The organism is Colwellia sp. 6_MG-2023, from assembly GCF_030547765.1.
Classification (GTDB): domain Bacteria; phylum Pseudomonadota; class Gammaproteobacteria; order Enterobacterales; family Alteromonadaceae; genus Colwellia.
In genome coordinates, this window is sequence record NZ_JAUOPP010000001.1 from 1 (window position 1) to 398,850 (window position 398,850).

Annotated in this window: 338 protein-coding genes, 3 pseudogenes and 4 riboswitches; of the genes and pseudogenes, 184 read left to right on the forward strand and 157 right to left on the reverse strand. The window is 36.3% G+C overall.

Going from position 1 to position 398,850, the window contains the following annotated elements; all coding sequences use genetic code 11:
• The first annotated feature begins 897 nt into the window (after positions 1 to 897).
• Complete coding sequence (locus tag Q4503_RS00005; protein ID WP_215971608.1) at positions 898 to 1,443, forward strand: gamma carbonic anhydrase family protein; 546 nt, start codon at positions 898 to 900, stop codon at positions 1,441 to 1,443.
• A 56-nt stretch (positions 1,444 to 1,499) separates the two neighbouring features.
• Here Q4503_RS00005 and Q4503_RS00010 read toward each other — a convergent pair whose 3' ends face one another.
• The 3 genes from Q4503_RS00010 to Q4503_RS00020 form a co-directional block, all read right to left on the reverse strand.
• A complete protein-coding gene (locus Q4503_RS00010) occupies positions 1,500 to 1,730 on the reverse strand; it encodes a hypothetical protein (RefSeq protein WP_215971609.1) in 231 nt (76 codons plus the stop codon).
• A gap of 9 nt (positions 1,731 to 1,739) precedes the next feature.
• On the reverse strand, positions 1,740 to 2,552 hold the full coding sequence (aroE, locus tag Q4503_RS00015; RefSeq protein ID WP_215971610.1) for a shikimate dehydrogenase: 813 nt from the start codon (positions 2,550 to 2,552) through the stop codon (positions 1,740 to 1,742).
• A 112-nt stretch (positions 2,553 to 2,664) separates the two neighbouring features.
• Entirely contained in the window at positions 2,665 to 3,369 is a 705-nt protein-coding gene (locus Q4503_RS00020; RefSeq protein ID WP_215971611.1) for an OmpW family protein, read from the reverse strand.
• A gap of 315 nt (positions 3,370 to 3,684) precedes the next feature.
• Here Q4503_RS00020 and Q4503_RS00025 point away from each other — a divergent pair, with 315 nt between their 5' ends.
• Positions 3,685 to 4,092, forward strand: a complete 408-nt coding sequence (locus Q4503_RS00025) for a group II truncated hemoglobin (protein WP_215971612.1) — start codon at positions 3,685 to 3,687, stop codon at positions 4,090 to 4,092.
• A 113-nt stretch (positions 4,093 to 4,205) separates the two neighbouring features.
• Here the strand turns inward: Q4503_RS00025 and Q4503_RS00030 are convergent, their stop codons facing one another.
• The gene (locus tag Q4503_RS00030; protein WP_215971613.1) at positions 4,206 to 4,763 is read right to left on the reverse strand and encodes a Sua5/YciO/YrdC/YwlC family protein; all 558 of its coding nucleotides are present in this window, start codon (positions 4,761 to 4,763) and stop codon (positions 4,206 to 4,208) included.
• Positions 4,764 to 5,029: 266 nt separating this feature from the next.
• On the opposite strand from Q4503_RS00030, the gene purE reads away from it, so the two are divergent.
• Together purE and Q4503_RS00040 are read left to right on the forward strand one after the other, a co-directional pair.
• A complete protein-coding gene (gene purE, locus Q4503_RS00035; RefSeq protein WP_215971614.1) occupies positions 5,030 to 5,512 on the forward strand; it encodes a 5-(carboxyamino)imidazole ribonucleotide mutase in 483 nt (160 codons plus the stop codon).
• A 9-nt stretch (positions 5,513 to 5,521) separates the two neighbouring features.
• Positions 5,522 to 6,679: a 5-(carboxyamino)imidazole ribonucleotide synthase gene (locus Q4503_RS00040; protein ID WP_215971615.1), complete on the forward strand. Its 1,158-nt coding sequence runs from the start codon at positions 5,522 to 5,524 to the stop codon at positions 6,677 to 6,679.
• A gap of 68 nt (positions 6,680 to 6,747) precedes the next feature.
• On the opposite strand, the gene Q4503_RS00045 is transcribed toward Q4503_RS00040, so the two are convergent.
• The 4 genes from Q4503_RS00045 to Q4503_RS00060 form a co-directional block, all read right to left on the reverse strand.
• Positions 6,748 to 7,314 (reverse strand): type I DNA topoisomerase, encoded by a 567-nt coding sequence (locus Q4503_RS00045; protein ID WP_303601062.1) that lies wholly within the window; start codon positions 7,312 to 7,314, stop codon positions 6,748 to 6,750.
• A 121-nt stretch (positions 7,315 to 7,435) separates the two neighbouring features.
• Positions 7,436 to 7,909 carry a DUF494 family protein gene (locus tag Q4503_RS00050; RefSeq protein ID WP_215971617.1) on the reverse strand — a complete coding sequence of 158 codons (474 nt, stop codon included), beginning with the start codon at positions 7,907 to 7,909 and terminating at the stop codon, positions 7,436 to 7,438.
• A gap of 26 nt (positions 7,910 to 7,935) precedes the next feature.
• Positions 7,936 to 9,075, reverse strand: a complete 1,140-nt coding sequence (gene dprA / locus Q4503_RS00055; protein ID WP_303601063.1) for a DNA-processing protein DprA — start codon at positions 9,073 to 9,075, stop codon at positions 7,936 to 7,938.
• A 54-nt stretch (positions 9,076 to 9,129) separates the two neighbouring features.
• A complete protein-coding gene (locus Q4503_RS00060; RefSeq protein WP_215971619.1) occupies positions 9,130 to 10,230 on the reverse strand; it encodes a LysM peptidoglycan-binding domain-containing protein in 1,101 nt (366 codons plus the stop codon).
• Positions 10,231 to 10,357: 127 nt separating this feature from the next.
• On the opposite strand from Q4503_RS00060, the gene def reads away from it, so the two are divergent.
• Genes def through trkA form a run of 4 tightly spaced genes read left to right on the forward strand, consistent with a single transcriptional unit; the run spans position 10,358 to position 14,684 of the window.
• Positions 10,358 to 10,873, forward strand: coding sequence for a peptide deformylase (gene def / locus Q4503_RS00065; protein WP_215971620.1), 516 nt, complete (start codon positions 10,358 to 10,360; stop codon positions 10,871 to 10,873).
• A gap of 22 nt (positions 10,874 to 10,895) precedes the next feature.
• Positions 10,896 to 11,891 (forward strand): methionyl-tRNA formyltransferase, encoded by a 996-nt coding sequence (gene fmt / locus Q4503_RS00070; RefSeq protein ID WP_303601064.1) that lies wholly within the window; start codon positions 10,896 to 10,898, stop codon positions 11,889 to 11,891.
• The gene (gene rsmB / locus Q4503_RS00075) at positions 11,892 to 13,253 is read left to right on the forward strand and encodes a 16S rRNA (cytosine(967)-C(5))-methyltransferase RsmB (protein WP_303601065.1); all 1,362 of its coding nucleotides are present in this window, start codon (positions 11,892 to 11,894) and stop codon (positions 13,251 to 13,253) included.
• Positions 13,254 to 13,307: 54 nt separating this feature from the next.
• Complete coding sequence (gene trkA, locus Q4503_RS00080; protein WP_215971623.1) at positions 13,308 to 14,684, forward strand: Trk system potassium transporter TrkA; 1,377 nt, start codon at positions 13,308 to 13,310, stop codon at positions 14,682 to 14,684.
• Positions 14,685 to 14,809: 125 nt separating this feature from the next.
• Here the strand turns inward: trkA and Q4503_RS00085 are convergent, their stop codons facing one another.
• The 4 genes from Q4503_RS00085 to Q4503_RS00100 all read right to left on the reverse strand — a co-directional run bounded on the left by Q4503_RS00085 (position 14,810) and on the right by Q4503_RS00100 (position 20,377).
• The gene (locus Q4503_RS00085) at positions 14,810 to 16,261 is read right to left on the reverse strand and encodes a TrkH family potassium uptake protein (RefSeq protein WP_215971624.1); all 1,452 of its coding nucleotides are present in this window, start codon (positions 16,259 to 16,261) and stop codon (positions 14,810 to 14,812) included.
• A gap of 50 nt (positions 16,262 to 16,311) precedes the next feature.
• On the reverse strand, positions 16,312 to 16,932 hold the full coding sequence (locus Q4503_RS00090) for a YigZ family protein (RefSeq protein WP_215971625.1): 621 nt from the start codon (positions 16,930 to 16,932) through the stop codon (positions 16,312 to 16,314).
• Between the two features lie 32 nt (positions 16,933 to 16,964).
• Positions 16,965 to 18,296, reverse strand: a complete 1,332-nt coding sequence (gene pepQ / locus Q4503_RS00095; protein WP_215971626.1) for a Xaa-Pro dipeptidase — start codon at positions 18,294 to 18,296, stop codon at positions 16,965 to 16,967.
• Positions 18,297 to 18,442: 146 nt separating this feature from the next.
• Positions 18,443 to 20,377 (reverse strand): transglycosylase SLT domain-containing protein, encoded by a 1,935-nt coding sequence (locus tag Q4503_RS00100; protein WP_215971627.1) that lies wholly within the window; start codon positions 20,375 to 20,377, stop codon positions 18,443 to 18,445.
• Positions 20,378 to 20,547: 170 nt separating this feature from the next.
• Between Q4503_RS00100 and tusA the strand changes: the two genes are divergently transcribed.
• Positions 20,548 to 20,793 carry a sulfurtransferase TusA gene (gene tusA / locus Q4503_RS00105; protein ID WP_215971628.1) on the forward strand — a complete coding sequence of 82 codons (246 nt, stop codon included), beginning with the start codon at positions 20,548 to 20,550 and terminating at the stop codon, positions 20,791 to 20,793.
• A 54-nt stretch (positions 20,794 to 20,847) separates the two neighbouring features.
• On the opposite strand, the gene Q4503_RS00110 is transcribed toward tusA, so the two are convergent.
• Positions 20,848 to 21,099, reverse strand: coding sequence for a YdcH family protein (locus Q4503_RS00110; RefSeq protein ID WP_215971629.1), 252 nt, complete (start codon positions 21,097 to 21,099; stop codon positions 20,848 to 20,850).
• A 208-nt stretch (positions 21,100 to 21,307) separates the two neighbouring features.
• On the opposite strand from Q4503_RS00110, the gene lepB reads away from it, so the two are divergent.
• Entirely contained in the window at positions 21,308 to 21,967 is a 660-nt protein-coding gene (gene lepB, locus Q4503_RS00115) for a signal peptidase I (protein WP_303601066.1), read from the forward strand.
• Positions 21,968 to 22,189: 222 nt separating this feature from the next.
• Here lepB and glyS read toward each other — a convergent pair whose 3' ends face one another.
• The 6 genes from glyS to dnaA form a co-directional block, all read right to left on the reverse strand.
• On the reverse strand, positions 22,190 to 24,253 hold the full coding sequence (gene glyS, locus Q4503_RS00120) for a glycine--tRNA ligase subunit beta (protein ID WP_215971631.1): 2,064 nt from the start codon (positions 24,251 to 24,253) through the stop codon (positions 22,190 to 22,192).
• A complete protein-coding gene (glyQ, locus tag Q4503_RS00125) occupies positions 24,253 to 25,185 on the reverse strand; it encodes a glycine--tRNA ligase subunit alpha (protein ID WP_215971632.1) in 933 nt (310 codons plus the stop codon). Before glyQ ends, glyS begins: the two co-directional genes overlap by 1 nt.
• 183 nt (positions 25,186 to 25,368) lie before the next feature.
• Positions 25,369 to 27,813 (reverse strand): DNA topoisomerase (ATP-hydrolyzing) subunit B, encoded by a 2,445-nt coding sequence (gyrB, locus tag Q4503_RS00130; protein WP_215971633.1) that lies wholly within the window; start codon positions 27,811 to 27,813, stop codon positions 25,369 to 25,371.
• A 9-nt stretch (positions 27,814 to 27,822) separates the two neighbouring features.
• Entirely contained in the window at positions 27,823 to 29,016 is a 1,194-nt protein-coding gene (recF, locus tag Q4503_RS00135) for a DNA replication/repair protein RecF (protein ID WP_215971634.1), read from the reverse strand.
• A gap of 25 nt (positions 29,017 to 29,041) precedes the next feature.
• Complete coding sequence (gene dnaN / locus Q4503_RS00140) at positions 29,042 to 30,145, reverse strand: DNA polymerase III subunit beta (RefSeq protein ID WP_215971635.1); 1,104 nt, start codon at positions 30,143 to 30,145, stop codon at positions 29,042 to 29,044.
• Between the two features lie 86 nt (positions 30,146 to 30,231).
• Positions 30,232 to 31,599 carry a chromosomal replication initiator protein DnaA gene (gene dnaA / locus Q4503_RS00145; protein WP_303601067.1) on the reverse strand — a complete coding sequence of 456 codons (1,368 nt, stop codon included), beginning with the start codon at positions 31,597 to 31,599 and terminating at the stop codon, positions 30,232 to 30,234.
• 577 nt (positions 31,600 to 32,176) lie between these two features.
• Here dnaA and rpmH point away from each other — a divergent pair.
• The 6 genes from rpmH to Q4503_RS00175 all read left to right on the forward strand — a co-directional run bounded on the left by rpmH (position 32,177) and on the right by Q4503_RS00175 (position 36,623).
• Positions 32,177 to 32,311 (forward strand): 50S ribosomal protein L34, encoded by a 135-nt coding sequence (gene rpmH, locus Q4503_RS00150; RefSeq protein ID WP_033080930.1) that lies wholly within the window; start codon positions 32,177 to 32,179, stop codon positions 32,309 to 32,311.
• A gap of 84 nt (positions 32,312 to 32,395) precedes the next feature.
• Positions 32,396 to 32,731: a ribonuclease P protein component gene (gene rnpA, locus Q4503_RS00155; protein ID WP_252727341.1), complete on the forward strand. Its 336-nt coding sequence runs from the start codon at positions 32,396 to 32,398 to the stop codon at positions 32,729 to 32,731.
• Positions 32,698 to 32,946, forward strand: coding sequence for a membrane protein insertion efficiency factor YidD (gene yidD / locus Q4503_RS00160; RefSeq protein WP_215971638.1), 249 nt, complete (start codon positions 32,698 to 32,700; stop codon positions 32,944 to 32,946). Before rnpA ends, yidD begins: the two co-directional genes overlap by 34 nt.
• A gap of 151 nt (positions 32,947 to 33,097) precedes the next feature.
• Positions 33,098 to 34,732, forward strand: a complete 1,635-nt coding sequence (gene yidC, locus Q4503_RS00165) for a membrane protein insertase YidC (protein WP_215971639.1) — start codon at positions 33,098 to 33,100, stop codon at positions 34,730 to 34,732.
• Between the two features lie 145 nt (positions 34,733 to 34,877).
• The gene (gene mnmE / locus Q4503_RS00170) at positions 34,878 to 36,296 is read left to right on the forward strand and encodes a tRNA uridine-5-carboxymethylaminomethyl(34) synthesis GTPase MnmE (protein WP_215971640.1); all 1,419 of its coding nucleotides are present in this window, start codon (positions 34,878 to 34,880) and stop codon (positions 36,294 to 36,296) included.
• Positions 36,297 to 36,416: 120 nt separating this feature from the next.
• Positions 36,417 to 36,623, forward strand: a complete 207-nt coding sequence (locus Q4503_RS00175) for a hypothetical protein (RefSeq protein WP_303601068.1) — start codon at positions 36,417 to 36,419, stop codon at positions 36,621 to 36,623.
• A 77-nt stretch (positions 36,624 to 36,700) separates the two neighbouring features.
• Here the strand turns inward: Q4503_RS00175 and Q4503_RS00180 are convergent, their stop codons facing one another.
• Positions 36,701 to 36,937, reverse strand: coding sequence for an RNA-binding protein (locus Q4503_RS00180; RefSeq protein WP_303601069.1), 237 nt, complete (start codon positions 36,935 to 36,937; stop codon positions 36,701 to 36,703).
• A 570-nt stretch (positions 36,938 to 37,507) separates the two neighbouring features.
• On the opposite strand from Q4503_RS00180, the gene Q4503_RS00185 reads away from it, so the two are divergent.
• The 19 genes from Q4503_RS00185 to Q4503_RS00275 all read left to right on the forward strand — a co-directional run bounded on the left by Q4503_RS00185 (position 37,508) and on the right by Q4503_RS00275 (position 55,377).
• Positions 37,508 to 37,975, forward strand: coding sequence for a flavodoxin domain-containing protein (locus Q4503_RS00185; protein ID WP_303601070.1), 468 nt, complete (start codon positions 37,508 to 37,510; stop codon positions 37,973 to 37,975).
• A 425-nt stretch (positions 37,976 to 38,400) separates the two neighbouring features.
• Positions 38,401 to 40,293 (forward strand): tRNA uridine-5-carboxymethylaminomethyl(34) synthesis enzyme MnmG, encoded by a 1,893-nt coding sequence (mnmG, locus tag Q4503_RS00190; protein WP_215971649.1) that lies wholly within the window; start codon positions 38,401 to 38,403, stop codon positions 40,291 to 40,293.
• Positions 40,294 to 40,320: 27 nt separating this feature from the next.
• Entirely contained in the window at positions 40,321 to 40,947 is a 627-nt protein-coding gene (gene rsmG / locus Q4503_RS00195; protein ID WP_215971650.1) for a 16S rRNA (guanine(527)-N(7))-methyltransferase RsmG, read from the forward strand.
• Between the two features lie 52 nt (positions 40,948 to 40,999).
• A complete protein-coding gene (locus Q4503_RS00200; protein ID WP_215971651.1) occupies positions 41,000 to 41,815 on the forward strand; it encodes a ParA family protein in 816 nt (271 codons plus the stop codon).
• A gap of 35 nt (positions 41,816 to 41,850) precedes the next feature.
• Entirely contained in the window at positions 41,851 to 42,765 is a 915-nt protein-coding gene (locus tag Q4503_RS00205; RefSeq protein ID WP_303601071.1) for a ParB/RepB/Spo0J family partition protein, read from the forward strand.
• A gap of 563 nt (positions 42,766 to 43,328) precedes the next feature.
• Positions 43,329 to 43,712, forward strand: coding sequence for an ATP synthase subunit I (locus Q4503_RS00210; RefSeq protein WP_215971653.1), 384 nt, complete (start codon positions 43,329 to 43,331; stop codon positions 43,710 to 43,712).
• 46 nt (positions 43,713 to 43,758) lie between these two features.
• Positions 43,759 to 44,613 carry a F0F1 ATP synthase subunit A gene (gene atpB / locus Q4503_RS00215; RefSeq protein WP_215971654.1) on the forward strand — a complete coding sequence of 285 codons (855 nt, stop codon included), beginning with the start codon at positions 43,759 to 43,761 and terminating at the stop codon, positions 44,611 to 44,613.
• Between the two features lie 74 nt (positions 44,614 to 44,687).
• Complete coding sequence (atpE, locus tag Q4503_RS00220; RefSeq protein ID WP_086745850.1) at positions 44,688 to 44,915, forward strand: F0F1 ATP synthase subunit C; 228 nt, start codon at positions 44,688 to 44,690, stop codon at positions 44,913 to 44,915.
• Between the two features lie 40 nt (positions 44,916 to 44,955).
• Positions 44,956 to 45,426, forward strand: a complete 471-nt coding sequence (gene atpF, locus Q4503_RS00225) for a F0F1 ATP synthase subunit B (protein ID WP_215971655.1) — start codon at positions 44,956 to 44,958, stop codon at positions 45,424 to 45,426.
• 12 nt (positions 45,427 to 45,438) lie between these two features.
• Positions 45,439 to 45,972: a F0F1 ATP synthase subunit delta gene (atpH, locus tag Q4503_RS00230; protein ID WP_215971656.1), complete on the forward strand. Its 534-nt coding sequence runs from the start codon at positions 45,439 to 45,441 to the stop codon at positions 45,970 to 45,972.
• Between the two features lie 15 nt (positions 45,973 to 45,987).
• Positions 45,988 to 47,529 (forward strand): F0F1 ATP synthase subunit alpha, encoded by a 1,542-nt coding sequence (gene atpA, locus Q4503_RS00235; protein ID WP_215971657.1) that lies wholly within the window; start codon positions 45,988 to 45,990, stop codon positions 47,527 to 47,529.
• A gap of 38 nt (positions 47,530 to 47,567) precedes the next feature.
• A complete protein-coding gene (atpG, locus tag Q4503_RS00240; RefSeq protein WP_215971658.1) occupies positions 47,568 to 48,431 on the forward strand; it encodes a F0F1 ATP synthase subunit gamma in 864 nt (287 codons plus the stop codon).
• An 86-nt stretch (positions 48,432 to 48,517) separates the two neighbouring features.
• A complete protein-coding gene (gene atpD, locus Q4503_RS00245) occupies positions 48,518 to 49,903 on the forward strand; it encodes a F0F1 ATP synthase subunit beta (protein ID WP_215971659.1) in 1,386 nt (461 codons plus the stop codon).
• 58 nt (positions 49,904 to 49,961) lie between these two features.
• Entirely contained in the window at positions 49,962 to 50,384 is a 423-nt protein-coding gene (locus tag Q4503_RS00250) for a F0F1 ATP synthase subunit epsilon (protein ID WP_215971660.1), read from the forward strand.
• 290 nt (positions 50,385 to 50,674) lie between these two features.
• Positions 50,675 to 51,310, forward strand: coding sequence for a histidine phosphatase family protein (locus tag Q4503_RS00255; protein ID WP_215971661.1), 636 nt, complete (start codon positions 50,675 to 50,677; stop codon positions 51,308 to 51,310).
• Positions 51,311 to 51,404: 94 nt separating this feature from the next.
• Entirely contained in the window at positions 51,405 to 52,457 is a 1,053-nt protein-coding gene (gene cobT / locus Q4503_RS00260; RefSeq protein ID WP_303601072.1) for a nicotinate-nucleotide--dimethylbenzimidazole phosphoribosyltransferase, read from the forward strand.
• 27 nt (positions 52,458 to 52,484) lie between these two features.
• Positions 52,485 to 53,300 (forward strand): adenosylcobinamide-GDP ribazoletransferase, encoded by an 816-nt coding sequence (locus Q4503_RS00265; protein ID WP_303601073.1) that lies wholly within the window; start codon positions 52,485 to 52,487, stop codon positions 53,298 to 53,300.
• Positions 53,300 to 53,872 (forward strand): bifunctional adenosylcobinamide kinase/adenosylcobinamide-phosphate guanylyltransferase, encoded by a 573-nt coding sequence (cobU, locus tag Q4503_RS00270; protein WP_215971664.1) that lies wholly within the window; start codon positions 53,300 to 53,302, stop codon positions 53,870 to 53,872. The genes Q4503_RS00265 and cobU overlap by 1 nt, the downstream gene beginning before the upstream one ends.
• Positions 53,869 to 55,377 (forward strand): cobyric acid synthase, encoded by a 1,509-nt coding sequence (locus tag Q4503_RS00275; RefSeq protein ID WP_303601074.1) that lies wholly within the window; start codon positions 53,869 to 53,871, stop codon positions 55,375 to 55,377. Before cobU ends, Q4503_RS00275 begins: the two co-directional genes overlap by 4 nt.
• Positions 55,378 to 55,489: 112 nt before the next feature.
• Here Q4503_RS00275 and cobD read toward each other — a convergent pair whose 3' ends face one another.
• The 3 genes from cobD to Q4503_RS00290 all read right to left on the reverse strand — a co-directional run bounded on the left by cobD (position 55,490) and on the right by Q4503_RS00290 (position 58,254).
• Positions 55,490 to 56,542 carry a threonine-phosphate decarboxylase CobD gene (gene cobD / locus Q4503_RS00280; protein ID WP_303601075.1) on the reverse strand — a complete coding sequence of 351 codons (1,053 nt, stop codon included), beginning with the start codon at positions 56,540 to 56,542 and terminating at the stop codon, positions 55,490 to 55,492.
• Between the two features lie 100 nt (positions 56,543 to 56,642).
• Positions 56,643 to 57,653, reverse strand: coding sequence for a CobD/CbiB family cobalamin biosynthesis protein (locus Q4503_RS00285; protein WP_303601076.1), 1,011 nt, complete (start codon positions 57,651 to 57,653; stop codon positions 56,643 to 56,645).
• A 7-nt stretch (positions 57,654 to 57,660) separates the two neighbouring features.
• Positions 57,661 to 58,254 (reverse strand): histidine phosphatase family protein, encoded by a 594-nt coding sequence (locus Q4503_RS00290; protein WP_303601077.1) that lies wholly within the window; start codon positions 58,252 to 58,254, stop codon positions 57,661 to 57,663.
• Between the two features lie 144 nt (positions 58,255 to 58,398).
• Positions 58,399 to 58,644: riboswitch (cobalamin riboswitch) on the forward strand.
• A 268-nt stretch (positions 58,645 to 58,912) separates the two neighbouring features.
• On the opposite strand from Q4503_RS00290, the gene Q4503_RS00295 reads away from it, so the two are divergent.
• Together Q4503_RS00295 and cobO are read left to right on the forward strand one after the other, a co-directional pair.
• Positions 58,913 to 59,260, forward strand: coding sequence for a hypothetical protein (locus tag Q4503_RS00295; protein ID WP_215971669.1), 348 nt, complete (start codon positions 58,913 to 58,915; stop codon positions 59,258 to 59,260).
• Positions 59,261 to 59,447: 187 nt separating this feature from the next.
• Positions 59,448 to 60,098: a cob(I)yrinic acid a,c-diamide adenosyltransferase gene (gene cobO / locus Q4503_RS00300; protein WP_215971893.1), complete on the forward strand. Its 651-nt coding sequence runs from the start codon at positions 59,448 to 59,450 to the stop codon at positions 60,096 to 60,098.
• 75 nt (positions 60,099 to 60,173) lie between these two features.
• Here the strand turns inward: cobO and Q4503_RS00305 are convergent, their stop codons facing one another.
• Positions 60,174 to 61,139, reverse strand: coding sequence for a DUF4862 family protein (locus Q4503_RS00305; protein ID WP_215971670.1), 966 nt, complete (start codon positions 61,137 to 61,139; stop codon positions 60,174 to 60,176).
• Between the two features lie 155 nt (positions 61,140 to 61,294).
• The gene (locus tag Q4503_RS00310) at positions 61,295 to 62,230 is read right to left on the reverse strand and encodes a PhzF family phenazine biosynthesis protein (RefSeq protein ID WP_215971671.1); all 936 of its coding nucleotides are present in this window, start codon (positions 62,228 to 62,230) and stop codon (positions 61,295 to 61,297) included.
• 376 nt (positions 62,231 to 62,606) lie between these two features.
• On the opposite strand from Q4503_RS00310, the gene glmU reads away from it, so the two are divergent.
• The 4 genes from glmU to glmS all read left to right on the forward strand — a co-directional run bounded on the left by glmU (position 62,607) and on the right by glmS (position 67,944).
• Complete coding sequence (gene glmU / locus Q4503_RS00315) at positions 62,607 to 63,977, forward strand: bifunctional UDP-N-acetylglucosamine diphosphorylase/glucosamine-1-phosphate N-acetyltransferase GlmU (protein ID WP_215971672.1); 1,371 nt, start codon at positions 62,607 to 62,609, stop codon at positions 63,975 to 63,977.
• A 59-nt stretch (positions 63,978 to 64,036) separates the two neighbouring features.
• Positions 64,037 to 64,789 carry an ABC transporter substrate-binding protein gene (locus Q4503_RS00320; protein WP_303601078.1) on the forward strand — a complete coding sequence of 251 codons (753 nt, stop codon included), beginning with the start codon at positions 64,037 to 64,039 and terminating at the stop codon, positions 64,787 to 64,789.
• A 533-nt stretch (positions 64,790 to 65,322) separates the two neighbouring features.
• Positions 65,323 to 66,093 carry a DeoR/GlpR family DNA-binding transcription regulator gene (locus Q4503_RS00325; protein ID WP_215971674.1) on the forward strand — a complete coding sequence of 257 codons (771 nt, stop codon included), beginning with the start codon at positions 65,323 to 65,325 and terminating at the stop codon, positions 66,091 to 66,093.
• 18 nt (positions 66,094 to 66,111) lie between these two features.
• Positions 66,112 to 67,944, forward strand: coding sequence for a glutamine--fructose-6-phosphate transaminase (isomerizing) (gene glmS, locus Q4503_RS00330; protein ID WP_215971675.1), 1,833 nt, complete (start codon positions 66,112 to 66,114; stop codon positions 67,942 to 67,944).
• A 159-nt stretch (positions 67,945 to 68,103) separates the two neighbouring features.
• Here glmS and Q4503_RS00335 read toward each other — a convergent pair whose 3' ends face one another.
• Together Q4503_RS00335 and Q4503_RS00340 are read right to left on the reverse strand one after the other, a co-directional pair.
• Positions 68,104 to 68,697: a glutathione S-transferase family protein gene (locus Q4503_RS00335; protein ID WP_303601079.1), complete on the reverse strand. Its 594-nt coding sequence runs from the start codon at positions 68,695 to 68,697 to the stop codon at positions 68,104 to 68,106.
• A complete protein-coding gene (locus Q4503_RS00340) occupies positions 68,684 to 69,115 on the reverse strand; it encodes a VOC family protein (protein ID WP_215971677.1) in 432 nt (143 codons plus the stop codon). Before Q4503_RS00340 ends, Q4503_RS00335 begins: the two co-directional genes overlap by 14 nt.
• A 116-nt stretch (positions 69,116 to 69,231) precedes the next feature.
• Here Q4503_RS00340 and Q4503_RS00345 point away from each other — a divergent pair, with 116 nt between their 5' ends.
• A complete protein-coding gene (locus Q4503_RS00345) occupies positions 69,232 to 70,143 on the forward strand; it encodes a LysR family transcriptional regulator (RefSeq protein WP_215971678.1) in 912 nt (303 codons plus the stop codon).
• A 248-nt stretch (positions 70,144 to 70,391) separates the two neighbouring features.
• On the opposite strand, the gene Q4503_RS00350 is transcribed toward Q4503_RS00345, so the two are convergent.
• Entirely contained in the window at positions 70,392 to 72,386 is a 1,995-nt protein-coding gene (locus Q4503_RS00350) for a S9 family peptidase (protein ID WP_252727357.1), read from the reverse strand.
• 440 nt (positions 72,387 to 72,826) lie between these two features.
• Here Q4503_RS00350 and Q4503_RS00355 point away from each other — a divergent pair, with 440 nt between their 5' ends.
• From Q4503_RS00355 to cyoE, 6 genes are all read left to right on the forward strand, one after another.
• Positions 72,827 to 73,237, forward strand: a complete 411-nt coding sequence (locus Q4503_RS00355) for a hypothetical protein (protein ID WP_215971680.1) — start codon at positions 72,827 to 72,829, stop codon at positions 73,235 to 73,237.
• Positions 73,238 to 73,592: 355 nt separating this feature from the next.
• Entirely contained in the window at positions 73,593 to 74,519 is a 927-nt protein-coding gene (gene cyoA, locus Q4503_RS00360; RefSeq protein WP_215971681.1) for a ubiquinol oxidase subunit II, read from the forward strand.
• Between the two features lie 2 nt (positions 74,520 to 74,521).
• Positions 74,522 to 76,510, forward strand: coding sequence for a cytochrome o ubiquinol oxidase subunit I (cyoB, locus tag Q4503_RS00365; protein WP_303601080.1), 1,989 nt, complete (start codon positions 74,522 to 74,524; stop codon positions 76,508 to 76,510).
• Entirely contained in the window at positions 76,507 to 77,124 is a 618-nt protein-coding gene (gene cyoC, locus Q4503_RS00370) for a cytochrome o ubiquinol oxidase subunit III (protein WP_215971683.1), read from the forward strand. Before cyoB ends, cyoC begins: the two co-directional genes overlap by 4 nt.
• Positions 77,124 to 77,453 carry a cytochrome o ubiquinol oxidase subunit IV gene (cyoD, locus tag Q4503_RS00375; protein ID WP_215971684.1) on the forward strand — a complete coding sequence of 110 codons (330 nt, stop codon included), beginning with the start codon at positions 77,124 to 77,126 and terminating at the stop codon, positions 77,451 to 77,453. Before cyoC ends, cyoD begins: the two co-directional genes overlap by 1 nt.
• A gap of 34 nt (positions 77,454 to 77,487) precedes the next feature.
• Positions 77,488 to 78,366, forward strand: a complete 879-nt coding sequence (gene cyoE / locus Q4503_RS00380; protein WP_215971685.1) for a heme o synthase — start codon at positions 77,488 to 77,490, stop codon at positions 78,364 to 78,366.
• A 144-nt stretch (positions 78,367 to 78,510) separates the two neighbouring features.
• Here the strand turns inward: cyoE and Q4503_RS00385 are convergent, their stop codons facing one another.
• Genes Q4503_RS00385 through Q4503_RS00395 form a run of 3 tightly spaced genes read right to left on the reverse strand, consistent with a single transcriptional unit; the run spans position 78,511 to position 81,153 of the window.
• Positions 78,511 to 79,578 carry a DUF2955 domain-containing protein gene (locus Q4503_RS00385; RefSeq protein WP_303601081.1) on the reverse strand — a complete coding sequence of 356 codons (1,068 nt, stop codon included), beginning with the start codon at positions 79,576 to 79,578 and terminating at the stop codon, positions 78,511 to 78,513.
• 25 nt (positions 79,579 to 79,603) lie between these two features.
• Positions 79,604 to 80,668 carry an HlyD family secretion protein gene (locus tag Q4503_RS00390; RefSeq protein WP_303601082.1) on the reverse strand — a complete coding sequence of 355 codons (1,065 nt, stop codon included), beginning with the start codon at positions 80,666 to 80,668 and terminating at the stop codon, positions 79,604 to 79,606.
• A 2-nt stretch (positions 80,669 to 80,670) separates the two neighbouring features.
• A complete protein-coding gene (locus Q4503_RS00395) occupies positions 80,671 to 81,153 on the reverse strand; it encodes a MarR family winged helix-turn-helix transcriptional regulator (RefSeq protein ID WP_303601083.1) in 483 nt (160 codons plus the stop codon).
• A gap of 247 nt (positions 81,154 to 81,400) precedes the next feature.
• Between Q4503_RS00395 and Q4503_RS00400 the strand changes: the two genes are divergently transcribed.
• Entirely contained in the window at positions 81,401 to 82,381 is a 981-nt protein-coding gene (locus Q4503_RS00400) for a methylenetetrahydrofolate reductase (protein WP_215971695.1), read from the forward strand.
• Positions 82,382 to 82,526: 145 nt separating this feature from the next.
• Here the strand turns inward: Q4503_RS00400 and Q4503_RS00405 are convergent, their stop codons facing one another.
• Positions 82,527 to 83,309 (reverse strand): haloacid dehalogenase type II, encoded by a 783-nt coding sequence (locus Q4503_RS00405; protein ID WP_215971696.1) that lies wholly within the window; start codon positions 83,307 to 83,309, stop codon positions 82,527 to 82,529.
• Positions 83,310 to 83,572: 263 nt separating this feature from the next.
• Here Q4503_RS00405 and zigA point away from each other — a divergent pair, with 263 nt between their 5' ends.
• From zigA to Q4503_RS00420, 3 genes are all read left to right on the forward strand, one after another.
• Entirely contained in the window at positions 83,573 to 84,775 is a 1,203-nt protein-coding gene (zigA, locus tag Q4503_RS00410; RefSeq protein ID WP_303601084.1) for a zinc metallochaperone GTPase ZigA, read from the forward strand.
• The gene (locus Q4503_RS00415) at positions 84,775 to 85,518 is read left to right on the forward strand and encodes a DUF1826 domain-containing protein (RefSeq protein ID WP_215971697.1); all 744 of its coding nucleotides are present in this window, start codon (positions 84,775 to 84,777) and stop codon (positions 85,516 to 85,518) included. The genes zigA and Q4503_RS00415 overlap by 1 nt, the downstream gene beginning before the upstream one ends.
• Positions 85,519 to 85,704: 186 nt before the next feature.
• Positions 85,705 to 86,724, forward strand: coding sequence for a hypothetical protein (locus tag Q4503_RS00420; protein WP_215971698.1), 1,020 nt, complete (start codon positions 85,705 to 85,707; stop codon positions 86,722 to 86,724).
• Positions 86,725 to 86,797: 73 nt separating this feature from the next.
• Here Q4503_RS00420 and Q4503_RS00425 read toward each other — a convergent pair whose 3' ends face one another.
• From Q4503_RS00425 to Q4503_RS00435, 3 genes are all read right to left on the reverse strand, one after another.
• Complete coding sequence (locus Q4503_RS00425) at positions 86,798 to 87,253, reverse strand: Fur family transcriptional regulator (protein ID WP_303601085.1); 456 nt, start codon at positions 87,251 to 87,253, stop codon at positions 86,798 to 86,800.
• A gap of 344 nt (positions 87,254 to 87,597) precedes the next feature.
• Complete coding sequence (locus Q4503_RS00430; protein WP_303601086.1) at positions 87,598 to 88,971, reverse strand: 5-methyltetrahydrofolate--homocysteine methyltransferase; 1,374 nt, start codon at positions 88,969 to 88,971, stop codon at positions 87,598 to 87,600.
• A gap of 42 nt (positions 88,972 to 89,013) precedes the next feature.
• Positions 89,014 to 91,428 carry a TonB-dependent receptor gene (locus Q4503_RS00435; protein ID WP_303601087.1) on the reverse strand — a complete coding sequence of 805 codons (2,415 nt, stop codon included), beginning with the start codon at positions 91,426 to 91,428 and terminating at the stop codon, positions 89,014 to 89,016.
• A gap of 229 nt (positions 91,429 to 91,657) precedes the next feature.
• On the opposite strand from Q4503_RS00435, the gene Q4503_RS00440 reads away from it, so the two are divergent.
• On the forward strand, positions 91,658 to 92,038 hold the full coding sequence (locus tag Q4503_RS00440) for a VOC family protein (RefSeq protein WP_215971702.1): 381 nt from the start codon (positions 91,658 to 91,660) through the stop codon (positions 92,036 to 92,038).
• A gap of 79 nt (positions 92,039 to 92,117) precedes the next feature.
• Here the strand turns inward: Q4503_RS00440 and fghA are convergent, their stop codons facing one another.
• Both fghA and Q4503_RS00450 read right to left on the reverse strand, forming a co-directional pair.
• Positions 92,118 to 92,957, reverse strand: a complete 840-nt coding sequence (gene fghA, locus Q4503_RS00445; protein ID WP_215971703.1) for an S-formylglutathione hydrolase — start codon at positions 92,955 to 92,957, stop codon at positions 92,118 to 92,120.
• Between the two features lie 73 nt (positions 92,958 to 93,030).
• Positions 93,031 to 94,161, reverse strand: coding sequence for an S-(hydroxymethyl)glutathione dehydrogenase/class III alcohol dehydrogenase (locus Q4503_RS00450; RefSeq protein ID WP_215971704.1), 1,131 nt, complete (start codon positions 94,159 to 94,161; stop codon positions 93,031 to 93,033).
• Between the two features lie 121 nt (positions 94,162 to 94,282).
• Here Q4503_RS00450 and Q4503_RS00455 point away from each other — a divergent pair, with 121 nt between their 5' ends.
• Entirely contained in the window at positions 94,283 to 95,149 is an 867-nt protein-coding gene (locus Q4503_RS00455; RefSeq protein ID WP_303601232.1) for a LysR family transcriptional regulator, read from the forward strand.
• A gap of 32 nt (positions 95,150 to 95,181) precedes the next feature.
• On the opposite strand, the gene Q4503_RS00460 is transcribed toward Q4503_RS00455, so the two are convergent.
• Entirely contained in the window at positions 95,182 to 95,499 is a 318-nt protein-coding gene (locus tag Q4503_RS00460; protein ID WP_215971706.1) for a hypothetical protein, read from the reverse strand.
• A gap of 245 nt (positions 95,500 to 95,744) precedes the next feature.
• Between Q4503_RS00460 and Q4503_RS00465 the strand changes: the two genes are divergently transcribed.
• The 3 genes from Q4503_RS00465 (at position 95,745) to Q4503_RS00475 (ending at position 98,850) form a co-directional block, all read left to right on the forward strand.
• Positions 95,745 to 96,509, forward strand: a complete 765-nt coding sequence (locus Q4503_RS00465; RefSeq protein ID WP_215971707.1) for a SapC family protein — start codon at positions 95,745 to 95,747, stop codon at positions 96,507 to 96,509.
• Between the two features lie 135 nt (positions 96,510 to 96,644).
• Positions 96,645 to 97,244 (forward strand): YjaG family protein, encoded by a 600-nt coding sequence (locus tag Q4503_RS00470; RefSeq protein WP_303601088.1) that lies wholly within the window; start codon positions 96,645 to 96,647, stop codon positions 97,242 to 97,244.
• A gap of 28 nt (positions 97,245 to 97,272) precedes the next feature.
• Positions 97,273 to 98,850: a serine hydrolase gene (locus tag Q4503_RS00475; RefSeq protein WP_215971709.1), complete on the forward strand. Its 1,578-nt coding sequence runs from the start codon at positions 97,273 to 97,275 to the stop codon at positions 98,848 to 98,850.
• Between the two features lie 91 nt (positions 98,851 to 98,941).
• Here Q4503_RS00475 and rsmD read toward each other — a convergent pair whose 3' ends face one another.
• Positions 98,942 to 99,526, reverse strand: a complete 585-nt coding sequence (gene rsmD / locus Q4503_RS00480; protein WP_215971894.1) for a 16S rRNA (guanine(966)-N(2))-methyltransferase RsmD — start codon at positions 99,524 to 99,526, stop codon at positions 98,942 to 98,944.
• Between the two features lie 146 nt (positions 99,527 to 99,672).
• On the opposite strand from rsmD, the gene ftsY reads away from it, so the two are divergent.
• From ftsY to rpoH, 4 genes are all read left to right on the forward strand, one after another.
• The gene (ftsY, locus tag Q4503_RS00485) at positions 99,673 to 101,166 is read left to right on the forward strand and encodes a signal recognition particle-docking protein FtsY (RefSeq protein WP_303601233.1); all 1,494 of its coding nucleotides are present in this window, start codon (positions 99,673 to 99,675) and stop codon (positions 101,164 to 101,166) included.
• Between the two features lie 48 nt (positions 101,167 to 101,214).
• Entirely contained in the window at positions 101,215 to 101,913 is a 699-nt protein-coding gene (gene ftsE, locus Q4503_RS00490) for a cell division ATP-binding protein FtsE (RefSeq protein ID WP_215971710.1), read from the forward strand.
• Positions 101,906 to 102,883, forward strand: coding sequence for a permease-like cell division protein FtsX (ftsX, locus tag Q4503_RS00495; protein WP_303601089.1), 978 nt, complete (start codon positions 101,906 to 101,908; stop codon positions 102,881 to 102,883). The genes ftsE and ftsX overlap by 8 nt, the downstream gene beginning before the upstream one ends.
• Before the next feature lie 261 nt (positions 102,884 to 103,144).
• Positions 103,145 to 103,999: an RNA polymerase sigma factor RpoH gene (gene rpoH / locus Q4503_RS00500; protein ID WP_215971712.1), complete on the forward strand. Its 855-nt coding sequence runs from the start codon at positions 103,145 to 103,147 to the stop codon at positions 103,997 to 103,999.
• Positions 104,000 to 104,379: 380 nt separating this feature from the next.
• On the opposite strand, the gene yghU is transcribed toward rpoH, so the two are convergent.
• Complete coding sequence (gene yghU, locus Q4503_RS00505; RefSeq protein WP_215971713.1) at positions 104,380 to 105,237, reverse strand: glutathione-dependent disulfide-bond oxidoreductase; 858 nt, start codon at positions 105,235 to 105,237, stop codon at positions 104,380 to 104,382.
• A 36-nt stretch (positions 105,238 to 105,273) separates the two neighbouring features.
• On the reverse strand, positions 105,274 to 105,825 hold the full coding sequence (locus Q4503_RS00510) for a carboxymuconolactone decarboxylase family protein (RefSeq protein WP_215971714.1): 552 nt from the start codon (positions 105,823 to 105,825) through the stop codon (positions 105,274 to 105,276).
• Between the two features lie 379 nt (positions 105,826 to 106,204).
• Here Q4503_RS00510 and Q4503_RS00515 point away from each other — a divergent pair, with 379 nt between their 5' ends.
• From Q4503_RS00515 to Q4503_RS00535, 5 genes are read left to right on the forward strand one after another with little or no spacing between them, the layout of a single operon-like run.
• Complete coding sequence (locus Q4503_RS00515; protein WP_303601090.1) at positions 106,205 to 108,127, forward strand: methyltransferase domain-containing protein; 1,923 nt, start codon at positions 106,205 to 106,207, stop codon at positions 108,125 to 108,127.
• Positions 108,128 to 108,131: 4 nt separating this feature from the next.
• The gene (locus Q4503_RS00520; RefSeq protein ID WP_303601091.1) at positions 108,132 to 109,646 is read left to right on the forward strand and encodes an ATP-binding protein; all 1,515 of its coding nucleotides are present in this window, start codon (positions 108,132 to 108,134) and stop codon (positions 109,644 to 109,646) included.
• Positions 109,646 to 112,816: a Z1 domain-containing protein gene (locus Q4503_RS00525; RefSeq protein ID WP_303601092.1), complete on the forward strand. Its 3,171-nt coding sequence runs from the start codon at positions 109,646 to 109,648 to the stop codon at positions 112,814 to 112,816. The genes Q4503_RS00520 and Q4503_RS00525 overlap by 1 nt, the downstream gene beginning before the upstream one ends.
• Before the next feature lie 6 nt (positions 112,817 to 112,822).
• A complete protein-coding gene (locus Q4503_RS00530; RefSeq protein WP_303601093.1) occupies positions 112,823 to 113,791 on the forward strand; it encodes a PD-(D/E)XK motif protein in 969 nt (322 codons plus the stop codon).
• The gene (locus Q4503_RS00535; protein ID WP_303601094.1) at positions 113,792 to 115,675 is read left to right on the forward strand and encodes an AIPR family protein; all 1,884 of its coding nucleotides are present in this window, start codon (positions 113,792 to 113,794) and stop codon (positions 115,673 to 115,675) included.
• On the opposite strand, the gene Q4503_RS00540 is transcribed toward Q4503_RS00535, so the two are convergent.
• From Q4503_RS00540 to Q4503_RS00550, 3 genes are all read right to left on the reverse strand, one after another.
• Positions 115,672 to 117,234, reverse strand: coding sequence for a DNA cytosine methyltransferase (locus Q4503_RS00540; protein WP_303601095.1), 1,563 nt, complete (start codon positions 117,232 to 117,234; stop codon positions 115,672 to 115,674). The genes Q4503_RS00535 and Q4503_RS00540 overlap by 4 nt on opposite strands.
• Before the next feature lie 192 nt (positions 117,235 to 117,426).
• Positions 117,427 to 118,686, reverse strand: coding sequence for a tyrosine--tRNA ligase (gene tyrS, locus Q4503_RS00545; RefSeq protein WP_303601096.1), 1,260 nt, complete (start codon positions 118,684 to 118,686; stop codon positions 117,427 to 117,429).
• A gap of 102 nt (positions 118,687 to 118,788) precedes the next feature.
• A complete protein-coding gene (locus Q4503_RS00550; protein WP_303601097.1) occupies positions 118,789 to 119,583 on the reverse strand; it encodes a helix-turn-helix transcriptional regulator in 795 nt (264 codons plus the stop codon).
• 290 nt (positions 119,584 to 119,873) lie between these two features.
• On the opposite strand from Q4503_RS00550, the gene Q4503_RS00555 reads away from it, so the two are divergent.
• Positions 119,874 to 120,149 carry a hypothetical protein gene (locus tag Q4503_RS00555; protein WP_303601098.1) on the forward strand — a complete coding sequence of 92 codons (276 nt, stop codon included), beginning with the start codon at positions 119,874 to 119,876 and terminating at the stop codon, positions 120,147 to 120,149.
• Positions 120,150 to 120,243: 94 nt separating this feature from the next.
• Here Q4503_RS00555 and Q4503_RS00560 read toward each other — a convergent pair whose 3' ends face one another.
• The gene (locus Q4503_RS00560; RefSeq protein WP_303601099.1) at positions 120,244 to 120,762 is read right to left on the reverse strand and encodes a TetR/AcrR family transcriptional regulator; all 519 of its coding nucleotides are present in this window, start codon (positions 120,760 to 120,762) and stop codon (positions 120,244 to 120,246) included.
• A 477-nt stretch (positions 120,763 to 121,239) separates the two neighbouring features.
• Here Q4503_RS00560 and Q4503_RS00565 point away from each other — a divergent pair, with 477 nt between their 5' ends.
• The 3 genes from Q4503_RS00565 to Q4503_RS00575 all read left to right on the forward strand — a co-directional run bounded on the left by Q4503_RS00565 (position 121,240) and on the right by Q4503_RS00575 (position 122,981).
• The gene (locus Q4503_RS00565; protein WP_215971720.1) at positions 121,240 to 121,608 is read left to right on the forward strand and encodes a VOC family protein; all 369 of its coding nucleotides are present in this window, start codon (positions 121,240 to 121,242) and stop codon (positions 121,606 to 121,608) included.
• A 108-nt stretch (positions 121,609 to 121,716) separates the two neighbouring features.
• Positions 121,717 to 122,409, forward strand: a complete 693-nt coding sequence (locus Q4503_RS00570) for a cupin domain-containing protein (RefSeq protein WP_303601100.1) — start codon at positions 121,717 to 121,719, stop codon at positions 122,407 to 122,409.
• A gap of 230 nt (positions 122,410 to 122,639) precedes the next feature.
• Positions 122,640 to 122,981 (forward strand): RNA-binding S4 domain-containing protein, encoded by a 342-nt coding sequence (locus Q4503_RS00575; RefSeq protein WP_303601101.1) that lies wholly within the window; start codon positions 122,640 to 122,642, stop codon positions 122,979 to 122,981.
• Between the two features lie 107 nt (positions 122,982 to 123,088).
• Here the strand turns inward: Q4503_RS00575 and Q4503_RS00580 are convergent, their stop codons facing one another.
• The 3 genes from Q4503_RS00580 to Q4503_RS00590 all read right to left on the reverse strand — a co-directional run bounded on the left by Q4503_RS00580 (position 123,089) and on the right by Q4503_RS00590 (position 126,064).
• Entirely contained in the window at positions 123,089 to 123,892 is an 804-nt protein-coding gene (locus Q4503_RS00580; protein WP_303601102.1) for an SDR family NAD(P)-dependent oxidoreductase, read from the reverse strand.
• Between the two features lie 36 nt (positions 123,893 to 123,928).
• Positions 123,929 to 124,897: an LLM class oxidoreductase gene (locus Q4503_RS00585; protein ID WP_303601103.1), complete on the reverse strand. Its 969-nt coding sequence runs from the start codon at positions 124,895 to 124,897 to the stop codon at positions 123,929 to 123,931.
• Positions 124,898 to 125,077: 180 nt separating this feature from the next.
• The gene (locus tag Q4503_RS00590; protein ID WP_303601104.1) at positions 125,078 to 126,064 is read right to left on the reverse strand and encodes a zinc-dependent alcohol dehydrogenase family protein; all 987 of its coding nucleotides are present in this window, start codon (positions 126,062 to 126,064) and stop codon (positions 125,078 to 125,080) included.
• 127 nt (positions 126,065 to 126,191) lie between these two features.
• On the opposite strand from Q4503_RS00590, the gene Q4503_RS00595 reads away from it, so the two are divergent.
• From Q4503_RS00595 to Q4503_RS00605, 3 genes are all read left to right on the forward strand, one after another.
• A complete protein-coding gene (locus Q4503_RS00595) occupies positions 126,192 to 127,082 on the forward strand; it encodes a LysR family transcriptional regulator (protein WP_303601105.1) in 891 nt (296 codons plus the stop codon).
• A 117-nt stretch (positions 127,083 to 127,199) separates the two neighbouring features.
• Positions 127,200 to 128,786, forward strand: a complete 1,587-nt coding sequence (locus Q4503_RS00600; RefSeq protein WP_303601106.1) for a YHYH protein — start codon at positions 127,200 to 127,202, stop codon at positions 128,784 to 128,786.
• Positions 128,787 to 128,895: 109 nt separating this feature from the next.
• Positions 128,896 to 129,444: a hypothetical protein gene (locus tag Q4503_RS00605; RefSeq protein WP_303601107.1), complete on the forward strand. Its 549-nt coding sequence runs from the start codon at positions 128,896 to 128,898 to the stop codon at positions 129,442 to 129,444.
• Between the two features lie 92 nt (positions 129,445 to 129,536).
• Here Q4503_RS00605 and Q4503_RS00610 read toward each other — a convergent pair whose 3' ends face one another.
• Complete coding sequence (locus Q4503_RS00610) at positions 129,537 to 130,463, reverse strand: DMT family transporter (RefSeq protein WP_215971728.1); 927 nt, start codon at positions 130,461 to 130,463, stop codon at positions 129,537 to 129,539.
• Positions 130,464 to 130,564: 101 nt separating this feature from the next.
• Entirely contained in the window at positions 130,565 to 131,272 is a 708-nt protein-coding gene (locus tag Q4503_RS00615) for an AraC family transcriptional regulator (RefSeq protein WP_215971729.1), read from the reverse strand.
• 178 nt (positions 131,273 to 131,450) lie between these two features.
• Here Q4503_RS00615 and Q4503_RS00620 point away from each other — a divergent pair, with 178 nt between their 5' ends.
• Positions 131,451 to 131,681: a glutaredoxin family protein gene (locus Q4503_RS00620; protein ID WP_215971730.1), complete on the forward strand. Its 231-nt coding sequence runs from the start codon at positions 131,451 to 131,453 to the stop codon at positions 131,679 to 131,681.
• 67 nt (positions 131,682 to 131,748) lie between these two features.
• Here the strand turns inward: Q4503_RS00620 and Q4503_RS00625 are convergent, their stop codons facing one another.
• Positions 131,749 to 132,219 (reverse strand): nuclear transport factor 2 family protein, encoded by a 471-nt coding sequence (locus Q4503_RS00625; protein ID WP_303601108.1) that lies wholly within the window; start codon positions 132,217 to 132,219, stop codon positions 131,749 to 131,751.
• Positions 132,220 to 132,392: 173 nt separating this feature from the next.
• Between Q4503_RS00625 and Q4503_RS00630 the strand changes: the two genes are divergently transcribed.
• Positions 132,393 to 132,959 (forward strand): TetR/AcrR family transcriptional regulator, encoded by a 567-nt coding sequence (locus tag Q4503_RS00630; protein ID WP_303601109.1) that lies wholly within the window; start codon positions 132,393 to 132,395, stop codon positions 132,957 to 132,959.
• Between the two features lie 3 nt (positions 132,960 to 132,962).
• Here the strand turns inward: Q4503_RS00630 and Q4503_RS00635 are convergent, their stop codons facing one another.
• The 4 genes from Q4503_RS00635 to Q4503_RS00650 form a co-directional block, all read right to left on the reverse strand.
• Positions 132,963 to 133,946 (reverse strand): two-component system response regulator, encoded by a 984-nt coding sequence (locus tag Q4503_RS00635; protein WP_215971733.1) that lies wholly within the window; start codon positions 133,944 to 133,946, stop codon positions 132,963 to 132,965.
• A 21-nt stretch (positions 133,947 to 133,967) separates the two neighbouring features.
• Complete coding sequence (locus Q4503_RS00640) at positions 133,968 to 137,297, reverse strand: MHYT domain-containing protein (RefSeq protein WP_303601110.1); 3,330 nt, start codon at positions 137,295 to 137,297, stop codon at positions 133,968 to 133,970.
• Positions 137,298 to 137,692: 395 nt separating this feature from the next.
• Positions 137,693 to 138,058 (reverse strand): MliC family protein, encoded by a 366-nt coding sequence (locus tag Q4503_RS00645; RefSeq protein ID WP_303601111.1) that lies wholly within the window; start codon positions 138,056 to 138,058, stop codon positions 137,693 to 137,695.
• 32 nt (positions 138,059 to 138,090) lie between these two features.
• Positions 138,091 to 139,290, reverse strand: a complete 1,200-nt coding sequence (locus Q4503_RS00650; protein ID WP_303601234.1) for an NAD(P)/FAD-dependent oxidoreductase — start codon at positions 139,288 to 139,290, stop codon at positions 138,091 to 138,093.
• Between the two features lie 215 nt (positions 139,291 to 139,505).
• Between Q4503_RS00650 and Q4503_RS00655 the strand changes: the two genes are divergently transcribed.
• The 3 genes from Q4503_RS00655 (at position 139,506) to Q4503_RS00665 (ending at position 142,293) form a co-directional block, all read left to right on the forward strand.
• Positions 139,506 to 140,903: a M28 family metallopeptidase gene (locus Q4503_RS00655; RefSeq protein ID WP_303601112.1), complete on the forward strand. Its 1,398-nt coding sequence runs from the start codon at positions 139,506 to 139,508 to the stop codon at positions 140,901 to 140,903.
• 121 nt (positions 140,904 to 141,024) lie between these two features.
• Positions 141,025 to 141,546, forward strand: a complete 522-nt coding sequence (gene ftnA / locus Q4503_RS00660) for a non-heme ferritin (RefSeq protein WP_303601113.1) — start codon at positions 141,025 to 141,027, stop codon at positions 141,544 to 141,546.
• A 180-nt stretch (positions 141,547 to 141,726) separates the two neighbouring features.
• Complete coding sequence (locus Q4503_RS00665; protein ID WP_215971738.1) at positions 141,727 to 142,293, forward strand: UbiX family flavin prenyltransferase; 567 nt, start codon at positions 141,727 to 141,729, stop codon at positions 142,291 to 142,293.
• A 114-nt stretch (positions 142,294 to 142,407) separates the two neighbouring features.
• Here the strand turns inward: Q4503_RS00665 and amt are convergent, their stop codons facing one another.
• Both amt and Q4503_RS00675 read right to left on the reverse strand, forming a co-directional pair.
• Positions 142,408 to 145,476 (reverse strand): ammonium transporter, encoded by a 3,069-nt coding sequence (gene amt / locus Q4503_RS00670; RefSeq protein WP_215971739.1) that lies wholly within the window; start codon positions 145,474 to 145,476, stop codon positions 142,408 to 142,410.
• A 730-nt stretch (positions 145,477 to 146,206) separates the two neighbouring features.
• On the reverse strand, positions 146,207 to 146,692 hold the full coding sequence (locus Q4503_RS00675; RefSeq protein ID WP_215971740.1) for a VOC family protein: 486 nt from the start codon (positions 146,690 to 146,692) through the stop codon (positions 146,207 to 146,209).
• Between the two features lie 125 nt (positions 146,693 to 146,817).
• Between Q4503_RS00675 and Q4503_RS00680 the strand changes: the two genes are divergently transcribed.
• The 3 genes from Q4503_RS00680 to Q4503_RS00690 all read left to right on the forward strand — a co-directional run bounded on the left by Q4503_RS00680 (position 146,818) and on the right by Q4503_RS00690 (position 149,839).
• A complete protein-coding gene (locus tag Q4503_RS00680; protein ID WP_303601114.1) occupies positions 146,818 to 147,717 on the forward strand; it encodes a LysR family transcriptional regulator in 900 nt (299 codons plus the stop codon).
• Positions 147,718 to 147,945: 228 nt separating this feature from the next.
• Positions 147,946 to 148,821 (forward strand): tetratricopeptide repeat protein, encoded by an 876-nt coding sequence (locus Q4503_RS00685; protein WP_303601115.1) that lies wholly within the window; start codon positions 147,946 to 147,948, stop codon positions 148,819 to 148,821.
• Positions 148,822 to 148,942: 121 nt separating this feature from the next.
• A complete protein-coding gene (locus tag Q4503_RS00690; RefSeq protein WP_303601116.1) occupies positions 148,943 to 149,839 on the forward strand; it encodes a hypothetical protein in 897 nt (298 codons plus the stop codon).
• Positions 149,840 to 149,976: 137 nt separating this feature from the next.
• On the opposite strand, the gene add is transcribed toward Q4503_RS00690, so the two are convergent.
• Both add and Q4503_RS00700 read right to left on the reverse strand, forming a co-directional pair.
• Positions 149,977 to 150,999: an adenosine deaminase gene (add, locus tag Q4503_RS00695; protein ID WP_303601117.1), complete on the reverse strand. Its 1,023-nt coding sequence runs from the start codon at positions 150,997 to 150,999 to the stop codon at positions 149,977 to 149,979.
• 576 nt (positions 151,000 to 151,575) lie between these two features.
• Positions 151,576 to 154,461: an insulinase family protein gene (locus tag Q4503_RS00700; RefSeq protein WP_303601118.1), complete on the reverse strand. Its 2,886-nt coding sequence runs from the start codon at positions 154,459 to 154,461 to the stop codon at positions 151,576 to 151,578.
• A gap of 386 nt (positions 154,462 to 154,847) precedes the next feature.
• Between Q4503_RS00700 and Q4503_RS00705 the strand changes: the two genes are divergently transcribed.
• Positions 154,848 to 157,166 (forward strand): helix-turn-helix domain-containing protein, encoded by a 2,319-nt coding sequence (locus Q4503_RS00705; protein WP_303601119.1) that lies wholly within the window; start codon positions 154,848 to 154,850, stop codon positions 157,164 to 157,166.
• Between the two features lie 263 nt (positions 157,167 to 157,429).
• On the opposite strand, the gene Q4503_RS00710 is transcribed toward Q4503_RS00705, so the two are convergent.
• The 5 genes from Q4503_RS00710 to prlC form a co-directional block, all read right to left on the reverse strand.
• On the reverse strand, positions 157,430 to 157,558 hold the full coding sequence (locus Q4503_RS00710) for a hypothetical protein (protein WP_289847514.1): 129 nt from the start codon (positions 157,556 to 157,558) through the stop codon (positions 157,430 to 157,432).
• Positions 157,559 to 157,639: 81 nt separating this feature from the next.
• Positions 157,640 to 157,903 (reverse strand): hypothetical protein, encoded by a 264-nt coding sequence (locus Q4503_RS00715; protein ID WP_215971746.1) that lies wholly within the window; start codon positions 157,901 to 157,903, stop codon positions 157,640 to 157,642.
• A gap of 601 nt (positions 157,904 to 158,504) precedes the next feature.
• Entirely contained in the window at positions 158,505 to 159,233 is a 729-nt protein-coding gene (locus Q4503_RS00720) for a class I SAM-dependent methyltransferase (RefSeq protein WP_368506793.1), read from the reverse strand.
• A 71-nt stretch (positions 159,234 to 159,304) separates the two neighbouring features.
• The gene (locus Q4503_RS00725; protein ID WP_215971748.1) at positions 159,305 to 160,060 is read right to left on the reverse strand and encodes a DNA-3-methyladenine glycosylase I; all 756 of its coding nucleotides are present in this window, start codon (positions 160,058 to 160,060) and stop codon (positions 159,305 to 159,307) included.
• Positions 160,061 to 160,098: 38 nt separating this feature from the next.
• Positions 160,099 to 162,162, reverse strand: a complete 2,064-nt coding sequence (gene prlC, locus Q4503_RS00730; RefSeq protein ID WP_303601121.1) for an oligopeptidase A — start codon at positions 162,160 to 162,162, stop codon at positions 160,099 to 160,101.
• Positions 162,163 to 162,380: 218 nt separating this feature from the next.
• On the opposite strand from prlC, the gene gorA reads away from it, so the two are divergent.
• From gorA to Q4503_RS00760, 6 genes are all read left to right on the forward strand, one after another.
• Positions 162,381 to 163,751: a glutathione-disulfide reductase gene (gene gorA, locus Q4503_RS00735; RefSeq protein WP_303601122.1), complete on the forward strand. Its 1,371-nt coding sequence runs from the start codon at positions 162,381 to 162,383 to the stop codon at positions 163,749 to 163,751.
• Between the two features lie 260 nt (positions 163,752 to 164,011).
• Positions 164,012 to 164,476 (forward strand): hypothetical protein, encoded by a 465-nt coding sequence (locus Q4503_RS00740; RefSeq protein ID WP_303601123.1) that lies wholly within the window; start codon positions 164,012 to 164,014, stop codon positions 164,474 to 164,476.
• Positions 164,477 to 164,766: 290 nt separating this feature from the next.
• On the forward strand, positions 164,767 to 166,050 hold the full coding sequence (locus Q4503_RS00745; protein WP_303601124.1) for a glycerophosphodiester phosphodiesterase family protein: 1,284 nt from the start codon (positions 164,767 to 164,769) through the stop codon (positions 166,048 to 166,050).
• Positions 166,051 to 166,125: 75 nt separating this feature from the next.
• Positions 166,126 to 166,530, forward strand: coding sequence for a hypothetical protein (locus tag Q4503_RS00750; RefSeq protein ID WP_215971754.1), 405 nt, complete (start codon positions 166,126 to 166,128; stop codon positions 166,528 to 166,530).
• A 643-nt stretch (positions 166,531 to 167,173) separates the two neighbouring features.
• Positions 167,174 to 169,987 (forward strand): DNA polymerase I, encoded by a 2,814-nt coding sequence (polA, locus tag Q4503_RS00755; RefSeq protein ID WP_303601125.1) that lies wholly within the window; start codon positions 167,174 to 167,176, stop codon positions 169,985 to 169,987.
• Between the two features lie 328 nt (positions 169,988 to 170,315).
• A complete protein-coding gene (locus Q4503_RS00760; protein ID WP_215971756.1) occupies positions 170,316 to 171,827 on the forward strand; it encodes a DUF3360 family protein in 1,512 nt (503 codons plus the stop codon).
• 332 nt (positions 171,828 to 172,159) lie between these two features.
• On the opposite strand, the gene recG is transcribed toward Q4503_RS00760, so the two are convergent.
• The 8 genes from recG to Q4503_RS00800 form a co-directional block, all read right to left on the reverse strand.
• The gene (gene recG / locus Q4503_RS00765; RefSeq protein WP_303601126.1) at positions 172,160 to 174,247 is read right to left on the reverse strand and encodes an ATP-dependent DNA helicase RecG; all 2,088 of its coding nucleotides are present in this window, start codon (positions 174,245 to 174,247) and stop codon (positions 172,160 to 172,162) included.
• A gap of 21 nt (positions 174,248 to 174,268) precedes the next feature.
• The gene (trmH, locus tag Q4503_RS00770; protein ID WP_215971758.1) at positions 174,269 to 174,976 is read right to left on the reverse strand and encodes a tRNA (guanosine(18)-2'-O)-methyltransferase TrmH; all 708 of its coding nucleotides are present in this window, start codon (positions 174,974 to 174,976) and stop codon (positions 174,269 to 174,271) included.
• Between the two features lie 81 nt (positions 174,977 to 175,057).
• Positions 175,058 to 175,450 (reverse strand): RidA family protein, encoded by a 393-nt coding sequence (locus Q4503_RS00775; RefSeq protein WP_215971899.1) that lies wholly within the window; start codon positions 175,448 to 175,450, stop codon positions 175,058 to 175,060.
• A gap of 17 nt (positions 175,451 to 175,467) precedes the next feature.
• Complete coding sequence (gene spoT / locus Q4503_RS00780) at positions 175,468 to 177,576, reverse strand: bifunctional GTP diphosphokinase/guanosine-3',5'-bis pyrophosphate 3'-pyrophosphohydrolase (RefSeq protein ID WP_215971759.1); 2,109 nt, start codon at positions 177,574 to 177,576, stop codon at positions 175,468 to 175,470.
• Between the two features lie 148 nt (positions 177,577 to 177,724).
• Positions 177,725 to 178,012 carry a DNA-directed RNA polymerase subunit omega gene (gene rpoZ / locus Q4503_RS00785; protein ID WP_303601127.1) on the reverse strand — a complete coding sequence of 96 codons (288 nt, stop codon included), beginning with the start codon at positions 178,010 to 178,012 and terminating at the stop codon, positions 177,725 to 177,727.
• Positions 178,013 to 178,111: 99 nt separating this feature from the next.
• Positions 178,112 to 178,747 (reverse strand): guanylate kinase, encoded by a 636-nt coding sequence (gene gmk, locus Q4503_RS00790; protein WP_215971760.1) that lies wholly within the window; start codon positions 178,745 to 178,747, stop codon positions 178,112 to 178,114.
• A 163-nt stretch (positions 178,748 to 178,910) separates the two neighbouring features.
• On the reverse strand, positions 178,911 to 180,101 hold the full coding sequence (locus Q4503_RS00795) for an amino acid aminotransferase (RefSeq protein WP_215971761.1): 1,191 nt from the start codon (positions 180,099 to 180,101) through the stop codon (positions 178,911 to 178,913).
• Positions 180,102 to 180,257: 156 nt separating this feature from the next.
• A complete protein-coding gene (locus Q4503_RS00800; RefSeq protein ID WP_303601128.1) occupies positions 180,258 to 180,968 on the reverse strand; it encodes a DUF445 family protein in 711 nt (236 codons plus the stop codon).
• A gap of 229 nt (positions 180,969 to 181,197) precedes the next feature.
• Between Q4503_RS00800 and greB the strand changes: the two genes are divergently transcribed.
• Entirely contained in the window at positions 181,198 to 181,665 is a 468-nt protein-coding gene (gene greB, locus Q4503_RS00805) for a transcription elongation factor GreB (RefSeq protein ID WP_215971763.1), read from the forward strand.
• Between the two features lie 389 nt (positions 181,666 to 182,054).
• On the opposite strand, the gene Q4503_RS00810 is transcribed toward greB, so the two are convergent.
• Genes Q4503_RS00810 through Q4503_RS00820 form a run of 3 tightly spaced genes read right to left on the reverse strand, consistent with a single transcriptional unit; the run spans position 182,055 to position 185,798 of the window.
• Positions 182,055 to 182,549 (reverse strand): TlpA disulfide reductase family protein, encoded by a 495-nt coding sequence (locus Q4503_RS00810; RefSeq protein ID WP_215971764.1) that lies wholly within the window; start codon positions 182,547 to 182,549, stop codon positions 182,055 to 182,057.
• Between the two features lie 3 nt (positions 182,550 to 182,552).
• A complete protein-coding gene (locus tag Q4503_RS00815) occupies positions 182,553 to 184,664 on the reverse strand; it encodes a glycoside hydrolase family 36 protein (protein WP_303601129.1) in 2,112 nt (703 codons plus the stop codon).
• A 36-nt stretch (positions 184,665 to 184,700) separates the two neighbouring features.
• A complete protein-coding gene (locus Q4503_RS00820) occupies positions 184,701 to 185,798 on the reverse strand; it encodes an amidohydrolase family protein (RefSeq protein WP_303601130.1) in 1,098 nt (365 codons plus the stop codon).
• A 682-nt stretch (positions 185,799 to 186,480) separates the two neighbouring features.
• Here Q4503_RS00820 and Q4503_RS00825 point away from each other — a divergent pair.
• Positions 186,481 to 187,407, forward strand: a complete 927-nt coding sequence (locus Q4503_RS00825) for an N-acetylglucosamine kinase (RefSeq protein ID WP_215971767.1) — start codon at positions 186,481 to 186,483, stop codon at positions 187,405 to 187,407.
• Positions 187,408 to 187,520: 113 nt separating this feature from the next.
• On the opposite strand, the gene pgi is transcribed toward Q4503_RS00825, so the two are convergent.
• From pgi to Q4503_RS00840, 3 genes are all read right to left on the reverse strand, one after another.
• The gene (gene pgi / locus Q4503_RS00830; protein ID WP_215971768.1) at positions 187,521 to 189,167 is read right to left on the reverse strand and encodes a glucose-6-phosphate isomerase; all 1,647 of its coding nucleotides are present in this window, start codon (positions 189,165 to 189,167) and stop codon (positions 187,521 to 187,523) included.
• A gap of 190 nt (positions 189,168 to 189,357) precedes the next feature.
• Positions 189,358 to 190,701, reverse strand: a complete 1,344-nt coding sequence (locus Q4503_RS00835) for a hypothetical protein (RefSeq protein ID WP_303601131.1) — start codon at positions 190,699 to 190,701, stop codon at positions 189,358 to 189,360.
• A 180-nt stretch (positions 190,702 to 190,881) separates the two neighbouring features.
• Positions 190,882 to 192,153, reverse strand: coding sequence for a glycoside hydrolase family 27 protein (locus Q4503_RS00840; protein ID WP_215971770.1), 1,272 nt, complete (start codon positions 192,151 to 192,153; stop codon positions 190,882 to 190,884).
• A 374-nt stretch (positions 192,154 to 192,527) separates the two neighbouring features.
• On the opposite strand from Q4503_RS00840, the gene agaR reads away from it, so the two are divergent.
• Positions 192,528 to 193,301: a transcriptional repressor AgaR gene (agaR, locus tag Q4503_RS00845; RefSeq protein WP_215971771.1), complete on the forward strand. Its 774-nt coding sequence runs from the start codon at positions 192,528 to 192,530 to the stop codon at positions 193,299 to 193,301.
• 74 nt (positions 193,302 to 193,375) lie between these two features.
• Here the strand turns inward: agaR and Q4503_RS00850 are convergent, their stop codons facing one another.
• Positions 193,376 to 196,267, reverse strand: a complete 2,892-nt coding sequence (locus tag Q4503_RS00850; RefSeq protein ID WP_303601132.1) for a TonB-dependent receptor — start codon at positions 196,265 to 196,267, stop codon at positions 193,376 to 193,378.
• A 596-nt stretch (positions 196,268 to 196,863) separates the two neighbouring features.
• On the opposite strand from Q4503_RS00850, the gene Q4503_RS00855 reads away from it, so the two are divergent.
• The 3 genes from Q4503_RS00855 (at position 196,864) to Q4503_RS00865 (ending at position 200,508) form a co-directional block, all read left to right on the forward strand.
• Positions 196,864 to 197,790, forward strand: a complete 927-nt coding sequence (locus Q4503_RS00855) for a DMT family transporter (RefSeq protein WP_303601133.1) — start codon at positions 196,864 to 196,866, stop codon at positions 197,788 to 197,790.
• A 301-nt stretch (positions 197,791 to 198,091) separates the two neighbouring features.
• Complete coding sequence (locus Q4503_RS00860; protein ID WP_303601134.1) at positions 198,092 to 199,393, forward strand: D-tagatose-bisphosphate aldolase, class II, non-catalytic subunit; 1,302 nt, start codon at positions 198,092 to 198,094, stop codon at positions 199,391 to 199,393.
• Entirely contained in the window at positions 199,393 to 200,508 is a 1,116-nt protein-coding gene (locus Q4503_RS00865) for an SIS domain-containing protein (protein ID WP_303601135.1), read from the forward strand. The genes Q4503_RS00860 and Q4503_RS00865 overlap by 1 nt, the downstream gene beginning before the upstream one ends.
• 127 nt (positions 200,509 to 200,635) lie before the next feature.
• On the opposite strand, the gene Q4503_RS00870 is transcribed toward Q4503_RS00865, so the two are convergent.
• From Q4503_RS00870 to Q4503_RS00880, 3 genes are read right to left on the reverse strand one after another with little or no spacing between them, the layout of a single operon-like run.
• Positions 200,636 to 201,163: a methylated-DNA--[protein]-cysteine S-methyltransferase gene (locus Q4503_RS00870; protein WP_303601136.1), complete on the reverse strand. Its 528-nt coding sequence runs from the start codon at positions 201,161 to 201,163 to the stop codon at positions 200,636 to 200,638.
• Between the two features lie 28 nt (positions 201,164 to 201,191).
• Positions 201,192 to 201,554, reverse strand: a complete 363-nt coding sequence (locus Q4503_RS00875; RefSeq protein ID WP_215971777.1) for a carboxymuconolactone decarboxylase family protein — start codon at positions 201,552 to 201,554, stop codon at positions 201,192 to 201,194.
• A 17-nt stretch (positions 201,555 to 201,571) separates the two neighbouring features.
• A complete protein-coding gene (locus Q4503_RS00880; protein WP_303601137.1) occupies positions 201,572 to 202,354 on the reverse strand; it encodes a 3-hydroxybutyrate dehydrogenase in 783 nt (260 codons plus the stop codon).
• Positions 202,355 to 202,704: 350 nt separating this feature from the next.
• Between Q4503_RS00880 and Q4503_RS00885 the strand changes: the two genes are divergently transcribed.
• Complete coding sequence (locus tag Q4503_RS00885) at positions 202,705 to 205,092, forward strand: Tex family protein (RefSeq protein ID WP_303601138.1); 2,388 nt, start codon at positions 202,705 to 202,707, stop codon at positions 205,090 to 205,092.
• Between the two features lie 453 nt (positions 205,093 to 205,545).
• On the opposite strand, the gene Q4503_RS00890 is transcribed toward Q4503_RS00885, so the two are convergent.
• The 6 genes from Q4503_RS00890 to Q4503_RS00915 form a co-directional block, all read right to left on the reverse strand.
• On the reverse strand, positions 205,546 to 207,180 hold the full coding sequence (locus tag Q4503_RS00890; RefSeq protein ID WP_215971779.1) for a methyl-accepting chemotaxis protein: 1,635 nt from the start codon (positions 207,178 to 207,180) through the stop codon (positions 205,546 to 205,548).
• A gap of 239 nt (positions 207,181 to 207,419) precedes the next feature.
• The gene (locus Q4503_RS00895) at positions 207,420 to 208,472 is read right to left on the reverse strand and encodes a DcaP family trimeric outer membrane transporter (protein ID WP_215971780.1); all 1,053 of its coding nucleotides are present in this window, start codon (positions 208,470 to 208,472) and stop codon (positions 207,420 to 207,422) included.
• Positions 208,473 to 208,853: 381 nt separating this feature from the next.
• Positions 208,854 to 210,434 carry a methyl-accepting chemotaxis protein gene (locus Q4503_RS00900; protein WP_303601139.1) on the reverse strand — a complete coding sequence of 527 codons (1,581 nt, stop codon included), beginning with the start codon at positions 210,432 to 210,434 and terminating at the stop codon, positions 208,854 to 208,856.
• A gap of 192 nt (positions 210,435 to 210,626) precedes the next feature.
• Positions 210,627 to 212,003: a M17 family metallopeptidase gene (locus tag Q4503_RS00905; RefSeq protein WP_303601140.1), complete on the reverse strand. Its 1,377-nt coding sequence runs from the start codon at positions 212,001 to 212,003 to the stop codon at positions 210,627 to 210,629.
• Between the two features lie 218 nt (positions 212,004 to 212,221).
• A complete protein-coding gene (locus Q4503_RS00910; protein WP_215971783.1) occupies positions 212,222 to 212,923 on the reverse strand; it encodes an exonuclease domain-containing protein in 702 nt (233 codons plus the stop codon).
• Positions 212,923 to 214,821 (reverse strand): putative nucleotidyltransferase substrate binding domain-containing protein, encoded by a 1,899-nt coding sequence (locus tag Q4503_RS00915; protein ID WP_303601141.1) that lies wholly within the window; start codon positions 214,819 to 214,821, stop codon positions 212,923 to 212,925. The genes Q4503_RS00910 and Q4503_RS00915 overlap by 1 nt, the downstream gene beginning before the upstream one ends.
• Positions 214,822 to 215,272: 451 nt before the next feature.
• Here Q4503_RS00915 and Q4503_RS00920 point away from each other — a divergent pair, with 451 nt between their 5' ends.
• From Q4503_RS00920 to Q4503_RS00930, 3 genes are all read left to right on the forward strand, one after another.
• Entirely contained in the window at positions 215,273 to 215,521 is a 249-nt protein-coding gene (locus tag Q4503_RS00920; RefSeq protein WP_159822165.1) for a DUF4212 domain-containing protein, read from the forward strand.
• A gap of 2 nt (positions 215,522 to 215,523) precedes the next feature.
• Positions 215,524 to 217,260, forward strand: coding sequence for a sodium:solute symporter family protein (locus Q4503_RS00925; protein WP_215971785.1), 1,737 nt, complete (start codon positions 215,524 to 215,526; stop codon positions 217,258 to 217,260).
• Positions 217,261 to 217,409: 149 nt separating this feature from the next.
• The gene (locus Q4503_RS00930; protein WP_215971786.1) at positions 217,410 to 217,850 is read left to right on the forward strand and encodes a hypothetical protein; all 441 of its coding nucleotides are present in this window, start codon (positions 217,410 to 217,412) and stop codon (positions 217,848 to 217,850) included.
• A gap of 285 nt (positions 217,851 to 218,135) precedes the next feature.
• On the opposite strand, the gene Q4503_RS00935 is transcribed toward Q4503_RS00930, so the two are convergent.
• The 5 genes from Q4503_RS00935 to Q4503_RS00955 form a co-directional block, all read right to left on the reverse strand.
• A complete protein-coding gene (locus tag Q4503_RS00935; RefSeq protein ID WP_303601142.1) occupies positions 218,136 to 219,080 on the reverse strand; it encodes a response regulator in 945 nt (314 codons plus the stop codon).
• Between the two features lie 104 nt (positions 219,081 to 219,184).
• Entirely contained in the window at positions 219,185 to 220,042 is an 858-nt protein-coding gene (locus Q4503_RS00940) for a phosphotransferase (protein WP_303601143.1), read from the reverse strand.
• A gap of 6 nt (positions 220,043 to 220,048) precedes the next feature.
• Positions 220,049 to 220,696 carry a nicotinamide riboside transporter PnuC gene (gene pnuC / locus Q4503_RS00945; protein WP_303601144.1) on the reverse strand — a complete coding sequence of 216 codons (648 nt, stop codon included), beginning with the start codon at positions 220,694 to 220,696 and terminating at the stop codon, positions 220,049 to 220,051.
• On the reverse strand, positions 220,696 to 220,962 hold the full coding sequence (locus Q4503_RS00950; protein WP_215971790.1) for a hypothetical protein: 267 nt from the start codon (positions 220,960 to 220,962) through the stop codon (positions 220,696 to 220,698). The genes pnuC and Q4503_RS00950 overlap by 1 nt, the downstream gene beginning before the upstream one ends.
• Positions 220,963 to 221,036: 74 nt before the next feature.
• Positions 221,037 to 223,160 (reverse strand): TonB-dependent receptor, encoded by a 2,124-nt coding sequence (locus Q4503_RS00955; protein ID WP_303601145.1) that lies wholly within the window; start codon positions 223,158 to 223,160, stop codon positions 221,037 to 221,039.
• Positions 223,161 to 223,232: 72 nt separating this feature from the next.
• Positions 223,233 to 223,402, reverse strand: a riboswitch (TPP riboswitch).
• 178 nt (positions 223,403 to 223,580) lie between these two features.
• Between Q4503_RS00955 and Q4503_RS00960 the strand changes: the two genes are divergently transcribed.
• On the forward strand, positions 223,581 to 227,045 hold the full coding sequence (locus Q4503_RS00960) for a PAS-domain containing protein (protein WP_215971792.1): 3,465 nt from the start codon (positions 223,581 to 223,583) through the stop codon (positions 227,043 to 227,045).
• Positions 227,046 to 227,111: 66 nt separating this feature from the next.
• Here the strand turns inward: Q4503_RS00960 and Q4503_RS00965 are convergent, their stop codons facing one another.
• The 4 genes from Q4503_RS00965 to coaBC all read right to left on the reverse strand — a co-directional run bounded on the left by Q4503_RS00965 (position 227,112) and on the right by coaBC (position 231,419).
• A complete protein-coding gene (locus Q4503_RS00965; RefSeq protein WP_215971793.1) occupies positions 227,112 to 227,771 on the reverse strand; it encodes a response regulator transcription factor in 660 nt (219 codons plus the stop codon).
• A 326-nt stretch (positions 227,772 to 228,097) separates the two neighbouring features.
• Entirely contained in the window at positions 228,098 to 229,561 is a 1,464-nt protein-coding gene (locus Q4503_RS00970) for an aminoacyl-histidine dipeptidase (protein ID WP_215971794.1), read from the reverse strand.
• A gap of 8 nt (positions 229,562 to 229,569) precedes the next feature.
• Positions 229,570 to 230,166, reverse strand: coding sequence for a nucleoid occlusion factor SlmA (gene slmA / locus Q4503_RS00975; RefSeq protein WP_215971795.1), 597 nt, complete (start codon positions 230,164 to 230,166; stop codon positions 229,570 to 229,572).
• A gap of 47 nt (positions 230,167 to 230,213) precedes the next feature.
• The gene (coaBC, locus tag Q4503_RS00980) at positions 230,214 to 231,419 is read right to left on the reverse strand and encodes a bifunctional phosphopantothenoylcysteine decarboxylase/phosphopantothenate--cysteine ligase CoaBC (RefSeq protein ID WP_215971796.1); all 1,206 of its coding nucleotides are present in this window, start codon (positions 231,417 to 231,419) and stop codon (positions 230,214 to 230,216) included.
• 102 nt (positions 231,420 to 231,521) lie between these two features.
• On the opposite strand from coaBC, the gene radC reads away from it, so the two are divergent.
• The 8 genes from radC to Q4503_RS01020 all read left to right on the forward strand — a co-directional run bounded on the left by radC (position 231,522) and on the right by Q4503_RS01020 (position 240,570).
• A complete protein-coding gene (radC, locus tag Q4503_RS00985) occupies positions 231,522 to 232,244 on the forward strand; it encodes a DNA repair protein RadC (RefSeq protein WP_215971797.1) in 723 nt (240 codons plus the stop codon).
• A gap of 361 nt (positions 232,245 to 232,605) precedes the next feature.
• Positions 232,606 to 232,842 (forward strand): 50S ribosomal protein L28, encoded by a 237-nt coding sequence (gene rpmB / locus Q4503_RS00990; RefSeq protein WP_159822134.1) that lies wholly within the window; start codon positions 232,606 to 232,608, stop codon positions 232,840 to 232,842.
• 21 nt (positions 232,843 to 232,863) lie between these two features.
• Positions 232,864 to 233,019 carry a 50S ribosomal protein L33 gene (rpmG, locus tag Q4503_RS00995; RefSeq protein ID WP_033078277.1) on the forward strand — a complete coding sequence of 52 codons (156 nt, stop codon included), beginning with the start codon at positions 232,864 to 232,866 and terminating at the stop codon, positions 233,017 to 233,019.
• A 201-nt stretch (positions 233,020 to 233,220) separates the two neighbouring features.
• Positions 233,221 to 233,709: a hypothetical protein gene (locus Q4503_RS01000; protein WP_215971798.1), complete on the forward strand. Its 489-nt coding sequence runs from the start codon at positions 233,221 to 233,223 to the stop codon at positions 233,707 to 233,709.
• A gap of 137 nt (positions 233,710 to 233,846) precedes the next feature.
• Positions 233,847 to 235,070 carry a tyrosine-type recombinase/integrase gene (locus Q4503_RS01005; protein WP_303601146.1) on the forward strand — a complete coding sequence of 408 codons (1,224 nt, stop codon included), beginning with the start codon at positions 233,847 to 233,849 and terminating at the stop codon, positions 235,068 to 235,070.
• Position 235,071: 1 nt separating this feature from the next.
• Complete coding sequence (locus Q4503_RS01010; RefSeq protein ID WP_303601147.1) at positions 235,072 to 237,342, forward strand: hypothetical protein; 2,271 nt, start codon at positions 235,072 to 235,074, stop codon at positions 237,340 to 237,342.
• On the forward strand, positions 237,342 to 240,032 hold the full coding sequence (locus tag Q4503_RS01015; protein WP_303601148.1) for a hypothetical protein: 2,691 nt from the start codon (positions 237,342 to 237,344) through the stop codon (positions 240,030 to 240,032). Before Q4503_RS01010 ends, Q4503_RS01015 begins: the two co-directional genes overlap by 1 nt.
• Positions 240,025 to 240,570, forward strand: coding sequence for a hypothetical protein (locus Q4503_RS01020; RefSeq protein WP_303601149.1), 546 nt, complete (start codon positions 240,025 to 240,027; stop codon positions 240,568 to 240,570). The genes Q4503_RS01015 and Q4503_RS01020 overlap by 8 nt, the downstream gene beginning before the upstream one ends.
• A gap of 69 nt (positions 240,571 to 240,639) precedes the next feature.
• On the opposite strand, the pseudogene Q4503_RS01025 reads toward Q4503_RS01020, so the two are convergent.
• The 4 genes and pseudogenes from Q4503_RS01025 to Q4503_RS01040 all read right to left on the reverse strand — a co-directional run.
• Positions 240,640 to 241,044, reverse strand: a pseudogene (locus Q4503_RS01025) (transposase); the annotation flags it as partial.
• The gene (locus Q4503_RS01030; protein ID WP_303601150.1) at positions 241,011 to 241,217 is read right to left on the reverse strand and encodes a hypothetical protein; all 207 of its coding nucleotides are present in this window, start codon (positions 241,215 to 241,217) and stop codon (positions 241,011 to 241,013) included. The pseudogene Q4503_RS01025 and the gene Q4503_RS01030, both read right to left, overlap by 34 nt.
• Positions 241,214 to 242,647: a DEAD/DEAH box helicase gene (locus Q4503_RS01035; RefSeq protein ID WP_303601151.1), complete on the reverse strand. Its 1,434-nt coding sequence runs from the start codon at positions 242,645 to 242,647 to the stop codon at positions 241,214 to 241,216. The genes Q4503_RS01030 and Q4503_RS01035 overlap by 4 nt, the downstream gene beginning before the upstream one ends.
• Positions 242,644 to 243,168, reverse strand: coding sequence for a hypothetical protein (locus tag Q4503_RS01040; RefSeq protein WP_303601152.1), 525 nt, complete (start codon positions 243,166 to 243,168; stop codon positions 242,644 to 242,646). Before Q4503_RS01040 ends, Q4503_RS01035 begins: the two co-directional genes overlap by 4 nt.
• Positions 243,169 to 243,271: 103 nt before the next feature.
• On the opposite strand from Q4503_RS01040, the gene Q4503_RS01045 reads away from it, so the two are divergent.
• The 11 genes from Q4503_RS01045 (at position 243,272) to Q4503_RS01095 (ending at position 257,553) form a co-directional block, all read left to right on the forward strand.
• The gene (locus Q4503_RS01045; RefSeq protein WP_303601153.1) at positions 243,272 to 243,508 is read left to right on the forward strand and encodes a helix-turn-helix domain-containing protein; all 237 of its coding nucleotides are present in this window, start codon (positions 243,272 to 243,274) and stop codon (positions 243,506 to 243,508) included.
• 122 nt (positions 243,509 to 243,630) lie between these two features.
• On the forward strand, positions 243,631 to 247,185 hold the full coding sequence (hsdR, locus tag Q4503_RS01050; RefSeq protein ID WP_303601154.1) for a type I restriction-modification system endonuclease: 3,555 nt from the start codon (positions 243,631 to 243,633) through the stop codon (positions 247,183 to 247,185).
• Between the two features lie 87 nt (positions 247,186 to 247,272).
• A complete protein-coding gene (locus Q4503_RS01055; protein ID WP_303601155.1) occupies positions 247,273 to 248,814 on the forward strand; it encodes an N-6 DNA methylase in 1,542 nt (513 codons plus the stop codon).
• On the forward strand, positions 248,811 to 250,232 hold the full coding sequence (locus Q4503_RS01060) for a restriction endonuclease subunit S (RefSeq protein WP_303601156.1): 1,422 nt from the start codon (positions 248,811 to 248,813) through the stop codon (positions 250,230 to 250,232). Before Q4503_RS01055 ends, Q4503_RS01060 begins: the two co-directional genes overlap by 4 nt.
• Position 250,233: 1 nt before the next feature.
• Positions 250,234 to 251,943, forward strand: a complete 1,710-nt coding sequence (locus Q4503_RS01065) for an AAA family ATPase (protein ID WP_303601157.1) — start codon at positions 250,234 to 250,236, stop codon at positions 251,941 to 251,943.
• Positions 251,943 to 253,070, forward strand: a complete 1,128-nt coding sequence (locus tag Q4503_RS01070) for a hypothetical protein (protein WP_303601158.1) — start codon at positions 251,943 to 251,945, stop codon at positions 253,068 to 253,070. Before Q4503_RS01065 ends, Q4503_RS01070 begins: the two co-directional genes overlap by 1 nt.
• A 105-nt stretch (positions 253,071 to 253,175) precedes the next feature.
• Positions 253,176 to 253,460 carry a type II toxin-antitoxin system HigB family toxin gene (locus Q4503_RS01075; protein WP_303601159.1) on the forward strand — a complete coding sequence of 95 codons (285 nt, stop codon included), beginning with the start codon at positions 253,176 to 253,178 and terminating at the stop codon, positions 253,458 to 253,460.
• Between the two features lie 9 nt (positions 253,461 to 253,469).
• A complete protein-coding gene (locus Q4503_RS01080) occupies positions 253,470 to 254,669 on the forward strand; it encodes an ImmA/IrrE family metallo-endopeptidase (RefSeq protein ID WP_303601160.1) in 1,200 nt (399 codons plus the stop codon).
• Between the two features lie 60 nt (positions 254,670 to 254,729).
• Entirely contained in the window at positions 254,730 to 255,545 is an 816-nt protein-coding gene (gene mutM / locus Q4503_RS01085) for a bifunctional DNA-formamidopyrimidine glycosylase/DNA-(apurinic or apyrimidinic site) lyase (protein WP_303601161.1), read from the forward strand.
• Between the two features lie 198 nt (positions 255,546 to 255,743).
• Positions 255,744 to 256,556 carry a bifunctional DNA-formamidopyrimidine glycosylase/DNA-(apurinic or apyrimidinic site) lyase gene (mutM, locus tag Q4503_RS01090; RefSeq protein ID WP_303601162.1) on the forward strand — a complete coding sequence of 271 codons (813 nt, stop codon included), beginning with the start codon at positions 255,744 to 255,746 and terminating at the stop codon, positions 256,554 to 256,556.
• A gap of 199 nt (positions 256,557 to 256,755) precedes the next feature.
• On the forward strand, positions 256,756 to 257,553 hold the full coding sequence (locus Q4503_RS01095; RefSeq protein WP_215971800.1) for an alpha/beta fold hydrolase: 798 nt from the start codon (positions 256,756 to 256,758) through the stop codon (positions 257,551 to 257,553).
• 103 nt (positions 257,554 to 257,656) lie between these two features.
• Here the strand turns inward: Q4503_RS01095 and coaD are convergent, their stop codons facing one another.
• Positions 257,657 to 258,139 (reverse strand): pantetheine-phosphate adenylyltransferase, encoded by a 483-nt coding sequence (gene coaD, locus Q4503_RS01100; RefSeq protein WP_215971801.1) that lies wholly within the window; start codon positions 258,137 to 258,139, stop codon positions 257,657 to 257,659.
• 375 nt (positions 258,140 to 258,514) lie between these two features.
• Here coaD and Q4503_RS01105 point away from each other — a divergent pair, with 375 nt between their 5' ends.
• Entirely contained in the window at positions 258,515 to 259,171 is a 657-nt protein-coding gene (locus tag Q4503_RS01105; protein WP_215971802.1) for a TetR/AcrR family transcriptional regulator, read from the forward strand.
• A 49-nt stretch (positions 259,172 to 259,220) separates the two neighbouring features.
• The gene (locus Q4503_RS01110) at positions 259,221 to 260,369 is read left to right on the forward strand and encodes an HDOD domain-containing protein (RefSeq protein WP_303601163.1); all 1,149 of its coding nucleotides are present in this window, start codon (positions 259,221 to 259,223) and stop codon (positions 260,367 to 260,369) included.
• On the opposite strand, the gene Q4503_RS01115 is transcribed toward Q4503_RS01110, so the two are convergent.
• Both Q4503_RS01115 and waaA read right to left on the reverse strand, forming a co-directional pair.
• On the reverse strand, positions 260,363 to 261,103 hold the full coding sequence (locus Q4503_RS01115; protein ID WP_303601164.1) for a 3-deoxy-D-manno-octulosonic acid kinase: 741 nt from the start codon (positions 261,101 to 261,103) through the stop codon (positions 260,363 to 260,365). The two genes, Q4503_RS01110 and Q4503_RS01115, sit on opposite strands and share 7 nt — an antisense overlap.
• On the reverse strand, positions 261,100 to 262,395 hold the full coding sequence (gene waaA, locus Q4503_RS01120) for a lipid IV(A) 3-deoxy-D-manno-octulosonic acid transferase (protein WP_303601165.1): 1,296 nt from the start codon (positions 262,393 to 262,395) through the stop codon (positions 261,100 to 261,102). Before waaA ends, Q4503_RS01115 begins: the two co-directional genes overlap by 4 nt.
• A 296-nt stretch (positions 262,396 to 262,691) precedes the next feature.
• Between waaA and Q4503_RS01125 the strand changes: the two genes are divergently transcribed.
• The 5 genes from Q4503_RS01125 (at position 262,692) to Q4503_RS01145 (ending at position 267,364) form a co-directional block, all read left to right on the forward strand.
• Positions 262,692 to 263,900, forward strand: coding sequence for a glycine C-acetyltransferase (locus tag Q4503_RS01125; protein ID WP_215971805.1), 1,209 nt, complete (start codon positions 262,692 to 262,694; stop codon positions 263,898 to 263,900).
• Positions 263,901 to 263,912: 12 nt separating this feature from the next.
• Positions 263,913 to 264,941 carry an L-threonine 3-dehydrogenase gene (gene tdh, locus Q4503_RS01130; protein WP_303601166.1) on the forward strand — a complete coding sequence of 343 codons (1,029 nt, stop codon included), beginning with the start codon at positions 263,913 to 263,915 and terminating at the stop codon, positions 264,939 to 264,941.
• A complete protein-coding gene (gene glpE, locus Q4503_RS01135; protein ID WP_303495277.1) occupies positions 264,941 to 265,273 on the forward strand; it encodes a thiosulfate sulfurtransferase GlpE in 333 nt (110 codons plus the stop codon). The genes tdh and glpE overlap by 1 nt, the downstream gene beginning before the upstream one ends.
• 10 nt (positions 265,274 to 265,283) lie before the next feature.
• Positions 265,284 to 266,171 (forward strand): rhomboid family intramembrane serine protease GlpG, encoded by an 888-nt coding sequence (gene glpG / locus Q4503_RS01140; RefSeq protein ID WP_215971807.1) that lies wholly within the window; start codon positions 265,284 to 265,286, stop codon positions 266,169 to 266,171.
• A gap of 74 nt (positions 266,172 to 266,245) precedes the next feature.
• Positions 266,246 to 267,364 (forward strand): OmpA family protein, encoded by a 1,119-nt coding sequence (locus tag Q4503_RS01145; protein WP_303601167.1) that lies wholly within the window; start codon positions 266,246 to 266,248, stop codon positions 267,362 to 267,364.
• A gap of 112 nt (positions 267,365 to 267,476) precedes the next feature.
• Here Q4503_RS01145 and Q4503_RS01150 read toward each other — a convergent pair whose 3' ends face one another.
• Complete coding sequence (locus Q4503_RS01150; protein ID WP_303555765.1) at positions 267,477 to 267,818, reverse strand: flagellar basal body-associated FliL family protein; 342 nt, start codon at positions 267,816 to 267,818, stop codon at positions 267,477 to 267,479.
• 224 nt (positions 267,819 to 268,042) lie between these two features.
• Between Q4503_RS01150 and Q4503_RS01155 the strand changes: the two genes are divergently transcribed.
• From Q4503_RS01155 to Q4503_RS01175, 5 genes are all read left to right on the forward strand, one after another.
• Positions 268,043 to 268,645 (forward strand): chorismate lyase, encoded by a 603-nt coding sequence (locus Q4503_RS01155; RefSeq protein ID WP_303601168.1) that lies wholly within the window; start codon positions 268,043 to 268,045, stop codon positions 268,643 to 268,645.
• Positions 268,638 to 269,501: a 4-hydroxybenzoate octaprenyltransferase gene (gene ubiA, locus Q4503_RS01160; RefSeq protein ID WP_303601169.1), complete on the forward strand. Its 864-nt coding sequence runs from the start codon at positions 268,638 to 268,640 to the stop codon at positions 269,499 to 269,501. The genes Q4503_RS01155 and ubiA overlap by 8 nt, the downstream gene beginning before the upstream one ends.
• A 105-nt stretch (positions 269,502 to 269,606) precedes the next feature.
• The gene (locus tag Q4503_RS01165; protein WP_303601170.1) at positions 269,607 to 270,680 is read left to right on the forward strand and encodes a TRAP transporter substrate-binding protein; all 1,074 of its coding nucleotides are present in this window, start codon (positions 269,607 to 269,609) and stop codon (positions 270,678 to 270,680) included.
• A 123-nt stretch (positions 270,681 to 270,803) separates the two neighbouring features.
• Entirely contained in the window at positions 270,804 to 271,334 is a 531-nt protein-coding gene (locus Q4503_RS01170) for a TRAP transporter small permease subunit (protein ID WP_215971813.1), read from the forward strand.
• Positions 271,331 to 272,611: a TRAP transporter large permease subunit gene (locus Q4503_RS01175; RefSeq protein ID WP_303601171.1), complete on the forward strand. Its 1,281-nt coding sequence runs from the start codon at positions 271,331 to 271,333 to the stop codon at positions 272,609 to 272,611. Before Q4503_RS01170 ends, Q4503_RS01175 begins: the two co-directional genes overlap by 4 nt.
• A gap of 139 nt (positions 272,612 to 272,750) precedes the next feature.
• On the opposite strand, the gene Q4503_RS01180 is transcribed toward Q4503_RS01175, so the two are convergent.
• Positions 272,751 to 274,067 (reverse strand): M20 family metallopeptidase, encoded by a 1,317-nt coding sequence (locus Q4503_RS01180; RefSeq protein ID WP_303601172.1) that lies wholly within the window; start codon positions 274,065 to 274,067, stop codon positions 272,751 to 272,753.
• An 83-nt stretch (positions 274,068 to 274,150) separates the two neighbouring features.
• A complete protein-coding gene (locus tag Q4503_RS01185) occupies positions 274,151 to 274,867 on the reverse strand; it encodes a cytochrome b/b6 domain-containing protein (protein ID WP_303601173.1) in 717 nt (238 codons plus the stop codon).
• 164 nt (positions 274,868 to 275,031) lie between these two features.
• Here Q4503_RS01185 and Q4503_RS01190 point away from each other — a divergent pair, with 164 nt between their 5' ends.
• Positions 275,032 to 275,520 carry a LuxR C-terminal-related transcriptional regulator gene (locus Q4503_RS01190; protein WP_303601174.1) on the forward strand — a complete coding sequence of 163 codons (489 nt, stop codon included), beginning with the start codon at positions 275,032 to 275,034 and terminating at the stop codon, positions 275,518 to 275,520.
• 165 nt (positions 275,521 to 275,685) lie between these two features.
• Here Q4503_RS01190 and Q4503_RS01195 read toward each other — a convergent pair whose 3' ends face one another.
• Complete coding sequence (locus Q4503_RS01195) at positions 275,686 to 277,770, reverse strand: amidohydrolase family protein (RefSeq protein ID WP_303601175.1); 2,085 nt, start codon at positions 277,768 to 277,770, stop codon at positions 275,686 to 275,688.
• A gap of 479 nt (positions 277,771 to 278,249) precedes the next feature.
• Here Q4503_RS01195 and Q4503_RS01200 point away from each other — a divergent pair, with 479 nt between their 5' ends.
• From Q4503_RS01200 to secF, 4 genes are all read left to right on the forward strand, one after another.
• Positions 278,250 to 281,462, forward strand: coding sequence for an EAL domain-containing protein (locus Q4503_RS01200; RefSeq protein WP_303601176.1), 3,213 nt, complete (start codon positions 278,250 to 278,252; stop codon positions 281,460 to 281,462).
• A gap of 174 nt (positions 281,463 to 281,636) precedes the next feature.
• Positions 281,637 to 282,065 (forward strand): hypothetical protein, encoded by a 429-nt coding sequence (locus tag Q4503_RS01205; RefSeq protein ID WP_303601177.1) that lies wholly within the window; start codon positions 281,637 to 281,639, stop codon positions 282,063 to 282,065.
• A 222-nt stretch (positions 282,066 to 282,287) separates the two neighbouring features.
• A complete protein-coding gene (gene secD / locus Q4503_RS01210; RefSeq protein WP_303601178.1) occupies positions 282,288 to 284,117 on the forward strand; it encodes a protein translocase subunit SecD in 1,830 nt (609 codons plus the stop codon).
• Positions 284,114 to 285,082, forward strand: coding sequence for a protein translocase subunit SecF (gene secF / locus Q4503_RS01215; protein ID WP_303601179.1), 969 nt, complete (start codon positions 284,114 to 284,116; stop codon positions 285,080 to 285,082). The genes secD and secF overlap by 4 nt, the downstream gene beginning before the upstream one ends.
• Positions 285,083 to 285,184: 102 nt before the next feature.
• Here secF and Q4503_RS01220 read toward each other — a convergent pair whose 3' ends face one another.
• The 5 genes from Q4503_RS01220 to Q4503_RS01240 form a co-directional block, all read right to left on the reverse strand.
• On the reverse strand, positions 285,185 to 285,787 hold the full coding sequence (locus tag Q4503_RS01220) for a DNA-binding response regulator (protein ID WP_215971820.1): 603 nt from the start codon (positions 285,785 to 285,787) through the stop codon (positions 285,185 to 285,187).
• Positions 285,784 to 286,947: a sensor histidine kinase gene (locus Q4503_RS01225; RefSeq protein WP_303601180.1), complete on the reverse strand. Its 1,164-nt coding sequence runs from the start codon at positions 286,945 to 286,947 to the stop codon at positions 285,784 to 285,786. The genes Q4503_RS01220 and Q4503_RS01225 overlap by 4 nt, the downstream gene beginning before the upstream one ends.
• A 130-nt stretch (positions 286,948 to 287,077) precedes the next feature.
• On the reverse strand, positions 287,078 to 287,776 hold the full coding sequence (locus Q4503_RS01230; protein WP_215971822.1) for a M48 family metallopeptidase: 699 nt from the start codon (positions 287,774 to 287,776) through the stop codon (positions 287,078 to 287,080).
• Between the two features lie 251 nt (positions 287,777 to 288,027).
• Positions 288,028 to 289,011, reverse strand: coding sequence for an MDR family oxidoreductase (locus Q4503_RS01235; RefSeq protein WP_303601181.1), 984 nt, complete (start codon positions 289,009 to 289,011; stop codon positions 288,028 to 288,030).
• A gap of 44 nt (positions 289,012 to 289,055) precedes the next feature.
• Positions 289,056 to 289,688: a TetR/AcrR family transcriptional regulator gene (locus tag Q4503_RS01240; RefSeq protein ID WP_303601182.1), complete on the reverse strand. Its 633-nt coding sequence runs from the start codon at positions 289,686 to 289,688 to the stop codon at positions 289,056 to 289,058.
• A gap of 197 nt (positions 289,689 to 289,885) precedes the next feature.
• On the opposite strand from Q4503_RS01240, the gene Q4503_RS01245 reads away from it, so the two are divergent.
• A complete protein-coding gene (locus tag Q4503_RS01245; protein WP_303601183.1) occupies positions 289,886 to 290,911 on the forward strand; it encodes a zinc-binding alcohol dehydrogenase family protein in 1,026 nt (341 codons plus the stop codon).
• 40 nt (positions 290,912 to 290,951) lie between these two features.
• Here the strand turns inward: Q4503_RS01245 and Q4503_RS01250 are convergent, their stop codons facing one another.
• A complete protein-coding gene (locus Q4503_RS01250; protein ID WP_303601184.1) occupies positions 290,952 to 293,036 on the reverse strand; it encodes an EAL domain-containing protein in 2,085 nt (694 codons plus the stop codon).
• Positions 293,037 to 293,483: 447 nt separating this feature from the next.
• Here Q4503_RS01250 and Q4503_RS01255 point away from each other — a divergent pair, with 447 nt between their 5' ends.
• Complete coding sequence (locus Q4503_RS01255; RefSeq protein ID WP_303601185.1) at positions 293,484 to 294,443, forward strand: AraC family transcriptional regulator; 960 nt, start codon at positions 293,484 to 293,486, stop codon at positions 294,441 to 294,443.
• A gap of 245 nt (positions 294,444 to 294,688) precedes the next feature.
• On the opposite strand, the gene Q4503_RS01260 is transcribed toward Q4503_RS01255, so the two are convergent.
• A complete protein-coding gene (locus Q4503_RS01260; protein WP_303601186.1) occupies positions 294,689 to 295,477 on the reverse strand; it encodes a hypothetical protein in 789 nt (262 codons plus the stop codon).
• Positions 295,478 to 295,749: 272 nt separating this feature from the next.
• Between Q4503_RS01260 and Q4503_RS01265 the strand changes: the two genes are divergently transcribed.
• Both Q4503_RS01265 and Q4503_RS01270 read left to right on the forward strand, forming a co-directional pair.
• On the forward strand, positions 295,750 to 296,334 hold the full coding sequence (locus Q4503_RS01265; protein ID WP_215971829.1) for a TetR/AcrR family transcriptional regulator: 585 nt from the start codon (positions 295,750 to 295,752) through the stop codon (positions 296,332 to 296,334).
• Positions 296,335 to 296,527: 193 nt separating this feature from the next.
• The gene (locus tag Q4503_RS01270; RefSeq protein ID WP_303601187.1) at positions 296,528 to 297,139 is read left to right on the forward strand and encodes a phospholipid-binding protein MlaC; all 612 of its coding nucleotides are present in this window, start codon (positions 296,528 to 296,530) and stop codon (positions 297,137 to 297,139) included.
• A gap of 149 nt (positions 297,140 to 297,288) precedes the next feature.
• On the opposite strand, the gene plsB is transcribed toward Q4503_RS01270, so the two are convergent.
• Positions 297,289 to 299,724, reverse strand: coding sequence for a glycerol-3-phosphate 1-O-acyltransferase PlsB (plsB, locus tag Q4503_RS01275; RefSeq protein ID WP_303601188.1), 2,436 nt, complete (start codon positions 299,722 to 299,724; stop codon positions 297,289 to 297,291).
• 93 nt (positions 299,725 to 299,817) lie between these two features.
• On the reverse strand, positions 299,818 to 300,819 hold the full coding sequence (locus tag Q4503_RS01280; protein WP_303601189.1) for a GGDEF domain-containing protein: 1,002 nt from the start codon (positions 300,817 to 300,819) through the stop codon (positions 299,818 to 299,820).
• Between the two features lie 138 nt (positions 300,820 to 300,957).
• Here Q4503_RS01280 and Q4503_RS01285 point away from each other — a divergent pair, with 138 nt between their 5' ends.
• Together Q4503_RS01285 and Q4503_RS01290 are read left to right on the forward strand one after the other, a co-directional pair.
• Positions 300,958 to 301,437 (forward strand): NYN domain-containing protein, encoded by a 480-nt coding sequence (locus Q4503_RS01285; RefSeq protein WP_303601190.1) that lies wholly within the window; start codon positions 300,958 to 300,960, stop codon positions 301,435 to 301,437.
• An 82-nt stretch (positions 301,438 to 301,519) separates the two neighbouring features.
• Entirely contained in the window at positions 301,520 to 302,887 is a 1,368-nt protein-coding gene (locus Q4503_RS01290) for a sodium:alanine symporter family protein (protein WP_303601191.1), read from the forward strand.
• A 14-nt stretch (positions 302,888 to 302,901) separates the two neighbouring features.
• On the opposite strand, the gene Q4503_RS01295 is transcribed toward Q4503_RS01290, so the two are convergent.
• Both Q4503_RS01295 and Q4503_RS01300 read right to left on the reverse strand, forming a co-directional pair.
• Positions 302,902 to 303,981, reverse strand: coding sequence for an AraC family transcriptional regulator (locus Q4503_RS01295; protein ID WP_215971835.1), 1,080 nt, complete (start codon positions 303,979 to 303,981; stop codon positions 302,902 to 302,904).
• On the reverse strand, positions 303,981 to 305,054 hold the full coding sequence (locus tag Q4503_RS01300; protein ID WP_303601192.1) for a GGDEF domain-containing protein: 1,074 nt from the start codon (positions 305,052 to 305,054) through the stop codon (positions 303,981 to 303,983). The genes Q4503_RS01295 and Q4503_RS01300 overlap by 1 nt, the downstream gene beginning before the upstream one ends.
• A gap of 466 nt (positions 305,055 to 305,520) precedes the next feature.
• Between Q4503_RS01300 and Q4503_RS01305 the strand changes: the two genes are divergently transcribed.
• Positions 305,521 to 308,247: a TonB-dependent receptor gene (locus tag Q4503_RS01305; protein ID WP_303601235.1), complete on the forward strand. Its 2,727-nt coding sequence runs from the start codon at positions 305,521 to 305,523 to the stop codon at positions 308,245 to 308,247.
• 87 nt (positions 308,248 to 308,334) lie between these two features.
• Positions 308,335 to 309,708, forward strand: coding sequence for a metallophosphoesterase (locus Q4503_RS01310; RefSeq protein ID WP_303601193.1), 1,374 nt, complete (start codon positions 308,335 to 308,337; stop codon positions 309,706 to 309,708).
• 289 nt (positions 309,709 to 309,997) lie between these two features.
• On the opposite strand, the gene Q4503_RS01315 is transcribed toward Q4503_RS01310, so the two are convergent.
• Positions 309,998 to 310,813, reverse strand: coding sequence for a mechanosensitive ion channel family protein (locus Q4503_RS01315; RefSeq protein WP_252727350.1), 816 nt, complete (start codon positions 310,811 to 310,813; stop codon positions 309,998 to 310,000).
• A 346-nt stretch (positions 310,814 to 311,159) separates the two neighbouring features.
• On the opposite strand from Q4503_RS01315, the gene Q4503_RS01320 reads away from it, so the two are divergent.
• From Q4503_RS01320 to envZ, 3 genes are all read left to right on the forward strand, one after another.
• Positions 311,160 to 311,651 (forward strand): hypothetical protein, encoded by a 492-nt coding sequence (locus Q4503_RS01320; protein ID WP_215971839.1) that lies wholly within the window; start codon positions 311,160 to 311,162, stop codon positions 311,649 to 311,651.
• 161 nt (positions 311,652 to 311,812) lie between these two features.
• Complete coding sequence (gene ompR, locus Q4503_RS01325) at positions 311,813 to 312,535, forward strand: two-component system response regulator OmpR (RefSeq protein WP_215971840.1); 723 nt, start codon at positions 311,813 to 311,815, stop codon at positions 312,533 to 312,535.
• A gap of 70 nt (positions 312,536 to 312,605) precedes the next feature.
• On the forward strand, positions 312,606 to 313,895 hold the full coding sequence (gene envZ, locus Q4503_RS01330) for a two-component system sensor histidine kinase EnvZ (RefSeq protein ID WP_215971841.1): 1,290 nt from the start codon (positions 312,606 to 312,608) through the stop codon (positions 313,893 to 313,895).
• Between the two features lie 220 nt (positions 313,896 to 314,115).
• Here envZ and Q4503_RS01335 read toward each other — a convergent pair.
• A pseudogene (locus tag Q4503_RS01335) lies at positions 314,116 to 314,298 on the reverse strand (3,4-dihydroxy-2-butanone-4-phosphate synthase); the annotation flags it as partial.
• A 331-nt stretch (positions 314,299 to 314,629) separates the two neighbouring features.
• On the opposite strand from Q4503_RS01335, the gene Q4503_RS01340 reads away from it, so the two are divergent.
• Positions 314,630 to 315,307: a flagellar brake protein gene (locus Q4503_RS01340; protein ID WP_215971843.1), complete on the forward strand. Its 678-nt coding sequence runs from the start codon at positions 314,630 to 314,632 to the stop codon at positions 315,305 to 315,307.
• Positions 315,308 to 315,321: 14 nt separating this feature from the next.
• On the opposite strand, the gene yihA is transcribed toward Q4503_RS01340, so the two are convergent.
• Complete coding sequence (gene yihA, locus Q4503_RS01345; protein WP_215971844.1) at positions 315,322 to 315,939, reverse strand: ribosome biogenesis GTP-binding protein YihA/YsxC; 618 nt, start codon at positions 315,937 to 315,939, stop codon at positions 315,322 to 315,324.
• A 267-nt stretch (positions 315,940 to 316,206) separates the two neighbouring features.
• Here yihA and Q4503_RS18830 point away from each other — a divergent pair, with 267 nt between their 5' ends.
• The 4 genes from Q4503_RS18830 to Q4503_RS01370 all read left to right on the forward strand — a co-directional run bounded on the left by Q4503_RS18830 (position 316,207) and on the right by Q4503_RS01370 (position 321,568).
• Positions 316,207 to 317,115, forward strand: a complete 909-nt coding sequence (locus Q4503_RS18830; RefSeq protein WP_252727352.1) for a cytochrome c — start codon at positions 316,207 to 316,209, stop codon at positions 317,113 to 317,115.
• Between the two features lie 119 nt (positions 317,116 to 317,234).
• Positions 317,235 to 317,861 carry a paraquat-inducible protein A gene (locus tag Q4503_RS01360; RefSeq protein WP_215971846.1) on the forward strand — a complete coding sequence of 209 codons (627 nt, stop codon included), beginning with the start codon at positions 317,235 to 317,237 and terminating at the stop codon, positions 317,859 to 317,861.
• A complete protein-coding gene (locus Q4503_RS01365) occupies positions 317,851 to 318,489 on the forward strand; it encodes a paraquat-inducible protein A (protein WP_215971847.1) in 639 nt (212 codons plus the stop codon). Before Q4503_RS01360 ends, Q4503_RS01365 begins: the two co-directional genes overlap by 11 nt.
• Before the next feature lie 13 nt (positions 318,490 to 318,502).
• On the forward strand, positions 318,503 to 321,568 hold the full coding sequence (locus tag Q4503_RS01370; protein ID WP_303601194.1) for a PqiB family protein: 3,066 nt from the start codon (positions 318,503 to 318,505) through the stop codon (positions 321,566 to 321,568).
• 18 nt (positions 321,569 to 321,586) lie between these two features.
• Here Q4503_RS01370 and thiE read toward each other — a convergent pair whose 3' ends face one another.
• From thiE to Q4503_RS01400, 6 genes are all read right to left on the reverse strand, one after another.
• The gene (gene thiE, locus Q4503_RS01375) at positions 321,587 to 323,254 is read right to left on the reverse strand and encodes a thiamine phosphate synthase (protein WP_303601195.1); all 1,668 of its coding nucleotides are present in this window, start codon (positions 323,252 to 323,254) and stop codon (positions 321,587 to 321,589) included.
• Positions 323,251 to 324,045 carry a thiazole synthase gene (locus tag Q4503_RS01380; RefSeq protein ID WP_303601196.1) on the reverse strand — a complete coding sequence of 265 codons (795 nt, stop codon included), beginning with the start codon at positions 324,043 to 324,045 and terminating at the stop codon, positions 323,251 to 323,253. Before Q4503_RS01380 ends, thiE begins: the two co-directional genes overlap by 4 nt.
• A gap of 5 nt (positions 324,046 to 324,050) precedes the next feature.
• Positions 324,051 to 324,263 carry a sulfur carrier protein ThiS gene (gene thiS, locus Q4503_RS01385; protein WP_215971851.1) on the reverse strand — a complete coding sequence of 71 codons (213 nt, stop codon included), beginning with the start codon at positions 324,261 to 324,263 and terminating at the stop codon, positions 324,051 to 324,053.
• A gap of 11 nt (positions 324,264 to 324,274) precedes the next feature.
• Positions 324,275 to 325,444, reverse strand: a complete 1,170-nt coding sequence (gene thiO / locus Q4503_RS01390; RefSeq protein WP_303601197.1) for a glycine oxidase ThiO — start codon at positions 325,442 to 325,444, stop codon at positions 324,275 to 324,277.
• Positions 325,444 to 327,468 carry a phosphomethylpyrimidine synthase ThiC gene (thiC, locus tag Q4503_RS01395; RefSeq protein ID WP_303601198.1) on the reverse strand — a complete coding sequence of 675 codons (2,025 nt, stop codon included), beginning with the start codon at positions 327,466 to 327,468 and terminating at the stop codon, positions 325,444 to 325,446. Before thiC ends, thiO begins: the two co-directional genes overlap by 1 nt.
• A gap of 84 nt (positions 327,469 to 327,552) precedes the next feature.
• A riboswitch (TPP riboswitch) is annotated at positions 327,553 to 327,650 on the reverse strand.
• A gap of 270 nt (positions 327,651 to 327,920) precedes the next feature.
• Complete coding sequence (locus Q4503_RS01400; protein WP_303601199.1) at positions 327,921 to 330,332, reverse strand: fatty acid cis/trans isomerase; 2,412 nt, start codon at positions 330,330 to 330,332, stop codon at positions 327,921 to 327,923.
• Positions 330,333 to 330,546: 214 nt separating this feature from the next.
• Between Q4503_RS01400 and Q4503_RS01405 the strand changes: the two genes are divergently transcribed.
• The gene (locus tag Q4503_RS01405) at positions 330,547 to 332,106 is read left to right on the forward strand and encodes a VCBS repeat-containing protein (protein WP_303601200.1); all 1,560 of its coding nucleotides are present in this window, start codon (positions 330,547 to 330,549) and stop codon (positions 332,104 to 332,106) included.
• A 92-nt stretch (positions 332,107 to 332,198) separates the two neighbouring features.
• Here the strand turns inward: Q4503_RS01405 and Q4503_RS01410 are convergent, their stop codons facing one another.
• Entirely contained in the window at positions 332,199 to 333,491 is a 1,293-nt protein-coding gene (locus tag Q4503_RS01410) for a HAMP domain-containing sensor histidine kinase (RefSeq protein WP_215971855.1), read from the reverse strand.
• Between the two features lie 357 nt (positions 333,492 to 333,848).
• On the opposite strand from Q4503_RS01410, the gene Q4503_RS01415 reads away from it, so the two are divergent.
• Complete coding sequence (locus Q4503_RS01415) at positions 333,849 to 334,475, forward strand: hypothetical protein (protein ID WP_303601201.1); 627 nt, start codon at positions 333,849 to 333,851, stop codon at positions 334,473 to 334,475.
• 71 nt (positions 334,476 to 334,546) lie between these two features.
• Here Q4503_RS01415 and ilvA read toward each other — a convergent pair whose 3' ends face one another.
• From ilvA to ilvG, 5 genes are all read right to left on the reverse strand, one after another.
• Positions 334,547 to 336,100 (reverse strand): threonine ammonia-lyase, biosynthetic, encoded by a 1,554-nt coding sequence (ilvA, locus tag Q4503_RS01420; RefSeq protein WP_303601202.1) that lies wholly within the window; start codon positions 336,098 to 336,100, stop codon positions 334,547 to 334,549.
• Between the two features lie 88 nt (positions 336,101 to 336,188).
• Entirely contained in the window at positions 336,189 to 338,051 is a 1,863-nt protein-coding gene (gene ilvD / locus Q4503_RS01425) for a dihydroxy-acid dehydratase (protein ID WP_215971858.1), read from the reverse strand.
• Between the two features lie 252 nt (positions 338,052 to 338,303).
• A complete protein-coding gene (locus Q4503_RS01430; RefSeq protein WP_215971859.1) occupies positions 338,304 to 339,230 on the reverse strand; it encodes a branched-chain amino acid transaminase in 927 nt (308 codons plus the stop codon).
• A gap of 113 nt (positions 339,231 to 339,343) precedes the next feature.
• The gene (gene ilvM, locus Q4503_RS01435) at positions 339,344 to 339,601 is read right to left on the reverse strand and encodes an acetolactate synthase 2 small subunit (protein WP_215971860.1); all 258 of its coding nucleotides are present in this window, start codon (positions 339,599 to 339,601) and stop codon (positions 339,344 to 339,346) included.
• Between the two features lies 1 nt (position 339,602).
• A complete protein-coding gene (gene ilvG / locus Q4503_RS01440; RefSeq protein ID WP_303601203.1) occupies positions 339,603 to 341,267 on the reverse strand; it encodes an acetolactate synthase 2 catalytic subunit in 1,665 nt (554 codons plus the stop codon).
• 490 nt (positions 341,268 to 341,757) lie between these two features.
• Here ilvG and Q4503_RS01445 point away from each other — a divergent pair, with 490 nt between their 5' ends.
• Positions 341,758 to 343,281 carry a YifB family Mg chelatase-like AAA ATPase gene (locus Q4503_RS01445; RefSeq protein WP_215971862.1) on the forward strand — a complete coding sequence of 508 codons (1,524 nt, stop codon included), beginning with the start codon at positions 341,758 to 341,760 and terminating at the stop codon, positions 343,279 to 343,281.
• An 87-nt stretch (positions 343,282 to 343,368) separates the two neighbouring features.
• Here Q4503_RS01445 and ilvY read toward each other — a convergent pair whose 3' ends face one another.
• A complete protein-coding gene (gene ilvY / locus Q4503_RS01450) occupies positions 343,369 to 344,262 on the reverse strand; it encodes an HTH-type transcriptional activator IlvY (RefSeq protein ID WP_215971863.1) in 894 nt (297 codons plus the stop codon).
• Between the two features lie 188 nt (positions 344,263 to 344,450).
• Between ilvY and ilvC the strand changes: the two genes are divergently transcribed.
• From ilvC to Q4503_RS01475, 5 genes are all read left to right on the forward strand, one after another.
• On the forward strand, positions 344,451 to 345,932 hold the full coding sequence (ilvC, locus tag Q4503_RS01455) for a ketol-acid reductoisomerase (protein ID WP_215971864.1): 1,482 nt from the start codon (positions 344,451 to 344,453) through the stop codon (positions 345,930 to 345,932).
• 174 nt (positions 345,933 to 346,106) lie between these two features.
• Positions 346,107 to 346,424 carry a pyrimidine/purine nucleoside phosphorylase gene (locus tag Q4503_RS01460; protein ID WP_159817105.1) on the forward strand — a complete coding sequence of 106 codons (318 nt, stop codon included), beginning with the start codon at positions 346,107 to 346,109 and terminating at the stop codon, positions 346,422 to 346,424.
• Positions 346,425 to 346,436: 12 nt separating this feature from the next.
• Positions 346,437 to 347,198: a sulfite exporter TauE/SafE family protein gene (locus Q4503_RS01465; RefSeq protein ID WP_303601204.1), complete on the forward strand. Its 762-nt coding sequence runs from the start codon at positions 346,437 to 346,439 to the stop codon at positions 347,196 to 347,198.
• A 267-nt stretch (positions 347,199 to 347,465) separates the two neighbouring features.
• A complete protein-coding gene (locus Q4503_RS01470) occupies positions 347,466 to 348,440 on the forward strand; it encodes an SPFH domain-containing protein (RefSeq protein ID WP_303601205.1) in 975 nt (324 codons plus the stop codon).
• A gap of 62 nt (positions 348,441 to 348,502) precedes the next feature.
• Positions 348,503 to 348,961 carry an NfeD family protein gene (locus tag Q4503_RS01475; protein WP_303601206.1) on the forward strand — a complete coding sequence of 153 codons (459 nt, stop codon included), beginning with the start codon at positions 348,503 to 348,505 and terminating at the stop codon, positions 348,959 to 348,961.
• A 296-nt stretch (positions 348,962 to 349,257) separates the two neighbouring features.
• On the opposite strand, the gene yegD is transcribed toward Q4503_RS01475, so the two are convergent.
• The gene (gene yegD, locus Q4503_RS01480) at positions 349,258 to 350,613 is read right to left on the reverse strand and encodes a molecular chaperone (RefSeq protein WP_303601207.1); all 1,356 of its coding nucleotides are present in this window, start codon (positions 350,611 to 350,613) and stop codon (positions 349,258 to 349,260) included.
• Positions 350,614 to 350,744: 131 nt separating this feature from the next.
• Here yegD and Q4503_RS01485 point away from each other — a divergent pair, with 131 nt between their 5' ends.
• The gene (locus tag Q4503_RS01485; protein ID WP_215971869.1) at positions 350,745 to 351,137 is read left to right on the forward strand and encodes a Fis family transcriptional regulator; all 393 of its coding nucleotides are present in this window, start codon (positions 350,745 to 350,747) and stop codon (positions 351,135 to 351,137) included.
• A gap of 30 nt (positions 351,138 to 351,167) precedes the next feature.
• Here Q4503_RS01485 and Q4503_RS01490 read toward each other — a convergent pair whose 3' ends face one another.
• Both Q4503_RS01490 and proB read right to left on the reverse strand, forming a co-directional pair.
• Positions 351,168 to 352,424: a glutamate-5-semialdehyde dehydrogenase gene (locus tag Q4503_RS01490; RefSeq protein WP_303601208.1), complete on the reverse strand. Its 1,257-nt coding sequence runs from the start codon at positions 352,422 to 352,424 to the stop codon at positions 351,168 to 351,170.
• A gap of 61 nt (positions 352,425 to 352,485) precedes the next feature.
• Positions 352,486 to 353,589, reverse strand: a pseudogene (gene proB, locus Q4503_RS01495) (glutamate 5-kinase); the annotation flags it as partial.
• A gap of 222 nt (positions 353,590 to 353,811) precedes the next feature.
• On the opposite strand from proB, the gene Q4503_RS01500 reads away from it, so the two are divergent.
• Both Q4503_RS01500 and Q4503_RS01505 read left to right on the forward strand, forming a co-directional pair.
• A complete protein-coding gene (locus tag Q4503_RS01500; RefSeq protein ID WP_303601209.1) occupies positions 353,812 to 354,723 on the forward strand; it encodes an acyltransferase in 912 nt (303 codons plus the stop codon).
• 9 nt (positions 354,724 to 354,732) lie between these two features.
• Positions 354,733 to 355,989, forward strand: coding sequence for a mechanosensitive ion channel family protein (locus tag Q4503_RS01505; RefSeq protein WP_303601210.1), 1,257 nt, complete (start codon positions 354,733 to 354,735; stop codon positions 355,987 to 355,989).
• 123 nt (positions 355,990 to 356,112) lie between these two features.
• Here Q4503_RS01505 and ahpC (Q4503_RS01510) read toward each other — a convergent pair whose 3' ends face one another.
• The 4 genes from ahpC (Q4503_RS01510) to ahpC (Q4503_RS01525) all read right to left on the reverse strand — a co-directional run bounded on the left by ahpC (Q4503_RS01510) (position 356,113) and on the right by ahpC (Q4503_RS01525) (position 361,888).
• Positions 356,113 to 356,676, reverse strand: coding sequence for an alkyl hydroperoxide reductase subunit C (gene ahpC, locus Q4503_RS01510; RefSeq protein WP_201294546.1), 564 nt, complete (start codon positions 356,674 to 356,676; stop codon positions 356,113 to 356,115).
• A gap of 463 nt (positions 356,677 to 357,139) precedes the next feature.
• On the reverse strand, positions 357,140 to 359,362 hold the full coding sequence (gene katG, locus Q4503_RS01515; protein ID WP_303601211.1) for a catalase/peroxidase HPI: 2,223 nt from the start codon (positions 359,360 to 359,362) through the stop codon (positions 357,140 to 357,142).
• Positions 359,363 to 359,671: 309 nt separating this feature from the next.
• A complete protein-coding gene (ahpF, locus tag Q4503_RS01520) occupies positions 359,672 to 361,237 on the reverse strand; it encodes an alkyl hydroperoxide reductase subunit F (protein ID WP_303601212.1) in 1,566 nt (521 codons plus the stop codon).
• Between the two features lie 87 nt (positions 361,238 to 361,324).
• Positions 361,325 to 361,888 carry an alkyl hydroperoxide reductase subunit C gene (gene ahpC, locus Q4503_RS01525; RefSeq protein ID WP_303601213.1) on the reverse strand — a complete coding sequence of 188 codons (564 nt, stop codon included), beginning with the start codon at positions 361,886 to 361,888 and terminating at the stop codon, positions 361,325 to 361,327.
• Positions 361,889 to 362,161: 273 nt separating this feature from the next.
• Here ahpC (Q4503_RS01525) and Q4503_RS01530 point away from each other — a divergent pair, with 273 nt between their 5' ends.
• Both Q4503_RS01530 and Q4503_RS01535 read left to right on the forward strand, forming a co-directional pair.
• Complete coding sequence (locus Q4503_RS01530; protein WP_303601214.1) at positions 362,162 to 363,595, forward strand: catalase; 1,434 nt, start codon at positions 362,162 to 362,164, stop codon at positions 363,593 to 363,595.
• A 148-nt stretch (positions 363,596 to 363,743) separates the two neighbouring features.
• Positions 363,744 to 364,658, forward strand: coding sequence for a hydrogen peroxide-inducible genes activator (locus Q4503_RS01535; RefSeq protein WP_303601215.1), 915 nt, complete (start codon positions 363,744 to 363,746; stop codon positions 364,656 to 364,658).
• A gap of 275 nt (positions 364,659 to 364,933) precedes the next feature.
• Here the strand turns inward: Q4503_RS01535 and Q4503_RS01540 are convergent, their stop codons facing one another.
• On the reverse strand, positions 364,934 to 365,668 hold the full coding sequence (locus tag Q4503_RS01540) for a hypothetical protein (protein WP_303601216.1): 735 nt from the start codon (positions 365,666 to 365,668) through the stop codon (positions 364,934 to 364,936).
• Between the two features lie 220 nt (positions 365,669 to 365,888).
• Positions 365,889 to 366,746 carry an acyl-CoA thioesterase II gene (gene tesB / locus Q4503_RS01545; RefSeq protein ID WP_303601217.1) on the reverse strand — a complete coding sequence of 286 codons (858 nt, stop codon included), beginning with the start codon at positions 366,744 to 366,746 and terminating at the stop codon, positions 365,889 to 365,891.
• Positions 366,747 to 366,929: 183 nt separating this feature from the next.
• Between tesB and Q4503_RS01550 the strand changes: the two genes are divergently transcribed.
• Positions 366,930 to 367,199 (forward strand): hypothetical protein, encoded by a 270-nt coding sequence (locus Q4503_RS01550; RefSeq protein WP_215971878.1) that lies wholly within the window; start codon positions 366,930 to 366,932, stop codon positions 367,197 to 367,199.
• A 49-nt stretch (positions 367,200 to 367,248) separates the two neighbouring features.
• On the opposite strand, the gene Q4503_RS01555 is transcribed toward Q4503_RS01550, so the two are convergent.
• Together Q4503_RS01555 and Q4503_RS01560 are read right to left on the reverse strand one after the other, a co-directional pair.
• The gene (locus Q4503_RS01555) at positions 367,249 to 369,108 is read right to left on the reverse strand and encodes a tetratricopeptide repeat protein (protein WP_303601218.1); all 1,860 of its coding nucleotides are present in this window, start codon (positions 369,106 to 369,108) and stop codon (positions 367,249 to 367,251) included.
• 142 nt (positions 369,109 to 369,250) lie between these two features.
• Positions 369,251 to 369,333: riboswitch (cyclic di-GMP riboswitch) on the forward strand.
• A 97-nt stretch (positions 369,334 to 369,430) separates the two neighbouring features.
• A complete protein-coding gene (locus Q4503_RS01560; protein WP_303601219.1) occupies positions 369,431 to 371,200 on the reverse strand; it encodes a DUF885 family protein in 1,770 nt (589 codons plus the stop codon).
• Positions 371,201 to 371,427: 227 nt separating this feature from the next.
• Here Q4503_RS01560 and Q4503_RS01565 point away from each other — a divergent pair, with 227 nt between their 5' ends.
• Positions 371,428 to 372,390: a GGDEF domain-containing protein gene (locus Q4503_RS01565; RefSeq protein ID WP_215971882.1), complete on the forward strand. Its 963-nt coding sequence runs from the start codon at positions 371,428 to 371,430 to the stop codon at positions 372,388 to 372,390.
• Between the two features lie 7 nt (positions 372,391 to 372,397).
• Here the strand turns inward: Q4503_RS01565 and Q4503_RS01570 are convergent, their stop codons facing one another.
• Positions 372,398 to 372,859, reverse strand: coding sequence for a DUF523 domain-containing protein (locus tag Q4503_RS01570; RefSeq protein ID WP_215971883.1), 462 nt, complete (start codon positions 372,857 to 372,859; stop codon positions 372,398 to 372,400).
• Positions 372,852 to 373,157, reverse strand: coding sequence for a DUF3630 family protein (locus Q4503_RS01575; protein WP_303601220.1), 306 nt, complete (start codon positions 373,155 to 373,157; stop codon positions 372,852 to 372,854). Before Q4503_RS01575 ends, Q4503_RS01570 begins: the two co-directional genes overlap by 8 nt.
• Positions 373,158 to 373,353: 196 nt before the next feature.
• Between Q4503_RS01575 and Q4503_RS01580 the strand changes: the two genes are divergently transcribed.
• Positions 373,354 to 373,653 (forward strand): cytochrome c, encoded by a 300-nt coding sequence (locus tag Q4503_RS01580; protein WP_215971885.1) that lies wholly within the window; start codon positions 373,354 to 373,356, stop codon positions 373,651 to 373,653.
• Between the two features lie 151 nt (positions 373,654 to 373,804).
• Here the strand turns inward: Q4503_RS01580 and recQ are convergent, their stop codons facing one another.
• On the reverse strand, positions 373,805 to 375,613 hold the full coding sequence (gene recQ, locus Q4503_RS01585; protein WP_303601236.1) for a DNA helicase RecQ: 1,809 nt from the start codon (positions 375,611 to 375,613) through the stop codon (positions 373,805 to 373,807).
• Positions 375,614 to 375,779: 166 nt separating this feature from the next.
• Between recQ and Q4503_RS01590 the strand changes: the two genes are divergently transcribed.
• From Q4503_RS01590 to Q4503_RS01605, 4 genes are all read left to right on the forward strand, one after another.
• Complete coding sequence (locus Q4503_RS01590) at positions 375,780 to 376,235, forward strand: thioesterase family protein (RefSeq protein ID WP_215971886.1); 456 nt, start codon at positions 375,780 to 375,782, stop codon at positions 376,233 to 376,235.
• Positions 376,236 to 376,345: 110 nt separating this feature from the next.
• Positions 376,346 to 377,260, forward strand: a complete 915-nt coding sequence (gene rarD, locus Q4503_RS01595) for an EamA family transporter RarD (protein ID WP_303601221.1) — start codon at positions 376,346 to 376,348, stop codon at positions 377,258 to 377,260.
• A gap of 181 nt (positions 377,261 to 377,441) precedes the next feature.
• Complete coding sequence (locus Q4503_RS01600; protein WP_303601222.1) at positions 377,442 to 378,116, forward strand: single-stranded DNA-binding protein; 675 nt, start codon at positions 377,442 to 377,444, stop codon at positions 378,114 to 378,116.
• A 122-nt stretch (positions 378,117 to 378,238) separates the two neighbouring features.
• A complete protein-coding gene (locus Q4503_RS01605) occupies positions 378,239 to 380,395 on the forward strand; it encodes an SHOCT domain-containing protein (RefSeq protein WP_303601223.1) in 2,157 nt (718 codons plus the stop codon).
• A gap of 109 nt (positions 380,396 to 380,504) precedes the next feature.
• On the opposite strand, the gene Q4503_RS01610 is transcribed toward Q4503_RS01605, so the two are convergent.
• The 3 genes from Q4503_RS01610 to ccoG all read right to left on the reverse strand — a co-directional run bounded on the left by Q4503_RS01610 (position 380,505) and on the right by ccoG (position 383,696).
• On the reverse strand, positions 380,505 to 381,152 hold the full coding sequence (locus tag Q4503_RS01610; protein ID WP_303601224.1) for a thiol:disulfide interchange protein DsbA/DsbL: 648 nt from the start codon (positions 381,150 to 381,152) through the stop codon (positions 380,505 to 380,507).
• Positions 381,153 to 381,238: 86 nt separating this feature from the next.
• Positions 381,239 to 382,216: a serine/threonine protein kinase gene (locus Q4503_RS01615; RefSeq protein WP_215971891.1), complete on the reverse strand. Its 978-nt coding sequence runs from the start codon at positions 382,214 to 382,216 to the stop codon at positions 381,239 to 381,241.
• Positions 382,217 to 382,256: 40 nt separating this feature from the next.
• The gene (ccoG, locus tag Q4503_RS01620; RefSeq protein WP_303495844.1) at positions 382,257 to 383,696 is read right to left on the reverse strand and encodes a cytochrome c oxidase accessory protein CcoG; all 1,440 of its coding nucleotides are present in this window, start codon (positions 383,694 to 383,696) and stop codon (positions 382,257 to 382,259) included.
• Between the two features lie 146 nt (positions 383,697 to 383,842).
• Here ccoG and Q4503_RS01625 point away from each other — a divergent pair, with 146 nt between their 5' ends.
• Positions 383,843 to 384,157, forward strand: a complete 315-nt coding sequence (locus Q4503_RS01625; RefSeq protein WP_303495846.1) for a hypothetical protein — start codon at positions 383,843 to 383,845, stop codon at positions 384,155 to 384,157.
• Between the two features lie 20 nt (positions 384,158 to 384,177).
• On the opposite strand, the gene Q4503_RS01630 is transcribed toward Q4503_RS01625, so the two are convergent.
• The 5 genes from Q4503_RS01630 to flgA all read right to left on the reverse strand — a co-directional run bounded on the left by Q4503_RS01630 (position 384,178) and on the right by flgA (position 388,472).
• Positions 384,178 to 385,563: a formimidoylglutamate deiminase gene (locus Q4503_RS01630; protein ID WP_303601225.1), complete on the reverse strand. Its 1,386-nt coding sequence runs from the start codon at positions 385,561 to 385,563 to the stop codon at positions 384,178 to 384,180.
• A gap of 21 nt (positions 385,564 to 385,584) precedes the next feature.
• Complete coding sequence (hutG, locus tag Q4503_RS01635) at positions 385,585 to 386,376, reverse strand: N-formylglutamate deformylase (RefSeq protein ID WP_215973647.1); 792 nt, start codon at positions 386,374 to 386,376, stop codon at positions 385,585 to 385,587.
• Positions 386,377 to 386,871: 495 nt separating this feature from the next.
• Complete coding sequence (gene flgN, locus Q4503_RS01640) at positions 386,872 to 387,300, reverse strand: flagellar export chaperone FlgN (RefSeq protein WP_303601226.1); 429 nt, start codon at positions 387,298 to 387,300, stop codon at positions 386,872 to 386,874.
• Positions 387,297 to 387,599 (reverse strand): flagellar biosynthesis anti-sigma factor FlgM, encoded by a 303-nt coding sequence (gene flgM, locus Q4503_RS01645; protein ID WP_215973646.1) that lies wholly within the window; start codon positions 387,597 to 387,599, stop codon positions 387,297 to 387,299. The genes flgN and flgM overlap by 4 nt, the downstream gene beginning before the upstream one ends.
• Before the next feature lie 114 nt (positions 387,600 to 387,713).
• Positions 387,714 to 388,472, reverse strand: coding sequence for a flagellar basal body P-ring formation chaperone FlgA (gene flgA / locus Q4503_RS01650; RefSeq protein WP_215973645.1), 759 nt, complete (start codon positions 388,470 to 388,472; stop codon positions 387,714 to 387,716).
• Positions 388,473 to 388,578: 106 nt separating this feature from the next.
• On the opposite strand from flgA, the gene flgB reads away from it, so the two are divergent.
• Genes flgB through Q4503_RS01710 form a run of 12 tightly spaced genes read left to right on the forward strand, consistent with a single transcriptional unit; the run spans position 388,579 to position 398,588 of the window.
• Entirely contained in the window at positions 388,579 to 388,950 is a 372-nt protein-coding gene (flgB, locus tag Q4503_RS01655) for a flagellar basal body rod protein FlgB (protein ID WP_215973644.1), read from the forward strand.
• Between the two features lie 3 nt (positions 388,951 to 388,953).
• Positions 388,954 to 389,370, forward strand: coding sequence for a flagellar basal body rod protein FlgC (gene flgC, locus Q4503_RS01660; RefSeq protein WP_303601227.1), 417 nt, complete (start codon positions 388,954 to 388,956; stop codon positions 389,368 to 389,370).
• Between the two features lie 11 nt (positions 389,371 to 389,381).
• Positions 389,382 to 390,038, forward strand: a complete 657-nt coding sequence (locus tag Q4503_RS01665; protein ID WP_303601228.1) for a flagellar hook assembly protein FlgD — start codon at positions 389,382 to 389,384, stop codon at positions 390,036 to 390,038.
• Between the two features lie 17 nt (positions 390,039 to 390,055).
• A complete protein-coding gene (locus Q4503_RS01670) occupies positions 390,056 to 391,402 on the forward strand; it encodes a flagellar hook protein FlgE (protein ID WP_303601229.1) in 1,347 nt (448 codons plus the stop codon).
• Between the two features lie 12 nt (positions 391,403 to 391,414).
• On the forward strand, positions 391,415 to 392,146 hold the full coding sequence (locus Q4503_RS01675; protein ID WP_303601230.1) for a flagellar basal body rod protein FlgF: 732 nt from the start codon (positions 391,415 to 391,417) through the stop codon (positions 392,144 to 392,146).
• Positions 392,147 to 392,163: 17 nt separating this feature from the next.
• Positions 392,164 to 392,949 carry a flagellar basal-body rod protein FlgG gene (flgG, locus tag Q4503_RS01680; RefSeq protein WP_215973640.1) on the forward strand — a complete coding sequence of 262 codons (786 nt, stop codon included), beginning with the start codon at positions 392,164 to 392,166 and terminating at the stop codon, positions 392,947 to 392,949.
• 5 nt (positions 392,950 to 392,954) lie between these two features.
• Positions 392,955 to 393,674, forward strand: coding sequence for a flagellar basal body L-ring protein FlgH (locus tag Q4503_RS01685; protein WP_215973639.1), 720 nt, complete (start codon positions 392,955 to 392,957; stop codon positions 393,672 to 393,674).
• Between the two features lie 18 nt (positions 393,675 to 393,692).
• On the forward strand, positions 393,693 to 394,805 hold the full coding sequence (locus Q4503_RS01690) for a flagellar basal body P-ring protein FlgI (protein ID WP_215973638.1): 1,113 nt from the start codon (positions 393,693 to 393,695) through the stop codon (positions 394,803 to 394,805).
• 8 nt (positions 394,806 to 394,813) lie between these two features.
• A complete protein-coding gene (locus Q4503_RS01695) occupies positions 394,814 to 395,284 on the forward strand; it encodes a rod-binding protein (protein ID WP_303601231.1) in 471 nt (156 codons plus the stop codon).
• 5 nt (positions 395,285 to 395,289) lie between these two features.
• Complete coding sequence (gene flgK / locus Q4503_RS01700) at positions 395,290 to 396,624, forward strand: flagellar hook-associated protein FlgK (protein ID WP_215973636.1); 1,335 nt, start codon at positions 395,290 to 395,292, stop codon at positions 396,622 to 396,624.
• Between the two features lie 11 nt (positions 396,625 to 396,635).
• Entirely contained in the window at positions 396,636 to 397,532 is an 897-nt protein-coding gene (gene flgL, locus Q4503_RS01705; RefSeq protein WP_215973635.1) for a flagellar hook-associated protein FlgL, read from the forward strand.
• A 30-nt stretch (positions 397,533 to 397,562) separates the two neighbouring features.
• Positions 397,563 to 398,588: a flagellin gene (locus Q4503_RS01710; RefSeq protein ID WP_215973634.1), complete on the forward strand. Its 1,026-nt coding sequence runs from the start codon at positions 397,563 to 397,565 to the stop codon at positions 398,586 to 398,588.
• Positions 398,589 to 398,850 lie beyond the last annotated feature (262 nt).

Consider the following 398,850-nt stretch of genomic DNA (forward strand, 5'->3'; position numbering starts at 1 on the left):
TTAAGCCTGCCGCCAGCGTTCAATCTGAGCCATGATCAAACTCTTCAATTAAAAATCGTTTGTGTAACCTCACCATTATTACCTAAGTAAAAGTGATGTGTTACTGCTCAATGAATTCTGTCGTGATACCAGCAAAGCTGATATCGCATTACATAGTCGCTACCTATCTCGCTAGAAATAAGTAACTATATTTATTTGCATGAACATCATTCATTAAGCGTTTTTTTTGTTCCGCTTCCCTAAGAAAGAAGAACTATGTAAAAACAAGTTAATGTGAGTATTCACACAAATTGCATGATAACTAATTGTTAAAGAAGATATCGAGTAACTAGGTTAGTCGATATAGATGAGAGTCGCATTCGCTCTTCACCTAACAAATTAAGCTGAACTATTTTCTAGCTTAACCCGTGTTGCTCGTTGCTGTTGCCCCGAAGCAGGATGCGTATCATACGCTTCCGAGTTTTAATGTCAACATTTTATTTTGATATTTTTAAAAGTTTTTGCAAACTCTTAAACACTTCATTACTTAAATCAAAAGTAAACGTTAAGTTAACTATTTAGCATTAAATGAAAGTAGATAACTTATTAAAACAGCCCATTGATGATTCGTTTTGCCTGAACCCCTTGGAACTGGAGCGCATTGTAGAGATTTTATTTCTACCGTCAACTATTATTTATCAAAAAGTTCAATTATTTGTTTAAGTGCTCAACAATGATACAAAGCTTATTGATATTGCCGTTTAAACAAACAATACCTCTGCTCTTCATCAAATAATAAAACCTATACAAGAGCAGCTATTTATCTTCTTCAACCATTTTTTACTTCATTTATTAAGTTACCAATAGTTTTATGCTATTTTGCCTATAGCTTTTACTAAATTTTATTTAAGGTATTTTATGTCTACTGCTAATTTAAGAACATACAATGGGATATCCCCTACTCTAGGCCATACTAATTATATTGACTCTAGCTCAGTACTTGTTGGCGATATAACCTTAGGCGCTGATGTAAGTATTTGGCCATTAGTGGCTGCGCGTGGCGATGTAAACCGAATTACTATAGGCGCCAGAACTAATGTTCAAGATGGTAGCGTTCTGCATGTAACTCGTAAAAGCGAACATAACCCAAATGGAAATCCGCTCATAATTGGTGAAGATGTAACTATTGGCCATAAATGTATGTTGCATGGTTGTACTTTAGGCAATCGTATTTTAGTAGGTATGGGAGCTATCATTATGGATGGTGCTGTTGTGCAAGATGATGTATTTATTGGTGCCGGTAGTTTAGTGCCTCCGAATAAAACCTTAGTTAGTGGTTACCTATATATGGGGAACCCGATAAAGCAGGCAAGAAAATTAAAAGAAAGTGAAGCTGATTTTCTAAAAAAATCAGCTGAAAATTACGTCGAGTTGAAAAATGACTACTTAAATCAAAATAATTAGAGTTTGCTCAATGATTTGATGACTCACTATACTTATAAACAGCGTTTAATGAGTCATCATATTTTAATATGAATATCACTTCCCTCTAGTTCATTTTTCTCTAACCAGAGCTCAGCAACTTCTTCTAAGTCGTACTTTGTACAATCATCAATAGCTTTTAATTTTTCAAGTTCTGCAGAATGAAAATATATTGTCACTTTTTGCCCTGATGCCTGACCCGTAAAACACCATGCACACTCTTCTACACTAAAAGAGAAGTCATCATTAAATAATATTGCTTGGTTCAAAATTTACTCCTATGAAAAAGATGATTTTAATTTCACAATAACAGAATCAACATTTGGCTTTATCCCTCTCCAAATGTAAAAACTTTCCGCAGCTTGGCCTACAAGCATTCCTAATCCATCAATAACTTGCTTAGCCTTTAATTCTGTTGCTTTTTGCAAAAAAGGGGTAAGTTCCTTGCCATAAGTCATATCGTAGCAAACACTATTTTCAGTAATAAGTTTTTCAGCTATCGGCAACCCTGCCCCAGTTAAACCAGCAGACGTCGCATTAATAATGACATCAAACTCTTGTTCATTTGCTTCTTCAAAGGAGCAAGCAGAAAGAGGTTGATTTGTATATTGTTCAACAATCGCTTGAGCTTTAGAAACTGTTCTATTAGCAATAGTTAAACTTTTTGGAATTTGATTCAATAAGGGTAACACTACCCCTTTTGAAGCGCCGCCAGCACCGAGTAATAATATTCGACTATTTTTAAGACACACATTATGAGCTAGTAAGTCATTCACTAAACCAATACCGTCAGTAGTATCTCCATAAATCTTACCGTTTTTAAAGGTTAACGTATTAACCGCACCAGAGAATTTTGCATGCTCAGTTAACTCATCACACATCGCCATTGCTTGTTCTTTGAATGGTGCTGTCACATTAGCGCCCTTACCACCAAGAGCAATGAACTCAGTTACAGCTTGATGAAAACCATCTTGTTCAGCAAATTGAGTTTCATAATTCAGTACTTGGTTAGTTGCTTGTGCGAATGATTGATGAATGAAAGGTGAACGAGATTGTTTAATGGGATTACCAAAAACACGATATTGATCCATAATGTTAGCCCTATAAAAATAATATTCGTAGCCTAACCGAATTGTTATTTTAAGAACACAAAAAAGCAGTAATAAATTACTGCTTTTAAATTATATTCTATTACTAATATGATTAAAATTTATAACCAAGCATCACTGAATATACCATTGGGTTAATATCAACTGCTGCACTACCACTTCCTGATAATCCTGCATCTAATGGATCAGACAAATCAAACTTAGCATCTGTTTCAATATCGATATAGCGCGCTGAAATATTCAGCGACCAATTTTCATCAAGTTCGTAATCCATACCCACTTGAACTGACAAGCCAAAAGAGTTATCTAGTTCGAGTTCACTAAACCCTGCAGCTCTCGGTGTTGATGTGAATTTCTCATCAAAGAAAATAGTATAATTAATACCTGCACCAATATAAGGTTTAAAAGCAGTTCCTGTATCAAAATAATATAATGCACTTAACGTTGGTGGTAAATGAGTAACCTCAGCAAGAGTAGCACCATTAAGATCAATACCATAAACTGAACTTGTAACACCATCAGGATCTTGTAACTTAACATCATGAGTAAATGGTGTAGCCGCAAGTAGCTCAATTGCCCAGTTACTGTCAAAAAAGTAAACTAGGTTCAAACCAAGTTGAGTATTATCATCAACAGTAAGAGATAGTGGTGTAAGTGCGCCATCTAATGCTACACCAGCTGAACCAGAATCTGGAGAAACCATAGTTGCACCACCACGAACGATTATATCGCCAGCTTGGTTAGCTAAAGATGGTAAAGAAAGTGATAATAATGCGATTGCTAATATAGAATGTTTCATGTTTTTATGTCCTTAAATTAATTAGGGACATAATAATCCTACCGCCAACAAAAACCTTGATCTCAGACAATGTTTTTTAGTGAAAAAACAAAAGTGATTTTAAAGTTGATTTCGATCAAGTATTTACTCTAATTATGGCCATTATCTAGGCTAAAAGTTGCTCTTTTTCATTCATTATTAATACCGTTGCTTTTATTAACCTTATTAAATATGGCTTCATTATCAACTCAGGTTATAATACTTGAATATAGTGATATAAAACCTCTTACGTTATTACCCATCAATATGTTTAGTAAACTTAAAAGAATAATTTCCATGGTCACAAAATCAAACAATCATAATGTACAAGAAAATAGCTTATATCAACTTATTGGTGGAGAGTCAGGTACTCGTAATTTGGCTGAAGCATTCTATGATGAAATGGAAACTAATATTCATTTACAAGAATTATTAGCCATTCATAAACAACCGTTAGACAATATCAGACAGAAGTTTTTTGAATTCCTTTCTGGTTGGTTAGGTGGGCCTAGATTATTTGAACAAAAATATGGTCATCCACAGTTAAGAGCAAGACATATGCCTTTTCAGGTAACTAAAAAGCAACGTGATTTGTGGATGCTATGTATGAATAACGCAATGAAAAAAGTGATTGACGATAAAGAAATTGAGCAACACCTAAGACAAGCCTTTGATCAAATGGCGTCACATATGGTCAATTGCTAATAAAATTGTACAGTTCGTTTAATGTGATTATAGATGAAAGGCTACCCCTTTAAAAAATAGCCATAACCATTTAATGCACTAAAAAAATTAAACACTCTCTCGAGTTCTAACAACTACGCTCTGAATGTTTCACCCGTTAACGCATCAATAATCGTTGACGGTTGTGTAAACCCTAACGTTTTACCTTTAATGATAAAATCTATTTTTGATGCTAATTCTGCATTTTTTTCTAACGCTTGCCACGTCATTGCGGGTTCACTTCCTGAAAGGTTTGCACTGGTTGAAATAATAGGTTTGTTCGTTTGCTTACATAATGCAACAACATCTGGTTGATCTGTCACTCTAACAGCGATGGTATTGAACTTTCCTGTTAGCCAAGTAGCTGTATTATTATTTTTAGGCACAACTTGTGTGATTCCATTAGGCCACCTAGATAAAACGGTATACCTTTTATCAGGAGGGATAAGATCATCATTAATATAAGGTAATAATTGCGAATAATTAGCCGCAAGTAAAATAAGGCCCTTCTCAACAGGTCTATTTTTCAACGCTAATAATTTTTCAACCGCCTGTTCATTGTCGGGATCACAACCCAAACCAAATACAGCTTCAGTTGGATAAGCAATAATACCTCCACTCAAAAACACATCTACAACAGATATTTCGTCCACAATACGCTCTTTCAATAAACTACTATGCTGCAATCTTAACAAAGTGAGCTATAGAACACCTAATAGCAATTTCAATAAATTGAGATTCGGTGTTCACATTATATTGATGAGTTGAGCATAATTAAAATTTGTATGGTGTTACAATAGAATTTGCAAAGAAAACTTCATTATTCCGTATTACGTGAAACAAGGTTATAATAAAAGGCTTCTTTATTAATCTTGTTCATTTAGCTAGAACATTATACTTTTTCAAAAGGCGCAAATTCATGACAGTGGGTATTATCATGGGGTCAAAATCAGATTGGCCAACAATGCAACATGCAGCAGAAATGCTTGATCTATTAGGTGTAAAATATGAAACCAAAGTGGTTTCAGCTCACCGTACTCCTCATTTGTTAGCTGAATACGCTGAAAGTGCTAAAGACAGAGGCATTAAAGTTATTATTGGTGGCGCTGGCGGCGCTGCTCACCTACCAGGCATGACGGCCGCATATACTTGCTTACCAGTGCTTGGAGTTCCAGTTCAATCTAAAGCGCTTAATGGGCAAGACTCATTATTATCTATTGTACAAATGCCTAAAGGTATAGCCGTAGGTACTTTAGCTATAGGTACCGCTGGTGCAGCCAACGCAGGTTTACTTGCAGCTCAAATAATTGGTACGTTTGATGAAAAAATTCAACAAAATATTGAAGAATTTAGAAAAAATCAAACACAAACTATTTTAAATAACCCAAACCCAGCAGAATAAGCATCCATAATGAAAAAAGTTCTTGTACTTGGTGCCGGCCAACTCGCTCGTATGATGGAGTTAGCAGGCACACCTTTAAATTTAGATGTGAAAGCATTTGATGTAAGAAGCCTTAAAGTCGTTCAACCTATTAGCCCCGAGCACATTTATGGAGATTTAGCACAAGGAATTACTAATGCTGAAGTTATCACCGCTGAATTTGAACATGTTGCACATGACACACTCGCTGAATGCGAGCGCTCAAATAAACTATTTCCAAGTAGCAATGCAATAAAAATAGGTGGTGATAGACGCTTAGAAAAAGCACTACTTGAGTCATGCAATGTTGCTAATGCAAAGCATTACTTTATTCAAACGAAAGAAGACTTTACTGCAGCTTTAGCATCATTAACGTTACCAGTTATTTTTAAAAGTGCTTTAGAAGGTTACGACGGTAAAGGTCAATGGCGCTTAAAATCAATAGAAGACGCAGATAATATCTGGCAAGACATGGAGAACTTTCTCAAGTCATCCACAACGTCTGTCAAACAAGGTATTGTTGCGGAACAAATGATCAGCTTTGACCGAGAAGTTTCTCTTATTGGAGTACGCAGCAGAAGTGGTGATGTTGCTGCTTACCCTTTAACGGAGAATCATCATACACAAGGTGTATTGAGTGTATCTGTTGCCGCGAAAGTTGATGAAACATTACAAAATCAAGCCGCGCAGGTTTTTAAAGCCATATCCGATGAACTAAATTATGTTGGTGTGCTAGCTATAGAATTTTTCCAAGTGGGTAATCAACTACTCGTGAATGAAATAGCGCCACGCGTTCATAACTCAGGACATTGGACTCAACAAGGTGCAGATACTTGTCAGTTTGAAAATCACTTAAGAGCAATTTGCGACTTACCATTAGGTAGCACAGCGTTAGTTCGACCAACGGCTATGGTTAACATCATTGGTGAAGATACTGTTTCTAACGAAGTATTATCGATTCCAAGCGTTACTATTCATTGGTATAACAAAGGTAAACGTGCTGGTCGTAAAATGGGTCATATTAACGTAAGTGGTGAGAATGAATTCGTGCTAGCGCAACGCTTAAGCGCGTTATCAAAGCTATTGTCGCCATCAGCATTCCCTGATCTAAATGACTTTTCGACTAGCTACCTTAATAAACATAGTTAAGCACTCATAATTAAACATCAGTATTATTAATGATGTTTAACTAAAAAAGACGCTAATTAGCGTCTTTTTTATGATGTTATCGTTTGCATTGCTGAGCACTTTTTACTAGCGCATTGATACTTGACGCCTGCAGCCATATTTCGTTTTAATAATAGAGGATAGTCGCATTGCTGACATGTTCCTACTACTGGTTCAAAATTAACAATAAACTTGCATTTGGGATAAGCATCACACGAATAAAACTTTTTACCAAAGCGGCTCGTCTTTTCTTTAATTAAACCTTTTTTACAGCTAGGACAAGATATATCAGCTAATTCATTAGGTTCATCATGCTCGATATAATCACAATCAGGAAAGTTACTACAGCCGATAAACATGCCATATCGACCTTGTTTTACAGCTAAATTATGATTGCATTTAGGACATTCGCTACCTTGAAGAATTTTATCTTCAACACGTTCATTTTCAACAACGGGCCTAGTGTAAGCACAACTAGGATAATTAACACACCCCAAAAAAGGTCCACTTTTACCATGCTTAATAGAAAGTTCAGAGCCACATTCTGGGCACACTTGATATTCTTTCTCTAAAGCATGTTCGTGATGGGAGAATAAAGGATTATCTGACTTGGACATTGTCTGTTGATCTATAGCCGCTATTTACATAACAAGATAAGCTATTATGTCATAATTGTTGTTTAAACAATATGCCAACATTAACTGACTTAATAAATAAGCCAGTTAATAGTAATAGCATTTAATGTAAAGGGCCTTCCTGCTCTTCAAAAATCAGCTCTTCCATTTGTGAATAAGCATTTTCTTGACCAGGAACATTGAAAAGCACCATTAAAATAACCCATTTCAGATCATCGATAGAGAAATGATTAGTGTCGAGTTCCATAACTCTATCAATCACCATTTCACGTGTTGTAAAATCTAAAACATTTACTTGCTCTAAAAATAAAATAAAGCCTCGACTTTCTGTATCGAGAAATTGCATTTCATCTTCAGTATAAATACGAAAAGATTTATTACCGACACGTGTTAAGTAAGGATATGCATCAGAATCTTGTAAAGCGCTGAGTTTTTCTAACCAATTAAGCGCCTTGTATATCTCATCTTGATGAAAACCTGCTCGAGTCAATTCATCTGTCAATATGTCATGATCAACCATGACTTCGGCTTCACTATGTATATAATTTTCAAACAAATACATTAAAATATCGAACATAACTAGCCCCTTATTCCTTATGATTATTATTTATGTAATCTAAGGTAGCCTCCGGGTACTGCAGCTACCAGACCATTCAACTCTAATATTGTTAACCGAGTTAGCACTTCTTCAACAGGTAGCTTACTTCTTGAAACTACTTTGTCTACAGGCGTAATTTCAAATCCCACACTAGCCAACAATTCATCAACAAACAAGTCCTTATTTAAGCTTTTTCCATCTATTTCTTCATTTATATTTAATTGGGGTTTATGTTGTGGTTTCAATTGTAAATCAAAATTATTAATAAACGCTAACTCATCTATTATATCGGCCGATTCCTCTACAAGTTTAGCGCCTTGTTTAATTAACCAGTGACACCCTTTTGCTTGAGGGTTATTAATGCCACTAGGTATTGAAAAAATATCACGATTTTGCTCTAAAGCACAACGAGCGGTAATAAGTGAACCACTTTGTAAAGCTGCCTCTACAACTAGCACTCCCACACTTAAACCACTAATAATTCTATTTCGTTTGGGAAAGTGCCCAGGCTTAGGTAAAGTTCCTGGTAAAAATTCGCTAATGATAGCCCCATCTTTTTCAAGAATATTAGCAGCGAGATCTCGATGCCTTGAGGGGTAAATATTATCGAGCCCGGTAGCAACTACAGCAATAGTACTTGCACAATTTGTTAACGCGCCTTTATGCGCCGCAGCATCAATACCTAAAGCTAAGCCGCTAGTGATAACTATACCACTTTCAACCAATTGTCGTGCTATTTCAAAAGCCGTCTCTCGACCATTGATACTCGCAGAGCGACTACCAACAATAGCCAATTGAGTTTCGTTTAATAGTTTTGCATTACCTTGTACAAAAAGCACTAAAGGTGGATCGTAAATTTGTTTAAGCAACTGTGGATAGACAGGATCATCAAAGACAATTATTTCGCTGTGACAATTCTTGCTATTACGAATAATATCATCAATTTTGTGCCAATCAGGTTGATAAAACGAAGCGAGTTGCTTTGCTGTTAAACTATTGGCTGATGTGAAACTGGGATTTTTTTTTGCTGAAGATGAAAAAAGCGCAGTTAAACCATAAGATTCAACTAGCGCTAATTTTTTATGAATAGCTAATCGTGATACCAGCTTTAAAGCTAACCAATAATGAATTTTGCTTTTTTGCATTTGTCTTCTCCCTAAGACACATACCTTTAATACAAAACTTTATAGTGCACCTTATTATGGCGCAGTAATGACATCATTCAAACGAGCTGGTTTTTCTGTTTTCAATATTAATGCCATACTTACTTGTTGATAAACTTTAAAAACCATCAACTCCCCTAAATACTCTTCAGGCATTTTATAGCTTGAACCATTAGGTGTTAACAAACGATCCCACAAAGGCGCTTCATCTGTATATTCAGGTCCTGATCTTGTTTTTACTACACTTGGACTTAAGCGCTTTATCGCCATAACGTCACCAATAGTGACGTTATGCTCAAAGCCACGATTAAGCATCACTACTTCTAACTTGCCAAACTCACGACCATTACTTGTCGCTTTAATAATAGATCCACGAAATGATTCATCAGCAGCTTTCATAGTAAAGACTGAAGGAAACATTTGCCCTTCATGTACCGGAACAACATAATCACCCGAGCGTATTTCACGTTTGGCAGTACTCACTTTAAGTGTTGCTGGCGTGTTATCTTCTATATTACCGCTATCAATTGCCTGGCCTGTAGCAACTAAGTCAACATAAAAGCCTAATAATTTATCAGTTTCAGGATCAATAATCTCTTCACCCTTATTATAAATAGCATATGTTTTTGATAGGGATAGATTTTTATTAACATATACATTAAAGCCATTAATACTTGATCGATAACCTTCATCACTGCCTATCACATAAGGAAATTGCGCTAGCTGCTCTGCACTAAATAAATGGTCATAGTTAATATATGGCGCTATTACTTTTAAAGGCAATAACTGGATAGCAGAGTCTTCTTTATTTATATGCCTGATTTTCGGCGACCATTTATAACTTGGTTTACTTTTATTTGTTTGAAGGAATAACTGCGGTTCACCATTTTCATCAAATATTAACGAGATTATGTCACCAGGATAAATTAAATGCGGATTTTTTATTTCAGGATTTAAACGCCAAAGTTTAGGCCAAAGCCATGGCTGATTGAGAAAAACAGATGAAATATCCCAAAGCGTATCACCCTTCTTTACGACATAAGTCGTTGGTGCATCATCATTAATCTTTAATTTTTCTGCGAGTGAAATAAAAGGACATGCAAACAACGTAAGTATTAACATTATTTTTTTTAGCATGTGACTCGTTCCTTTATTATGGTTTTTCATGCTTTTATAGAAATGCTGTATTATTAATTGCTATAATGTTAAACATAACACTCTAAAAGCATTATCGCTAATTCTTTTATCAAACATTTGTAAGCTTATGACTATTTTAACTGTATTACGTTTTCCAGATCCTCGTTTAAAAACAAAGGCTAAGCCTGTAAGTAAAATTACAGACGAAACTTTAACCATTATAGATAACATGTTAGAAACCATGTATGACGAAAAGGGAGTTGGCTTAGCAGCCACTCAAGTTGATATTCATCAACGTATCGTTGTAATGGATGTTTCTGAAAATGGTGACCAACCCATTGTATTAATAAACCCAGAAATCATCAGTAAAGGCGAAGAAACAATAGTAAATGAAGAGGGCTGCTTATCCGTCCCTGGCATTTATGCAAAAGTTAATCGCCATACAACTTGCACCGTGAAAGCTTTAAATCGCGATGGTGAAGAATTTACACTTGATGGTGAAGAATTATTAAGCATTTGTATTCAGCACGAACTTGATCATCTGAATGGTATTTTATTTGTCGATTATTTATCGCCACTCAAGCGTCAGCGTATCAAATCAAAGCTAGAAAAAGAAGAACGTTTAGATAAAGCCAACGCTTAACTTTTACCTTTAGGAAATACCTTTGTTAAAGCCATTAAATATCATCTTCGCTGGAACACCCGACTTTGCTGCGCAACATTTAGCAGCCCTTATTAATAGCCAACATAATGTTGTTGCTGTTTATTGCCCGCCAGATAAACCTGCCGGACGTGGTAAAAAATTAACTGCTTGTGCTACTAAGTTATTAGCTCTTGAAAATAACTTACCCATTGAGCAACCCGTTAATTTCAAAGAACTCAGTTCTCAACAACAATTAGCACAATATAATGCTGATGTTATGGTAGTGGTCGCATATGGCCTATTACTGCCTGAAATAATTCTAACAACACCACATTTAGGTTGTATTAATGTACACGGCTCATTACTACCTAAATGGCGAGGCGCTGCACCTATTCAACGTTCATTAGAGGCTGGCGATCCAAAAACGGGTGTTACCATTATGCAAATGGATAAAGGGCTAGATACCGGTGATATGATCTTAACAGCTGAATGTACCATTGAAAATAATGATACCAGTGCAAGCCTTTATGAGAAATTAGCTCAACTTGGCCCAACTGCATTAATTGATACCTTAGCGTTAATGACTACAGGTACGCATAAAGCTATCACGCAAAATAATGCTCTAGCTACCTATGCACATAAATTAGATAAAAACGAAGCAGAAATAAACTGGAATTTAACAGCAGATGAATTAGATCGAAAGATTCGTGCTTATATTCCTTGGCCTGTAGCACAATTTACATTTACTGATAACTCTGAAAGTAACAAACAACATCGCATTCGAATTTGGCAAGCATCTGTTAAAGAAATGAAGGTAACACAACCAGCTGGTAGCATTATATCTGTAGATAAAGAAGGAATTGTTGTCGCCACAGCTAAAGGCGCCATTTGTTTAGAGGTTTTACAGTTACCAAATAAAAAAGCCTTGCCAATTAAAGATATATTAAACGGTCGAGCTGATTGGTTCACCGTAGGTGCTAAGATCAACGGTACTGATACTAACAGTGTTGTGCGCTAAATGACGACTACAGCCCCCAAACAACAGAATCAAAAGCCAGTTAACATTCGAGCATTAGCAGCTAAATGCTGTTATAGCGTTATTGATCAAGGACGTAGTTTAGGTGATGAACTCCCAAAACAGCAAGACAAAGCGTTAGCGAAAGATAAAGGCTTATTACAAGAAATTTGTTATGGCGTAATGCGCTACTTACCTGAGTTAGAAAATGATGTTCGTGGCTTAATGCAAAAACCCTTAACGGGAAAACAACGTGTATTTCATTTTCTATTATTAGTTGGTGTATATCAGATAAAATATATGCGTATTCCCGATCATGCGGCTGTAAGTGAAACTGTAGCAGCAACAGGTACGCTTAAAAATCGTCATATGAAAGCATTAGTAAATGCTGTTTTACGTAATTTTGTTCGTGCTACAGAAAAAAGCACAGCAACTGAATCTACAATACCTGATTCAACACTTCCTATTTCAATACAATACAACCACCCAAGCTGGTTTATTAAAAAAGTACAAGAAGCTTATCCTGATAAGTGGCAACAAATACTTACCTCAAACCAGCAAAAGCCGCCGATGTGGTTGAGAGCAAATCAGCGCTGTCACGATAGTGCAAGTTATCAAAAACTATTAGCCGAGGAAGAAATATCAATTAATTCTGTTGAGCCATTAAGCCAAGGTATCGAACTTACACACCCTATTGATGTGTTAAAGCTACCAGGCTTTGAACAAGGTTGGATATCAGTACAAGATGGCGCGGCTCAGCAAGCTGCACGTTTATTAGACTGTAAACCAGGTGATGTAGTACTCGACTCTTGTGCAGCACCCGGTGGGAAAACTTGCCATATATTAGAGCAATATCCTGAAATAGCGTCAATGACCGCAATTGACATAGAAGCTAGCCGTTTAGTCAGAGTACAAGAAAACCTTGCACGTTTAAACTTAGAAGCGACAGTTATTGCTGCCGATGCTGCCGATGCAAAAACATGGTGGCAAGGACAATATTTTGACCGTATTTTATTAGATGTACCTTGTTCGGCAACAGGTGTAATTCGTCGCCACCCTGATATAAAGTGGTTACGCAAGGCAAGTGACATTGACGCGTTAGTTATTTTACAGCAGCAAATTTTAAAAGAAACATGGTCTTTACTGAAACCTGGTGGTACTTTACTTTATGCTACTTGTAGTATTTTACCGCAAGAAAATAACGAACAGATAGAACACTTTATTAAAAATAATACTGATGCAAAATTAATTCCTATTGATTGTGAGCAAAATCAAGCTAAAGGAACTATCGGTTGGCAATTATTGCCTGGTGAAAATAATATGGATGGTTTTTATTACGCTAAACTATTAAAAGTAGAAGCTTAATAAAATTATTCTATATTTAAAACACACAAGCTAATTTGAGAAAAACAACAATAAATGAAAATAATAATAGTCGGTGCAGGCCAAGTAGGTGGAACTTTAGCGGAAAACCTTGTTGGCGAAAATAACGATATATCTGTTGTTGATGTTGACGGAGAAAAGCTTCGTGAGCTACAAGACAGAATGGATCTTAAAGTTGTCACTGGCCAAGGCTGTCATCCCGACGTATTAAGAAACGCAGGTGCTGAAGATGCTGACATGGTTATCGCTGTTACTTCAGACGATGCCACGAATATGATCACTTGCCAAATTTGTTCTTCTTTATTTAATACTCATAAAAAAATAGCCCGTATTCGCTCAAACCAAATATTAAAACATTCAAAGCAATTATTTCATAAGCTACACATTCCTATTGATCATGTTATTGCACCTGAAGAATTAGTTACCCGTGATATAGCTCGCTTAATTGATTATCCAGGTGCATTACAAGTATTAGAGTTTGCTAGTGGTCGTGTTAGCTTAGTAGCCGTAAAAGCCTATTATGGCGGTTTACTTGTTGGCCATGCACTATCAACATTAAGAGATCATATTCCCAATGTTGATACCCGTGTTGCTGCCATTTATCGAGATGGCAAGCCCATCCGCCCTTTAGGCACTACAGTTATTGAAGCCGATGATGAGGTTTTTTTCATTGCCGCAAGTATTCACATACGCGCCGTAATGAATGAGCTACAAAAGCTAGAGCCCGCCTATAAGCGAATCATGATTGTTGGTGGCGGTAATATAGGTGCTGGCTTAGCCAGTATTTTGGAAGATAATCATCAAGTTAAATTAATAGAGCGCTCTGCAATAAGGGCTGCAGAGCTAACTTCTGAACTTAATAACACCCTAGTATTTCAAGGCGACTCTTCAGATATAGAGTTATTAACAGAAGAAAATATAGACCAATTCGATGTATTTATTGCTGTAACTAATGATGATGAAGCTAATATCATGTCTTCATTACTTGCTAAAAAGCTTGGCGTTCGAAAAACAATGGTACTTATTCAGCGTGATGCCTATGTTGAGTTGGTCCATGGTGGCGCTATTGATATAGCTATTTCACCACAACAAGCTACAATTTCTGCGTTACTCACTCATGTAAGACGGGGTACTATTGATAATGTGTATAGCTTACGTGGTGGTGCAGCTGAAGCGATTGAAATTGTTGCTAAAGGAGATGAGAAATCTTCAAAAGTAGTTGGCCGAGCAGTTCGTAATATCAAGTTACCACCGGGTACAACTATTGGTGCAATTGTTAGAGGTATAGAAGTGTTAATAGCTCACTCTAATACACTAATAGAAGAAGAAGACCATGTTATCCTCTTCCTCGTTAATAAACGTTACATTGGTGATGTGGAAAGGTTATTCCAAGTTAGTGCAACCTACTTCTAACCCAGCAATTTATTTAACTACTCTGAACTCAGTTGAATATATTTTTAATTGCTTCAAAGAATAGCAATATTATATATACCATACTCTAACGCCAATTAACGCTATTCCTCAACTGATGAATAGCGTTATGTGCGCCAAAATCCAGGAGTAAACAACACTAATAAAGTAAACACTTCTAAGCGGCCAAATAGCATTGCCATAATTAACACCCACTTGCTTGCATCCCCAATACCTGAGAAGTTAGCGGCAACCTCCCCTAATCCTGGACCAAGGTTATTAATGGCAGCAGCAACAGCTGTAAATGCGGTAATGTCATCCATACCGGTTGCTAATAGTAATAACATACAAATAACAAACACTGCGGCATAGGCAGAAAAGAAGCCCCAGACAGCTTCGACAACACGATCTGGCAATACCTTTTTACCCATTTTAATCTTAAAAATAGCCCTAGGATGTACTAACTTATTTAGCTCACGTAAACCTTGTAAATACAGTAGTAAGACCCTCACTACCTTCATACCGCCAGCAGTACTCGCTGCACAACCACCAATAAAACTCGAAAAAATCAGTAACAAAGGTAAAAGTGTTGGCCAATCGGCAAATGAAGTGGTTGAAAAGCCTGCTGTTGTGCTAATTGATACAGATTGAAACAAAGCCTGATCAAATGCTTTATCTGCATCTTGGTAAGTGCCAGAGGTCATTAATACTGTAAAACAAATAAGAGTTAGTACAACTTGTATAGCAAGAAACGCTTTAAATTCTGGATCTGCAAAATAATTTCTAAGGGATTTACTTTGAACTACAGCGTAATGTAGGGCGAAATTTACACTGGCAATAATTAAGAAGAAAACACAAACCAAATTAATCGTTGGGCTGTTAAAATATCCCATGCTGGCATCGTGAGTAGAAAACCCTCCAATGGCAACAGTGGAAAATGAATGACAAATAGCGTCAAATACTGACATACCCGCCAACCAATACGCTGCTGCACAAGCAACTGTTAATGATAAATAAATATACCATAAATGCTTTGCTGTATCGGCTATTCTTGGTGTCATCTTTGAATCTTTTACCGGCCCAGGAATCTCTGCTCGGTATAGCTGCATACCACCAATACCTAACATAGGTAATACCGCAACAGCTAATACAATAATCCCCATACCACCTAACCACTGTAACTGCTGGCGATACCACAACACGGCATGAGGTAAACCATCAATACGATTTAAAATGGTCGCCCCTGTCGTCGTTAAACCTGAGAATGATTCAAAAAATGCATCAGTCACTGACAATGATGGCTGATCTAATAAGATAAGAGGAATAGCGGAGAAGCTAGCAAGTACTAACCAAAATAACACCACAATCAAGAAACCTTCTCGAGATTTTAGATCGGTTTTTTCCCCTCTAAAAGGATACCAAGCTAAAAAACCGGTAAACAGGCAACATAAAAAGCCCATTAAAAAAGGTACACCACCACCATCACGATAGATCATAGACACCATGGCAGGCGGAAGCATAGTGACACTGAGTAGTGCGACTAACAAACCTAAAATTCTAATAATATTTTTATATTGCACGTTTTGTTTTTTGCATCATTATTTTATTTAATGTTGGTATACAGCCCAACCTACAAGGTATCAGAAGAGTATAATTTTAATTGACCTGCCGACAGTGTTTGCAATTTATGTTCAACCAAAGCTAATTCAGCTTGTGGTAACAAGAGTTTAAACTGCACTGTTTGTAAATATTCTTGCTCAATAACCTGACCTTCTACTTGGCTAATTATATGCAATACATCATCAACTTGGCTATATTGACACGCTAAAGTTTTTGCCGCCATCGCTATTTTAGTTTTCGATTGTAAAAACACAAGCGCTTGGCGAACACTATCACCATAAGCTCGCTGTAAACCACCAGTACCTAGTTTAGTGCCACCAAAATATCGTACAACTACAGCACAAACTTGCCCAATACCACCACCTTGTAAAACCGCCAGCATAGGTTTACCAGCGGTGCCACTTGGTTCGCCATCATCAGAATAACCATAACCTAAGCTATCATCTGCTGCTTTGGTTAAAAAAGCATAGCAATGATGGCTAGCTTGAGGGTGTTCAAATTGCCTTTGCTTAACTTGCGCCTTAGCTTCTTCAATACTAGTACAAGGAGCCAAATAGCAAATAAAGCGACTACGATTAACAAATATTTCATGTTCAACATTGTTAACCGCTATTTGGTAAGGGCTTTTCATAGCTCTAACATCCAAGAAAATTTAGCAAAAGACTAATTTAAACCTAAATCACGGGTCATATTTTCATTATGCGATTGATGAACAATGATGTTATCTTCAATCCGAATTCCGCCAAAATCACGCATACTATCAACTTTTCCCCAGTTCACTTGATCACTATTTTTTGAATCTTTTAAGGTACCCAGTAAAGAATCAATAAAATACAGCCCTGGTTCTATTGTAAAAACCTGCCCAGCTTCAATAACTCTTGAAGTACGTAGAAATGGATGATTATCAGGAGAGTTAATATGAGTACCACGTTCATCAGCCATAAAGCCACCAACATCATGTACTTGTAAGCCTAAATGATGCCCCAATCCATGAGGGAAGAAAGTACCTACAATACCTGACTCAACAGCGGTATCAGCACTTACTTTAATAAAATCGAACTCGACTAACACCTGGGCAATTTCTCTATAGGTGGCAATATGTAAATCCACATAACTAACACCAGGTTTTAAGCCTTCAACAGCACTAAGCATTAATTGATCCATACGCGCTATTAACTCAGCAAATTTATCTTGCTTGAAAGCATAAGTACGGGTTATATCGGCAGCGTAACCATGAAAGTTAGCGCCAGCATCAATGAGAAATGATTTATGTATTTGCGGTGCTACTTTATCTAACGCCATATAATGTAAAACTGAACAATTTTTATTTAGTGCAACAATGTTGCCATAAGGCGTTTCATTAGTCGTGTAACCTATTGCGCTAAGATAAGCTTGTTGAATTTCATACTCTGTAGCGCCACTAAAAAATGCTTTTTTAGCCGCATTATGTGCTGTTACAGCCAAGCTATTAGACTGACGCAAGCACACTAGTTCATATGATGTTTTATAAGCACGGTAATAATGAAAATAGTTTAATAAAGGCTCTGGATTAATCTCTTCAAATCCTAACGCTTTTGCCACTTCAATATGGCTACCAACATAAGCAAAATCTTTCTTATCATAAGGCAGTAACTTATCTACATCACTTGCTTTAGTCAGCACTTTAATATGAAAAAACTCTCCCCAATAACTTTCAGCTAACGGGACCACTTTATGCCAAAAGTCGACAGGCTGATAATAAATCAGCGTAGGCTTATCTTCGCCATTAACAATAAGCCAGCAATTAGGCACATCAATCAAAGGTAACCAATGTTTAAAATGAGGATTTACTCTAAATGGGTAAGCATTATCATCAAGAAAAGCTTTAATCTCTTGACCTGAATGAATCACCACACCTTCAATTTTTTCACATAACAACGCTTGTTTGGTACGTTGTTGTAAACAGTCAATATGTGCTGAATATTCTTCTTTTAACTTGTTGGTTAATGTACTCATAAACCCTCCCTTAAATTTTTCGGTATAATACCATACCCTTTTATTTTCAAGCTATAACACGACAATAGATCTTCTTTAAATTTGTGCAGCTTATTGTACATTTCGCTAGGTTTAACGCTCTTTTACTTTATTAACAACGAAAGGAGTTAGCCACCTATGGTCATGTTAATCACTTTTTCAAAAAGCTCACTGACTTGTCCTGGTTTATGCTGATATATTTCCTGATAGGCTAAAACACTTTTTACATAGTTACGCGTTTCTTTATAAGGTATGGTTTCAATCCAAATATCAGCAGGAATAGATTTGATGTTATTCACCCAAGTACTTACTCTGTATGGCCCTGCATTATAAGAAGCGGTTGCAAGCAACTGATTACCATTGTTTTTACCCAAAAGAATTTTTAAATATTTGGTGCCTAACTGAATATTGTTTTCAGCATTCAACAAATAACTATTATTGACCCTGCCTTTTTTAAGACTTTTTGCCGTATTAGGCATTAACTGCATTAACCCTTTAGCCCCCACTGGTGAATGAGCATCCTTCATAAAAGAGCTTTCTCTTCTTGCGATTGCAAAAGCCCACGAAGGCGCTATTTTTTCTTCTTTCGCATAAAAATTAATTTCTTTATCAAACGCTTTCGGAAAACGTAAATCAACATCATCTAGGTAGCCAGCATTAACTAAAGTAAAAATTGTTCTATCAAACCATTGGTTTTCGTTCGCTATTTTTGCTGCGACTAACTTTTCTCTATTATTTAATTTTTTAAGTAAGTAATTCCATTCTGAACGTGCTTGATGATGACGCCCTAAGGAATGAAACTCAAAAGCGCGCTTAGCAGCAGGATAATTAATTAGCTGTTTCTTTTCTGCTAAAGAAAACTGAAGTGGTTTGTTTTGCAAGTTCACCGGTTTTTTTAAATAACTTGCGGCAAGAAATCCATAATAATGACGTTCATTAGCTAGCTCTTGCAATAAAAGAATGCCTGGTTCATTTGCATTTGTTGCAATTAATGCCCGTGCATACCAATATTTCCACTTCAAATCATTCTTATGTTTTTTAGGTAATTGCGCTAAATCTATAATCAGTTGATCCCAATCATTTTTCTTTAATGCCTGCGATAAGCGTCGCTGCAGAATACTATCACTCAGTACATTAACATCAAGTTTATCAAGCCAAGTTTGTGCTGCACGGTGGTTTTTAGATGATAAGGCTACTGCAAACCTTTCGGTTATTTGCTGCTGTTGATCTTGTGTAAAAGTAAATTTCACCCTTGCCTTATTATAACTACGAATTGCTACATCGGGTGAATGCCATATTAGTCGCTTAAGACCGTATGTTAGTATTTCTACTTCACGTGTTGATTTATTTGGAAAGTTCTTAAACTTACTTGCTATAGAAGGGTCACGTCTAACTTTATGCCATAAGCGTCCTAAATATTGCTGTTTTGGCGGTAGCAACTTAGTTAAATAAGGAATAAGTGTGTGCTTTCCACCATCAGCAGCCAAACCAATACGTTGCCAAATAATATCGTTGGTACGATACCCTGCTTTTTGCCAACGTTCAAATAAAGGATCACACGCCTTATCTTGTGACTTACCAACCACCCACAATTTAGTAACTTTAGGAAGTATCTCACTTTCTGGCACACCTGCCTGTAAACTGAAATCTAACTGATGGCATACTAATTTGGCATTTGAAGTCGGCTTATAATCTTTTAAATACAAAGCACCTTGTTTTTTATTCGCGAGATAAGTTAACCACTTTTTTCGCAAAGGCCAATCAAGAGGTGTACCCTGATACTCTTCTAAAAATGTTGAGATTTCTTGTGCATCTGACAAACTAATTTTATTCATTAAGCGACTTTGATCTAAATAAGGCTGTAATGAATAATAATGAAGTTGGTTATAGAGTAATTGATATTGAGCAGAATCACTTTTACTGACAAGCTTCTCTGCTTTAATAAAGTTTTTTTGCTGTATTTTATCTACTGTTATTTTAAATGGCTCACTCGCCTGTAGGCTAAAGCTATAACTAACTATAGCCAGTGTTAACAATATTTTCGACACTACACGGGTTAGCATTAACTTCTCTTTTCCCAAAACATATCAGATATCTGATGAAAGTATATACCTAAACGGCCTAGACATGCGAGTTGATATATATTTAGTTGGTTGAACTATATACGAGACAGCTCAAATAGAAATGAAGTAGAATAGTAACACTCGATAAATTTAACTACCCAATATCATTTATGCTAAACGAAACATTTAACAAAACAGATCATTCCCTTGATGCTATTGGTCTACGCTGTCCAGAGCCAGTAATGATGGTTCGATTAAAGATAAGAAAAATGGCAAGTAGTGAAACTCTATTAATCACTTGCGATGACCCCTCAACGACACGTGATATACCTAGCTTTTGTCGGTTTATGGAGCATGAGCTTATTGCCAAAAAAGTTGACGAAAAGCCTTACTTATTTGTAATTAAAAAGGGCTAACCTTTATTATTTCAAACAAGTAAGATTAACCCTATTATGACGCTTATTATTTAGCTATGCTGGTAATTCCACTTTTTGAAGCATAACAAACAGTTCGTCTTTTAGTTTTAAACGTACTTTCTTTTTCTTCTCTAAATAGTCATCACTAGTATTCTCTATCCCCTGCTCTATATGACGTATTTCTTGGTCAATTTCATGGTATTCATTAAACAAACGAGTAAAGTGGTTGTCGTTCATTTTTAAATAATGAATTTCCTCATTAAAATCTGGAAATTCGTGATGAAGGTCATGTTTTTCTAACGTCATAATTTTCTCCTACGTTGTTATATTTTAATAATGTACTCTAACTAACACACTACGCTTTTAATTATTTACGTCATTGATCTAACTCAAACTCTAATGATTTTATTTTGTATCACAGCCTTACTAGTAAAGTTGTAAACATATGTGTATTCGCCGAACCTTTTTATTAAAACTATCTCTAACCCAAACTACTACTATGAGGTGAAATATAATGACTTACTTACAAAAATTTCTAAAAGATAACAAACTATTTATACTCTTTGTTTTATTAATGTCCGTATTTAGAAGTGCCGTTGCTGATTGGTACACGGTACCAACAGGCTCAATGCAGCCAACGATTAAAGAGGGCGATAGAATTATTGTTAATAAAATGGCTTATGATTTAAGACTACCTTTTAGCCAACTATCTCTACTATCAACCGGAGAGCCTAAGCGTGGAGAAATAGTTGTGTTTGAATCTAAAACAGCTGATAAACGTTTAATAAAACGTATGGTTGGCTTACCTGGCGATAGAATTTCAATGAAAGAAGAAACGCTTTATATTAATGGTCAAGCTATGCCATATAAAATAACCAAAGAAAACCCTCAGCAACTTGTCGCTATAGAGCAGCTTGGTGCTATTAATCACTCTATTCGTATCGATAAAGAAAGGAGTAATCAACGTAGTACTTTTTCGCCATTAACCGTTCCTGATGGTTATTACTTTGTGTTAGGTGATAACCGTCGTAACAGCGCCGATTCACGAGTTTATGGTTTAGTCCCTCGTCATGAACTTAAGGGTAAAGCTAGTTCAATTGCATTTTCTGTTAACTATGATAATTACTATTTACCAAGAGAAAATCGATTTTTTAAAGACATATATTCTATTTAACCTGAACTCGGTTTAAGCTGTTTTTAATCAATTGGAATACTTAGGAGTATTGCCTTTACTTTACTCTAGCTTGATAGTTTTTTATTTTAACTCAGAAAAATAGCGGCTAAAGGAATATTTATTAAACCAAGCGCTAGTTATTAAACACAAACTTCACGCACAAAAAAGGGCATATCACTATGCCCTTTTAGTTAATTAACCGAGTTTTCTAACGATACATTGCTACAGTAGTGAAATATCGGCAATAGCAAAGAAACTATTACGAATTTCATTAAGTAATGTTAAGCGGTTAGTTTTAATCGCTTCATCATCACTCATCACCATTACATTATCAAAGAAAGTATCAATTGGCGCTTTTAATTGTGCTAATTCACTTAAAGCCGCTTGGTAGTTTTTATCCGCCATCAATGGTGCAACTTTTAGACTGATTGCTTGATAAACATCAGCTAAATCACGTTCGGCTTGCTCTGTTGCTAAATCAACATTAAAAGCTTGATAAAGCTCACCATCAAACTTAGCTAAAATATTTCCAACTCGTTTATTTGCAGCAGCTAAGGTCGCAGCTTCTGGTAAGTCACCAAAGAAAGTAACCGCTTTAATGCGTTTATCAAAATCCAATGGTGCACTAGGCTTTTTAGCCAACACTGCTTGAATAACATCAACACTGATCCCTTGCTCTTGATAGAAAGCACGGAAACGACCCATAATGAAATCTAAGACATCATTAGCAGTATTTTCATTAATCAACTTATCACCAAACAACTCGATACTTTTGTTAATAAGCTCTGACAGGTCTAAGTTAAGCTGTTTTTCAATAATTATACGAATACTACCAATGGCAGCTCTTCGAAGCGCAAATGGGTCTTTATCACCCTTAGGTGCTTGTTTAATACCAAAGATACCAACTAAGGTATCAATCTTATCACTAATAGCAACAGCACAACCTATATTTGCTTCCGGTAAGCTATCACCAGAAAAACGTGGGCGATATTGATCTTCTAATGCCTGGGCAATATTTTCATTTTCACCATCATGTAAAGCATAGTATTTACCCATAGTGCCCTGCACTTGTGGAAATTCTAATACCATTTCAGACATTAAGTCTGTTTTACTGAGTAAGCCAGCACGGTATGCATCGTCTGCATTTTCATTTAACTGCTGTGCAATAAATTGGCTCAGCTGTGCGATACGTTCTGATTTCGCTTTTAGTGTGCCTAACTGTTTTTGAAACAACACAGACTCAAGACTTGTTAAACGTGACTCTAAACTTTGCTTTTTATCTGTTTTAAAGAAAAACTCAGCATCCGCTAAACGTGGACGAATTACTTTTTCATTACCAAAAATAACTGCTTCAGGATCTTTTGACTCAATATTAGAAACAAAAATAAATTTGTTAACTAATTGACCATTTTTATCTGTAACAGGGAAATACTTTTGATGGTCTTTCATTGAATAAATTAATGGTTCAGCAGGCACATTCAAGAATTCTTTATCAAACGTTCCTACCAATGTTACTGGCCATTCAACTAATGCAGTTACTTCGTTAAGTAAATCTTCATCAATTAATGCTACTGCATCAATATTATTCGCCGCTTGTTTTATTTGCTCAACAATTTTATTTTGTCGCTCTGCAAAGTCTACTTCAACATAAGCTTTAGCAAGTTCCGCTTGATAATCATTTGCATGATTAATGGTAACTAAGCCTTGATGATGAAAACGATGACCTTGTACTTGATTACCTGAAGTAACACCAAGCGCTTCACCAGCAATTAACTCACTACCAAATAACATCGTTAGTGTATGTACAGGACGAATAAATTGAGTACGCTCTGCGCCCCAACGCATTGGTTTAGCGATAGGTAATTTCTTTAACGCTATATTTACCATGTCAGGAATTAATTCAGTGGTGGCTAAGCCAGTTACTGTTGCAGTATGAAGCAACCATTCACCTTTATCAGTTACCAAGCGTTCAGCTTGTTCAACTGTTATACCGTTTGATTTTGCCCAACCTTGAGCAGCTTTACTAGCATTACCCGCTTCATCAAACGCAACATTCACTGCCGGGCCACGTTTTTCTACTGTTTTATCTTGTTGTTTATCAACTAAATCAAAAACTTGTACAGCCATACGGCGAGGTGTAGCAAACCACTTTATATCGTTATATGCTAAATCATGGCTATCAAGTTGACTTTTTATACTATCAAAAAAAGCTGTTGCTAATGTTTTCAATGCTTTAGGTGGTAACTCTTCAGTACCCAATTCAATAAGGAGTGTTTCAGTAGTCATTATTTATCTCCTTTGTTTGAAGCGTCATTTTGATTATTTTTACATAACGGGAAGCCTAGTTCTTCACGCTTTTGGTAATACGCTTCAGCAACCGCTTTTGATAAAGTACGTACACGTAAAATATAACGTTGACGTTCTGTTACTGATATAGCATGACGTGCATCGAGTAAATTGAAAGCATGAGACGCTTTCATCACTTGCTCGTATGCCGGTAATGGTAAATTAGCTTCAATTAGTTTTTGGCTATCTTTTTCGCATTGATCAAACTGCTTAAATAACGCATCAACATCAGCATGTTCAAAGTTATAAGTAGACTGCTCAACTTCATTTTGGTGGAAAACATCACCGTAATATACAGTACCCATTGGACCGTCAGCCCAAACAAGATCATAAATGCTATCGACATTTTGAATGTACATTGCCAGACGTTCTAAGCCATAAGTAATTTCACCTGTAACAGGTGTACACTCTAAGCCGCCGACTTGTTGGAAATAAGTAAATTGAGTGATTTCCATACCGTTAAGCCATATTTCCCAGCCTAAGCCCCATGCACCTAACGTTGGTGACTCCCAGTTATCTTCAACAAAACGAATATCATGAACAAGTGGATCAATACCTAGCTCTTTTAATGAATTCAGGTATAGCTCTTGAATGTTCTTTGGAGAAGGCTTTAACATCACTTGAAATTGATAATAATGTTGCAAGCGATTAGGGTTTTCACCGTAGCGACCATCAGTTGGTCGTCGACATGGCTGAACATAAGCGCTGCTAATAGGCTCTGGCCCTATAGATCGTAGAAAGGTCATTGGGTGGAAGGTACCAGCCCCTACTTCTAAGTCTAACGGTTGTACTATTACACAGCCTTGTCTTGACCAATAATCTTGCAACTGCAAGATTAGACCTTGAAACGTTTTACAATTGAAACTAGTCATGTTTTGTCAAATTCACTCTAAGTTATAAATTTACACGCTATACATTCATCAAAAAACATAACGTGCTGTTTTTAAAATAGAAATGCTCAGTTATGATGACCGAGCATATAATATTTATCGATGAAATTCTAAATTTCATCCCTACTGCCTATGTAAAAATATTATTTACATAGGTCATAACACTTAAAAATCTAAGTTTGAAACTTTTAAGGCATTTTCTTCTATAAACTTCCTACGCGGCTCTACATGATCACCCATTAAGGTATTAAACAGTTGATCTGCTGCAATCGCATCATCAATCGTAACTTGTAACATACGACGTGTTTCAGGATCCATGGTAGTTTCCCACAATTGATCAGGGTTCATCTCACCCAATCCTTTATAACGTTGAATATATTGACCACGTTTAGATTCAGCCATTAACCAACTAAGTGCTTCTTCAAAGGTGTCAACAGGTTTAACCTTCTCACCTCGTTTAACATAAGCACCTTCTTCCATTAAATTATTAATCGCATCGTTTAATGAAATAATCGCTGCAAACTCATTAGACTGAGTAAACTCATAGTTACAACTGTAAACCTTATCAATACCATGCTTACGAACAATAAATTCTGGGTAATAAATATTACGCTCAGTATTGTATTCTACAGTCACGGTATATAGAGAGCCGTTACCATCTTGATCATCAAGTTGAGTAATTAAATCTTTAGCCCATGCATCAACTTTATCTTTATCTGCAAAATCTTCTTTCGCGATATTCGTGCTATATACCATTTTTTCTAGGATATCTGCAGGAATTTGTCTAGAGATACGCTTAATAGTTTCCATGGTAGTACGGAATTGATTAACTAACTGTTCTAGTGCTAAACCAGTAATAGCAGGTGCATCTTCATTAACATGAATAGAAGCACTGTCTAATGCTAAAGTAGTGAGGTATTCTGTTAAACCATCATCATCTTTTATGTAACGCTCTTGCTTACCTTTTTTCACTTTATATAACGGTGGTTGTGCAATAAAGATATGGCCACGTTCCATAATTTCAGGCATTTGACGATAAAAGAATGTTAATAACAATGTACGGATATGCGATCCATCAACATCCGCATCCGTCATAATGATAATACTATGATATCTCAATTTTTCTGGGTTGTACTCATCACGACCAATACCACAGCCTAATGCTGTAATGAGTGTACCAACTTCTTGAGAAGAGATCATTTTATCAAAACGTGCTTTCTCTACGTTTAATATTTTACCTTTCAACGGTAAAATAGCTTGGTTTTTACGGTTACGTCCCTGCTTGGCTGAACCGCCAGCAGAGTCCCCTTCCACAATATATAATTCAGATAGTGCAGGATCTTTTTCCTGACAATCAGCTAACTTACCTGGTAAGCCAGCAATATCTAATGCACCTTTACGTCGAGTCATTTCACGTGCTTTACGCGCAGCTTCACGAGCTCTCGCAGCATCAACAATTTTCATAATAATAGTACGAGCAACAGCAGGTTTTTCTAATAAGTACTCACCTAACTTTTCACCCATTGCTTGTTCAACTGCCGTTTTCACTTCAGAAGAAACTAGTTTATCTTTAGTTTGAGAAGAGAATTTAGGATCTGGTACTTTAACCGAAATTACAGCAGTTAAGCCTTCACGTGCATCATCACCTGAAGCGTTCGTTTCTGTACTACCACCTTTTTTGGTCTTATTAAGACCTTCTTTCACCATATAACTATTCAATGTACGAGTTAATGCCGTACGGAAACCACTTAAATGAGTACCACCATCACGCTGTGGAATATTATTAGTAAAACAGTGAATACTTTCTTGGAAACCATCATTCCATTGCATCGCCACTTCAACAACAATGCCATCGTCACGTGCTAAATCAAAATAGAAAATCTCTTCATTTACAGGTGTCTTGTTTGTATTTAAATAATCAACAAACGCTTGAATACCACCATCAAAATGGAAATGATCTTCTTTACCTTCTTCACGTTCATCAATTAAACGAATTGAGACACCTGAGTTTAAGAATGACAATTCACGAATACGTTTAACTAACAATTCATAATGAAATAAAACGTCTGTAAAAGTATCAGTGCTTGGCCAAAAACGTACCTCGGTACCTGTTTTATCACTTTCTCCAACAACAGCCAGAGGTGCTTGTGGTATGCCTATATGGTAATACTGTTCAAATAATTGCCCATCTCTGCGAATATTCAACTTTAGTTTACTACTTAAAGCATTTACTACAGAAATACCAACACCATGAAGTCCACCTGAAACTTTGTAACCTGAGTCATCTCCACCAAACTTACCACCAGCATGTAATACTGTCATGATAACTTCAGCTGCAGAAACCCCCTCTTCAGGATGTAATTCTGTTGGTATACCACGGCCATCATCTTTTACAGAAACAGAACCATCTAAATGAATAGTGACGACAATATCTTTACAATGTCCTGCCAAAGCTTCATCAATTGAGTTATCTAACACCTCAAAAACCATGTGGTGTAAACCAGTACCATCATCAGTGTCACCGATGTACATACCGGGTCTTTTTCGTACTGCATCAAGTCCTTTTAGTACTTTAATACTGGCCGAGTCATATTCATTTTCTACAGTCATAGTTTTAGCCTATTCAATTGCTGTTTCTGTTTTTAAGTCAGAATCGTTTGGAGACATCGCTGATATTTCGCCATGTTTCACGTGAAACACTTTATAATTTTCTATTGTTGTAATTGTTTTTTCATTTTCAGAGCAAACATTATTACAAATACCATCATTAAAGCGCTCAAAAAAAGGAGTTAAAACATCATTGCTAATTGCAGTAATTACCACTTGGCAATCTAATATTTCTAACGCCTTTGATAGCGCTTTACGAGAATTAATATCTAATTCTGCACCAATATCATCTATTAATAAAATTGGTTTTACTCGTTCAACTCTAGCTATTAATTTAGCTTGGGTAAAAGTTAACGCGAGTAAAAACAACTTTTGTTGACCTCTAGATAGTTGAGTCTCTAAAGGCTGTTTATCAAGGAGAAATTTCACATCAAATTTATGAGCACCATATAAACTATATCCATATTTAGCTTCACGTTCTTGATTACTAAAAAGTACTTCTTCTAATTCTCTTTTTTGTGGCCATCCTCGTAAGTATTGTACCGTTACTCTGCTCTTCAAACTTGGCAGTAGCAGTGTTAGCCAACCATCTAATTCATTAATCAAGGTTAAGCTATACTCTTCCCTTACACTAGCAACTTCAGCAGACATTTGACAGAACTGCTCAGTCCAATATGACAGCATAGCGTTAGATGCACTTGAATGATGATTTAATCTAATACAAGCATTTCTTTGTTTTAAAACTCGATTAAAGTTTTTCCATTGCTGTGCAAATGAATGTTTCACGTGAAACATGCCTAAATCGACAAACCTTCTGCGTTCCCTAGGTCCACCAAAAAAAAGTTTAAAGCTCTCTGGCGTAACAATTTGTATTGCAATATTTTTAGCTAACACTGATAAGCGATTCTGAAATTCACCATCAATTTTAATAGTTGTTGAGCCTGTACTAATATCACGACTTAATCCTAGTTGGCGATTATTTCCATCTCTAACACTAACAACAAAGTTAGTTGTCTCGTGACAAGCTAGTGCATCAAGTTTACTTGTTCTAAAAGATTTACCATGTCCTAGAAAAAAAAGTGCCTCTAATAAACTACTTTTTCCGCTACCATTATCCCCAACAAAAAAGTTTAATTGTGAGTGAAAATCAATTGTAGCATCATTTAAGTTACGAAAATTTTTGGTAACTAATTTAATAACACTCATTTAGTTAATTTCAATGGTAAACAAACTATAAGCGCATTGGCATAACAACATAAAGCGCTTCACCAGAATCTGCACCTTCAATAACAACGCTTGAATTAGCATCAGCTAAAGTAAACTTAACTTTTTCATCTTTAATCGCATTTAGTACATCAAGTACATAACTAACATTGAAACCTATTTCGAGTTCATCATATGGAAAATCTATTTCTAACTCTTCTTCTGCTTGCTCTTGCTCTGGGTTATTAGCTGTAATTTTTAATAAAGAATTTAAAAAATTTAAACGAACACCTTTAAATTTTTCATTCGATAAAATAGATGCCCGTGACAATACTTGACGTAATTTTTCTTTATCAGTAACAAATATTTTATCACCATTACGAGGTAAAACTCGACGGTAATCAGGAAAACGTCCATCAACTAATTTACTTGTAAACGAAAATTCTGAATCAATAATACGAATATGATTAGAGCCAAGATAAACTTGCACCGCTTCATCAACAGGAGCAAGCAAACGAATTATTTCTAAAATACCTTTTCGAGGAACAATAACTTGTCTTGCTGGTAGTGTTAAAGATTCATTTGAAATTTTACAAATAGCTAATCGGTGACCGTCTGTAGCAACAGATCTAATTTCATTACCTTCACTTTCGATCGACATACCATTTAAGTAATAACGAACATCTTGGTTAGCCATTGAGAAATGCGTACTTTCAATTAAGCGCAATAATTCTGATTTTAATAATTTAAACTCAACATCGCCCTTCCATTCTTCAATATTTGGAAAGTCATCAGCTGATAATGTTGATAGCGAATAGCGACTTCTGCCTGACGTTAATTTAACGCTATCATTTTCAGCATTAAAACTTATCATTGAGTTTTCAGGTAAACTTTTACAAATATCAAGTAATTTACGTGCAGGTATTGTTATTTTTCCATCTTCACCCTGATTATCTATTTCAGCATGAGCTACCATTTCAAGTTCTAAATCGGTAGCAGTCAAGGTTAACAAATGCCCTTTAACATCAAAAAGAATATTTCCTAAAATGGGTAAAGTACTTTTGCGTTCAACTGCACCAGAAACTAACAATAATGGCTTAAGTAATAATTCTCTATTAAGTGAAAATTTCATTTATCATCCTGCATTTGAGCAAATTTCTTATTATTAAATTTTAGTTGGTAAAATAATTCTATAACACTAGTGGAAAACATTAAATATTAAGACGATAAGGTTCTAATCAAATTAGAATAATCTTCTTTAATATCATGCAGTTCCTCTCTAAGAGACTTCACCTTACGACAAGCATGTAACACTGTAGTATGATCTCTTCCACCAAAAGCATCACCTATTTCTGGTAAGCTATGGTTCGTTAATTCTTTAGATAATGCCATTGCTAGCTGTCTAGGTCTAGCGACAGATCTGTTTCTTCGCTTCGAGAGCAAATCCGCTACTTTAATCTTGTAATATTCAGCCACAGTGCGTTGGATATTATCAATAGTAACAAGCTTATCTTGCAAAGCTAATAAATCTCGTAAAGCTTCTCTAACAAAATCTATAGTAATCGCTCTACCCGTGAAATTTGCATTAGCAATAACACGATTAAGCGCTCCCTCTAATTCACGTACATTTGAACGTAAACGTTTAGCAATGAAAAAAGCAACTTCATCCGCTAAGTTGATATTACTTTCTTGTCCCTTTCTTTTTAAGATAGCGACACGTGTTTCTAATTCTGGCGGTTCAATCGCAATAGTTAAGCCCCAACCGAAACGAGATTTTAATCGATCTTCAACGGCAACTTCTTTAGGGTAACGGTCACTAGTTAAGATAATTTGTTGATTGCCTTCAAGTAGCGCATTAAAAGTATGAAAAAACTCTTCTTGAGTTCTATCTTTACCAGCAAAGAATTGAATATCATCAATTAATAAAGCGTCAACACTACGATAATATTGCTTAAACTTTTCCATGGAATTATTTTGCAACGCTTTTACCATATCTTGCACAAAACGTTCTGAGTGCATGTAAGCGATTTTAGCATTAGGATTATTTTGTAAAATGCCATTACCAACTGCATGTAATAAATGCGTTTTACCTAAACCAGTACCACCATAAATAAATAATGGATTATAAGCTGCACCGGGATTATCAGCAACTTGTGAAGCGGCGGCTCTTGCTAACTGGTTCGATTTACCTTCAACAAAGTTATCAAAAGTATATTTAACACGAACATTAGCCTTTTTTGGTAAATTTGTTTCCGCTTCAGCAGCGGGAGCTGATTTACTATTTGGACTAAAATTGGCGCCGGCAGAAGTCGCTGCATTTTTTTGTACAGCAGGACTTAGTGGTTTACTACCCACATCAAAACGTAAAAGGTATGAATCCCCACCATCTGTCATTGTTATTAGTTCATTGATTCTATTAACATATTTATCGCGAACCCAATCTAAAACAAAACGATTAGGTGCATATAGTGTTAATATATTATCCGTAACAACACACTGTAGTGGACGAATCCACATACTAAATTGCTGTGCTGGCAATTCTTCTTGAAGAACAGAAAGGCATCGCTGCCAAAGAGAGTGTTCCAACCAAAACTCCAAAGGAAAATATTTCATCCGCTTGTTGTTATTATCTATTTATTAAAAAAGAAGCATTAGAAAATAAACAATAAGATCGTTACTTAAAAGACAAGAAATTTTACGACTTGAAAAAGTAAAACAAACGAAAGTTTTTTATTATGTACTACCATTATCTCTATACTTATCCACAAGTGCAATATTGACAGACAACTATTCGTAATTATTTTTACAATAAACAGCTAAAGACTAGTTTAATTGGCTTATTAGTAAGGTTTTATATTAAAATTACTCAAAAATGGATTACTTACTTTTATTGCTTATACAAATAAAAAAGCAATGAATCAGTAAAAAAATACCATTTAACATCAAACCTGTGGATATTTTTACCCCGTTCGGTGAATAACATTAAAATGCAAGTCACCACAACAGCTAAGATCCTAACGATCATCAAAGGATCTTTTAATAAATATTCAAGATAAAACATTGACAGTGAGCTGAATTAGATTTAGAATTCGGCCTCTTTTTTTAGACCTGTGTGCTCAAATGGCTTTTTTGTCAGGGCAACAACAACCGACGGATTAGCGTAATGAAAAGAACATTTCAACCTAGCGTATTAAAGCGTAAGCGTAACCACGGATTCCGTGCTCGTATGGCAACTAAAAATGGCCGTGCTGTTATAGCTCGTCGCCGTGCCAAAGGCCGTGCAAGCCTTAGTGCTTAATCTTAATTTTATTTCTAAGTTAGAAACTGAATTAAGATGGTAACCAATAAGGTTACTTATGAATTTAATCGGGAGTCACGTCTGTTGACTCCCGGTCACTTTCAATCTGTGTTTAAAAAACCTATCAGATTTGGCTCTCGCCATTTTACTATACTTATTACCCCTACTAATTTATCTGATGATTCATGTAAAAAAAATCGTCTCGGCTTAGCTATTGCTAAAAAACGTGTGAAACTTGCCGTACAACGAAATCGCATGAAAAGAATTATTAGAGAAAGCTTTCGTTTAAATCAACATGATTTACCTGCTATCGACATGGTAGTTATGGTAAAGTCCGGTATTGATCAACTCGACAATAACGAAATCAACCAAGAATTAGAAAAAATATGGCGAAAAATAATTCAGCGCCACAAAAACTAGCAATAGCTTGTATAAAAGGCTATCAGCGTTTTATTAGTCCATTATTGGGCTCTAATTGTCGATTTCAACCAACCTGCTCTACTTATGCAAACCAGGCTATAGAACGCTTTGGTGTAATAAAAGGATGTTGGTTAGCAAGCAAACGAATATTAAAATGTCACCCGTTGAATGAAGGTGGTGAAGATCCAGTTCCCCCCTTAAAAAAAGAAAAATAATATTCCTGCCTTAAAAAGCAGAACAAATTATATACGCTAATACTAAAAGAGTGTTGGTTTGCAGTTAAACCTAGTCTAAAATGCCTTGCTATAAATTACATGCGGGAGGATATAACCTCGTGCCAACCCAAAAACAAGAGAATTAAATCTTATGGAATCTCAACGCAGTCTGCTTTTTATTGCGCTTATGGTTGTTACTTACTTACTTTTTAGTCAGTGGCAAGCAGAAAATTCACCAGCAGTTGAACAACCAACTATTAGTCAAAATGCGAATAATGAACTTGCTGCAGATGCAGAATTTGTTCCTGAATCAACTGACTCATCAGCACCAATGACAAGAGATACAGCTTCAAATGCAAAATTAATTAGTATCGCTACAGATACCTTGCTAGTAAAAATTAATACGCAAGGTGGTGATATTGTTGATGCGAAGCTACTCGATTTTAATACCGAACAAGGTAATAATATTCCATACACCGTAATGCAAAACGGTAATCAAAAATATGTTGCACAATCGGGCTTAACGGGTGCTAACGGCGTAGATAGAGTTATTAAAGGCCGACCTATTTATAGTACGGTTCAAAGTAACTATGAATTAGTTGGTGACAATTTAACTGTAGATCTAACTTTTCAAGATAACAATGGTCTAAGCGTAACAAAACGCTTTTCATTTGTTGCTGGCAGTTACAGTATTGGTGTTGAATACATAATTAATAACAGCACAGCTAACAGTGTTTCAGTTCAAATGTACGGTCAACTTAAACAATCTACATTAAAAGACACTTCATCAGGTATGTTACCTACTTATCGTGGCGCTGCATTCTCTACAAGTGAAGATCGCTATGAAAAATATGATTTTGATGATATTGCAGAAACAAACTTAAATAAAACAACACCTGGTGGTTGGGTTGCAATGCTAGAGCATTACTTTGTTTCAGCTTGGGTACCAAATGCTGAAGATAACAACCAACTGTATACTAACTACAGCAACAACCAAGAAGCTGTTATTGGTTTTAAAGCACCGCCAGTAACAATAGATGCAGGCCAACAAGGCAATACCTCAGCTATTTTTTATGTTGGTCCTAAAGATCAAGCGGTACTAGAGAAAATTGCACCTAACTTAGATTTAACCATTGATTACGGTTTTTTATGGATGATTAGTCAACCATTATTCTGGTTACTATTAACAATTCAAAGCTTTGTAACAAACTGGGGTGTAGCAATTATTATCATCACTTTAATTGTTAAAGGTGGTATGTATCCGTTAACAAAAGCGCAATATACCTCAATGGCTAAAATGCGTGAATTAGCGCCGAAAATGGCACAGCTTAAAGAACGTTTTGGTGATGACAGACAAAAAATGTCTCAAGCTACCATGGAAATGTATCGTAAAGAGAAAGTAAACCCTGCTGGCGGTTGTTTACCATTATTACTACAAATGCCTATTTTCCTTGCGCTTTACTGGGTATTTTTAGAAAGTGTTGAATTACGACATGCACCGTTTGTTTTTTGGATTCAAGATTTGTCAGCAATGGACCCATACTATGTATTGCCAGTATTAATGGGTATTAGTATGTTTGTAATGCAAAAAATGCAACCAATGACTATTCAAGATCCAATGCAACAGAAAATAATGCAATACATGCCTGTTGTTTTCTCAATATTTATGGCTTGGTTCCCATCAGGATTAGTACTTTACTGGTTCGTAAGTAACATGATTTCAATTGCCCAAATGAAAGTCATTTTCAGCGGCATTGAGAAGAAGAAATTAGAAAAAGCAAGTTAACACTTCTTTGTTATAATTTTTAACTTAAGTTCATATTAATAATATAAAAGCGGTTTCTGATAAAGAAATCGCTTTTTTGTTAGTTAAAGATAAATAACGTAAAATAGCTATTATTCAAGCTCTCTATTTTTATAGGTTTAAATCAATGTCATTATTACCTAGTGGTAAATCAACTATTGCAGCACAAGCTACCGCACCTGGCCGTGGTGGTGTTGGTATTATTCGTGTATCTGGGCCTGAAGCAAAAAATGTTGCTCAAGCTATTTTGGGTAAATTGCCTGAAATTAGAAAAGCTGAATACTTACCTTTTTCAAATGCACAAAACGAAATATTAGATCAAGGTATCGCTTTATTTTTTAAAGCCCCTAATTCATTTACGGGTGAAGATGTTATAGAGTTTCAAGGTCACGGTGGTCCTGTTCTTTTAGATATGCTACTTAAAGCTATTCTAGCCTTACCTAATGTTGTTATGGCTAAACCAGGTGAGTTTAGTGAACAAGCTTTTTTAAATGACAAACTTGATTTAACCCAAGCTGAAGCAATTGCAGATTTAATCAATTCAAGTTCAGAACAAGCTGCACGCTCTGCCCTGCACTCACTTCAAGGTAATTTTTCTAAATTAGTTAACGAAATGGTAGAAAGCATTATTCATCTACGTATGTATGTTGAAGCCTCTATCGACTTTCCAGAAGAAGAAATTGACTTTCTTGCTGATAAAAAAATAGTTAACGATCTTAAAGCTATTATCAGCAAAGTTGAAAGCGTACGAAAACAGGCACAACAAGGCAGTATTATTCGTGAAGGTATGCGTGTCGTTATAGCAGGTAGGCCTAACGCCGGAAAATCAAGTTTACTCAATGCATTGAGCGGTAAAGAAAGTGCCATTGTTACCGATATTGCTGGTACTACACGTGATGTATTAACAGAACAAATTCATATCGATGGTATGCCATTACATATTATAGACACTGCAGGTTTACGTGACAGTGATGATAGAGTTGAACAAATTGGAATTGAACGCGCTTGGCAAGAAATAAAACAAGCTGATCGCGTATTGTTAATGGTTGATGCGAGTACCAACCATAATCTTTTAGAAAGTGAACAAGATATTAAAGATTATTATCCTGAATTTTTCGAAAAGCTACCTAATAACATCGGCCTGACCTTAGTAAGAAATAAAGCTGATTTAAACCAAGCAATTCTTGAAGATAATATTGGCTTAGCTGAATTTACAGATAAAAATAATAAAAACCATACTTCGGTAACCTTATCAGCAAAAACTGGCGCAGGCGTTGACAGCTTAAAAGAGCACTTAAAAGCGATTATGGGCTATCAAGGTAGTACTGAAGGTGGATTTATGGCTAGAAGACGTCATTTAACCGCTTTAGATAACACTCATCAGCATTTAATTACTGGTTTAGACCAATTAGAGTCTTATGTAGCTGGAGAAATTTTAGCTGAAGAATTAAGAATTTGTCAGTTAGAGCTTGATCAAATCACCGGTGAATTCACCAGTGATGACCTATTAACTAAAATATTTAGCTCTTTCTGTATTGGAAAATAGGTATATAAATAAACGTTTATACGCCATCGATATAACTTAAAAATAGCCCCTATATTAATATTTTCTCTCCCCTACAAGCATATTGCCACCTTTTAACTAAGAAGGTTAAAAGGTGGCAATATGCTTACCGTAGAAATTTCATCACGAAAACCAGCCGTTATTCGTAATACATTTTCAGCTTTTGTTTTTTCTGAAACTAAAGAACTAGCAGTAATGATTGATAAACCAGAATTGAGTTTTAAGAACAGTAAGAAATATATTTTGATAGGTAATAAACACAGATATGAAGAGCGGTCAGGTTTATCTTATGAAATTAAAGCCGCTTAAGTTATTTTAGATCTTTATCTATACTTTATCGCGGCAATATAACTAATTTTTCTGAGGTAAGTTTCTGTTAAGACGAACTATTGTGCAACTTTTACACGAATTCTGTTTTTAGCAACTCTTGTTTCATGAAGAGCCGAAAGTGCCGATTTTGCTTCTTTCTCATCTGGCATTACCACAAAAGCAAAGCCTTTTGATTTACCTGTTTCTTGATCTAAAACTAAACTACATTCAGTGACAGAGCCATGAGCAGAAAATAAAATACGAAGTTCTTGCTCTGTGGTTGAACGTGAAAGGTTACGAACTAAAAGTTTCATAATGAACCTTATGACTTGATTAAAATATTGCGTAAGTAATTGTCGCACATATTGCCCGTAGTAAGTAATGATAAATAAAAATATTAAACGGCATATTATTACACTCAGTACCTATTAGCGCTTACTTCACTACTCGCTGTTGGTAGTTTTAGACCTCATGCTACCAGCCGTTATTACATCTAGAATAAGTATATTTTCAATATCTATAAAAATATGGATAAAATTAATAGTGAATACTTACTATATAAATATATTTATAAAAATTATCTCTAACACTACTTATTTATCAATTAGCTTACTCATTACTAACAAACTTTAATAAAACTTAGCCAGTTAAAGTACCTATAAAGAAGCGATCTAAACTTTTGTACTTTGTTATTTGGATCTACTTAAGTAAGTAGTAGATCTTATTCCGGATCAAAACAACCATAAAAGACGATCCTCACAAACGGCAGTTAATTAAAATAGCCGGCCTCAATAAGTTTATCATTTAAGCTAACTCGTTCACCTTGAGCTGGTTTACGTATAAGAATACAATCATTTCATTCTTAATCATTAGATCACCTAACTATGAGCTCATTTCAAATAATTGTTGGCAGTATGCTTGGCGGCACAGAATATGTTGCTGAAGCATGTGAAGAACAGCTAAATAAACTTAACCATGACGCAAATTTACACTTAAATCCTAATTTTAATTCGATCCTTGGATCAACTTTTTCACAAGATCCTGCTAAAAAAACAACTTGGCTCGTTTGTACCTCCACTCATGGAGCTGGTGACTTTCCTGACAATATCCAAGCATTTGTTGAAGATCTTAAAAATTGTGTACAAGATCTATCCTCAATAAATTTAATTGTTATCGCTATTGGAGATTCAAATTATGATACTTTTTGCAAAGCAGGCTTTGAATTAAATAAACTATTAATATCAAAGGGTTGTAATAGTTTGTTAGATGTTAAAACTCTTGATATGAGTGAAGATATTGATCCAGAAGATCTTGCACAGCAATGGTTAAGTGAAAACAAGGATCTTTTATAAGCTACTTACACATAAGTTATCAACAAAACTTAGTGTAAAAAACGCATATTGTGGACAATTTAATGGATAAGCGGTTAATTTCATATTATTATTCCGTGTATATCTTTATGGTTTAATTACTCTGTGGATAACTAGTCCTTTTGATCACCGCTTATATGAGACTTGATCAATGTTTGATCACAAGCTTGTCATTCTCTTAACCATATAAAATAATTGAGAAAAAAACACTTACCCACAGAAAACTCGATCCTTAATAAGTAATAGTAATAAGATCTCTATAAAGATCTTATATATATTAGAGAGATCGAGTTACGATCTTTTTACGCATTTGATCGTTTCACTATTGGAAAAAAAACGGTAAAATACGTCTCCTAATTTCAGTTAAAGAAAATTTCTTTAACAACAGTTTTTTAAGGTTCAAATTTATGTGGTATCAAGAGTCGTATGATGTAATCGTTGTTGGTGGTGGCCATGCAGGCACTGAGGCTGCGCTTGCATCTGCCCGAATGGGATGTAAAACACTTTTGTTAACCCATAACATCGATACTTTAGGACAAATGTCCTGTAATCCAGCCATCGGTGGTATTGGAAAAGGACATTTAGTAAAAGAAATTGATGCTTTAGGTGGTTTAATGGCAACAGCCATTGATCATAGTGCTATTCAATTTAGAACCTTAAATGCAAGCAAAGGCCCAGCAGTAAGAGCAACTAGAGCTCAAGCAGATCGAGCGTTATACCGAACTTTCGTCCGTCAATTCTTAGAAAACCAAGAAAACTTAACTATTTTTCAACAACCTTGTGACGATCTGATCTTAGAAAATGATCGTGTTGCTGGTGTTTCAACTCAAATGGGATTGAAATTTAAAGGAAAAACAGTTGTATTAACCGTAGGAACTTTCCTTGCAGGACAGATTCATATTGGTTTAAACAATTATCAAGGCGGACGTGCAGGAGATCCTGCAAGCGTAAATTTAGCATCAAAAATGCGTGATATGCCTTTTAGAATGGATCGTTTGAAAACAGGTACTCCACCTCGTCTAGATGCAAGATCATTAGATTTTTCAGTTATGGAAGAACAACCTGGAGATTCACCACGCCCAGTGTTTTCATTTATGGGATCTGAAAAGGATCATCCAGAGCAAGTTTCTTGTTTTATTACTCATACAAATGAAAAAACACATCAATATATTCGTGAAGGTTTAGATAGATCGCCAATGTATACTGGTGTTATTGAAGGTATTGGTCCACGCTACTGCCCTTCTATTGAAGATAAAATTACTCGTTTTGCTGATAAAACTTCACATCAAATATTTGTTGAACCTGAAGGGTTAACTACTCATGAAATTTATCCAAATGGTATTTCAACGAGTTTACCTTTTGATGTACAAATGAATTTAGTACGTTCAATTAAAGGTTTTGAGAATGCTTTTATCACACGTCCAGGCTATGCCATTGAATATGATTACTTTGATCCTCGAGATTTAAAACAATCACTAGAAAGTAAGTTTATTGAAAATTTATATTTTGCTGGACAAATAAATGGTACGACAGGATATGAAGAAGCTGGTGCTCAAGGTTTAATTGCAGCAACAAATGCTGCTAATAGAGTAAAAGGTCGTGATGAATTTACCCTAGGTCGAGACCAAGCTTATATGGGCGTATTGATAGATGATTTAGCAACCTTAGGTACAAAAGAACCTTACCGTATGTTTACTTCACGTGCTGAATATCGTTTATTGTTACGTGAAGACAATGCCGATATTCGTTTAACTGAAAAAGGCCGTGAGGTTGGTTTAGTTGATGATCTTCGTTGGAAACGTTTTAACGATAAAATGGAAAATATTGAATTAGAGCGTCAACGTTTAAAAGATACATGGGTACAAAAAGATCAAAGTAATATAGACCAAGTAAATGCATTACTAAAATCGCCAATGAGTAAAGAAGCAAGTCTTGAAGATCTTATTCGTCGTCCTGAAGTACGTTATAGCGATTTAATGAAAATAGAAGGTTTAGGCCCTGCTATTGCAGATACACAAGCAGCAGAGCAAATAGAAATTCAAACTAAATATGCAGGTTATATTGATAGACAACTTGATGAAATAGCCAAGAAAAAACGTAATGAAGATACTGTTATACCTCTTGATTTTGACTATACGCAATTATCAGGATTATCAAACGAAGTTGTCGCTAAATTAAAAGATGCTCGTCCAGAAACCATTGGTAAAGCATCTAGAATTTCTGGTATTACTCCAGCAGCTATTTCGTTATTATTAGTTTACTTAAAAAAACATGGTTTACTTAGTAAAAAAATAGCGTAAGCCAATTAAAAAGTATCATTAAAAAATATGACATTAACTTCAAAACTCGAAAACTTGCTTAGTCAAACAACTTTGCAAGTTTCTCCGCAACAAGTAAACTTACTTATTCAATATGTAGAGCTTTTACATAAATGGAATAAAGCTTACAACTTAACATCAGTAAGAGATCCACAAGAAATGCTAGTTAAGCATATAATGGATAGTTTAATGGTAGGTGAAGTGTTGCATGGCAAAAACTTTATCGATGTTGGCACAGGTCCTGGTTTACCAGGTATTCCTTTAGCTATATTATTTCCTGAGAAAAATTTTGTATTATTAGATAGTTTAGGAAAAAGGATCACTTTTCTTAGACAAGTTGTATTTCAATTAAAATTGACTAATGTTCAACCGGTTAAGTCTCGTGTTGAAGATTATTCTGGTGAAACACCTTTTGATGGTGTATTAAGTAGAGCCTTTTCATCACTTAATGATATGGTGACTTGGTGTTCACATTTAGTGACTAAAGAACAAGGACAATTTTTTGCCTTAAAAGGTCAATATCCCAGTGATGAACTGACTAATTTACCTGAAAATATTAGTTTAGTTGCTAGTCATGAAATAAAGGTACCTGAACTTGTAGGCGAACGGCATGTACTTGTTTTAAAAAAGAACTAAAAAGTGTTAAAAACATTGTTTAAATAATAAATTAAATATAATAGAGGCGCTTGTGGGAAAAATAATAGCTGTTGCAAATCAAAAAGGTGGTGTTGGTAAAACAACAACTGCTGTTAATTTGGCTGCGTCTTTAGCTGCTACTAAGCGAAAAATATTATTAATCGACCTTGATCCTCAAGGCAATGCAACAATGGCCAGTGGTATTAATAAGTATGAAGTACCAGCTACTTGTTACGAATTACTTATTGAAGAAAAATCGGTTGAAGAAGTTGCACAAAAGGAAACAACTGGTTTATATGATTTAATTGCGGCTAATACCGATGTTACTGCAGCTGAAATAAAGTTAATGGAAGTATACTCTCGAGAGCATCGACTAAGAATGGCACTTGAGCCAGTAAAAGATCATTATGATTTTATTATTATTGACTGTCCACCATCATTAAATATGCTGACAGTAAATGCGATGACAGCAGCAGATTCTGTTTTAGTACCAATGCAATGTGAATATTATGCTTTAGAAGGGTTAACAGCGTTAATGGATACCATTTCAAAATTAACTTCTGTTGTTAATGATAAGCTTCATATTGAAGGTATTTTACGTACTATGTATGATCCTCGTAATCGATTAGCAAATGATGTATCTGAACAATTAAAGCGTCACTTTGGTGATAAAGTGTACCGCAGTGTTATTCCACGTAATGTACGTTTAGCCGAGGCACCAAGTTTTGGCTCACCTGTAATGTATTACGATAAGTCATCAACAGGTGCAAAAGCTTATTTAGCTTTAGCTGGTGAAGTACTACGTAAAAATAGTACGGTAAAAAATAATTCAACAAAAGCACCAAATAGCGAGCAAGTGGCTAGCTAGAGTCAAGATACTGCAGAGTAATTTCAAGGAATATTATGAGCCCAACAAAGAAAAGAGGTTTAGGCAGAGGCCTTGACGCATTACTTACGCCACAAGTAAGGCCTTCGGAACAAGAAGATAGCAGTAAAAAAAGTGACAAAAATGATGATACTATACTTAAAGATGGTGATTTAAGTAAAATAGCCATTAATAAGTTATCACCTGGTAAGTATCAGCCACGTAAGGATATGTCCGATTCTGCACTTGAAGAACTTTCATTATCCATTAAATCTCAAGGAATTATCCAACCAATTGTTGTTAGACTTATTAATACCGACAATAATGGTGACCGGTTTTACGAAATAATTGCAGGTGAGCGTCGTTGGCGTGCAGCTAAATTAGCAAAATTGACAGAAGTTCCTTGTTTAATAAAAGATGTACCTGATGAATCAGCGGTTGCAATTGCTTTAATTGAAAACATTCAACGAGAAGATTTAAATGCAATGGAAGAAGCTGTTGCCTTAGATCGTTTATTAACTGAATTTGATTTAACTCATCAAGAAGTGGCTTTAGCCGTAGGTAAATCTAGAACGGCAGTAACAAATCTTTTACGCTTAAATAATTTAAATGATGCTGTAAAAACTTTCTTAGAAAATGGTGATATTGAAATGGGTCATGCTCGTGCATTGTTAGCCCTTGATGATACATTACAAGCTGAAGCAGCAAGAACAGTAGCAACAAAAGAATTAACAGTTAGAGAAACAGAAGCACTAATTAAAAGAATTCAAAACCCGAGTGAAGAAAAGCCTGCGAAAGAAAAAGATCAAAATAGCACTAATATAGAGCAAAACTTAGCAGAAAAAATAGGTTTGAATGTTGCCGTTAGTCATAATAAAAAAGGAAAAGGTAAACTCGTTATCTCATATGCTAATTTAGCTGAATTGAATGACTTTATTTCTAAAATAAAATAATACTAACGACTATTAACTACGACCATAAAATCTAGCAGATAAAATACTAGCGAATTAAATAATTTAAGCTTGGCTTAATAAGTTTTTCGCTAGTAACTATATTCCCCTTCATTTAAAACTAGCCACTCCAGGCGATATTCTCTAAAAACTCAACCAGATAAATTACACTAAACTTTTCCTCCAAAATAAACATAGAGTAATAGTTTGCTCTTCAAATAGTATTGTAATATTCAGTAACATAAATTTTAATTACACCCCCTTAATATTCAATAAAACTCATCCGAGCAGTGATGGTGTTAAATAGGCTATTTCATCCTTTAGAATCCTTTAGTTAACTATAATTTAGTACTTTAGTTGTATTTCTCAAATCTATATTAATTATTAGCACAAATAAGGGGCGTTCATTGCCCTATTTTCTTGCAATAAAAGACAATTTAAGTATACTTGCGCAAACTTTTTAACATTAAAGTTTTTACTTTAAAAAACTCGTTGGACTACGACTATATTCGTAATGTAACAGAGATTATTGTTGATGATTTTTTAGATGAGTTTTATTAGTATATATGAGTAATAGCTTAACAAAAGCAGGGCGAAAAGTAGCTCGAACACAAATATTATTCACTATTGCTTTAATGTTAATAACAACAGTAATAATTTATTTTATATGGGGAACTGCCCATGCCAAATCAGCGTTAGTTGGTGGTGCAGTCGCAATTATACCCAATATTATTTTTGCCTTGAAAGCATTTAAATATGCAGGGGCACAGTCGTCTAGGAAAGTAGTAGAGTCTTTCTATAGCGGCGTAAAATTAAAAATGCTTTATACCGCGCTATTATTTGCGTTGGTTTTTAAATTTATGGTAATAGTACCGTCAGCATTTTTAAGTACATATTGTGTAGTAGTGTTTTTTCCACTACTACAGCCTCTGTTTTTAACAAAGCGTTGAAACAGAAGCAAAAAAATTTATAAACTTTAACTTTTGGGATAATAAAATGGCAGAAGAAGTTACTCTCTCAGGCCATATTCAGCATCATTTAACTAATGCGAAAATGTGTACAACCGATAGTGGTTTGGCATTTAATAAAGCATGTAGTGACAGTGGTTTCTGGACATGGCATATAGATACCCTAGCTTGGTCAATTGGTTTAGGGATACTGTTTTTATGGATTTTCCGTAGAGCAGCAAACAAAGCAACCACAGGTGTACCTGATAAATTTCAATGTTTCATTGAAATGGTTATTGATTTTGTTGGTGACAACGTATCTAAAACCTTCCAAGGTAAAAGTGCACTGATTGCGCCATTAGCCCTAACGATATTTGTTTGGGTCTTTTTGATGAACTTAATGGATTTAATTCCTGTTGATTTCTTACCTGCATTAGCTGGGTTTGTTGGTGAAACAGCATTCGGTATGGATTCTCATGATGTATACATGAAAATTGTACCAACAACAGATATTAATCTTACTGCGGCATTAGCTGTGGGCGTATTCTTGTTGATGATAGCTTATTCTATAAGAATCAAAGGTGTTGGTGGTTTTATTAAAGAACTTACTTTGCACCCTTTTAGTACAAATAACAAACTTGCAATGGTATTTTTAATCCCTTGTAATTTATTACTGGAAACAATCGCATTAGTCGCTAAGCCATTCTCGTTAGCACTGCGTTTATTCGGTAACTTATATGCTGGTGAGTTGATATTCATCTTAATCGGCGCTGTAGGTTTAATGCAACTTCCGTTGCACTTTGTGTGGGCTGTATTCCATATACTAGTAATTGTATTACAAGCATTCGTATTTATGATGCTAACAATCGTTTACTTAAGCATGGCAAGCTCGGACAATCATTAATTTTTAACTTTAACTTTAACTTTAATTTTTATAATTAAAAACCCTGGAGAAAAAAAATGGAACAACTATTAACAATGCCTGAAGCAATTAAGTTCATCGCTGTTGCTTTACTTATCGGTTTTGGTGCTATTGGTACTGCTATCGGTTTTGGTAACATGGGCGGAAAATTCTTAGAAGCGTGTGCACGCCAACCAGAATTAGCTCCGTCATTACAAGTTAAAATGTTCATTTTAGCTGGTTTAATCGATGCTGTAGCAATGATCGGTGTTGGTATCGCGATGGTATTATTGTTTGTACTTTAATTCCATTCTTTGAACAGCTTACTATTAAGGAGGAGCGGTTGTGAATTTAAACGCCACTCTAATTGGTGAATTAATAGCATTTATCGTTTTTGTTTGGTTCTGCATGAAATATGTATGGCCACCACTAAACAATGCTATTGAAGCTCGCCAGAAAATAATCATAGATGGTTTAGCTGCTTCAGACCGTGCTGAAAAAGACTTGGAATTAGCCCAAGAAAAAGCAACGGCCCAACTAAAAGAAGCGAAGGCGCAAGCTGCTGAAATTATTGAAGTAGCCAAAAAGCGTGAAACGCAGATAGTTGAAGAAGCTGCTGTGAAAGCAGAAGCTGAGAAATTAAAAATCTTAGCTGCTGGTCACACAGAAATTGAAACTGAACGTAACCGTGTAAAAGAAGAATTGCGTAAACAAGTCGCTATTCTAGCTGTTGCCGGTGCCGAGAAAATTCTTGAACGTTCTATCGATGCCGCAGCACATAGCGACATCTTAGATAAATTCGTCGCTGAACTTTAAGAGGATAGAGCTATGTCTGAATTGACAACCATTGCTCGTCCTTACGCTAAAGCAGCGTTTGATTTTGCTGTTGAAGCTAAAGCAATTGATAGCTGGGCAACCCAGCTAGCTTTTGCTGCTGAAGTTGCTAAAGATAAAACTATTGAAGGTTATTTATCTGGCGGGGCTTCAGTTGAGCAAGCACAAACTTTATTTTTAAATGTTTGTGGTGAGCAAGTAAACAGTGAAGGTCAGAACTTTATAAAAGTTATGGCTGAAAACAAACGTTTGTTGGTGCTACCACTGGTTCTTGAACACTTTTTAGCGTTAAAAGCTGAATTTGAACAAGAAATCACAGTAGATGTAACCTCGGCAGTAGAAATTACCGCAGAGCAAAAAACAACACTTAGCGCCGCGCTTGAAAAGCGCTTGGCACGTAAAGTAAAGCTTAATTGTAATATTGATGTAAACATCGTTTCCGGCTTAATTATTAAAGCGGGTGACACAGTTATTGATGGCTCTATCCAAGGTAAACTGAGCCGTTTATCAACAACATTACAATCTTAGATAAGGGAACAGAGCATGCAACTGAATTCCACTGAAATCGCTGAACTGATCAAAAATCGTATTGAACAGTTCAACGTTGTCAGCGAAGCTCGTAACGAAGGTACAATCGTTTCTGTAACAGACGGTATCATTCGTATCCATGGCCTTGCCGATGTAATGCAAGGTGAAATGATCGAACTTCCTGGTAGCCGTTATGCTATCGCCTTAAACCTTGACCGTGATTCGGTAGGTGCGGTAGTTATGGGACCTTATGCTGATTTAGCAGAAGGACAGAAAGTTAAAGGTACTGGCCGTATTTTGGAAGTACCTGTAGGTCGTGGTCTTTTAGGCCGCGTAGTAAATACACTTGGTGAACCAATTGATGGCAAAGGCCCAATTGAAAATGATGGCTTCTCTCCTGTAGAAGTTGTTGCTCCTGGTGTTATTGAACGTAAATCAGTTGACCAACCAGTACAAACTGGTATTAAGTCAATTGATGCTATGATTCCAATTGGTCGTGGTCAACGTGAATTAATCATTGGTGACCGTCAAATCGGTAAATCAGCGATTGCACTTGACGCTATCATTAACCAAAAGAACACTGGTATCAAAAGTATTTATGTAGCTATTGGCCAAAAAGCGTCAACAGTTGCTAATGTTGTACGTAGCTTAGAAGAGCACGGCGCATTATCAAATACTATTGTTGTTGTTGCATCAGCTTCTGAAGCAGCAGCTTTACAATACCTTGCACCTTACTCTGGTTGTTCAATGGGTGAATACTTCCGTGACCGCGGTGAAGATGCGTTGATCGTATATGATGATTTGTCTAAGCAAGCTGTTGCTTACCGTCAAATTTCATTACTACTTCGTCGTCCGCCAGGTCGTGAAGCATACCCAGGTGATGTTTTCTATCTTCATAGTCGTTTATTAGAACGTGCTGCTCGTGTAAACGAAGCGTATGTTGAAAAATTCACTAACGGTGAAGTAAAAGGTAAAACAGGTTCTTTAACTGCATTACCAATTATTGAAACACAAGCGGGTGATGTATCTGCTTTCGTACCAACTAACGTAATTTCGATTACAGATGGTCAAATATTCTTAGAGTCTGATTTATTCAACTCTGGTATTCGTCCTGCGGTAAATGCTGGTTTATCAGTATCTCGTGTTGGTGGTGCAGCGCAAACGAAAATCATCAAAAAACTTGGTGGTGGTATCCGTTTAGCACTAGCTCAATACCGTGAATTAGCAGCATTTGCTCAATTTGCATCAGATTTAGATGACGCGACTCGTGCTCAATTAGAGCATGGACAACGTGTAACTGAATTAATGAAGCAAAAGCAATACAGCCCATTATCGGTTGCTGAAACTGCTGTTTCTTTATTTGCTGCAGAAAAAGGCTTTTTGAACGACGTTGCTATTAACAAAATCAATGATTTTGAAGACGCGTTACAAAGCTACATGAACAGTGAAGCATCTGAGCTTATGGCTACTATCAACGATTCAGGTAACTACGATAAAGACATTGAAGCTGGTTTGACTAAAGCACTTGAAACTTTCAAGTCTACCCAAACTTGGTAAGACGTTTTTAATTAAGTAATCTTTTCGGAGAGAGAGTCATGGCCGTTGGTAAAGAAATAAAAACCAAAATTGCGAGTGTGAAAAACACTCAAAAGATCACAAACGCTATGGAAATGGTTGCCGCTTCTAAAATGCGTAGAGCGCAAGAAAGCATGGCAGCTTCTCGTCCATATGCGACAAATATACGTAACGTGATCGGTCATATTGCGCTTGGTAACTTAGAATATCGCCATCCTTATATGGAAGAGCGTGAAGTTAAGCGTGTTGGCTATATTGTTGTATCAACAGACCGTGGTTTGTGTGGTGGTTTAAATATTAATTTATTTAAAGAAGTGCTAGCTGACGCTGCTAAATGGCAGGGTCAAGAAGCTGAAGTTGAATTTGCGGTTGTAGGCTCAAAAGCTACTTCGTTTTTCAATAACATGGGCTCTAAAGTAACCGCACAAATATCTGGCTTAGGCGATAACCCGTCACTTACCGACTTAGTCGGTAGTGTTCAGGTTATGCTAAATGCTTATAATAACGGCGAAATTGATAAGTTGTTTATAGTGTATAACAAGTTCGTTAATACTATGACACAAGCACCAACAGTTGATCAGTTATTGCCTTTACCTAAGTCTGACGATGTAGATATTGAACATCGTTGGGATTACATATACGAACCTGATGCTAACGTGTTGTTAGATCAACTATTAGTTCGTTATGTAGAATCGCAAGTGTACCAAGGCGTGGTTGAAAACCTAGCCTGTGAACAAGCTGCCCGTATGGTAGCCATGAAAGCTGCTACAGATAATGCTGGCGACTTGATTGATGATTTACAACTGGTATACAACAAAGCGCGTCAAGCATCGATTACTCAAGAATTGGGTGAAATCGTTGCAGGTGCAGCTGCGGTTGGTTAAAGAGTAATTAACATATAACGTTTTCGTAATTTAACGACAAGCTAGCTGCGCAAAGCGTTGGTTGGCTTAAATTAAGAGGAATTAACATGAGTACAGGTAAAGTCGTCCAAATAATTGGCGCAGTTGTGGATGTTGAATTTCCACAAGATGCCGTACCTCAGGTATATCACGCAGTAAAAGTAACCGAAGGTGACCTTGCAGGTTTAGTACTTGAAGTTCAACAGCAGCTTGGTGGCGGTGTTGTACGTACTATTGCAATGGGTAGCTCAGACGGTTTGCGTCGTGGCCTGAATGTAGAAAACACAGGTGATGGTATCCAAGTACCTGTTGGTGTTGAGACTTTAGGTCGCATCATGAACGTATTAGGTGAACCTATTGATGAAGCAGGTCCAATCGGCGAGAAAGATCGTTGGGCTATTCATCGTGAAGCGCCTGCATACGCAGATCAAGCCATGTCTAACGAATTGTTAGAAACAGGTATCAAAGTAATCGATTTAGTTTGTCCATTCGCTAAGGGTGGTAAAGTTGGTCTTTTCGGTGGTGCTGGTGTTGGTAAAACAGTAAACATGATGGAACTTATCCGTAACATCGCTATTGAACACAGTGGTTACTCAGTATTTGCTGGTGTTGGTGAGCGTACACGTGAAGGTAACGATTTCTATCACGAAATGAACGATTCTAACGTACTTGATAAAGTATCATTAGTTTACGGTCAGATGAACGAGCCTCCTGGAAACCGTTTACGTGTTGCCATGACTGGTTTAACTATGGCAGAAAAATTCCGTGACGAAGGTCGTGACGTATTATTCTTCGTAGATAACATCTATCGTTATACTCTTGCGGGTACTGAAGTATCAGCGTTACTTGGTCGTATGCCATCAGCGGTTGGTTACCAACCAACACTTGCTGAAGAAATGGGTGTATTACAAGAACGTATCACTTCAACGAATAAAGGCTCTATTACGTCAATTCAAGCGGTATACGTACCTGCGGATGATTTAACGGATCCAAGTCCTGCAACTACCTTTGCTCATTTAGATGCAACAGTTGTACTTTCTCGTTCTATTGCTGAGCTAGGTATTTACCCAGCGATTGACCCACTAGATTCAACTTCTCGTCAACTTGATCCATTAGTAGTTGGTGCAGAACATTATGAAGTTGCTCGTGGTGTTCAAACAGTATTACAACGTTATAAAGAACTAAAAGATATCATCGCTATCTTAGGTATGGATGAGTTATCAGAAGAAGATAAGCAAACTGTGCATCGTGCACGTAAGATTCAACGTTTCTTATCTCAACCGTTCTTTGTTGCTGAAGTATTTACCGGTTCTCCAGGTAAATATGTATCATTAAAAGACACCATTGCAGGATTCAAAGGAATTTTAGCTGGTGAATATGATGATATGCCTGAGCAAGCGTTCTACATGGTTGGTTCTATTGACGAAGCTGTAGAGAAAGCTAATAAGATGTAATCATCTGATAAGCACTTAGGGATAACTTAAGTGCTTATTAATATAGAGGTCGAGTCAAATGGCATTATTAACTGTTAATCTGGATGTAGTAAGCGCACAGGAAAGTTTATTTTCTGGCAGTATTAAATCATTACAGATCACAGGTAGTGAAGGTGAGTTGGGTATTTTACCTGGTCACGCACCTTTACTGACCTCACTAAAACCTGGAATGGCACTTATCACTAAAAAAGATGGTAGCGAAGAAGTTATTTATCTTTCAGGTGGTATGTTAGAAGTTCAACCTAATCACATTACAGTACTTGCTGATGTTGCAACACGTGCTGGTGATTTAGATGAACAAGCAGCCATAGAAGCTAAAAAGCGTGCAGAAGAAAATATGAATGCCACTGGTATTGATGTTGATTATGCTGCAGTAGCTGCTGAATTAGCACGCGCAGTAGCGCAATTACGTGTTATTCAGGTGACTAATAAAAGAAGTTAAGCTTAACTTCCTAATTAACGTCGTAAGCTAAGGTTTAGTGAATTAAATTATAAATGCTCTGTTGCTGTAAAGTAACAGGGCATTTTTTATGTTTGTTATTTTTGAAAAACCTAAATTTTTGACAAAAAAAAGCGTCTATTAAGAAAGACGCAATAAAAACATGAAACACTAAGGGAAATAAAACTTACAACTATTAAGAGTAGTAAAATCATGAAAAGTTCCCATAAGTTAATTAATATATTTAAATCATGCATACTCTACATCTTATTTAAAACCATGGTTGATTAACATTGCTAAATTCACAACAATTACTTCCTACAGAAAGTACTGTTTATTTGTTACGACACGGTGAAATTGATACACCGGGGATTCTGGCTGGAAAAACGGATGTAGCACTTTCAGCATTTGGTTATGAACAACTATCTCTCGCTACTGACTCACTAAAATTTGTTGATCGGTGTATTAGTTCTCCTTTGGTTCGTTGTTATCAATATGCAGACTTATTTTGCCAGCAGCAAAATCTATCATTAGAAGTTGAAAGTAAACTGCAAGAAATGAATTTTGGTGATTGGGATGGTAAAAGCTATCAGTCATTATGGCAAAGAAGCGATCGCGTAGAAACTTGTACAATAGGTGATTTTTGGCAAAACCCTTGGCAGAATCAACCGCCAAATGGTGAAAGCATGACTAGTTTTACTGGGCGTATTGATCATTGGTGGGATAGTTTTTGTAATAAAAATGAGTCAAAAAATACGCTTGTTTTGACACATGCTGGTGTGATCAAACATATACTCGCTCGCGTTTTAAATTTACCTATCCCAGGAAACTCGCATATGGACTCAATAGAGGTACCTTATGCTAGCTTGATAAAAATATCTTTATATCGAGATGAAAGAGGAAAGGTTTGGTCAAAGCTTGTGTTATAAAGAATAAAACAACCTTATTTCATCTTTTCACCAAATTTGTTATTTACAATAATAGTTTACCGTTAAAACTATAAATATACTTATTGAGACTATTATGACATTTACAATTGAACCTATTACTCACCAATTTGATAATAAAATTCAAGCAATAGTTGATGGTAAAACTAAGCCATTAGGTGCGCTGGGCCAGCTCGAAACAACAGCAAAAGCAATCGCACGAGTACAATTAGCACAGTTTGAACAGCTTGAACTATTAGTTATTAACAAGCCAGCTCTTATTATTTTCGCAGGTGACCATGGGGTGGCAGCGGAAGGGGTTTCTATAGCGCCAAGTGAAGTTACCGGTCAAATGGTTGCTAACTTTGCAACTGGTGGAGCAGCGATAAGTGTTTTTTGTCGTCAACTGGGTTGGGATTTGAGTGTCGTTGATGCAGGTATCTTGCATAAACCGTCCCCAGAATTAAATGTTATTGATCAACGTCTAGGCAATATTACACAGCCTTTGCATTTGCAAGCCGCTATGACAGTAGAAACTGTGAAAGAAGGCTTTAGTAAAGCTAAATCGCTGATCAGTAAAACCAAGAAAAATGGCTGCAATTTAATTGCTTTTGGCGAGATGGGCATTGGCAATACGACATCGTCATCTGCAATCATGGCAGCTGTTATGAATATTTCTGCAGTAGAAACGGTAGGAAAGGGCACTGGCGTATCTGACGACGTTGTTAAAAAGAAACAGCAAGTAGTTGAACAAGCGCTTAAATTACATGCGGATAAATTATCAGATCCTATACAATTATTAGCGTGTTTAGGTGGCTTCGAAATAGTGCAAATTACAGGAGCAATGTTAGCTGCAGCAGAAGATAATATGCATGTAGTCGTTGATGGGTTCACTTGTACTGCCGCAGCAATGGTTGCCATACAAATAAACCCTGCAGTAAAAGACTATATGATATTTGCTCATTGCTCAGGTGAGCAAGGACATCAGAAAATGCTCACTTGGCTTACTGTAGAGCCTTTATTAAGCCTTGAATTACGTTTAGGTGAAGGTACAGGAGCAGCGTTAGCTTTACCGCTTATTCAAGCTGCTGTGGCTTTTTATAATGACATGGCTAGTTTTGAACAAGCTTCAGTAACAAAGGTAGTTTAGCGTTTAACGCATAAACTTGAGCATAAAATGACTCAAAATTTACATCAGAAAATAAAACCTCAATTAACGCTATTGTTATTGGCCGTTAGTTTTTTCACGCGCATACCTGTTCGATTACCTGCTGAAATTAGTGCAGAGCAACTTAATCAATCTAGTCGCTATTTTGCCGTAGTTGGTCTTTTGGTTGGTATCCTTTGTTCGTTAATTTATGCTATTTCCGTTGAATATTTACCAAAAGAAATTGCCGTGCTTATTGCTATGGCTGCAAGTTTATTAGTAACTGGCGCTTTTCATGAAGATGGCTGGGCAGATGTTTGGGATGGCTTTGGTGGTGGTTGGAGCATTGAGCAAAAACTGAATATTATGAAAGATAGTCGCTTAGGAACTTATGGTGCCGCAGCGTTATTTATTATTTTATTTCTAAAATATCAAAGTTTAATTTCGCTTGCATCGCCTGTTATTGCGCTTATTTTAGCAAATACCTTAAGTCGCGTAGTTGCCACCAGTTTAATTTATGATATGTCTTATGTCTCCCTTGATGCTACATCAAAAGTTAAACCGCTAGCTCAGTATTTATCGAACACAAGTTTAATGGCGTTGCTTGCCACTGGATTGATAGTGAGTTTATGGTTTCTTCCTTTGGGCGAATGTATTTTATTGTTCGTTATTTTATTTATTTTTAGAGCTTTATTAGCATTTTGGTTTAATAAGCAACTTAGTGGTTATACCGGTGATTGTTTAGGCGCAGCCCAGCAAAGTAGCGAAATTGTTATTTATTTAACATTATTGGTGTTTGGCTATGGTGATGTCATGTTAAGTACAGGTTCAGGAGTTATTAGCTAATGTCTATTCATTTGATTTTAGGCGGTGCTCGCTCTGGTAAAAGTTCATTTGCCGAAAAGCAAGCTAAGCTCCTTGAAAGTAACACTCAGTCACAGGTTTATTATCTAGCAACAGCTCAGCCGTTAGATGGTGAAATGTTAGCGCGTATCAAGCAACACCAACAACAAAGACCTGCTCATTGGTTGTTAATTGAATCCTCTATTGAACTAGCCAAAGCGATTGAGCAGTTAGTAAAAAAACATAACAGCGAACACAAACATGGGATAACAATATTAGTTGATTGCCTTACCTTATGGTTAACAAATTGCTTATGTTCAGCTGAAAAAGATTGTTTTCAACAAGAAAAACAAGCGTTACTTAAAACTTTATCTCATTATGCACAATCAAGTGAGGTGCATTTACTGCTTGTTAGTAATGAAGTTGGTCATGGCATTGTACCTATGGGAGAGCTTTCACGAAATTTTGTTGATCAAGCGGGTTGGTTACATCAAGAAATCGCTGTAATAGCTGAGCGAGTCGATTTTATTATGGCGGGGATTCCTCTATCGCTTAAGCCGAAGGAGTACAAATGAAAACCTTAATGATACAAGGCACTACTTCTGATGCCGGTAAAAGTACGGTAGTGGCAGGGCTTTGTCGTGTTTTTGTGAATAGAGGTTTTAGTGTTGCGCCTTTTAAACCTCAAAATATGGCGCTAAATAGTGCGGTAACAGAAGATGGCGGCGAAATTGGACGAGCACAAGCATTACAAGCTATTGCTGCTAATATTGCACCGCGTGTTGATTTTAATCCTATTTTATTAAAGCCAAATAGTGATACTGGTGCGCAAGTTATTGTACACGGTAAGGCACTTTCAAATATGGAAGCGACCAGCTATCACGACTATAAAAAAGTGGCGATGAATGCAGTGGTTGAATCTCATTATCGGCTTGCACAAGAGTTTGATGTGTTAATGGTGGAAGGTGCAGGTAGTCCGGCTGAAATTAATTTGCGCGAACATGACATTGCCAATATGGGCTACGCTGAAAAAGTAGATTGTCCTGTTATTTTAGTCGCTGATATTGATCGTGGTGGAGTTTTTGCTCATTTAGTAGGGACGTTAGCATTATTGTCAGCGTCAGAGCAAGCACGGGTAAAAGGTTTTATTATTAATCGTTTTCGCGGTGATATTAAGTTACTAGAATCAGGTTTAACTTGGCTTGAAGAACGTACTGGTAAGCCTGTTTTAGGTGTTTTGCCTTATTTACATGATTTAGCGCTTGATGCTGAAGATGCGATTGCTCTTGATAATAAAGTGAGTCAAAGTAAAATTTCTATTGCGGTACCTCTATTGCCGCATATTAGTAATCATACTGATTTTGACCCATTAAGGTTAAACCCTGAAATAGATTTACGTTATGTCAAAATGGGTGAACGGATAGACAATTGCGATTTAGTTATTTTACCGGGCAGTAAAAATGTGATTTCAGACTTAGCATTTTTAAAAGCTCAAGGCTGGCAAGAGGATATTAATCGTCATTTAAGATATGGCGGTAAAGTGCTCGGTATTTGTGGTGGGTTTCAAATGCTAGGTAATAAAATATTGGATCCACTTGCGATTGAATCAACAGCTGAAGAAAATGGCGAAAGAGCTATTTCAGGCTTAGGATTAGCTGATTTTACCACGACGTTAACCGCAGAAAAAACCTTAACACAGGTTTCTGGCACACTCACCCTAGCTGGCGCTTCTTGTGAGGTTTTGGGCTATGAAATTCATTGTGGTCATTCACAAGGTGAAGCACTTAAAAAACCCTTAATAAGTGATTTGTCTGTAGGTGCGCTAAGTACAGATGGTTTTATCTCAACAGATAATCAAATTGTAGCAACCTATTTACATGGCATTTTTGATCACGGAGCAGTAACTAGCGCGATATTGCAGTGGGTTAAACAAGATCATGGTGTACAGTCTGTTATTGATATTAATCAACATAGAGAAACTCAATTAGAACGTTTAGCTGGGATATGCGAGCAATACTTGCATATGGATGATATCGAACAAATTTTAAAAGCGGGTGTTACCACTGGTAACCCCCCATAACAGCTTTCACTATCAACATGAAATTTATAAGAATTAATACGCTTCGTTAAGTGTATTCAGAGACGCCACACTTTGGTGTTATTTGATGATATTCGAGTTGGTTCTGTAACAACTAAGCGTATTCGTTATTTATATTAAGCAAAGCATTAGCCAACCGTGTAAGCTCTTCAATCTTGGCTATACCAAACCTTAATGCCCGTTTATCATCAGTTAACCGCACATAAACACCTTGTTTGCATAAGGTTATATAGTAGCTTTCAGCGCGGCTTTTACCGTTATGATTTTCTTTAAAATAAACCGTTTGAAATAGATCAGTGCCAGAGATAGTCGTTATCTGTTCCATTGGTAAATTGTCAGTGAGTAATGTCCGTAAATGTGTACTTAACGTTTTTAGTGTTTGTTGCTGCTGTGTTTGCCAGTGTTTATCTTCTAATGCTTTTTGCGCTATAAGCTGTGCAGGGCCATTAACTTGCCAAGGGCCAAGTTGTTCGTTAAATTTTGCTAACCAAGGCTCGGCACCAATTAAAAAACCAATACGAATACCGGCTAAACCAAAAAACTTGCCAAATGAGCGTAATATCAACGTGTTTTCATCATATTTACTGCCGGCGCTTGTCATTGATTGAGTGGGGCTTATTACATCAATAAAGGCTTCATCAATAATGAATAAACCATTGCGTTGAGCTAATTTTCTTTGATAGTTGAGTAGCGTAGATTTTGGGTAGAGTTGCCCCGTTGGGTTGTTCGGGTTAATTACCACTAAAACTGAATTTTCTTCAATTGTATTAATTTCAGGTAAAGTGTCTTGATACCAACATAATGTAAAGCCTGCGGTTTGCCAGGCTAAGGCATGTTCTTTATAGCCTTGCTCGGGTAAGTATACGATAGTGGAATGTTTGTTTTCTTCACGCCATAACACAGGTAAAAGTTTTATTATCGCTTGGCTGCCATTGGTTACTAGCAAGCTGTTAGCATTGTAATAACGTTTAGCTGCGTATTCTAAGTTGATATTTGATTGTGGTAATGCCTGATATAGTTGTGCTGGGATTGTTGGAATAGGGTAGCTAAATGGTGCTATACCTGTAGATAAATCTAACCAGCTTTCAGGAGCAATATTAAATTGCTTAGCCACTAATTGTAGCTGTCCACCATGAATAAGAGCCAAAATTGGTTCACCTAAAATTTAATAAATTTGAATATTAAAAGCCATGTTAACTAACCTATTATCTTCTATAAAGTTAACAGCACTAATCATACTGTTAACTTTATAGAAGATAACAAACTAGTTGATAGAAAAAAGTTAATAAAGCTAATGTAATAGCTGCCCGTTTTACTAGCGTTATACTGCGAGGTATATCCTCGATGCTGACCGAGTTGCCTAAACCTAATGTGGGTGAGGTTATTACTTTTCCATGATAAAAAGCATTACCGCCCAGTGTTATCTTCATCACAGTAGCGCCGGCTGCCATTACCCAGCCACCATTATGACTTTTATATTGATTACCTTGCTGATAGGCATTGGTAACAGATTGTTTAACATCACCTTGTATTGAATACAGTAGGGTACAAATTTTTGCTGAAAAGAATCCGAGTAAGTCATCAAGCTTAGCACTGGCATAGCCAAAATGATTAAAACGAGACGTTTTATAACCCCACATGGCATCGAGTGTATTAGCTAAACGATGCAAAATAACTAATGGCGCACCGCCTATAATATAATAAACCATTGAAGCGATAACTGAATCATGTCCATTTTCGAGCATAGATTCTACCGTTGCTCTCGACATTGCTTGTGGTGAAAGAGCGTTAGTTTCTCTACTAACAATGTAACCGGTAAAGTGGCGAGCTTTTACAATATCTTCTGATTTCAAAGGGATGTAAATCTGCATCGCATGTTGTTGTAAACTATTAAGACCAATCGCCAAATAAAGTACACTGGCATCGAGCAATATTTGCCAATACCATGCTAAATCATTAATAAATAGAAAGTAAACAATGGGAAGCGGCAATACCAATAAACACCAAGAAAGCGTACCTAATAGTTTTATTTTTAACGGTGCAGTTTTAGCCGTAGTCAGTGAGTTTTGTTGGATGTTGTTATGATTAAGTACAGACTCTATTTTATCTGCAAGCCAGCCAAAACCAACAAGATAATGGTACTTTTTAGCTTCGCCTAAGATATTATCAAGCAGTAAAGCTAATAAAATAGTTAATGACGTAGCAAAATAAGGCGCTAATAACATTGCTTGGTTATTTATATTTTCTATCCACGACATTGTTATTTTATTTCGCTGTTACTGTTTCAGAGTGAAAATTTTTATCGTTATGATTATAGGTTAAATGAAAGATAGAGCCATTGTCGAATAATTCATAAGCATTTTGTGTTGATTGCTGACCTAGCTTCGCTAAAAAACAGCGCAACGCTTCACCATGAAAAATAACCAATAAATTTTTATTTACATTATGGATCGCGAGTCTTTGTAATGCATTATAAATGCGTGTCCCACAGTCTATGGCGCTTTCACCACCTATAGGTTTCAGTGCGGTAAATTGGTGGAAAATTTCGTCAAAATGTACTTCGTTTTTAATGTTGCTTATATAAGCACCTTGCCATTGACCTAAGTTTCGTTCGGTTATGTCATTTAGGTTAATAATAGGGATATTTAATAGCTTTTGACAGCTAATAGCTGTATTAACTGCACGACCAAGGGAGGACGAAATAATAAAGTCTATTTCTTTATTAACAATATTTTGTGCAAGTTTTTTAGACTGTTCCTTACCTAAATGCGTTAGTTCACTGTCTAATTGTCCTTGATAACGCTGGATTTCATTCCATTTCGTTTGTCCGTGACGCGCTAAATATAAGTTTGTTTTCATCTGTTTTTAATACTAATAACATCAATGATGACATTTATCATCATTTGAAAGGGCGCGTAGAGTAACTAAATCACCGTTTAGGTTCAACGCTAATATGTTTGGAACTAGTTTTGTTAGTTATTGAATAGCATGTATTTATGACGTATTATCTGGTTCGATTTAGGTGTCTTCACACGTTATTTTGATGTGTTTAACAAAATAATAACGCTCTGAAGGTGAAACGTGAAACTGGTGAAATACCAGTACTGCCCCCGCAACGGTAACTGTGAGCAGCAACAAAAACCACTGTATTGAATCGCTAAGTAGAATATTAAATTAGTGATGTATGGGAAGGTGTTGCAAATGCAATGATCAGAAGTCCGGAGACCGGCCTAATCAATGTTATTTATCACTTATAATATTATATCTGTGTTTACTTATATAAATAGCATACTCGACAACTGCGGTGGGCGGTGATTCAGAGATAAGTATATGTGCTGAAATTTGTAATATTTAACATGATTTTTCTAAATTGCAGCCTAAGGAATCTATTACTGTTTGTTTGAGCTAATCACTTATTTTTACGGATTTTTTTGCTACTAACACAGAATAACTATTCTTTTATCATTTACTGCCTTTGATTTCCAACACTGTTAACTATCTATTTAACGAGATCGTTATGAAGTTAATGAATCAAAAATTCCATTTGAATATATTTATGGCAGTATTTTCAGTATTAACCTTGTTAATGCTTGCTACGCGCACCCATCATTTCTCTAATTTTAATCATTTACCCAGTGCATCAATTGCCTTTTTTACTTCAAATGGTGATTATTACACGTTATCTGGTAAGTTTGCTGAATTATCATGGGCAGAATATGAAACACGGGTTGATAAGTATTATTTTAAGTCCGTCTCTAATCCTGTTTTTTATATTATTTCAGCCATCGTCATTGATTTTACAATAAACCATTTATTTACCAATAAGGAGTTAAATACGAGCGTTATTGCTAACCATAAGCATTAGTGTATTTACCAAGTAACCTGAGTTTATCATTAATTATTCTTGAGAAAACTCGTTACTTTTAAGCGAATCAATAAACTGTTGTAGAAGGAACTCAATCAGTAATGATTAATAATCGTTATATGAAAAATAATCGTTATATGAAAAATATGCGACAAATAAACTGTAAGTGAGAAAAACTGTGACAGATATTAATGAAAATCAGCAAAATGATAATAGGCTTCAACAACAAGATGAAGCTGCACAAATTAAAGAGCAAAAACATATTGAACGTCAGAAAAAAATTAAAGCAAAAGTTGATAATCGTATTGCTCAAGCGACCGAAGAACGCGGGGTTTTTGTTGTAATCACAGGTAATGGTAAAGGTAAAAGTACTTCTGGTTTTGGTACTGTATTACGTGCGATTGGTCATGGTCAAAAAGCAGGTGTAGTACAGTTTATTAAAGGCGATAAGTGGGAATGTGGGGAAATGAACATTCTGAAACAATTTCCTGTGCAGCATTATGTTATGGGGACTGGGTTTACGTGGGAAACCCAAAGTACAGAAACGGATACTATCGCAGCAAAAGTAGCTTGGCAAAGAAGTAAAGAAATGTTGAGTGATGAAACCCTTAATATTGTGCTACTCGATGAAATGACCTACATGGTTAAGTATGGCTACATTGAATTAGATGAAATTATTGAAGTACTTAATAACAGGCCTAAAATGCAGCATGTGATTATTACCGGTAGAGCTTGTCATCGTAAACTTATTGAATTAGCTGATACTGTTTCAGAGGTTCAACCTATTAAACATGCCTTTAAAGCAGGGGTAAAGGCTCAGAAAGGACTTGATTGGTAAGGTTTGCTTAATAAAAACGTGTTAATTTATTTAACACGTTTGAGTTATTGCCCATTACTGCTCGTGGGTAAAAACTTATTTACTAGTCACTTTATCAAGTAACGAAAGTAAACTTGTTATATAAGAAACACGTTCATCTACACTTGCTTCATTTGGGCGTATCGCTATTTTCCCGCCAAGAAAATCAAGTTTTTCGTACGGACACTGTTCTAAAGAGCGTTTAATTTCATTAATTGTTAAGGCTGACCCCTTAGCGTAACTTGGTACATCAATCGCCTGCTCATGAGGCATATGAGTATCTCGCCATTGACCATAAGGTCCTTCAACACCTGAAGCGCCAGAAAAAATAATACCTTTTAATAAACCACAATCATAAGCTTGTTTAATATGTTGAATCGGACCTTCAACACTACGTGTTTCAATCGCAGATCGTCCCCAATTTATGCTAATACCAATATCGGTATTATGTTTACTATTAACATTTTGAATAGCTGTAATTTCATCTTCTAGTAACATAAAGCCTTTTTGAGAAGCTTGACCTTCAACGTAAGCATCACAGTGTTCAATTACAAGTTTTGCACCTTGCCAATTCCAAGATTGCATGGTTTCAAGAGATGTTTGTAATGCTTGAATAGAGGATTGTGCATCAGCAGTGATTGTGGGAGCGGTATGAATTTTAATGAAAGGTACTGCTTCCCTGTTCAAATGTGCGTTTAGTTTTACTATGGCTTGTTGTGCTTGTTGATAAAACGCGATGGCAGCTAATCGACCTTCCTCATTATTTGAGGCAATACCGAAATGAGGATTCTTTCCAAGGTTGCCCATTACACCAGGGATAGAAGTAAATACAAATTGCCACTGAGGATCAATATTTGCTAAAAACCAATCATCGTCATGGGTATGTAACTGGCCAGTAAATGGGTGTTCTAGACCTTGAATGCTTTTAATGTTTTTTAATTGTTGGTAGTAATCTGTTTCTTCATTTTTGTCCCAAGCATTGCCCGAAGGAGCGGTAGCATAAGCGCCAATAATATATTTCATATTGATTAATGTAGTCTGTGCATTTTAGAAAAGTTATTCGTTATAGCACTAGGTTTTTTGAATTGCAATCGCAAAAAGCCATTCCGCTTCACATGTAAAAACCAGGCTGTGAAATGGAATGGGTAAGTTACTTATCGATTAAAAAATCCGTTCTTTTATGAAACGTGAATTTGTCCTTCTCCCACTAATACAGCATAACCACCGACACGTATGGTTAAGTCTTTACTCTGCTTATTATCCATCTCAATGAAAAAGTGACTTTGACGACCATTATTGTCACCTCTTTGAATACCAAAAACATGTGTGCCTTTTTGTATATGAGGATGATCACAAATGTGACTAGCAAAAGCGGGAATTACACTGCCAATTGGAGGATCGTCATGGTGAGCAAAAGCAGGGCCTAGCAAACGAGCATGAAAATCAGCTGAGTTATCATCGGTATTATTAGCGAAAAGCAGGATTTCCTGTGCTAACGAACTCGGTGCTGAAGAATTACTCCAAGCGGCCTCATTGAATTTAGCTTCACGTATTGCAGTGTAAGACATAATAGGCACAATTAAATAAGGGATGCCGCAAGAAACAATTAATGGACGATAGTTATCAAAGCCTATATCTGCAGGGTTAAGTGATAACATTTCTGCTAATTCTTCAGTTGTTGGTGTGTAATAATCTATCGCAGCATGTGTGTTATAAGATTGTTGAATAATACCTATATCGCCGTTATCATTTTTCGATACATGACTGTTGATAATTTTTTCATGTCCTTTCATGGTTGAGGAAAAAGAAATAAGGTTATGGTTATCGATTAGTGGTATAGCTGTGCTTGCTAAAACATAACTTGCCGCTTGTATTGCATGAACACTACAAGGTAATTCTTTTTCTTTTGAAAACACGCGAATTTCTCGGCGATTATTTTTATCTGCCGTTTGTAAAAAAATAGTACAACTTGCATTTAGCTCTGTTGAAATTTGTTGCATTTGTCTATCAGACAAACCGCTGGCGTCAGCAAAAACAGGTAAAGGCACGCCATGAAAAGGTTGCTCAGTAAATACATCAACCATGAAGTATTTATAATTATTTAATGTGTTCATCGTTTTTCCTTAAGCGATAAGCAGAACAGCATGGCATACAGACGTATTGTCTACTCCAGTCAATTTACTTCTTAAATTCATATCTTGTTCATCACTCTATATTCAATATTGATAGTGGTGTCGCAAAAAATATACCAAGCTATTAAATAAAGGTTAACTTATTGTTTTATATTACTAATGTTTTCGTATGTTATTATTTTGTTTTCTATAATGCTTACATAGGGGGCGATAAAAAGAAAAGTCGCACATAAGCTGTGCAGGGAGATCACTCTCTGTATTTTAAAAAAAGCACATTAAATAAAATTAATAGCAAAGCGAGTGCAAAGATAGGTACAATAATAAGCATACACAATATATTTACTTGAATGGATTTATCATGTCTCTCTCTGTCGTTATTCTTGCTGCGGGTAAAGGTACTCGTATGCGCTCTTCTTTACCTAAAGTTCTCCATGTTGTCGCTGATAAGCCAATGGTGTCTCATGTTATTGATAGTGCACGCTACTTAGGCGCAAAAAATATTTATGTTGTTTATGGTTTTGGTGGCGAAACACTGAAAGCGACATTAACAGATAATGACTCAGGGAAAGATTTAACCTTCATTGAACAGAAAGAACAGTTAGGCACAGGCCATGCAGTTGATCAGGCTTCGCCATTTTTAACAGACGATGAAGATGTATTAGTCTTATATGGTGATGTACCCCTCACGAAAGTATCAACTTTAGAAAGCCTACTAGCCGCTAAACCTAGTGATGGCATGGCACTGTTAACGGTACACTTAAGTAACCCTACAGGTTATGGTCGTATTGTACGTGTTGATGAGCAAGTGGTTGGTATAGTAGAACAAAAAGATGCAACGTCAGAACAGCTAATGATTAATGAAGCTAATACTGGTATTTTGTTAGCCAATGGTGGAGATTTGAAGCGTTGGTTGAGTGGTCTTTCTAATGAAAATGCTCAAGGTGAATATTATCTAACTGACATTATCGCTGCCGCACATCATGAAGGTAAGTCGATTGCTACCGCTCACCCAGAAACAGAAGTTGAAGTTGAAGGAGCGAACAATCGAGTACAACTAGCTTCTTTAGAGCGTGCCTATCAAGCACGTTTGGCGGAAGAGTTAATGATTGAAGGAGCAAGCTTACGTGATCCTGCTCGTATTGATATTCGCGGCTCTTTAACTGTTGGTAGTGAAGTAAATATTGATATTAACTGTATTTTTGAAGGTGAAGTAAAACTCGCTAATGGTGTGAAAATTGGTGCCAACTGTATTCTTAAAAATTGCACCATTAATGAGAATGCTGAAATTAAACCCAATACCATTATTGAAGATGCTGTTATTGGTGAGAGTTGTTCAGTAGGTCCATTTGCGCGAATTCGTCCAGGCACAATAATGCATAAAGACTCACATGTGGGTAACTTTGTTGAAATGAAGAAAACCACGTTGGGTGAAGGCAGTAAAGCCGGACATTTAACTTATCTTGGCGACACACTTATTGGTAAAAAAGTTAATATAGGTGCAGGTACCATTACTTGTAATTATGACGGTGTAAATAAAGCGCAAACTATTATCAATGATCATGCCTTTATTGGCTCGAATAGTTCTTTAGTTGCCCCTGTTACTATAGGTGAAACTGCAACAGTAGGCGCAGGCTCTGTTATTGCGAAAGAAGTTGATAAAAATGATTTAGCTGTTGCACGTTCTAGACAACGTAATATACAAAACTGGCAGCGACCAGTAAAAAAATAGTTTCTCGTTAGTACTTAATGTAACTAATGACACTTTATAATACTTGAGCAAGGTTATTTATGCCGCGAAAAATTTTCATATGGTTTGTTTTTTTACTTTTTATTCAACCTTTATATTCTGTTGCAAAGGATGATATACCGGTTGAATTGCAGGTTGTTGCTAGTATTAATCCTTTACTTCAATATCAGGATGAAGGCGAAAATAAAGGCCCAACGATTGGAATTCTTAACGCAATTTTAGCCGAAGCACAGCTTGAGGCTAATGTTGCGTTTATGCCATGGGCACGAGCATTCTCAATCGCTGAAAGTAATCCTAATACAATTATCTTAAGTATGATTAGAACACCAGAGCGGGAAGATAACTTTTATTGGATAATTAAAGTGAGTCGTCCTGCGCGTGTATTTATTTCTCTAGAAAGTAATATTGAAAACCATGTTGAGACTATAGAGCAAGCAAAGGAAAAGCTTATTGCGGTAATTTTAAATTCTGCTGAGCACAAAGAGCTTATTGCTGCTGGCTTTTCTGAAAAAAAGAATTTATATATTGTTTCTTCACGTGAACAAATGGTTAAGCTATTAGCCAATGGTCGAGTTGATTTACTTTACACCGATCCAAATAATGCAAGAGTTCAGCTAGAGGCTATAAATAAGCCCAATTTAGCTATTCATTATAAAAAAATCACGATGAAAAATCAGCGTACTAGCTATATTGCTTTGAATAAAGGTACAGACAAGGCAATAGCTAAACGCTTACAACAGGCGGCAGATAAGTTCGTAAAAACACCCGAATATGCCTATTTATTGGCTAATTAATTTATTTATGGTTGAATAATAGAGTCTGTTGGTAACAAATATTCGCCAATGTAAGTGCTCTTATGTTTAATTGTAAGCCTTGTCATTTAAACTTCTGAAGTTCATCTACTCTAGTACAACATTATATATTTGGGCTGTAGAGAATTTTTGTTCAGTATAGTTTACCCCTTTGTTTATCCTAAAAAATAGTTAACTTTTACTAATTATACCAATCTCACTAACGATGTGATCATTTCTACTTGTTAAAATCACTAACTACATCGTTATTTATTTAATAATTAGAACAACTAGTTATTGAAATAAAAGCGTTGTATTTGGCAACTTTTTCTACATATAAAATTGTTCATTTAATTAATTAAACTGGTATTAAATCACCCGATCACCACTTCATTATTCATAAAACATTTGTTTTTTATTGCATGTCATGTAAATAATAGATTGTCTATTTTTTAGGGGATAAATTGCAAAAGGTTTCGAAATGAAAGATAATAGCGTTCAAAGTGAAAGTTAACTGGTAATTTATCTAATACATCATGTCTAAAAGAAATACTCAACAGCGTCGTCATAGCATTATTACCGAACTTAATATCAACGGAGAAGTGAGCGTTGATAGTTTGGCTAAGCAGTTTGATATTTCAGAAGTTTCTATTAGAAAAGATTTGGCTTCACTAGAAAATAGTGGTTTGTTATTAAGGCGTTATGGTGGAGCCATAGCTTTACCTAGAGAGATTACTGAACCGAAAAGTGAAAAACTTTCTCTACAAAAGAAAGCGATTGCTAAATATGCAGCAACACTTGTTCGAGATCATAACCGTATTATTATTGATAGTGGTCAAACTACGTCTGCTCTTGTAGGTGAACTTGAAAGTAAAAAAGGTTTAGTGGTTATGACGAATGCACTTAGCATAGCTAACGAAATTCACGCCTTAGAAAATGAACCTACCTTATTGATGACCGGCGGCACTTGGGACGCCAACTCTGAAGCTTTTCAAGGACAAGTTGCAGAGCAAGTGCTTCGCTCTTATGATTTTGATCAACTATTTATTGGTGCTGATGGCATAGATATAGATCGTGGAACAACAACTTTTAATGAATTAACCGGCTTAAGTCGTGTTATGGCAGAAGTTTCCCGTGAAGTTATTGTTATGATTGAATCATATAAAATAGCAAAAAAAATACCTAACTTAGAATTAGGATGGCAACAAATACACACCCTCATCACTGATGATGATTTATCTGAATCAGTAAGATTGCAGCTAATAGCTCAAGGCGTAAACTTAATATGCGCCAAGTCAGCTAATTAAAAATAAAGGATATAAACTATGTGTGGCATAGTCGGTGCAGTAGCACAACGTGACGTAGCTGATATTTTAGTCGAAGGATTAAAACGTTTAGAGTACAGAGGTTATGATTCAGCAGGAATTGCAACCATAGATCAGCATAACAAATTAACCAGTGTTAAGCGTTTAGGTAAAGTACAGGAATTAGATCAAGCCTTACAAGAAACGCCGTTATCTGGTGGCACAGGTATTGCGCATACCCGTTGGGCAACACATGGCTCTCCAAGCGAAGTAAATGCTCACCCTCACCTTTCTAGTGGCAACATCGCGGTTGTTCATAATGGTATTATTGAAAATCATGACGAATTACGTAAACAACTTCAAGGTTTAGGGTACGAGTTTATTTCTCAAACTGATACTGAAGTTATTGGCCATTTAGTTCATCATGAACTAAAAACGAGTGACACGTTATTAGCAGCAGTACAAAAAGCTGTTCAACAACTTGAAGGTGCCTACGGTACTGTTGTGATGGATAGTACAGATAAAGATCGTATTATTGTTGCACGTTCAGGTAGCCCATTAGTGATAGGTTATGGCTTAGGCGAAAACTTCATTGCTTCAGATATGATGGCCTTATTACCCGTTACTCGAAAATTTGCCTTTTTAGAAGAAGGTGATGTTGCTGAAGTTACTCGTTTTAACGTTAATATATTTGATGCTAATGGCGACCCAATCGAGCGTGAAGCAAAAGAAGCTTCGGTAAACCATGATAGTGGTGATAAAGGTGAATACCGTCACTACATGCTTAAAGAAACTTATGAACAACCTTCAGCAATTAGAAATACGTTAGAAGGGCGTTTACTAGGAACTGAACTTAATATAGAAACTTTTGGTAATGGCGCTGACGACATTTTTAAAAATGTTGAACACGTACAAATAATTGCCTGTGGTACTAGTTACCATTCAGGTATGGTTGCACGTTATTGGTTAGAAGAGCTTGCGGGTATTTCTTGTAATATCGAAATTGCGAGTGAGTTTAGATACCGTAAATCATTTGTGCCTAAAAACTCAATGATTGTAACCTTGTCACAATCAGGTGAAACAGCCGATACATTAGCGGCTTTACGTTTAGCAAAAGAAATTGGCTACACATCAAGTTTAAGTATTTGTAACGTACCAGGTTCATCGTTAGTTCGAGAATCAGATTTATCATTTATGACAAAAGCTGGCGCTGAAATAGGTGTAGCTTCAACGAAAGCATTTACAACTCAGCTTGTTGGTTTGTTAATGATGACGCTGGCGATAGGTAAACATCACGGTATGCCGGTAGCACAACAAGAAAGTATTGCTAAATCGCTATTAACCTTACCTAACAAACTTGAAGAAGTATTAGCATTAGCGCCTTCAATTGAAGATCTTGCGGAAGATTTTGCAGATAAACAACATGCATTATTCTTAGGTCGTGGTGATCAATACCCAATTGCGATGGAAGGTGCACTTAAACTCAAAGAGATTTCTTATATTCATGCAGAAGCTTATGCCGCTGGTGAACTTAAGCATGGCCCGTTAGCCCTTATTGATGCTGAAATGCCAGTTATTGTTGTTGCACCGAAAAATGATTTAATTGAAAAATTAAAATCAAACGTAGAAGAAGTACGTGCTCGTGGTGGTTTAATGTATGTATTTGCTGATGTCGATGCACATTTTGCTAGTGACGACACGATGAAGGTTATTAACGTACCACATTGTGATGACATAATCGCACCGATTGTTTATACCTTACCACTGCAATTACTTTCATATTATGTTGCTATTATTAAAGGTACTGACGTTGATCAGCCTCGAAATTTAGCGAAATCGGTTACGGTTGAATAAGTTTGAATTTAGGGTGATTTTAACCTTGTAAATCAACAATAAAGTATCATACAGCTTAAGCTATTCTGATAAAGTAGAATAGCTTAAGCTTATTTATGAAAATTCAATATTCCTTCCTAATATTTTCAAAAATTCACATTGAACCTACCACCTATTGTGCTAATTACCAGGCATCGATATATAACCAGGTAACTGCTCTAAACGCTTCATCCATGCTTTAATATGAGTATATTCATCAACTGAAACACCACCTTCGTGTGCAATTGAAATATAAGGATAAATGGCACAATCTGCAATTGTTGGACGATTTACCGCTAACCAATCTTTGTCAGCAAGATGATTGTTGATTAACGTTAATATTCGAGTTGAACGTGCTAACGACAAAGCAAGGTCGCTTTCAACACCAAACTTTTCAATTAATCGAGAGGTATTTGGCCCATGTTGTATTTCGTTAGCTGCAACTGATAGCCATTGCATAACATCAGCTTGTAAATGCGCTTCGCTAGGCCACCATGCTTCACCACCATATTTATTCGCTAAATATACTAATATAGCTTGGCCATCTCTTAATACGACATTACCGTCTTCTAGAATTGGAATTTCGCCCCACGGGTTTAGTTTAAGTAACGTTTCTCCTTTATGCTCTCCTTGAAGATAATCAACAGGTACAATATCTAATGGAGCATTAATAAGTGATGCAAATAATCTTACTTTATAACAGTTGCCTGATAGTTCTAAGTCATATAATTTCATTGTTTTTTTCCTCAGATAGTAGTTGGTTAAATTCCAGTACATTGCCGTCTGGATCACGGATAAACAAAGTCATTCTTCTCGGACCCAGTTTTTTAGGCCCCTCAGTGATTTCTATTCCTTCTTTTAATAACCAGCTTTCAAACTGACTTATGTCATTTATAACGAATGCCGGATGTGTAATCCCTGGTTGTTTAATTGCCTCATCAAGCAGCACATTTTTTCGATCTTTTGTGGTTGCGCCATTAAAAATAAGGTTAATTCTAACGCCAGCCGAGGTCATCATTTCATTGGCTTCAGCCTCTGGAATACGATAAGTTTCTTTGAATCCTAGCGATTCATAAAACTTAATAGATTGTTGTCTGTTGCTCACTCTAATTCCGACATGGTCATAGGCAATAGCAATTTGTGAATTCATCATATGTAAACCGTTTATAAGATTTTTGGTTAATTTTTAATAGATCCACTATGACATTTTGTTATTTAAAAGATAATACTGTAAATTTGACAATGATATTTTCAATAAATGAGATAATGATGGATAGATTACAAGCAATGACAATGTTAATTAAAGTGGTCGAGCTTGGTAGTTTCTCTGCTGCAAGCAAAGCATTGAATGTGCCGTTACCTACATTAAGTCGGAAAGTATCTGAACTTGAAAATCAACTTGGTGTGCGAGTGCTACATAGAACAACTCGAAAGTTGTCATTAACTATTGCTGGCACTGACTATATTAGAGCCTGTAAAAGGATTATTGAACAGGTTGAAGAAGCCGAGCGTGAAGTCAAAGGTGAATATTTGGAGCCAAGAGGTGAGTTGGTTATTACTGCGCCGGTTATGTTTGGAAAAAAATATGTATTGCCTATTGTTACTGAATTTCTGTCTTTATATTCAAATATAAATGTGCAGCTCATTTTATCAGATGGAAATATGAACTTGTTTGAAAATGAAGTTGATATGGCCGTTAGAATTGGCGTTTTACCTGACAGCTCAATGATTGCAACGCAAGTGGGAAAGATTCGGATTGTTACCTGCGCAAATCAGCAAGTTTTAGCGCAACATAATCAATTATCATCGCCTTATGATTTATCTAACTTTGCATGCATCTTACTAAACACAGCAAATACTCCTCCACATTGGCGCTATTACCTTCCTGATGCTCAAATGAATATTAATATAAATATTTCATCTAGACTCACCGTTACAGATAGTGAATCTGCGGTTTCCGCTGCGATAAATGGCGTAGGGATAACGCAACAATTGCATTATCAAGTTAAAGACGCGGTAGATACCGGCGAACTGAGTATTATCTTACCGGAATTTGAACCTGAGACTGTGCCAGTACATTTAATACATAAATCTAAAAAGTATATGCCGCAAAAAATGAAAAGCTTTTTAGCTTTTGCATTACCTAAACTTAAAAGCAAAATTGGTGCGTTAACTGCGTAGTTAATAATTGATTATGTTGTTAACTATTTGAAAAATAAATAGTTAATATCTTTTCAAAAACCCCCTTTCACAACACTGTGTAAGGGGGGCTTATACCAATTCCAATAAGTTTCTTCTCACTTAGCGAGAGTTAAAAGGTTTAGAGGCACAAGTTATACGTTTCAAACATAACTTAAGTACCGACATCCATATCGGCAAGGCATTATTGATTGAAGAGAATGGTTATTCCCTTGTCAAAATCATTAGTGCTATTTATTACTGTGTTTATCAAACCACCATTGAATATAAGCTACTTTCGACATTAAGTTAGACGGTCGTTTTGTTATGCCATGTGAAGCATCAGGAATGCGTACCATGGCAGTATCAACGTCTTGTAATTTTAATGCTTGATAAAATTGCTCTGTTTCTGAAATAGGTGTGCGGTAATCGGCCTCACCAGTCAATAACATTGTTGGAGTTTTAACATTCCCTACATAGCTAATAGGTGAGCGTTTCATATAATGTTCAATGTGATCCCATGGTTTACCAGGGAACCAATAATCAGCAAAGAAAGGATAGAAATCAGCCGTTAAGACAAAGCTGATCCAATTGATAACAGGTTTGGCAACCACTGCCGCAGCAAAACGGTCTGTATGACCAACAATCCATGCTGTTAGTACGCCGCCACCAGAGCCACCAGTAACAAACAGGTTAGACTCATCAATAAACCCTTTGGCAATTAAAGCATCAACACCCGTCATTAAGTCATCAAAATCGTTACTTGGGTAATTATGATGAATGGTTTGGGCAAATTCTTTACCGTAAGAATCACTACCGCGTGGGTTCATATATAAAACAACATTACCTTTCGCTGCAAATAATTGTACTTCGGCACTAAAGTGCGGGCCATAATTAGCAACCGGTCCACCATGAATCTCTAATATAAGCGGGTACTTTTTCTTGCTATCAAACCCTGGTGGATACGCAACCCAACCTTGAATAGGCAGGCTGTCATGGCTTGATTTAAGCCAAATTTCTTCAACTTTTGCTAATTGCTTATTTCCTAAGGCATCTTCGTTTAAATGTGTTAAACGTTGGGTTTTACCGCGTTTAACTAAAGCAACATCAGCAGGGCGTTGAGTATCTGCAAAAGTTATTGCCACATCACCATCTTCACTTACATCAAAGTCACCACCTGAATAAGGACGACCAAAAGAAACACTGCCGATTCGCTCAGTAAGCACTTTGCGTTTGCCATTACGTGGTTGATAAGCAAGTACTGTTTGTCCTTCGCTGGCGTAGCTAAAGTAAACCCCCTTGGAATCGTCAGCCCATTTAATTTGGCCAACACTACGGTCAAAATCGGTAGTTAAACTTGTTGTTTTACCTGACTTTAAATCACGAATATAAAGTTGAGTATTTTCATAGTTAGTTCGCTTGTCGTCATAACCTGTATAGGCAAGATAGCGACCATTAGGGGATACTCTCGGTTGGCTATCTGGGCCAACTCTATCTGTTACAGCTGTAATGGTTAAGCTTGTTAAATCCAATGTGTATATTTCAGAGTTCGTTGGTTTAAGTTTATATTCATCGTGACGATTTGCTGAGAAATAAAGACTATTACCATCTTCAGCAAAGCTAATAGCTCCACCGTGATTAAAGTTGCCTGATGTTAATTGACGAGCATTACCGCCATTTGCATCAATGCTAAATAAGTGGCTAAAACCTGCTTTAGTATAGCCTCCGCCATCAGCACGGTAATACACTTCATCGATATATTTGGCTGGATCGGCCCAATCTGCCCCTTCAGGTTTGCCAGGCAAGTTAACTGGCGTAGCAGCTTTAGCAGGTACAAATTGACTGAATATTAGTTGTTTACCATTTGGTGACCAGTGCAAGTTGCTTGGGCTTTGGGTTAAATTACTTATTTTGGCAACAGCGCCCGTTTTTAGCCATTTGATATAAATTTGGCTACTACCGTCTCGTGTGGAAATAAAAGCTAGGCGAGATTCATCAGGAGAAAGTACCGGCGAATAATCCATATGGACGCCAGATGTTAACGGTTGTAATAATGTCGAATCACTATCTACTGACCAGATATTACTGACTTTACGGTCACTTTTAATATCCATACGGTTACGGACAAAATAAACGGTTTTACCGTTATTAGTCATTTCAAGTTGATTGGCATATTCAAGATCAAAGACATTTTCAAGTTGCAGTGTGGACTCAGGTTGGCTAGCAAAGCCAGAAAAACTGACCATAGCTAAAAGCGTTAGAGGAGAGAAGATTTTCATTTTTGTTCCTTGTTATTATACAGTCTTACCATGTTATCAAGTAACAATGATTAAAAAGATACTTAGTTGCGATGAACACACATTTTTAAAAGGTTAATTACTTAGCATGATTAAATTCTCCTTTGTTATGAGAAAAGAGAAAAACATTTTCTTTACACCTCAATGCGTTATTATGATGTTGCTATTTAAATTGATTTATAAATAACAATTAAACCACGTAAGTGCATTTTTATGTAACTACCTCAAAATAGCGCTACCACAGACTAGTCACTATTTAATAACCTTGGTACAATGGCGAAATTCTAGTTTATTACACTTTTATTGATTTATGTCATTAATAATAAGTAAAAACTATAGTAAGGCTTGCTGAATTGTAAGCTAGTTAGATCACCATTAAGGTTATAGGTTTGAGCTGTAAAAACTACCCGCATACAAATACTCAATCGACTGTAAGTCAGTTGCAATTGAGTGTGCCTGTTGTTTTTTTTAGTGCAAGACTATTTACTGCTTTTAGTATTTTAATCATCAGTTCGATGATGTTATTTTGTGGTTTTATTGAAGATCTATCGGAATTAAATTATTTATTCAACGAAGGGGCTTTATCTGAGTCAATTCTTACGAATATTGTTTATTTCTTTATGCAACCAGCTATGAACGGTTGTTTACTCGTTGGTTTATATTGGTTATTTTTTATTATCTTCCCTACACATAGGGCAGGTATTGTTTTACGTAAAACAGCTTTTGCGTTTAGCGAATCTTTACAGTCTTTTATAGGCTTACACACGCACGGTTGTCGTGCACCTCCTTTATATAAATAGTTGATTACGACTTTTATTGGTTAACTGTTTAGCGCTCTAATCTGCAGCAGTATGTCTGTATTTCAACTACTTCATTATATTTTCTCACCTTTTAACAGTGGATTTTCTGCTGCTTAAAATTCGTCGAGAATAAAACTTATGCTGTTGTTTTATTTAATAAAATAACTTGTTTGAATTTAGGTTATACCATTTATATTAAGTTTTTGCTCTTGTTGTGCGATGAAAACATAGAACAAGGTAAGGCGTTTGATTTAACGATAGCTAACTATTGTGATTATAAACAACGCAACCTTGTTTTTTTTATCAATACAAGTGGACAATAATTTAATGGCACTGGTGTTAGTAGGATATTCCATTGTTAATTCGAAACCTTTGTAATATAGCTTTAGCTAGTATAGTACTGATATTGTCAGGCTGTGAAGGCGGAGTGCTTGATCCGAAAGGGCAGGTAGGTATTGATGAAAAAAACTTAATCATTATTGCCACTGTTCTTATGTTACTTGTTGTTATCCCCGTTATTGTGATGACTTTATATTTTTCTTGGAAATATAAAGATACACGCACCCATGAAGTTTATGCTCCCAAATGGGCGCACTCTAATAAAATTGAAGCTGTCGTTTGGGCTGTTCCGATTATTATCGTTATTATTTTAGGTGTCATAACCTGGGAATCTACTCATAGGTTAGACCCTTATAAGCCGCTAGATGGTAAACATATTACCATTGAAGTGGTTTCGTTAAACTGGAAATGGTTATTCATTTATCCCGAGCAAGGTATTGCCACGGTGAATGAGTTGGTTTTTCCAGCTAATGTCCCCGTTGAATACAAAATCACGTCAGAAAGCACCATGAATTCTTTCTTTATTCCGCAATTGGGTAGTCAAATTTACTCTATGGCAGGGATGGAAACCAAGCTGCATTTAATTGCTAATGAACCCGGTACTTTTAAAGGGTTTTCTGCAAATTATAGCGGCGCCGGTTTCTCTGGAATGAAGTTTAATGCTATTGCCACACCTACCCAAGCAGATTTTGATAAATGGGTAAGTGATGTTAAAGCACAGAAAAGCACATTAACGAAAGCTGAATATTATGAGTTAGCTAAAGCCAGTGAAAACAACCCTGTAAGCTACTATGGCGATGTCGAAGAAGACTTGTTCCATACCATTATTATGAAATATATGGCTGGCATGTCAGGCATGAAAGACATGGCAAGTATGAAAAAAATGGAGCATAAAATTGATAAAAACACAGTGCAACCATCTCACATTCAAGGCGAGGAATAACTATGCCATTTTTAGGTAATTTAACGTTAGATGCCATTCCATTTCATGAACCCATTATTATGGTGACTATGGCTGTTATTGTATTCGTAGGGCTTGTGCTCTTTGCGCTTATTACAAAGTATAAAAAATGGGGAATATTGTGGCGAGAATGGATCACCTCGGTTGACCATAAACGTTTAGGCGTTATGTATATTTTACTTGCTTTAATCATGCTGTTTCGTGGTTTTAGTGATGCCATTATGATGCGTTCGCAGTTAGCGCTTGCCACTAGTGGTGCGGCAGGTTATCTACCGCCTGAACATTATGACCAAATATTTACGGCACATGGTGTCATTATGATCATCTTTATGGCGATGCCATTTATGGTTGGTTTAATGAACATCGTTTTGCCATTACAAATTGGTGCCCGTGATGTGGCATTTCCCTTCCTTAATAATTTGAGTTTTTGGCTAACCGCTAGTGGCGCAATATTAATTAACCTTTCACTGGTTTTTGGTGAATTTGCTAAAACAGGTTGGGTTGCCTATCCACCATTATCGGAGTTGAGCTTTAGTCCTGGGGTGGGGGTCGATTATTATATTTGGGCCTTGCAGATATCTGGACTGGGAACACTATTAACGGCGGTTAACTTTTTAGTTACCGTGTTTAAAATGCGTGCACCAGGTATGACGCTAATGAAAATGCCTATTTTCACTTGGACCTGTACTTGGGCAAATATCTTAATTGCTGCATCATTCCCAATTTTAACCGCTGTATTAGCGATGTTAACGCTTGATCGTTACATGGACTTTCACTTTTTCACTAATGATGGTGGTGGTAACGCCATGATGTACATCAATTTGTTTTGGGCTTGGGGTCACCCTGAAGTTTATATTCTAGTCTTACCTGCTTTTGGGGTTTTCTCTGAAGTTATCTCTACCTTTACAAGTAAACGTTTATTCGGCTATAAATCAATGATTTATGCAAGTGGTGCGATTTCAATTTTAGGTTTTATTGTTTGGTTACATCATTTCTTTACCATGGGATCAAGCGCCAACGTTAATGCCTTTTTTGGTGTAATGACTATGGTTATTGCCGTACCAACGGGAGTGAAACTCTTCAATTGGTTATTTACCATTTATCGTGGCCGTTTACGTACCACAGTACCTGTATTGTGGACTCTTGGTTTTATGGTGACCTTTACTGTTGGTGGTATGACAGGCGTATTGTTGGCAATTCCTGGTGCAGATTATGTGCTGCATAACAGTTTGTTTCTAATTGCGCATTTCCATAACACTATTATTGGTGGTGCAGTATTTGGTTATCTTGCAGGTTTTGCATTCTGGTTCCCAAAAGCAATGGGCTTTAAGCTCAATGAATATTGGGGAAAAGTGTCATTCTGGTGTTGGATCGTTGGCTTCTTTGTTGCCTTTATGCCGTTATATGTACTTGGCTTCTTAGGTATGACACGTCGTTTAAACCACACAAATAATCCTGATTGGAATATTTGGTTATATATTGCCGCTGTGGGTGCCGTGATTATTATGTTCGGTATTATTGCGCAAGTAATTCAATTATATGTGAGCTTTAGAGATCGTGAAGCATTAGATGACAAAACGGGAGATCCCTGGAATGGCCATACGCTTGAATGGGCAACTTCGTCACCACCACAAGCGTATAACTTTGCTGTTATTCCACATGTTGATGATATTGACGCCTGGACCGATATGAAAGAAAAAGGTCAGCATTATCAAAGTAAAGCAAGTTATAGCCCAATACATATGCCTAAAAACACATCGGCTGGTGTATTTATGGGGGCAACACTATCAGTTTTTTGCTTTGCTATGATTTGGCATATTTGGTGGTTGGCGATTGTTGGTCTTGTTGGTGCTATAGGGGTATTTATTAAACGTTGTTACAGCAATGACGTTGATTATTATGTGCAGCCTGAAGAAATAGCAAAAACAGAAGAGGCCTATAATTTAAGTGGTCGTGAAGGAGTAAAAGCATGAGTACACTTTCTGTAAACGTAGAAGCGATATCAACACACCAAGCACATGAGCATCATGACACTTCGGGTGATACCGTTTTTGGTTTTTGGTTATACCTCATGACTGATTGCCTATTATTTGCTTCATTCTTTGCGACTTATGCCGTGTTATTTATGAACACGGCGGGTGGTGTTTCTGGTAAAGATATTTTTGAATTAGATTTTGTCGCTATTGAAACCGCTGCTTTATTGGTAAGTAGTATTACTTTTGGTTTTGCCATGATTGCAGCTCATAGCCACAAGAAAGCCTTAACATTAGTATTTTTAGCGATTACCTTTTGTTTGGGGGCTGTGTTTATAGGGATGGAAATTTATGAATTTCAGCATTTAATTGCACACGGTAATGGTCCACAGCAAAGTGCTTTTCTTAGTTCATTTTTCGCCTTAGTTGGCTTACATGGTTTACACGTAACCGCTGGGTTAATTTGGATGACCATTATGATGATAGAAGTTGCTCGTCGTGGTTTAGGTAAAGCGACAGTTACCCGTTTAAGTTGTTTAAGCTTATTCTGGCATTTTTTAGATATTGTGTGGATCTGTGTATTTACGGTTGTTTATTTAATGGGGGCAATGTAATGAGCAATAATGAAACACATCATGATGCATCGCACGGTAGTGTTAAAAGTTACCTAATAGGTTTTGTATTATCGATTATTTTAACCGCGATTCCATTTTATCTAGTGATGAGTGGTGATTATTCAAAAGTGACCACACTGTGGAGTATTGTTAGCTTAGCTATCATTCAAATTTGGGTGCATTTAAAGTACTTTTTACACCTTAACTTCATTACTGAAGATGGGCGAGCCAGTAGTTTCTCGTTTTTGTTCAGTGCGCTCATTATCATTATGGTGGTTGGGTTGTCTGTTTGGATTATTTACGCATCAAACGCAATGATGATGTATTAATTGCAGCTAATAAATGCTGTTAAGAGAGGTTAACATGTTTCGTCGGTACTTAAGTGTCACTAAACCAGGCATTATTATGGGTAACTTCATCAGCGTTGCAGGGGGCTTTTTATTGGCTTCTCGTGGTGCTGTTGAACCCTGGTTAATGGCGGCAACCTTAATGGGTTTATCGTTTGTTATTGCTTCAGGTTGTGCCATTAATAACGTGATTGATAGAGATATAGATATCATTATGGCTCGAACTCGTAAGCGCGTGACGGTCACTGGTGAAATGTCTGCTATAACAGCATTAAGTCATGGTGTTATATTAGGGATTATTGGCTTTGGGTTATTAATCGCTTATACAACACCTGTAGCGGTATTTTTTGCGGCTTTTGGTTACTTTATTTATGTGGGTGTTTATAGCCTATATATGAAACGTAACTCTGTTTACGGTACTTTTGTTGGTAGTCTTTCAGGTGCGGTTCCGCCTGTTGTGGGTTACTGTGCGGTAACGGGAACGTTTGATATGCAAGCCTTAATTTTATTAGTGATGTTCTGTTTATGGCAAATGCCACATTCATATGCAATTGCCATCTTTCGCTTTAAAGATTATCAAGCGGCTAATATTCCAGTATTACCTGTGTCACAAGGTATTGATAAAGCGAAGCATCACATTGTAATGTACATTGCAATATATGCACTTGTTGTTATGTTATTGCCTATTGCTGGTTTTACCGGGGCAGCCTTTATGGCTGTTGCCTGTACAACCAGTTTCTGGTGGTTACTTATGGCCTTGCGCGGGTATCGTCGTGATATCGATATTGTTGGTTGGGCGCGTCAGGTATTTGCGTTTTCAATTATTAATATTACGGCATTAAGCATTGCAATGGCGGTTGATTATCAAAGTATTACGCCGTATATAACTTATTAAGTTCTACCAAATAAGTTGAATGATAAGCAAGAATTAAACTTAAATTAATTTATTTCGATCGATTAATTTAAGTTTTTTTGTATAACAAATAGCATTTTTAGGTAAAGCTAATTGCTCCTCAATATTTTAGCCCGTTATTTTTAATCATTTATTAGCCATCACAAATCGAGTACTGACAAATTTATTGAGTAATCTATGCATTAAATAAACTACTAATAACGTTACTCCCACAGAAACAGACACTGACGTAAAACGATAAAGGCTGTTATATACTAAGTCTTGTTGAGGCGTTAAATATTGACCAAATAGAATCCCCATGGTTGTCATTGCGCCAAAGCCTGCGCCGGAGCCGCCTCCTTCAAGTGCGTGGTAGCGCGCAAATAGCATGATACTAATCCACAGAGCGATGCTAACAAACCATAATATGCCAGAATGTTGAAGTAAGATCAGTTGCCAAGCTAATCCAACATTACATCCTACTAGTGTACCAATTGCTCGGTTTAGTGCCGCACGACCAGCACCGTACCAGTTGAGAGGAAATAAAATTAATACTGAGGACACTTGTGCGGATAGCGAGTCCTGTAAATCGAGCACCTGAAAAACAACAAAAGACAAGGTCGCGACACTTGTGGCCAAAATAACTTCGTGACGACCATTACTTTTAGGTTTATTCGCTATGGGTGGTTTACCTCTTGCTTCTACATCAGGAAATATTGAGTGCATAAAAATTGCTAAAAACACGGTAGTAATGCAGGCGGTAGCGTTTGACATAACGAGATCATTTGCTGACACGTTACTGTAACTAACAAAGTGTAATTGCACAGATAAACTGACGATGCCTAGGGCTCCAAATAAAAAGTAGGGGCCTTGAGACATACATCGAAACATAAAAGCGAACATTAAAAAAACAGCAATAGTCATCGGAATCGGTTGATCACCAAGCATTCCATGTACTAGCAGTATAAATACACTCGCTACGGCCATATTGGCTAAAAACTGACGAATAATATGCGCATTGAGTACAGGTACTAAACCCAATAACAACATCGGATACACAGTAAAAAAGGTGCCGTAATTCCAGTCCATCAATTTACTAATAGTGAAACCTAAAGTCGCACCAAAAGCGACCCGTAAACATTGTTGTATTTCGTTGCCAGTAAGTGCTCTATGGGAAAGTTTCAGTATATTACTTGAGCCAGATAAGGGTTTCATTAGGATACGCTTCATGATGTTGCAGCTAGTAGACGTAATGAATAATGCTGATGATATAAGCTTGCACGTTACCTAACCAATGCGTTAGTCCTTCGCCAGGGTGTAATTGTACCGTGGCTCTGGCACCAGATGGCATCATATCGAGTAAGGCTGGCTTATCAGTGATGGTTATATGAGTACGCATATACTGTGCATCACGCACCCAACGATCTGAATTAACGGGATCAGCAAGCGAGCCGTCAGCATTTAGTTGGCCGTCTTTTATTCCTGCATCAATGGCGATTATTTTTCCATCAAATACTTGGCCAGGAAAAGCGTCAAAGATGATTGACGCTTTATTACCTATCTTTACGTTACTTAATGATTTTTCTCGAAAATCAGCGACGATGTCACCTTGTTTTAGCACTATCGCTGCAACAGGGGTACCAGCCTGAGCGTACTTTCCTGGCTGTAATTGTAAATTGGTTATGCGTCCTGACACTTCTGAACGTACGTCTGTATAGCTTAATTGTAGCTCAGCGTTTTGTAAGTTATTTCTGGCTTGACGTAATAGTAAGTTGTCACTGCCAGCGTCCCCTCTTTGAGTTTTAAGTTTTAATACGTCGGCTTTCGATGCTTCTACTTGGGCCAGTGCCGACTGATAATTAGACATAGTTTTATCATACAATTGACGAGAAACCATATTTGATTTAATTAAACGTTCTACTCGCTCAACTTCAATTTTGAGCTCGTCAACATTGGCTTCTGATACTTTTACCATCGCTTGTGCAGCGATAATCGCAGCGTCTAATTGATGGTTAGTTTGGGCAACACTTTCTAAGGCTAATTTTGCTTTATCAACAGCAATTTTATAAGGTTCTTTATCTAAACTAAACAGTAGTTGGCCTTGTTGTATGCTTTGATTATTGTTGATGTAGACCTTATTTACTTGGCCATTCACTTTGGCTGAAATATTTGCCACAGGGTGCAATACTCTAGATTGTGTACTAACCGGCATCCATAAATCGGCATATAAAAAATAGACAAAGGAAATAGCAAAGACGACAAGCGCAACATGCACCCAACGTTTAAATATTTGATCTGGAGCCATGGCTATTTCTCACCTACATGATATTTGTTAAGCATAATAGAAGCGTTTTGTTCTAGTTTTCGAAGTACCTTAAATAGTGCGTTGAGTTCATCGTTAGATATTCCTTTAGTAAGCTCTGCGCGAACCATGTTTACACTGCCGGTTAACATTTCTATGCATTCACTGCCTGCGGGGGTAAACCATAAACAATGGCATCTACCATCGCTTGGATGAGGACGTCGTTCGACTAAGTTTAAATTAACGAGTTGGTTAACCGTACGGGTTAAAGAAGGCATTTCTATACCTAATTCGGTAGCTAACATATGCTGTGAAGTCCCTTCTCCTAACATTTTAAGATTCATCATCGCTGACCATCTCGCTTCTGTCATTTCCATGGGGTTCACTGCTTGAGATATAACGCCGCGCCATAGACGAGTTACTCTACTTAGCAACCAACCTAGGCTTGGGTTATTAACATTTTGTTTATTAGGTAGTGGCTTTGACATAATAATTCTCACAATTTTCATAATACTTAGCTTGCTAAGTATTATACAGCGTTCAATTTACTTAGCAAGCTAAGTAAATTAGATGTGGCAATATTCTTTAGTATTGATGCTGGTATGAGATTATATTACACCTTCTTCTAGACGGCTAAACGTCTATTTAAAAATATAAAGTTTACTGATATACTGCTGTTCATTAATAAGCCTTCATCATCAAAATCGGCTTTCACTCATAACTTGCGAAATAATTATGCTAGAAAATGAATCAGAATTAAGAATTAGGTATAACGATAATTCCCGTGGTGTTTACTTTATTGGCACTACACCGCCAAAAAGTGACACTCCTATTGAGCAAGTAGAAGATATTGCGACTAAATTACTTGATCGTGTCAGTGATATAGATTTTGATGGGTTAATTATTTATGACATTCAAGATGAAGATTCAAGAACGAATGTTCCTCGTCCTTTTCCGTTTAAAAGTACACATGATCCACGTTTATATTCGTCATTATTAAACAAAAAATCAAAACGTCCGGTTATTACATACAAAAGTGTAGTGCAGTCAGATACTGCAGCATTTAATACTTGGGCTGATGAAGCATGGGAAAAGTTTGGTGTTCGTGATGTTGTGCTGGTGGGTAGCCCATCAAAGAATAATAAAATTAGCTTACCACTTGGTGAAGCTTACCAAACGCTGGTAGAAAATCAGAATAATTTTTTTATTGGCGGGATAACAATTGCTGAGCGCCATGCTAAAAAAGGTAATGAACACCAACGCTTAATTGAAAAGCATCAACAAGGCTGTAATTTCTTTATATCACAAGCAATTTATGACCCTCAAGCTACTATTGATATGTTGACTCGCTATGCTATCGAATGCCAACAGCAAGGCTTAAAACCACAACGTATTATTTTAACCTTTTCACCTTGTGGTAGTAAAAAAACATTAGAGTTTATTGACTGGTTAGGTGTGCGTGTTCCTGAAGCAACCAGCTTGCGTATACTTAATGCAGAAAAACCTTTATATGAGTCTATTCGCATTTGTTGTAATAGCTTACAGCAAATATTAGATGCGTTAGTCCCGTATGATTTACCACTCGGTTTAAATATTGAAAGTTTAACGAACCGTAAAGAAGAAATTGACGGTTCAATTTTACTATACAAGTTATTGCGCTCAACCATGGACAAGTACTTAGCAAGAAAGGAACTTGATAACCTGATCAAGAGTTAAAGTATCGGTGATTTTCACCCGGATTTAGTTAAATAAAAAAGCGGTTCAATTGATATTGACCGCTTTTTTATGTCTTATATTTTATGCTTAGTGTTTGAATACATTAATACCAAACAATAAATATCTACAGAATGAATATTTACTATTACTTAGTTGCCGCATTCGCTTCTAATTGGTCAACTATTTCCAGTAAATCTTTACCTGTAAGGTCTGGCTTTCCTGCTAGCGGATAAAGCGCTTTACCTGGGCGAAGAATAAAACCTGTGCGCCATCCTGCTTTTTCTGCACCCGCTATATCCCATGCATGAGCAGCAATTAACATGGCATCTTCAGGAGCAACATTCATTTGCTCTTGCGCCCATTGATAAACTTTTAAGTCAGGTTTAAAGGTTTCTAAATTTTGTACTGTTAATGAACCGTCAAAATACTCTGCTAGCTTGGCATTTTTTAGTTGAGCGGCAATACCAGCATCAGATGAGTTGGTTAATGTAATCATGGTATAACCCATTGCACGTAATCTTTTTAAGCCTTCAACTACATCAGGGTGAGGGGCTAGATCTCTAAAAGGGGTAAGTACTGCCTTACGCGCTTCTTCTTTCGTTAGTGGTATATTTTTTTGATTAGCAATCATTTCTAGTGATGCGATGCCAATTTCACCAAAGCTATTGTATTCACCAATCATATTACCCACCAAAGAATAGTGTAGCATTGTGGTAAACCAGTAAGGAACAAGCTCATCTCGTCCGCCCAAGGCTTTAGACACTGATTTACCGACATTACCAAGATCTAATAATGTTTCATTAACATCAAAGAAAATTACTTTGGGTTGTATTTTTACATCGGTGTCTAAATCTTTTGCTAGTGCGGCTTCCGAGATAAAGCTTAGTGAAATTAACAAGCTAATTAGAAAGGGTTTAAAATTTATCATTATAAAAAATGCCTATAAGGTTAAGTAGAAGGGTTATAAAATATTGTTACTGAAAAGACCTTTGGAGCATTAAATAAATTTCATTGTTTGTAGATTAAGACCTGCCTAATTGTTTCTAAATATGTATGTCGGTATGAATTTAGGTTAGAAAACATTTTTCTTCGGATAGTTAAACAAATAATTGTTGTAGGTATACTAGAAAAACATAATGATACGTTGTAACATATCGTAAAATTAGTAGGTGAATCTGAGATAAATTACATATGATTGAATATAAACTCCCCGTTACGGTACTTTCGGGTTTTCTTGGCGCAGGGAAAACAACCGTATTAAGCCATATTCTTAATAATAGAGAAGGGAAGAAAGTCGCTGTTATTGTTAATGACATGAGCGAAATAAATATTGACGCTGCTACCATTAAGAATGAAGTGTCACTTAATCGTAGTAATGAAAAACTCGTTGAAATGAGCAATGGCTGTATTTGTTGCACATTAAGAGAGGATTTATTGCTAGAAGTAAATAAATTAGCAAAAAGTGGCAATTTTGATTACCTTGTTATTGAATCGACAGGAATATCTGAGCCATTACCTGTCGCTGAAACGTTTACATTTGCAGATGAAGATGGCGTGTCATTATCAGATGTAGCCACTTTAGATACGATGGTAACCGTTGTTGATGCTGTTAATTTCTTAAAAGATTACGACCAAGCAACATATCTGCAAGACACTGAAGAGTCTCTTGGCGAGGAAGATGAGCGTAGTGTTGCTGATTTACTTGTTGATCAAGTTGAATTTGCTGATGTCATACTTATTAGTAAAACAGATTTGGTCGATAGTTCAGCTCTCAATCAGCTTATCGCTACAATTAAAGCGCTTAATACTCGCGCCAAAATAATCCCGATATCCTCAGGCAAAGTTGATATAAATGATATTTTGAATACAGGTTTGTTTGACTTTGAATTGGCGCAGCAAGCACCTGGCTGGCTTAAAGAGATGCGTGGCGAACATATACCAGAAACAGAAGAGTATGGTATTGCTAGCTTTAATTACGTCGCCCGCTCTCCATTTCATCCTGAAAAATTCTATCAATTCCTTCATAACACCGAACAATTTGGCAAGCTTATTCGTTCAAAAGGCTACTTTTGGTTGGCAACGCGTCCTCAATTTTGTGGACAATGGAGTCAAGCTGGGGGCATTGCACGATACGGTTTTGCGGGTATGTTTTGGCGGGCAATTCCCAGAGAAAACTGGCCTACAGATGAAGAATCTTTAGATGCAATTAAAGAAAAGTGGATTGAACCTTTTGGTGATATGCGCCAAGAGCTTGTTTTTATTGGTCAAAATTTAGATGAAGCAGCAATGATTACAGCACTAGATAGCTGTTTGTTATCAGAAGAAGAACTATTGAGGGGGAAAGATTACTGGTTAACCTTGCATGACCCTTTCCCAGAGTGGGAGGAAGCATAATGAATGCGATAGCCGCTACCACGACTGAATTGACCCCTGATGCGCTTAATGACAATAATGAGAAACAGGTAGTTAACACAATCACACCGAGCTCAGCAACCATCAGCTTAAAAGCAAAGGGCTCAGTAGCAGAATTTAATCCCCAAGTGCTTTCTAAGATATACCAAGAAGACATAAATATTGCTATTTGGAAGCGTGAATTATCGCCAGAGTTAGCGACAGCAGCGGCGATATTTATTAAAGAAAACACAGTGAAATCGACAAGATTAACAGTATCACCTGATGATGCCTTTGATCTGCTATGCAACGCTTTAGGTAGCGATAATGCAGCCGTAACTCTGAGTAAAGATATCGCTTTACTCGTTGATATGTTTTGTTGTTTGTTTGACCTTAAGTATGCAGGGTTACGGTTAACATTATTAGATAAGGCAATGTGTCCACGTTTTCATGTAGATCGTATACCTTGTCGCTTAGTGACAACTTATCAAGGTATTGCAAGCGAATGGCTTGAACATGCTTTGATTGATCGTACAAAACTAGGCGCTGGGAATGAAGGAAAATCAGATGAAGAGTCTGGGCTTTTTCCTGATCTGAACAATATTAATCATCTTAAGCAAGGTGATGTTGCGCTACTAAAAGGCGAAAATTGGGATGAAACCCAAGGATTTGGTTTGGTTCATCGTTCTCCTGCTGTACCAAACGGTGAGCGCCGGTTACTGCTAACACTTGATTTTATTGATTAAAATAATTATTTAATTAAGCATTGCTAGTATATTGGCTCTGTGACCTTAATATTGTTATTGTTGCAACACCATTTGGCCTAAGCGTTAGCCTTGATTTATGTGTATGGGGAATGATGAACCGTATGTGTTTTATCGTAATCCCCTTTCACTAAAACAAATAATTATTGTTTGTGTACTAGAAACATAATGACTAAAAAAATTTATTATTTATTGATTGCTGTAATTATTATCATGCTGACATTCACGGTCGGTGAGCGTTATATTGATTTAGTCGTAAATACACTTCTACCGAATATTAATGACGACAATACTACTAAGGCACTTAATCTTTCAAAAAAACAACAAGTAAAAAGTGCTGCTCAGTTGCACATGCCTGATGTTAATCAACCTCATCAAGACATTGATTCTTTTCAAATAAATCGACCAAGCTCCGTTGAACCACCAAACGTTCAATGTAAAAGACCAGAGAAGCTAGTATTAACAAATCAATACTTTCAGCTTAATACTAATCTCAACACTAAATCTGATAGCTTTACCCTTGAACTAAAAAAGAAGTTGAATACAGCTTTTCAGCATATTGAAAGATCACTTAATACTGAATTGAATCAAACAGTGTTGTTAACTATGCTCTTTAGCAGTACCCGAGCAGATTATGAAGATTTAGCCAGAAAATATAGACGTGAACCTGAAGGAACGCAGGGAATGTACATTTCCTATCATAACGTCTCTCTAATTGACGTGAAAAATTATGAGCAAGGAATTAAAGTCGGTGTTCACGAAGCCATACATGCACTTAATTATGCATATTTTGGCTACACCTTACGTTTTATTAATGAAGGCATGGCAGAGTACTACCAAGCAATATCCGAAAATGGTGATATTCAGTTATTTGATTTTACATGGTTGAAACATCGGCAATACCCCGAGCAGATATCGACCATATTGTTTTCTAAAACTGATTGGCATGGCGTTAAAACACACGAACTTTATCAGCAAAGTAAAGCTTTGTTCTATTTTTTGATGAGTAATGAAAGTGGCAGGCAAGTTCTCAGGGCAATACTAACAAAGGAAATGGAAGACCCTTGTACAGTGTTATCTGAAGATGATATTGAACAACTACTTTTTGAAGTTTACCCTAATCATCAACAAGAATTTGACTACTGGTTTGAAGACGGCCTGAACAACTTTATTAACACCAAAGCTTAATGTGTTAATTTTGCATTGCTTTTAACTTCTTGCTAAGTCCCGTGGAGTAGTAATGGCTCTTACAATAACTAAGCTATTTTTCAGAGCAGGTATTACAAATACAGTTCATTTCTAGTTGCGGGCTAACGAGTTGAAAACCTGCATTCTCAATATTCTGTTTAAGTTCATCAATGGTCGATTTGTTGATAGTAATTTCTTTAACGTCATTACACGTACCACAAATTAAGAACTGCGGTACACCATGGGCGTGATCACAGGTGATATGCGCGCAGGCGATATATTTATTCGCTAAACTTAACTTATGTACTAAGTGTTCTTTTTCAAGAAATTCTAAAATGCGGTATACCGACATCGCAGGTATTTTTTCACCAAAATCTTTCTCAAATAAATCAATTAAATCATAGGCAGAAAGCGCTTTTTCCGATTGAATAAGAGAAAATAATACTTGTTTTCTTTTCGGTGTTAAACGGGTGCCGTGTTTTTTACAATACTGCTCTGCATGTACGATAATTTCGTCAACTTTATTCATTTTTTTATCTCAAACTAATTTCATTTATCGCGTTAAGTGTTGTCGAACCTTGTTCTATTTCTATAATATCATGATCTGCGTTTGGCTAATATTAGAGAATTTAAACACTGTAACAGTAATGACAGAGAACACCTTTATTTTTTTTCAACAGAATGGTGCTTTTTGATAAATTTCTGATGTTTGAGTTAACTTACTGATTATGTGTTTTGATAAAAAATGGTGAGAATAACAGAGAGGTTATCGCTTGTTATTGATTTCATGTAGGTAAGATTTAAATAAAAAGTAGAGACGCCATCATTGTCGGTGCCTCTACTTAACTTAGTATGGTGGATAATACTTAGTGATTAATGATCGTGTGCTTCTTCAGCAATACCTAACCAAGTTATAGCACTCGCAGAAAAACCTATTTCAATATCGTCTTCAATAGTCATTGTTGCTAAGTCTATTTGAAGGATATGTTTTGCAATAGGGTCGGCCACGTATACATGATCACCATTTTGAGCGGCAGTCATACTAAATGACATATCTTCAGGCATAGTAGAAATATCTTCTTCAGAAATATCTATACTAGTTACCAACTCCCAATGTGCTTCGCCATCATGTGAATGTGAATTTAGAATGTTAAGGTAGCCTGCGCTATCTAACACTAAAAAGTATTCTGCTTCATGTGAAAAAGCATAAGAAACTGCACTAACACCCTCAGCAAGTTGCCATTCAAGTTTTTCCATCGTGTTAACTTCAGGATTAATGGCGAATAGCGAACCACCAGCAACACCAATCAATGAGTCACTTTCTTCATGACCGTAGATACTACCTATACGAGAGCTACCTACTGATTCAATATTGGCAATTTTTACAGCTTCAAATTCACCATCATGTTCATGAGCAACTAAAACTCCGTCGGTACAACCAAAAGCAATGTAATCATCGTTTTGTGATGCACCATGTAAGTCAGGACAAGTAATATCTAAAATTTGTTCTTGTTCATATTCATTGCCATGTAAATGATAAACAGCTACCTGATCAGGTAATGTACCTGCAGACGTAGTCTCAGTATCGTCACGACGAACAGTACTTAATAAATATTCATCATGAGCCAATGCTACACCGTGCATATTGATACTGTAATCAATATGCGGAAGTTCACTTGTTTCACCGCTAATATCAGTATCTTTTAACACTTCTACAGAGGCTGATACACCTGCATCGGCATTACCGTCATTAAATATAATCATTTCATCATCGCTTTTGATGATGTGGGTTGGGCTACTACCGTTTAATTGATAATCACTCATTACCGGTGCTTGTTGGTAATCGTGTAAATGCTCAACGTGATCTTCACGCCATAAGCCACTATCAATAAAGCCAACATAATCGTTATTTCTGCTGGCAATTACGGCAAAACGGTAACCCGCAGAAGCCGTTATAGCATTACCATCATAAATTAATGAAAATGTATCGAGTAGAGCACCGTCGTCTAAATCATATAAGGTTGTTGTATTACTTTCGGCAGATAACACCGCTAGTCGTCCCAATGATTCAATTGTATATTCGTCACCGTGATCATGGTCATCACCATCATCGTCATGATCATGGTCATCATCAGGTACTTCTATTGGATCTTTCTCAACAATCTTCGTTTCTGCATCGCCACAACCACTGAGAAATATTGCGGCTAAAGAGGCCGCAACTAGGTTAAGTTGAAATGATTTCTTCATAATGTATTTTCCTTAATTAAGTAAGTGTTATATGTTTTTAAACTAGAAGTAACCTCTGATACCGATAGCAAAGCTACGGCCCGGGCGAGGTGCAATATCTTTAATAAATGAAGTGTGCACCCTAGCTTCTGTGTCTGTTAGGTTGGTGCCTTTCAAGTACAGCGCAATATCATGATTCAATACTTCTAAATCGTAAGAAACACTGGCATCTACTAAGGTATAACCATCGGTTGAAGTTTCATTGATAGACGTGTTGTTTTGGTCCTGATAGCGAGTTATATCAAGATGTGCACTGATTTGTTCATTTTGATACTCGAATTGAGTACCAAATCTGAGCGGTGGTGTACGTGGTAAATCATCACCGTCTTTTACCTTAGCGCGAACATAATCTGAAAATGCTGTCGCTTTGAACGTATCATTTACTTGCCAAGCTACTTGTGCTTCGAAACCATGAAGTACTACGTCATCTGTTTGAAATAGGTAAACAGGTAGTTCAGTCTCTTCCTCATCATGATCGTGTCCATCGTCACCATGGTCATGACCACTTTCAGCATAAAGGCCAGTAAAGGTTTGATAATAGTAATTGTCTATTTGGTTGTAGAAAGCATTTAACACAAAGGCAACGTTCCCCTGTGTTTTTCTGAACGTTAAATCAATATTGTTAGCCGTTTCAAGGTCGATCACTTCATTTGATAAGCCAAGGGAAGTATTATCTTCATTAAGTGCAAATAACGACCCTATTTCATACGATCCTGTACCAATATGAGGACCAAATGACAATAACTCTGAAGCCGAAGGAGCACGTTCTGAACGTGAAATCGAAAGGCCTAAGTTATAACCTGGTGTAAATGCCCATACTAAGCCAGCCGATAAGCTTACCGGAGTGAATTTATGCTCTACTGCAAATACTTGTGTGCTGCTTGTTGTTTCATCATCGTGATCATGGTCATGGTCATGAGCGTCTTCCTCTTCTGATTCATCATGCGAATGAGCGTCTAAACTAGGAAGCAGTACGTTATCAGCGGTTATTTTTACATGTTCAATACGAGCACCAAACTGCAGTAATACGTCACCAAAGTGCTTTTCTTGCATTAAAGCGAGTGCAATAGTTTGTGCTTCTGAAGGCGGAGTAAAAGCTTCTTCTCCTTCGGCTGATACATCACTGTCTTTAAAATGGAAGCTGATACCACCATTCCAGTCGTAGAAAGGGCTTTGAATAATATCAACTTTTACTTCTTGAGTTTGATTTTCAAAGATTGTGCCTATTTGACCCGCTTCTATTTCGGCATGTTCATAGTCAGTAAAGCCACTGGCAAATTTAACTTGTTTGACCCAGTCATTGTCAATATTAAACTCACCTAATAATTGAACGCGAGTTTGCTCTAAATCAGCATAAACATTTTCACTTTCATCGCCATGTGAGTGTCCAGGAACACCGTACTCACGGTTAAATTGCTCTACAGCAACACCAACATAGCCTTGATCAAACAAATAGCTTGTACCTAAGGTGAAACCATTTGATTTTTCAGCGCTGTTTTCAACAGTAAAATCACCGCTGTCATGATCATGATCATGTTCAGCATGCTCTTCTTCAGTTTCTAATTCGGCCTCAACAGGAACTTCATAATCATTTGACTCACGCCAATACCCATCAGCATAAAAACCAAATGAATCTGTCCCAGTTGTTAGGTTAAAAGAGGCTAATTTACGATCATCAGCAGAATTATTTTCAAGTAACCACTCACCTCGAGTAGTTGAGTCAGTAGGTACGCGTCCATCAACAACGTTGATTACACCGCCAACGGCTCCGCTGCCATAAAATAAGGTTGCTGGGCCGCGCAGTACTTCAATTTGTTGTGCAGTAGAAGCTTCTGAAGCAACTGAGTGATCGGGACCAACTCTTGACACATCGCTGGCATCTAAGCCATTTTGTGCAATCATTACGCGTGGACCACTTAAGCCACGAATAATAGGGGTACTAGCAACATTGCCATGAAAGTTACTTTGAACCCCAGGCAGCTTTTCCAGACTATCACCTAATGTTGAAGCTTGTTGACGGCGTAGTGCATCACCGGCAAGTACACTAACGGGTGCTGCTGATTCCATTACTGACATATGAATAGGCGTCGCAACAATGTCTATTACTTCAATGGGAGATCGTGTTAATACAAGTGTTAAAGGGTCGGTTTTATCGTCTGATAATATTATGTCTTGATGAAGATGAGCAAAACCTTCCGCAGATATGTGGATTTCATTTTTACCAGAAGCTAGATCATGAAAAATAAAACGGCCGTTTTTATCAGTGGTCGTTGCAGCGCCAGTTCCTTCAACTCTAACCGTAGCACCAGCGATAGATTTACCATTATCATTTTTTACTTCGCCTTGGATCGTTTGTGCCAACAGACTAGTAGGTAAAAGCAAACCAATAATGGCCGCTATTCCTGAGATTTTAAACATTACATACTCCAGTGTTATTTTTTGATTACCCTTAATTAATGATATGTTATATCATAACTACTACTGGTGCAATATCATTAGATTAAAACCTTATTGGTTATTTTTTTTGTTTTACAAATATGTCATTTCAACTTGGTTGTGATGTTTTAAATATTATGAAGATGATTAGCGTGCTTAATAAAATAAGTGCTATTCTTTGGCTGAAATTTCATAACAAAGAGAAAGCTACATGTTTAGTCATATCATGATAGGTGCAAACGATGTACAAGCATCAAAAGTGTTTTACGATGCAATTTTAGGGGAGTTAGGTCATAAGCCGGGGGTTTTTGACGACCTAGGTAGATGCTTTTACTTTACTGATACAGGGATTTTTGCTTTAACGAAACCTATTGATGGTAATGAAGCTAGCCATGGTAATGGCTCTACCATTGGTTTTGCTGCAACATCTCCTGAACAAGTTAATGCATGGCATGCCGCTGGCTTAGTTAATGGTGGTGCTGTTTGTGAAGACGCGCCAGGTGTAAGAGAAGGTGGCGTTGGTAAGCTTTATCTTGCTTATCTTAAAGATCCATCAGGCAATAAAGTGTGTGCTTTATACCGAATGGGCTAAGACGGCAGCATAAATTACAAATGTGGCTTACTGCATTAAACAAAAGCCACATTTGTACTGGTTTAATAGTTATCAATAACTATAACTTGAGATAGCTAGCGTGAAAACGCAAATGTTCTTCAATAAAGCTCGCAATAAAATAGTAGCTATGATCATAACCTTCGTGCATGTGTAAATCTAAAGGGTAGCCACTTGCTTTTGCTGCTAGTTCTAACATTTCTGGTTTTAATTGCTCTATTAGAAAATTATCTGCTCCACCTTGATCGACTCTTGCAGGAACAAATTTCTGTGCTTGTCGCATTAACTCGCTAGCGTCATGTTGTTGCCATTTTTCTTTGTTTTTCCCTAAGTAAGCGGTAAAAGCTTTTTGTCCCCACGGACAATTGATAGGATTACAAATAGGGCTAAACGCCGACATTGAACTGTAACGCTCAGGATTTAGCATTGCGATGGTTAGTGCACCATGTCCACCCATAGAGTGTCCAGCAATTGCACGTTTATGGCTAACAGGAAACGTAGACTCTATCAATGAAGGAAGCTCGTTAACAATATAATCATACATTTGATAATGACTATGCCACGGTGCTTGAGTTGCATTCACATAAAAACCAGCGCCTTGACCTAAATCATAACCTTCATCATCGGCAACATTGTGTCCTCTAGGACTAGTATCAGGAGCAACAATAGCAATACCTAATTCGGCAGCTATACGTTGAGCTCCCGCTTTTTGCATAAAATTTTCATCAGAGCATGTTAGTCCAGAAAGCCAATATAATACTGGAACCTTGTCACCATTTGATGCTTGTGGTGGCAAATAAATTGCAAATCGCATATCACAATTTAATGTTGTTGATGGGTGACTATATTGCTTATGCCAACCGCCAAAGCTTTTGTTTACACTTAAATTTTCAATGGTCATGATAAAACCTTACTAGACCGTTCTTTTATTTTACACAACAAAAGAACGGACAAATGTGACTAAAATAAAACAACTATTTAGCGAAATGAATAACACTGCGAATACTCTCGCCTTTATGCATCAAGTCAAACGAGTCATTAATTTCCTCAAGGCTCATGGTGTGAGTAATAAAATCACTTAATTTGAATTCACCCGCTAAATAACGTTCAACATAGTCAGGTAATTCTGTACGACCTTTAACGCCACCAAAAGCAGTACCACGCCATACACGCCCAGTAACTAATTGGAATGGGCGAGTTGAAATTTCTTGTCCTGCGCCAGCTACACCAATAATAACTGATTCACCCCAACCTTTATGACAACACTCTAATGCAGAACGCATTAAATTCACATTACCTACACATTCAAACGAGTAATCAACACCACCATCGGTTAATTCAACAATAACGTCTTGAATAGGTTGGTCGAAGTTTTTAGGGTTAATACAATCGGTAGCACCTAACTTTTTCGCTAATTCAAATTTACTTTCGTTAATATCAATAACAATAATACGACTGGCTTTTGCCATGGTTGCACCAATAACGGCAGAAAGACCAATACCACCTAGGCCAAAAATAGCGACAGTAGCGCCTTCTTCAACTTTTGCTGTATTCATCACCGCACCCATGCCGGTGGTAACACCACAACCTAATAAGCATACTTCCTCTAATGGTGCTTCTTTATTAACTTTTGCTAATGATATTTCAGGTAATACAGTGTATTCAGAAAAGGTAGAGCAGCCCATATAATGAAAAATTGGTTGTCCGTCTTTATAAAAGCGGGTTGTGCCGTCAGGCATTAAGCCCTTACCTTGAGTTTCTCTTATTTTTTGACAAAGGTTAGTTTTACCAGATAAACAAAACTTACATTCACGACATTCTGGTGTGTATAGCGGAATAACATGATCGCCAACACTAACACTTGTTACGCCTTCACCTACTTGCTCAACAATACCACCGCCCTCATGGCCTAAAACAACAGGGAAAATACCTTCTGGATCTTCGCCTGATAAAGTAAAAGCATCGGTATGACATACGCCAGAGGCTATCACCTTAACTAATACTTCGCCTTTCTTAGGCAGCATTACATCGATTTCTTCAATTGACAGAGCTTGTTTAGGACCCCAGGCAATAGCGGCTTTTGATTTAATAAATTGATCTGACATTTTGATTCTCACAGCTTTGTTGATGATTGTTGAATAGCGAAACTAATAGCTATTATATTTGTTTCTTCAGTGATGATAATATATGTTTTTTGTAAATCACTTTTACATATAGGTAACAATGATGAAGTGGGAAGGCATTAGTGAATTTGTTCATGTTGCAGAAACAGAGAGTTTTACGCAAGCCTCAAAAAAAATGGCTATTTCTACTGCGCAAGTGAGCCGACAAGTGAGTGCGCTAGAAGTGCGCCTTGATACAAAACTATTTTATCGCACCACACGTAAGGTTTCATTAACCGAAGAAGGGCGTATTTTTTATCAGCATTGTCGTAGTGTTCTTGACGGTTTAGATGAAGCCGAACGCGCTATTTCTAACTTGCAATCAAGACCCCATGGAAAAATTAAACTCACAGCGCCAACCACTTATGGCGAACAAAAGATCATGCCCTTGGTAAATGATTTTGTGAAAAAATACGGTGATGTAGAAGTTTATGCAAACCTAAGCAATCAAAAAATAGACTTGTTAGAAGAAGGCTATGATTTGGCCATTCGTCTTGGTAAATTACCTGATTCAACCATGATGGCTAAAAAATTAGGTAAGCGAACAAATTACCTTTGTGCTTCGCCAGCTTACTTGAATCAGTATGGGGTACCACACTCTTTATCTGAGCTTAGTAAGCATAGCTGCTTATTGGGTACGTTAGATTATTGGCACTTTAGTGATGACGGAAAAGAAAAAAATATCCGAGTTACCGGAAGGTTACGTTATAACAGTGGATATAGCCTAGTAGATGCAGCACTAAAAGGATTAGGGATTGTACAGCTCCCCGACTATTACGTGCAGCAGTACTTGCAAAACGGCCAACTTATTTCAGTGCTAGATAATATGAGAGAGCTTGATGAAGGCATATGGGCACTTTATCCTCACAACCGCCATTTATCACCCAAAATTAGGTTACTGGTTGAATACTTGTCAATACATCTAACTTAGTTATAAAATTTGAGCGCTCAGCGGGTATCTCGTTATCTTCTTTTTGGCATATATTTAGGATGCAAAGATAAGTAATCACACCAGGTACTAAAATTACTAAAATTAAAGCGTGGATCTGTTGCGTTATACCAAGTTGAAGGTTGATTAGCTTGTAAGCGAAAATATATTTTATGTCCATCAATAGCAACATAACAAATTAAAGTTTCTAAGGTATTGTTTTTAATTTGTATTTCAGCTAAATTTCGGTCGTTACGTTGATGTATAAGTGAGAATTTAGGTTGGGAAAATGCTGAGGTTGCTAATACTAACATAGTAAAAGAAACCAATATTTTAACTATGTTATTAACCATGATAACCTACCTTAAACATAAATTAGTCCTTATTTTATAATAAGTTTTTTAAATAATTAGTAGAAAATTAAATTTTTAGTAAATTATTTTAAATTTGGCATTGAAAGCTAAAACAGCTGCCTCCATAACTTACTTATACCGAAAAGAACACAGTAATTAAATTCACTGATTCAATTACATTATTACAAACGTGCCCCTATATTTAAACAGTGTATAAATAGTAGCACCAAACAAGAGAATAAATCATGGCGAATTTCGTTCCAGTAAGAAAAGAACAACATCAAAACTTAAAAATTTCTAATACACGCAATATTTCACACGTAGCTGGACAAAATATTATTCCTGTTGCTGCAGCTGAGTATGCACAATCATCTGCAAGCTTCCCTCTTGTTTTTGTTAAAAACCCAGATTCTGAGCGTTTCCGTAGTGTTGCTATGCTAGGTTTAGAAGCAGGCGAGAACTTATTTTTACAAGATGATAAGTGGACAGCTTTATCAATGCCGCAAAGCATTTCAATGGTTCCTTTTTCACTAGGCTTAGATCCTGACAAAGAAAACACATTAACAGCTTGTATTGATGTTGAGAGTGAATTTGTAGGTGAAGATAAAGATTTAGCATTATTTGAAGAAGATGGTAAAGAGTCTGAAGTACTTGTTAATGTACAAAAAGCATTAGGCCGTTTATACGACAACGAAAGAATGACAGAAAACTTCATCAAAGAATTGCAAGAAAATGACTTACTGCAAGAAATTGAGCTAAACATTACTTTAGCAGCTGGTGAGAAAAAGAAATTAATTGGTATATTTACTATTAATGAAGAAAAAGTTAAAAACTTATCAGATGATAAAGTACTAGATTTCCACAAACGTGGTTTATTTGTACCAATTTATTCAATGTTAGGTTCGTTATCGCAAGTTAACAATTTAGTTAAATTACGTAACCTTTCTTCTGAAGTGAAAGTATCAAACGTACAAATTCTTCCTGTTCAAGAAGCTGCTGCAGAAAGCTAATTTCACATGAATAGTTAATATTAAAAAAGGAGCTTGTGCTCCTTTTTTGCTTCTATTGCTAAAAAATACACCTCCACTAAAGAGGGCAGCTCATTTATAATGGTTGTCTTGCTGTTATCATAAATGAGAAAAAATTTGGCTATACATCTCCCTTTTGAAAAATTAAGTCATTGGCAACAAGTCGCCTTTGCTAGCGCATTATTAGAGCGCATGTTACCCAATTATCAAATGTTCAGTGAAAGTAGTCAGTTTGGTGATTATGCCATTTTGAGAAATCAACTTGATTTAGTTTGGCAGTGGTTAGATAAAAACCACGCAATTAAAATCAATGTTAATGCGCAACTGAATAAATTAGAAGAACAAACGCCTGATCCAGAAGCTTTTGACTTTTTTGGTGTTTTCCCAGCTCTTGATGTTTGTATGGCAATGATGTCTTTATTACAGCTAATACAATCTAATGGTAAAGACAAAGAGCATGAAGATATAACCAGTATTAGTCGTTTATCGAATAACAGCGTCAATTATTACGTTGAGCTGTTACTGCTTGATGAAGGCGTAACTGATGTTCAAGCTGCTGAAGTAAACGAGCATCCTTTATCGGTTTGGGAAAAAGAAACCCAAGATGAACTCTTTGACTTTTTAAAGCTTGCTGCAGAAAACAAACGCTCATGTCAGTTAGCTAAAGAAATGGTTTTATCTGAAGGCTTATCTAACCTTGGTATTGAGATAGTATAATTTAGTCTACAAAAATTTAGGTACACACATGAACTTAATACAGAAAACGCTGACAGTATTAGTGTTGTTTTCATCTTTGACGGCTCAAGCAACTAGCCAGATAGAAAAAATTAACAATATTGAAGCAACAATCAAAAAAGCAATGAAAACCTTTCAAGTGCCTGGTGTTGCGGTCGCAATTATCAAAGACAACAATGTTGTTATGAGCAAGGGCTTTGGTGTTATTGAAGCGGGCGAAAGCGATAAAGTGACACCTGATACTTTATTTGGTATCGCATCAAACACCAAAGCGATGACGGCGGCAATTTTGGCAAGCTTAGTTGATGAAGGTAAGCTAACTTGGAAAACTAAGGTGATTGATATAATCCCTGAATTTCAAATGCCTGATCCTTACGTTACCCGAGAATTCACCATTATCGATTTATTATCACATAACTCTGGTTTAGGTAAAGGTGCTGGCGATTTAATGATTTGGCCACAAACCACCTTAACTAACGCTGATGTAATTAAAGGCTTAAAACACTTACCACAAGTGTCTAGTTTTCGTAGTGAGTTTGCTTACGATAACTTAATGTATGTTATTGCTGGCGAAATTATTGCTAAATTAACTTCAATGACATGGCAAGAAGCTATTCAAGCGCGAATTTTTACACCATTAGGTATGACTAATACTCGACCAACATTTTCTCTCATTCCTAAGAATAACCACAATGTTGCACGAGCTCATGTGCCAATGGAAGGTGAGTTAACTGTTGTTGGCGGTAATTTTTTAGAAAAATTTACTTCTGCTGGTGCAGTTGCCTCAAGTGTTAGCGACATGACCTTATGGTTAAAAGCATTGTTAAACAAAGGCGCATATACAAATAGCGCTAATCAAGAAGCACGTTTATTTTCAGCAGAGCAAAGCACTGCCATGTGGCAAGCGCGTACCATTTTACCTGTGTCTGCCGCTGATACTAAACAAGATAAAACTCACTTTGCTGCTTATGGCTTAGGTTGGTTTTTAAAAGACTATCATGGTGTGAAATTAATCCATCATAGTGGTGGTATCTTGGGTATGGTGTCAAAAGTTGTTGTAGTACCAGAAGAAAACTTAGCCATGGTTATCTTAACTAATCAGCAATCAGGCGATGCATTTAATGCTATTTATTTAGAAATATTAAATGAGTACCTAGAGCTAACACCTAAAGATTGGGTAACCTATTTTCACGATAAACGAGAAGCTCAAAAAGCGAAAGAAACCGTTCGATTAGCCAAAGCAGCAGATGTCGTTAACAAAAACTCGTCTCACTCATTACGATTAAAAGCATACGCACAAATGTATACTGATAATTGGTATGGTGATATTAATGTTACTTATAAAAATAACCAGCTTAATATGCAATTTACTAATACACCTGAATTGAAAGGTAAGTTAGAGCATTATCAGTACAATACCTTTATTGTACGTTGGGATGATAGAAGTCTTGAAGCTGACGCTTTTGTTAATTTTCACTTGAATGAAGTTGGTGAAATTGAATATGTCACAATGAAAGCTGTGTCTAATGCCACAGACTTTAGTTTTGACTTTCATGACTTGAAGTTAAGACCTAACGTTAAAAACTAAAGGCCTTTAGCTGTAATTCAGTAACAAGTGCAATAAAGCATTTGTTACTGCTCAATAAACAATAGTGAATAAAAACTCACTATTGTTTATTTTAACTATTTTGATATAAACGATAAGCAACTTGTCCGGCAATTTTTTCTTTTAATAGCTGCCAATTGCTAGGTAATGCTTGATCACTTTCCGCTTCCATTTCTACATAAATAAGCGCTTGTTCGCTCAACCAACCCTGGTTTAATAGCTCACAAGTTTGTGAAATTAAGTTTTGTCGAAAAGGGGGATCAATAAAAACCACATCAAATTTCACCGGTGTTTGAGTTTTTAAAAACGCTAAGGTGTCTGTATTAGATACCACAATATCGTCAGACTTCAGCAATTGCTTATTCGCCGATAATTGTTTAGCTGCCGCTTTGTTCAGTTCCATTAAATGAACGTTAGCAGCTCCACGAGAAAGCGCCTCAAAACCTAGGCTACCTGCACCGGCAAAGCAATCTAAACAGTTTGCACCATGAATATAAGGCATTAACCAATTAAAGAGCGTTTCTTTCACACGGTCTGCTGTTGGCCTTAAGCCCTCTGCTGCTAATACTGGTAATTTTCGACCTTTATGCTTACCAGCAATAATACGAATGCTGCCTGATGCAGCCTTTTTCTTTTGTTGTTTTTTACCTTGACTCATATCGCTGACAGTTATCATTATTAATGCTAATATAGCGGCAATTTTACACCATAATGATATCCAAGCGAACTGAAACCTTTAGTTGAATTCGTTTAGATACAGCAATTACTCTTAGGTCAAATAAAGTGTCTAAAAAGAAAAAAGGTATGTTTGGGTGGCTAGGTTTTGGCCGAAAAGCAAAAGAAGAAACTGTTGATGAAAATAATACGCCTGCAGAACAAGCAGCTATAGAATCAGAAACTATTGATAAAACAGAAGTTAATGAAACTGGTGACGTTAGTGTTACTGAAGAAGTTATTGCTAAGGCAGAAGTAAAGGTTGAAGATATTCTGCCAGAGCCAGAGCCAGAGCCAGAGCCAGAGCCAGAGCCAGAGCCAGAGCCAGAGCCAGAGCCGCTCACACATAAGGAAATAGAGCCAGAGCCGCTCACACCTGCGGAAATAGAGCCACAGTCAGAGTTGCTTACCCCTAAGGAAGTAGTACCAGAGCCTATTACAGCCAAAGCTGTGGAGCTAGAACCTGAGTCTTTTACATCGGAAGAAGTAGCGGCAGAATTACCAGTCTCTACCGAAGTTGAATTGCCTGTTTCTGAAGAAGTGATAGCAACAACTGAGTCGCTTGATGAATCAGCAGATGAACCTGAAATATTAGAAACGCCTGAGGCAGTTGAAGTTCCAGCTGTTATTGAAGAAGAGAAAATAGAAGAGAAAAAAGAAGAGAAACTTGGCTTTTTTGCTCGACTGAAAAAAGGTTTAAGTAAAACACGCCAAAATTTAGGTGGTGGTTTATTTGACCTGTTCCGAGGCAAGCAAATTGATGATGATTTATTTGAAGAGCTAGAAACTCAATTACTATTGGCTGATATTGGTATTGAAACTACCATGAAAATTATTGACTCGTTAACGCAAAGTGCTAATCGTAAGCAGTTAAAAGATGCTGAAGCGCTTTACGAGTTATTAAAAGTAGAGTTAAAAAAGGTTATTGAAAAAGTTGATCAACCATTAGTTATCCCTGACAGTGATGGACCATTTGTGATGTTAATGGTTGGTGTTAACGGCGTTGGTAAAACAACAACCATTGGTAAGCTAGCAAAACAATTTCAAGCCGAAGGTAAATCGGTTATGTTAGCAGCAGGTGATACTTTTAGAGCTGCCGCAGTAGAACAATTACAAGTATGGGGCGAACGTAATAATATTCCCGTTATTGCTCAACATACCGGTGCTGATAGCGCATCAGTAATTTTTGATGCAATAAGTGCTGCTAAAGCACGTAAAATAGATGTTATTATTGCTGATACAGCAGGGCGTTTACAAAATAAAGCACACCTAATGGAAGAGCTTAAAAAAGTTGTTAGAGTAATGAAAAAACTCGATGTAAATGCTCCTCACGAAGTTATGCTAACCCTTGATGCTGGCACAGGTCAAAATGCCTTAAGTCAAACTAAGTTATTTGATGAAGCCGTTGGTTTAACTGGCTTAACCGTTACTAAATTAGACGGAACAGCTAAAGGTGGTGTGGTCTTTGCCATTGCGGATAAACATAATATTCCAATTCGCTATTTAGGTGTTGGTGAAGGTATTGATGATCTTCGTCCATTTAATGGTAATGATTTTATTGATGCTTTGTTTGTGAAAGAGTAATAAACTAAAACAAGACTTCTTTAAAAATATGCTTAAAAAACAATAATTATGATTAGCTTTAGCCATGTAAACAAAACTTATCCTGGTGGTTTTCTTGCTTTAAAACAAGTGAACTTCGAGCTACAAGCCGGTGAAATGGCCTTTCTAACAGGTCATTCAGGTGCAGGTAAAAGTACGCTCCTAAAGCTAATCTCTATGATGGAAAAACCAAGTTCGGGTAGTATATTGGTTAACAACACCGAACTTGCTAGCATTACTTATAATCAAATTCCTTATGTTCGACGTGGCATAGGCATGATTTTTCAAAGCCATAACCTACTTAAAGACCGAACCGTTTTTGATAATGTAGCCTTACCATTAATTATTGAAGGCGTTAGCCACCGAGAAATTAAAAAACGTGTTGAAACTGCGCTAGATAAAGTACATTTAAGTGCAAAACTAAAGTGTTTTCCTCATATGTTGTCAGGTGGAGAACAACAGCGGGTTGGCATTGCTCGCGCTATTGTTAATAAACCCCCCATTCTGCTTGCTGATGAACCTACTGGTAACTTAGATCCAAAATTATCCCTTGATATTATTCGCCTCTTTGAAGAATTTAATGCCGCCGGTGTTACGGTACTTATTGCAACACATGATCTTGGCTTAATTGCTCGCATGAGATATCGCACCTTAACATTAAAAGAAGGTACCATGATTAATGATGGTATTGTTGATGGTTTACAGGCACAAGGAGCGGCTTATGAGTAACAACTTACACTCAAGTGGATTAAGTCAACGAACTTCATTTTTAAGAAGCTTATTAACCTTACCTATTCGTCACTTACAACAAGCTGTGGGCAGTTTAGGTGACTTATGGCGAACACCTTTTACCTCAGTAATGACCGTGTTTGTCTTAGGTATTAGCTTAGCCTTACCAGCAACATTACATTTGTTTGTAAAAAATGCTCAGCAAGTGAGTGAACAATGGGACAGTGCATCACAAATCACGCTTTTTTTAAAATTATCCACCACAGAAAAAAGTGCAGAGAACCTAGTAAAACGTATTAAGTTATATTCGGAAGTGAGTGACGTTCGCTATATTTCTGCTCAGCAAGCGCTGAAAGAGTTTAAAATATTATCTGGTTTTGGCGAATCGTTAGAATATTTGAATGAAAATCCTTTGCCAGCAACTATTTTAGTCTCGCCTACCGAGCGTTCTAGTCAAGCCAGTGCCGCCAATGAATTATTAGCAAAACTAAAACAAGAACGTGAAGTTGATCAAGGTAAACTTGATTTAGAATGGCTAACACGTCTAGAAGCTGTAGCACGTCTTATAGAAGATATTGTGATTGGTGTTGCTTTGCTATTATGTCTGTCGGTGGTATTAATTGTAGGTAACACTATTCGCTTAGCAATTTTGAACCAAAAAGATGCGATTGCTGTAATGAAACTTGTTGGCGCAACAGACAGCTTCATCCAAAGACCTTTTTTGTATAGTGGCATGTGGTATGGGGTTTTTGGCGGATTATTATCGTGTTTATCAGTCGCAATATTGGCGCAATATTTAACTGGCTCTATCAGTGAATTAACTGATTTATATCAAAGTAATTTCCAATTACAGGGCTTAGCATTTAATGAAGCTTTATTGCTGATAGCGATAGCGGTTATTTTAGGTTTAGCAGGTAGCTATATCTCTGTACGTAAACATATTCGTGCTATTGAACCTAACGCAGAATAATCTTGATTTCACACATTATTCGTTATTAAGTTATCTTTATGTTTTTTAAATAAAAAACCGATAAAACACACTTTTTAACAAATATTTCATAAAATTAATGAAAGTTCATCTTGTTTTGCCCTATCTATTAAGATAATGTTTATGCTCGCTCAAGGTTGCTAGCAAGGCATCTATAGTTAACTAGCTTCATTTATGTTATAATTTCGAGTGAAGAAATCTTTTTTAAGTAAAAAAATTTGGTAAAAAACAGAGGTTATTTATATGAGTGATACAATGCAACTTACCGTACCACGAAGTGGCAGTATTGAATCTTACATGCAATCAGCATATAGCATTCCTATGCTTACCGCTGAAGAAGAGCAAGATCTCGCGACTCGCCTCTATAATGACAATGATTTACAAGCTGCACAAAAGCTTATTATGTCGCATTTACGTTTTGTTATTCATGTAGCTAAAGGTTATTCAGGCTATGGCTTAGCACAAGCCGATTTGGTACAAGAAGGCAACGTTGGCTTAATGAAAGCTGTTAAACGTTTTAACCCTGAGGTGGGTGTACGTTTAGTGTCATTTGCAGTTCATTGGATCAAAGCAGAAATTCATGAGTTTGTTTTAAAAAACTGGCGCATAGTTAAAGTTGCAACTACAAAAGCACAACGTAAATTATTCTTTAACCTACGTAAAAATAAAAAGCGTTTAGGTTGGTTCAGTAATGATGAAGTAAATACAGTTGCTGAAACATTAGGTGTAAGCACTAAAGATGTGTTGGAAATGGAAAATCGCATGAGCAGCCATGACCAAGCATTTGAATTGTCTTCAGACGAAGATGATGGCGCAAGTGCTGGAAACTTCTCTCCGGCGTTATATCTGGAAGATAAACAATCAGATTTAGCCGTTGAAGTAGAAAATGCTAACTGGGAAGATCATGCAAACACACGTTTATCGACAGCATTAGTTGCGTTAGATGAACGTAGCCAAGACATTATTAAAACGCGTTGGTTAGCAGAAGACAAAACAACGTTGCAAGATTTGGCTGACAAATACCAAATTTCTGCTGAACGTGTTCGTCAATTAGAGAAAAATGCGTTGAACAAGCTTAAAAGCACTATGGTTCTGTAAGCAACCTGTGTAAAACTTGTTTAACATAATAAAAACCGGCATTAGCCGGTTTTTTGTTTTTATCGTCTGTACTCTTATCAATACTGTTAATACTATCGCGTTAACAGCCGTTTAAGTTGACAATTACTGGTAATATTTATGCTGAGTTGGTTATCAGCATAACTAGGTATAAATAAAGGGTAAGGCATTGTCGTTTGTTTATTCTTGCCGCGTTATTGCTGCTTTGTTATAAGCGGTAACGATGAAAACGTTATAAGGTGGTTAGGTCGCGACCAATGTGCAGATACAAAAAAGGCAAAACAACTGTAATGTTGTTTTGCCTTAGTATTTGTTGTGCTATTTCAGCTAAGTTAATAACTTAAGTTGTTATTAAGCCCAGGTTATTCAGGCTGTAGCGCTAACACCTTATCAATGTCTTCAGCGTTGTGACGATTCTCAAGCTGTTCCCACGCTTCTCCCCAAGTTTTATTGACGATACGGCCACGTTGAAAAGCTGGACGAGCTAACATTGCTTTTGCCCAACGTTGAACATGTGTGTAATCATCTACTTGTAGGAATGTTTTAGCGCTGTAAAGCTCTCCTAATACTAGGTTGCCATACCATGGCCACGTTGCAATATCGGCGATACTTAGCTCATCACCCGCAATGAATTCATTTTTGGCTAGCTGCTTATCTAACACATCTAATTGTCGTTTAATTTCCATGGTAAAACGATCAATCGCATATTCAAATTTTTCCGGAGCATAATTATAGAAGTGTCCAAAGCCGCCACCTAAATAAGGTGCAGAGCCATGTAACCAAAATAACCAATTCATCACCTGTGCGCGCTTAACAGTGTCTTTTGGCAACAAAACATCAAACTTCTCTGCTAAGTACACTAAAATTGAGGCCGATTCAAAAACAGGCAGTGGCGTGTCATAACTGTTATCAACTAGCACTGGAATTTTAGAGTTAGGATTAATGGTTACAAAACCCGATGAAAACTGATCACCTTCACCAATTTTAATCATGTGAGCATCATATTGTGCATCTTTACCTAGTGCCAATAGCTCTTCTAGCATGATTGTTATTTTTTGGCCATTTGGCGTACCCATGGAATACAACTGTAACGGATGTTCTCCAATAGGTAAGGCTTTATCATGTGTCGCACCAGAAACGGGACGATTGATATTGGCCCACTTACCGCCACTTTCAGCGTCATGAGTCCAAATTTCGGGTGGTATATATTGCTCTAACATTATTGTCACTCCTAAACGTAAATATGCGTTGTAGTCTTACTTTTTAGTCCAAGCAAACTGTGCAAATGCATCATCAACAGGTGTATTGCCAATGTGATTCGTGTAGTTACTAATTACTTTTTGAGCAAGGCCTAATATAATTTCTAAAACTTGTTGTTCACCATAACCAGCTTCGTAGAATTTATTCAATTCTTCTTGCGTTACATTACCACGATTACGCACAATAATAAGCGTCATATCTAATAATGCTTGTAACTTAGCTGTTGGCATTGATTCTTGATTACGTAACGCTTCTGTTAACTCAGGATTAACCTTCATTGAATGAGCAATACCTGTATGCGCTGGTACACAATAGTGACAACCGTGCTCAACATTGATTCCTTGCCAAACAACCGTTAACTCTTCTGCATCAAATGAAGTTTCACCAAATAACTTGTGAAGTATTTGATAGCCTTCAAGTGCTTGAGGAGAGCTTGCTAAAACGCCATGCAAGTTTGGTAACATGCCGAATGCCTTTACTGAACCTTCTAATAATGGCTTGCTTGCTGCTGGTGCTGATTCAATTGTGTGCGTAGTTAATGTTGTCATAATATTTTCCTATTTGTATTGATTTATATTAATTTGTACCGATCGGTATCTGTGAATTGGATGTATTGTACCTATCGGTATATTAAAGTCAACTTAGTTTAAAAACTTTTCGTGTTTACATTAGGCCCAGTTAACACTATTTCTTTATTAATTAAGGGATTAGATAATCAGGAATTCTTTATTTAGCGATTAATTTCATGAGCTCGATTTAAGAATTAGTTAAGGTATAGAGAAAATACAAGCAAGAAGCGAAGCAAATTAATATATTGATCTTAATAGCGTTTTAAAGAATTAACTTTGACAATACTGAGAAGGTTTGAGATTCTAACTAACATGGAAGAAAAATTTGTATGTTTCAGTGACACTTAGGGTTAAGTAATTGAACAATCGATTTTATAACGATAATGCTACAGGATTAGCGCAACAATACCTTTCCAAGTCGTTTGAAGAGGTTCACCAAAGTTGGTTGCAGCTTTTGCCATCAATAATTGAAAATCCTAATGCGCGTATTTTAGATCTTGGAGCAGGCTCAGGCCGTGATGCTAAATACTTTGCCGAACTAGCTGCCCACACTCATCAAACCAACAATAATATTCAAATTTTTGCTGTTGAACCGGCACAATCATTGGCACTTATTGGGCAAAATACGACAAAAGATATCAAGGTAAAATGGCTAGACGATTCATTACCAGCACTCACCAAGGTGACTCAACAAGAAGTTAGTTTTGATTTAATTTTACTCAGTGCTGTTTGGATGCATATTCCACCGAGTGATCGCGCTCGTTCAATACGTAAATTGGCAAACCTACTTAAACCTGGCGGCAAACTCGTTATTTCACTGCGTCATGGTCAAACAGAAAACGACTACAAAACCCGAAAAATGTTTGATGTGTGTGCCGATGAATTAAAACAACTGGCTGCCGACGTTGGTTTATTTACCAAGCTAGAAACCGTAAAAGAAACAGATAAACTAGGCCGTAATCATGTTTCTTGGCAAACCGTGGTGCTGCAATTACCAGACGATGGTAGCGGTGCTTTCCCTTTTATTCGCCACGTTGCCTTAAACGACGGTAAATCTGCGACACATAAGCTCGCCTTGTTAAGAGTTTTACTGCGCATTGCTGATGGTCACCCCGGTGCTGTACTTCGTAGAGAAAGCTCACCTTTTGGTGACCGAGTTATTTTACCTGCTGGTTTAGTGGCGCTTTACTGGTGTCATCAATACAAAGATTTAATTGATGACCGGAAGCTTTTTCAAACCCCGAATAAAAACCCTAATATGGGCTTTATGAAAGCCGATGGATGGCACAAATTAACCCACAGAACAGCATCAGATTATCGTATTGGCAACTTGTTTGTCGGTAATGATGCTATTGCACTACATAAAACATTATCGGCGGCGGTAAGTAATATTAAAAATATGCCGTGTAAATACATTACCTTTCCGAATCAGGAATCTAACAGCGACAAGCCTGTATTTGAAGTAGCCAATAGAACCGTTAAAGCGAAAGATAGCTTGTTTCTTGATTTACAATCACTTGAACAATGGGGTGAATTTTCATTACCAGAATCAACTTGGTTGGCTTTTAATCGCTACGCTTGTTGGATTGAACCTGTTTTAGTCAGCGAATGGGTGAAAACCATGGCGGGTTATGCGGGGAACAGCCAACACGCATCACCTGAAAACCAATACTATTTACATCAAGCGTTAAACTGGTTAGAGCCTGTGCGCACCACCACAGAAGTACGTAAACGTTTTGAGCAAGTAAAGCACAAGTCACCTGAAGTAGCGCAATGTGTTTGGTCGGCTAAATCATTAAACGACAAATACGATATTGACCACAGCATGCCATTTTCGCGCTGGCCAAATAACGATTTATGGAATTTACTGCCCACCGATAGCGTTATCAACAATCAAAAAAGCGACCGACTACCCACTGAGCATAAGTTAACGCAATCGAAAGAACGTATTCAACATTGGTGGCAAGCAGCATGGCTTAATGATGTGACAACTGACAATAAACAAGCCGATATAAATACAAAAGCTGTTACAACAGCACAGAAAGATGAAGTAAATGAGATGTCCGCTGGTTATGCAATCAGCACTAAGATGTTTCCTGAAACACCAGAAATCACCGTTGAAACACAAGTTGCAAATCGTCAACGTAAACGCTTCTTTGCCGAAGCGAATATTGCCCTACCGGGGTTAAACTCAGACAATGAATCAATAGATGATTTGTTTGAAGCACTCGTGATGCAACGTGGGCGATTGAAAGAAATGCAGCAGTTGAGGGAATGGTAAAGATATGAATGATTTTATTGAAGGTAACTTTTTTGAAGATGTTACCCCAAATCCAGAATATTTGATTAAATCAATTTCTGAGCAAGGGTATAGCTTTGAAGCTGCTCTAGCTGATTTGATTGACAATTCTATTTCAGCTGATGCTTCTAAAATAGAGATATTAATTGATACTAATATTGCCCCTTATACATTGTTTATTGCTGATAATGGTACAGGCATGAATGAGGAGGCACTCAAAAAATGTATGCGCTTTCCTAGTCAATCACCTGATGATGAAAGATTGAATAGTGATTTAGGTCGATTCGGACTAGGAATGAAAACAGCTTCTTTTTCTCAAACTAGAAAATTTACTACTTTATCCCGTGTTAGAGGAACAGAGACATATTCAGCTCGAACTTGGGATTTAGAGTTACTTAAAAGTAATCAATGGAATCTTCTTGTTAATTCCCCAGAAAGTATTAAAAATAAAATGGCACAGTACCAAGAGATAAGTACCTCTCGGTTTAATGGTTTCGAGAACTTTGATGCTAATACTGTAATTGTTTGGGAAGGGCTATATAAATTTGAACAATATTTAAAAGAAAAAAATCGAGAAAATGCTCTTTTGAAAGAAATCGACATCATAGCAGATCACTTAAGCTTAGTTTTTCATCGCTTCATGGAAAAAAATAAGATTGAAATAAGAATAAACAATCAACTATTGGAACCCTTTAATCCTTTTCCTACAAAAGAAAAAGACTTTCGTTCATTAGAGTTCAGGAAAAGAAACTTCGGTAATGATTCAATTAAAATTGAAGGGTTTGTTTTACCTTCGAGAAGTATCAAAGAATCAAAAGAAGGGATATCAATATGGGCCACGAAAAAAAGAAGCTTAATGGATATGGAAGGTATTTATATCTACCGTGCCAATAGGTTGATTTTATTTGGTGGCTGGAATGGATTAATTAGGAAAGCGCCTCGTCTTCAATTGGCACGCTTACAAGTAGAGATAGGTAATAATGCTGATCATTTGCTTCATTTAAATGTTGCTAAATCACAAGTAATTATTCCTCATGAATTAAAAAGCGCTTTTAAAAATTATATTGACGATCTTAAGCTTGAAGCAGAAAGAGAGTTCTTTAATAAAGGCATACAACAGTTTAAAGAAACTAAAGAAAGAAATAACATTCATTTATTTGAACGAAAGACCTCAAGTAAAGGGCCTGTACTTGAGGTTAATAGAGATTTCGAATTAGTTCGGAGTCTTCTCTTAGATTTAGATAAAAATCAAACCGCAAAATTTAATATGCTTCTAGCTATGGTTAATACTCGAATTAATAAAATTAGATCTACTCAAACCAATCAAAACTTCTTAGATGATGAAAGTTTGTCTAAGGAAGAACTTATTATGAATATTAAGGATTTGAAAAGTAGAGGCGTTAATTCCGCTACTATTAGTCAATATGTAATACCTGAACTAGGCTACACCTTAGAAAGCCTCCCTCAAGACGTTTTAGGATTATTAAAAGGAAATAAATAGTGTCCGCTCACGAATATGTAGAACAAATAAAAAAAATGATAAAAGTGGAAGTTAAAAATGTATCTGAAAACAGAGAACTTACGCTTGCTGATTTTGAGGTTATTTTTAATCAGGTTAAGAATAACATACCTATTATAGCTCCTATGTTAGGTTTACCCAAAGTAGATGAAATATCTTTAAAAAGTTATTTTGATTTGGCAAGAAAAGAATACTTATCTCTTAATCCAACCGAAATAGATCCTAGTAGTTCAATTAACAAGGATAATAAAAAGTCTTGGCTAACAGATGAAAAAATACAAAAGATACAATGGAATTATACAAGTCGTTACCTCAGACAGTTAGAAAAGACAGGTCGTTCTGATTCAATAATAAAGGAAACAGCACGCTCAAGTGAGGAGATTATTGGAAAACTAGGAGATCCGTCTTCAACAGACGAATTCTATATTAAAGGGTTGGTTGTTGGTGAGGTTCAATCAGGTAAAACAGGTAACTTTAACGCTGTTATTAATAGGGCAGTTGATTCAGGCTACGGGTTAATAATTATTTTGTCTGGAATTATGGAAGATTTACGTAGCCAAACACAGCAACGCATAGAAAACGATGTTATTGGCGAAGGTTTTGACGAGGATTCAGGGAAAAAAGGTGTCAAAGGTGTTGGTAATATTACTCGATTTGGTCAACTTGGTAACTCAGATATTAGGCAAGTAGTTTCTATTACATCTTCAAATTCTGATTTCAAGAAGAGTCTTGCAGATGCTGACTTTTCATTAAATCATACTAATATTCTTGTCTGTAAGAAAAATGTAAGTGTACTTAGAAATTTAATTGTCTGGTTACATGATTATTTAGATGAAGATAAAGGCAAGCATAATATTCCTTTCTTAATTATTGATGATGAAGCTGATAATGCTTCATTGAACAATGAAGGCGCTAAAGGTCATGAGTATGCTTCTAAAATCAACGGTCATATAAGAGCTTTATTACAACTTTTTCACAAAAAATCTTATTTAGGGTATACCGCAACACCGTTTGCCAATGTTCTTCAAGATAGAAATATTCAGCCAACCAAAGATTGGCAGATTGAATTTAAAATAAAAAAAGAAAGACAAAAAAAATTCCTACAGCAAGTTGATAATATTTTCCCTGATGATTTTATTTTCTTATTAAATTCTCCCTCAAATTATATTGGAGCGAAACAAATATTTGAGACTTTAGCTGTAATTGATAATAAGGCTGAAGGAGAAAAAATCCCTTTGTTATCCAGCCCTATTAATGACTATGTTTCTGAATTTCCTACGCGAGTAACTGATATTGGAGAGCCTATAGGTGTAGTAAACTATGCAAATAAAAAAGAATGGGATGAAAAAGGAGAACTTGATGAAGATCTTCTCTTTGGTTCTTATGCAGAATATAGAAAAAATACTAGGGCTAGTAAGGCTTATGATAACTTTCCTAAAAAGCTCCCTGAATCTTTAAAGGAAGCCGTGATTTGCTTTATATTATCAATAGCTATTAGAGAAAAACGTAAACCAGAAATGATACATTCAGCTCTATATCAGCAGCATCATACCATGCTAGTTCATATTTCTAGATTCACTTTATGGCAAAATAAAACAAGTACATTAATCTCAAAATATTTATCAGAAGTGTCTTTATCAATATTAAATGATGATCCTCAATCAGTGCAATCGATATATTTTGAGATTGAAAAAATCTGGTACAAATATTATGCAAAAATAGTCGAAACGATACGTAACTATTTACCGCAGAAGTATTCAGATGAATTTTTAACTCCAATGGTGTTTGATTCAGTGAAAAAGTATTTGCCTGATGCTGTTAAAGATATCGAAGTAAAGGCTGTAAATAGTATTGCGCAACAAGAGCTAGAATACCCTAAAACAACAGCTAAAAAATTTATTGCGATAGGTGGGAACAAACTTTCACGTGGGTTTACATTAGAAGGTTTAACAATTAACTATTTTATAAGGAATACTAATTACTCTGACTCTTTACTTCAAATGGGGCGTTGGTTTGGTTATCGCCCTGGTTATCTTGATTGTTGTAAGTTATTTACCACAGAAGACGCTATAAATAAATACAATCAAACAACAAAATGCATTGAAGAATTAGAACATGAATTTAATAAAATGTCTCGAAGAGGAAGTTCACCTGAAAAATTTGTTTTACGAGTAAAGAAGCATCCCGGTGTATTAAAAATTACTAGACCTTCAATTCTTAAAAATACGATAGATGTAAAGTGGTCTTATCAAGATCAGTTGGAAATGACGACTACCTTTGATGTAAAAAAATCTAAAATTGAACGAGTATGGGATAACTTTAAGCGTGAGCTAGCTCCTAGATTTAAGAATACTGTCGATACACCTAAAGGTTTTCTATCATACAAAGCTACTGGTACTGAAATCATATCCTTATTAAACCAAGAAAATAACTTCCACTCAGATGATGTAACTACAATGGTGAAATTTATTGAGTTATGTAATCAGAAGAAAAAATTAGTTAACTGGTCTGTTGTACTCAAAACAACTGGTTCCGCAAAAGGACCAAATGGACAAGGAAAAAAAATCTTATGCCCTTTAGATTCTAACCTTATTGATGAGGTTGAATTATCAATAAGACGTGGCCCAACCCAAAGTGAATATCGAAAAAGCTTCCTGAAAGACCACAAGTTCCATATGACAGGTAAAAATGCGAACATAATTTCTTCACCTAAAGACTTAAGTGTTAGGTTAAATGAAACGACAATAGAAAGAGCTGAAAATCAATTTTATGAAGATAAAATAAGAGATATTCAAAAGAAGAACCCCTTATTAACTAAAGATGAGGCTAGAAAGGAAATAAAAACAATACCTGAAAGAGTCTATAGAGAGAGAATGAGTGAGGATGAAGCGGTTCTTATTATCTATTTATTTGATTCTCATTATTCATTTAATCATGAATCAGGTAAAGAGGATCTCGAATTCATGGATTATGTAGAAAAGAATGATATTAACTTGAATGTTCCACTTGTTGGTTACGCAATAGGTTTCCCCCCGATAGAAAATGACCCCGGTGGTATTTATGTCCAAGGAGATTACGACTTAGATGAAGACGAATACTTGGATGAATACTCGGATGAAGACTCCTCGTTACCTGATGATAGTCAGGAGTAGCAATTAATGAATCCAGAATTATTGAAAGGTAAATGGGGGCAGCTGACTGCAGTTAAAACTATAAAAGGGTATAAATCTATTAGGATTACTAGCGATTGTGTTTCTGATATATACCTTGGTATCAATGAAACAGGATGTCATAGCTTAATTTTGAATTTACCGAAAAATCATCAGGTTAATTTTAAATCGGTTAAAAAAGAGAAGGTGACTATAGAGTTATTTCCTGACACTAACTACCTGATAATGACACTCCTTGATGAGGAGTATAATAATTTATTTGATGATCTAATTATATCTCTTTTTAATTCTATAAAAGATATCAAAGAAGTTGATCTATATTCAAAAGTATTCATTCAAACGTTTTATCAATGGGTTTTATTTTTTACATTAGATAATAATGATAGATTATCAAAAGATATAATAAAGGGCGTTTGGGGCGAACTATTTGTATTAAAAGAACTTATATATGGTAGTGATCGTTATACTATTAATGATATTTTATTTGGTTGGAGGGGGCCGTATGATCAAGGACATGATTTTATTTATGATGATAATCATATCGAAGTTAAAACAAAAGATATCAATAAGGTTTCCGTAAGAATTTCTAGTGAACATCAATTAGAAGTTGAATTTGGTAAGAAGCTAACTCTTACGGTTGTTTCTGTTGGTGAGGATATGGAGAGTGGCTACTCATTAAGGGATTTGGTGCTTGAGATAAAGAAAACGGTATTTGATCGATTAGGTGATTTTTCTATTATTTTAAAAGCGTTGCTTCAAAAAGGCATAACACTCCAAAATATTCAAGAATATAACAATTACCGCTTCAAACCATTAAACATACACGACTATGATTGTTTAGAGGAAGGCTTCCCGAAAATTACAACAACTGAACTTTCTCAAAGTATCAGTAATGTAAAGTATGATCTTAACTTAACCAATTTAGCAAATTATGTAATCTTAATAAGAGAGTTTTAAATGGAAGTGAGTGAGTTATTCAAATACAGGCAGGATATCTTAGATGCATCTAAAGATGATGATGAATTTATCAGACAGGAGCCCGTTCTTGCTGAATTACTGCCATACATGCTTGATGCTAAATTAGTCGATTCAGAAGACGTAACACCTTCATACTTTTCCCCTGGTTATGATAGTTTAAAAGTTAATGCATACACAGTTAATGATTCAAAAGAAAGGCTTCAATTATTCATTATAAATGATGAATCTATAGATGAGTCTATTAGTGAAGATGACTTATGCATTTCACTGAGAGCTGATTATGATAAACAATTTAAAAAGGTAACAAAGTTTCTAAACCTATCTATAAAAGGGGATTTAAATAATAAAGTACAGGACTCAGATGGTGTAGTTAAGTCACTCATTGCAAAGCTTAATTCTAATGAAGGAATTGAACAGTTTGATGTTATCGAAATTTTTCTTCTAACATTGACTGCTACTGTTTCAAATAGAGGTGAATCAGTACAACCCCGAAAAATACATTTTGATGATGAATTTTTAAAAACAAAGTTTGAAAAAAACGATGAGATTATTAAAAAAGAAATTTTAATTTTAAGAAAAGTTATTGATTTAAACTTTATTGCTAATGTTATTGAATCTAAAGGGAATAGAGCTCCATTAACAATAGATTTTGGTAGAGATTTGAATAGTAAAATTGAAGTAATACAGGCTGCTAGTGAGGAAAATTTTGAATCATATTTATGTGTGCTAGATGCAGAGGTAATCTCTGGCTTATATAAAAAATATAGTAGCCGTTTGTTAGAAAAAAATGTCCGTTCTTTTTTGCAATTTAAAGGTGTAAATAGAGGTATAAAGGAAACAATCCGTGACAAACCTGAACAATTTATAGCATTTAATAATGGGTTAACAATAACTGCAACGAGTGCAAAGATAGCATCGTATAAAAAGACATTATATTTAGATTCTCTAACCGATTTTCAAATAGTAAACGGCGGACAAACTACGGCATCTATTTATTTTTCACAAAAAGAGGGATTAGACATTAGTAAAGTGAAAATTATGGCTAAAATTAATGTCGCTAAAGATGTAAATGAGAATGACTTAGATGAACTGATATCGAATATTAGTAAATTTTCAAACACTCAATCAAGAGTATCCAATGTCGATTTACGGTCAAAAAGTCCTCAGTTAAGAAAGTTAAAAACGATTAGTGATAGTGTCATAACCCCAAGCGGAGAAAAATGGTTTTTTGAACGAGCAAAAGGTGAGTTTTTAACAAAAGTTAGGCATGCGGGCTCGAATGGCAATCGGTTAAAGAATGAGTTTCCAAAAGAACATCGTTTTACAAATATGGAGCTGGCAAAATATTATTCTGCATGGGGGGCATCTCCGCATTTGGTCAAAAAAGGAGGTGAAAAGATTTTTAGACACTTTATTGAAAAGATCGATCCGGAAGGTAATGATGATAGAACCATTAACATAGATCGAGTGTTTTACGAACAGCTAATCGCAAAAATCATCCTGTTCAGGCAAATGGAAAAAATATACGGTCAAGGAAAAAACTCGTTAGGGCAACTAAGAGCAGCTGTGATTCCATATGTATTATCAATTTTGTACATATATACAGACGCTTCGACGACTGATAAGTCTTTCAATTTAGATAAAATTTGGAAAGAAGAAGGGGTTGATTCTGATTTATCTGAGTACCTTAAAGCTCTAATGTTATTGATGAATGATTTAATTAAAAAATATTCTGCTAGTGAAGATTACAATGAATATTCTAAAAAAGAAGAGCTTTGGGATTCTATTAAAAGCAGTAAAGAAGTACAAAAGATGATGAACAACGAGGTTACTTTATCAATCTTTCAAAAATATACTATCTAACTTAAAATTTTAAATACTTTTTTTGCTATTTTATTTGCTAACAATGGAGGCACAGCATTTCCAACTTGTACATATTGTTCTGTTCTATTCCCTACGAAAAAATAATTGTCGGGAAATGTTTGGATTCTAGCAGCTTCTCTAACTGTTAGACTTCTACACTGTAAAGGATCTGGGTGAATATAATAATGACCATCTTTGGATATGTGGCAAGTAATGGTTGTTGCAGGAAGATCCCATGGTTGGACTCTGAATCGGTCTGCAAATTTTCCTGTTTTAAAATTCTTATGATCAGGAATGAGATATTCAGGATAATCTTTAGATTTTGGGCTTCTTACATCCCAATTTAAACGGGCGCTTAATTCACCCCAAACACTACAAAACAAATATCTTTGCAAATCAGTCGTTAAATGCCCTCTAGTTTCATGATTCGTTATATATGTCCCTAACTTTTTATCGTAAAACCAATTTTGTAACTCTTTATTGTTAATACTCGAAGTACGCTTTAAAGAAAATACCTGCCCCTGTTTATCTTTTGGCGCTTTTATTGTTCTGTAAGTTAATTCTATTTCACTTGCTATTTCAGCTTGCTTATTCTTTTGTAGTGATTTTATTGTTTTTATTGCATCTTTTTGGATGTTATCTACCCAATTTATATCTGTATTTGTTATTTTTGATAAGCCACTTCTTAATGGTGGTAAATCTGCTAAGACATTTTCAATGGAGACTAATTCGTCATATTTGGTAAGCTGAATATCAATATCACTTGAATACAAGTCTTCTCTCACCCCTACCAAAATAACTCGGTGTCTTCTTTGTGGAATTCCATGTAGTTCACTATAAACAACAAAGTCTTTCGGTTGAACTTTTTCACTTTCAGATATAGGAACTTCTAATGATAAAATTTTGTAATTATTTCTACTTCGACCTTCTACTGGCATCGCTTCAACTGATTCACATGGGTTATGTAAATCACTGAAGATGGTTTCATAAATAGATTCGCCATTCACCTTCGCTGACAGCATTCCTTTCACGTTTTCCATAACAAACAGTGCTGGTTGAAATTGGGCAATTACCTTTAAATATTCTTTGTATAAAAAGTTTCTAGGATCAGCAGTAGGGTCGTAATTTTTTTTATTTCTACTACCAGCAAGTGAATATGCTTGGCACGGTGGCCCGCCAATTAAAATACACTCATCATTACCTATAGCTTCTACTATATTTTTATTTATTATTTCATTATCTTTGCCAAGCTCTAAATTTTGAGCCTCTTTATCGGCAGCAGAAACTTGAGATGAAAACTTAGTGAATTGATATAATTGCTCTTCAGGGGTTTTACCTAATTTACCTTTCAAAAAATCATAATATTCTTTCGGTGCATTACCATTGAATTGACGAAAAAAAGCTCTTAATTTCAAAGTTCTATGAGCACTTTTTTCTTTCTCTACTGAAATAGCTATTTTGAAAGGAGAGCTACCATCAGAGGCTTTTAATGCTGTAAAGCCTTCACCTAGACCTCCTGGGCCAGAAAATAGGTCAATTATCTTTATTGGTTTATTCATTCAGTTCATTGATAAGTTTTTTAATCATATATGATACCAGGAATAATTAATTGAATCCTATTAAATATTGCAAAGACTACAAATTATCTGTATATCTTTGTCTTTTTTGCATGACGAATGAGCTGATGGATAAAAACCACTGGAATCAGCTTAGTTGAAACCTAACCCCCAGTATTTTTAACAATTACTAAATTACTGCTTTTTGATCAGCTTAAATTGCTTTTTGCCGCGTTGGATAATCCAAAAACGGTCAAAGAGTGGAAAGTCTAACGATGCCTCTGCATGGTCGATTCGTTCACCGTTCACTTTAATGGCATTATTGCTTATCAACTCTCTGGCAATACGCTTTGAATTAGCAAGTTTAGCGGTAACTAATACGTCACATATATCACTATTGTGATCGACAGTGATAACGTCTAACCCGTCTAGTTCAAGTTGTGTAAGCTCTGATAAGCTTAATTGCTGCACGTTACCGTTAAATAGTGACAAACTGATACGCATTGCACTGTTTAAACCCACTTCACCATGCACAAAATGCGTGAGTTGCTCGGCCAATATTTGCTGCGCCTTAGGTTTGCCTTTACTTAATTGATCGGTACGTTGAATTTCATCAATCTCTTCATTAGACAAGAAGGTGTAGTAACGTAGGAAGTGGTATACATCGGCATCGTCGATGTTTAACCAAAACTGGTAAAAGGCATAAGGTGAGGTTTTGCTTGGGTCAAGCCAGATTGCGCCACCTTCGGTTTTACCAAACTTGGTGCCATCTGCTTTAGTAATAAGTGGCAGCGTTAATCCGTATACTTTCGTTTTATTAAGGCGACGAGTTAAATCAATACCACTGACAATATTGCCCCATTGGTCGTTACCGCCTATTTGTAAACAGCAGCCAAAACGTTTATTTAGCTCTGCAAAATCAAAAGATTGTAGTAATGAGTAGCTAAATTCAGTAAACGAAAGCCCTTGCTCTGGACGCAGCAATCGTTGTTTGACCGACTCTTTATTTATCATTGCGTTAACAGAGAAATGCTTACCGACATCACGAAAGAAGTCGAGTATATTCATTGAGCCAATCCAATCGGCATTGTTTTGAATGGTTAGCGGTTGTGCTAAATGTGCCGTCATTACTCCTTGTATTTGTGCAGACAATGAATCAACCCATTGTTGAACCGTTTGCTTGGTGTTTAATGACCTTTCTGTGGCTTTAAAGCTTGGATCGCCTATTAAACCCGTTGCGCCACCAATTAAGGCAATACATTGATGGCCAGCATCTTGAAATCGTTTTAGCATCAGCAACGGCACTAAGTGTCCAATATGCAAACTTCCTGCTGTTGGATCAAAGCCACAATAAACCACTTGCGGTGTTTGTAATAGGTTACCAAGTTCTTCTTGTTGGCTGATCTGAGAAATTAAACCGCGTTGGGATATATCGTTCAATAGTTGAGTGGTCATATTTTTACTCTAGCTTTAACTGTTTTATTTAAGTAATGAGTAAAGCTAGGTTAAAGAAGTTAATACATCTCAACAATGTCCCTAAAGGGATAGAGACTAGAATTAATTGCGAGCGATATGATTTAAAAACAACTGAAATAATTCACTTAACGAAGCAACGTTGAGCTGTGAATATATGCGTTTTCGATGGTTTTTTACTGTGCCAATGGTTATCGACAAATGCGCGGAAACATCTTTAGAGTCATACCCTTGTACTAATAGCGCTGTTATTTCTTGCTCTCTTAACGTTAGTAGATCTTTACCAAAAGTAGCGACTCCTTCCTTGATCGCTTGGCTGATATTGCTGTGTTTAGAGCTGCCTAAAACAAAGGTGTCATGTGACCAATGCTGATGACATAACGCTTGTATTAGCGGGTAACGATTTTTTAATTGTTGCTTTTGTTGTTCGGTAAATTTTTTTTCTGTCTGTGTGTAGCCAAAGTAAATAACAACCCATCGTGCTTCATCAATACGCACCGTTAAGCCTAATTCATCTTGCCAATTGGTTTCGTGGTAGAACGCCTGTTGGTAGTTTTTATATTCGCCAATATCTGAGATAACGTCTTGTAAGCTATATACGCCTTCAATATTATTTTGGGTTAAAGCAATATAAAACGGGTCGTAAACAAAAGAATTTATTAAATAACGCTGAAAAAGTAACTCTCGTTTAGAATCAATAGAGTCATACAGGTAGATGGGATGTTTGCCCTGTCGATAACCAAGAATAAGCAGACAATCATAGTCGATAAAAGCATTAATAAATTCAACTAGGTGTTGTGAGAAATTCACACTATTAAGCGATGTTATACATTGTGCTAATAGATCATATTCTATCTTTGTTGAATCTAACGTCATCATTTAATCTCTTGGTATGCAGCAAAGGGTAGTAAACAAGCTTTCAGTATGGGTGTTATGTGCTGTAATTGTATCGTATCTGAGTATATTGATAAGTTTAATACCCGCTTCATTAATTAAGTGAACAATTTTATACGTATAGCGTGTTGAAATATAGCAAGTCACTGAAAAGGACAAGGAACAATTGGCTTAGGTGCTTGCTTGTTGATTGATATGTTTACAAACGTGTAACAACTACTTGAATATTCTTAATAATCTCCCCATATATTTTAGATTACCGATTAGGAGAGCAGATGGACTTACTAAATACAATTGATATAGATAGCATTGTTTATTACTGCTTGGTCATTGTTTTTCTTTTATTGATATTTCGAGGAATGTATAGATTAGTGATTTGGAGTAAGAGGATGCCCAAAGGAGCCTTTGTATTTCTTGCTATTTTCCCGCTAATATCTATTTTTCCAATTCCAGCCCAAGAAATCAAAAAACTGGAAAGAATAAAGCAGGAAGAAGTACAAAATGAGGATGAAAGCGGTGAACCGCCTAATGACAATAACGGTAATGTTTAACCTGATAATTTAGTAACAATAAGGTTCTTAATACGGAATCTTCAAGGGTAATAGCATAACGATTGAGATCCTGAATCGAGTTCAGTATGCCCAATTATTGAGTCGCAAGTGTAAAGTAGCTATGGTCGTTTAGGGCTTTGCTAATCATCATTGCACCCTCAAGTAAACTTACTGTGGTTATTGCAGCATGAGCGGGGTTAGCTTCGCCATTGGCGGTATGTGCAGCATGTAACCAAGTTAAGTTTTTATCAAAGAAGCGTTTTACTTCAACTTGCACTTTTTCTGGCAAGCTTTCGTTTTGAGCACCTAATAATCCACATAAACACATTTTGTCATCAGTTAATAAAGCACCTTTGAAAATTTGAGTGTAAATATCAATAGGGTTTTCGCCTCGTGCTTTAATGTCGTCAACATCACCTAATGCTGCTAAAAAAGCGTTGGTATATTGATGTGCTAGCTCTGCGCCTAAATCAGCTTTTGTTGGGAAGTGATAGTGCACACTGGCACTCTTAATGCCTACTTCATTGGCAATTTCTCTAAAACTAAAATTGTTGTAACCGCCTTGGCGTACTTTATTTTCAGCGATTTTTAAGAGCTCTTCTTTTTTACTCATGATCATCTTCCTATGACTGGACGGCAATTATCTAACAGTAGATAGCCCATTACAAGAGCGGTATCCATTGTAAAGCACGCATCAATAGCACTTTTATCATATTTCATAACACTCGCTTAATTCACTTGAGAAAACCATTAACCTATCAGGTGGTAGTTTTATTGGATGGTGAGTGTTTTTTATGAGCATGTCAATTTTATCTACCTAATGAATAGTTTATTTAAACTTAAATCTTGAAAATATAATCATTATTTAACTTGTGCCATTATGAAAACAGCTTTATAAATCAATGTTTTATATTTTTGTTTGTTGGCATTACTAATATTCTATTAATAATTAATGAAAATAAATCATTGACTACCTACTAGTAGGTAGATAGTATTCCCTCGTTCGAAGCAAAATGTATTTATAAGGCTATTCCACTAACAACTTACAAATATGTTTACTCATTTAACTTATAAAATGAAGGTATTAACAATGATTGGATATACTACTATTGGTTCAAAAGACCTAGACAAAGCTGTTTCTTTTTACGATGCTTTACTTGAGCTAGTTGGCGGTAAAAGAGTAATGGAAATGGATAGAATTAAATTTTATGGAACAGAAGCTGGCGGTGCAATGTTAGCGGTATGTATTCCTCACAATAATGAAGAACAAAGTTGTGGTAATGGACAGCAAGTTGCTATTCCTGGTGGCTCTATTGAAGGTGCAAAAGCGCTTTATAATAAAGCAATTGAATTAGGCGCTACTGATGCTGGTGAACCTGGACAACGTTTTGATTTCTTCTATGGTTCATATGTTTATGATTTAGATGGAAATAAACTTTGTTTCTTCCATATGACTTAATCGTCAATAGTGAAATACACAGCAAAGGTCGATGTTTATCGACCTTTTGTTTTTATTAACTAAGTTGAGCTTAGGTTAAGTTAGGTTAATTAAATTGAGGAACTAAAAATGAAAATTGCTGCAGATTTTAGTCAACGTGTTGTTGTGCATAGCGACTCGCTTGAATGGATTGAATCACCTATGCCGGGTGTGCATAGAAGGCCCCTTGATAGAGTAGGCGCTGAAGTTGCTCGTGCGACAACCATAGTACGGTATGCGCCCGGTAGTGAATTTTCACCTCATGTACACACGGGGGGTGAAGAATTTATTGTGCTTGAGGGTATATTTCAAGACGAACATGGCAGTTTTCCTGCTGGCTCTTATATTAGAAACCCACCGCAATCTAAACATCAGCCAAGTTCAGCAACGGGTTGCGTTATATTGGTAAAGTTATGGCAGTTTCAGCCTAATGATAGAACGCATGTATGCTTGCAAACAGATTTTATGGGCAGTGTTCCCCATGCAGATTTTAAGGGAATACATGTTACTCCTTTGTATAAAGACCCTATTGAAGAAGTGAGCTTATTACATTTTGACCCGGGTGCTGAAATAACACTGAATGTAGCAAAGGGCGCTGAATTACTGGTATTGTCAGGCTCATTAAATGAGCAAAAAGATACGTTAACAAAGCATAGCTGGCTACGTGTTCCTGTACATAGTGAAATTCACGCTAAAGCGGGTAAAAAAGGTGCAAAAGTTTGGCTTAAAACCGGTCATTTAATTGATATTGAAAATCAAATTATGCGTGTGCAAAGCGCTTAATTTAACAGGTGTTTTACGATAAATTTTAAGTAAATCTGTCCGTTAGTAATCATTTAAAAATTGTTTTGATATTTAGTTTTTACCCTTGGTAACTAACGTTTTGGCGTATTCTAACATTCGTTATTTACCGGATATTCTTGTTCAGCATAAAAGTATCGTTAATATAAGTTTTATGCAATGCGTGCTAGAATAGTAATAATCTTATTTTTTAGAACCATTAGGCGTATTTCATGTCTGAACACCCAATTTTCGACATTTGTGTTGAACCGATAGAACTTTTTAAACTCCTTAAAATAGCCAATATGGTTGGTGGTGGTGGCGAAGCTAAAACCATGATCAGTGAAGGTAATGTTTTAGTAAATAATAATGTTGTTGTTCAAAAGCGTAAAAAGATTCGTCATGGCGATATTATCGAATATAACGGTAATATTATTGAAATTGCTTATAACCCCGCCAAGAAATCAGCCGAGTTTATAAATACCGTAGTATTAGCGAGTAAAAAAGAGCAAAGAAAAAAAAGAGCTAAAAGTAAAGCACGGGCTCTTTCATCTGAAACTAATACTACCCCGTAATTAGTACGCTAAAATATTACATTCGTAAAACCTATTATCTTATAGATAATTAGGTAAAGTGATAGAAATTGCCTCAAGCACACTGTTAAAGATAGCACTAATTATTGTTAGTTTAGGTTTATAATGGTTTCTATCGCTTCAATAACGGCTGCCGATTTTTTTGGATTTAACCCATCTGGGTGTGGTTGAGAAAACTGTCCAATGTCGTTATCAAAATACTCACCGGTATGTTTAGCAATACCGTCTTCTAGTGCCATACGTACTAATATTTTAGCGCCAATACTTAAATCATGGCCTTCAAAACCAAACCCTTCTTTTACCATTTTTGAGGCAAGTAAAGATCCAGGATTAACGGCAATAACTGTTGGCCCTTCGCCATTAAGTTTGTCGGCAAGCACTTTACTCCACATAGTAATGGCTAACTTGCTTTGGGCATAAGCTTCCATGTCACTTAGTTCGGCCTTGCCAAGTAATGCTTCAATGTTTACAGGTGATTGGGCAGCAGAAGAAAGGTTAATAATTCGTCCTGAATTGCCAAGTAAGGATAAAAGCGCTTGAGCAAGGCTATAGGGAGAAATAGTATTAACAACAAATCGAACATCTAATCCTTCGGGTGTTGTTGTATTACTAGCTTTAAACACACCTGCATTATTAATGAGTACATCAAGGTTTTTATGTTCATTTTTAATATCTACTATCAATTTTTTAACATCAGAAAAAGCAGATAAATCAGCTAAGTAACTGTTGATGCTTCCTGCATTGGGTATTGCCGATAATAGTTTTTTAATAGTGTTTAACTTTGCAATACTACGGCCATGTATTAATAAATCATGACCAGCCGCCGCTAAAAGCTTTGCTGTTTCTAGGCCAATACCGTCGGTGGCACCTGTGATTAGAATTACTTTTTTCATGTTGTTGCCCTTAAAATAGTAAAGTTAAGTCATAAATTAAGCAGAAAAATTGGGTAATATTTCATCTGCAATACGTTTTAATGTTGCCGGAATATTCAATTGATTAAATAGTAAGTTCAGTGCAACGTGATTTACGCCAATACTTTCTAACGAGCTTAAATAATTAATAAGATGGCGAGTTCCAATCCTAAAGCCTAGGTGAATAGGCGTTGGGGGAAAGTCTGGATCATCAACTAAATCAATATAAAGTGGCTGCATAATGGGTTGAACCGCTCTACCAGCTTCTTTTACCTTGTGTTGAAAATGATTAATCACATGAGTTTGGTCGTCAAGTTTCCTTGGGTAAGTCATCCAAGCATTACTATTCTCAGCAATCCAACTGATGTTTTGTTGGCTACTTCCCGTAACAATTAAAGGAAGCTTGTTGGAAACGGGTTTAGGTAACATATTAATGTTGCCGTCAAGCTGGCCATAGTGATTATTAAAGGCTGGCTTGTCTTGCCACATTCTTTTTATATAAGAAAAACTTTCTCGAAAACGAATGCTGCGATCGTCATATGATTCATTCAATGCAGGGTATTCTTCGGGTCTATCACCAGAGGCAACGCCTAAAACTAATCGCCCTTTAGATAAAACATCGGCACTTGCCGCTGCCTTAGCAACATGGGCTGGATGCCTTGTCGGTAATACAATACTTGATACGCCAAGGGTAATGTTTTTCGTTATACCGGATAACAATCCTAAATAAACAAAAGGGTCGAATATTTGTCCGGCATCACCAAATGAAGGCACATCAAAAGGCACATCTCGCAACCATATTGATGCAAAACCTAAGTTTTCAGCGAGTTGTACACGTTCAATATGATCTTCCATGGTCGGTACAGAATTATCAGCGTAATTTTCTATAGGAATAACTAAACCAATACTTAACCGATTAGGTTTGAAAATACGATTGTAACCTCGATTAATCGAGTCAAAATCAACTTGTTCTAACGAGGTGTGCATTTCAAACTCCACTTGTGTTCATTTTATTTCTGCCAGTTTCACTTAAGAATATGGGGCAGAATTAAAAGAGTAACCTACTTAATTCTGCCCAAAAACAACTTAGGCTAAGTACCAATGCTTGCTACAAGGAAATGATTACTAATAGAGCCTTTTAGTACGCGCTTTAAGGTGAATAATTTCTTAAACGTCTACGACGACTTTACCCATGCCTTGACCACTTGAAAGGCGATCGTGTGCTTTACCTACTTCTTCTAAACTGAACGTTTGCTCATCTAACACTGGGCGTAACGCGCCAGTTTCAGCTATTCTGGTTAATGCGTTAAGAACTTGAGCATGGTTTTCACGTTTATAGTTGTGCAACATAGGGATCAACATAAATACTACATGTAATGAAAGTCCTTTAAAATGCGCAACACTTAAATCTAATTCCACCATAGCAACCGTTGAAGCAACATGACCGTTTAACGAGGCTGCGTTAAATGAATTAGTCATGTTTTCGCCACCAACAGAGTCAAAAACCACATCAAACCCATGGCCGTCGGTATGTTTAGCAACGTACTCTTCAACTGTTTCGTTTTTGTAATTAATACCTTTTGCGCCAAGCGTTTCAATTAAAGCGAGTTGTTTATCACCACCACCGGTAGCAAAAACATTAGCGCCCATATAGTTAGCAAGTTGAACAGCAATATGGCCAACACCACCTGAGCCACCATGTACTAAGACATTTTGACCCTTACTTGTATTGGCACGGGTTAATCCTTCGTAGGCAGTAATACCTACCAAAGGAATTGCAGCCGCTTCACGCATAGTTAAATTTTTTGCTTTTCTAGCGATTAAGTTGGCATCAGCAACGATGTATTCTGCCAATGTGCCAGGTAAATCGGCTAATCCACCAGCGCAGCCATAAACTTCATCCCCAACTGAAAATTGAGTAACACCTGCGCCTACTTCTGCAACGATACCGGCAAAGTCCATTCCTAATACTGCAGGTAATGGCGGAGAAAGAGGTAAATCATCGCCCATTTGACGAATCATAGTATCTACTGTATTTACACTGCTTGCTTTAATATTAACGAGAACATGGCCTGCTTTAACGTCAGGTTTTGCGATGTCTGCTACTTCAAACACTTCTGAGCCACCAAAACTTTTTATGATCATTGCTTTCATGAGATTTACCTTTTTTGATTAAGTCGTTAACTAATAGATGTCATTTAATGAAGTCAGTATATTTACTATTAATTGTTTTGATAATAGGCTTAAATAAAGAATCACTTTATAGTTTTTGTTGATAATAATGAATATTGAACATCTTAAACTTTTTATTAGAATTGCCGCGACTCATAATATTAGTCTAGCTGGCAGTGAGTTACGGTTATCTCCAGCCGTTGCTAGTGCACATATTAATAAACTAGAAGCAGAATTAGGGGTTAGATTAATTCATCGAACCACCCGCAAAGTATCACTTACTGAAGAAGGGAGAGCTTTTTTGCCACATGCAGAAGATGTGATCGCTAGTATTGAAGCCGCGCGCGCTTCAGTTGGTGCGGGTAACGCATTTCCCCGAGGCACATTACGTGTTGCAGCGCCCGCCTCTTTTGGGCGAATGCATATACTGCCGGCGCTAACACAGTTTCTAACCTTATATCCCGATTTACATGTGGATTTAAAACTCTCCGATACCATAGTGGATTTGGTTGAAGGTGGCTTCGATATTGCCATTCGTAATTCTGCATTAAAAGATTCGAGTTTAATTGCTAAAAAACTTGCACCCGACACTAGAATATTATGTTCATCACCTGAGTATTTAGCCAAAAATGGAGAGCCAAAATCTCCGCAAGATTTAAATTTTCATCAATGTATTACATTAATAGGCCTAGACGATTGGGCGTTTCATACACCCAAGGGACAAGTGAACATTAAAGTGAAAGGCGTATTAAGAACCGATAATGGTGAAGCTGTTCGAGATGCTTGTGTTAATGGTTTAGGTCTTACCATTAGTTCTAAATGGAGTGTTTATAAACATCTACAAAGCGGAGAACTTGTTCAAATACTTGATAAATATCCCATTGCGACTGATACAGCAATTTGGGCTGTTTATCCTAGCTCTAGGTTGCTTGCTCCAAAAGTTAGAGCTTTTATCGATTATTTTGCGGACTATTTTGGCGATAACCCTTATTGGGACTAAATTATTTGCATTAAATTGTTAAATTTAATGACCGATCATAATTTTTTCTTATTTCCACATTGTTTGCACATTTTATGGTTAGACTTCTTTTAAATTACCTTTATAAATAAATTTTGTATGAAAAAATCAATGTTGATGTTGGCGTTAATTCCTATGTTGGGATTAACCGCCTGTGGTGGTAGTGATTCAAGTGATTCGGATGATTCAACTGCACCAGTGGAAATTATTAATGAAGTGCCTGTCGTAAATGCTGGAGCCGATCAAACGGTTACATCAGCGCAAGAAGTGACTATTACCGCATCGATTTCAGATGATGACGAAATTGTTGCCACTTGGAGCCAAACCGCTGGCACTACTGTTACGATAAACCAGGTTGATAGTACTACTATTACTTTTACAGCTCCTGAGCTTGAAAGCCAAGAAGTACTTACCTTTGAATTAACAGTAGATGACGGCACTAATGCGGTTGTATCTGATAGTATTGAAATTACTGTTAATCCGCAAACCACAACTACTGTACCAAGTTTATCAAGTTGGATAATTAATAATGAACTCAGCTCGGAAAAAATTTCTTCAACCTCAGGCAGTGTTTTAGTAAACGTACAAGTTGCTGAAATGGTTACGGTAGTTGAAGATAGTGTGGATGTTGAATATGCGTATGTTGAAACAACGGGTATTCCTAAGTACGACGTAACGATCACCGAATCTATTGTAGAACAACTTAATCAACGTCCTAAAGCTGCTACCGATTTTAGCTCTGGCAGTACTTCAGCCGTAGCTGGACAAGTAGTTACCTTTGGTGAAGACATTGGTTACAACAGTAGTACTGAAAACTGTTTAGATACAGGTGGAGATGGTTATTGGCCTCCAGGTCCAGGCTGTCCTACTGAACAAACAACTCAAGCTTACTTCCCTGCAGAGCCAACAGTAATAGATGAAACTGAAGAAGCGTGTGAAACCGGTTTAGGTAAAATTGGTTTGATGGTTAATGGTACCAGTATTTATAACTGGGGCGATGGCATGAGCGAAGGCAATAACGTTTGGTATAGCCTAGCACCTGTTGCAGAGCAGTACGATGTTGATATTTGTGGTGGTCATGCGGCACAAGGTGATTATCATCATCATTTTTATACTAGTTGTTTAGCTACCTTAGTAGGTGATAGCAGCGATGCGCATTCTCCAATTTATGGTTTTGCTGCTGACGGTTATCCACTTTATGGACCATATGAAAGTGCGAATACTTTAGCGGTTAGTGGGTGGAAAATTCGTGATTACGGTTTAGATGCAAGTGAAGGTGGTTGTAGTACTGAAGGTGAAAGAAGCTGTATTTTAGTTGATCCGGCTGATATTTCTCAAGGTGTTGAAACGGTAGCAAATGGCCCAGCTATTGGTGAGAGTGTAACGACTTTATCTGGTAACGTTTTAGCAGCAGACGATGGTTATTTTTATGAAGATTACTATTATGCTAACGAAACAGTCACAGGCGCTCAGTTAGATAAGCATAATGGTCACGATACTAACGATGGTAAAGGTTATCACTATCATATTACGTTAACACAAGATGCAGACGGTACATTAATACCAGCTTATCCTTATACGATAGGGCCCGACTTTAAAGGCGAACTTGCCTCTAATTCTATAAGTCAGTGTGGTACTTCTGCTGCAGGTGGTGGTCCTCCGGGTGGCGGTCCTCCAAACGGATAATTCCTTCTTGAAGTCAAAAATTAACGTAGGGGTAATGCCGCTGCGTTAATCTTATTTTGTAACTGTATTGATATAGTATGTTTAAATTTTAGGTGAAGTTATCCAAGTTATGATGAAAAATTATTTTGTTATTTTAGTAATGATATTGGCTGCTAGCATAGGTGAAAGCAAAGCGCAGTCGGTAAGTAATGAACAAACTAAACCGATGCAAATGGATCATTCGCATTTACCTATTGCGGTGCCAACCAATGTAAAAGAGCCAGCATTAAGTTTGGTATTAAATAAAGATGCAATGTCGGGCTATAACCTACACCTTAAAATACAACGCTATCATTTAACACCGCCACCAAATGGCGTTTCTAGTATGGCAGATCTTATGTCTGTATCTATCGATAAACAAAGCGGTTTTGTTGAAGGTCATGCGCATTTATATATAAACGGCATAAAAATTCAGCGTGTATATGGATTAGATGTGCATTTACCTGATGAACACTTTAAAGAAGGGATAAATACAGTATCGGTAACATTGAACAATCATGGTCATATGTATTGGACAGCTCAGGATAAAAAAATTGTCTCGACACTTTATATTGACAGTAATGCACCTGAGAAGGTTAAACATAAATTTGAAAGCTTTCCGGTAAAAGGTGACGATTAATTTTACTAAGATAAATCTCCTTCAATAGGCACAAAGTGGTTATTGATTCACTGTCGTTATGTATTGCTATTGCGATAGAGCTAAAGAACATTTTATATAGTGTGAGTCATCGGTTGGGATACCGCTTTAGGCTTTATAGTTTGCATCAATAAGCATAATGAGACTAACACAAAACCTAGCCAGCCAATTACATTAAACCTTTCACCAATAATGAAAATGGCGAGTACAGTGGCGACCAAGGGTTCAATTAATGTTATTAGTGTCGCTTTACTTGCCTCAATGAAATTCAAGCCAAAACCGAACAGTAGGTAGCCTAAAAACATTGGAATTACCGCTATATACAACGATACCATAGCATTAGTTGTGCTTGAAAATAAGTTATCACCGGTAAACCATAATGAAGGGAGTAACAGTAGCGCCGCACAACCAAACAACCCTGACATTGACGATTGTGAATGAATACCTCTTTCAATTAAGCGCTTTGCTGCCCATGAATAACTTGCATAAGCCAATCCTGCAATACAACCTAAAAGAATACCTACACTCTGCTGCTGAAGACTGTAAGTAGCATTATGGTGTTGCTCTGTGCCTAAAGTTAATAACGTAATACCTATAGCGCCAATGAAAAAGCTACACATCCATTGAAATGATATGCTTTTTTTACTAATTATACATTCAAGGATGGCGGCAAAAAAAGGGGCTGTAGCGATAGAAACAACCGTGCCAATAGCAACACCCGACAAACGCATAGAGGTATAAAATGCTAACGGATAGATAGCAACAGCAGCGGCACCAAAAAGTAATACGCTAGGTTGCTTAAGCATAAGTTTATAGTCAATAAGTAACTTTTTGCGCGCGCTGACAACAAGCAGTACACCACCTATCCCCATTGAGAATGCACCAATAGCTAAAGCACTTACATTGGGTGAATAGCTTGCTGCAATACCTGTTGTTCCCCAAAGAAAACTAGCAATAATAATCGCAATAACACCCGTAAAATTTTCGTGATGAATGTCCATAATGAAACCTGTAGATAATAACTTCAAGACAGAAATAGTATGCTAATTATGAAGGTTATTTTTAACAATTAAGACGCAATAGTTAACAATTCAGACTAAGTTTACTTTTTGAATTTGGTAGGCGATAAGCCAAAGTATTGTGAAAATTTCCGGCTAAATGTTGAGGGCTCTTTATAACCGATCTTTTCACCAATAATGTGTAATGGGTAATCTGTGTGGGTAAGTAAAGCTTGGGCTTTTTCCATCCGAAGTTTTGTTACATACTTCATTACGCTCATACCTGTTTGTTGCTTAAATATTTTTTTAAACTGTGTCTCACTTAGAAAAGCTGATTCGGCCAAACGCTTTATTTTAAGGTGATCAGCAATATTATTTTCTATAAAGGATATTGCCATACCAATGCGATTGTCTACTTTTGGCAATAACGCTTGTTCTGCCAGTAGTAAACTAAATAATTCGAACATTGCCTGCTCTAGTTGGGCATTAACTGTGTTTTCTAGTTGGTTTTCAATAAAAGTTAAGTAACTTCTAAGCGATGTATTAATTGTAAAAACCAGGCATTGTGAAGATGAAATATTAAACGGGAGGCTTTCCATGTCTACGACTACAAATCGAGCTTCACTATCGGCTGTGAACAAGTGTTCTTCGTTGGCTTTAACTACGACACACTCACTGGGTGCAACTTTACCACTGAAGTTACCTACAGATATGTTTATCACGCCCCGTAAAGGTAAAACCAATTGATGAAAAGAATGTGAATGCAGGGTTGGTTTTGTACTGTACGAACGAATGGATAATAAGTTTTTCATAATAGTAAATAATGTACGGTCTATTTTATCCTTATTGCAGTTATACATAGTAGAGTAATAGATAATAAAGGGAAGGATTAGTTTTTATCTATAATTGATGGTTCAGTTAATTCATTTTTGTTTTTTGTTGAGACTTCAGTAAAATAGTGAGTCTTTAATAGCTCGGTAAAGGTTAGCGATGAAACGCGTTGTTTTATATATTTCAGATAAATGTCCTCATTGTCGTGAAGCGAAAAAGTATTTAGATGATAATGGCATTAAATACCGATTGACCAATGCAAAAATGCAACGTGGTAGAAAAGAGCTTGATGCTATTGGTGCTCGCTCTGTTCCGGCACTAAAAATTGGCAATGAAGTAATGATTGGTTGGAATTTAGCAAATTTTAAGAAAATTTATGGTGCTGGTTAATACGCAATATTAGATAATTGAGTAATCAATACGAATATAGTTATTGATTACTCTTTAAGCTTATTAGTTATAGCCCTAGCTCAGTCAAACTAGGAAAATCATCTGGGCGAATTTTACCTTGCCAGGTAAATAAACGATCTTTTTCTTCAATAGCTAAATCGTTAATACAAGCATAACGATTTTTCATTAAGCCAAATTCATCAAATTCCCAGTTTTCATTGCCATATGCACGAAACCATTGACCTTCCGAATTTTTATACTCATAAGCGTAACGAACGGCAATACGGTTTTCGGTAAAAGCCCAAAGCTCTTTAATTAATTTATAGTCTATTTCTTTTTGCCATTTTTCAGTTAAAAACTCGACAATTTCATCTCTGCCATTAACAAAACTTGAACGGTTTCTCCATTGACTGTTTACGGTATAAGCCAAAGATACTTTTTGTGGATCTTTATTGTTCCAACCATTTTCTGCAGCTCTTACTTTTTCTACGGCGCTTTTTGCTGTAAATGGTGGTAAAGGTGGGCGTGTATTTTCCATACTAACTCCAATGATTGATTTAATTTGCTTTAATAACCCAATAAACAATGCCGCGAAGTACACAGACTTGTCTACCTAGTTGAGTCATAGTAGACAAGTCTGTATACTTGTGCAATATTTTATTTATCACTAAGTTAATTAGTTAACTACTTCATTCACAGTAAGAATCTAAAATGAAACAAATAGATAAGCGTCAACAACTAGTAAATACTGCGTTAAAGTTATTTTATAAAAAAGGTATTCATGCGGTAGGAATTAATGAAATTTTGGTAGAATCAGGTGTTGCTAAAAAAACCTTATATCATCACTTTACCAGTAAAGAAGCGTTAATTCAGGCTTGTATTGCTGAGCGAGATCACAGCTTTATGACATGGTTTATCCAAAAGTGTAACGATAACAGCTCAACTGCGGTTTTTATTGAACAAGTATTTGATGCGTTAGATGAGTGGATTAATGATAAATCAGTGGAGTTAGGGTCATTCAGTGGCTGTTTTTTTGTAAATTCTGCAGCAGAATATAGCGACCATCATAATGAAATCAAAAAATTATGTTTGCAGCACAAAACACATATTAAGCATTTTTTTGAACAACAACTTGAACCATTAATACCCGATAAGAATCAGCTTAATTCGCTGGTAGGGTTATTATTGTTACTCAAAGAGGGTTGTATTAATTGCGCACATGTAATGGGAGACAAACAATCTGCTTTAAAAGCAAAGGCGCTCGCGTTAGTTTTTTAAGGGTTAATCTTTCCAGCGCTGCTTTATTTCAATAACTTTATCTAATTGCTGTATAAATAAGTCGACCAATTCAGGGTCAAAGTGTTTGCCCTTTTGCGCTTGAATAAATTCGACCGCTTTTTCTACTGACCAAGCCTCTTTGTATGGACGAACGCTAGTTAACGCGTCAAATACATCAGCTAAGGCAACAATACGGCCAGAACGTGGGATATCTGTGCCTTTTAATTGATTGGGATAACCAGTACCATCCCACTTTTCGTGATGAGTCATTGAGACTATTTTAGCGAGTTCAATTAGATCAGAATCTGATTCACCTAAAATTTCAGCGCCAATTTCAGGATGCTTTTTCATTATTTCAAATTCTTCTTCGGTAAGCTTACCCGGTTTAAGCATGATGCTATCTGGAATGCCAATCTTACCAATGTCGTGCATTGGCGCGGCATGAAATAAATTGTCTGCTTCTTTTTCTGTATAACCGTAAGCGAGGGCTATTATTCTTGAGTAATGGCTCATGCGCATAACATGCATGCCAGTTTCGTTATCTTTGTATTCGGATGCACGGCCTAAACGTTGTATTACTTGTAGTCTGGTGCGCTTTAGCTCTTCTGCATCAACTAGTGATAAGTGTGTTTTTACGCGTGCTCTTACGACAGGCGGGCTAACGGGTTTGGCAATGTAGTCTACAGCACCTAGGTTAAGGCCTTTTGCTTCGTCTTCAGTGTCGTTTAATGCCGTCACAAAAATGATAGGAATTGATTTATATGAAGGATCACCTTTAAGGGTTTCACAGACTTCATAACCGGTCATTCCTGGCATCATAACGTCGAGTAAAATTAAATCGGGTTTGTCTTTTTTAATTAAACGTAAAGCCTCTTCGCCACTTTTAGCGAAAGTAAGCTTATAAGTATCACTAAGAATATTATTTAATACTTTTAAATTAGTGGGTTCGTCGTCTACCACTAATACATTTTGTTTGCATAATTCCATGTTCTTTCTCTGTAAAATAATTTAAATGGCCGACTTCAAGGTATCGCTTAATACGCTGATTCGATTAGCAGCGACTTCAAAATCAAAGTCATTGCAGGCTGAAATTATGTCTTTTATTTCTTTTGAGTGGGTTGAAGACATGCTTTCTAATGCTTCTAGTAAGCTCTCGTCAAACTCATTGTGTTGTACATGTTGTTCAAGTTGCAATAGCATTGTGTAAAGTTCTTGCAGGGAAACTTCTTCACCACCTGAATCGGTTATTGCATTATTTGCTGTCCCCATTTTATTAGAACAGTCAATTAATGAATTAATTTCAAGCTGAATAGCGTCTGTTGCTGTAGCCGATTCCTCAGTTAATTCATGTAGACTTGCTTGTTCTAAGTCACTAAACATGGTCATTAACCGATTAAGGGCTAAGTTACCGGTAACTCCTTTGTACTTGTGAGCAATCGCTTTTAGTGCCGGCCAATCGCTGTTATTACGTAGTAGTGTTAGTGCTGCAATATCTTCTTCCGATTGCTGAAGGAAACGTATTATTTCATTAAATAGGGTAGTTTTATTGCCCCATAAAGCAATGCCTTTATCTAAATCAACTCTCAACTGCTCAGTAGGAATAACAACGGCTGGTTCAGGCATTATGTTTTCTGAGTCGAGCGTACGTGCTATTTCGCTGATAAGCTGATTTACATCGATTGGTTTGTTGGCAAAACCATTCATACCTGCTGCTACCGCCGATCTTTTATCTTGCGGTAATACACTGGCAGTTAAGGCAATAATTGGGAGTTTTGGTAAATCATTTGCTTGCTCAAATTCACGTCGTTTTATCGAGGCTGTTAGTCCGTCCATGACAGGCATTTGTATATCCATTAGCACTACATCAAAACAGTCGTTTTCCATTTTCAATAGTGCTTGTTCGCCATTACGCGCAACAGATACAGTATGATGGTGACGTTTTAGCACTAAGCTTAATAGGTCTATATTCTGCTCAATATCATCAACTACCAATATGCTAAGTGGTGGTAATTCAGCATGTGCTTGAACAACTTGTTTTTTAGCTGAAGCTTTAACTACTTTAATTGGAATACTAAACTCAAAGGTTGACCCTTGACCTTCCTCACTTTGTGCTGAAATGGTACCACCCATTAATTCGACAAGTTGTTTACTGATTGTTGTTCCTAAACCTGTACCACCAAAGCGACGACTCATTGATTCATCTGCTTGAGCAAAGGCATCAAAGATTGTTGCTAACTGTGGCGGTGTCATACCAATACCTGTATCTGTGATTGAAAAATGTAGCGTATCGGGCTTGGTATTGTGGATATCAATAGTAATGCTGCCTTGTTCAGTAAACTTAATTGAGTTACCGACAAGATTAGTTAACACTTGTCTTATTCTATCTGGTACACCGTTGTAAAAACGTTGCGCAGTTTTGTCGATATTTAGGTTAATAGCCAAGCCTTTATTTTGTGCTTGTAACCATAATGTTGATACGACAGAATCTACTTCTTCTACTAATGAAAAGTCTCTATATTCTAATTGAAATTTACCTTTGTCTAATTTAGCGCTATCGAGCACATCATTGAGAATATGTAATAGTGATTTCGCTGACTGATTGATGGTATTTAGGTGCTTACGATGACTTTGTTCAAGCTCTTCATCTAACAAAATATCACTGAAGCCTATAATGGCGTTCATGGGGGTGCGAATTTCATGACTCATGTTGGCTAGGAATGCCGAACGTGTTGCGGCTGCTTGTTCAGCTTTTTCTTTCGAGGCAACAAGGGCTGATTCCATCATTTTACGTTCGGTAATATCCATGATGAAGCCGTCAAAATACACGTCGTTAGTTATTTCGTCTGTGATGGTTCGGCCATAAGCTAAGACCCATTTTTCTTTTTTATATCGGTCAATAACTCTGATTTCAACTTGGAATCCTTCAGGGTGATATAAGTTAGTATCTTCAATGATCTTCATATCATCAGGGTGTACAAAATCGCCCACACGGCACTTAGGCTCAGGTAGTAAAAAATCTTGTGCGGGGTAACCTAGCAAGTTTTCTATTTCGTCATTAATAAAAAGGCTTGGCCAGTGAATATCATCTTTATTACGATAGACAACACCAGGAATGTTCGATACTAATGAGCGTAATTTAGCTTCTTCTTGACGTAATTTATTTTCCATCGATTTGCGTTCACGTAAGTCGGAAATAAAGGCTACGAACATGTGTTGATTGTTCAGTTCGACATGCCCAATGCCAAGGCGCATAGGAATAAGACTACCACTTTTGGTTAGTGCTTCAACTTCTCGTCCTGAGCCAATAATTTTTTTCTCACGTGTTTTTATATAATTATCAATATAACTATCGTGATGAGCTTGATCAGGCATAGGCACAACCATTTTTACATTTTGTCCTATCATTTCTTCTCTAGACCAACCTAACAAGGTTGATACCGCATTGTTGACGCTAATAATTATGCCTTTTTCATCGATTGTAATAATGCCGTCAATGGCGGTATCCATTGTCGCAATTAGGCGACGTTCATTATTGGCTGCAATGAGTGTTTGGTCTTTGTATCGCATGATTAAATTTGCTGCGAGCACTGAGAAAATGATAGTTAAGGTAATTGCAGTGATTATCATTGCAAGGTAGATAGATACCTCGCTAGTTTGTTTAGAAAGTTCAAAACCAGGCGGTAAAACAAAGCGAGCTGCAGCCATACCAGTATAATGCATACTCGAAATTGCAGCGCCCATAACGAAGCTTGAAATGATGGTTTTTATGTAATTATTTAACCAGTGAATTTTAGTGCTTTTTAAGCCAAACCTAACCCATAAAGCTAGAGTTGCTAGCGCTACTGCAACTAAAATAGAGATAGCAAATATAGTGAAGTTGTAGCGTAATAATGGCGCCATTTCCATTGCCGCCATACCAACATAGTGCATGGTTCCAATACCGGAACCCACTAATACACCACCTAAAGCTAACTGCTGAAATTTTACTTCATCATGAATAATAATATTCAGTGCTATCCATGAGGCGGCAATGGCTGGAATGAGGGATAAAACAGTCAGGTTAAATTGATAGGAAACCGTGGTACAGAGCTCTACTGCTAGCATACCAATAAAGTGCATTGACCAAATACCCGCACCTAAGGCAAAGCTACCAATGAATAATGAAAAATGTTTTCGACGTGGGTTGGCATTGGCTGCTTGTGCAGCCACTTGAAACCCCATAAAGGAGGCAATAATAGCGATAGACACAGATAGAATAACTAGCCATGGATTAAACGACGTGGTAACAAAAAGATTGTAATCGTCATATAGAAAGAGCTCAGTAATTTGGTTTGGCATATATGTTTAACTCAACTAGGGAAAAATACAGAGATATCTCTAGATTACCAAGAATTCATTGTCGTTAATAAAGTGGCAATTTTAAATGGCACTGACCTATAACTAACAAGGTTATATCATTGGAATATGATGATTTCGATACTGTTATTTAAATAATGGTTTTTTTGTACGCTTTTTGCAAGTTTTTTGGCATGAAATTGTGAAAGCGCTTACTCGTAAGAAGTAAGTATCGGCAGGTGGTAAGACTTCTTTAGCTCTTTAGGTAATAAAAAATGAGCAATTAGCTATATGTGTCTATAGTGTTGATTTTTAATTAGTTAATAATTGAGACATATAAGTTTTAGTATAGGATTTATTGTCGCTATATTAAATATTCTATTTATTCTCAGGCTCGCTTATTGTAATTGACATGAAATACTAAGCTTTTTGTTGGCGCCTGAAAGCATACTGATGTGCCCGTAGTCAGCTTTGGTATGCCATTCGTAGGTGATGTTGTTGTTCGATTTATTAATATAGCGAGCGCCAGAGGCAGATACTGCTTGGTAAAAATGTAATGCTTTTTTATCAATTTTAAGCTCAGGGAAGTTAATGTCTAGCGTCGCTTCAGTCCCGTCTTTTGCATAAAGCACTTTTATCACACTTTTATTTTTACAATGAAAAAGATAGGGCTTAGCTGCTATATCCTTAGGTAGGCTAGGGGTCTTTACTGTACATGCACAAAGCAAAAAAATGAGAGTGGTAATGATAAATTTTTGTTTCATGGTTTTGTTCATTTTTATTATTGCATATTCACTTAAACAGCTTGTCCGCAAGCTACACCACTAGCCCAACAAAATTGGAAGTTATAGCCACCTAAGAATCCAGTGACATCAATGACTTCACCAATAAAAAATAAGCCGGCGCAATGCTTTGCTTCAAAGGTTTTTGACGAGAGTTCATCAGTGTTCACACCGCCTAAGGTAACTTCTGCTGTTCGATAACCTTCCGTGCCATTCGGTTTTATTTGCCAGTGATGCAAGTACTTACTTAGCGCGTTAATATCAGCATGACTGAGTTGGTTTATGGCTTTGTCAGTAATTATTGTGGCGCAGATATCGTCTTGCATTATTACTTCTACGAAGCGTTTAGGCAGGATGGTTGACAGTAAGTTCTTAACAGATTTTTGCGCTTGGTGTTCACGCCAATCGTTAATGGTATCTGTTAGTTGTTGGTTGGGCAGTAAATCAATTGTAATGGCTTGGCCTGCCCGCCAAAAGGATGAAATTTGTAATATTGCAGGGCCAGATAAACCGCGGTGTGTGAATAGAATGTTTTCTCTAAAACTGGTGCCATCTTCGCTGGAAACGTTACAGTCAATACTGATGCCTGATAAGCCATCAAAGCGTTTTTTATCGTGGTCATGTAAGGTAAATGGTACCAAGGCTGCTGTAGTGGGTAATACGTTTAAACCAAACTGTTCGGCAATTTTGTAGCCAATGGGTGAAGCCCCTAGTTTTGGCATTGTTAAACCGCCCGAAGCCACAACTAAAGATTGGCATTGGTAGACTTTATCTGTCGTTTTTACTGTAAAGGTTTTATCGTCATTTTGACTAACAGCAAGCACTTCAGTACGTAAATTTAGAGTAACGCCTGCCCATTCGCATTCTGTCAGCAATACGTTAACAATGTCTTGAGCGCTATCATCACAAAAAAGTTGTCCTAAGGTTTTATGATGATAGTTAACGCCATGACGATCGACTAACTCAATAAAATCATCAGCACTATAACGGCTTAAAGCTGATTTAACAAAATGAGGATTTTGGCATATATAATTGCTTGGTGTTGTATTTTGATTGGTAAAATTACAACGGCCACCGCCGCTGATTAAAATCTTACGGCCAGCTTTTTTTCCCATATCAACGACGGTTACACTGCGACCACGATAGCCCGCGCTAGCTGCACACATTAAGCCAGCTGCACCAGCGCCAATAATTAAAACATCAGTATGGATTATAGTCATTGTTAAACTTGTTATCTTAGGGGATATATTACGATGAGGAAGGGCGATAATAACATAGAAATGCCAGTCTGGGCTGTTCTTGTGTCGCCAGTTCATTGGTGATAAATTAATAGATAATGACGAAGTTTGGAAAAAGTTATTGAATTTTAATTACATTTTAGTGCACGCCTTGTTTCTTGCCTTTTTAAAAAAATCAATAGGAATGTTAGATGAATATAAAAACCTTTTATAAAGTTAGTTTGTTGCCACTTGTTATTGTTGCAAGCCAATCATTGGCAAGTGATATTTCTACAGCAACATCAACTGGTCCTGTTGATAATGAGCAACTTCATAAAATAGCCAATGAAGTATCAGCAAACCGCATTGAGCAAGACATTAAAAAGTTAGCCGGTTTTGGTACGCGCCATACGTTATCAGAAACAGAATCAACTACCCGTGGTATAGGCGCAGCGCGTCGATGGATTAAAGCTGAATTTGATAAAATTTCTGCTGAATGTGGAGGCTGTCTTAATGTTTATTACCAATCAGAAACTATTAGCGGTGAAAAGCGTATTCCAGACCCTACCGAGGTTGTCAGTGTTATTGCTATTCAAAAAGGGGTATCTGATCCTAACCGTTATGTGGTGATGTCAGGCGATATTGATTCTAGAGTATCTGATGTGATGAATTTTACTTCGGACTCTCCAGGTGCTAATGATAATGCATCTGGCTTAGCAGGAACGATTGAAGCGGCACGGGTATTGTCGAAATATAAATTTCAGGGCAGTATTATTTATGCCGCTTTAGCGGGTGAAGAGCAAGGGTTATTTGGTGGACAAATAATGGCTAAACAGGCATTGAAAGATGGCTGGCGCATTAAAGCTGTTTTAAATAATGACATGATAGGTAATATTGAGGGTATTAACGGTGTTATAAATAATACCACTGCTCGTATTTTTTCCGAAGGCACTCGCCCAACAGAAACCGCTAGTGAAGCGAAAAGTCGTCGCTTTACAGGGGGCGAAGTTGACTCACCTAGTCGTAATTTAGCGCGTTATATAGATCGTATTGCCGATCAATACATTCCTAATTTAGATACCATGATGATTTACCGATTAGATCGATTTGGTCGAGGAGGTCACCACCGACCTTTCAATCAAGTGGGCTTTCCGGCGATCAGAATTATGGAAACTAACGAAAACTATAATCGTCAACATCAAGACTTACGTACTGAAAATGGTGTTGTTTATGGTGATACACTCGACGGTGTGAATTTTGATTATGCCGCAAAATTAACGTCGTTAAATGCTGTTTCTTTAGCTTCAATGGCGATGGCTCCAACACCACCGGCAGATGTTAAAATAGCGGGTACGGTAAAACCTGATACAACACTTTCTTGGGCGTTGCCCGTAGCTTCAGAAAACCCACAGCTTGTTGGTTTTAAAATTTACTGGCGCTTCACTGATGCATCACAGTGGCAATTTAGCCGATTTGTCGGCAATGTAAATCAATTTACGTTAAAAAATGTTGTCATTGATAACTATTTTTTTGGAGTGGCGAGTGTTGCTGCTGACGGAACAGAGAGCCCCGTTGTTTTTCCTGGTGCGGCAGGTAGCTTTGGCGACTAGATTGAATAGCTAACTACCTCAAATGTAAAATAATGTTGTTGATGCCAGTCATAGATTTTTTTTTGTGGTAAAACGTGTAAAATGCAGGAAAATAATTTAATAAATGTAACGGAGTAGGTATATGTTGGCAGCTACAATGGTTGAAAAGCTAAATGAACAAATAAATTTAGAGTTTTTTTCATCGAACCTTTATTTACAAATGAGTGCTTGGTGTGAAGACCGAGGTTTTGAAGGCGCTGCTGAATTTATGCAAAAGCATGCTGATGAAGAAATGGGACATATGAAACGTCTGTTTACTTACGTAAGTGAAACGGGTGCTTTGCCTATTATTGGTACTATTGAAGCACCTAAAGTTGATTTTGAGTCGTTAGGTGATGTATTTCGTGAAACTTATGAGCACGAACAATTAGTGACTAAAGCGATTAATGAATTAGCACACACTGCTTTTACCTCTCAAGACTATTCAACATTTAACTTTTTACAGTGGTATGTTTCAGAGCAACATGAAGAAGAAAAGTTGTTCAAAGGCATTTTAGATAAAATTGATATGGTTGGCGAAGATGGTAAAGCTTTATTCTTTATTGACAAAGATTTAGCTGAGCTTGCTAAAGGTGCAGCGCCAAGTATTATGCAAACGGCTTAATAAAGCGCAGTAATCCTTAAATATGCTTTTCTTTAGACGTTGAAGCAGTGGTTTACCACGTTCAACGTCATCATTTTATTATTTACTATAATCACATCATTAAAACACAATTAATTGAAATCTATTTCTGTATTTTTTGCGTATATTAATCACTGTTTTTGTTTTCAAGAGGTTTTTTTCATGCGTTTAGTCATTGGTATAAGCGGCTCAAGTGGTGTGATTTACGGCATTCGCTTATTAGAAATGCTTAAAGAAATTGAGGGGGTAGAAACGCATTTAGTGATGAGCTCATATGCGCGACTTAATATTAGCATTGAAACAGAGCATTCGCTTAAATATGTTGAAGATTTAGCTGATGTTGTGCATAACAATAAGAATCAAGCTGCAAATATTTCTAGTGGTTCATTTAAAGTTGACGGTATGATCGTCGCACCATGTTCGATGAAAACCCTCTCAGCAATTGTGAACTCTTATGCGGATAGTTTAATAGTGCGCGCAGCGGATGTAACACTGAAAGAGCGACGGAAATTAGTGTTAATGCCTAGAGAAGTGCCTTTGCATACAGGTCACTGCAAGCTAATGTATGAAGCTTCTCAATTGGGCGCTATTATCGCTCCCCCTATGCCAGCGTTTTATAACAAACCACAAACGGTAGATGATATTATTAACCATAGTGTGTCAAGGGTGCTTGATTTGTTTGATATCGACACAGGTACAACTAAGCGTTGGGCAGGGCAAAAGTCTTAATACGGGATCTTTTACAGCATAACATATGGGATTCTGAGTCAAGCTCAGAATGACGAAACTGCTCTGAAGGATAGGAGCTTCTTATCATGACGGAAGTTTCTCAGCGTGGCTATGTTAGTTTAGGCTAATGGGCTTTAGCTCGGTTAATGAAGGTCCATTATGTTTGGCTAGTAGCATTTCAACTCTCGCTAAAGGCAAAGGTTTATAAAAATAGTAGCCTTGAAATACATGACAACCTAACTCTATTAATGTTGATGCTTGTGATTCAGTTTCTACACCTTCTGCAACAACCGATAATCCCATCACTGAAGCTAAGTGAATAATGGCAGAGCAAATCTCACGATCTTCATCAATATCGCTGCATTCCTGTACGAAAGAACGATCAATTTTCAGGGTGTCTATCGGTAATCGTTTAAGGTAATTTAATGACGAATACCCAGTACCAAAATCATCAATTGATATGGTAACACCAAGTTTTTTGATATCTGAAAGTACACTGACACATTGCTCAATATCATGTATTAATACATGTTCAGTAATTTCAATATCTAACCATTTCCCCTGAATATTATTTTTCTTTAACTGTTGTTCTAGGTAGTGTAAGAAGTTTTCTGAAAGTATATGTCTCTCTGAAATATTAACCGATAAGGGAACAATATTAAGTCCTTCTGATAACCACTTACGCTGTTGTTCTATTGCGGTTTTAAGAACAAACTCACCGAGTTCATTTATCAAATTACTTTCTTCAGCAATGGAAATAAAGTCAGAAGGAAGAATTTCACCTTTTTCAGGATGTTCCCATCGAATAAGGGCTTCTAAACCAATGATATTGTCGGCGTTGATACTAATTTTTGGCTGATAAACTAGGGTAAATTGATTTTTTTCAATACCTTGTTTAATTTCATGCTCATAGTTAAGAGTTTTAGCCGCTTCTTTACCCATACGTTTATCATAAACTTTATAAGTATCTCGGCCGTCATCTTTAGCTTTATACATTGCAATATCAGCATTTTGAATTAAGTCATCTGCGTTGATTAGGCCTTTGGATGATATAGCAACACCAATACTAGTTTGAATTTCATAGCCTTTATTATTGATTTCAATGGGTGTTCTCATTTTTTCCAATATTTGTTTAGCTTTGTTCCTAATAATATTGTCATCAAGTTTGCCTGTTACAATAAAGATAAATTCATCGCCACCCCAACGTGAAATAATGTCGTTGTCTCTAGAGACATCATTTAAACGACGAGCGACCTCACATAATAATTTATCACCAGCCTTATGGCCTAATGTGTCATTAATTTTTTTAAATTTGTCTAAATCTAAAAAATATAAACCGACATCTAGATTATTTTTTTGTGAAACTTTAATGGCAATGGAAAGCTCTTTCATCATATGAGCGCGATTGGATAAGCCCGTTAACGGGTCTTTATAAGCTAAAAATTGTAACCGTGATTTAAGCTTTAAATCTTTAGCTATGTCACGAATGTGCAGGGTATACTCTGTTTTATATTTATTACCTAATTTGGCGCTTGTTATGGTTATTTCTGCAGGAAAAACTTCATTAGTAGCGCGTTTAATTTCCATTGTGGTTCGTCGATTTAGTATTAAGCCTTCAGGAGTGGTGAAGGCATGTTCAATACTATCAACTACTCTTTGTTTATCTTTATCTAAAACAAAAAGATCGGCAAAACGCTCGCCTTTAACGTGTTTTTTTAATGCGCCTAGTGTGCGTTCAGCAGAAGGGTTAAATTCGATGATCAAGCCACGCCAATCAATAATGATAATACAATCCATAGAAGAGTCTAAAATGGAGCTTTTACGCTTTTCACTCACTTTAAATTGTCCTATTGCTTCATCGCGACTTGTCATTTCACTGCTTACGCGCTGAATTACTTGATTATACTTACTGGCTATTTGTCCTACTTCGGTGAAGGGTTCTTCTTTGACGGGGCTGGTAAAATCTCCTTTGCTCTGTTGGTGTTCCATATCAGTCAGCAGATCGATTAATTCTGTACTGGCTTTATGTTCAGTAATATTTAATCCTTTGCTTTCATCTGTTAACGAAACTCTTAAAGGAGAATAAAAGTTGATTATTCGAATTAAGGCATAACTTAGCGTAAAGCTATATAAACCAATAACAACAATACCAATAGCTTGCGCAAGTAATTGTGCACCAATACTTAACTCAGTATCTCCAAACAAAGCGACGGCTAAAGTCCCCCAAATACCAGCGAAAAGATGAGCAGGAACAACCCCTAGAGCATCATCTATTTCTAATTTTTCAAACCATAAATTGCCCTGGTACATAATAATGCTGCCAATAACGGCAATGAATGCAGCTTCAGCAGGTTCAACAATATGACATGCAGCGGTCACTGAAACTAACCCAGCAATAATACCGTTTAAGGTAATACTAATATTAAGATATTTATCACGGTAATAACTAATAGCTGTTACCGTAAGTCCTCCCCATACTGCGGCAAGCATAGTATTTAATATGATTTTTGGCACACTCTCATCAAATGTTAATGTGCTACCGCCATTAAAGCCGAACCAACCAAACCAAATAAGAAAAACACCAAAAGCAGCCATGGGTATATTATTGCCAGAAGGGAATAAGTGACCTTTAGTAAAACGACCTGTACGTGGACCAATAACTAATATTGCGGCTAATGCCACCCAACCACCAACAGAATGAACGACTGTAGAGCCGGCAAAATCAATAAAGCCTAATGCCTCTAACCAGCCGGTATTTTTATCATTAAATGCGCTTGCCCATGCCCAATGACCAATAATAGGGTAAATGATAGTACTCAAAATTACGGTAATGTAGGCATAACCAATAAATGTCATACGCTCTGCTACTGCACCAGAGGTTAAAGTTGCTGCTGTTCCGCAAAACATAAGTTGAAAAAGAAAAAATGCAATCTGAAAAGCAGTATGCTCGCTATTAAAAACAAAGCCGCTTAAACCAATAATACCCATGAATGAATCACCAAACATGAAGCCAAAACCAATTAACCAAAATACAGAGGCGGATAAAATAAAATCAATAATGTTTTTTGCCGCGACATTGATATTATTTTTACTACGGGTGCGACCACTCTCTAAGCAGAGAAAACCTGCTTGCATAGCAAAAACAAATAAGGCAGATATTATCAGCCATAGATTATCAATCATAATATTCCCTTTGTAGTCAGTAACTTTTTATCATAGGGCACAGCGCTATGACTAAATAATTCGGGATGTGGCAATACTTTACGTCGAATCAAAGTATTTTATTTTCACTGTTCTGTTATGGTTAATTAGAACGTTTTGTATTGTGGATAAGGCTGACCAGAGCGTGAAAACCTGGTTACAGTCTACCTTTGCTTTCTCCTTATGACGCCCTATCGCTTAGTCGTAATAGAAATTTTGTTGGAGTTAGTTGGTGAGCAAACAACATATAACTTTATATTTTATGAGTGCTCTCTATGCACTCTTTATAGAAAAAGCAATAACAGTGCCATATTTATAAGGGAGATAAAAAACATAAAAGATATGCTTTAAAGCAACTACTTAATTCTGTTTTCTGCTCTTTATTTGAGTGGCAGCAGACAATTTCGTCTAATGCCAAACTTTTATTAATGGGTAACATTAGGCAAACTTTACAAGTTTAGTCGTAGAGTGTTTGTGCTCTAAAATTGAGCGTAATGTATAGTTTTGGTGCACTAAGTTATAATTGTCGAGGCTCAGATATTGTTGTGTAGTGACTTGATATGAAATAATTTTATAAGTAAATATTTTGAGTTGATGCACGAATTTAAGCAAGCGATGCAGCTAAAGCACCAATTAATAGATAAAATTGTTTAGCTGTCGCTGTTAAGTGCGAAAGGGTTCTGTTTTTACCACGAACCCTGTAGTCTATTTATTATTCATAATCGGTAGCGTAAGTTTCTTCATATGAGTGTGAGTAAAGCTCAAATAAATTACCAAATGGGTCTTCGAGGTAAACCATTTTAGCCTGTTTGCTATCATCTTCTGGGTGGTATCGCATAATGTCCATTCTCACTTTGCCACCAAATTTTACTGTACGCTCAATCACACTTTGAAAATCATCACTTTGCAGACAAAAGTGAAAAATTCCCAGTCGAGTAAAATCAACTTCATGACGTTCCTGTCGGTCTTTCATTTCAAATAGCTCTACGCCAATGCCATCAGTTGTTACTAGATGAGCAATGTTAAAGCCTTTGAATCCCTCACCAAAAACAGCAATACACATTTTACCGATAGCCGTTTCACGCTCCTCAAGCACTTTAGTATTATTCATTACAATTTTCAGCTCAAGTGCCTTTGTGTAGAACTCAACAGCCTTATCCATGTCGCCAACCATAATGCCTACGTGATTCATTTTCATCATTTACTCCAAACGTTGTTGTTTATGCGTTACTTAATTTGATAGCGTTATTTTATGATAGGAGGTTTATTATTTAAAATTATCAATTATAATCAAAATGATAATTTTAAATAATGGTGTTTAAGATGCTAAACCCAACTTGGTTGAAGACCTTTGTGACGCTTATTGATACTGGTCACTTTACTAAAACTGCTGATAAGCTATTTATGACACAGCCCGGTGTTAGCCAACACATAAATAAGCTTGAAAAGGCTTGTGGTCAGGCTCTTATTCAGCGAGATAAAAAAAGCTTCGATCTGACCGAGCAAGGGTTATTGGTTTATCAATACGCTGAACAGCTAGTAAAAAATGAACACGAATTACTAGAGCAACTCGGTTTTGATAATCCCTTTGTTGGCCATTGTCGATTAGCTTGCTCAGGTGCGCTGGCTTTGATGCTTTATCCCAAATTATTGGAGATACAAGTAGCACATTCACAGCTGATTGTTCAGTTAAAAGCTGCTCCTAACCATCAAATATTACATGAAATACAAAATGGAATAACTGATCTAGGTATTGTCACCGATGTGCCAAATAGTAGTTTATTCGATATACAAGAAATAGGTCGTGAACAGCTGTGTTTAGTGTTGCCTGCTAATGTTGAAATTGAAGATGACAGTGGTGACTTGTTGACCAAGCTTGGCCTTATTAATCACCCCGATGTCAAACATTATTTATCTTTGTATTTTGAACAAAGTCACGAATCAGATTTTAGTCACTTGAGTATTGAGCAGCTCCCTGTGACCGGTTATGTTAATCAAATTAGCCAAATATTAGAGCCTGTAGCTAAAGGGCTAGGCTTTACCGTACTACCTAAAAGCGCCGTTGATATGTTCAAAGAGCCTCAGCGTTTAAAGGTATTTCAGCCTCAAAAACCCGTAATAGAAACCCTATACAGGGTAAAAAAGAGAAATAGAGTGTTACCCGCCCGTTTTGAAACCGTGATATCCACACTACAAGGGCACTTTGATAACTTGTCTTGCTGAAGATTTAGATTTTTAACTAGCTAAACAATAAGATATTAATATAGCTTAATTAAAAACCATGACATTAATATTACGAAGAGGCAGCTATAATAAACGGCTAGTTATACCTGGTGTTGTAGCAAATAACCGATAAATACAGGAAAATTATCTTTTTTCCTTGTTAGTCGTTATTATATTTTATTCAAGCTCTGGCACTTAAATTAATAGCGAAGTATAGGGATAAACTTTATGTATGTTAATAAAGCTATTACAGTACAAAGAACCTTTAGGTTCCCTCAAGTAACTAATGCAGCTAAAGTGATTTCTTCCCTATTCTTATTTGTGGCTTTATCGTTAGCTTTTTTAGCGTATAAAAGCGACAACATTGAAGAAGAGCAAACTTTAGCCATTATTTCTAAGCCGAAAATCAATGATATTTACTTCTTAGACTTTAGGTTGTTAAGTGACAAATTGCGACCTAATGAAAAATATAGAATCGCCAAGGTAGTCGATATTACTGGTGATATAATCACCTTGCTTTATGGTCGTTTTTTCTATCAATATCAGAATGCAGCAGTTAATAGTATTCAATATGGGCAATTAAGATATAAAGATTATTTTGAGTCTAAAAGATATGATATCTCGCTTAGTACAATTAAAACTATGTATAGTAATCAAGCTATTTATTTAGCCAAAAGACCGATAAGAAATAGGTTGTTTGGTAACTTCGTCAGCCCAGATAAGCCAAAAGAAACATATAATTATTTAATTTATGGTAAAGAAGAAAATAGTAAAGGTGAAGCCTTCTTAATAGAACAGTTTAGCGAAACTCATTTAAAAACTGCTTTTGAGTTTTTTCAGGATTCATCTAAGTTGGGGTATGTGAAAGGGCAGGTTAACCTTGCAGAAATGTATATCAATGGACAGCATGTTCAAAAGGACTTTAATCAAGCCCTTTATTGGCTCAAGCAAGCATCGTTACAAAGTTATAAACCTGCAATTTTAAAATATGGAATAATTTGCAAGCAGATTGAGTCATGTAACATTGTTGACTTTTATCAAGAATTAACGGCTTCTGGTGTTAATATCAAGGTAAGAAAACTAGACTTTAAACTTAGTCAATAAAGTCTAAATTGTCATTTTAAAAGTCATACAATACTTGGTTTTTGTCTTTTTCGCTTATTCAGCCCACTATTGTATTTTTTGTTAACGGGGCACTAGACTTATTTTTAATTAGGGAATTTATATGTTTAATAAACTAGGGATTGTTGTCATTTCACTTTATTTAAGTGCATGTGGTCTAGATGTTGATAGAGAAAAGAAAGAGATACCTAACATGACAGGTACTTGGTTGTTAGAAAATACTATTACTTATATAAGTAAAAGTGATCAACAAATTTTAAAAACTACGACAAAAAAAATTCAAACTTATATTGATGATACAGAAAATGGAATAAAAAACGTTACATGTCTGCAAATTTGGGATGGAACAGCAGAAACAGGTGATGATTATAGTGGTACTAAAACAGATGATGAATACTTCCCATTAGGTGAAGTAGATTCTTCTGACTCATACCTTTTTAAAAATGGTATTTTGGTGCAAGAATTTGAAGCCGATACTATTTGGCAGGGAATAAATACTACAAAATTAGTACGTAAAACCCTAACTTATGTCGATTCAAAAGATACTACTCATAGTGACGGGACTATTTATTTAAGTGCTCCGTTTGAGTATTCCGCCACAGCAGAAATCTGTAATCAACAAATTAAACAAACAATATCAGGGCGTAATGAGAGTAAGACATACATCTTCACGTTCTCAGGAAGAGACGTCACAGAAGACGGTAAACAGGGAGGCATTGATATCTTTTTTTCTTTTGTCGGCAATCCCTCGCCAGGTTTATATAACTTTGGAACATCAGATACTGAAGCAGGATTCCTAGGCGTTATTATGTGGACTTATGCACAAGAAAATATTAATACATTTGATAACGCTCAAGAATATGTGTTTGATGATCCTGGTTGGATAGATTTAATATCAGCAAACGAACATAGTTTTGAAGGAAATTTTTCAATCTCTAGAAAAGACGGCAGTGTAATCACTGGTTATGTTAGTGTCGATGTTAGTGGTTTGAGTCATTAATTGCTACTCGAGGAGATGACTTTTATACGTACTCAGGTGTAAAAAAGTTTTTCTATGCCACTGAAACCAAGGACACATGGGTTCAGGGGCAAGAAAAATTTATGTAGTTTTTGTCTTTATCGCTTGCTACTTTATATTTAATTTAAATGCTGTAAATTGTATTCACTTACATAGCGTTGTAATTGCTGTAAATAATTCTCTTTGGTAGCGTCATCTATCCAAGCTACTTTAAATGCGTTACTTACGAGTGTAATTATTTGATCTTGAGAGAATTTTCCTTCTTTTTGAAGTTCAATCAGGTTCTCATTTAAATAAGCTCTAAAATAGGCTGGATCATCTGAATTAATGGTGACTAACATATCTTTGGCCAACATTTGATGTATTTCATCTGAAGTGAGTGACTGCACAACAAATTGGTTTGATACTGGACACACCGTTAGCCCTAAGCCTTTTTCTTTAATGAGCTCACATAATTCATTGCTTTCTAAAGAATTAATACCATGATCAATGCGGTCAACCTGTACTTCATTAATACATTGTTTAATGTGTACTAATGTATTTTTTTGGTTAACATCGCAGTGCATCGTGAGCTTTAATCCCAATTTTTTTGCTTCAGAAAACACTTCATAAAATTTACTTGGTGGGTTATTTCTTTCATCAGAATCTAAACCGACGCCAACTAACCAATCCAGATGAGGTTTTGCTAATACTAAATGTTGCATAGCTGATTCAGCACTCATATCGCGTAAAAAGCACATAATTAACTGACTTTTAATGCCTAAGTTTTTCTCAGCATCAACTTGCGCTTTGTGGATACCGGTAATAATTGTCTCAAAGCTTATCCCTCTAACGGTATGTGCTTGTGGATCGAAGAATATCTCAACATATAAGATTTCTTGGCTTCTCGCTTTACTTAAATATTGGTATGTTAATTGATAAAAGTCATCTTCTTCTATCAACACATTCATGCCTGCGTAATAAATGGCTAAAAAAGAAGGTAGGTCATTAAAGTCATAAGCAGCAACTAACTCACCAGGCGTTTTATAACTTAATTTGACATCATTTTTCTTGGCCAGTGCAAAGCTTAATTCTGGCTCGAGCGTACCCTCAATATGCACATGTAATTCTGCTTTTGGCATGTTTTCAATAAAACGTTGCATGTAATCATTACTCTCTATTCATTTAATTAGTAATGAATAAGCAAACATGATACCAACAGCGCAGCGCTTTAGTTACTAGTATAGCTAGTTTATATTGGTGATTAGTGTGAGAATAAATGCACTAAAAAAGAGTACACGCACTGTGTTAGTGCGATATTTAGGACTAATGTTTAACAGAAATATTTGTCGCTATAACCATAGACTGATGTAACCATACAGTGACAAATAAATTCAATTAAAACGCACGACAAGTTAATCATGTAATAAAATTAAATGATTAAGGGGGAGCTTCAAGTGATTAAATTTATACTTTGGTTTCTAGCCAAAAGCTGACGTTAGCTTTTGTTAAACCATGATCATGTTTAGAGTAATATTAACAGGGATTCTCTGCTCGCTTGTGAGACTGGTTTAAGGCCATTTGAAAATGCTCCTTAGTTAGTGTAATTGGTATTATTGGTTAAACCTAAAATTTTCACATAAAAAATGCCAGTCAAGTTCATTGACTGGCATTTTAGTACTATGATAAATATTATTTACAACAATGGTAAGTACTTATATCAATAATAATCATAAACTTTATTTTTGATAATCAACCTTTTTAGCAACCGTTGCAGCATCTTGAATAACTATTTGATTAGCTAACGTTGCGAAAGGCTTATCTTGATATTTAGTGCCACGTAACTGCACATTCACGCGTGCAGCATTAGGGTTAGCCAATGTAGCTTTATAGAAATTTTTAATATCAGTTAAACTAACGCTTTTTACTTGCTCAATTAATTTAGCTTTTGAGTCATAGTTCCAGTTCTCTTTTTCCCAATCTGAAAACATAGGTGAAATTTCTTGATATAAATTTTTAGGCGCTTGTGTAAGACTCACTAATACGCCATCTTTAATTTTATCAAAGCTCTCTTGCGTTAAAGCATCAAGCAATACTTTATATTCAACATTAAATCTATCGAAGCGCGCTTGTGCTGCCGTTAAATCTAGCACTGGTGACTGTATATAAAGCCCAATACCTGCGTAGTTATCCATCGCCATATCAGTAGCTCCTACCGCATAACCAAGTTGCTCTTCAGTACGTAACTGATTAGAAGCTTCAAAAGTAAAGTGATTAGCTAACACTTTTGCTGTCGCAAGTGATCGGTACCCTGCTTTTGCATGAAAATACACATCAAGTAAAGCAATATCTGCTGCAGCAATATCTTGTTGGTAGCTTAATACTTGCCCTGATTTTGGTTTCAAATACACGTTTTTAGCATAACTTGTGGTTTTTTTATCCGTGCCTAAAGCCTTACTAACAAGTACTGCTACTTGTTTTAAATCTTTTTGACTGTAATTACCAAAAGCAAAAATTCTTGGTTGGTTGTTTTTAGTTACTTGAGCAACTATTTTATTAAAATCAGTTAACGTCATAACATTAGCCGCTTCAATTAATGCGCTATTTTCAAATTGATCTTTCCTAACTACTTTAGTGAAAGCACCACCAATTTGACGAACAGCAAACTGCTTTTGAATGTTAGCAATATCGCGCATATAACGATCTTTTGCTTGTAAGAAACTTTGCTCATCAACATTTGGCGTCAAATCTGTTAATAAGCTATTTAATAACGTACTTTGTTTGTCAGTAAAACCATCAACAAATAATGTCATGCCTTTACCTGCTGAGGCTTTAGTACTAATACCTGCAGCTTGCGCTTCAGACATTAACAAGCTTTGCTTTAAATTATAAACGTCTTGCCAAATAGCTAATGCTACTTGCGTATTTATATTAGCAATGGCTTCACCGCTATTAATATCAACTTTGATAATACCTTTAGGCTGTTCAGCGAATAACTGACTTGGGTAATGCCAAATTTTCACACCATTATGCTCAACTTTTAATTCAGGTTTTTGTTGGTTTGAATTTTGTGGTTTTATATCGAAATTTTCAGGTAATAAGCGATTTACTAACGGTAAAGAAAGTACTGTAGTTACGTTGTTTTTCCAGCTAGCTATTTCATCAGCGCCAATATCTTCAATACGATATTCACCTTGATAAAAGTGTTGTTTTTCAGTTACTTTTTCATTTTTACTCACATACCAAATACGTAATGTTTCTGGCGTTAATTGACTGAGTACATTTTCAATAGCTTGTGCGTCAAATTGCCCGTAATAATAAGGCGCATTAATCGCATAATTGGTTGAGTAATCTTGCATGCTATCAACCAAATTAGCGACATAGTTAAATTCATCACCTTTCTCTAAAAAGCGGAATTCGTTATCTAAAGCTGTTTTTATTTCTTTATAGTATTTTTCATCAACACCTTTCGCTTTTATTAGGTCAATGTATTGCATAATCATAGCTACTATTTCATCACGATTTGCCATACCATCATCTGTTAAATCTAATGTGATACTGAATTCACCATAATTACCGTAATGATTGGCAGAAGCGCCTGCATCTAATGAACTTATCCAACCTTTAGCTTTTAAAATTTGTGCTGGTGTACCCGGCATATCTGAGCCAAGCAAATATGAAATAAAATGATTAGGTTTAACGGTAAACTGACTCATATTATTAGCAATGGTAAAGTCTAATTTTAGTTGCTTAATATCTTGATTCGGTTTGAAATAAACTTTTTTACTACCTACTTTAGTAAAGTCTAGTGTTTGTTTAATTTCTGGTTTTTCAATATTTTTATCAATTATACTACTAAAGTGCTTAGTTGCTAAGGCTTCCATTTCATCTAATGGTAAGTTACTGACCATTGAAACTTTCATAATATTTGATGAATAGTATTTATTATAAAAATCGACAGTTTCTTTATGTAAGTTACTATTTTCTTTATCAGATAGCGTTTCTAAATTACCAATTAAAAATCGGTTAGCTGCATGTTCACCCATCATGCTACGTGACAATTTAAACTGTGCAAAAAAGTCTAACTCACCACGCATAGACCATTCTGAATTAACCGCATTACGCTCTTTGTCTGTATATTCAGGGTAAAACTTTGGTGATTTGAAAAAGTCAGAAAACCTATCAAGAGTTTCATCAAAAGCGTTATTATTCACCTTAAACATATAGTTGGTATAAGTTAACCATGTTGACGCATTTAAAGTTCCGCCATTCTCTTTGAGAAACTCAGAATACTCACTAGTTTCAGGGTATTTTTCAGTACCCAAAAATAGTAAGTGCTCAAGGTAATGCGCTAAACCTTGCTGTTCCATAGGGTCTTGTAATAAGCCTACACCAACATTTAATGCTGCTGCTGATTTTTTAGTTGTAGGGTCTGAAACCAATATCACTTCAATGTTATTACTTAGCTTAACGGTACGATAATCTCGTTGATCATTAGGGCTTACTGCAAGGTTTGTTAATGGCGCTAATACTGTAGTTGCTGCATTATTTTGCGTAGAAGGTGTTTGAGAACACGCGGTCATCATAACAAGCGCAATAGCACTGAGTGTGAATGTTTTTTTCATGTTTTTTTCCCTTGAAATATGAATAAATCAAGCTAACTATAGTATTGCTATTTAGCGTACCATTTACTTATTTGTTGTTAGCTTGAATAATTTGACTGATTATAATTATGTTAACAACCGCTATTTTACCAAAAAGATTGACTAAGTCGCTTACCAAAGCATTAGGATTCTATTCATCACTAAAATAAAAAACAACCCTTTGAAAATAAACAGTAAAAACAAACAAACACAATAAAAACAGTGAATATTGACATCATAGAAGTAAACCTTATCAAAAGCTTATAATTCAATAACATTTCGAATTAACCTATTAATTAATCTATTTTTATTGCGTTATTGTTATTGAAATGTTAATTTTCATTCTTGGTTATTTCTAGTAATAAAATGTGCAATATAAACTTGGTCCTTGGTTACTTTTACCTGCTCGCTGTATAATATCTTCAAAGGTTATTGAAAGAGAGTTAGATCCGCTCAGCTTTAAATTAATAACCTACTTTATCAGTCAGCCTGATCGCATTATTCCTCGCCAAGAGCTAGTAGAGAATGTATGGCAACAGAGTTTTGTTGATGATAATGCAATTAATCGTGCGATATCAGAACTTAGAAAGCAGTTAACTCATCCTGAGCATAAAGCCCCTTTAATCAAAACGCATTACCGTAAAGGCTACTCTCTCACAGTAACACCAAAAAAAGTCATTAATGACGCTGAAAATATCACCGCTCATACCGCGGTAACTACAGACTTAGCTACCGATTTGGATACCACTCAAATCACAACAAATGAAGTGTTAGATAATAGCAATGACATAAAAGAAAAATCGCCTAAAGTAATAAACACTGAAAGTACTATTACGGCGAATACAACTCAAACCAAAACACTAAAACCTGCTATTAAATTTTCTTCTTATCGTTGGTTATTAATATTACTGGTATTGTTACTGACCATTAATCTTTTTATCGACTTTAATATCGACGTTAAGGTAGTTAACGATGAACCTAACACGCCATTGGCAATCACAACGCAGACGAATAAGAGTGATATTGAAACATTACAAAAAATAACGCCTGTTATAGCAAAAAATGTAAATATTACCGCCGCAACATGGAATATAGGCTCTGAAACACATCCTTTAGTTTCGCCAGATAAAAATATTTTTGCATATACAAATAAAAATAACGGCATAACCAGTAGTTATATAAAAAGCTTAAGTAACCAACAAGAAATAAAACTCACTTATAACGATTTGCATATAAGCGCTATGTCGTGGCAGCCTAACAGTCGTATTTTACTGGTCGAAACTACTGATTTAAAATCTCAGTGCCACTACGCAACGTTTGATTTGAGTAATATTAACAATATTCCAGAACCGCGGCTTATCAAAGAGTGTGATAAGCAAGCACGTAGCATGGCGCAGTTAAGTATTGACGGTAATACCATGTTTTATATTGAATTAGATGAAAAAAAGCTAGGACAGGAAATATACCAATATAATATTAAAACCCAAAAAAGCACAGTATTAGTTCCTTCTGGTGATGCTCAATATGGTGTAACTAACATGCTTATTTCACCTAACGGTAAACAATTACTTTACCGTTGGTATGAACGAAATAGTCCCGCAAAGCTTTATTTACTGGATATTGCGACACGTGAGCAACGCGTACTATATGAGCAAGCCGAAGAATTATCGAGTGTAACAATCGCCTGGCTGCCTGACGGCGAACATATTGGGGTATTACAAGAAAAAACATTAAGTTTTATTAATATTCACAATCGAGCTTTGAATTCAATAGAGCTACCAATAAAAAAATATTTAAGTCGAATGAGCTTCCTCGATAGCAATCAACTGTTTTCATCTGAGGCTGCTAGCACACAAGCACAAGTGGCCCAAATTGATAATATATTTTCAAAAGGTGAAAAAAAGGTAACTATGCTCCATCGTTCTGATAGTAACGACTATTACCCTACTTACTCTAGAAAACAGCAAAACTCACATTATTTTATCTCTAGTAGAACAAATCAATATCAAATTTGGCAAGCTGATGACAGTACAGAAAAGCAAATTAGTAATTTTTCAACAGAAGAACAACAGGCTATTTACGTTTTAGTCTTATCAGACAATGAAGAGTACTTATTATTTAATCGTAATAATCAACTTGAATTTATTGATTTAAAAACAGGAGTATTACATAGCATACCTGAATTAGATCAAGCTAAAGTAAGTAGTTATGTATGGTCAAATAACGATAAAACTATTCTTTATTCCACAATAAAAGATAAAGTAAGTCAAATATGGCAATTTAATTTGCTCACAAGAGAAAATACACAGCTAACATTTGAAGGTGGTCAAAAATTACTTAAAAATGAGCGAGGAGAGGTTTTTTATATTAATGATAATACATTATTTAACTTAACGTATGAGCAAGATAAAAATACGCAGAATGCGTTTACCAAGAAAATAACGATTACACTAGCTCAGTGTTGGTGTTCAATTGCTTTGCGCGATGATTATTTTTATAGCCTTGGCGATCCTTTATCATTAGCAAGAATGCATATATTAACAGGTGAAGTAGAAGAAATAGCCTTGCCTCAAGATTCAATGGGCATAGTTCTAAAAGCTGCATCTAACAAGCTTTTAACCACACTAACTAATGAAAGAAGTACACAAGTACAACGCATTTCTTGGTCTGCTACACCGTTGCCCTAACCATAGCCAGTAGCGGCTCTGCGAGCGTATCACCATTCAGGTATAGTGTACCTTTGTGTAAACGATACCTGCGTTCAAGGAGCGCTTAAATTCAACTATCAGCACTATCAGCACTATCTGGGTTCATTAAAGTATTCCATGCGAGTGCTCAACTCTGGTCACACAATACGATGTATCTGATAAGCTGATTTTTTGTGAACGGGCCTTTGCATAACAGTATCTACACTTCGCTAAGTAAGGCTCATTAAAATGTCAGCAAACTATTATGGATGGCCTGATAAACTTGTACCGCTGACATAAATAACATCGCTATTTTTTGAAACTTTCCATACAGAAGACTCTGCGCTAGCGGTATTAGCAAAAGTAATACTTGCACATAAGCTAGCTAGCACCGTCACTTTTTATGGTAAATATTACATAACATTCCCTTTATTTTACGATTTAAAATAGGCTTGCTGCCCTAATTATTGAATTTATTTACTTGAAGTTGGCAATAGCAACGTTGCTAGTGTTTGGCTTTGGCTTGTTGTTATATTCGTTTGATTTTCCGCTACAACATCCGCAATAATTTTAGGCATAGTCGATTCAATATCGACTTTTGCAGACTTAATTAGTTGATATTTTTGTTCATTTGTTATTTGAGCACCAATTGCCGATTGACAAAATGATGCTAATAAAATGGCAAAGCTAACCATTGCTAATTTGTTATGGATTGCTGAATTAATACTATTGATCATGATAAAGTCTTTCTCTATTTAGAGTAATTAAATGATAGAAATATAAGTAGCCATAGCAATTACTCACGAGCCTTTATTACCCAGAAGAGTTAAGTGCTGTTGACGAGTACAAGATTAAATAGATTACTGAAGAATGTCGCTTATCAAAGCCATAGCAATATATTCATGAGATCAATAAAATATAAACGACTGATATTAAACAATTTAAATAAAACCTTATCAAAACATTATTAGAGAAAAATAACTAATCAGTTGAATTACGCAGAAAAAGTAATATGAGGAGACTGTATAATTGAGCTGTTAACACCTCTATATCTGATAGATATACCCAAACCACTTGAATATGCCGTTTCAGAGCTAAGCTAGGAAATTAGCTCAAGGCGCAGTACGGAGACAATGGTTATTCCCTTATCAAAATCAATAACGCAGCATAAAGCGTTTCTAAACCAGCCCTTGCATAAGGTTGAGCAAATCATACTCTGCGTTACATTTCTTTTCAGGGAACAACCCTTCATAAAAAAATGAGCCTTGATAATGAATCGCTCAGACATACTGAAACGAGCATCTTCAAGTGGAACGGGTATCCATGTGCTCAAGTGTTTTAAACTTTTGGTATCGCTCGCTTAACATAAACATCGAATCTGTTTTTCTTCATTTTGATTGAAGTACTTGGTTTAATATTGTTAAGTGGTGGCGCATAGCTAGGGCGTTTAACTACCACGCGATATTTAGCTAGGGCTAAGGCAGGTTCAAGTAGTGCATCTGCATCGAGGTCTTCACCTACTAATGATTGAAATACGCGCATTTCTTTTTTTACTGCCGCTGATTTTTCACGGTGTGGGTACATAGGATCAAGATAAACCACATCGACTTGCTGTGCTAAGTCCATGTTTTCAATCGATGAAGCATGCACAAGTGTCATGCGGTTAGCTATTTCACTTACTTCGCTGTTGAGTTTTGCGCGTTCTATGCCATCATCGAGTAAAGCTGCCACTATCGGCATACGCTCCATTAAGGTGACTTGGCAACCTAAGCCCGCTAGCACAAAAGCATCTCTGCCAAGGCCAGCAGTGGCATCTAACACATGTGGCGTAAAACCGTGTTTTAAGCCAATTGCTTTGGCAATATCTTGACCTCGGCCACCGCCAAACTTTCTGCGGTGAGCAGTAGCGCCTTCAACAAAATCGACTTTAACGCCACCTAGTTTCGGTTCGTCTAATTTTAACAGCTCTAAGGCTTGTTGATTAAGCTGTAATAGAAAATGTAACTGTGGTTGTTTATTTGCTGCTGCCGCATCGCCTATGTAGTTTAGGTTCCATTTCTTGGCAATACGTTTACATTGATCGCTGTTAACGGCATCACAATACGCTACAGCAACATTTGGGAGGAGTGAATTAGTCATTAAGCTTGTACAACATGAACGTAATTATCGCCACTAGCAAGCGCGATTAAACGGCTTAATTGAGTAAGACTGTAACCCGACTCTTGTTGTAGCTGATTAAAGTAAGTTTGAATGGCCGTTAAGCTTTTTTTACTTTGTAAGCCACCATCAATCACTTTTTGAGCTCTGAGATAAGCTTCAACGTCTGAACTAAGAATAAAAGTGTCTTTGCCTAGCAAGCGTAAAGCATAAGGGCCGGTATTCCCGCCAAGGCGTTGACCGTGTTTTTTCAAAAAAGTCCATAAACCAATGATATCGGTAGTTGGCCACTCGGCAATAAACTGAGCAAAGCTGGTATTATGTTCTGTTTGGTGTTCAAAAATCATTTGCGCATTGGCTTGAATAGTTTTTACTTTGTTGTAATTGCGAATTATTTTAGGATCGGCAGCCTTTTTCTCTAACATTTCTTCAGGCATCATTAACACTTTTTCAATGTTGAAATTGAAAAAGCTGTCTTCAAAGTCTGGCCATTTATTTTCTACCACACGCCAAACAAAACCTGATTTAAAAATTTGTTTGGTAAAAGCCGATAAAATACGGTCATCAGTTAAATTTGACACATTTTCTTGAGCAGCACTATCAGGCAATAATTTTTTGCCAACAATTTTTTGGCCAAGTAATACTTCCAACGCATGCGTGCCACCTTTTCTTTCTGCAGCACGCTGGTATAAATGGCTAAATTTTTCTGTGGTATTAATGTGTGTATCTATAGTCATTATTTTTGTTCAGCTTATATTTCAGTTTATGCTTTAATTTATGTTTTAATACCGCAGTGACGTAGCAAGGCTTCTATTTCTGGCGCTCTGCCTCTAAATGCTTTAAATAATTCGCTTGGCTCTTTACTGCCACCTTTTTCAAGAATATTAGTTAAAAAGGCTTGTCCGGTATCGGTATTGAAAATGCCTTGTTCCTCAAATAAACCAAAAGCATCGGCAGATAATACTTCTGCCCATTTGTAGCTGTAATAGCCTGCGGCATAACCACCTGCAAATATATGACTAAAACCGTGTTGGAAACGATTAAACTCTGGTGCTTTAACGACAGCATATTGTTCGCGTACTTTATTTAACGCATCTTGAATGTAGGTGTTGTTATTTTCTGCATCAGGCTGATAATTAGCATGCATAGTAAAATCAAAAATACTGAATTCTAATTGACGTAGCATTTGCATTGCCGACTGAAAGTTTTTCGCAGCTAACATTTTATCAAGCATTTCTTGTGGTAATGGTTCGCCTGTTTCAAAGTGTCCTGATATAAAGGCTAGTGCTTCGGGCTGCCAGCACCAATTTTCTAAAAATTGACTTGGTAACTCAACTGCATCCCAAGGAACACCACTAATACCTGAGACACCACTTACATTAATTTGTGTCAGCATATGATGTAAACCGTGACCAAACTCATGGAAAAGAGTAACTACTTCATCATGAGTGAAAAGTGCAGGTGTATCACCAATAGGGCCATTAAAATTACAAGTGAGGTAAGCAACAGGATATTGAATATCGCCGTTAGCTAATTGCTGACGACCAACACATTCATCCATCCACGCACCACCACGCTTTTTAGCACGAGCATATAAGTCTAAGTAGAAGCTGCCGCGTAATTCACCGGCTTTATCGAAAACGTCATAAAAAGACACATCTTTATGCCAGGTATCTACATTTTCACGTACTTTAATTGTTAAACCAAATAGTTTATGAACAACGTCGAATAAGCCATTGACTACTTTGTCTTTCGGGAAATAAGGGCGTAGTTCTTCGTCAGAAATAGCATAACGATTATGTTTTAATTTTTCACTGTAATAAGCTAAATCCCAAGCCTGCAGCTCGGTTTGGTTATATTCACTTTGTGCAAAGTCTGTTAACTCTTGCATGTCTTGTTCGCCTTGATGCTGAGACTTTACTGCTAATCCTTGCAAAAAGCTCATTACTTCATCGGTACTATTCGCCATTTTAGTGGCTAGAGATTTTTCACCGTAGTTAGAGAAACCAAGTAAGTTTGCCAGTTCATGACGTAGTGCTAACGTTTCATTCATGATGGCACTATTATCAAACTCTCCTGCATTAGGTCCTTGATCGGAAGCACGGGTAACAAAGGCGCTGTACATTTTTTCACGTAAATCACGGTTATCGCAATAGGTCATTACCGGTAAATAGCTAGGAAAATCTAGCGTAAATGAATAGCCTGTTTCGTCTTTGCTTTCTGCTAAGGCTTTAGCAGCAGCTAGCGCACTTTTAGGTAATCCAGACAAATCTTTTTCATCTGTAATATTTACAGTGAAGGCGTGAGTCGCATCTAAAACATTATTACTATAATTTGAGCTTAAGTCTGATAAGCGGCTCACAATTTCGCCGTAACGTTTTTTATCTTCATCATTAAGGGCGATGCCTGATAATTTAAAGTCACGTAGGGCATTAGTGATAACTTTTTGTTGAGCGGTATCTAAATTTTTAAATGATTCACCATCTTTTAAGCTTTGGTAGGCTTGGTATAATTTTTGGTTTTGACCAACAAAAGTACCGTATTCTGATAATAAAGGTAAGCAAGACTCGTAAGCTTCACGCAATTCATCACTGCTTAGTACGGAATTCATATGAGAAACGGGTGACCATAATTTAGATAAAACGTCATCTACCTCGTCTATTGGTAAAACTAAATTTTCCCATGTAAACAATGTGTTATTGCTTAATGTGTCACTAATGACTTTTTTACAATCAGCTATAGCTTGCTCTACCGCAGGCTTAATATGCTCTGGTTTTATTTGTGAGAAGGCAGGTAAATCAAGATTTTTTATAGCTTGCGGTAATAAAGGATTAGTCATAATAGTCAGTATAAATAGATGAACGATACTAAAGTATGTGATGACAAATATTCAATATTCAAGTGAAATTTACTTAGCGATGGCAATTGTGCAGCCAATTCATCACAAATTTTTGATTAATTTGTTATTGTTGAGTGAGAAATTCAATTGAATAATTGTGTTTTATCCCCAGATATAACAACATAAGCAATATAAATTAACTTTTTTTGGAACATACAATGACACAACATTTTGATTACTTAGCAATAGGCGCGGGTAGTGGTGGAATCGCATCAGCGAATAGAGCCGCACGATTAGGTAAAAAGGCCGCGGTGATAGAAGCACAATATATAGGTGGCACTTGTGTAAATGTTGGCTGTGTTCCTAAAAAAGCGATGTGGTATGCAGGACAAATTAGTGATGCATTAAAATATGCTCACGATTATGGTTTTAATTTAGGTGATTTTAAAATAGAAAATAACGGCTTTGATTGGGGTCGTTTGGTTAAAAACCGAGAAGCTTACATTGAGCGTATTCATGCTGCTTATCAGCGTGGTTTTGATGCTAATGATGTTACTGTTATTCAAGGTTTTGCTAAATTTGTCGACAAAAATACGGTAGAGGTTGATGGTACTTTATATACTGCAGATCATATCACTATTGCTACTGGAGGCCGTCCGTCAATTCCAAACATTGAAGGTGCTGAATTTGGTCTTAATTCTGATGGATTTTTTGCGCTAACAGAGCAACCTAAATCAGTCGCGGTTATTGGTGCTGGTTATATTGCGGTTGAATTAGCGGGTGTTTTTCATGGTTTGGGTACAGAAACACATTTATTAGTTAGAAATGAGAAACCATTACGTACGTTTGATGAAATGCTAAGTGATACCTTAGTTGAGCAAATGGCAAAACATGGTCCAACGTTACATAATCACAGTACACCTGAACGTATTGAAAAATTAGCTGACGGACAATTGGTAGTACACCTTACCAATGGCAAGTCTATTGGCCCTGTAGAGCAAGTAGTGTGGGCTATTGGTAGAGAGCCAGCAACTGATAATATCAATTTAGACCTTGCAGGCGTAGAGCTTGATAAACGAGGCTTCATCGTAACTGATAAATATCAAAACACTAACGTACCAGGTATTTATGCCGTAGGCGATAATACGGGGCGTGCACAGCTGACTCCCGTTGCAGTGGCAGCAGGCCGACGTTTATGTGAACGTTTGTTTAACAACAAACCTGACCTACATTTAGACTATACAGGTATTGCTACCGTAGTATTCAGTCATCCCGTTATTGGTACGGTTGGTTTAACAGAAAAAGAAGCTATTGAAGAATATGGTGAAGCGAATGTCACTGTGTATAACTCACAGTTTACAGCACTTTACCAAGCAGTGACGGAAGATTATCGTGACCCTACTCGTATGAAACTTATTTGTGCTGGTGCTGAAGAAAAAGTGGTTGGTTTACATAGCATTGGTTTTGGCAGTGATGAGTTACTACAAGGCTTTGCAGTGGCAATGAAAATGGGCGCAACTAAAGCAGACTTTGATAATACTATTGCAATTCATCCTACATCAGCAGAAGAGTTTGTAACCTTAAATTAGTCGAACATGAGGTGTTAAGGCCTTGGATAAGCCTAAACACCTCAAATTCTGATAGATAAACGCTATCACCCATTACGGTTATTAACGTTGAGTCATTATTTAAACGAATAAATATATGATCACATAGCAAAATTGCACAATTTTTATCCTCACAGCTTTGAATAAACAATAATGCCTTACGCTGAAAATTAACTTGTTTTAAGATTTGATAACCCGCATTAAGAACTCAAAAATGATATTGTAAAGGAAAGGTATACATAATGTTTACTAAAGAAATGGTGCATGCTGCACTGCAAAATTGGTGCGACAATGTAGTAAAAGTTGGAAAAGTTCATGCAGAAGGTGGTGACGTTAAAGCCTTCTCTCTTCAAGTACTATCTGATAGTTACGATTACGACAATGGGAAGGTATTGTTTAAGCCAACACTCACATTTGGCCAACAAACGTATCGTCCAACGAAGGAAGGTGCCCTTTCTTATTTTGTTGGCGGAAATAACGATTATCCTAACGATGGTGGATTCAAGCTTAAGCCTTGGGTAAAGGTATGGTACAGCAAAGAAGATTTTATTATGCACGGCGACTTAGCCATTGTGCAGTGCAATGTTCATTTTATTGGGGAAGACGATAGTCATATATTTGTGAACAAAAGCTTTGTCTTTAAAGAATGTGAAGATGGAAAAATTCGCATCATTTTACATCAATCTTCGCTGCCATATCAGCCATAAGCAGCTTATTGAAGAGTAATGCATCGCGTTGCAGTTCATCGTAGGGTAAATGCAACGCGGTACTCGTGCTAAGGATTAGATCGAGTATCTTCATTTATTACATTATTCACCTTGGCCTCCTGCTGTTATATTGTACTCTCATCCTCAACCTTCTACTGCCACCCTGAACTTGATTCAGGATCTTGAATATTCATTAAACTGCCATAATTATCATCTACCCTGGTTGAATGTAAATAATATTGCCTTACGTTTTTGTATTAATTTTATGAAGCGTGTATATAGAGGGAGCTATGGTTACTTGGTTTATTAAAAAATACAGTTCTGCTTTTTTTTTGGTTGTTGTTTTTATTTTAACAGCTTGTAGTCGTCATGTTACTAGCCCTATCAATAAAGTAAGCAATAATGTGGTGGATAAAGTTGTTGCTAAAGTTGGGGTAAGACCCTTATTTTTAATTAACGAAATGCAAGACAGTGAGTTAAAAACCAAATTAGAGCAGTGTAAAAACAATACCTTTTATCGTTCTGATTTTTCAATAGGGCATCGTGGCGCTCCGCTGTTATTTCCAGAGCATACTCGAGAGTCTTATCAAGCCGCGATAGACTCAGGGGCGGGCATAGTTGAGTGTGATGTTACTTTTACTTCAGACCAAGCCTTAGTCTGTCGTCATTCTCAATGCGACTTAGCAACCACAACAAATATATTGGCTATCCCTGAGCTTGCCAAACAATGTTCACAGCCCTTTACTCCAGCCGATCCAATTAATGGTATTGCTGCCAGCGCTATGTGTTGTACTAGTGATATTACACTAGCGCAATTTAAAACACTTAAAGGAAAAATGGATGGTGCCAATACCCAAGCTACCACGGTAGAAGAATACTTGGCGGGTACACCAAATTGGCGAACAGATCTGTACTCGGGCAAAGGCACATTAATGACGCATGCTGAAAGTATCGATATGTTTAAAAAAGCAGGGGTTAAAATGTCACCTGAATTAAAATCTGCCAGTGTAAAAATGCCTTTTAACGGTTTTAGTCAAGCCGATTATGCACAAAAAATGTTAAACGAATATATAGCTGCGGGCGTTCCGGCTGATCAAGTGTACCCACAATCATTTAATCTGGCGGATGTAAAATATTGGATAACGCAGACACCGTTATTTGGTAAACAAGCTATATTTCTTGATGAAAGAAATATAGCGGCTGATTTTGATCCTGATAACCCAAAGACGTGGGTACCTAGTATGCAGGAATTAAAAAATCAAGGTGTTGAATATATAGCACCGCCTTTATGGATGTTAGTAACATTAGACTCTCAAGGGACAATCATTCCATCACCATATGCCAAGGCCGCTAAAGCTGCAGAACTTAAGATTATTACGTGGTCACTTGAACGGTCAGGTTTGCTTGCTAATGGTGGAGGTTGGTATTACCAAAGCATAACAGAGGCAATAAGTAGCGAAGCTGATGTACTGGTGTTGTTAGATGTTTTAGCAAAGCAGGTAGGTGTCGTCGGTGTATTTTCGGATTGGCCGGCAACGGTGACTTATTATGCAAATTGTATGGCGATGGATTAGTAGCAATTATAGGTTTGTAGGAATTAAGGTATCATTCCCATTTATTTTTAATGTTGCGATGGAATAACTGAATAAATGATTTCAAAAAAAGTAAGAGAGCTATTTTCCTCACTAATGGAAGCTGGCGATGGCTCACCTGTTTCTTATGATATTGAAACTGAGCAGTACACTGGTTATTTTAATGAATCGGTTGTTAACAAGTTTGTAGATGAAGGTGTGGTAGAGCTTGTACATAATGATGATGGGTTGGTTTGTTTGAGGCTTATTAATAGAGAAGACTTTTTAAGTGGTTTTGCATCAGGTGTTAACGAAGCGCGCTTAGGGCGAGATCAATATTATGCAGATTACAATGCAAGTCCCTTCGCTTTTTCGATAGGCTATGAACATTTTTTATATATGAATAAAAAGCCTAAGTTACTTATTGGTTATATTTGTCACGGATTTATCAATGAGACAACAGGTGAAGTACACAACCAATAGTCTCAAGCTGAAGATAGTTTGATGCTAGGTTAGGTTCGCAAAATTGAATGCGTAAATTATCACGATAAATAAGTATTATGTATAAACAGATTTTATCATGCTGTTATGGGGAAAAATTGCGTGATAAAATATCCAGACTAAGTGGGAAAAATTTATATTCTCACCTATATCATCGTTAATTTTTGAAAATAAAAAATAATTTTTCATCGCTAAAATTTAATAGTTAGTTTGAAAGTCTTGTTACTAAAGGCTTATATTTTTTTGTTATTTTAATTGGTAATAAATCCTTAAAAAAAGTTTAACAATGTACTGGTAAAGCTGTGGAATTCTGATAATCTCTGTTGACGTTAGTTGCTTGGTTGCTGTTTATATAATCAAAAACGTCACGTAGATAAATTTATTTATCCACAAAAATAAAAATAAAAAATATTGTGCATTAAAAAGATCTCGTTCCTATCTTTTTTCAATAAAATCATTAACATGAATATAATCACCAGAATAGTGACAATCACTTTTCTGGCGCTTTTTTATGCTTATTAACAAAGTTATCCACATTCATCTTGTGACAAATGTCATAGTGTAGTAGAGCTATAGCGCGCTTTATGGCATCCTTACGCTATATTATTGTTTAGACAAATTTCTTATGACAACTTCGACAGAAAATTCACCATTATCACCTTTAATTCTAGTGGATGGTTCTTCGTATTTATTCCGCGCTTATCATGTTCCATATTTACAAGCTTTATCAACAGCGAGTGGTCAACCGACGGGAGCGATCACTGGTGTTTTGAATATGATCCGTAGTTTAAAAAAAGACTACCCAAACGGCAATGTAGTCGTAATTTTTGATGCGAAAGGGAAGACTTTTCGTAACGATCTATATCCTGAATATAAAGCAAATCGTCCACCAATGCCGGATGAATTACGTACGCAAATAGCTCCTTTACATAATATTATTAGTGCTATGGGGTTGCCGTTATTGGTTATTCCAGGAGTTGAGGCCGACGATGTTATTGGTACTTTAGCTAAACAAGCGAGTGAGCAAGGTATAGAAACCGTGATCTCAACGGGCGATAAAGACATGGCACAATTAGTCACGCCTCATGTACGTTTGATCAACACAATGACAGCGGTTGAATTAGATGAAGCAGGTGTAAGTGAAAAATTTGGTGTTCGACCGGATCAAATAATCGACTATCTTGCGTTGATGGGAGATAAAGTTGATAACATTCCCGGCGTAGTTAAGTGTGGCCCTAAAACAGCAGTAAAATGGTTAACTGAACATGGCACACTAGATGAAGTGATTGCTAATGCTGATAAGGTTAAAGGTAAAATAGGTGAAAACTTACGAGAGGCACTTGATCAACTGCCACTTTCATACCTGTTAGCGACAATCAAATGTGATGTGGAATTAGAGCAAAGTGTCGAGCAATTACAACCAACAGAACCAGACGTTGAAGCACTCACTTCACTTTATCAAGAGTTTGAGCTAAAGCGCTTGTTAGCTGATCTAGGTAAAGAAAGCGGTAATAGTAAAAGTGAGCAAGTAGTCAGTAGTGCCATTAATAAAGCTTCTAAAGATAGCGTAATAGATACACCAACTAGTAAAGCAGATCAGGTTGATGTTACTTCAACAGAAGTCTCCGATGCTAAATACGATATTATTTTAGATAAAATCAGCTTTAATGCGTGGTTAGAAAAACTTAAAGGTTGCACTGCTTTTGCTTTTGATACTGAAACGACCAGTGTTGATTATATGAAAGCAGAGTTGGTAGGTTTATCGTTTGCGATAGAATCAGGAATAGCAGCTTATGTACCATTGGCTCATGATTATATCGATGCACCTTACCAATTAGATTTAGATTGGGTGTTAGCACAATTAAAACCTCTACTAGAAAGTACTGAGATTAAAAAAATTGGTCAGAATTTAAAATACGATGCTAATGTTTTAAGCCATTATGATATTCAATTACAAGGTGCGGCGTTCGATACTATGTTGGAGTCGTATTGTTATAATAGCGTCGCAACCCGACATAATATGGATGCATTATCACTTAAATATCTAGACTATAAAACGGTATCGTTTGAAGATGTTGCAGGCAAAGGTGCGAAGCAGTTAACCTTCAATCAAATAGATATTGAAAAAGCGGGTTATTACGCTGCAGAAGATGCTGATATTACTTTACGTTTGCATCAAGCTATTTTTCCTGCGCTTGAACAACTACCGGAACAATTAAGTGTTTATAATGAGATTGAAATGCCATTAATGCCTGTGTTGGCAAAAATGGAGCAAACGGGGGTTTTAATAGACTGTGACGTACTTGATCAACAAAGCCACAGTATTGGTCAACGCTTAAATGAGTTAGAGATTGAGGCGCATAACCTAGCAGGAAAAAGTTTTAACTTAGGGTCGCCTAAGCAATTACAACAAATATTATTTGAAGAATTAAAAATACCGGTTATTAAGAAAACGCCTAAAGGCGCGCCTTCTACTGCGGAAGAGGTATTGCAAGAGTTAGCGTTGGATTATCCTTTACCAAAAGTTATCTTAGAAAACCGCGGGTTAAGTAAATTAAAGTCTACTTATACCGATAAGCTACCTTTAATGGTGAGCACTAAAACAGGTCGCGTGCATACTTCGTATCATCAAGCTGTCACTGCAACTGGACGTTTATCGTCAACCGATCCTAATCTACAGAACATTCCTATTCGTAGCGAACAAGGCCGTAAAATTCGCCAAGCGTTTATCGCGCCAACAAACTATAAAATTGTTGCTATTGATTATTCTCAAATTGAATTACGTATTATGGCGCATTTATCTAACGACAAAGGCTTAGTGACTGCATTTAGCGAAGGTAAAGATATTCATAAAGCAACAGCCGCAGAAATTTTTTCAGTTGAATTAGACGAGGTTACAACGGATCAACGTCGTAGCGCTAAGGCGATTAACTTTGGCTTAATTTATGGCATGTCGGCTTTTGGTTTAGCAAAACAGTTAGGCATAGGCCGTCAACAGGCACAAGAATATCAAGATAAATACTTCCAACGTTACCCTGGTGTTTTAACATATATGGAAGAGACTCGCGAGCAAGCTAGTGAGCAAGGCTATGTTGAAACTTTATATGGTCGCCGTTTATATTTACCTGAGATCAAATCAAAAAATGGTATGCGAAGAAAAGGAGCTGAACGTGCTGCTATTAACGCACCTATGCAAGGCACAGCAGCTGATATCATCAAAAAAGCCATGCTTGATGTTTCTGTGTGGTTGAATGAAAAAAATGATGACCGGGTAAAAATGACGATGCAAGTACACGATGAATTAATTTTTGAAATACATCAAGACATTGTGGAAGAGGTGACTGCTAAATTAGTCGATCTGATGAATAATGCGGTAACATTAAGCGTGCCATTAATTGCTGAAGCAGGGGTAGGTGATAACTGGGATGAAGCGCATTAGTCTTATTTATTCCACATCGCTTTAACTTGTATATTCGTATTCTATGAAAAATCGGCCGCTTGCGGTCGATCATTCTGTGCCGACTCTTAGTAAAAAAATCCTATCTATACTAATAACTAATGCCTATAAAATATAATCGAAGGCTAAAGCAGGTTAAAAAATATTCAGATGTAAAAATTAGGTTGTTTTAGCAGCAAATTCCTTAGGTACTACGACTAATGATTGAGTTTTTTTGGCTATTGTTGTTAGCAATAATAACCATGTTGATATAGGATATCGGGCTTAAATGCATTAGCACTCTCTCTAGTTCGTGAACAAAGGAAAAACAATGGACCAAACGTCTAAATCCATACCCGATAAGAAAACACAACCCCCAATAAAAGCCGATGAACTGAATTACGAGCAACAACACAAACCTAGTTCGTCATTTAATACTCGAGAAGAATACTTAGAACACGAATTACAAATTATGTCACCTAAACGCTGGCGACCTAATTTGCCTTTTAGAGATTATCGATTTGAATTAGAAGATAGTATACCGGCAATGGCCGCTACTATTGGTAAAGTGGTTATGGTGGGTGCAATTGCTGCAACATTTGCTGCCCCTCTTGGACTTGGTGACGGTTTTGTCTTAGAAAACGTACGTTATGAGTTGTTAATTGCAGCTATTTTTATTGTTCTTTTCTCCGGTTTTTTACTGCCTACGGCTAACTTAGCTGGTACTCATGGCCCTCTTATTCCTCTTATTCCTATTGTGGTTGCTGCTGGTGGTCACCCGATGGCGTTTGGTTTGCTCATTGGTGTATTTGGTTTGATTTTGGCTATTAGTAAAGGCGGCAGTATGCTGGCAAACCTAACGAGTAAAGGGGTTTGTGGTGGTCTATTACTGTATCTTGGGTTTGTAGGCACAATTTCACAAGTGAAGAAAATGTTCGCTTGGGGTGAAGACATTGGTATGACGCACATTCCTTTTGTGGTCATTTTTAGTACTATTCTATTGTATGCATTACTTGAACATAAAGGAAAACGTTGGTTAGCAGTACCATTGAGCTGCATACTAGGTGGCACGCTTGCTTTTGCTTTAGGCGCACCTTTTGAATTTGTCACTAGCCCTGGTTTACCAAACATGAACCCAATGTATTGGTGGGGCGAGAATACCGGTTGGATGCTTGGTTTACCAACGGTAGAAAGCTTTATCGTTGTACTACCATTTGCTATTTTAGCGGTAGCTATGTGGTCTCCTGACTTCTTGGGTCACCAAGTATTCCAAAAAATTAGTTATCCAGAGCGTACTGAAAAAGTACAAATGAATATTGATGATACTATGGTAAGTGCCTCTATTCGCCAAACATTCGGTTCTATTTTAGGTGGCGCTAACTTTGCTTCATCATGGGGTACCTATATGGTACCTGCTGCTATTGCTAAACGCCCAATCCCTGCTGGTGCTTTACTAACCGCTTTGTTCTGTGTAATTGCGGGTGTTTGGGGGTATCCTATGGATTTAGCAATATGGCAACCGGTGCTGTGTGTTGCATTAATTGTAGGAGTATTCATCCCGTTGCTTGAAGCTGGCATGGAAATGACGCGTGAAGGTAAAACGACTCAATCAGCGGCAATCGTTGTATTCTCTTCTGCACTTGTTAACCCTGCTTTTGGTTGGGCACTTACTATATTACTTGATAACCTTGGCTTGATTGGGTGTAAAGAGCGTAGTTCGGAACTAAGTAAAATGAACCGTTGGATTATTCCAGGTGTGATGTTTGTTTTATTAACGACAGTAATGGCTTTGGTAGGCTTGCTACCGGGTATTCCTGCTTTAATTCCTAGTTTCCGCCACTAATTTATTTGAACATTGAAGCACAGCTAAATTTTTTGGCTGTGCTAAAAATTTTTAAATTAATTTGCAAGTTTTTATCATGTGATTATTTTTACTTGTTAAAATTACCAACTATATCGTTATTTATTGAATAATTAGAACAACTAGTTATTGAGAAAATGCCAATCTATTAATAGGTTGGCATTTTTTGTGTTTTAAAACAGCCTTTCTAAGCACTAAGTCTTAAGCTAACGTTGAAGTTAAGGTGAAGTCTTTTTCAATTATGTGTGGCGGGCTCTCTTAGCAGCACTTAGAGTGGGAAATAAATTGATTAAAATGGCGATAAGTAGGTATTTTTAGGCGTTTGAATAACGCTCTTTATTACCAAGCCAACGTTGGATAAGTGCTTGAGCACACTCAGGATTTTGGCGTGATAACAAGTAAGCTTTTTGTTTAATGTCAGGAATCAGGTAGCCATCACGTATTAAATCAGCAATTCTCAATTCAGCTAAGCCTGTTTGACGTGTACCAAGTAATTCTCCGGGCCCTCTAATTTCTAAATCTTTTTCAGCAATAACAAAACCATCATTACTCTCTCTTAGTACGGCTAAACGTTTGGTCGCTGTTTTAGAAAGAGGGGCTTTATAGAGTAATACACAGTGAGAAGCGACAGAGCCACGCCCTACACGCCCTCTTAGTTGGTGTAGTTGTGCTAAACCTAAACGTTCAGGGTTTTCTATCACCATTAAGCTAGCGTTTGGTACATCTACGCCAACTTCAATGACGGTTGTTGCGATAAGGAGGTGGCTTTTACCTGCTTTAAAGTCATCCATCACTGCTTGTTTTTCATCGGCTTTCATTCGGCCATGAACTAAGCCTACTTTTAATTCAGGTAATTGTTCTTGTAAATGAATAGCGGTATCTTCGGCTGCTTGGCATTGTAAAACTTCCGATTCTTCAATTAGTGTACATACCCAATAAGCTTGGCGATTATCGTTAACACAACCTTCGCGTATACGTTCAATTACATTATCTCGCCGTGTGTCGGGTAGAGCAACGGTATTGATAGGAGTACGACCAGGGGGTAATTCATCAATAACTGAGGTATCTAAATCAGCATAAGCAGTCATGGCTAAGGTTCTAGGAATAGGCGTGGCTGTCATGATAAGTTGATGAGGGTAGTTGTTATCAAATACGCCTTTTTCTCGTAAGGATAAGCGTTGATGCACGCCAAATTTGTGTTGTTCATCGATAATAATCAGTACTAGTTTATTAAAAATCACCTCGGCTTGAAAAAGGGCGTGGGTGCCAATCACCATTTGCATTTCACCACTGGCAATTTTTTCTAATGCTAAGCGTCTTGCTTTAGCTTTGGTTTTTCCTGCTAACCAACCGACAGAGACATATAAGGGGTTAAACCAATTAGCAAAGTTAATGGCGTGTTGCTCGGCTAAAATCTCTGTAGGTGCCATTAAAGCAACCTGGTAGCCTTGTTTGATTGCATCGAGTGCAGCTAACGCTGCAACAAGCGTTTTGCCTGAGCCAACATCACCTTGTACTAACCGCATCATAGGCTGTGCTTTGGCTAAATCATTTTTTATTTCGTTTACTACCCGTGATTGGGCATTAGTCGGTGAAAAAGGCAGGGTTTTTAAGAATGCTTGCGCTATTTTTTTATTATCTTTAATAGCAATTGCTTGATGAACGTCACTGTTTTGTCTTAGCTTTAACATACTCAAATTATGAGCGAGTAATTCTTCTTTAATTAACCTAACCTGTGCCGGATGTTTACCGTTTTCAAGTTCGCTAGTAGAAGCTTCTGGCGGTGGACGATGAATAATGGCGAGTGCTTGTGCGAGAGAATACTTTTCGTCAAACAATGTTGTTGGTAATAACTCTTCTACTTGCCCACGTTGTAAGCGAATAAGTGCCTGATCGGTTAAATTACGAAGTGATATCTGTTTTAAACCGTCAGTTGTAGGGTAAACCGGTGTTAAGGTTTCCTCTGCTGGGGTTAGCGTTCTATCGTCATCAAGTGATTTGTATTCAGGATGTACTATTTGATAACCGCGTGGCCCTCGTTTTATTTCACCATAGCAGCGAATGGTTCGACCTATACTAAGGCTGTTTTTTAGACTGGCAGAAAAACTGAAAAAACAAAGTTGAATATCACTTGTGCCATCGTTTAAAGTTACCACTAACATACGGCGTTTGCCGTGCGTGATTTGGCTATCAGTGATGTCACCAATAATATTGGTATGTGTACCAGGCAAGCAATCTCGAATAGTGCTTATTCTTGTGCGATCTTCATAACGCAGTGGCAAATGAAATAATAGATCTTGCACTGACAGCAAACCGAGTTTTTCAAGTTTAGCTGCCATACTTGGCCCTACACCTTTAAGAGTAGATAGGGCTACTTGTGATAATTGAGTAAGTGCTTCCATTATAGTGACAGTTTCTAGTGTTTAGTCATCAATATGTTGCCAAGCTTTTTTGTTCATTTGCATTTTTTGCCACCAGTCGTCGTCAGCAATAATTTGTCCTTCAATATCTATTTCAGGATAAGGTAAGCCTTTGCGTTGACAAGCTTCAGCAAAAATTGGGTGCCCACCTTCAAACAATGTACGTTGACGTCTTTCATTACTCAACCGAGGTGTATCATACATGCCAGCCATTTGTCTTTGACGTTGGGCTTCATATAAGACAACTGAACAAGCAACAGAAACGTTTAAAGATTGCACCATGCCAACCATTGGAATGACAATATCCTGATCAGCTAAATCAAGCGCAGCTTGTGATGCGCCAAATTTTTCTTGCCCTAAAATAATTGCAGTTGGTTTAGTATAATCAACTTCACGGTAATCAACGGCAGTATCAGACAAATTAGTAACTAGCACTTGCATACCTTGTGCTTTTAAAGCGGCAATAGCTTCTGCGGTTTGATGATAATTATGGACATCAATCCAGTTTTGACTACCAGCGGCGCTACCACCACGGACTTCTGCTTCTTCACTTTTCCATACAGCATGTACATCGCTTACGCCAACGGCGTCACAAGTACGCACAACAGCTGCTAGATTATGGGTTTTATGCACACCTTCCATACAAACAGTAAGGTCTGGTTGGCGTTTATCTAGCATGGTATTAATACGTTGAAGTCTTTCTGGAGTCATAGTTTTTCAAATAATAAAGTGGTAATTCTAAACGGACGATATTTTGTCGGTTAGGTTAAATTTTGATTAATAAATAATATCTTAGCTTAAGCTAGGCAATTCCATAATCCCATCGATTTCAATCTCGACATCTTTTGGTAGTTTTGAAATTTGAATAGCCGCACGTGCTGGGTAAGGCTTTTGAAAATATGTTGCCATAATTTCATTAACCGTCGCAAAGTTACTTAGGTCGGTCATAAAAATATTTACTTTTACCATGTCATTAATAGAGCCGCCTGCTGCTTCGCATACTGCTGACAGGTTTTTAAATACTTGCTCGGTTTGTTCGCTAAAGCCACCTTCTATAACTTCCATGGTTTCAGGGATAAGTGGGATTTGTCCTGATAAATAAACGGTATTGTTGACTTTTACTGCTTGGCTGTAAGTACCAATAGCACTAGGTGCTTGAGTTGTTGAAATGATGCTTTTCATTATATTTCCTTTGCTTATATTTATTTATTTCGAATGACGCGTTGTACGTGCACCATTACTTTTATTTTACGAATAATATCGGCTAAATGGATTCTATCACGACAGGTGATTTCTAGATCCATTACATATAACCCAGCTTCTTTCTCACCTGAATTCAAGCTATTGATATTTGAGCCACATTTAGCAATAACCGTGGTTAGCATTGCTAATGAACCTTGGTGATTAATTATTTCAATTCTTAGTTTAGCGATAAACTCTTTGTCTATATCTTTATCCCACTTCACTGGAAATAAAGCACCTGGCTCGTGCCCTTTAATATTACGACAACCTTGTTGATGTACCATTAAACCTTTACCAGGGCTAAGGTAAGCGAGAATAACGTCGCCAGGAATTGGACGGCAACACTTACCATAGCTAACTAACATACCTTCGGTGCCTTTTATTGGCATTTTGGCTTTGTGTGTTACAGGAGGGAGTTCGCTGTCTTCAGTGAATTCATCTGTTAAGCGTCTAGCAATACCAATACTTAATGCATTACCTAAGCCTATATTAGTGAGTAACTCATCAAAGGATTTATTGCCACTTTGTTTAACAACTTCGGCAATTTTCTCTTTACTAATATCTTCAAGTTTCACTTTACCCAAGGCATGGCTTAATAAGCGGCTACCTAATGTTTTCGATTCAGTTTGTTCTCTGCTACGAAGGTAAGTTCTGATTTGTAATCTTGCTTTGGCAGTAACCACAAAATTGAGCCAGGTGGCATTTGGTCTTGCGGCGGCGGAAGTGATAACTTCAATTGTTTGGCCCGAATCTAAAGGTTGACTCATAGGGTAAGGTTTACGGTCGACTTTAACCCCGACACAAGAGTTACCTATATCAGTATGAACTGCGTAGGCAAAATCAACGGCTGTAGCACCCATTGGAAGTTCGATAATACGGCCTTCTGGGGTGAATACATAAATTTCTTCTGGGAAAAGATCTGATTTAACATTCTCAATAAATTCAAACGAGCTACCGGCACTTTGCTGAAGTTCTAATAAGCTCTGCATCCAACGACGAGCTTTCATTTGTGCAGTAGTGTCTGATTGATCGCTTCCTTCTTTGTATAACCAGTGTGCAGCTACCCCTTTGTCTGCCATTTGATCCATATCTTTGGTACGAATCTGCACTTCTACTGGAATACCATGTGGGCCTATCAGTGAGGTGTGCAGCGAACGATACCCATTTGTTTTAGGGATAGCGATATAATCTTTAAAACGGCCTTCTATCGGTTTAAATAAGTTATGCATAGCGCCTAAAGCGCGATAACAGTCGTCAATGCTGTCGTCTACAATAACGCGGAAAGCGTATATATCCATCACTTCATTGAACATTAGTTCCTTGTTCAACATTTTACGATAGATAGAATATAAGTGCTTTTCACGCCCTAAAATTTGTGCGGATATATTACTTTCTTTTAAGCGACCAGCAGCTTCTTCTTGTATATTATCAATAATTGCTTTTCGATTACCACGGGCACTTTTTACGGCCGATTTTAGTGCTCTTGAACGCATTGGATAAAGTGCTTGGAAGCCTAAAAGTTCTAACTCATTTTTTATATCGTGAATACCAAGGCGATTGGCTATTGGGGCATATATTTCAAGTGTTTCTCGGGCGATACGACGGCGTTTATCAGGTCTTAGTGAGCCTAATGTACGCATGTTGTGTGTTCGATCCGCTAATTTGATTAAGATAACGCGAATATCTTGCACCATGGCGAGTACCATTTTGCGAAAGTTTTCCGCTTGCATTTCTTCTTTATTATCAAATTTTAATTTGTCTAGTTTACTAACACCTTCAACTAGCTCTGCCACTGTGTGGCCAAATAGCTCGGCTAACTCATCTTTAGTAACGTTGGTATCTTCAATTACATCATGAAGTAGTGCTGCCATTAAGGTTTCATGATCTAAATGCATATGGGCTAAATTTAGCGCGACTGCAACTGGGTGAGTAATATAAGGATCACCGCTAGAGCGCATTTGCCCATCGTGTGCTTCTCTTGCCACTATGTAGGCATGTTTAAGCAGATCAACTTGTACTTTTGATAGATAGGTTGAGCTTAATTCTTTTAATGGTTCAAATAGATACACCTATCACTCCAAATTAATGTTAAAACAACTTGATTTATTAGAATACGTGGCTTTAAGGCAAATGCAAAGCAATAAAAAACGCGTAACTATTAAAGAATAGATTACGCGCTTTCAAGTGGATCAAAAATAAACTAAATAAGTTTTATTTTTAATCTAATTCTTGTGTTTGACTACCCACAATTGCAGCAACAGCATCTAACTCAGCAGTATCTTGCTGAATCTGTTGTTGGCGATCTGAGGAATCCATTACATCAGTGGTGATTAAACCCGCTTCGATTTCACGCAAAGCTAATACCGTTGGTTTGTCATTTTCAATATCAACCAAAGGTGTTTTACCGCCAGTTGCAATTTGACGAGCACGACGTGATGCAACTAACACCAAATCAAAACGATTACCGACTTTTTCTACGGCATCTTCAACAGTTACGCGAGCCATGTGGTCACTCCAACTTAAAATTCATAAAATAGCGCTGCATTTTACGCAGTACGAGGTCATTTAGCAAGCAAAAGCCGTGCTGAGATAGAAAATTTCCAGTTATTCACCTACTAATTCATCAAGTAGTGTTTTATGTTGAACCATTTGTTGGCTGCACTTGAGGCGTTGATTATTTACGATAGTGGTGAGATCAGCTAATGCTTGCTGAAAGTCATCATTAATTACAATGTAATCAAATTCTTGAAAATGTGAACACTCTTGCTGAGCTTGAGCCATACGACTCGCTATTATCTCTTCACTATCTTGACCGCGGCCGCGTAAGCGTTTTTCTAATTCTTGTCGAGATGGCGGGCTAATAAATATGGTGGTGACTGATGGCTTTTTCATTCGTACTTGTTGTGCACCTTGCCAGTCAATATCGAGAAATACATCAATACCTTGAGCAAGTTGAGCATCAATAGCGGCTTCTGAAGTGCCATAATAATTACCAAACACTTCTGCATATTCATAGAAAGCATTTTGTTTAATTTGAGTTTTAAAGTTTTCTACAGAAACAAAATGATAATGCTCACCATCGTTTTCACCAGGGCGAGGTGCCCGAGTTGTGTGGGAAACAGAAACTTGCATGGGTCTTGATGGTGTTTCTTTGCCTTGTTCAAGTAGTGCTTTAATTAAGCTCGATTTACCTGCACCACTTGGAGCTGAAAGAATGAATAAGTTACCAGAAGCCGTCACAATGTTTTCCTTTGTTTTATGAGATAGAAGTTAACTGAAAAGTTAAATGAAAAAGTACATTCAAGACTTAATATGCCTTAAATGAAAAAGGCTAAGCTCTATTTTACTCTATTAGAATAAAAAAAACCTAGCCTTGATGATAAATAATAATTTATCGGTTTACTTATAATACCTTAGCAATTGATTGTGCTAAGTAGTCAATATTACTTTTAGCAATACCTGCGATACTCATGCGGCTAGAGCCAACCATATAAATGCTGTATTCATCTTGTAATTGTTGAACTTGCGCTGGTGTTATTCCTAAGAAAGAAAACATACCAGCTTGTTTAGTAATAAAGCTAAAATCACGAGTCACGCCATTTTCAATGAGTTTATCAACAATAAGTTGGCGGTTACCATTTATGCGATTACGCATTTCTGCTAATTCAACATACCATTCATTGCGTAGTTCATCAGAAGTTAAAATAGTTTCAACCAATGCCGCACCGTGAGCTGGAGGCATAGAATAAATCACACGCACCACACTTAACACAACAGAGTAGGCAATGTCTGCTTGTACACTTGATTCACCGATAACAGTACAAGCGCCAATACGCTCACGATATAAACCAAAATTTTTTGAACAAGAGCTACAAACTACCATTTCGTTTACTGATGCTGCCATTAAACGCAAGCCGTAAGCGTCTTCGTCTAAGCCTTGCCCAAATCCTTGGTATGCCATATCGATAACGGGTGTAAAACCTACCGATTTTGCTACCTCAGCCACTTGTTGCCATTGTTCGTTGTTTAAGTCCATACCACTTGGATTATGACAACAGGCATGTAGTAACACGGCATCATCTGCTGAAACTTGCTTAAGGGCAGTTAACATACCATCAAAATCTAGTGTTTTATTGTCGTAATCGTAATAAGGGTAGGTTTTTACCGTTAAACCAGCCGCTTCAAATAACCCAGTATGGTTTGCCCATGTAGGATTACTTACCCAAATAGTCGCACCGGCTTTACATGACTTAATAAACTCAGCAGCGACACGCAATGCACCTGTTCCTCCGGGAGTAGAAACAGTGCGAGCACGGTGTTCATTTAATACTTTATGATCTTCGCCAAAAATAAGCTTACTCATTTCATCATTGAAAAGTGTTGAGCCTGTTGGGCCTAAGTAAACTTTACTGGTTTCGGTATCAGTACGATGTTGCTCTGCTTTTTTCACGCAATTAAGCACAGTGGTTTCACCGGCTTCATTTTTATAAACACCAACACCCAAATCAATTTTTTGAGGATTGGTGTCTTCGCGATATTTAGCTAATAGACCTAAAATAGGATCGGCAGGAGAAGTTTTTAAGCTAGCAAACATGACTGAAATTTACCTTATAAGTACGGGGCTGAATTTGATTATGCAAACCCCAGAAATAGAAAAAGCAGCATAGCTCAAAATCACAGCAAAATTAAGGGTTTTTGTTTAATGTTTAAGACTATTTTTTAACTTTAGATGATAGATCTTTTATAAGGCTTAAAAATTAGTAGTTAGTGCTGCAATTAAACCAATGATACCACCGAAAATACCGCCCCAAACGACCAACCAGCCTAGGTGTTTTTTTATCATCGCTTGAATGATTTCTTTCACTAACTGAGGGGTTAATTCATTAAGACGTTTTTCAATTATATCGCTGACTTTAGCTTGTAGGTTTTCAATCATGTCAGGCTGTTCTAATTCTTCACGCAGTAACGTAGTAAATTGTTCACTTTGGCTAATTTCTTGAATTGATACTTTCATCTTCTCTATAAAAGGCGTTTTCATTGGTTGAAGTGCTTCGCTACCGCCAACCATGGCTAACATAGGCGCGAATGATGAATTTTCTATTACGGCAACTAAGTTGTTAAAAGCAGGAGTTAAGTCGATTTTTTCAATAACGTTTGTTAAGTCTATACTGGTAGACGCTCCAGAGCCGTTTGATAAAAAACGGTCGATATTTTCCTTAGTGAAAAACTGCTCCATCATTAATTGGCGGATAGCGAGTTTAAAATCTTCGAAACGTGCGGGAATTACCCCAGAACCATACAATAATGGCACTTTTTCAAAAAGCATATGTACAGCAAGCCAGTTGGTTATGGCGCCAGATAGAGCAAATAATCCAACGGTATATAAAATATGATTACCGAGATATAAACCTAATAAAGTACTTATTAAGGCAATAAAATTGGTGATAATACTTTTATTCATTGAAGGCTCCATGATTAGGTGTTGGGTTTAGCGTGTTATTCTCACTATTATTTTAGCAAGGTAAATTCGATGCTATGATAGCATTGAATCCCCTTAGCTAGAATAATACCAATAGTAATAATTGAGATAAAATAATGTCTTATTCAATGATTGATAAATCGTTGTCAATGCTAGGTATCTGCTAAGTGCTTATGAGTAGCTGATAAGTAAATTACAAGGTTAGTCCAACGTGAAAACAAATTTAATTACCCGTGAAGGTTTTGAACTACTGCAAAAAGAATTAACACACCTTTGGAAGGTGGAGCGCCCTGAAACAACCAGAAAAGTTTCTTGGGCGGCGAGCTTAGGTGACCGATCAGAAAATGCGGACTATCAATATAATAAAAAGCGCCTAAGAGAGATTGATCGTCGAGTTCGATATTTAACCAAGCGACTCGAAGATATTAAAGTCATTGATTACAATGCACAGCAAGCAGGAAAAGTTTTTTTTGGTGCATGGGTTGAACTGGAAAATGAAGAGGGTGAGCAGCTTAAGTTTAAAATAGTTGGCCCTGATGAAATTTTTGGTCGTAATGATTATATTTCTATTGATTCACCAATGGCACGGGCTTTATTAAAAAAAGAAATAGATGATGAAGCGGTTGTGAGAACGCCTTCAGGGGAAAAATATTGGACGGTATTAAGCATTAATTATTAACATTTAAGCGTTGGTTAAAATCACATCGTTTTCTACTCCACTAAAGTACCATCCAGCTTTTAATCGTTGTTGAGCGTGATTTAGGTTACTTGGTTTTATATTACTTGAGAGTATAACCACACAATAATGTGATGAAGCATAGCAATTGCTTAGTAATTAGTAAGTCGTTCATTTTTGCTGTGTAATAGCTTTAATTGGCTTAGGTACAAGGTTGATTGGTTTGACAGGTTACTATTGTGATTAGCAAGGGAGTTCCGATAGTCCTTGCTAATCTTGGCATAGTCATATTGGTTAAGCTAAATGAGTTTAACGTCTCTGTCTTTAATCCAACTTATTTATATTTCCTGAACTAGTGTAAAACTTCAATTGTTTTACCCAAATGATCGGATTCAAAATTCAGAAACAAGTTTATCAACCATTGCTTCAAGGTAGTTCTCTTGGGCTTTATCAAAACCTAAATTTTTGACCCGAACATTGCCTTTTTTACCTATTAAATAACCTGTGGGCATAGCGAATATGTTATAGATTTGACCAATATTACTATTGTCGCCTTTTAAAACCGGGTATGAAACCGGAAATTGAGCTAAAAACTTTTTTGCATCCTCAGGGGTTTGCTCAAGGTTAATGGCTATAACTTCAAAACCTTTATCTGCATACTGTGCTTGCAATTTATTTAGAAAAGGAAATGATCGGCGGCATGGAATGCACCATGACGCCCAAAAATCAATATATACTACTCTGCCCTTATAGTCAGACAAGGTGACCTTTTCTTTACCTTCTAATAAGGGCAGGGTAAATGCAGGGGCAGCATCATTAACCGCTAATGATTCGGCTATACAAAATGACGATATTAAGTAAAGTAGCATACATATCAGTAGTTTCATCTGTTATTTACTCACTACAGGCGATAACTCTATGAGTAAATAGCCTTTAAATTTAGTCGTTAATGTAGCTGATGATGCGTCAACTGTTCCTAATACTACATTATTTATATAGTCTTTTATTTGATACTTACCAGGCGTTAAGCCACGTAATTCAAGTTCACCTTGCCAGTCATCATAATAGAATGCGTAATACATATTGGCTCCTTTTCTAATGGCATGGGTTTCAGGTATATCAAACCCAATATCATATAATTCACCTAGGTAAACACCTTTAGGTAGCATTTTCTCTTTGTATACCGTTATCCATTTTGTCCATGTTTTTTCTGTTTCGTCATCAAGTGCATATGCTGCACCAGCACCTTTTGAACCAGGCATAGTAAACTTAGTGCCAACAATTGCGCCTATACCAACAGAAGATGCAAAATCATTGGCATTATCACTTAGTTCAACATGATCACCATAGTATGGTGCAGAATCACCCATTAACCCTTTTAAAGTTTTACCTTTATGACGTACTTGCCAAGAAGTAAGAGGATCTGAACTAACTGTTTGGTTCATATAGGGTAAGTTATGGAAAGCATAGGAGGTACCACAAGGGCAAATTTCAATAACTGCTTCAGGGTTTATCTCTTTAGCTGTTTTAAATATTTCTTCCCAATATTCGCCTAACTTTTCTACTGATTCTTCTGGATATGCATGATTATGTGCAGGGTTATAGCAAGGAGCAACACCATTTAAATGCTGACCATCAATTTTTAAACCTTCGTAGCCCCATTCGCCTAACATTTTTCTAACAAGTTGTTTACTGTGTTCAATCGTTCCTTCATAAGCTGGACAAAGGTAAAAACTATTCCACCACGTAATGTCTTGTACAGCACCGTTTTTATCGAGTAGTAACATATCTGAATGTTCATGCAACAAATCTGTGCCTGGATCAACTGCTAAAGGCGCCCACCATAATTTAGCTTTAAGTCCAGCATCATTAATTTTCTTAACGAAGCTTTGCATGTCTTTATCGCCATTTGGGAATTTTTTACGGTCTAAGTACCAATCGCCTTCGGCTGTTTGCCACCCATCATCAAGTACAGCCCATTCTAATCCCATGTTTTTTGCTTTTTTTAAGGTACCGAGTACTTCATCAACATTAAAGTTACGTTCATACCCCCAAGCACACCAAACAGGATCATAAGCAGAGTCTGGTACATCTGCCATTTTTAAGCCTTTATCCGCCATAACCTTACGATAATTTTTAAGCGTTGCGTAATAATCTTTATTATGTATATTGACAAATGTTTGAATGGTCTTGAGCGTTTCGCCTATTTTTAATTCATTACCTTTTTCTAATTCTATATGAATAGTTGCTCCGCGCTTTTCTTGTTTATAACTAAGCGGTAAGGAAACTAATTTTGGTGATGTTTCAGCGTGACCGACTGCAATACCAATATCTTGTCGCCATAAATCTACAACAGCTGTACCTCCACCATAATCTGATGAATTCATGCCCATATAGTTTTGTTGGCTATACCCTGGGTTTATCGCGGTTATCCAATCGCGTCGATCTGCATAGGAAGCACCCTGATATGACCAAAAATCAGGCTGTGTTGCGCTTTTCGTTTTAGGGGCTAATAGTGAGTAATGGTTATTAACCCATTTGGTAATTTTAATGCTGTTTTCACTTGTATTTGTATAACTAACATCAAAAAATACCATGGTAGGGTAACGTTCATATATGCTCACAATTGTTTTCTTTATAAGCCCTTCACTTGATAAACCATTTAATGTTATTTGTGTTCCAGCGCCTAATTCATTGTTGACTTTTTGGACGCTTTTCTCAATAAAATTAAAATCAGAAATGATTTTATTCTCAAGAGTTACTACATATTCACTAGGCTGCATATCGCCTAATGACATCATGTTTCCTTTTATGTTTCCTTTTATGTTTCCTGAAACTTTACTGTGTAACTGGTTATTAAATGAAATTGTAATATCTTTAGTTTTTACTGAGTATACAATATCTTCTTCTGTATTTGGGGTGCTAGACTGCTTTGCGCAGCTAACAAGAGAGCAAAGACTAATTGCAAAAATGAGTAAGCTGTAAGCATAATTTTTTTTCATTTTTAACCTCTAAAATATTATGTATGTTGAATGTTATTATGTTTTTGGAGCTAGATTGAAAAATCGAATAGCATTTTTAGCATATAAATTATCAATGACATTTTTCGGTAACGCTAAACTTATGATTTCGCCGTCGACTTCTGGTACGGAAATAGTTTGGTTACTAGTTAAATATTGCCAATCTTCGAGCCATTTTTTATGTGCTTGTGATTTGAACTGGGCATCACTTACTGTTGGAGAATGGGTTAAATCTGTGGCATATAAAATACGGTTTTGATATTTAATAAAGAAATTACGTACTTTACTTCTATCCAGTGTAGATTGATATTGAATTTGTCCCATTCTTGCGGCTAAATCAACCACGGCATCGGGATAAGTATCTAAAAATATTGAGATTTGGTCGACACTCCACTCTAAACTAGCTAAATGAGCGCCCATAAATTGCAATGTAGGATGATTGTTAAGCATATTGTTACGTGCTTGCATTTGGTCTTCATAGCTAGGCATCTCAGGGTGAAGATACATATGATATTGTGGATGAGCAGTAAAATATTGTTTATCATTATTTACCGTCATTTGACTAACAGGAAGCCAACAGTTTTTTGGTTCACCTTGATGACCAATAAGTGGTATATGAATATCTGTTAAATGTTTAAAAATAGGCGTAAAAAGAGGATCATCAATCATGATGAGGTTTTGTTTATTGTCTTTTTCTGCCATCCCAATATTTTTCCAAACCTTGACAGCAACCGCACCTTCTCCAATTTCGGCATCTATACGCTTAATAACATTATTTTTCCACTGTCCATTGTTTGACCCTTCCATAGAGAAAGTCGTTGCAAAGTAGAATTTATTTGGATGTTCTTTCGCAAATTGGTGGGCAATCTCTGCTTGCTTATCAATATTCGGAAAATCTTGGTAGTCAACATTAATAGAAAGCAATTTCATATTGTCATTTTTTGCTTGCATAATAAATGCAGTAGATGAGTTATTTGCATGTACATGCGCATCAATTTTTTTTACTGCATAGTAATCAACCATGGTGTAATACTGATTATTTAAATTACTATTAGGGGTTGAACAGGCAGCAAGAGCCTGTGTGATAACGGAAATTGCTACTAAGTATTTTTTCATAATAATCTCTTGATATAAATTTAGTACTTTATTCGTTATTAGGTTTTATCTTTATGTTATATAGGCAATAAATGGGCTACAGCAACATGACTGAAAAACGATTTTTAGTATAAGAAGAGAATAAAGTCATATATTAGCTTAATGCATGGGATGTACTGCTAATATTGTTGGCTTTATTGTCGCTGTTACTAAAGAATAATATCATACTGAAGGATATTGAAAGCGCTGTCAACAAAAAGAAAGTTACTGAAGGTTTTTGTGCAGGTTGATATAAGATTAATATGAACTTTTATACTTGGATATCATCTATTGAAAGATAGTGAAAGTTTAAAGTGATTTACTTTTAAATTTAGTTGTTTCATACTCTTGTTTATATTTCGAAAGCATCTATCTAAATATTTTATCGGGGGATTACTCCGTTACTTCACGAAAGACTAGTGCTTAATTCTTTAAATACAGTTCTTATCACTATATGAGTAGGTTATAGCCCATCATTTAGACATGAATTTTTCAGGATTAACGAATGTTAAATGAATGCAATATATGGTTGTTGTATTCAAGTTTATAATTTTTTGACATGTATTAAATGTCCCTACTATTTTATATCGTAGTAATGAGCATTTTTTAGTATGTAGATATTCATAAGTTTAAAAGATATGAATAATATAAGAGGAGATATATTGTGTATTACTTAGGGGTTGACGGTGGGGGAACCAAAACTGCATTTGTGTTATTGGATCAGCAGCGTAATGTAGTAGCGACCCATGAACTCGGAACCTGTTATCATGTTGAAGTCGGTTTGGAAGGTGCGCAATCGATTCTTCAGTCAGGTGTTTTAGCATTACTTGAACAAGTCTCAGGATCAATTGACGATATTATTTTTGCTTTTTTCGGTTTACCGGCATACGGCGAAGATAGCGAATTAATTAACCAAATAGATGCTTTGCCTTCAAGTTTTATGAGTGCAGAAAAGTATCAATGTGATAATGATATGGTCAATGGTTGGGCTGCAGCCTTTGACTGTGCTGACGGTATTAATATTGTCGCAGGTACTGGCTCTATCGCTTATGGTGTAAACCAAACGAAAACTGCTCGTTGTGGTGGCTGGGGGGAAGTTTTTAGCGATGAAGGCTCTGCTTATTGGGTGGGGCGTAAAGGTTTACAAGTATTTACAAAAATGAGTGATGGTCGGTTAAGTAAAGGTCCTTTGTATGATATTTTAAAATCTACTTTGGATTTTGATTATGATTTAGATATAACGGCGCTTGTTCTTTGTCATTGGAATTCTGAGCGTAGTAAAATAGCTGCTGTTTCGGCGTTAGTCTATCAAGCAGCCTCAGAAGGCGATCAGCATGCCATTGCAATTTTGGCAGAAGCCGCTAATGAATTAGCTGACATAGTAGAAGGCACAACAAAATCATTAGCATTTAAAGACGAAGATATTATCAAAGTGTCATACTCTGGCGGTATCTTTAATGCTGGGAAGTTTGTATTAGACCCTTTTGTTAAAGCTTTAGAGCGCTTGCCAAATCATTATAAAGTTTACGAGCCATTATGCAGTCCAGTTATTGGTGCGGCTCTATATGCAGAAAAGTTATCGACGTTATAAAGTTAAATGTTATTGGTTAACATAAATTAACCTAACGGATAATATCGAAAGTGCTACATAGTAAAATTGAAAATATGTAGCATTGTCTATACTAGTTTAAATCATACACTGGCCTAAATCTTTCGCTCGGTCATATAATATTCTATCAACCCTTGAGTTGAGCTATCATGATTTGTATTTACTTCACTCTTTTGTAGCTCAAGTTGTATTTTATTTGCTAAACCTTTTCCTAACTCAACACCCCATTGATCAAATGAACATATTTTAAGGATAATGCCCTGTACAAAAATCTTATGTTCATAGAGTGCAATTAAGCTACCGAGTGTTTTAGGTGATAATTGTTTCATTAAAATAGAATTAGTAGGGCGGTTACCTTGGTGCACTTTATGGGGTGCTACTTTATTAATATATTCTTGTGTTCTACCTTTCGCTTTCAGGTCTTCTCGTACTTGAGCTTCATCAACCCCTTTCATTAATGCTTGGGTTTGTGCAAAAAAGTTAGCCATTAATGTTTCATGGTGACCATCAACAGGTGTTACACTTTCGATAGAGCCTATAAAGTCAGCAGGCACAACATTATTACTTTGATGCAAGTATTGATAAAAAGCATGCTGTCCATTAATTCCTAGTTCACCCCAAATGGTTGGTACGGTAGGGTAGTCAATTTTATCACCATCCCAAGAAACTGATTTACCATTACTTTCCATTTCAGCTTGTTGCATATAAGCTGAAAACATATGTAGATTTTGATCGTAAGGTAAAATAGCTTGTGATTGAGCACCTAAGAAAGTGCAGTTCCAAATACTTAATAAAGCGAGTAATACTGGTGCATTTTCTTTTAATGGCGCATGATAGAAGTGCTCATCTAGTTCATGAGCGCCAGCAAGTAACTCGGTGAACTTTTCAAAACCTAAATCAATAGCAATAGGTAATCCGATAGCAGACCATAAGGAAAATCTACCACCAACCCAATCCCACATATCAAAAATATTTTCTTCGAGAATACCAAATTCAATGGCATTTACCTTGTTAGAAGACACCGCTATAAAGTGTTTCTCTACAGCGCTAGAGTCAAACGATGATGCTACCAACCACTTCATCGCGGTTTGAGCATTAGTAATGGTTTCAGTTGTGGTAAAGGTTTTACTAGAAACAATAAAAAGTACTTGCTCAGGGTTTAACGGTTTTAAAATATTTGCGATTTGTGTACCGTCAACGTTAGAAACATAATGTGTATTAACACTGTTATCACTATAGCCCTTAAGAGCTTCTGTGACCATTTGTGGACCTAAATTTGAGCCACCAACACCAATGTTTACAACATCAGTGATGCGCTTTCCTGAATAACCTAACCATTCACCCTTGCGCACTTTATCACTAAATTTTTTTATTTTTTCGAGCGATTTTGTTACATTCGACGTAATGTTTTTTTCAAAGGTATCGGTATTTTTAGTTACCGAGCCACGTAATGCCGTATGCAATACCGCGCGCTCTTCTGTTTTGTTAATGGCAGTACCATTAAACATTTTCTCACGCCATTGTTGTACTTCACAATCATCAGCTAACAGTGTTAATAAAGACATAGTCTCTGTTGTTATGATGTTTTTAGAGTAGTCGAGTATAAAAGGGGTTAATTTTATAGAAAATTCATTGAAACGACTGGGATTTTTAGCAAACAAGTCATTCATATGTTGATCTTTCATGTCTTTTGCATGAGCAACCAATTTTTTCCAGCTTTCTAAATTTGTTCTGCTTTTCATTTTTTTACCTTTAAAAATTAGGTGATTATATTGTTGAGTTGATTCTTACATGATCTTTTATTACGCAAAGAAAGGTGGCTACATTGATATACAAGGTCAATTGAAATGTAGCAAAATAGTCACGTTATATAGAGCTTTTCATCGGTACTTCATGTGTATTTTATTTTGTGATGTGTACTTTATTAACTCTCTATAAGTTAGCGTCGAATTGAATAATTTGACCTGGAACTAAACGATCACTTTCAATGGTCAAAATAGGGTTATCACCGCCGATAGCAACATCAAAAACTTTGCTTTCGTTAGGTAATAATCCTTTAAGAGATGCACTTGAACGAACACCGTTTACAGTGGCATAAGCATCATAATATATAGGTGCTATACCTATATTTTTGATAACGACTTTGCTGGCTACACTAGACGAGGCGAATGCCTCAACTTTGAATTTATACCCTGTGGCCATTGCTGCATCTTTGATACGGCTAGGTGTTTGATACGAAGACTGGTTATTACCTATAATATAACTAATATGGTACAGGCTAGCGAAGTACTCGAAGTTTTTTCCATAAGAGCCTTGATTTGGATTTAACACGTTCATTTGGTCATAGTCAGAATAGTAGCTAAATTCTCCACCTGCAGGATTTGTTTTATATCTATTTTCGCCAAAGAATAACCAATTCGCACGGTTATATTCATCATCACTAGTAGAATGCATTTCATGCATAAATGAATCGTCAAATAGGCCAAAATTAAGTGCCTGTAAATCAGGGTCTGCAGCTATAGGCGTGTAATTAGGGTCAGCAGCATCAATAGAAAATGACCAAAGCAGTTGTTTGAACTCTTGATGTAAATGCTTCAAAAAGTCAGTTTGAAATGCTTTTGAGGGAAAATTTTGACCTAGATTTACAGGACCATCATATAAATGATATTCAGCATAAGAGCCAAATCCTACTTGTAAGAAAGCAATTCTAGGATCGTTGTCGTATTGCTTAGCAAAGGCACTAAAAAAATCTAATGTAAACTCCTCTAGCCCTTTAAAGCTCCAATCAGGTAAGTATGTGTTGCGTCCTTCTACTAGTGCTATTGTTGAATTATAATCAGGTGTTGTTTCTATATATTTAGGTACTGAGCTTTGTGTTTTTCCAGGGTAAGTATAACGAAAGCGTAATATGGCTTGATGACCCCTTTGTTCTATATTTGTTAACAAATTATCAATGCTTGTCCAATCATAGATACCTTTTTCATTAACAACATCGGCGTAAATAATATAAGCATATTCAAGCTGCACATTATCTCCTAAGTCGTCTAATGTTGTTAAATTATCAGCCCAATACACGATCCCTGTCATCGGTTGTACTCGATCGATGGATGATTGTAATGGTATAGAGCGAAATGAAAGCTCTGTATTATCAATGTGAGTGTTTGCATCACCTGAAGAGGAGTCACCACAGGCATTAAGGAGTAGCAATAAATAAAAAATCGTAAAAAAATGAATTATATTAGTATATTTTTTTTTACTGTAATTTTTAGCTTTCATAAAACTCTCAAAGTAAATGAAATCAACAATATTTGGTGTTGTTACGCTTGGTTATTGTTAACTATAATTTGGCGGTATATATTTTTATGGAAGAGGCTCAATTGTATTTAAACACTTGTACTATAATATTCATTGAAAGAACCATGCGATTTTTCGCATGGTTTAATCGTTAAATAATACTTATTTAGTTGGATAAATTCTCAACACTATGGCTTCGTGAGAAATAACTTCGTCAGTGTAACTTTCTGGAAAATTGCCCATATCTTTGTGTTTCCAAAGATCTCTAACATGGACTTCTTTCCAATCTAGACCAAGTTCTTGTTTCCAATTAATAGAAATATTTTCTGTTTCACTGCCTCTGTTCAGCATAGCTATAGCCCAACTTCCATCTGCCATTGGTTTGGCTAATATATGAATTTTCCCTTCTTTTTTAACCGTTTTTGCTTGTTTACCCAATGGATCTTGATTTAAGGCTATTACTTCCCGGTTAGTCAGTGTTTTTAACGTATAAGTATCAAGATCACGTACATCGGTCCCAGTTAAAAGAGGGGTAGATAAGATTGACCATAAACTGAAGTGGGCACGATATTCAACGTTAGAGGCACCTGCGCCAACAAGCTCTTTACTTTCACCGTTAAGACCTACAATTAACATATCAAAATCATTCCATTGACCTGGCTTATTGTATCCTTCTAACCCTTGGCCTCTATCTAACATATCTAGCACATCAAAATAATAACCCTCTCTATTCTCTGGGTAGTCGAAGTCATCCGAAATGTCTTGGCCAATTCTCCAATGGTTTGCACCTATATCACCAGCCCATTGCCAAATATTTTGCCAACCACAATGACAAGCATGTAATACGATATCTTTAGGGTTTTCAATCAAGGGTTTAGACATTTTGTAAAAAGCTTCTTTTAGTTCTTCTTTACTTGCGTCTTTATGAGAGCAGCAGCTATCATATTTTAGGTGGTCTACACCCCATGATGCGAACATGTCGGCATCTTGTTTTTCATACCCTTCACTACCTGAGTAGCCTGCACATGTGGTTTGTCCAGGACCAGAATAAATTCCTAACTTCATTCCGTTTTCATGAGCGTAATCGGCTAAATATTTTATCCCTCTAGGGAATTTCTCTTTATCAAAATCTAAGGGTTTATTCTTACGGTTCCCCTTATCTTGTTGCCAACCATCATCTAAATTAACGTAAATATAGCCGGCGTCTTTCATACCATTGTTTACCATTGCATCGATAGTTTCGATAATCAATTGTTCATTTATCTCTACGCCAAATTGATTCCAGCTGCTCCACCCCATTGGAGGTGTTTTGGCGAGACCATTATTGAGTTTTTCAAAAATATGGTCACTACTATCCGCTTGAGCATTCACGGTTAGAGTAAATAATATAAAGACAGATATTATAAAAATACGAGATGTTGCCATAAGTTTCATATACTTTCCAAAAATGGTTGATATTAATTATTTAAGATAAAATATACTAATCGAAAACAAATGAAAGGTAAAGGGCGGGAGTGGTAATATGAAAAATTTACCATTAATGTAAAACTTACAACTAATAAAAGTGACAAGGTTAATTGTATAACCACCTGTTATTATTATAAAAAATTATCTTTGATTTATTGTTTTTTAGCATGTCTTTAATTGTTACTGAAGGGTATTGAAGGCATATGTAAGAAGAAATACTTGATTTATATGGTTAAAATAGAAATTTTGATTAAAATAAGGTCTTCATTATCTTTCGTTGATGCGTTACTCGATTACTGTTAAAATACTAACTATTAAATAAAAAATATAGTAACTTAAATATGCTTAATACTATTGAAAGACGCCAGAAAATTATTGATAAAGTAAATGAGTTAAGCCGTGTCGACGTAGCACAATTGGCTAGTGAGTTTGATGTTTCGACTGTTACGATAAGAACTGACTTAAATGACCTCAGTAAAAGACGATTATTAATTAGATCTCGAGGCGGCGCTGTTGCAATTAGTAAGATAACTAAAGAATTATCAGTAAAAGAAAAGCATTGCAAAAACTCTCACATTAAAGAAAAGTTGGCCGAAGCCGCTGTACAGTTAATAAATAATGATGAGTTAATAATACTTGATTCCGGCACCACTACCGAAGAAATAGCCAAGTTATTGCAGAACCATGAAAATCTAGTTGTAATGACTAATGGTTTAAATATAGCCACTGAGCTTTCTCATTTACAAAACTCAGAAGTGCTAATGACTGGTGGAACGTTAAGACAAAAGTCATTATCGTTTTATGGACGTCAAGCAGAAGCGAGCCTTAATAATCTTCGCTTTGATAAAGTGATTTTAGGTGTGGATGGTGTGGAAATATCTTCAGGTTTCACGACACATTTTGAACATGAAGCAACATTAAATCGTTTAATGTGTAATATTTCAAAAGAAGTTATTGTTGTTACCGATTCTTCTAAGTTCGGAAGAAGTGGATTATATATCATCGATTCGCTTGACTCAATTGATATACTCATCACGGACAATAAGATTCCTTCTCAATATATAGACTATTTTCAATCAAAAAACGTTAAGCTAATTATTATTGATGTTGATTAACATTTTTATTTTAATAGTGTAAGAATATAAAGGAGCTAATATTTTCATATCAGCTCCTTTTTATTTTTTAGGTCTTAAAACTTATATCTAACGCCTACACTATAACTACGGCCCCATTCAGAGTAGCCACCAGAGCCTGTTAAGCTTGTTGAGCCGTTGTATCCTTGCCAGCCATCATCTAAAAGATTATCAATTTGAACAAAAGTCTCTAAGCCTTCAGATATATAGAAGGTCGCAGAGGCTGATGCCCAAGTAGAAGCTGTTGCAATCGCTTTATACGTACTTTCAGTTATACCGTCAGCATTAGGAGCATTTAATGATGACCAATGAGAGGTTACAAAGCTTTCGGTGTGATCAGCGGATAAGCTTAAACTCATGTAGTCGTTATTATACATTAAGCTAAGTGAATACGCTGTGTCAGGAATTCCGGCTAATACGCCAATAACATAACCATCTACAATAGACTCTGTATCAATATAGGTATAATTGGCGACAACGCCAAAGCCAGACTCAAAAAAGTGTTGCATGGCAAATTCATAACCTAATACTTTAGCTTGGTCTAAATTTAGCGGTTGATTTACCCCAAATACGACATCTTCAAAACCTTGAGGATCCCATGGTCGAGGGTTATTTACACTGTAAACTGGCGCATCTTCTCTGTTGTTGACGTAAACATCTTGCCCTCCTTGAACGAAACCATCGATATCTTTGTAAAATAATGCCGCTGATAGCGATGAGCCTTTTTGATAATACCATTCAATAGAGACATCGACTTGTTCAGCGGTAACAGGTGTTAAGTCAGGGTTACCAAGCTTGTTAATAGTGTATTCGCCCCAAGTGGAGGGTGATGTATCTATTTGTGTTGACAGTTTATCAATTTCTGCTCTTGCCATGACTTCTGCGTAAGAAAGACGCACAATTAATTCATCAGAAAATTCGAATTGCAAATTAACTGACGGTAATAATTCACTATAGTCATTACTAATTGAAATAGGTGTTCTCTCACCATGGACAACGATATGGGTCCAAATATCGGCGGGTGATTGATCAATATAAGCAATTGGCCAATCCCAACCTGTTGAGGTAGTTTCAGTTTGAACGTAGCGAAGCCCAATATTACCTGAAACGTTTACTGAATCGAATTCATGACTAAAATCAGCTTCTAGGTAAAGAGCAATGGTTTCTTCTGCAACTGCACCAGACAAATCTGAATTCCATGTAGGAAAAAGTGCGTCTGAATAATCATCCACATAAGGTACGCCTGTGACAGGGTCTATGATATTTGGGTTGCCATCAGCGGCCCTAACGCCATTGAAAGCTTGTTCAACATCAAAAATAGCAAACTCTCGAGGGAAGTCACCACCTACATTATCTAAGAAGTTATCGAAAGGAAAAGCTTGAACAACATCAACACCCACATCTGACCATGAAAATGGAGCACCGCTATATAAAGACATAGAAGAAACGTTATCAAGTTGTGTACGTTCTTTTGTACGTTTATTATAAACAATACCGGTATGAATATTATTAATAACAGGCATATCTAAAAAGAGATCATATTTCAGTGAGGCACCAATCACTTCATCTTCTATGTCAACTCCTTCTAGTTTGGTGAAATGAGGGCCAAATTGGCTATTCTCTACTAAATCACTAACTTCACTAATGCCTGCTGTATTATCAATGAAATTTAGATCAATACTGGGAAGTTCTCCTGGCGCTAACGTTACTCTGGATGTTGTTGAACCAGCAACGGATGCTAAAGGAACTGAAACAACAAATCTATCCTTACCACCTGCTTCACGTTTTGCATTTGATAAATATAAGTCACCACTAAGTACTGAGTTTTTTGTTAAGTTATATTTAGCGTTGAGGCCTAAGTTTAAAGTGTCAACCACACGATGTTCTTCTAAAGTCACTAATTGTGGCACTAAGTTATCAACGGTTAACCCTGTAATTAAAATACCGTCAGGGTTTAATTCAGTTGTTGGTCCTCCGTATTCTACATCTCTCCAATTTGAAGAGTCGGGAAAATAATAAGACTCTGTATAGCCTTTCACCGGGGTATCTAAACGAGTGAACAGGGCGTCAACTACAATATCTAAGTCATCATTAGGGCGATATTGAAAAGCTGCTGAAATAGCTGTTCGTTCTTTATTTTCTTCGTATGCTGTGTAAGCGATAGTGCCGGGAAAAACTAATTCTCTATCTGCTGCATCATTCGTGTCGCCATCACCATTACGATCCCAGCTCCAGTTATCTGCTGATGCGGCATTAAAGTTATTATCTGATAATGAATCTGTTCGCGTAGGTGTTCTACTATAAAGGGCAGAGAATAAAATTCCCATGGTGTCGTCAGCAAAGGTGTGTGAGCCCACGCCGGTCATTTTATAACCGTACTTTTCAGCTTGATCGCCATACTGGCCTGTGAAAGAAGCCGATCCATGTGTGCCTGGATTGTCAAAAGGTCGTGCGGTAACAAGGTTGACTGCACCACCAATACTGCCTTCTAATTGTGAAGCTTTGCTCGACTTTAAAACCCAAGCCTCTGAAATAACTTCTGCTGGCAATACATCAAAAGCAAATTCACGACCACTTGAGTCAGTTGCCATAATGCGTTCATTAATCGTAACAATACTAAACTCGGGCCCTAAACCTCGAATATTAACGCCTTTACCCTCACCACCACTGGTTCTATCGATGGTAACACCGGTTATATGCGATAATGAGTCAGCAACATTAGCATCAGGGAATGCACCTAATTCACTTGCGGTAATTCCATCCATTATAGAATCAGCATCACGCTTATAATCTAATGCTTTTATTAAACCTGATTGAGAAGAAGTAACTGTAATTACTTCCATATCGCTTTCAGACTGTTGTTGATTTTCAGCTGAATAAGCGGTATTCGTACAAAAAACCAGGCCAATTGCTACTGTTAACGCATTCTTTACAAATATATCCTTCATGACTTCCTGCCTTAATATTTATTTTAATTCAATGTTTTTTTTGTTTTATTTGTAACATTAAAACAGTAGCAAAAGAGATTGTATCTTTCAAGTCCCTTCATAATGTGTGTTTTTGGTTTTCTTTAGTTACGTTTTGGAGAGGGTAATCTCTTTATTACTTGAATAGCTGGGGTACTTTCAAAGTTATAACGAATACTTATCACTATAATATTTTTAATAGTGAAATAACATTTGCTGCTAGAAGCTTTGTAAGAAAGAGAAGTAATACAGTATTGTCTCTCATTTATTTAAGCGTCGTTACCTTTCATTGTTTAACTAACAATAATATATGAAGCTTTCGTTTGTTGTCATAAGTCATAGGGTGATGTAGTATAAAATAATCAGTAAATAATGAAGCGTATAACAAGGTATTTAAATGGCATTGGTTATCGAGTTAACCCCGCTAATGCATAACGATAATGCTCCAGGCCGTTATACATTAGATTGGTTAAATAGAAAGTAAGTAAAATATAAGTTAAAAGAATGGATTATCGTTTTGTTAAAAAATAATTAACTTACTTTGAAAATTTTACATAATTAATAATAAGAGGTAAATAATGAGTACAACTGATGTCGATAAAGGAAAGCACGTAGGTGTATTAAACACAAAAAATAGTAAGTATAGCTGGTTGACGTTTTCAATAATCACTATAACGCTATGGGGAACATGGGGAGCATTGATTTCTATTCCTGAGCAGAATAATTTTCCTGCAGAGCTTGGTTTTATAATGTGGGCTTTATCCATGATAGTACCAGCGTTTTTTGCATTAAAAAGTGTGAATTGGAAATTAAATACAGGAAAGTTTTCAATAATATTTGGCAGTATTATTGGCTTACTCGGCGGTGTAGGACAACTCATTTTATATTCAGGTGCAATTGCCAATGGTCCGGCGTATTTAATCTTTCCAATAATTGCTTTAGCCCCTGTTGTCACTATTATTATGTCGTTGATATTTCTAAAAGAAAGAGCAGGAGTAAAAGGCTGGCTTGGTATTGCGCTAGCAATAATTGCTGTGCCATTCTTAAATTACTCTGAAGCAGGAGCGGGTGGAGAACATTCTGGCTGGTTGATCTTTGCATTATTAGTTTTTCTTGCTTGGGGGGTTCAAGGTTACTTTATAAAGTATGCTAATGAAAAAATAGAAGCCGAAAGCATTTTCTTTTATATGGCACTTACTAGTTTACTGCTTTGCCCGGTTGCGTGGTTAATGGTTGATACGCCAATGGCCGCTAATTGGCATTGGGATGGGGCTGGATTAGCTTTTACTATTGGTTTATTAAACTCTTTTGGAGCATTATTTTTAGTATTCGCTTTTCGATATGGAAAAGCGATTGTGGTTAGCCCTCTTGTGAATTGCTTACCGCCTATTATTACCAGTATCCTTTCATTAATAATGCTTTCGGTATTACCAACACTTGTTGTGGGGATTGGTATGTTGATTGCGTTGATTTCAGCGTATTTCTTGGCTTTTGATGAGTCATAAAAATACCTAGGTTGTTGGTGAAATTATAGTTAAGCTAGTAACCATTAGCTTATATTAACCTAATGAATATATAGGTGTTTTTTTTAAATAATGATTTATTTATATTTTAATATTGTTTATTGCAATAAAACTTTACATGCCTAGCTCAATAGGGAATTAGTTAATTTCCTTGCGTGGTGAATAAAGTAAATGTAAATAAATAGATAAAAAAACAAAAGCATTTGAAAAGATGTGTAAACAGTGGTAGATTTCACTTCTTAATAAATGATTATTGGATTACTAGTTTACCTTAAGGCTTTTTATGAATGAAATAACACAGATAATGACAGACAACAAGAATGGTATTCCACGTGGTATTTATTCTGTATGTAGCGCTCATCCGACAGTAATAGAAGCAGCATTGCTTCAAGGCGTTGAAGATAATTCTCCTGTGCTTATAGAAGCGACAGCAAATCAGGTTAATCAATTTGGTGGCTACACCAATATGAAGCCTGCTGACTTTACCGTTTTTGTAAAAAAAATCGCTGAAAAGGTTAAGTTTCCGATAGATAACATCATTTTTGGTGGCGATCATTTAGGGCCAACTTGTTGGACTAGTGATACAGCAACTGATGCGATGGAAAAATCAAAGCAATTGATCGAAAGTTATGTTGCTGCTGGTTTTAAAAAAATTCATTTAGACACCAGCATGCAATGTGTGGATGACTTAGCACCTCTTTCAGATGAGACTGTTGCTAAGCGAGCTGCGATACTTTGTCAGGTGGCTGAAGAAACAGCGATACGTGAATTTGGTAAATCAGATATTTTATATATTGTGGGTACTGAAGTACCTCCACCAGGCGGTGCTAAAGAAGAAATCGATACCTTAGAAGTTACCCCTGTAAGTAATGTTAAAGAAACAATTAGTGTTCATGAAGCTGAGTTTTTAGCAAAAGGCTTAAATGACGCTTGGACACGAGTGATTGGGTTAGTTGTTCAACCCGGTGTAGAGTTTGATAACTTTACTGTCTTTAAATATGACGCAGAAAAAGCTAAACCATTAAAAAGTTTTGGCGCTAGCATGCCAAGGTTGGTATTTGAAGCACATTCTACTGATTATCAACCTCCTGAAGCATATAAAGCATTAGTGCAAGATCACTTTGCTATTTTAAAAGTGGGTCCTCAACTTACTTTTGCTCTTCGAGAATCGCTTTTTGCATTAAGTTTTATTGAGCAAGAGTTAGTCGATAATGTTTCACTATCAAATCTACGTGAAGTTTGCGAAACCGTTATGTTAGAGAATCCAAGTGGCTGGGATAAATTTTATCCACATGACCAAAACAATTTAGCAACTTATAGACGTTATAGTTTTAGTGATCGTATTCGTTATTATTGGAATAATGAAGTCATTGAGAAAGCAATAGATATGTTATTTGAAAACCTTAAAGGCATTGAGATTCCATTGCCTTTATTGAGTCAATTTATGCCAAAGCAATATGATGCTGTAATAGCTGGCAAGCTTAATAATTCACCTAAAGCTTTAGTGTTAAATAATATTATGCAAGTGACTAAAATATATGCGGATGCATGTCACTTTCAAACAACATCAAGAGTAAAAAAATAATGAATGAGTACTTATCAATATCTACTGAGAGCTTAAAGGAAAACAATGCTTTTTGGACGGCAAAAGAAATAACACAACAACCTGAGTGTTGGTCAATTACCCGTGATTTAGTACGTAATAATGATGAATTAGCACCTTGGTTAGAAAGCGTTTTGGCAAAAGAAAATCTACGTATTATTCTAACGGGTGCCGGTACATCTGCCTATGTTGGTGAGGCACTAGCGCCGCATTTAACGAAAGCATGTAACCGTTTAGTTGAGGCTGTAAGTACTACGGATATTGTATCAAGTCCTGATCAGTACCTCATTAGCAGTATTCCTACGTTACTAGTATCATATGGTCGTTCAGGTGATAGCCCTGAAAGTGTTGCTGCGATTAAACTAGCAGATCAAGTACTTGATGATTGTTACCATTTGGTCATCACGTGTAATGAAGATGGCAGTCTTGCTAGGTATGCCAATGAGTCTGAAAAAGCATTCAGTGTTTTAATGCCAAGCCAATCACTTGATCAAAGTTTTGCAATGACCAGTAGTTTTACTTCAATGTATGTTGCGACACTCGCTATTTTTGCTGCAGATGATAAGCAGTTAGCTTTTGCTATTGACGCAGCACAACATGTGATTGAAACATTGTGCCCAACAATACAAGACATTAGTCAGCTGAATAATACCAAACAAATTTTCTTAGGCTCTGCAGCACTTTCTGGAATGGCAAAAGAAGCATCGTTAAAATATTTAGAATTAACTGCCGGTAAAATAGGTTGTTTTTGTGAAAGTTCTTTGGGTTTTCGACACGGACCGAAATCGAACGTTGATGAGAAGAGTATCATCATAATGCTTGACTCAAATGATGAATATATTAGTCATTATGATAATGATATGGTCAATGAGTTAACTGCCAATGCTATTGCGATGAAAGTGGTTACATTAAAGGGCCTTTTACCAGAAGTGCCTGACGATCTTAGTGATGTATGGCTTGGGCTACCTTATATTGTTATTTGCCAAATACTGTCGTTCTATAAATCATTATCTTTAAATTTCACCCCAGACAATCCTTGCCCTACTGGTGAAGTGAATCGTGTTGTTCAAGGTGTAAATCTTTATCCTTTCGGATAAGTAGCATTCACATCAAAATGGTTTTAGCAAACAATGGTACGTCTTTGTTTAAAAGTCTGCCATTAAAATAAAAACATCAATCATCATGATTGGTGTTTTTTTGTATAAAGTCATAATGTAGTGAAGACTACTTTAATTCAAACTCTTGTTTGTTTTGTACTTCCTTTTGTACTTCCTTTTGTTCTAAATTTAACAACCAAGCTTTTCTTTCTAAGCCTCCGGCATAACCGGTTAAGCTGCCATCTTTACCTATCACGCGATGGCAAGGAATAATAATAGAAATAGGGTTCGCACCATTGGCAGCACCAACGGCTCGCACTGCTTTAATATTATCCATTAATTCGGCTTGTTCACTGTAATAACGAGTTTCGCCATAGGGGATCTTTTGTAACGCCTGCCAGGCTTGTTGTCTAAATGACGTTCCTTGAGGGGCTAAAGGTAAGTTAAATGTACTTCTTTTACCGTCAAAATATTGAGAGAGCTGTTTTTTGGCTAATAGTGTTATTTCGTTTTCTTGATAAATATCGGTATTCATTAATTCAATATCTTTAACGCGATCGGTAAATTTAACCCGATAAATAGCATCATGATCGGAAAAAATGGCAAGGTCGCCTAATGGTGTCGGTAAAATACTCAAAAAGAGGTTATTAGTCATAACAATGATATGCCTTAGTAAAGTTGATCTAGTGGTTGTTGAGTATTTCTTTGGCCGCTCGAAAGGCTTCTTGTGCTGCAGGAGCACCGCAATATACGGCACTATGAAGAATTACTTCACGTATTTCTTCCATTGTCGCACCGTTATTTAGCGCGCCTCGAATATGACCTTTTAATTCTTGTGGTGTTCTTAAGGCGGCAAGCATGGCAATGGTAACTAAACTGCGGGTTTTAAGGTCTATACCGCTTCGTTGCCAAGTTGACCCCCAACCATGATCATTAATAAAATCTTGCATAGGTTGAGTGAACTCATCGGCATTATTTAAAGCCCGATCAACAAATTCCTCGCCCATTACTTGTCGACGTATTTTTTCACCTTTAGTTATTGTCATCTTCAATTCTCTTTACATTATTGTGCAGTCCAAGCACCATCCATCGGTAAAGATGAGCCTGTTATACTGCGAGCACTATTACTACATAAGAATAAAATAAATTCACCAATTTGGCGAGGATCCATCATTTCAGGTAATGGTTGCTTTGCCGTGACTAAATTATATTTAGCTTGTTCAAATTCAACATCTTGTTTCTGTGCTATTTCATTAATTTGGTTATTAATTAATGGGGTATCGACCCATCCTGGACAAATAGCATTGACAGTAATACCTTGTTCAGCGCACTCGAGTGCTACTGCTTTTGTTAAACCGACAATACCGTGCTTAGCTGCTACGTAAGCTGATTTATTCAATGATGCAACTAAACCATGAACTGAAGCAATATTAATTATACGGCCCCAGCCATTATTTTTCATGTTAGGTAATGACTGTTGAATAGTATGAAATGCAGCGGTTAAATTAATTGCGATAATAGCATTCCATTTATCTTCAGGAAAGGTAGCTATGCTTTCAGTATGCTGAATACCAGCATTGTTAATTAAAATATCAATTGAACCCATAACCTCTAAAGCATTATGTATAAAAGCTGAAATTTCATGAGAGTCCATGAGATTCGCCTTATCAAACATAGTTTTTATATGATATTTTTTTGAGAATTTTTCTGCTAATTGTTCGCCTTCTGCTTGACTCATTAAACCATGTAAAACTAAGTTGATGCCCTGTTCAGCAAGTGTATGTGCTGTTGCTAAACCAATACCGCTTGTTGATCCTGTGATTAAAGCTGTTTTTCCTTTAAGCATAATGAATTCCTAATTTATTGTAAAAATAACATCTAACAAAAGTCTAAAGTGAGTTTTCTTCTATAAACCATGAGTAAATATCACGAGTAAAAAATTGGTATGTCCATATACCGAAAACGAAGGAAACCAAGGTGATTCTTGTCATTTTAAAGTGTTTATTACTCAGCATATTAACTGGTATAGGTTATTTAATATTTAGCACCATAGTGCTACATACTCTTTTTGATACACTTATATTTTGTTCAAAAGTAGTTAAATGCATATTAGTAGTTATTCGACAAAGCGACTTTCTGGTATGATTTGCCATTATTGGAAAATACTTATTTATTTAACGTTGGAACTGTAAATCAATGTCAGCTATTGCCGAGCAAATTAGTGAGCAAATCGCTCAAGAACTTAAAGTTAAAACCTCTCAAATTAATGCCGCTATTAACTTATTAGATGATGGGTCAACCGTACCTTTTATTGCTCGTTATAGAAAAGAGGCAACAGAAGGTTTGGATGATAATCACTTGCGTGAGCTAGCAACTCGATTGGTTTATCTTCGTGATTTAGAGGCTCGACGCCAAGTTATTTTAACCAGCATAAAGCAACAGGATAAACTAACGGCAGAATTAGCTAAACAGATTAACAGTGCCGATAATAAAACTCGGTTAGAAGATTTATATTTGCCTTATAAGCCTAAGCGTCGCACCAAAGGGCAAATTGCTATTGAAGCAGGCATTGAGCCATTAGCGACTAGTCTTTTTAATAATTGGCAGTTAGATCCTGAACAAGAAGCGCATGCTTACTTAGGTAAGGTCGCTATCAAGAATGCTGGTTTTGATGATGTTGAAGCGATTTTGGCGGGCGCTAGTGCTATTTTAGCCGAGCGTTTTAGTGAAGACGCTAACCTATTACAAAAACTACGTAGCCATATCCTTAAGCAAGCGCATTTAACAAGTAAAGTTGTGAAAGGTAAAGAAAAAGAAGGTACTAAGTTTAGAGATTATTTCGACCATAGTGAAAAATTAAAAACAGTCCCTTCACATCGTATGCTTGCAATGTTGCGTGGCCGTAATGAGGGTTTTTTGCAGTTAAAAATTGATGTTGATCCTAGTCAGGAAAAAAATGCAGTTTCCAGTGCTGAACAAGTTATTAATGATCATTTAACATTGCGTTTAACACAGCAAAAAGCGGCTAGCTTTTTAACCAGTACTGTGCGTTTAGCGTGGAAAAGTAAGTTGAGCGTTAGTTTAAGTAATGAAATTTTAACACAGTTACGTGAGCAAGCTGAGCAACAGGCAATTAAAGTGTTTGCCGAAAATTTATCAGACTTATTAATGGCAGCACCTGCAGGGGCGAAAGTAACACTAGGATTAGATCCCGGTTTACGTACAGGTTGTAAAATTGCCATTGTAGATGCCACGGGTAAATTACTACATACCACCACTATTTTTCCTCACGCTCCACAAAATCATTGGGATAAATCAGTACGTACTTTGGTTAATATATGTCGTCAACATAAGGTTGAATTAATTGCTATTGGTAATGGCACTGGATCCCGTGAGAGTGATAAATTAGTTAGTGATGTTATTGCGCAATTTGACTCTACTACGGGATTAGCGAAACCGAAAAAAATGATAGTAAGCGAAGCCGGGGCGTCGGTTTATTCTGCCTCTGAATTTGCCGCGAAAGAATTTCCAGACCTTGATGTTTCAATACGTGGCGCAGTGTCTATCGCAAGACGTTTACAAGATCCCTTAGCTGAACTAGTTAAGATTGACCCAAAAGCTATTGGTGTAGGTCAATATCAGCATGATGTGAGTCAAAGCCAGTTAAGTAAAAGTTTGGATGATGTTGTAGAGGATTGTGTAAATGCTGTTGGTGTTGATTTAAATTCAGCATCTGTGGCATTGTTAACTCGCGTTGCTGGCTTAAATAAAACGATGGCGAATAATATTGTACAGTTTCGTGATGAACAGGGCGCTTTTAGTAATAGAAAACAATTAAAGAAAGTCGCTCGTTTAGGGCCAAAAGCTTTTGAACAAGCGGCTGGATTTTTACGTATTAGTGGTGGTGACAATCCACTTGACCAGTGTGCTGTTCATCCAGAAACTTACCCTATTGTAGAAAGCATTATTAAGCAGCTTAATATTGATAGTGCCAATTTACTTAATAGCGCAGAGCAATTACAGAAAGTTAATATCAGTGAATTAGTAACTGAGCAATTTGGTGAAGTGACGATTAAAGAAATTATTAAAGAGTTAGTCAAGCCAAACAGAGATCCAAGACCTGAATTTAAAACAGCGACTTTTGTTGATGGTGTTAATAACATAACTGACTTAGAAGTTGGTATGGTGCTTGAAGGGGTTGTTTCCAACGTTGCTAATTTTGGTGCATTTGTTGACGTAGGTGTGCATCAAGATGGTTTAGTACATATTTCGGCAATTACTGATAAATTTATTAGTGATCCACGAGAAATCATCAAAGCTGGTGAAATAGTTAAAGTTAAAGTCGTGGAGGTTGATGCTGCTCGCAAGCGTATTAGCTTAACTATGCGTTTAGATGATAGTGTCAGTAAGAGCGATGGTAGTTCTCAGGCAAAGCATGAAAAGACAAGTAGTCAATATAAGCCTAAAAGTAACAAGTCTCAAGAAGCTGCGCCAAGAAAGCAACATAAGCCTAAAAGTCAAAAAGTAGAAAATGCTGTAATGGGTAATGCTTTTGCCGATGCTTTTGCCAAATTGAAAAAGTAAATTTGTCCTGAATTTAGTTATCTAATTAAGCCATTTAGAATAATCTTTAAGTGGCTTAATACCTTTTTGACGCTGTTAGCGTTGCAACTATTCCCCCAAAAATCGAGTAAAGATAACATTACTAAGAATGGATTATTGCCATTCAATATTTTCGCGCCTAAAAAAATTTAAAATAAATGAAAATAATAGTTGACTATGTAAATGCAAATCATTATCATTTCTATATTGGTTGAGGCAAATGAATGCTCTCTCAGGCGCTTTAACTAATGGAGTAAGGCAGTAGCTTGGTGGTTATGCTTCAGGACACATAATCATCAAGTTTCTTCTTTGCACCTTGATTCAACTTATTCCTTTGGGTCAGTCGATTAAAAATTTTTGATGGTTTTACCAGTACTTACAATTTGTAAGTACTGGTTTTTTTATTTTACCGATTTATTATTTATCTTGTATCAATTAGAACTTAAATCGTCCAACTACCTCTGACATGCTATGGCTACTGGCTCTTAGCTCCGAACTAGCATCTAAAAGTGACTCTGATGTTGCTAGCGATTCATCTGTCATTCCGGCTAAATCATTAATACGTAAATTGACTTCATCAGCGGCTTGAGTTTGTTGCTCTGTTGCACGTGCTATTTGAGTATTCATTTCTGAAATAAGTTCCATTAGTTTATCTATTTCAGATAAAGCATCATTAGCTTTACTCGTTTGTTCTACAGTTTGGTTAGAAATGTCTTGGCTAACTTGTACTGCAGCTACTGCTTCTTGTGCACCTGCCTGCAACTTTTGAATCATTTGCTGAATTTCATTAGTACTTTGTTCTGTTCTATTCGCAAGTGTTCGTACTTCATCAGCAACGACAGCAAAGCCACGACCTTGTTCTCCGGCTCTAGCTGCTTCAATAGCAGCATTGAGTGCTAATAAATTGGTTTGCTCGGCAATACCGCGAATTACATCAAGTACCGAACCAATATTGTCACTTTCAGCCGCAAGGCTAGTTACCACTTGTGAAACACCATCAATATTAGTTGATAAAGACTGCATTTGGGTTATGGTGTTTGCAATGATTTCTTTCCCGTGATTTGTGTTATTTTGTGCGTCATTGGCGGCATTTTCAGCAGCAGATGCATTATTACTTACATCACGTATTTGTGACGTCATTTGCTCCATTGCCGTTGCGACTTGTGTAGTTATATCACTTTGGTTTTGTGTTAATAACTGTGCGCTTTCGCTGGCATCTGCAACTGACTGAGCACGGCTAAGTACAATATTAGCGTTGTTTGCTACATCGGCAAGGGAATCACGCATTTTAGTCGTAAACTCATTAAAATAGTGTGCTAAACGTGAAATCTCATCTTGTGCCTTTTCATCTAACGTGCGGGTTAAGTCGCCATCTCCTTCAGCAATATCTTTCATTAAGTCAGAGGCTTCGTGAGTAGGTGTGATAATACTTTTGCCGATAATATAACCAAGAAGGGTTATCAATAGTATTAAGATGAAGACATAAATCAGTAATGAATTTCGTTGAGTTTCAAATATAGTATCTACATCATCAATATAGGTACCTGAGCCAATAATCCATTGCCAAGGCGTGAATCCTTTAACAAATGATATTTTATTTACTGGCTGGTCGATACCAGGCTTCGGCCATTTGTAAGGGACAAAGCCTTCACCTTTGTCTCGCACAATATTAACCATATTAATAAATAGAAGAGTTCCATCAGGATCTTTTGTGGTACCAACATCTTTGCCATTAAGTGCAGGTGTTATCGGGTGCATAATTATGCGAGGTGTAAAATCATTTATCCAAAAATAATTACCGTCTTCATATCTCAAGCTATTAAGTACTTCCATTGCTTGCTTTTTAGCTTGTTCTTCATTTAATAAGCCATCGTTTTGTTGTTGATGAAAATGTTCTACTACACCATAGGCAGTTTCAACAACTTGCTGATTAGTATTATATTTTTGTTTTAATAATGATTGATATGCTTGAGATAAGCTAATTGAGCTTAGAATGATAAAACCAGATAAAACCAAGGCTATAAGTAATATTAAGCGCTGTTGGATAGTAAATTTACGTAAAAGTCGCATAGAAACCTCTTTTATAGAAAAGCTATTAAGTTTTAGTATAGACCTTTATAGATCTAATCTACATAGAAATAGCAGCGATATCAGTCATTTTCATGATAATTATAGTACTGATTAATAGAGTTGGAGAGATGATTTTGAAGATTGTTATTTTCTGAAAAAGAGGAAGCAAATGCTTCCTCAAAACAACCTCAACTCGAGGTTGATTAACGCAAGTTAATATAGTTATTAGTGGTTAAGCGCTATAAAACGTATTTAGCTGACAGTTGTAGGTATGTTGAATCTCTGTCAACTTCATCCATTTCAAAGTTACCAATTTCAGCACCAAATGAAAGCTGTTTAGTGATATCTTTAAATAAGTTAACAGCCACGTGATTGCGTTTAGTATCAGCTAAATCGGCATCTGTGCTGCCATAAAATACTGTTGAGCGCATATCGTCAGTCCAAAAATGACGGTAAGCCATCATAAATGAAGTGGTTTTTTCAGCTTTCTCGCCGACTAAATCTCTAGCAGCAACTACACCAACGTAACGACCAGTGTTACCACCATGTACTTGAAAACGGAAATCATCTTTACCAACAGTTTTAATGCGACCGGCAATACCGAAACCTAAAGCAGATTCTGTACTACCACCTACGGTATTTAATTGACGTGCCAAACCAGACACTGAAACGTTACCCCAATCACCTTTAAAAGTATATTTAGCAATGAAGTCAGGAATAGAATCTTGGCTGCTATCGCCTTTGTCAGAATGTGGATTTTCTAATGATAATTGTAAACCACCGTTGGTATAACGAATTTGACCTTGTCTGATGAAAGCAGAAGCATTGAGTGGTCCACCGAAATCAGCGGCTTCAGCTAAAGAGCTAGTGTTTTGGAACGTTGTCCAAGTTTGACCTACTAATATGTTTTTATATTGAATAAATGCATGGCGCAAACGCGGATTTGATGAGTTAGATACTATTTCATTACCACCACCTGAAACGGCGTCACCATAAAAGTCCATTTCAATAAAGCCGGTAACATCGCCATGTACATATTTAGTATTAAAGCGAGTTTCATTTACTGCAATACCAAAATTAGAGGTGCCACCTTCTGCGACTGAGCCACTACCGTACCAATAATCTGTTGGAGAAACATCACCATCGGTGTAGCGAGCATCAACTTTAATATAACCGCCAAAAGTCAATTTATCATTGTCAGAAAGATCGAAGGTGTAACCTGCATTTGCAGCGCCCGCCATCGTTAAAAGACCTATTGCTAACAAGGTTTTACTTTTTTGAATTTTAAACATTATGCTTCCCCATTTTATCTGCCTAAGGCAATATTATTTGTTGTATTAATTATTTTTATTATAAAAATAGATTTTTGTCTCTACTTTCCGATATGGCATGGATTAAGTGTTCATTCGAGTCTTAAGGTAAAATTAATATCTACTTAAAGAAATTAGACATAAGTCTAAAGAGAAGATTTTTAACCTTATACTTTAGTCTAGCGTATCAGTATTAAATAAATTATTGTTGCGGTAAAGATAATTATATTACAGCAGTATGTGTTTCTATTTTGATTGGGTTTGATAACTCAAGCATTAATGCTAAGCATGTTATGAGCTATCAATTAATATAGTTACTTACCGGTGGTAAAGTGCATTGGATAGAATAATAAATACCATTTATTATTTTGCTTTAAAACCGATTCTGAAGCCGCCCCAATGTTTGCCATTTATAAAAATAGGCGCGGATACATCATGCATGATTTCACCAGTGTCACGTTTGTAAGTTTGTAATAAAAACTTGTCGGTGTGTTGGCCACAACGTATACCTGTTGGGTCGGTAAATAATCGTTTGGTTCTATTATTAACCATGTCAGTTTCAGGATTACCGGTTAGCGGCTTAGAGAAACATTTGTTATGCGTTGGAAAATAGCCATTAATATCAACGGCACCGGCATAAATCATATCACTGAATTCTTGCAACAAGGGCTCTTGAATTTGAGGTAGGTATTGATCTGTAAAGCTATCAAAACTTGTTGTGAATTTTTCAGGAACACTATTACCTAGAGGTTTATAATTAAAGTCAAAAAGTTGTTGCTGTGATATTTTATTAGCGGCAATACTTTGTTCAAAAAGTTTGCCGACTTTTTGAGCTGCTAATTCAGCCTGCTTACACATGTTATGGATTGGCGTGTCGTTATCAAATTCTGACAGATATACGAAAATAGATTCCGTACTATTAGACAGTGTTTGGGCTTGTGTTGAAATATGCTGAGTCTCACGGCTTTTATCAACGAGAAAGTCATGTAAACTCACAACAGAGGTGGATATTTCGGCAGCGGCTAAATCTTGTTCTTGGAGTGCATGACTAATTTGGTTACTAGCTGCGGATGAATCAGCCATTAAGTTATCTATATCAGTAAATGATTGTGACAAATCTTGTAAGGTAGTAACTACACTGTCTGTTTGACTCACAATTGTAGTCATAACCGTGGTAGTTTCATTCGTTTCTTGACTAATTTGTTTGAGCATTTCGCCTATTTGCTGAGTAGCATCAGCCGTTTTAGCAGCTAAAGCTCTAACTTCATCGGCTACAACAGCAAACCCTCGACCTTGATCTCCTGCTCTAGCGGCTTCAATTGCTGCATTTAATGCTAATAAATTTGTTTGAGAAGATATACTATCAATTACATCAGTAATACTTTGTATTTCAAGTGCTTTTTGTTCAAGTGATTGAATTTTACTTGAGGCGCTATTGACTGATTCGCTAAGTAAATTAACAACAGAAATATTATCATGTAATTGTTGTGAACTTGATGAACTGGCATTCATGGCTTGGCTTGCTTGTTGTGAAGCGAGCTCAGCATTATCATGTATTTGCTTGCTATTCATTGACATTTCTTCAGCTGCGGTGGCTAGACGGTCAACATCGTCACTGGATTTTTCTATAGCTTCACTTAATTTCGTAAGAAAGAAGCTAATCTCGGCAGAGTTGATTGCCAATTCACTAACTTGGCTTCCCATTTTTTCGCCAATATTTGTGAAGTGATTTGAGGTGTGTTGTGATGTGTCTGTTGAGGTGTTATCTAAAGCAGGTTGGCTTTTTTTGGTGATAATGAATAGTGATATAAAGCTGATACTTGCAATGGCTATTGTCGATAATAATAAGGAGGAAAATATATAGGCACTCAAATAGTGAATAGTTCCGATAGATAGAGATAGCAAAATTGCTAATAGCATGTCAGATATCAATTTATTATTCATTATTATTATCCTTAAGTAACTAAGAAAACTCTATTTCTTTTAGCATAGCAGAATATAATAGAAGAATAACTTTCAGCAATAGGACTTTAGTTGGAATAAATTTAATCAAATTGAGCTAAAGTCATATTGCTGGATTGCTTAGTAAAAATAGTGTGAATAAGTGCTAGTGAACACACTATTTTTACTTGATAGTTAATTGTATTTTATTTGTAAATAGTCAAACACAGCTCGAATACCAAAGGCTTCACCTCCTAGAGGACGACCCGAGAGGGGACGAACATTAAAGGCCATAACGTCAAAATGTACCCAATTAGTTTCTTTACTGATAAATTTTTGTAAATATAACGCAGCCGTAATAGCGCCACCAAAAGGACCTGAAGAGCAGTTGGTCATGTCAGCTATGCTACTTTTAAATAAATCATTATAAGGTTGGTACAAAGGCATACGCCATACAGGATCGCTGATTTTGCTGCCAGCGTTGGTTATACCCTCTGCAATCTCGTCGTTTGTTGAGAAAAATCCTGGTAATTCAGTACCCAAAGCAACACGCATTGCACCAGTTAAGGTAGCAAAATCAATAATTAAGTCAGGCTTATCATTTTCTGCTTCAGCTAAAGCATCACAAAGTACTAATCGCCCTTCAGCATCAGTATTGTCTATTTCAACCGTTAATCCTTTGCGAGTGGTAATAACATCGCCAGGGCGCATGGCATTACTAGAAACTGCATTTTCGACAGCAGGAATAAGGACACGTAAATAAATAGGAAGATCATGAGACATAATTAAGCGTGCTAAGCCTAAAACATGTGCGGCACCGCCCATATCTTTTTTCATATTACGCATACCAGCAGATGGTTTTAAATCTAGGCCACCACTATCAAAACAAACACCTTTACCTACTAGTGTAATTTGTGGGTGCTGCTTATTACCCCATGTGAAGTCAATTAAACGTGGTTGATTGGCGCTTGCTCGACCTACGGCATGTATCGTGGGATAATTTTGAGTCAGTAAATCATCGCCAATAATTTGTGATAGCTTTCCACCAAAGCTATCAACTAATGACTGCGCAGTATCGCCAAGGTTTTCAGGCATCATATCGGCAGCAGGAGTATTTACTAAATCTCTTACTAAGGCTGTGGCTTCAGCGTATTTAATCGCATTACTTACTAATGTTGGTTCTTCGACAGTAAGGCTAGGCAGTTTTTTTTCTTTATGATCTGTTTTATATGAGGAAAATTGATAAGCGCCGATTAACCAAGCAAAGCATATGGCTTGTTGGTGCTCTGGTGTTGCTTCTAGCTTGTATTGGCCTGATGGCAGCTGAGTGATTAAGTTACCACAAGAAAAATAATGGCTGGCATCATCAACGACAAAAATAGCTTGGGATAATGAACCTTCAGTACCAACAGAGAAACTTGGCAATAACGCAAGGCCTTCACCTTGATAGCTGGTTTTTTCTAACCAGTTTTGAGCACTCTGGTTTTGTGATTTTAGCCATTGTGCATAAGTGGATTTTTCTAGAATAGTGAGTGGAGTGCCAGTATTTCCAACGTTAAGTAATGAGTTCATGTGGGTCCTTTAGTGATATCCATCGAAGAGCATTTAAAATTCAAATGGAATTTTGCTGCGTAAGATAAATTGGGTGTATAAGATCAACTCAGCGGTAAGCCTAAGTTATCATCATTAATTGATTGTAACTTATACCGACCATGCTGACTAAGTGATTTTTATCAATGGCTTAAATATCGGTCAATCTTTGAGTAGTTTACACCGCTTTTATTACAAAACTATAAGAGGATGTCTTTTAGTTGTACTGTTGCATTTTTACTGTTGTCATTAATCTGTGCAAGTAACAATTCAGCCGTAGCGATAGCATCATTAAGCGCATTGTGCCCGTGGTGATCAGGCAATTGATATTTTTGACGCAAGTTTGATAAGCGTAGCTCTGATGGGTCATACGATACATCACGTTTATCTAATTTACGTTTAGCTATCACTAAGGTATCTATGATGGGGAAGTCAGGTGCTAACCCATAAAGTTCAAGGCAGGCTTGTTGTAAAAATTGTCGCTCTATTCGAGCGAAATGTACTAACATTACTTTACCTGTTAATGCTGTTAATAGCTTTTTAACGACAAGCTCCAAAGGCTGACCTTGCTCTTTCTGGTCATCGGTAATTTGATGAATAATAACATTACTTTCTTTTAATCTTGTTGTTGTGTTTATGATTTGGTGATAACAGGAGTTCAGTTTTATTTGCTCTTGCTCCATTGCAACGAATCCAATACTAAGCAGTTTATCTTTTTTCGCGTCTAGCCCCGTAGTCTCGAAGTCTACAGCTAAAATCCCTAACTCATGGATAGGTGTCTCTAATGACGGAAAAGGGGTTGATAAAAAGTCTTTTAACGGCCCTTCAGGCGCTTTTTTTAATAACCGTTTCCGTTTTGCTTCATAGCCTGAAATATAGTTGATTAACGCACCTATTGGCATTAGAAGTTTGCCTGTCTTGAGTCTTGCAGTGTTTTAATTACTTTAAAAGCGTCTTTTAGGTGCTCACGTTCTAATTTGGATAACTCTTTCGGTGAAAGGTAATTATCAGGTTCAATATCTTTTGTTAATTGATTTGCTTGATGTTTTACACGTAATATTCCTAAAAATTCGTATGCATCTATTAGGTTTTCTGCCGATGATCGAGTTATAGCTGCTGAGCCTGCAGCTTGTTTTATACGCTCAATGGTATTAACAGCACTAATACCCTGAGATAGAGCATAAATACGAGCAAGATCGACAATAGGAGCAATGCCATTATGTTTAAGATCTAACGTGGCTTTGTGCTTGCCATTTTGTTTTAGAACAAAGTCTCTAAAAAAGCCAAGAGGAGGACGTAAAGCTAATGCATTTTTAGATAAATGGGCAATAAACAAACTGCTATTTTGTGTTTTTTTAAGCAAATTAGTGCGAACATTGTCAAGTAAGCTTGTATCACCGCAAATTGTTTCTAAGTCAAAAAAGACACTTGAATTCAATAAGGCTTCTGGACTGGGAGTGTCAATCCAACCATCAAAGTATTTTTGCCAATTTTTTACCGGTTGTCGCCATTTGTCATTGGTTGCCATAATATAACCCGGACAGTAAATAAAGCCACAGTCGGCTAAACCATCACACACAAAGTGAGCTAAACTTTTAAACCAAGCATCATCGTCGGGTTTCATAGAGTCGCAGATAATAATGGCGTTGTCTTGATCTGAATGGGCGAGTTGTTCTTGTCGTGCTTGTGAGCCAGCAGCCAACCATGCATAGGGAACTGGTGGTGGTCCAAGCTTTGCTTCGGCCATTTCAATAAGGCGTTTGGTAAAGGACATAGTAATAGCGCTAATACTTTTGCCAACATGATCAGCACTGGCCCCTAATTTTGCTAAGCGTATTTGTAATTTAGGTAGTAAAGCACTCACTTCTATTAACTGTTCTAAACTTTTAGCTTTATGAATAATGCTAGAGAAATTAACCGTATTATGACCTTCATTATTCATTAAATCTGTCACCGTTACCATGCCCACGACTTCACCTTGGTTGGTAACTGGTAAGTGTTGTATATGTTTCGCTGTCATGGTCATTAATGCATCGTAAGCATTGTTTTTTATATCAATAGTACTCATTTCTCGAGTCATTATTTCAGCGATACTTGTTGTAATGGGTAAACCTTCTGCAACACAGCGCCGACGTATGTCTTTATCGGTCACTATCCCCACGCAGCTTTTGTTATCTAGTACCACTAAGCAAGTATAACCTTGCTCTGTCATTTGTATGGCGGCTTGTTGGATGCTTTGACTAGCGTCGATACCTGCAACAGGAGAGTGATAGAAGTTGCTTACAGGCATATTCATTAAGGTAGAGGAGATAATGGCTTCTTCATTGATTTTAGACATTTTCTTCTTTAATCGTTCAGCAGAATTGTGGTTAAAATAGTCACTAATACTTGGATATTTTTCACCTATGTCTCTCAATATTTGAGCATCTAAACTATAAACTAAGCTATCTTCATCGGTTTTTACACGCTGCTCTGTTAAGAGCGGAGTATTATTTTCGTTTCCACTAATTTCATCTGTGTTGCTTATCGGTTGCAATTTCTGTTTGCAAAATTCGGTGCATAAATCGCCTTCACCTAAGCGTGAAATTAATTCGTTACTACTGGAAAGGCAGCTTAAGGCACCTTTACGAACAATATACAGACGTGCTTCATTCACGCCTTTTGGAGGAAGGAACTCATCTTTTCGTACATAATTAATAGCTAGTTCTCTAATTAAACGCGCTAAAGCAGGTTGTGGCAAACTGTCAAACGGCGGAATACTTTGGATGAAGCTATAAATTTCAGAAAGTTCAGTGTCCATATTGATTACCTGTATACGCTCTTGTTGGATAGGATTAAGCATTGATATAGCCAAGCAAATTGTAAAAGCGTTTGTCTAATTCGCAAGGTAACCATGATAATTTAGAGTGGTGCCGGTAGCTAGTCAACCATTGAAGTGACAATGTAGACTAAAGTTGCACTTGTACTATTATTCGCTCTTGAAGCCCCTAAAATACTGACCAACGTATGTTGTTGATATACCAATTCATTAGCTAAATTATTGATTTAGACTAAAGTTTAATACCCGAAAAAATGAAAGCTTGCTAGATTTGATGATAGTTGAAGTTGAATATGGATTTTTGTCTTTATTAATAATAATGATTACTGACTAAAATCTATATCCATACTTTTACTGAAATTATTACAATAAAAGCCTTATAAAAATACACATTAACGTGAAATAAGGGCTACAACATCGCTAGGAGACTATTGTGGAGAATAAAGAAACTTATTGGTCGGAAAATCTTCGCCTAATCTTTATATGTCTTGCAATCTGGTTTGCAGTTTCATTTGGGTTAGGTTTATTACTGGTAGAGCCGCTTAATGAAATTCGTCTAGGTGGGTACAAACTTGGTTTTTGGTTTGCACAGCAAGGTTCTATTTACTCATTTCTTGCCTTAATTTTTTGGTATGGCGTGAAAATGAATAAGCTTGATAAAAAATATCAGGCGGAGGGTTAGGCATGGAAGAGTTAAAACTATATACATATATTGCTGTATTTGGCACATTTGCCTTATATTTCGGCATCGCTTGGTGGGCACGTGCAGGCTCAACGAGTGACTTCTACGTAGCAGGTGGCGGTATCAGCCCGATGCAAAATGGTATGGCAATTGGTGCCGATTGGATGAGTGCAGCGTCATTTATTTCAATGGCAGGTATGATTGCTTTCATGGGGTATGGTGGTTCAGTTTTCTTAATGGGTTGGACAGGTGGCTATGTACTACTAGCCATGTTACTTGCTCCTTACATGCGTAAGCATGGAAAATTCACAGTACCGGAATTCATCTTCGATCGATATTATTCTAAAACTGCACGTATTGTTGCGGTGGTTTGTTTAATTATTGCTTCGTTGACTTACATTATTGGTCAAATGAAGGGTGTTGGTGTAGCTTTCTCTCGCTTCTTAGAAGTAGATTACGGCTTAGGCTTAGGCATCGGTATGGCTGTTGTTTGGGTATATGCAGTACTTGGTGGTATGAAAGGTATTACTTATACACAAATTGCACAATATGTAGTAATGATTTTTGCTTATACGATTCCTGCTGTATTTATTTCATTACAACTAACAGGTAATCCTATTCCACAATTAGGTTTAGGTAGTACATTAGCTGATGGTAGCGGTGTTTACTTATTAGATAAGCTAGACATGGTGGTAACTGATTTAGGCTTTAAAGAATATACAACAAGTAGTTTAGGCGGTACATTAAATATGTTCGCTTACACTATGTCACTTATGATTGGTACTGCGGGTCTTCCTCATGTAATTATGCGCTTCTTTACTGTTCCTTCAGTTAAAGCGGCACGTTCTTCTGCAGGTTACGCACTAATATTTATTGGTTTACTTTATACTGTAGCTCCAGCAGTTGGCGCAATGGCTCGTTTGAACTTAATGAATACTATTGAACCTACAGCAGGTGAAAACCTTGTTTATGATGAACGCCCACAATGGTTTAAAGATTGGGAGCAAACAGGTTTATTGAAATTTGAAGATAAGAATGGCGATGGTAAAATTCAATATTCTGCCGATAAAGTAACAAATGAAATGGTTACTGTTGATAACGATATTATGGTACTAGCTAATCCAGCAATCGCTAATTTACCAAACTGGGTAATTGCTTTGGTAGCCGCAGGTGGTTTAGCTGCTGCACTGTCAACCGCAGCCGGTTTATTACTTGCGATATCATCCTCAATCTCTCATGATTTAATGAAGGGTGTTTTAACTCCTGATTTATCAGAGAAAAATGAGTTATTGGCCGGGCGTATTGTAATGACTATTGCGATACTGGTTTCAGGCTACCTTGGTTTACATCCACCTGGATTTGCCGCGGGTACTGTTGCCTTAGCCTTTGGTTTAGCAGCATCAAGTATTTTCCCAGCATTAATGATGGGTATATTCTCTAAGAAAATGAGTGGTACTGCAGCTGTTTCGGGTATGATTGCAGGTATTGGTGTAACTATGCTGTATGTATTCCAACATAAAGGTATTATGTTTATTCCAGGCACTTCATTCTTAGGTGATATGGGTCCTAATTGGTTCTTTGGTATCTCGCCTAATGCTTTTGGTGCGGTTGGTGCTTTAGTTAACTTTGCAGTGGCTTTTGTTTTACTTAAAGTGACTGGACCAGCGCCAGATCATATTCAAGATATGGTAGAAAACATGCGTATACCAGGCGATGTTAGTGCAGCACACGTTCACTAAAATTAATAACTCGAAATTTAATTATTGAATTTCGAGTTAAGTCTTAATAAATAAAAGGCTAGACGACAATTTTGTACAGAGTCGTCTAGCCTTTTCTGTTAAATTAACCTCCTTGTGAAATTAGAAGAATTAATTAAGAAGAAATAAATATGAATAGACACCTTAAAGTTGCTTTTATGGTCGCCCCTTTTCTTTCTATACTAGGTTATATTGGCGCTGACTATTACAATGAAAGTAAAGCAGCCGTTAATAAAATAATTCAGTTAGTACCGGAAGGTCATTGTGATGTTATTAATCACAGTTGCGTATTAAAGTCAGGCGAATTCAAGGTTAATATTTCGGATAAAGACGGAATAACTGAAGTTAATTCTACTTTCCCTCTAGATAGCGCAACACTTTTTTTAGTGGATGATGCCGAGCAAATCACCCCTTATCTTTTAGGCATGAAAGAGAGCCCTTATTATTGGAAAAATGAAACAGCGTTAAGAAGCTTTACTGCTAATAAAGGAGATAGTTATAAATTGCGTTTAATTGCTAAAATAAAAGGTGGGCAGTATATTGCAGAGTTTTACACGCAAACAGTAAAGTAGGCCATACCTGCTTATAACTATTTTAATCGTAACTTATTTTTGAGTTGGAATGCTTACATTTGCCATTGTTTTTATAAGTAGCTCAACAATGCGATTAAAGTCTCTTTCGTTATAATTCTATTGTATTAAAATTAATCCGAGTATCGCTGGTGTATTTAGCAAAGAGACACTCTACTATAGGTTATTAACCTGTAATATTAATTTAGGTGCCACACAGGCATAAATAATAAGCCAGTTTATGTAAATTAGTTAAACTGGCTGTTTATCTTTTCTTTTAAATAACTTTTAAATAACTTTTAAATATGACTTTATGATTTCAGCGCCATTGTCTGCTTGAATTGGCTTAAAAATAAAACCAGAAACACCATGTTGTTCACACTGCTTAACTAACGTTTGGTCAGTGACAGATGACAGCATGACTACTGGTACGTTATAGCCCTTTTCTCGAATGATTTTTAATGCTTCATCACCATTCATTTCGCCCATAACAACATCCATAAACATAAAGTCGGGCGATTCATTTTCTACCATGGTTAATGCACTAGTACCATCGTCAGCTTCAATGACATTCTCATATCCTAGGCTATTTAGAAAACGTTTTAATGCTTTTCGAATCATAGCACTATCGTCAATTAGTAATATTTTATTGTTTGTTGGTAATGGGGTAGTGTGCGGGTTAGCAATACCTGTACTTTCTTCACGTTTGGTTGTGTTAGTTTGGAAACTTACATCGCGAATGAGCAGGTTGAAATAATATCGGCCAACACCTTCAACAGTTATAGGTACAGTGACAATTTCTTTAACGCCGTCTAAATACTTCTCCATTTCATCAAAGTTATGCAGAAAGTAAGGGCTTGAAAAATTAAACTCTAAATTATGACGACTGAGTAAATCAGTAGAGCGACCAACAATAGTGTTACCCCATTCAGCTAGAGCATTGCTAAGTTCTTCATTTATTTCGCTATAATCATATTTTTCATTAAACATAGTTTCGCATACTGAGTTGCCTATTGCGATGGCAGTCTCTGGGTAATGATGCATCATAATCACGCCATTAATACAGCCACTCACCTCAGAGCAAACGGCATAGCCTTTGAACCTAAAGTCTTCTACCTTATCCATGAAAGCATCTGCAGAAGAGCCTGACAGATGAGCCATTGCCTTTAAGCTTGCAATAGATTCATTGATAAAAGGATGTAAAGCCACCTTGTAAATAGTTTCTACGGACATAAATGAGATCCAATTGTTTGTGTGAAATAGATATAGGGTTACAGTTAAACTACTCGAACTATTGTAGCTTTGCAATGTGTTCATCACATGAGCTTGATGAAGGATTAAATGTTAAAGAAGAGGTTTTGCTGAAAAGGAAGGTGTTGCCATTGTTGTTTGGCTAGGTGAACAAACTGTTCAAGATTAGACTTATTGTATGCTTGCGCATACCAAAGACCATTAATAAAGTAACAAAATTGCAGATAGTCTTTTACTCGTGTTTGATTAATATCACCATGAATATGCTTTTGGTATAGTTTAATAACTAGGGATAATTTATCTTCATTGAGGTTATTTACTGCAACTAGCATGGCTAGATCATATTCAGCTGGCGCTAAGCACACACATTCATAATCAACTAAATATGCGGTTTGATCTAATGACAGAACTATATTACTAAAATTAATATCGCCATGGCAACAAACGAGGTTTGTGTGACCCTTGCTAGTTGTATCGGCTGTGGCGTTAAGTGAGGTAATTATGTCTTTACTGCAGCGCAGAAGGGCGTTCTGTTGTTGAGTTGAAAATTGTTGCGCTAAAAATGCTTGTTCATTCATGAAAGAACCAATAACATTTTCTGGTACTTGCTTGTTTACATTAACTTTTAATTGATGGCATTGTGCCATTAATTTAGTCGCAAGCATTATTTTTTTATCAAGGGTTTCTTGCGCTAAAGATAAGTTATCTCCAGCGATAAACTCTGTAATGAGCCAATGATTATCGTGATAAATTACGCTTGGGCTGATATTTTTTGACGCAGCATATATATTGACAAGTGGTTCGTCAGTAGTAGTGACCTGTTTAGCAAAAAAACATTTATTATCCGCAAATACTTGGTAGCATTGGCTACTTAACCCTGCTGTGATTGGCACAATAGCATCGACAGTCTTAAAACAGGCTAATGTACTTAGTGGTGGCAGCATAATAATTTAACTATTTACTCTGTGTTTTATTGCTATGCGATTGCCCAAATATAGACTGCGCCATTTGAAATAACCCCAGGTGGCAATAAATGTATAAAGGATAAATAAAACAGCGGTTGGCGTTAAACCTTTTTCAATATACAAATAAATTGATGCAGCATCTATTACTATCCAGTAAAGCCAATTCTCGAGTACTTTTTGAGCGACCAAATAGGTAGCAAATACAGCAAATACTGTCGTAAAGGTATCAAGATAGGGGAAATCTGCAGGGGTATAGTTCGCCATGATATACCCTAATGCTAAGGCAATAAAGGTTAATACTAAGCAAGCTTTCACGTGAAAACTAAATTGCCAAGAAACAATGTCTAAAGGGGGCGAACTCTGTTCATTTTTTGTTGGTGTACGTTGTTGCCAAGCCCAATACCCATAAACAGCCATCACTAAATAATAAATACTTAAAGCGCTATCCATCAATAGTAATACGTCATAGAACACATAAGTATAGATTGCGGTGCTGATTAACGCAGCAGGCCAACACCATATTGAACCTGCTGCAGCTAATAAAACATAAGCAAGTGCTAGTAGCATTGCTACTAGCTCAAGCCAAGGTAAACTTTCAGCATAAGTAATAAAACTGATAAGTAAGTCAGACATTAACTTTCAGCTTCCGGCTGTGCATGATGACCACTGATAAATTTACACACAAAAACAGCTGCGCCAGTAGTGCTATGAACTCGTTTGATTTCAGCCATTACTTTATTCATTGCTAAATCATAGTCACCAAATACTTGAGTACTCATGCCATTAGTAACAACCTCTAAACCCTCTGTATCACGAAGACGTCTAATAAAAGCCCAAATTTCGCTTTTATATTGGTCTTCGGCCAATGGATATAAACTTAATTCGATAGAGATATTCATAAAAATCCTATAATTATAAATGGTCGTTCATATGTAATCTGAACGCGGTGTATTTACCCTGTTATCGTTAGTTATTAGAATTGGTAATCGAACGTTATACCAAAAACTAAAGGTTCAGATAGTTGTGTATATGCTTTATCTTTATATCCATCTCGTGGATCATTACCAAAATAGAAACCACGATTAGTATAGTTTTCATCAGCTAAATTACGTGCCCAAATTTTAACTTGGTAGTCATCCTGTAAATAAGTGATAGAAGCATTGATTAACTCAACAGATTTAGATCTTTCATTATGGCTATCAGAGTAATAAAACCCATCTTTACCATCAAGAGAAATATTAACTAACCAGTATTCACTAGGATAAAGGTTCACGCCAAGGTTAAATTGATAATTTGGCGCATGTGCTTGTTGACGACCATCTAAAGACACGCCGTCGGCATTAATGAAATCATTAAATTCGGTATCAAGTAAGCCTAGCGCACCATAAAGTTCAAACAGTTCGTTAATTTGCCAATTTGCTTCGACCTCAACACCTATATTTGACCCCGTAGCGGCATTGCCAAGATATGAAATAAATTCAGAGCTGGCATCTTCACGAACTATGGTTTGTGAACTTTTAACTTGAACATCGGTTCTGTCCATATAAAAAACAGCAGTACGAATAAACGCTGAATTATCGAGTAAGGAAAGCTTGTAACCTAATTCATAATTGATTAAATATTCCGGCTCAAAGGTTCGTAAGTCATCAGGCAAGCTACCATCGGTATTTGCACCACCTGCTTTATACCCTCTGTTGATTGAACCATACCAAAAAGCATCATCATTTTGTTGGTAACTAAGGACTACCTTACCTCCAACCATGGTATCGTCAGGACTGTCATTAAAACCATCTGAGTTAAAGTAATCAGCAGTACGCTGTTCAATTCTAATACCTGACGTTAGTTGCCATTGTTCGTTTAATTGAGTATCAAGTTGACCATAAATAGCAATAGATTGGCTGTCAAATGTTGATGTGTAGTCATTTGATAAGTATGTATATTGACGCTTTAAATCTGCATCATCTTGCTTGAAATAGAGACCAGTAACCCAAGATGTTGTACCATTGAATAATGCACTTTCTTTATTTGATAATGCTCGTAATTCAATCGTTTGGGTCGATTTATCACGAAAGTAATAATCGGTAGAAGAATATTCATAATAAGCATAATCTTGATTTTCAATATTTTCAGGTGCGGAAATACCAACATAAGCCCAGTCTTCATCAAAGCCATAGGTTAAATCAGAGTCTGCATGGCTTAATAAGGTAACCAAGGTAAAATTGTCAAAACCTTCATAGGTAAATTTTGCGGCTAAAGCGCTTGTTTCTTGCTGATCAACACCAGGTTGATCAGATAATGTTTGACGATTATTATCTAATGAAAAAGCATCAAAGCCATTGTCAAAGTCAAAATGAAAGGCCGATAAGTCAATGGTTAAGTCATCGCTTGCTTGTATTGATAATTTGCCTCTCAGGCTTAATTCATCTCTGTTATTGGTGTCACTTTTGTTTAAATAAGTATTGTCAATAAAGCCATCACTTTGGTATTTATTTACCGATAAACGATAATTAACTGCATCTGAAGCTGGACCCGAAAGCGCCACGCCTAAACCATAGCTATGATAATTGCCAGCATCTAGTTTTATGTTACCTTCAAATTCATCTGTCGGTGCCTTGGTGGTAATATTAAACATGCCCGCGAGCGCATTTGCACCAAAGCGAGTGCCTTGAGGGCCGCGAAATACTTCGACCTGTTGAACATCAAAAAGGGTTGCAATACTACCAATACCAGTAAAGTCTATGCCGTCAATAATCATGCCCACAGATGGGTTAATAGGTTCATTGTATTGGCTACGTTCACCAATGCCACGAATTTGATAATAACGTGCACGTTGAGAGCCACTAGCGAAATTAACGTTGGGAATAATAGCGGCTAATTCTTCAAGATTTTGAGCATTACGTTGCTGTATTTCTAGATCAGTTAACACTGATAATGCGCTAGGAGTATTTAATAAGTTTTGCTGCCTGAAATCACTAGTAACGGTAATCGTTTCTAAGGCTGTTTTTTCTTCTTGAGCATGAACGTGCAAACTCATTAAGGGAGTTGAAAGTACTAAAGAAGCAATTGCTAAAGTAAGCGTGGATTTGGTAAAATTCATAAAGATCTCATAAGTATTAAATCAAGTTATACTATGGGATCCGGCACTGGGAGGTTGTCTAAGGTAGACTGTGATGCGATCACTAACCATTCCTACGCCGGTTATATTAATCGCTAAAGTTATTTTAGTGACTAATTCCCGTCCAGGTTCAAAGGGTTTGTTGAAATCATCAACATCTCAGCAGCTATTTATTTTATTACTATCGAAAGTAAGGAAATAAAACCGCACTCCTTGGTTCGAGGCGCAGTCTAGCAAGATTTTAATAATAATGCTTAGCTATTTAGTAAAAGAGTGCGATAACTTTTTAATTATTTAGCTAAAGGTCGTATTTATTCAGCTGTTACTTTGTCGGTATATTGATAAAGTATCGTATTCAAATCGGATAGAAGTATTTCTATCCATTAATATCAGAGAAGCGTAATGTTCCCCAATTGGCAATTAGTTAGTATTAGTTTAATTTACATTTGCTTACTCTTCATCATTGCTTTTTTAGGTGATAAGTACCGTAACCAACTGGCCAAAAAAGGGCAAAGTGCTATTTATGCGCTGACACTCGGTGTTTATTGTACGTCATGGAGCTTTTTAGGTACGGCAGGGCAAGCATCAACAAATTTTTTATCACATATACCGATTTACCTTGGCCCTACCTTGCTTTTTGTTTTTGCTTGGCCGTTTATTCAACGTATTATTCGTATTAGTTTAAAGCTAAACCTCACCTCTATTGCAGATTTGCTCGCTTCTCGATTCGGTAAATCACACAACCTCGCTATTATTGTCACGATTGTTTCCTTCGTTGGAACCATGCCATATATTGCGCTTCAGTTAAAAGCTATGGTGTATACCTTCCAGCAATTACAGGTCGATCAAAGTTTAAGTAGTTGGCATATTGGTTTGGTGATCAGTATTGTCTTGTCTATATTTACTATTTTATTTGGCATCCGAAATATTGATGTAACTGAGCGGCATCCTGGAGTGATGTTGGCGATTGCTTTTGAGTCATTGGTGAAAATTATTGCCTTTTTAGCCGTAAGTTTATTTGTATGCTTTTCATTATTTGATTCGCCACTTGATATTTGGCAGCAGTCTAATGCAACAGTGAAAATGGAGCAGCAAATAAATGTAGGTAATATTAGCTCAATGTTGGCAATGTTGGTGATTGTGATGGCGGCATTTCTTTCGTTACCAAGGCAGTTTCAAGTAATGGTAGTAGAGCTAAGATCTAACAAAGATACTTGGCTAGGCCGACGTGTATTTCCACTATACTTATTAATTTTTGCTTTTTTTGCTGCCCCTCTAGGGCTTGCTGGACAGTTACTATTAGGCGATACAGTTTCTTCTGATATGTATGTATTGTTTTTACCTAGTATTGGTGATCAAACTTGGCTAACACTTTTTACTTTTCTGGGTGCAGTTTCAGCAGCTAGTTCTATGGTGATTATTTCAGCGATTGCTTTGAGTACCATGCTCAGTAATGAAATTATTTTTCCTTTACTTTATCGCAGACAAAAAGTTGCTCAAACTAATTACGATAATTTTAGAAGACGGTTATTAAATATACGTAAATTGCTGATATTATTTGTAATAATGTCTGGATATGGGGTGTTTAGCCTGGCATCGACTGACACATTATCTTCATCAGGTGAAGTGGCTTTTGGGGCGTTCGCACAATTAACACCAGCTCTAGTTGTTGCTTTTTATTGGCGAAGAGCGAGTTTAGTTGGGGTATATGCAGGGATTCTAGTTGGCTTTATATTGTGGTTAACTTTAAACTTTTTGCCTCAGTTTGGTTTATATTCAACTCCTTTTGCTGAAGGACTTTTATCTTCTAAATCAACGGCGACACTTTTTAGTTTATCGGCAAATATTATTGTGATGTGGGCATTGTCACAAATCAGCCGTCAAAGTGTTCAAGAACGCGTTCAGGCCTCATTATTTCTAGAATGGCAATCACCTACATTATTGAAAGTAGAAAAGAAGCGACAATTAGATGTGAGCGAATTAGAATTACTTGCCTCGCGTTTCGTGGGTGAAAGTAAAGCGAAATCAAGTTTTAGTTTGTTCCAATCGTCACACAATAAAAAACAATTAGGTAATGCTAAATATAATCAATTATTACTACAGCAAACTGAAAATACATTAGCGTTGGTGATGGGAGCATCTTCCGCACGCTTAGTATTATCTTCAGCACTTGATGGTCGGGATATTGCTTTAGATGAAATAGCGGTATTGGTAGAAGATGCTTCGAGTCAAAAACAAGAGTTTTCTCAGAATTTACTGCAAAGCGCGATAGAAAATGCCAGTGAAGGTATTTCTATTGTTGATGAAGAGCTAAAACTTGTGGCATGGAACAAAAAGTATTTAGATTTATTCGATTACCCTCCTGAACTTGTCAAAATAGGTAGTCCTATTGAAGCGTTAATTCGTCATAATGTTAAACGTGGTTTGTGTGGCGCGGGAGATATTGATAATCAGGTTTTTAGACGATTAGAGTATTTACGAAAAGGTAGTCCACATAGCTCAGAAAGACAGCACGCTAATGGTCAAACTATTCTTATTGAAGGTAATCCATTACCAGGTGGTGGTTTTGTTATGCTATTTTCTGATATCACAGCGTATCGTCAAGCTGAACAAGTATTAAAAGAAGCTAACTTAGATCTTGAAACACGAGTTTATGAGCGTACATTAACCCTAGCAAAAACCAATGAAGCACTTGCTAAAGCCCATGAAAAAGCTGAACAGGCACATATTAAAAAGAGCCAATATTTAAAAGCATGCAGTCATGATCTTATGCAACCCCTAGAGGCAGCTCGCTTATTTACTTCAGCCTTAACGGAGCAAAAAGACTTAACCTTTGAGCAACAAAGACAAGTGGATAATATTGATAAGTCGCTTAGGGCTGCAAACGATTTATTAGCTGATTTAGCCGAAATTGCTCGTTTAGAAAGTGGCAATATTAAGCCGCATATTGAGGTATTTTCTTTAAATGAATTGTTTGATGACTTAGAGCAAGAATTTGCTGCGTTAGCTATTGAACAAAATGTTGAATTTAGATTGGTGGCAACTAAAACTTGGGTCAAGTCTGATAAGCACTTACTTCGACGTATTATTCAAAACCTTGTCGGTAATGCCTTTAGATATGCGAGCCCAGGTAAGGTGTTGTTAGGGGCGAGAATATCAAATAATGATGTGGTTATTCAAGTGCTTGATAATGGACCTGGTATTCCATTGGAAAAACAAGTCTTAGTATTTGAGCAATTTACTCAATTAGATACACCAACAAGCCAGTCATCTCGAGGCTTGGGGTTAGGATTAAATATTACGCAATCTTTGGTGCAACTACTAGGTCATTCTCTAAGTTTGCAATCAAGGGAGATGCAAGGCTGTAAATTTTCTATTTCGGTTGAAAGATCGAGCCAAGTAATAGCGCAACCGCAGTTAGCTACCCCAATAAAGAATATGGGTTTAAAAGGTATTACCGTATTATGTATAGATAATGATCCCGACGTGTTAAGCGGTATGGTTGAGTTATTGTCTGCGTGGCAATGTAATATACTTGCTGCTGATTCTCGAGAAACAGCATTAATAGAGTTTGCTAATCATCAAAGTGATATTGATATTTTGTTGGTTGATTATCAACTAGGTTACCATGAAGGTTTACCTGTAGGAGAGCAAGCGGATGGCCTAACATTAATTGCTGATATGCGACGTGATTGTAATCACTATATACCAGCAATATTAATTACAGCCACAACAGAGATTGGTATTGAAAATAAAGCAAAAAATGCTGATGTAGGCTTTATGCGAAAACTAGTAAAACCGGCTGCGCTGAGAGCGTTAATGAGTGCCAAACTGGCGCAGAAGTTACAAGTAGATTACGGCGATTAACTTGTTGCTGAAACAACTAATGTTTACTTATTTTGCACGGCTGGTTAATGGTCAATCGGGTATTCGTTATGATTGATCAAAACCTGTTTCAGCTAAATTTAGTTGAGAGATAGCGATAACTGCTTGTGTTCTATTACGCACATCGAGCTTACGAAATATGGCTGTAGCATGCGCTTTGATCGTTGCTTCAGAAACATTAAGATCATAGGCAATTTGTTTATTTAGTAAACCTTGAGCAAACATCATTAAAATACGGTATTGTTGCTGAGTTAAGCTGGCAACGCGTTCCGCTATATCTGTTGTGTCGGTGTTTGCTGAAGTCGCTTGAAATGAAGCAGGTAACCAAATATCACCAGATAAAACGGTCATAATCGCGGTAAAAATATCATCAACGGGTGTTGATTTTGGAATAAAGCCCGCTGCGCCATAACCCATTGCTTTACCAATAGTATTTTGATCTTCATGAGCGGAAACGACAACAACAGGAATTTGCGGAAAATGATTTCTAACGTGAATTAAGGTACTAAAACCGTGAGCACCAGGAATATTTAAATCTAATAGCAACAAGTCACTTTCGTTATTATTTTGTAACTGTTGTTCAAGCTCTGCTATGGTTTCCGCTTCAAGCCAAATTGTTTGACTTAACTTATTCCGTAAGGTTCCCAATAAAGCCTGTCTAAATAAAGGGTGATCATCAGCAATTATTATTTTTTGTGGCTGAATCATAGAAAAGTCCTATTTTAATTGTTCTCCTATTCTAACGGAAAATTGGCTAATGACCAATGTTACTTTTAAGTTAATATGGATTGGGAGAAATCCCACCTATATTAATACCAATCTCATCAACCATGTGATCATTTCTACTTGCTAAAATCACCAACTGGAACGTTATTTATTTAATAATTAGAACAACTAGTTATCGAAATAAATGTCTTATATTTGGCAATTTTTTTTAGGTCTAAAATTGTTCACTTAATTAATGAAACTGGTATAACTTAATATTGAAGCCCCAAAGTTAGATCTTTTTGGGGCGAGTGAATTGCTAAGGTTGATTATTTTTTTGGGGCTTTTGCTAACACAGCGGTTAATAGTTGCCAATATTGTTCAACTGTAGCAATTTCAATTTTCTCATCAGGTGAATGAGGAAATTTAATGGTTGGCCCTATTGATACCATATCCCAATGTGGATAAGGCTTTTTAAATAATCCACACTCTAAACCTGCATGAATTACCATGACAGCTGGCACTTTATTAAATAGCTCTTCATATGTCTCACTGACTGTTTTCATAATGGCTGAATCTGGGTTTGGTTTCCAGCCTGGATATGCACCACTAAATTTAATACTCGCATCAGCTAGCTCAAATACGGATTGCACCGTACGTTGTGTTTCTAAACGACCATCATCATGTAAACTTCGAATAAGTACTAGGGCAGTAAAGTTTTTACCTCGTGTACGTACAACACCTAAATTTAATGACGTTTCAACGATACCTTCAATATCATCACTCATTCGAATAACACCATTAGGGCATGCATTTAACGCACGTAGTATTTGATGTTGTGTTGTGCTACTCCAACATTGTTCAAATTCTTCTGGTGAAATAAGCAGCATATCAATATCCGTTTCAATGACGCTTAAATTGTGTTGAATTGTTGTTAAATATTGAGCTAGTTGCTCTTTTAATGCTGGTACGTCTGTTGTAGGTATAACAAAGCTTGCATTTGCTTCACGCGGAATAGCGTTACGTAAACTGCCACCATTTAGCTCAGTTAAACGTAGCTCGAATCTATTACTTGCTTCAAGTAAAAAGCGTACTAAGAGTTTATTTGCATTTGCTCTGCCGGTATCGATATCAACGCCGGAATGCCCGCCCTTTAAACCAGAGATCGATAAGTTAAATGCTTGATAATTTGCGGGTACGTCATCAAAATCTAATTTAAAAGTTGCTGTACCATCAATACCACCAGCACAGCCCATATAAACTTCGCCCTCTTGCTCAGAATCAGTATTAATTAAAATATCGCCATCTAACCAACCAGACTCAAGACCAAAAGCACCAGACATACCCGCTTCTTCATCAATAGTGACTAAAACTTCAAGTGGGCCATGAGCAATATCATCGCTAGCTAAAATAGCTAAAGCTGATGCTAAACCAACGCCATTGTCAGCACCTAAAGTAGTGCCTTCAGCTGTAACCCAATCACCACTTTCAATAACATAAGGTTTAATCGGATCGGTTAAAAAATCATGTACGGTATCATTATTTTTTTGTGGCACCATATCCATGTGAGCTTGTAGAATGATGCCTTGGCGATCTTCCATACCTTTTGTAGCTGGTTTTTTAATAAAAAGATTTCCCACGGCATCTTCTTTAATGGATAAATTAAGCTCTGCTGCCCAACTTTGAATCCAAGCCGAAATTTTTTGCTCATGTTTTGATGGGTGAGGGATGCTGCAAATTTTTTCGAATAATTGCCATAAACCTTCAGGTTTAAGATGTGATAATGTAGACATGTTTTTCCTTATTTGCTCGCCATTAAAAATTGCCATTGCTCATTGAAGTTACTGCTAGGTTTTTTGTCAAAGCCAGATCGTACATATTGGCTGATCTTTCCTTCAGCAAAAGCCACTAAAATGTTAGCAAGCGCTTGTTCGTTAATGGTGAATGTTTTACCTTCGCGTAATTTTCGTTCACGCAATATTTGTTTAAATTGTGATTCAAGTTTTTCAAAAAATTGGTGAACTCGAACGCGTAAACGTTCATTTTCACCCATGAGAGCATCACCTGATAAAATGCGGCACATGCCTGGATTTCGCTCAGCAAAAACCAATAACACATGAAGTACATGATGACAGCGCACTAGTGTTTCTTTGTGATCGGTTAAAATTAAGTTAATTCTAGAAAAAACAGATTCTTCAATAAAATCGATTAACCCTTCAAACATACGTGCTTTAGATGGAAAGTGTCGATACAAAGCCGCTTCTGATACGCCTACTTCCGCTGCAAGTTTTGCGGTTGTAATACGTTGACCAGGGCTTGACTGTAACATCAGCGCTAAACACTCTAATATTTGTTGTTTCCGACTAATCTTTTGTGGGCTTTTGGGGCTAGCTGGCATAGTAAGAAGATTCTCTATTATTTATTGTTTTTGTTAGGTATTGTTACTTATTTTTGTTTTGCTAAATAATGCTGATTAATTAAAGAGACTAATTTTTGAGCCACTATTTGTTTGTTGGCTAACGGAATATCTGTTTTATCAATAGTACTATATAGGGTTAACGCATTATCATTACTGTTAAAGCCTTGACCTGATTTTGCTACATCATTAGCAGCTATTAAGTCTAAATTTTTACGTATTAGTTTACCACGAGCGTACTGCTCCACATTTTGTGTTTCAGCTGCGAAACCTACCATAAATGGTTTGTTATCTAAATGCGCTACATCAGCAACAATATCGTGATTTTTCACTAATTCAAGTTGCATAGCATCATTATTTTTTTTGATTTTTTGTGTCGCTATGTGTGCAACTCGGTAATCAGCAACGGCAGCACAAGCAACAAAAGTTGTACATTGGGGAGCAAATTTTAATGCTTGTTCATGCATTTCATCAGCACTGTTTACGTTAATCAACTGGCTTCCAACAGGCGCTTTAATGTTAACGGGTCCTGAAATTAAGGTGACAGTAGCACCTGCACGTAAGGCAGCTTGAGCAATGGCATAACCCATTTTACCTGAACTGTGATTAGAGATATAACGCACAGGATCTATCGCTTCACGTGTTGGACCTGCAGTAATCACCCAATGCTGTCCTTGTAAATATTTATCCGTACAAAAATCACTCGCTAAAGTGACTAATTCATCCACATCGAGCATACGACCTAAGCCGACATCACCACAGGCTTGCTCACCACTACCTGGTCCCCAAATTTGTACATCACGCTCGCTCAAGGTTTTTATATTGGCTTGTGTTGCTAATGCGTGCCACATTTGTTGATTCATCGCCGGGGCAATCGCGATAGGTGCGCTAGTGGCTAAACAAATAGTTGTAAGTAAGTCATTTGCTATACCTGCAGTCATACGTGCAATAATATCTGCAGTTGCAGGGGCTATGATAATTAAGTCAGCCCATTTGGCTAGCTCTATGTGTCCCATGGCTAGTTCGGCTGCTGTATCTAGTAAACTATCTGCAACGGCATTGCCCGAAACAGCTTGTAACGTTAGTGGCGTGATAAATGCTTTTGCACCTTCGGTCATAACAACCCGAATATCAGCACCTTGTTCTTTTAATCGACGGACTAATTCTGGGATTTTATAAGCGGCAATCCCTCCGCTGATACCTAGAACAATTTTTTTGTCCTGTAGAATTTGCATAATCTGCTAATCTTAAACTGATGAATAATATTATTAATACGATAGCATTTATTCGCACTATTTGAAAAATAATCATTAACAAAAACAGCAAGGAAGCCGACTATGTGTAAATTAGATAAAGCATCGTCCCATGACGCAAATGATCGAACACTAAAACATTGGCCAAGTTCAGAGCGGCCTAGAGAAAAACTACTGGCACTTGGTGCAGCGAGTTTAAGTGATGCTGAGTTGCTTGCTATTTTTTTAAGAACAGGTGTTAAAGGGTGTAACGTTGTTGATTTGTCTAGAAACCTGTTAGTCAATTTTGGGAGTTTAGGGAATGTTTTTCGGGCGAATCAAAAAGAATTTTGTCATCACCATGGCTTAGGCAGTGCTAAATACGTACAGCTGCAAGCTTGTTTAGAAATGTCAAAACGATATTTAGCAGAAAAACTAGTACAGCAGGGCAATGCTATAACATCGTCACAAGCAACGAAAGATTATTTAGCAAGTGAACTGAGGAATGAAACAAGGGAAGTTTTTGCTGTTCTTTTTTTGGATAACCAGCACCAGGTCTTGAAATTTGAACGATTATTCTTGGGGACGCTAAATGCCGCAGCAGTTTATCCTAGAGTTGTTGTTGAGCAAGCCTTAGCTCATCATGCCGCAGCGGTTATTTTATGCCATAATCACCCGTCAGGCATTGCTGAGGCGAGTGTTGCCGATAAACAGATAACACAAAAACTTGAACAGGCACTGCAACTAATTGATGTGAAAGTGTTAGATCATATGATTGTTGCAGGAAATCAATGTTATTCATTTGCAGAGCATGGTGAAATTGTTTAATTTTTAGCGATGAAACTTGTATTAATTGGACAATTATTTACTAAAAAATAGCAAGCTAAAAGTAAATTTTTAGGTAAATCAGGTGCTAATTAACATCATTTATTTTATAAAAACTATCATTAAAAAGCGTTTATTTTGTATTTTTGCATATAAATAGCGCATATTTCGATAGTTGTGTGTATTCTAGCCTATTGATTAATAAGAATTTAAAATATCAAATGCGCTTTTTTATAGCTTTTTATTTTTAGTACTAGTATTAATTATTCAGTTTCTCTATAATATGCCACCTTTTTCAGGATCCCGAGGCGACGGTCTTGGGGAAAATATAGCTCGAGCTGAAATTAATTTTGGAGTGACTCAAATGTCTAAAGTTTGCCAAGTAACAGGCAAGAAACCAGTCGTAGGGAACAACCGTTCTCACGCAAGAAACGCGACTCGTCGTCGTTTTTTACCAAACCTTCAATCTCACCGTTTTTGGGTAGAGAGTGAAAATCGTTTCGTTAAATTACGTTTAACTCCGAAAGGAATGCGTATTATCGATAAGAAAGGTATTGATGCAGTATTAACTGATATCCGTGCCCGTGGCGAAAAAGTTTAAAAACTTTTCTAGGAGAATATTATGCGTGATAAGATTCGTTTAGTTTCTAGTGCCGGTACAGGTCATTTTTATACTACTGATAAGAATAAAAAGACTATGCCAGAGAAAATGGAAATCAAAAAATTTGATCCAAAAGCTCGTAAGCACGTAATCTATAAAGAAGCTAAAATTAAGTAATTAATTTTTACTTTGTTAAAATAAAAAACCCAGTTTAACTGGGTTTTTTTATGCCCGTAATTAATGAAATAGTCATTAAGGTTAGCCTCAATAGTAGCCCTGTTTAATTTATCCTCCGCATATAAAAATAGTCCTAATGTTCTTTTATGGTTATTATTTCAGTATGATGTCAGTCATCTTTATTTTACCAATGTATGAGTAATGAAACTTTCTAAAACGGCATGGAATAATGTCATTATATTTTCAGTAATGATTATTATTTTAATCATTAACACCACCAATAATCGACTATTCCCAGAGACAGACACTAATGATGAATTAATATTACCTGAGCATAGCGTGATATTAACGTTGTCTATTGCCTTTCCCAATAATACATCAGTAGTATTTGAGCGTGTTGCTAGAGCTTGGAAAACAAATAGCCAAGGGGTTTTAGTCGATTTAACTAATCAGCAAATAGACCAAATGATGTTTGCATGGCAGCAAGGTAGCGGCTTAATGCAAGCGTCAGATATTGTTATTGAGGGGCAAGAAAGTATTGAAATAAGCATTGGTATCGCAGGAGTTGAGCAGGAGCAGTTATTCAGGTTGTATCCTTTAGTAGAGCAGCTGTTAGTGTATAATCAACAGAAGAAAATATGGTTAGCTTTACCTGCTACCATGAAGCATCAACTTATACCTCTGTTTTGAGGTAGCCTAAGTATCATGAGAGTATATGCCTGAATTACCTGAAGTAGAAAGTTAACCCATATTATTAATTTAATTATCGTACTTATCCTTAGAGGAAAGTAGTATATGTTTATTATTACCTTTCAATGAAATAATGTATGTATAGTTATATTTCAAAAGCTCATGGTTTTAGACTTTTTTCTTCAGGGTATTTAAATCAACTCCCCTTGATACTCCCTTCTGCTTATTCAGAGTTTATTTCTACAACTCATCAGGATTATTTTCGGTCTAATTCTAATGTTTATGGTGATTTTGGTGAATTAACCCTTAAACTGAGAGATATTTCTAAGAGTGTGGTTGATTTATACTTAAGTAAGATAGCTATCTTTTTAGAGTGGGTCGAAAAATACTCACTTGAATCTAAATATGTGAACCTTGCTTCGCACCACAATATTCCAAATGACATCATTAATTATTATTTAAATGACTACTTGATCGGAGTAAAAGGGAAAGGTTCACAGTCAGTTTCACAACATTTATCAGCCCTTAAATCATATTACAACTACCTCGAATCGATTGGTTTTTCAACTAGGCAAAACATCTTTATTAAACCTAAATATAAAGAAAAAGCTCGAATGAATATAAAATGTCGAGGAGTGATTAAATATTTAAGTCCAGGGTTAATTGCTACGTTACTTCGATTATCAAAATCTAAACGTGATGCGCTTTTACTGAGAACTGCCGCTGAATGTGGTTTACGTAGTATGGAGAATCAAGCTTTTGTTTTGAACGACTTTCAAGTTGGGAAAACTTTGCATAAAGGCCTTTTAAATCTATTTAAAGAAATGAGAGATAATGAGGATAAGATAGAATTTATTTACTTAATCCAAGGAAAGTACTCGAAAGGTTCACAAGGAAGAGGTGGTAGCTCAAGAGAGGTTTTTATTAGCCGTGATTTACTTCAAAGTATGGAAGAATATTGGATTGAAGAAAGACCAGCTACAGAAACAAATTATTTTTTTCTTAATGACTCCGTTAACAACAAAAGGCCTATAAGTAAATCAAGGGGAACAGTGGTTTTTAATAAAATTAAAAAAGTCCTTTTAGAAGAAATAAAGGATACTGAACACACCGAAAGTCCTCAGCAGCAAGCGATCGAAGCTGGACACAGTTATCACCTATTACGTCATAGCTTTGGTACCAATTTATTCTACGACCTAGCGCAAGCTCAAGGAGTGAGATTTGAAGATGTTTCAACAACGTCTCAAATATACCTTACAGTGGCTGCTATTTTAGGACATTCCGTTACAGGAAAGTACGGTCCTCAAACCACTAAAGAATATATTCGTTCATGCAATATAAAGAGATTATTTGAGGTTTAATTTGAATTTGCAAAACACACATCTACAGAAAGATAAAAAATTAGCTTTAAAGGAGTTTAAGGATAATAAAGGTTTAAAGAACATTCCATTTAAGCCTGATGCCACTAAATTTGTCTTAAGTAATGGTGCTATCGTTACTTTTACAGCGGTTAATTCACCAGTTAAAAGCCTTATATTTAAATGCTTAAATTTAATACATTATAAAATTAATTTTACTGATGAAATGCATGTTAGTTCAACAAAGACGTTCAATGAAAAGGTTCCTGCGTTTGTAACTTTTTTAAATAACGGAAACCTAGATAACTTTAATATACTCAAACTATATGAAACTTATCGGGTGGAATCAGGGGTCAAATCACAATCAACTGGAATGAAGGAAATTCGGTCTTTTATTAATAAAGCTAGAGAATCCAATTCATTTATAGAAAGCCTAATAGAATCTGAAATCATAAGTTTACAAGAAATATCTAAAACTAAAATTGCACCAATACATGACTCAAATCCATTAACAATGACCGTTTGGTTTTCTTGGCATACTTGGCTTAGACGTGAAGACATAGGAGTAGGAGCTGAATTATATGCACGATTAGTATCCCCTAAGACTGTAATCAGATCGTTCAATATTACTATCGAAGTTGGATTACTTGAAGTCCAAAAAGCAAAATACGCTCTTATTGACTTTTTTAAGATAAAACACCAATGTTTCGATAGGTTTCCTGAGTTCATATCTAAAAAAACGCATGAGGAAAATAATTTAAATAACAACGTAAATTACACTTTTATGTATTACCTTTCTTCACAAGCAAACACGATTATTAACATTTTAAGGGAAGGTTATCACAGTATAAAAGAACCAAGTAACATTCTGAAAAATGCAATGGTTATTGTTATATTCTCCCTTGCCAAATTAAGCTGCCGAGATTTTGTTCTTGATAAATTCTTTAAAAATAAGGTGATTACGAATCAAATCCCTGGTGTTGGAGTAACCTGTAGTTCATATGAATCGCCCATATTTTCTTCAAACTGTCTAATTGCATTATTTAATTACTCCTGTAATTCAAAGCAAGTTCAATGCCCCGTAACATACTTTGAAAATCTATTTTTTACATGGATTATGGCTAGTCTAAGAGTACAACCAAGCGATATTCCAAAATTAAGACTATCAGATTTCCGATTCGTTAAAAAACAAGATGGATCAATTGTTAGCTTTGAATGTATGTATTTTAAAGGTAGGGCTCAAAGATATCATACCACTGAGCTTATTAATGGTGATTCAATTAAAGGAATTACTTTAATTAATTTCTTTAACGATCGTACATTTAACATGGTAAACAGAGACGTTTTCTTATCAACAAAAGTTAGAGCTTTAGCCGTTAGAAAAATATCATCATTAGCTAAAATTTTGGAGGTATTAAACGATAAACCTCAGCGAATAAACATAAAGAATGAGCACAATAAACAAAAAATCCCAATGTTAATCCTTCCTTCTCTCATCAAAATCTTTACAAAAGGAATATCATTTCCAGAATATAAAAGATCACATAAAATTCATATTAAAGACAGCAGTTATGTTGAAAAAGCAAAAGCTAACTGGCAGAAAAATTGTCAGTCATTTTGTAAAAGCGATATTTTTGGTTTAGCGAGTATCAAGAACTCTGCAGTTCATGCTGAAAGCGATCATTTTGATCCGACTAGACTGTTAAATTTTAATTCACACACTAATTCAACAGAAAAAAAGTTTTACCTCTCTCCACAAAATGAAGAATGGTTAAACAATTCAGGGCGTATTACCCGTGCTGTTATGCAAGATATACATAGTAATTTATATCAGTTAAGCAAAACTGAAGAAAAAGTTTTTATAAGTGAGTTTACTAATGCATGTGAATCCATACAAAGTAATAAGTCTCAAATACTATCACGCTTTAAAATTTTAACAGGAAAAAGTAGTGGTCAAATAACAAATGAATTTGGCTTTTGGAAAAAAGTAAAGACGATTGATGGAGACTTGCCTGACGAGATTTATTTGATAGATTCTCCTGAGACAGTTCTCAAATTAAAACACTACTTATGGCAAGCAGAACTGAATCATAGAGCTATATTAAAACAAACACCTGACTTTCTGTTTAATACTCTCTTGCCAACCGTGGAATGGATTGAAGATATTTTCATTAAGTCTAGATTTTCAAAACATTCCATATCTAAAGGTTCGAAAATGTTTGAACAATTTAAAGATGCTTTACCCCCAATTTTCAAAGCACAACAGGGACACTAATGTTTAAGCAACTAGAACACCAAATAGATAGCCCTTTATTTCATTTATATGAAGGTATGAATAAGATATTTCAGTCACGAAACATCTATGAAAATTGCAATATTCAAGATGATAAGTTGGTTTTTGTTGTTCGCAGAGGCTTTAAAAAAATCTGTGATTTTTCTTTTTTCGATGAAAATTCTTTTCATGTATGGAACGAACAATATATTACGTTTCAAGGAAATGTTATTCCCTTAAAATTTAAAGAATACGCTAAATTAATATTCATATTTTCAATGCCAGATACTGATGATGGTGATGCACTTTATAATCATTTCATTCACTTAAAATCGTTATTTACATTTATGAAGAATGAAAACATTATCGCTTTGGATGAAAATAATTTAAAGTCACTTTATTCATTATTAATTACTCATGATTTAAGCAACCATAAATTCAAAAAACGTTTTTCTTTGTCTAACCATTCGAGAATTAAATCATTTCCTGAAAAAAAAATTAGATTGGCTTTTTCTAGGTTTAAATGTGAAGAGGTAATTCCTAGAGCAAATTACTCCAAATTAAAAAATGAAGTATGTTTAAATATTACAGGAATGACATACGAAGATTTTAAAAAAGGAGGTACATTCGATTACTTAGGTTTAGAGATTGGGAAGCATTATATTGACCACTGCGGAACCATTTTTCAGGAGCATGGACTATATACGGCAGCTTCTAGGCTAACTCTTGAAAATTTTTCGCCTCCTAAAGGTATTAGTTTAAATCAAAATACAAAATCGATAATTGCGCAAGTACTATCAGGCGTAGAAATCACTAATCTGATTCCTCAACAGAGGACGACGAATAAAAAAATATTAGACATTGCTAGAGTAACAAAAAAACTCTTTGCAAAAGAATATAACCGCCATGCAAGTCTTTTTAAGGTTGGTGATATTAATCTCATAAATAAAATATTGCGGTTCATTGATATTCCTGAAAGGTTTGATAATCAAGAATTTATTAGAAGCTTAATGTTTACCCTAATAGAAAAGAACAGAACAAAATCTATTGATGGATACGTTGAAGAGTATAGATCTTTACTCAAGGATAGTGAACATTCCTTTGATAAAACAAATAATGAATTAATAGAATTTATTACAGAAGCATTGGTTGAAGACAAAATTTCAATTAATGATGTTACTAAAATTTGTATTGAGCACTTTAATAAATTAAAAGTATTAAGCCCTAATAGTTTGCATAAGGGCATACTATCGTTAACCAGTCACTTAGCTTTAGCTGAATCTGCAGGTTGTTCACTTTTTGTAGCATTGACTGGTTGGCGATGTAGTGAATTTGGCTTTCCTCTATCAAGTGTAAAGATATCAATAAATTCAGACCCTTTAGATAATGCTTATTCACCTTATAGGTTTCATGTTAATTGGGTTGTTCCGAAGACATCTGGCGAAACCAAGTTAGATAGAGAAATTACTTTAGGCAGTTATTTAATTGCCCAAAAACTACATATAATGAACCTTTCAGGTAATTCAACACCTTGCTTATTTAAACGTAATTATCAGAGATACAAAAAAGATCAACCTTTGTCCGAAGTTCATATTACCACCGTGATAGGTAAGCGTATAAGAAGATGTTGGTTTAAATTTCCTTTTGAATACTCTTTATTTAAAGAGTTAGAAGTAGATAATAGTCAATATATTGAAGCCCTATCAGATTTAGAAACTGAATCGTTAAAAAAAGTTAAAAATGAAGTTCAAGAGGGCATCGGAAAATTCACATTAATCAATACAAAAAATATTATACATACGACAATAGGTAAAAAACTTGAAGCTTATCGTGATGGTACCCTTAATGAATTAGAAACAAATATATTAAGTGATTCTCTTTCAGAAAAAACTAAAAAAAGAATTTTGGAGGTTAGTAATATCACTCGTGACATTTCATCTGCAATAACAGAAGAAATATTAAATGATGTTCGCTACCCTACTCCTCACTCTTTTCGACATATGTGGGCCGAAGCGGTTTTATTAAGGTACAGAGGAGATGTAGGTAAATTTATTCGCGCGAATTTCAAACACTTAGATGAACGATTTTTTGTAGCTTATTTACGTAACAAGGAAACAAAGACAGTAATGAATGTTGCGAAGCGTCAAATTATCAGCTCAATAGTTAGAGAACAAATGTACTCCGCTAAAATAGATGCTGGTGCATACACCGGAGGCTTTGATCGATTTATTAATAAAGTGATTCTTATTACTAAAATATTAAGTGAAGAAGATTATATCTCAAAAGTAAATGAAATTTCAGATTCCCGTATTCTGGATGTTAAAGTTAATGCCTGGGGTACATGTATGCTGCGTAAAGGAACATTAAGCACTGCAAAGTGCTCGAAAGAAGGTGAACCACAACGATTTAATGCTGAACCGAAACTTTGCCTTGGTTGTACAAATGTAAATATCAGCGAAGGGAATTTCACAGGGATTGTCATCTACACTAAAGGGGATATAGATACCTGCAGACATCCTGACCTTCCTTTCTTTGTGAAGAAGCCTTGTATTCAGACGGTTAACTTAGCTTATAAGCGAGTAACAGAATTACATAATAAAGACCCTAAAGATAAATATGCCAAATTTATAAATTATCTTGAAGAGTCTATTAAAATAGCCGAGGAATCAAAAGGAGAGGTAAATCATGAGTGAATATGATGATTACATTGATATTTTTCTAGATGAGAGTTCAATTAAAGAAGATGGCGCGATATGTTCTACAAAAGATGCTGTTGCTTTTTACCCTGACTGGGTTTCTGCAGGTAATGTATCTGTTCATGCGTATAACGAAATAGAGAATTTGAAAAAAGTAAGAATGCGATCCATTGCCATATCGAAATCGAAATCTGATTTAAATAAAAAATCCAACTATCAAATTTCGAAAGCGGAAGTTGCAAGAGCCATAGGAGTTAAGCCACAACCTTTATTTCACTCAGATACAACAACCTATTCAGAAAAGTTACTGATATTTATTAATGATGTAAATTTAGAGCTTGTGGAAAAAAGGGAATTGAAACTTAATCGTAGTAAAAATGGTATAAGCAGTCGTACTAAAGAAGATATTGTCTCTGGATTTAAAAAGCAGAACAAAACATTGATAGAACAAAAAGAAAGTATGATTGATGAACTTTATAAAAAATTTAAAGCTGAACTTTCTTTTGATGTAAAAGCTAAATTGAAAATAAGGTAATAGTTTAGATTATGGTCAATCACAATTTAATTCAATGACCCTGTAACAATATCTGTGTAAGTACCAATTTTAAATATAGTCTGCTATACGGTCTTCGAATTCAATCATAAAACGATTTAAGGCCGATTTCCAATTTCTTATTGGCATCGTCCATTTTTTCGATGCTTGAGTGATGGCTAAATAAATAACTTTTTTAGCCGAATCATCGTTGGGAAATACCTTCCTGTTCTTAACCGCTTTTCTTATCACGCTATTTAATGATTCTATCGCTTTGCGGATATCATTAGGGTAAATAAAGAGTGTATTCAGGTTATCCCAATGACGTCGCCAGGAAGCTGATATGCTCGGATATTTATCATCCCAACGTGTTGAGAATGCATCTAAAGCTTTCAATGCTTGCTCTTCATTAATTGCTTGGTAAATCGTTTTTAGGTCTTTGGTTACCGCTTTATAATCATTTCTAGTACGCAAGCTTTTATTTCTAAGGGATATAATTCAATAGGATCACAATTAATATTGGCCATGCCGCCATTAACGATAATGTATAGTTGGCTTTCATCTTTTGTATCTACGCCTACATGAAGACAATCATGATGGTTTGGCCGTAATAATCGATTTTTAAACTTTTCAACAGTAAGCATAATCATCTCAATTCACTTAGTCCCAAGGCGATAGATTCTTGCTGAAACCGACCAAATATATTAACCACTTTTTCATAAGAACTTGTCAAAAAATGATCATCAACCGCTGCTGTAGACTCGTCAGAATCAGAATGGTCAATAACACTTTCAAAGCCATTTATTTTCAGCTCTACTTTAGGGAGGGGCGTTTTTTTATTGTCAAAAGTAACAGTGCCTGAAACTTCATCATCAATATCCTCTTCAATAGGATTAGTTATCTTTTCAAACTTAACAACATCAGCTTCAAAAGGAACATCTTGTTTAACGCGGTATGCATATTCCAAAAGCTTAGGCTCAGCAGGCATATACATAATAGCTTCTTGGTTCTTTGAATCCGTCATTCTGAGGATACGTCCCAATATCTGTCTAAAATGCATCTCTGTTTTTATATTGGTCAGGTGGCAACAAATCTGCAAACGAGGAATGTTCGTTCCTTCACTGATCATTCCCACAGAAATAATCCATTTATTTTGGCTGTGCCTAAAGCGCTGAATAATACTTGTCGGCTCATTTTCTCTATATGTCACTACAACACTATCCTCGTTAAAACATGCCTTCATCAACGAAGATATCTGCCTTGCATGCTCAACAGATGAGGCAACAATTAATCCAGCAGCATCAGGGTTAGCCACCCTTATTGTATTTAATTTTTCATGTGCCGATGAAATAACGTATTTAATGACTTTTTCATTCTCGATAATTTCCTGATAAGGAATGACCGATTGTGAAAGTAAGCATTTAAAACTAGTAAATATTTTGGTTTCTTCATCATCCACCACCGAAATATTGTTATTATCTATCGCAATAATCTGCGGTACGCGGCAAACATCGTCGGTAATAGCCTCAGAAAGCCCATAAACGTAATCACATGATATTTTATTACTAGGGTGTAAGTAATTAGAAAGAACGATAGGAGCCGCGTCTGAGCGCCAAGGAGTCCCCGTTAACGCTAAGGTATATTTCGCCTTATCTTGAATATTTAGTATTATCTGCTCACCCCACGCATTGGCGTTATCAATATTTGACCCCGCACAATGGTGTATCTCATCAAATATCACAAACACACGATACCGTGTAAATAACCGCCAAAAATCGTCATTAAGAAATTGAAGATTTTGATAAGTTAACGATCTACCCTTAGCACCTATCAAGCCATCAAAGCGCTCTTGGGTTTTTAACTGTAAGCTTTCACTAAAGTCTTGAGAAACAATGGAAGAAGGTGAAAAGCAAATAACTAAATCAACCAAGCCCTTTGTTAATAGCTGGTTAGCTAATTCAGAAGCCATTAACGTTTTACCTGCGCCAGGTGTAGCTAAAGTTAAAAAGTGGCTATAACCATCTAAGTACTGCTTTAACGCTAACTCGATACATTCAGATTGCCATTGTCTTAATTTCATATGTTCTCAGGTAATTTGTCTTGGTTAAGTAAGCCCTCAATGGCCCTGATCTTCCCTAATAGCTTAGTATTGTTATCTCTAGCCTTATTGTACTTAGGCTGAATTTCATCAACCAATTCAGGTAATTCTGAATACAAATCTTTGTAGGCTTCTGACTCACCTAAGCTCAACAAAAATTCATTCTTGTAATCGTTCAGTTTAGCCAGCAGCTGTTGCTTCTTATTTTCTCCGTCATCCAACTCTGAATCAGGCAACATCGTTTCTTTTAGTTGTAGCGCATTAACATTAAAAGAATCCGTTTTACTAAAACGAGTAAAGCCCTTTTTCTTTGCGACGACTTTATTCAACCAACCTTTTTTTACTAACTTCAAAAGTTGTGAATATATATGTCTTCTAACGACAGAAGGGTCTAAAGAGTTATCATTTTTTAATGATAAATATAGTGACCGGACATCAGACGTAGTGAAGTGATCGAAGTTTGTTGCCACAATAATTTGAGTTATCAAAGGATCTAATTTCAAAACCAAACCTAGTTCACTTAAAAATAAATAATGGGTATTATAGGGCGTGGTGCTTTAACCCTCAACATGAAAATCTAATCATTTTGCCTAAAGGAAGAATAAGGTGAGTGATTTAGTAACTGAATTTGGTGAAATGTTGAGAAAAAAGCGCAAAGAATCAGGCTACTCTCAAGAAAACTTTGCCGCCTACGTGGGCATTGAAAGAGGTAACTACGGAAAAATGGAGCGAGGCTTAGTTAATATAAAATTAGAAACTTTGTATAAATTAACAAACGCTCTAAATTGTGAATTTTCTGAAATAATGCCGCCCAAGGGTAAATATAAAATTCGTATCGATTAATTTGATATACAACAAATGACCAAATTAGAAACACCTGATAGTATACGGAAGTAATTCTTTTTAAAGATTCATAACTGATATTTTTAAAAGTTTAAATAACGCTGAAATGCTGTAAAGGAGAAATGGCTTTGAGTTTAAGTGATAACAGAAAGTCTAATTTTTATTTCCTCGCTGAACATGATCCATTGTTCGTTGAAATTGCCAGTTCAGCTGAGCGAGCATTTGCAAGTGACCCTAATACAACACTTTTCAAATTGCGTCAGTTAGGTGAAGCATTAGCACAACATATTGCTGTACTCAATGGTACCGAATTTGATGAAAGAACATCTCAGTCAGACCTACTTTACAAGCTTAATCGGGAACTTACATTAGAGCCTGTTGTGCGTGAACTATTTCACACATTACGTATTGAAGGTAACAAGGCTACCCATAAATTTCGAACCAAACATAAAGAAGCTATTAATGGCTTTGTCGTTGCTCGAAAGCTTGCTATTTGGTTCCATCAATCTTTTGGTAAATCAGGTGTTAAATTTAAACCAGGGCCATTCATAGCCCCTATAGATCCAAGTGAACAATTACGACAACTTCAATCTGATATCGCTAAAGTTAAAGGTGAGTTGCAAGAAGCAAACATACAACTAGATTCAAACCAAAAACTTAATGAATTAATAGAAAAAGAAAAATCTGAATATGAAGCTTTAGCGTTAGCTATGGATGAGGAATCTCAGTCTTTAGCGAAACAAGCAAAATTACATGATCAAGAGCTGTTGAATCAACAATTAGAATATGAAAAAAAGATAAAAGAACTACAACAAACAATTAAAAATAAAGACGAAAAAGAAGCAACGACGAATCGACAAAAGATTAGTAGAAATACACAGGCAGCCAGTAAAAATATTGTTCTAAACGAAGAACTAACTCGTATCCTTATTGATCAACAACTAGAAGAAGCAGGTTGGGAAGTCGATACTCAAGAGTTAACGTATTCAAAAGGAACAAGACCTGAAAAAAACAAGAACAAAGCAATTGCTGAATGGCCAACAGCTCATAAAGGTAAGAAAGGTCGAGCCGACTATGTATTATTTGCAGGTTTAATACCTATTGCTGTTGTTGAAGCTAAAAAAGAAAACATAAATGTTGCAGGAAAAGTCTCTCAAGCAGAGCGTTATAGCAAAGGGTTTAAAGTAACTGCACTCATGCTCCCAGCATGGGAAGAGGAAGGAAAAACGATTGCTTGGCCTGACGAAGAAGATAGCCATTATCACATTCCATTCGTTTATTCTTGTAATGGTCGGCCTTATGTACCTCAATTAGAAGAACAATCGGGCACATGGTTTCGTGATGTGCGTTCATCAAGTAATACAAAAAAAGCACTACAGAAATTCCATACGCCTGAAGGTTTACTCGATAAATTAAAAAGAAGTAAATCAACCGCTGAAAAGTTATTAAAACAAGAAGGATTTAGTTATCTCAAGCTTCGTTCTTATCAAGAAAAAGCAATTACATCAGTTGAACAAGCTTTAGAAAACAACCAGCAAAAATGCTTACTTGCTATGGCTACAGGTACAGGTAAAACCCGAACTATAATTGGATTAATGTATCGTTTTCTTAAAGCAGAGCGATTTAAACGTATTTTGTTTCTAGTTGACCGAACAGCTTTAGGTACACAAGCATTAGATGCATTTAATGAAGCGCCACTAGAACAGAATCAAACACTTTCAAAAATCTATAATATCGCTGAATTAGGTGATATGGCTGCAGAAGCAGAAACAAGAATACAAGTTGCTACCGTGCAAGCAATGGCTTTGCGTATATTTAAGTCAGATACACCACCATCACTTGATCAGTTCGACTGTATTATTGTGGATGAGGCACATCGTGGTTATACGCTTGATCAAGATATGACAGAGGGCGAACTAGCAACACGAGATGCAAGTCAATATTTGTCAAGTTATCGCCGCGTTCTTGATTATTTTGATGCTATAAAAATAGGATTAACGGCAACACCGGCAAAACATACCAGTGATATTTTTGGTAAACCTATTTATACCTATTCCTATCGAGAAGCTGTAGCAGAAGATTGGTTAATAGATCACGAACCTCCAATTCGATATGAAACATTATTAACTCAAAATGGCATTAAGTTTAATAAAGGAGATACTGTTGACTCTATCAATATTCAAACCGGTGAGGTAGAAGCTTCAGAATTGGAAGATGAATTGAATTTTGATGTTACTGCCTTTAACCGTGGTGTTATTACTGAAAAATTTAATCAAGTTATCTGCAAAGAGTTAGTAAAAGAGTTAGATCCCTTCGGCGATGAAAAAACAATTATATTTTGTGCTCCATCAGCAGGTGGAATGCATGTTGATATGGTGAAAAGGTTTTTAGATGCAGAATTTAAAAATATTTATGAAGACGAATACAAACAGGCTGCGGTAGAAGTTTTAGTTGGTGGAACAGACAAAATTGATCAACTCATTAAAAAGTTTAAAAACGAGCGTTACCCAAATATAGCAATCACGGTTGATTTATTGTCTACAGGTATTGATGTACCTAAAGTATGTAATTTGGTTTTCTTTAGAAGGGTTAAATCACGTATTTTATATGAGCAAATGATAGGTAGGGCAACCCGTCGTTGTGACGATATAGGCAAAACGGTATTTCGTGTTTATGACCCCGTAGATATCTATGCAACACTACAAGAAGTAAACACCATGAAGCCGTTGGTAAAAGATCCTAAAATCACTATTGAACAATTAATGGATGAATTAAGTGATCCAGTAACATTAGAGCAAGCACTAAATGCCCCTGGTGAAACAGCAGATGAAAGTCATGCAGACGATGTACTTAACCAACTTAGCCAAAAAGTTATGCGTGTATTACGAAAGGCTAATAAAAAGTCTGAAAGTAAACCAGCGCTTAAACAAAAACTTGATGAACTTGAATCCCTTTGGGGCGTTGAACCGGCCAAGTTACATAAACACTTACATACCCTTGGTCCTAAGCAAGCGATAGAGTTCATGCAACAAAAAGGACTAACTAATGGCGGCTTAATCAATAAGCTAAACGAAGTTAAACAGTTTTGGGGCACCGAGTATCAACCAATTATTTCTGATCATCATGATGAATTGAAGGTTAGAGAGCAAAGTTACGGTAAATATGAAAAACCTCAAGATTATTTAGACAGCTTCAGTCACTTTATTAAAGAGCAACTTAACCAATCTATTGCGCTTTCTGTTGTAGTGAATAAACCTCGAGATTTAACCCGAGAACAATTAAAAGAAATTAAACTTTTACTTGATGGCGCAGGTTATAATGAAGCTCACTTACAAAGTGCTTGGCGTAACCAAACAAATCAAGATATTGCTGCAAGTATTGTCGGCCATATTCGTCGTGCAGCGTTAGGCGAAGCATTAATCCCCTTTGAACAGCGGGTGAATAACGCAATGCAACAAATTTATAGTCAACATCAGTGGCTTCCAGCACAACGTAAATGGCTTGAACGATTAGCCAAACAACTGAATTTTGAAGTTATTATTGATCGTAAATTTGTAAATACACGATTTTCAGAAGATGGTGGTGCTAAACGATTAGACAAAGTTCTAGGTAATCAATTAGACACAGTACTAACCGAATTAAGTGACTATCTCTGGTTTAACGACCAAGCCAGTTAGCACGTAACGAGTCAAAATAAGTACATAATATTAATTTTTAGCTAAGGTGATTTTTCACCTTAGCTTGTAGTAAAACTAGGAATAAAAATGAGTAATAACGACATCGTACAAAAACTATGGAACCTATGTGACGTATTACGTGACGACGGTATTAACTACAGTGATTATGTCACTGAGTTGGTCTTGCTATTATTCATCAAAATGGTCCATGAAAATACTGAAAACGGTGTACTAAAAGCACATACATTACCTGAAGGATGTCGTTGGACAGATCTAAACGCTAAGTCAGGTATTAACTTACTGAATGATTATCGCCGTATCTTATTATCTCTTTCTACTGGCAAAGATGCTTTAGGTAATAACATCCATGAAGACCCTTTAATCAGTGCAATTTATGCCGATGCGCAAACCCGTTTACGTGAACCAAGACATTTAGAGCAGCTGGTTAAATCGTTAGATAACATTCAAGATTGGTTCAGTGATAGCAAAGATGGCTTAGGTGATTTATATGAAGGGCTGTTACAAAAAAATGCAACTGAAACTAAATCTGGCGCTGGTCAGTACTTCACACCGCGTGACTTAATTGACTCTATGGTGCGTTGTATGAAGCCAAAAGCTGGTGAAATAATACAAGACCCAGCAGCAGGTACCGCTGGTTTTTTGATTGCGGCTCATCGCTATATTAAAGCGGCAACTGACGATTTGTATGACTTAAAACCTGAACAACAGAAATTCCAAAAAAATAAAGCCTATCTTGGTGTTGAGCTTGTGCCTGGTACTCGTCGCTTAGCACTCATGAATTGTTTATTACACGGTATGGAAGGTGACGAAGATGGCGTTATTCATCTCGGTAATTCGCTAGGCCAAGTCGGCGCAAATTTAGAACGTGCAGATATTATTCTAGCCAACCCACCATTTGGTACCAGTAAAGGCGGTGATGCGTCGATCTCTCGTGACGATTTAACTTTTGATACCAGTAACAAACAACTTGCGTTTTTACAGCACATTTACCGTAACTTAAAACCTGGTGGTCGCGCAGCGGTTGTATTACCTGATAACGTACTATTTGAAGCCGGTGCAGGTTCTGATATTCGTACCGACTTAATGAATAAGTGTAACCTACACACCATTTTACGTTTACCTACGGGTATTTTTTACGCGGCAGGGGTTAAAACTAATGTATTGTTTTTCACCAAAGGTAGCGAAAAAGATAAGTTACAAGAAGAAAATTGTACTGAGAATACTTGGGTTTATGATTTACGTTCAAATATGGATAACTTTGGTAAGCGTACCCCTTTTTCAGAGCTGCATTTACTACCATTTGAAAAGGTTTATGGTAGTGAACCGAAAGGTACAGCAAAACGTAAAGAAGGTGAATGGAGCTTTACTGAGGAAACTAAAGTAAATACACCTGAAAATAGCCGTTGGAGATGCTTCTCTCGTGATTATATTCGTGATACTAAAAAGGACTCCCTCAATATTTCATGGATTAGAGATAAAAAAAGCGTTGAAGCTAATGATTTAGAAACGCCCGAAGCACTTGCAGGTGATGCAATGAATGAATTAAAACTTGCATTAAGTGAACTTGAAACTCTGATGGAGTCACTTGCTGCAGGGGCCAAAGGATGAGTATAAAGACTTTACCAAAAAAATGGGAAAAAGATACTATAGGGAACTTAATCGAGTCCTCCAATACTGGTTTAGTCAGAGGAGCAAAAGATCAAAGTTCAAGTAAGCAATTTGATTATTTAAAAATGAATAACCTCAACACCAAGGGTGATTTCGAAATAAGTAACTTGATTAAAGTCGATGCGTCAGATGAAGAAGTTAATAAGTTCTCGTTGCAATATAACGACTTCATTTTTAATACAAGAAATAGCGTTGAGCTAGTTGGTAAGTGTGGAGTATTTCTTCATCGAACTGAAAAAAAAATTCTTTTCAATAACAACTTATTAAGAATACGATTTCACAAAATTGAGCCCAAGATAATTGCTTATTGGTTTAACTCAGCGGAAGGTAAGTATCAGCTAAGAAATATTACCTCTGCTACAACAAGTGTTGCTGCAATTTATCAAAAAGCATTAGTTGCTTTAGATGTTCCAGTTCCGCCACTTGCCGAACAAAAAGAAATAGTCAAACAGTTAGAAGGCTTGTTGGCTAAAGTCGACAGCATCAAAAATCGCCTTGATTCTATTCCTGACATTATCAAACGCTTCCGCCAATCCGTCCTCGCTTCCGCTGTTAGTGGGAAATTGACTGAAGGTGTGAAGACGGAAAATATTAAAAACTGGAAGCCTATAAAACTACAAGACGCGGCGAATATTATTGATCCACAGCCCAGCCATAGGACCCCAAAAGAAGTATCTGGGGGTATTCCTTATATTGGAATAGGAGATTTAAAACCTGATGGATCAATTGATTTTTCTCGAGCTCGTAAAGTATCTATAGATGTACTTAAAGAGCATAATAATAGGTATCAGTTGAAATTAGGGGATTTTGTTTTTGGAAAAATAGGTACCCTTGGTAAAGCCACTGTACTACCTATGGATATTGATTATACACTTTCTGCTAACGTTATCCTCATTCAGCCTAATTTAGACGTGTCAAATGCTACATATATTATGTTATTTCTTTCTGCTCCGTCTACTATGGATGAGATTGCAAGGCAATCCAACTCAACATCCCAAGCCGCTTTTGGTATAAAAAAAATGAGAAACTTTGCCTGTGAACTACCTCCTGTGAGCGAGCAAAATGAAATAGTTCGTCGAGTAGAACAGTTTTTTACTTTTGCTGACAAAATTGAAGAAAAAGTTAATGCGGCTCAAGAACGCGTTAATAATCTTACTCAATCTATTTTAGCTAAAGCTTTCCGTGGCGAATTGACAGCAGAATGGCGAGAGCTTAACCAAGCCTTAATCACTGGCGAAAACTCCGCAGAGGCCTTATTAGCTAAAATACAAGCTGAGCGTGATGCCTTGTCTAAGAAGAAATCACCTAAGAAAAAGCCAGTGAAAAAGCAAACGACCACAAGGAAAGCACAAGACTAATATGAAATTATTAAGTATCACCCTCGATGGTGAATATAAAGGATTACGTTCAGATACTTTTGATTTTAGCCAAAGTGAAGGCCGTTTATTGGCTTTTATCGGTTTAAATGGTTCAGGGAAGTCTCAGTTATTAGAGTTGATAGGTGAAACATTCTCTTACCTTGAGCGGTACAAACGACATGATTTTAAAGTTCGTTGCCCGTTAGGTTTTGCTGTTTCTGTTATTTATCATATTAATATCGAAAATGATCCAGATGTATTGAGTTATCCCGATGAAATGATTATTGATAATAGCCATGAACCAACGCTGAAAGTTAGTATTACAGAAGATGGTAATGTAAAAGTTAAAGTTAAAAATGGTGATGAGTGGGAAGAGCTACGTTTAAATGAAAAGTATTTTCCAATTCCTGCTTTAGTTGGCTACTCTTCAGGATTAAATGAAAATCTTCAACGAAGCTTTATGAAGAATGCTGTTCAGTTTTACGACATTATGCGTGTCAGAAAAAATCGTCGTAAAGAGCTAGGTTTAGATATCGTTAAAGAGATTGATATCGTTCAAATTAATGAACGCTATTTAAAGCGATATTCTCATATTTTTTCGGCTCCTGAAGGTGAAGCACGAGAGCAAGATGGATTATTATCTCTGCGTGAGTCAGATACAGCAATCCCTAAGAACATTTTCATGGATTATGACTGTTGTGCGCTATTAATGACCTCATTCTCCATACTTCCAGATGAAGAAATAAATACACTCCTCAAAGAAATACGATTTAAGTTACCCAAATTAATTAAGCTAAAATATGATTTACGCAGAGGTTTAGCCTCAGTTGATGCAGTAAAAGACATTGCTATACTTATACGTGCAGGTGGTGATAATTGCGTTGAGGGTATTGGTAACAGAACCACAGATAATGAATTTGATTTATATGAGCTAGATTACCTTGCTGGTTTTATTACTCTTGACTTATCGAATCAATCTGTAAAAGAAAAACTTTCAAATGCGAATTATAATGAGCCACTTCGCTTATTTGAGCGATTATATAAGATACAACTACTTGGCGTAAGTAATTGGCAAGGCGATGATCTTAAAAAACTAAGAAAGTGTGATTTCATTGAAACGGTTAAAAAACCATTAAAAACTAAATTACCGTTATCAGTTGAACGTCTTGAGTTGGCTGATGAAAATGGACAGTGTGTTAATTTTGACGACTTTTCAGATGGTGAAGCACAACTGATACAAATATTAGCCGCCGCTAGAATATTTCGTGATGAACAAACACTGTTTCTTTTTGACGAACCTGAAACACACCTAAACCCTTCTTGGCGTACATATTTTCATAAACACCTAGCTCAAGCTAATCAAGTTGGTGATGTCTGGACTAATAGCACTCAAACGTTACTTTCTACTCATTCACCCTTTATGATCTCATCACTAAAAAAATCAGACGTTTACCGATTTGAACGTGACGACAATGGTTTTATTAAAATGAATAGAGCTGAGAACCAAACCTATGGTGCTTCGTTTGACGTTTTGATCAAAGAGTATTTTGATTTGAAATCGCTTATTTCTCAAACCGTCGTCGAGGACATTAAAGTCCATCTACCTAAGGGCGATTCACAAGAAGAAAAAGATCAAGCCCGCGCTTGGTTAAACGAAAACATAGGTGAATCGATGGAAAAAGCATACTTGCTAAGGAAGCTGAAAGAGTAATGTTATTTCCCGCTAACCCTGCAACGCCTAGGTGCAAAATATTTGAAAAATTAAATGAAGAGTTATTGTTCTTTTTACGGACAAGTACCACTCGAACACGATTCTCTCGCCAACTATTTTCTAGGACTGTTGGGCAAGAATGCTGGGACAATGAAGCAACTAAAGAAAAATTTAAAGCCGTTTGGGATGCGTTGCGAGTTACTCAGACTGATAAACAAGTGTTTTTCGATTTAATAAATAACAGTCAAGATGTATCTTTATTATTTGCAGACAAAACTGCTGCTGTCCCTAGAGTTCAACCACAAAGTTTGTTTGATGCTTTAAAGAATTTAACCACACACCTTTTTACTAGAACAAAAAAGTTGGCTGGGATTATTCGTTTAGCTACTGAATCGATAGAACAACATTATCAGGAGTATGTACGTTCAAACACTGAACTGTGTTTTTTATGTGGAACTGCCGCGCTTTCCCATAACCGATTTAACATAGTCGATGATGAACAGTGGGTATCAGACTACGATCATCTTTTGTGTAAAGATAAATACCCAACATATTCATGCCACCCAGATAACTTTATTCCCACTTGTCACATATGTAATAGCAAGGCAAAAGGTGCACTAGATGTGCTTCATAATGGAGCAACGAGAAGAAAAGCATTTTATCCTCTCCCGCCGCTAGCTCAGAGTTTTTATCAAAAGGTAAAAGTTACACCAGTGTTTGCTGAGCTTAACGACTTTGCGGCTGATGGTGATAGTAATCCGTTGCGAGCAGCACAAATCACTTATCCAAACTCTACTCCAGATGAAGCTGAGATGATAAAAGCCTGGATAGATATTTACCAAGTACCTAAAAGGGTTGGATCTAGAATCACTTCAACTTTTTGTGAATACATTGATGGGGATTGTGCGCCCGAGGATTTTAACGATTTTTGCGAGCAAATTAGGCGTAAATCTAGACGTGAACCACAAGATATGAAAATAACAGAATGGCGTTTTTGGTGGTTTAGGCTATACGAATGGCTTCATGAGCAAGGCGACGATGTGAAGCAAGGTGCTTGGTCACTCATCGAGTGGAAGCAACAACAAGTCAATAATAATCAAGATGCAGAACAGACATTTGGTTATTAAAGTTGTTTTGGTTCTTGCCGTAACTGATTAACTGTAGTTATAATATTTAACTTCCCTTTTTGGTAATAACAACTATAATTCCCCTTTGGGGAACTTTGGGGCGTAATGAAGGTCTTAGGAAGAGACAAACTATTAAAGTTTAGTCGAAAACATGCAAATATAAAAAATGCACTAGATGCGTGGTTCTATGAAGCAGAAGATGCTGAGTGGAATACACCTCAAGATATTAAAGACCGATATAGTAGTGCAGACTTTCTATCGGACAATAGAGTTATCTTTAATATAAAAGGTAACCACTACAGGCTAGTAGTGAAAGTGAGATATCAAAATGGCATTGCTGTTGTTGAATGGGTTGGAACCCATTCGGAGTATGACAAGCAGAGCTTTTAAGGACAAATTATGAACCATATTAAATTAATCAAAACAGAACAAGATCATGATCAGGCCCTTTCCCGCTTGATGGCTTTGATGGATCTCGATCCTAAACCGGATACAGCTGCAGGCGATGAGCTAGATGTACTTGCGCTATTAATTGAAAAATATGAACAAGAAGTATTCCCTATGGATGTTCCTGACCCTATAGAAGCAATTAAATTTCGTATGGATCAACAAGGCTTAATTAAAAAAGATTTAATTCCTTATTTTGGTTCTGCATCCAAGGTCACTGAAGTACTTAATGGTACTCGAAATTTAAGTATTAATATGATCCGTAAGCTTAGTGAAGGCTTAGGCATTTCAGCCGATATACTTATAAAGGAACCATGCCAGAAAAAAGCAGTTTCTGCAGATATTAATTGGCAAGCCTTTCCTTTGGCAGAGATGCGCTTACGAGGATATTTTGAAGGATTCACAGGGTCATTACGAGAGTTAAAAGAATATTCAGCAGAGAAAGTAACCTCATTTTTATCGTCTGTGAAAAATGGGTTTGATTTAGAACCAGCAATGCTCAGAACTTCAGCACATTTACGTTCAAATGATAAAGAAACTAATGATTATGCGCTTTGGGCATGGCAAGTGAGAGTTTTACAAAAGGCCAAAGAAGAGCAACTTAAAACTAACTACGCTGTAGGAACTGTTGATTTAAAATGGATGAGAAAGTTGGCTGAGATGTCTTGGTCGAAACAAGGTCCTATTTTAGCTAAGGAATATTTAAACAGTCATGGTATTCATTTAATCATTGAGCCACATTTACCTAAAACATACTTAGATGGAGCCGTTTGCCTTTCTCCTACTGGTAATCCTGTTGTTGCCTTAACATTGCGACATGACAAGTTAGATAATTTCTGGTTTTCATTGATGCATGAATTAGCCCATATAGCGTTACATGTTGATGGAACCGAAACTTGGTTTCTTGATAACTTAGACGCTGAAGGAGGTGATGAAATTGAACAACAGGCTGATGCATTAGCTCAAGAATCTTTAATGCCTAACGATAAATGGGATATAGATAAGATATTAGAAGCAAGTGATGTTCGTGCCTTAGCTAAAGTTCTTAGTATATCTCCTTGTATCGCTGCTGGGCGTATCCGTTATGAATTGAGTGAACATTCGATGTTTGGTAAATTATTTAGAGAAAAGATCAGACATTGTTTCGTTTAATAAAATTGCCATTCGCTAATCTACGATTTGTTATGAACAGCTAAATTATATAAGAGTATTATGCCAGAGCTACCGGAAGTAGAAGTTTGTAAGCGTGGAATAGAGCCACATGTCTTAAATCAAATTGTCAGTGATGTAATAGTCCGAAATGCAAATATGAGATGGCCAATTACTCCGACGATTTCAGAAATTTGTAGTGAAAAAATTATTTCTGTTAACCGCCGAGCTAAATACCTCTTGCTTGAGACTTCTAGAGGTATATTAATGTTACACCTAGGTATGTCAGGTACTATTAGAGTAATTGACAAAGATACCCAGGTGACTAAACATGATCATTTTGATTTGGTTTTAGAAAATGGATTAGCTTTAAGACTCAATGATCCACGTCGTTTCGGATCCGTATTATGGATTACAGAAGATATTAATGAACACCCGTTAATTATAAAACTTGGCCCAGAGCCTCTATCTTCTGATTTTACAGATGATTGTTTATATGAAAAGTCCCGTAAAAAGACAGTTCCGATAAAAACTTTTTTGATGAACAACCATATCGTCGTTGGTGTTGGTAATATTTATGCAAATGAAAGCTTATTTAAAGCGGGAATAGATCCAAGGAAGCAAGCAGGAAAAGTTTCTAAAAAGCGTTATATAGAATTAACCACACATATTAAACAAACATTAGCGCATGCGATTGAGCAAGGCGGTACTACTTTAAAAGACTTCACTCAATCAGATGGTAAGCCAGGATACTTCGCACAAGAATTATTAGTTTATGGTCGAGGTGGTATGCCCTGTTTCGTTTGCAAAGAAAAATTGAAAGAAATAAAACAAGCAGGCAGAGCAACAGTATTTTGCCCTACATGCCAAAAAAAATAAGTTTTGCGGATAGGTAATAAAGATTCGCCTTAAAGTCTAAATGGGGTAGTTTTGTACCTAAATTAGTCGTTGCTATTAGAAAATTTAGATGAAAATAATGTACCTGTAAATCGTACTTACTTTTTATTGCTTTCTATTTGATTTATTCCTTTTAAATTAATAGACCTACTCGTTCTCTGCACATGCAGGTACGAAATTATGGGTTGTATATGTGATGAAGTGTGCCGTTTAGGGATTAGTCCGCACATTATAAATAATGAAGTGTCTAAGGTGGTTGTTCGTAATGCGAAGTTACGATGGCCTATTCCTGATGATTTACAAAAACTTATAGGATTAAATGTTAAAAGTGTTGACCGACGTGCTAAGTATTTATTACTGCGTTTTGACACGGGAAGTCTACTTTTACATTTGGGTATGTCAGGTACACTTCGTGTGATTGATAAAGAGGTACCTGTTGCTAAGCACGATCACTTCGATCTGGTGTTTGCCAATGGGGTCGTATTACGCTTAAATGATCCTCGGCGTTTTGGCGCCGTTTTGTGGTTTGATGAGCATTATGATTCTCAGGGGCTATTAAGTAAGCTAGGGCCAGAGCCACTCACCGATGATTTTGGTCACGATTATTTATTTAATAAGGCTAAAAAGAGAAAAGTACCCATTAAAACTTTTTTAATGAATAATCATGTAGTGGTGGGCGTTGGTAATATTTATGCTAATGAAGCGTTATTTTTAGCGGGTATTTTACCTACAGCGCTAGCAGGAAGTATTAGCCGACAGCGTTATAATCGGTTAACCGATATTATAAAGCAAGTGCTTGCTGCTGCGATTGAGCAAGGGGGCACTACCTTAAAAGATTTTACTCAAGCTGATGGCCGACCTGGATATTTTGCTCAATCATTATTTGTTTATGGCCGAGCAGGAGAAGCTTGTTTAACTTGTAAAGAAACATTGTTAGAAGTTAGGCAGTCAAATAGAAGCTCGGTATATTGTCCTAATTGTCAGCAAGACTAGACTGTAGTTGATTAGTACATCTTACGGCTTTATGAGTTAGTCTTGAACGGTTAATGGCGGATCGTTTTAGCATAACCAAGTTTATAATAATTTGTTTATTGCAAGGTCTTTGAAAACAGAACTTATTAAGAGATTTCTTAAAAAGTTAGTTATACTGACGACAATTAAGCGCGTCATAATAAGGTATGTGATTGTAAGAATGAGTAAATCAATTCTTTTTCATCGTATTATTCCACATAAAACCAGTAAAATATGGGTTGTTTTTGTCCATGGTGCCGGCGGAAGTTCGGCAATTTGGTTTCGTCAACTTAGAGTTTATCAGAAAGACTATAATGTTCTTTTACTCGATCTTCGTGGCCATGGAAAATCTACCCATTTAGTACAAACTTTTGTCGACAGTAATTACTCTTTTAATAAAGTATCTGAAGATATTATTGATGTATTAGATCATAACAATATCGTTTGTGCACATTTTGTTGGTATCTCATTAGGTACCATTATTATTCGTAATATTGCAGAAATCGCACCTGAATATGTATCAAGTATGGTGTTAGGAGGGGCTATTACTCGCTTTAATACCCGCAGCAATACACTAGTTTACTTAGGAAATATCTTTAAACATTGTTTGCCGTATATGTGGTTGTATCGTTTGTTTGCGTTTATTATGATGCCAAAAAAGCGTCATAAAGAATCCCGTCTGTTATTTGTGCGTGAAGCTAAATTATTGTGTCAAAAAGAATTTATTAGATGGTTTAAACTGGCTATGGATGTAAACCCTTTGATGCGTTACTTTAAGGAAAAAGAGATCGATATACCTATTCTTTATATTATGGGCAAAGAGGATCATATGTTTTTAGGGCCTGTCAAAGAGATGGTAAAGCGCCATAAAAATAGTTTGCTACATACTATCCAACAATGTGGACATGTTTGTAATGTGGAGCAGCCAGATAGCTTTAATCAACATTCATTAGCCTTTATTGCAAAACAAGGTTGTTAGTGAAGCAACATTGTTAGAAACTAGGCAGTCAAATAGAATCACAGTATATTGCCCTAATTATCAGCCAAACATACCTAAGAGCATAATAGTGTGAAAAGTCAGATCAGTTTAAGATGGCTTTTTTTAATGCATCTTGAACAATAGGGTGAACAAATTGGCTGACATCCCCTTTATGTAAAACGACTTCTTTTACTAATGTTGATGAAATAAAAGAGTTACCTTCTGAAGGTGTTAAAAAGACACTTTCTAAATCAGGTGATAAACGGCGATTCATATTTGCTAATTGGAATTCATATTCAAAATCTGATACTGCACGTAAGCCACGAATTAAAACTTTTGCTTGATGGTGCTTAGCAAAGTCGACCAATAAACCACTAAAGCCAACAACGGTAACATTGTCTAAGTCTTTAGTTATTTGTTGTATCATTTCAACACGTTGTTCAAGTGTAAAGCGTGGCTTTTTACTTGGGCTTGAAGCAACACCAATAATCACCTCACCAAATAACAGGCTAGCACGTAAAATCAAGTCTGAATGCCCATTTGTAACGGGATCGAATGTGCCAGGGTAAATTGCTTTTATGCTCATGTTTTAAGTTTCATTTATTGGTGAATACTAGGCATTGTAATGGTTTAGTTAAGTTTCTTACAAGCATTAACCGTTTAAATATTATAAAACTAATCAATAGTCGTTATGGGGTTTGATATAGGCGCTGTATGCAAGTAGGGTATTAGAGAATATTCTACAGAACAATACTCTCTCCATTAATGCGTCGTCTCTTAAGTTCTTTAACTATTTACATAGATCAAGTTGTTACTTAATACGTAATCTGAACCTTGATTTAGATCGTCTATAAGTTAAAGTATTTACTCAAAAAGGTTTCAAGTTCAATGTATTTTGATAGTATGATAGATATGTAAAACTATTTAAATTACCTTAAATTAGAAGGAAGAAGTAGCCTCTATGAAAACCCGCGATAAGATAATTCAGGCAAGCATTATATTATTTAATAAGCACGGAGAGCGAAATGTCACCACAAATCATATTGCAGCACATTTAGGTATTAGCCCTGGTAATTTGTATTATCATTTTCGGAATAAAGAAGACATTATTTTGTCTATTTATGAGGAATATGCAAGTAATTTACTGCTTGATACTATTCCAAAAGTGAGTAATGAGGTAAAACCACTTGATGCCATCATTCTTTATATGGATGCGGTATTTCAAATGATGATGAAGTTTAGATTCTTCTATAGCAATTTACCCGTATTGTTAGATAAAAATCCAAGTTTACGAGAAAAATATGTTGAGGTTCAACATTCAATCGCTGAACGGGTAAGTCAGTTACTAATGTCTTTAAAAGATGCTGGTATTGTTGATTTTAATGATGATGATTTAACCGACATAGTCAGTATTTTACGTATTATTAATACATTTTGGTTAAGCTTTTATCAAACACAAAATATGGTTAATGAAATAAATGACTCGGTATTCTATCAAGGCGTGCTTAAAATATTAGTTATTTTAAAACCTTATACTACAGAAGCAGCAATGCCTGAGTTAATAAAAGCGAGAGATATGTATCAACAGCGTTGCAAAGATGCCTTGGTTACATTATAAAGACAGTATGTTAGATTTATAATGCTAACGACTAGAATAGGATATTCAAATGTCTTTGGAAACAGTAATTTCAATCAGTATCTTAGGGCTATTATCTTATTTTATTTGGCGCTTAAATAATCCTCGTCGCACTCCTAAAAATAGAGGGAGTGTGACCAAAAATAATATTAACCGTAAACCTTTGTTACCTTCTAGGCAAGATGATCAAGAGCATAGCCTAGAGGGAATAACTAACGTTGCAACAAAGCTTGAATTTAAACTACCAGAGGAGTTTCTAGAATTCGAATTATTGTTTGCTGAAGAACTTACGGCCGAGCAACAGCATACAGCTAAAAATATTACGGAATCATTTCGGAAGCCACACCCATTATTATTGCCATTGATTCAAGGTGGATTTGAGCCAAGTGAACTGTTTGACTTAATAAAAACCGATGCCGAAATGACTGCTAAAATTTTGAATGCCGTTAATTCACCATTATTTTCTTTGCGTCAACCTATTACTAATATTAATCACGCTATTATTTTTTTAGGTATTACACAAGTTAAAAATATCGCAACACAACTCGCTGTGCAGCAAGATTCGCATTTAACTGATAAAGCGCAGAATGCCGCGTATAAAAAACTATGGACTGCAAGCTATTTGGCTAGTGCCTTTGGTTTGATTCTAGCAACAGAAATGAATGTGGAAAATTCAGCAGAGCTATCAACACATTGTTTACTCTCTTATTTAGGTGACCTCGCCATTTTGTCTTATCGCCCAGCGATGGCTGATGTTTACTTAAAGAATTATGGTTTATTTGAGCGTACTAAGGTTTTTCAGCATGTTATTGGTGTTAATAGCGCGGTATTAGGTAAACGTTTAGCTCAACAATGGCAATTACCGCAATCTATTGAAAAAGGTATAGCTTATAGCTTATTACCTTTAGCTAATAATACCGTTGATCTAGCTATATCTAGTGAAGAATTACAGCAGGTTTCTTTGTGTTATATTGCCTGTCGTTTAGCTGATTTAGTGGCATTTGGTGGGTTAAGAAATATATCAGAATATAAAGAATTAAGCTTTGAGGTGATGGGGAAAGTAGAATTTTATTACACCCAAGATATCATTAAAATGGCTCGACTTGATAAAATTAATACCCTGATTACGGATATTAATTTTAGAAAAAAAATCAATAAAGTTATAGAGCAGGCTTATTGATTATAACCTGCTAATAATGCATCCCAATGACTTTCTTGCCAGTAAAAATTAGAAAGTTTTTTTTGCTCTTTGCGGAAAGAGCGCAGTAACCGCTGCATATTATTCTGTTGCCAACGGGTGCTAACTGCTCTTAGCTCACCTTGATCAAAATCGATTAACCAAGCTTTATTATTATTATTATCAATTAAAATATTGTGCGCATTTAAGTCGTGGTGATATATACCTTGTGAGTGAAAACGACGAATCGTTTCGCCAATATTAAACCATAAATCATCACTTATTACTTTTTGGGTTAAAATGGCCACCAAATCTTGGGCGTTTTCAATGCGACTGCTCAGTAAATCTGCGCGATAAAGTAAACCTTGGCGTATCACCCGGTAAGCAATCGGTTTGGGTGCAGGCAATGCTAATGTTTGCATATGAGCTAATAAAGAAAACTCTCGATCTGCACGGGTATGTTTTAGAGCGGTGAAGAAGTAACTATCATTAACTATTTTACCAATTAAGCCACCACGATAATAATGACGCAAAACCCATTGCTTGTCTTGTATGCTGGATTGATATTGAATAAACCAAGTTGTGCCTCGACCTTGCGCTGATCCGGTAATGGCATTGTTTTCTTGCCAATATTCAGCGGTAAGCATTTCTGGAGTGAAATCTTCAATTTCATTTCGATTAAAAAGACAGTACGTATTTCCGTCTTTAAAAGCTGCTAATTGTATCATGTTACTCATATTACTAATTCCTTCACTTGAGCTAACGTTCGTGTACTCGCTCCTTGATTATTAAGTACTACCTTATGTGCTTGAGATCCGAGTAGTTGAGCTGCTTGTGTATTATTTAGTAGATGTATGACGGCTTGCGCTAATGCTTGTTGATTTTTATTTTCTAGAATAGGTAATTGTATAATTCCGTTATTTTTTTGTAATTGTAGTAAAATATCAGTGAAATTTTTCATGTCGTTACCCACAATAATGGGTTTTTTGAATAACGCTGGCTCTAATGGGTTATGTCCTCCAATATCACTAAAACTGCCACCCATAGTAACAATATCTGCAAGAGCATAAGCAGCTATTAACTCCCCCAAGGTATCGAGTAGCCATATATTATGATTTGTCACTTGTTCACTTTCACTGCGTTTAGCGAGTGAGTAACCTTGGTTAATGCAAAGTTTGGCGACTGAACTAAAGCGTTCTGGATGCCTTGGTACAAGTACCAATAGAAGTTGAGGAAATTTTTCTTGGATTACGTTATATGCGGCCAATGCTATTTCTTCATCACCTTGATGTGTACTTGCCACTAACCAAATGGGTCTATGTGGCGGTAGAAATTGTGCTAGGGTTCTTTGTTTATCTTCAGTTGTTGCATTAAGGCTAATATCAAATTTGAGATTGCCAGATACTTGGCATCGGTCACTCTCTGCTCCTAATTGCAGGAAGTTATCTAAATTGTCATGGCTTTGGCACAATATTTTATCAAAATGGTTTAACGTTGGGGTGATCAGCGTACTAATTTTTTGATAACTTTTCATTGAGTTGGCAGATAATCGCCCATTAATTAGCAAGAGTTTTATTCTTTTGTTGGCGCATTGACTGATTAAATTAGGCCATAATTCTGTTTCCATAAAAATCATTAATTGTGGTTGTAAGCGATTTAAAAATAATGAGGTGCAAGGCAAAATATCAAGCGGTAGAAAAGTATGTTGCACGCGTGAGCCAAAATGTTTTTTTACTTGTGCAGAGCCGGTAGGGGTAAAAGTAGTGATGGTAATAGGGTACGTTGGATATTGCTGTAATAATAGCTCTACAAAAGGAGTTATCGCGATTACTTCTCCAACGCTAGCTGCATGAACGACAATCCCTTTAGTGTTTTGTTTGTTCAATAATATAGTGCTAGAGGTGAAACCGAAACGCTCACTTAAACGTTGGCGATATTGTGAGTTACTAAAGGAGCGAAATAAGAGAGCCAATAATATAATAGGCGTTAGTAATAGTAGTAAGATTCGATAGATTAGTAACGCAAACATAAATTGTTCTACATAAATTGAACGGCAGTAAATTTATGTTTTATTATACCTAAGTTTACTTAAATAAGTTCACTTAAATACTGATGAATATGAAAAGTGTAAGTTTACAAAACAAAAAAAATTATTTTGTATTTACCGGTTTAAATTTAATGTTAGCGGATAGTACGTCGTAATTATAATTTTACATTGCCTCTCTTTTTTACAAAATATTGTTCAGTGGGTGACTCTGTATAAGTTAGCGTAAGTGCGTACAATTAACACATTCATAATTTATCTATCAATGTAGGGTTTTTCGTATGTCTAAAGATAATTCGACAACTTTTTGTAACCATATTCAAGAACAAATTACACAAGTTAAAGCGGAAGGTTTGTACAAAGCAGAGCGTATAATTACTACTGCACAACAGGCTCAAATAGCTGTTAATACCGGTGAAGAGGTTATTAATTTCTGTGCCAATAATTATTTAGGTTTGGCGAACAATGCTACCCTTATTGCGGCTGCAAAAGCAGGGTTAGATGAACACGGTTTTGGTATGGCCTCAGTACGTTTTATTTGTGGTACACAAGATATTCATAAAACATTAGAGCAGGGTATTAGCGAATTTTTAGGCATGGAAGATACTATTCTATATTCTTCTTGTTTTGATGCTAATGCTGGGTTGTTTGAAACATTATTAGGTTCAGAAGATGCCATTATTAGTGATGCGCTTAATCATGCCTCAATTATTGATGGTGTGCGTTTATGTAAAGCAAAACGTTTTCGTTATGCCAATAATGATATGGCGGCATTAGAGCAAAGTTTAATTGAAGCTGATGCGGCTGGCGCACGTTTTAAATTAATTGCTACAGACGGTGTTTTTTCTATGGATGGTGTTATCGCTAACCTTAAGGGTATTTGTGATTTAGCAGACAAATACAATGCTATGGTGATGGTTGATGATTCACATGCTGTTGGTTTTGTTGGTGAAAATGGTCGAGGTAGTCATGAGTATTGTGAGGTAATGGGTCGTGTTGATATTATCACCGGTACATTAGGTAAAGCGATGGGCGGTGCTTCAGGCGGCTATACTTCAGCGAAAAAAGAAGTGATTGAATGGCTACGTCAACGTTCACGTCCCTACTTATTTTCAAACTCTTTGGCTCCTGCCATTGTTAATGCGTCTATACAGGTCTTGCAATTATTGGCACAAGGTGGTGAGTTGCGCAAAACGCTAAAAGAAAATACGGCATATTTTCGCAGCAATATGGAAGCTGCGGGCTTTACTTGTGCAGGTGCCGATCATGCTATTGTCCCGGTAATGTTAGGTGATGCAGCGGTAGCTAGTGAAATGGCAAATAGACTACTCGCAGAGGGTATATATGTGATTGGTTTTTCTTTCCCTGTTGTGCCAAAAGGCCAAGCACGTATTCGTACGCAAATTTCAGCGGCGCACACTAAAGCGCAACTAGATCAAGCTATTTCAGCCTTTACTCGTATTGGTAAAGAAATGAATGTGATTAGTTAAGGAATAAAAATTATGAAATCATTATCAAAATCCAAAGCAGAGCAAGGAATTTGGCTAACAGACACAGATAAGCCTGAAATGGGGCATAATGATCTGTTAATTAAAATTAAAAAAACTGCTATTTGTGGTACCGACATTCATATCTATAATTGGGATGAGTGGGCGCAAGGCACTATTCCTGTACCTATGGTTGTTGGTCATGAATATGCGGGTGAGGTCGTTGGCATTGGACAAGAAGTAAAAGGTTTTGCGTTAGGTGATCGTGTTTCAGGAGAGGGGCATATTACTTGTGGCCATTGTCGAAACTGCCGAGGTGGACGCACACACTTATGTCGTAATACTGTGGGTGTTGGTGTTAATCGTGCAGGCTCTTTTGCGGAATATTTAGTGATTCCTGCTTATAACGCCTTTAAATTACCAGATGAAATTTCTGACGATTTAGCTGCTATTTTTGACCCTTTCGGTAACGCTGTACATACCGCCTTATCATTTGATTTAGTTGGTGAAGATGTCTTAATTACCGGCGCTGGCCCTATTGGTATCATGGCTGCGGCTGTTGCTAAGCATGTTGGTGCGCGTCATGTCGTTATTACTGATATTAATGAATATCGTTTAGAACTAGCTGAAAAAATGGGCGTTACACGTGCTGTTAATGTATCTAAAGAAAACTTAAAAGATGTGATGAATGACTTAGGTATGACAGAAGGTTTTGATGTTGGATTAGAAATGTCAGGTGTACCATCAGCATTTACAAGTATGTTAGACAATATGAATAATGGTGGTAAAATCGCCATGCTAGGCATTCCAGGCAAAGACATGGCGATTGATTGGAGCCAAATAATTTTTAAAGGTTTAACGATTAAAGGAATTTATGGTCGTGAAATGTTTGAAACTTGGTATAAAATGGCTAGTCTTATACAATCTGGTTTAGACTTATCGTCTATTATTACCCATCATTATGCGATTGATGATTTTCAAAAAGGGTTTGATGTGATGCGTTCTGGTAAATCAGGTAAAGTTATTTTAAATTGGGAGTTCTAGTGACAGATAATCAATCAAGTTTTAAACATATGCAAGTTGATGAATTACATGCGGTATTAGAGAGTAAAAGCCATGTTGTGGTAGATATACGAGACGAAACATCATTTTCAAATGGTCGGATAACAGATGCACTTCATTTAACGAATGAAAATTTAGCTGATTTTGTCCGAGATGCTGATCTTGATGCACCTGTTGTTGTATGTTGTTATCACGGACATTCTAGTCAACAAGCTGCACAATTTTTGTTGAGCCAAGATTTTACCGATGTATATTCTCTTGATGGTGGCTTTACGCAGTGGCAATTACAATATCCCGATAATATCGCTCGCTAAGGGTTAATCAATGCTTGAAGATCAAAGCTTAAAGGCTTTAGTTCAGTTAGAACAACATAATGTTGCTTTACTGTTTGCTAATTATTTAGTCACATTAGGCATTGATGCTAAAGTGGTTGCCGAAACGGTTATTACGGATACTGGTGAGAGTAAGCAAGGCTATACCGTATATTGTCAGCAAGATAAAAAAGAGCAAGCGCACATTGAATTTGAGCACTTTATTAAAAAGCCTTTTGATCAAAAATATCAGCAGGCTGCTTGGCATCATGGTGAAACTGTTAGTGTAAAAAGTGGTGATTTGACCCTGCTAAAGAGCTTTCGAGAAAGTTTTCTTGCGCATGCCGGCGTTGTGACCTTAGTAGTATTCATTCTTTGTTGGTTTGTTTATTTAGGGAGCAATTTAGGCTGGGCGCGCGATCTTTTTACCCTACTGCAGTTTTACCCTAAATTATCATTAGATGCTTTTATTACAGAGCCTTGGCGTATTATTGGCCCAGCATTTTTCCACTTTTCATTATTGCACATAGTGTTCAATACTATGTGGTGGTGGCAACTGGGTGGTAGTATTGAAAAAGAATTAGGCAAAGGAACGTTAATTAATTTGTTATTAGTTTCTGCTATTTTTTCTAATTTAGGACAATTTGTTGTTTCAGGTGCCAATTTTGGTGGTTTGTCTGGTGTTGTTTATGCGTTAGTAGGTTTTGTGTGGTGGTATGGTTATTTAGCACCAGAGAGAGGACTGTCGTTATCTAAACCTATTATTGGTTTCTTATTGTTTTGGCTAGTTTTAGGCTTTCTTGACATATTACCAGTGAATGTCGCTAATACAGCGCATTTATTAGGGCTTATTTCAGGGTGTTTGCTAGCGGTTTACAGTGTTAAATTTGTTAAGAATTAGTGTGCATTCCTTAAAAAAACTGTTAAAATGCGCCGAATTATTATACACGCTACATTTAACATGGAAATTAAATTATGAATAAGTTACAAGGCTTAAAAGCAGTACTTCTCTCTTCTCCTCTTCTTCTAACAAATGCATTTGCAGCAGATAAAACTCCACTAGCGGAAGATCTTGTTGGTAAGTTTTATGGTGGTGCGCATTTACTTTATATTGATACTGATGATGGCCGTAAACTTTCTGATCCATTAAAAGCGTCAGACCCGTATGCGACTAAAGGTCACGGTGCTGGTTTTGGTGCTGAGATTGGTTACCGTTTTACTGAGTCTGTAGAAGCTCGATTATCTTTTAGCCAAATTAATATTGATAAAGATAATAGTTTTTATGATAAGCCTTATGTAGCTGATATTTCTGCTTTGTACTTCCCAGAAAAAGAAAGCTTTTATGTTGTAGGCGGATTAGGCTATTTAGATATCGGTCAAGCAAAAGAATCTGTAAATTTAGGTGTTGGTTACCGTCACTACCTTAGTGAAAATACAGCGGTTTATCTTGAAGGTAAAGGCCATTATGAATTTTCAGATCACCATCAAGAAGGTAGTGCTCGTTTAGGTGTTATTTATTTCTTTGGCGGTAGTGAAAAATCAATGCCAGAGAGAAAGAAAGAGCCGACAATGGTAGATAAAGCAGGAGCTGCAGTTGCAGGTCTTGTTGCTGCTGTGAAAGGGAATGATGATGATAATGATGGTGTTTTAAATGATTATGATAACTGTCCTGATACGCCAATTACAGATAAAGTAGATCGTAAAGGTTGTACTATCTTTACTGAAGAAACAAACAGAATGAGCTTGTTAGTTAATTTTGATAATAATAAGTCTACTGTTAAGGCAGAATATTTACCAGAAATTAAAAAAATGTCTGACTTTTTAATGGCTTACCCAGATGTTTCTTTGACAATTGAAGGCCATACTTCAAAAGTAGGTAGCGCAGCGTATAACAAAAAAATCTCACAGCAACGTGCTGATGCAATTGTTGACGTATTAGTTAATCGATTTAATATTGATAGTGATCGTTTATCTGCTGTAGGTTTTGGTGAAGAAAACTTACTTGACTCAGGTGATAATCAAGAAGCACATGCGAAAAACCGTCGCATAGAAGCGAAAGTTTCAGTAACTGAGCAAGTACCTGTTAGTCGCTAAACACGTAACTTTATTAGATATTCATATCTAAACAAAAAAGCCAAAGTGTGAACTTTGGCTTTTTTGTTTGTAGAACTAAGGGTATTTATTAAATTGGGTTAGCTTAACTCGCCTAATTATCTAACCATTGCGTGAATAAAAGCTTTTTAATTAACGGTTGACCTGTTTCTTGTGTTAATAACTCTTTTACTTTTTCTTCGCATTTCAGCAGTATCTCAGCACGGCCTTTAATCGATTTTATTTTTTCTTCAGGCTGTTTGCCGATAATATCAATAATGGCATCGCGTAATAATGCAGAATGATGCTCAACAATTTCTATATTTTGACTAGGTACCATTAACTCAACAGTTAGGCGTACGTAACCCATTTTTTTCTTTAGAGGAATATAATTGGTGACTATGTCTGGTTCAAAGCCGAAATAGGCATAATCCACTGCCTTAGTGCTTAAAGGCATTAACAAACAAGTTCCAATCAACAAATATTTAAGCATAATGTTTACTTCTTAGAGTACATCAGTAGAAAATTAGAGACATTACTTATCATAACCTGAAATTAAATTTTTTCCTGAAAAAAGTCACTTTTTTTTAATCTTTTACTTTCAAGGTAAAATGAGTTCGGGCAAAAACAATGGTATTATCAATCGGGCTTTCACTTTTAGATTAATTTGGTTTTTAGTTTATGAATTTTAAATCGTTTTTTCCTGTTACCTTGTCGAGTTTTTGGCATGATGCTAATGATAGCTTCATCGATGAAAATTTAAAAAGTTGGTTGCTTGATCCTGCTTCACTCACTTTACGTCTCAAGTCCCATTGTCATCAGTTTAGAGTGGAGCTTCTAGGTCAGCAAGTTGAAAAGTGCCAAGAAAGTGAAGCGGTCGACCTTATTCTTGCTGGAGAAGAAGTGTTAGTGCGAGAAGTTTTACTTTATTGTGATGATAAACCTCAAGTTTTTGCGCGAAGTTTACTACCATTGTCGAGTTTAACGGGGGCGGAGCAGGCCTTAGCTAACTTAGGAACAAAGTCATTAGGAGAAGTTATGTTTAATAACCCTTCTCTGAAAAGAAAAACCATTGAAGTTGCAGAGTTTGATGCCACTAGTACCGTTAGTCAGTTAGCTAATAAGTTACCAGGAGTGAGAAAACCTTTAATATCGGCAAACAATCTTTGGGGGCGACGTTCAATATTTATTTTAGAAAATAAACCTTTGATGGTATCAGAGGTATTTTTACCTGGCGCATTCGCTTACCAACAAATAGACAAGCCAGGAGATAACTATGTTTAGTAGATCAAAACAAAAGTGGCAAGCAATCAAATTAATTACCCGTATGGATAAGCCTATTGGTACTTATTTATTACTATGGCCAACTTATTGGGCGTTATGGATTGCTAGTGATGGTTGGCCTAACTTCTATTTGTTACTTGTTTTTAGTCTTGGCGTATTTGTTATGCGTAGTGCCGGTTGCGTCATTAATGATATTGCTGATATGAAAATTGATGGTAAGGTTGAACGAACTAAAAATAGACCTTTAATTACAGGGTTAATTAGCAAAGAAGAAGCGATAAGTTTGTTTGGCCTGCTTATTGGTATTGCTTTGGGCTTAGTATTAACTTTAAGTTTACCAACAATTTATTTATCAATAGTGGCGTTGTTGCTAGCTTCTTCATACCCATTTATGAAACGATATACTCAGTTACCGCAAGTCGTACTCGGTGCGGCTTTTAGCTGGGGAATGATCATGGCTTTTTCTGAAGCGCAAGGTGAAGTTCCGCTCGTTGCGTGGTTACTTTTTAGTGCGAACGTATTATGGACGGTTGCTTACGATACTATGTATGCCATGGTAGATAAGGACGATGACTTAAAGATTGGCGTAAAGTCGACAGCTATTTTATTTGGTGAGCACGACAAACGTATTATCGGTTTTCTGCAATTATTGGTGCTAGGGCTTTTGTTTACCGTTGGTGAGTTATTAGCATTTGGTTGGCCTTATCAATTAAGTCTGATTATTGCCGCAGGTTTATTTAGCTATCAACAGATGTTAATTAATGATCGTAAGCGTGAGCGATGCTTCCAAGCTTTTCTACATAATCATTGGGTTGGCATGGCGATTTTTATTGGTATTTGTATTGAATATTTATAGGTTTTTTATAATTAAAGACTAAAGTCTTGTTTACTTTTTGAACTCGAGTTGCTATTAAATAGATTCAATAATAAAAAAATGATTCTAATTAATTCGGGGAAGGGAATGAAAAAATCAATATTGTTAACACTACTGCTTGTATTGTCGTTAGGGGTTTCAGGAATAGTAAATGCTGCAGACGGTAAGGTTTATCGTTGGAAATTAGCTGAAACTTGGGGGCCAAACTTTCCTGTTTTTGGTGATACCACTAAAAACTTAGCTAAGATAGTAAAGGAAATGTCAGATGGTCGTTTGATTATCCGTGTTGACTCAGCTAACAAACATAAATCACCATTAGGTGTTTTTGACTTTGTTAAAAGTGGTCAATATCAAATGGCGCATTCTGGCTCTTACTATTGGAAAGGAAAAAACTTCAACACATTATTTTTCACTACAATACCTTTTGGTATGACAGCACCAGAACAATATGCTTGGTTCTATCATGGTGGTGGCATGGAGTTAATGAAAAAAGTTTACGACCAGTATGGTATTTTATCTTTTCCAGGCGGTAATACTGGTAACCAAATGGGGGGCTGGTTTAAAAAAGAAATAAATACTGTTGAAGATCTTAAGGGATTAAAAATGCGTATTCCTGGTTTTGCCGGTGAGGTTTTAGCAAAATTAGGCGCCAAACCAACCAATATTCCTCCAGGTGAGCTTTATACTGCACTTGAGCGTAACACCATTGATGCTCTTGAATGGGTAGGTCCTTCGTTAGACTTACGTATGGGGTTCCATAAAATAGCTCCATATTACTATACCGGTTGGCATGAGCCTGCAACTGAACTGCAGTTTATGGTAAATGAGAAAGCTTATAATTCATTACCAAAAGATTTACAAAAAATCTTAACAATAGCAATGAAGACTGCTGCTTATGATATGTATATTCAGTCATATCACGAGAGTGCAATTAATTTAGCATCACTTAAAAAAGATTACCCTAATGTAAAAATGCGCTCTTTTCCTAAAGATGTCATGAATGCGATTCAGGAAGCAAATAATGAGTTGCTAAATGAATTTTCTGCGAAAGATCCTATGACAGCAGAAATTTTAAAATCTCTAACGGAGTATGAAGATAAAGCAAGGGCATGGACTAATTTGTCTGATCGCGCTTATCTTGACAACTTCGACGCTAAGTAAGTCGTAAATAGTTAAAAATATATTGCAGATGTCTTTACTTAGTATAGTCATCTGCTTTTTTTGTTGGGGTTTACCAACATTAGTTTGTAAATTTGTATGAGTATTAATCATGAGAATTATTAGATGAATTTCACGTTAAAAGTCATAGGTAAAATTATTGATGCACTTGGTAATTTTTGTAGCATATTAATGTTACTCATGATTATGAATGTTTTTTATGATGTGGTTAAACGTTACTTTTTCAATGACGTTAGCATTGGTATGCAAGAATTAGAGTGGCACTTGTTTGCTGCCATGTTTATGTTTGGTATCGCTTACACTTTAAAAGAAGATGCACACGTGCGAGTCGATATTTTTTATGATCGAATGTCTGCGCGTAAGCAAGCAATTATTAATCTTTTTGGAAGTTTATGCCTTGCCTTACCAATCACCATAGTTATTCTCTATTACAGCATAGATTATACGCTAGGCGCCTATCAGATGAATGAAGGTAGTGCTGATCCTGGTGGACTGCCTTATCGATGGATTGTACGTTCTGTTATTCCAATATCATCAGTTTTTCTTATTATGTCTATTATTTACATGGCATTGAATAGCGTTCGCACCTTAATTACACCTGTGCTAGTCACCTATAAAGAAGGAGATGACTCATGACGGGTTTAGTTCTTTTTGGTATCGCACTAATTTGTTTATTTTTAGGTTACTCGGTTGCTTTTACGTTTGCAGGTGTTTCTCTAATTGTTGGTGTTTATGTTTTAGGGTTTGAGTTATTTGAATTTATGCCGTATCGCATAATGAGCATTATGGAAAACACCATTTTAATGGCCGTCCCTATGTTTATTTTTATGGGTATAGTGCTACAAAAAACTGGCTTAGCTGAACGCTTATTGGAATCAGCTGCGAAATTGTTTGGTGGTATTCCTGGTGGTGTTGCTGTTTCAACTATTGTTGTTGGTGCTTTACTTGCCGCTTCAACTGGTGTTGTTGGTGCAAGTGTAGTTGCTATGGGCGTTATTTCCTTGCCTGTTATGTTGAAGAACAATTACCATCAACCAACTGCTGCTGGTGTTATTTGTGCGTCTGGTACGTTAGGGCAAATCATTCCTCCTTCTATTATTTTAATTATTCTAGGTGATGTAATGGGGGTGCCGGTAGGCGACTTATTCCGCGCTGCAATAATACCTGGCATGTTATTAGTGGTTTTTTATACTGTATATATTTTAGGTTTAGGTCAGTTTAAGCCTGATTTTATGCCACCTATAGAGGTAAATGAAAGTAAACGCGAATTATTGATGCAAGCATTAAAAGATATTGTGCCACCTATGATACTTATTTTGATTGTGTTGGGTTCAATCTTTGCTGGTATAGCGACACCTACTGAATCGGCTGCTATCGGTGCTGTTGGAGCAATAATATTATCGATATTGTATAGAAGCTTTTCTTTTTCTAAGTTACATGAAGTGTCAAAAGAAACGGTTAAGGTAACCTCAATGGTCTTTGCTGTTTTAATTGGTGCAACTGCATTTTCGATGGTATTTAGTTATTCAGGCAGTGAGTATCTTATTGAAGATTTCTTTTTAGAATTGCCTGGTGGAACATGGACTTTTATCGCTTTTGCGATGATTGCCATTTTAATCCTAGGCTTTTTTATTGATTTTATCGAAATTGCTTTTTTAGTGGTGCCAATTTTATTACCAGTGGCTATCGCGTTAGACATTAACTTAGTGTGGTTTGCGATTTTAATATCGATGAATTTACAAACATCCTTCCTAACACCGCCTTTTGGTTTTAGTTTATTCTATTTGAAAGGAGTAGCGCCTAAATGGATGAAAACCACGACTATTTATAAAGGTGTTATTCCTTTTATTCTTATGCAAATTTTAGTGTTGTTATTAGTATTAATCTTTCCTGAGCATTTGATTTTTTCTTAGTGAAGGTAACGATAATAGTGCTAGCAATAAAAAGGTGCCAAAAAATAATTCTTTGGCACCTTTTTATAGATATTTTTGATATGTAAAACATCAGTTTGAATTAATACTGTTATTTAATCGCCGTAACTAAATCGCGCTATTATTGCTTTTGCAGCAGTTTCATCGCGTTTTCTGTCATACCAATAACACCAGTTAAAATAGTTGGTTTTGCATCAGGAGCAAACTTGCCTGAATGAAGAGAAGGTAAAGCATTATTATTTTTCTTGGCCTCTTTATATTGAGTAGGGTTTACCGTACCTAACCATAATAATGTACTTGGTATTTTTTCTTTAGTACGTCCATAACGAGAAAAATCTTCTCCAGCCATAACAGGAGGAACAACAACAACGTTGTCTTTACCTAATACCTGTTCAAGGTTATTGACCACTTGTTGGGTGAATTCTGGCTGATTATAAACGGCAGGAGTATATTCTTCTTTTACAATCACCTTAGGCAGAAGTTCATCTGGTATTCCCGCTGTTTTTGCAATGCCATGGCTTATCTGTTCAATACGTTTAAGTAAAAAGTTACGAGATTCATCGGAATAAGATCGCACTGTTAATTGTAGTTTAACTTCGTTACCAATAATGTTGTGTTTTGTACCGCCATGAATGGATCCAACAGTTATTACGGCAGATTCAAGCGGTGATATTTCACGGCTGACAATGGTTTGAAGTTTAATGACTATTTCTGAAGCCATCACCACAGGATCTATTGTGTTATGAGGATATGCGCCATGGCCACCAATACCTTTAATTAATACATCGACGGAATCAACATTTGCCATCGCATATCCTTTGATGTAACCGATTTTTCCTGCAGGCAAATCAGCGGAAACATGCATAGCGATATTATAATCAGGCAATGGAAATTTTTTATATAAACCTTCAGCCAACATTTGTTTAGCACCATAGCCTATTTCTTCTCCAGGCTGTGCTATTAACATTAAAGTACCTTGCCATTGATCTTTATGTTGTACCATTTGCTTTGCGGTACCTAGCAATACCGTCATATGCATGTCATGTCCACAAGCGTGCATTACAGGAATAGATAGACCTGCTGTATCATTAAAAGTAGCGACACTTGCATAAGGGAGCCCTGTTTCTTCTAACACAGGTAGTCCATCAGTATCTGCTCTAAGCATTATTGTTGGCCCCGTGCCATTTTTTAAAATGGCGACTAAACCTGTTCCAGCAATGCCTTCAGTAACGTCATAACCATACTTTTTTAATTCTTTTGCTAAAAAAGTAGCTGTATTTACTTCATGTTTTGAGAGTTCAGGTGTTTGATGTAAATGATGATAAATCTTTTCTAAGTTCGGCAATTCATTTTGAATTGATTTGTTTAGAACGTCAGCATTAGCGAAAAATGTTAACTGTGATACGATAAAAATAAAAGTGAACGTATGTTTTTTCAAAATACTGTACCTGCTTTGTTGACTTGGTATAAAGCCTCAATTATGTATTGAGACAATGAATTTAAAGTCTATCAGAAAAGCAATTATTTTTCTGAATGCTCTTTGGGAAGGTATTTATAGCCAGTAACCATGGCAGATACGAGCGCTGTTTTCTCTCTTCTTTCAGCAATGATTACACCTAAGATATGTAAAGGAATCAGAAATAGTAGGCCGTAAAATGCATAAACATGGGCTGTAATAAAAGGGCTGCGTATAGCCCGCATTTCTGTGTAGGCTTTTTCATCAATATTCACTTTTGAATAAGGTTGTATTGCTTCAATGTTTTGTTTATCAATAGCGATACTTTGGGCAAAATACTTGCCAAATGGAGGATAGTAAATATCTGTTCCTGCAATAACTAAACCTGAAATCATTTGAACAAACATCAATGATAGCAAGGCGAATACCATCAATTTTCCTGCGGGGTTATGTCCTTTATAAACAGCTTGTTTATGTTGCTTGAAATCAATTAACTCTTTTGAAAAACCTTTGTTAAAAGGTAATACTTTGCTCCATCGCTCATGTGCTTTACCGATAAAACCAATAATTAATCTAAAAATAAGGTTGATAGCAAAAACATAACCAAGATAAACATGAATTGTTTTTAGTAATATTTTTCCATCAGTAGATACGCCTAACGATTTAGCATTAAAAATGATTAAACCTACAGCGATGAGTAGAGTTATGGAGATCACATTGACCCAATGAAAAAGGCGAACATTTCTACTCCACACAAAAACTGGTTCACGTTTACTATTCATATTAACCTCTCAATATATTGTTTATAATATCCAAAATGATTTTATGCTTTAAGTATCTCTTTTATCCGATTATAAATCATTGGGCATTCGTTAGTTTTTTCTTTTTATAACGCTATAGTACATTTGTCTATTGTATTTTTAGCTATCTGATATTTAGGCTTTTTATGAGAAATATACTCATCACTATAATGTTAATTACTATTATGGTTTTAAATTTTTTTGATGTCCTCTTTGATATTTCCATGGGGGCGCCTAGTTGGCATATTATTTCAGAAAGCTTGATTGTAATAGTGTCAGGCATTGGCGCAATTCTGTTAATTAAAGATATTAATGAAAAAATATCTAATATATCGGCATTAAAAAAAGCATTAATGATTTCCGACGATAAGCTGAAAAACATTTCAGATGAAATGAAAAATGCTCGTTATGAGTACGGTGTTGTTATTCATAATCAATTCAACGAGTGGTCACTCACTCCCAGTGAAAAAGAAGTCGGTATGTTATTACTGAAGGGCTTGAGTTTTAAAGAGATTAGCGCGGTTAGAAATACCAAAGAAAAAACAGTTCGACAACAAGCTTCTATTCTTTATAGTAAAGCTAATGTTGAAGGAAGGCATGAATTTTCAGCATGGTTTTTAGAAGATTTTATTTAATAAAAATATGTTATTTGAGTTATGGCGATTATAGAGTTTTACTAAGCACCACATTAAGTGGTGCATTGATACTTAGCCAACAGTGCTCTCTATAATGATGAGAATAGTTAAATACATCATTTGGTTAATATTGTCGTTATATAAAAATTCCAGTTAGTTATTATACTAGTCACCTTCAAAAACCTTTGGTATTGTGGTGAATGGCTTAATACCAAACTCAGGGTAAACTTCACTAGGAAAATAAATAGCACCATCTTTTGAAACCATGGATACTGTTTTTATCGCGCGTAAGTCAGCAAGAGGATTGCCTGGCACTAAGAAAAAATCGGCTAACTTTCCTACTTCAATGCTACCAAGTTGATCGCCATAGCCTAAATAATTAGCCATATCATACGAGCCTCGGCGTAAAACTTCAGCGTTAGACATACCTATTTTTTTAAAAAGTTCTAGCTCTCTATGCAGCTCAAAAGCACCACCTAAATCGGTGCCAGGTACTAGGAAAATTCCTTTTTTGTGCATTAAGGTCAGTGTTTCAATAATTTTTTCAAAAGCCAGTTGGTAAGCAATATCTTCTGCTTTATCTGCAACATTTAATAGTGCTATTTTGGCATTTCTTTGAACGCCGACAGGCATATTATCGATATAATCTTGAGTGCCAATGCGAGTTTCACCATTTCTCGCTGTTAGGCCAAACTCATGAATGACGATAGTAGGATCAACGGCAATATTTTTTTCGACCATAGTATTTAAGGTTTTTTGTACTTTTTTGCTATTGAGATCTAAGTCGACAAAGCGTTTCATGCCAGTAATGCGATAAAGTGTTCGAGTATCTTCATCCCGCTCTAGTACCCAGCTGAGCATGCCTTGATTGATATGGGTAATTTCATCGTAACCTGCGGCAATCATATCATCAACAGTTGAGAATGCTGGAATATGCCCGGTAACACGCATACCATGATTTTTAGCGGCTTTTGCCATGGCGGGCACCCATTCACCGTTAATTGAACTGTATACTTTTATTTGAAAGTATCCGCCTTTTTCACCATACATGTTTACAAGATCAACCGCTTCTTGTTCAGTTGATGCTATTTCGCCCGTAGCTGCTGAAAATTCGCTTTTACCTTCAATAAAGCCACTTTTAGTAATACGTGGACCAATGATTGTATTGTTTTCAATTTTATTAATTAACGGGTCGAGTATTTCTATTTCGTTCCCCATGTCTCTTACTGATGTTACACCAGCCATAACATTAAGTAGGGCATCGTTATCGCTCATGTGACCATGCATTTCATATAAACCAGGAATTAATGTGCCGCCATTACCATCAATTAATACTTCGCCATCTTTAGCTACATTAATTGATGACTCAATAGCTATAATTTTGTTATTTTGAATTAACACTGATTGAGAGGATGTGAGTTGCAAGTTAATAGGGTCAAAAATTTTAACATTATTAATACGAACGGGTTTTTTATATTGGTGTGTTGTTTTTTTAGCTATTTTTTCAAATCGATTTGCGTTTAAGCTAGTGGCTAAATCACTTAATACTTTATTTTGTTTTTCAAACCCTTCACGAATAACTACAAAACGCGGAGATAAATAAGCAAGCATATGTTGGTTTTCATCAAGGGCAATATAACTAGGATCGAGTTCAATACCATTGATGGCATAAATCACAGTATTGGCTATGTTGTTATTAATATCGCCAAGTTTAACAGTGTCGACTTGAGTGATTGTTAATTTGCCAGAAGGAAGTGCGGGTAATGATTTACTTGTTTGATTTAGTAATGCTTTAGCATATATGAAAAGTGAATATGGGCTTGAGTTTTGTGCAATATATATTGCAGCATCGTTAAACTCGGTACTGCCTTTTTCAGCGGAACTCAGCCAATTTGCCATATTACCTTGTAAGTTAAACTGTTCATTCACTTCATTACCAAAAACCGTTTTTCCTGTAATGCGCCAGTCAGTCGGTAATCCCATATCTGTTAAGGTTAGTGTTTCTTTACTGCTAGCACCACGACCATTATTGCTAAATGAAAAGTCGATATTGATATTTTTTTTATCTCGGTTTACTAATAGTTTGCCAACATCTGTTCCTCCAAATATGACACTAAACTTTTCTTGCTTAGGCAGTGAGTTTGGTACTGTATTTTCTGATTTATATGGTTGAGCGCATCCAGCGATTGTTATCAGCATAATACTACCGATAAATGCTTGGATAGATTTCATTGATATTTGAATATACATAAGAATGTCTATTGTTATGAGGTTCAGAATATTAAGAATAAGCGCTATGAATGCTCTAAGCAACTTAATGTTACAAATGAGCTTGTTACTGTGTTTGTATATAATGACGAGTAAACACTCAATTGGTGTGCAAATTAAGCACTAAAACGTCGTATTAGTTGAAGGAGATCAAACTTAAGCGCTCATTATCTTGCTAGAGTTAATGGCTTAATGCGCTAGTTGATTTTCTATTTTGGTTTACATTGTAATTTTTTGTTTTTGTATAATACTGAATATGTAAGCTAAACAATAAATTGCCTCCTATTAAGACAATACTTGGATATAGCGCTTAATTGAAAGTTAAATTTGTAAAGCTCCTTATAACTGAAATGTATTGCAACTTAAAAAATGGTTAGGTTTCTTATAGTGAAGTATTTGTTACTGATATTTACGTCCTTAATAATGGTCGACTTGTCAGCTATGTTATTTAGGTCATGAATATGAAACAACGACAGATTATGGTAAACCAGACACAACAAAATAAAAGTAGACTAGATCTAGTTTTAGAGCAAAGTGGCATTGGGCGTTGGGAACTTATTCTTAGTGACTTATCTTCTTATCGTTCGTTAAGGCATGACATAATATTTGGTTATAGTTCATTACTGCCAAAGTGGACCTATGGAATGTTTCTTGAGCACATTATTCCGGAAGAAAGGGATTATGTTGATAAAAAATTTCAAGAAGCAAGGGAAAATAAAACAGATTGGTATCTTGAATGCCAAATTATGCGAAAAGATGGTGAAATTCGTAGTATGTTGGTTTCCGGAGGCTATACATTTGATATCAATGGGCAAACCAAAGCGATGTCAGGGATAGTTCAAGATATTACCGAATTAAAACAAGTTGGTATTAATCTATTACGCCAGAGTGCTGAACTAGAAAGTTTATTTAATGCGCTGCCTGACACTTATTTTCGTATGATGTCTGATGGCACTATTCTAGACTGCCGTACACAAAATAAAGATAAATTATATAAAAACCCTCAAAGTTTTATTGGCCAACGAATGCAAGATGTTTTACCTAAAAAAATAGGCAAGATATTTCAAGAAAAAATTGAAAAGCTCTCACAAGTAAACAAATTCACTGCTTTTAAATATGAATTAATGCTCAACAGTCAGGTTATGCATTTTGATGCTCGTATCAATATCATTCCTCATAATGGCCAGCTTATTTGTGTTATTCGTGATGTAACTGAAGAAGTTAAGTCGAAAGAGTCGTTAGCAGATAGTGAACAATTATTTCGTAGTATTTTTGAACAAGCTGCCATTGGAGTCGCTCTGATAAGTGCCAAAGAAGGTAAGTTCATCCGTATTAATCAACGGTTTTGCGACATGCTCGGCTATAGTGTTGATGAGATGGTAAATGAAAAGCACTTTACCGAACTTACCCATCCAGATGACTTACTAAATAGTATTGGTAGTCGGGAAAAAATACTGAATGGTTCACAACGTGAAGTGACGATAGAAAAACGTTATATTCACAAAAATGGTCATATTATTTGGGTGAAGTTGACAATCTCCCCCACTTGGCAAGTTGGGGAACAACCTCATAGTCATATTGTTGTTGTTCAAGATATTACTAAACGTAAGAAAAATGAAGAGAAACTCCAGTTGTTAGCGAGAGTTTTTAGCGATACCCATGAAGGCATTATGATTACCGACGCCAATCAGGTGATTGTTGATGTGAATCCGGCATTCATTAAAATAACTGGCTATAGCCATGAAGATGTTATTGGTAAGTCACCAAGAATTTTAAGCTCGGGAAAGCAAAGTTCGCAGTTTTATGCACAGATGTGGCAGTCAATCATAGAGCATGGACATTGGAAAGGTGAAGTATGGAATAGAAACAAACAGGGGGTGCTATATTCTGAGTTGCTCAATATCTCATCACTAACCAATGATGATGACGAAGTTACGCATTATGTTGCTGTTTTTTCTGATATTACCAGTATTAAACATCAGCAAGATAAACTTAACTTAATGGCGCATTATGATGTACTCACCAATTTACCCAATAGAGCTTTATTTGTTGACCGTTTTCATCAATCGATTGCACATAGCAAAAGAACTGGGCATCAATTGGCTGTTTGTTTTCTTGATCTAGATGACTTTAAGCCTGTAAATGATAATTATGGTCATGAAGCGGGCGATCATTTATTAATTGAGGTTGCAAAGCGCATCACTAGTTGTATTAGGGAAGAGGATACGGTATCTCGTCAAGGGGGTGATGAGTTTGCTATTTTACTAAATGATATTAAGTCAGCGTCCCAATATGAATCTACCATGCAGCGGATTCATCAATCTTTAGCGCTACCTTATTTTATTGATGGTATTCAACATAATATTACTGCCTCTAGTGGGATTACTTTATACCCATTAGATGATGGCGATATTGATACCTTGTTACGACATGCTGATCACGCTATGTATCAATCTAAGCTATCAGGTAAGCATCGTTCTGTACTGTATAGCCCAGATTCAGACCAACGCATTATTGAAAAAAATCTACAATTAGAAGAGATTGAATCGGCTTTAGTTAATGGTGAGTTTAAATTGTACTATCAGCCTAAAGTTAACATGATTACTGGTGATGTATTCGGTGTTGAAGCTTTAATGCGTTGGTTTCACCCAGAGAAAGGGTTAATTCCACCGCTAGATTTTTTGCCATATATTGATGGTACATCATTAGAGTGCATGGTTGGGGATTGGGTTATAAATGAGGCATTGCAACAGCTTGCTAATTGGCAGTTACAAGGTATTGAACTTGAAGTAAGCGTTAATATATCTTCAAACCATCTACATTCACCTTCATTTTTTAGTGTGCTTCAAGCGTCCTTAGCTGCGTATCCTTCTATTAATGCGCAACTTTTGCAATTAGAAATATTAGAAAGTTCGGCGTTAGGTGATCTGAAGACGATTACAAATATCATCAAAAAATGTCAAAATCAATTAGGTGTTAGTACGTCTTTGGATGATTTTGGTACGGGATATTCTTCATTAACCCATCTAAGAAGCTTGCCGGTTAATACCATTAAAATTGATCAGAGTTTTGTTCGAGATATGCTTGATGATCCAAGTGACTATTCAATCATTGATGGTGTTATTTCTTTAGCAAAATCATTTAATCGTCATGTTATTGCGGAAGGTGTGGAAACAACTAATCATGGTCTAATGTTATTATTAATGGGGTGTGAGCAAGCACAAGGATATGGAATCGCGAAACCTATGCCCGCGGAAGCTTTATGTTCGTGGCTAAAAGATTATGTTCCAAATCAAAGTTGGTTACTTTGTGGAAACAAACAATTTAATAATAAAGAAAGTAGTGTCGAGATATTTAAGCTTATTACCGCACAATGGCAAAATAGTTTTAAAAAGAAAATTTTATCAGCACCAGAGGATGATAAACCTTGGCCAAACCTTAATACTAAAGAGTGTCATTGTGGTAACTGGATTCGCCTGAAGATTCAAGAACAGTTATTTGATAAGACGTTATTACTGAGACTTAAGCAAGTACATGATAACGTTCACCTTGTTGCGAAAGAAATACAAGATAAATATCAATCGGGAGATATAAAATCTGCACGTGACAATTTAGCCCGTTTTGAAGAAGCGTTTAATAATATGAATGATGTTATTGGTATATTAAATATTTGAATGAATTAATTGCAACAACCCATGTCATGTAACCACTTGTTCACCGAATTTTTCTTTTAATTCGTGATCGTTATTAACATAAATATAAATAATATGATGAATGAATAATTAAAAGGATTGAAACATTAGTAAATAACCATATATCATTGAATATATTACAGGAGAGTGGTTTTCATGTGGCGTAAATTAACAATAATGTTATTTTTATTAGTATTAGCTCAAACAGCTAATGCTTTGCCGATCTTTGAAATTATTCATGATATATCTTCAGCCTCTGTTGAAAGTACCCAGCAAGAACAAAAATTAACAGCTGTTTTTGACAATGATGATCAAGAAGGCTTATTTAATTTACCCAGAGTAAATACTCTCAATCCCTCGTTATTTTCTGCAGAAGTACAGACAACGCCACACTATGAATTAGTGATTGAGTTCTTTAAAGTTAACTTTAACGCAGCCTTGTTTAAACATTTATCAAATCCACCTTTAGTGCCTAATTGGTTTGAACAGCTAAGTCATAGCACTAACTCTTCTCGCCTATCTGGCTGGAAAGATGGTAATGCATTGTATTCATCTCGTACTACTTACTATCGTTATTTCACCTAAAAACAGTACCGTTTAATTCTACCGTTTAAATTTATTTTCTACTTAAACTTATTGAAAATTTGATGAAAATATTTTTCTCAATGTCATGATTTGAATTCTGCCGACTGTATAAATCACGCTTTACCTTTTCCAATACTGATCTTAAACCAATCGGTTACTTGCCGTACCTATAATTTATTAATGGTAGCAATTTTCGGTAAGATTTTATTTAGAGATTTCATTATGAATTCACGTAAAAAATCGCATGTTAAACATGCTAAATGGCAAAATATTGTCATTATTTTCATATTATTATTTATGCTAGTAAGTGCATTACCCAACTTATATTCCGATAAAGTGAATATTCGTCTTACTAACCATAGTTCTCAAAACGAAAAGCTCACAATTCAAGATATTAATAGCCTTTTAACTAATCACAGTATTTCTGTTGAGGAAATTAATAATTCTACAACAGGCACCACTGTTATTTTAGAAAATAAAACAGATCAACTTGCTAGTGAGCGTTTGTTAAGAGAAACACTAGGAGATAGCTACACTATCAAAAGCTCAATAGAAAATAATACCCCGACTTGGTTAAAATCATTTGGCGCTAAACCTATTAAATTAGGCTTAGATTTAAGTGGCGGCGTTTTATTTGTGCTTGACGTAGATACCGAGCGCGCACTATCAGATCGGCTGAAAAGTATAGCGTTAGAGGTGAGAACTTTAGCGAGGGAGAATCATATTCGTTTAACGAAAATCTCACAGCTCAATAACCATTCTATTATGGTCGACTTTTCTTCATCTAAACCTCACGAGCAAGAAACTCTGTTAGCTAAGATTAAAAAGGATTATGCAGAATTAACGCAAAATAAACTGAATAACAATCAAATCACCTTAAGTTACTCTTCAGAAGAACAAGTTAAATTCCGTCAAGAGACTATGCAACAAACACTTAAAACTATGAGAGGCCGCATAGAAGAGCTTGGCATTACGGAAGCCGTTACTCAAAAACAAGGGAAAAACAGAATACGAATTGAATTGCCTGGCGTGCATGATCCCGAAGAAGCAAAAAGAATCATTGGCGCTACCGCTTCATTAGATTTTTATCAAATGGCTGATAATTCGAATACCGCCGGTATCATTCAAATGACCGATGATAGCGGTCGTAAGCTCAGAATGAATAGTCAGGTGGTCTTCTCGGGTAGTCATATTAAAAATGCACGTTCAGGGCAAGACGAAATGGGGATGCCATTAGTTAACTTAACACTGGATGCGGTTGGCGGTAAAAAAATGTCCGATTTTTCTAAAAGAAATATTGGTAAGCCCATGGTCACGGTGTTTTCTGAATTTTACCGTAACACTAAAGAGGAAATGGTTAAAAAAAGTAAGGTTATTAATGTAGCTACTATTCAGCAACACTTAGGATCACAATTTAGTATTACTAATATGTCTAGTCCACAAGCAGCACAAGATTTAGCTTTATTGTTACGAGCGGGCTCACTAACAGCACCTGTCACTATTGTAATGCAGCGTAATATAGAGGCTACTTTAGGCGTTGAGAATATAGATAATGGTATTAAAGCGTTAACCATTGGTATTGCTTTTACTTTATTGTTTATGGCTTTTTGGTATCGCACTTTAGGCTTAATTGCCAATGTAGCACTAGCACTTAACTTGGTTAGCTTGCTTGGCTTAATGTCACTACTCCCTGGTGCTGTACTGACACTTCCTGGTATAGCTGGCTTAGTTTTAACTGTTGGTATGGCGGTTGACACTAACGTGCTAATTTTTGAACGGATAAAAGAAGAGCTACAACGTGGCCGTAATGTTTTATCAGCAATTGAGTCTGGCTATAAAAGTGCATTTGCCACTATTTTAGATGCCAATACCACGACCATGATTACCGGTATTATTTTATATTCTATCGGCTATGGCGCTGTAAAGGGGTTTGCCATCATTTTATGTTTAGGGATATTAACCAGTATGTTTACCGGTGTTTTTGTCTCAAAAGTGTTAACCAATTTATCTATTAAAGCAAACAGAACTCAATTACTTGGAGTTAAATTATGAACAATGTATATATAAACAGAAAAGATAACTTGAGTAAATTTCGTCTCGCCAGTCTTTACTTTGCTAGCGCTTTTGTTCTATTGGCTTTATTAGGATTATTTACTAAAGGACTTAATCTTGGTTTAGATTTTACCGGTGGATACCTTACCGAATTTTCTACTGAGCAATCTATTACTCAATCTGAAATGACAGGATTATTATCCTCATATTTACCCGATGGTTTTAAGTTATCTTCTACTGAGAATGGTACTTATTGGAGTGTTCAACAAGCAGATAATCTGATCAACATACAAGAAAAACCATGGTTAACTGAATTCTCTCAACAAAGTGGCTTAAACATTACACCACAAGATGCAATTTATATTGGCAGCCAAGTAGGTGACGAGTTAATTGATCAGGGCGGGTTGGCCTTACTTGCTTCAGTATTAGTAATATTACTTTATTTATCGGTAAGGTTTGAATGGCGTTTAGCGTCAGGTTCGGTTATTGCACTTTTTCACGATGTGATTGTCGTACTTGGTATATTTGCATGGTTTGATATTCCCTTCGACTTAACCATTGTTGCAAGCTTACTTGCCATTATAGGGTATTCACTAAATGACTCGATAATTATTGGTGATAAGGTACGAGAAATAATGAAACGAAATGTCGATATCCCTTCCAATATAGACGCTAAATCTGATATTAATGAAAAGAGTGATAAAAACATAGACAGTATTATTAATATAGCTATCAAAGCAACTATTGTGCGCACATTGATAACTTCAGGTACGACGTTGGCCACAATATTGGCAATATGGATTTTTGCCGGTGAATCTTTAGTTGGTTTTTCTATCGCTCTTTTTTCAGGGGTTTTAGTGGGAACGTTTTCATCCATTACAATCTCAGCTACTGTACCGCAATTATTAGGATTATCTGTGGATTATTATCAAGATAGAGTGGGGGAAGTCTGTCAGTTACCCTAGTTTTAATCTAAAGATATTCTGTTAATTTTTTAGTGTATCTACTGTGCATAGGTGGATACACTAAATGCTGCTGTTTTCATATTAAGCGTTATAAACTTAAAATTAAATCCAACCTTTTTGTTTGGCTATTCTTGCAGCATCAATACGGTTCACAGCATTAAGTTTAGATATGGCTTCGGATAAATAGTTTCGAACTGTACCTTCAGATAAAAATAAAGCCTGGGCAATTTCTGCGGTTTTCAGTCCATCTCCGGCTAACTTAATGGCTTTACGCTCTTTATTTGACAGTGGATCGTTATCGTCTAACGCCATTAATGCTAATTCTGGATCGATGACTCGTTGTCCATTTTGTACTTGTTTTATTGCGTTTACTAAATACTCAGTGGGCGATTCTTTTAGAATAAAGGCTTTTACACCAAGTGCCATAGCACGTTTGATATATCCTGACTTAGAAAACGTTGTCATGATCAAGATATCAATATGTGTATAGTCAGCTTGAACTCTTTCTGCTAATTCCAAACCTGACATTATTGGCATTTCAATATCGCTTAAAATAAAATCGACCTTAATATTTTTTAGCATATCCAGTGCTATTTGGCCGTTTTCAGCTTGGCCAACAATTTCAATATTGTCTTCTAATGCCAATAAGCTGCAAATAGCGCCACGTACTAAGGCTTGATCTTCAACGACGAGTATTTTAATCATATAGAAATTGTGTCCTTGGTTTCTGTGTTTATTTTCATTGTTGCAAGTAATGGAATCACTACAGCAAGTTTAACTCCATCATCATAATTAATGTCCAGAGAGCCTCCTAATTCTGCGACCCGTGAACGCATTCCATCTATTCCATTACCCGGTTTTATTTTTGTTGTTTTACCATTATCGCCAATATTCAATTTTACGTTATTAGCGTCAGCGCTAATAGCAATAGAAACACTATTACCATTACTGTGTCTAAGAATGTTTGTTATCCATTCTTTACTTAGTATTATCAAGGTCGATTCTACCATTGGTGGTAAATTCGAGGCATCAATATAACATTGAGTGTCGAATTTCATGTTTTTTAATTCATTTGTTAATTTTTGAAGCGAAGCACTTAAGCCTTGCAGTTTTAAGCCCGTTACCGCCAAACGAACCTCAGACAATGTTTGTCTAGCAAGGTTTGCAACTTCAGAAATTTCTTTTGTCGCGGCTTCAAAGTGTTGCTTATTTGCTAGTTTTTCAGCAAGTTCAGATTTTAAAGCTAATGATGATAACGAATGGCCTAGTAAGTCGTGCATATCTCGCGCAATCCTTTCTCGTTCAGCAATCGCGGCTAGTTGTTCAATTTGTTGATTTTTCTTTTGCTGTAAACAACTATGTATATATTCTTTTTGGCTAAAAATACCATAGACAAACAGACTAAATGAGCAAGCAAGCGAAGGTCCAAGATAATAAGGGCTCAGTAAATCAAGTATTAACGCGGAAGAAATTTGTGCTGCTAAGTTCAATTTTAATAATAGAACCGCATACTTTCTTAAAAAATAGTAACCACTAAAAAAGGCAGCGTATCCAAATAATGCATTAGTTCCTGGGTTTATGGCTGCACCGACAGCTGATAATATAACAATTGCAATAATCGGTTTTAGTACAGCTTTCCCTGTTGACCGTATTGCTTGAAAAAATAAGGCAATAAAGCAAATATAGATAACAAATACGCTTATTAATTGGGTATTTGTATATTGTTCATACTTAGCAATGATATGAAAGAAATAGAATAATGAGAATGTGAGTGAAAAGTAACTCCATTTAGCTGCACCAGTATCGGCAATAGGGTCGATAACAAACGGTTGCTCATCTTTTGCTTTTAAAGGGTTTCCGGTCATTTTTTATTCCTTTTTGCTCTTGGAAAATAACATTATGTGCTATGGCAAAGTCGCGCTTTTTGAGTGATAGCTCAAAAAGCGTTCAGTGAGTTAGCATAATGCCATTATTACTTATTGATTCTTAGTTATGTTATTGGTTTTGTGCTAATAACATTTTAGCCCAGCCATAATCAGGGGTAATGTTTAATGCTAACTGCCAGTCTTGTTTTGCTAGTTCAACTTCACCTTTTTTCATATGAATAAGTCCACGCCAAGTATAGGTTTCAGCATGACCCCAATTATAGTTAGCATTTTTATCAGCGTTATTATACGCAGTGATAGCTTTGTCAAACGCCTGATAGGCTGCTTCGCGACTACCGCCAAACATTTCTGGCGTATTTAATTTACTAATACCGATAACGAGCTGTACTCTAGGGTTATTAGGCGCCAACGCTTCTGCTTCAGAGATTATGGCATTTGATTTTGGTCCATAATTTACGCCTTTCATCGGCTCTAGTGCAATTTTATAGCCGTAAACCTGTGCTAATAATGCTTTTACTTCTACATTATTAATGAATGATTCATTAAGTTGTTCAAGCAATTTAATTGCTTGATCTATTGCTGTTATCGCTAGTGCATTCTGCCCTTTTAGGTGTGCACTTAAACCAAGACGGTAATAGGCGAGTGCTTGGTCGTAGCCTGACACATTGGTTGCAATAGATTGTAATGTTGGGATATCTAATACGCTAGCAGCCTTTTCAATTTGATCAATGTCAGCCTGTGCTGCAACTGCGCTAAAAGACATTTGTAATGTTACTGCTAAAGTGATTAATGTTTTGTTGATGTTCATGTCATTCTCCTGTTTAGTTGACGTAGATAGTATTGGCTAAACGGTAGAATGATTGTAGAGAGTTTTGTCATCACATTGATGTGACAAATGTCATCAATTTTCAGTTGTGATGTTTCATCGTGATTAAGGTGATTGATTTTAGCTGTTTGTGTAATCTGTTTTATAAAGTATTGTGTAGCTGATAATGTTGTTATTGATCAGCTATACGTTTCTGATAAACCGCTATTAGTATTTTATAAGAATAGATTCTATTATTGGTTAAGATCTACTACGACACGACCACGTACTTTACCTGCTATTAAATCTTCAGCGACAGTAAGCGCTTCTGTTAAGGTGATATCAGTAGAAATATCATCAAAAACTGTCGGGTCTAAAATGTCAGCAAGGCGTTGCCATGCTTCTAGTCTATCTTCAATTGGGCGCATGACGCTATCAATACCGGCTAAAGTGACACCGCGTAAAATGAAAGGAGCCACTGTGGCAGGTAAATCCATACCCTGTGCTAAACCACATGCAGCAACAACACCGCCATATTTTGTGCTAGCGCAAACATTGGCTAAGGTATGACTGCCTGCAGAATCAATAGCTCCAGCCCATCGTTCTTTGGCTAATGGACGACCAGGCTCAGATAACGTATTTCGATCAATAACTTCGGATGCTCCTAGTTTCTCTAAATACTGTGCTTGGTCAACTCGTCCTGTAGAAGCAACCACTTTATAGCCAAGCTTAGCTAATATCGCCACTGAGAAACTACCAACTCCGCCGTTAGCGCCAGTGACCAAAATTTCACCTTTATCAGGTGTTATACCGTGTTTTTCAAGTGCTATAACGCAAAGCATCGCAGTGTAGCCAGCAGTACCAATCGCCATTGCTTGATGCGGTGAAAACGCTTTAGGTAAAGGTATTAACCATTCACTTTTTAAGCGTGCTTTTTGTGCTAAACCGCCACAGTGAGTCTCTCCCACACCAAAACCATTGAGTATAACGGCATCGCCTATCTTGAATTTTTCACTGTCACTGTGCGTGACTGTACCAACTAGATCAACCCCTGGGATCATAGGGAACTTTCTTACTACCGGTGATTTTCCTGTAATGGCTAAAGCATCTTTATAATTAAGGGTGCTGTGTGAAACATTAACAGTAACATCACCTTCAGGTAATATACTCTCATCAATGCTTTTCACTGCTGCTTGATAATTGTCGTCATTCTTTTCAATTAAAATACCGCTGAACATGGTTCTCTCCTTATTTAGACTGATCGTCTATAAAATGGTAAATTTTATCTCGGTAAACTCGAGATAAAACAATTAAAATAGTTATCTAAAGGTTGGGTGCTTTGTACTAGTTTTGATCGGCTGACCGCTCCTTCCCAACCAATCCAAAAAAATTCGGCAAGCAATTCACAATCAGCTGTTGCGGATAGTTGACCTTCGGCTTTGGCCGTTATTAAACATTGTGCTACGCGGTGTTGCCAAGAATGAAATATATCAACTAACTGTTCTCTATAGCTTTCAGGTAATAAATCGACTTCTTGACCTAAATTACCAACTAAGCAACCGCGTTTAAAATTATGGCGGATCATGCCAATTTTTGCGTCTTCTACAAAATTACTTATGCGCTTTAACGCTGGATATGATTCATCTAATAAACAAGTATCGAGCTTGTTGGCAAAATACTTTGCATAGTTATCTATAACAGCCTGACCAAACGCTTCTTTACTGGCAAAATAATGATAAAAAGAGCCTTTAGGTACTTTCACCTTTTTTAAAATTTTATCAATACCAGATGAAGCAAAGCCATTTTCTGTTAATTGCTCAAGTCCACTTCGGATTAACTCCGCTTTAGTGTCTCTATTTTCATGAGATGCTTTTGGTGGTCTACCACGTCGTGGTTTGGTTGTTGGCATATTCATTTATATTTTATTTATTTCGATGTTACTTATTTCCACATAATAGACCGATCGTCTATTTAATTGCAAGTGATTTACTGTTACTATTTTATTTAAACTATTTTTTAGTAGTTTTTAAGATTTAATAGGATCTTTAATCTGTTTAGTATAAGTTCAATAGCAATGTTAATTTACAATTATAAACGTACCGGAGAATAACCATGAAAGCCATTGGCTATGAAAAATCTTTACCTATTAGTGAACTTGCTTCTTTAGTCGATATTGAAATGAAGCAACCAACGGCTTCAGGGCATGATTTATTGGTGCGTGTTAAATCAATAGCAGTTAATCCTGTTGATTGTAAAATTCGTCAAAATGTCGCTCCTGAGGCGAATGAATATAAAATTATTGGTTGGGATGCTGTGGGTGAAGTCGTTGGTGTGGGCGAGTTAGTTACTCACTTCAAACTCGGTGATAGTGTGTTTTATGCAGGCGATTTAAATCGTCAAGGTTGTAATGCAGAATATCAACTAGTTGATGAGCGTATTGTGGGTAATAAACCTAAAAGTTTATCCGATAGTGAAGCTGCTGCCTTACCATTAACGTCTATTACTGCTTGGGAGTTATTGTTTGAACGTTTAGCAATTAAACAGCAACAACCCGATAACAAAGAGAAATCTAAGGATGTTCTTTTGATTGTTGGTGCTGCAGGTGGTGTTGGCTCGATTTTAGTACAATTAGCGAGTGTTTTAACTGGCGCTACTGTAATTGCTACGGCTTCTCGTGATAGCTCTGCAGAATGGGTGAAAAAACTGGGAGCTGATCATGTTGTTGACCACTCAAAACCGTTAGTTGCACAAATTGAACAATTGAATATTGGGCAAGTAACCCATGTTGCTAGCTTAACTCATACGGATTCATACATGGATAGTTATGTAGAAATGTTAGCGCCAATGGGAAGAATAGCTTTAATTGATGATCCACAATCTGTCGATATTAAAAAACTTAAACCGAAAAGCTTGTCATTACACTGGGAATTTATGTTTACTCGTTCTATGTTTCAAACAGAGGATATCAATGAGCAACATAATTTACTGAATAGTATTGCTGAGTTAATTGATCAAGGCTATCTCCAAACTACAGTAGGTAAGCACCTAGGTGGGATTAATGCGACAAATTTACGTGCGGCGCATGCAGAAATTGAATCAGGAAAATCAATAGGGAAGATAGTGCTAGAAGGTTTTTAGTTCTTGACGATGGCATTCTAGTTTGGCTAGCTTTCCATCTTTAACAATATTCATTAATGATGTTGAAGTCTTGAATAAACTCATTAAATGCTAGGTGTTCTAAAGGTTTTGATAGTAAATACCCTTGAATGAAATCGCAATGTAGCTCTTTTAATATATTTAATTGAGCCATTGTTTCAACACCTTCGGCTACGACTTTATAGCCCAATTTGTGCGACATAGATATAATAGATTCAACAATTATTCTGTTGGATTTGTCTTTTGTATCTATAAGATTAATAAAAGTTCTATCAATTTTAATCGTGTCTATTTCAAGTTGCGTTAAATAATTTAATGAAGCAAAGCCTGTTCCAAAGTCATCAATAGCTATCTGTATTCCCATACGTCTTAAACTAGATAAAACATTTTTAACTTTTTCAAAATCTTCAATCAAGCAAGTTTCCGTAATTTCTATTTCAATCTGGTTTAGCGATAGGCCAGATGAAGTAATGTAATTGATGAAATCACTTTGAAAGTTATCGTCTAGCAAAACCATTGGTGAGACATTAACTGAAATTATGAAGTTGCTAGGGAGTTGCATACTTGCTATTGACTTGAATGTAGTCAAAAATAAATGAGATGAGAGTTGATTAATTCGATATTTTTTTTCTGCTATTTCAATGAAAATTTCAGGCGATACATATTCTCCACTAGATCGTTGCCAGCGAGCAAGAGACTCACAGCCAACAATATGACCTGAAGATAAATCTAACTTGGCTTGAAAATAAGGAATAATTTTTCTTTCGTTGATGGCACTAATAAATTCTTCTTCTAATTCATTGTTTTCTTGGAAGGTTTTTCCTAGGCGATCATTATATAGTGCGTAATCTGTACCGCCGTTTTGTTTCACATGATACATGGCGATATCTGCATTTGCGATTAATGTACTAACATCCATACCATCGCTTGGAAAAGAACTAATTCCGGCACTCAACGTAACAAAAAAATCATTTGAATCAATTTCAATAGCGAAATCGGAAAGCGTGATAATTCGTTGAATTTTATTTTCAATCATCGTTAGTGTTTGGTTAGTATCAAAAATAATTAAAAATTCATCGCCACTCATCCTACCTAAAATATCTTTATCATCAATACAGTTTCTAACACATTGAATTATTTTAATAATTATTTGATCGCCAAAAGCGTGTCCTTTGGTGTCATTTATTATTTTGAAATTATCAATATCAATAAAAGCAAGTGAAAAAGTACTATTTTCACTTGTAGCAGTCAGAATTTTATCTTCCAGTAAATTTAGTAAAAAACTACGATTAGGAAAGCCTGTTAATGAGTCAAAATTGGCTTGTTTTTGAATGGTATCTTCATACTCTAATAGTGCAGTTGAGTCCGAAAATAATCCTATAAAGTTTACTATTTCATTATTTTCATTTTTAATAACACTTATATTTAGTGTTTTTGAATAATAGTCACCAGACTTTTTCTTATCCCAAATATTGCCACGCCAAAAGCCTTTATCGTTTATAGATTGCCACATTTGTTGATAAAAGCTTTTACCTTGAATGCCTGATTTCATAAAACCTGAATTTTGGCCAATAGCTTCTTTTTTTGTATACCCGGTAATTTTGCAAAAAGCAGGATTCACATCAATAATAATATTTTTATGGTCTGTAATCATAATTGCGTCAGTTGTATTATGCTGAACTGACTCTGCTACTTTTATCTTTTTATATTGATTATAGTGTGTTGGAATACTTCTCCAGAGTACATGTAAAAACCGCTCGTTATTGTGGTAAATAGCGGTTAATTTAACTTCTACAGGAAATACTTCTTTATTTGCGTTTATATGCCACCAATCGAATTTATGCTCTTCATTATCATAAGCTTTTTCTATAATGCTTTTAGACTTTTCGGTTGATCTCATTCCACAAGGCTGTGTTTTAGGTGAAATGTCGGCAGGAGATATTGGAAAAATATTATCAGTATTTACCCAGCCAAGCATTTGTTGAGAGGCTTTATTACAGGCGATAAAATGATTATCTTTGATTAACAGCATCGCATCTGATGATTGTTCAAATAATTGTTTATATAGACTGGTATCGTTCAATAATTTTTTACCATTGAATAACATTTCATTGCCCCATTTTAAATGTACTTCATATGCGACCGACTATTCATATTTATTCCATTAACTATTTGTCATTTGAAATATTTTTGATGTGCAAGGACAAGGAGCTAAACATGAGTTGAACAGAAAATCACAACATCTAAATCTTCTTTATTTCTATCATCAAGTTATCAAGCATAAATCTATAAATCATTGTTTTTTTGTGGTTTAGTTTTTGTTTTCGTATTGTGGATATACAAAATTGGTTATGTTTTCAATGAAGGTGATGTGGGTTGTATAATTTTATTGGGATAACAATCGTTTTGTGCTGAGGAGCACTTTATTTATTCTTATTAAACCTTATAATTTGTCAAGGTATTGTGCGTAAAATGTATACTGGCTGCTGTTGACTTAGTTAGGCTATATGGATAGTTTCTTAATACAAAATTTAAGTAACTATAATTAACCAATGTGACAGATTTAGAGTTTTATTCCATCGATGAGTACCGTAAAGTACTTATAAATATGGATGTATACGCCACCCAACTATCTCCAGGAATTTTTTCGTGTCAGCAGCGACAATTTGAATTACCTAAAGTAATAATAAGTGATAAGTTTATTAACACTTCTGTACAATTTCATGCTCGAATAACAGAAGATTGTTTTTATATTGTTATCCCCTATAAAGGAGCTACAGGCCTACTTGTAAATGGTAAAGGTTTTTTAGCTAATCAACCTTTAGTTTTTAAACAGGGTCAAGAAATCTTGACTAGGATTCCTAAGCATTATCCTAAATATTATGTGGTTATTATCTCTTCAGAAGAATTGGCTAGTTATTACGGTAGTGAAAATTTAAGTATTTTAAAAGAGGTACTTGACTATCAGTATTTTGATAGGCAAGGTTTTTCTAGTAATATCAATACATTAAATAATTTAAGTCATACAATTGATAGTTTACTTAATAATAGACATATACTCAATTATCAATCGGTTATAGATGCACAAGAAACTATTATTCACTTATTATGTGATTTATTATCACTAAGCTCAACCAATCTGACTATCTCTAGTATCAGGAAACCCCGACAATTTGAAATTGTTAGTCGAGCATTAAATTATATGCACAAAACTAATGATTTTAAGATGACAATTCCTGAGTTGGCAAAAGCCAGTTTTTGTTGCGTTCGCACCTTGGAGTATAGTTTTAAGCAAATTATTGGTATGACACCGAAACAATATATAATTACACGTAGGCTACAGCAAATTCATATAACGTTAAAAGAAGATAAAACCAAAACGATTGCTGAGTTGACTAAAAGTTATGGGATTGTCAATCAAGGTCGATTTGCACAAGACTATTTTAAATTTTTTAATGAATATCCCAGCGATACTAAAGAGCAATCACAGGTCGTTGATTATTCTGGACAGTAAAACTGAAAAATATGGCTTTTACATAATGAGTACAAAAGGTATCTTCAAAGAATAAAGTAGGCACAGTTAAGTGCTATTAGCATTGTTAGTATTAAATTTGGCGTATTTACAACTAGTTTTTAATTGCTGTATTTACGATAAAAGTAATTTTATTTCGTAAAATAAGAATTAGTATTACTCATTTTTCTTCTGTAAGAGCAAGCACAACCCGTTAAAATAAAGTTTAACGGATTGTTAAAAACTCTTTATAAGTTTAATAAATAAGATTGAATAAATTGACGTTGATTAGGGGCTTTAGGTGCTGTTTTGAATGTCAGAGTCTTACCGTTTTGACGCAGTTTTAACTGATCAGTAAATTGACATTCAATAGCATCAATATGAGCGATATCATTTTTAAAGCTTTGATTGTTTTCACACATATCTGCCATTTCAGTAGCTACCTGTGCGCAAAATGAACCTACAGCGTAATTTTTTAATGTATCATCATTAATGGCTTTCCAATCAACAGCTGTTTCTATTTTTAAGCCGCACTGTTTAACAATTTCGTTATTAGCCGCAGCGATTTTTTTCTGTTGATAACCTAAGTGTTTTTCGCGATTAAAATTAGCTAATGTAGCTTGAATATTTTGGCTTAATTGTTGTTCATATTGGGCTTTTAAACCTGCAACTATGCCAGGATCTGACTTTTCTTTTTGTGATAAGTAGGTGCCATCTCGTGTTTCTGGTATATAAAGAGTATAAGAGCAACAACGATAGCCTTCACTCACAGTGACTAAGCTACGCTCAGAACCGTCATAAGTATATTTGTATGCCTTGTTGCTACCATGAGGTTTAAAATCGGTTAAAAATGTAATGTCATCAATTTCATGATTAATACCAGTTACTTTTATTAGCGCTTGTTTGTTGTCTTTTGTCGGTGCAATAATAACATTAACACCATCACCCGAGCTAAGTTCTATTGGATATTTAGCAAGCTCTAATGCAAAGCTGTTAGATGACAAAAGTAGGCAGGTTATCAATAGTATTTTTTTCACAATTAATCCTTTAAGTATATATTTTGTCAGTTTATAACATTGATAATAAGAGATTAAAAGCGCTATATGCTCTGCAACTTGATATATTTTTAATACTTGTGTTTTATTGGTAAAACTCTAATTTTGTCGTAGTACTGTGAACTTCTCCAACTAATATAATAGTTTTCTATCATTGTAAAAAATAACTACCGTATTACATCTTTCTTGCAACAGACCAATCGGTTTGTTAATATCCAGTGGTTAACAAATTATCAATATTAAGAGCCGTAATCATGAGCGATGCTGAACAAACACGTGAAAAAATACTTACTGTAGCTGCTGATGAAATTCACCTACATGGCTTTCAAGCAACTGGCTTGTCTACCATCATTAATCGTTGTGGGATATCGAAAGGTGCTTTGTATTATCATTTCACTAATAAGCTTGAATTGGGTTATGCCGTTTTTGAAGAGAAATATATACCTATTTTTTTAGATACTTGGCAACCGGCATTGAGTCATGAAGACCCAATTGAAGGTTTGTGTGATTTTTTTATGTCAATGTGTGATGCTATGGTGTGTAGTGAAGCTGTTTGCGGTTGCCCATTGAATAACCTTTGTGAAGAAATGGCAAATGTTGATGAAGGTTTTCGTTTACGCATATTAACAATGCAAGAAAAGCTCAATCAACTAATGGTTGAGTCTTTAGGGCGAGTAAAAAGTGATTTGCGCGATAATATAACATTAACCCAAGTTGCTTATTTTATTGTCGCCACTTTTTATGGTGCGACAACCTTATGTAAAGGTTCACGCAATAAATCTTTATTTCAACAAGTGATGTTAGAACTTTGTGTTTATATTCGTGCGTTGAGAAAGTAGTTCAACGCTCAACATGTTTAGACATTAATAATATTTTTCATCTTTTCTCGCATAAATTTCAAAAATAGTACAAATAAATAGTTACAAACCGATCGGTCGGTGATATTCTTCGCTCATTGAGTATACCGAACGGTCGGTTTGTGGTTGAGTGTAGCTACAAAATTAAATTAATAGAGTTTTTCAGGAGCAGAAAATGCAACGTATAGTAAATTCCATAGTGATATTTTTAGTAATATTTTCTATGTCAACCTTATCTTATGGAATGGATCAATCTTCACCTTATGTTATTTTGGAGAAGGTGGGCGATAAACTATTTAATCGCATTGCGGCTAGCCAGCAGGAAATTATCAAGTCGCCTGAAGTAATGCAAAATATTGTTGAAGAAGAGTTGATGCCATCAATAGATTATAGATATGCGTCATATCGTATTTTGGGCAAGCATTTGAAGAGCACCACTAAAGAGCAGAGAGAGCAATTCGTTGATTCTATGCGTAGCTATTTATCAAGAACTTATGCAACAGCTTTGATGCAATATAAAAATCAAGAAATTGTATTTGAACCTGAAAAGTCAGTTGTAGGGAAAAAAATTGTAGGGATTAAAGTGCAAATAGTTGAGTTAAATAGTCCGACAATTGATGTTATTTTTAAAATGCGAAAAAATAAAAAAACAGGTGAATGGAAAGCATTTGATATGGTAGTTGAGGGTATTTCTCTGTTAAGCAGTAAACAAGCAGAATTAAGTAATAAGATTGCTAAAGAAGGTATAGAACAAGTATCAACAGAGCTAGGGACAATTGCCGAGTAAAGTTAAAGGGTGCTAACCGAACTCTATTTTGCATAGGCTGTTAACCAAACTTTATATAGTTAGATTAACTTTCACTCCTAACCAGCACTAGGTCTGTACTGCTAAGCTAAATAACTCAATTGAGTTATTTAGCTTAAGATCATTTATGATTATCTCGCAATACTCTGTAAAACTTCAATCGAGACTAAATTAGTAATTGACGTTTTAAGTTCTGTCATATTAGGACATACAACGAGTAATCCATCATCATTTAATGCTAAATAACCTTGCTCACGCAAAGTATTTATTAAGGTTGATTGAGACTTTTTATCAATAAATTCAGGTGCTGTAATATTATTTAAAACGGCTAAACGTTTGGCAATAGCGACAACTTTTTCTTCTAATTCTCGTCTTGTTAATGGTGCTAATCGTGTTGCTAAAGAAGTAATGATCGCGAGGCGTTGTATGCTTTCATCAATACATTCAGCCATTAAGTGAATTTGATTTAGTAACTCCGTATCTTCTGTTAATGCCCAAAAATTTGATTCTGTGTGCTTAATTACACCATTACTTTCTAGAGTGGTTAGCAGCTCTTTAACTTGTACGGTAATTTGTTCAGGTGTTTGCCATAAGAATAAATCTTCTTTCAATGTTGTTAATAAGTTGATGCTTTGGCTAACTATTTGCTCGTTAGATATTCTACTATTATGCGTTAGTAATCGGCATATTAATGAACTTAGTGCGTAGGTGTGTAAAATATTATTGCGGTAATAGCGCATTTCTAGGCTGGCAGAGCTGTCTAAAGAAATAATTGTACCAAAGCTATCTTCAGAAATAGTTACTTTATTCAGCGATATTACATGGGCAAGTAAGTCGGCTCCATTTTCTTCTGGTATGGTCAGTTCTTTACTAAAAGGCGCTTCTCGTTGAATCTTGAGAAAGAAATCTAAGTGTTTTTCTAAATCATGTTTTGCAAGCGCTTTGTTCTCACTGGCATGCAAAATTAATGCGACTAGGGCAACACCATTAAGTGCAGCACATTGGTTAATGTTAGTCATTAACTGGTTTGAAATATCGTTTACCGTTGGCGTTAACCAATTGGGTTTCTGTGGATCGATAGGATCTATCGCATCTTTCCAGTGCGGTACTTGTTCCGTTAAATAATTATTAATATTAATGGGTTCGCCAAAATTAACATAGCCATTACCGTAATTTCGTAAATTTTTAATGGCTTTAAGTACACCTAAGATCGATTCATTTTTCTTTTCACTACCACTTAATTCCTTATGGTAAGTACCAACTTCCATGACATGTTCATAACCTAAATAGACCGGCATTAACGTTAATGGGCGATCAATACCGCGTAATAAGCTTTGAATGGTCATGGCTAACATGCCTGTTTTAGGTGGTAATAGTCGTCCTGTACGACTACGGCCGCCTTCGGTGTAATATTTAACAGCATAACCTCGTTCAAAAAGTAAGCCTAAATATTCACGGAAAATAGTGGAATACAAACGGTTGCCAGCAAAACTTCTGCGAATAAAGAATGCACCACCTTTTCTGAAAATAGCGCCAGCTGGCCAGAAATTTAGATTAATACCTGCCGCAATACGTGGCATTACTAAGCCTTCTTGAATAATAACGTAAGAAAGTAGTAGGTAATCCATATGACTGCGATGACAGGGAACATAAATAATCTCATGACCGTCTTGTGCTAATTTTCTTAAGACTTGGGAATTATTTACTTTTATATCTGTATATAATCGGCCCCATAACCAACGTAAGATTCTTTCGCCTAGGCGTACTAATGACACACTATAATCGCCAGCTATTTCTTCCATCATAGCTAAAGCTTGTTTTTTTACTTTTTCAGGGCTGATGTTTTTATTTTTTGCTTCGTCTTTAATTATTCGTTTTATTGAGGGATTAGCGAATAAAGCCGTAAACATTTGCTCGCGATGAATCAGTCTTGGGCCTTTAGCTGCTATGTTTTGACGATGGAAGTGGAAACGGGCAACACGTAGTAATTTATGGGCGGTATCTTTATCGTTTCCGTGGTTGTCAGACATATTTCGTAAAGACAGTACTTCACTAAAGCGTATTAAATTATCACGACCTAAAAATAGCACGATAAAAAACTTTCTCAGCCAAGTTGGAGAAGCTTGCTCTGCCAATAATGAAGACACATTCGCATTATTTTTTTCTTTGGTAGGAATACGTCCCCAAATAAGATTTACTGGAATAAGCTGACCATCAAGGGTTTTATCAACGTGGTGTTCATTTAATATGGCTAACCCTTGCTGTAATGCTTGCGTTTTTCTACGTTTGAATCCGAAAAGTGACGTAGGTTTTGCCAAACATATAGTACGTTCGAAGAACTTATTGTTTATTTTTATTTTGCTTAAAGGATCAGGTAAGTTTTGATCTTTACATGCTTTTTGTAGTGCTAATAAATCACTAGCAGATTGATGGCTAACAATATAAAAAATAGGCTGAGTAGGTGTTTCAACGGCTGTTTCGGCATCTAATACAATTTTGCTGCGTAAGAATAAACGAAGGGGAAACTTTAATAATAAATAAAAAAAAGAACGTAAAACAGATGTCATGACTGCTACTATTAATTGTGTAGGAAATTCAGAGGCGCCAGTTTAACATTTATACTTAAACCAGTTCAAGATAACGCTGATGAACTCGTAGTTTTATGCGCAAATACAGCGATTTCTTCCTGATTTTTTAGCTTGATAAAGAGCATTATCAGCTTCTTTAAATAGGCTTGACCAATCGGAGGCATTATTATTTTGTGCGATACCGATAGAAACAGAAATTGGGGGGAGGGGCTCGTTTGTTTCTCGGTGAATTAATTTTACTTTCTCAATGGAAATACGAATTTTTTCTGCTACGTCTTCTGCTTCAATAATCGATTTGTTAGTCATCACTACTAAGAACTCTTCTCCGCCAAAACGTACAGCAAGATCTTCTTCAGTAAGGTGATTTTTAATAATTTTAGCGATGCGCTGTATAACTTTATCACCGATAAAATGACCAAAATTATCATTTATCTTTTTAAAGTGATCTATGTCGATAACAAGTGATGAATGTGTTTGAGTAAAATCCAAGGCTTGTAGTTTATCATCACAACCACGGCGATTTAATAAACCAGTTAAGGAATCTATTAATGCTTCCTGTCTTGATGATTCAAGCTTTTGTTTTAATTGGTTAATTTCTTGCTGAGTTGTTGATAGTTTCTTTGACAATTCGTGGTGTTGCTCTTTGGTATTATTAATTGTGTCAGACAGATAACTCACTATGTTTTTAAGTGATTTATGATGTTTATTTTCCGACAAAATAATTTTTAGTTTATGTAGGCTGGTGGTTACTTTATCTTCATTGCCTACCTGTAAACTTATCTGTTCTAAGGTACTGCTTAATACTTCTTCAAAAGGCGATATTACCGTACTATCAATTTGCTCGCTAAAAGAAACAAAACGTTTAAATAAATCTGCTAGAAAGTCAGCCATGATAGGTGTATTTTGCTTGATTTTTTGATCTATTGCTGCCGTTAATAGTTCATTTTCATTACTAATATAAAGGTAGATTACGGCATAATTTGCTGGTGTAGGTGGAATTAAATGGTTTGAAAGAAAGTCATGAGTAAGTTCACTAAAATTAGATGAAACTTGATAGTTATTGTCGAAAGGCATACCTTATTCCTAAACCATATGCTAATTTGTTGTAACCTTGTTTGTACTTTAACGTTATATTGTAACAGTAACAAGTGTTTATGTTATTTTACTGGTTGATTTGTAAACTAATTTAATTAACGTCTTAAAGGAAATGTTTTGCAAAAAATTGCTATTTTTGTTGATGTACAAAATATTTATTATACCACTAGAGATAGCTATCATCGGCAATTTAACTACCGATTACTATGGCAAGAATTAATGGCGCAAGGCGATATAGTGCAAGCAAGTGCTTATGCTATTCAACGTAGCGACGATCAACAGCATAAATTTCAAAAAGCGCTAAAACATATTGGCTTTGATGTAAAACTAAAGCCCTTTATTCAACGTAGTGATGGCTCAGCTAAAGGGGATTGGGATGTTGGTATTACGATTGACGTCTTGACGGCAGCGGCAAGCGGAGGTATTGATACGGTGGTGTTATTATCTGGCGATGGTGATTTTGATTTGCTATTAAAACATATTAGAACAGAATTTTCTGTTAAAACAATTGTCTATGGTGTGCCTAATTTAACCGCTAATTCACTAATTAATGCTGCAGATGCATACCATGAAATAGATCAAAGTTTGTTACTATAGCGTGTAAGTAAAGTGAAATCTCCCTGATATAAAAACTATTAATTAACTTAATCAAATTAAACTAAAATAAAATCAATTATATATGACTGAATTAACTAACTTCCTTGGCAATGTTGCAGCTTTTATGTGGGGGTTGCCCCTTGTTATTTTACTCGTGGGAGGAGGCATTTTTTTTGTATTTCATAGTCGCTTTTTACCTTATCGGTATTTAAAGCACGCTGTTGAAATAACATCAGGTAAATTCTCAGCCGAAGAAAAAGCACCTGGCGATTTAACACACTTTCAAGCGTTAACAGTTGCCTTATCAGGTACTTTGGGATTAGGAAATATTGCTGGTGTGGCTGTTGCTATTACTATTGGTGGTGCAGGCGCGATTTTTTGGATGTGGATAACCGCGCTTGTTGGCATAGCAACAAAATTTTATACCGCAACTTTAGCGGTAAAGTATAGAGGATTAGATCGCAGTGGTCGCATTCAGGGTGGCCCTATGTATGTCATTCGGGAAGGGTTAGGCAAAAAATGGTTACCTTTAGCTTGGTTGTTTTGCTTAGGAGGAATGTTTGGTGCTTTACCTATTTTTCAAATAAACCAGTTGGTACAAGTGCTACGCGATGTTGTCGCTATTCCTCATGGCTTTGCTAGCGCGAATGAACATTTTACTTTTGATTTAGTAACAGGATTATTTCTTTGTATTTTAATTACTTATATTGTTATGGGGAAGTTACAACGGTTAGCTAAAATTACCAGTAGTGTCATCCCAACTATGGTTATTTGTTATTTTATTTTAACATTAGGGGTATTAGTTATGAACTTCTCTGCTATTCCTAGTGCGTTTGCTTCGATCTTTGTCGGTGCTTTTAGTGGCTCATCAGTGGCCGGTGGCTTTATTGGCTCAGTGGTTTTAATTGGAGTGCAGCGAGGTGCTTTTTCTAATGAAGCGGGTATCGGTACTGAATCAATGGCGCATGGTGCTGCCAAAACAAATGAACCAACACGTGAAGGGTTAGTTGCTACACTTGGACCAATAGTTGATACCTTAATTGTCTGTACTTGTACTGCTTTAGCTATTTTAGTTACAGATATTGGAGATTTACAACTAACAGGTGTTAGTTTAACAGCACACGTATTTGAACAAGCATTTCCAAATATTGGCGGTTATCTATTAACGTTAGTGGTATTTTTTCTGAGTACAAGTACGGTGTTAACCTTTTGGTATTACGGCAGTAAATGTGCAGAGTTTTTATTGGGTAAACGCTTTGAGCAAGCTTATGTGTGGTTTTATCTTTGTTTAATTATTGTTGGTGCAGTGTCTTCACTCGCATTAGTTATTAATTTAATTGATATCATGTATGCGTTAATGGCTATTCCAACAATGATATCTACGGTGTTATTAGCACCTAAAGTTACTGAGCAAGCTAAAATTTATTTCGCAAAAAATATCAAAGAATAATTATTAGCTAACGTTTATGTTAACAGCGAATATTGTTCATTTTCTCTAAAAGCACTAGGCGTTAACCCGGTCCAGCGTTTAAAAGCTCTTCTAAAGTTTGGTATGTCATTAAACTTTAAGCTTGAGGCAATGCACTCATTACTTTGCTGGTTTTCTATTATTGCAAATACAGCATGTTGGCGGCGCATCTTATCTAGTAATTGTTGGAAATTGGTGTGATGTTGAGCAAGTTTACGCTTTAATGTAGCAGGACTCACTGAAAAGTATTGTGCGCAGCTTTGTAAACTAATATCTGTAGTAGCACTACACGACTTGCATGTATTATAAGTTAAATTACTATGGATAAACTGACATACAGCTTGTGTAAAACCTATATATACCTTATTTTTTTGATTGTTTTTTACTTCGGTTATAGCAAGTTTTTTTAATGATAAACTACAGTCATCAATAGAATGATAAAGCCATTTATCATCGATACTTAACATGGCAAGTGGTTGGTTGAAATAAGGTTTACTGCCAATATTTACATGATATTGCTCTATATGCTCAACTGTTTCATAAGGTAATCGGATGGTGACTGGAATTGATTCTCCGAAACGATACTTTAGTGCGCCCGTACAGGCACTCAATACAAATTCATAAAGAAAACGTTCTTGGTTATCGGTTAAAGAACCGATAGCGCTATTGAGTAGTAAATGTGTTTTTATTTCGTTGTTTCTACGACTTTTAATCAGTGTAAAAAATAAAAAGGGGAATAGTTGAAATTGGAATAACTGACACAGCTTTATCATGTGAGCAATGTTTTTACAGTTGAGTAAAGCTTGAGACAAAGCGCCCAATTGGCTGGAAAAATATTTACGCCCTAAAATAAAACTTAAATCGTCACGTTTGGTCAATTTTACAGCATTGTCGATAATAGTAAGAAATTCTTTCGTTGAAATTAGTGTGTTACTCATCGTTAAATCTGAATAGAAGCACTGAGTACCTTTTAATACTCTATCAGGGTGTACGCCGCTTTGTTTGGCTAAATCAACTAAAGCTACCACAAATTGACGACAGAGAATAACATCATCATCTCGGTCGAAAGTTTTCATTAATTAACCATACACTTATTGGTCTGTTGTTTTAATTGAACCGGGTCTAAACCAATTATAGTATGTTGGGTTGCAGCGTTATCTCGTTGTGTTATTACATCTTCCTTAATTAGCTGTTGCTGGTGTAATCTTTGTTTAGTTATTCTCATACGCTCGTTCAACTGCTCTAAAGTCGTTAGGTGATCTTCCTTACCATTAAAGCTCATCACACAACTAGCGACATGCTGATAATTAGCTGTAGTAGAGGAGCCGACTTTAAAGGCTAAGTGCTCAATAGATTTTTCAATATGATGAGCAACTTGCTCAGCAGTTTTCGTGTCAGTATTTGGCATTAATACAATAAAACAATCACTTGCATATCTACAGGCTAAGTCATTATCTCGTAAGTTCATGAGAATAATTTGTGCAATTTCACGTAACAATATATTGCCTTGGTTATCACCATGTTTACGATTAAATTGATCAAATTGACGGATATCAATAAGCATTAAAGTGAATGTGAGCATTTGCTTTTGCGCATTTTTATCTAGGTTGTAGTCATTGAAATTTACATTTTTTGCGTTCACTATTTCGCGCTGCAATTGCATTTTCATATATTTAGCGCTGTATAAACCGGTAACAAAATCAGTCAGGCTGTGGTCGCGATAATACCGCTCAGTTTTTCGCAGTTGTGTGTTAATGCTTACTTGTTCTAGGTGCCATTGGTATAGTGCGATAGACATAATTAGCATACCAATAGGCGCTGGCAGTGATTCAATAGTTGTTAGCCAAGTATTATCTTCAGGATAAAGTAAAAATTCATCAAGAAAGTCGAGTAACATCGAGATATGGGTGAGTGTTAATCCGGTGAAAAGTAAGTTAGTAACCTTTCCTGATGGACGACTAATTAATATAAAAAACACCCAAACAAGTGTTATTAAGGTTATACCTCCCTCGCCAAGTACATCAAAAAAATCAATGTTGGCATATTCTTTTAGTTCACCTAGTTGAAAAGTAAATGTGGCAACGCTAGCAATAGCCAAAAGCAAGACAATGAACAAGTAACGATGAAAGCTAAACAAATCTAAGTTCATAATCTTAGTGCTTTATGAGTTGTGATGAAGTGATTGTGTACACAAATATATCTACTTTTAACCAGAGTAGGGTCATTTTAGCTCAAACAAGTGACACTTTTATGACCGTTATTATGTTTATGGCACGAAAATAAGGGTATTTAAGTCGTTCTTGTGATGATGTACTTTTCGTTTAGTAAGCAGAACTCGATTTTCTTAAATACTGATGGGGGTCATTTCAGCTCATTTTGTTATTTTTTCATTAAGAAATAGGAGAAAATTCGCGATATTTTGTGGGTTCGCTTGTTTTAAAAGTTGAGTGAAATATTTATGTCATTTTTTTTGTTTACCGTAGCGTCATTAAAAAGTAGCACCATCAAAAAAATAACACTATAACCATGAGACAAAAAACATGAAATATACCGATAAAAAATTCCAATTATCCCCCCTTAATAAAGCAATATTAAGTACTGTATTAGCGAGTACTATGGCGATTTCTTCAGGATCAGTCTTCGCTGAAACTGATTTTTCAGGCCGTATTACTGATGCTAAGAACAGTGTTTATTTTGAAGGTGCCTCAATAAAAATTGAAGAATTAAATTTATCCACGGTAAGTAAGCGTGATGGTTCATTCAAATTTTCTAACTTACCTGAAGGTCAGTATACTTTAGTGATTAATTATCTTGGTACAGCAGAGATACGAAAAACACTAACGATAACGGCAGAACAAGCAGCAAGTCAAAATTATATTATTGGTGCAACGGACAGTAATATAGATAATATGATTGTTTATGGTCAACGTGCTGGTCAAGCTGGTGCATTAAACCGTAAGAAAAATGCAAATCGCCAACTATCAGTTGTGAGCTCTGATGGTATTGGCCAATTACCTGATCAAAATGCTGCTGAAGCATTACAACGTTTACCGGGTTTATCAATTCAGCGTGACCAAGGAGAAGGTCGTTTTGTTGCTATTCGAGGAATTGATCCTAATTTGAATAATGTCACCATTAATGGTTTAAATGTACCGTCACCTGAAGCAGGTGTACGTAGTGTTGCTATGGATGTCATTCCTAGTGAATTAATTGCTAGCTTAGAAGTTAGTAAAACAGTAACACCAGACATGGATGCTAATGCTGTTGGTGGCTCAATTGAAGTAAAAAGTTTAAGCGCATTTGATCGTGAAGGTCAATATTATAGCTTAACAGCTCAAGGCTCATACAATGAGCAAGTCAGTGAGGCGAGCCCTAAACTTTCTGGAAGTTATTCTGACGTTTATCAACTTAATGATGGTATGCAGCTAGGTGTTGCTGGTGCATTATCATGGTTCAAACGTTCTTTTGGCTCTGAAAACAGTGAAACTGATGGTGGCTGGAATATCATTGAAGTTGAAGATATTAATGGTGACGATATAGAAATATTTGGTGCAGAAGAAATAGAACAGCGTTCTTATACTATTGAGCGTGAACGTTTTGGTGCAGCATTGAATCTTGATTTATACGCCTCAGCCACAGACAAATATTACCTACGCAGCTTTTACAGTGAGTTTTCGGATAATGAATATCGACTACGTAAAGAATTTAAGCTCGATAAAGGGGTTTTGAATTCATACACAAGTAATTCTGCGCAATACAGTAATGCTGAATTAGAGCGAGACACTAAAGATCGATATGAAACGCAAGAAATCCTTTCAATGGTTGCTGGCGGTGAAAATCAACTAAATGACTGGTTAGTTGAGTATCAATTAGGTTATTCAAAATCGAGTGAAAATGAACCCGATAGAATGGATGTCACGTTTGTTGGTGAAGATATTGATTTGGGTTATACCACTTCAAATGATAGCCCAGTATTAACACAATCTGCTAATGCTCATGATTTAAATATTTTTGAAATGGATGAAGTTGTTTATGAAAATAACAACTCAGAAGATGAAGAAGTTAGTATAGGTCTAGATCTAACGAAAGACTTTGTTTGGCAAAATAATAATGGTGCTTTCAAGTTGGGTGGTAAATATCGCAGTCGTGAAAAAGAGAAAAGTGCTAACTCAATACTTTACGATGGTGATTTTGGTGATATAACGGCTGAAAACTTTAACAGTGGTACAGTTGATTACAGCCTAGGTGATTTTGGTCCAGGCCTATCTCAACAAAGTATACAAGATTATGTTAAAGCCAATAGAAGTAGTTTCGCACTGAATCAAACTGAATCTGACATCGAAACACGTGCTAACTCATATACGAGTAGCGAAGATGTTTTTGCGTTATATGCCATGATGACTTTGGATATTGAAAAATGGCAAATAGTGACAGGTTTACGTTATGAAAGTACTGATTTTGAAACGACAGGTAACCGGGTTGAATTAGTGGTTGATGACGTTAACGATACTGAAATTCCAAATATTGAAACATGGAATGTATCAAAAGATTATGATTATTTACTACCGAGTTTGAACGTTAAGTACAGCATACGTGATAACTTAATTGCACGTTTTGCTTATACTCAGACTATTGCGCGCCCAACGTTTGGTGATTCAGCTGCGTATCAATTAATTGAAACTGAAATTACGGAAGAGGATGGCGTAACTGAAATAGAACGCAAAGCAGAAGTAGGTAACCCTGATTTAGCGCCTTATGAGTCACAAAATATTGACACATCGATTGAATATTATCCAGAAAATATAGGGGTAATTTCTGCAGGTGTTTTTTATAAAGATATTGGTAACTTTATTGTATTAAGTGAAGTTGAAGACAATGGTAGTTGGGATGGATTTGAAGAAGTCATTCAGCCAATTAATGGTGGAGAAGCTTCATTAATTGGGTTGGAGCTAGCATGGAATAAGAGCTTTGATTCAGGTCTTTTATTGGGTGCTAATGGTACTCTGGTTGACGCTGATGATGCTTTACCAAATCAGTCAGATGTTATCGGGAATATTACGCTGGGTTATGAAAATAACAAAATTAGTACACGTTTAAGTACGAGTTATAAAAGTAAAACATTTCAATTCAATGAAAATGATGTTGCCGTATATGAAGCCGCGCATACACAAGTGGATTTTAGCAGCAAATATTATTTCTCTGATACCGTTCAATTTTACTTTAATGCCTCAAATTTAACAGATGAACCAATGTATATTTACCATGGTGCGAAACAATATAATTATCAATATGAGCAATATGGCCGTACCTTTGAATTGGGTATCACTATTTCATCGCTTTAATTTAAAAACACTTTTAAAACAACCGTTATCCATAATAGCCGAGTATTAGCGCTCGGCTATTATATTTTATAATCGAAAGGCATACATATGTTAAATAGAATCACTTATTTCGTTAGAAAAACGTGTATAAGAAATGTAAAGCTTACTAAAGCATTGGCGATAACAGTAATGACGGGTTCATTAATCGTCGGTTGCGCTGAAAGCCGTACTAATTTATCAGAAGTTAATATACAAAATAATAGCGTTGAAGATAAGGCTAACCAAAATCAAAATATTTCATTCTTAGCCTTTGGTGATGGTGGTTATCATCATGACTATCCGAAAATTAAGCATATTAAAAATCCAAGAAATAAAGCAGAGTTTATTGCCAAAGAAAGAGACGATTGGTTGGAAGACTACCGTCCGCTAGCAGAATTTGACCACGCCCCTTTATATGTTTATCCGAATACTGAAATAACAACGGAGCTTGGCGGTGCATTAGCCGTGGGTAAAGCAATGACTGAAACTTGTAGAACTCGAAAGTGTGATTTTGCCATTCAGCTTGGTGATAATATCTACCCTGATGGCGCTGATGCTGATGATGGTAAAGACGATCAAAAACGTATGAATGATCTTATTTTAAAACCTTTACAGCCATTAATTGATGAAAATCCAGAAATGATAATTTATTCAGCTCTAGGTAATCATGATTGGAAAACATCACGTAAAGGTGTTGCGCTTCAAACTGAGTGGATGGAGGAACAGGCTAATTTCCATTTAGATGAAAAGGGTTATTATCAATACAAAATGGGCACGCCAGGTAATGATGTTGAGTTTTTTGTTTTAGATACCAATATGCTATTAGCTGCGAATCCTATTTTTGAAATTCCATTAAAGCCTGATGGCAGTGAAATGAGTATGGCAGAAGCTAAAGCTAAAGGATTAGGTGAATTCGATATCGCAGAGCCACATGAGAGCCCTGTTAATGGCGAAGACAAAGTACAACTTCAGTGGTTAAAAGAAGGATTAGAGAAATCAAGCGCTAAGTGGAAGGTGGTATATGGGCACCATATTCTTTGGTCGATTGGTGGCACAAAGTATAGTGAAGGTCATGTTTTGCGCGAACTACTTTTACCAACATTATGTAAAAATGCTGATGCATATATTGCAGGTCATGAGCATGACTTAGAACTTTTAACTGATGACTGTTCAAAATATACTGATAAAACTATGGAGCCACTACCCTTAATCATTAGTGGTGCAGCTTCTAAAATGCGTGGTAAACATACCCCGTTTGCCGAGCAACAAGAAAAGCGTTATCCCGAGTATGAATTATTATGGTCGAAAAGCTTTGTTTGGGGATACGCGCACATCACGCTTGATAATGATAAGGACAAACTTAATGTTGAGTTCTTTACGACACCAGTTGATGAGTCAGGTAAAGTGATTAAAGAGGCGAGTTTTAGCTTTAATCGCAGATAGTTAATTTGGCTAGCTTTTATTGTTTTTTATTTGTCAGTTTTACTAAATGACCTTTTAATTCAACATTCGTCATAATGCCACCAGTATCATATGCAAATCAGCATTTGTGGATATTTTTATGTAGAGCAGTATTTATGATCGTCAATATTGCTCTTCAATTATCTTTGCTGCTTAGCTGGCAGTTTTCACAATAAAAAAAAGAGCTAGCCAAATTAATGGTATAGCTCTTTTAAGCAGGTTGTAGATAATTATTTTATATAGTGTTGTTCGTCGCTATATTAGTTATCTATTAATCATTTTTATGAATGTGAACATCCATTTGTGGGTAAGGAATATTTAGCCCTTCGCTTTCAAAAGTTTTATATACTTTTTCATTTAATTCAAAGTGTACGCCCCAATAGTCAGGCGCATTAACCCATGCTCTAACAGCAAAGTTAACAGAGCTGTCTGCTAATGCTGAAACAGCAATAAATACAGCAGGATCTTTTAATATACGTGAATCTTCATCACATAATCTCTTGATTACTTCTTTGGCTTTATCTACGTCATCACCATAAGCAATACCAATAGTCCAATCAACACGTCTTTTTTCTTCTGTTGAATAGTTAATCATTGATGAAGTTGATAAACCACCATTAGGGATAATAATTGTTTTATTATCAGGGGTTTTCATAATAGTATTAAAAATTTGTATTTCAGATACAGAGCCAGAATAACCTTGAGCTTCGATAAAGTCACCCACTTTAAATGGCTTGAAGATAAGAATCATCACACCACCAGCAAAGTTCTGTAATGTACCAGATAATGCCATACCCACAGCTAAACCAGCAGCACCAAGAATAGCAATAAACGAAGTCATTTCTATGCCTAACATGCCTAGGACAGTGATAACTAACATTACTTTTAACAGGCCATTAACAATACCTGTTAAGAAAGGTATTAATGATGGATCAGTTTTACTTTTGCTTAATGTGCTTTTAAATGCGCCACCAATACCTTTTACTATCCATCCACCGATGATCCATACCGCGATAGCGCCCAATAATTTTGGACCGTAAAGTAAAGTCATTTGCGTCATTTGTTCAATTATTTCTTCTGCATTCATAATTTTCATCCTAGTTTATTCATAGTGTTTTAAAAGTGCAGCCAAGGCTCATTTATTTCACTTTTTTAGCTTTCCTAATAAAATTTGTAGGGCTTAACGTGAGCGATGACATACGTTAATCTCTACAATGTTGAATATACGACAAAAATTAAAATTATGCTTTAAAAATTACATTATTATGTAAATAAAACGTTAATTTTTTGCTTTAAAGAGAAAAGTGAATCATTTTTTATGTATTGAAAGCGTTAAATATAGCAATAAGTAATAATCCATTATTCGAAACTAGCATCTTCAAATAGAAGCGGTATACTAATATTCACATTGGCAAGGTAAACTAAATTTACGAATGAAAATATCACCATTTATTTTATATATATTACTGTTTTTAATTATTTTTTCGGCTAAGGCTGAGCAAGATGATGTAGCAGAAAAAAACGCTGTAGCCGAGCATAATACTTGGTTAAAGGACACCTTTAGCGAGCAGCATCAACAATTAATGCCAATTGTGGCGGTAGCTGATATGTTATATGCCTGTAATCAAGCACGTAAAGTTGAGCCGGTTAATTATAAACTTAATGATCTTATTTTAAATATGGATAAAAATCGCTTGGCAGAGAAGTTAGTGCTGTGTCTTAATGAAGATAATATGCAGTCTGAAGTCGCTTTGAATTTTGGGCTTTTGGGTTGTTTTCATGAACAGTTGGCACATTTACCTGATGTTGAACGGCAACAGAAAATGGCGTTAGTGGAAAAAACTATCAAATCTTTATCTCGAAGTGAACGACAAAAAAGTTTTACTCAATGTGTTTCTGCGCAGGCAATCAATTACTTACAATAATGACTAAAAGAATAAAAAACCAGAGACTGGCTTGAAGTGGTTTCAATATAGTCATAAATTGTAACAAATGCCCTGAAACATTTACTAATCCTTCTTTTTAATTTGTTGCTATATCGCTTATAGTCATTTTAATAGAAAGCAAATATTTTTGTGAGAATAAAATGTCCCAAGAAACCCAAAAAATTTTAGTGGTCGATGATGATATGCGCTTGCGCTCATTATTGGAACGTTATTTAGTTGAACAGGGCTATGTTGTTCGTAGTGCTGCTAATTCTGAACAGATGGATAGATTGCTTGAGCGAGAGAATTTTCATTTGTTAGTGTTAGATTTAATGCTACCAGGTGAAGATGGTTTATCAATTTGTCGTCGTTTACGTCAACAGAATAATAATATTCCAATTGTCATGCTTACGGCAAAAGGTGATGAGGTTGATCGCATTATTGGTTTAGAAATTGGTGCTGATGATTACATGCCCAAGCCCTTTAATCCGAGAGAGCTCTTAGCCAGAATCAAAGCGGTATTACGTCGTAGAATACAAGAAGCGCCAGGTGCTCCTTCTATGGCTGAAAATAATATTGTTTTTGGAGAATATGAGCTCAACCTAGCCACTCGTGAAATGGTAAAAGGTGATGTTAGTATGCCATTAACAAGTGGTGAATTTGCGGTATTGAAGGCTTTGGTTACTCACCCAAGAGAACCATTATCTCGTGATAAATTAATGAATTTAGCGCGTGGACGTGATTACTCAGCACTTGAACGTAGTATTGATGTGCAAGTGTCACGATTACGTCGTATGTTAGAGCAAGATCCAGCTAAACCGAGATATTTACAAACAGTTTGGGGTTTAGGTTATGTTTTCGTGCCTGATGGTACGTCAGCTTAGTATTTTTATAGCCACATACTAAAGGCTAGTTGTTGTAAGTGAGATTTTAGTTGCGCATTGAAGGTTTTTCATGAAGGTATTGCCCCGTAGCGCTTTTGGCCAAACTGTTTTATTAATTGGCTTTTTATTATTTATAAACCAAGTTGTTTCTTATATCTCTTTTGCCTTGTATGTAATAGAGCCTAATCAACAGCAAATAAATCAGTTATTAGCGAAACAAATTCGGGTTGTGTTTATCGATTTGAATGATGCAAGTCTAAGCCCTAAAATGGCTGAAGCTTTTCATCATGAAACGGGCATAGGGGTTTACCGGGAAGAAGATGCGTTAAGATTAGGCTTAGCATCTGCTGGTTATTACCCTTATCGCAGTGAGCAAATGTCAGCATTACTCGGTGGTCCTGCTGAAGTAAGAATATCTCAAGGGGACGAATATCTATTTTGGATTCGTCCACCTCAAGCTCCTAACCTATGGGTTAAAATTCCATTAATGGGGTTAGAAGAAGCTAACTTTTCTCCACTGGTCTTTTTTCTCGGTATTATTGGCGTACTCAGTGTCGCAGGTGGCTGGGTATTTGTAAGGCAACTTAATAGACCTCTAAAGTCACTACAAAGAGCGGCTGTAGAAGTTGGTCGAGGTAATTTTCCTGAGCCGTTAACCGAGCATGGTACTACAGAGATTATGGCTGTAACGCAAGCCTTTAATCATATGTCTAAAGGAATCAAACAATTAGAGAACGATCGTAACTTATTGATGGCTGGTATTTCTCACGATCTACGTACACCGTTAACCCGAATTAGGTTGGCAACAGAAATGATGTCGGAGCTTGATGATTTTCTCAAAGAAGGTATTGAAAATGATATTGATGATATGAATAATATTATCGATCAATTTATTGATTATCTTCGCCATGGCTCCAAAGATAAGGCGGAGCTAGGTGATTTAAATCTTTTAGTCGCTGAAGTATTAAATGTTGAAACACCAGCCGATCGACACATTGTTTTTACTGCTAATGATTGTCCTGAAATACCATTACGTCATGTCGCCATTAAACGCGCGTTAGCAAATTTAGTTCAAAATGCACTTCGCTATACTCAAGGTGATATTGAAGTTATTACCGGACATGATAAAAGTTATGCGTATTTTATAGTAAGTGATGAAGGTGAAGGAATTCCAGATAGTGATATTGATCGTTTATTCCAGCCATTTACGCAAGGGGATAAAGCTCGTGGTACAGAAGGAAGTGGTTTGGGGTTAGCGATTATTAAACGTATTGTTGATACACATGGCGGAAGAGTTGAATTATCTAATAAAGAGACGGGCGGCTTACAAGCGAAAGTTTATTTACCGTTGAAGTCATAAACCTTTTTATTCATTTAAAGACAGCTATTATAAGAATATTGGCGGTAGTGTTCAGCTCTATATATAAATCTTTGCTGTAGTTGATAATTTGATGGGTATTGCTTGAGTTAGATTGTATAAATTAATGTATTAAGTATAAATTTATTATAGCTCAATTGGTTATGTTATTTTCATTGTGATACAAAGGATAAAGCCACTGTTTAAAGTGGCTTTAAAAGATCTAGCTAGCCATATTCAAAAGCACATTACGATAGTTAACTATGTCTTCAATACTCAAAACTATCATTTCATGTTTTAAAGCAAACTGACATATTTCAGGTAACCTTGCCATTGTTCCATCTTCATGAGTTAATTCACATAAAACTCCTTTCGAATGTAATCCTGACAGTTTAATTAGATCAATACAGATAGCATAACTATTTTGTATTAAATTTATACAAAATAGAGTATTTATACTATTAATGCTTTACATTTATAGTATAAATACTCTATAATAATTTATGTTCCTAGCGGACACTTATTGTAATAATTTTATTCTAGCTTCCCCATAGCTTACATATGCCAGTAGCCTTGCTACTGGTTTTTTTTGTCTAAAATATGACAACAGTATTTAATTGAATATCAAATACCTGACTGTATCCCTAACTAATTAGCACTCACTTACTTATTGTATATTATGATTTTATTGATTATATTATTTTTTAGATACTTTAAGAATATGTGTACAAGATACTATGTCAGGTCTCAATATAAATAGTAAGCCTCAAATATTTGAATTGCAGCCAGGTAAAACTATGGATTTGCAAATAAACCACCCTGTATCTGTTCGTTTGAAATTGACTTTAGTCGGTTATGAATTTGGTAAATATATTTTATTGAAATACCCGAAAGTCATTAGTACTTCGCAATATAAAGATGTTTTGGTTGAGGGCAATGTTGTTATTGTGCGTTATCTATTAGAAGGTGACAAAGGAGAGTGCTGTGCTTTTAAGTCAGTGATTAAAAACATTTCAACGTTTCCTGAAAAACTCTTATTTATCGCTTACCCTAACAAGATAGAAAATCGTCAGTTAAGAGTGCAGCAAAGAACAAGTATTCATATTCCTGCAGCTATTATGATCGAAGAAGATAATATTAATAAAGAAATGAAAATACTTGGCGCTATCGCGGATATATCTCTTAAAGGCTGTTGTTTTTTATTTAAGAGTACTAGCTTGGCGACTAATGTGAATCAACGGAAAATATTTGTTTGTTTACAAGATCAAACAGGAGCTGAAATAAAAATATCAGCTCGGGTATGTAATAGTCGAAACGATCAAGGTGTTGTGAGTGTTGGTATTCAGTTTTTAGAAGATAATGATTTACTACCCAAATTATTAGAACAATTATTTATCAATATTGATAATAGCTAATTTTTTAGGTTAGTTTATTCTTCTGGCTCTTCAAGAAACCAATCGCAAATAATACTATTTGCTTGTTCTTCACCGGTACGTTTTAATGATGAAAATGCTTGAACCTTAATATCAGCATTTAGTGGTGCTAAGGCTTTTTTTACTTTTAGCACTTCAGCACTACGCTTACCTTGAGACAATTTATCACTTTTAGTTAACAAAGCTAAAACAGGTAAGTCGCTATCAGCAGCCCACTGAATTAAGTCCATATCTAAGTCTTTTAATGGATGGCGTATATCCATTAGTACAACTAGGCCTTTAAGGCTTTCGCGTTTTTCTAAATATTCGCCCAATGCTTTTTGCCATTTCTTCTTCATTTCTAAAGGGACTTTAGCAAAACCGTAACCGGGTAAATCAATTAAACGTTTATTGTCGCCAATTTCAAAAACGTTAATCAGTTGAGTACGACCAGGGGTTTTACTGATTCGTGCTAAACCTTTTTGATTAGTTAGCGTATTTAATGCGCTTGATTTGCCTGCATTTGAGCGGCCTGCAAAAGCAACTTCAATACCACTATCTTCAGGTAATCTTCGAATATCTGGCGCACTGATGGTAAAGGTAGCTTTGCTTAAATGTATAGTGGTAGAAGACAAGGACTTAACTCTTAATAAAAAATCTGACACTATTATAACGTTATTCTTATAAAAATGATGAACAAATATGCTAAATAGTACGTTTTTTCAAGGAATTTTTATCAGATGGTGTTACACACAGGATAGATTAGTGTAAAATGCCGTCACTTTTTAAGATTTATTGTAAAAATAAACTCAATCATAATTTAACATTAAAAGTTTAGTTAACGACAAGCAGAGAGCAATTCAATGAAAAAAATATTATTTTCACTTTTGTTAGGAGCGAGTATGCTCAATACAGCAATGGCTGTAGAAGGCGATGCTGAAGCAGGTAAAGGTAAATCAGCTATCTGTGCCACATGTCATGGTGCTACCGGTATCAGTATAGCGCCTATTTATCCAAACCTTGCTGGACAAAAAGCTCCTTACATAGTTAAACAATTAACTGACTTTAAGGCTGGCACCAGAACGGATATGATGATGGCACCAATGGCTGTTAATCTATCTGAGCAAGATATGGCTGACTTAGCTGCATACTTTTCAAGTCAACCACGTAGTGGTAAAGCAGCTGCTGCAGCAACAACGGATACATCTGCTGTAGCACCAACTGCAGCAGGTAACGTAGAAGTTGTAACTTCAACCTCTGCTAAAGCTATTTATGCTGGTGATGTGAAAGCAGGACAAGAAAAGTCAGGAATGTGTGTTGCTTGTCATGGTACTGATGGTAATAGTGCGATAGCAATTTATCCTAAACTTGCAGGTCAAAGTGCTAATTATTTAGCTAAACAGTTAGCTGATTTTAAATCAGGTGCACGTGTTGATCCTGTAATGGCGGGTATGGTTGCGGGCTTAAGTTCAACAGATATGGATGATTTAGCTGCATACTTTGCCGTTCAAACAATGAGTGATGGTACTGGTGAGACAAGTGCTAAAGGTAAAAAACTCTATTTTGGTGGTGATGTTGAAAAGGGTGTTACAGCCTGTATCGCTTGTCATGGTATTGAAGGTAAAGGTATGGCACAAGCTGGTTTTCCTGCTATTGCGGGTCAAAATGCAGATTACTTGAAAAAGCAATTACTAACCTTTAGAGAAGGTAGTCGTAGTAACGATAGAAATAACATGATGCGTAATATTGCAATAAAACTATCAGAAAGCGATATTGAAGAGCTAGTGAAGTACATGTCTTCTCTTAAATAAGCTAAAATATTTTATTAGTAATGTACTAATACTCTGAAAAAAAGCAGCATTTATTGCTGCTTTTTTGTTTTATCACATAAAATAATTGCTATGATTGGTGATATAACTAGGTGAGACACTTGAGCAATAATATCGATACTAAGCAACTAATAGCTTGCCAATTGTGTGATGCGCTATATGAAAAGCCGCAATTAAAACAAGGCCAAATAGTTAAGTGCACGCGTTGTGGTAGCACAATGGCTGAACGAAAAGTAAATTCAATTGAACGGAGCTTTTATTGGTCAATGGCCGGTCTTTTGTTGTTAATACCTGCTGTACTACTTCCTCTTATGGGAGTCACATTAGCGGGTCAGTATCATCATGCATCACTACTTGATTGTATTATTGCCCTGATAGACCGAGGCTTCTTTATGATTGCAACGTTAGTCTTTTTGTTTGCTATTGCTGTGCCTACTATTCGTTTATTAGGATCTTTTTATATTACCTATAGCTTCAAATATAATAAGTTAAAACCTTCATTATTGTATTTTTTTCGTGCGTTTCATCACTTAGATAATTGGGCAATGCTCAATGTATTTATGCTTGGTATCGTTGTGTCTATGTATAAATTACTCGACGATACTGAGTTATCTATTAACATGGGATTACTGGCTTTTATTTTGTGGCTGATTAGTTCAACAATGGCTGCGTCGACATTAGATCAAGATTATATTTGGCAAAAATTAGAGGATGAATTTGTTGATTAATACTGCAAAAAACAACAATCTTGCTCTTTGTCCTCAATGCCATAAAGTTAACGTACTTGGTGATGCCGCTAGTGATGAAAAAATACAATGTGTACGTTGTAAAGGGATGTTTTATCAACGGAACTCTCGCAGTTTACAATATACTTTAGCGTGGAGTATTGCAGCATTAATAGCTTTTATTCCTGCAAACCTTTACCCTATTATGATTATATATTCTTTAGGTATCGGTGAGCCATCAACGATACTTTCAGGTATTGGACAGTTTATTGATCATGGCTTGTACCCTATCGCTATCATTATTTTTACAGCAAGTATCATTGTACCATTACTTAAAATAGCGGGTTTGTTTGTACTAGTTTACCGTGCACATACTGGGATAAGATTACGACCAGATAAACACAGTAAATTTTATCATCTGTTAGAGTTTTTGGGCCCTTGGTCAATGCTGGATGTCTTTGTCGTTGCCTTACTAGTGGCTGTGGTCGAATTAGGGTTTATAACGACAATTGCAGCAGGACCAGCAATAAATTACTTTACCTTAACGGTAATTTTTACCATGATCGCAGCCAATAGCTTTGATTCTAGACTGCTGTGGGATAAACAACAAAATAGTGACGAAAATTTTTAGGTAAAGGAACAAAATGACTATTGATAAATCGTTGAATAATAATGATTTGAAAACTAATGTAGCTTCTGCTGATGTTGTGCCTAGACAAGGTATTTCAGCTATATGGTTTATCCCTTTTATTGCGCTAATTTTTGGCGGTTGGTTAGCTATTAAGGCGATATCTGAACAAGGTGTTTTCATTACGATTGAATTTGAAAATGGTTCAGGTATTGTCCCGAAAAAAACAGAAGTACGTTATAAAGGTCTTGTCACTGGTTTAGTCAGTAAAGTAGAGCCCTCAGATGACTTACAATCAGTGATTACAGAAGTTGAAATGACACAATCTTTTACTGATTACCTTACTAACAAAACAAAGTTTTGGTTGGTAAGCGCGGATATTTCTTTACAAGGTGTTTCTGGGTTAGAAACGTTAGTATCGGGTAGTTATATTAATATTATTCCCGACACTGATAAACAGTCTCGCAGCCAAGACCACTTTATTGCATTAAATGAAGCGCCAGAGTTAGATATGGCAACGCCTGGTCTGCACTTAACCTTGAAGGCCAGTGTGTTAGGTTCAATTAGTGAAGACTCACCTATTACCTTTAAACAAATACCTATTGGTTATGTTACGGGTTACCACTATGTTGAAGAAAGCCAAGACATTAATATCAATATCTTTATTGAACAAGAATATGCGCATTTAATTAAAGAAAATTCACTCTTTTGGAATATGAGTGGCATACAAATCAACGCTTCTATTGCTGCAGGTGTAAAAATAAATACTGGTTCATTAGGCTCTATTCTTGGTGGTGGCATTGCGGTTGATACTTTGAGTTATCACGAAAAGTTACCTTCAGCTAAAAACGGACAAGTTTTTCCATTGCATGCAGATTTTCAAGCCGCAGAGATGGGCCATAGCATTGAGCTTACATTAGATTGGAATTCAGATGTGAATCATAATGCAGCGATTTTATATCAAGGTGTAACCATAGGGAGTATTGAATCTTTTAGTAAAATAGACCCTAAGACTAGAAAAATTACTGCTCAAGCGAAAGTGAACCCACGTATTGTTCCTTACTTAACCGATCAATCACAATTTTATCTGGTCTCGCCTAAAATTGAACTTTCGGGGGTGTCAAACGCAAAAGCTCTATTAACCGGTACCTATATTAATATACGTCCTTCATTACAAGGTAAGCCAATAAATAAATTTCATGTTTTCAACGTTAAACCGCCTTATTTGTATGCTGAACCAGGATTACATTTAATTATTGAGTCTAATAATAGGCACTCCTTACAAGCAGGCAATAATATTTATTTTAAACAGCAAGTTATTGGTAGCATTCAGGCGGTTGATACAGTGGGAGCCGATCAGCATTTAATCCACATTCATATTCAAGATAAATACCAAGACTATGTTAATTCTACTAGCCGTTTTTATAATAATTCTGGGCTTAAAATTAAGGCCAACCTTTTGGGGGTAGATGTTGAAGCACAGTCACTGCAGAGTATTTTAACCGGTGGGATTTCAATGATAAATATTGACAGTTCTGATGATGCTTTGGCAGAAAATTCAGTAGTTAATGGCGACAAATTTACATTATTTGCTAACCAAAAAATAGCAGAGCAACGGGTCAGTTTTACGTTAACTGCGCCTGCTAATGAACAGATTAAGGTTAGCACACGTGTGTTACATCGTGGCATAGAAATAGGTGCCATTCATACTATTGAAGCTGATGGCGATAGCAGTAAATTATTCCTTGGCTTATTACCTGAATATGAGCATATTTTGCGTGAAGGTACTCAATTTTGGTTGGCTAAACCAAGCTTTACTTTGTCTGGTGCAACAGATCCTGAAGCATTACTCGGTGGTGCTTATATCACGTTTGATTTTAATAACGAAAGTGAAGTAGCTAAAACTAACTTTACTTTATTGACGTCACCGCCAGCTAAATCAGCTAGTGCTCCAGGCTTACAATTAAGTTTATTAACAAATAGTGCAACGGTAGCTACCGCGGGAAGTAGTATTAGCTATCGCGGTATTGTGGTTGGGCAAGTTGATAATGTGGCCTTAGACAAGAAAGCAGATAAGGTACATATTAATGTAACGATTGATGAAGAGTATCAAGCGTTAATACAGGCTGATACCAGGTTTTATAATGCGAGCGGTGTCACACTTAGCGGTGGTTTGGGTGATTTTGTACTAAAAACTGAATCTATAGATGCGATGCTACGTGGTGGAATTAGCTTTTATAATCCTGTCGTTATTGAGAAAACACAAGTTCAAGTACAAGAGTTAGATACTTTTGAGTTATTTGATAATATTGAACAAGCAGAAAATGCAGGTCTGGCTATTAGTATTTATTTCAAGGACTACTCGGGCTTAAAAGTAAATACACATGTTGTTTATCAAGGACAACAAGTGGGCTCAGTAACACGTTTAATTTTTAATCCTGATGAAATTGGTGTGACAGCTTTAGTACTGTTAAATGATCTAGGTGCTAAATTTGCACAAAAAGGTACTAATTTTTGGGTCGTTGAGCCAGAGATTGGTTTAGTAGGATCGAAAAATGTTTCATCTTTACTTGATGGTGCGTTTATTTCACTTTTACCAAGTAATCAATCAAGCGAACAACAAACAGTATTTGAAGCGCTTGAATTACCTCCTACGGTGAAACAATTACCTTATGGCTTAAATATTAAATTAGTGACTCAGCGCTTAGGGTCGGTACGTATTGGTAATCCAGTGTTATACCGCCAGGTGAAAGTTGGTAAGGTTATTGGTATTGATTTATCACCAACGGCTGATACCGTTGACGTTTATATCAATATTGCCAAGCGCTATGCACCTTTAGTTAATCGTGGTAGCAAGTTCTGGAATACAAGTGGTATTAATATTGATGCTGGTATTTTTTCAGGCATTAATATTGATTCAGAGTCTATTGAAACCTTAATTTCTGGTGGTATTGCCTTTGCTAGTCCAGCATTATCAGCAGATGAGCCAGAAAGTGCTCCGCGAGTAAATAGCTTTTTGTTACATCAAACCCTTGATAAAGATTGGTTAGAGTGGCAGCCTAAAATAGCAATAGACCAATAACATTATTGAAACCGTTCTTTACAGTGAATCTGAATTCAGTTTAGGATGTTTAGTTAAAGCAACAAATTCAGTAACTGCTTGTTCTGGATTGCTTGCTTCAGTGATTGCAGTAACGACAGCGATACTGTCAACAGTCGTTGCTAGTACTTGAGGTGCCCGTGCTAAATTAATACCGCCTATCGCCACGATGGGAATAGGTGGTGTTTTTGTTTTAGATCTTAATGCTAATAACTGGCGTAAATTATCTATCCCTTGAATTTGTCCTGTCATATCTTTAGTTTTTGTTGGAAAAATTGCGCCAATAGCTAAATACGAAGGTTGTAACTGTTGTGCGAGTAAAAACTCATAACAGCCATGTGTGCTGATACCAAGCTTAAGTCCTGCCTGTTGAATTTTTTCTAAATCGGCTTGATTTAAATCCTCTTGCCCAATATGAACGCCATAAGCATTATATTTTATAGCCAATTCCCAATAATCATTAATAAATAGTCTTGTTTTGTATTTTTTGGCTAAATTAATCGCTTCAATAATAATATGTTCAAGCTCAGTTTCGGCTAAATTTTTAACTCTTAGTTGGATAATCTTTAATCCTAAAGGTAATAAACGCTTTAACCACGCTATTGAGTCTACTACTGGGTATAACCCGAGCTTCTCACCTTGTAAATTTAGCGATGCAAACGCAGGTAAGTTTTGATGTTGTTGATTGAGTGTATCTATTACCGTTGGAAATAATTCATTTAAACAAACCTGTGACTCCACCTCTGATGGTAATATTGCCGGCCAGGCGAGTTGTTCAAAAGCGCCATAATATTGATGCTGTTGTTCAGCGCTAATACTTTGTGTTGCAGCTAGCCCATGGTTGATAAATGCTTTAGCTAAGGTGAATGCGTCTCGTACTAAATACCCTTTCGCTAAACACGATGCTAAGGCACTTGCGAAACTACAGCCACCGCCATGACTATAATGAGTTTTAAGTCGAGGTGAGCTGAGTTGATATTCGATTGCTTGAAAGCACTTATCTTGATTATCCTGTTTTATTTGATTAAGTTGGTGGTAACAGTAATCAATGCACTGGTGATTATTTTTGCTGTGACCGCCTTTAATAATGATACTTTTTATGGCAAATCTTTGATGAATTATTTTCGCAAGTTGTTTGACGCTAAGCTGACTTATATTAGGTTGAGCTATACTAAGTGAGTCAGTTTCTTTTTTTATCATTGAACTTACAAAAAAATGGGCTTCATTTATATTAGGGGTAAGCACATCAATTTGTTGTAATAATGGCGCTAGGTCAAGCACTGATAATTGATTGAAATCACCACCAACACTGGCTTGTCCTACGGGATCATAAACAGTTATTAATTCGGGTAACGTTACTTTTAGTTGCTTGAGTGTCGACGCTAACCATAAAACTTGTATATTACCGGCTAGTAAACCAATTTTTATTACTGTCGGTGGTTTGTCCTCAAGTAAGAGCGTTACTTGTTGTTGTAAAATATCGACAGGAGTAGGGTTAATCGAGATGAGCTGTTTGGAATTTTGTACCGTATTAGCAGTAATTAAGGTACACACTTCAACACCTAAGCTATGACCCGTTTTTATATCGGCAGCAATACCGGCACCACCAGAGCAATCACTGCCAGAAATACTCCAGATTATTGGCTTTTGTTGAATAGTATTTGTCATTGTTGATGCCAAAATGGCGTATCTAAAGTGGGGGTTGATGGGTGAGCTGTTTGTCGTTGCTCCATGATGCCGGCAATGTACCCTTGTTCACCTGCTTGTAAGGCTTGGCTAAACGCTTTTGCCATTAGGGTAGGGTTATCAGCTAAGGCGATTGCACTATTTAGTAATACGCCGTCATAGCCCATTTCCATTGCTAAGCAAGCGTCCGATGGCTTACCTATACCGGCATCTAAAATAAGCGTTGCTTGAGGTAAGCGTAGACGAATAGTTTCTAAATTATAAGGGTTCATTAAACCTTTGCCTGTACCAATAGGTGATGCCCAAGGCATAATCACTTGGCAGCCTAAGTCGTATAAACGCTGACATAAAACCAAGTCATCAGTGCAATAGGGCAGCACTTTAAAACCGTCGTTGATCAGCTGTTCCGTGGCACTGAGTAGTTCAATAGGATCAGGCTGTAAATTGTAGTCATCGCCAATGACCTCGAGTTTTATCCAGTCCGTTTGAAAAATTTCTTTACTCATTTTAGCGAGGGTAACTGCCTCTTTAGCTGTTCTACATCCGGCAGTGTTTGGTAATAAGTAACCATCTACCTGTTTTACTATAGACTGTAAATATTGCCATATTTTTTGTCCTGATTTTTCCGCTGGGTTTTGTCTCTTCAATGACAAGGTAATGACTTGCGAACCACTGGCAATGATGGCTTGTTTCATAATTTCAGGGGAAGGGTAGAGCGCACTGCCAATTAATAATCGACTATCGAGTTTTTGCCCATAAAGCGTTAATGACATTGCTATTAACCTCCTTGAATGGGTAAAAGTACATCGATACTATCGCCATTAATAACATGAGTATTTTCATAGTCTTCTCGACTAACAAAGTCACCATTAACAGCTACGGCAAAGGTACTTTGTTGTGGCTCTATAAAATACAAGGCTAATGCGGCACTGACTGTTATTTTTGATTCGTGATTAAGTGAATATGATTGGCCATTAATATGTATATTCATGATATTGCCTTTTATGTGTTGTACGGTTGTAGCGTATTTTGCGGCGTAAGTGTTTGCACCGCTAATAAATGCTCATAAGGTAACGTTTGTACTTTACCCGACACTTTGTTGCTTACTACCGCGAGTACTTGTTGCAAAACTACAGGCGAAATTAAAAAGCCGTGGCGGAACAACCCATTTATTTGTATTAACCTGTCTTGCACAATAATTTGGGGCTGGTTATCGCTAAAAGCAGGGCGAGATTGGCTAATATGTTGACGAATGTTAGCTTCAGCAAACCCTGGGTGAACACTATAAGCAGCGCTTAATAATTCCATTGCTGAGCGTACGGTCATATTTCCGCTATCATCACTTTCAATTTCAGTGGCACCAACGACATAAAAACCTTTTTCTTTGGGCGCAATATAAAGTTGATATCGTGGATGCATTAAGCGAATAGGACGTGATAAATGGACATCGGGTGCGAATAACTGAAATAACTCACCACGCACAGAGCGTAAATCAGTTAAGGGAGCACAATGATAATTCGCGTTTTTAATATTAGCGCCAGTCCCCCGACAATCAAGGACTAGATCAAAGGTTTGGCTTTGTTGGTCAGCACCTTTGGTTGTATAAGAAATAGAGCTTTCGTGGGTAGCCGTTTTTATTTCGGTCACTAATGTTTCACTGAGCCAATCTATACCTTCTTGCTCAAGTTGCTTACGTAAAGCAACGAGTAATCGACGATTACCAATTTGCCCTTCTTGGGGTAGATACAAGCCTTGGGTAAAGCTACGGCCAAGCTCGGGCTCTAACTCAGTTAGTTGGGTACGATTTAATGAGTGCTGCTTTTGATCTGGATAATGGTGCTGTAAATGGCGAGTAAATCGTAGGTAATCTCCTTTGTCTTGTTCGTGACTCACCATAATGGTGCCAGTTTGCTGAAAGAAGGTATGCTCATCTAAGCTTGCAAGTAGGCTGGGCCACAAAGATAAGGATTCAAACCCCATGGCGACAATATTCTTTTCGCAATGGAGTGATTCACCTAAAGGCGTTAATAAACCTGCTGCCGCATAAGCGGCGCTGTTATGTGCGAGCTTAGTGTCTTTATCAAATAAAGACACCTTAAATTGAGCTTGGCGATGTAAAGATAAGGCTAGCAAGCGGCCTATCAACCCTGCACCTACAATCGCAATCTTCATTACTTAGCACTATGGTAGATTTCACTACCCGTTGCTTTAAATTCAGCGGATTTTTCCGCCATCCCTTTTTCTACCTCAGCTTGTTCAAGGTTGATTTTTTCGTTATTCGTTTGGGATGAATCTAATACAATAGTTTCATCTAGTAATTGAATTTCAATTTTACGACCAGATTCAAGATCGGCAGCATAATCACGAACTTCTTGAGAAATTTTCATTGAACAAAACTTGGGACCACACATCGAACAAAAGTGAGCAACTTTCCCCGACTCTTGCGGTAATGTTTCATCGTGGTAAGCTTTGGCTGTTTCAGGATCTAACCCTATATTAAATTGATCGTACCAACGAAACTCAAAACGCGCCTTGCTCATTGCATTATCGCGAATTTGAGCACCTGGGTGACCTTTGGCTAAATCCCCTGCATGAGCAGCAATTTTATAGGTGATTAAACCTTCTTTTACATCTTCTTTATTGGGTAAACCCAAATGTTCTTTTGGCGTTACATAACAAAGCATTGCGCAACCGTACCAACCAATATTGGCAGCACCAATACCTGATGTAATGTGGTCATAACCCGGTGCAATATCTGTCGTTAATGGTCCTAACGTATAGAAAGGGGCTTCACCACAATGCTTAAGTTGCTCATCCATATTGGCTTTAATCATATGCAGTGGCACATGCCCTGGACCTTCAATAATAGTTTGTACATCATGCTGCCATGCTATTTTTGTTAACTCGCCTAAGGTGTGTAATTCAGCAAATTGTGCTTCATCGTTAGCGTCTGCAACTGAACCTGGGCGTAAACCATCACCTAATGAAAATGAAACATCATACTGTTTTAAAATTTCACAAATGTCTTCAAAGTGTGTGTATAAAAAGTTTTCTTTGTGATGTGCTAAACACCATTTCGCCATGATTGAACCACCGCGAGAAACTATACCTGTTACTCGCTTCGCTGTCATAGGTACATAACGCAATAAAACACCAGCATGAATCGTAAAATAATCGACGCCTTGTTCAGCTTGTTCAATTAAGGTATCGCGGAAAATTTCCCAGGTTAAATCTTCAGCCACACCATTAACTTTTTCTAAGGCTTGATAAATAGGTACAGTGCCAATTGGTACTGGTGAATTACGTAAAATCCATTCACGAGTTTCATGAATGTTGCGACCTGTCGATAAATCCATTACAGTATCAGCCCCCCATTTAGTGGACCAAACCAGTTTTTCCACTTCTTCTTCAATGGAAGAGGTGACTGCTGAATTACCAATATTGGCATTAACCTTGATTAAAAAGTTACGACCAATAATCATAGGTTCACATTCAGGGTGATTGATATTGACTGGAATAATCGCGCGACCGCGAGCAACTTCGTCGCGAACAAATTCAGGGGTTATTTTCTCAGGGATACTGGCACCAAAAGATTGCCCTTTGTGTTGTTGTAATAAAATGCTGTCTTTTACGTCTTCGCGCTTTAAGTTTTCACGAATGGCGATATATTCCATTTCTGGCGTGATAATACCTTGGCGGGCGTAATGCATTTGCGTTACATTTTTGCCTTTTTTAGCGATGCGCATGGTAGGTAATTTTTCAAAACGAATTTCGTCTACAGCTTCATCATCTAGACGTTGCTGGGCAAACTCTGAATGGGTTTTGGAGAATAACTCAGTGTCATTACGAGCATCAATCCATGATTCACGTAAACGAGGAATACCCTTGTGTACGTCAATATTAACATTTTCATCGGTATAAAACCCAGAGGTATCGTAAACACACAGAGGTTCATTTTTTTCGTAAACAGGCTTGTCCTTGTCACCGCTTACTAAAGTATCGGTTAAGGTGATTTCACGCATAGCAACTTTAATGTCGTGTATTTTACCTTGAACATAAACTTTTTTAGAATTAGGGAAAGACTGGTCTGAAACATTTTTCAAAAATGCAGCTGCCGCCTCACGCTTTTCACGTCTGCTTGGTTTATTTTTAGGGGATATATTTTTTTTACGTATGTTTTCTGATTGATCGTTCATGGTCGCTACCTATTTTAATACATTAAAAAAGAAGCGGAATGACAACAATAAAGGTGTGTAATGAAGGAAGCTAGGCGCTAATAGCGCTAACTTTCTCTTGTTCCCTACGCAGATACTAACCTGTTCAGGTATTACGGATCCCGCTTACGCGATCTCAGCCTTTGGCACTCCGACAAGTTGCGTTATTAGCTATGCTAGTAACGCGGAAAGATTCTAACGCGATGCGAATGTAGTAAGCAAGTAAAAGTTGAAAAGCAATGTAAAGGTACAGGTGTTAGTTCTTGCTTTGAAAAAATTTATCTCTAAATGATTTTTCTTGTCGGTTGTTACGACACTATTTTTATAAATTAAATTTTTAACAAGTACTTAGGTAGTTATTTGGTTATTTGGTTATTTGGTTCGGTATGTATCCTTGCCTGCATAAAAAAGTTAACATTTAGCGGTTTTTACTTTTAACGATTTTCTAAGCGATTAAAGTCTAATAAACCCGCTGAATTAGCTTGATTTTTTTTATACCAAATATGTAATTTATCAGCGTATTGCCAAAAGTTAGGGTCAGTACGTCGTATAGCAAATTTATCTTTAAGTTGGCTATAATCTTGCTCAGTTTTTATATTTTTTAGTTCATCAATAAATGTATTTAACTGCTGCTCACTGACCTGAAAGAATGCGTTTGGATACGTACCAACGACACCTGAAAGTACCGTTAAAGTATCTTCTGCAGGTATGCGTCGTTCATCTTCAGAAAATAAGTGAGCAACGTTGGTATGAGCACTATTATTGATTAATGTGTAAACACTGTTACCATGCGCTCCATTAACCATTAAATAACTAACTTGTGGTAAAATTGATACCGCTGAACCAGTCATTTTATTAAGGCGATTTAGCTTGTATTCATTAGTATTACTGTTGTCGGTCTGAGGTAAGTTATAGTTATTAACCTGACTATTGTTAGTGTATTTCGCGACTTTATCCAATAACTCTTTTTTTGAATTTTTGGTTATATAGTTAATGTTCGTTTCTGGTAATTGATAAAAGTCATCTGAAAATATGTAATCTTGAATGTCTTTCGAGGTGTTTCTATACCAATGTTCATGCACTTTTCTGCGATCCTTTTTAGGTAAGAAAGCAATAAAATTACTTTCGGCTTCCATACGTAAGAAGTCCATATATAAACGTGTTTTCAACTGATGACTTACATTGCCATAAACATCAAAGCCCGCAACTAACAAATAGTGAATACGCTCTAAAATTGGGTAAGTAATAAACCAGGCTGTTTTTGGTGTTTGCCCAATAAAACCTTGTAAAACCGAGGCACTATCAAAATGCCTAAAGATAGTTAAGGTAGCGTTCGGATTACCATTTCCTGACCAAATCAAATTAAGATCAACATCATTTTGTTTAAAGTTAATCGCCTTCATATGATCCAGTTTACTTTTGACATAAGCTTTTTCACGATTAGCATAAGAGCGCCAATATAATAATGAGAAAGTTTTATCACTCGTTGCCGCCGGTAATTGTAATAAGTCACTTTTGTTATCAAGGAAGGTATCAGAGTTAAAATCGTTGATATAGTCAGGATCAGCGAATAAGACCCAAAAGTGATCTTCTATTACATTTAGGGCGACTTGTCCTCGACAAACAGGACCTTTAATAAAGTTCATAATTGAGAACTGCGCTTGCTCTAACAAAAAGGTATAACGTGATTTTGTTGGTATATCTCGGAAGGTAATAAAAGGGTTAGCTGCGTTTTCTAACTGGTAATCAGGTAGTTTAGCTACTTGATATTGAGGCGAAATAAATAGTGTATCAAGTGATTTTAACTTTGCTAAATCAAAACGGTAAGGCATATGACGTTTGGCGATGATAGTGTCGTATTGCTTAAGTATTCGATAATACACTTGCGGTTGTGCTGACTTGTCGCTTGCTCCTGTTATTTCGAGCATTTTTTTATTACTCGCAAAAGGGGAGTCAAAAGGTCGGCGGGTATCAATAATTATTGCAGGCTCTCCAGGTGGAGTACTTGAACGGACTATTTTGAAATAACGTTGACTATTTTCTTTAAAATACAAGTTAGCAAGATACAAATGTTCAAATAAATAACGTGAAACAAGTTGTTGCTTGTTATTTGTGCTATTTAACCAGCTTTCCCATTTGTCTATAATATCTTGTTCGTATTCTGTGGCCGGTTCGGCTGTTGGTGCTTGTGCGCCATTTTTTATCCAACTGGTTAGCTGCAAATGCTGTGTTTTATTTAAACCAGGCAGCCCATAAGGCATACCACCTAAAGGGTAATTCTCTTTATAGTGTTCAAATTCTTCTATTGTAGGGCATTGTTGTTGTCTATTGAGGGAAACATCAAAGCTATTATCTAATAATTTTGTGTTAGGTAAAGGGTGCTCTTGTTTTAACTGTAACATTTGATACATTAAGCTGGCATTAGCATTAGCGATAGGGGTTTGATTACGTTCATTTAATACTGGAAAGAAGCCTTCTTGACGTAAAAAGCTCAATTGTTCTTTATCCTGAGTAGTTAACGTACTGATGCTGTGTGATTTTTTAACTGCCAGTAAGCGCTCACCATTATAGACAAGTTCCTTGTTGGCACCACGCTCTATGCCGACAATATTTTCCATTTTTAATTGGCATGGCGCATCGAAACAGCCATGACAAACAACACATCGATTTTCGATGATAGGTTTGATTACTTGGTTAAAATGTATGTTTTCTTTGGCTGGTATTTTCTGAACAGGTAAACGGTTTTCTACACTAGCAGCGCCATAGAGGTTATCGTATTCAAACATACTTATGGTAGCGCAACCGCAAAGAACAGAGAGTACAAATAACCAATGATATAGGCGCATAAAGATCCTCGGCAAGCTGCCGTTTAAGAAAAGCTAATGATTTAGCTATTAAATTTTAAGCGGGGTAAGGTCATCTGTAAAGGTTGATGTTGTTATGATAAAAATAAAGGTATAGTTTAGTTAGGATTAATACCGTGTGAAATTGCTATAAAATTAGCAAAAATTTATGATGACCAAGCCATTAACATAAAGGCAAATTTTTAAAAGGGCAGTTATGCACAATCGATTTATAGTAGGTTTTATATTTTGTTTTTTTCTTATTAACACAACGACTGTATTTGCAAATGCAACAAAGTCAATCAATACTAAAGTAGACTTTAAGCAATATAGTATTACAGCACCATTCAAGGTTAGCTTGCCTATTATTCCTTTAGATTTAGTCGAAGAAAATACTGCTTTCAATGAGTTAGTACTTATTGGTATTGATGAACTGAATCAAACTTGGTTGGCCGTTTATACTTATAATGAGAAATCAGATGAATATATTTTATTAGATAAAATAAGAGTTACAGATGAGTATTTTGCTTTTGATGTAAGTGAGGATAGGAAAGGGCTCTACTTGTTAGCGAAAAATAAGGTAGTGATGCTTAAGTTTACTAGCAAAAGTAAAACTGACCTTACTTTAATTTCTGGTTTGTATTTTGATTTTAAACAAGAGGTTAGCTCTATTTTCCTCTTGCCAAAATCACCGTTTATTTCTAAGAAGAATTTCATTCAAGATGTTAATCAAGATGGTTATGAGGATATTGTCTTACCTGATTTTGATAAAACAAATTTATGGCTTTTTTCTGACAAAGGTACTAAGGCTACATATCAACATCTGGCCATTAATACCCAAATAGAATTAGAAAGAGGCGGCGTAAAATTTACACCAACAGCGTTATTCTTTGCTGATTTCAACCTTGATGATCGTCAAGATATTGCCTGGGTCTCTAAAGGACATATCAATTATTTTAGTCAAAATGAAAATGGAACTTTTGCCTCAACTGCAGCGAAAATTGCTTTAGCCGATACTATTTACGGTGTAAATTGGTGGCACATTAAAGAGGCGGATGGCGAAAACCTCGACCAAAGTAATTTAATACATCGGGCTGTTGAAGAGATTAAGGATATTAATGGCGATGGTTTAACCGATGTTGTTGTTCGTTTTACTCAAAGTTCAGGAGTGTTAGATAGAACCAATGATTATGAGTTTTATTTAGGCTATATAAATCAAGAGCATCAGTTAGCTTATTCTACAATTCCCACTACGGTTATTAAGGCAGAAGGGACCTTAACTGACTTGAAAATAATAGATGTGAATCAGGACGAAAAATATGAAGTGTTAGTTTCTTCATTCCAGTTAAGTGTTGGCAATATTATTGGTGCTTTACTGTCTGGTGGCATAGATCAAAATGTTTTAGTGTTTGCTTTGGATGATGAAAATAGTTATGAAGAAGATGCCCTTATAAGCAAGGAAGTTGAATTAAACTTTAGTTTAACATCAGGGCAGAGTGGTGAACCTATTGTACGCTTAAGTGATGTTAACGGTGATGGTTTACAAGATTTAGTGTTATCTTCTGGGCAAGACCGTTTAGTTATATTTTTAGGTAACCAGAGTGCAAAATTGTTCGCTCGTAAAAGTAAAAAGTTTACAGCAGTATTGCCTGAAAATGGTAAATTGTTTGAGCATTATGATATTAATCATGACGGTAAAGAAGACTTTATTATGCGTTATGGGCGCTTAGATGATGAAAGCTTAGCTAACAAAGTGACTATATTAATGGTTAAATAGTATGCGTATAGGAAGTAATATAGCCCATTGAAACTAAGTTACTGAGTAGGCCTAGCTGTCTTTTCTATTACAGCAGAGGCCAATAACTGGATTTATGTACTGGTTGTAAAGTGATAAGTAAAGCCTGCTCCTGTATCAATATTATCAATTAAAATATCCCCTTTTAATGTTTGAGTAATCAGGTTATAAATTATCGACATTCCTAAGCCAACCCCCCCATCTTGTCGCGCTGTGGTAAAAAATGGATCGAAGATATGCTTTTTTACTTCCTCAGATAAACCAATACCATTGTCATGATAATTTATTTCAACCGTGTCATGTTTTTTACTAATATCAATTACAATACGATTGTTTTCTTTATTATTAAATCCATGACGAACGCTGTTGGTAATTAAGTTAGTTAATATTTGAGCATGTATACCCGGGTAAGTAGCTATATTAATGTCATCATCTCCCGTGATAGTTAATGTGACATTTTTGGTTCTTAATATTGAATTTAATGTGGTGATTAACTTTTTGTAATAATTTTTAATATTAATCGTATCGATTTCTAAGTGGTGTTGGTCAACTGCCGTTTGTTTAAAGTTCTCAATGAGTCTTTTTGCACGAAACAAATTATCTTCTTGCATGTTTAACGCGCGACTAACGGACTCACAGTAATCATTCATGTTTTTTATACTGAGAGACTTTTTAGCCACTTTTTCTAATAACTTTTTATGTTTTTCAGCAATAATACTATGTGTGGTGATCGCAATACCTAATGGAGTATTCACTTCGTGGGATATGCCGGCAACTAAGCCACCTAAAGCCGCCATCTTATCGGATTCAACTAACTGCTTTTGCGCGTTTTTCAGCTTATCAACCGTTTGGGATAGCTCTAATGTACGAGATAAAATGGTATTTTCTAATTCATCTTCATAGTTTTTCCGTTCTAATTCGGCAGCAATTCGTCCTGAAAATACTTTGAATAGGGTGAGGACATCTTGCTCATTTTCGAGTGATTTTTCATATAAAGAAACAATAATACCAATTGTTCTCTGCTTTGAATCGTATAAAGGAGAGCCTATATAAGCATCTATATTCATCTCTTTTAAGAGTTTGTCCTGTGGAAACAGCTCACAAACACCACCACGATAATAGCAAACGGAATTATCTGCTACATCAGCACAAGGAGTATCTTTTAAAGTATATTCAAAGTTATTTGCTATTTCACCTTTTGAGACTAAAGCGATTGTTCTTGACGTTGATTTTTTAGGGTCAAGTACGGCAATAAAGGTGTGATCAGCATTTATTACCTCATGTAAGGCTAGCGTAATTGAGTTAAAAAAATCATCACCATAAGTATTGGATACCGCTTCAATAACAGTACGAATTCTACTTTCCATCATCTACCTTAGTGATTTTTATTCTTTTTATTATTATGGCACAAGATTTTTTTTTGTGCGAATAGAGAAATATTGACAATCACCTTTATGAAGATAAATGGTTATACAAATGAAAGGGGTGTTGAAAAACGAGTGAAACTGATGCGCTTTTTACTGTTAGTAAAGTGTCAATGCTTATTATTTTTATCGGGAAAATAAGCTGATAGCATGATATAAATGACATTAATTTTTTAGGCTAGTTATAGCGATAACTCTTTTGTAAATTATATGATGCAAATTATAAATAATTCAATATATTCAGCGATTATACTTTTATTTTTATGCTTAAGTTTTCCGCTTAATGCCAAAGATAATACCATGACTAAAATGGTACGAATTAGTATTCCGTTGTCTGACAACATCAGTAATCGTTATGAAAAATATCATTTATTTGCTTATAACTATTTAGGTTATCAGGTTATTTTTGATCGTATACTGACTGGTAGAGCTAGAGAGTTAGTTAACAAAGGCGAGCTAGACGGTATGATGATTGCGGAAAGAGAAATCGAACAAACTTTTGCGAATTTACTACGTGTTCCTGTGGTCTTAGCAAAAGGCGCGTTAGTGCTTTATTGTAATAAGAGTGTTGTCTGTGACAAATCAGTATTTAACGATGCTGATAATGTTATAGGGGTAACGTCAGGCAAGTCTATATCGTCTAATTTTATAGATACGGTTGCGGCGTCGAGCTATGCCATTAAAAGTGATGAAGATCTAGGTTCTATGTTAACAAAAGGTCGATTGTATTATGTATTACTTATTGATGAAGTGGAGTTGGGTAATCTTGGTAGCTTAGATGAAAGCCTATTTAATACAGCGGTTGTTTACCACTCAGAAGGTTTTCATTATATTAATAAAAAGCATAAAAATTTATTACCAGGTTTGACTCAAGGGTTTAAGTTAGCAATTGAACACTATGGGCCGTTAGTTAGCCCTAAAAAATAACTACTTGATACTTTACACAATCATTTATTTTTGTAAATAGGGCAATATAACTAACTTAAGCAGCGGGTTAACTAGTTGAGAAATACTTGATAAGCGAGATTTTCAGTCGCTTCTTCAAATTGATAACCCAAAGCATTCAAATGCTCAAAGAAGTCATTTTCTTTACTAGGATCAAGCTCAAAGCCTGCAAGCACTTGTCCAAAAGCAGCACCGTGATTGCGGTAATGAAATAATGTGATATTCCAATGTTCACCCATCGCATCTAGAAATTTTTCTAATGCGCCAGGGTGTTCTGGAAATTCAAAGCTAAAGATACGCTCGTTATCATTATCAGCACTACTTTTACCGCCTATCATATAGCGAACATGTAATTTTGCTAGCTCATTATCGGTAAAGTCGTTTACTTGATAATTTGCCTGTGCTAACTCGCCAAGAAGTTGTTGGCGCTCTGTGTCATTACCACCTAAGCGTACACCAACGAAAACATTAGCATCTTGTTGGCCGTTATAGCGATAATTAAATTCAGTAATTGCTCTATTACCTAATGTTTGGCAAAAACGTTTAAAGCTACCCTTTTCTTCTGGGATAGTAACAGCAAGCACTGCTTCTTTATTCTCACCTAACTCACAGCGCTCTGAAACATAACGTAACGTATGAAAATTCATATTAGCACCAGATAAAATGGCAGCTAGAGATTCTTCACCTTTACTTGTTGCACAGTACTTCTGTAAACCAGCTAAAGAAAGTGCACCAGCGGGCTCTGCAATTACTCGTGTTTGTTCGAAAATGTCTTTTATTGAAGCACAAATCTCATCAGTATTGACCGTAATTACATCATCACAGTAGCGTTTAATTAAATTAAAAGTATGCTCACCAATACGCTTAACTGCAACGCCATCCGCAAATAAACCTACCTGCTCTAGATCAACAGGAGTACCTGCGCTAAGTGCAGCTTTCAAACAGGCTGAATCCTCGGCTTCAACACCAATAATTTTAGTATTTGGGCTCAGTTGTTTTAAATACACTGACATACCAGCAAGTAGGCCACCACCACCAACAGGTATAAAAACTACGTCGGCATGAGGTAATTGTTGCAACAGCTCTTTAGCAACAGTACCTTGGCCAGCAATCACATCAACATCATCAAAAGGATGAATAACGGTTTTCTTTTCAGCTTGAGCATATTCGACAGAAGCTAATTGCGCTTCATTGAAGCTGTTACCGACTAAACGAACTTCACCACCAAAACGTCTAACATTATCAACTTTAATATCAGGTGTTGTTTTAGGCATAACAATTGTTGCTTTGATACCTAATTTATTTGCTGCTAGGGCTAAGCCCTGAGCATGATTTCCTGCTGATGCGGCAATAACGCCATGAATACATTGTTCTTCGCTTAAACCAGACAGCTTATTATAAGCGCCGCGTAGTTTGAAAGAATGTACAGGCTGTTGGTCTTCACGTTTTAAATATATTTGATTATTTAAACGTGCAGATAACTTTGTTAACGGTGTTAACTCAGTTTCTACCGCAACATCATAAATTGGGGCAAGTAAGATACGTCTTAAATAATCTAGTTGTTCTGCGTGCTCTGATAATAGCGCTTGGCTTTGTTTTTCGGTCATTGGATCTATACTTCACTTGCTGAGTTAAGTAAAAAAACGCCATCATTAATATCAGGCGCTTTTTACTTTAGTACTTAAAAATTAATCGTTATTTATTATCTAAACCATCTAAAAGTGCACGATTTCGTACCGCACCTTTATCAGCGCTAGTTGCTAACATGGCATAATTTTTTAATGCGTAGCTGATAGGACGAATACGATCTACAGGTTTCCAAGCGTCTCTGCCTTTTGCTTCCATCGCTGCACGACGAGCATTAAGCTCTGCTTCAGGTACTTGTAAGGTGATTTCACGTGTAGGGATATCGATATGGATAATGTCCCCCTGCTCTACTAATGCAATTGCACCACCATCAGCAGCTTCCGGAGATACATGGCCAATTGATAAACCTGAAGTTCCACCAGAAAAGCGACCATCAGTAAGTAAAGCACATTCCTTGCCTAAGCCCATCGACTTCAAATAAGTGGTTGGGTAAAGCATTTCTTGCATGCCTGGGCCACCTTTAGGACCCTCATAGCGAATAACAACAACTTCTCCGGCAACAACTTTGCCATCAAGAATACCGGCTACCGCATCATCTTGGCTTTCAAAAATATGAGCAGGTCCAGTAAATACTAAGTTGTCGTCACTTACGCCAGCTGTTTTAACTACACAACCATCTACAGCGATGTTACCTGAAAGTACCGCTAAGCCACCTTCAGTAGAAAAAGCATTATCAATACTACGAATACAACCACTTACTCTATTGTCGTCTAAAGTATCCCAGCGACAATCTTGACTAAAGGCTTTGGTTGTACGGATACCAGCAGGGCCTGCACGATAGAATTTTTTAACGTCTTCATCGTCTGTTACTTTAATGTCGTACTTAGCAATAACATCCGCTAAGCTTGTACCTAAAATATTTGGTACATCTGTTTTTAATAAACCTGCACGTGCTAATTCACCTAAAATTGCAATTACACCACCAGCGCGATGCACATCTTCCATATGGTATTCAGGTGTTGATGGTGCAACTTTACATAGTTGTGGAACAAGACGTGATAACTTGTCCATATCTTCCATGGTGTAATCAATTTCAGCTTCTTGTGCTATTGCAAGTAGATGTAGAATAGTATTGGTTGAGCCACCCATAGCAATATCTAAGCACATAGCATTTGAAAAAGAATCTTTGTTAGCAATATTATGTGGTAGTGCAGACTCATCGTTATCGTGATAATAACGTTTAGTTAGTTCAACAATTTGCTTACCCGCATTTAAAAATAATTGCTCACGGTCAGCATGAGTCGCTAGCATTGAACCGTTACCTGGTAAGGCTAAACCTAGTGCTTCAGCTAAACAGTTCATGGAGTTCGCGGTAAACATGCCAGAACATGAACCACAAGTAGGGCATGCAGAACGTTCGATTTTATCGCTTTGTTCGTCACTTACTTTGGGGTCTGCACCTTGAATCATGGCATCAACTAAATCAAGTTTAATAATTTGATCGGAAAGTTTAGTTTTACCTGCTTCCATTGGACCACCAGAAACAAAAATTACTGGGATGTTTAAGCGCATTGCTGCCATCATCATTCCTGGAGTAATTTTGTCACAGTTTGAAATACATACCATGGCATCAACACAATGCGCATTAACCATATATTCAACTGAATCGGCAATAAGATCACGTGACGGTAAGCTATACAGCATACCTGAATGTCCCATGGCAATACCGTCATCAACAGCGATAGTATTAAACTCTTTCGCAACACCACCAGCCTCTTCAATAGCGCCAGCAACTAGCTGCCCCATGTCTTTTAAATGTACATGACCTGGTACAAATTGCGTAAATGAATTAACAACAGCAATAATCGGCTTGCCGAAATCACCGTCAGTCATTCCTGTTGCACGCCAAAGCGCACGAGCACCAGCCATATTACGGCCTTGAGTTGAAGTTGCAGATCTTAATTTAGGCATGATGTTATGTTCCGTTTGAAAATAGTGAAGTAAACCTTATTTTGAAAACATATTAAAAGAATAATGTCCGATAATAGGCTTTTAAAATTAAATTTTTGTGTATGTATAAGTTTTTATGTTTCATATGTGACAATTTAGCTTGCCATCATTGAAATACAGTAGCAGTAAAGGAAGCACAGCGTTTATTACTATAAGTGAGTCTTTCCAATGCCGCTACTATAGAAAATATCAATGAATAGCGTTGTTATTTTGCTATTTTACAGGGTCTAACCAACCGTCAGGTATTGTTGTAGTACCATTAAACATACCAAAGAAAGCATCTTGAATAGCTTTAGTAATAGGACCACGAGAACCTGTGCCAACAGCAATGCCATCAACTGATTTAACGGGTACTATTTCAGTTGCAGTACCAGTCATAAAGAATTCATCGGCAAGGTATAAGCCTTCACGAGCAATGGTTTCTTCACGCACTTCGTAACCTAATTGTTTAGCAAGTACAAATACAGTATCACGTGTTAAACCTTGCAAAATTGAAGCAGTGCCTGGTGGGGTAAAAATAATACCATTACGTACTAAAAATAAGTTTTGACCCGCGCCTTCACTAACTTGGTTATTTACATCCAGAGCAATCCCTTCAGTGTAACCATGACGACCAGCTTCCATTGATATTAATTGCGAAGAAAGGTAGTTACCACCAGCTTTAGCCGCAGTAGGCATAGTATTAGGGGCTAACCTGTTCCAAGTTGAAACACCTACATCAACACCATTTTCGATCGCTTCAGCACCTAAGTAGGCTTCCCAACTAAATGCCGCTATCATTAAATCAGCTATCGCATCAGCAGGCGGACGTAATCCCATGCCAACATCACCTAAAAAGGCTAAAGGACGTAAATAAGCTGCTGTTAGATTGTTATCTTTTACGGCATCCTTACAGGCTTGCATTACTTCTTCTTGAGTATAAGGTATGTTCATACGATAAATTTTAGCGGAATCAAATAAGCGCTCAATATGCTCTTTCAAACGGAAAATACACGTACCTTGGTGAGTATCATAAGCACGAATACCTTCAAATACTGATGAACCATAGTGTAAAGCGTGACTCATTACATGAACGGTAGCATTTTGCCACGGCATGAGTTCACCATTGAACCAAATTAGATCTGCATTTACTTTTGCCATTATATGTTCCTATGTTTTCTGTCACCTTATTTACATTGAATAAAGTAACCTAAATAATAATTAAACTTTTTGTAAGTTAGTGCTTAGCTAATAATAGGCTAAACACTATAACGTTAAGCGTTAGATAGCTGTGTCGCGTTATTGTCTACCTTGACACTCTTGATGTCGACCAGTTTATTAATTTGATCAATTAATAGTGTAATAGGGCGATCACTACTCACTAATAACTCAATGGTGGCAATATTATTCGTGTTATTAACGCTGGCGGTAATACCATCAATTAAAAAGCCACGATAACGAGTCACTTGTAAAATCCGCTCAAGTACAACCTGTTTATCGTCGGTCATGATGATTAGTGTATAATTGTTCATGTTAAGCGCTCTCCATCATTTCGTTGTTAGCACTGTTTGGCGGTACTAAAGGCCATACATTATCTTTGGCGTCAATTTTTACTTGTAAAAAATAAGGACCATCGTGATCTAGCATTTCATTGATTGCATCAGTCACTTCACTTTTTTGCGTAATTTGCTTGGCTTTTATATCGAAAGAGCGAGCTAGCATACAAAAATCAGGGTTGTCAGCTAAATCCGTTTCACTTAGTCGCCCTTCAAAGAATAAATCTTGCCATTGACGAACCATGCCTAGCTTTGCATTATCTATTAACAAAACTTTTACTGGAATTTGATAACGTTTAATTGTTGCTAGTTCTTGTATGTTCATCATGATAGAACCATCACCAGATACTGTGATAACTGTATCGTGCGGGCGACTTATCTGTGCACCAATCGCGGCTGGTAAACCAAAGCCCATGGTACCCATACTACCACTGGTTAAAAAGTTACTTGGCTCATCAAAAACCATATGCTGAGCTGCCCACATTTGATGTTGACCAACATCGGTAGTAACACAGGTGTTTTTAGGCATTAAATCACTAACTTCTTTTAATACTGCTGGGGCAAAAATACTGTCACCAGGGTGATCGTAGCGCCAAGCACAATCAGCTTTCATTTTTTGAATGTTTGCTTGCCATTCTGTAATGTTTAGCGACATAGTTAATAAAGGTAAATTTTCCTTTAAGTCACCTAAAATAGGGGCGTCAGCTTCTCTACGTTTATTAATTTCAGCAGTGTCTATATCAAAATGAATCACTTTCGCGTCAGGTGCAAATTGGTCAAGTTTACCAGTTACCCTATCATCAAAACGTGCACCAACAGCGATAAGTAAATCACAGTCATGAACAGCTAAATTAGCTGCTCGTGTACCGTGCATACCTAGCATACCTAAATAGTTTTCATCTGTTGCATCTAAGGCGCCTAGCCCTTTTAACGTTGAAACCGAAGGGATGCCAGTTTCACGCGCAAATGCTCTCACTTCTTCAATAGCATTTGCCATACCTACACCACCACCCACATATAGAATAGGTTGTTTAGCATTGGTAAGTAAATCAAGAGCTTTGCTGATATCAGCAAGTGGTAACTTCACTTTATTTTTAAGTGGTGCTGCTGATTTAAAGTTTTGCTCTACTGCCGCCATTTGTACATCTTTAGGAATATCTACAAGTACAGGCCCTTGTCTACCTTCTAAAGCAATTTCAAAGGCTTGGTGTAAAACTTTCTCTAATTCATCTACATGATTAACTTGGAAAGAGTGTTTAGTACAAGCGAGTGATAAACCGAAAATATCTGTTTCTTGGAAAGCATCACTACCCATTGCGGCGGTAGGCACTTGGCCTGTAATTGCAATTAGGGGAATTGAGTCAGCAAGCGCATCAGCAAGACCAGTAATTAGGTTTGTGGCACCTGGTCCAGAGGTTGCCATACAAACACCAATTTTACCTGAAGCTCGGGCATAACCGACAGCTGAAAATGCAGCGCCTTGCTCATGTCTACAAAGAAAATGCTGAACATTGCTATCATACAATGCATCATAAATAGGCATAATAGCGCCGCCCGGATACCCAAAAACATGATTAACGCCATGCTGTTCAAGTACATTAAATAGTAATCCGCCGCCAGTTAACGGTTTGCTGTCAGTCATGATAATTCCAAAGTTGTTTAGTGTTTTAAATTTTTCCCTAAAAACACAAAACCCTCGGTTCTTTCGAAGCGAGGGCTTATGTTTCTGTATTGCTTTTCTTTAGCTCAACGAAAACCCCCGAGATGATTCAATCACCACGACGAGCACGTTTATAATAATTAATAAGTTAAAGTGTTGCATTGTTGTCTAGTTTACTTTTTTTTAGGTTAAATATAAAGCTCATTTAGCTAAGAAGTGATAATTTATATTCTTATAGTGAATTTTTATTCACGTCTTTTTTATCTTCTATTTAAATTAGTACCATAGCACTAATGTTTGGAGCAAGCTTTTTTTCTCAGTTTTTAGCTCTATCGAAAGAAGTAAAAGTTATATGAAAAAACTGAGGTAATAGTCGAGTAAAAAATATGAAGTAAAAATTTTGTGATTAAAATTAGAATAACAAAGAATATTTTCCTACACTGAACAAGAAGAATGAATAAATGGAATTAATATGTCTCTTGCCTGTGTTTATAGTCGAGCGCGTGTTGGTTTAGAATCACCGCTTGTTACTGTTGAAGTTCATCTTGCTAATGGTTTGCCTGCTTTTCATATTGTTGGCTTACCTGAAGCTTCAGTTAAAGAATCAAAAGACCGTGTTCGTAGCGCTATTATTAATTGTGGTTACGAGTTTCCCGCAAAAAGAATAACCATTAATCTTGCCCCAGCAGATTTACCAAAGGAAGGTGGTCGTTTTGATCTACCTATTGCTGTTGGAATTTTAGCGGCTTCTGAACAGATTCCTCAAGTTGATTTAGCACAATATGAATTTGCCGGTGAATTGGCTTTGTCAGGTGAGTTGAGAGCCATTATCGGCGAAATACCTATGGCTATGGCTTGTAGTGAAAGTAAGCGAACGTTAATTGTTCCACGCGAAAATAGTGAGCAGGCGAGTTGGGTTAAAGAGGCTAAAATTCATGCTGTGGAACATTTAAGCCAGCTTTACGCGCATTTTTCGAGACAAATGATTTTACCTTTTGTGGAGGAAAAGGCACTTGAGCAGTTTACTGATATTAATGAACTCGATATTAGTGATGTTATTGGACAGCCACTTGCTAAACGTGCTTTAGAGCTAGCCGCAAGTGGTAATCACAATTTACTTTTTATTGGCCCGCCTGGCACAGGCAAAACCATGTTAGCAAGTCGGTTAGCCGGAATTTTACCTAAGATGACTGAGCAAGAAGCGCTAGAAGTTGCTGCTATTCAATCGATAACAAACCAAAAGATAAACGCCAAGTCTTGGTTAACACGGCCTTTTCGTGCGCCTCACCATACTGCATCATCAGCTGCTCTAGTGGGTGGTGGAGGACAACCTCAACCAGGGGAGATCTCGTTAGCACACAATGGCGTTTTATTTCTTGATGAACTTCCTGAATTTGAACGCAAAGTACTTGATGTACTGCGTGAACCGATGGAATCCGGAGAAGTGACTATCTCCAGAGCGATGCACAAACAAAGTTTTCCTGCCAGATTCCAGCTTATTGCGGCCATGAACCCTAGCCCAACTGGCTTTTACAATGATAATCGTAGTACTCCCGAACAAGTATTACGTTATTTGAATCGCTTGTCTGGTCCTTTTTTAGATCGAATTGATATTCAGATAGAAGTTGCGCGTTTACCTAGAGGCACTTGGGCTGGAGATACTGATATGAATGAAACCAATGAGATTGTTCAGGCGCGTGTGCAGGCTTGTAGAATGAAACAATTAGCACGGCAAAACAAGGCCAACGCGCATTTAGGCACCAGTGAGTTAAAAAGTTATTGTCACTTATCCGCTGAAAATAATGAGTTTCTCGAACTAGCGGTAGAAAAGTTGGGACTTTCTACTAGGGCTCATCATAAGATTTTAAAAATAGCTCGAACCTTGGCAGATATGGCCGATGAGAATGATATTACTCATGCACATATTACAGAAGCATTGTCATACCGGGCAATGGATCGCCTATTGCGTCATTTAACTAGTTCGGTATCGGTATGATGAACAGGATAGCAATATTTTTTGTCATTCTGTTTGTGATTTAATACGGAATTTCATGAGTTGTGTACTTAGAGTTTGATAAGGCATTTAGCTGATCGAAGCAAAGAAAGCCTTAATTAATGGCTGTGATTTAGATTGATTTAAACAACATACCCCTAAGTCAAATGGTTCTATCTCGCCGACATCAGCTAAGTATTGAACGCGATCTTTTACAGGACTATTTTCAACGACCACTTGGGGCACTATGCCAACGCCACAGCCTAAAGCAACCATACTCACCAAAGCCTCATGTCCAGAAACTGTTGCGTAAATATTGGCTTTACCTTGTTGTTTTTTTCTATACCAATATTCAAAACGTTTACGAGCTGTACCATGTTCTGGCAGTATAATGGGCACTTCTGACCAAGGTATTGTTTTGTTTTTTTGTCGGTCTATTTGTAATAACTGTAACACTCTACATTGCATGGTTGGTGCAATAACAGCTAACGGAATGGTGGCAAGATGATGAAAATAAACACTTCTCGGTATATGCTCAGGGTATGCAGCAATTGCAAAGTCGACCGATTTATTTTGCACAAACTCTAAACCGTCGGCAGCATCACCTGTAGTTAGCATAATTTCAACTAACGGATGTTGACTTCTAAAGCGCTCAAGTAAAGGAGGTAAATGGCTGTACGCGGCGGTAACCGAGCAGTAAATATGTAATTTTCCGGTTAATAGTTCCTTTTTTTCATCTAAAGAATTTTTGAAAAATTGCCATTGCTCTAATTGTTGCTCAGCATAAAGTTTAAATTTCTTTCCTGCATCAGTTAGCTCAACACTACGATTATCTCTATGAAGCAAATCACTGTTAACTTCTTGCTCTAAGCGTTGAATTACCCTACTTAACGTTGAAGGACTGACATGAAATGCTAGTGCAGTTTTCCCAAAATGTAATGTTTGGCTCAAATGTACAAACATAGATAATGTTTTTTGTTCCATCGTTTTCCTTTAAGAAATAATAATGTTGGCGTCTATAATGTCTATTATTGCATAATATGAAACGTATGGATGCAGATATATCATTTTATGCAATGCTGTTTTTGCGTTATGCTCTATTCAACTTAATACTATCGCTTAGCAATCTGACGATAGCCGACCATTATTTAGCAATACGAATAGGAAATATCATGAGCAATTATTTTAACACCTTAAGCCTACGTGAAAAACTTGGCCAATTAGGCAAGTGTCGTTTTATGAAGCGTGAAGAGTTCAGCGATGGTTGTAACTTTATTAAAGATTGGAACATTGTTATCGTTGGTTGTGGCGCACAAGGTTTAAACCAAGGTTTGAACATGCGTGATTCTGGCTTAAATATTTCTTATGCATTACGTGATGAAGCGATTGCAACAAAACGTCAATCTTGGCAGTGGGCTACTGAAAATGGTTTTACAGTAGGGACTTATGAAGAATTAATTCCTCAAGCTGATTTAGTATTAAACCTAACGCCTGATAAGCAACATACAGCAGCAGTAACTGCAGTAATGCCACATATGAAACAGGGTTCAACGTTAGCTTATTCACATGGTTTCAATATTGTTGAAGAAGGAATGCAAATTCGTCCTGATATCACCGTAGTAATGGTTGCACCTAAATGTCCAGGTACTGAAGTACGTGAAGAATACAAACGTGGTTTTGGTGTACCAACATTGATTGCTGTTCACCCAGAAAATGATCCGCAAGGTAACGGTTTAGCTATTGCTAAAGCTTATGCAAGTGCTACTGGTGGTGATAGAGCGGGTGTTCTAGAGTCTTCATTTATTGCTGAAGTTAAGTCTGATTTAATGGGTGAGCAAACTATTCTATGTGGTATGTTACAAACAGCAGCAGTATTAGGTCACAAACAATTATTAGAGCAAGGTGTTGATGCAGGATATGCACGTAAACTACTACAATATGGTTTAGAAACTACCACTGAAGGCCTGAAACACGGCGGCATCACTAATATGATGGATCGTTTATCAAACCCAGCTAAAATTAAAGCGTTTGATATGTCTGAAGAGTTAAAAGTTATCTTACGTCCATTATTTGAAAAGCATATGGATGACATCATTGAAGGCCGTTTCTCAGAAACTATGATGGCTGATTGGGCAAATGATGATGCTAACTTATTGAAATGGCGTGCAGAAACTGCTGAAACGTCTTTTGAATTAGCACCTGATTGCGATACAGAAATTACGGAACAAGAATATTACGATAAAGGTATCTTTGTTGTAGCAATGATTAAAGCTGGTGTAGAGCTAGCATTTGAAGCAATGGTTGCTGCTGGTATCATTGATGAATCTGCGTATTATGAGTCATTACATGAAACACCATTAATTGCTAACTGTATTGCACGTAACAAATTATATGAAATGAACGTAGTAATTTCTGATACTGCCGAGTACGGTAACTACTTATTTACACATGCAGCAGTACCTCTATTGGCTGACTTTACTAGCAAATTAACACTAGAAGAGTTGGGTGGTGGTATTACTGATAGCTCAAATGGCGTTGATAACGTACGTTTAATTGAAGTAAATGAAGCTATTCGCAGCCATGGCGTTGAAGTAATTGGTAAAGAGCTTCGTGGCTACATGACTGATATGAAAAAAATAGTTGAAGCGAACTAATCACTGATTCACTCAGCTTAATTAGTTCAACAGTGCTAGGTTAATCTATATTTGGTTAACTTGAGCAGACTAGAAACGGCATATAATTTTCAACAAGTTAGTGCCGTTTTTTATTTATAGCCTTTTCACTGTATTTAACAATTAACAATTAACAAATTTAATAAGGAAGACATCATGTCTGATTTTAAAGAAGTAAGTATTAACAGAGCAGCAAACGTATATTTCGACGGCAAAGTTGTAAGCCGCACTATCACTTTTAAAGATGATAGCTTCAAAACATTAGGTGTTATGCAAGCGGGAGATTACCGTTTTGATACTAAAGAAGCCGAGTTAATGGAAATTACTGCAGGTGATTGTGAAATTTTACTTGAAGGCGCTACACAGTGGCAAACAATCAAAGGTGGTGAATCATTTAACGTTGATGCGAATAGCTATTTCGACATAAAAGCAAAAACGATCATTGATTACTGTTGTACTTATATCAGCGAGTAAGTCTGAGTCATTATGTTAAGTAGTATCGATATTTATCAAGCCATCATTCTTATTGTTATAGGGTTAATGGCTGGTGTCATTAATACGCTAGCTGGCGGAGGATCAAATTTATCTTTGCCAGCACTAATGATGTATGGCCTACCAGCAGATGTTGCTAATGCAACGAATAGGGTTGCAGTTTTAATGCAGTCAATAACCGCTTCTCGTGGTTTCTATAAACATGATAAACTTGATACTGCTTCTATTAAAGATACTTTCTTTCCCTTATTTGCTGGCGGCTTAGTTGGCGCAATTACCGCTTCTTACCTTAATGTAGAATTACTTAAGCCTTTATTGCTCGGCACTATGATTGTTGTTTCAATATGGGTAATTTTTAAAAGTGATACCAGTCCTAAAGATAACGATAAAAGAAAGAGTTGTTATGACAGCAAGCTTGCCCTGCTAACTACTTTCGCCGCAGGTTTTTATGGTGGATTTATTCAGGCCGGTGTTGGTTTTGTTTTAATTGCCGCGTTTGTTGGCGTTTTAAATTATGATTTATTACGTGCTAATGCAATGAAAGTAGTTGCTACCGTTATTTTTACCAGTATTGCCTTACTTGTTTTTATTGTTAGAGATCAAATTGCTTGGCTTCCTGGAATATTATTAGGTGTAGGCAGTATTATTGGTGCGCAAATCGGTGTTAAGTTTGCTATTGAAGTGAAAGCGAAAACATTAAAAATTATGGTTTTAGTGATGACTGTTTTTGCTAGTGTCGCTGCATTCATGCAGTAGTCTTTCTGCAATGATATTTTTCTCATAAATTATCGCGTGCCTGCGCTAAATAATACGTTTGTTATATAGCCTCTATCTATTACCTATTACCTTCCTCTCTAGACAAGCTACGCTCAAGTGATACCTGTTATTAATATTCAGCATGGGTAAAAATAGCTGACAGTGATCCAGCTTGATGTTCTAATGGGCTTCTGATTTATTTTATTTCAATTGGAATGCTATTAATACTAATGTTGGTAGCGTAAATAATAAAAGGACTACATTTGCATGCCTATATTTGAACAACTACTTACTAATCCTATACTTTGGCTTACCATCGTTATTTTATATACCTTAAAGAAGGGCATATATTTTGTTCCGCAAAACCGTGGTTATGTTATTTACACGTTAGGGAAATACAATAAAACGCTTTCAGCAGGATTAAACTTTATTATTCCTTTCGTACAATCAGTCGCTGCTGATCGTAATTTGAAAGAACAATCATTAGAAATTATTTCGCAAGCAGCGATTACCAAAGATAATATCACCTTAGAAATTGATGGTATTTTATTTTTAAAAGTAATCGATGCTGCCGCCGCAACGAACAACATTACCGACTATAAATTATCAGTTACACAACTAGCCATGACAACTATGCGTAATGCTATTGGATCAATGGAATTAGATGAGTGTTTTCAAAATCGGGATATGATTAATGCGCAAATTTTAAATGCGATGACCGAAGCGACAGCACCATGGGGTGTTATGGTTACTCGTTACGAAATCAAAGATATTATGCCGCCACAAACAATCCGTGAAGATATGGAAAAACAAATGACAGCTGAACGTGAAAAACGTTCTGTTATTTTAACTGCTGAAGGGGTGAAAACGGCAGCAATTACTGAAGCTGAAGGGCATAAACAAGCGAGAGTATTAGATGCAGAAGCCGCTAAGGCTGAGCAAGTATTAGCAGCAGAAGCTTCGAAAGAGTCGCAAGTTCTTATGGCAACAGGTAAAGCGGAAGCTATTCGTTTAGTTGCAGAAGCTGATGCTAGTGCATTAGAAGTGGTTGGTAGTGCAGCAAATACAGATCAAGGTAAGGCCGCAGTAACTTTAACCTTAGCCCAAGACGCTATCTCTGCTCATCAAGCCATTGCGAGTGAAAGTACAGTAGTACTGACCGACGGTAAAACAGGTGATAATATTGCGAATACGGTTGCACAAGCTATTGCTGTTTCAAGTAGTTTGAAGTTAACGAATTAGTTATATATTTTAGCCTAACATTGAAAATATTAGGCTTACTCTTTCTATCTTAAAGAGGCATTATGGAATATTTTTTAGAAAACCCCGACCACTCATGGTATTTAATTGCGGGTATAAGCTTTGTTATTGAGCTAAGTATTATGGGGCTGAGTGGTCCGTTATTATTTTTCGCTATAGCAAGTTTACTCACTGGTATTCTAGTTAGCATAGGGGTTATTGATGGCTGGCAAAGTGAAGTTTTTAGTGTTGGTTTATTAACAGCATTAATCGCTTTTATTCTGTGGAAGCCATTAAAGAGATTTCAAAATACAAAAAGCAAAACCGATAACTCTAGTGATATGATTGGTTTGAAAGTACCTGCAAGTAGTGAAATAAATGCTAGTGGTGGTACTATTCGATATTCAGGTATCAACTGGCCGGCACGTTTAGCTGATGAAGCAGATGTTGAATTCATTAGCGAGAAAAGCCTTTGTCAAATTGTTGCTATTACCGGTAATACTATGTTGGTTAAGCCGATATGATTTATCAATAAAGCTTGATATTAACGCTAACAAAAACGACGCATAAGCGTCGTTTTTTATCGGTAAAATATTTTACTATATATACCCGTAATCAATGAAGATGCAGGTTTTATGTTGGGCTAAAAAGTCAGTTACTGCGTTGTGCTCAATCCCAATAGCAAGCTATTAGTCAATCACACGCCTTGTCTCTAACATTTTATCCTCATCCTAAATTCCAGCACTTTCAATGGTCACGGCTATAAGCCGTTGTAGCGTAGGCGAATAACCTATGCACTTATACCGATTTCATGTTTTGGCTACTTAAAAACCTTATCCGCCCAACGGGCTAATCCTGACGTTACACTGCCAAAATGGTCACCGACAATAATAGGAATATTTGGCATTTGTGCTTGGATAAACTCACTTAATACGGGCGATTTTGCGGTACCACCGGTCACAAAAATGACTTCAGGTTGACACTGTGCTTGATCAACGGCTGATTTCATTAACTCACCAATACTTGCTAATGTGCGATTATTTGCTAAGCGTAAAGTTTCTTTAGTGACTTCAGCATTGAGTCCATCAGTAATATCGTCTAAATTAATCGTTTGTGTATCTTGCTCAGACAAGGCGATTTTTGCTTGCTCAGCCGCATTAACTAACTGATAACTTAGCTTATGATCGTGCACTGTAATTAAGCGTTCAACGATGGCAGTTTCTTTTGCATCACGAGACAACTGAACTAATTCACGTCGGTTTTGCGCACTATAAAATGCGGTTTGTTCATTAATATTATTAATGGCTAAGGCTTGGTAAAAACTACTCGTTGGCATAGGCTTGCCTGTTTTTAATAAACTATTCATGCCCAAGCTTGGCATAATACCTTGCAGTGCTAATTGAATGTCAAAGTCATTACCCGCCACACGTACACCACTATGAGCAAGTAAGTGTTTGGTACGGTCATCATTATTACTTAGTTCAGGCCCCATTAATAACATCGAGCAATCACTAGTTCCGCCACCAATATCAACCACTAATACACGTGTTTCTTTGGTTAAACTCGATTCAAATTCAAAACCCGCAGCAACAGGTTCAAATTGAAATTCTACCTCTTTAAAACCAATACGTTTAGCCGCATTTGTGAGCACATTAATTGCTTGTCGATTGCTTTCTTCGCCATGTAAGCCTTGAAAGTTTATTGGACGTCCAATGACTGTTTTTATTATTTCATGACCGAGTGTTGCTTCTGTGAGGTTTTTAACATTGCTCATCATTGCGGCAACAATATCTTCAAATAATTGTATTTGTGCTGGCGCTAGGCCGCTAGCACCTAGGAAAGATTTTGGTGACTTTATATAATAACCTTCTTCCGGATCTTCCAAATACTTTTCAAGCGCTGCCTTACCAAAAACCAAGTCTGTTTCAATGCCATCAAATGCCAATTCTCGTAAGGCTCTTTGGCTTTTCTGTAGTTGAACTTGACGCTCCTTTTGAAAGTTACTTTGTTGCTCACTTTTCAATTGCTGATTTAACCAATGAGTGATGATGTCACGATCGGGAGCGTATAAATTGGATGCTATTGTATTCTTATTTAGTAGAGGAACTATTTGGGGTTGACCATTATCCATAACAGCAACACTACAATTAGATGTGCCGTAATCAAAACCTATCATTTACTACCTACTTATATCTCTACCAAAAACGGCCGCATAGCATACTGAGTTAATGTCTTAGGTACAAGTGCTGTATTAAGTTAAAATAGCTGTGTTAAAAAATAATATTTAAAATATAGGTAGTGATTAATATGAAGTTAAATAAAACCAGTCAAAAAATTGATAATAACATTTGTAAAGCGTTAACCATTGCCTGTGAGTCTTCTTTACATGAAGTACCAGGATTTGTATGGCTGACTCATAGAGCTAATTACACTAATTTTCCTGCTAGTTTGGTGATTACCTGTGTTTTTGAATTAGAGTCTGAAATTGAAGTAATGAAAGAGCAACAGCAAGATGAATTATTGCGTAATGCAATTTTAAAGCAGTTAGTGAAGGTTGGTGTTGTTTTGAAAAATATTAAACAACAAGTACACTTTGATAGCGAAGAGGCTTGCTTAAAATATCATCAAGGTGAATGGCCAAATAGATTAGCATTACCTAAAACGAAACAAAAACCTAATGCAGCGAGAAGGCCGCATTAGGTAATTTTAACGAATCAATAAAGCGATCAATTAGTCCCTAACTTGTCCGTCACCATAAACAACAAATTTTTCTGTCGTTAATGATTCAAGCCCCATTGGGCCGTATGCATGAAGTTTACTGGTCGATATACCAATTTCTGAGCCAAGGCCTAATTGGTTACCATCAGAAAACCTAGACGAAGCATTTATCATTACCACAGAAGAGTTTATCTGACGAATAAATCGCTGAGAACGCGAAGTATCTTGCGTTACAATGACTTCAGTATGATCAGAAGTAAACTCATTGATATGAGCCACAGCATCATCATAGCTAGCAACTACTTTTACAGCAATTTCTTGCGCTAAATACTCTGCGTGATAATCATCATTAGTTGCTTGTTCTGCATTATCAAAATAACTAAGACTATTTTCACAAGCGTGAATTTTTACATTGGCAGCATCGGCTAATGCTTTAGCTGCTAATGGTAAGAATTGCTCTGCAATTTCACTATGCACTAAAACAGTTTCTAGTGAATTACAGGCGCTTGGTCTTTGTGTTTTACCATTAACTAAAATGTTTACTGCTTTAGTTAAGTCGGCATATTTATCAATAAATAAATGACAAACGCCTTTAAAATGCTGAATCACTGGAATACGACTGTTTTCCGTAACATAACGAATCAAGCCTTCGCCACCACGAGGAATAACTAAATCAATGGTTTCACTTTGTTTTAATAATTCTTCAATAACGCTGCGACTCGTATCAGGAATTACGCTAACAATGTTTTTATCAACACCGTGATCGGTTAACACTTTATGTAAACAATTCGCTAATGCTAAATTAGAATGAATAGCTTCTGAGCCACCACGAAGAATAACGCCGTTACCTGACTTAATACAAAGCGCGGCTGCTTCAGCTGTTACATTTGGACGCGCTTCATAAATCATTGCAATAACGCCTAAAGGGATACGCATTTTACCTACTTGCATACCATTTGGACGTAGCGCTAAGTTAGCAATGTCGCCAACGGGATCTGTTAAGGCGACTATTTCGCGAATAGCACTACTGATATCTTTAATACCTTGGTCAGTTAGTAGTAGTCTATCAAGCATTGCATCAGCCAAGCCTTTTTCTCGACCTGCTTCAATGTCTTTACTATTTTCGCTAATGATTTCAGCGCTATTGGCTTCAATAGCGTCAGCTATTGCGTTTAACAATGCATTCTTTTCAATGGTTGTTAGCTGTGCGGCTACTCGGCTAGCAACTTTTGCATTCGTTGCCATTGTCGCCATATTAAATTGGTGCATTTGTTTTAGTTCCTTTTTCTTCACTGTTTTTAGGGGCTACTTTTGCTGGTTTAACTTCAACATTTTGTTCAAGAATAACCATGTCATCACGATGTATAACTACATCACCTTCTTCATGCCCTAAGATAAGTTTAATTTCATCACTGTGTTTGCCCTTGATACGCTTTAACTCTTTATTGCTATATTGAGTGATACCTTTAGCAATAATGGTTTTAGTTTGTTGATCAACAAGGTCAACACAATCACCAACGTCAAAGCTTCTGGCGACAGATTTTATGCCAATAGGTAATAATGAAGCGCCTTTGTTTAGTAAGGCGTTAACTGCGCCTTTGTCTAGGGTGATTCTACCGTGACTTTTTACGGTGTGTTTAAGCCAATGTTTTTTAGCTCTAATGGTATTTTTATCGGCAGAAAAGCGTGTGCCAGGATTTATTTGTCTGATTAATGAGCTAAATACTTCGCTTTTAGTACCATTGAGAATATAAGTATTAATGCCATGCTCAGTTGCTTTTTCTGCGGCTTCTATTTTTGTTTTCATGCCACCCGTAGATAAATGATTGCGGCTAGTGCCAGCCATAGCATATATCTCATCGGTAATTTCATCGATTATGGGGATAAGTACCGCGTCATCGTGGATGTTAGGATCTTTAGTAAATACGCCATCAATGTCACTTAAAATAAACAAGCTATCAGCTTCACACACTTGTGCTACTAGGGCTGAAAGGTTGTCGTTATCACCTACTTTTAGATCTTCAGTGGTTACCGTATCGTTTTCATTAACGATAGGAATAATGCCATTCTCTAATTGAATTTGAATGGTATCTCTGATGGAAATATACCGTTCTCGATCTTCTAGATCATCTTGCGTGATTAATATTTGGCTGCAAGGAATATCAAAAAAACGTTGCCAGTTCGCCATCATTTTCATTTGGCCAACACTCGACATGGCTTTTTTAACTGATGGAGATAGTTCAGGACTGCCGTGACGAATAACTGTTCTACCAGCGGCAACACCACCAGAAGATACGAGAATCACTTCTTTGCCTTGTTGATGGCATTTAGTGATGAATTGAGCAATGGCTAGAATATATTGCCCACTGCAACCTGTTTTTGATGGTGCTACTAAGGCGCTACCGACTTTAATTACAGCACGATTAAAATTCATTTTTCCTCCTGTTATGATTTAACTATTTACAGTATGATGAAAACGAGGTAGTCATTCAACTTATATAGCGAAAAAGGCGCTATAACGTTAGACGTTATTGTGATCCTAAATAGCAATAAAGCATATCTTGTTACTATATCGTAATTAACAATACAATTTACTGGCAAAGCATGATTAAATATAGTTAATTTTTCTTTGGTTAACTGTTTATAATTTTTTAACATGCTAAATTTATTACCCGCACCATTTCTTGGACTACTTTCTTTTATTTTTTATGCCCTTAACACTATTTTTTGGGTTGTTCCTATTGTTATTTTTTCATTATTTAAAGCTTTAATACCGTTAAATTTTTCTCAAAAGATTTTTAGCTATTTATTAGATTTAATGGCAAGTAATTGGGTTGCTATTAACACGATCAATCAAAAATTATTTACTAAGGTAAAACTTCATGTAACCGGTTTAGAAGAGCTGAGCACGAAAGACTGGTATTTAGTGTTAGCTAATCATCAGAGCTGGGTTGATATTATTGTGCTGCAGCGAATATTGCATGGCAAAATACCTTTTTTGAAGTTCTTTTTAAAAAGAGAGTTGCTTTATGTCCCTATTCTAGGATTAGCATGGTGGGCATTAGATTTTCCTTTTATGAAACGTTATAGCCAGTCATTTTTGAAAAAAAATCCTCACCTAAGAGGTAAAGACCTAGAGACAACACGTAAGGCTTGTGAAAAATTTAAGCATAAACCCGTTAGCGTAATGAGTTTTATCGAAGGAACGCGCTTTACGCAAGCTAAACACGATAAGCAAAATTCACCATTTAATCATTTGCTTAAACCTAAAGCTGGTGGTGTGGCTTTTGTACTTGATGCCATGGGCGAGTATTTAACCACCATTGTTGATGTAACTATTTATTACCCAGACGGAATTCCTAGCTTTTGGGACTTTTTGTGTGGTCGTGTTAAAGATGTGTATATTGAAATTAATACATTTGACATTAACAGCGAGCTTAGTGGTGACTACATGAATGATAGAGCTCATAAAATTGTTTTTCAAAAGTGGTTAACGCAATTTTGGCATGAGAAAGACGCTAGACTTCTGAATTTAAAGAAAAATTCGTCATCTGATATTGATAAATAAGGGACTAATATGAATGAATTAATTATGACTTGGCTGGCCGAGCAAGGAGTTAATAAAAATTACCTTGAAATGAGTGCAATGGTATTAGGTTTAACTTTTATTATATTTACGGCAACGATTAGCTATTACATTGCTAAAACTCAAGTGATTAACGTTGTTCATAAACTGATTGTTAAAACAAAAAACACTTGGGATGACGCGTTAATTGAACATAATGTCTTAACGCGATTTACCTTATTATTACCTTTTATATTAATATTATTTTTAACACCATTAGTTTTTCCAAGCGAACTTATAATAGCCGATTTGTTAGTATTGTTTGCGAAAGTATTTTTAACCTTTCAAATAGCTCGAAGTATCAGTGCTGTATTAAATGTTAGCAAATGCTTATACGGTGAAACAGCTAAACAAAAATATTTGCCACTGAATGCTATTATTCAAGTGATCAAATTAGTTATCTATTTAGTGGCTGTGATTGTAATTATTGCATTAATTTTAGATCGTTCACCTGTTTATTTATTGAGTGGTTTAGGTGCTTTAACCGCGGTGTTAATTTTAGTGTTTCAAGATACGATCAAAGGGTTAGTTGCTAGTATTCAAATTTCAGCAAACAAAATGGTTGTTGCGGGAGATTGGATTGAACTACCTAAATATGGGGCTGATGGCGATGTTATTGAAATAGGCTTAAATACAGTAAAAGTACAAAATTTTGATAAAACGATTACAACAGTACCAACTTATGCTTTGATAAGTGATTCGTTTAAAAACTGGCGTAATATGTACCATACTGGTGCTAGACGTATAAAACGAACGTTAATTATAGATATCAGCAGTATTGATTTTTATTCATTAGAAAAAATAGACTTTTTAGCTAGCACTAGCTTATTAAAGTCTTATTTAACCGATAAAAAGCAAAGGCTTGAAGATGAAAATAAAGCGTTAGATCAAGATGGGCGTTTAAATGACATTGATAGCCGACAATTAACGAACATTGGCACATTTCGCGCTTATATTGAAATGTATTTACATCAAAATACGAATATTCGAAATGACTTAACTTGTATGGTGAGGCAGTTGCCTGCGACTGAAAGTGGCTTACCTTTAGAATTATACTGCTTTGCTAATTCAACAGATTGGAAAGTATATGAAGGTATTCAAGCAGATGTGTTCGATCATTTATTTGCTATTGCTCCACATTTTGATTTACGTATATTTCAAAACCCTACAGGGCATGATTGGAAAAATGCATTAAATAATAACACCTAACAAGTATGTTATTTTTACCGAGAGCCTTTCTTAATCACGTGGCTAATGCGGCATAATAAGAAAAGGCGGAATAGTGTTAGCTATATCCGCCAATCGCCTTTAGATTTTTATATAAAATTTAGTTTAGATTTTACCTACTAAATCTAGGCTTGGTGTTAAGGTTGCTTCGCCTTGCTCCCAAGCTGCTGGACATACTTCACCATCGTTTTCGCGTACATATTGTGCTGCTTTAACATTACGTACCATGTCTTTAGCGCTACGACCAATACCACCTGCATGAATGTGTGCTACTTGAATAATGCCATCAGGGTCAGCTAAGAAAGTACCACGATGTGCCATATGGTCTTCTTCAATCATCACGTCAAAACCACGAGTAATGTTACCTGTTTGGTCGCCTAGCATTGGGAATTGAATTTTGCCAATTGCGTCAGACGAGTCGTGCCAAGCTTTATGAGAGAAATGTGTGTCAGTTGATACAGCGTATACTTCAACACCTAATTTTTGTAACTCTTCATATTGGTTTGCCATGTCTTCTAATTCAGTAGGACATACAAAAGTAAAGTCTGCTGGGTAAAATAAGAAGATAGACCATTTACCTTTAACGCTGTCAGTTGTTACTTCAACAAACTCGCCGTTGTGAAATGCTTGTGCTGTAAATTCTGGGATTGCTTTGCCTATTTGAGCCATGATGTATTCCTCTTTATATATTTAAATGTTTATTTAAATGTCGTATTAATTATTTAATAAAACGTTAATGAAAGTTTTGCTTCTGAAAGCTTGCTTGCTTTCGATGTATGTATAGTAGAGCTAATTTAATAATTGGTAAATTTGATTAAATTGATTTCTATATTCTAAATAACAGAACGTTAGTTACTTGCATTCTTTATTGGGATCTTAGTTATAGCGAAGTGCTTTGAGTAATCGATGTATTGAGCGCTTATTTCATCGTGTTATTTTGCCGAAGCTTATTGTTAGATAATAGTTAAGGTTAGGCATCAATGTGAGGCCTGTAAATATATGTCAGAGTGGGACAGTAAAAACAAAAAAAGGCTAACACTTAGTATTTTCTACTGAGTATTAGCCTTGGTAAGTGAATTTAAATATTACTGATTTTCAAACTATTTTAGTGAAGCGCAGTAAGGTAGTTCAATTACTTTAAATCGAAGCGATCTAATTGCATTACTTTCGTCCAAGCGCTGACAAAGTCATTAATAAACTTAGTATCAGCATCATCAGAAGCATACACTTCAGCAATGGCTCGTAGTTCAGAGCTAGAGCCGAAAATTAAATCGACAGGTGTTGCTTGCCATTTAAAGGTACCGGTAGCACGGTCATTACCGATATAAATACCATTATTGTTCTCGTCTTTGCTCCAAACGGTAGACATATCTAATAAGTTAACGAAAAAGTCATTACTTAATACGCCTGGTTTGTTAGTAAAAACACCTAAGCTAGAACCGTCAAAATTGGCGTTTAATGAACGTAAACCACCGACCAAAACTGTCATTTCAGGTACATTTAAATCAAGCATATTGGCTCTATCAACAAGCATTTCTGCAGGAGACATATAACTATCTTCATTGTAATAGTTACGGAAGCCATCAGCATTAGGTTTTAAGTAATTGAATGACTGAATATCTGTTTGCGCTTGTGTAGCATCGGCACGACCAGGTATGAAAGGTACTTCAACTTTATATCCACCTTTATTAGCTGAGTTTTCGATTGCCGCAGCACCACCTAATACAATTAAATCGGCTAAAGATACTTGTTTTGTCGATGATTTTTTATTGTATTGAGTTTGAATCGCTTCAATTTTATCTAAGGCTTTCTTTAACGCTTTAGGGTTGTTTACTGGCCAATTGACTTGAGGCTCAAGCTTAATTCGAGCGCCGTTTGCTCCACCACGCATATCAGTTACACGATGGCTAGAAGCAGAAGCCCATGCTGTTCTAATTAACTCTGCATTACTTAAACCTGAATTAAGTAATTGCGCTTTTAGCATTTTTATATCACTACTTGTGATTAACTGATAATCAATTGCAGGGATAGGATCTTGCCATGTAAGTACTTCAGTTGGCACTTCATCACCTAAATATCTTGCTCTTGGCCCCATATCACGATGAGTTAATTTAAACCAAGCTCTACCAAATGCTTTTTCAAATTCAGCAGGGTTGGCTCTAAAGCGCTCAACAATTTTACGGAATTCAGGATCTTCTTTTAAGGCAAGATCAGTCGTAAACATAATAGGTGCGTGACGCTTATTAGGAATATGTGCATCAGGTACTAAGTTTGCTGCAGCTTTATTATCAGGTATCCATTGCGTGGCACCTGTAGGGCTTTTAGTTTGCACCCAGTTAAAGTTCATCAGATTGTCTAGATAGTTTGTTGACCACTGTGTTGGGGTAACAGTCCAAGCACCTTCTAAGCCACTACCACTTGCATCAGCACCAACACCTGTGCCACATTTATTCTTCCAACCTAAGCCTTGCTCTTCAATTGGAGCAGAAGCTGGCTCAGCACCAATACAATCTTTTGGTTTTTTTGCACCATGTGCTTTACCAAAGGTATGGCCACCAGAACTTAGCGCAACAATTTCTTCATCATTCATTGCCATACGGCCAAACGACAAACGTAGGTCGTCAGCAGCCAATAGTGGATCAGGTTTACCGTGTGGACCTTCAGGGTTAACATAAATTAATCCCATCTCTACTGCGGCTAATGGCCCTTTTAATTGACCTTTTCCATCTCTACGCTCATCAGTAAGCATAGCTTCTTCAGGGCCCCAGTATACTAAATCTGGCTCCCAATCGTCAGTACGTCCACCGGCATAACCAAAAGGCTTAAAGCCCATCGATTCAAGTGAAACATTACCTGCAAGCACCATTAAATCTGCCCATGATATTTGACGACCGTATTGTTGTTTTACCGGCCATAATAATCTACGAGCCTTGTCTAAATTAACATTGTCAGGCCAGCTATTTAATGGATCAAAGCGTTGTTGACCACCAGATGCACCACCACGACCATCATGTACTCGATAAACCCCTGCACTATGCCAAGCCATACGAATCATCAAGGGGCCATAATGCCCCCAATCAGCAGGCCACCATGTTTTAGAATCTGTGAGTGTTTTTTGAATATCTTTTTTAAGTTGTTTTATATCTAATTTTGCAAACTCTTCAGCATAATTATACTGCTCTCCGTAAGGATTTGATTCCGCACCGTGCTGGCGAAGTGAGCTCAGGTTTAGTTGCTCAGGCCACCAAAATTGATTTGTTTTTGCTTCACCATTTGCAAATGCAGTTGACGATAGTGTGATAGTTGATAGAGCTACTGAAATCGCAGCGGCTATAGGTAAGGTTCTCTTTAACATAGTTATCTCTCTTTATTGTAATGAACTTTCGAATAGGAAATATAATAGGGGGAATAAAAGATTTTTTATAATTGATTGATTTGAAGATAACGTTCTGTTTTATTGATGACTGCATTTGGGGAGCAATAAGTGGGTAATATAGAGATTAGTGGTTGGCAGTGCGTTAATACTACGCAAGGGGAAAGTAATAAAGTTAGTTTGTTAGTAAAAGCATTAATCAATTATCTACAGACAAAAAAATAGGTGAATTTAATAATTCACCTATTTACGTTAATAATTTACTCTTTATTGAACAGGTTATTACCTGTATTAGCTTTCTCTAATCATGTAATCAAAGGCTGATAATGACGCTTTAGCCCCTTCGCCCATCGCAATAACAATTTGTTTATAAGGCACAGTAGTCACATCGCCCGCCGCAAATATACCCGGTGTAGATGTTTGACATCTTTCGTCTATAACTACTTCACCATGCTGAGTACGCTCAACAACACCGTCTAGAAAAGTACTGTTCGGTAATAAACCAATTTGTACAAAAATACCGGCCAGCGGCTGTTGTTTAATATCACCGGTTAATCTATCTTCATAAGCAAGAGCAACCACTTTACCGTCTTCTGCTATTACTTCTTTAGTGGCAGCATTTTTAATGATAGTAATTTTACTGTGAGCTTCAGCTTTTTCTACTAAAACTTTATCGGCTTTTAACTCAGGTAAAAATTCAAATACAGTAACATGATTAACCATACCGGCTAAATCAAGTGCCGCTTCAATACCGGAGTTACCACCACCGACTACTGCAACATCTTTCCCTTTGAAAAATGGACCATCACAATGTGGGCAGTAAGCAACACCGGAACCAACATTCTCTTTCTCGCCTGGTACGCCAAGTTCACGCCATTTTGCACCGGTAGCAACAATAATAGTTTTCGTTTCAATCACTTCACCACTAGATAGGTGTAATTTATGCGCTGATTTGGTCTTGGTATCACCTTTTTCAATGGTATCTACACGTAAAAACTCTTTGATAGTGACATCGTAATCACTCAAATGTGCCTGCATATTACCGGTTAGCTCAGTACCTGTTGTTTTAGGTACTGAAATTAAGTTTTCTATACCTACCGTATCTTTTACTTGACCACCAATTCTGTCGGCAATCATAGTAACGTTTAACCCTTTACGTGCTGCATAAATTGCGGCAGCAACACCAGCAGGACCACCACCAATAACGGTTACATCTTGTAGAGGCAATTGTTCAGTATCATCGGCATTAACAATGTAAGGGAAACGTTCAATTAATTTATCGACTAATTGCGCTGTATCTATTTTGCCGTTGGCAAATAATTCACCATTTAAGTAAACGCTAGGTACACCTTGAATATTACGTTTATCAATAAGTTCTTGGAATAAGCCTCCATCAATCATTTCTGAGCTAATATCATCATTTAGCAAAGCAAACTGATTTAGTGATTGCACCACATCAGGACAGTTATGACAGCTTAAAGAAATAAATACTTCAAAGTGTAAATCTCCCTTAATTTTACTCACCATATTACTTAAGGTGTTATCAAGTTTAAGGGCAGTACCTGACGATTGTAAAATAGCTAAAATTAATGAATTAAATTCATGACCACTTGGTATGCCTGAGAAATGAATTCCATTATTATTATCATCTACTGCTAAGTAAAATGTAATAGGGCTGCGTAAATTGTCATCACGTTCAATCAAACTTAAATTATCTGATACTGAACATAATTGTGTTAAAAATTCGACTAATTCTGGACGCTTAGCATGTTCACCAGTTTGTAGAACTAGTGCCACCTTGTTAGTCATATTTTGAGTGTATGTTTTTAATGCGTTTAAAATATCTGTGCTTAACATAGTATTACCTTATTTAATCTGGTGAAAAAAGGCGGAATATTTTTAGCCATTTCCGCCAATAGTTGGAAGATTTTTAGTTTATAGTGTTTAGATTTTGCCTACTAAATCTAGGCTTGGTGTTAAAGTAGCTTCGCCTTGTTCCCAAGCTGCTGGACATACTTCACCATCATTTTCACGTACATATTGTGCTGCTTTAACATTACGTACCATGTCTTTAGCGCTACGACCAATACCACCAGCATGAATGTGTGCTACTTGAATAATGCCGTCAGGGTCAGCTAAGAAAGTACCACGATGTGCCATATGGTCTTCTTCAATCATTACGTCAAAACCGCGGGTAATGTTACCTGTTTGGTCACCAATCATAGGGAATTGGATTTTACCAATTGCGTCTGAAGAGTCGTGCCATGCTTTGTGAGAGAAGTGTGTGTCAGTTGATACAGCGTAAACTTCAACACCTAACTCTTGTAATTCAGCATATTGGTTTGCCATGTCTTCTAATTCAGTCGGACATACAAACGTAAAGTCTGCAGGGTAAAATAAGAAGATAGACCATTTACCTTTAACGCTGTCAGTTGTAACTTCAACAAACTCACCGTTGTGAAATGCTTGTGCTGTGAATTCTGGAATTGCTTTGCCTATTTGAGCCATGATGTATTTCCTCTTTATATATTTAATTGTGTAATTTAATTATTTAATAAAACCTTAATGAAAGTTTTACTTATGAAAGCCTGTCTGCTTTCGATGTGTGTATAGTAGATTTAATCTTATGATTGGTAAATTTGATTAAATAGATTTTTATGTTCTAAAAAACAGGACGTAAATTAATGGCTCTTTCACTGAAATAGACTAGGTTTATATAGGGAATAAGATTTAACCGATAAATAAGACGCTTAATTAATAATAACGAATAGGAATAAAGTGATGACAAATAAGAAGTTAACAACGGCTGCAGGTTGCCCTGTAGCGCATAACCAAAACGTAATGACTGCAGGTCCTAAAGGGCCGCAATTGTTGCAAGATGTGTGGTTTTTAGAAAAGCTAGCACATTTCGACCGTGAAGTTATCCCAGAAAGACGTATGCATGCTAAAGGCTCTGCAGCATTTGGTAAATTTACGGTAACGCATGATATTACTAAATATACGCGCGCAAAAATATTTTCAGAAATAGGCAAGGAAACGGAACTCTTTACCCGTTTTAGTACCGTTGCTGGCGAACGTGGTGCAGCTGATGCAGAGCGAGATATCCGTGGTTTTGCTGTTAAGTTTTATACCGAAGAAGGTAACTGGGATTTAGTTGGTAATAACACACCGGTATTCTTTTTACGTGATCCGCTAAAATTTCCTGATTTGAACCATGCGGTTAAACGTGATCCTAAAACCAATATGCGTAGTGCAACCAATAACTGGGATTTTTGGACATCGTTACCTGAAGCGTTACATCAAGTCACTATTGTGATGAGTGATCGTGGCCTACCTGCAAGTTACCGACATATGCATGGTTTTGGTAGTCATACGTTCAGCTTTATTAATGCAGATAATGAACGATTTTGGGTGAAGTTTCATTTAGAGACTCAACAAGGCATTAAAAATTTAACAGATGCAGAAGCTGAAGTGCTTGTAGGTCAAGATAGAGAAAGCCATCAAAAAGACTTATTTGAATCGATAGAAAAGCATGACTTTCCTAAATGGATAATGAAAGTTCAAATTATGCCAGAAGCTGATGCAGCAACAGTACCGTATAATCCTTTTGATTTAACAAAGGTTTGGCCTCATAAAGATTATCCTTTAATTGAAGTTGGGGTAATGGAGCTGAATCGTAATCCTGAAAACTATTTTGCTGATGTTGAACAGGCAGCCTTTAATCCTGGCAATATTGTACCGGGTATCGGTTTCTCTCCAGATAAAATGCTACAAGGGCGATTATTCTCATATGGTGATGCACAACGTTATCGTTTAGGTGTTAACCATAACCATATTCCGGTTAATGCCGCACGTTGTCCTGTACATAGTTATCATCGAGACGGGCAAATGCGTACCGATGGTAATCATGGCGCTACAATTGGTTATGAGCCGAATAATCAAGGCGAATGGGCTGAACAACCTGATTTTTCAGAGCCTCCTTTAGCAATTGATGGCGCTGCAGCTCATTGGGATCATAGAGAAGATGAAGATTACTTTTCACAAGCAGGTGACTTATTCCGTTTAATGAGTCCTGAGCAACAACAAGCTTTATTTAGTAATACGGCAGCTTCGATGGCTGATGTACCTGATGAGATAAAATTACGTCATATTAAGCACTGTAGTGCAGCCGATGTAGATTATGGTAATGGTATTAAAGCAGCGTTAGGCTTATAAGTATTAGCTTGCTGCTAAGGCTTATTTCATAGTAACTAACCCCTGTTATGTCAGGGGCAGTTACTATTTTGCCTATATTAACGTGACAATATATTGAAATATTAATTAGAATGTCGTTGACGTTCAATAAACCTGATTATAGAGACGAATGATTTCATTAAAACAATTACATTATGCATTAGCGGTTGAAAAAACATTACATTTTAAGAAAGCTGCTGAGGCCTGCAATGTGTCACAGTCGGCGTTAAGTACCGCAATTAATGAGCTTGAAAAGCAATTAGGGGTGACTATTTTTGAACGCAATAACAAGCAAGTGTTGGTGACAAATAAAGGTCAGCTAATATTAGCGAAAGCTAAGCAAGTTAAGCTGGAAGTGGATGAACTTTTACAAATTGCCAACGCGAACCTTCAGCCATTCTCTAATGGGATGACTATTGGTGTAATTCCGACTATTGGTCCTTATCTATTACCTAAAGTGTTACCTGATTTACGTAAGCAATATCCAGACTTTAAATTAAAAATCATCGAAGAACAGTCGCATGTATTGGTTGATATGGTACGAAGCGGTGATATTGATGCTGCTATTTTAGCCTTACCTTATGCTATTGATGGCTTGATGCAGTTTGAATTTTGGCAAGAAGATTTCTATTGGGTGAGTCATAAAGATGAATGCCCGAGTCAAATGAAAGAAATTACCAGTGAACAATTGAGTGCTGAAAAATTAATGTTGTTAAAAGAAGGGCATTGCTTAAAAGATCATGCCTTGGCCGCCTGTAGTTTACAAAATAACAAACAAGAATCAGACTTTGACTCAGCGAGTTTACATACCCTTATTCAAATGGTTGCGGGTAAGCTTGGAACAACGCTTGTGCCACAGATGGCGCTTGATCAGTTAATTTATAGTGAATCTGAACTACGTGCTATTCATTTAAACGAGCCTGGCCCACACCGTAAAATATCATTAATCATTCGACCTAACTATGTAAGAACAGATGAAATAACGCTACTAAAAGATATTTTTAAGGCGCAGTTAACAAAGAAGGTCTCGGCTAAGGATAGTTGACTTCAAGGATAATAATCGAATAAATAGAACATAACCCTCTATTTATTCGTATTTACTAAATTAAAGTGTTTAGTCATTATAGTTACCACACAAACAAGAGGTAACTATAATGAAAAATATTATTCACAATTTAAAAGCTATATTAAGCACTAATACTGGTAAAACTGCACGAGTTGACTGTAATTATTCAAATAATTATTATGGAGATCAAGTGTGTCAATGTAAGTGATTGGACTATGCATAGCGGCCAGAGCTATTTGCGTTATTAGCCTAATTTAATAAGCGTATTTAGCGTCGGCTTTGCTTGCTAACTGGCTGCGAAGTTCATCTTGATATGAAAATGTATCGAAGCCATTATTAAATGCTTTTGCCGTTGGCCCGTATGAACTATCTAAAAGTGCTTTTACATCAACAATGTCTTTAAAGTTTTCTTGGGTAACATCATATTTTCCCCAATATTTTCCTTTTCCATCATATCCACGGTCATACTCTTGACCTTTTATTAGAATGTCAGGTAATTCTTTCGCTAACGCTACTATAGTTTCGTTAGCATTTAATTTGCCCTCAAGATAGCTTTTTTCATCTTCAGTAATATTACCTGAAACAACTAATTTATCCTTATTATCAATAGAAAATCCCCAACTTTTTTGCGCTAACGATGGAGATGATAATTCTAAATCATGCATAAAACTTTCGTATTCAGGCCTTATTTGAGCAAGCTTCATTGGTAATTCGCCAAAATCTATCGTCTGTTCCATTTTAACTAAAAGTTTAGATTCAGATTTATGTGCTGAGATACTCAGAGGTTTATCGTAAGTGTTTTGGTCCGAAGGGATATGCTCACTGTCATGATAAATATCACGAGCGAGTGTTTGTTGTTTATTAATATCTGTAATTAACTCGCTATCAGACAATTCACCTACTATAGTCGGCTCTACTTTAGTCGCTTCTACATTATTTTTAAGCTGTTTTGTTACCGTATCGGTTAAAATATCGTGAGTTATTTTCATAGTTAATTCCATTTATAATGAATAGTAGTTTAATGCGTTTATCGGTGAAATTAATAAAAACTTGAGCATTTTTTATTAATTTCACCTTATTTATATATAAATTATTTAGCACAATTTTTTGTATTATAATCGTTATTTATTATGATGCTGGTACTAACTACTTATCCTGATAATGTTTAACTAGGTGAAGCTTGAGTCTATTAGATGGTTTTTAACTGCATTATCTTTGTCTGATAACACCTTCTTGCATGGTTGAAGCGACAAGCTCGCCTTTACGGTTATATATTTGTCCTTTCACTAAGCCGCGTCCATTACTTGCCGACGGGCTATCTATACAATATAACAACCAATCATCAAAACGGAACGGACGATGAAACCACATAGCATGGTCGACGGTCGCTATTTGGAAGTTAGGGCTAAAATGGCTCGCACCATGTGGCATTAAAGAGGCAGGTAAAAATTGAAAATCTGAAGCATAAGCAAGCATGCAGCTATGATGACGTAAATCATCAGGGAGGGTGCCATTGGTTTTTAACCAGGTTTGACATGTAGAATCAGTTTTTTCAGGCTTAAGCCAATTATATTGTTGCACTGGGCGTATTTCTATCGGCATTTCTGCTAGTAACTTGTCACGCATTGGCTGTGGAAAGGCATCTTTATGCTTGATAATAAAATCACTATAGGATGGCAAGCTATCTGGTCCAGGCACTGTTGGCATACTATCTTGGTGGTCAAAACCTTGTTCAAATTTTTGAAAAGAAGCTGTCATGTAAAAGATAGCTTTACCATTTTGGATAGCTTTTACTCGGCGAGTGCTGAAACTGTTTCCGTTGCGAATATCTTCAACTTCATATACAACAGGTTTTGAAGCGTCACCGGCTAGTAAGAAATAAGAATGGAGTGAATGTATAAAGCGATCTTCATCAATGGTTGCTTGAGCAGCTGATAGCGCTTGCCCCATTACTTGACCACCAAATAAGGCTTTAAAGCCTAAATCTTGGCTTTGACCTCGGTATATTCCTTTCTCAATGACTTCTAATTTTAGTAAAGCTAATAATTCATTTAAAACAGAACTCATGTATTAATACTCAATATGTTGATAGTTTGTTGAGTTTATTCGGTATTATCACCGTAAACTCAGTCTAATGATGCTTTTTAACTATAATAACAGTTTCTTCTCTTGTATAAGTATTGATCTATAAAAAAAATTAAGATATTTTTTATATTAGTAATGCTGTTTAATTCTGATATTGAGACTTATATGCGCGTTGTAGAACAAAGAGAGATTTTATTAGAGCGGCGAGTACTCAATGGTGTGCCAGAAAGTACTTTATGGGAGCAGCTTTCACTCGCTCAAAAATTTTCGGCAAGTAGTTTAACCCAGTTTGGATATGAGCTAGCTTATATTCGTTGTCGAAAAAATGGAAATGTTGCGATAATGCTTTGCAATGATAGTGCTGCAACAATTTCAGCTGAAGGTGAGATTGATTCGTCACCCAATATAATGGTTAGAAGCGAGCAATATAATTAACGCTATTATAATTTCTATTTTATATACGTTAAGGGTATTAAGTTTGCGTTTAAAGCATTTTTGTTGGATCACTTAGTTGCGAGAGAAATACATAAGGATCAATATCTTGAAAATTTGGGCTGTCGAAAGAGTAGACTATTGTAACGGAAAAATCGCCTAAATTAGCAAAGAAGCGTAATTTTAACGCTGACACTATTTTTTCGATCACTATTCTTACTTCGTCTTTATTTTGGTGAGGGAAAATTAATAGGTATTCCCCTTCTTGAATTAATCCCGCATTTTCAAATTCATTAATATGTTTAATGATAACGCTCGCTATTTCATTGTTCACTTCAGTTACTATTTTTTTATTAAATCGACGTGTTAGCTCTTGCCAATTACTAATAGCAATATAACCTAAAGTTAGCGGGTAGGCATACTTCCTCGCCATATTGAAACTTTTTTGGTAGATATGCTTTGTGTGTCTCGGTTTTGTAATTCTCTCGTTTGATTTCTCTATGGTTTCATCATCTTTTATTCTATGTATTGAGCGGTTTTTTAACCACAAAGATAGTATGAGGCAAAGCAATAATAAAATTGTACTGGATAATGCAAAAATAAGCATATGTTGTTGAATATAATTAAAAAGAGAAGGAGGCGATAGTTCACTTTCATCCGAGAGGTCTTCTGCTTGTTGTTGTATTTTTTTATTAGCAGTATCATTTTCTTGTTCATTATCATTGTAGGTTATTTGTTGATTCAATAGGTGATGATTTTCCGGTATAACTTGCTTTTTTAAGGCTTTACTATATCTTTCTTGCCAATAATAAGCTTTTTCCATATCTTGGTTATTATGATAAAAATCAGCTAGCAGTGAATATAAAATATTGAAACCATCGGTTAGTTCAATATTTATTAACATTTGCTCTGCGGCTAGTAATAAGTCGCTGGTGGTTTGTTTTTTACCTGTTAAGTTATTAAGTATTACTAATGAAGTGATTGTTTCTAAATAAGGCTTAGGCAAGTTATATTTATAAAATAGCTTTTTGGCTTTAAGCGTTTCAACTTTGGATTTAGCATAATACTTTTGTTGCAATAAGGTTAAACCTAACCCTTGACTAGCATAAGCTTCATAAACATTTGCTGACTTTTTCTTGGCATGCTTTTCTGCTTCCCAATAGGCATTATAAGCATCGTTAAATTGATTTAAGCGATAATAAGCATTCCCTAAATGATAATAAGTTTGTTCGATATTCTCTAAGTTATTTAAGCTAAAACGCAGCTTTAGAATATTTAGGTATATTGTGAGTGCTTTATGGGAGTCTCCTAAATGAAAGTTTGCATTAGCCAAAGTCGTTAATAGTGTTATATTTTTCGAAAGACTTGGATTTTTTTCGAAGATATATTCAACTTTTCCTAGATCCGCTAGCGCTTTTTCAAATTTATTTGATAAGGAAAAAGCAGCGCTGCGATAACTTAAGGCAAGTAATAAGCATTTAATATCTTTTGTTTGTTGTGATAAATATACCGCGTGCTTAGACTCTATAAGCAATTGTTTATAATTTTTTTTATCTAAAAGAATACTGGCTAACTTTATTTGTAAGAGTAGTGTTATTTTGCTGTCTTTAGTGCTTGCTATGCCATCTCGGGCGAACTGATAAGCGCTTTCTAGATCACCTTCATTACTGGCTACATTGGCAAGTAATAAATAAGTTTTAGCAATGGTTACTTTGGGGTACTGTTTTCTATTGAGTATGATTTCATTACTTAACTTTATAACTTCATTGTAATTGAGTTTTTCAGCATCTTGTTGGAAAAGCAGCGCTACTTGGCTAATCATTTGCTCTTTGGCTGACAATGTATTATCAGCAGATAACGCATTGAAATTCAGCGTTAATAGAAAAAATAATGGTATAAGTGCTTTTAACATAACTTTTATTTTAATTATTAACATGAATAAAAACACTGTGTTAGCAAAAAAGTAGTTGTTATTTTAACGTGATTAATCCTGCTTTGTCTGTTTTTTGTTTACAAACAACAAACAGTGCTTATAATGAAATTGAGCTTCTAAAGCTCGACAAAGGCAAATCTAGCGAAAGCTAGAGACGCAAAGTAACCGGTCTAATGGGAAACCTATGACAGCGGGACTGCCAAATTTAGATGTAGTGGGGGCTCTTCTATTTTACACAGCCTACTGTTATTTCTCGGTTTACTTTGCGTGGCTTCTTTGTTGACCATCCTGAAAGCTGTTTTTAGCTATTTTTTTGCTCGATTATATACCTATCAATAACTTTTTCTAGCATGCTTAATGGCATAGAGCCATTTTTCAAAATTTGATCATGAAAATCACGTAGATCAAATTTTTCTCCTAAAATTTGTTCTGCACTATGACGTAAACGTTTTATTGTTAATTCACCAATTTTGTAAGATAAGGCCTGTCCAGGCCATGAGATATAGCGATCTATTTCAGTTTGCACATTATGTAATGAGAGGGCGGTGTTATTTGCAAGGTAATCTATCGCCTGTTGTCTAGTCCAACCTTTAGTATGTATACCGGTATCAACCACAAGACGACAAGCTCGCCACATTTCGTAGGTTAAGCGTCCAAAATCTTGATAAGGGGTTTCATATATTCCCGCTTCTATGCCAAGGAACTCTGAATATAAGCCCCACCCTTCACCAAAAGCAGAGATATAGGTGCGATTTCTAAACTGTGGAACATTTTGCATTTCTTTGGCAATAGAGCCTTGTAGATGGTGCCCAGGCACAGCTTCATGTAAGGTTAACGCTGGTAAAGCATATAATGGGCGTCGATCTAATCGATAAGTATTTACCCAGTAATTACCAGCTTGATCATCGCGAGAGGGACCAGAATAGCGGCCGGTAGTGTACTTTGGTGCAATATTTTTAGGGACTTCAATTACGCCATAAGGCGTTCTTGGTAACCTTGTAAATAGTAAGGGCAATTTTGCATCCATTTTTTTGGCAATGTACGAAGCCTCTTTTAATAAGTCTCGCGGGGTCTTAGCGTAGAATTGTTCATCGGTGCGTAAAAAGTCAATAAAAGCTTTAAAGTCTCCATTAAAACCAATCCTTGTTATTATGCCATCCATCTCAGTTCGTATACGTTTAACTTCAGCTAAACCTTTTTGATGAACCTGCTCTGCAGTTATTGCTAGTGTGGTGTAGTGTTCAACACGGTTTTGATAATAATTTTTACCATTTGGCAATGAAGTCGCGGCAATGTTATCTCTAGCATTGGGTTGATATCGATTGACCATAAAGTCATAGTATTGCTGATAAGCAGGCATTACTTGTTCAATTAGAATTTCTTTAGCTTCGTTTTGAATGCTATGTTGAATGGCAGGTGCAACAAATACTGACATCTTTTTAAAAGGTGTATAATAGCTGCTGTCGGTAACATCTTCTTTTATAAATGCTAAAATAGATTGCTCAAAGCCTTTTAAGACAACTTTAGGTTGAGTAATTTTTTCATCTATCCCCAAATTCATCCAGAAAATTTGTTGCTCAAAGTAGTGTGGAATAGCACGCAACTTTGATAAATAATCTTGATAGTCTTGCTCGCTTTTAAGGTTAACTTGTTGGCTAATATTAGCAATCCACACATGAAACCCAGACTCGGCTGTAAGTGGCATATAATGTTCTTTATTAATGTAACTATCGAGTTTGTTTTTCAGCGTGTAAGATAAAACAGCATGGTTAATCTGATTGTCTAAACTAAGTTCATTTACATCAATACTCATTAAGTTATTGTATATATTTTGACGCTTTATATTTTCTTGCGCTAAAAATTCGGGTGACAAGTTTGGTAACCTTGCGTTATTTCTATCTGCCGGAGGTTTGTTAAAAGGGCTATTTTTTTGGTAAAACTGTTGATACGTTTGTATTAGCTGCAGTAATTGTTGATCGCTAGTCGTGATTTCTACTTCATTTTGAACTGGTGTTGTTTGGCTACAGCTTAGTAATAAAAGTACAAAAAGTAAGGTTAAGAGATTTCTCATTATGATCAACTTAATTAAAAAACACAGTGTAATGTCTTAGCATTGTAACTGAAATTAATAATAAATTTAGTAGATATTTTATCGTAAATACTACAGAATCAGTTTTACCTTAATTGAATAACATTTTGTTTAATGAGCAATTTGTTCGGTTAGTGGGTATAACAAATGCGCTAGGCTTAAATGATTAGTTTCATAGAGGTAAACCGTTGAAATATCAAGATTCTATAATGCAAGCAAATAAAACTATGTCGCAGGCAGTTACTCAACTGAACCAGTGGGATTTACCTGTGAACCCTATCAATTATGCTGTTAGTTACGAGTATTGCAAAAACAATAACCCGCTATTGATTGCTAATATTAAACACTTGCGTTTATCTGGCAAAGTGCTAGATAATTTTTTTATGGAACAACTTTATAAAGATTACTTTCTTGAGCAAAGTAAGTTTCGTAATGAAATTGTTTCAGATTTATCACATCTCTTTAGTCAAATTAACTCAAGTTATGAGCAATCTATCTCTGGCTCGCAAAGTTTTATCGACCAACTCGATGATTGTATTCCAGCTTTAATGTCGAATAATAAAAATGGTGTGAGGTTAGCAATTGCTAAACTTCACCAAGCATCAATGGCTTTTAAAAGCCAACAACAAAGATTAGTAGAACAAGTAGAAATATCTAAATTAAAAACACAAGAGTTAGAAGCTGAGCTTGAGGAAGTACGTAAAGAAATATATCTAGATCCTGTGACTGGTTTATATAATACAAAAGCTATGGTCGAGCATGTTGATACTTGGTTAAGTGAAGATGGCAATAAAAGTATTGCCGCTATTGTAATCAGTGTTGATCATTTTAAAATATTTAATGAGCGATTTGGTCCTTTAATTGGCGATGTTATTTTATCAAAAATGGCGAAAAAAATAGCTAGCTATGTTGATGTTAGTGGTTTACCTGTTCGCTCTGCCAGTGACGAGTTTATTGTGCTAATGCCTGATATTGACGCTGGTATCGCCAGTGAAATAGCGGAAAAAATAAAGCAAGGTGTTGATAAATTACGTTTTGTCAGTGTGCAGTCGGGTATTAGGTTACCAAAAATGAGCATTTCATGTGGTATTAGTGAAATGAGACATCAGGAATCTTTAAATCATTTTATTAGTAGAAGTCGTAAAAGTATCCTTCCTCAATTTAATTGCTAGATAACTGTTATTTATCTAATAACACAGACAAATCTTGCAGATTATTTTCAGAGAAAACCTGAATACCTTCCTGAGTTAGTATTTTAGTCGTTACGCCTTGACCAGGTACTTTTTGATTTGAAAATGAACCGTCATAAATAAGTGTACTGCCACAAGACGGGCTTGATTCTTTCATAATGGCAAATCGAATCTTGTGCTTACGGCATAATGTTAATGCTTGTTTTGCACCAAAATTAAAGGCTTCAGTAACATCAATTCCCGAAACTGTAATGACTTTATCGCTATCGGGTTGTTGCTCTGCTGGCTCTCTAGGGACCGGTAAGCCGCCAGAAACTTCAGGACATATGGCAATCAGACGGTTTTGTTTGTGCCATAAGGTTAGCAGTGGATGCTTTAATTGTATTGTTTCACTATTATAGCGAACCTTATCACCTAAAAAGCAACGGCTAATTAATATATGATCAAACATGATTTGTGAGCACACCATATAAAGGTTGAATGTGTGTAGTACTTATTTCATCTTGGGCGCTAAACCAGCAAGATTGGCTATAATAATCAAAATTTAGCATAAGTTCAGCATTTGACCATAAAAACCGAATATCCTCCCTATCTGCGCCTATGGTAGTTTCTTTTATCGAATGATTTGGTATTTTATTTAATAATAATTGACTAAGCGCAAGAATATCTTCTTGAAACCAAGTATTTTCAAATAGAACACTTATTTGATCATCAATCAAGTCAATTGATTGTATTTTAATCGGTAGCATTGAGTTCTCATTTAGTGAAATAAATTTAATTCATTTAGGTTGTTGGGTTTGATTAACGTATCATAATACCGTGTATATATACGTCAATTCGTTATATTGATTATATGATTAAACCAAAAAAACAACGACAGAATCACTTATTTTATTTATACTAAATTCAGAATATAAATTTAATATTTAAAGAGAGAGTATTACTATGAAAAAACTTATCCTCGCGCTTTCTACGACTGTATTGATGGCATCTCCTGTTTTTGCTGGTGATGCGGCTGCTGGTAAAGGTAAATCAATGGTGTGCGCGGCATGTCATGGTGCTGAAGGTGTTTCGGCTATTCCTATTTATCCTAACCTTGCTGGACAAAAAGAAGCTTATCTTGCAAAACAGCTAACAGATTTTAAATCGGGCAAACGTGATGAGCCTACCATGAAAGGTATGGCTGCTGCGTTAAGTGATGAAGATATAGCTGATTTAGCAGCTTATTATGCTAGCTTGAAGTAGAATATATTTATTAGTTTCTACTGTCCTTAGTTTATAAAAAAGCGCTTTTGAGCGCTTTTTTATCTTAAAATATGTAACTATAAAATATAACGATAGAGACTGTTCAAGCTTAATTAAAGCGAGTTGAAGTTATTTTTAATGGGCGAGCAGCTTAGGTGTTTTCTTTGATTAGCTCAATAAAGGCTTTACCGTATCGTGATAATTTGACATCACCAATACCACTAATGGTTAGCATTTGAGTAGCGTTTATTGGTTTAACTCTGGCTAACTCCGACAATGTAGCATCATTAAATACAATAAAAGGTGCAATATTTTCACTGTCGGCAATACTTTTTCTAAGTTCACGCAACTTACGGAATAAAGCTTTATCATAAGACTGAGTTTGATTTTTACTTTGCCAGTAACTGGCTTTTTGTAAACGTGGGCTCGCAAGCATTAATGGCTCTGTTGCTTTCAGTACGCTTCTTGATGCTTCTGTTAAGCAAAGGGCTGATTGTTGCTCTATATCTTGTTGTAGATAACCTAAGTGAATTAACTGGCCAATAATTGCAAACCAATAGCCAGGTGACTTACCACTACCAATACCAAATGTTGATACTTTATCGTGCTCTTGGTGTAATACTTTACTCTTCTTTTCACCGCGTAGCACATCCACCACATGGTTGATATCACCTTGCTGTTTGATACGAAAAACACAAGATAATACTTTTTGAGAGGCTTCGGTTGCATCGAATTGGCTAGGTGGGTCTAAGCAAATATCACAATTACCACAGCCTTGTTGTGTGTATTCTGCAAAATAGTTTAATACCACTTGTCTACGGCAGGTTTGTGCTTCAATAAAGGCATTCATTGCTCCAAAACGTTGCATTTCAACATTAACGCGTTGAGAATTATCACCTTCACTAATACGTTTTTTAATACGACTAATATCTTTATCAGCGACTAAAAATAATGCTTCTGCTGGCAAACCATCGCGACCTGCTCGGCCTATTTCTTGATAGTATGATTCTAATGTACGTGGGGGTTCAAAATGAATAACATAGCGCACATTCGGTTTATTAATCCCTAAACCAAAAGCAACGGTCGCAATGACTATTTGAATGTTGTCTTTAGTAAAGCTTTCTTGCACAAGTGCTCTAATGTCACTTTCTAATCCCGCATGATATGCCGCGCAATTAATGCCACAAGCAGCTAAATATTTTGATAGCTTCTCTACTTGCCAACGGCTATTACAATAAATAATACCAGAATCATCACCTTGCTTTTTTACATAACCTAATACTTGTTTTTCACCGTCATATTTTGGTGCTAACGTGAAGCGAATATTAGGCCTATCAAAACTGTCTAAGTGAATGTATGGGTTATTTAATGATAGCTGGGTGAGTATATCTTTACGTGTAGTAACATCTGCCGTAGCAGTTAATGCCATGACAGGTACATAAGGAAAGTGTTGTTTTAATGCGTGTAATTGCGTGTAAGCTGGGCGAAAATCATGGCCCCATTGAGAAATACAATGTGCTTCATCTATAGCAAACATACTCAGTGGTAATTCACTTAACCCTTGTAAAAAATAGCGACTAGTTAATCGTTCAGGCGCAACATAAAGTAGTTTGATTTTACCTTGTGATAGTTTTGAAAAAATATCATTAATGGTACTTTGATCTAAGGATGAATTAATAAAAGCTGCGGAAATTCCTTGATGTGTAAGGTTATCTACCTGGTCTTTCATTAATGATATTAATGGAGACACTACAATGGTCACACCGGGAAGTAACACAGCAGGTAGTTGGTAGCATAACGATTTACCACCACCAGTAGGCATCAAAACTAAAGAGTCTCGTCCTTGCATAAGGTTGTTGATTATTTCTACTTGGCCTGAGCGAAAGCTGTCGTAACCAAAATAGTGCTTTAAGGTATCAAGCAATAATTTTTGTTGATCAGATTCAGCGGCAGCAGGCAGGGTAACAGTATTCAACAGATAGTCTTTAATGATTTATAGTAATGCTTATTTTACCTGAGAGAAGGGGGCGTGACATCATTATTTTCCAATTTTGTAAAAATGATGCTAATCTAATTCAAACAAGTCAGACCAGCATGTGTTTGAATGAACGCTAAGGTGTATTTGAATGAATCAAGAAGAAATGTATCAACAAGTGACTACTTTTTGGAATGGTAATATGCCATTTAATCAATTATTAGGTCTGGAAATTACCCGTTTTAATGCACAAAAATCTGAAGTACGCTTCCCTTGGAGTGATAAACTGATTGGTAATCCAATACAAAAAATCCTTCATGGCGGTGTAACGGCGTCTGCACTTGATCTTGCCGGAGGAGCCGTTGTGGTTGCTAATATCATCGAACAACTTCCTGAAATTACCCCTATTACTATTGAGCAAAGTCTAAAAAAAATTAGTACAATAGATTTACGTACAGATTATTTACGACCAGGGCGAGGTGAAGAGTTTATTGTAACTGCACATATTATACGAAGCGGCAGTAAAGTTGCTGTAGCGCGTATGGAAATGCACAATGAACTTGGCGAACATATAGCGTTTGGTACAGGTACTTATATTGTTGGCTAGTACCACAAAAAATATAAATGTTAGGAATGTAAATATAATTACCTAACACTGAAATCTTCGATGTTGTGCTATGATACTGTTCTAGCTAGTTATTATCACAAAAGAACTCTATGGCACTTTCACAACAAAAATCATCAACAGGCAGTGGCGTCACTAATGCACTAGCAGCTTATTTTATGTGGGGGCTTGCACCAATATATTTTAAGTTGCTAATTGATATTGGGGCGGGCGAAATTTTAATGCACCGTGTTGTTTGGTCAAGTGTCTTTTTATTGTTATTAGTATTACTAAGCAAAAAACGGCTAGTACTAATGCAACTATGTAAACAGCCTAAAGTTATAGCCAAACTGAGTTTATCAGCAGCGGTATTAGCGGTTAACTGGTTGATATTTATATGGGCTATCAATAACAATCATTTACTTGATGCCAGCCTAGGTTATTTCATTAACCCATTATTTAATGTTGCTCTAGGTATGATCTTTTTTAATGAGCGTTTACGACGTAATCAGAAAATTGCCGTCCTTCTGGCTGGATTTGGAGTGTTTGTACAGCTTTTTACAGTTGGTTCACTTCCTTTGGTTTCTTTAGTGTTGGCAAGTACTTTTGCCATTTATGGGGTACTCAGAAAAAAAATGCACGTTGATTCTTTTGTCGGCTTGCTTATTGAGTCTTTATTGATGTTGCCTATTGCGATACTTTATTGGCTCTATTTTATTGACAGCTCAACAGCCGATTTAACCTCAAATAGCGCCTCATTAAACTTTACCCTAATAATGGCGGGTATTGTTACGACTGCGCCTTTATTGTGCTTTACCGCTGCAGCGAAACGCTTAACATTATCAAGTTTGGGATTTTTTCAATATATAGGTCCAAGTATTATGTTTTTACTGGCTACTTTTTATTATAAAGAATCAATGCAATTAGCAGAGTTTGCGACGTTTATTTTTATTTGGCTAGCTTTAGCGCTTTATAGTATTGATGCATATCGCACGATGAAAACAAATCAACTACTTAATACTCAATAGTCTTGCGAGTGCGAGGTTGTTATTGTGTATGAAAGTTTGTGGTTGATTTGGTTACTATAGTTGGTATTATTTTACTATTCTGTTGAGATATTAATAAAACTTTTTATTAATTGTAGGGCAGCGTAACGTACAACACTTTTGAAAATAACATTTTCCTGAAAAGGCTATATGAGCGCTTGTTATGCATAAAATCAAATCACCTACAGCAAACCAACAGTTATGTGCTGTTACCCTACTAGGTAATTTAGTTGCCGATCCTGACATTCGCTATCGCGCGAACCCTGTCTCAGCAATCACTGAAATTACGCTTGCCACAAGCGCTAAATGGTTAGATAAAAAAACAAATACATTTAAAGAGTGGACTAGCTACCATAATGTTAGAGTTGAAGGTGACTTGGTTGAACAAACCTTATTAAACGCTAAAAAAGGTGAGATTATTTTAGTGCATGGTTACTTAAGTCATATAAAATCTGGTGGCGATACAAAAAATACTGCTTTATCTATTGTGCATGCAAGCTTTATCCAAAAGTTTAATAAAGGCTATACGCAAACCATTAATCAAATTTTATGTAGTGCTCAGCTTAGCAGTGTGCCTAAATTAATCACGACACAAAACAATAAAAATTTAGCGCAAGTAACTATAATAATAAACCAACAGGATTATTCTGTGGATAAACAGTGCTGGTTAAGTCACCAAGTAGCGATAGAATTACAGGTGTGGGGTAAACAAGCACAATATTTGGTTGATAATGCAAAAGTGAATGATAGTGTTATGGTCGAAGGTAAATTGAGTTATTTAGCGACGGCGGATAAAAAACAATTTATAGAAGCTAAAACAGTCCACTTACTGTCTTAATTTATGTTGCCTGAATTCGTATTATTTTAACTAATACTCGCTCTACCTACATACTAGCAAGCCGCTTATATTATAGGATTTAAGCAGAAAACCCTTACAATATTAAAATAAAGTGAACAATTATGCATAGTATTTATGATTTCTGTAATTTAATTTGGCATAGGGTGTATGTCGCTATATTGATTATCAATTTAAGCTTGTTATCGGTTCATGCCTATGCGACGACCAATAATTATCAATTCAAAGCGGTAATGCAATTAGAGTCTAACCCAAATGAAGCAGTTCAATGGGCACAGTTAACAGCACACCCAACTAACACAAATCAATATTTTATCATTAGTAAAACAGGGCAAATGTTCTTTGTTGATGAGATGGCTGAATTACGCCAAGTATTAAGTTTACAAGATAATAATGCCAATGCTTCATCAATTAAGTTAACAGCTATGGCCTTGCACCCTAATTTTGCTTTGCGAGATCAATTAGGTTACGGCACCTTTTATACTGCTCATATTGAACCGTTAGATAAAAACATAGCAACTAAACGCATACAAGAGCGTGATAACAGTTTAGCGCTTACCTTTGATGCCGTAATTACAGAATGGCAATTTCACTCTAGCAAATATCAACAAGTAAATGTGAAGACTAAGCGAGAAGTGTTACGAATAGCAGTGCCAGATGAAAGCCTAATGATTAAACAAATGACATTTAATCCTTATGCTAAATCATGGAATGATGGCTTTGGTTTACTTTATATTGCGTTAAATGGTCAGTCTAAATGGCAAAAACCGCTTTATTCAGGGGCTATTTTACGTATAAACCCAGCAAAGTTTGGTTTACGAAGTTTTACTGTACCAAGGAACAACCCTTATCTAGCAGAAAATGAAATTGCAGACGAAATTTATATATTCAATGGGCAAGATATAAAGCACTTTACTTGGCCTGATAAAGGGAGGGAGGATATGCTACTTTCCCAGCTGCATAACAATAAGTCGGTATTATCTTTAATTAATATTAATCATAATTTACGAGAAAATAATGTCACAAACATTGTTTATCAGGGAGATAATATAGTTGAAGGTGTAATGATATATAGGGGGGCAGAGCTACCATCATTACGTAATAATGTATTAATACTAACGAGAGAGAAAAATAAAAACTGGCTGATAGAATCTTTAAAGTTAGCATCACCTGTTAATAAAAGTGACAAGGGAGAAAATAAGGCAAAACAAACATGGCAATTTTCTGCTGAACAATTACCGTACGATAGTGATATTGCGGTGATTAATAATAGAGATGGTGAAGTACTGATTATAGATAAAACTTTAGGCAGTATCTTTCAAGTATTTAAAGCTATGGTTCAACCAAAGCTACCTCTAGAGCAGGAGGTTATTTCGATAGCAGCTGAAAGCGAAGCAAGTTATCACTTATATATTCTATTATTCATACTATTGATTATTATCGGAAGTAGTATTTACTGGTTTAAGCGTAATAATATATCAGCAAAAGCAATAGTTAGAAAACAATTTTCGCAGTTAGAGTTAAGTGAATCGAAACAGCAAATAGGTTTGTATCATCGACATCAAAAGACAGTAGATACTATTATTAATATAAATGATATCAATAATTTGGAAATAAAATTAAATGGCGAGACAATTACCCGTGTTAGTCGAGAAAATGATAGTGGTTTTAATGATGCTAAAGAGCAAAATTTGCGTATTGCATTGAATAAAGAAAAAACAGATAAAATGGTGGATGACAAAATCAGGCAAATCAATTTGTTATTTACGGATACTCAGGGGAAAAACTATACTGTTTGTTTATATATGCGCAAAGGTAGCGCTCGGGTTACCAAAAAGACATATTCAGCTGTTATTGAAGATTTAATTGATTGGTGTTGGTTAATTGCATTATCACTGAATCCTGACGATACAGGTATACGAAAGCAAAAATCGCCTGTATCGACCAAACAAATAAAGAGTACTGTTGAAAAAAAATCTCATCTCGCTTCATTACATGAGCAAGCAGCATCAAATCGCTTATCTACTTATCAAACGAGATCTGTACCAGAAGTGCCTACGGATAATGTAGAGAGCACATATAAGCCTTCAGTGTTAGATAACGACAAGAGAGCCACTGATAACCCCCAACAAGACAGGGTTGTAGATAGCGTATTAGTGAACGCACTAGAGAAGCTAGTAGAGTTAAGAAAACAAGGTTTTTTAACGCAAGAAGAGTTTACTGAAGCGAAGAAAAATGTATTGGGTAGTTTATCTGATTAGTATCAATGATATAGGCTGCTGTGACTAATACTTAGTTTGGCGTTTTTTAGTTCTAGAAAAAGAAGAATAACGAGTAACATTATGATAACTCGTTATTCTTTTTATTATATTACTTAATTGTTAGTAGATAATTAATTAAGTTTTTATAATCTTCTTTTGGGTTACTTTTATCTAAAGCACCTGAATTAACACGGTATTTACCATTTACTATTACCGTTGGTACGCCAGTTAATGCGCGTTTTTGTGACATTACATCTTGGTGTTTTTTCATGGCTTTAGCATGAGCGTTTACGCTAAAGCTTTTTGATAACTTATCAAATTGTTCACCGTCAGCACCGTTTAAAACAAAAATATTACGCAGATCTTTTTCAGTTGTAATAGTAGCGCGTTGAACATGGATGTAGTTAAATATCGCGCCAATATACTTGTCACTATTTTCTAACTGCTCTGCAATCGCAATACTTTTTGTGATCATTTGTTGAATTGTTGGTGATACACCACCAAGAAAATCAACGTGATTACGTTCAAATTTTACATTATCAGGTAACTGTTTTTTAATGTCATGCATAATGGGTTCAAACTGAAAACAGTGACCACAATAAACAGAAAAGTATTCGCGCACTTCTACATTAGTTGAAGCCGTTTCGCTCACTTTAGTGTATTGATCTCCTTCAGTATATTTTGCAGCGTTAGCCGTTATTGATAAGGCTAAAAGTGGCATTAATAACACCATAAATAAGCGATGGATTTTTTTCATTACTGTATTCCTAATTTATTATAGTTAATCTAGCTTAAATCAACGGGGATCTCTTGTCGATAAGCTTTGAATTCTAATTAGTTGTATCAAGTGGGTGATAAACTTAATGCTGGCTGTTGTAGCGCCCACATCTGTTCTTTAAGCATGAGTATTTGCTGTTCCCAATACTTTTCTGTATTAAACCAAGGAAAATTTCTTGGGAAAGCGGGATCTTGCCAACGTTTACACAACCATGCCATATAATTAACTACACGCATAGTTCTTAATGATTCTATCAAAGTAAGTTGTGAAGATTCAAATGAAAAGAACTCTTCATAGCCCATTAGTAGGGTATCAATTTGTAACAATTGTTGTTGACGGTCTCCCGAAAGCATCATCCATAAGTCTTGAATCGCAGGCCCCATACGGCAGTCATCTAAATCTACAAAATGAGGCCCTTCATCACGCCATAAAATATTGCCCGCATGACAATCTCCATGTAAGCGTATTTGCTGCTTTACTTGATATTGGCTGGCAGCCATATCAATTACTTGTTCTAATATGGTGAAGAAAGGCTTAAGTAAGCCTTGTGGCACAAAGCCGCTTTGCTTAATAATATCACTGGCTTGATAAAGCATCTCATCAGTATTAAAGCTCGGCCTATATTCAAAAGGTTTTTGTGCGGCTACGGCATGAATACGCCCAACAAAGCGTCCCATCCATTCTAATTGGTCTAAGTTATCAACTTCAAATATTCGGCCACCGCGGCAGGGGAATACGGCAAAATGGTAACCCTGATGTTCAAATAAGCTTGTGCCATTTTTTTTAAGTGGCGCAACGATGGGAAGTTCTTGCTCATCAAGTTCAAAAGAGAAGGTATGCTCTTCTTGAATTTGAGCTAATTCCCAACGCTGCGGTCGATAAAACTTAGTAACATACTTAGTTAAATTTTCATCATGAAATTGATAAACACGATTTTCATAACTGTTAAGTGCCAATAAACCGCTGTCTACGCTAAAACCTGCACTCTCCAAACCATCGATGATAGTGTCAGGAGAAAGCGATTTAAAATCAAATTGTGCCATGAGTACTCATTTATTTATATTATTACCTAAGCGGGCTTCTTTAGCGTTTGTTAAAAAAGCGGCTTTCACTTTCAACTTTTACATCATCTTCAGGTGAAATCTGCTCAACAGTAAAGGTAATGTCAGTCATAAAGCCTTCTAATTCATAAGGATCTACTGAGATGCTTATTGGTAATGTATATACAGTGGCTGCTTCAACAAAAACTTCTTGTTTACCATGCCATTGGGTATTTTCAATACCGTTTACAGACAGTCTATAGGTATTGTCCGTTTGTGACATATTAAGGATCTTTAACGTGTATACGTTTTCTATTTCACCATTAAAATTCTCTTTCGCTAGCTCTGTTCTATCTCTAATTATGTCGAGTGATAATGGTACGCGATTAACTATTTCTAGTACTAACATGGTACTCATTATAACTAGAACAATGGCATAACCAATTAATTTTCCTCGTAAAAAATGAACTTTTTTACCCTTGAGTTCATGCTCTGTTGTATATCGTATAAGGCCTTTTTCATAGTTCATTTTCGCCATCACGCTGTCGCATGCATCAACACATGCTCCACAGTTTATACATTCATATTGTAAGCCGTTACGTATATCTATGCCGGTAGGACAAACTTCGACACATAAGTTACAATCAATACAATCACCTAGGCCTGCTTCTTTAGGATCTTGCTTTCTTGATCTTGCACCACGATTTTCACCTCTCGCTTTATCATAAGAAACGGTTAATGTATCTTTGTCGAACATCGCAGATTGAAAGCGTGCATAAGGACACATATGTAAACACATTGTTTCGCGCATCCAACCAGCGTTACCGTAGGTCGCAAAAGTAAAAAAGGCTAACACTATTGCCATCGTTACTGTGGTATTTAGTGTAAATATATTAACAACTAACTCATTCATTGGCGAAAAATAACCAGCAAATGTTGTTGCTGTAAATAATGAAAATAATAACCAACTCGTGTGTTTTAGTGTTTTTTTCCAAAATTTATTGGCATTCATTTTTTGTTTGTCGAGTTTTCTACGCTGATTAGCGGTCCCTTCTATTTTTTCTTCAAACCAAATAAATATGAAAGTCCATACTGTTTGTGGGCACATATGTCCGCACCAAACTCGACCTAAAAATGTGGTGACAAAAAACAATAAAAATGCACCAAAAATAAATAACCAAGCTAATAATGTTAAATCTTGTGGCCAGAGTGTCAGGCTCCACAAAGTAAAGCGTTGCTCACTAATATCAAATAAAACAGCTTGTTGACCATTGTATTGTAGCCAAGGAAGTAGTGCGAAAAAAGCAAAGTAAACTAAGTTTGTTCGTTGCCTCAGCTTTTGAAAAAAACCAGGACTTTTTCTAACGTAAATTTGGTCGCCGGGCTTATAGCGCTCTTTACTATTCTTAGCTGGGTGAATTTTTACATTAGTAACGGGTATTTGAACAGAGCTAGGTGATGCTGGCTTTTCGTCAATGCTCACGATAAATCCTTAGAAGAGAGGTTTGAATTAGTCTAAAAATAATTATAATGTTATTGTCTGTACAATAATAACATAAATTAGCTCATACTAATATACGGAATCTCATGAAAAATATATTGATCTTGATCGTGACTGCGGCAGTTTTTTTGCATTTTTATCCGCAGCCTGAGGTAACTAAATTCTATAATGATACCAAAGCAACACTGGTAGATAGTTTTACAGAATTTAGCGACACTAATGTGCGTTTAAAGGCCGATAAGGTGTTAATAGATTTACAACCGGAATTAAATAACTTTTCGGTTGAAGAAGTTGATGCTTTAACAGAGATAACATCCTCTAGAAAACGTGTGAATGAGTTTTATCAAGACTACTGTAAAGATACTAAAAGAAGTACTGTATTTCATCCTAACAACCAAGCTAAAGTATGTAAGGCGATAAGTAAGTATGAAAGTATACTTTAGGTGCTTTTAGCTTTAGCTTATTAAGCTGATAGCTTTGTTAATAGTTGGGCAAATTTATCAGCACTGACTTGTTCTTTTGGGTGCCGGCCATCTAGCACCACCCAGCTACCATTAACCATAACATCTTTAATTGTGTTGTGCTGGCTAGCAAAAATAATGCTGTCTAGTAAATATTGGTTTTTATTGGCAAATAGAGCAGTTTTGTTGTCGTCGATCACCAGTAAATCAGCTTGTTTACCTATTGATAATACGCCAGTGTTTGAATTTGTGCTTTGTGCACCACTAGCTGCTGATTTTTGCCATAAACTTTGTCCAACAGAAGCAACGTTGGTTGAGGTAATGAGTGCTCTTTGTTGCTTAATTAACCGTTGGGTGTACTCTAGCCAGCGTAGTTCCTCAATGGGGCTAACAGAAATATGGCTATCAGAGCCTATAGCGAAAGAACCCCCTAAAGCGAGAAAATCTGTTGTTGGAAAAATACCATCACCTAAATTTGCTTCTGTTGTTGGGCAAATACCCACCACAGCGTTGTGGTCTATAATACCTTGTTGCTCTTTTTCATTTATATGTGTTGCGTGTATTAAACACCAACTTTCATCTATTTTCATGTTATTGATTAACCACTCTACCGGGCGTTTGGTATAGTAATTTAAGCAATCATTGACTTCTTGTTGTTGCTCAGAAATATGAATATGAATAGGTGCTTTAGCATCTAATGAACGTACATGATCAACTGCTATCGTCATTGCCTCTTTATCAACAGCACGTAATGAATGTGGTGCTATGCCAATATTGCTATTTGGGTACTCTTGGCTTAATTCATAACAATCACTTATTAATTGATTGAATTGTGTTGTGGAATTAATAAAGCGTTTTTGCCCTTCGGTTGGTGTTTGCTGACCAAAGCCTGAATATTGGTATAAAACAGGCAATAAGGTTAAACCGATCCCCGAGTGTTGAGCGGCATTAAAAATAGCCTGCGCCATTATTGCTAACTTGGCTTGGGATTGATTTTTGCTATGAGAGTGACCATCAATATCATGATGTAAATAGTGAAATTCAGCAACGCGTGTATAACCAACTTTTAACATTTCAATATACAATTGCTGTGCAATTATTTCGGTGTCTTCAGGAGTTAATTGTGCAAGAAACTTGTACATTATTGTACGCCAAGTCCAAAAGCTATCTTTACCTTCGCTACCTTGTTCGCTAAAACCTGCAAAAGCACGTTGAAAGGCGTGAGAATGACAATTAATCATTCCTGGAATAACAGCTCCTTGAAATACTTCCGCTTCATGATCCTGACCTGAAGTAATGGCGATAATAATGCCATTGGCAATAGTTAGTGTTTTATCGGTCGCCCAACCATCGCTTAATAGAATATTTTTTGCATAGTATTTTTTCATTTTTATTCTCATTTAACCTTACTATAAATCTTGCGTTGTGAATTCGGCTAGGCATTGGACAAATTTTTTCAGTTGTTCTTTTACATTATTAGCTTTTTGTTCGTTATAGTGATTGCTGGGTTCATCTAAATAAGTACTTTGTGATAGTTCAAGCTGAATTGCGTGAATGTTATCTTTTGGGTTGCCATAAGCACGGGTAATATAGCCGCCTTTAAAGCGACCATTAAAAATAGTGCTAAAAGGGCTTAAGTCCAGTTCTTGTATTTTATCTATTAAGGCTTGGTCGCAGCTTGTCCCATCAGCGCTGCCAAAATTAAAATCCGGTAAACGTCCTGAAAAAAAGCGAGGAACCTGCGATAGAATTGAATGAGCATCTAACAAAACCACCCTTTTATAGTTACGTTTAAGGTGCAACAACGTTTCTGCTAACACTTGGTGATATGGTTGCCAATAATTTTCGATTCTGCTGGTTATTTCTTCTGGCGTTGGATTGTTACCGTCATGGTAGAGAGGAGATAAGTCGAAAGCGGTTGTTGGACATAATTCGGTATTATCGGCACCAGCGTATAAAGCGACACCACTTGGACTTCTATTTAAATCAATAACATAACGACTATACTTTGGAATCAATGTATAAATGCCCATTGCCGTGGCGAAGTCGTATAGCTTGTCTATATACCAATCAGTATCGGCAACATTGTGTCCATTTTCTGTCATATTATTAGCAATATGCTTGGGTATTAGTTGACCATTATGCGGCATACTAATTAGCATACCTATATTACCTGAAGTTAAGGAATAACTAGCGTTCATTGTAGCTCTTTTAAATGCGGAGTAGTTGTATATACAAGTTGTAGTAATCTACCATGTAAAACTGATGATAAGCAAATCTTTTAGCTTTGGCGTTTACAATGTCAAAGTGGTTATTTTAAGTATAGATAATTTTATATACTGAATTTTAGATTTTTTACCTTACTGTATTATCAAGGTAACTGTTAAACCGATGGGCGAAAAAAGTGTAATAAGAAAATGCCGTAGTGATTGTTTTAATATGATGGCATATTTGAGGCTTGTTTGCTTTTAGGATAAGAGTTTAGTTAATAAAATAAGCTAAGAAAACTAGACTCAAAATTGGGAGAGGGAATAAACAATAGAAGGCTGCTGAATAAGCACCCAAGCAAGATATGACAAGTTTATCTGACCACCCATTAGACAAAAAAATATAATATTAATTCAATATCGAATTAAATTGTTGCTGTCAAAATAAATATGTTTTGCTAATTCAGTAAAATGAAAAGTTAAGTAATGTTAAAAATTCATTTCTGGATAAGTATTTTTATTTTCACCACCAGTTAAACGTTGCATTAGTTGGCGTTGGTTTGCTAATAATTGTCCAGAGCGCTCATTTAACGCCTTGCACAATTTAGACTTCATCGTTAGTTCTTGGAGTAACTCTGTGGTCATTTTTTTTACAGGATCTGGTAATTTACTACAAAGTAAATGTAATCCTTCACTATTACAAGGCAAGCCTAAACCGCTCAAAAATTCATCTCTTTGCTGATGAGTTTCGTTTAGCTTATTAAGAATTATCAGCATTTTTTCATTGTGGCTTTCTAACCCTGAGTCGCGTTGACTTAATAACTCATACTGAGACTCTAACGCATTAATCAATACATCTAACTTATTAATGTCATTTTTCAGGCTTGTAATAAAGGATTTTATGCTGTCTATTATCATTGTTTATGTAGCTCTAATAATGCATTGATTAGGGCTTCTTCATCTAATACTAATTCGCCATTAGCGATAGCTGCCTTAACATCGGCAACTTTTTTCATGTCAACATCAGTTTGGCTAGATAATGTTTCAAAAGTAGAGTCAATTGACTTACTTAGCTCACTAACTTGGCTTGTTGAACTTGCTACTTTTTCAGCCTGTTGATTTTGAGGCGAATTTTTTTGCAACTGTGAATGCTCTAAGGTATTGTTTACCTTGTGATTTTGTTCAACAGGCATACTTGGTTTATTAATTATATTCATTGCAAGATTTACCTAGGTAATTTGTTATATTTACTACTAGCTATAGAAAGCGTCAAGATAGCGGCAGAACTTAAATATTATTAGTGTTTTTTTCAATTAAATTTATAAATACAGTTAAAGAAATATTTTTACAGTTCCTTTTCCGATAACTTGTCCTTCAACTACTTGGCCTGAAGTAAGGTTTTTAACTTTAATTCGCTGTCCTAACTGACCATCCTCTAAAGCAATTGCGGTAACACTGGCATTAAATGTTGGTGTTGAAACATGTAGTTCGACATGCTGATCACGATTCACTAGATATTGTTTTTCTAACAAGCGACGATTGATAACGTCACCGCTATTTATGTCGCGACGAACTTGCATACCAATAACATTATTAATATTAACTTCCATGCCATGTAAATGGCTTGCAATATTTAGTGAACGAGTATCAAGTAAATCAGCAGTGAGTATTTCACCGCGCTGTAAATCACGTTTTGCAACGACTAAATTCATCCATAAATCTACCTTAGCACTGGCTCGAAATTGCCATTTGGGTGAATCACACTTGATGGTTAATCTAATTCTCCCCGCAGGCACTGACGAAGGCTTAGAACGTGAAATTTGTAAATTAGTACATTCTAAATCTTCACTTCCTTTTGGAATGAATAGATTAATTTTTTGTTGCTGGCTAATTGCTCCATGATAACTTAAAAACCGTGCAATTTCTTGATTGATGTAGTGGCGAGATTCCTGCTCAAAATTAATGCTGTTTGCTTGAGTGGTTCCTATAAAGCAACTCATGACAAAGTAGAGGAAGTATAAATAGTTCCTATGCGGAAGTTTAACTTCCGTTTGTTGGTTGTTTTTTAAATGGCCGAGATAATAAGTCATTGAATTTAATGTTCTTTAAATGTTGGCATAAAGGTTGTTATATAGGTTGTATGGTAATGCTTTTATTTTCAGATGAGCATACAAGAATCAAACAATAGAGGCAACAATGGCATTATTTGATCAGTCCCTAGGCGTGCATCCATTTTCGATGCAATTAAGAATGGATAGAGCTGAAATTATTGCGGGTAATTTGGCAAATGTTGAAACACCGGGGTTCAAAGCTAGAGATATCAACTATCAGCAAATTATGGAAAGTGTTTCTAGTGATCTTTCACAAAATCATACTGTTGGCTTTTCTGGAATTGAGCAACACCAACTCCAATACCGAGTGCCTTATCAGGCTTCAAGTGACGGAAATAGTGTTGAGTTGAACGTTGAGCAAGCTAAATTTGCTAGCAATAGCATGGACTTTCAAACAAGCATGACGTTTTTAAATATGAAAATAAGTGGCTTACATAAAGTAATCAAAGGAGATTAGAACGTGTCTTTTAATTCTATTTACGAGATTAGCGGAAGTGCTATGCGAGCGCAGGTAATGCGCCTAGATACTATTGCTTCTAATTTAGCTAATTCAGATACTGCCGCTTCAAGTGAAGAAGGTGCCTATAAGGCGCTAAAACCTGTTTTTTCAGCTGAATACAGTTCGAATCTTGATGAACGCTCTATTTCTGCCGCAGTTAATATGCTTGGTATTACGGAGTCGGACCGCACAGTAGAACAGCGTTACGAGCCAAATAATCCACTCTCTAATCCTGATGGTTATGTGTTTTATTCTAATGTAAATGTACTTGAAGAAATGGCAGACATGATGTCGGCAAGTCGCAGCTATCAAACCTCAGTAGAAGTAATGGGGCGTGTTAATAGCATGCAGCAAAGCATCCTGAAATTAGGTCAATAAGGGTAAATAACGTGGATATAAATAGTTTAACTCAAAATACTAGTGAAGCATTAGCTTTAGAGAGTAATGTCACAGGAAATGGCCAGTCGGCACAAGAAATGTCAACCATGTTTTTAGAGTTATTGGTTGCTCAAATCAGTAACCAAAACCCATTAGAGCCAATGGATGGTACTGAATATGTTAGTCAGCTTGCTGAATTTGCAAACGTTGAGTCGTTACAAAGTATTAATCAAAATACCAGTAATAGCCTTGATTATATGAATAGCCTGATGGTACTTGAAGCTACTAATATGGTAGGTGAATCAGTTGACGTTTTAGCAAATAGTGTCGCGCTAGAAAATCCGGGTAGTGTTTCGGGTATGGTTAATTTATCAAGCCCTGCAGACTCTGTCACTGTGCAACTTTATGACAGTAATGGTGATCTAGTCGAAGAAAAGAATTTACCTTATACCGGTGCAGGTTCATTACGTTTTGAGTTTGATAATCAAAATGCAGGAGACTATGCCGTACGTGCTTATACAACGACAGATAATATCCCTACACAGTTAGATACTTGGTTAAGTGGTCAGGTCGAGCGAGTGTCTGTTGGTGCAACAAGCGATGATATTATATTACAAGTTGATGGTTTGGGTAATTTTGGATTCACTGAAATTAACCAATTAGCTTAAATTATTAGGAATGTAACATGTCTATATTGAATATTGGTCTAACAGGCCTAAAAAGTACGCAAACAGCGTTAGAAGTTACCAGTAATAATATTGCTAACTCGGCTACCGCAGGCTATAAACAATCTGATGCTGAATTTGCCTCAGTTTATAATGGTGGTCAACAAGGTGGTGTTAAAGTTACCGATATTAAAGAAGATTTTGTCACCGGTGGTGAAATTGTTCGAACGGGTAACTCGCTTGATATCACCATTGATGGCCAAGGTTTTTTTGCTATTTCAGAAAATGGTGGAACAGCTTACACCCAAGCAGGTCAGTTTGGGCTAGATTCAGATTTGAATATTGTTAATGCCAATGGCAATAATTTATTAGGCTATGGTGTTTCTGAATCAGAAGCGGGCAGTGAGCCAAGTATAGTATCGGGTATATTAACAGAATTAAAAATTGAAGGTGCCAATATCCCAGCCAAAGCAACGGATAGCATTGCGTTTAATGGTAATTTAAGTTCATCCAGCGATCTTATTCCTTACCCAACAGCGCCTGATACTTTTGATCCTACCGATGGCAGCCAGTATAATTTTTCACAATCCACAGAGGTGTTTGATTCCTTGGGTAATAGCCATATCATGACCCAATACTTTAATCATACCGCTACAAATGAATGGAAGGTTATGTACTTTGTTGATGGTGAGCCTTTACCTGACACTGCTATAAGTAGTACGGGTACGAATGGCACACAATTTGTAGATGGCTCAGCAACAGCAGCAGGTGTTGTTACTATGACTTTTGATACCGATGGTCAAATGGCTCCTCTAAGTGGTACACCTTTCACTCCGCCTGGAACGGTAGCTGATAATAATACCGATGACCCATATAATGAGCGTGAAATTACGTTATCTTTTACTGCCAGTGGCGGCGGTTCACCAATCGATTTAACCCTAGATATGGTAAAAACGACCCAATTTGGTACTAGTTTTTCTATGTATGAAAATGACGCAAGTGGTTACACCTCAGGCTCTTTTTCAGGCGTGACGGTTGCTGAAGATGGTAAGTTATACGCAACATTTACTAATGGTGAATCGAAATTACAAGGGCAAGTTGCACTGGCTTCATTTGCTAATGTTAATGGTTTACAGCCTGGTGATAATACTGTGTGGTATGAAACAGATGACTCAGGTACTGCGTTGTTTAGTGAGCCAGATTCAGGCGCGATTGGTAAATTACTTTCAGGCTCATATATGGGGTCGAATGTTGATGTCAGTGAACAGTTAGTTGGTCTAATGTCTTTTCAACAAAACTATCAAGCCAATGCAAAAACAATTAGTACCGCTGATGAAATGATGCAAATTTTATTTAGTAATACATAAAGGGCATAAGCGATGGAAAAGTTAATTTATACCGCAGTCTCCGGCGCGGAACTAAATAATACGGCATTGCGAGTCAGTGCCAATAACTTAGCTAATGTCAGTACTGTTGGTTTTAAAGCAGATCTAGAGCAAGCACAGTCTATGATGGTCACGGGTAGTGGCTTTCGAACCCGTTATCACGCACAAATGAAACCGGTGACCACAGATTTATCTGCAGGACCAATTATGGATACCGGTCGTAATTTAGATGTTGCACTAAGTGACGGTGCTTATTTAGAGGTCATAGATGACAATGGTAATCCGGCTTATACACGCTCTGGTAATTTAGAAGTGGATGCTGATGGCTTTATAACGGTTAATAATAGACGTGTACAAGGTGCTGGAGGCGATATTCAATTACCTGAATTTGGTGAAATTGAAATTAGTCCAAGTGGTCTTATTAATATCGTTCCTTTAGGTGGTGGTGTTATCGCTGAGGAAGCACAACTTAAACTAGCCAGCACAGATGGAATTTTAATCAAAGGTAAGGATGGCTTATTACGAGCAGATAACTTACAACCACTTGATCAAGACGATCAATTACGTTTACGCACCGGAGCTTTAGAAGGCTCTAATGTAAACGCAGTACAAGAAATGATTAAAACAATGAATATTAGTCGTCAATTTGAGATGAACGTCAAAATGATGAAAGCAGCAGACGAATTAGCAAGTAGCGGCAATAAACTAATTAGTGGCAATGGTTAACAGTAAAGGTTGTAACAATGAATTCAGCATTATGGGTAAGTAAAACAGGGTTAGCAGCACAAGATTTGCGCATGACCACCATTTCAAATAATTTGGCGAATGTGAGCACTGCAGGCTTTAAAAAAGACCGTGCAGTTTTTGAAGATTTATTTTATCAGGTGCAAAAGCAACCTGGTGCACAGGCAGATGATTTAAATCAATTGCCATCAGGTATTCAAGTGGGTACTGGTGTACGTATTAATGGAACTCAAAAGCAGTTTACCGAAGGAAGCTTTGAAACTACCAGTAATCAGTTAGATGTTGCTATAGCTGGACAAGGTTTCTTCCAAATAGAAAGTCCTGACGGTGAACTTTTATATACCCGTAATGGTCAATTTCAACTTAACTCTGAGTCCTTACTTGTTAATGGTAATGGTTTACCATTAGCACAAAATATTGCGCTGCCTGAAGGTACGACGAAAGTAACTATTGGCACCGATGGTACTATTAGTGCAGTGGTAAATAATGATACTCAGCCTGTAGAACTAGGCCAGTTACTAACTGTAAACTTCGCTAATCCTGCAGGTCTAGAAAATTTGGGTGGGAACTTATACCGAGAGACTGCAGCTTCAGGTGAAGCGATTGAAGGCGTACCCGGTGAAGAGTCATATGGCGGCTTACAACAATTTACTATTGAAGGCTCTAACGTTAGTGTCGTTGAAGAAATGGTCAGTATGATTGCCGTGCAACGTGCTTATGAAATGAATGCTAAAGTGGTATCAGCAGCTGATGAAATGCTACGCTTTATTAATCAAAATTTGTAATAGCTATGTTTAATTTTACCTTAATCGTTACCGTCATTTTGTTACTAAGTGGTTGTAGTTCTAGCTACGACCAAGAGTATGTTCAATGCCCTGTTTTTGGTGGAGAAGTTAAGTGTCCTAATGTTAAAGAAGATAAATCAAAAGAAGATTACGAAATTGAGCAGGATGCTTCTCAAGTCGGCTTAAATTATGAAGAGGGTAGTCTTTATAGTGAACAGTATATGTTTTCGCTTTATGCAGATAAACGTGCCTATCGAGTTGGTGATATTTTAACTGTGGTACTTAGTGAGCGAACTCAATCAAGTAAAAGCGCAGGATCTAGCCTTGATAAAAGCACCGATATTGATGTAGGTGTCCCCCTGGCTGGTGGGCTAAATGTTGCAGATTTTAATCTTGGTGTCGGTTCAAGCACTGGCTTTGATGGTAGTAGTAGTACTAGCCAACAAAACTTTTTAAGTGGTGCGATCACCGTGCGCGTTACCCATGTATTATCGAATAACACCTTGGTTATTCGCGGCCGTAAGCGTATTCAATTAAATCAAGGTGATGAATACATAGAAATTGAAGGGTTAGTTCGACCAGGTGATATTGATGTCGCTAACAGAATTTCCTCATTACGTATTGCCGAAGCGCAAATTAGTTATACAGGTAAAGGAACCTTTGCTGATGCTTCAAGCCCAGGTTGGTTTACATCTTTATTCTCGCGTTATTTAAACCCATTTTAATATTGAGTATTTGACCTTATGTTGAAAAAAACTTTTACCGTAATGTGTATTTTCATCGGCTGCTTTTCGTTTAATACTCTTGCGGCTAAGTCACGCCCACTGCTTGATATTGTTGATGTATTAGGGGTTAGAGAAAATCAGTTGGTAGGCTATGGCTTAGTGGTGGGTTTACCTGGCTCTGGTGATAAAGCACAAGTAAAATTTTCGGCACAATCGCTGAGTAATATGCTCAAGCAATTTGGTGTCACGATGGATGAAACAACGTTACCTAAATCTAAAAATATAGCCGCAGTGGCAGTACACGCTACTTTGCCCGCAATGGCAAGCCCAGGTCAAGCAATAGATATCACGGTTAACTCCTTAGGTGATGCCAAAAGTCTTCATGGTGGTAGCCTTATGTTAACACCGTTAAAAGGCGTCGATGGCAAAGTGTATGCGTTAGCGCAAGGTAACTTAGTTGTTGGTGGTATTAATGCCAGTGGTCAAAATGGCTCATCGGTTACTATTAACGTACCAACATCAGGAATAATCCCAGGTGGCGGTATTATAGAGCGTAATGTTAGTGATATGTTTAAAGTACAACCGGATGTAGTACTTAATTTAAAAGAACCTAATTACCAAACTGCACGTAACGTTGTTAAGGCCGTTAACCAAGTGTTTGGGCCAGGAGTCGCACGTGCACACAACTGGGGGCGTTTGATATTAAGCGCACCAATAGACGCTAATAGCCGCAATACATTTATGTCGATGTTGCAAGATATTATGGTTGAAGAGGGCTCTGAACAACCGCGTGTTATTTTTAATAGCCGCACCGGTACTGTTGTTATGAATGATGTGGTGAGAGTTAATCGGGCTGCAGTAAGTCACGGTAATCTGACAATAACGATTGCTGAAACTGAAGGTGCATCGCAGCCGGGGCCATTCTCAAATGGTAGAACTGTGCCTCTACAAGCGAGCTCTGTTGATGTGAATGAACAAAAGAATCATATGGTATTACTACCAGAAGGTACTTCACTTGAAGAGATTGTTAAAGCAATAAATACGTTAGGTGCTACCCCAAGTGAATTAATGTCTATTTTATTAGCACTTGATAAAGCCGGAGCCTTAGAGGCTGAGCTATTAGTAATTTAGGAATGAAAATGACAATTACCCCACTAGATATCAGTGCGCAATCATTAGCGATTGATCCAAAAAAAATAGAGTCCATTACTGCTAATTTAAGTGAGCAAGACGGCATAAAAAAAGCAGCAGAACAATTTGAAGCTATTTTTTTACAATTAGTGTTAAAAAATATGCATGCGACGACAGAAGCAATGTCATCAGAGAATGGTTTCTTTTCCAGTAAAGAGCAAGCTCAATTTCGTGATATGTATGATGCACAAACCGCACAGCACTTGGCCGCGACACAACAATTAGGGTTAGCTGAAGCTATCATTCGTCAATTTGATGAAAATTTTGCACCAGTAGAAAATAAATTTAAGGAAATGGCAGAAGGGGTCGCTTTACCAGATAAAGCTCATAATAAAAGTATTGTTCATGAGGCTGATCGGAGTGATTTTTATTCTAGTTCAGCATTTGCGCAATCTTTAAATATAATTCCGATCAGGTAATTACAATGTCAATGATAAATAATGCACTAAGTGGACTTAATGCTGCTAATGTAGCCCTGACTGTTGCAGGTCAAAATGTGGCGAATGCTGCAGTTGAAGGTTACTCACGTCAGGCTGCGTATTTTGAAACAGCAGGTTCCCCTTTAGGTGGTGTAAATGTAGTATCTGTTGAGCGTATTGTTGACGCATTTTTAAATGATGATATATGGCGTACTAGTTCTTCTTTAGGTTACTACGAGGCTAAGCAGAGCTATTTAGGTTATATCGAAGAAGTGGTAGGAACCGACACGTTAAATTTTAATGACGCTATCACTGAAATTAGTAATGCATTTAGTGCTGCGGCGACAACACCAGATTCTTTAGCCTACCGTCAAGAGATAATTTCCTCTTCAGAGTCTTTATTACAAGACTTGGCACAACTGAATGGAGCTTTAGAAGGACAACTGGATAAGCTTAGCTTAGAAATGAGCAATCTTGCGCTTACTTCTAGTTCTTTGACAGCTCAAATTGCAGAAATTAATGATAAAATAACTCAGTCAGAAGCAAAGAATTTACCTACTTCAGAGCTTAAAGATAACCGCGAGCGTTTAGTGACAGAGCTATCAAATACTATAGGTATTGCGATTACTGATCGTGATGATGGTAGTATAGATATAAGTACTTTAAGTGGGGCACCGTTAGTTATTGGAAATAAAGCGGCAGAAATAACAGTGAGTGGCACAACGGTAACAACGTCACTTGCAGGGCAGTCTTTTCAACTTACCGATCAAGTTGGTGGGCGTTTTGGCGGTTTAATCAGTGTTGATACCCAAGTAATAAAACCTACTTTTGCAAGTTTAAACACCCTTGTTCAAGACTTGGCTGATGATATGAATACTGCATTATCGGAAGGTTTTGATTTAACTGGTAATGCCGGTATAGCACTATTTGACTATAATCCTGTTAATCCTCTTGGTACGATAACTATTAATTCAGCAATAACACCAGAAAAACTTGCACTTATTGGTGGCGAATTTGATCTTAGCGGTACTTGGGTTGCTACGGGGGGACCCGGTGATAATGCTAATATTGCTAATATTGTAGCTGCTATTGCTAATAATGGTAGTGGCTTTACCTCACTAGTTGGTGATCTTGCAATTAATAGTCAACAAAATCAAAATAGTATTTTAACATCAACCACATTGAATGATAGCGCCGTATTAGCGCGAGACAGCCGTAGCGGTGTAAATCTTGACGAAGAAGCGGCAAGCTTAATGCACTTTCAACAAATGTATAGCGCGAATGCAAAAGTGATCACTACCGCCGATCAAATGTTTACTTCACTATTGAATATGTTTTAAGGGAAAATACCATGCGTCTTAGTAGTCATCAATTTCATTTAAATTCAATAAGTAATATTCAATATAATACAGCGCGTTTTAATGAAGCCTCTACTCAATTAGCAACGAACCAAAGAATAACAAAACCTTCGGATGATCCGCTTGGTGCTGTTATGCTATTAAATTTAGATGCTGAATTAGATTCATTAGAACAGTATAAGTCTAATATGGAATCAGTTAATTTCACTTTAAGTCAACAAGAAGTAAAATTAACTGGCATTGTTAACCAAATATATTCATTGCAAAGTTTAATCACTACTGCAGCCGATGGCTCGATGGGCACTGAAGAATTAAAAGCGCTTGGGCAAGAAATGTCGGTTATTTTTCCTGGAATTGTTGATTTACTTAATGGAACGGACAATGAAGGAAAATATTATTTCTCAGGCAGTGAAACAAACACTAAACCTTTTGATTTAGATGCTGCGGGAAATTACGCTTACTTTGGTGATGATGGTGTTCGTGACGTTGCCGTAACGGCCGACTCTAGTGTAGCAAGTAATATTACTGGAAATGAACTAGACCCAGGCGCTAATTTTTTAAATGCGATGAAAGATTATTTGGTTGATGTTAATAATCCTCCTGCGACAGGTGTCGGCAATGAGTCTCGTGTGATGATTGATGAACTTTCTTCTTTTTTAGCTACCATTACTGGTGAAATTACTCAGATTGGTGGTACGATGGCATCGCTTGATTCACTTGCAAATAGCAACTTGGATATTATTACAGTTACTTCTAACTTACGTGATGAAATAAGCTCAGTAGATTATCCAGAAGCGTTTATTAAAATGAATGAATCAATGGCTTCATATGAGTCATCAATGCAGGTATATGCCAGCGTGACTTCTTTATCGCTATTTTCATTTATATAACTCAGTACACTATAATAGGCCATTTTCACCATGCTCGTTACAAGTAGCGAAAAACCTCAAGCTCCAGATGCTATAAAAACGGCTAAGTCTGAGTCACTTGTAAGCCAAGTAAAAGAGCGTACGCCAAATCAAGCGATAAATAAAGTAACGGCTAAACAAGAACAGGTAGAGGTCTTGTCACGTTGGTCAGCGCGAGGCAAGCTAAGCCAAGCACTGGCAAAAGCTGAATATAGCGAAGCAACTTTGCGTCAAATGTATAATGCATTAAGTGATTTGGCTAGAAAACTCAATACTCAAACTGCCTCAGTTAAACCAAATTCTGCCCAGCAAACTGAAGTACAATCAACAATTCAATCAATGCAGCAACTAGCGGCAAAATCAGGTAGTGGTTTAAATAAGCAACTAAATCTTAGCAGTGAGAGTGATGTTAGTGTGCGCCAGCTAAATGCGAATATTGATTTACTTTCAGCACGACCTCATGACGAAAAAATTAATTTATTAATGGGGCGAAGTGGTAAGTCAGTTGTTTTGAATTTACCAGCTAACCAAGGCGAAGCTAAAAACTTAACCAGTATTCAAAATGCGTTTGCTAGACAAGATATTAATGTTGAATTAGATCGAAATAATAATTTATTATTTAGTGCTACTAAAGAGCATGCGGGTTTACTTGATGAAACGTGGATAATGAGTGGTGAAGGTGTAAGAGTGGCTGCAGGTAACCCAATTTCAGTGCCTTTAACTGAACCAAGTAACCAGCTTGAACAACTTGCACAAGTCGCCGAATCAAATAGCGATATTCAAGCGCATCGTGATAAAATAAAACAAGTACAACAACACTTGAGATCGAGCATACTTAAAGCTCAAGCACAGCGTAAAGAGCTAGCTAGTCAGTTACTCGAAATTGAAAGAGCAGCAACAAATATGCAACCAAACGAGTTAACTGATTTAAGTAACAGTCTTGGTGATCAAATGTTTAATGTTGGCACTAATAGTATTAGCACTATTATGGCACAAGCCAACATAACACATAGTCTAGTACGCTACTCTCTTTATTGATCTTAATAAAATCTCTGAAGTACCAGCTGAGTTTGTAGCTTCGTTAATATATATTATTAATTTAATCTTTATTCTTAAATAATAAGTAACTAAATAAAAAAAGATCAAAACATTTTAGTTTTTTTTAACTCGGTCGCTTTTTAACTATGAAAGATAATTAAAGCGAGTTCACAGGAGAGTTATTAATGGCTTTATCAATTCAATCGAATATGGCATCAATGTCAATTCAAAACCAATTAGGTCGTAGTAACGATAGTTTATC

What these genes read in the sequence shown, in the direction of transcription:
- Q4503_RS00005 (WP_215971608.1), top strand. Translation starts at nt 898, where the DNA reads ATGTCTACTGCTAATTTAAGAACATACAATGGGATATCCCCTACTCTA.
- aroE (WP_215971610.1), bottom strand. Translation starts at nt 2,552, where the DNA reads ATGGATCAATATCGTGTTTTTGGTAATCCCATTAAACAATCTCGTTCA.
- Q4503_RS00020 (WP_215971611.1), bottom strand. Translation starts at nt 3,369, where the DNA reads ATGAAACATTCTATATTAGCAATCGCATTATTATCACTTTCTTTACCA.
- Q4503_RS00025 (WP_215971612.1), top strand. Translation starts at nt 3,685, where the DNA reads ATGGTCACAAAATCAAACAATCATAATGTACAAGAAAATAGCTTATAT.
- purE (WP_215971614.1), top strand. Translation starts at nt 5,030, where the DNA reads ATGACAGTGGGTATTATCATGGGGTCAAAATCAGATTGGCCAACAATG.
- Q4503_RS00040 (WP_215971615.1), top strand. Translation starts at nt 5,522, where the DNA reads ATGAAAAAAGTTCTTGTACTTGGTGCCGGCCAACTCGCTCGTATGATG.
- Q4503_RS00045 (WP_303601062.1), bottom strand. Translation starts at nt 7,314, where the DNA reads ATGTCCAAGTCAGATAATCCTTTATTCTCCCATCACGAACATGCTTTA.
- Q4503_RS00050 (WP_215971617.1), bottom strand. Translation starts at nt 7,909, where the DNA reads ATGTTCGATATTTTAATGTATTTGTTTGAAAATTATATACATAGTGAA.
- dprA (WP_303601063.1), bottom strand. Translation starts at nt 9,075, where the DNA reads ATGCAAAAAAGCAAAATTCATTATTGGTTAGCTTTAAAGCTGGTATCA.
- Q4503_RS00060 (WP_215971619.1), bottom strand. Translation starts at nt 10,230, where the DNA reads ATGCTAAAAAAAATAATGTTAATACTTACGTTGTTTGCATGTCCTTTT.
- def (WP_215971620.1), top strand. Translation starts at nt 10,358, where the DNA reads ATGACTATTTTAACTGTATTACGTTTTCCAGATCCTCGTTTAAAAACA.
- rsmB (WP_303601065.1), top strand. Translation starts at nt 11,892, where the DNA reads ATGACGACTACAGCCCCCAAACAACAGAATCAAAAGCCAGTTAACATT.
- trkA (WP_215971623.1), top strand. Translation starts at nt 13,308, where the DNA reads ATGAAAATAATAATAGTCGGTGCAGGCCAAGTAGGTGGAACTTTAGCG.
- Q4503_RS00090 (WP_215971625.1), bottom strand. Translation starts at nt 16,932, where the DNA reads ATGAAAAGCCCTTACCAAATAGCGGTTAACAATGTTGAACATGAAATA.
- pepQ (WP_215971626.1), bottom strand. Translation starts at nt 18,296, where the DNA reads ATGAGTACATTAACCAACAAGTTAAAAGAAGAATATTCAGCACATATT.
- Q4503_RS00100 (WP_215971627.1), bottom strand. Translation starts at nt 20,377, where the DNA reads ATGCTAACCCGTGTAGTGTCGAAAATATTGTTAACACTGGCTATAGTT.
- tusA (WP_215971628.1), top strand. Translation starts at nt 20,548, where the DNA reads ATGCTAAACGAAACATTTAACAAAACAGATCATTCCCTTGATGCTATT.
- Q4503_RS00110 (WP_215971629.1), bottom strand. Translation starts at nt 21,099, where the DNA reads ATGACGTTAGAAAAACATGACCTTCATCACGAATTTCCAGATTTTAAT.
- lepB (WP_303601066.1), top strand. Translation starts at nt 21,308, where the DNA reads ATGACTTACTTACAAAAATTTCTAAAAGATAACAAACTATTTATACTC.
- glyS (WP_215971631.1), bottom strand. Translation starts at nt 24,253, where the DNA reads ATGACTACTGAAACACTCCTTATTGAATTGGGTACTGAAGAGTTACCA.
- glyQ (WP_215971632.1), bottom strand. Translation starts at nt 25,185, where the DNA reads ATGACTAGTTTCAATTGTAAAACGTTTCAAGGTCTAATCTTGCAGTTG.
- gyrB (WP_215971633.1), bottom strand. Translation starts at nt 27,813, where the DNA reads ATGACTGTAGAAAATGAATATGACTCGGCCAGTATTAAAGTACTAAAA.
- recF (WP_215971634.1), bottom strand. Translation starts at nt 29,016, where the DNA reads ATGAGTGTTATTAAATTAGTTACCAAAAATTTTCGTAACTTAAATGAT.
- dnaN (WP_215971635.1), bottom strand. Translation starts at nt 30,145, where the DNA reads ATGAAATTTTCACTTAATAGAGAATTATTACTTAAGCCATTATTGTTA.
- rpmH (WP_033080930.1), top strand. Translation starts at nt 32,177, where the DNA reads ATGAAAAGAACATTTCAACCTAGCGTATTAAAGCGTAAGCGTAACCAC.
- yidD (WP_215971638.1), top strand. Translation starts at nt 32,698, where the DNA reads ATGGCGAAAAATAATTCAGCGCCACAAAAACTAGCAATAGCTTGTATA.
- yidC (WP_215971639.1), top strand. Translation starts at nt 33,098, where the DNA reads ATGGAATCTCAACGCAGTCTGCTTTTTATTGCGCTTATGGTTGTTACT.
- mnmE (WP_215971640.1), top strand. Translation starts at nt 34,878, where the DNA reads ATGTCATTATTACCTAGTGGTAAATCAACTATTGCAGCACAAGCTACC.
- Q4503_RS00175 (WP_303601068.1), top strand. Translation starts at nt 36,417, where the DNA reads ATGCTTACCGTAGAAATTTCATCACGAAAACCAGCCGTTATTCGTAAT.
- Q4503_RS00180 (WP_303601069.1), bottom strand. Translation starts at nt 36,937, where the DNA reads ATGAAACTTTTAGTTCGTAACCTTTCACGTTCAACCACAGAGCAAGAA.
- Q4503_RS00185 (WP_303601070.1), top strand. Translation starts at nt 37,508, where the DNA reads ATGAGCTCATTTCAAATAATTGTTGGCAGTATGCTTGGCGGCACAGAA.
- mnmG (WP_215971649.1), top strand. Translation starts at nt 38,401, where the DNA reads ATGTGGTATCAAGAGTCGTATGATGTAATCGTTGTTGGTGGTGGCCAT.
- rsmG (WP_215971650.1), top strand. Translation starts at nt 40,321, where the DNA reads ATGACATTAACTTCAAAACTCGAAAACTTGCTTAGTCAAACAACTTTG.
- Q4503_RS00205 (WP_303601071.1), top strand. Translation starts at nt 41,851, where the DNA reads ATGAGCCCAACAAAGAAAAGAGGTTTAGGCAGAGGCCTTGACGCATTA.
- Q4503_RS00210 (WP_215971653.1), top strand. Translation starts at nt 43,329, where the DNA reads ATGAGTAATAGCTTAACAAAAGCAGGGCGAAAAGTAGCTCGAACACAA.
- atpB (WP_215971654.1), top strand. Translation starts at nt 43,759, where the DNA reads ATGGCAGAAGAAGTTACTCTCTCAGGCCATATTCAGCATCATTTAACT.
- atpE (WP_086745850.1), top strand. Translation starts at nt 44,688, where the DNA reads ATGCCTGAAGCAATTAAGTTCATCGCTGTTGCTTTACTTATCGGTTTT.
- atpH (WP_215971656.1), top strand. Translation starts at nt 45,439, where the DNA reads ATGTCTGAATTGACAACCATTGCTCGTCCTTACGCTAAAGCAGCGTTT.
- atpA (WP_215971657.1), top strand. Translation starts at nt 45,988, where the DNA reads ATGCAACTGAATTCCACTGAAATCGCTGAACTGATCAAAAATCGTATT.
- atpG (WP_215971658.1), top strand. Translation starts at nt 47,568, where the DNA reads ATGGCCGTTGGTAAAGAAATAAAAACCAAAATTGCGAGTGTGAAAAAC.
- atpD (WP_215971659.1), top strand. Translation starts at nt 48,518, where the DNA reads ATGAGTACAGGTAAAGTCGTCCAAATAATTGGCGCAGTTGTGGATGTT.
- Q4503_RS00250 (WP_215971660.1), top strand. Translation starts at nt 49,962, where the DNA reads ATGGCATTATTAACTGTTAATCTGGATGTAGTAAGCGCACAGGAAAGT.
- cobT (WP_303601072.1), top strand. Translation starts at nt 51,405, where the DNA reads ATGACATTTACAATTGAACCTATTACTCACCAATTTGATAATAAAATT.
- Q4503_RS00265 (WP_303601073.1), top strand. Translation starts at nt 52,485, where the DNA reads ATGACTCAAAATTTACATCAGAAAATAAAACCTCAATTAACGCTATTG.
- cobU (WP_215971664.1), top strand. Translation starts at nt 53,300, where the DNA reads ATGTCTATTCATTTGATTTTAGGCGGTGCTCGCTCTGGTAAAAGTTCA.
- Q4503_RS00275 (WP_303601074.1), top strand. Translation starts at nt 53,869, where the DNA reads ATGAAAACCTTAATGATACAAGGCACTACTTCTGATGCCGGTAAAAGT.
- Q4503_RS00285 (WP_303601076.1), bottom strand. Translation starts at nt 57,653, where the DNA reads ATGTCGTGGATAGAAAATATAAATAACCAAGCAATGTTATTAGCGCCT.
- Q4503_RS00290 (WP_303601077.1), bottom strand. Translation starts at nt 58,254, where the DNA reads ATGAAAACAAACTTATATTTAGCGCGTCACGGACAAACGAAATGGAAT.
- Q4503_RS00295 (WP_215971669.1), top strand. Translation starts at nt 58,913, where the DNA reads ATGAAGTTAATGAATCAAAAATTCCATTTGAATATATTTATGGCAGTA.
- Q4503_RS00305 (WP_215971670.1), bottom strand. Translation starts at nt 61,139, where the DNA reads ATGAAATATATTATTGGCGCTTATGCTACCGCTCCTTCGGGCAATGCT.
- Q4503_RS00310 (WP_215971671.1), bottom strand. Translation starts at nt 62,230, where the DNA reads ATGAACACATTAAATAATTATAAATACTTCATGGTTGATGTATTTACT.
- glmU (WP_215971672.1), top strand. Translation starts at nt 62,607, where the DNA reads ATGTCTCTCTCTGTCGTTATTCTTGCTGCGGGTAAAGGTACTCGTATG.
- Q4503_RS00320 (WP_303601078.1), top strand. Translation starts at nt 64,037, where the DNA reads ATGCCGCGAAAAATTTTCATATGGTTTGTTTTTTTACTTTTTATTCAA.
- Q4503_RS00325 (WP_215971674.1), top strand. Translation starts at nt 65,323, where the DNA reads ATGTCTAAAAGAAATACTCAACAGCGTCGTCATAGCATTATTACCGAA.
- glmS (WP_215971675.1), top strand. Translation starts at nt 66,112, where the DNA reads ATGTGTGGCATAGTCGGTGCAGTAGCACAACGTGACGTAGCTGATATT.
- Q4503_RS00335 (WP_303601079.1), bottom strand. Translation starts at nt 68,697, where the DNA reads ATGAAATTATATGACTTAGAACTATCAGGCAACTGTTATAAAGTAAGA.
- Q4503_RS00340 (WP_215971677.1), bottom strand. Translation starts at nt 69,115, where the DNA reads ATGATGAATTCACAAATTGCTATTGCCTATGACCATGTCGGAATTAGA.
- Q4503_RS00345 (WP_215971678.1), top strand. Translation starts at nt 69,232, where the DNA reads ATGGATAGATTACAAGCAATGACAATGTTAATTAAAGTGGTCGAGCTT.
- Q4503_RS00350 (WP_252727357.1), bottom strand. Translation starts at nt 72,386, where the DNA reads ATGGTCAGTTTTTCTGGCTTTGCTAGCCAACCTGAGTCCACACTGCAA.
- cyoB (WP_303601080.1), top strand. Translation starts at nt 74,522, where the DNA reads ATGCCATTTTTAGGTAATTTAACGTTAGATGCCATTCCATTTCATGAA.
- cyoC (WP_215971683.1), top strand. Translation starts at nt 76,507, where the DNA reads ATGAGTACACTTTCTGTAAACGTAGAAGCGATATCAACACACCAAGCA.
- cyoD (WP_215971684.1), top strand. Translation starts at nt 77,124, where the DNA reads ATGAGCAATAATGAAACACATCATGATGCATCGCACGGTAGTGTTAAA.
- cyoE (WP_215971685.1), top strand. Translation starts at nt 77,488, where the DNA reads ATGTTTCGTCGGTACTTAAGTGTCACTAAACCAGGCATTATTATGGGT.
- Q4503_RS00385 (WP_303601081.1), bottom strand. Translation starts at nt 79,578, where the DNA reads ATGAAACCCTTATCTGGCTCAAGTAATATACTGAAACTTTCCCATAGA.
- Q4503_RS00390 (WP_303601082.1), bottom strand. Translation starts at nt 80,668, where the DNA reads ATGGCTCCAGATCAAATATTTAAACGTTGGGTGCATGTTGCGCTTGTC.
- Q4503_RS00395 (WP_303601083.1), bottom strand. Translation starts at nt 81,153, where the DNA reads ATGTCAAAGCCACTACCTAATAAACAAAATGTTAATAACCCAAGCCTA.
- Q4503_RS00400 (WP_215971695.1), top strand. Translation starts at nt 81,401, where the DNA reads ATGCTAGAAAATGAATCAGAATTAAGAATTAGGTATAACGATAATTCC.
- Q4503_RS00405 (WP_215971696.1), bottom strand. Translation starts at nt 83,309, where the DNA reads ATGATAAATTTTAAACCCTTTCTAATTAGCTTGTTAATTTCACTAAGC.
- zigA (WP_303601084.1), top strand. Translation starts at nt 83,573, where the DNA reads ATGATTGAATATAAACTCCCCGTTACGGTACTTTCGGGTTTTCTTGGC.
- Q4503_RS00415 (WP_215971697.1), top strand. Translation starts at nt 84,775, where the DNA reads ATGAATGCGATAGCCGCTACCACGACTGAATTGACCCCTGATGCGCTT.
- Q4503_RS00420 (WP_215971698.1), top strand. Translation starts at nt 85,705, where the DNA reads ATGACTAAAAAAATTTATTATTTATTGATTGCTGTAATTATTATCATG.
- Q4503_RS00425 (WP_303601085.1), bottom strand. Translation starts at nt 87,253, where the DNA reads ATGAATAAAGTTGACGAAATTATCGTACATGCAGAGCAGTATTGTAAA.
- Q4503_RS00430 (WP_303601086.1), bottom strand. Translation starts at nt 88,971, where the DNA reads ATGAAGAAATCATTTCAACTTAACCTAGTTGCGGCCTCTTTAGCCGCA.
- Q4503_RS00435 (WP_303601087.1), bottom strand. Translation starts at nt 91,428, where the DNA reads ATGTTTAAAATCTCAGGAATAGCGGCCATTATTGGTTTGCTTTTACCT.
- Q4503_RS00440 (WP_215971702.1), top strand. Translation starts at nt 91,658, where the DNA reads ATGTTTAGTCATATCATGATAGGTGCAAACGATGTACAAGCATCAAAA.
- fghA (WP_215971703.1), bottom strand. Translation starts at nt 92,957, where the DNA reads ATGACCATTGAAAATTTAAGTGTAAACAAAAGCTTTGGCGGTTGGCAT.
- Q4503_RS00450 (WP_215971704.1), bottom strand. Translation starts at nt 94,161, where the DNA reads ATGTCAGATCAATTTATTAAATCAAAAGCCGCTATTGCCTGGGGTCCT.
- Q4503_RS00455 (WP_303601232.1), top strand. Translation starts at nt 94,283, where the DNA reads ATGAAGTGGGAAGGCATTAGTGAATTTGTTCATGTTGCAGAAACAGAG.
- Q4503_RS00460 (WP_215971706.1), bottom strand. Translation starts at nt 95,499, where the DNA reads ATGGTTAATAACATAGTTAAAATATTGGTTTCTTTTACTATGTTAGTA.
- Q4503_RS00465 (WP_215971707.1), top strand. Translation starts at nt 95,745, where the DNA reads ATGGCGAATTTCGTTCCAGTAAGAAAAGAACAACATCAAAACTTAAAA.
- Q4503_RS00475 (WP_215971709.1), top strand. Translation starts at nt 97,273, where the DNA reads ATGAACTTAATACAGAAAACGCTGACAGTATTAGTGTTGTTTTCATCT.
- rsmD (WP_215971894.1), bottom strand. Translation starts at nt 99,526, where the DNA reads ATGAGTCAAGGTAAAAAACAACAAAAGAAAAAGGCTGCATCAGGCAGC.
- ftsY (WP_303601233.1), top strand. Translation starts at nt 99,673, where the DNA reads ATGTTTGGGTGGCTAGGTTTTGGCCGAAAAGCAAAAGAAGAAACTGTT.
- ftsE (WP_215971710.1), top strand. Translation starts at nt 101,215, where the DNA reads ATGATTAGCTTTAGCCATGTAAACAAAACTTATCCTGGTGGTTTTCTT.
- ftsX (WP_303601089.1), top strand. Translation starts at nt 101,906, where the DNA reads ATGAGTAACAACTTACACTCAAGTGGATTAAGTCAACGAACTTCATTT.
- rpoH (WP_215971712.1), top strand. Translation starts at nt 103,145, where the DNA reads ATGAGTGATACAATGCAACTTACCGTACCACGAAGTGGCAGTATTGAA.
- yghU (WP_215971713.1), bottom strand. Translation starts at nt 105,237, where the DNA reads ATGTTAGAGCAATATATACCACCCGAAATTTGGACTCATGACGCTGAA.
- Q4503_RS00510 (WP_215971714.1), bottom strand. Translation starts at nt 105,825, where the DNA reads ATGACAACATTAACTACGCACACAATTGAATCAGCACCAGCAGCAAGC.
- Q4503_RS00520 (WP_303601091.1), top strand. Translation starts at nt 108,132, where the DNA reads ATGAATGATTTTATTGAAGGTAACTTTTTTGAAGATGTTACCCCAAAT.
- Q4503_RS00530 (WP_303601093.1), top strand. Translation starts at nt 112,823, where the DNA reads ATGAATCCAGAATTATTGAAAGGTAAATGGGGGCAGCTGACTGCAGTT.
- Q4503_RS00535 (WP_303601094.1), top strand. Translation starts at nt 113,792, where the DNA reads ATGGAAGTGAGTGAGTTATTCAAATACAGGCAGGATATCTTAGATGCA.
- Q4503_RS00540 (WP_303601095.1), bottom strand. Translation starts at nt 117,234, where the DNA reads ATGAATAAACCAATAAAGATAATTGACCTATTTTCTGGCCCAGGAGGT.
- tyrS (WP_303601096.1), bottom strand. Translation starts at nt 118,686, where the DNA reads ATGACCACTCAACTATTGAACGATATATCCCAACGCGGTTTAATTTCT.
- Q4503_RS00550 (WP_303601097.1), bottom strand. Translation starts at nt 119,583, where the DNA reads ATGATGACGTTAGATTCAACAAAGATAGAATATGATCTATTAGCACAA.
- Q4503_RS00555 (WP_303601098.1), top strand. Translation starts at nt 119,874, where the DNA reads ATGGACTTACTAAATACAATTGATATAGATAGCATTGTTTATTACTGC.
- Q4503_RS00560 (WP_303601099.1), bottom strand. Translation starts at nt 120,762, where the DNA reads ATGAGTAAAAAAGAAGAGCTCTTAAAAATCGCTGAAAATAAAGTACGC.
- Q4503_RS00565 (WP_215971720.1), top strand. Translation starts at nt 121,240, where the DNA reads ATGATTGGATATACTACTATTGGTTCAAAAGACCTAGACAAAGCTGTT.
- Q4503_RS00570 (WP_303601100.1), top strand. Translation starts at nt 121,717, where the DNA reads ATGAAAATTGCTGCAGATTTTAGTCAACGTGTTGTTGTGCATAGCGAC.
- Q4503_RS00575 (WP_303601101.1), top strand. Translation starts at nt 122,640, where the DNA reads ATGTCTGAACACCCAATTTTCGACATTTGTGTTGAACCGATAGAACTT.
- Q4503_RS00580 (WP_303601102.1), bottom strand. Translation starts at nt 123,892, where the DNA reads ATGAAAAAAGTAATTCTAATCACAGGTGCCACCGACGGTATTGGCCTA.
- Q4503_RS00585 (WP_303601103.1), bottom strand. Translation starts at nt 124,897, where the DNA reads ATGCACACCTCGTTAGAACAAGTTGATTTTGACTCGATTAATCGAGGT.
- Q4503_RS00590 (WP_303601104.1), bottom strand. Translation starts at nt 126,064, where the DNA reads ATGAAAGCAATGATCATAAAAAGTTTTGGTGGCTCAGAAGTGTTTGAA.
- Q4503_RS00595 (WP_303601105.1), top strand. Translation starts at nt 126,192, where the DNA reads ATGAATATTGAACATCTTAAACTTTTTATTAGAATTGCCGCGACTCAT.
- Q4503_RS00600 (WP_303601106.1), top strand. Translation starts at nt 127,200, where the DNA reads ATGAAAAAATCAATGTTGATGTTGGCGTTAATTCCTATGTTGGGATTA.
- Q4503_RS00605 (WP_303601107.1), top strand. Translation starts at nt 128,896, where the DNA reads ATGATGAAAAATTATTTTGTTATTTTAGTAATGATATTGGCTGCTAGC.
- Q4503_RS00610 (WP_215971728.1), bottom strand. Translation starts at nt 130,463, where the DNA reads ATGGACATTCATCACGAAAATTTTACGGGTGTTATTGCGATTATTATT.
- Q4503_RS00615 (WP_215971729.1), bottom strand. Translation starts at nt 131,272, where the DNA reads ATGAAAAACTTATTATCCATTCGTTCGTACAGTACAAAACCAACCCTG.
- Q4503_RS00620 (WP_215971730.1), top strand. Translation starts at nt 131,451, where the DNA reads ATGAAACGCGTTGTTTTATATATTTCAGATAAATGTCCTCATTGTCGT.
- Q4503_RS00625 (WP_303601108.1), bottom strand. Translation starts at nt 132,219, where the DNA reads ATGGAAAATACACGCCCACCTTTACCACCATTTACAGCAAAAAGCGCC.
- Q4503_RS00630 (WP_303601109.1), top strand. Translation starts at nt 132,393, where the DNA reads ATGAAACAAATAGATAAGCGTCAACAACTAGTAAATACTGCGTTAAAG.
- Q4503_RS00635 (WP_215971733.1), bottom strand. Translation starts at nt 133,946, where the DNA reads ATGGAATTATGCAAACAAAATGTATTAGTGGTAGACGACGAACCCACT.
- Q4503_RS00640 (WP_303601110.1), bottom strand. Translation starts at nt 137,297, where the DNA reads ATGCCAAACCAAATTACTGAGCTCTTTCTATATGACGATTACAATCTT.
- Q4503_RS00645 (WP_303601111.1), bottom strand. Translation starts at nt 138,058, where the DNA reads ATGAAACAAAAATTTATCATTACCACTCTCATTTTTTTGCTTTGTGCA.
- Q4503_RS00655 (WP_303601112.1), top strand. Translation starts at nt 139,506, where the DNA reads ATGAATATAAAAACCTTTTATAAAGTTAGTTTGTTGCCACTTGTTATT.
- ftnA (WP_303601113.1), top strand. Translation starts at nt 141,025, where the DNA reads ATGTTGGCAGCTACAATGGTTGAAAAGCTAAATGAACAAATAAATTTA.
- Q4503_RS00665 (WP_215971738.1), top strand. Translation starts at nt 141,727, where the DNA reads ATGCGTTTAGTCATTGGTATAAGCGGCTCAAGTGGTGTGATTTACGGC.
- amt (WP_215971739.1), bottom strand. Translation starts at nt 145,476, where the DNA reads ATGATTGATAATCTATGGCTGATAATATCTGCCTTATTTGTTTTTGCT.
- Q4503_RS00675 (WP_215971740.1), bottom strand. Translation starts at nt 146,692, where the DNA reads ATGAAAATGAATCACGTAGGCATTATGGTTGGCGACATGGATAAGGCT.
- Q4503_RS00680 (WP_303601114.1), top strand. Translation starts at nt 146,818, where the DNA reads ATGCTAAACCCAACTTGGTTGAAGACCTTTGTGACGCTTATTGATACT.
- Q4503_RS00685 (WP_303601115.1), top strand. Translation starts at nt 147,946, where the DNA reads ATGTATGTTAATAAAGCTATTACAGTACAAAGAACCTTTAGGTTCCCT.
- Q4503_RS00690 (WP_303601116.1), top strand. Translation starts at nt 148,943, where the DNA reads ATGTTTAATAAACTAGGGATTGTTGTCATTTCACTTTATTTAAGTGCA.
- add (WP_303601117.1), bottom strand. Translation starts at nt 150,999, where the DNA reads ATGCAACGTTTTATTGAAAACATGCCAAAAGCAGAATTACATGTGCAT.
- Q4503_RS00700 (WP_303601118.1), bottom strand. Translation starts at nt 154,461, where the DNA reads ATGAAAAAAACATTCACACTCAGTGCTATTGCGCTTGTTATGATGACC.
- Q4503_RS00715 (WP_215971746.1), bottom strand. Translation starts at nt 157,903, where the DNA reads ATGATCAATAGTATTAATTCAGCAATCCATAACAAATTAGCAATGGTT.
- Q4503_RS00725 (WP_215971748.1), bottom strand. Translation starts at nt 160,060, where the DNA reads ATGACTATAGATACACACATTAATACCACAGAAAAATTTAGCCATTTA.
- prlC (WP_303601121.1), bottom strand. Translation starts at nt 162,162, where the DNA reads ATGACTAATCCTTTATTACCGCAAGCTATAAAAAATCTTGATTTACCT.
- gorA (WP_303601122.1), top strand. Translation starts at nt 162,381, where the DNA reads ATGACACAACATTTTGATTACTTAGCAATAGGCGCGGGTAGTGGTGGA.
- Q4503_RS00740 (WP_303601123.1), top strand. Translation starts at nt 164,012, where the DNA reads ATGTTTACTAAAGAAATGGTGCATGCTGCACTGCAAAATTGGTGCGAC.
- Q4503_RS00745 (WP_303601124.1), top strand. Translation starts at nt 164,767, where the DNA reads ATGGTTACTTGGTTTATTAAAAAATACAGTTCTGCTTTTTTTTTGGTT.
- Q4503_RS00750 (WP_215971754.1), top strand. Translation starts at nt 166,126, where the DNA reads ATGATTTCAAAAAAAGTAAGAGAGCTATTTTCCTCACTAATGGAAGCT.
- polA (WP_303601125.1), top strand. Translation starts at nt 167,174, where the DNA reads ATGACAACTTCGACAGAAAATTCACCATTATCACCTTTAATTCTAGTG.
- Q4503_RS00760 (WP_215971756.1), top strand. Translation starts at nt 170,316, where the DNA reads ATGGACCAAACGTCTAAATCCATACCCGATAAGAAAACACAACCCCCA.
- recG (WP_303601126.1), bottom strand. Translation starts at nt 174,247, where the DNA reads ATGGAAGCACTTACTCAATTATCACAAGTAGCCCTATCTACTCTTAAA.
- trmH (WP_215971758.1), bottom strand. Translation starts at nt 174,976, where the DNA reads ATGACTCCAGAAAGACTTCAACGTATTAATACCATGCTAGATAAACGC.
- rpoZ (WP_303601127.1), bottom strand. Translation starts at nt 178,012, where the DNA reads ATGGCTCGCGTAACTGTTGAAGATGCCGTAGAAAAAGTCGGTAATCGT.
- Q4503_RS00795 (WP_215971761.1), bottom strand. Translation starts at nt 180,101, where the DNA reads ATGTTTGCTAGCTTAAAAACTTCTCCTGCCGATCCTATTTTAGGTCTA.
- Q4503_RS00800 (WP_303601128.1), bottom strand. Translation starts at nt 180,968, where the DNA reads ATGAATAAAAGTATTATCACCAATTTTATTGCCTTAATAAGTACTTTA.
- Q4503_RS00810 (WP_215971764.1), bottom strand. Translation starts at nt 182,549, where the DNA reads ATGAAACTACTGATATGTATGCTACTTTACTTAATATCGTCATTTTGT.
- Q4503_RS00815 (WP_303601129.1), bottom strand. Translation starts at nt 184,664, where the DNA reads ATGAAAAAAAATTATGCTTACAGCTTACTCATTTTTGCAATTAGTCTT.
- Q4503_RS00820 (WP_303601130.1), bottom strand. Translation starts at nt 185,798, where the DNA reads ATGAAAAAATACTTAGTAGCAATTTCCGTTATCACACAGGCTCTTGCT.
- pgi (WP_215971768.1), bottom strand. Translation starts at nt 189,167, where the DNA reads ATGAAAAGCAGAACAAATTTAGAAAGCTGGAAAAAATTGGTTGCTCAT.
- Q4503_RS00835 (WP_303601131.1), bottom strand. Translation starts at nt 190,701, where the DNA reads ATGAAAGCTAAAAATTACAGTAAAAAAAAATATACTAATATAATTCAT.
- Q4503_RS00840 (WP_215971770.1), bottom strand. Translation starts at nt 192,153, where the DNA reads ATGAAACTTATGGCAACATCTCGTATTTTTATAATATCTGTCTTTATA.
- agaR (WP_215971771.1), top strand. Translation starts at nt 192,528, where the DNA reads ATGCTTAATACTATTGAAAGACGCCAGAAAATTATTGATAAAGTAAAT.
- Q4503_RS00850 (WP_303601132.1), bottom strand. Translation starts at nt 196,267, where the DNA reads ATGAAGGATATATTTGTAAAGAATGCGTTAACAGTAGCAATTGGCCTG.
- Q4503_RS00855 (WP_303601133.1), top strand. Translation starts at nt 196,864, where the DNA reads ATGAGTACAACTGATGTCGATAAAGGAAAGCACGTAGGTGTATTAAAC.
- Q4503_RS00860 (WP_303601134.1), top strand. Translation starts at nt 198,092, where the DNA reads ATGAATGAAATAACACAGATAATGACAGACAACAAGAATGGTATTCCA.
- Q4503_RS00865 (WP_303601135.1), top strand. Translation starts at nt 199,393, where the DNA reads ATGAATGAGTACTTATCAATATCTACTGAGAGCTTAAAGGAAAACAAT.
- Q4503_RS00870 (WP_303601136.1), bottom strand. Translation starts at nt 201,163, where the DNA reads ATGACTAATAACCTCTTTTTGAGTATTTTACCGACACCATTAGGCGAC.
- Q4503_RS00875 (WP_215971777.1), bottom strand. Translation starts at nt 201,554, where the DNA reads ATGACAATAACTAAAGGTGAAAAAATACGTCGACAAGTAATGGGCGAG.
- Q4503_RS00880 (WP_303601137.1), bottom strand. Translation starts at nt 202,354, where the DNA reads ATGCTTAAAGGAAAAACAGCTTTAATCACAGGATCAACAAGCGGTATT.
- Q4503_RS00885 (WP_303601138.1), top strand. Translation starts at nt 202,705, where the DNA reads ATGTCAGCTATTGCCGAGCAAATTAGTGAGCAAATCGCTCAAGAACTT.
- Q4503_RS00890 (WP_215971779.1), bottom strand. Translation starts at nt 207,180, where the DNA reads ATGCGACTTTTACGTAAATTTACTATCCAACAGCGCTTAATATTACTT.
- Q4503_RS00895 (WP_215971780.1), bottom strand. Translation starts at nt 208,472, where the DNA reads ATGTTTAAAATTCAAAAAAGTAAAACCTTGTTAGCAATAGGTCTTTTA.
- Q4503_RS00900 (WP_303601139.1), bottom strand. Translation starts at nt 210,434, where the DNA reads ATGAATAATAAATTGATATCTGACATGCTATTAGCAATTTTGCTATCT.
- Q4503_RS00905 (WP_303601140.1), bottom strand. Translation starts at nt 212,003, where the DNA reads ATGAACTCATTACTTAACGTTGGAAATACTGGCACTCCACTCACTATT.
- Q4503_RS00910 (WP_215971783.1), bottom strand. Translation starts at nt 212,923, where the DNA reads ATGCCAATAGGTGCGTTAATCAACTATATTTCAGGCTATGAAGCAAAA.
- Q4503_RS00915 (WP_303601141.1), bottom strand. Translation starts at nt 214,821, where the DNA reads ATGGACACTGAACTTTCTGAAATTTATAGCTTCATCCAAAGTATTCCG.
- Q4503_RS00925 (WP_215971785.1), top strand. Translation starts at nt 215,524, where the DNA reads ATGGAAGAGTTAAAACTATATACATATATTGCTGTATTTGGCACATTT.
- Q4503_RS00930 (WP_215971786.1), top strand. Translation starts at nt 217,410, where the DNA reads ATGAATAGACACCTTAAAGTTGCTTTTATGGTCGCCCCTTTTCTTTCT.
- Q4503_RS00935 (WP_303601142.1), bottom strand. Translation starts at nt 219,080, where the DNA reads ATGTCCGTAGAAACTATTTACAAGGTGGCTTTACATCCTTTTATCAAT.
- Q4503_RS00940 (WP_303601143.1), bottom strand. Translation starts at nt 220,042, where the DNA reads ATGCTGCCACCACTAAGTACATTAGCCTGTTTTAAGACTGTCGATGCT.
- pnuC (WP_303601144.1), bottom strand. Translation starts at nt 220,696, where the DNA reads ATGTCTGACTTACTTATCAGTTTTATTACTTATGCTGAAAGTTTACCT.
- Q4503_RS00950 (WP_215971790.1), bottom strand. Translation starts at nt 220,962, where the DNA reads ATGAATATCTCTATCGAATTAAGTTTATATCCATTGGCCGAAGACCAA.
- Q4503_RS00955 (WP_303601145.1), bottom strand. Translation starts at nt 223,160, where the DNA reads ATGAATTTTACCAAATCCACGCTTACTTTAGCAATTGCTTCTTTAGTA.
- Q4503_RS00960 (WP_215971792.1), top strand. Translation starts at nt 223,581, where the DNA reads ATGTTCCCCAATTGGCAATTAGTTAGTATTAGTTTAATTTACATTTGC.
- Q4503_RS00965 (WP_215971793.1), bottom strand. Translation starts at nt 227,771, where the DNA reads ATGATTCAGCCACAAAAAATAATAATTGCTGATGATCACCCTTTATTT.
- Q4503_RS00970 (WP_215971794.1), bottom strand. Translation starts at nt 229,561, where the DNA reads ATGTCTACATTATCACATCTTAAACCTGAAGGTTTATGGCAATTATTC.
- slmA (WP_215971795.1), bottom strand. Translation starts at nt 230,166, where the DNA reads ATGCCAGCTAGCCCCAAAAGCCCACAAAAGATTAGTCGGAAACAACAA.
- coaBC (WP_215971796.1), bottom strand. Translation starts at nt 231,419, where the DNA reads ATGCAAATTCTACAGGACAAAAAAATTGTTCTAGGTATCAGCGGAGGG.
- radC (WP_215971797.1), top strand. Translation starts at nt 231,522, where the DNA reads ATGTGTAAATTAGATAAAGCATCGTCCCATGACGCAAATGATCGAACA.
- rpmB (WP_159822134.1), top strand. Translation starts at nt 232,606, where the DNA reads ATGTCTAAAGTTTGCCAAGTAACAGGCAAGAAACCAGTCGTAGGGAAC.
- rpmG (WP_033078277.1), top strand. Translation starts at nt 232,864, where the DNA reads ATGCGTGATAAGATTCGTTTAGTTTCTAGTGCCGGTACAGGTCATTTT.
- Q4503_RS01000 (WP_215971798.1), top strand. Translation starts at nt 233,221, where the DNA reads ATGAAACTTTCTAAAACGGCATGGAATAATGTCATTATATTTTCAGTA.
- Q4503_RS01005 (WP_303601146.1), top strand. Translation starts at nt 233,847, where the DNA reads ATGTATAGTTATATTTCAAAAGCTCATGGTTTTAGACTTTTTTCTTCA.
- Q4503_RS01015 (WP_303601148.1), top strand. Translation starts at nt 237,342, where the DNA reads ATGTTTAAGCAACTAGAACACCAAATAGATAGCCCTTTATTTCATTTA.
- Q4503_RS01020 (WP_303601149.1), top strand. Translation starts at nt 240,025, where the DNA reads ATGAGTGAATATGATGATTACATTGATATTTTTCTAGATGAGAGTTCA.
- Q4503_RS01030 (WP_303601150.1), bottom strand. Translation starts at nt 241,217, where the DNA reads ATGATTATGCTTACTGTTGAAAAGTTTAAAAATCGATTATTACGGCCA.
- Q4503_RS01035 (WP_303601151.1), bottom strand. Translation starts at nt 242,647, where the DNA reads ATGAAATTAAGACAATGGCAATCTGAATGTATCGAGTTAGCGTTAAAG.
- hsdR (WP_303601154.1), top strand. Translation starts at nt 243,631, where the DNA reads ATGGCTTTGAGTTTAAGTGATAACAGAAAGTCTAATTTTTATTTCCTC.
- Q4503_RS01055 (WP_303601155.1), top strand. Translation starts at nt 247,273, where the DNA reads ATGAGTAATAACGACATCGTACAAAAACTATGGAACCTATGTGACGTA.
- Q4503_RS01060 (WP_303601156.1), top strand. Translation starts at nt 248,811, where the DNA reads ATGAGTATAAAGACTTTACCAAAAAAATGGGAAAAAGATACTATAGGG.
- Q4503_RS01065 (WP_303601157.1), top strand. Translation starts at nt 250,234, where the DNA reads ATGAAATTATTAAGTATCACCCTCGATGGTGAATATAAAGGATTACGT.
- Q4503_RS01070 (WP_303601158.1), top strand. Translation starts at nt 251,943, where the DNA reads ATGTTATTTCCCGCTAACCCTGCAACGCCTAGGTGCAAAATATTTGAA.
- Q4503_RS01075 (WP_303601159.1), top strand. Translation starts at nt 253,176, where the DNA reads ATGAAGGTCTTAGGAAGAGACAAACTATTAAAGTTTAGTCGAAAACAT.
- Q4503_RS01080 (WP_303601160.1), top strand. Translation starts at nt 253,470, where the DNA reads ATGAACCATATTAAATTAATCAAAACAGAACAAGATCATGATCAGGCC.
- mutM (WP_303601161.1), top strand. Translation starts at nt 254,730, where the DNA reads ATGCCAGAGCTACCGGAAGTAGAAGTTTGTAAGCGTGGAATAGAGCCA.
- mutM (WP_303601162.1), top strand. Translation starts at nt 255,744, where the DNA reads ATGGGTTGTATATGTGATGAAGTGTGCCGTTTAGGGATTAGTCCGCAC.
- Q4503_RS01095 (WP_215971800.1), top strand. Translation starts at nt 256,756, where the DNA reads ATGAGTAAATCAATTCTTTTTCATCGTATTATTCCACATAAAACCAGT.
- coaD (WP_215971801.1), bottom strand. Translation starts at nt 258,139, where the DNA reads ATGAGCATAAAAGCAATTTACCCTGGCACATTCGATCCCGTTACAAAT.
- Q4503_RS01105 (WP_215971802.1), top strand. Translation starts at nt 258,515, where the DNA reads ATGAAAACCCGCGATAAGATAATTCAGGCAAGCATTATATTATTTAAT.
- Q4503_RS01110 (WP_303601163.1), top strand. Translation starts at nt 259,221, where the DNA reads ATGTCTTTGGAAACAGTAATTTCAATCAGTATCTTAGGGCTATTATCT.
- Q4503_RS01115 (WP_303601164.1), bottom strand. Translation starts at nt 261,103, where the DNA reads ATGAGTAACATGATACAATTAGCAGCTTTTAAAGACGGAAATACGTAC.
- waaA (WP_303601165.1), bottom strand. Translation starts at nt 262,395, where the DNA reads ATGTTTGCGTTACTAATCTATCGAATCTTACTACTATTACTAACGCCT.
- Q4503_RS01125 (WP_215971805.1), top strand. Translation starts at nt 262,692, where the DNA reads ATGTCTAAAGATAATTCGACAACTTTTTGTAACCATATTCAAGAACAA.
- tdh (WP_303601166.1), top strand. Translation starts at nt 263,913, where the DNA reads ATGAAATCATTATCAAAATCCAAAGCAGAGCAAGGAATTTGGCTAACA.
- glpG (WP_215971807.1), top strand. Translation starts at nt 265,284, where the DNA reads ATGCTTGAAGATCAAAGCTTAAAGGCTTTAGTTCAGTTAGAACAACAT.
- Q4503_RS01145 (WP_303601167.1), top strand. Translation starts at nt 266,246, where the DNA reads ATGAATAAGTTACAAGGCTTAAAAGCAGTACTTCTCTCTTCTCCTCTT.
- Q4503_RS01150 (WP_303555765.1), bottom strand. Translation starts at nt 267,818, where the DNA reads ATGCCTTTAAGCACTAAGGCAGTGGATTATGCCTATTTCGGCTTTGAA.
- Q4503_RS01155 (WP_303601168.1), top strand. Translation starts at nt 268,043, where the DNA reads ATGAATTTTAAATCGTTTTTTCCTGTTACCTTGTCGAGTTTTTGGCAT.
- ubiA (WP_303601169.1), top strand. Translation starts at nt 268,638, where the DNA reads ATGTTTAGTAGATCAAAACAAAAGTGGCAAGCAATCAAATTAATTACC.
- Q4503_RS01165 (WP_303601170.1), top strand. Translation starts at nt 269,607, where the DNA reads ATGAAAAAATCAATATTGTTAACACTACTGCTTGTATTGTCGTTAGGG.
- Q4503_RS01170 (WP_215971813.1), top strand. Translation starts at nt 270,804, where the DNA reads ATGAATTTCACGTTAAAAGTCATAGGTAAAATTATTGATGCACTTGGT.
- Q4503_RS01175 (WP_303601171.1), top strand. Translation starts at nt 271,331, where the DNA reads ATGACGGGTTTAGTTCTTTTTGGTATCGCACTAATTTGTTTATTTTTA.
- Q4503_RS01185 (WP_303601173.1), bottom strand. Translation starts at nt 274,867, where the DNA reads ATGAATAGTAAACGTGAACCAGTTTTTGTGTGGAGTAGAAATGTTCGC.
- Q4503_RS01190 (WP_303601174.1), top strand. Translation starts at nt 275,032, where the DNA reads ATGAGAAATATACTCATCACTATAATGTTAATTACTATTATGGTTTTA.
- Q4503_RS01195 (WP_303601175.1), bottom strand. Translation starts at nt 277,770, where the DNA reads ATGTATATTCAAATATCAATGAAATCTATCCAAGCATTTATCGGTAGT.
- Q4503_RS01200 (WP_303601176.1), top strand. Translation starts at nt 278,250, where the DNA reads ATGAAACAACGACAGATTATGGTAAACCAGACACAACAAAATAAAAGT.
- Q4503_RS01205 (WP_303601177.1), top strand. Translation starts at nt 281,637, where the DNA reads ATGTGGCGTAAATTAACAATAATGTTATTTTTATTAGTATTAGCTCAA.
- secD (WP_303601178.1), top strand. Translation starts at nt 282,288, where the DNA reads ATGAATTCACGTAAAAAATCGCATGTTAAACATGCTAAATGGCAAAAT.
- secF (WP_303601179.1), top strand. Translation starts at nt 284,114, where the DNA reads ATGAACAATGTATATATAAACAGAAAAGATAACTTGAGTAAATTTCGT.
- Q4503_RS01220 (WP_215971820.1), bottom strand. Translation starts at nt 285,787, where the DNA reads ATGATTAAAATACTCGTCGTTGAAGATCAAGCCTTAGTACGTGGCGCT.
- Q4503_RS01225 (WP_303601180.1), bottom strand. Translation starts at nt 286,947, where the DNA reads ATGACCGGAAACCCTTTAAAAGCAAAAGATGAGCAACCGTTTGTTATC.
- Q4503_RS01230 (WP_215971822.1), bottom strand. Translation starts at nt 287,776, where the DNA reads ATGAACATCAACAAAACATTAATCACTTTAGCAGTAACATTACAAATG.
- Q4503_RS01235 (WP_303601181.1), bottom strand. Translation starts at nt 289,011, where the DNA reads ATGTTCAGCGGTATTTTAATTGAAAAGAATGACGACAATTATCAAGCA.
- Q4503_RS01240 (WP_303601182.1), bottom strand. Translation starts at nt 289,688, where the DNA reads ATGAATATGCCAACAACCAAACCACGACGTGGTAGACCACCAAAAGCA.
- Q4503_RS01245 (WP_303601183.1), top strand. Translation starts at nt 289,886, where the DNA reads ATGAAAGCCATTGGCTATGAAAAATCTTTACCTATTAGTGAACTTGCT.
- Q4503_RS01250 (WP_303601184.1), bottom strand. Translation starts at nt 293,036, where the DNA reads ATGTTATTCAATGGTAAAAAATTATTGAACGATACCAGTCTATATAAA.
- Q4503_RS01265 (WP_215971829.1), top strand. Translation starts at nt 295,750, where the DNA reads ATGAGCGATGCTGAACAAACACGTGAAAAAATACTTACTGTAGCTGCT.
- Q4503_RS01270 (WP_303601187.1), top strand. Translation starts at nt 296,528, where the DNA reads ATGCAACGTATAGTAAATTCCATAGTGATATTTTTAGTAATATTTTCT.
- plsB (WP_303601188.1), bottom strand. Translation starts at nt 299,724, where the DNA reads ATGACATCTGTTTTACGTTCTTTTTTTTATTTATTATTAAAGTTTCCC.
- Q4503_RS01280 (WP_303601189.1), bottom strand. Translation starts at nt 300,819, where the DNA reads ATGCCTTTCGACAATAACTATCAAGTTTCATCTAATTTTAGTGAACTT.
- Q4503_RS01290 (WP_303601191.1), top strand. Translation starts at nt 301,520, where the DNA reads ATGACTGAATTAACTAACTTCCTTGGCAATGTTGCAGCTTTTATGTGG.
- Q4503_RS01295 (WP_215971835.1), bottom strand. Translation starts at nt 303,981, where the DNA reads ATGAAAACTTTCGACCGAGATGATGATGTTATTCTCTGTCGTCAATTT.
- Q4503_RS01300 (WP_303601192.1), bottom strand. Translation starts at nt 305,054, where the DNA reads ATGAACTTAGATTTGTTTAGCTTTCATCGTTACTTGTTCATTGTCTTG.
- Q4503_RS01305 (WP_303601235.1), top strand. Translation starts at nt 305,521, where the DNA reads ATGGCGATTTCTTCAGGATCAGTCTTCGCTGAAACTGATTTTTCAGGC.
- Q4503_RS01310 (WP_303601193.1), top strand. Translation starts at nt 308,335, where the DNA reads ATGTTAAATAGAATCACTTATTTCGTTAGAAAAACGTGTATAAGAAAT.
- Q4503_RS01315 (WP_252727350.1), bottom strand. Translation starts at nt 310,813, where the DNA reads ATGAATGCAGAAGAAATAATTGAACAAATGACGCAAATGACTTTACTT.
- Q4503_RS01320 (WP_215971839.1), top strand. Translation starts at nt 311,160, where the DNA reads ATGAAAATATCACCATTTATTTTATATATATTACTGTTTTTAATTATT.
- ompR (WP_215971840.1), top strand. Translation starts at nt 311,813, where the DNA reads ATGTCCCAAGAAACCCAAAAAATTTTAGTGGTCGATGATGATATGCGC.
- envZ (WP_215971841.1), top strand. Translation starts at nt 312,606, where the DNA reads ATGAAGGTATTGCCCCGTAGCGCTTTTGGCCAAACTGTTTTATTAATT.
- Q4503_RS01340 (WP_215971843.1), top strand. Translation starts at nt 314,630, where the DNA reads ATGTCAGGTCTCAATATAAATAGTAAGCCTCAAATATTTGAATTGCAG.
- Q4503_RS18830 (WP_252727352.1), top strand. Translation starts at nt 316,207, where the DNA reads ATGCTCAATACAGCAATGGCTGTAGAAGGCGATGCTGAAGCAGGTAAA.
- Q4503_RS01370 (WP_303601194.1), top strand. Translation starts at nt 318,503, where the DNA reads ATGACTATTGATAAATCGTTGAATAATAATGATTTGAAAACTAATGTA.
- thiE (WP_303601195.1), bottom strand. Translation starts at nt 323,254, where the DNA reads ATGACAAATACTATTCAACAAAAGCCAATAATCTGGAGTATTTCTGGC.
- Q4503_RS01380 (WP_303601196.1), bottom strand. Translation starts at nt 324,045, where the DNA reads ATGTCATTAACGCTTTATGGGCAAAAACTCGATAGTCGATTATTAATT.
- thiS (WP_215971851.1), bottom strand. Translation starts at nt 324,263, where the DNA reads ATGAATATACATATTAATGGCCAATCATATTCACTTAATCACGAATCA.
- thiO (WP_303601197.1), bottom strand. Translation starts at nt 325,444, where the DNA reads ATGAAGATTGCGATTGTAGGTGCAGGGTTGATAGGCCGCTTGCTAGCC.
- thiC (WP_303601198.1), bottom strand. Translation starts at nt 327,468, where the DNA reads ATGAACGATCAATCAGAAAACATACGTAAAAAAAATATATCCCCTAAA.
- Q4503_RS01400 (WP_303601199.1), bottom strand. Translation starts at nt 330,332, where the DNA reads ATGCGCCTATATCATTGGTTATTTGTACTCTCTGTTCTTTGCGGTTGC.
- Q4503_RS01405 (WP_303601200.1), top strand. Translation starts at nt 330,547, where the DNA reads ATGCACAATCGATTTATAGTAGGTTTTATATTTTGTTTTTTTCTTATT.
- Q4503_RS01410 (WP_215971855.1), bottom strand. Translation starts at nt 333,491, where the DNA reads ATGGAAAGTAGAATTCGTACTGTTATTGAAGCGGTATCCAATACTTAT.
- Q4503_RS01415 (WP_303601201.1), top strand. Translation starts at nt 333,849, where the DNA reads ATGACTAAAATGGTACGAATTAGTATTCCGTTGTCTGACAACATCAGT.
- ilvA (WP_303601202.1), bottom strand. Translation starts at nt 336,100, where the DNA reads ATGACCGAAAAACAAAGCCAAGCGCTATTATCAGAGCACGCAGAACAA.
- ilvD (WP_215971858.1), bottom strand. Translation starts at nt 338,051, where the DNA reads ATGCCTAAATTAAGATCTGCAACTTCAACTCAAGGCCGTAATATGGCT.
- Q4503_RS01430 (WP_215971859.1), bottom strand. Translation starts at nt 339,230, where the DNA reads ATGGCAAAAGTAAATGCAGATCTAATTTGGTTCAATGGTGAACTCATG.
- ilvM (WP_215971860.1), bottom strand. Translation starts at nt 339,601, where the DNA reads ATGAACAATTATACACTAATCATCATGACCGACGATAAACAGGTTGTA.
- ilvG (WP_303601203.1), bottom strand. Translation starts at nt 341,267, where the DNA reads ATGACTGACAGCAAACCGTTAACTGGCGGCGGATTACTATTTAATGTA.
- Q4503_RS01445 (WP_215971862.1), top strand. Translation starts at nt 341,758, where the DNA reads ATGTCTCTTGCCTGTGTTTATAGTCGAGCGCGTGTTGGTTTAGAATCA.
- ilvY (WP_215971863.1), bottom strand. Translation starts at nt 344,262, where the DNA reads ATGGAACAAAAAACATTATCTATGTTTGTACATTTGAGCCAAACATTA.
- ilvC (WP_215971864.1), top strand. Translation starts at nt 344,451, where the DNA reads ATGAGCAATTATTTTAACACCTTAAGCCTACGTGAAAAACTTGGCCAA.
- Q4503_RS01460 (WP_159817105.1), top strand. Translation starts at nt 346,107, where the DNA reads ATGTCTGATTTTAAAGAAGTAAGTATTAACAGAGCAGCAAACGTATAT.
- Q4503_RS01465 (WP_303601204.1), top strand. Translation starts at nt 346,437, where the DNA reads ATGTTAAGTAGTATCGATATTTATCAAGCCATCATTCTTATTGTTATA.
- Q4503_RS01470 (WP_303601205.1), top strand. Translation starts at nt 347,466, where the DNA reads ATGCCTATATTTGAACAACTACTTACTAATCCTATACTTTGGCTTACC.
- Q4503_RS01475 (WP_303601206.1), top strand. Translation starts at nt 348,503, where the DNA reads ATGGAATATTTTTTAGAAAACCCCGACCACTCATGGTATTTAATTGCG.
- yegD (WP_303601207.1), bottom strand. Translation starts at nt 350,613, where the DNA reads ATGATAGGTTTTGATTACGGCACATCTAATTGTAGTGTTGCTGTTATG.
- Q4503_RS01485 (WP_215971869.1), top strand. Translation starts at nt 350,745, where the DNA reads ATGAAGTTAAATAAAACCAGTCAAAAAATTGATAATAACATTTGTAAA.
- Q4503_RS01490 (WP_303601208.1), bottom strand. Translation starts at nt 352,424, where the DNA reads ATGCACCAATTTAATATGGCGACAATGGCAACGAATGCAAAAGTTGCT.
- Q4503_RS01500 (WP_303601209.1), top strand. Translation starts at nt 353,812, where the DNA reads ATGCTAAATTTATTACCCGCACCATTTCTTGGACTACTTTCTTTTATT.
- Q4503_RS01505 (WP_303601210.1), top strand. Translation starts at nt 354,733, where the DNA reads ATGAATGAATTAATTATGACTTGGCTGGCCGAGCAAGGAGTTAATAAA.
- ahpC (WP_201294546.1), bottom strand. Translation starts at nt 356,676, where the DNA reads ATGGCTCAAATAGGCAAAGCAATCCCAGAATTTACAGCACAAGCATTT.
- katG (WP_303601211.1), bottom strand. Translation starts at nt 359,362, where the DNA reads ATGTTAAAGAGAACCTTACCTATAGCCGCTGCGATTTCAGTAGCTCTA.
- ahpF (WP_303601212.1), bottom strand. Translation starts at nt 361,237, where the DNA reads ATGTTAAGCACAGATATTTTAAACGCATTAAAAACATACACTCAAAAT.
- ahpC (WP_303601213.1), bottom strand. Translation starts at nt 361,888, where the DNA reads ATGGCTCAAATAGGCAAAGCAATTCCAGAATTCACAGCACAAGCATTT.
- Q4503_RS01530 (WP_303601214.1), top strand. Translation starts at nt 362,162, where the DNA reads ATGACAAATAAGAAGTTAACAACGGCTGCAGGTTGCCCTGTAGCGCAT.
- Q4503_RS01535 (WP_303601215.1), top strand. Translation starts at nt 363,744, where the DNA reads ATGATTTCATTAAAACAATTACATTATGCATTAGCGGTTGAAAAAACA.
- Q4503_RS01540 (WP_303601216.1), bottom strand. Translation starts at nt 365,668, where the DNA reads ATGAAAATAACTCACGATATTTTAACCGATACGGTAACAAAACAGCTT.
- tesB (WP_303601217.1), bottom strand. Translation starts at nt 366,746, where the DNA reads ATGAGTTCTGTTTTAAATGAATTATTAGCTTTACTAAAATTAGAAGTC.
- Q4503_RS01550 (WP_215971878.1), top strand. Translation starts at nt 366,930, where the DNA reads ATGCGCGTTGTAGAACAAAGAGAGATTTTATTAGAGCGGCGAGTACTC.
- Q4503_RS01555 (WP_303601218.1), bottom strand. Translation starts at nt 369,108, where the DNA reads ATGTTAAAAGCACTTATACCATTATTTTTTCTATTAACGCTGAATTTC.
- Q4503_RS01560 (WP_303601219.1), bottom strand. Translation starts at nt 371,200, where the DNA reads ATGAGAAATCTCTTAACCTTACTTTTTGTACTTTTATTACTAAGCTGT.
- Q4503_RS01565 (WP_215971882.1), top strand. Translation starts at nt 371,428, where the DNA reads ATGCAAGCAAATAAAACTATGTCGCAGGCAGTTACTCAACTGAACCAG.
- Q4503_RS01570 (WP_215971883.1), bottom strand. Translation starts at nt 372,859, where the DNA reads ATGTTTGATCATATATTAATTAGCCGTTGCTTTTTAGGTGATAAGGTT.
- Q4503_RS01575 (WP_303601220.1), bottom strand. Translation starts at nt 373,157, where the DNA reads ATGCTACCGATTAAAATACAATCAATTGACTTGATTGATGATCAAATA.
- Q4503_RS01580 (WP_215971885.1), top strand. Translation starts at nt 373,354, where the DNA reads ATGAAAAAACTTATCCTCGCGCTTTCTACGACTGTATTGATGGCATCT.
- Q4503_RS01590 (WP_215971886.1), top strand. Translation starts at nt 375,780, where the DNA reads ATGAATCAAGAAGAAATGTATCAACAAGTGACTACTTTTTGGAATGGT.
- rarD (WP_303601221.1), top strand. Translation starts at nt 376,346, where the DNA reads ATGGCACTTTCACAACAAAAATCATCAACAGGCAGTGGCGTCACTAAT.
- Q4503_RS01600 (WP_303601222.1), top strand. Translation starts at nt 377,442, where the DNA reads ATGCATAAAATCAAATCACCTACAGCAAACCAACAGTTATGTGCTGTT.
- Q4503_RS01605 (WP_303601223.1), top strand. Translation starts at nt 378,239, where the DNA reads ATGCATAGTATTTATGATTTCTGTAATTTAATTTGGCATAGGGTGTAT.
- Q4503_RS01610 (WP_303601224.1), bottom strand. Translation starts at nt 381,152, where the DNA reads ATGAAAAAAATCCATCGCTTATTTATGGTGTTATTAATGCCACTTTTA.
- Q4503_RS01615 (WP_215971891.1), bottom strand. Translation starts at nt 382,216, where the DNA reads ATGGCACAATTTGATTTTAAATCGCTTTCTCCTGACACTATCATCGAT.
- Q4503_RS01630 (WP_303601225.1), bottom strand. Translation starts at nt 385,563, where the DNA reads ATGAAAAAATACTATGCAAAAAATATTCTATTAAGCGATGGTTGGGCG.
- hutG (WP_215973647.1), bottom strand. Translation starts at nt 386,376, where the DNA reads ATGAACGCTAGTTATTCCTTAACTTCAGGTAATATAGGTATGCTAATT.
- flgN (WP_303601226.1), bottom strand. Translation starts at nt 387,300, where the DNA reads ATGATAATAGACAGCATAAAATCCTTTATTACAAGCCTGAAAAATGAC.
- flgM (WP_215973646.1), bottom strand. Translation starts at nt 387,599, where the DNA reads ATGAATATAATTAATAAACCAAGTATGCCTGTTGAACAAAATCACAAG.
- flgA (WP_215973645.1), bottom strand. Translation starts at nt 388,472, where the DNA reads ATGACTTATTATCTCGGCCATTTAAAAAACAACCAACAAACGGAAGTT.
- flgB (WP_215973644.1), top strand. Translation starts at nt 388,579, where the DNA reads ATGGCATTATTTGATCAGTCCCTAGGCGTGCATCCATTTTCGATGCAA.
- Q4503_RS01670 (WP_303601229.1), top strand. Translation starts at nt 390,056, where the DNA reads ATGTCTATATTGAATATTGGTCTAACAGGCCTAAAAAGTACGCAAACA.
- Q4503_RS01675 (WP_303601230.1), top strand. Translation starts at nt 391,415, where the DNA reads ATGGAAAAGTTAATTTATACCGCAGTCTCCGGCGCGGAACTAAATAAT.
- flgG (WP_215973640.1), top strand. Translation starts at nt 392,164, where the DNA reads ATGAATTCAGCATTATGGGTAAGTAAAACAGGGTTAGCAGCACAAGAT.
- Q4503_RS01685 (WP_215973639.1), top strand. Translation starts at nt 392,955, where the DNA reads ATGTTTAATTTTACCTTAATCGTTACCGTCATTTTGTTACTAAGTGGT.
- Q4503_RS01690 (WP_215973638.1), top strand. Translation starts at nt 393,693, where the DNA reads ATGTTGAAAAAAACTTTTACCGTAATGTGTATTTTCATCGGCTGCTTT.
- Q4503_RS01695 (WP_303601231.1), top strand. Translation starts at nt 394,814, where the DNA reads ATGACAATTACCCCACTAGATATCAGTGCGCAATCATTAGCGATTGAT.
- flgK (WP_215973636.1), top strand. Translation starts at nt 395,290, where the DNA reads ATGTCAATGATAAATAATGCACTAAGTGGACTTAATGCTGCTAATGTA.
- flgL (WP_215973635.1), top strand. Translation starts at nt 396,636, where the DNA reads ATGCGTCTTAGTAGTCATCAATTTCATTTAAATTCAATAAGTAATATT.
- Q4503_RS01710 (WP_215973634.1), top strand. Translation starts at nt 397,563, where the DNA reads ATGCTCGTTACAAGTAGCGAAAAACCTCAAGCTCCAGATGCTATAAAA.